We start from the raw sequence: 461,373 nt of genomic DNA, 5'->3' as shown, positions 1-461,373 counted from the left end.
GGAGTTTTTTCAGTTTCATGGCTGTGTCCTAGCTTTACAGTTTGATACCGGTGTGTAACGCGGCCACACCCGCCGTCAGGTTGTAATACTGGACCCGCTCCAGTCCTGCCGCCTGCATCATCGTCTTCAGCGTTTCCTGGTCCGGATGCATGCGGATCGATTCGGCCAGGTAACGGTAGCTTTCCGAGTCGTTGGCGATCCGCTTGCCCAGCCACGGTAACACCGAGAACGAATACACGTCGTACGGCTTCTGCAGGGGCTCGGCCACCTTCGAGAATTCCAGCACAAGCAGCTTGCCGCCCGGCTTCAGTACGCGACGCATTTCCGACAGCGCCTGGTCCTTGTGCGTCATGTTGCGCAGGCCGAACGCCACGCTGACCCGGTCGAAATAATTGTCCGGGAAAGGCAGTTTTTCGGCATCACACAGCAAGGTGGGGGTGACGAGACCCTTGTTCAAGAGACGGTCGCGGCCCACCCGCAGCATCGATTCGTTGATGTCCGTGAGCCACACTTCGCCCGTCGGCCCCGCCTGCTTCGCGAACGCCTTCGCCAGGTCGCCGGTGCCGCCGGCAATGTCCAGCACCTTCATGCCGGGGCGCACGGCCGCATTGGCGATCGTGAACGTCTTCCAGAGGCGGTGCAGGCCGCCGGACATCAGATCGTTCATCACGTCGTACTTGGCGGCGACGGAATGGAAGACCTTGGCGACTTCCTTGACTTTCTCGTCCTCGTTGACGGTCTTGTAACCGAAGTGGGTGGTGTTGGTCATTAGCGATGGTAGGGCGGGTTGATCTCCCGGCATTATACAGAGGGCCTACCGGCGCCTGTCGCAGGGATTGCTGACCGGGAGGCATCATTGCCGAATTTGCAATTTCCAACATTTTTCCGAAGTCGTGTCAACCACCCTCCACAAGGCCGCGTTAAGCGAGCAAGCCGGTCTCTTCGACACGGCATCTGTCTACTGATTACGGAGGAAGACAATGGAGCTTCAACATCAACTCCCCAAGGATATTTACTTTCCGGAGATCGATGAGGCGACCCGCCAGATGATCGACGCAACGGATGCGCAGGCGCGCCGCGCCCAGGGTGGCAAGCCGCCCGCACCGATGCCGTTCAATGCTGAAGCGATTCGCACGCTGCCGCCTGCCGCCCGTGCCGCCTTCCGCTACATCTGGGAACGCGAACAGCGCCGCTACGAAGAATACGTGCGGCGCCGCCGCACCAACGCCGTCAACTAGGCGCCCCCGACATAACCTATCGACGTATCTCCATCAGATACGTGATCAAGCAAGCGAAAGACAGGCCTGATCGATATCGCCTCGCTGCTCATCACGGATACGCAGCTGCGAAAACGGTGCAACCACCCAGGCGTGCGTTCAACCATTGAACGCCATCGGCCAGGCCTTTCACGGGATTCGACGCCAAGGCGTGCATTCGTGCTGCGATTCGTCGCCAGCGCTGCCAGGGTGGCGGGCTGGAAATTCGTTGATCATAAAGCTGACGAAATCGTCTCAAGAGGCGAGGCACTGCGTCGGCGCTGGAAATGTACGGCAAGGCCGGGGCCTGTCCGTGCATTTTCGACGCAGTATCGGGGCGATTCTCGTCGGATTTATTCAACGAATTCCTGATTCGCCACACTAGGCCCGCTGTACGCTCGAGGCGTATGCTCGATCAGCACGGGGCGCCGAGCTTACCGCGATCGGCCGGCTTCCCAGTATGCTCACCACCAGCAGTGCGGTACGCTCGCTGCATCGATGCAGCTCGATCGCGCATGATCTGGTCATCCTCCCGAAGGCGCCGCAGGACTGCCTCGGGGACGCCCTGCCAGACACCGCCTTGCATCATTTGTGACGGCGACGCCAGCACGTCATGCCCCTGCCGCACCCAGGTCCCCACCGCAAGTACTCCAAGGCATTCCGGTTCCAGGGACAAACAGGATCCCAGTCACGGCCTGCACGATGCTGATTTTCCGGATACCACCGTCAGGTGCCCGGTGGTTCCTCGCACTGTAACCGGGGCCGTGCGGGTCAGGCGATGGCGAGGCGCACTGCCGCGATGGACCTCTGTACGCCAAGTCCGACGAAAGCACGTCCTTCTTTCTGGCATCATATTGCGCAGCTGGTGGATAGCATGGCCGTATAGGAATCTGGAGAAGACCAATGACCGGTACCCATCGAAGAGCTGCGGACTCGGCCAATGATAATTCGGCACAATCGAGAGCGGACCGCCTTTGTGCAGAGTATGTCGAGGTTGGATTAGTCATGCAGGAGATGCTCGGCACGCGGGCTGCGGCTGACTATCTCTGCGAGAAGAATATTTCGATCGACATTGCGACAAGAGTACTGACGCGACCACGGCAGCGCAGATGGCGCCCGTTTGTTAACGACGGATCGTTCGAAGCCGCGCCTGCAATGGTCCAGCTCTCGAATTGAAACGCTGTCGAGCGGACACACTGGTATCGCCCCAATACGCGCGTCGATACGTCATGGCGTCAACGATTTCGCGGACTGGCAAGGGAAAGCCATGCCGTGCTCGATCATGTGCGCTATACGCACCATTTCCGTGGTACTGCGGATTTCGCAGGCGCATGGCAACCCGGTTGCGTTCGTGACGCTACGGCTGCATCCGGTGGCACAGTTCCTGTTGTCGAGATGAGCATGGATGTGAAGCACAGACATGTTCCTCCAGCGCAGCCACATGCGCAGAAGAATCATCGCTTTGTGCTCAATATAAGCATACACTGCAACTCTATCCGACGCCATTTGTCAGCGTCTGGAGGTGCCCTGCTCATCACCAGCGGCGCTTATTGTAGAGGCAGTGCCTAGAGGTTTATATGCAATCGAGCGATTTCAGCAGTGGGGCCATACCGACCAGCGATCTAGTCTCATTATTCAGCGCCTGTCGGGACGAAGTTCTTGAAAGTTGGCGGAAGCGCGTGGTTGTCGAGGTCAAAAGCGCGGCGGCGCTCGGAAACCCGGTTTTGGTCGATACTCTACCTATCTTGTATGACAATATCGCCCGAGCCCTTGCGTCCGGAGATACGCGTAGCATAGCCACTTCGGCCACGAACCTCGCCCAGGTTCATGGCCGCGAGCGCGCGATCATGACTGAGTATGGCCCGCAGGATTTGATCCGGGAACTGCAGATTTTTCGCGAAGTGCTATTTGCGGTGGCGAAAACGAGAGGTTTATACCTACGTAAGCAGGATGCGGATGTCATCGGCAACTCGATCGAATACGCTACGCGCGAGTCGATTGTGGGCTATAACGCGGCCGGTAAGGAGGAAACCGAATCCTTTATCGCCAACTTGTCTCATGACATGAGGAATCCCCTTCACGTCGCGAGTGCTTCTGCCCAGTTCATTCAAATGGCCACGCCTGACCCGCAGACCAGTGCTCTGGCGAAACGCGTTGTCGAGAAAATTCGCGAGGCAGATGCCATGCTTCAGACGCTACTTGACGCCGCAGTGTTGAAGGGGCGCATGAGATTAAAGCTGCACTTAGGGCAGTTTGAAATGTTGCAGTTGGCAAAAGAAGTAGGCGCCGACGCTTCTTTAAACGGGCAGCCTGTTCAAGTCGCCGGTGAAGAATTAATCGGCCACTGGTGCGAAGTTTCAATGAAACGTGTCCTCGAGAATCTGATTGCCAACGCGCAGAAATATGGGGATACGTCGAAAGCGATCACGGTAGCTGTGCAAAGAGTCGATAGCCGCATGCTGTTGTCCGTACATAACGAAGGGACGCCTATTTCTCCATCCGATATGCCACGCCTCTTTAACAAGTTTCAACGCATGGAAGATGTCGTTATTAAAGGCTGGGGTTTGGGTCTACCATTTGTCCAGAACGTCGTGGAAAGCCATGGGGGCAGTGTTATTGTTGAAAGTGCGGAAGGCAGGGGCACGACCTTTACTGTATCGGTTCCCATCGATGCGCGTCCGTATGTTACTCATTGACCGGGCAATCCATCGTAAAGGTCGGCATTACAAGTCATCAGGCGCTGTCCGGGCGCCACGCGCGCCCTTCCCCCGCTGTCAGCGCAGCCCCAGATGGCTGCGCAGCGTGGTGCCTTCGTAACGGGTGCGGAACAAGCCGCGTCGTTGCAATTCAGGCACCACCAGCCGCAGCACGTCGTCGAGCCCGCCCGGCAGGGTCGGCGGCATCAGGTTGAAGCCGTCCGCCCCGCCCTGCTCGAACCATAGCTGCATCTGGTCCGCGACCTGCTTCGCCGTGCCGATCACGGTAAAGTGGCCGCGGCCGCCGGCAATGCGCTCGTACAGCTGCCGGATCGTCAGGTTCTCGCCCTGCGCAATTGCCGTCAGCAGTTGCTGGCGGCTGCGCTGGCCATCCTGCGTGACCGGCAGTTCCGGCAGCGGACCGTCGAGCGGATAGCCGGACAGGTCGAAATTGCCGATCATCCTGCCCAGCAAGGCCAGGCCAGCCTGCGGTTCGATGAGGCTTTGCAGCAGACCGAACTTGTCCTGCGCCTCCCCTTCCGACTCGCCGACGATGGCGAAGATGCCGGGCGTCACACGCAGGCTATCCGGCGCGCGGCCATGCCGTTCCACCCTGCCCTTCATGTCGCGATAGAACGCCTGCGCGTCTTCCAGCTTCGCTTGCGCGGTGAATACCACGTCCGCCGTGGCCGCGGCCAGCTCGCGCCCCGTTTCCGAGCTGCCCGCCTGCACGACGACGGGTTTGCCCTGCGGGCTCGGTGGCACGTTCAGCGGGCCGGCGACGGAAAAGTGCTGGCCACGGTAATTCAGGCGGCGCACCTTCGCCGCGTCGAGCAGCCGCCCGGCGGCCTTGTCGTTGACGAAGGCCCCCTCCTCGAAGCCCTGCCAGAGTCCATTGACCACTTCATGGAATTCGCACGCCCGCGCATAGCGCTCGCCGTGCTCCACATGCCGCGCGCGGCCGAAGTTCGCCGCTTCGGCCGCGTTGTCGGAGGTGACGAGGTTCCAGCCCGCGCGGCCGTTCGAAATACTGTCGAGCGAGGCGAACTGCCGCGCCACCGTGTACGGCTCGTTGTAGGTGGTGGTGGCGGTGGCGATCAGGCCGATGCGCTCCGTCACCGCGGCCAGCGCCGACAGCAGCGTGACCGGCTCGAGCGACGGCGCGCCCGTCAGCGCCACGCTGTCGGCCAGGAACACCGCGTCCAGGCAGGCGCGTTCCGCGCTCTGTACCACCTTGCGATACACCTCGAAGGGTGGCGAGACCAGGTCGGTATCGGGATGCCGCCATGCGGCCACGTGGTGGCCGTGGCGCATCAGGAAGGCCGTCAGGCTCAGTTGCTTGTTTGCGTGCGCCATCAGAACTCCTTGCGTGCGGTGATGCCGAAATAGCGGCTGTCGTCGCGCGGCACGCCGCGGTGCACGTAGCCGGTGCCGGTAACGAGGTTCGTCGCATACGACTCGTTGGCCAGGTTCTTGCCCACCAGCGCCACGCGCCAGCCTGCGGCCGGTTGCGCCAGTTCGACGGCGGCATTGACGATGCCGTAGCCTGGCTGGATCGCGTCGGGCGACTGGAACAGGTCGAACTGCGTGCGGCTCTGGTAGGTGTAGTCCAGGCTCAGGTTGACTTCCTGGCCGCTCGCCAGCGGCACGTTGTAGGCACCACGGAGGAAACCCTTGAAGCGCGGCGCGAACGGCAACGTCTTGCCATCCAGGTTGCACGACGCGGCCGCCGCGGGCGGGCAGTTGAATGCATCGACTTGCGCATCGGTCCACGCGAAGGCGCCTGTGAAAGTCAATTGCGCAGTCGGCCGCGCCGTCACGTCCAGTTCGACACCGCGGGTGGAGACGTCGCCCGCATTGACCAGGCGCGTGACGACGGCACCGGCCACCGTGTCGTAGAAGTTCGCCTGATAGTTCGCGTAATCCGTGTGGAACAGCGCCACGTTGGCCGTCAGCCTGCGATGGAACGCCGATGCCTTCAGGCCAAGCTCGAAGGAACTCGAGGTTTCCGGCGCCAGCGCGAGCGTATCGCGCAGCAGCATATTGAAGAACACATTGTAGGCCGGGCCCTTGTAGCCTCGCGACCAGGTCGCATAGGCCGTAGCCGCCGGCGAGAAATCGTGCTGCAGGCCGAGCCGGCCGGACCAGCCATCCGTGTCCGTGCTGCCCTGGTTCCGCGTGCCCGGCTGGACGCCGGCGAAGGCCGTGCTCTGCGTGGACGTGCGCACATGGTCGTAGGACAGTTCGTCGCGCGTCCAGCGCGCGCCGGCGATGACGCGCCATGCGGGACCGAGATGGAACGTGCCTTCGCCGAACGCCGAGTAGCTGTCGCTCTCCACGCCATAGTCTGCCCGGCCGCTGTTCGTTGCCGCCGTCGTCACGATACGCCGGTAGGTCTCGCGGTCCTTGCCGTGCAGGTAGAACAGGCCGGCCACGTAGTCGACAGCGCCGGCAGAGGACAATGCAATGCGCGGCGAAGCGATGCGCAGCTCCTGCGACGCCTGCCTGAACTCCAGCGTGCCGATGTCACGCGTGGCCGGATACGCGCTCGTGATGCGCGCCAGCTCGGCGCTGTTGCCGATCGGCGAGGTGGTCGTGTGCTGGGTGTTGTCCCAAGAACGCCAGGCGGTGATGGACGTCAGCGTATAACCATTGCGGCGCCAGTTCACCTGCGCCGAGATCCCCTTGTTGATGTCGTCGATCGCGTTCGGCAGGTCGAAGTTCACCTGGCGGTTTTCGGCCCCCGCGACGACAGGCAGGATGGCCTGCGCGAACGGCGCGCTGGTTTGCCTGGAAGCGGCCAGCGTGGGCGAGCTTTCCGACTTCAGGTAGTCCGCGATCAGCGCGATGTCGGTATCGGCATTCGGCGTGATCTCCAGCCGGCCCCGCACGCCGCGCCGCTCGTAGCCGTTCACCTTGCCGCCGCCGGCGTGCACGTTCGTCACATTGCCGTCGTAGTCCGCGTACGCCGCGTTGATGGACGCGCGCAGCACGCCGGGCCGCAGCGCGCCGCCGATCCCGGCGCGTACGCGCTTTTCATGGCCCGTGTAGGCCGAAGCGTCGACATAGCCCGAGAGCTGTTCGGTCGGCGTGCGGCTCACGATATTGAGCACGCCGGACGATGCGTTCTTGCCGAACAGCGTGCCCTGAGGGCCGCGCAGCACTTCGATGCGGTCGATGTCCAGCAGGTCGATCGTGGCCTGCCCGGGGCGCGCATACACCACGCCATCCACCACCGTCGACACGGTGGGCTCGACGCCCGGCGACGTCGATATGGTACCGATACCGCGAACGAACAGGGTCGAGTCCTTGTTGCCGCCCTGCTGGCGGAACGCCGCGCTCGGAATCTCCTGCACCACCGTGTCGATGCTGGTGCGGTTGGCCAACTCCAGCTGCTCGCCGCTCACCACCGAGACCGCGAGCGGCACCGATTGCAGCGACGCCGAGCGGCGCGTGGCCGTGACGGTGACGGAGGCGACGACCGCTTCGCCTGGAGCGCCCGCCGCCGCTGCCGCCGCTGCTCCCGTTGCCTGCGCTTCCGGAGCGTCCACCGTCACCGGCTCCGCCCCGTGCGCGAAGTGAGCGCCGAGCAGCACGCCGAGCGCCACGCCCGCGTGGATATTCCGATGCTTGTTGTTCTTGTGCTGCCTTTTCATGAAATCCCCAATATGCGAAAAACCGTTCTGCACCTGCATAAAACCAGCTTGGTGCCCGATGCGCTGACTGTTAAACTTTTTTCCATGGTACCGATACCGTCGCAGTGTCTGCGAACGCAAAAATGAAGTCAAAGAATCAAATCACGCATCGATATGTCGTTTGAGAATATGTGCACACCATCGAAGAAACGCCGCGGTTCCGGGCGCGCCACCATTCACGACGTGGCGAAACTGGCTGGCGTCGGTTCCATCACGGTCTCGCGCTACCTGAAGAAGAACGGCTTCGTTTCGGAAGAACTGGGGGCGCGGATCGACGCGGCGATCGCGCAGTTGAACTACGTGCCGAACCTCGCCGCCGGCGGGCTCTCGTCGGCGCACAACAAGGTGGTGGGCATGGTCGTGCCGAATATCTCGGGGCCGATCTTCGCCAGCACGATCCAGAGCTTCAACGACACGCTGAACCGCCACGGCTACCAGGTGCTGCTGGCATCGAGCTACTTCTCGGCCGAGCAGGAAGAAAACGCCGTGCGGGCCTTCCTGGGCTGGTCGCCCGCCGCACTGGCCGTGGTCGGCCGTTTCCACACGCGTGGCACCGAGGCGATGCTGGCGGCGGCCGGCATTCCTGTCGTCGAGACCTGGGATTACGCACCGCGCCGCAAGCCCATCCAGGTGGGCTACTCGAACCGCGAAGTCGGGGCGCAGGCGGCGCGCCACCTGCTCGCGAAAGGCTACCGGCGCATCGCCTTCGTGCAGAACAGCCTGGCCGGCGACCTGTCGGCACTGGATCGCCGGGACGGCTACGCGGCCGTGCTGGAAGAGCACGGGCTGGATCCGTGGACGTATGCCCCGACCGAAGCGGCGCCGTTCGACGCGGGCCGGGAGGCGCTGGAGAAACTGACCCGCGGCAAGCGCAAGGCCGATGCAATCATCTTCGCCAACGACAACCTGGCGGCCGGCGCCCTGCTCGCCTCGCAGCGCGCCGGACTGGAGGTGCCGCGGCGTTGCGCGCTGATGGGCTTTGGCGACTATGCGTTCTCGCCGCTGCTGCTGCCCAGCCTCACCACGATCCGCCCGCCGGGGCGGGAGATCGGCGAGATCGCCGCGCAACGCATCCTGCAGGCGCTGGGCGCATTGCCGGCCGATCCCAGGCCGGCCCGATTGAACCTGCTCGACTGCGAACTGATCGAGCGGGAAAGCACTTGAAAACAGGAGAGATGATGAAGAAGTTTTTCACGGCCGTGCTGGCCATGGCGCTGCTGACGGCACTGCCGGGCCGTGCCGAGACGATACGGATCGGCTTCCAGAAGGGCGGCGGCCTGCTGACGGCGCTCAAGCGCCAGGGCGCCGTCGAAAAGGCGTTCGCGCCATCCGGCACCACCGTGAGATGGATCGAGTTCCCTGCCGGACCGCAGATGCTCGAAGCGCTCAATGCCGGCAGCATCGATTTCGGCACCACGGGCGCGCCGCCGCCCATCTTCGCGCAGGCGGCCGGCATCGACGTCGTATACGTGGGGGCCGAACCGCCGCCGGTCGCCAGCGAGGCGATCATCGTCAAGCCCGACTCGCCGATCCGCACGGTGGCGCAGCTGAAGGGCAAGCGCATCGCCTTTGCCAAGGGTTCCGGCTCGCACCTGCTGCTGGTGGCGGCGCTGAACAAGGCCGGGCTGACGCTGCGCGACGTGAAGCCGATCTTCCTCGGCCCTTCCGAAGCGCGCGCCGCGTTCGATGGCGGCAGCGTCGATGCATGGGTGGTGTGGGACCCTTACCTGGCCGCCGCCCAGAAGTCATACAACGCCCGCGTGGTCGCCGACTACACCGGGCTGTTGCAGGCCAACGGCTTCTATCTCGCTTCGCGCGCATTCGTGCAGCGCTCGCCGCGCGCCGTGGCCACGTTGCTGGAACAGATCGCACAGGCCGGCAAATGGGCCAATGCGCATCGGGAGGAAATGGTGGCGATGATGGCGCCGCAGGTGGGCGTGCCGCCGGACGTGATCACCACCTGGCTGGGGCGCCAGACGGCGGGCGTGATGCCGATGGACGCGGCGATCGTGGCCAACCAGCAGAAGGTGGCGGACCTGTTCTACCGCGAGAAGCTGATTCCGCGCCCGGTGACGATCGCCACGCAGGCGTGGACCTGGCGGCGCCAGTGAGAGGCGCCGCCGGGGAGGCTTAGAACTCTTCCCACTCGTCCGCTGCGGCCGCCTTGGCAGGGGCAGGCTTTTGCGTGCGCGGTGGCGTTGCCTTGGCTGCCGGCGCCTTGGGTGCCGGCGCTGTCGTCACGCGCGGCAGTGCCGGTTTTACAGTAACGGGCTTGGCCGGTGCGGATGCCGCTGCCTGCGCGGGCGCGGCAAAGGCATCGTTCGACAGCTTGAATGCGCTCACGGCGTTCAGCAGGTTCTGCGTCTCGTGCTGCATTGCCTGCGTGGCGGCCGCCGCCTCTTCCACCAGCGCGGCATTGCGCTGCGTGACTTCGTCCATCTGCGTGATCGACTGGTTCACCTGGGCGATCCCGTTGCTTTGCTCGCGGCTCGCTTCGGCGATGTCCACCACGATGCCGGTCACGCGCCCGACGCTCGTCACCATCTCGTTCATCGCCTGCGCGGCCTGAGTGGCCAGCATGCTGCCGGAGCCGACCTTGTCGACGGAGTCGTCGATCAGTGCCTTGATCTCCTTGGCAGCCGACGCGCTGCGCTGCGCCAGCGTCCGCACCTCGGAGGCCACCACGGCGAAGCCGCGGCCCTGCTCGCCGGCACGCGCCGCTTCCACGGCGGCGTTCAGCGCCAGGATGTTGGTCTGGAACGCGATGCTGTCGATCACGCCGATGATGTCGACGACCTTGCGCGACGATGCGTCGATCGCCGCCATCGTCTCGGACATCTGGCCCATCACGGCGCCGCCGGCGACTGCCTTGGTGGACGCCTGCTCCACCAGCTCGCGCGCCTGCATGGTGTTGTCGGCGGTGCTTTGCACGGTGCTGGTCAGCTCTTCCATCGTGGCCGCCGTTTCCTCCAGTGCGCTGGCCTGGCTTTCGGTGCGCGACGACAGGTCCTGGTTGCCGAGAGCCACCTCGTTCGCGGCCGAGCCGATCGCCTGGGCGCCGGTGCGCACATTGCCCACCATCTCGATGAGGCTTTGCTGCATCTTCGCGATGCCGCGCATCAGGCGCCCGATTTCATTGTCGCCCTGTACGTCGACGCGGGCGGTCAGGTCGCCATGCGCGACGCCATCGAGCAAGTCGACAGCACGCTCGAGCGGAGCAATGACCAGGTTGCGCAGGAAGACGTGCATGCCGATCACCATGGCCAGCGCGACGCCCAGGCCGAGCGCCACGAGCCACAGCACCATGCGGTATTCGCCGTCGCGCTCGGCAATCAGCTTCTCGCCGCGCTCGGTGTTCTGCTTCTGGAACTTCTGCAGCAAGGTGGTGAACTTCGCACCGGCCGGCGCCAGCTGCTTGCTGCTGATCGCCGCGAACGTAGCGGAATCGCCCTTGCGCAGCGCGGCGGCGGCTTCGTCGATGGCAGCGGTCATCGGCTCGACAGACTCGATCAGTTCCTTGCGCAACGCCAGGTCGGTGCCCGACGACGGCGCGCTGGCCGCGAACTCGTCGCGGCCCTTGCGGATCTGGTCCTGGTACTTGACGACATTTTCCATCGCATTGCCGGTGGACGGGCCCTGGGCGCCTTCCTTCGACTCGGAATAGGCGCGATTGAGGCTCGTGCGGGCGCGGGTCGTGTCCTTGTACACCTCGTTGATCGCCTGGGTTTCCGTGGCGATGTCCTGCACCAGCGACAGGGCGTGGTTGGAACGGTTGATCATGAAGACGCCGAGCGCCGCGCCGATCGCGATCATCGCGGTGAACAGGCACAGCGCCGCCATCAGGCTGAAACGGACGGTAAGTTTGGGCATGGACTCTTCCTGGAAAGACGGACTTCGAACGATCATTATTCTCGTCCGCCCCACTGCTCCATACAATGCCGCACTGCTACGTTTCGGCAAAAAAGTAGCCCGGCAGCAACAGAATCTTGCCTGAATGTTCTCGTTCCAGCGGCCTTGGATGCCCCTTTACCCCTACCGCTGAGCTGGTCGCAAAACAACAGGGGACTGTCCCCGGAGGGACAAAACAACAGGGGACAGTCCCCGGGGGACTGTCCCCCGCAGCGTATCCGCAACGAAAAACGGCTGCGCCGGGGTCCGGGCAGCCGTTCTACATGACTGTATTTCCTGGAAACGGGTTAGACCCCGGTTCATGGAAACTTAGTGCCGGTGGCCGCAGCCGCCGTGGTGGGTGTGGGTGCTGGTGCCGTGCAGCACGGCGCCCGGTTCGCGGCCGGTGTCGCCGAAGAAGCCGGCGGCGTGCAGGCGGCCGATGTAGTCGTGCCAGCGGGCGTTCATGTTCGCGCCCAGGTCGTACAGGTATTCCCATGTGTACAGGCCGGACTGGTGGCCGTCCGTGAAGATCGGCTTGAGCGCGTACTGGCCGACGGGCTCCAGGTCGGTGATGCCCACGTCGCGCTTGCCGACCTGCAGCGTTTCCTGGCCCGGGCCGTGGCCCTGCACTTCGGCCGAAGGCGAGTACACGCGCAGCAGCTCGTACGGGATGTTGAACGATGCGCCGTCATCGAAGGTGATTTCGAGATAGCGCGACTTGTTATGCAGGGTCAGGGAAGTGCAGGTAGGCATGGGGTTCAGCTCGATTCGTCAGCTAGGTTCATTCAACGCGGTTCGTTCAACCCGGTTCGTTCAGGCGTTCGCGGATCGTGGCGTGCAGCTCGGGCAGCAGCGCGGTGCGCACGGCGACGGCGCCGGCGTCGGGGTCGCGTTGCCGCGCGCCCCACGTGGGATTCGGGAAGTGCGCATCGTCGGCATAGCGCGGGATCACGTGCCAGTGCACGTGCGGGGTCATGTTGCCGAAGCTGGCCACGTTGACCTTGTGCGGCGCGAGCACGTCGCGCTGGGCCGCTTCCACGGCCCACACGGCGCGCATGACGCGATCGCGCTCGCCTGGTGCCAGGTCCGTCATTTCCTTCACGTGCGCGTTCCATACGACGCGCGTGAAGCCGGGGTAGCCCGGCTCGTCGACGGCGACGATGCTCAAGGCATCGTCGCGCCAGATGATGGTGCCGGCAGCGGCGCCTTCGGGGGGCGCCGCCAGCAGCTTGCAGAGATCGCAGCCCATGTTCATCCGCGCGTCACACCAGCACGCGTTCGATGCCGCCGTCGTTGGCGCGCTTCACGTAGTCCGGCATCCAGTTCTCGCCCAGCAGGTTCTTGGCGATTTCCACGACGATGTAGTCGGCCGTGGTACCCGAATCCTCGTTGTAGCGCGACAGGCCCTGCAGGCACGACGGGCAGCTCGTGAGAATCTTCACGTTGCCGTCGAAGCCGTCGGCGCGCAGCTTGTCCGAACCCTTGACCATCTCCTCTTCCTTGCGGAAGCGCACCTGCGTGGAGATGTCCGGCCGCGTCACGGCCAGCGTGCCCGACTCGCCGCAGCAGCGGTCGTTCTTCTCGATCTTCACCTGGTCATGCGTCTGCACCAGCGCGTTCACGGTCTTCAACGGGTCCTGCTGCTTCATCGGCGTGTGGCAGGGATCGTGGTACATGTAGCGGGTACCCGTCACGCCTTCCAGCTTCACGCCCTTCTCCAGCAGGTATTCATGGATGTCCATGATGCGGCAGCCGGGGAAGATCTTCTCGAATTCGTACGTCGACAGCTGGTCGTAGCACGTGCCGCACGACACGAGGACGGTCTTGATGTCCAGGTAGTTCAGCGTGTTCGCCATGCGGTGGAAGAGCACGCGGTTATCCGTCATCATCTTCTCGGCCTTGTCGTAGTCGCCGGCGCCGCGCTGCGGATAGCCGCAGCACAGGTAGCCCGGCGGCAGCACGGTCTGCACGCCCACTTCCCACAGCATCGCCTGGGTGGCCAGGCCCACCTGCGAGAACAGCCGCTCCGAACCGCAGCCCGGGAAGTAGAACACCGCCTCGGTGTTGGCGTTGGTCTTCTTCGGGTCGCGGATGATCGGGATCATCTTGTCGTCCTCGATGTCCAGCAGCGCGCGCGCCGTCTTCTTCGGCAGGTTGCCCGGCATCTTCTTGTTGACGAAGTGGATCACCTGCTCGCGCACGGTCGGCTTGCCGGTCGTGGGCGGCGGCGCCTTCGTCTGTGCGCGCGCCACGGTCTTGAACACCTCGTTGCCGAGGCGCTGCGCCTTGCCGCCCACGCCCACCAGCGCCGTACGCGCCGCCGCGATGGTGCCGGGGTCGGTCGCGTTCAGGAAGAACATCGTGGCCGCCTTGGCCGGACGGAACGAGCGCTTGTCCATCTTGCGCAGCAGGTTACGCATGTTCATCGACACGTCGCCGAAGTCGATGTTCACCGGGCACGGCGTCACGCACTTGTGGCACACGGTGCAGTGGTCGGCCACGTCCTCGAATTCTTCCCAGTGGCGGATCGAGATGCCGCGGCGGGTCTGTTCCTCGTACAGGAACGCCTCGATCAGCGACGACGTCGCCAGGATCTTGTCGCGCGGCGAGTACAGCATGTTCGCGCGCGGGATGTGCGTATTGCACACCGGCTTGCACTTGCCGCAGCGCAGGCAATCCTTGATGCTGTTGGCGATGTCGCCGATATCGCTTTGCTGCATGATCAGCGATTCGTGGCCCATCAGGCCGAAGGATGGCGTGTAGGCATTGCGCAGGTCCGCATTCATACCCGGCAGGTTCAGCAGCTTGCCCTTGTTGAAGCGGCCTTCCGGGTCCACGCGCAGCTTGTAGTCGCGGAAGTCGCCGATCTCGTCCTCGGTGAGGAATTCCAGCTTCGTGATGCCGATGCCGTGCTCGCCCGAGATCACGCCGTTCAGCGAACGCGCGAGCTTCATGATGCGGGCCACGGCCTGGTGCGCGTCCTGCAGCATCTCGTAGTGGTCCGAGTTCACCGGCAGGTTGGTGTGCACGTTGCCGTCGCCGGCGTGCATGTGCAGCGCCACGAACACGCGGCCGCGCAGGATCTTCTTGTGGATCTCCTGCGCTTGCTCGAGGATCGCGCGGTAGGCGCCACCATTGAAGATCTGGCGCAGCACGGCGCGGATCTCGTTTTTCCAGCTGATGCGCACCGTGCGGTCCTGCACCACGTCGAACAGCGTGGCGTGCGGCTGGCGGCCCAGGCGCTCGGCGAAAGCGGGATCGAGTTCGCCCAGGCCCAGGCCCATCAGGTCCACGCGCACGTCGGCCAGCGGCTTGTCCAGGTTCGCCAGGATGAAGCTCCAGCGGTCCTGCACCCCGTCCAGCAAGGCGATGGCCTGCTGCGGGCGATCGCCCAGCATTTCAGCGTCGCCCACGTGGTCGTCGCTGGCGTCGTCGCTCTTGCCGACTGGGAGATTGCCGGCCTCGAAGTATTCACGCAGCGCCTGCGCCAGTTGCAGCTTGTTCTTGATCGACAGCTCGACGTTGATGCGCTCGATGCCGTCCGTGTACTCGCCCATCCGGTTCAGCGGAATGACGACGTCCTCGTTGATCTTGAACGCATTGGTGTGCTTGGCGATCGCCGCCGTGCGGGCACGGTCGAGCCAGAACTTCTTGCGCGCTTCGGGGCTGACGGCCACGAAGCCTTCGCCCACGCGGGTATTCGCCAGGCGCACGACTTCCGACGCGGCCAGCGCCACGGCATTCTCGTTGTCGCCCACGATGTCGCCGAACAGCGCCATCTTCGGCAGCACGCCGCGCTTGGACTTGGTGGCATAGCCCACGGCGCGCAGGTAGCGCTCGTCCAGGTGTTCCAGGCCGGCGAGGCGCAACGTGGCGAACTGCTCGCCCTTGGCCGGCAGGCCGTCCAGGTAATCCTTGATTTCCACGATCGAAGGGATCGCATCGCGCGCCTGGCCGAAGAACTCCAGGCAGACGGTGCGCGTAAACTTCGGCATCTTGTGCAGGATCCAGCGGGCGGACGTGATCAGGCCATCGCAGCCCTCCTTCTGCACGCCCGGCAGGCCGGCCAGGAATTTGTCGGTCACGTCCTTGCCCAGGCCTTCCTTGCGAAACTTGCGGCCTTCGATCTCCAGGATCTCGGTCTTGAACGGTGCGCCCTTCACTTCGCCTTTCGCGTTCGGGTGCGTCCATTCCAGCTTGAAGCGGGCCAGCGGCGTATCGTGGATCTTCGACAGGTTGTGGTCGAGGCGCGTGACTTCCAGCCAGTCGCCGTTCGGGTCGACCATGCGCCACGATGCCAGGTTGTCCAGCGCCGTGCCCCACAGCACGGCCTTCTTGCCGCCCGCGTTCATGGCGATATTGCCGCCGATGCACGAGGCGTGCGCCGACGTGGGGTCGACCGCGAACACGAAGCCGGCCTTTTCGGCGGCGCCGGACACCTGGTTCGTGATCACGCCCGCTTCCGTGAAGATGGTTGCGTAATCGCGCTCCAGGCCCGGCAGGACCTTCATCTCCACCGGGTCGATGCGCAGCAGTTTTTCCGTGTTGATCACGGCCGACAGGGGCGTCAGCGGAATCGCGCCGCCCGTGTAGCCGGTGCCGCCGCCGCGCGGGATGATCGTCAGCCCGAGCTCGATGCAGCCCTTCACCAGGCCGGCCATTTCATCCTCGGCGTCCGGCGTCAGCACCACGAACGGGTATTCGACGCGCCAGTCGGTGGCGTCGGTCACGTGCGTGATGCGCTTCATGCCGTCGAAGCGGATATTGTGCTTGGCCGTATAGCGGCCCAGCACCTTGACCGCGCGCTTGCGCAGGTCGTACATCTGGCGGAATTCCTCGCCGAAGTCTGCCACGGCCTTGTTGGCGGCGGCCAGCAGCTTCTCGACATTGGCGGCGCGGCGCGCGGCGGACTCACCCGATTCGCCCGCGTCCACCGTCATGCGGCGCTTGTCCACCTCGGAGAGGCGGTGATGCAGCGCGTCGATCAACGCCTGGCGGCGCTTCGGGTTGTCCAGCAGGTCGTCCTGCAGGTAGGGGTTGCGGCGCACCACCCAGATATCGCCCAGCACTTCGTACAGCATGCGGGCGGAGCGGCCGGTCTGGCGCGCGCCGCGCAGCTCGTCCAGCAGCTGCCACGATTCCTCGCCCAACAGGCGGATGACGATCTCGCGGTCGGAGAACGAAGTGTAGTTGTACGGGATTTCGCGCAGGCGGGTCGGCGCGTGGCCGTCCGGCGATTCGGCGAGCAGGGCCTGGATTTGTGCTGGGGCGTTCATTCTATGGGGGGAAGACAAGGACGCTTGATGGGATCACTAAGGGGTCCATTTTAGCTTATTGCGGCGCACCACGCCCCAACAGCCCTATTTCTTGCCGGGTTAACCGAGCGTCAAGTGACAAGATATTATTTGGTTGACAGCAGGAAATGACGAAATCGATGCGGTCCGAGCATGTCTAAACGTCAAAAAAATGCGCTGATTCCGGTGGGGGAAAATAAAGTGTAGTGTTTCAACCACCCAGCGCCTGCGCCAGGGAGCGCCAAAAACCGTCCGGAATGTACAGCAGCGCGGCCGTCATCGTCAGGTAACGGGCGAACTTGCCGATTGCCATATAGCCGACAGCGGGCCAGAACGGCAGCTTCAGCCAGCCACCCAGGGTGCACAGCGGATCGCCGATGGCGGGCACCCAGGACAGCAGCATCGTCTTCGCGCCGTAGTGCGACAGCCAGCCGAACCAGCGGCTTGCGCGCTCCTTCGCGAACGCTTCCTTTGCGTAATAGCCCATCCAGTAATCGACGATGCCGCCCAGCGTATTGCCGCACGTGGCCACCAGGATGGCGGGCCAGAACATGTCGGGATTGGCCTTGCAAACGGCAAAGACGGCCGGTTCGGAACCGAGCGGAACGAGGGTCGCGGAAACGAAGGCGATGATGAAGACGGACGTCAACCCCACTTCCGGCGCCGCCAGGAACGCCAGCAGCCAGGCAATGGCATTTTCGATCATGCGGTTTCGATCATGCGGAGTCGATGATGGGGAAGCGAATCGTTCGGGGTCAATTTGCGTAATGACATGAAGTTTTGCCGAAGCGCTCAGGCTTGCCATTATAATGTTTCGACCCCTGTCAATACCGCACGAATGAACAGGCGCGTCCACCCATGCGATCCTGTTTCTATTCGCGCAGCTTTCGGCAACCCTTCCGGTCACCCGTCGCCAAGGCCACGCATCCGCCATCCGCCAGGATTCACTCCGTTCGAAGACCATGACTACCGACTACCTGAAGAAGATCCTTACCGCGCGCGTCTACGACGTTGCCCATGAAACGCCGCTGGAGCTGGCGCCGACCCTGTCGCAGCGCTACCAGAACCGAATTTACTTCAAGCGCGAGGATATTCAGGACGTTTTCAGCTTCAAGATCCGCGGCGCCTACAACAAGATGGCCCACCTGTCGGATGCGCAGTTGAAGCGCGGCGTGATCTGCGCCTCGGCCGGCAACCATGCGCAGGGCGTGGCCCTGTCCGCCGCACGCATGGGTTGCCGCGCCGTCATCGTGATGCCGACCACTACCCCGCTCGTGAAGATCCAGGCGGCGAAGGCGCGCGGCGGCGACAACGTGGAAGTGGTGCTGCACGGCGAGTCGTACACCGATGCATACCACCATGCCCTCACGCTGGAACAGGAACAGAAGCTCACGTTCGTGCACCCGTTCGACGATCCGGACGTGATCGCCGGCCAGGGCACGATCGGCCTGGAGATCCTGCGCCAGCATTCCGGCCCCATCCATGCCGTGTTCGTGGCGATCGGCGGCGGCGGCCTGATCTCCGGCGTGGCCGCCTACATCAAGCAGATCCGCCCCGACATCAAGATCATCGGCGTCGAAACGTTCGATGCCGACGCGATGGCCCGCAGCCTGAAGGCCGGCGAGCGCGTCACCTTGCCGGACGTGGGCCTGTTCGCCGACGGCACCGCTGTGCGCCTGGTTGGCGAGGAAACCTTCCGCCTCGCGCAGCAGTACGTGGATGATGTGATCATCGTGGACACCGACGCGATCTGCGCGGCCATCAAGGACGTGTTCACCGATACGCGCTCGATCCTCGAGCCTTCCGGCGCCCTGGCCGTGGCCGGTGCCAAGGCCTACGTCGAGCGCGCCGCGCTCACCAAGAACCCGATCCAGAACGCGACGCTGATCACGATCACGTCCGGCGCGAACATGAACTTCGACCGGCTGCGCTTCGTGGCCGAGCGCGCCGAGCTGGGCGAATTCCGCGAAGCCGTGTTCGCCGTGACGATGGCCGAACAGCGCGGCAGCTTCAAGCGCTTCTGCTCGCTGATCGGCCCGCGCAACGTGACCGAGTTCAACTACCGCATCAGCGACCAGGAACAGGCCCATGTGTTCGTCGGCGTGCAGATCGCCGACCGCGGCGAATCGAGCGCGCTGGCGCGCCGTTTCGAGGAACACGATTTCAAGACGCTGGACCTGACGCATGACGAACTGGCCAAGTCGCACCTGCGCCACCTGGTCGGCGGCAAGAGCGCACTGGCGCGCGACGAACTGCTGTACCGCTTCGAGTTCCCCGAGCGCCCGGGCGCGCTGATGCGCTTCCTGGACAGCATGGCGCCGAACTGGAACATCTCGCTGTGCCACTACCGCTCGCAAGGCGGCGACGTGGGCCGCATCCTGATCGGGCTGCAAGTCCCGCCGGAAGAGATGGAAGAGTTCGGCAAGTTCCTCGCCACGCTGGGCTACCGGTACTGGGACGAGACGCACAATCCGGTCTACAAGCTGTTCCTGTAATCGCCGAGCATCCCCCAGGGACCAGGTTTCTGTAAATGTTTCAAAAAAACCGGGTGCCTGTCACCGGGTTTCGGGAATATTTCAAAAAAGCCGGTGCCTGTCACCGGTTGTCGTTTTCCGCTACCATGGCAGGCTGTCCCGTTTTGAAGGCCTGCCATGTCGAACTCTCCCGAACAATCTCCACTCGGCAAGAACTCCGCTTACCGCACCGACTACGCGCCGGAGCTGCTGTTTCCGATTCCCCGCGTCGGCAAGCGCGACGAGCTCGGCCTTTCGGGCACGCTGCCCTTCTTCGGCGTCGATATCTGGAATGCCTACGAACTGTCGTGGCTGAACATGCGCGGCAAGCCGCAGGTGGCCGTGGCGCGCTTCACGGTGCCGGCCGACTCGCCGAACATCATCGAGTCCAAGTCCTTCAAGCTGTACCTGAATTCGTTTAACCAGACGCGGCTGGGTGGACCGGAAGCGCTGCGCGACCTGCTGCAACAGGACCTGTCGGCCGCCACCGGCGCGAACGTGCACGTGGTGCTGACGATGCAGGAAGATTTCGGCAAGCTGGAGATGGGCGAGCTGGAAGGCCTGCTGCTGGACCGCCTCGATATCGAAGTCGACAATTACTCGCCGCAGCCCACGATCCTGAAGGCCAATTTCGAGGAAGCGCCCGTCGAGGAAACGCTCGTGTCGCACCTCCTGAAATCGAACTGCCTCGTCACGGGCCAGCCGGACTGGGGCAGCGTGCAGATCAGCTATGCCGGACCGCAGATCGACCAGGAAAGCCTGCTGAAATACCTGATCGGCTTTCGCGAGCACAACGAGTTCCACGAGCAGTGCGTGGAGCGGATCTTCGTGGACATCATGCGCGAATGCAAACCTTCGCACCTGACGGTCTATGCCCGGTATACCCGCCGTGGCGGCCTCGACATCAATCCCTGGCGCAGCAACTTCACGAAGGCTGGAAGGCCGTCGAATTTACGCAACGCACGACAATAATTGAGCCATCACAAAGTATCCATTGTGAAAGTATGCTCAGCTTCAGCTTCCCCGCAGCGCGTTCGGCCGAAACGCGCAATAATTGGCTAAACAGGGTTTGCACGAGCGAATAAGCGGCGCTCCCATTTGTTTGAACGTGGAAATAGCGCCTGGAGCATCGCTTGCCATGTCGGCTACATTCCAGCGCGTGCAAGGTGGGTCGACCGGCGGCGCGGCGCCGTTCCCGGTCCGAGCAATTTCGGGTTACACGGCACGGAAAGAGGCCTATAATTCTGCTCGCCAGCCATCTTTGTGCGCCGCACCAATTACGTCGCGTTATGAACAACCTGAGTAAAATCCTTTCGCCCGAGAACGTTCAACTGGACCTGGAAGTCTCCAGCAAGAAGCGCGCTTTCGAGCAAGCAGGCCTGATCTTCGAGAACAATTGCGGTATCGCCCGCTCGACCGTTTCGGACAATCTGTTTGCCCGTGAACGGCTGGGTTCGACGGGGTTGGGCCATGGTGTCGCCGTGCCGCACGGCCGGGTCAAGGGGGCGAAAAGCCTGAAATCGCCGCTGGCAGCGTTCGTGCGGCTGGCCGAACCGATTCCGTTCGAATCGCCGGACGGCAAGCCGGTGAACCTGCTGTTCTTCCTGCTGATCCCCGATCACGTGACGCAGCAGCACCTGGAAATCCTTTCCGAGATCGCGGAAATGTTCTCGGACGATGCATTCCGCCAGGCGCTGTCCACCGATCCCGATCCCCGTTCCGTGCATCGCCGCATCGTCAACTGGCAGCCCAGCCTGCAGGCCGCCGGCTGAACGGGCTCCGCGTTTCCATCCAATAAGAACAGCCCATGCTGCAAAGCCCCCTGACGATCCAGCGCCTGTACGACGACAATCGGGAATCTCTGCAACTGGGCTGGTTCGCGGGCTTTCCCGGCGGCGAGCGCACGATCTCCGGTGACGCCGCTTCGGCCGCCGACCAGGTGGGCCACCTGAACACGATCCACCCGGGCCGCATCCAGGTGTTCGGCCACCAGGAAATCAATTATTACCACCGGCTGAAGGCGCTCACCCGGGCCCATGTGATCGGCGAGCTGATCGCCGGTGGCCCGCCGGCGCTGATCGTGGCGCAGGGACTGGAAACGCCGCCGGACATCCTTGCGATCTGCGATGAAAAGAACATCCCCCTGTTCTCCACGCCGCTGCCCGCCGCGCAGGTGATCGACTTCCTGCGCGTGTACCTGTCGAAGAAGCTGGCGCAGCGCATCATCATGCACGGCGTGTTCATGGACGTGCTCGGGGTCGGCGTGCTGATCACCGGCGATTCCGGGCTCGGCAAGAGCGAGCTGGGGCTGGAACTGATTTCGCGCAGCCACGGCCTGGTGGCGGACGACGCGGTCGAATTTTCCCGCATCGCGCCGAACATGATCGAGGGCCGTTGCCCGCCCCTGCTGCAGAACCTGCTCGAAGTGCGCGGCCTGGGCCTGCTGGACATCAAGGCAATCTTCGGCGAAACGGCCGTGCGCCGCAAGATGCGCCTGAAGTTGATCGTCCACCTCGTGCGCCGCTCGGCGCTCGAGGAAGAAGTGGAGCGCCTGCCCTTCCAGTTCCCGACGGAAGACGTGCTGGGCCTGCCGATCCGCAAGGTCGTGATCCCCGTCGCGGCCGGCCGCAACATCGCCGTGCTGCTGGAGGCGGCCGTGCGCAATACCATCCTGCAGCTGCGCGGTATCGATACCTTGCAGGAGTTCATGGAGCGGCAACGGCAGGCAATGAGCGGGGACTGAAGTCCCCTTCATCGCAACGTTGCCAAGGAGTGCCCGCTTACAAGCGGGCACCGTTCCCCAGCGCCGAGCAGGCTCGGCGAATTCCTGCTCCACCAACGGCAGGCAATGAGCGGGGACTGAAGTCCCCTTCATCGCAACGTCGGGCTTGGTGTCGTACACCATTTCCGCAGGAAATGGTGTACGACACCGGTTCTCCCTTGATGCATCGTCGGACAACCGGTGTCGTACACCTTTTTCCGGATAATGCCCGGAAAAACGTGTCCGACACCACGGCCTGACACCACGGCCTGGTCCGAGCCTGGCGCCTGACCTGCTGCCAAGACGATCTGCCTTGCGAGGCTCGTGTGCAGCGTCGCAAGGCAGATGCCTCGCTGGCGCCACGCCGGGGTGACACCCGCTAACATCGGGCCTTCGGCTTCCGGTTCCCCCCATGGCGACTTACCAGTGGTTCCTGCTGATCGGCCTCCTGATGCTGGCACGCGGACTGTGGGGAACGCCGATCGCCCACCTCCCCTTCACCTCCGCGATGATCTACCTGGCCGTCGGCCTGGTGCTGGGGCCGCTCGGCTTGCATATTTTTTCCTACGACCCCATCGCGGAAGCACCGCTGCTCGAGGTGCTGACCGAGGTGGCCGTGCTGATTTCGCTGTTCTCGGCGGGCATCAAGATGCCTGTGCCGGTCACGCGGCGGCGCTGGATGCCACCGATCCGCCTGGCGTGGCTGGCGATGGCGATCTCGGTCCTCCTCATCACCCTGTTCTGCTACTACGTGCTGGGCTTGCCGCTCGGGGTTGGCGTCCTGCTGGGGGCGACTCTGGCCCCCACCGACCCGGTGCTCGCCAGCGACGTCCAGCTGCGCCACGCCGGCGACAAGGACCCGCTGCGCTTCGCACTGAGCTGCGAGGCGGGCATGAATGACGGCAGCGCTTTCCCGTTCGTGATGCTCGGCCTGGGCTTGCTCGGCCTGCACGACCTGGGGCCATACGGCCTGCACTGGCTGGGCCTGGAGGTGCTGTGGGGAACGGTCGGCGGCATCGCGATCGGCGGTGCCTGCGGCGCAGGTCTTGCGCGGCTCAGCCACAGGCTGCGCCTCTACCGGCCCGGCCACGAAGTCCTTGACGACTTGATGGGACTGGGCCTCATCGCCGTCTCGTATGGTTTGGCGGTCGCGGCCGGCGCCTGGGGCTTCCTTGCCGTGTTCGCGGCCGGCGTCGCGCTGCGCCAGGCGGAGCTGACCCTGGCGGCACGCATCGGCAAGACGGTGCAGACCGGGAACGGCATCGCACCGGCGCAGGACACCATTTCGGCGAACTCGCTGCTGTTCAAGGAACACCTGGAGCGCCTGTCCGAGCTGACGCTCGTGCTGCTGCTCGGGGGCGCTGCCGTGGACTGGTACGCCGACTGGCGCGGCTGGGCCACCGCGCTGTTCCTGTTCCTCGTGGCCCGGCCGCTCAGCGTGCTGCTCGTGCTCCGTCCCGGCAATACGGAGGGCCGGGCGATCATTGCCTGGTTCGGCGTGCGCGGCATCGGCTCGCTGTACTACCTGATGTATGCGATCAACCATGGCTTGCCGGAACCGCTGGCGCGCAGCCTGACGAGCATCACCATCGCCGTCATCATGCTGTCGATCGTGGTGCATGGCACCAGCGTGACACCTTTGCTCGACCGTTTCTGGCGGCGTTGAAGCGCCCATCGTGCCAGCCGCGTTTTCAGGTATCATGCGCGCATGCGTATCGTTCTCATTACCGGCATTTCCGGCTCGGGCAAATCGGTGGCCCTGAACGTTCTCGAAGACACCGGCTACTACTGCGTGGATAACCTGCCGCCAGCCCTGCTGGCCAACCTCGTCGCCACACTGGCCGAGGAAGGCACGGCCGCGCTGGCCGTGGCGGTGGATGCGCGCAGTGCCGCGTCGCTGGCGAGCCTGCCGGGAGACGTGCGCAAGCTGCGCGAACTGGGGCATGACGTGAAGATCATGTTCCTCACCGCGAATACCCATTCGCTCGTTGCCCGTTTCTCGGAAACGCGCCGCAGCCACCCCCTGTCGCATGAACTCCGCCCCGGCCAGAATCCGGCCGCGCGGCGCACGCTGATCGAGTGCATCGGCGAGGAACGGGAACGCCTCTCCGCGATCGAGCAGCTGGGGCATGTGATCGACACGTCGGAAATCTCGGCTAACAAGCTGCGCGCGTGGATCAAGGAACTCGTCGAAAGCGAGAACGCCCCGCTGACGCTGTTCTTCGAATCGTTCGCGTTCAAGGTGGGCGTGCCGCAGGATGCCGACTTCGTCTTCGACGTGCGCGCGATCCCGAATCCCTACTACGACCTGGCCCTGCGTCCCTTGAACGGCCGGGACGCCCCCGTGATCGCCTTCCTCGACGCCCAGCCGAGTGCCGAGGAAATGTTCGCCGACATCCGCGCATTCATCGAGAAATGGCTGCCCGCATTCAAGAGCGACAATCGCAGTTACCTGACGGTAGCCATCGGGTGCACGGGCGGGCAGCATCGCTCCGTCTACATGGCGGAGCGGCTGGCGCGGCATTTCAATCCGACGGAGCGGGTGGTGCTAAGGCATAGGGAACAAAGTTAGTTGGCGTAGGAAAACCGGTGTCAGGCACCTTTTTCTGGAAGAAAAAGGTGCCTGACACCAAGTGGTCCCCTCGCCGCAGCGTTCACCCTCAAGCCGCTACCTCATGTACGGCGCCACATTCCCCGCAATTCGCTTGAACTCCGCCTCCGTCAACGGCAGCTGCCGGAAGGCGGCCCAGCTCTCGCGCGGCCGCAGGTTCTTGCCGGCCGCCGCGTCAGAGCCGAACAGCACCCGGTCCGCACCGATCTGGCGGATGCGCCGGGCCAGCTTTTCCCGCTGCGGCGGCGTGATCTCAGGATTGGCCATGGTGGCCACGTCGAACCACAACCGTTTCGTACGCGCATCATGCGCGGCCACGGCTTCGGCCAGTACCCCCACCGCCTCGTCGGACGGTGGATCGTCATAGCCGGGGCCGGTGCCGGCGAGGTGGGCCACCTGTACCGTCACGTCCGGCGCGGCGGGTAGCAGCTCATCCAGGAAGATGCGTGCCTGCGCGGCGCCGTACGGGCGCCGCTTCGACACCGACGCGCGCATGTGCACGACGATCGCCATCTTCTTCGCATTGGCCGCGGCGAACACCTGCCGCAGGCGCGCCACATGCTCGGGCACGTCCAGCTGCACGTCTGAATTGCCGAAGTGTAGTTTGATGCCATGCTTCAGGTCGGGCAGCGCCGCGCACCGTTCCAGTTCTTCCAGCGCGTAATTCTTCAGCGGATTGAAGCTGCAGAACGCGCGCAGCCGGTCCGGGTACAGCGCCGCCTGCGCGCCGTTGAAGTCGTTCTCGGCGCGCACCTTGGTGTACTCGTCGTCGATCTTGCGCGCCGGGCTGCCCCACACATAGGCCACGGACAGCAGCGCGGCGCGCCGGATGCCGGCGGTGTCGAGCAGCGCGATCACGTCCTTCCCCGCGATCGCGGGCGGTCCGCCCGCGCCCGTGTCGAGCAGCCGCGCCATTGCCGGGCTGAACAGGTGCTGGTGGTGGTCTACCAGCAGCACCGGCTCGGCGGCCTCGTCGGCGCGAGCCGGCAGCGCCAGCGCAGCGGCGGTCCATGTCAGGAATGCGCGGCGGTCCAAGACGGCCTCACAGGTGCCGCAACGGATGGGCCCACGAAGGCCAGGCCGGCTCAAAGAAGCGCGCCACCATCTCGTCCGTCACCGCTTCCAGCGTGGGTGGATTCCAGCGCGGCGCATGGTCCTTATCGATGACGAGCGCGCGCGCGCCTTCGATCACCTCGCCGTGCTCGAAGGTGCGTCGCACCAGGTTGCGTTCCATGCGCAGGCAGTCGGCAATGCCCATCGTGGCGCCGCGCCGGATCATCTCGAGCGTGACGCGCATCATCAGCGGCGAGCGGCGTTCCATCGCGGCCAGTGTCTTCTGCGCGAACGGGTGATCGTCGCGGCGCAGCGAGGCGACGATGTCCAGCACGGAATGCTGCGAGAAATGGTCGTCGATCAGTGCGCGGTGCGCCTGCAATTCCGACGGGCCCGCTTCCTCGCGCAGCGGGCGGGCGAACATGGCGACCGCCTCGCGCAGGCCGGCGCCGGCCGTGGAACCGACCAGGTCGGCCAGCAGTGGCAGCTCGGGCGCGGGCACGTAATGGTCCGCCAGCTTGCAATACAGCGCATCGGCCGCGCCGATCGTGACGGCGGTCAACGCCAGGTAAATGCCGAGCTTGCCGGGCGCGCGCGACAGGAAGTAGCTGCCGCCCACGTCGGGGAACAGGCCGATGTTTACCTCGGGCATCGCCAGGCGCGTGCGGTCCGTCACCACGCGCACGCCGCATTGCGGGCCGCCCTGCGCAATGCCCATGCCGCCGCCCATCACCACGCCATCCATCACGGCGACATACGGTTTGGGGAAGCAGTGCACGACATAGTTCAGCGCATATTCCTCGGTGAAGAAATCCTCGATCTGGGCACTGCCGCCCTGCGGCGTGGCGCTGCCGGCGGCATGGAAGAAGCGGATATCGCCGCCCGCGCACAAGGCCTTCTCGGTAGTGCTGCGGATGACGACGGCGGCAATGTCATCGTCGTCGCGCCAGGACAGCAGCGTGCCCGTGATCGTCCGGATCATGTCGAGCGACAGCGAGTTCAATGCCTTGGGACGGTCGAGTGTGATGAAGCCGGTGCCGTTGCGCACCTTCGTATGGACGTGGTCGGTCATGGTGTCTCGCATCGTTGTCGTTATTGGCCTCATTCTAGCCATGGATGCGAAGGGTGTGGCATAAATCCTTCAGTGCTGACATAACAAAGGGCGCATCGCGCGCCCTTTTGTTGCAGCAGACCTGCGCCCGTCGTTATGCGGGCGACGCGGGGATCTCGCTCTCGCTCAGGTGCTTGATGGTTTCGTGATTGTGGTTCTGCACTTTATCCTTGTGCTTCATGACCTGGCGGTCCAGCTTGTCGATCAGCGTGTCGATGGCCGCATACAAGTCTTGCGCGACGCTTTCGACGAATACCGTTTTGCCCGACATGCGCAGATTGATTTCCGCCTTCTGCCTTTTTTCTTTCTCGGTGAGATTATCTACACTCAGGATCACACTTACATCGATCAGCTGATCGAAATGGCGTCTAACGCGTTCCAGCTTGTTCTGCACATACTCGCGAATGGCAGGGGTAACGTCGATATGGTGTCCACTGATAGTCAGATTCATACACACACTCCTAAAGAAATATTTACAGGTTCGTGCGGTCTCCACCAATCAAGACGGCGGCGCAGAGGAACCCATGCACTGCATGAAAAGCAAAGAGTGACTACAAAGACTTGCGGAGGCTGACTGGAGGGATTTTCAATGCTTCGCGATACTTGGCGACGGTGCGCCGTGCAATCACCATGCCTTGTTCACCCAGCATGTCCGCAATCTTACTGTCGGATAAAGGGTTCTTCGGGTCTTCGGCTCCTGTGAATTGCACAATCAGCGCCCTGATCGCAGTCGAGGAAGCTTCCCCACCAGCTTCGGTTGCGACATGGCTGCCAAAAAAGTACTTCAACTCAAACATGCCGTGAGGGGTCAGCATGTATTTTTGAGTTGTTACCCGAGAGATAGTGCTCTCGTGCAGGCCCAGTGTATCAGCAATCTCGCGCAACACAAGGGGCCTCATTGCCACAGCGCCATGCGAGAAAAAGTTCTTCTGCCGCTCGACGATGGCCTGGGCCACGCGGAGGATGGTGTCGAAGCGCTGGCGCATGTTCTTGATGAGCCACTTGGCTTCCTGCAACTGGGCGCTCATCTGCGATTCGCCCTTGCCCTGCTTGAGCAGGCTGGCATACAGCGCATTGACACGCAGGCGCGGCATCACGTCGTTGTTCAGTGTGACGACCCAGCCGTTGCGTCCTTTCTTCACCACCACGTCCGGTACCACATAGTCTGACACGTCGGGTGCGAAGGCGGCGCCCGGATGCGGATTGCATTGGCGAATCACGGCCTGCGCCTCTCGCAAGTCTTCGTCATCGCAATCGAGCGCCTTCTTGAGCTTGTTGAAGTCGCGCTGGGCGAACCATTGCAGGTGTTTTTCGACGATGCACAGCGCCATGCGGCGGGTCACCAGCGGCACGTTCGGCATGCGCCGGATCTGCAGCGCCAGGCATTCGGAGGCGTTGCGGGCGCCGATGCCGGGCGGGTCGAAGCTCTGCAGCAGTTTCAGGGCCGTGCGCAACTCGTCGATCTCGATTTCCAGCTCTTCCGGCAAGCGTTCATGGATCTCTTCCAGGCTCTCTTCGAGATAGCCGTTGTCGTCCAGCGCGTCGATGATCAGTTCCACCAGGGCGCGATCGCGGGATTCGAGGACCGTGACGCGCATCTGCTCCATCAGGTGCTCGCGCAGGCTGCGGTGGCTCGCTTCCAGCTGCGGGCGGGCATCGTCGTCGTCCGGGCCCTTGCCGCTGCCGGCGCTGCCCCAGTCGAGGTCGCCGGTGGCCAGCCCTTCGCCATCGCCGCCGTCATACGCCTCCGGTTCCGGCGCGGCCGGCGCGTCGTGCGCCGGGCCGCCCTCCGGCGGCGCCTCGGTGCCGCCCTGCGAGGTATTGATCGCGCCATCGGCCAGCAGGCGCACCGAGCGGTCGAGCGGATCGTCGAGCCGCTCGAGCAGGGGGTTATCGGTCAGCAGCTGTTCCAGTTCCTGGTGCAGCTCCAGCGTGGACAATTGCAGCAGCCGGATCGACTGCTGCAGTTGCGGCGTCAGCGCGAGATGCTGGGAAGTGCGCAGTTGCAAAGACTGTTTCATGGCTGATCAATAACGTTCAAGGGCTGCGTTCAAGGGCTGGAAATGGTGGATCACATGCGGAAATGTTCACCCAGATAAACGCGGCGCACGGATTCGTCGGCAATGATGTCGTCCGGCCGGCCGGAAGCCAGTACGCTGCCCTGATTGATGATATACGCCCGGTCGCAGATGCCCAGCGTTTCGCGCACGTTGTGATCCGTGATCAATACGCCGATGCCACGCTCCTTCAGGAAGCGCACGATGCGCTGGATTTCGATCACCGCGATCGGGTCCACGCCGGCGAACGGCTCGTCGAGCAGCACGAAACGCGGGTTGGTGGCCAGCGCGCGGGCGATTTCCACGCGGCGCCGCTCGCCGCCGGACAGCGACAGCGCCGTGTTCTCGCGCAGCTTCTCGATCTGCAGGTCGGCCAGCAGCGCGTTCAGCCGCGCATCGATGTCGGCCTTCGGCAAGGCCTTGCCATTGACCTTCTGGATCTCCAGCACGGCACGGATATTGTCCTCCACCGTCAGCTTGCGGAACACGGAGGCTTCCTGCGGCAGGTAGGACAGGCCGAGCGTGGCGCGCTTGTGGATCGGCAGCGTCGAGATGTCGGTACCGTCGAGGTCGATGGTGCCGGCGTCCGAGGCGACGAGGCCCACGATCATGTAGAACGACGTGGTCTTGCCCGCGCCGTTCGGACCCAGCAGGCCCACCACTTCGCCGCACGCCAGCTGCAAAGACACGTCGTGCACCACCTGCCGCTTGCCATAGCTCTTTTGCAAGCCACGCACGATCAGCGTGCTGCAATTCTGTTGCGCTCCGTCCATCAGTCCCCCGCTGCCGGCGCGGCCGGCGGTTGGGTGGTGCCGGCCGGCGGCGGCGCCGTGCGTTTCGGCTGGATCACCATCGTGCCGCGGCCCGCGCCCGGCTTGTCGTTACCCGTGCTGGTATTGCGCACGCTGAAGAATTCGCGGCGGCTGTCGTAGGAGATGAATTCGCCCTCGACCTCGTCGCTCGGCTTGCTGCCTTCGAGGCGGCGGATTTTCGCCTTCGAATACATCTTCACCAGCTCGCCCTTTTCATCGTATTCGATGCGGTCGGCCTCGCCTTCCATCCACTGGTCGCCCTCGCCGTCGCGCTTCTGGCGGAAGGTCACCTTCTTGCCGCCGCCGGTCAGGGTGGCCAGCTGGTAGCCGTCCGGCGTGTAGGTCACCACCGCCTTGTCGGCCTTCATGCGCAGCGTGCCGCGGGTGAGCGTCACGTCGCCGGTGAAGGTGTACACCTGCTTGACGTCGTCCGCGTCCAGGCGGCCGTAGTTGATTTCCGTGGGCTTGTACGAGTCGGCCTTCTCGGCCGCCGCGAACCCCGCCGCTCCCAGCAGCAGTAACGCCGACAGTATGAGTTTCTTCATCTTCGATTCCTATTTGTCTATTGCCGCGCCCGGGGTGGATACACGATCGTGCCGCGCCCCAGCTGCAACTGGCGGGTGGCATTGTTGGCCTGCATGCCCACGCCGGTGGCGGTGGCGCCGCCGCTCTGCATCCGCACCGGCTGGTCCGTTTCCATGCGGTCCTCGTCGGGATAAATCGTCAGCTTTTCCGTCGTCAGCGTCATGTCCCGTGCGTTCGGCGCGGCGGCGCGGTGGATGTTCACGTTCTTCGTCAACGTCACGCGCGCATTGTCCTGGTCAACGCGGGCACGCTCGGCGCGGATGTCCATCGGCGGCTTGTCGCCCGACAGGCTGCGCACCACCGGCTTCTCGACCTCCGACGAATCGTCGGACGGCCGGTGCGTCAGCTTGTCGCCTGAAATGATGTAGCTGGGCTGGCCGGTCTTCGTCATGCGCACGAACGAGAAGCGCTCCACGATGTAATCCGGCTCGTCGACCTTGATGCCCGCCTCCATTTCTCCGCCGGCCCGATCCATCATCTGGACGAGCCAGAACGAGCCCAGCGCGCCGAACAGCGCGAGCATCATGCCGATCGACAGCCGGTAGCGGTGGGCGGTTCGCTGGTTGCGCATGGCTTCTCCTTGAAACGTCAGCCCAGGAACTGGGCCATCACGCGCTCGTAACTGCCTTGCGCACGCATCACGAATTCGCACACTTCGCGCACGGCGCCATGGCCGCCACGGTTTTCCGTCACGTGATGCACGCGCGTGAGCACTTCCGGGCGCGCGTTCGGCACCGCCACGGCGAAACCGACGCGCGACAGGATGGGTAGATCGACCACGTCGTCGCCGATGAACCCCACCTGCTCCTCGGAAAGGTTCAGCTGGGCCAGCAGCGCCTTGAACGGCGTGAGCTTGTCATGCCCGCCCTGGTGCACGAATTCGATCGCCAGGTCCTTGGCGCGCGCCGTCACCTGCGGCGAACGGCGCGCGCTGATGATGCCGGTGAGGATGCCCGCTTCCTGCAACAGCTTGATGCCCAGGCCGTCCTGCACGTTGAACGTCTTGAACGCCTCGCCTTCGGCGCCGTAGTGCAGGCCGCCGTCGGTCAGCACGCCGTCGACGTCGAAAATGAACAGCCTGACCTTCGCGGCCCGTTCGACGACGGCCGCGTCATATTGAATACTCATGTCAGATCACCTTTGCGCGCGTCAGGTCATGGATGTGCAGCGCGCCGACCAGCTTGCCGTCTTCATCCACCACCAGCATCTGGTTGATGCGGTACTCTTCCATCACGGCCACCGCATCGACGGCCAGCTTGTCCGGCCCGATGGTGCGGGGATTGGCATGCATCACGTCGCCGATCACGACTTTCGAAAAGTCCTGCACCTTGTCGATCATGCGGCGCAGGTCGCCGTCGGTGAACACGCCCACCGGCCGGTATTGTGCATCGACCACGGCCGTCATGCCCATGCCTTTTTGCGTGATCTGCATCAGCGCGTCCGGCAGCCGCGTGTCGGCCGTGACGGCCGGGATCGCGTCGCCCTGGCGCATGATGTCGCGCACATGCGTCAGCAGGCGGCGGCCCAGCGCGCCGCCGGGGTGCGAGCGGGCGAAATCCTCTTCCTTGAAACCGCGCAGGTCCAGGAGCGCGACGGCGATCGCGTCGCCCAGCGCCAGCGTAACCGTGGTCGATGCGGTGGGCGCCAGGTTCATCGGGCACGCCTCCTTGGCCACCGACACGTCCAGGTGCACGTCCGCCAGCTTCGCCAGGCTCGATTCGGGCTTGCCCGTCATGGAGATCACCACGCCACCCATGCGCTTGACCACGGGCAGGATCGCCATCAGCTCGGTGCTCTCGCCGGAATACGAGATCGCGATGAAAGCGTCCTCCGGGGTCACCATGCCCAGGTCGCCGTGCGCCGCTTCGGCCGGGTGCACGAACAGCGCCGGGGTGCCGGTCGATGCCAGCGTGGCGGCGATCTTGCGGCCAATATGGCCGGACTTGCCGATGCCGGACACGACAACGCGGCCCTTGCAGTTCAGCAGCAGCGACACGGCCTTGCCAACGCTTTCGTCCGTGGCCAGGCGGTCATGCAGGGCGGTCAGCGCGTCCGCCTCGATTTGCAGGGTCTCGCGCGCCAGCTTCAGCGCGCGGCTTGCGGTTGTTGCATCAAAAGCTTTCAGCATTGTTTTTTCATGGGTTACACTCATGCCGAAAGTATAGCCGAATTGGGAAAGCAAAAAACTTGCCAGATGTTACAAACTCCGCAACCGCGCAGCATCCACTCGATTCCATCGGCTTCCCAGGGACACTCCCGTGTTCTCCCCCCTTGAACTGACCCTGCTCCTGCTGGGCAGCGCGGTGCTGGGCGTCGTCGCCTTCCGCATGCTGCACCTGCCGCCCATGCTCGGCTACCTGGCCGTGGGCATCCTGATCGGCCCGCACGCGCTGGGGCTCGCCGAAGAAAGCCATGCCACCCACGCACTGGCCGAATTCGGCGTGGTGTTCCTGATGTTTTCGATCGGCCTCGAATTCTCGCTGCCGAAATTGAGGTCGATGCGCAGCGACGTGTTCGGCCTGGGCATGGCCCAGGTGGTGCTCACGATCGTCGCCACGATGGCTTTCGGCTGGCTGGTCGCCAGCGCGCTGCCGCCGTGGATCAACATCTCCTGGCAGGCGGCGTTCGCGCTGGGCGGCGCGCTGGCGATGTCCTCGACGGCGATCGTGGTCAAGATGCTCACGGAGCGGCTGGAGCTGGAATCGGAACACGGCCGCAAGATCATCGGCATCCTGCTGTTCCAGGATATCGCCGTGGTACCCCTGCTGATCCTGATCCCCGCGCTGGCGAAGAACCCGGACAACCTGCTGGTCACGCTGGGCTGGGCCGCAGTCAAGGCCGTGCTGGTGCTGGTGCTGCTGCTGGTGTTCGGCCAGAAGCTGATGCGCGCCTGGTTCACCGTGGTGGTCAAGCGCCGCTCGCAGGAACTGTTCATGCTGAACCTGCTGCTGGTGACGCTGGCGGCGGCCTGGCTCACCGAGCGCGCCGGCCTGTCGCTGGCGCTGGGTGCCTTCGTGGCCGGGATGCTGATCTCAGAAACGGAATACAAGCACCAGGTCGAGGAAGACATCAAGCCGTTCCGCGACGTGCTGCTCGGCCTGTTCTTCATCACCATCGGCATGCTGCTGAACGTGCGCGTGGTGCTGGAAAACTGGTGGCTGGTGCTGGCGCTGCTGGTCTTCCCGGTGCTGATGAAGTTCGCGCTGATCGCCGGCCTGGCCAAGCTGTTCGGCGCCTCGGACGGCGTATCGATGCGCACCGGCCTGGCGCTGGCACAGGCGGGTGAGTTCGGCTTCGTGCTGCTCAACGTCGTGGGCGGCATGGAGCTGGTCGACCCGTTCGTGATCCAGGTGGTACTGGCGTCGATGGTGCTGTCGATGCTGGCCGCCCCGTTCCTGATCGAGCATTCGGACAAGCTGGTGCTGAAATTCGCCAGCAACGAATGGATGATGCAGTCGCTGAACCTCACGCAGCTGGCGGCCCGCACCATGGCCACGCAACAGCACGTGATCGTGGCCGGCTTCGGCCGCAGCGGCCAGAGCCTGGCCACCCTGCTGGCGGAAGAAGGCATCGCCTACCATGCGCTGGACCTCGACCCGACCCGCGTGCAGGAAGCCCGCTCGGCCGGCGCCAACGTGAGCTACGGCGACGCGGCGCGCCGCGAAAGCCTGGTGGCGGCCGGCATCTACCGCGCCAGCGCGCTGGTGATCACATATGCCAGCACCCCGTCGGCGCTGAAGGTGCTGCACCTGGTGCACGAGCTGGCGCCCACGCTGCCGGTGATCGTGCGCAGCCACGACGACTCCGACCTGGACCGCCTGAAGGCGGCCGGCGCCGCCGAGGTGGTACCGGAACTGATGGAGGGCAGCCTGATGCTCGCCTCGCACGCGCTGGTGATGCTGGGCGTGCCGCTGCGCAAGGTCGTGCACCGCGTGCAGGCCGCCCGGGAAGAGCGCTACGCCTCGCTGCGCGGCTACTTCCACGGCATCAGCGACGTGGGCGACGATACCGAAACGACGCGCCTGCACACGGTGCGGCTGACCGATGCGGCCCAGTGCGTGGGCCGCGCCGTGGGCGAGATCGACGTGGACGGCGCGGAGCTCATGGCGATCCGGCGCGGTCGCGAGAGACTCGATGCCTCGGCCGACATGGTGCTGGAAGCGGGCGACGTGGTCGTCCTGCGCGGCAATGCGCAGGCCGTCGCGCGCGCCGAACAGATGCTGCTGGGCTGACGGTGGAGACGCTGCGCCTGTCGCTCCTGTTCGCGGTCACCGCGCTGGCCGAGATCGTGGGCTGCTACCTGCCCTGGCTGGTGCTCAAGGATGGCCGTTCTCCCTGGCTGCTGGTGCCGGCCGCCGCCTCGCTGGCGCTCTTTGCCTGGCTGTTGACGCTGCATCCTACCGCCGCTGGACGGACCTACGCTGCCTATGGCGGCATGTACATCGCCGTGGCTTTGCTGTGGCTGCGCTTCGTAGATGGCATCGCGCTGACGCGCTGGGACGTGGCCGGCGCCGCGCTGGCGCTCGGTGGCATGGCGGTCATTGCCCTGCAGCCGCGGGGCTGACACGATAGTGCGATACGTGCAGTGCCTTCGTTTGCCGCAGCAGCATCAGCCCGTAGACCGCTGGGCGGCGACGCGTTTGCCCTCGGCCATTTAACGATCCAGGAGCACCACGCACATGCCTGGGCTGTCGCTGGGCGCCGTGCGAGACGCGGACGCGCCGGCGCCAGAGCGGCCAGGAGAAGTCAGGCTCCCGCGTAGCGCACCACCCGGTCGCGCCCACCCGCCTTGGCCTGGTACAGCGCCTCGTCGGCCTGGGCGATCAGTTCGCGCGCCGCCGTTTCCGCGCTGCCGTCGGCGGCCGTGCCGGACAGGCTGGCCACGCCGATCGAGCCCGTGATCGACACCTTCAGGCTGCCCGGCAGGTCGATCATGGCGCTCGAGATGCCGGCGCGGATACGCTCGGCCACGAAGGCGGCGCTGTCCAGGTCCGCGTCGATCAGCAGCACCACGAATTCCTCGCCGCCGAAGCGGGCCAGCGCGTCGGACAGGCGCAGCTCGGCCTTGATGCGGGCGGCCACTTCGCGCAGCACCTCATCGCCGCCCTGGTGGCCCAGCGTGTCGTTGATGCGCTTGAAGTGGTCGATGTCGATGTACATGAACGACAGGTCGTAGCGCTGGCGACGCGCGCGCGCGATTTCCTCGAGCAGGCGCCGGTCCAGGTAGCGGCGGTTGTATACGCCGGTGAGGGAATCGGTCAGCCCGATGTACTTGAGCATCTCGTTGCTGATCACGTTTTCCAGGCAGATCGCAATGATCGAAGCCATGTGCTCGACGAAATCGGTGCCCAGGCTGGGCGTGAAGCGCGCAGGATCGGCGCTGCCCAGGTTCAGCGTGCCGATCACGCGCTTGTTGCGCAGCAGCGGCACGACGGCCACGCTCTGCAACGCAGTCGCGCCCGGAAAGTGCCGGCTGTCGCGCGCGGCATCGAAGCTGCCGAGGCGCGGCCGCGGCGCCGGCTCCAGCCCGAGCTGGCCGCTGCCCGCCACGAACAGCAGGTCGGGGAAGGCGGCGAAATCGACGCCCAGCCTTTCCATCACCGTGCGGATATCCGCTCCCTCGTCGACGAGGGACAGGGTGACGCTTTCCAGTTCCGAGATCGCCGGCAGCGTGCGGAAGATGCTGCCGATTAGTTCGGGGAAGCTGGTGGCGCCCACGATCTCCAGGTCGAATGCCTGGTGGCGCATCATGATGGCGTGGTTGCGCTCGGCCTGTTCCAGCATCCAGGCCATGCGCTCGCGCAGCGCGCGGTTTTCGGCCGCCAGGTCGTCGGGCAAATCGGTCATCGGCTGCCTGTTCAGAAAGCCAGTTCGGCTTCCACTTCCTGGCCCAGGCGGACTGTCTCGCCATCGCCTTCGAGCAGGATATTGTTCATGCCGAAGCAGATGCCGCCCTCCACTTCCGGCTTGGCACGGTAGGCTTGCAGGATGTCGAGCGGGTCGGGGCCGAACTCGCCGGTGGCCTGGTCGATCGAGGGCATGGGGCAGCGCGGGCACGGTTTTACGGGCTTGAGCACCGCGCCGCCGGCACGGAACGCGGCCACGTAATCTTCCTCGTAGGCGCCGATGCCTTCGAAGACGAGGTTGGGTCGAAAACGGTTCATCGGCAGCGGCGAGCGGCCGGCCTTCTCCAGCCGCCCGTTCAGGTCGCGCAGGGATTCGGCGCCGATGACGAGCACCGGGTAGCCGTCGGAAAACAGCGTGGGTGCTTCCACGCCGCCCGTCCATTTCATGTTCGACAGGCGCAGCGCGTTCGGGTGGAAGCGCACCAGCCGGCACGGCACGCCCAGGTAGTTGCTGAACCAGGCGGCGGTCAGCTCGTCGCAGTCATAGGCTTGCAGCGTGTGGTCCCACACCTGCACCGTGAGGGTGGGCGCGGTGTCGGGATCGGGCAGGCCAAGCGGGATCTCGAGGCGCAACATGCCCGGTGCGCGCAACTCCAGCGTATCGAGCTTGATGCGCGGCGCGATCAGCGCCATTTTCGGGTGCTCGCGCTGGGTCAGGCAATGGCCGCCCGCATCCACGACCATCCATTCACGGTCATAGATGCGCTCGGACATCAGGCCGGCACGCGTGAGCGTGGCCGAGCGCAGCGCAATGCCGCCGCAGGACTTGATCGGGTACAGGGTGATTTCGGACAGGATCGCCATCGACAGCCGCCATGAGTTTCGCTTGAGGCGCAGTATGGCAGCAAAGCGGGCGCAGGTAAATCGCGCCCGCCGGGGTGTTCGCCCCTCAGCCCTCGGCCTTGCCTTTCGGCTTGCGCGGCAACCGGCTGCGCGCGGGCGCCTTGTGCGCGCCCGGCTTCTTGCCGCGCTTCGGCCCGCCGGCGTCGCCGCCTGGCGCCGGCTCGGCCGGCTCCAGCGGAGCGGCGCCTTCGGCCGCTTCCGGCACCGGGGCGTCGGTGATGGTGTCGATGACGGCTTCGGCCACCGGCGTATCCGCCAGCAGCGTATCCATCACGGCGGCCGGGGTGTCGTCGGCCGCGGCCTTGGCCTTGCTGGTCCGCGGCTTTTTCGCAGCCGGCTTGCGCGGGGCACGGGCACGCTTGGCCGGCGCCGGCTCGCCCTCCGCCGGCGCTTCGGCGTCTGCATCGGCGCCTTCGGTCACTTCGGCCGCTGCCTCGGCAACCGTGCCGGCCTGGGCACCGGCGGCGGCGCGGGCCCGCCGCGTTTCATTCGCTTCGCGCGCCATTTCCTCGAGCGCCTTTTCGGCGGACGCCAATTCGGTCGCGTAATCGGCGGCAGCCGACTCGAGCGCCACTGCTACCTCGTCCGCATCCAGCTCGGCACCGGCCTCGATTTCCTCGGCAACGTCCTCCGCCACCTGTTCGCCGCCGTCCTGCTCCAGGGCAGGCGCCACCGGTTCCGGTGCACCGCCGCGGCGGTTACGGCCGCCACGGTTGCCGCGGCCGCGCCGGCCTTCGCGCTTGTCCTGCGCTTCGCCGGCATCCGGCGTGGCCACCACGGCTTCCGTTGCCGCTTCGGCATCGGGCACGTCCGCCACCGGCGCGGGCAGCGGTGGTGCCGTCAGGCTGCTGCGGTAGACATAGGCGCCGGATTTTTCGTCGCGGCCGAATTCGAGCAGGCCGCGCGCCTTCATTTCCTCCAGCAGGTTGCCGAAGGTGCGGAAGCCGTAATAGGCTTCGTTGAAGTCCGGCTTGCGGCGCTTGATCGCTTCCTTCAGCACGGAAGCCCAGATCTTGCCGCTGTCGCCGCGCTCGGCGATCAGTGCATCGAAGGTTTCGTAGGCGATGTCCACCGCCTCGGCGCGGCGGCGGTCGGTTTCCTCGCGCTTCTTGCGCTCCTCTTCCGGCGAGCGCTTCGGCTGCTGCTGGTCGCGCGCATCGCGGCGCTGGCGGCGGCTCTCGCGCACCAGGTCGTCGTAGAAGATGAATTCGTCGCAGTTCGCCACCAGCAGGTCGGAGGTGGAATCCTTCACGCCCACGCCGATCACCTTCTTGTTGTTCTCGCGCAGCTTGGAAACGAGCGGCGAGAAGTCGGAGTCGCCCGAGATGATGACGAAGGTGTTCACGTGGGCCTTCGTATAGCACAGGTCGAGCGCGTCGACGACCATGCGGATGTCGGCCGAGTTCTTGCCGGACATGCGCACGTGCGGAATCTCGATCAGTTCGAAGTTCGCCTCGTGCATGGGGCTCTTGAAGCCCTTGTAGCGGTCCCAGTCGCAGTAAGCCTTCTTGACCACGATGCTACCCTTGAGCAGCAGGCGTTCCAGTACGGGCTTGATATCGAATTTCTCGTAGTTCGCGTCGCGCACGCCCAGTGCCACGTTCTCGAAGTCGCAGAACAGCGCCATGCTGACGTTATCGTTGGATGAAGCCATGAGTCTCTTGGGTAGCAGTGAAGCCGCCGATTATACAGGCAGCCCCGCCGCGGCCCGCGCGCCGCTCGCGCGCGTGGTTGCGCTCCCTGCTTGACCTCCCTGCTTGCGCTCCCGGCCTGCCGCTGAGGTATGCTCGCGATTTTGACCGTTCTGCCCGAAGGAGCATGTCGATGAGGTCCATGGCTACCCGTTTGGCCCCGGCCGCGCTGGTTTGCGCGATGCTGGCCCCGCCCGCCGTCCGGGCGCAATTGCCCGATGCCGCCGAGTTCACGCGGCAGGTGAACGCTTTCGTCGATGGCTGGCATGACGATGCCGCCAACACCCGGCCGGCCTACTTCGACAAGATCGCCCCGAATGGCGTGTATATCGGCACCGACAAGACGGAAGTGTGGACGCGCGACCAGTTCAAGGCGTGGGCCAAGCCCTATTTCGATGCGAAGAAGGCGTGGAACTTCACGGCCCGGAAACGCAATGTGTATTTCTCGTCGGACCGCCGCTACGTCTGGTTCGACGAGCAGCTGGACACGCAGATGGGCACCTGCCAGGCCAGCGGCGTGCTGCGCAACACGGGCAAGGGGTTCCTGGTCGAGCATTACCAGTTGTCGCTGGCCGTGCCGAACGCCCTCATGAACGGCTTTACCAAGGCCATCGCCGAATTCGAAAACAAGAGCCAGGGCAAGGCCGACTGATGGCACGCATTCTCTTCATCCACCAGAACTTCCCCGGCCAGTTCCGCCACCTGGCGCCCGCGCTGGCGGCCGACGGCCACGAGGTGGTGGCGCTCGGCATGGCCGAACAGGCCGAGCGCCTGCCCGGCGTGCGCTACTTCGTCCACCAGGCGCGCATGCCGGCGGACGTGCGGCAGCAGGCCCCACAGCTGAAGGACCTGTACACCAAGGTGCTGCGCGGAGAATCGGCGGCCGCCACCCTGCATCGCCTGAAGACGGAGGGTTTCACGCCGGATATCGTATTCGCCCACCCGGGCTGGGGCGAGGCGTTGTTCGTGAAGGACGTGTTCCCGCGCGCCCGCCTGCTGGTGTACGCCGAATACTATTACGGCGCCGAAGGGGGCGACTCGCACTTCGACCCGGAGTTTTCGGGCGCGGCCGACCTGGCGAGCCTGCAAAGGCTCAGGCTGCGCAACACGCACCTGCTGCATGCGCTGGCCGAGGCGGACGCGGGCCTGGCGCCGACACGCTTCCAGGCAGGCCGCCACCCAGCCTGGTTCCGCGACCGCATCAGCGTGATCCACGACGGCATCGACACCGACCGCTTCAAGCCCGACGCGAATGCGCGCGTGACGCTGACGGGCGCGGGCCTGACCCTGAAGCCGGGCGACGAAGTCGTTACGTTCGTCTCGCGCCAGCTGGAACCCTATCGGGGCTACCACATCTTCATGCGCGCGCTGCCCACGCTGCAGCGGCTGCGGCCGAACGCGCGGGTGATCCTCGTCGGCGGCGACGGCGTCAGCTACGGCGCCGCGCCGCCGGAAGGCAAGACATGGAAGGGCATCTTCCGCGACGAGGTGGCGGCGCGGCTGGACATGGGCCGCGTGCACTTCGTCGGCCGCCTGCCACACGGCCTGCTGACGCAGCTGATGCAGGTGTCGGCGGTCTACACCTATCTCACGTATCCATTCGTGCTGTCCTGGTCGCTGATGGAAGCGATGAGTACCGGCTGCCTGATCGTCGGTTCGCGCACCGCCCCGCTGGAAGAGATGATCGAGCACGGCCGCAACGGCGTGCTGGCCGACTTCTTCGACCACGAGGCGCTGGCCGCCACGATCGCCGACACGCTGGCGCACCGCGACAGCCTGGCGCACCTGCGCGCGGCGGCGCGGCAGACGATCGTCGACGGGTACGACCTGCGCCGGCATTGTTTGCCGGCGCAGAAGCGCTTCGTGCTGGGATAAGCCGGCGTTACGCCGCATCCGCCGGCTTGCCCGTCTTTCGCCGCGCCAGCATGCGTGCTCCCGACCGCACGCCGCGGCACGCCATGCCGGCAACGGCCGCGGTCACTGCCAGCATGGCCGCCATGTGCACCAGCACGGCGGCAAGTGCCATCGCCAGTGCTCGCCAGGATGAAGCCGCTGCATCGCCCGCGCCGGTAAAACACAGGGGCATCAGCGCGGGGAACGCCACCAAGCCGGCGCCATGCGCGGTGGCGACAACGAACGACCACAGCGCCAGGCCGGCCTGCCCTGCCCTGGCTCGCGCCAGCGCGGGCAGGGAGCCCGAACAGTGCCCGAGCATGCCCGCCACGAGCATGCCGGCGGCAAGGGCCAGCATCGCTTGCCGGTCGAGCGGCACGGCGAACGCGACGGCGGCGCCCACCAGCACGACCGACACCGCGTGGCCGGCGGCAAGGGGCGCCAGGGCACGCAGGATCGCGGTCCGCTGTCCCGCGCGCAGCGCCCACGCCGCCGCGAACAGCCAGCCGCCGGCAGGGTTCAGCCCATGCAGGGCGCCGCCGCCCGCAATGGCCAGCCATGGCCACAGGCCATCCATGTCGATCCCCGCGATGGGCCGCGCCGCTCAGGCCTGGCCATGGCAGCAGGCGGCGGCCGCCGGCGTGCCGGGCGCCGGTTCGTAGCGGTCGTGGTGCCGCACCCACTCCATCGGGTATTGGGCGCCGTCTTCGTCGCGGCCCCTGGGCACCAGGTCCAGCAGGCGGTAGGTGCCCATCATGGCTTCCACGCCTCGCCCATAGGTCGAATAGGTGTGGAATACTTCGCCGGTGGCGGACTGGTGGAACACGCTGATGCCTGGTGCCTCCTCCTGCGGGAAGGGCTGCGTGGCATAGTTGTACGGAACCGCGCCGCGCGCCATCGCTTCCGGCGTGAAGCTCACGCCGAAGTCCTGGTTGAAGTCGCTCCCGTGCGACGATACCCAGGTGAAGCGCCACCCCATGCGCTGGCGGAAACGCTCGATTTCGGCCAGGGGTGCACGCGAAACGACCAACACCGTCACATCGCGATGGGCCAGGTGCACATTCATGCCGTCGATATGGTCCGCCATGAAGGAACAGCTCTTGCACCCTTGCTCCCAGCCGGGACCGAACATGAAATGCTGCACCAGCAGCTGGCTGCGCCCATCGAACAGGCCGGCGAGGGTGCGCGGCCCGGTCGGGGTGTCGAAAACATATTCCTTGCCGACGCGTTCCCACGGCAGCGCGCGGCGTTCGCGGGCAAGCTGGTCCTGCAAACGGGTCAGTTCCTTTTCGCGCGCCAGCAGGGCCTTGCGAGCGGCGAGCCACTCGCTGGCGGAGACGACGGCATGGTCTTCCAGGGCGTCGCCGCGCAGTTGAGAAATTGCGATATCCATGAGTTCCTCCGTGAGCCGACCTTGTGGAATCAGGCAGGCGTCCCGGCATCGGCGGCATCCTTCCTGGCTGCCTTCGGCCGCCGCACGGCGCGCACCTTGCCACTCTCTCCGCCGCCGCAGTAGAACAGCTCGCCGCCGTCGGATTCTAGGCCGCTCACGCCGGCGCCGGCCGGCATGTCGAGCCGTTCCAGGACGGCTCCGCTGCCCGGATCGATGCGGCGGATGTCGCTGGCGTCGCCCTCCCAGGTGCCATGCCATAGTTCACCGTCGACCCAGGTAACACCCGTAACGAAACGGCTGCTCTCGATGGTGCGCCGGATCGCGCCGGTGTCGGGATCGATCTGGTGGATCTTGCGGTCGCGGTACTGGCCGACCCACAAGCTTCCTTCCGCCCATGCCATCCCCGAGTCGCCGCCATGGCCCGGCGCCGGGATCGAGGCCACGACCTCGCCGCTCGCCGGGTCGATCTTGTCGATCCGGGACTCGACAATCTGGTAGAGATAGGTGCCGTCGAATGCCGTGCCGGCATCGCCCGGCCGCTCGATCACGCGTGTGACCACGCCGCTCTGCGGATCGAAGGCGAGCAGCCGCGCGCCTGTGGCGGCCCACACCTGCCGGCCGTCGTGCGTCACGCCACTGATCGCGGGATTGCCGTCGAATGGACCGTATTCGCGCACGATCTCGGCGCTGCGCTTGCCGGCATCGACTGCGTTACTGCTCATCATGTCGTTCATTGTCCTGCCCCCATGCGGATTTTCCAGCGTTGAGCGCCTCGAGGGGCGCCGTGCATCCACTCTAGCGAACCGGCAGCGCGGCGGGGAGTAACAAGATCGTCGTGAATCCGGTCAGTGGCGGCGCCAGCCAGCGGCGCGTTCGCCCATTGCCGACCGCGCGTACTTCGCCGGCGGCTTCGAGGCCGGCCAGCGCACGCTGGACAGTCCGCTGGCTCGCCCCTAGTGCCAGCGCCAGCGCCGAAGTGGACCAGGCCGCGCCGTCGGATAGCAAGGCCACGAGCGATGCCTGTCCGCCATCGATGGGTGGCTCGAGCAACGCGAGGTCGCGCCCGTCGCGCGGCCGGATCGCGAACCCGTGCGAGGTGGCGGCGATGTCCGCCAGCGGTGCGGCCAGCGCGCGCAGGCGGCCGATCTCGACCCGCAGGCGGGCCCGGTGCGTTTCGTCCGGCCGCCGGATGCGGAAGGCGCGCGCGATCAGGTCTTCGCGGCCGGCGGCACCGGGCCAGGCTTCGGCAAGCGAGCGCGCCAGCGCGAACAGGATCGGCCGCCCCGCCAGCGGCAGCCACGTGTCGCCGGCACCGAGACCGCGCCGGCAGGCATCGACCACCAGCGTGTCGGCTGCCAGCAGCGCGGCCACTTCGCCCAGCCTCAGCACCCGCGTGCCGTCCGCTGCAATGCACCGCGCCGCTGGGCGCACGAGCGCCGTGCGCGCTTCCTCCACCTCGGCCTGAAGGGCCGGTATGCCGGCATGGGCAGCGACCGCGTGGGCACGTTCCAGCGCCGTGTGCGCCGCATCGATGCGCAGCGCGCGCAGCGCCAGCTCGCCTGTGCTCAGCGCGGCGATGGCGGCGAGCGCCGGCGGCAGGGGATGGCCAGCGAGCCGCGCCAGCGCACCTTCCGCCTCGGCGAGCCGGCCCAGCAAAAGCAAGCGGCGGGCCGCGATCAGCCACGCCTGCGCGGCATTGGCATGATCGGCGTGCGCTTCGAGCGTGGCGGCGGCCTGGGCCAGCGGTCGCGCAGAACCGCCGAGGTCGCGCATGGCCAGCGCCACTTCCGCCTCCGCCACCAGGCAGCGGGCACGCGGCAGCGCTTCGTGCCCGCCGAACCCGCGGGCGGCGGCACGCAGCAGTTCGCGCGCCCGCGCATACTCGCCCAGCTGGGCCATGGCAATGCCGCGCAGGGCCAGGGCGGGCGGGTCGCCCCGCAGCGCTATCCGGTTCAATGCGCCCAGCGGGTCGCCGGCGGCCAGCGCGCGCGCCGAAGCGGAGATCAGGGAATCCATGACGAGAGGCTACACCAGCCGGCGGCGCAGATTGGAAAACGCCGGCAAGCGGCCCGGTTTCCCGGGCCCCCTCTCACCCTGCGCACCGGTGAGGCTACGCGACAGATAGCCCCAGGTCCCCGGCCACCACCGACGCCACGCCTGTCAGCGTCGCGACTTGCGTCAGTTCACTCGCGCTGACGAGCGCGTCGTCGCCGCCGCTGGTGAACAGGTACACGGCCGTGGTGCTGCCGCTGTGCAGCGCGAACAGCGCCGTCTCGCCCGCCACGTACGCCTCGGTGGCGCTGCCGATCGTCTTCGCCGCATCGGCGAGCCTCAGGCTCTTCGCGTCCTGCGTGAAGATCACCAGCTCGGCGTCGGCCGAGTAGCCGCCGGCGCTGCTGACGGTGCGGGCGCCGTCGATTACCGCGTCCCCATTGCCGATCGTGCGCGCGACCACGAGCTTGTCGATGCCGCTGATGAAGTCGGTGACCGTGTCGTTGCCGGCACCGACCACGAGCGTGTCCCTGCCCGCGCCGCCGGTCAGCTTGTCGTTGCCCGTGCCGCCGGCGATGAGGTTGTCCTGCTCGTTGCCGATGCCCGTGAAGGTCGCCTTGCCGAGGTAGCGCAGTTGCTCCACGTGCGCCGCCAGCGTGTATTTCGTCGCCGTCGTCTCGACAATGTCGTAGCCGCCGCCCGCCGCTTCCACGATGCGGTCGCCGCTTGCGTCCACGCTGTACACGTCGTTGCCGGCGCCGCCATCCATCGTGTCGCTGCCCTTGCCGCCGATGAGGATGTCGTTGCCGTCGCCGCCCGCCAGCATGTTCGCAGCGTTATTGCCGGTCAGCTTGTTGTCCGACGCATTGCCGATCACGTTCACCGCCGCGGTCGAGGTGATCGCCGCATGCTCCACGTGCACGCCGAGGGTGTAGGTCGCCTTCGACTTGATGGCGATATGGACGGTATCGATACCCTGCCCCGCCAGTTCGATGGCGATATCGCCAACGTTGTCGACGATATACGTATCGTCGCCCTTGTAGCCGCTCATCGCGTCGGCGCCAGCCAGGCCGTCGATCGTGTCGTTGCCGTCGGTGCCGGCCAGCGTGTCGTTGGCCAGCGACGCCACGTTGAAGAAGATCTGCCCCATCGTCTTCACGCCATCGCTGAACTGCACCTGCTCGATGTTCTTCAGCGTGATCTTCTGCGCGCCCTTGACCAGCACGACATCGGTAGCATTGGGCCGCTGGGCCGTGTAGTCGGCGAAGGCGCCGGCCAGCACGAAGGTGTCGGTGCCGCCCCCGCCATCGGCGGTATTGTTGGCGCTGCCGCCGGCGATGACGTTGTCGAGCGCGTTGCCGGTGGCGCTGAAGGCCCCCGTACCCAGGTAGCGCACGTTCTCCACGCCGTCCGCCAGCGTGATCCTCCCGAGCGTGGTGAAGACCGAGTCCGTGCCCTCGCCCACGCCCTCGGTAACCGTGTCGCCCGTGGCGTCGATGTAATAGACGTCGTCGCCGCTGCCGCCCGCCAGCACATCGCTGCCCTTGCCGCCGTCGAGGGTGTCGTTGCCCGCGCCACCCGTCAGCACGTTGGCGCCGGCGTTGCCGGTCAAGACATTGTTCAACGCATTGCCGTCGATGGAGACCCCGAGCTTGCCCGCGATGGCGATGCCGTTCTCGACGAAATCGGGCAGTTGCCAGGCCTTGCCCGCGTAGGCCACTTCCGCCGTATCGATGCCGCCGCCGGCCCGCTCGACGACCGCGGTCCCGGCATTGCGGATCACATACGTGTCGTCGCCGAGACCGCCCGCCAGCGTATCGGCGCCGTCGAAGCCGTCGAGCCGGTCGTTGCCGCTGGTTCCCTGGATGCTGTCGTTGCCGTCGGGCGGCAGGCCAGAGAGCAATTCGGCCAGGGAATAGTATTGGCCGGCCATGGCAAAGTACTCGACATTGCGCACCGTCAGCGTCTGGCCTTCGCTGTCGGCGCCCGCGCCGATCCTCGTGAACACCAGGCCGTCGGGGCCCGCCCGGCGGATCGTGTAGCTGTCGCGGGAAGCCATCGCATACACGGTGTCGATCCCCGTGCCGCCGTCGAACACGTCGTTGCCGGCCATGGCGGTGATCCCGTCGTTCCCCGCGCCGCCGAGCATCGTGTCGTCCCCCGCGCCGGCCGCCAGGTGATCGTCGCCACCCCCTCCTTCCAGCCGGTCGTCACCCGCGCCGCTGGTGAGCACATTGTCCTGCGCGTTGCCGATGCCGGTGAACGACCCCGTGCCCACATAGGTCAGCGCTTCCACGTGCGCCGAGAGCTTGTACCGGTTCCCGGCCGCGAACACCCTGTCGATGCCGCCACCCGCCGTTTCCTCGATCACGTCACCGGGGCCATCGACGCGATATTCGTCGTCCCCCAGGCCGCCGCGCAGCGTATCGTTGCCCGCCCCGCCATCGATCGTGTCGCTGCCGTTGCTGCCGTCCAGCACGTCATCATGCGCCGTGCCGGTCAGGCGCAACAGGCTGTTCAGTTTTGCCATGTCCATCTCCTTTCAGATCACCCGGATCGGGTGTCGAAAGGTTAGTGACTGGCGCGGAACCGGTCATGGCGGGGAGCAAGGTTTTGGGCTGAACTATTTGCGATCACCACGAAAAACCTCCGATAGTGACATGATACCTATCGAAAGTGTCCGTCGACACGGGGAAGCCCAGTGAGTTGCAGTGCTCTTATGTGGTTCAACGTTGTAAATCGTCGAGTTTAATGGCTTCCACGGCTTCGCCCATCTCCGCATCCGACAAGAAAGGCGCTTGCGCATACACCAGACCTTGCTCGCCACTTAAGCGTGCGGCGAGGTGTCCACGGCCCAGTAATTGTTCAGCGCCAGGGCGGTCTAGAACGATTTTCGACGTCGCTTCGCTGGCGACTTTCAAAATCAACCGATTTCCTAAGTTGTCGCGCAACTGCATCGGCATCACGTCCTTGTCAGGGCGCTGGGCGCCAAAGAACAAGTGGATGCCGGCTGCGCGCGCCTTCACACCGAGACGCTGGACCGCAGCACTCACCGCGGCCTTATAGGCATCATCCAACATCCAGTCCGCAAACTCATCGTGTACCAAGAACATCATCGGCAAACGTTCGCTTGCCTCGACGCTCGCGTTGTAGGTAGTCAGGTCGCGCACCCGGGCGGCAGCAAACTTCCGATACCGTCCTTCCATCTCGTCCACCAAGCTCGCCAATACCTGGGCTGCGCGCTCTTTTTCGGTCACGACCGGCTCTTGCAAGTGCGGTAGGGAGTCTAGGACTGCGTAATCGACGCCCATCTTTGGATCGATCAAAACGATCTTCGCAAGCACCGATGAATTGGTAGCAGCGATATCGAGCAGCAAGGCCTGGATGAGCACCGATTTGCCGCTACCGGTGGCGCCCGCCACTAGGGAATGCGGTTCGTGTTGAGTCATTCCACCGAAGTCGCCCGTCAGATTCAAATACAGCACCGAACCATTCAATTCTTGAAATCCTAGAATCAGCGAGCCATTGATGCCAGCGACGTTGCGATTGATTCGGCGCGTATGCCAAACATTCCACAATGACACCGCTTGACGGCGTTCCCCGGCAAGTGTGACGACGATCTCGCCCGGTTTCGGTTGAATCGTGACCAAACGGATCCCATGCGTCGTCAGCAACTGCGTACGGCGCGCTTCGATGTCATCCACGCGCAGCTTATCGGAGCCGGCAAAGCGCACCAAACAACCATTTGGGGTCAGTCGGGTTCCCAAGACTTGCGCTTGCAAGCCATAACCGTTGAGCGCGGACTTGAGCTGGCGGGTGGCCTCCTGGGCCCACGCGTTACGTTCTTCGTCATCGGTCGTCGCTGCGGCTTTCGCTGCCACCAAGGCGCTCAGAGCGGGACCATATTTGGAGACGCTGGCACCCATGCTTGACGCTGGCGGCGTGCTGGCATTGGGCAGTGTGGCCAAGGTGGACTCCGAGGTGGTCGTTGGCGCGGGGTGCGGCATTGCCGCGGCTTGTGGCACAACTACCGCGCTGTGTTCTGCCGTTACCGGCATGGATACGCTGGGCGTCGCCTCAGTCGCCACGACCACATCATTGGGCGTTTTTGGCGCCGGGATCAGCTGTCCCACCATCTCGGTCCAGGTCGTGCGCCGGGCGGGTGACCGTATGTCGACTACACTCCACGGTGCATCTGTGGCAAGCGATTGCCGCACCGCGATGGAGTCCCCTTGCGCGACATATGCATCCAACAGCTGTCGCAGTTTTTTCCTGTCGTAGACCTCTTGTGAGGCGGGCGATGTACCTTTGACGGCCACGACATGCCGCCCAGCACTGATGCCTGCGCCATCGTCTTCCTGCGAATGCACGAACACTTGCGAATAACCGCGCATTGAAATCGCGACGTTGCCGTCACGGATTGCTGAGCGCGCACGTTCAAGCAAGCCGGTCAATCCAGGTGGGACCACCGCGTCGAGCAGCAAATCGGCTATACGCGAGAGCCACAAATCGCGGTCGAGTCGGCCGGGATCACCAAACAGGGCCTCATCCAAGGTCGACAAGGTTGCGCCTAATTGTGCAACCGAAGAGCGTTTTGCGTCGGCTGCGCCTTGCGCAGACACATACTTTGCCTCAACCACGCAGATATGGCATTGGATGCCGTCTTCATCTTCATGAACACATAAGCCCAACAGGTCCGCGAGCCGGCTTTCTTGTTGCGCCAGCCAAGACGCATAATCGTCAAGCAGGAAAAATACTTGAAGCTGTGCCTGCGTCCCGCGGCTGATGACCGCAAATTCTTGGGTCATCAGCCAGCGACTCAACACCAGTCCGATCAATTCACCAGCGGACACGCCGCGCTTAGCGGCACGCATGACGATATCGCCCGACACCAACAACGCGTCGTCGACCAAGCGCCTGGCCACCGTGTCGAGTTGCTCGTCGTTTGGCGCGAAGCCGATTTCGACCAGACGACGTTTGACGAGGACCGACAACAAACGCAGTTCACTTGTCGAACTCACGATGACGTTCCGACCATTCGTTTGGTGGCGACGATAACGTACGACGGTCACACCGTTGGCGCGCAGTTGGCGCTTATCGAGCAACTCGTCATAGGTCGCAACCCACTCCGCCAAGCCGTGCGCTTCGTCGAGCATCGAGCTAAGCTTCTCGTCTTGCAGCGAAATACGCCGTGCTGGGACAAATGACTTGCCCTCAACGTGGTCAATTTGGCGCTCGGCCGCGTGAATCGCGTCAACCCATGCGCGGCCCGACCGCGTTTGTCTCGGACACGTTAGGAAGGTAGCGGCTTTCAATTCGTCTTCACCGGAGACGGCGCGATACGACCAGCGTGACGGCGCGTGCTCGAGGTCGTCAGTATGGTCGGTGTAGCCAACGGGGAGCCATTCAACGGTCGCGGTACGCGCAACGACATCGTGCAAGAAGGCCACGTCGAACGGTTTGAAGCCGTGCGGGCTCTTGGCGGCATTGGCGCCTGGCGGCGACACCGAGACCCGCAGCTTCGACATGAAATTGTCTGAGATCTCGCTTGTGACCGGCATGTCGCCTTCGGCGTCGCCTTTCGCTACCAACTCCGAATAGATACCGCGTAGCTTGGCTGGCGTGCGATGACGGACGGCGATATTGCAGTGCATCGCGCGGTCCGTTTGCATGGCTTCGAGCTCACGAATGGCGGCAACCGGCAAGGCCGCCGCATCCGCGTCGTACAACAGCACACTCAGGTTGTTGGCTTCGTGCGGTTGCAGGCTGACGAAACGTTCGAGCAAATCACGCACCTGTTTGGCGGCCGGACCGGGCAGCACATCGGTCATGCCAGCCGTTTCATCACGCGCGGGCGGCTCAAACAAACTGTAGCCATTGACTGTGGCCGTTTCCGCCACCAAGGTCAAGCCCTTGTCTTGCGTCGCCAAGGCGATCTCAGGGTAGAACGGATGCTCGAGCTCCTCCGTGAAATCACGGAAGAAGATCTTCGAATCGCCAAAGCTCACATTTTGGCCAATGAGCAGGTGTGCGATCAATCCGGCCGTGCGTCGTGTTTTGATGGACAGGGCTTTTAAGCGCTCCGGGTGCCAAGGCGGGATAATCAATGCCTGCGGACTACCGGATAGCCTCACGGTACCAATCGACAGCACGGGTGCTAGGATGTGCAACCGACACACGTCTCCCCGCGCGTGGACCAACAGCGTACGTAGCAATTCGCCATACGCGTCCGCTTGCGTCAGCATGGACTCGGCATGCAGGCCGTCGTTGAAAAAATCGTTCAGTGCACGCTCGTAATCGTGTTCGAACGTGTTCCACGCCTGGCGAATGGTGTTGCGCTGATCGGCGCGATAGCGGCCATTCTTCGCTTCTTCCTCGATCCGCCTCTTGATCTCCTTTCGCATGTCCACCATACGGCTCGACGGCGGCACCAAGGATCCAGCGTCGCGACCAAAGACGGCCTCAAGGGTACTCACGTCCAACAACGAGACACTTTGCGCGGCGCCTTTGCTGCTAACGAGCTTACGCGACACATCAGTACACGCAATGCCACCCTTGGACAGCAAACGTTGTACATCTTCCCTGAGCGCCAAGCCAATGGCACGCGCGTTGCAGGACCACAGCAATTGGGTCTTTTGCAACGCGAACTCGTCCTGGCCGCGCCGTTCAACCAACGAGACGTCGAATTTCAGTTGTGTCGCTGCCCGGCTTTCGGAGACGTTGACCTTGTACTTGTTGTTGCGATTCGCGTGTGCAAAATATTCTGGGAAGGAGAACAAAGGGTCGTGTGGATTGTGCCCCTTACCATCGACTTGCCACTCGACGCGTTCACCAAGACTCTCGCGCAGACCACGGTACATCATCGAGAAGAACGCACCTACGTCGTGGTTAAAGTTGGTACGCCAATCCTTGCTCGTGCGGCGCACCCGAATACGCAAGAAGCGATCGCCCTGCACGCTGTCCACACTTTGCGTCAAGCGATGTGTGGCCGTTACCAACCCGTCGAGTAAGTCAATGCACTCGACGGGCTTACCGAAGATAATCTTTTCCCAGCGCTTACGCAGGTCACTGTTCTCTTCAATAAACTGCCGATGGCGGTCAAAGAATTCCTCGTCCTCTGGCTTTTGCCAATCCGAACGGCGTTCCCTGGCCCTAAGTTCTTCAAGGTACTGTGTCCACCGCTCATCGAGGACGTCAGGATGGTCGTCGTCGAAGAACTCGCGGGTGGCAGCCGCAAGGCCCAACTGGCGCTCTTTCGGGCGGTCAAAGATCAGGTTGACGCCATCGGCTTCCCATTCCAGTTCAGCCAACGCGGCAGCAGCGTGCTTGTCCCCGGCATCGGCTTGGATAAACGCCCGCACGATAGGACGGGCGTGCTCCGCGATCAATGATTCGTTCGCGTCATACCGCTCTTTCAATTCAGCCGCGTCGATCGGCTGTCCGTTTTTACGCGACTTCCCAAGGAGCTCCCTCCGATCAAGGGCGGTCTTGTCGAATTGCTTGCGCCATGGGCTCATGGCGGTACCAAAGGTGCGTTCGTTGGCAAATAACGAGCGATCACGGGGTAAACCAAGAATAGGCAATGCATAGCCAAGCGCCAGGCGAATCGGGAAGCCTTCGACGTGGATCGCACTAGCGACGGCTGCACAATATTCCCCGGCTTGGCGCAACGGCAGATCGAGCTCAGCGGCGGCAAACAAACCCGCCAACGCAGCGCGGAAAATCCGCATGTCGTCGGCGGTCGGCGTAACACCGACGATGCGCGTGGCGGCCTCGGCCCAAGCCTCGCTGTGACTCTTGAATTCGCGCGCGCCCAACGCGGCCACATACGCAACGGTATCCGCAATGCCGGGCTCATCACCGTTGGCCGTCAACAGGACCGGCTTGTCGGTATTGAAATTGCGCCCATCCCCCGCATTGCCGGAGATCGTCGCCCCATCCGGCATTTCCTCGCCGTGCACTAAAAAGACTGGCACTTTGACGTCAATCTGTCCCGCCAATATTGGGTCGCTCGTCACCTCGCGCACGACCGACGCGATCTGTGCGGAAGACAGCCGATCAAGCCGGAAACGCGCAGTGGTGTCTTGCGCGGTCTGCTCCATATCGGCAATACGTTTTTTTAGGACTGTGGCACCCACCCGTCCTACGATACGGTTTGCCTGCATCAGCCAGCCTCATTAGTAAAAGGATTCTCGACAAAGGCACATGCATCGGACAAGCGACGCAGAAGCCCGAGACTCAACAAGCGCGACTGCAGCTTGGCCGCGTTATCACTCAAAGCCTCTTGGTCAACCAGATTGTCTTTGACAAAGCGCACCCCTTCGACCTCGCCACAAATCAAGCCGTAGCGCTTTTTCGCCATTTGTAGGAACTCCGTGAATTCCATCGGTCCCTTGACGAGGGTAACGACGAGTGTCTTGAGGAATCGATCGTCGGGCGCATACCGGGTCCGGCGACTCAAGCGCCGCGAGCTCAAGCCGATCGCACGCGACCAGGCCGAATGCACTTTGCCTAGGTGTTTCGAATGACGCGACGTGGCATCTTCGATCAGTTCATCGACCAAGCCCTGTGGTGTTTTATTGGCATAACTGCTGTCCTGCGGCGGCCATTGGAACATCCCGGACAGCACCTCCGCGCATGCTTCCGAGGGGTTCGCCGACGCGAGCGCCTGGTGCCATTCGGGCAGCCCAGATACGCCCTGGATCGAGGTGCGCACGGCGCGTGTCGACAGCGTTTGATAGTGCTGCCAGGCGTCGCCCGACAGCGTGCGTACCTTACTGCGGTCCTGGGACACGATTTCGCACAACAGCTCAAGCGGATCGGTGTCGCCAACCACCGCCTTACCCTGCTCGATGAAATACAGCAGCAAATTTAAACCCGCCGAACGCACGAGATGTTCGATCGCATCTTCGATCGGCATTTGGCACGATAGGATTGTGATCCAGTCTTCGCACATGCGGTCAAAGCGCGCCAGTCGACCTGCTGGTAGATAGCCGGTCTTTTTCGGCGAATTCGCCAATTGTGGCGCGCCTTGAACGGCTTGCGCCAAGCGGTTCAGCTGCGTCGAATGGTCGAACAATCGCGCGTTCAACAGCTGCCCCAATTCGCTTGCACGCTGGGCGCGTGCCAACATCAAATACAGCAGCTCGCCAGTACGGCCGAAAAAATTGCGGTCGTTCGTGCCATTGCCGTTGCTATCGACTTTCAGATCTTCGTATAAGGTTGCTTTCCCGTACGGGAAGACAAACTTGGAACTCCAGCGCTTGTTACTGTTGGCTTCAAAGGCGGACGAGCGTAATACGTCGACGGCACGCGCAAAATCGTCGAAGCAATCGAAGACGTCACGTAGATGGTCGAGGTCATGCTCCCCGAGGCCGACCGCGCCGTCCAAAAATAGTCTGGTCCACTCCGACCATTTATCGTCGTCGGCCACACGGCGACGGGCAACGGTATCGATGTGCGGGTTATTGAACAAGATATGGCGCAAGCGGAGTTGGCGCTGCGGGGTGTACTCCGCATAGCCATCGGCGCCGACCTGAAACGGCTGGGCGACGTTCGACGCGTACACCGTTAAAAACTCGAGGAAGGTCAGATGCGGTAGTTGGGCATCGTGTAATCTGTGCCCCCAGATATGCTCATCAACCGCAAAACTGATGTTGTCGTGAATACGTGGCCTGATCATGTCGGCACCCTTACCGTGATACGCTCAAGTGAGCCGTTGCCGTTGCGATCATTGATCTCGATGAACGATAGATCGAGCTCACCGTCGTCACTACTGCCATACTCAGCAGCCAGCCCACGACGTTCGGCTTCGGATTGCCGCAGCAAGCGCGCCTTGAACGCTTGCACATCCTCTAAGCACTCATTCGAGAAACTACCCGGCAGGGCGCCTTCGGCAACGTGACACAGGAACTCGAACCGGATCGGAGTGAGATCGAAAGCCACCTTGGCTTGATCAGCCCCGAGCGCGACCTCGACACTCGGTACGCCAGTCGTCTCATTCCGCCGGAACGCAAGCCCGGTCCCGCCGGCCCCCCTGCGTACTGCAATTTCGGTCTGGCATAACACACTGGTGCGTGACCGCGTCGAGGCACCGGCCTCGGCCACGAACACTTTGTCGACGTTCTCCAACAGCAATCCGGTAAAGACGCGATTCAAGCCCTTGATTACCATGGCCTTGGCGCGCTCGGACACCGTATTTTTAAGGCCGTCGAACGAGGTCAACAGGGACAAGTAAGCGCCAGCGTGACGGAACGCCGTCAGCTCCCAGAACGAGTACGGCGTCGTCGCGACATCGGGCAAAGTGAAAAACAAGCGCCGCCGTTGATCCGCCAAGCGTTTCAGGAATTCGTTGGCGTTGCCGTCGCCGTGGTCTCGCTCATCCCCTTCGAGATAGGCGCGCTGCGCTGTGATAAACGTGTCCGAAGCCCCAAATAAAGGATCGTTGGCGACGAGGTCGTTGAAGTCGGTTTTCAGACGCGTGTCATCCGACCCATACACGAGTAAACCGTCCACGCCGTTTCCGGTCTCAGCGCCGACGCCAAACACGGCGAGCGTGCGACTGACGGGCTGCGCCGCGGCGCGTTTCGGCTTGAGGTTCGCGAAGAAGGTGTTACGGTAAAGACTCGCCTGATCCACAGTGCCTTCGGACTGGATCTTCGGCACGTCGGCGCAAGTCATCAGGCCTTCTTTCGCATCAGGATGGCCAAGCACCACATTCGTTACCAAGGTCAGCATGTCGCGAACCGGCAGATGGGTGCCATTCAAACGCGACAGCTCCACCAAGTCACCTAGCCGCCTTGCAAACGAACGATCATCGTGCTGGCCGAGAATGCGCGTACGGTTTTCGTAAATCGGACACACTTGGCTTGCTGGGTTGAATGCGCAATTATTGCAGCGCGACCATTCGGGATGCTTCGCGACTGCATTGAGAACGTCATCGAGTGACCCACGGTTCGACGCTTTACTCAGGTCTACGACCTTCAGCCTAGGGTGGCACGCGTCAGGATCAAGAAATGCGCACTGCACGGATTCGCGCAATGGGCTAATCGGTCCGCCATGTTCGCGCGCACGCAAGTGCTCCAAAATCTTGCCATGGTTCGTCGCGATCACATACGAGACGCGGTCGTCGCCATCGACCGATGCTTGCAGACCATCACAGATATGCTGACTGTCAATGCTGCCGAGTGTCACGGCGCTCAAGTCTTTAACGAAAACGATCATGCGCTCCGCAACTTGCAGCGTCTTGATATTGCCGGACGAGTTCCATTCGGCTTCTGCACCGCCTAGCCGGTCCCACAGATTGCGGCAATGGTAGGTTTTACCGTCACCGGCCGTACCGGCAACGAGCAACGAGCCTTGGCCCGTCTGAAGCGCTGCGAACATTTCGTCGAGACGTGGCGTGGGTAGGGTGATTGGCTGCACACTTGCACGCTTCAGCGCTTTATTGACGTGTTCGTCGAAGAGATTGCCATTGGTCGGAAGTGGTCCGTAGTTTCTTAAAAATCGGACCCAGGTGGAAGCTGGAGGGCTGATCGGTTCAGTCTTCTCGGACATGGTCGAGCTTTCGAAGAGATTCGCTGTAATATTAGCGAAGTGATTTCGCCATCTTAACCTTTCTTGGAATCAGGAAAAAGCCGTTATTGTCAAAAATAAACTGCGGCGTGTGGAGTGTTGCTGTGCTGTCACGCTTTGAAGTGGGTAAACTAAGGGCACTCTGCCATAAGTACAGCGTGGAAACTCATGTCTCCCAAGCGGGCCCGCTGCATCGATGACACAACAATTACCGATCTGTCTCCAATGGCAGCTTCAGAACTGCTCGGACGCGCGTTGGTTTTGCCGTAGTACCAAAGCATTTCTGGATCTAGACGACGATGTCCAGGTCAGCCTTGAACGGCTCATCGGCACGCGTCTTGGCGGGACGCGCACGCGTTAGCGGTCGTCGATCCGAGCTTGATCCGACGTCGTGGCCCACGCCTCATGCGCGAGCAGAGAGGCACGATTGACTGGCTCTCGAATACAGGTGTCTATAAGCACGTCGAGCTCCACAGTTATGCTCGGTACCGCGAGCTATTGCGCCGTGTCCCCAGCTTCGTCGCCAGTCTGTACCAAGATGGTTGTGATGGACGGACGGGCGCCGGTTGAGGGATTAAGTGAAAGCAAGCAACCGGCCTCTGTGTCTTAATCGTGCGATTTTCGCAGCACCCGGGGCACCCGCCGGCCAGAGAGGTTCGGTAGCATGGCTACGAGCTGTCGCGCAGGGGTTTGCGAATAGCTGACGTGAATAGGCCGGTCTTTGCCATAGAAATACACGCGGTCTACAAGCGTGTTTTCAAACACCCAGTTCGCAACTTCTTCCATATCTTCGTCCTCGACCAGAAAGTCGCAGGCGGCACCGAGCCGTTCGCAAACCGGTTTGCCATTTCTCTTCCGTTCGTGCCCCGCGTGCTGATCGAGTTCGACCGCGATCCGCCCGCTAATTTCCTTCGCCAGTTCCTGAGAACAGAAGCCATAGGTAAGCTTGACCATGCCGAAGTAGTCGATCACCGGATCCAGCACGCGTGTTGCCAGCTCGTACAGAGCGGTGTACGTGTCCGCTTCGCGCGGGCGGTTCGCCAGGTCCAGCCGTGCTTGGGTCTCGCCGCACTCGATCAGGTCGCGATAGGTCAGATGCGTGCCGCACCGATCGTCGATAGCGGGAGCGCGCGTACAACGCCGCAGCGCGAAACCATCGACCTCCCAGCGAGCGCGAGTGAGCGTCAAATGAAACTCGGCCTCCGAAGGACCATACCCGGACAAGTCATGCAGACCGAGCTGGTCAAGGGCGTCCTCGAACGCCAGTTGCTCCGCAAAATGTGGGAACTCTTCATTGATGAAGCGCGACTTGTGATACAGCAGCGTGGGCGGATAGTCAACGCTGTAGTTAAACACGTCGAGATCCTGGTCGCGCAGGTTCACCTTCACTCGCTGCTGTAGACGCGGTAATGGCTGGGCCGCGAAATCCTCGAATTTCAGCAGCGTGACCTTGCCAGATCGGATATGAATTTTGACTAGGTCGAATTCCGAAACATCCCCACACAACAGGGTTGCGCAGGCGACGTAGACACGCAGCAGGGTTGGCAAGCGCTCCAGCAAACTGATGTGCAATTGCAGCGAGTGCCCTTGCGTTAGCCACCCGTAACCCTTAGCCGCCGCCTCTTGGGACGCGGCTTCGATTCGCGCGCGATTGCCAACGTCGAATAGCATCGCCCGGGCATGCGCTTGCCAAATCGTGTAGTCGCCAAAGAAGTAGCGCACGTCGGCGCGCAAACCAGGCTCGAGCTCACGGTAGGCAGCGCGCTGTTCGAATTGCTGCTGCGCGCCAAATACCAAAAGATCGGAGATACGGGCGACGCGTGAGGCGTCAAGTTCGCTTGTCGGAAACCGGTCGAGAGTGATGCGTTTGGTCTTTGCCCAAGAGCTGATCGATTGTTCGAGCCGAGCGCGCAACGCCTCGTCGACCTCATGCTTGTCGGCAGGCCTGCCGAGCTCAAGAAAGCGCTGCCACAGTCGTCCGAAGTCTTCCTGATGGGCCTCGAACAGCAGCGTGGTCCGGTCAACCGTCGGACGCGGCCCTTTTGGCTCGCGCGGGATCCGCGCTGGCCTGGAGGGCTGGACTTGGCGCGCATAAGTCCATCCCTGGGCAGTCGCTTGGCGCTGTCGTCCGTAGCGCGCCGTCAGGAATCTCTGCTCGAGCTCCTTGTCCCGGAACACGAAAAACACCCCGGGTACGACCGCGATAGCATTTTCATCCAGCGTGTGCTCGATGAAGTCGCGTAGCTGTGCTTGCGAGTAGTATTTCTGAAAGGTGTCACGCGAGGACAGATAGCCATCCCGATAAGGTCGGCCGTCGACCGGACACTGGCTCGTTAGCATCGCAGCGACGGAGAGAACTCCTTGCGTCAGGGCGTAGGCGCCGCGCAAGGCCGCTACGCGCTCCTCGATATCTTCGATCACGTTGATAACGAAGCCGAGATTAACTGTGCGGGCCGGGGACTTCGGCGCATCACTCGCATAGTAGGGATCCCAACCAGCCGCAGCCACGCCGTTCGCTGCGAGGTTGCGAACGTCGTCGCCCTTGCCACAGCCGTAGTCGAAAAAGTTTGTATCGAAATCGATCAGCCCATGGCGCAGTAAAGCCTGCACAGGCGCAGAGTAATTCGAGCGCGACAGCGCAGTCAGGTGACGGCGCACACCACCGGCTTCGATTGACACGGATGGCGTATCGGGAGGAGCAATGGCGTTAGCGAGCGGCCGCAGCTGCCCGTCGATCAGTACGTAACCGCGCTCTTGAATCAACGCATGCCATTGCTCTCGAAAGCCAATGCGATTGGTTTCGGCAAAGAGCCCCAGTGCTTCCGCTGTCTGCGTCATCGTTCGGTATTCCTCGATTCGCATGTGTGAGGCTGGCAGCAACAATTCCTTGCGGTGCAAGATAGGCGGGTTGCGCGATTCTTCATAGTTACGATATACCACCGAACCGCGCTCGAGCGAGACGCGCCAGCTCCTGCCCAGCGCAGGGAAAGGGTCGTCGAAGAAGTCACGATAGTCCAGCAGAGACAGTTCGTCGCCGCGCGGGTTGAGTTTAACGACGTTAAAGTCTTGGTCTGGGCAAACACGCGCCAACTCGACCGCTTGCGCGGTGGCTTGGCGCCACGCTTCCGGCAGTCGCGGTAAGGCGGTCGTGTGGAGGTACAAGAAGCCGCCGACGAACTTGCCGACGTCAAAACCGCTAAACTGCTCTTTGCTCATGTCGATGGCTCAGGTTCAGGCCGCCTTACCGGCCGGTTGTCGATGCGCATGTCGAAGCGACGGATAGCGATCGCAGGTCACGTCAGCGGCTGAGTATATGACAACGCTCCCCCGATGAGTAGACCGAGGAGTAAAAGCGTGGGTTTGAGGGGGCAGATGGGGGACAGCCGCGGGCACGACGAATCATGCAAGAAGGCCTCCTTTTTGTCGGGCTAAAGCGGCCCATTCCCTATGTTCACTTATGGCAGATGTTGCACGATCCGCCACCTTCGTCTTCCCCGTACAGGTCGTCGATATCGATTGGCTCGTCCCACTGGCGCAAGGGATTGACGGGGCGACGCGCCGTTTCGCGTTCAAGGCGAAACTCGTAGTCCTTCTTGATCTGGATGACGCGTTCGGGCTTTTCGAGCTCGGTCAGCGGCTCGCCCTGTGTCCACGTAAACGGCGAGCCACTGTCCAAGGCGGTCTTTTCATAGCTTTTCGCCTCCTCGTACGCCTCCGGGTGCCGCTCACGCAGGCGCACCCACTCGATCTTCTGTTGGAAGAAGCAGAACGTGCAACCGGAGCGGCTACGCCAGTCGTAATACTTGGGCATGCCCACGCCTGACGACTCGAGGATCTCGATGACCCCCACTTTGTCGATCCCGGCCTCGCGGAACGGCAGCACGATTTTCAGGTTAGCCTGCGACGAGGAGTATCCTTGACGGTATTCCTCGTCGCCGCGGATTGCGACGTACGAGAACACCTTATCACCTGCAGCGAGCATGGGCCGCACATACTGCTCGAACGGCGCGAGTTTAAGTTGGCGCGTGCACCAGCGAGTCTGGGCGGAAGGCAGGAAGTTGCCATACTCGCGCAGCCAGAAATCGAAGTCACGACGTGGATTCAGCCTGAGAATGGGTTTGCCGAGAAAACCCTCCAAGCGTCCCAGAAACTCGTACACCTCCGGCAACTCCTTGCCGGTATCAGTAAAAAAGTATTCGAAGTCGACTTCCGGCATGGTTTGGCGCACATACACAGCCAGCGCCGCGCTGTCACGGCCACCTGACAAACCCAACACGTGTCTTTCAGCCATTCTTCATTTCCTTTTCGTAGAGGGTCGAACTGGCCTTTGCCAGGGCGGCGAACAGCAGGTCGCCTTTCAAACCTAGGCTCTCGAGGCGGCTCAGCACGTCGCGCGCGGCGGCGTCGACCGCTTGCTTGTCCCGACTCGCAAGCTCAAAGGTTTTGGTGATGACCTCGGACGCGCCGCCAGCGCCGACCACGACGGCAATGGCTTCACGGCCGAGTCCTCTGCCGTGCACGTTGACCAGGGCCTCGGCCCTGCGGAATGCGAGCGACAGATCCGCCACCGCCAGCAGCGCCCCGTCGATGTCGAGGTCGGTCCAGTCACGCGGCGGCTTGTTGGCTGCCAGACTAAGGATACCTTCGATTGCTCCGAGCGAGCCGTCGCGCTTGACCAAGCGCGCGGCGAAGCCTTGCAGACGCAGGTCGGCGCCGAATTTCGAAATCGGCTCGGCCCGCGCACGCAGTTCCGCGTCCCCACCCTCGCCTGCGTCGAGTGACTCGGCCATTTTTTGGTCGACCTTGCGCAGCATGAGCGGGTACGCATCGATCAGCTCTTTGAGCAAAGGTTGCAGCTGTGCGCCTACTTCCCGCATCGGCACTGCCAACGTCGCCGGCAAATCGACCATCAACAGCCGGTTCGGGTCGTTTGCACGCAGCAGGATGTCGCGCACCGCACGCGCCTGTTTAGAGACGCGCTGCGTGCGTTTGGCCCACGACGGCAGCGAGAACGCCAACTTCACCAGGCTACGCGACACCTCGAGCGGGGAACCACCCGTCGGCGCGAACTCGCATTCACGCACGGCCTGTGCGATCGCTTCCAGTGCGGCGGCGTGGTCACTGTCCTTGTCGACCCAACGCAGCTTGAAACGCCGCGGGTCTTGCAGGAGCTCGTCAGCATCGACGTCGGTTAGCTTCGGCTCAAACATGCCGTCGCGGTACACGGCGACGTGTTCGGCGTGGGACAAGGCGAAGGCAAGCAGAAACACGGGCATCAATCCAGACTTCACGCCGAACGGCGGCTGAGCCCAGAGGTTGTACAGCTCGGCAGCGCCGAGGCCCTTGCCGGCAGCGTCGAGGACTGCTTGTTCGGTCGCCTTCCATAAGCTGTGCAAGCCCGGCTTGAGGTCCGCCACGGGTGCCTGAAAGCCCCACGCGTTGTCGCCGATGGCGCCATGCAGTCCGGTCTCGGCGAGCACGGTCTCGTACAGTCCACGTTCGGCTGGGAAGCCCTCCATGCCGAGGCACTGCCGCTCGCCGTTGTTGACCATCCGATGCATCAGGTCACGCCGTGCCTTGACGCTGTTGGTCGAGAGCACGTCGCGGTTGATTATCTCGCTCCAGACGCTCGGGCTCGCGTGGAAGCGCGCATCTGCCATATCCGAGGCGATGGTCGACAGGCGTTGTGCCTTGCCGACGCCATCCTCGAACACCCAGCGCGCCTTGGCCACCGCTTCACGCAGCGATTCTTCGAGCGCGCCCTTCACCGCTAACAGGCGCGCTGCGACCTCGCGCCGCGCAACCGAATCGCCCTCAAGTTCGGGGCTCGTGTCCTGCACGATGCGTAACGAGACCAATTCAGCACCGAGGTCAGCGATCAGCGGATAGTTCGGGGGGACACCGAATACCAGCGCGCGCGTGGGATCCGGTCGCAACGTCGCCAATTTGTTAAGCACGTCGCGGTCAACAGCTTGGCGGTCGGGCAACACCAGCGCAAAGCGTCCGAATTCGCCACCCTCGGCCTTGTAGGCCTCGGTTAAGCGTTCGGCCTCTTGCAGGGTGTGCAGCGACACGCCCATCCAGCGGAAGGTCCCGGTCTCATGATAGTGACGCTTGGCGACGATCGGGGTGAGGCTGGCCATGCTCGTGAGGGTCGTGGTGTCCACACCGACGAAGGTTGCGCGTGCCTGGCCCAAGGCCTGGTCGATGTCGAAGTCGCTGCCCTCGAACACGGTCCACGACGGGACGTGTTTCCGGTACACGGCAACGCGCCAATGACTTAGTTTTTCAAGCGCCGTCGTGAGCTTTTGCTCGGATACAGTCGCTAGTGCCGTGCGCAGCACCTCGTCGGAGGCCATCAGGCCGGAGGTGCCACGGAAGATGTCGATCAAGGCGAGCACTTTCGCTAGCGCCAGTTCGACCTCGTCGGCACCTTTGGACTCGGCGCGCTCCACGGCTTCTACGGCCTGCGCCCAGCGGTGCCCATCCGGCGAAGCCAGAATCGCCTGCTCGAGGTTGGCGCGTAGATAGTCCCAATAGCGGTCCGGACCGTAGACACTGCTACCATCCCAGCTTTGCAGGAAATCCTGGAAGCCATGCGGCTCGAGCGAGGATAGGAAGCCGAACACGCTGCGTTCGTTTTGTCCGAACTGGCGACGCGACGCCGGTCCAAGTAGCGATGCTGTTACCGGATGCAACGGCCAGCATTTATCCAACAACCCTGCCATGCTTTCGCCAACGCTCGGACGACGGCTGGCGATCGCGGCCGCGATGACTCGCGCGGCCGGCGCGCTCTGTGGGTGCTTGACCCGGCATTCGATTGCGTTGCCGATCAGTTGAACGACTTCGTCGCCGGTAGCGACAAATGAGATATCCCCGTAGCGGCCCTGAATCTTTGCCCACTCTTCTCTTGCCTCGATGCCAAGGCGCGACGCGTACTGGCGGAACGACTGATGCAAAAGACCAATGACGACCAATCGACCTTTGGACCGCCCTGCCTGCTCTGCGAGATCCTGGAAAAAGTGGACATCCTCACCACCGGCAGCGGCTGCCTCAAGGAATTTTCCCATCTCGTCGACGAGCAACAGTACGCCGTCGAAACGCCCGCCTTCAGCCAAGGCGATGAGATCGTTAACGACTTGACTTGGTACATGCGGCGCGGCCGACTCAAAGTTGGCATCCAAGACCTTGGCGGTCTCGGCGGCAACACTGGCCCGTTTGCCCACAACGGGCAGCACCAACCAGCCTTTCGACGAGACGCGGAACGCGTCTTGGAAACCAGGCACGCGGTCGCCAAGGATGGTACGCGCGCGTAAGCGTACGGCGGCATTCGCCGATAGGGCGGACGCTAACACCACCGCAAGCGAAGATTTGCCACCGCCGTAGGGCCCGGTCCAAGTAAAGGCGCGATCCGACGTTTCGTTGATTTGCCGGCTCATGATCGTAAGTGCTTCACGCGCGGTGTCGGTCAGCACATAGCCGTCGAGCGCTTCCGGACGGCCGACGTCAGCGTCGATGCGGACAGAACGGCGATAATGGCGCGCAATTTGCACGGCTTGGGTCAAAGGCATCTCGGCCGCCTTATTCATACCACTTCTCCATCATGACGCGCTTAAAATTGCTGACGTCGAAGTCGCCGCGATAGACTTGCCGCAGTCCCGAGGTATCGGACCATTTCAGCCGACCGTCCGTTAAACTCGATAGCGAGAATAAGCGCTCTGCGGCCGACTCTTCGTCGAGCTTAAACACCCGCCCCGGCGATCCAACGCCGTAGGCAATCGACTCAAACGTCAACGAGGTCTCTCCAGCGTGATGGGTGTCCCAAAAATCGACCAAGGCCCAGGCGAAAAAGGCATCGCACAAGGACGACTTCGGCCCGCGGCGGAACGAGTACACGCCCTTACGTTCCTCTTGTATAAGGCCGAGCTCAGCCAACATAGGCTCGGCTGCTTCCTCCACTGAGCTCGATGCGGAGCGCGGCGCGTAGCCGCGCAGGCAGGTTTCCAAATCGCGCGCCAAGGTCGCTTGCGACAGTTTTTTGCCTGCCGAAATCGATTGCGCGAACTTTGCTAGTGTTGGCATCACTTCGTCGCGCGTAAACGTTTGCGCGTTCAGGATGTTGAACAGCCAGAACCACGTCGTCGAGCGTCGCCCTCGGCCCGCCAGACACCAATGGGCGTACCATGCGGTTGTCGGGTGCTCCGAATACGGATCATGCCCAGAATCGCCGAAAATTTCCTTCGCGATCTCGCTGATCACGAAGTGCCGTTTCGACGCGTCTTCACGCATCACTTCGCAGGCAAGCGCCCAATGCTTGATTGAAGACACCATATTGCGCCCAACACCAAATGTCGCGATCGCGTTGTCATCAGAAAAGGTTTCTTTTGAAACTACCCAATGCTTGTCGGCGCTGTTGACAGCCTTCTTTAGCCACATTTGTCGCAGAGGAAAGGTCTCATGTCCTGAGAAATGTGCGTCGATGTGCAGTTCTTGATTAGCCATAGTCTGTTTCCGAGGTCCTGGAGACGTCGTCCAGCCGAAGATCCGGCGGACTGGTAAACGACGCCAGTTCGCATAATAGCAATTGTACCTCTTCCATGACCCGCTGTGTTTATCTGTAGGAAATTTTAATAACGCTCTACAATCTCGCATTGGCTTAGCTACTCAACATACCTTGCGCGAAGATTGTCGGGCGATTGGGGGTCCGTGTTGTATTTTACCGACAATTTGTTGACCTACTCAGAGCGATCGCCGCACATAAGGGAGTTTGTTTCGTAGCATAACTGTGGAACATAGCTAAAAGGTCTATTGAAGAGTTGTAGTTTGGGCTTAACCGCTGAGTGATCGTGAAGTGATTTATTGTGCGAAATGCGCACTGTCGGCAGGTCATTGCTACCTATTTTCTTCAAAAAATCTATTAAGACCGCCGCAGTAGCAATATGGGACCAAGTCGCTTCGGCAATAGAATCGAATTCACGTTTCTCAATGCGAAAGGATGCCTTCAAAATGTTCGGCTAGTTTTTCGTACTCGTAACACTCATCCCTCGGCGATAGCCTTGACGGCATGGCAGATCTGCTCTCATGCGATGCGTTTTGTTCTGTCGGTGTTAGATGGGTTCAACGCCTTCCCTGACCAGCATACACATAAGGTCACACTTCTTTAAAGTTTTCGCTATGAATCTCGGAACTCGTACATGAGGCTTTGTCGTTGAACTAAACCTATAATGTCATGCTTGGATACCATTCGGCTTGATACAGGCACAACCCCTACAGCAATTAATGCGACAAATACCTTTTTTGAGTTTTGCACCGCGACAGTGAACATCAGTAAGCACGAGAGTCAACTTGCAACAGGCTCATCAATATTTCCAACCAACTTGGCCTGCTACGTTGCCCCACACCGCCGCTCCCACTTGCGCAATAAATGCGCAAGTTGTGCATACAACAAGCAGTAACAAGAAAGCCCCGATGTACGGGGCTTTCTCAGATTTCATACATTTTTTGCTAGCTCTTGAGACTGCCTGAGCTAGCTCGCTCGAATCAGACATTGAACAGGAAGTTCAACACATCCCCATCCTTCACCACATATTCCTTGCCTTCAGCGCGCATCTTGCCCGCTTCCTTGGCACCGGCCTCGCCCTTGTAGGCGATGTAGTCATCGAACGAAATGGTCTGCGCACGAATGAAGCCGCGCTCGAAGTCGGTGTGAATGACGCCGGCGGCCTGCGGCGCGGTGTCGCCGACGTGGATCGTCCAGGCGCGCACTTCCTTCACGCCCGCCGTGAAGTAGGTTTGCAGGCCCAGCAGCTTGAAGCCGGCGCGGATCAGGCGGTCCAGGCCCGGCTCGTCCATGCCCATGTCGGCCAGGAAGGCGGCCTTGTCTTCTTCTTCCAGGTCGGCGATTTCCGCTTCGATGGCGGCGCAGATCGCCACGATCGGCGCGTTCTGGGAAGCGGCGTATTCCGTCAGCTGGTCCAGCAGCGGGTTATTCGTGAAGCCCGTGTCGGACACATTGGCCACGTACATGGCCGGCTTGGCGGTGATCAGGCACAGCGGCTTGATCAGTTCCATCTCTTCCGCCGACAGGCCCAGCGCGCGCACCGGCTTGGCGTCGTTCAGCGCCGGCATCACTTTTTCCAGCAGCGCGACCAGCTTGGCCGCTTCCTTGTCGCCGGAGCGCGCCTTCTTGTTTTCGCGGTGGATCGCTTTCTCGACCGTGCCCATGTCGGCCAGCGCCAGTTCGGTCTGGATCACGGCGATGTCGTCCAGCGGGCTGACCTTGCCGGCCACGTGGATCACGTTCTCGTCCTCGAAGCAGCGCACCACGTTGACGATCGCGTCCGTTTCACGGATGTGGGCCAGGAACTGGTTGCCCAGGCCTTCGCCCTGCGACGCGCCCGCCACCAGGCCGGCGATGTCGACGAATTCCACGATCGCGTTGACGATGCGCTCGGGCTTCACGATCTCGGCCAGCTGTTTCAGGCGCGGGTCCGGCACCTCGACCACGCCCACGTTCGGCTCGATCGTGCAGAACGGGTAATTCTCGGCCGGGATGCCCGCCTTGGTCAGCGCATTGAAAAGGGTGGACTTGCCGACGTTGGGCAGGCCGACGATGCCGCATTTGAGACTCATGGAATTCCTTGTGAAATATGTAATGCCGTCGCGGTGTGCGGTGCGGAAAATAGTCGCATTATAGCGCCCGCCTGCGGGCCGCGGCGCGGCGCCGGGGCTGCCGGGGAAGCCGTCAGGCGGCCGTTACAGCGCGGTCGCGGCCGCCCCGCTTCGCCTCGTACAGGGCCGCGTCGGCGCGCCCGATGAGCTCGGCCGCGCCCTCGCCGGGCCGCGCGGCCGCCATGCCGATCGATACCGTCACCGTCAGCGCGGCACCCTCGACGGGAATGCGGGTGCCGCGCATGCGCTCGAGCACCCGCTCAGCCACGCCCAGCGCGGCGGCGGTGTCGGTGCGCGGCAGCGCCACGATGAATTCCTCCCCGCCATAGCGGGCGGCCACGTCGCCATCGCGTGTTTCTTCGCGCAGCATGGCACCCAGCCGGCGCAGCACCTCGTCGCCGACAGGGTGGCCATGCTCGTCGTTGACGCGCTTGAAGTGGTCGGCATCGACCAGCAGCAGCGCCAGCGGTTCGCGGTGGCGCTGCGCCGTGCCCAGCAGGCGTGCCAGGCTGTCCATGAAGTGGCGACGGTTGAACAGGCCCGTAAGACTGTCGGTGATGGTTTGCACGCGCAATTCCTCGGACAGGGCTTGCAGGGCGTCGTGCTGCCGTGCCAGCGCCGCATGCGCTTCTTCCAGCGCCGCGCGCGAGCGCTCGCGCTCGGCCTGCCGCAGGCGCGACTGCCACAGGTAGAGCAGCGACAGCGCCACCAGCGCGACGGCGCCGGCCGCCAGCATGGCCATGTGCGCCGCCGCGCTCTCGACCTCTTCCAGCGGCAGCAACAGGTTCACGTGCCAGTCCGTCTCGGGCACCGGGCGCCACACCATGAAGTACCGGCCGTGGCCGGCGATGTCGACGATCGTCGCGCCGCTTTGAAATGTACGTTCGGTATGCATGCGCAGCGGCGGGCGCAGCACGCCATCGTACTGGCGCGTGCGGGCCACGCTGGCGCCGTCGCTGGCCGAGAGCGCCGTGAGGGGCCGGTATTGCCAATCCTTGCGCGAGCTGAGAAAGGCTACCCCGCCGGCATCGGTCACGAGCACTTCGCCGCCGTAGTCGCGCACGTCCGGCATCGTCAGGTCGGCCTTCACCACGGCCACGCCCAGCACGCCGCCGTCATCGCGCTCGACCAGTTGCGACATGAAATAGCCCGGCCGCTTCGAGGTCGTTCCCATCGCGTAAAAATGCGCGCCACCGTCGGCCAGGGCGCGCGTGTAATAGGGCCGGTACGCATAGTTGACACCCACGAAGCTGATCTTGTCGCGCCAGTTCGATGCGGCGACCCCGGTGCCCTGCGGGTCGAGAATATACAGGTCGGTGGCGCCGGTACTCGCGCGCATACCGGCCAGGTGCATATTCGCCAGGCGTACGAGCTCGGGCGTGTGCGGCTGTTCCAGCGCGCTGCGCAGCAAGCGGTCATTGGCCAGCAGATGCGGCAGGTAGGTGTAGCGCCGCGGCGGCGCGAACAGCTGTATCGCGAAGCGTTCCAGGCGCGGCACGGCCGACAGTTCCAGCCGGGCCACCTGCTGCTGCCAGGTCATCGAATAGGCCAGCAACGCAGCCAGCCCCGCCGCGAGGGCCAGCACCGGAACGAGCACCAGGGGCGCCAATCCGATGCGGGCAAGGCGCTGGCGCCAGGGAGGCGCGGTCGGGCGGTTGGGGGCGGTCATCAGGACTTACTTGCCGGCGAGAAATTGAAGGCCGAGTATAAGTCAATGCCGCGCGCTTCGCATGGAAAGCCGGCCATTCTGCCCGGAATTTAACTTCCTGGCATCGATCAGTTGCAGGTTTGCGTCACCACTGCTCCGCCAGGGCCCGCCTGGCGGAGCTGCCCGCACGCCCGCGCGGCCGGTAGCTGCCGGTACCGAGGCGCACCTGGGGCGCCGGCTGCACGCCGCCGTCGGCCTGCAATTGCCAGGTCGTGGGCAATTGCAAATCATCCGTCACGCGCGCCCAGGCACAGACGAGATCGGGCGCCAGCTCGGCCTGGCCGAAGACGAACGGGCGCCCGGCCAGTGCCGCCGGCACCGTCAGCGGCACGATCGCCTCGTCGTCGAGCAGCGCGGCGAACGCATCGAGCGGCAGCGCCAGCCCGCTGCCCTCGGCCTTGAGCACCGCTTCCTTCAGGGTCCAGAACCGCATGAACAGGCGCTCGTAGCCGCTCCTCGGGCTGGCCAGCAGTTGCACCTGCTCGGCGCGGTGGAACAGCCGCTGCGCCACCAGCGGGTCGGCGCGGCCGCACTGCACGCGCTCGATGTCGACGCCCGCCGGCGCGCCCGCGCCCACCAGCAGCACGGCGCCGCCGCGGCAGTGCGACAGGTTGAAGGTCAGGTCCGGCCGGCCGCGCAGCGCCGGCTTGCCCCAGCGATTCGTGGCGAACGCCAGGCGAGCGGGGTCCACGCCGCCCAGTTCGGCCAGCACGCGGCGCAACAGGAACCGGCTGGCGAGGAAGTCGGCGCGGTCGCCGTCGAACACGAAGCGGCGGGCGCGCTCCCGTTCGCCGGCCGCCAGCCAGCCATCCACCAGCGGGAGCGCGGCCGCCACGTCGGCGCTGCGCACCCACACGAGCAGCGGCTCATTCCCAGGCAATTGCAAGTTCTTCATTGATGACCTCCGCCAGCGTGTTCAGCACGGCGTCGCGGCTGTCGTGGATGAAGAAATGGGCGCCGTCGAACTGGTGCAGCGTGAAGCCGGCCTCGGTCTGCTTCGCCCAGCCGGCCATCTGGCTCGCCGGCACCGCATCGTCGGCACGGCCCGCCAGTGCCGTGATCGGTACCGGCAGGGCGGGCGCGGCGTGGTAGCGGTATGTCTCGTGCAGGCGGAAGTCGGCGCGCAGCATCGGCAACAGCACTTCCATCGTTTCGCGGTGGCGCAGCACCGCGTCCGGCGTGCCGCCGTATTCGCGCAGCGCCTCGATGAATTCATGATCCGGCAACGCATGCAGGTCGCGCTTCGGATTCGGCAAGTCCGGCGCGCGGAAGGCGGAGACGAACAGGCGCTGCGGCGGAGTGACACCGCGGGCCAGCAGCGTGCGCGTCAGCTCGAAGGCGACCAGCGCGCCCATGCTGTGGCCGAACAGGAAATACGGCCTGTCGGCCAGCGCGGCCACGGCCGGCACCAGGCCGTCGACCATCGCGTCCATCGTCGTCACCGGCGCCTCGAGCATGCGACGTTCGCGCCCAGGCAGCAGCGCCGCGTGCAGCTCGATGTCGTCCAGCCCGCCCAGCCAGGGGCGGTACAGCGTGGAGCCGCCGCCGGAACTGGGCAGGCAGAGCAGGCGGGCACCCGCGCCGGGATTGGGACGGGAAAAGTGGGTAAACCAGGGATTCACGATGCTCTCCTCAAGCTGCGCGGCGCAGCGGTTCAAAGACACCGACGCGCTCGGTCGGCATGAAGGTCGGCGTGTCCAGGCGCAGCACCGAGGTATTGACGATGAAGTCGTGCTCGAAACGGGTGATGCCGCGCGCGTTGGTCGTGCTGGGCAGCAGCCGCGCGATCAGCGGCTTGCGCCACTTCTGCGCGATCGTCGAAATTGCCCGCACCAACGTGGCCAGCCGGGCCGGGTCGCTGTCGGCCGACACGGGAATCATGTCCAGCCCGCAGCCGCACACGGTCGACAGCAGTAACAGGTCCTTCACGCCCACGTCGCCGCTGGCGGTGGCCTCCGCCAGCCGCGTGTCTTCCAGTACCGACAGCATGGTGCCGTTGAACCCCACCATGGGCAGGTTCGGCAGCGCGTGCTGCAGCATGTCGTTGACGGCGTACAGCGCGAACATGAAATCGAGCTGGCCGATGCGGCTGCCGTTCAGGCTTTCCACCACCGCCACGGCGCTCGTCTCGTCGCCGGGGAACGGCGCCAGCGACAGGTCGTAGCCCAGGAAGCGCACGCCCTGCTCGCGCGCCAGCCGCACCAGCACGGGCAAGGTGAGCGCCACGCGGTGCGTGAGTTCCTCCCGGCAGGCGTCGAGCCGGTCGGCGAAGTTGTCGTGCCGCCGGCACGCTTCCATGAAGGGGCCGGCCAGTTCCAGCGCCACCGAGAAGCCCGGCGCGCCATCGTGCCAGGCGGCGGGGAAATACGGCGTGGCCGGCTTGATCCACGCCATGGCGGCGAAGCGGAAATTGTCCTGCTGGCGGGCCACCGTGGTCCCCAGCCGCGCCATCGTTTCGGCGGCGGCGCTCACGGCCTCGTTGTGCAGGCCCTGTTCGCCGGCCACGCGCATATTGGTGAACACGTGGCGCGTTTCACCCACGATCGCGTCGATCAGGTCCACGCGCCGGGCCACGCTGGCCTGCGTATCGCAGGCCGGGCCCGGCAGGCAGCACCAGATCTGCTCGCCCAGCGCCCGCTCCAGCCGCACGGCCACGCGGCCGGCGGTGGCGGGATCGCAGTCGGGCAGCCATTGCTCGACCGGCGGCGCCACGTAGCGGAAGCAGCGCGCCGCCAGCCCTGCCTCGTCGAGCAGGCGCCAGGCATGGGCGAAGAAGGTGCGCGTGGTTTGCGCGGTGTCCTCGGGGGCGGCGCCGTCGAGCGGGCAGCCGAAGGTGATGGTGCGAAGGGTGGGCATGATCACTGCTCCTTGGCGGTGCGCAGGCTGCGCGGCCGCATGTCGGTCCATAACTCCTCGATGCGTTCGAGGCAGGTTTCGCGGTCGGCGAGGTCGCCGATGGTCGTCCAGCCGGCCGGTACCGGGCGGTAGGCGGGCCAGACCGAGTATTGATCTTCTTCGTTACGGACTACATTGTAGGCAGTTGCATTCATGATTCTCTCCAGGATATGTAATGGTTTGTGGGGATTGTTCATCCGAACAGGCTGCGTTTTCTCGGCTTCGCGCTCCGGCCTTCGGCGGCGAAGATCGCGCCGACATAGCGTTGCCACGCCTCGCCGTCGATGCGCGGCTCGCGCAGGCCCTGCCCCGCCAGCTTGCGCGCCGTCTTCGCCTGCTTCACCTTCAGGCGCTTTTCTTCCGGTGCCGCCGCGTCGGTGTCCCACCAGAACAGGTAGGGAGCGAACGGCAGCGGCTCGGTTGCACTTCTTTCCTTCACGGTATCGACCCAGTCACGGATGGGCAGCCGCTTCAGGCCCGCGTCGCCGCAATCGACGAAGTCCGGCAGCAGCCGGCTCCAGTCGCGCTTGTCGTCGCCGACCAGGTGGTGCACCCCGGTATTCGTGTAGTCGGCGGCCAGCGCCGTGACGGCGCGTGCCACGTGGTCCACCGGCACGATCTGTTCGAGGAACGGCCGGTCGGGCCAGGCGCCTACCTTCAGGCAGGTGCGCACGAACAGCGCCACGAAGTCGTCCATGCGGCCGGCGCCGCTGCGGCTGTCGACGGCCACCCGGCCCAGCCGCACGATCTGCGCGGGAATGCCGGCGCGGGCGGCGCGGCGCACCATCAGCTCGGCCACCCACTTGCTGGCGTTGTAGCCTGAGCGCGCGCTCTGGCCGATCGCCTCGATGGCGGCATCCTCGTCATAGGTGCCGCCGGCTTCGCCCTGCAATACGCCGGCCGTGGAAACGTGCACGAAGCCCTTGCGCTTGGCCGTGGCGGCCAGTTCCAGCAGGCGGCGCGTGGGTTCCACGTTGTCGTGGCGCAGCGCCTGGTAAGGCAGCACGTGGTTCAGGCGCGAGGCGTTGTGCACCACCAGGTCCACGTCGCGGGCCAGCGCGGCATAGCGTTCATCGTCCAGCCCCAGTCGCGGCTCGGCCAGGTCGCCCGTCAGCACGCGGATGCGGGCGGCGAAACCGTCGCGCCACAGGCCGTATTGCTCGAGGTTGGCGCGCAGCCGCCGCAGGCCGGCGGCGGCGTGGGACGCCCGCACGTGGCAATGCAGCGTCACGCGCGGCCACTGGGTCAGCATCTCGGCCGCCAGGTAGGCGCCCACGAAGCCGGTGCCCCCCGTCAGCAGCACGTGTTCCAGGCTGGAGGCGAGCGGCGGCAGCGGATCCGGCAACGCCAGTGCCGATTCGGCCTCGCCGTCGAGCCGGCTTTCCGCCGCATCCAGTTCCCGTGCGGCGCCGGCGTGCTCGATGCGGAATGCCATCGCGCGCACCGTGGGCTCGCTGAAGAATTCGGGCAGCGTGACGGCGCGGCCGAGGGCATTGCGCACGCGCGCCAGCAATTGCGTGGCCGTCAGCGAGTTGCCGCCCAGCGCGAAGAAATCGGCCGTCACGCTGACGCGCTCCAGTTGCAGCACCTGGGCCCACACGGCGGCGATCGATTGCTCGAGCGCCGTCTCCGGCGCCACGTACTCGCCGGCCCCCAGCGCGTCGGCATCGGGCAGCGGCAGCGCGCGGCGGTCGACCTTGCCGTTGGCGTTCACGGGCCAGCGGTCCAGGATCACATAGGCGCCCGGCACCATGAATGCCGGCAGCCGCTGCGCCAGGAATTCGCGCAGCACGGCCGGGGTCACGCTGCCGTCGATGACGGTCACATAGGCCACCAGCCGTTTCTCGGCGCCCTCGCCCAGCGGCAGCACCAGCGCGCCCGTCACGCCGTCGTGGACGGCCAGTTGCGCCTCGATCTCGGCCGGCTCGATGCGGTAGCCGCGGATCTTCACCTGCTCGTCCATGCGGCCCAGGAATTCCAGCGTGCCGTCGGCCCTCCACCGCACCTTGTCGCCGCTGCGATACATGCGCGAGCCGTCGGCGGCAAAGGGATCGGTGAGGAAGCGCTCGGCGGTCTGTTGCGGGGCGTTCAGGTAGCCGCGCGCCACGCCGGCACCGCCGATGTACAGCTCGCCCGGCACGCCCGTGGGCACCGGCTCCATCGCGTCGTCGAGCACATAGGTGTCCGTATGCGGGATCGGGCGGCCGATCGGCACCGTGCCTTGCGCCGTGTCGGCCAGCGTCACCCGCCCCGTGGTGGCATAGGTGGTGCATTCGGTCGGGCCGTAGGCATGGATCAGCGAGCCTTCCGCCATCGCCGCGATGGCCCGCGCCGCGTGCGAGGCCGACATGACTTCCCCGCCGGTGATCAGCTGGCGCACGCCGCGCAGTCCCTCGGGATGCTGGTCGACGAGCTGATTGAACAGCGCCGCAGTCACGAACGCCGTGTCGACGCGCTGTTCGGCGAGCAGGGCCGCCAGCCGGTCAAGGCCCACCACGCCGGCGGGCGCCTGCACCAGTCGCGCACCGTTCAGCAAGGCACCCCAGATCTCGAACGTGGAGGCGTCGAAGCCCACCGGCGCATACTGGAGGAAAATGCGCTGGGCCGACAGGTCGGCATAGTCCACCTCGCGCACCAGGCGCACGATGCCGCGGTGCTCGACCATCACGCCCTTCGGCTTGCCCGTGGTGCCGGAGGTGTACAGCACGTAGGCCAGCGATCGCGGGTCGTGCGGCACGTCCGGACTGGTGTCGCGCTGGCCGGCAACCTGCGGCGCATCGACGCGCACCAAGCTGCCGCCGAATTCCGGCAACAGGCCGGCGCCATCGCCATCGGTCAGCACGGCGGCGGCATGGGCATTGGCCAGCATGTAGGCGGTGCGCTCGCGCGGATATTCGGTGTCCAGCGGCAGGTAGGCGCAGCCGGCCTTCAGCACGGCCAGCAGCGCCACGATCAGCTGCGGGCTGCGCGGCAGGGCCACGCCGACGATGGCGCCCGGCGCCACGCCCTGCGCCATCAGGTGGTGGGCCAGGCGGTTGGCGCGGCGGTTCAATTCGTCGTAGGAGAGCTGCACGTCGCCCTGCACCAGCGCGATCTTCGCGGGCGCCAGCAGCGCCTGTTGCGCGAACAGGGCATGCACGGTCGTCGCCGGCAGTGCCGGCCGGCTGCCGCGCGCCAGCGCCAGCATGCGCTCGCGCCCCATGCCATCGATCAGCGCATGCTCGCGCAGCGGCGCTTCGGGTGACTGCGCCACCTGGCGTGCCAGCAGCGCGAACGAGTCGGCCAGGCGGGCGACGGTCTCGGGCAGGAACAGGTCGCGCGCATATTCCCAGTGCGCGCGCAAGCCTCCGTCAGCGCTCTCGTACAGCGCCAGTTGCAGGTCGAAGCGGGAGATCCACTCGCCGCTGTCGATCAGCGACGTATCCTCGTAGGCGCGCTGCAGCGCGAAGCCGACCTGGAAGAACGGCAGCGTATTGGCGCTGCGCGGCGGGTTCAACTCGTCCACCAGCAGCTCGAACGGCAGCTCGGCATGGTCGTAGGCGCCGCGCGCGGTGCGCTGCACGTCGCCCAGCAGCGCGCCGAACGTCTGGCCGCCGTCGACCCGGGCGCGCAGCACCAGGGTGTTGACGAAGAAGCCGATCACGCCCTCCGTCTCTTCCAGGTTGCGGTTGGCGATCGGGCTGCCCACGTTGAAGTCCGCCTGCCCGCTCCAGCGGTACAGCAGCAGGTCGTACACGGCCAGCCAGGCCATGAATGCGGTGGCGCCGGATTGCGAGGCAACATTGCGCAGCGCGGCGCACACGTCGGCCGGCAGGTGCGACACGTGCAGGCCGCCGCGGGACGAGCGCGTGGTAGGGCGCGGCAGATCGTACGGCAGCGTGATCTGCGGCTGGCTGCCGTCCAGTTCCTCGCGCCAGTAGTCGACCAGTTTCGCAAGCTTGGCACCGGCCAGGTCGGTGCGCTGCCACAGCGCATAGTCGGCATACTGGATCGGCAGCGGCGCCGCCCGCGGCGTGGCGCCGGCGGAAAACGCGCCATACGCGGCGAGGAGCTCGCGCATCATCACGTCCATCGACCAGCCATCGGTCGCGATATGGTGCAGCGAGACGAGCAGGATGCCCCGTCCGTCCGTCTGCACTAGGCGGTAGCGTGCCACCGGGCCGGCTTGCAGGTCGAACGGCTGAGCTGCCTCGGCGGTGGCGATGGCCGACAGGCGTTCGGCGGCACCGGCCATATTGTCCATTTCGCGCAGGTCGTCATAGCCCAGCGTGACCGGGCCGGCGGGCTGCACTTCCTGCCACGGCGTGCCGTCGATCTCGGGGTAGCGCGTGCGCAGCGATTCGTGGCGCGCATGCAGCCAGTCCAGCGCCTGCTGCAGGGCGGCGCGGTCGACGACACCGGCCAGCGGCAGCGCATTCGGCACGTGGTAGGCCATGCTGGCCGGATCGTACTGGTGCAGGAACCACAGCCGCGATTGCGAGAACGACAGCGGCACTTGCGCCGGCCGCTGCGCCGGCAGGATAGTGGGCTGGCGTGGCATATCCTGCCCATCGCCGGCGGCGCCAGCGGCACGCAGGGCCGCTGCCTGGCCGGCGATGGTCGGCTGCTCGAACAGTACGGACAGCGGGATGCGCACGCCGAACGTCTTCTGCAGCCGCGCATACGCCTGCGTGATCGACAGCGAATGGCCGCCCAGGTCGAAGAAGTTGTCGGTGACGCCCACGGCTTCCACGCCCAGCACGGCGGCCCAGATGCCGGCCAGCTTCGCCTCGATCCCATCGCGCGGCGCGATGCGCTCAAGCGCCGCGCCGCACAGGTCGGGCACCGGCAGCGCGGAACGATCGAGCTTGCCGTTCGCGTTCAGCGGCAGCGCGTCCAGCCCCATGAAGCGGGCGGGCACCATGTACTCGGGCAGGCGCGCGGCCAGCCACGCCCGGCACGCCTCCTGCAAGGCGGCGGACCAGGCGGCTCCCTCGGCCGGCACCACATAGGCGACCAGCCGCTGGCCATCCGGGGTGACGGTGGCCACGGCGTCCAGCACGGCCGGGTGGCCGCGCAGCTCGTGGCCGATCGCGTCGAGCTCGATGCGGTAGCCGCGCAGCTTGACCTGGAAGTCCACGCGGCCGTGCACGACCAGCGTGCCGTCGGCGCGGAAGTAGCCCAGGTCGCCCGTCAGGTACAGCCGCTCCCCCGGCCCGGCCGGATCGGGCAGGAATTTGGCCGCGCTCATGCGCGCATTGTTCAGGTAGCCGGCGCCGACGGAACCGCCGGCGATCGCCACCTCGCCCGTCACGCCCGGCGGCAGGCGGTTGCCGAAGCGGTCCAGCACGTGCACGGCCAGGCCGGGCAGTACCTTGCCCACCGTGACCGGCCGGTCCAGGTCGACGAATTCATCGCGGCCGAAGCGGTGCGTGGTGCACAGGTCGGTGCATTCGGTGGGGCCATAGGTGTTGACCAGCTCCGTGGTGCAGCCCTCGGCCAGCAGCCAGGGCGCCAGGCGTCGCTTGTCAACCGGCTCGCCGCCCACGAACAGCAGCCGCAGCGGTGCCAGTGCCGCGTGGCCGCCCTCGCCCTCCACCATCGCGTACGCCATGCTGGGCGTGCAGTTGATCCAGCCGATGCCGTGATGCTGCACGAGCTCGCGGGCATGCAGCGGATCGAAGTGGCGCGTGGGCGCCAGGTGCAGGATGCCACCCGTCGTCAGCGCGCCCCACACGCATTTCTGCGCCAGGTCGAAGGTGATCTTGTTGACCAATAAACAGCGCTCGCCGGCGCCGAAGGCGAATTCACGGTTCCACCACTGGATGAAGCGGGTGAAGCTGTCGTGGTACACGCCGGCCGCCTTCGGCTTGCCGGTCGAGCCGGATGTGTGGATCACGTACAGGATGCGGCCCCGAGCCGCTTGCGGCCAGCGCGCCAGCGGCACGTCGTGCTCGTCGCGGCCGCTCAGCAGCACCGTCACGCCGGCGATGTCGAACAGCGCCGCGTGGGCATCGTCCGTCACCACGTGGCCAATGCGCAGGTCGGTCACCATCTGGGCCAGGCGCGCGGCCGGCAATTTCGTGTCCAGCGGCGCATAGGCGCACCCCAGGCGCGTGATGGCAACGAGGGCGGCGATCATCGGCACGCCCGGCTCGAACGCGAACGCCACCGTGTCGCCGGTGCGTACGCCGGCCGCCAGCAGGCGCGCGCCGAGGCGGCGTGCCTGCAGGTCCAGCTCCGCGTAGGTGGCGTGCTCGTCGCCCGCCACCAGCGCCGTCGCCTCGGGCCGTTCGGCGACCTGGCGGGCAAACAGCTCGCCCAGCTCGGCATCGGCGTCCCCCACGGCGGGCCGGTGATTCCAGCCATCCGGCAAGGCCAGGTCGACGCCTGGCGCGATCGAGAGCGTGCCGAGCGGCGCGGCGGTGTCGGCCACCATGCGCTCCAGCAGCTCGCGGTAGTGGGCCAGCAGCCCGGCCACCGCGGCGCCCTCGAACTGGCGCGCGTCGTACAGGGCCTTGATGCGCATGCGGCCCACCGGATCGATCACGAGCGCCAGCGGGAAGTTGGTGTGCTGCCAGACGCTGACATCGGCCAGGCTGACGCCTTCCGCATACGGGAACGATTCGATGGCCAACATCGCATCGAACAGCGGGCGGCCGCGCGGCACCTCGCTCCAGCCGGCGATGTCGGTCAGCGAGGCATGCTCGTGTTCGCGTTGCGCCACCAGCATGGCGCCCAGCCGCGTGGCGAAAGCGCGCACGCTTTCCGCAGGATCGATGCGCACCCGGACCGGCACGGTGTTGATGAACAAGCCCACCATCGCGTCCGATCCCGCCAGCTCGGGCGGGCGGCCGGCGACGGTGGCGCCGAACACCACGTCGTCCTCCCCGCTGTAGATGGCCAGCAGGTGCGCCCATGCCGCCTGCAGCAGCGTGCCTGGCGTGACGCGCAGCGAACGGGCCGTGTCGCGCAGCCGTGCGCCCAGCGCGTCGCCCAATTCCGCCGTGGCGGTGGCGCCGGCATCGGCACTGTCGTCCGGCAGCGGGCGCTTGACGAGGCCCAGCGGCGTGGGCGCATGGAAGCCTGCGAGCTGCCCGCGCCAATAGCGTTCCGCGGCCGGCTTGTCGCGGCCCTGCAGCCAGGCCAGGTAATCGCGATAGGCCGGCGCCGGGCGCGGCTGCCAGGAACTGCCCTCTTCGAGCGCCGCGTAGGCCGACAGCAGTGCGCCCAGCACCACGAAGGCCGACCAGCCGTCCAGCAGCACATGGTGATAGGTCCAGAACACCACGCTGTGGCCGGCGCGGTGCAGCAGCGCCTGCCGCAGCAGCGGCGGGCGGCGCAGGTCGAAGCCGCGCGCCGCCTCCTCGCGGCGCAGCGCGTCCATGCGGGCGGCGAATGCGGCATCGTCGTCGCCGGTGGCGTCGATCTCGCGCACGTCGAGAGCCGCCTGCTTCATCAGCACCAGCAGCGGGTGATCCAGTCCTTCCCAGGCCACGGCGGCGCGCAGCACCGGGTAGGCGGCCAGCGCCATGTTCCATGCCTGCTGCCAGCGCGCGCCGTCGATCCGGCCCTGCGTGGGGCAGGCGAACTGCTCCACGTAAACGCCGCTGCCCGGCGCTTCCAGCGTATGGAACAGCATGCCCTGCTGGAGCGGCGTGAGCCGGTGTATCTCGAATATATCCTGCTTGTTCATGTGTCTCTCTCGAATCTCTAGTCTTGATCTCATGTCCTGGTCAGTCGGCCAGTGCGTGCAGCACGGCATCCAGGTTGTCGGTGGCCGGCTCGGGCGTCGATGGTGCGGGTGCCGGAGCCGTCGCGGGGGCGGCATCGTTCGCGGCACCGGCCACGGCCGCCAGCTCGGCCACGGTCTGGTGTTCGAACAGCTGGTTCGGCTTGAGCAGCACGCCGTGCTTGCGGGCGTGCGATACCACCTGGATGCCGATCACGGAATCGATGCCCAGGTCGAAGAAGTTGTCGTGGATGCCCACCGGGGTAATGCCCAGCGCGCCCTCGATGATCGCGACCAGCACTTCCTCGGTCGGGTTGGTGGGCGGCGCCGCGACCACATCCTCGCGCACCACTTTCTTTTTCTCCGCCGGCGCGGCGGCCGGCGCGATGCGGTCGGCGCGCAGCTTGCGCAGCAGCGCATCGACCGGGTGCGGATTGAGTATCCAGTGGCCGCCATGCCTGAGCGCCAGTGCGCGGGCGAACAGCGCGCGTCCTTCCTGCGGCGAGATCGAGCCGTCGTCCACCGCCGGCGCGGCAGCCGGTTTGGCGGCGAACGATCCGGCCGGCACGCGGCGCAGCCGGAAGTCCTTCACTTCGGCCAGCACGTTGCCGTCCGGCGCGGCCAGCGCGATGTCGAAGCGGATTACGTCGCGGTCGTCGGAGATGCCGCCGAACGTCACGTGGCTGTACAGCTGCGTGCCGAGGCGGCCGTGCACCTCCAGCGCACCGTACGTGAACGGCAGGTATTCGTCTTCCAGCCCCAGGTCCAGCCGCGCCAGCAGGTGGCCGGTGATCGGGCCCGTGGCCATGTCCAGCAAAGCCGGGTGCAGGCCCAGCGCGGCATCGTCGTCCACGCCTTCCGGCAACGCGAGCTCGCCCAGCAGTTGCCGCCCGCCCAGGCGGATGCGGCGCACCACCTGCCAGTGGCGGCCCAGGTCGAGGAAGCCCTGCTCGCCCACCATCGCGGCGGCGCCGCCGGGGAACTCCAGCACATCGGCACGGCATTGCTCGGCGATCGATGCCAGGTCGATGTGGCGCGCCGCGGCAGCACCGGCAGCGACCGTCGCCGTCAACACCGGCGACTCGCCTTCCTTCACTTCGACGGCATAGCCATCCGCCACGGGTTGGAGCAGCACGTCCACCGTCACCATCCGGTCGGCCGGCACGAACAGCGGCCGGTAGAAGAACACGTCCGACAGCGTGCAGGCGCCATCGCTGCCCGTGGCCTCCTGGAAGGCGGCGCGCACCGTCTCGATCAGCGCCGTGCCCGGCATCACGGGCGTGCCCTGGATGCGGTGGTCCTGCAATGCCCAATGATCCTGGGCGCGCAGGTGAGTGGTGAAGCGCAGCGCACCCGCCTCGTCGGCACGGCTGAACAGGTATGGGTGGGCCAGCGTGCGCCCGGCAGGCAATACCGGGGCGGACGCGGTATGGCCCATCGCGACCGCCATGCCCACCTCGCGCCAGCCGCCATACGCCAGCGACAGCGTGCGGCGGCCGCGCGCGCTGCGGCTGCGTGCGAACGCATCGAGGAAGGCGTTGGCGGCCGCGTAGTCGGCCTGGCCGATGCCGCCGATCGTGCCGAACAGCGACGACACCGCCACGAAGAAGTCGAGCGGCTGACCGGCCAGCGCCGCTTCCAGCGCCAGCGCACCCTTCACCTTCGGCGCCAGCACGGCGTCGGCCTGGGCGCGGGTCTTCAGCGCCATCACGCCGGCACCGGCGATACCGGCCGCGTGCACCACGCCGCGCACCGGCGGCATGTCGGCCTGCACGCGCTCGACCATGGCCTGCACGGCAGCCGGGTCGGTGATGTCGCAACGCTCGGTGACGACCTGCACGCCGCGCCCGGCCATCCTTTGCAGGCGACGGATCCGGTCGCGGCCTGCCGTATCGTCCGGATTGGCCGCCAGCCACGCATGCCATTCGGCCTGCGGCGGCAGCACGTTGCGGCCCACCAGCACCAGGTGGCGCGCGCCCCGTTCGACCAGCACGTCGGCAAATTCCAGGCCCAGGCCGCCCAGGCCGCCGGTCACGATGTACGTGCCATCGGCCGCCAGCGCGGCGGGCACGGCCGGTTCCGGCACGGCCATCGTCTCCACGTGGGCCAGCCAGCGCGCGCCCGCCCGCTCGGCCACGAACTGGTCGGCGGGGCCGGCCGGGGCGTGCGGTTCCGCGTCGAGGCGGGCCAGTTCATCGAGCACCAGCGTGGCGGCGTCGCGGCAGGCGGCCGGCACGTCCAGCACGCGGCTGGCGATGCCGCGGTGCTCGTAGCCGATCGCCAGGTGCGCCCCCAGCATGGTGGTCTTCACCGCATCGACCGTTTCCCCCGGCTGCACGTCGAACACTTCGCTGGCCACCGACAGCAGCGGCAGCCGCGCCGCGGTATCGTCGCCGAACGCCTGGGTGAGCGCCAGCAGCGCGTGGAAGCCCAGTTCCAGCGTGGCCCCGCTGTTGGTCACGGTATCGCCGCCGCTGGCCGGCAGCAGCCAGGCATGCACGATCGCGTCCGGCTTGCCGGCATGGCGCGCCAGCGCCTCCCAGTCGGCCGCCTGGTCGGGGCGCACCCAGTAGGCATCCTCGTCCACCACGCCGAATGCCGGGCCGGGCTCCGCGCAGGCGACGGCGGCACCGGCCTTGCGCAATGCGGCCGCCAGCGCGTTACCCTGTTCATCGTCGTGCGCCAGCAGCAGGACCTTGCGACCGGCCAGCGCGGGCACCGCTTCCAGCCACGGCTGCCGGCGCCACGAGGCGGCATGGAACCATTCGCCCAGGTCTTCGCTGCGGCGCAGGGTGGCTTCAACCAGCGCGCTCGGTGCCGGCGGCGGCTCGACCCAGTGGCGCTCGCGGGCGAACGGATAGGTAGGCAGCGAGATGCGGCGGCCCAGGTTGTCGGCATCCACGTCGGCATAATCCAGCGCATGGCCGGCGGCCCACAGGTTGCCCAGCGCGGCCAGCAGGAAGCGGTCGCCCGCCATGGCGTCCTGGGGATGGCGCATCAGCGGTACCGCCACGGCGACGGGCTTGCCCGCCGCCGTGCCGACGGTGTGGCGCACGAAGGTGCTCAGCACGCCGGACGGCCCGGCTTCGACGAAGAAGCCGCAACCGTCGGCGACCAGCGTTTCCACGCCGGCCTGGAACAGCACGGGCGACAGCAGGTGGCGCACCCAGTAGTCGGGATCGGTGGCCTCGGCCGCCGTCAGCCACGTGCCGGTCACGTTCGACACCACGGGCAGCGCGGGCGAGCGCGGCGCGGCGGCAGCCACGGCGGCGCGGAACTCGGCGGCCAACGGGCGCATCATCGCCGAGTGGAAGGCATGCGACGTCTGCAGCTTGCGGCAGCCGATGCCGGCCGCGTCCAGGTCGGCTTCCAGCGTGGCGATCGCCTCCAGCGGACCGGAGACGACGCTGGCGCGCGGGCTGTTGACGGCGGCCAGTTCGATCTCGCCGCCCAGGAAACGGCGCGCCTCGGCGGCGCCGCCGCCGATCGACAGCATACCGCCCGGCGGCATCGCCTGCATCAGGCGGCCGCGCAGCGCGACGAGGCGCAAGGCATCGTCCTGCGTGAAGACGCCGGCCACCGTGGCGGCCACGTACTCACCCAGGCTGTGGCCCAGCAGCGCGGCCGGCTCGATCTTCCAGGCCAGCAGTTGCATGGCCAGCGCGTATTCGACGGTAAACAGCGCCGGCTGGGCGTGGCGCGTTTCGCGCAACAGTGCATGGTCCGCCTCGACCGGGGCATCGGTCAGCAGCAAGCGCGCGAGATCGGTGTCCACGTGCCGCGCCAGCGTGGCGCAGCAGGCGTCGAAGGTGTCGCGGAACACGGGGAACTGCGCGTGCAGCTCGCGCGCCATGCCCGCGAACTGCGAACCCTGCCCCGTGAACAGCAGCGCCAGCTTCTTCGTAGCTGGCAGCGCGGCGGTCTTGTTGGGCTCCTTGGCCACCTTGTCCAGTGCCGCGATCAGCTCCGGCGTATTGCCGGCCACGACGGCGGTGCGCAGATCGAAGGCGCGGCGGCCTTCCTGCAAGGTGAATGCCACGTCGTCCAGGTCGGTTGCCGGGTGCCGCTCGAGGAAGCGGGCCAGCTGGCCGGCCATGCGGCCCAGCGCGCCGGGGCTCTTGGCCGACAGCGGGAAGATGCGCGGCTTCTCGCCCGACCGCGTGGGCTTGGTGACGGGCGGCTCTTCCAGGATCAGGTGGGCATTGGTGCCGCCGATGCCGAACGAGCTCACGGCGGCTACGCGCTTGGCCAGCGGCGCGGTCTGCCAATCGTTCAGCCGGTCGTTGACGAAGAACGGGCTGCCGGGAAAATCGATGCGCGGGTTCGGCGTGTCGAAGTGCAGGCTGGGCGGAAGCACACCCGTACGGGCGGCCAGCGCGGCCTTGATCACGCCCGCCACGCCGGCGGCCGGCGCCAGGTGGCCCACATTGGTTTTCACGGAACCGATCGCGCAGTACCCGGTGCGGCCGGTGTGGGCGCGGAAAGCGCGCGTCAACGCCGTGATCTCGATCGGGTCGCCCAGCGACGTGCCGGTGCCGTGCGCCTCGATGTAGCCGATCTCCTCGGGATTGGTGCGCGCGGCCTTCAGGGCGCGCGTGATCGCGTCGACCTGGCCATCGATGCCTGGTGCCGTGTAGCCGGCCTTGTGCGAACCGTCGTTCGTCACTGCCGAGCCGCGGATCACGGCGTAGATATTGTCGTCGTCGGCCTGTGCGTCTTCCAGGCGCTTCAACACGATCACGCCGACGCCGCCTTCCGAGAACACGGTGCCCTTGGCGCCTGCGTCGAAGGCGCGGATGCGGCCATCGTCGGAATTGAGGCTGCCCTCCGTGTAGTTGTAGCCAAGACCGGCGGGCACGGTGGCCATCGAGCCGCCAGCCAGCGACAGGTCGCATTCGCCGGCGCGCAACGCCTGGCAAGCCATGTGGATCGCCACCAGCGATGTCGAGCAGGCCGTCTGCACGGTCACCGACGGGCCGGTGAGGTTCAGCTTATAGGCGACCCGGTTGCTGAGGTAGTCGGGCTCGTTGCCGATGCCGGCGATCAGGTCGCGGTCCGACGCGCACATGATCTCGCGGTTGGCGTACACATTGTTCAGGAAGTAGCGCGACAGGCCCGTACCGGCATATACCGCGGCCACGCCGTGGTAGCCGTCCGGCGGGTAGCCCGCATCTTCCATCGCCGCCCACGATGCTTCCAGGAACAGCCGCTGCTGCGGGTCGATCAGTTCCGCCTCGCTGGGCGAATAGCCGAAGAAACCGGCATCGAACTTGTCCACGTCCGGCAGGTGGTAGCCGGCGCCGACCCAGCCGCCGGCGGCGACCTGGCGCTCCACGAACGGCGCCGTCAGGTAGTCGTGCGCATCGATGCCGGCGCGGATTTCCTCCGGCGTGAAGTGGCGCAGCGCGCTGCGGCTTTCGCACAGCATGTTCCAGAAGCTTTCCACGTCGGGCGCGCCCGGGAACCGGCCGCTGATGCCGATGATCGCGATCTTGCCCGAGTACTCTTTCTCTTTCATGTCATTCCCCAAAATATGTCGTGATTCATTGAGCCCGGCGGCGGCGGCCGCGCGGCGTGGTGTCACTGGTGCTGGCGTTGCCGGTGCCTGCCGCGCTGCCTTCCATGTGCCGCACCAGGTCGGCGATGGTCGGGTGGCCGAAGAACATGTCGACCAGGCTCACTTCCCGCGGCAGGCGCGGTTGCAGCCGCGTGTGGATGCGGATCATGTCCACCGAGGTGCCGCCCAGGTCGAAGAAGTTGTCCTCGGGCCCTACCTGCGGCACGCCGAGCACCTCGGCCCACAAGGCGCAGATCTCGGCCGCCAGCGGGCTGGCGGCGCCGGCGCGGGAGGCGCCCTGGACGCGTCGCGTTTCGGGCTCGGGAAGCGCCTTGCGGTCCACCTTGCCGTTGGCGGACAGCGGCAGCTTGTCCAGCCGCACGAACTGGCGCGGCACCATGTATTCGGGCAGGCGGCGGGCCAGGTGGGCGCGCAGGCCTTCCTCGAAAGCTGCCCGGGATACCGGCGCGTCCGTCTCGGCTGTTTCACGGCCCGGCAAGCCGCCGGCCAGCATGTGCAGGTACATCGCGTCGGCACCCAGCGCGAACGGGTCGCCCGCGCGCTCGGCGTCGAAGCCGCCCAGCTGCACGAGCCCCAGGCCGGCCGCCGCGGCGGCGTCTTCCAGCAGGTGGCTCATGGCGCCGGCCTCCAGCAGGCACAGTGGCTGGGCGGATGCGCCGTACTGCGGCTCAATCGCCTGGCGCGAGCCGACCAGGAACAGGCGGAACGCGGCGGCAGCCGCGATCGGCTGGTTGCGGCGCGGGTACAGGCCCATGTCCAGCTCCACGTGCGCGGCCACCTGCTGCAGCGCGTTGCGCACCGGGTGGTAGTAGTAGATGCCCGGCTCGATGCCCTCGACACGCGTGATGTGCAGATACAGCTGCACCGGGTACAGGCCGCCGGCCGAGGCGTAGCGGTAGCGCGGCATGCCGTCCTCGCCGCCCTGGCGCAGCGGCTCCAGCAGCCGTGCCAGGGCCGCCGGCGGCACCACGTCGGCCGCGAACACGCGGGTCGAGCGGCGCGCAATGCCTTGCGGCGCGGCACCGCCCAGCACCGTCTCGACACCGTGCAGGCGGCGCAGGCCCGGTTGCGACAGCACGCTTTTCAGCTTGCCCGCGCCGGCGTCATCGTCGCGTACGTAATAGCCGAGCAGCTGGCCGGCCTTGCCGGTGCCGGCGCTTACGTTGGCGACGGCCGTCTGCACCCCCGGATACGCATTCATCGCGCTTTCGATCTCGCCCAGCTCCACGCGGTAGCCGTTCACCTTCACCTGGAAATCGATGCGGCCCAGGATTTCCAGCGTGCCGTCCGGCAGCCAGCGCCCCAGGTCGCCCGTGCGGTACAGCCGATCGCCGCTGTGCGGGCAGCGCACGAACGCCTGCGCCGTGCGCGCCGGGTCGTTCCAGTAGCCGACCGCCACGCCGATGCCGCCGATGCACAGTTCGCCGGGCACGCCGACCGGGCAATGGTCGAGGTTCGCGTCGCGCACGTGGAAGGTCTGGTTCAGCATCGGCCGGCCGTAGGGGATGCTGCGCCATGCCGGGTCCACCTGCTCGACCGGATGGATGATCGACCAGATCGACGCTTCGGTCGCGCCGCCCAGGCTGTAGATGGCCGCGTTCGGGCACCACCTGCGGATCTGGGCCGGCAGTGCCAGCGAGATCCAGTCGCCGCTCATCATCGCCACGCGCAGCCGCAGGTCGGGCCGCTCGGCCACGTCGCGCAGGTAGCCCACGTACAGGTCCAGCAGCGCCGGCACGGTGTTCCACAGCGTGACGTGGTGGCGCGCCATGATCTCGGCCCAGTGCGCCGGCTCGCGCGCATGTTCCGGGGCCGGCAGCACCAGCGCGCCGCCGGCACCCAGCACGCCGAAGATGTCCCACACCGACAGGTCGAAGTTCAGCGCCGACAGGCCCAGCACGCGGTCGTCCTCGTTCACCTGCATGCGTGCGTTCACGTCGACGCAGGTGTTCAGCGCGCCGCGGTGGTCGATGGCCACGCCCTTCGGCGTGCCGGTCGAGCCGGACGTGTAGATCACGTAGGCCAGGTCGGTGGGTGCGCGCAGCGGCGGCAGCGGACGCGGCGCGCCGGGCTTCAGGCTGTCGAGCTCGATGACGACGCCGGCGGCGGAGCGCTGGCCCAGCGTGGCCGTGTCGGTGACGACGGCGGCGGCCCCCGAGAGGCGCAGCACCTCGTCGATGCGCTCCTGCGGCAGGCTGGGCTCGATCGGCAGGTAGGCGGCGCCCGCCTCCAGAATGCCCAGCACGGCCACCACCTGGGCGGCCGATTTCGGCAGCATCACGGCCACCAGCGCGCCGGTCGGCACTTCGCGGGCGCACAGCGCGTGGGCCAGCGCGTTCGCCTCGCGATACAGCGCGCCGAAGGTGAGCGTGCGGCTGCCATCGGCCACGGCCAGGCTGTCGGGGCGGGCCCGGCACTGCGCCAGCAGCGGCTCGTGCAGCAGGCCGGCCGGCACCGGTGCCGCCGTCGCATTGGCGCGCGCCATCAGCGTTTCCTGCCCGGCCGGCAGCAGGTCCTGGCGCGGATGCTGCCATGCCGTGCCGTCGCGGGCAAGGCGTTGCAGCAGGCCCGTGAAGGCATCGAACATGGCGTCGACGAAGCCGTGCTGGAACAGCTCGTCCACGCTATCCCAATCGATCGCCAGGTCGCCGCCGTATTCGCCGGCCTGGCAGTCGAGCCACACCTGCGGCGTCTGCGTCACCGAGTAAGCGGTATGGCCCACCCAGTCGAGCGGAGCCTCGGCGGTGCCGTCGTTGGCGTTGTTCAGCGCGCCGGTGAACACCACCGGCATCATCACCGAGCCGGCGCCGCGCTTCTTCTCGGTCAGCTCGCGCAGCACGCGCACGCCGCTGACGGCGCGGTGGTCCAGGTCCTGCCACAGCTGCTTCTGCACGCCCAGCGCGATGTCGGCGAAGGCGCGCGGCGCCGACAGGTCGAAGGCCAGCAGCGTGACGGTGGTGAAGTCGCCCACCAGCCGGTCCACGTCCGGATGGAACGGCAGCCGGTTGAACAGCGTGAGATTGAGCGTGAAGCGGGGCGACTGCGACCAGCGCCGCACCACGCAGGCATAGATCGACAGCAGCAGCGCGGCCGGCGTGATGCGCAGCGCTCCGGCGCGCTTTTTCAATGCATCCCAGTCCGCCCGCGGCAGGCGCAGGCTGCGGTGCGTGAACTTCGGCGCGGCGATCGACTCCGGGCTGCGCGCCAGCGGGAATTCCGGCGGCGGCGGCAGGTCGTCCATGCGCTTGCGCCAGTACTGCAGCGATTCCTGGAAGGTGGGCGTCGCCTCCATCTGGCGCAGCCCGGCCTCGTAGTCGGCGAACGAGAAGGCCAGCGGCGGCAGTTCGTGGTCCGGATGGTCGTGGTAATGCTGCCAGTCGGCGCTGATCAGGTCGAAGCTGTGGGCGTCGAGGATCAGCACGTCGAGCGACAGGTGCAGGCGCAGCACGCGGTCCGGCAGCCGCGTGGCGCGGATTTCGAACAGTGGCCACACATCGGCCGGCAGCACCTGGTGCGACAGTTCGTTGCGCAGCGCGGCCAGGCGCTCGGCGCGCTGCGGCGCCGGCACGGCCGACAGGTCTTCCACCTTGAAGCGGTAGTACGGCACATCGGCCAGGATGCGCTGGTTGCCGTCCTGCTGCACCACCGCGCGCAGCATGTCGTGCCGGGCGATCACGCGGTTGAAGGCACGCTCCAGCCGTTCCAGGTCGGCGCCGTGCGCTTCCACTTCCAGGTAGCCGTGCGCGGACACGTTGCCCATCGCGAAACTGCCCTGGCGCCCGACCCAGTAGGCTTGCTGGATCTCGGTCAGCGGGAATGGCTTGCGGCGGCGCGCGCCATCCGGCTCCAGGCGGGGCACGCCCTGCCCGCGCGCCACCGCCTCGCGCCGCTCGCGCATGCGCGCCAGCAGCGTATCCGTTTGCGCACGGGACAGCCCGGCGATCTTTTCGATGATATCCATGTGCTTCTCCTTACCGCGCCGGATCGTCGGCCACTTCGGTCACTTCGGCCACTTCGGCCACCAGTTCATGCAGGTCGTCCATGCCGTCGGCCAGCGCGGCCAGGGTGGCCAACAACGCCTGCGCCAGTTCGGCGACCGTGGGGCGGGTCATCAGGTCGGACAGGCGCAGCGCCGCGTGCCAGTGCTCGTTGATGTCGAAGAGCAGCCGCGTGGCCAGCAGCGAGTGGCCGCCCAGGGCAAAGAAATCGCCGTCGATGCCCACCGCCTCCGTGGCCAGGCCCAGGTGGGCGGCGAAGCGCTGCACCAGGTCTTCCTCGACGGCGTTGCGGGGTGCCTGCCGGGATTCCGTGGCAACCTGCCCAGGCGCGGCGGCGGCCAGCGCGGCGAGCGCGCGGCGGTCGGTCTTGCCGTTCGGCGTGAGCGGCAGCCGCGCCAGCCGGTGCAGCGACGAGGGCACCATCCAGCGCGGCAGCCTGGCGGCCAGCGCGGCGCGGATGGCGTCGTCCTGGTCCTCGCCGGCGCTGTAGAACGCGGCGAGGCGCAGCGGGTCGCCATAGGCCACCACGGCGCCGGCCTCCACGCCCGGCACGGCGCGCAGCGCCGAGTCGATCGCGCCCAGTTCCACGCGGTGGCCGCGGATCTTCAACTGGTCGTCGCGGCGGCCCAGGTACTCCACGGTGCCGTCGGGCAGCAGGCGCCCCAGGTCGCCGGTGCGGTACATGCGGCTGCCGGCAATGCCGGACAGCGGGTCGGGAATGAAGCGCTCCGCGGTCATGCCGGGGCGGCCGAGGTAGCCGCGCGCCAGGCCGTTACCGGCCAGGCAGATTTCGCCCTGCGCGCCTGCCGGCACGGGCTGCAACGCGCTGTCCAGCAGGTAGAGCCGGGTGCCCGGCAGCGGGTGGCCGATGGTGACGGCACCGCCCTCGCCCGGCGCCAGGCGCAGCCAGGTGGAATACGTGGTGTCCTCGGTCGGGCCGTACAGGTTGCACACGGTGAGCTGCGGCCACAGCGCGCGCAGCTGGTCGACCAGCACTTGCGGCAAGGCTTCGCCGGCCAGGTTCATCACACGCACCGCCGGCGGCAGGCAGTGCTGGCGCGCCAGCTCGGCGGCGGCGCTCGGCACGGTGTTCACCAGCGTCACGTCGTCGAAGTCGCCGCCCTGCGTCAGCGCAAGCACGTTATCGACCAGGATCACCTTGCCGCCATGCGCCAGCGGCAGGAACAGCTCGAACACGGAGAGGTCGAAGCACACCGACGTGGAGGCCAGCATGCCGGCCCGCTCCTCCAGGGGGAACTCGGCGGCGGCCCAGTCGAGGAAGGTGCACACCGTGCGGTGCTCGATCGCCACGCCCTTCGGTTCGCCGGTGGAGCCCGACGTGAAGATCACGTAGGCCAGCTGGTGCGGCGCCACGTCGACGCGGGGCGCATGCGCGGGCACTGCCAGCGCGGCATCGCTCAGCCGCAGTTGCGGACAGGTTCCCAGCGCCACGTCGCCGATGCCGTCGGCCGTGATCACGAGCACCGCGCCGGACAGGCGCAGCACCGTCTCGATGTACGCGGCCGGATAGGCCGGATCGACCGGCACGTAGGCCGCGCCGGCCTTCAGCACGGCCAGCAGCGCAGCCGGCAGGTCCATCGTGCGGGGCAGGCAGACGGCCACGCGGTCTTCGGGCCGCACGCCGCGGGCGAGCAGCGCATGGGCCAGCGCGTTGGCGCGTGCGTCCAGCTCGCCGTACGTCATCGACGCGCCACCGCAGCGCAGTGCCACCACGTCGGGCACGCGCGCGGCCTGTGCCTCGAACAGGCGGTGCAGGCTGCCTTCGTTCATCGCCACGGCCGGCTGTTGCGCAATCGCGGTCCGTTCTTCCGGCAGCAGCGCGTCGAACGCGGCCAGCGGCTGATCGGGGGCGGCGGTGACGCGCTCCAGCAGGTCTGCATAGCGGCGCAACATCCGCTGCGCCGTCGCCTCGTCGAACAGGGCCGACGAATAGGTGAGCACCAGTTCGATGCCTTCCGTGCCCAGCAGTGCGTCGAGCGTCAGCTCGTACTTCGTGTGCGTGGCCGGCGGCACCAGGGTGCGGGTGGCCACGCCGGCGCCCTGCCAGGCGTCGTGCGGCTCGCAGTTGAACAGCACCTGCACGAGCGCCGGGCGCGTGGGGTCGCGTTCCAGGCCGGCCGTGCGCACCATGTCGGCAAACGGGAAGGCGCGGTGCGCCAGCGCGTCGGCCACTTCCCCGCGCACCGTGCGCAGCCAGCCGGTGAACGGCTGCCCTGGTACGACCCTGGTGAACAGCGGCAGCACGTTCACGCCGAAGCCCACGTACGATTCGGCCGCCGCTGCCGGGTGCACGGAAACCGGCACCCCGATGACGAAGCGGTCGGCGCCGCTCAGGCGGGCCAGCAGCAGGCGCCACGCCGCGTTCAGCGTCATGAAGGGCGTGGCCTGCGCAGCGGCGCCCAGGCGCCGCACGGCGTCGAGCATGGCCGCCGGCAATTGCAGCGTCACGCGGCCCGCCTCGAAGTGCTGCACGGCGGGCAGCGGGCGGTCGGTCGGCAGCTCGGGGGCCGGCGGCAATTGCGCCAGCCGGTCGCGCCAGTACGCGGCGGCGGCCGGATCGATCTCGTCCAGCTTGCGGCAAGCCGCCTCCGTCGACAGCACGGGCTTGAGCCGGGCCATGGTCCCCGCGCGCCGCGCGCCGTACAGTTCCCACAGCTCGCCGGCCAGGCGGCCGAACGACATGCCGTCGATGACCAGGTGGTGGGCCAGCAGGTACAGCCATGCCTCGCCACACGGCAGGTGCAGCAGCCAGGCGCCGGCCAGCGGGCCCCGTTGCGGGTCGAGCGGCGTGCGCTGGCGCACGGCGATCCAGTCGCGTGCCCTCGCCTTGGCGCCCTCGCCCAGCATCGAGAAATCGACCTGTTGCAAGTCGGCGGCCGCATCGGCCGGCACCACGAAGCGGCCGCCTTGCGGCGCCACCCGGGCGCGCAGCAGCGGATGGCGCGCCACGGCGGCGGTCCAGGCCAGCCCCAGCGCCTGCGTGTCGAGATCGCCCGTCACGGCGAACAGCGCGCCTTCGTTGTAGGCCGGCGCGATGGCGTCGCCCAGTTCCAGGTGCACGAGGATCTGGCGCTGCGCTTCGGACATGGGCAGCGTGAGCTCGTGCGCCGGTTGCGCACGCCCTGCTTCGTCGTGCGCCGGTTGCGCACGCCCTGCTTCGTTTTGCACCGACTGCGCGCGCAGCACGGCCTGGCCGGCCGCCAGCACCAGCGTGCGCGGCTGCGCGAAGCCGGCGGCAGCCAGGCGCTCGTGCCAGCGCTCCGGCGCCATCAGCGCATGGGCGGGGCGCATATCGGTATCCTGCCGCTGCCACCAGCCCTCGGTGATGCCGAACACCAGGTCGAGCCAGGCGTGCGGCTGGGTGCATTCCTGCAGCAGCAGCGTGCCGCCTTCGCCGAGCAGGGCGTTCAGGTTGGCCAGCGTGGCCTGCACGTCCGGCGTGGCATGGACGACATTGGCGGCCACGACCACGTCGAACGGACCTTCGATCCCCTGCTCGGCCGCGGTGCGCGTGACGTCAAAGCGCTGGTACGTCACGCGGCGGTCGGCCAGCTCTTGCTCGGCACGCGCCAGGAAGGCGGGCGACACATCGGTGTACCGGTAATCGGTGCCTGCGCCGAGCCTGGCCAGCAGCAGGCGTGCCACGGTTCCGGTGCCGGCGCCCACCTCCAGGATACGCAGCGGCCGGCCAGCGGTCCGTTCGCACTCCAGTACGGCCTGTACCAGCTGCTCGCTGGCGGCGCCGGCGCCCGGCGCTTCGGCGTACAGGCGCGTCAGCCAGTCGAACGCTTCGCCTCGGAACAGCACGTCCACCGGCTCGCGGCGGCCGCCCAGCACCTCGGGCAGCGCCTCGCCGCAGCGGTCCACCAGTGCGGCGATGGCGGCCGGCATGCGCTCCCGCAGCACGGCGCGGCGCTGGGGCAGCGTGGCGGCCAGCCGGCGCAGCGCATCGCCGCGCGCGGTGCCAAGGTGCTCCAGCATGCGGTTGAGCAGCCGTCCGTGGGCCGGCACCACGGGTTCCGTCGCGTTGTCGCGCCAGCCCAGCTTCACGAGCGCCTCGGCAAAGGCGGCGCGGGCGAAATCGTCGAGCGCCAGCGTGGCTTCGTCGGCCGAGGCTTCGCCCTGGCGCGGCGCGATGCCGTTGCCCCCTTCGGTCGGGAAGAAGCCGCCGGCGCGCATGGCGTTGGCGCTGTCGATGGCGGCGGCGACGATGCGCTCGATGTCGGCATCGTCGTGCGCGGTGGTGAGGAAGCAGGTATGGCCTTCCCAGATGTACACGCCGCGCAAGGTCATGTGATAGAAGAACAGGTTCGCCTCGATCGGCTGGAACTCCACGCTGAAATTGTTGAGGAACACGAAGCGCAGCAGCGAACCGGCATGGTCGACGCGGATCGGGAATTGCGCGGCGGCGTAGTGCGCGTTCAGCCTTGCCGCCAGCTGCGCGGTACGGCCATTCAGCGTGCGGTACAGCGCCTCGCCTTCCGCCTCGATGCGCTCCAGCACGGCGATGCACGAGGCCATCGTCAGCGGGTGCGCCGAGAACGTGCCGGCAAAGAAGGTGTGCGGCTGGCGCGGCGCCGAGTCGTCGCCATAGCGCCAGGCGCCGCCGTCGATCGCATCCATGAAGCGCGCACGGCCGGCGATGATGCCGATCGGCATGCCGCCGCCCGCCACCTTGCCGTACGTGGCGATGTCGGCCCGCACGCCGTACCAGGCCTGGGCGCCGCCGGCGTGCAGGCGGAAGCCGGTGATGATTTCATCGAACATCAGCGCGCAGCCGGCTTCGTCGGCGATGCCGCGCAGCGCCTGCAGGAATTGCTTCGGCTGCAGGCCCGGACGGCGGCTCTGTACCGGCTCGGCGATGATCGCCGCCACTTCCGGCGCCAGTTCGCGGATCTTTTGCAGCGAAGCCTCGGTGCCCCACTCCAGCATGATGACTTCGCGGGCACTCGACGCCGGCACGCCCGGCGCGCCCGGCTGGCCTTCCACGCCGCCGCGGCCGGCGCTGGCCAGCGTGGCATCGGAATGGCCGTGGTAGGAGCCGGTGAAGCGCACGATGCGGCTGCGGCCCGTGACGGCGCGCGCCAGGCGGATCGCCGTCATGACGGCCTCCGTGCCGGAATTGGCGAAGGCCACGCGCTCGGCGCCCGTCAGGCGCGCCACCAGTTCGGCGGCCCGGCCGGACAGGGGCGATTTCGGCCCGACCTGGATGCCATCGGCCAGTTGCCCGCGCAGCGCTTCGACGACCATCGGCGGATTGTGGCCGAACAGGCAGGAGCCGAACGCCATGGTGAGGTCGACGTAGTCGTTGCCGTCGATGTCGGTGACGTGGCTGCCGGCACCGCGGTCGACCACCAGCGGATAGATCATTTCCTTGGTGGCGCGCTTGAAGCCCAGCGAGCTGCGGTAATCGGCGAACACGCCGCGGTACTGCTCGGCATAGGCGCGCGAACCGGCCGTTTTCGCCATATAGGCGCGCGCCAGTTCATCGATGTGCGCCTGCTTGCGGCTGTCGAGGGCCGGCGCGGCGGTGGCGGCGGGGGCGGGGGCGGGGGCGCTGGCGAAAACCGCCGCCGGCATCACGGCCGGCACCACCGCCGCCTGGGGCGCCACGGCGGGAGCATTGCCCTTTGCCTGGCCCAGCTGCATGGCCATCACGTCGCGCAGGGTGGCCAGCTGCTGCTCGAACAGGCGGGCCAGCTGATCGATGTGGCCCGAGGGTGCGGGCGCGGCGGCGGCCATGGGTGTGCCGGCAGCGGCCGGCGCGGCCGGTTCGGGCACTGCCACCGGTTCCGCGACCGCATGCGGCGCCAGGTGCCCCGCCAGCCGGTCGATGGTATCGAGCCCTTCGAACAGCGCGGGGAGTTCGATGCGCACGCCGAAGCGCGCTTCGATGCGGCCGCCGAACTCGGTCAGCACCAGCGAATCGGCGCCGGATTCCAGGAAGCTGCGGCGGGTGTCCACCGCGTCCGGCGGGCAGCGCAGCAGTTCGGCCAGCGTGGCGTGCAACCACTGCGCCGCATCGGCGCCGCTGCTGTTGTTGGCGGAGGTGGCCGGGGCGAGTACCACCGGCGAGTGGGGAGCATTCATGACAGGTGCCTCGGAACGGGAAATCCAATGGGATGCGAGATCGAACGGGTAGGCCGGCAAGGCGATGGCCGGGTCGGCCTCGTCACCGAGCAGCGCCGCCCAGTCGGGTCGGGCGCCGATGCAGTACAGCCGGCCCAGCGCCCCCAGCAGGCTGCGCAGTGCTTCGCCGCGCAGTCCTTCCCCAGTTACGCAGGACACCACGTCGGTGCCGGGCGAGGCGCCGCGGCGCAGCAGGCCGGCCAGTACCGCCTGCGGGGCGATTTCCAGCAGCACGTCGTTGCCCTCTTCCTGGGCCGCGGCCACGCAGTCGGCGAAGCGCACCGTGCGGCGCAGGTGCTCGACCCAGTAGGCGCCGTCGACCTGCGGCAGGCGCTTGCCGTGCACGTTGCCGTATAGCGCGATAACGGGGGTGCGGTAGCCGATGCCGCCTGCCACGCGGCCGAACTCCTTCAGTACCGGGTCCATCAGCGCGGAGTGGAACGCCGTTTCCACCTGCAGCGGCTGCGCCGAAAAGCCGGCGGCCAGCGCGGCGGCGCGCGCGGCGTCGAGCGCGGCCGAGGGGCCGGTCAGCGTCACCACGCCCGGCGCGTTGAGCGCCGCCACTTCCACTTCGGCCGGCAATTGCGGCAACCAGCCGTCGAGCAGGTCGACGCGGCCGGTCACGGCGAGCATCGATCCGCCGGTGCAGCGCCCCATCAGCCGGGCGCGCGTGGCGATCAGCAGTGCCGCCTCGTCCAGGTCGATCACGCCCGCCACGCAAGCGGCCACGTACTCGCCCAGGCTGTGGCCGAGGGCGGCGGCGGGCTGGATGCCGGCGGCCATCAGCGTCCACGCCAGCGCGTATTCGCAGGCGAACAGCGCCGGCTGGGCATGGGCCGTTTGCGACAGCGCCGCGCCATCGAGCGGTGCGCTGCCATACAGGTGATCGCCGACCGGCAAGCCATGCCGCGCGAACGCGGCGGCCGCGGCATCGAAGGCCTCGCGGTAGGCCGGCAGGTGGCGGTACAGGTCCGCCCCCATGGCGGCCTGCTGCGCGCCCTGCCCGCCGAACACGAAGGCGATGCGCGGCGCCGGGCGGCCCGTCACGTCGCCCTGCGCCAGGTGCGCGGTGCCGTCGAGCTGGGCGGCGACGTCGGCCGCATCGCTACCGATGGCCACCGCGCGCCGCGACATTGCCGAGCCCGCGGCCGCGGCTGCGCGGGCGAGCTGGTGCAGCGCCGCCGGCTCCTGCCGCAACTGTCGCGCATAAGCCCGGCACAGGGCGCCCAGCGCGGTGTTCGACTCCGCGCCCACCGGCAGCACGGCCACCGGCAGCGGCGCCGCGGCCGGCGCCACGTAGTGCTCGGCGGCGAGGATCACGTGGGCATTGCTGCCGCCGAAGCCCATCGACGTGACGCCGACATGGCGCAGCGGCGCGGCCGGCGGGGCGCCATCGGCCAGGCGCAGCCGGCCTTCGGCGCGCTCGAGCTTCGCATTCGGCTGCGCCAGGCCGGCCACGGGCGGCACCTGCTGGTGCCGCAGGCACAGCACGGCCTTGGCGAAGCCCGCCAGGCCCGCGGCTGCCTCCAGGTGGCCGATATTGGCCTTGACGGTGCCGACCAGGCACGGCCCGGCATCGTGGCGTTCGGCGCCGACCACGGCGTTCAACGCGCTCCACTCGATCGGATCGCCCAGCGCGGTGCCGGTGCCGTGCGCTTCCACGTACTGCACGGCGGCGCCGGAGATGCCGGCCGCCTCCAGCGCGGCGCGCACCAGCTGCTGCTGGGCGTTGCCGTTCGGCGCCGTGAGCCCGAAGCTGCGGCCATCCTGGTTGATCGCGCTGCCGGCGATGCGCGCCAGCACCGGGTTGCCGCCCGCCTCGGCCATGTCGCGCCGGCGCAGCACGACGGTGACGACGCCTTCGCCGCGCACATAGCCGTCGGCCGCCGCGTCGAAGCTGTGGCAGGCGCCGGTCGGCGACAGCATGCCGGCGCGGCGCAGCGTGGCCGACAGCCGCTCGTCGAGCAGCAGGTTGACGCCGGCCACGATGGCGGTATCGCATTCGCCATCCTTCAGGCTGCGCCACGCCATGTGCAGCGCCACCAGCGACGAGGAGCACGCCGTGTCGATGGCCAGGCTGGGGCCGCGCAGGTCGAGGAAGTACGACAGCCGGTTGGCGACGATGCTGTTGGCGCCGCCCGTGGCGGCATGGCCGCCATCCGTGTCCTCCAGCACGCGGTGGCCGTATTCCTGGCCGCTGATGCCGACGAACACGCCGGTGCGGCTGCCGGCCAGCTGTTCGCGCGGAATGCGCGCCGCTTCCAGCGCATGCCAGGCGCTCATCAGCAGCAGGCGCTGGCGCGGGTCCATGCGCTCGGCTTCGTGCGCGGCCAGATGGAAGAACGGGGCGTCGAAGCCGGCGATGTCATCGAGCCAGCCGGCGTGGCCCTCGGCGCCGAGCGCACGGCGCGCCGCCGACGGCAGGCCGACCGCGCGGCGCCCGTCGCGCAGCAGTTGCCAGAACGATGCCAGGTCCGGCGCGCCGGGGAAGCGGCCGTGCATGCCGACGACCACGATATCGTCCCGCGCGGCGCCCCCATCGGTCGCCCCAGTTGCGGGCTGCTCCGCCGCGGCGGGCGCCGCCAGGCTGGCCAGGTGCCGCGCCACGGCGGCCGGGGTCGGGTGATCGAACAGCAGCGTCGTCGGCAGGGTCAAGCCCAGCTCCCGTTCCAGTTCGCCGGACAGCCGCACGGCGTCGTTCGAATCGAGGCCCCAGTCGGCAAACGCCCGCTCGGGGCGGATCGCCTCGACCGGCACCCCGGCCAGCTCGGCGACACGTCCACGTACCCAGGCTTCGATGCGGGCGGCGTCGGCCGGCAGCGCTTCCTCCGTGATGGCGGCCTGTCGGGCCGCCAGCAGTGCCGGGCTGCGCCAGCCCGCCTTTTCTTCCAGGGTGCAGTCCAGGAACATCGCGCTGGTGGCGCGGCGCTGCACCTTGCCGCTGGTCGTCTTGGGAATCGTGCCCTGGCGGATCAGCGCGATACCGGCCACCTTCAGCTCGTGGCTGTCGGCGATGCCGCGGCGGATGGCCGCCAGCACGTCCTCGGTATCCCGCTCGGGGTTGAAACGGCGGTCGGTTTCCGCCACCACGCACAACTGCTCCTCGCCGCCCACCGGCACCGCGAACGCGGCCGCGCCGGCCGGCCGCAGCAGCGGATGCGCGCCGTCGACCGTGTGCTCGATATCCTGCGGATAGTGGTTGCGGCCGCGGATGATGATCACGTCCTTCATGCGGCCGGCGATGACCACCTGGCCCTCGTGCAGGAAGCCCAGGTCGCCGGTGCGCATCCAGCGATGCCCATCATCGGACGACTGCGCCGCCAGCCGGCCGCCGAACGTTTCCTCGCTACGTTCCGGGTTCTGCCAGTAGCCGGCGCCCACGGCCGCATTGCGCACCCAGATCTCGCCCACGCGATCCGGCGCGCAGCGGGTGCGGGTGGCCGGATCGACGATCGCCAGTGCCGTGTCGGCGATCAGGTAGCCGCTGCAGGCGAGCCACGTGGCGCCCGGTCCGCCGGGGCGCACCTCGACCTTGTGCATCTCCAGCGCCCGCGCATCCACGTAGAGGCCGTTGGGGCTCGTGGTGCCCTTCAGGTGGCTGCCGGTGACGATGCAGCTCGCTTCCGCCAGGCCCCAGCTGGGGTTGAACACGCTGGCGCGAAAGCCCACCGGCGCGAACTTCTCGGTGAAGGCGCGCATCGTTTCCATGCGCACCGGTTCCGCGCCGTTCAACGCGCCCTGCCAGCACGACAGATCCAGTTCCGCCAGCTCGCCAGCCGTCACGCTCTTCATGGCCAGGTCGAACGCGAAATTCGGCCCCATCGTGTGGGTGATGCGGTAGCGGCTGATCGCGCGCACCCACCGCGAAGGCTGCTGCACGAACGAGGCATTCGGCATGATGTAGCCGCGGATGCCCAGCCGCACGGGCGTGAGCAGGCCGTAGATCAGGCCCAGGTCGTGAAACGGCGGCAGCCAGTTCAGCAAGCTCGAATGCGGGCCGTGCGCGCAGCCGAGGGCGAAGTACTCGGTATTGGCCAGCAGGTTGGCATGCGTGAGCATGACGCCCTTCGGCAGGGCCGTGGAGCCGGATGTGTACTGCAGGAAGGCCACGCCCTGCGGGTCGATCACGGGGCGCTGCCAGTCGGCGGCACGGGCCATGTCCACTTCCTCGCTGGCGATCCAGGCCATCTCGCGCAGGGCCGGCATCGCGTCGAACCATTCGGCGGCCTTGTCGGCCAGGAGGCGCGTGGTGAGCACGGCGCGCGGCGCGGCCGAGGCGGCGATGGCCAGCAGCTTTTCCAGCGTCTGCTGCAGGCGGGCCGGCCGCGGCGGCGGCAGCGGCACGGCGATGCGGCCCGCATACAGGCAGCCGAAGTACGCGCTGGTGAATTCCATGCCCGGCAGGTACAGCAACATCACGCGGTCGCCGGGCTCGGTGGTGGCGGCCAGCGCCTGGGCAATGGCGCGCGCTTCCCTGTCCAGCTCGGCGAAAGTGGCGGTGGCGGCGGCTTCCTCGCCGTCCCGCAGGTAAGTCAGTACCGGGAAGTCGGGCAACCGGGCGGCCTGGCTTTGCAGCAGGTCCACCAGGTCGCGCGGCGCGCGGTCGTCAAGCATGTTCATCTTCGTCTACCCCTGTCGTTTTGGAGCACCTGGCAAAACCCTCGTTGCTGCGTTGCAGCGTCTCGCAGTACAGCCGTACTGTCGTCGACGCCGCGCCTTGCCCCGAGGGCCTTGCCAGGCGCTCCTGTTGTCAAAAACTTGCCGTCATGCCGAAGAACAGCACGCTGTCCAGGTAGCGGCGGGTGTCGCCGGCGCGGGAGCCGAACGGCACGGTGAGGTTGGCGGCCAGCTTGATGCGGTCGCTCAGGTCGTGCGAGATCACCGCGGTGGTACTGCCGTCGTGGGAATTCAATCCGTAGCTCACCTGCACGACGAGGCTGGTGCCCGGGGCAATGCTGCGGTTGACGTACTGCGCATACACGGTGTCGCGCCCGTAGGTGCGGGCGTACGGCTGCACGACCGCGCCCAGCTGCCCGGCCGCGACGCCGGCCGCGAGGGGATCGCTGCCGCGGAACCGGTCCGCCTGGGCGACGGCGAAGGCATTGAGCCCTTCCCGCTCCGCCGCCGTGTAGCCTTCCGTGTTGCGGCGGTATTCCAGGTTCACCGAGCTGCCGCCGGCGAAGGTGTAGGACCCGCCCACCAGCACGTCGTAGTGGCGCTTGCGGTCGTCGCCGCGGGTGGCCAGCTGCCAGTCCCCGGCGATTTCCGGCGCGAGGGCCACGAGGCGGCGCGAACCCCGGAAGGTGGCGGCATCGAAGTACAGCAGCACGGCATCGTTGACGGTCCACTGGCCGTACGCGCCGTACTGCTTCCGGCCGGCGCGCCAGGAGGCCACGGCGCCGACGGCGAACGCGTCGGCCACGTGGTCGGCGCGCAGCGCCGTCTCCTGCCTGAACGGCCGCAGCACTTCGCGGTCGCGCCCTTCGTCGACATTGCGCACCAGCGCCACGGTATTGCGGTCGTCGATGCGCCAGCGGGCACCCACGAAATCGCGCGACGGCAGTTCCGTGAACGGGTTCACCTGGTTGGTCTCGATGAAGAACGGGTTCGACGGCGAGGCGAATTGCGACGGCCCCCACAACATCAGTTCGCGGCTGTAGAACACATCGACGTTCCCCAGGCGCCCTTCCACCAGCCAGTTCTGCAGGTAGGCTTTCGTGTCGCGCGTGTCGCCGGCGGCCGCATTGGTGCCGGTCGCCTTGCTGAACGTCACGCGCGGGCCGATGGCCAGCACACCGTACTCGCCTTCCATGCGCCAGCGCATCCTGGCCTGGGCACCGTGCTCCATGCGCGGCAGGCCTGCCAGCAGGTTGCCAGGGTTGAAGCTGCTGTCTCCCCGCACGTCGTACAGGGAGCTGAACAGCACCAGGTCGGCACCATATTCAGGATCGCGGGCGTACACGTCCCCCGTACTGGCCGCCAGGGTGGCCAGCACTATCAGAGCAAACCGCATGTGAACCTCGTTGGTGGTGGGTTAAGCCTGAATGCGTGCAGTCGTCAATTGCGCGTCAGGTTTGCCAGGCTGAGCGTGGACGATGAAACGTCGTTCACTTTCACGTCCCAGTATTTGAGGACGGTACGCCGGGAAGGTTCGAGCGCGTCGGCGATTTCCATCTTGCTGACGAAGCGCACGGTCTGGCCGTTGTGGCGCACGTGGTTGTCGTACTCGATGCGCGCCGTCTTCAGCACGTTGCCGGACACGGCGAAGTATTCGGCCTTGATGCCGAGCGCGCTTTCCTTGTCGACGAAGTAGCGGATGCGGTCGTAGGCCACGGAGCTCGACTTCGCCTTCAGGTCCAGCACCCACACCGGCCGGCCGTCGACGGTGCCCTCGCCCACCAGCGCCGCATCGTAGTCGCGGCTGTAGTTGGTGGTGGCGATGTCGCCGTTCGACGCTTCGCCCAGCATGCGCTGGCGCGGCGAGATGGCGACGGGCTTGCGCACGTCCGGCGAGGCGAACCACATGTTCCGGCCCTGCATCAGCATGCGGTTGCCGCGCACGCGGGGCGGTTCCGTGAAGCTGATCAGGCTGTCGGTGGCGGCGGCCTGGATCTGCAGCTTCAGTTCCGAGCCGGCCTGGCCGTCGCGGATCTCGGTGACGCTGCTGGACAGTTGCACGCCCTTCAGGCCGCCGCCGCGCGCCATGTCGCTCTGTTCGAGCAGCTTGTTGGGATCGGGCACGCCTTCGGTACCGGCATGCGCTTCCAGGGTAACGGCGGCTGCCAGCAACAGCCGCACCAGGTGCTTGACTTTAGACATGGGACAGTGCTCCTACGATGTTGCGGCGCGAAGCGCGCCGTGCCGGCAGGTACGAGGCCACCGCGGCCAGCACCACCAGCGTAAACAGGGATCCAACCAGGTTGCCGGCCACCAGCTTGACGACCAGCGGTACTTCGGCGGCAGCGTCCGGCGGCATGTAGGTGATGCCGGCGCCGTTGATCAGGGCGCCCAGGGCCAGCGTGACGGCCATGCCGGCGGCGCAGCCGATCGCCACGATCAGCATGCCTTCCAGCACGAACAAGCCATCCAGCGTGCGCACCTGCATGCCCAGCGCGCGCAGTGTGCCGATCTCGCGGGTGCGCTCGGTGATCGTCATGCCCATCGTGTTGAACACGCTGGCCAGCACGACGATGGCGACGACGATGCTGATGAACAGGTACATCATGTCGAACAGGTTCTTCACCTGGTTGTAGTAGACCGACAGCGTGCGCCAGTCGCGCACCTCGACCTGGATGCCCTCGCCGGCCAGCGCGGCCGTCACGGCGTCGGTGGTGGCGGCCAGGTCGGTGCCCTGCTCCAGCAGCAGCACGATGCGCTCGGCGCCGTCGTAGGCCATCAGGCGGCGCGCCGTGTCGAGCGAGGTCAGCACGAACTTGTCGTCGGTGCCCAGGCTGCCCGTTGCCGATGCTTCGAGCACCTGGATGCCCACGGCGTTGACCATGCCGTCCAGCGTGGCGCCCAGCAGCGTGGCGTCACCGCCCGGTTTCAAGCCCAGCGATTCGGCCAGCCGCTTGCCGAACACGGCGCCCTGCGGCTTCTGCGGATCGAGCTTGCCCGGCTGGTCGGCGTATTTTTCACCGCGCAGCACGAGCATGTCCTCGGCGCGCATGCCTTCGCCGATATAGATGCGCGAGGTATCACCGTTGCTGACCAGGCCCGACATCGCGATGCGCGGGCTGACCAGCTTCACGCCCGGGATTGCCTTCAGCTTGGCCGTGGCCTTGGCCAGTTCGCTTTCCGTGAAGGCGTAGCGGCGCGGGTCCTGTGCGCCCTTGTCGAACAGGCCCGGTTTGGCGATGGTGAGGTGGCCGAGGCGTTCGCCGACGATGACTTCGTCCTCCAGCGAGCTGTACACGGAGACGAAATAGCCCTCGAACAACGACAGCGCGACAAAGCCGATGACGACCGAAGCCAGGGTGGCCACGCTGCGCCGGCGGTTGCGGGCCGCGTTGCGGGCGGCGAGCTTGAAGCGGGTGATCATGTCCATCATGCGGCCCTTTCGTTGGCGTTGCGGGTGTCCGTGGCGATGCGGCCATCGGACAATTCCAGGCGCCGGCTGGCATAGCCGAGCAGCCGCGCGTCGTGCGTAGAGAACACGAAGGTGACGCCCTTCTCGCGGTTCAGCTTGCGCATCAGGCCGATCACGGATTCGGACGTGACGGAGTCGAGGTTGGCGGTGGGCTCGTCGGCCAGCACCAGCTTCGGTTCGTTGACGAGGGCCCGGGCGATCGCCACGCGCTGGCGCTGGCCGCCGCTCATCTCGTCGGGCCGCTTGTGGGCCTGCTGTTCCAGGCCCACGTCGGCCAGCATGCGCAGTGCGCGCGCCTTGCCTTCCGCGGCCGGGATGCCGGCGATCTGCAACGGCAGCATCACGTTCTCCAGTGCGCTCAGCACCGGCACCAGGTTGAAGCCCTGGAACACGAAGCCGATCGTGGCGTTGCGAAATTGCGCGGCCTCGCCATCGTCGAGAATCGCGCAGTCGGTGCCGTCGATATGCACGGCGCCGATGTCGGCACGGTCCAGCAGGCCGATGATGTTGAGCAGCGTGGACTTGCCGCTGCCCGAGGCGCCCCAGACGCAGGCAAATTCGCCGGGTTGCACGTGCAGGCTGAGTTTGTGCAGTGCAACAACCCGGCCCTGGTCCTTGCCGTACGCCTTTTCGACGTGGGTGAGTTCAACGATGTTCAAAGGAAGCTCCTTGAAGTTCAGGCAAAACGGTCCCCGCGGCGATGCGGCATCGCCGGACTGGTGGCATCGCGCCGTGGCGGGATGCGGTTTCGGGGTTTGCTGCCGGCGCTGGCCGGCGGTACTGACTTATCGCCCTGGACGTGAATCGGTCTGCTCGCGCGGGCAGGCCGGGGCCGGGGCTGGAGGGAGGCAGGCGCCGTGCGGCTGGCACGGCATGGGGCGCGATGGATGGAAATTCATGGACGCCTCCCGTTCGAGTGAAGGCATGTTAGCCATGCTGCGCCGCGCAATCCATCGCTGGTGTGTACCCATTTTGTGGCAAATGTGTACAGGTAATAACCTTATGTTTTTTTTGCCAAGCTGGGCTCGCTCAGGCGCTGTGCAATTCCATCATGGCCTGCGGCATCCTGCCGGCCACCGCGAGCGGGATCACGGCCAGGCTCTTGCGGATGGCTTCGTCGATCAGCAGTTGTTCCTCGCGGCGCGGCCGATGCAGCACGAAGTCGGCCACGTTCTGCGTGAGGTTCAGCGTGCGCGGATGGCCGATGCCGATGCGCAGGCGCCAGTAGTCCTGCGTACCGAGCGCGGCGGTAATGTCCTTCAGCCCGTTGTGTCCGCCGGACGAGCCCCCCTTCTTCAGCTTGGCCACGCCGGGCAGCAGGTCGAGCTCGTCGTGCACGACGAGGATTTCATCGGGATTGATCTTGAAGAAGCGCGCCAGGCCGCCGACCGACTGGCCGGAGCGGTTCATATACGTCTGCGGCTCCAGCAGCCACACCTCGTTGCCGCCGATGGACGTCTTCTGCGCCAGCGCATTGAAGCGGCTCTCGCGCTGCAGCGGGCCGGTGGCGAGATGGTCCACCAGCCAGAAGCCGGCATTGTGGCGGGTTTGCTCGTAGTCGGGGCCGGGATTGCCGAGGCCGACGATCAGGCGGATGGTCATGGCGCGGATGGGAAAGGAAAAGGCGGATTATCGCGGAGAAGCCGGCGAAACGAAAGGAGTGACGACGCGAAACGTTTCCCAGAAAATGGGGACGTACCCCGTTTTTCAGGAAATATTGCTCAAAAAATGGGGACGTACCCCATTTTCCGGGAAATATTGCTCAAAAAATGGGGTACGTCCCCATTTTTCGGGAAATATTGGCGAAAAAAAACCCGCCGAGGCGGGTTTTTCATCGCGAAGCGAAGATTACTTCTTCTCTTCGGCAGCGGCTTCGGCGGACACCTGGCCGGCCGGTACCGAGGCGGTAGCGACCGTGATGTCGGCACCGTGGGTGACGATGGTCACGCCTTCCGGCAGCTTCAGGTCCGAAGCGTGCAGGGTGGTACCCACGTCCATGTTCGTCAGGTCGACGGCGATGAACTCCGGCAGGTTGGCCGGCAGGCAGGACACTTCGATTTCATTGGCCACGTGGCTGATCGTTGCGCCGTGCAATTTCACTGCCGGGGAGACTTCGGCGTTTTCGAAGTGCAGGGCCACTTTCACGTGCACCGGCTGGTTTGCATCGACGCGCTGGAAGTCAGCGTGCAGCACCAGTTGCTTGTATGCGTGCATCTGGAAGTCGCGCAGCAGCACTTTCTGTACTTTGCCGTCGATTTCCAGGTCCAGCACGGAACCGTGGAAAGCTTCTTTCTTCAGCGCGTGGTACAGCGCGTTGTGGTCCAGGGCGATCGTCACCGGGGCTTCGGTGCCGCCGTAGATGATGCCAGGGGTCTGGCCGGAATTACGCAGGCGGCGGCTCGCACCCGTGCCCTGCAGTTCGCGTTTGAATGCAACAACTTTCATTTGATACTCCAAAAAGAGCCGGGATTGTTCACCCCGTTGTTATGAAGCTTCCCGCGACCAGGAAGCTCCGAGAAACCGGCTTCGCAATTGCGCGGCGCCGGATAAAACTTTGGCGGCGCGGCCGAGAAATCAGCCGCGCCGCCTGGAATGCTGTCGTTCGCCGAAAATCAGTCGACGAACAGGGAGATCACGGAATCGCCCTTGATGATGCGCTTGAACGTCTCGGCCAGCAGCGGGGCGCAGGTCAGTTGACGGATCTTGCCGCATGCCTTGGCCGCTTCGGACAGGGGAATCGTGTCCGTCACCACCAGTTCGTCCAGCGACGAATTCGTGATGCGGTCGATCGCCGGGCCGGACAGCACCGGGTGCGTGCAATACGCGATGACTTTCTTGGCGCCGCGTTCCTTCAGCACTTCGGCGGCTTTCACCAGCGTGCCGGCGGTGTCGACCATGTCATCCATGATCACGCAGTTGCGGCCTTCCACGTCGCCGATGATGTTCATCACTTCGGAAACGTTGGCTTTGGGACGGCGCTTGTCGATGATCGCCAGGTCGCAGTTCAGGCGCTTGGCCAGCGCGCGGGCGCGCACCACGCCGCCCACGTCCGGGGACACCACCAGCAGGTCCTGGTGATCCTTCTTCTGCAGGTCGCCCAGCAGGATCGGAGAAGCGTAGATGTTGTCGACCGGGATATCGAAGAAGCCCTGGATCTGGTCGGCGTGCAGGTCCATGATCAGGACGCGCTCGACGCCGGCTTCTTCCAGCATGTTGGCAACGACTTTGGCCGAGATGGCGACGCGCGCGGAACGCGGGCGGCGGTCTTGGCGGGCATAGCCGAAGTAAGGGATGGCGGCAGTGATGCGGCCGGCGGATGCGCGTTTCAGGGCATCGACCATCAGGATCAGTTCCATCAGGTTGTCGTTGGTCGGCGCGCAGGTCGATTGCAGCACGAAGACGTCTTTACCGCGGACGTTCTCGTTGATTTCGACCATTACTTCGCCGTCCGAGAATTTCGAAACGACCGCTTTGCCGAGGGGGATGCCGAGATTTTTCGCGACCCCTTCTGCCAACGCAGGATTAGCGTTGCCGGTAAAAACCATCAGGTTTTCGTAAGCCATGGGAGTCCCAGGAAGGTAAGCTTTGACTTGAAATACCACCGGAAAATCCGGTGTCGGAATAAAAACGCCCCGGCTGAGCAGGGGCGTTTTCTTTTTCTTCGGTCTGGAGCTTCCCGCATCGACAGACCCGAGGAATTGGTGGCAGGGGAACAAGGATTCGAACCTTGGTATGCCGGAATCAAAATCCGGTGCCTTAACCAGCTTGGCGATTCCCCTACACTTGACTGACTGCGTTCCGTCAGATGGCGAGCATTATACTAGCAAAACGACGTAACGCCAAATCTTTTTACGCTTCGCAACTTTCAGCGTGGATTACGCCGCCAGCGGGTGCTTGCGCAGCGCCTTTGCTTTCCACCCCTTCCAGGTGGCTGGTACTTGCCGGTTCAACTCGGCCAGTACCGCATCGGCTTGTTCTTCGCTGTGAAACGCGCAGAACACGCATGCACCGGAGCCAGTCATCCTGGCATCGCCGTAAGCCCCCAGCCATTCGACCGCCTGTGCTACCGGCGGGAACAAGCGGGTGGCCACTTGTTGCAAATCGTTTTTCCCGAACTGCCGCAATTCACTGCTCTGAACCGCGTAGTGCCTGGAAAAGTCCGAGATTATGACTGCGGCTGTGTTCCTTGTCAAATGTTCCGATGTAAAAATGTGCGCAGTCGGCACCCGCACGCCCGGTTCGATGACGACGTACCAGCAATCGGGCGCGTCCACGGCTTGCAGCGCCTCGCCCACGCCTTCGGCGAAGGCGGTCTCGCCGAAGATGAAGAACGGGATGTCCGCGCCCAGCGGCAGGCCCAGGTCCATCAGCTCCTGCTTCGACAGCCCGGCATGCCACAGGCGGTTCAAGGCGATGAGCGTGGTGGCCGCATCGGACGAGCCGCCGCCCAGCCCGCCGCCCATGGGCAGCACCTTGTGCAGGGCGATGTCCACGCCCGGCGGCAGCGTGCCCTGGCGGCGCGCCACTTCCTGCTGGAGCAGGCGGGCGGCGCGGATGACGAGGTCCTGCTCTTCCGGCACGCCGGGCACGTCCGTCACGCGGACGATGCGCTCGTCGGCGCGCAGCGTGAAGTCCAGCGTATCGCAGCGGTCGACCAGCACGAAGGCCGTCTGCAGCAGGTGGTAGCCATCGGGGCGCCGCCCCGTCACGTGCAGGAACAGGTTCAGCTTCGCGGGCGCCGGGCAGTTCATCAGGCTGTTCATTGCGCGGCCGCCTCGTCGATCGCGATGCGCAGGTCGATGTTCTCGATATCGCCGCCGGGACCGCGGCTGGCGTTGATGCGGCGCGGCTTCGGCGGCGTGACGCCGTCCTGCCACGCCACGAATTCCAGCGCCCAGCCATCGCGCGTGGTCACTTTCGGCTGCGCCGGGCTGGCGGCGAAACGCTTGCCATCAGCCCCCACGGCATAACCCTGCAGCCAGTCGCGCAGGCCGGACACGGGCAGCGGCCAGCCCAGCACCTGCGCGGACAGCGTGTCGACATCGGCCGCGCTGCGCGGCGGGTTCGTGCCCTCCTTCAGCGTGGCTTCGCCCGGCGTGACGGCGATCGTGGCGATCGTCTGGCCCAGCGGCGAGATCAGCGCCACGTCGGTACGCCCGGCGAGCTGGCGCCAGGTGAACTTGCCGGAGATTGATTCCTGCTTGCCGGAGCGCAGGTAGTTGACGGACAGGCGGCCGGCGAATTCCGCCGTGTCGGCATAGGGCGCGACGGTGGCGGTGGAGCCCGGCGTCGGGGAAGTGGTGGCGCAGCCGGCCAGCAGCGCGGCACACGCGGTGGCCACGAGCGTGGCGATCAGGTTTTTTACGGTCATGCGAGCCTTGGATGATACGAGCCTTATGGATTGATAGACGAGCCTTGCAGGTTTATACGAGCCTTGCAGGTTTATACGAGCCTTGCAGGTTTATACGAGCCTTGCAGGTCGATACGAGCTTTAGGCCGATACGAACCTTACAGACTGGCGTTCAGGCGTGCCAGCGTATCGCGCAGCACGTCGCTTTTCGGGTCCTTGGCGCGCGCTTCGCGCCACAGCGTCAAGGCCTCGTCGCGCTTGCCGCGCTGCCACAGCACCTCGCCCAGGTGCACGGCGATCTCGGCATCGTTACGTAGCCCATAGGCCTTGCGAAGCGTCGCTTCCGCTTCGTCGAGGCGCCCCAGGCGGAACTGTACCCAACCCATCGAATCCATGATGTACGGATCATTCGGCGCCATCTTCAGCGCCTTGTCGATCAACGCATAGGCTTCGTCGAGGCGCACGCCGCGCTCGGCCAGCGAGTAGCCGAGCGCATTGTAGGCGTGGTGATTGTCCGGCACCGCCGCCATCACCTTGCGCAGCGCCGCCTCCATTTCCTCCGGCTTGTTCTGCTTTTCCGCGGCCAGCGCGAAGTCGTACAGCAGGTCGGGGCTGTCCGGGAAGCGTTGCACGGCATCGGCCAGCAGCGTGTAGGCTTCGGCACCGCGGCCGGCGTCGCGCAGCAGCTGGCCTTCGGTCTGTACCACCTCGGCCTGTTCGGCGGGGTCGACGGCGGCGATCTCGTGCAGCATCGTACGCGCCCGTTCCAGGTCGCCCTTCTTCGCCACCAGGTGGGCGCGCTTCAGGCGCGAGGTCATGTACAACCGCGGCTCGTCGGCGCTCACCTTGTCCAGCCAGGCCAGCGCGCCGTCGAAATCGCCCCGCTCCTCGGCGATCTGGGCCAGCAGCATCAAGCCTTTCGACGGGTCGCGCTCGGGGTCGTCGGACTCGCCCAGAACGGCCACGAAGCGGCGCAGGTAGGTTTCCGCGCCGTTCTGGTCGCCGGCCTGGATCGACATGATGCCCAGCGCGTACAGGGTGCCGGGATTGTCCGGCTCATCCTTGAGCATCTGTTCGAACTGGGCGCGCGCCACGTCGTAGCGCTTCTGCTCGACCGACAGGCGCGCATACGCGGAACGCACTTCGCGCGCGCCGGGGTTCTTCTTCAGGAAGCCGGCGAACAGCTGGCTGGCCGCGTCGCCATCGCCCAGCACCTGTGCCAGGGTGAGCACGGCCAGCTCGGAATCGGGTTTCAGTTCCAGCGCACGGCGCGCCTCGGCCAGCGCGCGGTCGCGGTTGTCGGCCGCGTAGGCCGCCTGCGCCAGCACCAAGTGGCTTTCCATCATGGTGTTATAGGGTTTGAGCACCCGCTCCATCAGCGCGAACGCCGCGGCCTTGTCCTTCGCCCGCAGCAGGTACTGCTGCATCTGGAACATCACCAGGCCGCGCGCCTCGGCCGGCGCGCCGTTCAGGCGCTGGGCAAACACCTGCTCGGACTCGGTCAGGTCGTCGCCCAGCACGGAAAAGCCCAGGAAGTACTGCACCGCCTCGTCGGAATCGGGCGCCAGCTCGCGCCACAGGCGGATCGCCGCCAGCGCCTCGTTGCCCTGCTTGGCCGCCAGGGCCATCTCGGCCGACCGGCGCGCCAGGCGCGGGTCGCGCGTCTGCTGCGCCAGCACCATCATCGACACGTAGGCGCTTTGCCACTGGCCGCGCTTGAAATCCAGCTCGGCCTTCGTGATCTTGTAGAACAGGTCGCTCGTCAGTTCGACGGCGGGCAGCTTTTCCTCGTGCTGCAAGGTGGCCGCGATGGCGTCGGCACCGGGCTCGCCGGCCGCTTCCGCATCGGTGGAGGGCGCTGCGAACGGCGCAGCCGTATCACCCTCCCCCTGTTTTGGTGGCGCAACAGCGCACGCGGACAGCAGGGCCGAGAGGGTTACAATGGCGAGTGCGTATTTCAAGGCGTGCATCCAGGTTGGGTCAAACCCTGATTCTACGCCCAAGCCATGGCCTGCGCAGGTCGCCGTCCGAAGCGCAGGTGTAACGGAGCATCACTCAATCAGCATCACCCCATTCGCACCCTATGCCAGAATTACCGGAAGTCGAAGTCACCCGGCGCGGTGTCGCGCCCCATCTCGAAGGCCGCGCCGTGCGCGATGTCGTGCTGCGCCGCGCCGGCCTGCGCTGGCCCTTCCCTGCCGCCCTGCCGCAGATCCTGGCCGACCGCACGGTGGCGGCCACGGGCCGGCGCGGCAAGTACCTGCTGGTGGAATTCGACCATGGCACGCTGATCATCCACCTGGGCATGAGCGGGCACCTGCGCGTGCTGCCGCCCGGGGTGCCGGCACAGAAGCACGATCACATCGATATCGTGGTGGAAGGCCCGCAAGGGCAGCAGGTCTTGCGCATGACCGACCCGCGCCGCTTCGGCGCCGTGCTGTGGCACCCGAAGGAGGAAGGCGAGCTCGATTCGCACATGCTGCTGCGCGGCCTGGGCGTGGAACCGCTCGGCCCGGAATTCACGGGCGAACTGCTGTACCGGAAGACGCGCGGGCGCAGCGTGGCCGTGAAGGCGGCGCTATTGGCGGGCGATATCGTGGTCGGCGTGGGCAATATCTATTGTTCCGAAAGCCTGTTCCGCGCCGGGATCAATCCCAAGACGCCGGCCGGCCGCATCGGCCGCGCGCGCTACGACAAGCTGGCGCAGGCGATCCGCGACGTGCTGGCCGAGGCCATCGTGCAGGGCGGCAGCACGCTGCGCGACTTCATTGCCGTGAACGGGCAGTCGGGCTACTTCCAGCAATCGTATTTCGTGTACGACCGCGCCGGCCTGCCGTGCCGCGTGTGCGGGGCGCCCATCCGGCAGATCAAGCAGGGGCAGCGTTCCACCTTCTACTGTGTGAATTGTCAAAAGTGAAGCCATGAAGCGCGACCTCGAACAGTACAGTGCCTGGCGCCAGGGCGTGGCCGCGGCGCTGCGCGCCTACCGCGACGGCGCCCAGGCGGCCGAATTGCTGGACGGCGCCACGGCCCAGCGCATCGAACGCACGCTGGCGCGGCTGGCCAGCGACAAGCTGTCGGTTGCCTTCGTGGCCGAGTTCTCGCGCGGCAAATCCGAGCTGATCAACGCGATCTTCTTTGCCGACTACGGCCAGCGCATCCTGCCGTCGGCGGCGGGCCGTACGACCATGTGCCCCACCGAGCTGCTGTACGACCCGGCCCTGCCGCCGTCGATCCGGCTGCTGCCGATCGAAACGCGGGCCGCCAACCTGTCCACCAGCGACTACCGCGATGACCCGCGCGCCTGGACCGTGCTGCCTCTGAACGTGGACGTGGCAGCGGACATGCACGAGGCCTTCCGCCAGGTAAGCCAGACGCGCGCCGTGCCGGTGGAGGAGGCGCGCCGCTACGGGCTGTACGATCCGGCCGATCCGAACCTGGCCGCCACGGTGACCGACGAGGGCATGGTGGAAATCTCGCGCTGGCGCCATGCGATCATCAATTTCCCCCACCCGCTGCTGAAGCAGGGCCTCGTGATCCTGGATACGCCCGGCCTGAACGCGATCGGCACCGAGCCGGAGCTGACGCTGAACCTGATCCCGAGCGCGCAGGCGGTGCTGTTCATCCTGGCCGCGGACACCGGCGTCACGAAAAGCGATATCGAAGTCTGGCGCGAGCACATCGGCGCGGGCGCCGGGCGCATGGTGGTGCTGAACAAGATCGACGGCATGTGGGACCCGCTGCGCGCCGAAACCGAAGTGGACGACGAGATCGCCCGCCAGTGCGCGCATGCGGCGCAGCTGCTGGCCGTGGATGCGCGGCAGGTGTTTCCGGTGTCCGCCCACAAGGCGCTGGTGGCCAAGATCACCGGCGATGCGGCGCTGGCCGAACGCAGCCGCATCGCGCGCCTGGAACAGGCGCTGTTCGACGAGCTGATTCCCGCCAAGATGGATATCGTGCGGCGCCGCCTGGCCGAGGACCTCGGCGCCCTGAACGGCGCGCAGGGCGCCATGCTGGCGGCCAGGCAGCGCGGCATCGCCGAGCAGTTGCACGAGCTGAACAGCCTGCGCGGCAAGAACCAGAACGTGATCGCCCACATGGCCCGCCGCGTGGAAGCCGAGAAGAAGGAATTCGACGCCAGCCTGTTCCGCATGCAGGCGGCGCGTACCGCGTTCACCCGGCTGTCGACGGAGCTGTACGGCACGCTGGGCATGGACGTGCTGCGCGATCACGTGGTGACGGTGCGCGAATCGATGGCGCGCAGCCACTGGTCCGCCGGGCTGCGCGAAGCCGTGCGCGTGTTCTTCGACAGCGTGCAGGCGGAACTGGAGGAGTCGGACCGCAAGGCCGCCGAGATCCGCGCCATGATGGATGCCGTGTACCGCCAGTTCGCCGCCGAACACGGCGTGGCACTGGCCGCGCCGCCGCTTTTCACGCTGGCCAAGTACCGCGCCCAGATATCGGATATCGAAGCCATCTACCAGAAGCAGTTCGGCGCCACCGCGCTGCTGACCACCACCCGGACCGTGCTGATGGAGCGCTTCTTCGATACCATTGCCTCGCAGATCAAGCGCTGCTTCAAGGCGGCCAACGCGGAATGCGAGGGCTGGCTGAAGGTGATCATGGCGCCGCTGGAGGCGCAGATCCGCCAGCACCGCGAACAGCTGAAGGGGCGGCAGGCATCGATCCAGCGCATCCACGACGCGGCCGACACGCTGGAACACAAGATCGCCGCCTTCGAGCGCATGCAGGCGGAGCTCGAACGGCGCAAGGAAACCCTGGCCGCGCTGGCCGGCGCCATCGCCGCCGCGATCGATACGGACCCGGCCGCAACCGCATGACAGAAAGCGCATTGTGCAGTACGAAGACCCTACTTTTTCCGCCGCGCTGATCGCGTGGCAGCAGCAGCACGGCCGCCACACGCTGCCGTGGCAAAACACCCGCGATGCCTACCGCATCTGGCTTTCCGAAATCATGTTGCAGCAGACCCAGGTGGCGGCAGTGCTCGGCTATTACGCGCGCTTCCTGGAGCGTTTTCCCACGGTGCACGACCTGGCCGGGGCCCCCGTCGAGGACGTGATGGCGCAATGGAGCGGCCTCGGTTATTACACGCGGGCGCGCAATCTGCACAAGTGCGCACAGCACGTGGTCGCCGAATATGGCGGCGTGTTCCCCAGCGACCCGGCACTGCTGGCCGAGCTGCCCGGCATCGGGCGCTCGACGGCCGCGGCGATCGCCGCCTTTTCCGGCGGCGCGCGAGCCGCGATCATGGACGGCAACGTCAAGCGCGTGTTCGCCCGCGTGTTCGGCATCGACACGTATCCGGGCGAGCGCAGGACCGAGGAAGCGATGTGGCGCCGCGCCGAGGCCCTGCTGCCCGCCCAGGGCATCGAGTCGTACACGCAGGGCCTGATGGACATGGGGGCCACGCTGTGCACGCGCAGCAGCCCGGATTGCGCGCGCTGCCCCATGCAGGCGCGCTGCGTGGCTTACGCGACCGGCCGCACGAAGGAACTGCCGGTGCGCAAGCCGAAGAAGGCCACGCCGGAAAAGCACGCCACCATGCTGCTGGTGGCGCACGGCGGGCAAGTGCTGCTGGAGCAGCGCCCCGGCGCGGGCATCTGGGGCGGGTTGCTGTCGCTGCCGGAGGTGAACGGGCATGTGGCGATGGACGATGAAGACCATCCGCAGGTGGATGGCGATATGGTGGCGGCTGCCCTGCTGCCGTTCGGCGTGCCCGAATCGCAGGAACGCCTGAACAGGGTCACACACGTGTTCACGCATTACCGCCTGCAGATCGTTCCGGTACTCGTGACCCTGGCGCAGCGCGCGCCGCTGGCGGCGGACGGCCGCTACGTGTGGCTGGACAGGGAGAAGATCGCGGACGCGGCGCTGCCGGCGCCGGTGAAGAAACTGCTGGTGGAATTGCTGGGAGGAGACATGCCGGGAACAAGCGCGCAGGCAAGGCTGTTCTGACGGGGAGGATGTGCCGATGGTGCACCGCGACGGCGGCACCGGCGGAGTTGCGCGATATCACACGAGCTTGCGGAGCAAGGATGTTCCGACGTCGAAGATGCTGATGGTTTAAGGCGACGGCGCCACCGGCGGGGCTGCGCGACATTACATGAGCTTGCCGAGCATGGATGTCCCAACGGCGACGATGCGCTGATGGCGCGCGGCGGCGGCGCCACCGGCGGGGCCACGCGATATCACATGAGCTTGCCGATCGAGAACACCAGTGCGACGAGGGCGACCGACGTGCCGAAATACCAGCGGATCAAACGGTTCTCGATGAGCGACATGGTATTTTCGATGCGCGACAGGCGATCCTGCACGCGCGATTCCAGCTTGACGAGATCTTCCTTCGTGGCGTAGTTCGACCCGATTACCGCCACCTCGCGCTCGACCGCAGCGAAGCGGCGTTCGGTGCCGTTGGCGCTGCCGCAGTAAGAAGCGCTGGAACTTTCTTCCATGACAGTTTCCTCGTTCATGATCGTCTCCGTGTGCGTCTCTCAGCGTTGTCCATCCGGGCCGAAAGGTCAAGCGAATCGGCGCATGAGCCCGATCTCTGTCAGAGTTCCTCCAAGGAATACAGTTTCCGGTGCACATGGATCGCATACCGGTCCGTCATGCCGGCAATGTAGTCGGCAATGCGCCGCGCCTGCTTCGTCGCATCGCCCGAAGGCTCGCGGTAATCCGGCGGCAGCAGTTGCGGGTCGGCCGTGAACGCGTCGTACAGTTCGCGCACCATGCGGCTGGCCTTCAAGCGCATGCGGTTTACCTTGTAGTGGCGGTACAGGTTCTCGCGCAGGAAGCGCTTCAGTTCGGTGGCATCCTTGCGCATCGGGTCCGAAAAGCGGATCAGGGGAGGCGCGGCGCGCACGTCGTCGATGCTTTGCGGGTGCGCGTCGGCGATGCGTTCGAGCGAGGTGACGATCAGGTCGTCGGCCAGCGCCGTGATCAGGCGGCGCAAGGTTTCATAGATGGCGCGCCGGCCCGTCAGGCCCGGGTACTTGTCCTGCACCTCGCGCCACAGCCGGCCGAAGAAATCGACCTGCTCCAGTTGCGGGATCGTGATCAGGCCGGAGCGCAGGCCGTCGTCGATGTCGTGGCTGTTGTAGGCGATCTCGTCGGCGAGGTTCGTCAGCTGGGCTTCCAGCGAAGGCTGCGTCTTGTCGAGGAAGCGCTGCGCCACCTCGCCCAGCTGGCGGGCATTGGTGACGGAACAGTGCTTGAGGATGCCTTCGCGCGTCTCGAACATCAGGTTCAGGCCGTCGAAGGCGCCGTACTGCTCCTCCAGGTGGTCGACCACGCGCAGGCTTTGCAGGTTGTGCTCGAAGCCGCCGTGGTCCTTCATGCATTCGTTCAGCACGTCCTGCCCCACGTGGCCGAAGGGCGTGTGGCCCAGGTCGTGCGCCAGCGCGATCGCTTCCACCAGGTCTTCGTTCAGGCGCAGGTTGCGCGCCAGCGAGCGGCCCACCTGGGCCACTTCCAGGCTGTGCGTCAGGCGCGTGCGGAACAGGTCGCCCTCGTGGTTCAGGAACACCTGGGTCTTGTATTCGAGCCGGCGGAACGCGGTCGAGTGGATGATGCGGTCGCGGTCGCGCTGGAACTGGCTGCGCGACGCATGCGCCGTCTCGGCATAGCGGCGCCCGCGCCCCTTGTCCGAGTGTGCGGCATAGGGAGCAAGCGCTTCTTCCATGCTTACTCCACGCAAGCGGCCAGGGTGGCCAGCAGCGCCTCGTGCGGCGCCGTCGTCACGATGGCCGTGCCCAGCGGCTTGATCAGGATGAACTTGATGGCGCCGCCCTCGTTCTTCTTGTCGACTTCCATCAGTTCGAGCCAGCGCTCGGTGCCCAGGTCGGGCGCCTTGACCGGCAGGCCGGCGGCGGCGACCACGTTGCGGATGCGCTCCACGGTGGCGGTGTCGATGTAGCCGAGGCGCTGCGACAGGTCCGCCGCCATCACCATGCCGCAGCCGACCGCTTCGCCGTGCAGCCAGGCGCCGTAGCCCATGCCGGCCTCGATCGCGTGGCCGAACGTGTGGCCGAAGTTCAGGATGGCGCGCAGGCCGCCTTCGCGCTCGTCCTGGCGCACCACGTCGGCCTTGATCTCGCAGGAGCGGGCGATCGCGTAGGCCAGCGCGGCGCGGTCGCGCGCGACCAGCTTGCCGATGTTCGCTTCGGTCCAGTCGAAGAACGCTTCATCGATGATCGGGCCGTACTTGATCACCTCGGCCAGGCCGGCGGCCAGCTCGCGCTGCGGCAGCGTCTCCAGCGTGGAGGTATCGGCCAGCACCACCTTCGGCTGGTAGAAGGCGCCGATCATGTTCTTGCCCAGCGGATGGTTGATGCCGGTCTTGCCGCCCACCGAGGAGTCGACTTGCGACAGCAAGGTGGTGGGCACCTGGATGAAATCGACGCCGCGCATGTAGGATGCGGCGGCAAACCCCGTCAGGTCGCCGATCACGCCGCCGCCCAGCGCGATCAGCGTGGTCTTGCGGTCGCACTTGTTGGCCAGCAGCGCATCGAAGATCTGCATCAGGCTGGCCCAGTTCTTGTGTTCCTCGCCGTCTTCCAGCACCACGGAAATGACTTCCTTGCCGGCGGCCGCCAGCGGCGCCGACAGGCGCTCCAGGTACAGCGGCGCGACGGTGCTGTTGGTGACGATGGCCACCTTGCGACCGCCGACGTGGCGCGCCAGCATGCCGGCATCGTCGAGCACGGCCGGGCCGATCGAGATCGGGTAGCTGCGCTCGCCGAGGTCCACGTTCAGGAGGATATTGGTCTGTTCGTTCATGGTCGGTTGTGCCTGCGTCGTACAGTTCGGGGCGTCCTGGCAAGCCAGGGCGTCCAGCTGGTTGATGATGATCTGGACCATCGATTGTACGTTAGGTCGGCCGGTGTCGACGACGAGGCGCGCCATCTCCAGGTACAGCGGCTCGCGCTGGGCCAGCAATTCCTCGAGCTTCTTGCGCGGGTCGGCCGTCTGCAGCAGCGGCCGGTTCTTGTCGTGGCCGGTGCGGGCGAGAATGCTGCTGATGCCGGCGCGCAGGTAGATGACGGTGCCGCGTTCCTGGAGCAGCGCGCGCGATTCGGGATTGAGGATGGCGCCGCCGCCGGTGGCCAGCACGATGCCTTCCTGGCCGCACAGATCGCGGATCACCTCGGCCTCGCGGCGCCGGAAGCTGGCTTCGCCCTCGATCTCGAAGATCCATGGAATCGTGGCGCCCGTGCGCTCCTCGATCTCGTGGTCGGAATCGACGAAGCGCATGCCCAGCTTGCGGGCGAGCAGGCGGCCGATCGTCGTCTTGCCCGCCCCCATCAGTCCTACCAAAAATACATTTTGCATCGCGGATCAGATAAGTACATTTCGTACCATTGTAATCCGAGTGGCAAGACTCGCCGCCGCGCGGCTGGGAAACACCGGTGACAGGCACCGGTTTTCCCACCGGTGCTCAACGGCATCAGCGTGCGGAGACCCGGTCGGCGACGATCTTCGGGGTGATGAAGACCAGCAGTTCGGTCTTTTCGTTGGTGCGGCTGGTGCTCTTGAACAGGTGGCCGAGCACCGGCACGTCGCCCAGCAGCGGCACTTTCGAGACCGTGTTGCGTTCGGTTTGCTGGTAGATGCCGCCCAGCACCACGGTGCCGCCGTTTTCCACCATTACCTGCGTCTTCACGTGCTTGGTATCGATCGCGAAGCCGGCGCGGGTTTCGGCGCCCACGCTGTCCTTGTTGACGTCCACGTCGATGACCACGTTGCCGTCCGGCGTGATTTGCGGGGTCACTTCCAGGCGCAGGTTCGCCTTGCGGAACACGATGGACGTGGCGCCGCTGCTGGTCGCCACCTGGTATGGCAATTCTAGGCCCTGTTCGATGGTGGCCACCGACTTGTCGGCCGTGACCACGCGCGGGCTGGAAATGATCTTGCCCGTGCCGTCCGCCTCCAGCGCCGACAGTTCCAGGTTCAGGAAGCGGTTGGCGGCCGAGTTGAACAGGCTCACGGCCAGGCTGCCCGCCGCCACGCCGTTGATCGGCGCGGCCGGCAGGTTGATGAACTGGGTGTTGCCGAAGTCGTCCCCCGTGGAAGTCGATCCCACCTGCCCCGTCAGCCGGCCGGCACCGGTCATGTTGCCGGAAACGAGGGCATGGTTGCCGCCGGCCGTGCCCTTGAAGTCGGCGAAGCCCAGCTTGGCGCCCAGGTTGCGCGTGAAGCCGTCGTTCGCCTCGACGATGCGCGCCTCGATCAGCACCTGCTTGGTGGCGATATCGGTCTTGGCGATCAGCTTGCGCACTTCCTCCAGGCGCGACGGGATATCCGTCACGAACAGCTGGTTGGTGCGCGGCTCGATGACCGCGCTGCCGCGGCGCGACAGGATACGGTTCTTCGCGTCGGCCGCGCCATCCAGGCCGAACACCATCTTGAACGATTCGGCCTTCTGGTAATTGAGCTGGAAGATCTCGGACTTGAGCGGTTCCAGGTCGGCGATCTGGGCGCGCTGCTCCAGCTCCAGCTTCTCCTTGGTCAGCAATTCCTCCTTCGGCGCGATCCAGATCACGTTGCCGTTCTTGCGCATGTCCAGGCCCTTCGCTTGCAGGATCACGTCCAGTGCCTGGTCCCACGGCACTTCCTTCAGGTGCAGCGTGAGGCTGCCCGTCACGCTGTCGGACGAGACGACGTTCAGGCCGGAGATGTCGGCCACCGCCTGCAGCGCGGCGCGCACCTCGATGTTCTGGAAGTTGAACGACACCTTCTCGCCCCGGTAGCCCTGGGTGCCCTGCACCAGCTTGTTCGGATCTTCCTTGATCGGCCTGACTTCCACCACCAGCTGGGTGGCGCTCTGGTACACGTTGTGTTCCCAAAGGCCGGCCGCTTCCACCTGCAGCCGCACGTTCTCCCCCTGGGGCGCCGTGGTCACGCGGGTGACCGGCGTGCCGAAATCGGTCACGTCCAGCCGGCGCCGCAGCGTTTCCGGCAGGGCCGCCTTCAGGAAGTCGACGGTCACGCCCGTCAAGCCCTGCTTCACGTCGACCGCCACGCCGTTGTCCGGCAGGTCGACGACGATGCGGCCTTCGCCACCCGTGCCGCGACGGAAATCGACGGCGCGCAGCATCGGCCTGGCCGGTGCCTTGGCGACCGGCGCCGCGGCCGCCGCCTTCGCGGCCGCAGTCATCGGCATGCCGCGCGCATCGAGCGCCGTGGCGGCGCCGCCTGAACCCCCGATCGTCAGGATCACGTTCTTGCCATCGACGGCCGTGGCATAGTTGAGTGCGCGCTTCAGGTTGAAAACGAGCCGCGAGCGCTCGCCCGCCTGCACCGCGTTCACGCTGCGCAGGTCGCCCACTTCGAGCTCCTGCGCCGTCTTGCCGGTGGCATTGCCGGTATTGGCGAAATCGAGCGCGATACGCGGCGGGTTCGTGGTAGCGAAGCCCACGGGCACGGCGCTGGGTGCCTGCTCCAGCGCGATCTTCACGATCACGTTGGCGCCCTGCCGGCTGGCCGTCACGGATTCGATCGCATTGCCGGCCTGGGCCAGCGCGCTGGCGCAGGCGGTGGTCAGTGCCAGCGCCAGCGCGGCGCCCAGTCGGCGCACGGTATCCATCGCGATCATCGGGTGTTCTCCTTGCTTTCCTGCAATTCCAGCGTGGCGATGCGCTCGACCCATTCGCCGCTCGCATCCTGTACCGTTTCCTTCACGTTGACGGAAGCCTCCGTCACCGAGGTGACCAGGCCGTAGTTCTGGCCCAGGTGCTGCCCGGCCTGCACCTGGTACACGGCGCGGTCGATCTGCAGCAGAGCGAACACGGTGCGCCCCTTCTTCAGCATCCCCACCATGCGCATCGTATCGAGGGGGAAGCCCTCGAGGAATTCCTTGCGCCGGCTCGTGTCCGGCGCCTTGCCGCCGCCGGGGCGTGCGATGTCGCGCCCCGTCAGCAGCTTGTTCGGATTGAACGGGTCGGCCGCGCCGGCCGACGCATAGGCGAACGGCACGAACGTCTTCGGCTCGGGCAGAGGCTTGACGGAGACGCGCGTGGTGGCGTCCACTTCCTTCATCCACTGGCGCACTTCCTGTTCGTCGCGGTCGCCGCAGGCGGTCAATGCCATGGCGAGGAACGCGGCCAGCAGCGGCGCGGAAACGATCGGCGTCTTCATTTCTTCGCGCCCCTCTTCTTCTCGGCCGCCGCCTTCTTCTGCGCGGCCACCTCGTCCTGGTCGAGGTAACGGAAAGTCTTGGCCACCGCGTTCAGCGTCAGCGCGCCATCCTTGTTCGTCACCAGTTCCATATTGTTCAGTGTCACGATGCGCGGCAGGTTCGCCATGTCGCCGGCGAAGGCGCCCAGGTCGTGGTAGTTGCCGGTTACCTTGATGTCGATCGGCAGCTCGGCGTAGTAATCCTTGACCAGCACCTGGCCCGGCTTGAACAGCTCGAACTGCAGGCCGCGGCCCACCCCGGCCTGGTTGATGTCCGACAGTAGCGCCGCCATCTCCGCCTTGCTGGGCAGCTGCTTTTCCAGCAGCACCACGTAGCGGTCCACCTGGGCCTTCTGCGCCGTCAGCGCGTCGAGGTTGATCGCCTGCGCCGTCTTCAGGCGGTACTGGTCGCGCAACTGCTGCTCCTGCGCGGCCAGCGCCTCCTGCTCCTCGAACTGGCCGCTCCAGTAGCCGAAGTAACCCAGCACCAGCATGGCCAGTGCCACGCCGATGCCGCACAGGATGCGCGGCGCCAGCGGCCATTGGCCGGGGTGCAGGCCGTTCAGGCCGTGGAATTGCGCGCCGAGCGAGCCGGCCAGCTTCCGGATGTCGATGTCGGTCGCCATGTCACCCTGCCTTCGCGCCGGTCAGGCCGGCGGCGCTACGTTGATCCTTCTGGTCCTTTTCTTCTTCCCTGCCCTGGTCGCGCGGCCGCTTGATGCCGACCACCAGCGAGAATTCCACGACCTTGCGCAGGTTCTGCGCCTGGCCGATCGTGCCCGCCTTCACCTCGATCAGGTCGGGGCGCTCCAGCCACGGCGAGGCACCGGACAGGTTGCGCAGCAGTTCGGACACGCGTTCCTGCGATTGCGCATAGCCGTCGACGGCCACGCGCTGGCCATCCTGCCGGAAGCCCTTCAGGTAGACGCCCTCGGGCGTCTGCCGCACCAGTTCGTCGAGCAGGTAGACCGGCTGGTTGCGGTCGCCCTGCAGGTCTTCCACGGCCTGCCGGCGCGCCTTCAGCGCCTCGATTTCCTGCTTCAGCGTGGCGATGCGGGCGATCTTCACATCCAGTGCGGCGTTCGCCGCCTGCAGCACGGCGTTGCGCTGCTCCTGGACGGCGATGGCGCGCGCGTTGTACGCGCCCACCAGCAACACGATGGCCGCGCCGGTCAGGGCCGCCAGCACCATCAGCGCGGCGAACGCCTTCTTGCGCTGCCGGCGCTTTTCCTCGCGGTGTGGCAGCAGGTTGATGCGCACCATCAGTCGAACCTCCTCAGCGCGAGACCGCAGGCGACCAGGAAGGCCGGGCCGTCGGCACGCAACTGCTGTTCGCGCACGCCGGGCGCCACGGCCATGCCCTGGAACGGCGCGATCACGGCCGTCGCGATGCGGGTGCGGCCGCCGATCAGCTCCGGCAAGCCGGGCAGCATGGCGCAGCCGCCCGCCAGGTAGATCCGGTCGATCTTCGTGTACGGCGTGGACGTGAAGAAGAACTGCATGGCCCGCGTGACCTCGAGCGCCGCCGAGTCCAGGAATGGCTGCAGCACGTCGGCCCCATAGCCGGCCGGCATGTCGCCGGCGGACGCGGTGGCGGCGTGCGGGTTCCACGCTTTCTTTCTCGCCTCGGCTTCCTCGAATGCCAGCCCGTAGGCGCGCACGATGTCCTGCGTGAGCGAATTGCCGCCGAAGGGTTGCTCGCGCTCCCACACGGTCACGCCATCGGCCAGCACGGACACGTGCGTGGCCGAGGCGCCAACCTGGAACAGCGCGATCACCTGGCCGGCGCCGCCGGGCAGCGAGTCGGTCAGCCGGGCCACGGCCGCGCGCGCCGCATACGATTCGATATCCATCACCGCCGCCTTGAGGCCGGACGCCTCGGCCACGGCCACGCGGTCCTCGATCTTTTCCCGGCGCGCGGCCGCCAGCATTACCTCGATATCGTCCTCCGAGCCGGCCAGGGGACCGATCACGTCGAAATCCAGGCTCACGTCGTCCAGCGCGAATGGAATGTACTGGCTGGCCTCGGATTCGACTTGCACCTCGAGCTGCTCCTCGGAGAGGCCGGCGGGCAGCACGATCTTTTTCGTGATCACGGCCGCCGGCGGCAGGCCCAGCGCGGCATGCCGCGCCCGGGTGCCGCTCTTTTTCAGCACGCGGCGTACCGCGTCCACCACCTGGTCGAAGTTTTCGATGTTGCCGTCGACGACGGCGCCGCGCGGCAGCGGCTCGGCCGCGTAGCGCTCGACGCGCAGGCCGTCCTTGCCGCCGTGGGCCAGTTCGACCACGCGCACACCGGAGCTGCTGATATCGAGCCCGACGAGCGGCGGCGTGGCGCTGCCGATCAGGGTCTTCCAGTCTGGCATCATCGAAGCGTTTCCCCGCCCCGGGCCACGGTGGGGAACCGCTCCGGGATCGTTATCAAAAATAGAAAAAACCGTTTTAAAACCGTCACTTAGGTGAATAATTCCAGACGGCAATGTCGATGCTAGCAATAGCGCGGGCTAACTGTAAAGCCATTTCCGCAAAGCATGATCACTTTCATGTGAATAGGAAACCACACTCGGCTCGCGCGAGGTGGCCGGTCCGATAAGACACTTGCCGGCATGTCCATGCGGCATCGGGGAAGCGTGCCGACGCTACCGGCTCGCTTATAATGCAAGCACGAAATTTCAAAGGTTTACCCCGCATGACTCCTCCGAACAACGCTTCCGGCAAGGCGAAATCGAAGTCTCCCAAGAATCTGCTGCTGATGGCACTCGGCTCCCTGGTCGGGCTGGTGCTGGTCGCGGTACTGCTCGTCGTATTCGGGCTGGCGCTGGCTTATCCAAGCCTGCCGTCGCTCGATACGCTTACCGATTACCGGCCCAAGATGCCGCTGCGGATCTATTCGGCCGACAATGTGCTGATCGGCGAATTCGGCGAGGAACGCCGCAACCTGGTGCGCTTCAAGGACATTCCGGACGTGATGAAGAAAGCCGTGCTCGCGATCGAGGACGACCGCTTCTACGAGCACGGCGGCGTGGACTACTGGGGCATCCTGCGCGCGGCCGTGCACAACGCCACGGGCGGTGCGCGCCAGGGCGCTTCGACGATCACCCAGCAGGTGGCGCGCAACTTCTTCCTCTCTTCCGAGCAGACCTTGAAGCGCAAGGCTTACGAGGCGCTGCTGGCCTGGAAGATCGAGCAGAACCTCACGAAGGACCAGATCCTCGAGGTCTACATGAACCAGATCTACCTGGGCCAGCGTGCCTACGGCTTCGCCTCGGCCGCCCAGATCTATTTCGGCAAGGACCTGCGCAATATTTCGATCGCCGAGGCGGCGATGCTGGCGGGCCTGCCGAAGGCGCCGTCGGCCTATAACCCCGTCGTGAACCCGAAGCGCGCGCGCACGCGCCAGCAATACATCCTGCAGCGGATGGCGCAGCTGGGCTACATCACGCCGGCGCAATTCGAAGAGGCGAAAAACGAGCAGCTGAAGGTGAAGACCGACAGCAGCGAGTTCGGCGTGCATGCCGAATACGTGGCCGAGATGGCGCGCCAGCTGGTCTACGAGCAGTTCAAGGAAGACACTTACACGCGCGGCCTGAACGTGTTCACCACGATCACCAAGGCCGACCAGGATGCCGCCTATCTCGCGCTGCGCCGCGGCGTGATGGACTACGAGCGCCGCCACCCCTACCGCGGTCCGGAAGCCTACGTGGACCTGCCGAAGAACCGCGCCGAGGCGGACGAAGTGATCGAGACCGAGCTGGCCGAGCACCCGGACAGCGACGATATCGTGGCCGCCATGGTGTTGTCGGCATCGCCGACGAAGGTGGTGGCGGTGACCGCCTCCGGCGAGGAGATCACGATCACCGGCGCAGGGCTGGCGATGGGCAAGGCCTGGCTGTCGGAAAAGGCCGCGCCGAACAAGCGCATCCGCCGCGGCGCCGTGATCCGCGTGATGCAGGAAGAGAAGGATTGGCAGATCACCCAGATGCCGGAAATCGAATCGGCCTTCATCGCCGCCAGCACGGAAGACGGTGCGATCAAGGCAATGGTGGGCGGCTTCGACTATAACCGCAACAAGTTCAACCACGTGACGCAGGCCTGGCGCCAGCCGGGTTCCTCGTTCAAGCCGTTCATCTACTCGGCCTCGCTGGAGCGCGGCCTGAGCCCCGCGACGATCATCAACGACGCGCCGATCTCGTTCGACGCCGGCCAGACGGGCGGCCAGGCGTGGGAGCCGAAGAACTACGACGGCCGCTACGAAGGCCCGATGACGATGCGCCGCGGCCTGACGAAGTCGAAGAACATGGTGTCGATTCGCATCCTGCACAAGATCGGCGCGAAATATGGCCAGGAATTCACCACGCGCTTCGGCTTCGAGGCGGACAAGAACCCGCCCTACCTGACGCTGGCGCTGGGCGCCGGCGCCGTGACGCCGCTGCAGATGGCCGGCGCCTACGCCGTGTTCGCGAATGGCGGCTACAAGGTCACGCCTTACCTGATATCGAAGGTCACCGACGCGAACGGCCGCATCCTGTCGCAGGCGGCGCCGGACCGCGCCGGCGTGGAGGGCAACCGCGTGATCGACGAGCGCAACGCCTTCCTGATGGATTCCATGCTGCGCGACGTGGCCCGCTACGGCACCGCGGCCAAGGCCCAGCAGATGCTGAAGCGCCCGGACCTGGCTGGCAAGACGGGTACCACGAACGACTCGATCGATGCCTGGTTCGCCGGCTACCAGTCGAAGCTGGTGGGCATCGCCTGGATCGGCTACGACCAGCCGAAGAACCTGGGCAACCGGGAAACCGGCGGCGGCCTGGCGCTGCCGATCTGGATCGGCTACATGCAGAAGGCGCTGAAGACGATCCCTGTCGAGGAGCGGCCGGTACCGGAGGGCATCGTGATGGCAAATGGCGATTATTACTATGCGGAGAACCCGCCCGGCGTGGGCGTGGAAAGCCTGGAAGGCCAGGCGCGCGGCACGCCGGAAGAAGAAAAGGCGCGCGACGCCGTCAAGAACGAGCTGTTCTAAACAGTACCGCAGCACCGGGGACGCCGTCCCGGCCGGGAGAAACATCTCCCGGGCCGGGCCGGCGTCCCTGATTTTATGAGCACTCCCATGTCTGGATTAAAAAACGCGCAGCTGCGCACCGATGTCCTGTCCGGCATCACCGTTTCCCTCGCGCTCGTGCCGGAGGCGATCGCGTTCGCGCTGCTGGCCCACGTCAGCCCGCTGACGGGCCTGTATGCCGCGTTCATCGTCTGCCTCGTCACCTCGGCCCTGGGCGGCCGGCCCGGCATGATCTGCGGCGCGGCAGGCGCGCTGGCGGTGGTGATGACGAGCCTCGTCGTCACGCACGGGCCCGAATACCTGTTTGCCGCAGTAGTGCTGATGGGCGTGTTCCAGCTGCTGTTCGCCGCCCTTCGGCTGGGCAAGTTCATCCGCATGGTGCCGCACCCGGTGATGCTCGGCTTCGTCAACGGCCTGGCGATCGTCGTCTTCATCGCCCAGTTCGGCCACTTCAAGATGAACGGGCAATGGCTGCACGGCGAGGCGCTGTGGACGATGCTGGCGCTCGTCGTCCTGACGATGGCGGTCATCTACCTGCTGCCGCGGCTGACGAAGGCGGTGCCGGCGTCGCTGGCGGCGATCCTGATCGTCTCGGGTCTGGTGGCGGCCCTCGGCATCGACACGAAGACGGTCGGCGACATGGGTTCGATCGCCGGCGGCCTGCCCGCGTTCCACGTACCGGAGGTGCCGCTGACGCTGGAAACGCTGCGCATCGTGCTGCCGTATTCGCTGATCCTGGCCGCCATCGGCCTGATCGAAACGCTGCTGACCTTGAACCTGATCGACGCCATCACCGACACGCGCGGCAGGCCGAACCGCGAAAGCCTGGCGCAGGGACTGGCCAATGTCATCAGCGGCCTGTTCGCTTCGATGGGAGGCTGCGCGCTGGTGGGCCAGAGCATGATCAACATCAACAACGGCGCAAGGCACCGCATTTCCGGCATCACGGCGGCCGTGTTCCTGCTGGGCTTCATCGTGCTGCTGTCGCGCTGGATCGAAATGATTCCGCTGGCCGCGCTGGTGGGGCTGATGTTCGTCGTGTGCGAAAAGACCTTCGCCTGGGGGAGCCTGCAAGCTTTGAGGAAAATCCCGCGGCAGGATGCCGTGATCGTGGTGGGCGTCACCGCGATCACCGTGCTGACGGACCTCGCCGTCGCCGTGCTGGCAGGCGTGGTGTTTGCCGCCCTCGTCTTCGCTTGGCAGCACGCCAAGGAAATCCGCGCCGAGGTGTCGATGGACGCGCGCGGCGGGAAGGTCTATACGCTGAAGGGCTCGCTGTTCTTCGCCTCCGTGGCGAATTTCACCGCGCTGTTCGACCCGAAGAACGATCCGGAACACGTGGTGATCGAATTCCGCGATGCCCGGGTCGTGGACCACTCGGCCGTGGAAGCCATCGACGCCCTCGCCGCGCGCTACCAGCAGGTGGGCAAGACGCTGCACCTGCGGCATTTATCGCCGGATTGCCTGGAAATCCTCACCAATGCCAAGGGCATGGTCGAGGTGGACGCCTTCGAGGACCCGCACTACCGCATCGCCGATGATCGGCTGGCGTGACCGATGAAAGACCGGAGCCTGTCACCGGTTTTTGTGCATCAGGGGTTCTCGCTGACAATTACCGGCGAGCCGCCCGACTGTTCGGTGGCGATCTGCGACAGGGCGTCGAACAGCTCGGTGCCGTCGCGGGTGTCGACCCAGCGGTCGCCGACGCGGCGGTAGTGGAAGCCGCCGGAGCGCGCGGCGACCCATAGTTCCTGCATCGCGGCCTGGCTGTTGACGATGACCTTGGAACCGTTGTGCAGGAATTCGATCTCCAGCACGTTGCCGCTGCGGCTGCATTCGACGTCGAGCCGGTTGTCGTCGTTCAGGCGGTCCAGCGCGGCTTCGATCGCGTTCAGCGTGCTGTCGGCCAGGTCCAGGAATTCGGTTTCGGTCATGCTACACTCCAAGGTTTCGGTAATAACGAGATTCTAATCGTGAAGTCCACTCCAGCGCGTGTCCTTGTTTCCATGCTGATTGCCGTGCTGCTGTCCGCGTGCGGCCAGACCGGTGCCCTGTACATGCCCGAGCGCCCGGTCAAGAAGGACACGACCGCCGGCAAGCCCGGCGTGGCGCCGCCTTCCGCCCCGGTTCCTTCGACTCCTCCCGCATCACAACAGTAAACCAATGTCCCATTTCGACTATCAGAACGGCGTGCTGCATGCCGAGGGCGTCGCGCTGCCCGCCATCGCCGAACAGTTCGGCACCCCGACCTACGTCTACTCCAAGGCCCAGCTGCTGGAAAACTTCGATGCGTATGCGAACGCGTGCGCCGGGCGCGACGCGCTCGTGTGCTATGCGATGAAGGCCAACTCGAACCTGGCGATCCTCGACCTGCTGGCCCGCCGCGGGGCCGGCTTCGACATCGTGTCCGGCGGGGAACTGCTGCGCGTGATCGCCGCTGGCGGCGATCCGCGCAAGGTGATCTTCTCGGGCGTGGGCAAGAGCGTGGAAGAGATGCGCCTGGCGCTCGGGCACGACATCCTGTGCTTCAACGTCGAATCGATCCCCGAACTGCACCGCCTGAACGAGGTGGCGGGGGCGATGGGCAAGAAGGCGCGCGTTTCGCTGCGCGTGAATCCGAACGTCGATCCGAAGACCCACCCGTACATCGCCACCGGCCTGAAGGCCAGCAAGTTCGGCGTGGCCTTCGACGACGCGCTGGCCACCTACCGCACCGCCGCCCAGCTGCCGAACCTGGAACCGGTGGGCATCGATTGCCATATCGGCTCGCAGCTGCTGGACGATACCCCGCTGCTGGAAGCGCTGGACCGCCTGATCGAATTGATCGACATGCTGGCGGCCGAGGGCATCCACCTGCACCACCTCGATATCGGCGGCGGCCTGGGCATCGACTATGGCGTGGCCGGTGAAGACCAGCCCGCCCCGGCCGGCGACTACGTGAACCGCGTGTTCCAGCGCGTGCAGGCATGGCGCGCCGAGAAGCACGGCGGCAAGACGATCAAGGTGATCTTCGAGCCGGGCCGTTCGATCGTCGGCAACACGGGCGTGCTGCTGACCAAGGTGGAGTTCATCAAGCACGGCGAGGAAAAGAACTTCTGTATCGTCGACGCGGCGATGAACGACATGGCCCGCCCCGCCCTGTACCAGGCGTGGATGGACATGCAGCCGGTGGTGAAACGCGAAGCACAGGAAAACGCCGCCGGCGCCGTGTTCGACGTGGTCGGCCCGATCTGCGAATCCGGCGACTGGCTGGCGCGCGAGCGCGAGCTGCCGGTCGAAGCCGGCGACCTGCTGGTGATGAAGACGGCCGGCGCCTACGGCATGACGATGGCTTCCAACTACAACACCCGCGGCCGCGCCGCCGAGGTGATCGTCGATGGCGGCCAGGTGCACCTGGTACGCCGGCGCGAGAAGGCGGAGGAGTTGTTTGCGCTGGAGAGCGTGATCCGCTGATTTGGTCGGGGAAAACCGGTGTCGTACACCTTCCCCGGATGAGGCCCCGGGAAAGGTGTACGACACCAAGACCTCAGGCGCTGGCGCGAGCCGGCGCTTTGCTTTTCTGCCGCGCCCACCACACCCGCATCAGCAGCAGCACGGCCACGATGGCCGTGAACAGCATCGGCTGCGCCAGGTCGTTCTTGCCGGCCTTCATCCACCAGTAGTGCAGCACGCCCAGCGGCACGATCGCGTAGATCAGCCGGTGCAGCCACAGCCAGTTCTTGCCGCCCAGCCGCTTCACCATCGCGTTGGTGCTCGTCGCCGCCAGCGGAACCAGCAGCACGAAGGCGATGAAGCCGACCAGGATGAACGGGCGCTTCGCCACGTCCTTCAGCATGGCGGCCACGTCGAAGAAATGGTCGAACCACAGGAAGGTGGTGAAGTGCAGCAGCCCGTAGAAGAAGGCGTACAAGCCCAGCATGCGCCGCAGCTTCAGCAGCCAGTTCCACGACGACAGCCGGCGCAGCGGCGTGACGGCCAGGGTGATGCACAGAAAGTACAAGGTCCAGTCGCCCGTCGAGTGCGTGATGTATTGCAGCGGCTCGACCAGCGCGTCGGTGAACACGAGGTACACGAGACGGGCGAGCGGCACCAGCGCCAGCACGTGCACCAGCGCCTTGATCGCCGTGACCTGCCGGGCGGAAGGGTGGCTCAGTACCATTTTTTCAAGTCCATGCCGGTGTACAGCGACGCCACGTCGCTGTACCCGTTGAACATCAGCGTCTTGCGCTTGCGGGACAGGAAGGAATCCTCGCCGATGCGCCGCTCGGAAGCCTGCGACCAGCGCGGGTGGTCCACGTCGGGATTCACGTTCGAATAGAAGCCGTACTCGGAGGGCGCGGACCTGTTCCATGCGGTGCGCGGCATGTCGCGCGTGAAGCGGATCTTCACGATCGACTTGGCCGACTTGAAGCCGTACTTCCACGGCACCACGATGCGCACCGGCGCGCCGTTCTGGTTCGGCAGCACGTCGCCATACATGCCCAGCGTGAGCAGCGTGAGCGGGTGGTTCGCCTCGTCGAGGCGCAAGCCCTCCACATAGGGCCAGTCCAGCACCCGGCTGCGCACGCCGGGCATCTGCTGCCGGTCGGCCAGCGTGGTGAACTCCACGAACTTGGCGTTGCCCGTCGGCTCCACGCGCTTGATGATTTCCGAGAACGAATAACCGACCCATGGGATCACCATCGACCATCCTTCCACGCAGCGCAGCCGGTACACGCGCTCTTCCAGCGGCGCCAGCTTCAGCAGGGAGTCGATGTCGAGCGTCATCGGCTTTTTCACCTCGCCCTCGATCGCCACCGTCCACGGCCGGGTGCGCAGGGTATGGGCATTCTCGGCCGGGTCGCTCTTGTCGGTGCCGAATTCGTAGAAATTGTTGTAGCTGATCGCGTCCTTGCGGGGTGTCTGCTTGTCCAGCGCCGACCAGGCGGGATTGAGCTTCGCGGCCAGCTTCTGGCCCGCGCCCTGCGCGAAGGCCTCGCGCGACAGCATCTCCATCAGCGCGCCGCTGGCGATCGTGCCGGCGGCCACCTGCCGGATGAAGCTGCGCCGCGCTTCGAACACGTGGCGCGGCGTGATTTCGAAGGAAAACGGCAGATCGATGCCGTTGGGGGAACGCTTGATCAACATGACGGCTCCGGGTGGGTAACGTGATACGAACCTTACACCAATCCCGGAACCCATTCGTTTAGGACAGAATTAAGTCCGTCCTCAAAGATTGCCGTAGGAGTGCAGCCCCGACAGGAACATGTTCACGCCCAGGAAGGCGAACGTGGTGACCAGCAGGCCGACCAGTGCCCACCAGGCGGCCACGCGGCCGCGCAGGCCGGACATCAGGCGCATGTGCAGCCAGGCCGCATAGTTCAGCCACACGATCAGCGCCCAGGTCTCCTTCGGGTCCCACGACCAGTAGCCGCCCCACGCCTCGGCCGCCCACAGTGCGCCCAGGATCGTGGCGATCGTGAAGAAGGCGAAGCCGGCCGAGATCGACTTGTACATGACATCGTCCAGCAATTCCAGCGACGGCAGGCGGTCGACCAGGTAGCCGTGCGACTTCAGCAGGTAGGCCGTGGCGACCATGGCCGCCAGCGCGAACGTGCCATAGCCGATGAAGTTGGCCGGCACGTGGATCTTCATCCACCAGCTTTGCAGGGCCGGCACCAGCGGCTGGATCTCGTGCGCCTCGCGCGACACCGTGTACCACAGCAGGAAGCCGACGGCGGCCGAGATGATGAGCATCACGAACGGGCCCAGCTGGCGCGTCGCGTAGCGCGCCTCGTAGTACAGGTGGAACATCGCCGTGATCAGGCAGAACAGGATGAACACTTCGTACAGGTTCGAGATGGGGATATGACCCACGTCCGGCCCGATCAGGTAGGACTCGTACCAGCGCACCATCATCGCGACCCAGCCCAGCAGCACGCCGCCCCAGCACAGCCGCGCGCCGATCGCGCCGCCGGCCGCCGATTTCGACACCAGGCCGATCCAGTAGAACAGCGTGGACAGCGCGAAGAACACGCTCATCCACAGGATCGCCGACTGGCTCGACAGCATGTAGCGCAGCCAGAAGCGCTTGTCGGCCGATTCCAGGCTGCCGCCGTACATGCTCAAGGCGCCCAGCGACAGCACGGCGACCGCCAGCATCAACGGGCGCAGCGGCTTCCAGTGCCAGCCCAGCGCCGCGAAGGTGGGCACGGACAGCAGCAGGATCGCTTTCTCGTACACGTCCATGTAGGCGCCGTAGCGGTTCAGCGCGAACAGCGCGCCTGCCAGCAGCGCCAGCCCGTACAGCCAGTCGAAGGCCGACAGCCGGCGGAAGTAGCCCGGCGCGGCCGTGTAGGGTTGTTTGTAGGGTTGCTGTTGGCTGATATCCATGATTGTCTCTCCTGCTTGTTTCCCGCAGCTTACGCCGTTTGCGGCAGTTTTTCCTTCAGTTCGTCGAATTCCCGGTCGAAGTCGAGCGTGCGGCGCTGCGTGCTCATCGCCATCAGTGCATGCGTGGCGCCCTCCTCCGCCTTCACCCACACCCACAGCCGCCGCTCACGGATGTAGAACATGGCGAACACGCCCAGCACCAGCAGCAGGCAGCCGAGGTAGACGACCGACTTGCCCGGCGAACGGGTAATCTGAAATACCGAAGCCTTCACCTGCTCGAACTCGTCCAGTTGCAGGTACACAGGCGCGCCGTAGAAGAAGCTGTCGGACAGGGCATTCATGGCCAGTTGCAGCCAGCGGGCATGCGGTTCGTCCGGCACGATGGCGGCCATGCCGTCGCGCTCGCGCGCCACGTTCCACAGCTCCCACAGCGAGCCGTTGAGGATCTTCATGAAGATGTCGGCCGCCTTTTCCTGCTCGGCCTGCGGCACCTTTTCCAGGAAGCGGCTGACCGACATGTAGCCGCCCGCTTCCTTGTCGCCGGCGAAGATCTCCAGGCTCTTCAAGGCGGACAGGGCGAGCTGCGACTGCACGGTGTCGTTGCGGCCGCTGGCGGGCGACATGCGCGCGGCATAGGCGTTCGCGGCGCGCTCGCGCAGCGCCGGGTCGTGCAGGGCGGCGCGCAGGCGCATCCAGTCGCGCACGCTGTGCTCGTCGTCGGCCGGAATGCGCAGGTAGCTGAACTGGTCGGCCGGGCTGGCCCGCACGCCGGAGAGGAACATCGGCACGCCCTCCAGCGTGACCGGCTGCATGTAGTTCTGGAATTCGCGCGCCTGGCCCGTCTTGTCGCGGATCTTGTACTGCACGCTGGGGCCCACGTTCTTCAAGTCCTTGTTGTTGGCGTTCTTGGCGGCCGAACCCAGGTGCTTGTCCAGGCCCTGCGCGAAGGCGCTGGACAGTTTCTCGCCCTGCTTCACGGCCCGCACATCCTGGTTTGCCGTGTTTTCGACGTTGAACGGACGGAAGTCGGTCCATTCGATCGTGTTGGCATCGTCCAGCTTCGTGGCCGTGCCGACGGTACCGTCGAACGCCAGCTTGCCGTGTTGCGTGCCCTGCATGGGGAAGCCCGTGAGTTTGAGCTTGCTGCCGCCATCCTCGAAGCTGGCCTGGTAGACGGCCAGGCCCTTCCAGATGAAGGGCTTGTTCACTTCGATCGTGGCATCCTTCGTTTCGCCGGTGGCGTTGTCGCGCACCTGCACGTCGCTGGCGAACAGCTTGGGCATGCCGGTGCTGTAGAAATCGATATGGAATTTCTTCAGCTGGATCGTGAACGGCAGGTCCTGGATCAGCACCCCGTCGGGCCGCGACAGCACGGCGGTGCTGCTGGCCTGCCCTTCCGGGATCACGGTATTGCCGCGGAACGTGGGGTTCGACGTGCCGAGGCGGTGCCGCTCGGGAATGGCGGCGATCAGGCCGTCGCCGGTGAACGGCGTCTTGCCCAGTGCCCATTGCTGCACGCGGATCGGAATATCCGAATCGAGCAGGCCGCCCACGCAGATGATGACGATGGCGCTGTGCGCGAAAATGTAGCCGAACTTGTTGGCCGCGCCCCGCTTGGCCGCCACCAGCAGGCCATTCTCCTTTTGCACCACCTTGGCCTGGTAGCCGGCATGCACGAGGCGCTGCGCCAGCTGCCCGGCCAGCGCATCGGCCCCCAGCGGCGACTGCCACTCGGCCTTGTGGTGGAAGTTGCGCAGCGATTGCTCGCGCACGTTCTCGCGCCAGCTGCGCATGTCCTTCACCATCTTCGGCGCATTGCGCACGATGCACAGCGAGGTGGACACCACGAGGATGCCCATCATGACCAGGAACCACCAGGTGGAATAGACCGCATACAGGCCGAGCTTGTCGAACACATCGAACCAGAACGGTCCGAACTGGTTCACGTAGTTCGTCATCGGCTGGTTTTGCTGCATGACCGTGCCGATGATGGCGGAGATGGCGATCATCACCAGCAGGGCGATCGCGAATCGCATCGAGGACAGCAGTTCGAACGCTTCGTTCACCGCGGTGCGGCGGGTATTGAGACGGATGCCCGTCGTGGTCGTGCTCATGTGGTCGTGCTCATGCGGTGGTGCTCATGCTGTGGTGCTCACGCTGTGTGCTCATCAAAAAACGGCTTTTTGTATACAATTTCGACAGGCATGGTAACAAAAAAAATGGCGGCCCCGTCGAGGTGGCCGCCTTTTTTTTCGCTATCCATCCATGGAAACTGCGCGTCAAACCGCGCGTGCCCGCGGGCACGTGCTCATTTCAATCCCGCCACGTAATCGGCCACGGCCTTGATTTCGTCGTCGGACATGCGCTGCGCGATCGTCGTCATCTCGGCGCTGTTCTTGCGGCCATGCCCCTTGAAGGCGGCCAGTTGAGCGATCGTGTAATCCTGGTGCTGGCCGCCGATGCGCGGGTATTTCGACGGATTGCCGGCACCGGCCGGCCCATGGCAGCTGGCGCAGGCGGGCACGCTTTTCTCGGCCAGGCCCCCGCGGTAGATCTTCTTGCCCAATTCGATCGACTCGCGGTTCTTCGCGGCCCCGGGCGTTTGCGATTGCGCGGCGAGGTAGGCGGAGATGTTCCTCTTTTCCTCGGCCGTCAGCATTTTCGCGTAGGTGGTCATGATCGGCTGCGCGCGTTCCGGCCTCGTGAAATCCACCAGCTGCTTGTACAGGTAAGCTTCGGGCTGGCCGGCCAGCTTGGGATTGGCGACGATCGTGGAATTGCCCGCGGCGCCGTGGCAGGACAGGCAGGAAGGCAGGCCGCGCGAGGGGTCGCCGTCGGCATAGAGCGTGGCGCCCTTGGCCGGGTCCACCTTGGGGGCGGCCTGCGGCGTGGCGGCGCTGGCCGCGCCCGCGAGGGCCATCATCGCTAGGAACATCGTGCGTACCACTGGTGAAGACTTACGATTCATTCAGCCACCTTTCAGCTAACTTAGGGAAGCGAGTCGATAAAATGCCGCAATGTCCGAGGCTCCGGCCCGTGCGAATACGGGTCGTAACTCCTTATTGTACAATAGCTTTCCGGCATAACTGCCTGTTCTCGTAGCAATTCTTCATGTCCAAGCTCTGGCAAGCCCGTTTCTTCACGACCGTCAATCATCTGCGCGACCTGCCCCGTACCACGGTGCCGGAAATCGCCTTCGCCGGCCGTTCCAACGCGGGCAAATCGACCGCCATCAACATCCTGTGCAACCAGAAGGGGCTGGCGTTCGCCTCGAAGACGCCGGGCCGCACCCAGCATATCAATTTCTTCAGCGTGGGCGGGGCACACGTGGCGATGCATCGCCACGACCCCACCAACATGGATGAAGTGCGTTGCCTGATCGCCGACCTTCCCGGCTACGGCTATGCGGAAGTCTCCGGCGACGCCAAGCTGCACTGGCAGCGCCTCCTGGGCGACTACGTGCAGCGCCGCGAGCAGCTGGCCGCGCTGGTGCTGATGATGGATGCGCGCCGCCCGTTCACCGACCTGGACATCCAGATGCTCGAGTGGTTCGCCCCCACCGGCAAGCCGATCCACTGCATTTTGACCAAGGCCGACAAGCTGACCCGCAGCGAAGCCGTGAACACCCTGCGCCAGGCGCAGGCAAAGCTGGACAGCTATGTCGACGAAGAAGGCGAAGGTTTCCCGTTCACCGTGCAGCTGTTCTCCGCGTTGAAGCGCGTCGGCATCGACGAGGCGACCGCGAAGATCGAGGAGCTGGTCGGCCTGGACAGGGATCCCGAGCCAGACGGGGCGCCCGACACGGCGCCTGAAACCGATTAAGGAAACTTGATGCACAGCCCTCACTTCTCCGCCCAGTTCCCCGCGATGCGCATGCGCCGCATGCGCCGCGACCCGTTCTCCCGCGCGCTGATGCGCGAGAACGTGGTCACCGCGGCGGACCTGATCTACCCGGTCTTCATCCTCGATGGCACGAACGTGCGCGAGCCGGTGCTGTCCATGCCCGGCGTGGAGCGCGTGTCCGTCGACCTGCTGCTGAAGGTGGCCGAGGAATGCGTTACCCTGGGCATTCCCGTGCTGGCGCTGTTCCCCGTCATCGACGCCGCGCTGAAGACGCCCGACGGCGTGGAAGCCACGAATCCGGAAGGCCTGGTGCCGCGCGCCGTGCGCGAACTGAAGAAGAACTTCCCCGAACTGGGCATCCTCACCGACGTGGCGCTGGACCCGTACACGAGCCACGGCCAGGATGGCCTGATCGACGAGCAGGGCTATGTGATCAACGACATCACCACCGAGATGCTGGTGCGCCAGGCGCTGACGCAGGCCGACGCCGGCGTGGACGTGGTGGCCCCGTCGGACATGATGGACGGCCGCATCGGCGCGATCCGCCAGGCGCTGGAAGGCAGGAGCCACATCCACACGCGCATCATGGCTTACTCGGCCAAGTACGCGTCGGCATTCTACGGCCCGTTCCGCGACGCCGTCGGTTCGGCCAAGAACCTGGGCAAGGGCGACAAGAACCAATACCAGATGGACCCCGCCAACAGCGACGAGGCGCTGCGCGAAGTGGCCGGCGACCTGCAGGAAGGCGCCGACATGGTGATGGTGAAGCCCGGCATGCCCTACCTGGACATCGTGCGCCGCGTGAAGGACGAGTTCAAGGTGCCCACCTTCGCCTACCAGGTCAGCGGCGAATACGCGATGATCAAGGCGGCCGCGCAGAACGGCTGGCTCGATCACGACAAGGTGATGATGGAATCGATGCTGGCCTTCAAGCGGGCCGGCGCCGACGGCGTACTCACCTACTTCGCGCTCGATATCGCGCGCAAGCTGAAGGGGTCGTGAAACACGAAGCGGGCACTGCCCGCTTTTTTCATCCCCCCGCCTTCCCGTAGATCCGCCCATCCCCGCCAGACGTGTACAGCGCCCCCGCCGGCCGTTCGGGCGCCTCGTCGCGCTGCTGGCGCGGCACCTGCAACGGCGCCACGCGGTCGCCCAGCGCGGGCAACGCCTTCTGCACCGCCACGTCGAGCGTGGCGATCACGCCCACCTTCACGTCGCGCCGCGGCGTGGTGGCCGCATCCAGGATGGCATCTGCCACCTGGTGCGGGTCGAGCTTGGGTGAAGGCAACGTCGGTTCCCTATCCATGTAGTTGCGCGCGTGCTGCGGCAGCGGCGTATCGACCGAGGTGGGCTCGACCAGCGTGATCGACACCGGCGCGCCGTCGACCTGCTCGACTTCCACCCGCAGCGTATCCGTGAACCCCTTCACGGCATGCTTCGAAGCCGTGTACATGCCCTGCATGGGAATCGGCACTTCGGAGGCTTCGCTGCCCACGTTGATCAGCGCCCCGCCCTGCCGGCGCAGGTGCGGCAGCGCCGCCAGCGAACCGTTGACCATGCCCCAGAAATTGGTCTCGAACAGCCGGCGGCTGTCGGCCTCGCTCACTTCCTCGATGCGGCCATAGATCGTGCAGCCGGCATTGTTGACCCACGTGTCGATGCGGCCGAAGCGGGCGATCGCCGCGGCGGCCACCTGGTCGACCTGCCCCCGGTCGGCCACGTCGGCCGGCACGCACAGCACTTCGCGGCCGTCGGCGGCGATGGTCGATGCCACCGCTTCCAGCACGTCGTTGCCACGCGCCACGAGGACGATGCTGGCGCCGCGCGCGGCGGCATTCTTGGCGGTTGCCAGGCCGATGCCGCTGCTGGCGCCGGTGATGACGATGACTTGCCGGTCGAGCGGCTTCAGGACGATGGCCACGGGAGTTCCTTTCATGCGAACGATGCAGCCGCCAACTTAGCAGGAAAGGCGGCGACGCAACGCGCGCCTCGCGGCAACCCTGCTCATCCGGCCGCGCGGCACTCGCCGGCCGAGGCGCTGCCGGAAGCGCTGCCGGCAAGGCGCGGCGCGGGCGGAAAGCCGTGGCTGCGTGCCCGCCAGGCGACGAGCCATGCCGGCGCGAGCAGCGCCAGCAGCGCCCAGGGCAATGCGGCCGGGCCGGCTGCTTCGAGCAACAGACCGCCACCTGCCCCGGCAACGGCGATCGCCAGGTTCCAGATCGTCACGATCATCGACTGCGCCACATCGGCGGCGTCGCCGGCCGCCTGGGCGGACGCGGTCTGGAACAGCGTCGGTACGCCGCCGTAGGCGAGCCCCCAGGCCGCGACCGCGGCCCACACCACGGCGGGGACAGTGCCGAAGCAGGCAAGCACGAGGACGGATGCGCCGAACAGCACGGTGCTGCCCAGCACCAGCGCGCGTAGCCAGCGGTCGATCAGCATGCCCGTGAGCCAGATGCTGGCCAGCGAGGCAACACCGAACAGCAGCAGCACCGCATCGAGCCGCGCCGCCAGGCCGGCCGGCGCGATGAAGGGCGCGATGTACGTGTACAGCACGTTATGGGCGAGCACGTAGGCCAGTGTGACGAACAGCACGGCGCGCACGCCGGGCAGCAGCAATACTTCCTTCAAGGTCATGCCGCGCCCGCGCGGCTGGCCCGGGAAGTCGGGCACGGCGGCGGCAATCCACGCGATCGCGGCCAGCGCCAGCACGCTGACGATGCCGAAGGTGGCGCGCCAGCCGAGTTCAGTGCCGGCGAACGCGCCGGCGGGCAAGCCCGCCGACAGCGCCACCGGGATACCGGCCATGGCGACGGCGATCGCCCTGCCCTGCAGGCGCGGCGCGACCATCCTGGCCGCATAGCCGGCGGCCAGTGCCCACAGCAGCCCTGCCGCAACGCCGGCGATGAAACGCGCGGCCAGCGTCAACATATAACTCGTGGACAGCGCCGTGACGGTATTGGCGAGTGCGAAGCCGGTCATGGCGGCAAGCAGCAGGGGCCGGCGCCGCCAGGCCTGCGTAGCGGCCGTGAGCGGCACTGCGGTCAGCAGGGTGCCCAGCGCGTAGGCGGTGATCAGTTGCCCGATCATGGCGTCCGAGGCGGCCAGGCCGGCGCGCATCTGCGGCATCAGGCCGGCGGGCAGCGATTCGGTCACCACCGTGATGAAAGCCGCCATGGTCAGAGCCAGCAGGCGCCCCAGCGGCAGGCGGTCGGAGTGCAATGGGGATGTCATGGATTCTCCTTGTCGTCTGGTCGAGGAACCAGCATAGGCGAGTCCGGTTCGTGAGAGAATCGGGCCGCAGTTCCGGAGATATCGGACAAAGATGTCCGTAATGGGGAATCCATGGACAATATCGGCGCATTGAATGCCTTCGTGCAGGCCGCCGAGGCGCGCAGCTTCACCAAGGCGGGGCAGACCCTCGGGGTGTCATCGTCGGCCGTGGGCAAGGCGGTGGCGCGCCTGGAAGAAAGGCTGGCCGTGCGGCTGTTCCACCGTTCCACGCGCTCGATGACGCTGACGCCGGAAGGCGCCCTGTTCCTGGAACGCTGCCGCCGCATCTTCTGCGAGATCGAGGCGGCGGAGCTGGAACTGGCGCAGCTGCAGGGTGCGCCGCGCGGCAAGCTGCGTATCAGCATGCCGCACGCGGGCACGCTGATGCTGCCAGCGCTGACGGCATTCATGCGGCGCTGGCCGGACATCGAGCTCGATCTCGATTTCAGCGACCGCTTCGTCGACGTCATCGACGAAGGGTTCGATGGCGTGATCCGGGCCGGCAACGTGAGCGACTCGCGCCTGATGAGCCGCAAGCTGGGCGACTTCCACCTGAAGCTCGTCGCCGCGCCCGCCTACCTCGCGGCGCGCGGCACGCCCATCCGCCCCGCCGACCTGGCGAACCACGCCTGCCTGCTGCACCGTTACGCCACCAGCGGCAAGCTGGAACCGTGGCCGCTGCGCCGCCCCGTCGAGTTACCGACGACCGTGATCGCCAACAGCGTCGAACCGCTGATCGGCATGGCCGAACAGCGGTTCGGCATCGCCTGCCTGCCCGATTTCGCGATCCGTACCCAGCTGGCGGCGGGCACGCTGGTGACGGTGCTGGACAGGCACGTGCGCCATACCGGCATGTTCCGGCTGCTGTGGCCATCGTCGCGCCACCTGTCGCCCAAGCTGCGCGTGTTCATCGACTTCATGGCCGAACGCCTGTTCCAGCCGTGATCGCCAGGTCCGGCTCGCGCGCCAGCAGATCCGTGACCCATGCGGCGAACACGCGCAACTTCGGCGCGGCCATGCGCCCGCGCGGATACAGCAGCGATACCGGCATGGGCGCCGGCGGCGTGTCGGCCAGCAGCTCCACCAGTTCGCCCCGTTCGAGGTACCCGCGCACCTGGTAGCGGGCCGCCTGCGTGATGCCGAGGCCCTGCAGGGCGCAGGCCACGTTGGCGTCGGCATTGTTGATGGCGATGCGCCCCGGCACCTGCATCTTCACCACCTCGCCACCCGCCATGAAATCCCAGTCGAAGGGCCGGCCGGTGCGGCCCGAGAAATGCACGATGCCCTGGTGGCGGCGCAAGTCCTCGATCGTGGCGGGCGTGCCGTGGCGGTCGAGGTAGGCCGGCGCCGCGCAGGTAGCGAACCGCATGCTGCCCACCTGCCGCCCCACCAGCGCCGAGTCCTGCAATGCGCCCACCCGCAGCGCGCAATCGATCCCCTCCTGCGTCAGATCGACGAGGCGGTCGGAGAAGCTCAGCGTGAGCGCCAGCTCGGGCCACGCGTCGGTGAAGCTGGACAGTTGGGGCAATACCACGTGGCGGCCGACCGCATCGGGCAAGTCGGCCCGCAGGGTGCCGCGCGGCTTGCCGGCACCGCCCCGGAAGGGCTGCTCGGCCGCCTGGACCGCGGCGAGGATCTGCAGGCACTGGGCGTGGTACTCGGCACCGTCGGGCGTGAGCGCCAGCCGCCGCGTGGTGCGTTGCAGCAGCGTGGTGCCCAGGTACGCTTCGAGGTTCTTGATCGTGGTCGTCAGCGCCGCGCGCGGCAGGGCCAGCGTTTCGGCGGCCTTCGTGAAACTGTTCGCTTCGACGATGCGCACGAAGACCTGCATGGCGCGCAGTTTATCCATGGCCCTTCCATTGTTCACATGATGTGAAAAGTATAGGGCGATTATTGGTGGATTATCTTCTCCCTTTCGCTCCGTACACTTTCTCCATCCATCCTTGCCGGGAAGCGGCGCCACCAATGGCGGAGTACATACCGCCGGGCGGGCCGCACACTGGACCCGGTCCACGTAACTGGAGAACACCATGACATCGCATCAAGAACACATCGCCCCCTCGATGGTGGCATTGCTGGCGGCGGCCGCTGGGCTCATCGTCGCCAACCTGTACTACGCGCAAACGCTGGTGGGGCCGATCGCGACCGCCACCGGGTTGTCGGCCGACGCGGCCGGGCTCGTCGTCACGCTCACGCAGATCGGCTATACGCTGGGCCTGCTGTTCATCGTGCCGCTGGGCGACCTGCTGGAAAACCGGCGGCTGGTCGTGACGGCGCTGGCCGCCACGGCGGTCGCGCTGGTGGCCGCGGCCTTCGCGACCAGCGCGTGGGTCTTCCTGGCCGCCGCGCTGGCGATCGGCCTCGGCTCCGTGGCGGCACAGATCCTGGTGCCGTTCGCCGCCCACCTGTCCCATGAATCGAAGCGGGGGCATACGGTGGGCAAGGTCGTCAGCGGCCTGCTGCTGGGCATCATGCTGGCGCGGCCGGCAGCCAGCCTGGTGGCCGACCGCACGAGCTGGCACGTGGTGTTCGCCGGCGCGGCCGTGCTCATCGCCCTGCTCGCCCTCGTGCTGCGCGCGAAGCTGCCGCAGCGGGTGCCGCACTCGCGCACGACCTACCCGAAACTGATCGGCTCACTGTGGACCCTGTTCAAGACCACACCCGTGCTGCGCCGCCGCGCCGCGTATCATGCCGGCCTGTTCGGTTCGTTCAGCCTGTTCTGGACCGTGGTGCCGCTGGCGCTGGCCAGTCCCATGTTCGGCTTGTCGCAAACAGGCATCGCTGTCTTCGCATTGGTCGGCATGGCGGGCGCCGTGGCCTCGCCGGTCGCCGGCAAGCTGGCGGACGCGGGGCACAGCCTGGCCGCCACCGCGGCCGCGCTGGGCCTGGGCATCGCCGGCTTTGCCCTGCCACTGATTGCGCCGGGCTCGCGCGACGTGGCGCTGGCCATCCTGGGAATCGCATCGATCGTGCTGGACATGGGCGTGGCGGCCAACCTGGTGCTGGGCCAGCGTGCCATCTTCACCCTGGGCGCGGAAGTGCGCAGCCGCCTGAACGGGCTGTATTTCGCCGTCTTCTTCGCGGGCGGCGCTGCGGGTTCCGCGCTGGGCGGCTGGGTGTATGCCCGCCATGGCTGGCATGCCGCGCTGCTGGCCGGCATGGCGATGCCGGCCGCGGCCCTGCTGTACTGGGTCGGCGAGGCCTCGGAGCGGCAAGCCGCGGCGGTTTGACGGCACGTGCGGCAATCAAAGGCCGCGCCGCGCCCGGGGCCTTGCGCACGGGTGTTGCGGCCTTGTCACGGCGACAATTCATTACAGGTCAAGCGGCACGCGGCTGATATGCTGATCGGGGCCGTAGTTCTTTTTGCCGTATCCGAGGATCGAGGAGAAGACATGAAAGCTCTGCTGCGCACGCTTGCCTGCACCGTTTGCCTGCTGCTGTCGAACGCGGCATTGGGCGAGATCAGATTGCATTTCACCGGCGACCTGAGACCCATCGAAGGCCCGGAAAATTACACCTTCGACGTGCCACTGGCCGACTTCCCGTCGACGGACACGCCGCTCTACCTGAGCGAGCCGGAATGCACTGTCTGCTGGGCAGCGCTGCTGGTCCCGGATGCGCGGGCCTCCGGTTATTCGCCGTTCAACAACGCGATGATCCGCATCGAAAGGTGGGAGAACGGAGGCGCACTGATGCTCGGCTACTATTTCCCACCCGGCGCGCTCGGCAGCTTCGGCACCTACGAATCCGTGTCCGGGCCCTCCCTGCTGCCCGCCTTCCTGACTGTCAGCCCGATTCCGGAGCCGGCTGCGGCGCACATGCTGGGCGCGGGCGCGATTGCCCTGGCCGCCCTGCGTTGGCGTGGCAGGAGCGCGAAGCGGAAGACCCGTTGAGAAAGCGCTGTTGCCTGCAAGGCGGAGCCCGGCACTCGGGTGCCGGACGATTCCCCTTGCCGGCCACGTATGCTGGACCGGGCTCTACCCCGACCGCCATGCCCTCATCGCCGTCGGCGGATGACGGCCGTTGTGGTCCGCGTTGTCCTCCGTTGTGCAAGCACGACAGGAGCGGCTCCTGCACAGCTCACCCTACCGGAACCAGCGGGGGATTGCTATGCTGATCCGGTAGCGCATATGTTCCACGCTTATAAAGGAGGTGACATGAAAGCTCTGTTCCGCACCCTCGCGTGCGCGATATCCCTGTTGCTGGTCAATTCCGCGTATGCGACGATCCTGCACGTGCACTTCTACACGCCGTATCCGAACCCGTTCGACCCTGGCGCCGAGTCATTCACCATCGAGGCCACGTTCGATGTCAGGCCCGAGCGGATGCACACCATCCAGCTGGATCCGGCCTGCACGTGGGCCTGCGACGAGGTCTGGTTCAGCCCGGATGCCCGGTTCACCTCGGACGCGCTGGAGCCCTATACGATGGTCAAGACCCTCTTCTGGGATCCGGTCAGCGGAATCGGCATCGGGAGCCCGGCTTATTTCGAGTATGGAGCCCTGTGGACGATCGGCACGCATTACGATATTTTAGAGCCGGGATCGAGCCGGTTGCATTCCGTGCTGACGGTCAGCGCGGTCCCGGAACCGGCGGCCTGGCTCCTGCTTCTTGCCGGCGGCGCGGTCGTCGCCGTGGCGCATCGGCGAACCCGCGCGCGAGGCAATCCGCACCACGCCTGACCACGCTGGCCGTGCCGCGGCAGGCTACCGTGCGTTACCTGCCTGCCGGGCGAATATAGCGGGGGAACATTTCCTTGAGGAGGAAGGCGCGCAGTTCCGGCTCGTCTTCCTTGCGCGCACTCATCTTCACCACGCGGCCGAGCCGGTGGGATTCCCACTCGAAGTCGCCCGGCTTTTCCTTGCGGATCAGCTCGATCATCTTCGTCACGATCGCATTCTCGATATCGATCTCGTTGCCCAGCTCCACCTTCACCTGCGTGAGCCAGCGGCGCTTGAAGTTCGTGTTCCAGCCTCGGAACTTCAGGTCGGCGCTGTTGAAGGTCTGGTTCTGCACGTCGAAGATGCCGCCGGAATCCTCGCGCTCGCCGGCCGCGTTGCGGCCCTGGGCGCCCATGATGTTGGCCATGGCGCGCGCCTTGGCCTTCGCATCCTCGCTCGCGGCGCTGTCCGATGGCTGGCTTTCGACGGCGCCGCGCCGGCGGCGTGCCGCTTCGATCATCTGCGACATGTCGGTCACGTCAGGCGGCGGCGGCGTCAGGTCGGCCTTCACCGGTGGCGGTGGCGGCGTTTCCGCCCGGCGCGGGTCCGTGATCGCATCGTTGTTGGTGCGCTTGATGGGTGGCGCCGCTGGCGGTTTCGGGCGCGTCTGCGCGACTTTCGGTTCCCGTTGCGGCGTGGGCTTTTGCGGCGCCGGCTGCGGTTTCGGCGGGGTTGGCTTGGGTGCTACCGGCGCGACCCACACCATTTCGCCCGCTTTGGACGGGGGCGTGAGCTTGACGTAGGTTTGCGGGTTCCACAAGATCAACGCGATGACGAGCACGTGCAAGCCGATCGCGATAGCGAGGCCGATGCGGTTGGGCTTGTTGTCGTCGCCATACCGGAGCGGAAGTCCGCCGGCCGGAAGGACCTGGCCGCAGGTAGGGCAGATGTCGTCGTCGGGACCGTGGGTGTGGCTGGGCTGGAGCAAGATAAACCGTTTTCTGTGCACGAACCGGCGGCGCCGGACCAAGTCGGGCAAGCTTACGCGAGCTTGCAATTAACGGATGTTACCGTATGTATCCGTTCCATGGGCGACAGTTGGGGGCAGGAAAGCGCGATTTCAGCCAGCCCTAATGGATGCGCTGCATTGAACAAGTTGCTGCAAAGTTGCCTCAAAAATGGGGTCTGTCCCCATTTTTGAGGCAATGTTTCTTTATGACACCGCTTTCAGTTCGACTTTCGGCGGTTCCGGCGGCAACTCGGCCAGTTCGGCGTCGCTCATCGGGCCATTGCCGCTGTACTTGTCGAGGAACAGGTAGATCACCGGGGTGACGTACAGCGTGATCACCTGCGAGAAGATCAGCCCGCCGCACACCGCGAGGCCCAGCGGCTGGCGCAGTTCGGCGCCGGCGCCCAGGCCCAGGGCGATCGGCAGCGCGCCCATGAAGGCTGCCAGGGTCGTCATCATGATCGGACGGAAGCGCAGCAGGCACGCTTCGCGGATCGCCTCGGCCGGCGTCCTGCCCTCCTCGCGCTGCGCCTGCAACGCGAAGTCGATCATCATGATCGCGTTCTTCTTCACGATGCCGATCAGCATGAGGATGCCGATGATGGCGATCATCGTCAGGTCCATGTCGAACAGCCACAGGGTGAGCAGCGCGCCCACGGCGGCCGACGGCAGGCCGGCCAGGATCGTCAGCGGGTGGATGAAGCTTTCGTACAGCACGCCCAGCAACACATAGATGACGGCCAGCGCGGCCACGATCAGGATCACCTGGCTGCCCTGCGAGCTCTGGAACACCGCCGCGTCGCCGCCATAGTTCGTGATGATCGAGGGCGGCAGGCCGAATTCCTGGCCCATCGCGTCGATCTTCGCCGTGGCGCGGCCCAGCGGCACGCCCGGCGCCAGGTTGAACGCCACCGTCACCGCCTGCAGCTGGCCCTGGTGGTTGACGGCCGTGGGGCCGACCGTGCGCCGCACGGTGGCGAAGCTCGACAGCCTGATCAGCTGCCCCGCCGAATTGCGCACCGAGACCTTGGTCAGCGCATCCTCGTAGCGGCGGTCCTCGTCGGCCGCTTCCAGGATCACGTAGTAGCTGGCGGCGGACGAGTAGATCGTCGACACCTGCCGTTCGCCGAACGCCAGGTACAGCGCGGTGCGGATATCGCCGATCGCCACGCCCAGCGTATTGGCCTTGTCGCGGTCGATGTCCAGCGTGGCCTGCAATCCCTTGTTCTGCGAATCGCTCGTCACGTCGCGGAAGTCCGGATCGGCGCGCATGCGCTCCAGGTAGCGCTCGGCCCAGTCGTTCAGCGCGTCCGGGCTAACCGATTGCAGCGTGTACTGGTAGCGGCTCTTGCTCTGGCGGCCGCCCAGCTGCAGGTTCTGCACGGGCGACATGTAGACCGCAATGCCGGCCACGTCGCGCATCTTCTTGCGCAAGCCCTCCAGCACGTGCGGCATCGCCTGGCGCTCGCCACGCGGCACCAGCACCACGAACATGCGGCCGGTGTTGCCGCCGCCGGTGAACGACACCACGCTCTTCACCGCCGGATCGGCCTTGATGATGGCGGCCACGCGATCCTGCAGCGCCAGCATGGCCGTCGGCGAGATATCCTCGGAAGCTTCGGTGTTGACGCGGAACTGGCCGATATCCTCTTCCGGGAAGAAGCCCTTCGGCATCGAGGCATACATGACCACCGTGAGCGCGAAGGTGCCGATCGCCACGCCCAGCACGATGTACTTGTGCTTCATGGCCACGTCCAGCGTGCGGCCATAGCCCTTCAGCACGGCGTTGAAGCCGCGCTCGAAATGCCGGCCGACGAAGGTGTCGTCGCCCGACGTTTCATGCGAGTCGGCCGGCAGGAAGCGCGCCGCCATCATCGGCACCAGGGTCAGCGAGATCACGGCGGAAACCAGCACGGCCAGCGCCACGATCACGGCGAATTCGCGGAACATCAGGCCCATCACGCCGGGCATGAAGAAGATCGGGATGAACACGGCCACCAGCGAGATCGAGATCGACACGATCGTGAAGCCCATTTCGCGCGAGCCGATCAGGGCGGCCTGCAGCGGCTTCTTGCCGTGCTCGATATGCCGCACGATGTTTTCCAGCACCACGATCGCGTCGTCGACCACCAGGCCCACGGCCAGCGTAATGCCCAGCAGCGAGATGTTGTCCAGGCTATAGCCCAGCGCGTACAGCAGGGATAGCGCTCCCAACAGCGAAATCGGCATCGTGACGGCCGGGATCAGCGTGGCCACGGCGCGGCGCAGGAACAGGAAGATCACCAGCACCACCAACACGATCGTCAGCGCGAGGGTGAGGTTGACGTCGTGGATCGCTTCGCGGATCGACACCGAGCGGTCGTTGACGAGGCTGATGTTGATCGATTCCGGCAATTGCGCGCGGAAGCGCGGCAGCAGCGCCTTCACGCCGTCGACCACCTGCACGGTGTTCGCGTCCGGCTGGCGCTGCACCAGCAGCACGATCGAGCGTTCGCCGTTGTAGCTGCCGAACGACTTGGTGGACTGGAAGCTGTCCTCGACCGTGGCCACGTCCTTCAGGCGCACGGGCTCGCCGTTGCGGGTGGCGATGATCAGGTCGCGGTAGTCGGCCGCCTTCATCAGCTGGGCATTGCCCTGGATCGTCAACGTCTGGTCGGGGCCGTCCAGCACGCCCAGCGGCGTGTTGGCATTGGAACTGCGGATGGCCGCCTGCACGTCGGCCAGCGTGAGGTCACGCGCGTTCAGCAGGTCCGACTTGGCGCGCACCCGCACGGCAAAGCGCTTCTGGCCGTTGACAGTCACTTGCGCCACGCCGGGCAAGGTGGACAGGCTGGGCGCGATCAGGTTTTCCGCGTAATCGTTCAGCTCGGAGAGCGACAGCGACGGCGAATTCATCGCCATGAACAGCACGGGGGCATCGGCCGGGTTGATCTTGCGGTACGACGGCAGGTCCGTCATTTCCTGCGGCAGTTGCCGCTGCGCGCGCAGCAGCGCTGCCTGCACGTCGACGGCGGCTTCGTTGACGTCGATGCTCGAATCGAATTCCAGCGTGAGCGAGGTATTGCCCTGCGTGCTCGTCGACGTGATCATCGTCAGGCCGGCGATCGTGGAGAACTGCTTTTCCAGCGGCAGCGCCACGGACGAGGCCATCGTGTCCGGGCTGGCGCCAGCCAGGTCGGCCGACACATTGATGACGGGGGTGTTATAGCTGGGCAGCGCGGCGACCGGGATGTGCAGGTAGGCCAGCACGCCGGCCAGGATCAGCGACAGCGACAGCAGCACCACCATCACGGGGCGCCGGATCGAGAGCTCGGAGAGGTTCATTCCATACCCTTCGGGCTACCCTGCTCGGCCAACCGGGCGTCGGGGTGCCGTCCCTCGGCCACCCGCACCTTGCCGCCGGGGCGCAGGTTCTGCTTGCCTTCGACAATCACGCGTTCATTGCCGGCGAGGCCGCGCACGGCGGCATCCGGCCCGAATGCGTGCACGCGCTCCACATTCGCCACCCTGGCCGTACTGTCCGGCCCGACCGTGTAGACGAAGGTGCCGCGCGAGTTGGTGATGATGGCGTTCTGCGGCACCACCAGTGCATCGCGCAGCGTCTCCACCGTGACTTCCGTGTTCACGTACTGGCCCGGCCATAGCCGCGTGTCCCGGTTGGAAAACTGGGCCTTCACCCGGATCACCCCGGCCTGCGGATCGACGGTGTTGTCGATGAAGGACAGCTGGCCTTCGATCGGTGTCGTCGAGCCCCGGTGGAATACCTGCACGGGCACCTTGCCGGCGCGCTGGGCGTCGAGCAGCGCGGCCAGATTCGTTTCCGGCACGGTGAACGCGACATTGATCGGGTCGAGCTGGGTGATCGTCGTGAGCGACGTGGACAGTTGCACGAGGCTGCCCGGATAGACATTGATGCCGCCCACGCGGCCCGCCATCGGCGCGCGGATCGTCGTGTAGCTCTGGCCGACCTCGATCGCGCGGGCTGCGGCGATGTTGGCCTCCAGCTCGGCGCGCGCGGCGTCGACCTGGCTCTTCAGGGTGTCGACGGCGCCCTGCGCGATGAATTTCTGGCTCAACAGTTCCACGCTGCGCTTGTACTGGCGCTCCAGGTCCGCCAGCGTGGCGCGGTCGCGCGCCACCTCGGCCTGGGCCTTTTGCAGGTTCGCCGATTCGCTGCGGCTGTCCAGCGAGAACATCAGCTGGCCTTCCTTGACGAAATCGCCTTCCTTCACGTGCACCTTGACGATGGTGCTGGTGGTCTGCGGGTGCAGGTCCACCGTGCTGATCGGACTCACGGTGCCGTTCGCCTGGAGGCGGATGGGCACGTCCTGCCGCTTCGGCGCGACGACATTGACGGTGGTCGGGCCCCTGCCCTCGCCAGGTCCCTTGCCCTGGCCGGCGGCCGCATGCTGCTCCGGCTCCGGCGCGCGCGAGAAATGCCAGGCCCCGGCACCTGCGGCGATGGCTGCAGCAACCAGTACTCCCAAAGTGGATTTTTTCATTTTTTTAAGTGGTTGATGTTGGCTACGAATATTTCCTGGAGGAATCGGCCGGGCATTGTCTCACCAAACTGCTACGGGCTTGTTACCTTGCGGTTACTTTCCAACATAGAACTCGGGTAGCGTCAACACGGCTTCCAGCCCGCCGGCGTCGCCGTTGGCGAGGCTCAGCGTGGCGCCGTGTTGCTCGGCGATGTTGCGGGCGATCGTCAAGCCCAGGCCCGTGCCGCCGGATTCGCGCGAGCGCGATGTCTCCACCCGGTAGAACGGCTCGAACACGCGCGCCAGCTGGTCTTGCGGAATGCCGGGGCCTTCGTCGCGGATGCGGATGCGCGCCGCCCCGGCCAGCCGTTCCACCGTCACGTGGGCCTTGTGGCCATACTTCACGGCGTTGTCGATCAGGTTGACGAGGCAGCGCCGCACGTCCAGCGGGCGGCCCAGCAGGGCCATGCCGGACTTGCCTTTCAGTTCGACCGGCTGGCCCGCGTCGAGCGCGTCGGCACACACGCTGTCGAGCAGCGAATCGAGGTCCAGCTTCTGCATCGTGCCGGTGGTGTCCATGCTGCGCGCCAGGTCCAGCCCCTCGCGGATCATCTGCTGCATGGCGGACAGGTCGCCGATCAGCTTTTGCTGCAGGTCGGCGTCGCTCACCTTTTCGAGTCGCAGGCGCAGCCGGGTGAGCGGCGTCTGCAAGTCGTGCGTGATGGCGGCCAGCATCTCGGTGCGCTGCGCGATGTGCTGGCGGATGCGCCCCTGCATGGCGTTGAACGCGGCGCTGGCCTGCCGGATTTCGGACGCGCCGGCCAGTTCGAGCGGCGGCTTGTTGATGTCGTTACCGAGATCCTTGGCGGCCTGGGCCAGCTGCTTCAGCGGGCGCACCGTCATGCGCGTGACCAGGTAGGCCAGCACGGCAATGCACAGCAGGAAAGGCACGAAGACGGCGTATTCGTTGTGGCCGGTAGGGATCGAGCCACGCGGCGGCAGGACCGACAGCTTCAGCACTTGCCCATCGGTCATCACGACCTTGACCGATTCGCACGTGCCGCGCCATTGCCCCGGGCCGAACAGCGTCATCGTGCTCGTGCGCCGTTCGCACTGCGGCGGCCGTTCGGCCATCGCGATCACTTGGAAGTCGCGCGGCAGCCGCTGCGCCAGCGCCGCCGAGAATTCGGTGGGCGGATGCATCGTGAGATCGCTGTCACCGGCGATCTCGAGACGCATGCTGCTCTTGCTGGACACGGCCAGGTACTGCGCGCGCGATTCCGGGCGCACCACGTCAGTCGTTTCGATAATCTGCTCGGCGCGCTCGAGCGCATGGAAATTGCGATAACGTTCCAGCGTGCGCTGGCGTTCGTTGACGGCCAGCCATTGCGTGAGCGCGGCCGATGCGACGATACCGACCATGAGCGCGAGGAAAACGCGCCCGGTCATCGAGTTGATGAAGTTTTTCAGCGTAGCCACGCGCTCACTTGCTTCTTATGCACGGGGTTCGACCGACACGCTGCCGGCCAGCACGTAGCCGCCGTTGCGCACCGTCTTGATAATTTGCGGCACTCGCGCATCTTCGCCCAGCTTCTGCCGCAGCCGGCTGATCTGGATGTCGATCGAACGGTCGAACGGGTCGGCGTCGCGGCCCTGCGTCAGGTTCAGCAACTGGTCGCGGTTCAGCACCCGGTTCGGATGCTCGAGGAAGACTTTCAGCAGCCGGAACTCGGCGCCGGACAGCATGATCACCACGCCGTCGGGATTGAGCAGGTGGCGGGCGGTCAGGTCCAGTGTCCAGTTCGAGAAGCGGATCTGCGACGCCTTGTCGATGCCGCCGGACGGCATGGAATTGCTGCGCCGGAGCACGCTGCGGATGCGGGCCAGCAGCTCGCGCGGTTCGAAGGGCTTGGGCAGGTAATCGTCCGCGCCCATCTCGAGACCGAGGATACGGTCCAGCGGTTCGCTGCGCGCGGTCAGCATGATGACGGGCAGGTTCGAATGCGCCCGCAGCTTGCGGCACAGCGTGAGGCCGTCTTCGCCCGGCATGTTCAGGTCGAGCACGATCAGGTCGGGCTTCGTCTCGTCCAGCTGTTTCCACATGGCGACGCCATCGGCCGCGCCGTAGGTGCGGTAACCGTTGGACTCCAGGTAATCGGCCAGCAAGGTGCGGATATCGCGGTCGTCGTCGACGATCAGAATGCTAGGTATCGGTTCCATCCTCCAATTATCGCCAGATCGGCAGAGGAAGACCAACGGCGGTTTGTATCGTCTTGTATATGCGCGGCACATTTCGCGGGGACACAAACGGATACAAATTGCCGCGTTCGGGAAACGCTCTGGAAACACGGCATTGCGAAACTGTTTTCCGTGCAGTGCTGCAAGCACAACCGAACTTACTCAAGTAAAGGAATCACCATGAATATCCTGCGTAAAAGCATTATCGTTGGCGTCACGCTGCTTGGCATCGGCTCCGCCGCGATGGCGGCACCGGCCGTGGAAACGCCGCGGAACCATGCGTATGCCGAAACGAAATTCGATCCCGCGAAACGTGCGGAGCGGATCGCGCAGCGGCAGCAAAAACTGCATGATGCGCTGGCATTGACACCGAATCAGGAAGCGTCCTGGAAAACCTATATTGCCGCGATCACGCCGCAGCAACCGGTCGGGCGGGTGGATCGCGCGGCATTCAGGGATTTGCCGGCGCCACAGCGTGCGGAAAAAAGGCTGGAGTCCGCCAAAGCGCGCGTCGCGCAGCAGGAAAGCCGCCTGGCGGCATTGAAGACCTTTTATGCGGTCTTGACGCCGGAACAGCAGAAGGTATTCGACCAGCATGGGGCAACTGGCAAGCGAGGCGGCGACGGCAGGCATCATTCACACCGTCGCGGCTGATTGCCTAAGGAGACCGCGGCAGGCCGCTGCGGCTCGTCAGCGGCAATCCATGCCAGTTTTCAGCGTGAACAGGCCGGATTTTGGCACGCGGCGCTTGCACGTGCGGCGAAGGTTCGTTCAGCGGTCGCACGCATGTACTGCGTCGAGGAGCCCCGTCGTCCGGTTTGCGGTGCGCGCCGCTCACTCGTCTGCAAAAACGTTCTGAAGGCCGCGTCAGCCCCCGGTTCCCGAGGTATTTACAGCCGGGAGCATCCCGAAGCGTTATTACGCTGCTCTGGTTTATTCAAAACCGGCCGGGCAAGCCGGTGTCGCTGCTGCAAGAGCTAGACTTTCAAGCGTTACTGTGAAGGGACGTCACGTTTTAGCCGATTGCCCTGCCATTACGGCGAACCATATGGGTCGGCGCTTTTGAAGCGAGGCGAGATGCTTGGGCGGCGGTGACCCATATCCGCGATGCGACTGCATAACGGCCTGGCAGACCGTCGTGCTTTGTTTGCCATTGCAGCCGGCACCGATAATGACGAGCTTTTCTCTTTTATCGCACGCAACGGTCGTGGAATTCCAGCGTGTGCTGATGTTCCGTTAATCAGCCGGCATTGCCGACCATTTTGCTTCGCTTCCAATCGCAACAGTGCGTGTGCACATTCCACCCAAGCACATGATTGCGCCGGCCGGGCCGAGGCCACATACTCGGCTGTCGCGGAGGACTGGACAATACCGGGCACAATGAATGTGGGAGATGGCCTGCGTCTGCCACTTATTGCGGACGTAGCATATTGAGGCAGCCGGCAATACCCGACAGCGCTCACCCGGCCATTAATTCAAGCCCGGCAATGAAGGTGCAATCGGGCGTCTTGGAACACGACGCTGCCAGGCGCCAGGTACAGCACTACCAGGACGCCAATGTCCCGCTTGCCATAGATACGTGGAAGATGCCCCTGAGCGCGCGGTCGGGCCGGAACGGCCATCAACGCATGGTTGGCCGGCTCATCGACGGCACGGCAAAGCCGCCCATCGGCGCCGTCGTCGCCCCGCCCGTGGCGGACAATCGCACCGTGGCGTCCTGTGGCGAATAGCACAGGCCCTTGTCGGCACAGCCTTGCCCGATAGCCGTCAGCGTGAACGCGCCCTTGGCGGTCACGGGAACGCGAATCGTCACCTTGTGGCGGAAGATCTCCACGTTCTTGTTGAACGTTTCGTCGAACTTTATCTTGCCGGGCGGGATACCAGCCGCGCCGAGCTCGGCGCCAGCGGCGCGGAACTTGAACTGCTCGCGATACATGTAATAGCCCTCGGCGATTCGCCAGGTCGCTTCGACCGTGTTCGCATCGGCCATGCGCGACGAGAACTGGAACGCGACGTTGGGCGGAAGGAAGTCTTCCTCGGCGCGGGCAGGTGGCACCAGCGCGAGAACGAGGACAGACAGGCAGGACAGGCGCAACAGGACGGACATACGGCAACTCGGCTGGGTGAACCATGGCATGGTACACCGGAAGAAATCCCCGCGACAGCGGGCCAGGAAGACTTTCGTCGTCGGACGCAAGCCGTTGGGATAGAGCTCCGGCACATTTGCGGGTCACCCGGACAACGGAAGCAGGCGCCGACATCGGACTTGCGCCGGTCGATGGTGTGCTGGACGAATCGGCGCAACGCCGGGCCATCGGCAAGCGGCAGCAATAGACACGCGCCGGTTCAGAAACCCAGGGGCATCCCGGTGCCGGCATCACCCGGCGGGTCTACCGGGCCGACCATCACCCGACGATGATCGCGCTCAGGATGGACACGGCGAGCACCAGGCACAGGAAACCGGCAAATTTACCGAGCGCTTTCCAGCGCGCGCCTGGCGGATTGCTGCGAAAAATATACATTGGAATGACCAGGAAGGGCAGTAGAACGACGCCGACGGTCCAGGGCGCGCAACGCCGGAAGCCCTTCTCGATGCTGTTCCAGTGATACCAGCAGACGATCGCGACCAAGCTGAGCACGGTGCTGACCAGGCCAGCCCAGTGCGACTGCGGCAGGGCGCGCGCTATCACCAGGCCTTCGTAGCCGCTTGCGATGGCGTTCAGGAGCAGCAGAAAAATCAGGGCGTATTTACTCTTCATGATGTCAGGCTGGGGGTAAGCGTCGACCGGCATCGCGCCACGCGATGCACGCGGCCGGCGAGGTCCGAATCAAGGATGGGACTGGAATTCGATGGGATTGTTTTCGTGCACCCGATGGCGGTCGAACAAGTGGATGCATTTTCGTGCCCGGCACTGCCCTGCTCCGGCTGCACACGTTGGCTCGGCGCGGCGTCGTCGAAGGTGGTGCCGATAGCGGAGCAAGGAAAACCGATACGGTCGCCCAGGGGCCGGTCGTCTTGGTATTGTTCACATTATCGCTATACGACAATTCATGCAGATCGGCGCCGCGAAGTTTTGCAGCAAGATACCAATCGCGACAGCGCCAAAGAAAAAAGCCGGGCAAGCCCGGCTTCCTCAATGACTGGCGAAGATCACTCTTCAGCGGTCGGTGCTGCTTCGACGTCGCTCGGTTCCGGACGGTCGACCAGTTCCACGTAGGCCATCGGAGCGTTGTCGCCAACGCGGAAGCCCATCTTCAGGATGCGCAGGTAGCCGCCGTTGCGGGTGGCGTAGCGCGGGCCCAGTTCAGCGAACAGCTTCTGGACGATTTCGCGGTCGCGCAGGCGAGCGAATGCCAGGCGCTTGTTGGCCAGCGTGTCGGTCTTGCCCAGGGTCAGGATCGGCTCGACGACGCGGCGCAGTTCCTTTGCCTTCGGCACGGTGGTCTTGATCGCTTCGTGACGCAGCAGCGAGACGGTCATGTTGCGCAGCATTGCCAGACGGTGGGACGAGGTACGGTTCAGTTTACGAAGGCCGTGACGGTGACGCATGGTACTTCCTTTCAAAGATGTTTAAATCCGAACTCTTCGATCGCAAAATGCGCGGGTCGGTTAGTAGATTAAAAACGTTGAGGCAAATGCCGCAACGGTACAACAACCAGCTTCAAGGGGCCTCGAGAAACCGTAGCGAGCAGGGCTCAGTTCTGGTCGAGAAACGCAGCCGTACTTTCGTACGGCGAGTATCGCAGACCGGAACTGTGCCCGCGCAATAGGTTTATCGAGGCCTCACCACAAATTACTTCTCCAGACCTGCGGGCGGCCAGTTTTCCAGCTTCATGCCCAGGGTCAGGCCGCGGGAAGCGAGCACTTCCTTGATCTCGTTCAGCGACTTGCGGCCCAGGTTCGGCGTCTTCAGCAGTTCGTTTTCCGAACGCTGGATCAGGTCGCCGATGTAGTAGATGTTCTCGGCCTTCAGGCAGTTCGCGGAACGGACGGTCAGTTCCAGGTCGTCCACCGGGCGCAGCAGGATCGGATCGACCAGCGGTGCACGCGACGGTGCTTCGGCGGTCGCTTCCGTGCCTTCCAGCGCGGCGAACACGTTCAGCTGGTCGACCAGCACGCGTGCCGATTGACGGATCGCTTCTTCCGGCGTGATCACGCCGTTCGTTTCGATGTTGATGATCAGCTTGTCCAGGTCGGTCCGCTGTTCCACACGGGCCGATTCCACGGCGTAGGACACGCGGCGGACCGGGGAGAACGATGCGTCCAGGATGATGCGGCCGATCGTCTTGTTCGTGTCTTCGGACAGGCGACGCACGTTACCCGGCACGTAGCCACGGCCCTTCTCGACCTTGATCTGCATGTCCAGCTTGCCACCGGCGGTCAGGTGAGCGATCACGTGATCCGGGTTGATCAGTTCCACGTCGTGCGGCAGGTCGATATCCGATGCCAGCACGGCGCCTTCGCCTTCCTTCTTCAGGGTCAGCGTGACGGAATCGCGGTTGTGGACCTTGAAGACCACGCCCTTCAGATTCAGCAGCAGGTCGACCACGTCTTCCTGCACGCCGTCCAGCGACGAGTATTCGTGCACGACACCAGCGATCGTGACTTCGGTCGGCGCGTAGCCGATCATCGACGACAGCAGCACACGGCGCAGGGCGTTGCCCAGCGTGTGGCCGTAGCCGCGCTCGAACGGCTCCATCACGACTTTCGCGTGACCGGCGCCCAGCGCTTCGACGTCGATGATACGTGGCTTCAACAAACTGTTTTGCATTGAAATGTCCTTTTCATTACCCTCGGCTCGTTACACCGATAAGGCTGATGGCATTAGTGAAAACGCCCGCTGCGGTCGCAGCGGGCGGAGGTGATGCTTTTCCTGCTACGAACTAAGATTAACGCGAGTACAGTTCGACGATCAGCGATTCGTTGACGTCGGCAGCGATCTCGCTACGCTCCGGCAGCGACTTGAAGGTGCCTTCCATCTTCTTGGCGTCGACCGAGACCCATGCCGGCATGCCGACTTGTTCGGCCAGCGACAGCGCTTCCAGGATACGGGTCTGCTTCTTGGCCTTTTCGCGCACGGCGATCACGTCGCCCACTTTCACGTTGTACGAAGCGATGTTCACGACATTGCCGTTCACGGTGAAGGCCTTGTGCGACACCAGCTGGCGTGCTTCAGCGCGGGTGGAGCCGAAGCCCATGCGGTAAGCAACGTTGTCCAGGCGGGTTTCCAGCAGGGTCAGCAGCGTTTCGCCGGTGTTGCCCTTGCGGCGGTCGGCTTCCGCGAAGTAGCGGCGGAACTGACGTTCCAGCACGCCGTAGATACGCTTGACCTTCTGCTTTTCGCGCAGCTGGTTGCCGTAGTCGGAGGTGCGGGCACCCGACTTGACGCCGTGCTGGCCAGGCTTCACGTCCAGCTTGCACTTCGAATCCAGCGAGCGGCGGGCGCTCTTCAGGAACAGGTCGGTGCCTTCACGGCGGGAGAGTTTTGCTTTCGGTCCGATATAACGTGCCACGGTGATTTTCCTTGATAAATTAAATGACGCCCCAGCGCTGCATCGGATGCAGCCAGGCGCTAGTCTGACCCTCTAATCCGCCAGACGGTGGCTCAACAAGCCCGTTCGCCAGAAACGAACAGGCAAAAATAGCCGGACAGTGTAACCGTTTCCGATTAACTGTTCCAGCGATTTTTACTTCAGTGTGACGGTGGCCGGTTCACGAAGAACCGGCCATGGTCTTACCGAACGTTGCCGCTTCTAGAGTTAGATACGACGACGCTTCGGCGGGCGGCAGCCGTTGTGCGGAACCGGCGTCACGTCCTGGATCTCGGTGATCTTGATGCCCAGGTTGTTCAGCGCGCGCACAGCCGATTCACGGCCAGGGCCCGGGCCCTTGATGCGCACTTCCAGGTTCTTCACGCCGCATTCCTGCGCCACTTTGCCAGCCGCTTCGGCAGCAACCTGCGCTGCGAACGGGGTCGACTTACGGGAGCCCTTGAAGCCGGCGCCACCGGAAGTTGCCCACGACAGGGCGTTGCCCTGGCGGTCGGTGATCGTGATGATCGTGTTGTTGAAGGAAGCGTGAACGTGAGCGATGCCTTCAGCGACGTTCTTTTTGACTTTCTTGCGAACGCGCGCTGCTGCTGCGCTACTTTGTTGCTTGGCCATAATGGTTTCCTAGATTATTTCTTCAGCGATTGAGCGGCTTTGCGCGGACCTTTGCGGGTACGTGCATTGGTGCGGGTGCGCTGGCCGCGGACCGGCAGGCCCTTGCGGTGGCGCATGCCACGGTAGCAACCCAGGTCCATCAGACGCTTGATGTTCATGGACAGCTCGCGGCGCAGGTCGCCTTCAACAACGAACTTGCCGATCTCATCACGCAGCTTTTCCAGCTCGCTGTCGTCCAGGTCCTTGATCTTCTTGTTGGTAGCAACACCCGTCTGTGCGCAGATGAACTGCGCGCGCGGACGGCCGATACCGTAAATTGCCGTCAGGCCGATCACGGTGTGCTGGTGATTTGGGATGTTAACCCCTGCAATACGTGCCATTCGTTATTCCTCGATTAACCTTGACGCTGTTTGTGACGCGGTTCGACGCAGATAACACGAACGACGCCCTTGCGCTTGATGATCTTGCAGTTGCGGCAGATCCGCTTGACTGAAGCGTTAACTTTCATTTTGCACTCTCTTCTTGAATTCGATACTTAAAATTACTTGGTCCGGAACACAATACGGGCCCGGGAGAGGTCGTACGGCGTCAACTCCACCGTCACCTTGTCACCGGGGAGAATGCGGATATAGTTCATCCGCATTTTACCCGAAATGTGGCCGAGCACCACGTGGCCGTTTTCCAGCTTTACTCGAAACGTTGCATTCGGGAGATTCTCCAGAATCTCGCCCTGCATCTGTATGACGTCGTCTTTTGCCATGGTGACCTTATCGTCTAGACCTTGCCAATTAGCGGGTCGGAACGCCGCCCTTGAAGTTCGCCTTACGCAGCAGCGAATCGTATTGCTGCGACATCACGTAGTTCTGGACCTGGGCCATGAAGTCCATGGTCACGACCACGATGATCAGCAGGGACGTGCCGCCGAAGACGAAGGACACTTTCCACTGGGCTTGCATAAACTCCGGCAACAGGCACACCAGGGTGATGTAGACGGCGCCAGCCAGGGTCAATCGGGTCAGGATCTTGTCGATGTAGCGGGCAGTCTGCTCACCGGGACGAATCCCTGGCACAAAGGCCCCGCTCTTCTTCAAGTTGTCCGCGGTCTCCTTGCTGTTGAACACCAGTGCGGTGTAGAAGAAGCAGAAGAACACGATCGCCACGGCATACAGCAACGCATGGATCGGCTCACCTGGGCTCAGCGATGCAGCCAGGTCTTTCAGGAAGCGCACAACAGGGTTGCTGTTGTCCGCGCCACGTGCGAACCAGTCCACGATGGTGGCCGGGAACAAGATGATCGACGAAGCGAAGATCGGCGGAATCACGCCTGCCATGTTCAGCTTCAGCGGCAGGTGACTGGTCTGCCCACCGTAGATCTTGTTACCGACCTGACGTTTGGCATAGTTCACCAGGATCTTGCGCTGGCCACGTTCCACGAACACCACGACATAGGTCACTGCTGCAACCAGGATCACGATGATGATGGCGGAGATCGCGCTGATCGCGCCGGTCGACACCTGGGTGAACAGACTACCCATGGCGCTCGGCAAACCTGCGGCGATACCGGCAAAGATGATGATGGAGATGCCGTTACCGAGACCGCGCTCGGTAATCTGCTCCCCCAGCCACATCAGGAACATGGTGCCGGTCAGCAGCGTGACCACGGTGGTGAAGCGGAAGGCCATGCCGGGATCGATCACCAGGCCGGGCTGGGCTTCCAGCGCGACGGAGATGCCGAATGCCTGGAACAATGCCAGACCGACGGTGGCGTAACGGGTGTACTGGGTGATCTTGCGACGGCCAGCTTCCCCTTCCTTCTTCAGCGCTTCCATCTGCGGGGACACGATCGACAGCAACTGCATGATGATCGAGGCCGAGATGTAGGGCATGATGCCCAGCGCAAACACCGTGAAGCGCGACAGGGCGCCGCCGGAGAACATGTTGAACATGCCCAGCAGGCCGCCCTCTTGCGACTTGAACAGTGCGGCCAGCTGTACCGGGTCGATCCCCGGCACCGGGACGTGTGCCCCGATGCGGTAGACTACCAGAGCGCCCAGCAAAAACCACAGACGGTTCCAAGGGAAACCGGCTGCGGCACTTTTAGCAAGCTGCGGATTAGTCGCCAATTTTCGCTCCGTTCAAGCTTAAGCGTCTCAGGCTACCGAGCCGCCAGCCGCTTCGATGGCCGCTTTCGCGCCGGCGGTCACTTTCAGGCCCTTGATGGACACTGCCTTGGTGATTTCGCCGGAAGCGATCACACGCACGTCGCGTGCCAGCACGTTCAGCACGCCGGCCTGCTTCAGCACCAGCAGGTCCACTTCGGACACGGCCAGAGCGTTCAGGTCGGACAGGCGAACTTCAGCCTTGAAGGTTGCGTTCAGCGATTTGAAGCCACGCTTCGGCAGACGGCGCTGCAGGGGCATCTGGCCGCCTTCGAAGCCGACCTTGTGGAAGCCGCCCGAACGCGATTTCTGACCCTTGTGACCACGGCCGGCAGTCTTGCCCAGGCCGGAGCCGATACCGCGGCCAACGCGACGCTTGGCGTGTTTCGCGCCTTCGGCTGGTTGAATGGTATTCAATTCCATTGTTTTCTCCAGATCGTGTGCTTAGGACACGACTTTGACGAGGTAGGCGACCTTATTGATCATGCCGCGTACCGATGGCGTGTCCTGCAGCTCGGAAACCGAGTTGACACGGCGCAGACCCAGGCCACGCACGGTGGCGCGGTGGTCTTGGCGGGTGCCGATCAGGCCCTTCACCAGTTTGACTTTGATAGTGCTCATGGTCATTCCTTAAGCCAGGATGTCTTCTACCGACTTGCCGCGTTTCGCAGCGATCTCGGCAGGAGTGCTCATTTTCGACAGGCCGTCCAGGGTGGCGCGCACCAGGTTGTACGGGTTGTTCGAACCGGTGGATTTCGCCACCACGTCCGTCACGCCCATCACCTCGAAGATAGCGCGCATTGCGCCACCGGCGATCACGCCGGTACCAGGCTTGGCCGGGGACATCATGACGCGCGAGGCGCCGTGCTGGCCGGTCACCGAGTGCTGCAGCGTACCGTTCTTCAGGGGAACCTTGATCAGGTTGCGGCGGGCTTCTTCCATTGCCTTCTGCACACCGACCGGGACTTCCTTCGACTTACCCTTGCCCATGCCGATGCGGCCATCGCCGTCACCGACCACGGTCAGCGCCGCGAAGCCCATGATGCGACCACCCTTGACCACTTTGGTCACGCGGTTGATCGCGATCATTTTTTCGCGCATGCCGTCATCCGGCTTGTCGCTTTGCATTTTTGCTTGCATTTTTGCCATGATCGTACCCTTAGAACTTCAGACCGGCTTCACGCGCGGCATCAGCCAGCGCCTTCACACGGCCGTGGTAACGGAAACCGGAGCGGTCGAACGCTACTTCGGTGATACCTGCCTTGATTGCCTTTTCGGCGACGCGCTTACCAACCAGGGCAGCGGCAGCGGCGTTGCCGCCCTTGCCCGACTTGCCGGCCAGTTCGGCGCGAACTTCTGCTTCCACGGTCGACGCCGAAACCAGAACTTTAGCGTCCGGGCTGATCAGGTTCGCGTAAATGTGCAGGTTGGTGCGGTGGACCGACAGGCGGTTCACTTTCAATTGCGCGATCTTGATGCGGGTTTGACGTCCGCGGCGCAGACGAGATTGCTTTTTATCCATCGTCAGCCCCTAATTACTTCTTCTTGGTTTCTTTGATCTTCACCACTTCGTCCACATAGCGGACGCCCTTGCCCTTGTAAGGCTCAGGGGAGCGGTAAGCACGGATTTCGGCGGCCACCTGGCCCACCTGCTGGCGGTCCACACCCTTGATCACGACTTCAGTCGGGGTCGGGGTTGCGACGGTGACACCAGCCGGCATCGTGTGCACGACAGGGTGGGAGAAGCCCAGCGACAGGTTGACCTTGTCGCCTTGTGCCTGGGCCTTGTAGCCCACGCCCACCAGCGACAGCTTCTTCTCGAAGCCCTTCGTCACGCCGGTCACCATGTTGTTGACCAGTGCGCGCAGCGTGCCCGACATCGCGTTGGACTCGCGGCTGTCGTTGATCACGTCGAACGTCAGCGTGCCGTTGTTGTTTTCCACTTTGACCAGGCCGTTCAGGCTCTGGGTCAGGGTGCCCAGCGGGCCCTTGACGGTGATCGCTTGTGCGGAGATGGCGACTTCGGCGCCAGCCGGCACTGCGATCGGCATTTTAGCTACTCGAGACATGTGTTACTCCTTAAGCCACGAAGCAGATGACTTCGCCACCGACGCCGGTAGCGCGCGCTTTGCGGTCGGTCATGACGCCTTGCGGAGTCGACACGATGGCCACGCCCAGGCCGTTCATCACGGTCGGGATTTCATCCTTGCCCTTGTACACGCGCAGGCCCGGACGGGACACGCGCTCGAGGCGCTCGATGACAGGACGGCCGGTGTAGTACTTCAAACCGATTTGCAGTTCCGCTTTGCCTTCGTTGGAGGACACTGCGAAATCTTCGATGTAGCCCTCGTCCTTCAGGACGGCGGCGATCGCCACTTTGACTTTCGACGACGGCATTGCAACGGTGGTCTTCTTCACACCCTGTGCATTGCGGATACGGGTCAGCATATCGGCGATAGGATCGCTCATACTCATTGCTTATTCTCCTATTACCAGCTGGCTTTGGTCATACCCGGGATTTCACCACGCATGGCGAATTCACGGAGCTTGGTGCGGGCCAGACCGAATTTACGGAAGGTGCCACGTGGACGGCCGGTGATGGCGCAGCGGTTACGCTGGCGGGTCGGTGCGGAGTTACGCGGCAGCGCCTGCAGTTTCAGACGGGCTTCGTAACGCTCTTCTTCCGACTTCGACTGGTCGTCGATGATGGCTTTCAGCGAGGCGCGCTTGGCGGCGAACTTCTCCACCAGGTCGGCGCGCTTCTGTTCACGGTTAATCAGTGCGAGTTTTGCCATGATCGTTTAGTTCCTGAACGGGAATTTGAATGCGGCGAGCAGAGCTTTCGCTTCGTCGTCGGTCTTGGCGGTCGTGGTGATCGAGATGTTCATGCCACGCAGCGCGTCGATCTTGTCGTACTCGATTTCCGGGAAGATGATCTGCTCTTTGACGCCGATGTTGTAGTTACCACGGCCATCGAACGAGCGACCGGACACCCCACGGAAGTCACGCACGCGCGGCAGAGCCACGGTGATGAAGCGGTCCAGGAATTCGTACATACGGGCGCCGCGCAGGGTCACCATCGTACCGATCGGGTAGCCTTCGCGGATCTTGAAACCTGCGATTGCCTTGCGTGCCTTCGTGATCACTGGCTTCTGGCCGGCGATCTTCGTCAGGTCGCCCACGGCGTGCTCGATCACTTTCTTGTCGGCCACGGCTTCGGAGAGACCCATGTTCAGGGTGATCTTCGTCAGGCGCGGCACTTCCATTACCGACTTGTAGCCGAATTTCTCGGTCAGCTCGGTAACGACCTTGTCTTTGTACAGTTGTTGCAGACGGGCCATTTTCAATTACCCTTTCACTACTTCGCCGGAGGACTTGAAGACGCGGACTTTTTTACCGTCCACTTCCTTGAAGCCCACGCGATCGGCCTTGCCGGTCGCAGCGTTGAACAGAGCAACGTTGGACACGTGAATCGGCATGGTCTTGTCGACGATGCCACCAGTTACGCCCGTCATCGGGTTCGGCTTGACGGCCTTCTTGGCCACGTTCACGCCTTCCACCACGACGTGCTCAGCGTCTACACGCTGGGTCACTACGCCGCGCTTGCCCTTGTCCTTACCGGTCAGGACGACGACTTCGTCGTTTTTGCGAATCTTATCCATTGCGACTCCTTACAGGACTTCCGGTGCCAGGGACACGATCTTCATGAACTTCTCGGTGCGCAGTTCGCGCGTCACCGGGCCAAAGATACGGGTACCGATCGGTTCCAGCTTGGAGTTCAGCAGAACGGCGGCGTTGCCGTCGAACTTGACCAGGGAACCGTCCTGGCGACGCACACCCTTAGCGGTGCGCACAACCACGGCGTTATAAATTTCACCTTTTTTGACACGGCCGCGCGGCTGTGCCTGTTTAACCGTGACCTTGATCACGTCGCCGATGCCAGCGTAACGGCGCTTGGAACCGCCCAACACCTTGATGCACATGACTTCTTTCGCACCGGTGTTGTCGGCTACCTCGAGCCGGCTTTCAGTTTGAATCATAGTATTCTCTTTCCCAACTTAAGCCGAAGAATCCACACAATGCGGACCTCTCGGTCAGTCTTGGTCCCGCCAGTCATGCTGCTGCATCACTGTTTGGGTGCTTGACCTTCATACAGTACTGACCGCGAAACCGCGTCTGCGGAGAGACACTTAGCGGCGATACATGAACGAAGCCCGCAAGTATTACATACAACCTGCGGGCCTGCAAGAACTAATTGGAAAACGCGCCGGGACGCAACGGTCCCGGCGCGGTCTTCTTCTTAGACGATTTGTGCAGCTTGCACTACACGGGTCACCGTCCACGCCTTCGTCTTCGAGATCGGACGACCTTCCGCGATCTCGACCGTATCGCCGGTCTTGACCTGGTTGGTTTCGTCATGTGCGTGGTATTTCGCCGAACGCACGATGATCTTGCCGTACAGAGGGTGCTTGACGTGACGCTCGATCAGCACGGTAACGGTCTTGTCCATCTTGTCGGACACCACTTTACCGATCAGCGTGCGCTTGAGCGACTGTTTCACTGGTTCGTTCATTTGGCTTCCTTCGTGTTCATTACCGTTTTCACGCGTGCGATGTCGCGGCGGACCTTCTTCAGCTGCGACGTATTGGTCAGCTGTTGCGTGGCGCTTTGCATACGCAGGCCGAACTGTGCCTTCAGCAGGTCGTTCAGCTCTTTCTGCAGAGCTGCCTGGTCTTTGCCGCGGAGTTCAGATGCTTTCATATTTCACTCCAATTATTGGCCGACTTGGCGCACCACGAAGGTGGTAGCCAGCGGCAGTTTGGCAGCAGCCAGGCGGAACGCTTCGCGTGCCAGTTCTTCGGCCACGCCGTCCATTTCGTACAGCACTTTACCCGGCTGGATTTCAGCCACGTAGTACTCCGGGTTACCCTTACCGTTACCCATACGGACTTCAGCCGGCTTGTTCGAAATCGGCTTGTCCGGGAAGACACGGATCCAGATACGGCCGCCACGCTTGATGTGACGGGTCATGGCACGACGAGCAGCCTCGATCTGGCGCGCGGTGATACGACCACGTGCCACGGCCTTCAGACCGAATTCGCCGAACGACACGGCGGTGCCGCGCGTATGCGAAATACCGGTGTTACGGCCTTTCTGCTCTTTACGATATTTCCTGCGAGATGGTTGCAGCATGCTTGTTCTCCTGCTTATTCAGCTGCAGCCGGCTTCGCAGCGCGGCGAGCGGCTGGGGCGCCTGGTTTGGCACCCGGACCTGGACGCGGGCCGCGGCCCGGCTTGCCGTCGTCACGACGCGGACCACGTGGCTTCTTCTCGTCGGCCGGGGTGTCGATGACTGGTGCTTCGCCGGTGGCGGAGCGGTCACCCTTGTACACCCACACCTTGACGCCGATGATGCCGTAGGTGGTCGATGCTTCGGACGTGCCGTAGTCGATGTCCGCCTTCAGGGTATGCAGAGGCACGCGGCCTTCGCGATACCATTCGGTACGGGCGATCTCGATGCCGTTCAGACGGCCGGACGACATGATCTTGATGCCGACGGCGCCCAGGCGCATTGCATTTTGCATTGCGCGCTTCATGGCGCGGCGGAACATGATCCGCTTTTCCAGCTGCTGGGCGATCGAATCGGCGATCAGCTGCGAATCGATTTCCGGCTTGCGGATTTCCTCGATATTGACGTGCACCGGCACGCCCATGATCTTGGTCAGGTCCGACTTCAGCACTTCGATGTCTTCGCCCTTCTTGCCGATTACAACGCCCGGACGGGAGCTGTACACGGTGAAGCGGGCGTTCTTCGCCGGGCGCTCGATGACGATGCGGCCGACGGAGGCGTTCTTCAGCTTCTTCTTCAGGTACGTACGTGCCTTCAGGTCTTCGTTCAGCATTTGAGCGAAGTTGCCGTTGGTTGCGTACCAACGGGAAGCCCAGTTACGGGTTACGGCCAGACGGAAGCCGGTTGGATGAATTTTCTGTCCCATCTTGGCTCCTTAGTTTCCGACCGTCAGGTAGACGTGGCAGGACTGCTTCGAGATACGGTCGCCACGGCCCTTTGCGCGCGCGGTGAAGCGCTTCAGGATCGGGCCCTTTTCGACGTAGATCGTTTTCACGTACAGCTCGTCGATATCGGCACCATCGTTGTGCTCGGCGTTCGCAATGGCGGACTCCAGCACCTTCTTGATGATGGTGGCGCCTTTTTTCGGGCTGAACTGCAGGATGTTCAGCGCGGCGTCAACCTTCTTGCCGCGGATCAGGTCAGCCACCAGGCGACCCTTTTGATCCGACAGGCGCACGCCTTTGAGGATTGCTTTGGTTTCCATTATTTCTTCGCCTTTTTGTCAGCAGCGTGGCCCTTGAACGTACGGGTCAGCGCGAACTCGCCGAGCTTGTGACCGACCATGTTCTCGGACACGTACACGGGCACGTGCACCTTGCCGTTGTGCACGGCAATCGTCAGGCCGATGAAGTCGGGCATGATCGTCGAACGGCGGGACCAGGTTTTGATTGGCTTCTTGTCTTTGGTCGCTTGCGCGGCTTCGACTTTCTTCACCAGGTGGGCGTCGCAGAACGGCCCTTTTTTCAATGAACGGGTCATGATTTATCCTTATTTCTTGCCGCGGCGCGAGACGATCATCGAAGAAGTGCGCTTGTTCGAACGCGTCTTCTTGCCCTTGGTCTGCTGGCCCCATGGCGACACTGGGTGACGACCAGCGGCGGTACGGCCTTCACCACCACCGTGCGGGTGGTCGATCGGGTTCATGACCACACCACGGACGGTCGGACGCACACCGCGCCAACGCATCGCACCGGCTTTACCGATCTTGCGCAGGCTGTGCTCGGCATTGCCGACTTCGCCCACGGTGGCGCGGCACTCGATGTGCACGCGACGCACTTCGCCGGAGCGCAGGCGCACCTGGGCGTAGGTGCCTTCGCGGGCCATCAGCACGACTGCGGCACCGGCGGTACGTGCCATCTGGGCACCTTTACCTGGCAGCATTTCGACGCAGTGGATCACGGTACCAACCGGGATGTTGCGGATCGGCAGGGTGTTGCCGGCCTTGATCGGCGCTTCGGAACCGTTCATCAGCGTATCGCCGACGGACAGGCCTTTCGAAGCGATCACGTACTTGCGCTCGCCGTCGGCGTAGCACAGCAGGGCGATGTGCGCCGTGCGGTTCGGATCGTATTCGATGCGTTCCACTTTCGCAGGGATACCGTCCTTGTTGCGCTTGAAGTCAACGATACGGTAGTGCTGCTTGTGACCACCACCGATATGACGGGTGGTGATGTGGCCGTTGTTGTTACGGCCGGCGGTCTTCGACTTTTTCTCAACCAGGGCGGCGAGCGGACGGCCTTTGTACAGGTCGGCGTTCACCACCTTCACCATGCCGCGACGGCCTGGGGAGGTTGGCTTCATCTTAACGAGTGCCATTATTTAGCCTCCTCGGAGAAATTGATTTCCTGGCCAGGTTTCAGGCACACGAAAGCACGCTTGGTATTGTTGCGGCGACCGATGAAACGGCCCGAACGCTTGACTTTACCTTCGCGGTTCACGGTCTGCACCGATTCCACTTCGACCTTGAACAGCAGTTCAACGGCGGCCTTGATTTCCGGCTTGGTCGCATCCGGTGCAACGCGGAATACGATCTGTTCGTTCTTTTCCGCGACCAGGGTGGCCTTTTCGGAAATGACCGGCGCCAGCAGCACCTTCATCAGGCGCTCTTCGCTAAATTTGACGGCGCTCATGCCAGCAACTCCTCAATCTTGGCCAGTGCCGCTTTGGTAACCAGGACCTTCTTGTAGAAGACCAGCGACATTGGATCTGCGTGACGCGGTTCCACGACCAGCACGTTCGGCAGGTTGCGGGAAGCCAGCAGCAGGTTTTCTTCGATGTTGTCGGTGATGATCAGGACCGAATCCAGACCCATGCCGGTCAGCTTTTGCGACAGCAGCTTGGTCTTCGGGGCTTCGATCGCCAGATCTTCGATCACGACCAGGCGCTCTTCGCGAGCCAGCTGGGACAGGATCGAGCACAGACCTGCGCGGTACATCTTCTTGTTCACTTTGTGGGTGAAGTTCTCGTCAGGCGAGTTCGGGAAGATGCGACCACCGCCACGCCACAGCGGCGAGGACGACATACCAGCACGGGCGCGGCCGGTGCCTTTCTGGCGCCAAGGCTTCTTGGTCGTGTGGTGAACCTGCTCACGGTCCTTCTGCGCGCGGTTGCCGCTACGGGCGTTCGCTGCATAGGCAACCACGATCTGGTGGATCAGGGCTTCGTTGTAATCACGGCCGAAGACGGTGTCTGCAGCAGCAACGTTGGACGCGGCTTGACCTTCAGCGTTCAAGAGCTTGAGTTCCATGAATTAAGCTCCCTTCTTAGCTTTGACTTTAACGGCTGGCGATACGACCACCTGACCGTTTTTCGCGCCGGGTACAGCACCTTTCACCAGCAGCAGCTGACGCTCTGCGTCGATGCGGGCGATTTCCAGGTTCTGGGTCGTGACGGTGACGTCACCCAGGTGACCGGTCATGCGCTTGCCAGGGAACACGCGGCCCGGATCCTGCGCCATACCGATAGAGCCTGGTACGTTGTGCGAACGGGAGTTACCGTGGGTGGCACGGCCGGATGCGAAGTTGTAACGCTTGATGGTACCGGCGTAGCCTTTACCGATCGAGGTGCCCTGCACGTCGATCTTCTGACCGACTTCGAACAGCGAAACGGCGATGGTGTCGCCAGCTTTCAGTTCGGCAGCTTTGGCTGCATCGATACGGAATTCCTTCAGCAGGGTACCGGCTTCGACACCAGCTTTGGCGTAGTGACCCGCGGCGGCTTTGGTCACGCGGGAAGCGCGACGCTGACCGTACACGACCTGAACAGCGGAGTAACCATCCGTTTCAGGAGTTTTGATTTGCGCAATGCGGTTGTTCGACACGTCCAGCACGGTCACAGGGATCGAATCCCCGTCGTCCGTGAAGATGCGCATCATGCCAACCTTGCGACCGAGGAGGCCAAGGCTCATTTTTTCTCCATTCCCGCCTACGATTGGGCAGGGCTAAGTTGAACTACATGCGGTGAATCGCTTCACCACGAAAATGGTATGGACGAAAAAGGACAATTCCATACCGAAGCCGGCTAGTGTACTTTGCTTTGCCTCTTGACGCAACAAGTAAGTACGAGGTATGTCGCTTGTTGTTGCGCCAACAGTAAACAGCGCTGCCACCCCCTCGCGCAGCAAAATGCACATGCCTCGGCTTATAAATTTGCTACACTTGATGGCATTGCAAAATTGCAACTTTTAGCTTGCTAGCGATGCGCGCCCGCCGGCCGATGCCGGCCTTCCATCCTCACGAGGGAACCGCACATGCATACTGTTTCATCGCTATTCCGTCATGTCATCCTGGCCGCGACACTGTGCGCCGCGCCGGCGTTCGCCGACGACACGTTCACGGCACGACTGACCAATTTCGGCTACACGCTGACCGACCTGAATCCGAACGACGCCTATACGCCGACCCCGCTGGACATTACCCGTGGCAACTCGACCGGCTCGCTGTGGCTGGTGAACTTCGATCCAATGACGGAAATCGACCGCGACCTGGCAGCACTGCCAGGCACCGCCATGAGCGACAGCGGCCAGCTCGGCTCTTATGGGGGAGCATGGTCGACCGGCACCGATCTCAGCCAGAGCGTCTCGCTGGCATCGAGCGGCTATGGCATTGGCTGGTCGGAAGCGGACTGGACGATACAGATCACGATGCAACCCAATACAGCCATCACCCTCACCGGCCACCTGACCATGGATTGGACGCAGACCGGCAGCGAGCTGCCCGGTACTTCGAGCGGCCTGAGCAGCGTTTTTAGTGTCGGCGCGCCCGACTGGGGCACTAGCGAACACGTCTATACCTTCGAAAGCCCCGACAGCATCGATACCGACCTGTCCATCACGTATTCCCACCGCGGCAGCGCGCCGCTTGTTGTCTATATCTCATCATCGCTGACCGCCCACAGCTCCGTTTTCGCGCCTGTACCGGAGCCCTCCACGTACGCGATGCTCGTTGCCGGCCTGGCGATCGCCGGCTGGACCGCACGCCGTCGCCAGTCGCGCCGCTAACGCAGCCCCTAGCCCTTCAACTGTGGAGATCCAATGAAACTTCATCAAGCCACGGCCCTGGCGGCCATTCTTTGCTCCCTCACCGGCGCAGCACATGCCGGCAATTTCGCCTTCGGCACTTCGAACCTTGGCTTCCATGTCGTCGACCTCACGCCGGACGATGGCGCCGCCGCCGGCTTCGCGGTGACCGATACCTGGTCAGACCTGAACGCCGGGCTGACCCGGCCGGAAGGTTATCGTAGTTACGAAACGGAAGTACTTGGCCTGCGCGACTTCACCGCCGGGGCAACGATCCGCGGCGCGCACGCGGGAGTTGGCGTGTCCAGCGTGCTGGGCGATACGACCCTCACGTATTCGGAGCCGGTATCGGCGTACACGTTCGCCTGGGTGCGCGGTCTGCAGGAGATCACGCTGACAGTCAAGGCGAACTCGCAACTCGTGATCGACGGTAATACGTTCACGCAGTTGTCGGGCTGGAATCCCGCCTATGAATTCGAGGGCCGGGTCTCGCTCACGCTGCGGCCGGGCCCTTCCGGCACGTGGACGGATCCGGTGAGTGAGCTGGTGCGGCCGGTCGACTATGCGTCCGGTACGGACGCGGTGCAGTCGTTCCAGCTCACGTATGCGAACTCGACGGCCCAGGATGCCACCATCCGCCTGCAGATCCGCGATTACCTGTATTACTCGGCGGACCGTGCCGCATTGGCGCCGGTACCGGAGCCGGCCACGTATGCGCTGCTCGGGGCCGGCCTGCTCGTCGTCGGCGCCGCGGCCCGGCGCCGCCGCGCCGGCCAGCCGGCATAGTCGCGGCGATCCGGTGGCGGCGTGCCGGCCGGATCGCTGGATCCCCCGCCGGCGGAAGAGCAGCCGCCGCCAGCGACGCGATGCGATGAAAGGGACGAGATGCGGCTTTCATGGCCGGGCGACCAGAAGGCGTACTTTGTGCTGGCGGTAACGTGAAAGCCGCGAACTCTACCCTCATCGCCACGCGGCGGTAAGCAGCCGGCACGGTCACTCGTGCCGGGCCTGGCCGCGGCCGATGCGATAATCGGCCCATGGAACACTACATGCTGCTCAAACTGCTGCACGTGCTCAGCTCGACGGTGCTGTTCGGCACCGGCATGGGCATCGCCTTTTTCAAATGGATCACCGACCGCAGCGGCGACGTGCGGGCAATCCGCGTTGTCACGGAGCGCACGGTACTGGCTGACTACGTCTTCACTACGCCCGCCGTGATCGTGCAACCCGTCACGGGCTTCGCCATGATCTGGCTGGCCGGCTATCCGCTGTTTTCTACCTGGGTCGTGTGGTCCGTCGCGCTGTACCTGCTGGCCGGCGTGTGCTGGCTGCCGGTGGTGTGGCTGCAGATCAGGATGCGGGACATCGCCCGCGTGGCGGATGCCGGCGGCACCGCCCTGCCCCCGTTGTACTGGCGCTATCAGCGGCTGTGGTTCCTGCTGGGCATTCCCGCGTTCAGCGCCCTTGTTGTCATTTTCTGGCTGATGCTGAACAAGCCGGCATGAACGGTTGCCTGGCCGGGTGCGTCGGATCGATCGCATGGCGCGGATGAACGCGCTGCATCGGAAGGTCTGCGAGGAAATGCGCCGCCGGCGGCACGGCTTGCCGGCGGCGGCGCGGGGAAATGGGAGCCGCCGTGGGCGGCCCCATTGTTCAGCCGATCAGAACGCGTACTTCGCGCTCAGGGTGAAGTAACGGCCGTAATTGTTGTGCAGGCCCTGGTTATAGCCCGGCTCCGGCAGGAAGCTGGACGTGATGCCCTGGTCCGGATCGTACGGCGCGCGCTTGTCGAACAGGTTCTGGATGTTCAGGCTCAGCGTCATGTTCTTGAAGCCGGTGTAGGTATAACCCAACCCTACGGTGACCCAGCGCCCGATCTTACAGTCCGGATAATATTCCTCGTACAGCGGCACGGTGGCGTCGCGGTTCGGCTCGGCATCGCCCGGCTGGGCCTTGCCATAGTGGCAGAACGGCTGGTCGTAGACGGTTGTGCCGTTGACGTAACGCTTCAGCGAAACGCTGCCCACGTAGTTCACGGAGGCATTCACGGCATGGTCGCCGCGCGTCCACGTGCTCGCCAGGTTGAACTTCAGCCGCGGCAATTCCATGCCGCTCGACAGGTTCCAGTCGTAGATGCCGGCATTGCCGCCGACCAGGTTGTGCTCCACGTCGCCGGGATGCTGGGCCAGCGAGTAATGCGTCATGTACGTACCGTTCAGCTTCGTGCTGAGGGCACCCCACGCGCCCAGGCGGGTACGATGGCGCACTTCGAAGTCGATGCCGCGCACTTCGGTCGAACCCTGGTTTTCCCAGGGCAGCCTGACCATCAGCAGCGGCCCCGTATTGGCGACTGGATTGCCGTTCGCATCGGTAACGAAGTTGGCCGGATTGGTATCGCGCACCACGTTCTGGGGATAGCGGTCTTCGTTCTTGATCGCTTCAAAAGCCGAACCCTGCACTACCTCGCCTTCCTTGCGGATGCGGAAGTATTCGACCAGGAAGTCCAGGCTGCTGGTCGGCGAATAGATCAGGCCCAGCGAGTAGCTGCGCGATTTTTCCGGCACCAGGTCGGGATTGGCGCCGCCCGTGCCGGCCGCGGTTTTGGCGCAATCGACTTCGGTCGCGCCCGGTTTCGGGGTCAGCTCGTCGGCCTCGCAGCGGCGGCGGTCGAAGATGTCGCGCAGGAACACCTGGGAACCGCCCGGGGTCACCTGCACCAGCGCCGGTGCACGGAAGCCCTTCGCGTACGTGCCGCGGAAGGCCAGGCCTTCCATCGCTGTCCACTTCGCACCCACCTTCGGCACGTAGTTCGTCTTGATGCCCGGGTACTTGTCGGCGCGGCCGGCGAAGTCCATTTCCAGGTTCTTCAGCAACGGCGTGCGCAGCTCGACGAAGGCGGACTTCACGTCACGTTCGCCGTCGATGATCGAGTTGACCAGGCCGAAGATCTCGCCCGACGCCAGGACCGGCGTCGGGTCGAGCTGGATCTTTTCGCGGCGCACTTCCACGCCCAGCGCCAGGCCCATGGCGCCACCCGGCAGCTGGCCGAATTGCGTGCTGGCCTTGGCATCCCATTGCAGGATCGAGGCGCGCCCCAGGTTCGTCACGTCCCGCGCGATGGTCGGGTCGGCCGCCAGCTGGGCCAGCGACGTTCCCGTGTTCAGCTTGCGCAGCGTGGGCAGGTACAGCCGGTCGTAATACGTCTCTTCCTTTTCCGAGCGATTCCACAGCAGGCCGGTATCCCAGGTCCAGCCGCGGAACTCCCCTTCCGCTCCAACCAGCAGGCGGGTGCTTTCGTTGATGACTTCCGTGCCACCCCGCAGGTTGGCGAAGCGGTAGCCGACCGACGCGCGGGCATTCGGGAAGGGATTGTCCGGATGCCCGATCTCGAGGATGGCCTGGAACGGCTCGGCGCCCCCGGTCGCCGTGAAATTGTTGGTGGGCGACTGGCCGAGCGTGATCGGCGTGCCCGTGTATTGACGTTCGGAGCGCGCGTACGCCACTTCGGCGAAAGCGCGTGCGTTATTGCCGAGCTTGAGCACGCCCCGGCTCATCAACACCGCATCCTTGCCTTCGCTTTGCGCCTCGATGAAACGGGTGGCGTCGTAGTTGCAGAAGGTGCGGCCCACCCAGACGCTGGTGGTCGGGAAGCCCATTTGCGTGGTCCCCACCAGCTGTTCGGAAGGATCGCAGCCGAGCGTGGTGCGCAGGCGGTCGCCGGCGTTGGCGCGGTTGACGCCGAAGTTGCGCGACCCCGGCAGGCTTTCGCGATAGAACGTGGGGTACTGCGAAATCTGGCTGCCGTACGGGGTGGCGAAGCGTCCGTTCAACTGCTGGTATTGCGAGAAAGCGATATCGGTGGCGTCACGCAGGGCGGTGCGGTCGCGCTTGGAAACGTCGGCCGTGAAGAAAACGTTGTAGCCGTCCGTATCCAGGTCGCCCTTGCCCCAGGCGGCGCTGACACCGCGGCGGGCGAATTCACCGTCGTCGTTGGCACTGGCGCGCGCACCGAATTCAAAGCCCTGGTAGTTACTCTTCGTGATGAAGTTGATCACGCCGCCGATCGCGTCGGAGCCGTACACGGCGGATGCGCCGTCCTTGAGGATTTCAACACGGTCCAGGGCGCTGACGGGAATGCTGTTCAGGTCGTACAGCGTGGAATTGCCGTCGTTGGGATCCGCGTAGGCCGAAGGCGACATGCGGCGGCCATTCAACAGGATCAAGGTGGAGGTCGACGACAGGCCGCGCAGCGAGGCGGTCGCGACGCCGCGCGAGAAACCGCCGTCCGTGGTGTCGTAATTGCTGTCCGAACCGATGGCTGGCACGAAGCGCATCAGATCCTGGACGGTTTGGGCGCCAGTATCCTTGATGTCCTGAGCGGTAACGACCTGGACTGGAGAGGTGCCTTCCTTATCGGCGCGCTTCAAGTTCGAGCCCGTGATGTACACGGTCTGCGGGGCCGGCGCCGGTGCTGGTTGTGCCAGTACCGCCGGGACGGCAAACGTGGCGGCGACTGCCAGCACGCTCTTCTTTAACGTTAACTGCATGTATTGCTCCCGATTCTTGTAAGAAGTGTCCTCGTTACGTTTAGTAACGATTCTTTGCAATTTCTCACATGGACGGCTGAGTTATCAAAAAATTTTGCGTTTTTTGCACTCCGGGTAGCATATGTGTTGTATCCACGCCAAGTGGCGGCGACATATTTAGCGCTATCGGAACAACTAGGAATTTTATTTGGCGTATATGGCGATTTGTCGGTGCCTGTCTTGCGGCCCGCTGGGCGAAGACCCACTACGCCGGCCGGTGGAGACGAAAAAAAACCGGAGCATATGCTCCGGTTCTTCTTTGCGGGATGGCCGGGCCATCCGGCATGAATCGATTACTGCAGCTTGATCTCGACGTCCACGCCAGCCGGCAGGTCCAGCTTCATCAGGGCGTCAACGGTCTTGTCGGTCGGATCCACGATGTCCATCAGGCGCTGGTGGGTGCGGATTTCGAACTGGTCGCGCGAGGTCTTGTTCACGTGCGGGGAACGCAGCACGTCGTAACGCTGGATGCGGGTCGGCAGGGGAACCGGACCTTTGACCACGGCGCCGGTGCGCTTGGCGGTGTCAACGATTTCCAGTGCGGACTGGTCGATTAGTTTGTAGTCGAAAGCCTTCAGGCGGATGCGGATCTTTTGATTTGGGGTGGACATGCTGATTCCTTGAAAAGAACGAACCGGGCAGCGGCGCAGCGCCACGCTCCGGCAATGTAGAAATATGCAACGCTTAACAACAGTACTACTTCGATGCAACTGCACATAAAAGCAGCGGGACGGGCATGATATCACGCCCTGTCCCGCTGCATCAATGCAAAAGCTTAGCCCAGGATCTTGGCCACAACACCCGCGCCGACGGTACGGCCGCCTTCACGGATGGCGAAACGCAGGCCTTCTTCCATGGCGATCGGGGAGATCAGCTTGACGGTGATCGACACGTTGTCGCCCGGCATGACCATCTCTTTGTCCGCCGGCAGCTCGATCGAGCCGGTCACGTCGGTCGTACGGAAGTAGAACTGAGGACGGTAGTTGTTGAAGAACGGGGTGTGACGGCCGCCTTCATCCTTCGACAGAACATAGATCTCGCCGGTGAAGTGGTTGTGCGGCTTGATCGAGCCCGGCTTGGCCAGAACCTGGCCACGCTGCACGTCTTCACGCTTGGTGCCGCGCAGCAGCAGGCCGACGTTGTCGCCAGCTTGACCCTGGTCCAGCAGCTTGCGGAACATTTCCACGCCGGTGCAGGTCGTCTTCACGGTGTCGATGATGCCGACGATTTCAATTTCTTCGCCGACCTTGATCACGCCACGTTCCACACGGCCGGTCACCACGGTGCCGCGACCCGAGATCGAGAACACGTCTTCCACAGGCATCAGGAAGGCACCGTCCACGGCGCGCTCAGGCGTCGGGATGTACGAATCCAGTGCGTCGGCCAGGCGGATGATGCAGTCTTCGCCCAGCTCGCCCGGCTGGCCTTCCAGGGCCATACGTGCCGAACCCTTGATGATCGGCAGGTCGTCGCCCGGGAACTCGTACTTCGACAGCAGTTCGCGCACTTCCATTTCGACCAGTTCCAGCAGTTCCGCGTCGTCGACCAGGTCGCACTTGTTCAGGAACACGATGATGTAAGGCACGCCAACCTGACGGGCCAGCAGGATGTGTTCGCGGGTCTGCGGCATCGGGCCGTCAGCAGCGGAGCACACCAGGATCGCGCCGTCCATCTGGGCGGCACCGGTGATCATGTTCTTGATGTAGTCGGCGTGGCCCGGGCAGTCGACGTGCGCGTAGTGGCGCGCAGCCGTTTCGTACTCGACGTGGGCGGTGTTGATCGTGATGCCGCGTGCTTTTTCTTCCGGAGCAGCGTCGATCTGATCGTAGGCCTTGGCTTCGCCGCCGAACTTCTTCGACAGCACCGTTGCGATTGCAGCGGTCAGGGTGGTCTTGCCGTGGTCGACGTGACCGATGGTGCCAACGTTGACGTGCGGTTTAGTCCGCTCAAACTTACCTTTTGCCATTTTATTTCTTCCTTAGAACTTTGATTTAAGGTTGTCCGGCCGGGGTTGTGCCCCGGCCGATAAACGCTATTGTCGATTACTTCGCTTTCGCGGTCACGATTGCGTCGATAACGTGCTTCGGCGCTTCGGAGTAGTGCTTGAATTCCATCGTGTAGGTTGCACGGCCTTGCGTTGCGGAACGCAGCGAGGTCGAGTAACCGAACATTTCCGACAGCGGTACCTCGGCCTTGATGATCTTGCCGCCGCCGCCCGGGATTTCGTCCATGCCCTGCACCATGCCGCGACGGGACGACAGGTCGCCCATCACGTTACCGGCGTAGTCTTCCGGCGTTTCCACTTCCACGGACATCATCGGCTCGAGGATGACCGGCGAAGCGCGCTTGCAGCCGTCCTTGAACGCCATCGAGCCCGCCATGCGGAACGCGTTTTCGTTCGAGTCCACGTCGTGGTAGGAACCGAAGGTCACGGTCACTTTCACGTCGACGACCGGGTAGCCGGCCAGGACACCGGTGTTCAGCGTTTCGCGCACGCCTTTTTCCACCGCCGGGATGTATTCGCGAGGAATCACACCGCCCTTGATGGCGTCGACGAACTCGAAGCCCTTGCCCGGTTCCTGCGGTTCGATCGTCAGCACGGCGTGGCCGTACTGGCCGCGACCACCGGACTGCTTGACGAACTTGCCTTCCACGTCGGTGACGGTCTTGCGGATCGTTTCACGGTAGGCCACCTGCGGCTTGCCGACGGTCGCTTCCACGCCGAATTCGCGCTTCATGCGGTCGACGATAATTTCCAGGTGCAGCTCGCCCATGCCGCCGATGATGGTCTGGCCGGATTCTTCGTCGGTCTTCACGCGGAACGACGGGTCTTCCTGTGCCAGGCGGTTCAGGGCCAGGCCCATTTTTTCCTGGTCGGCCTTGGTCTTCGGCTCGACAGCCTGCTGGATCACCGGCTCCGGGAACACCATTTTTTCCAGGATGATCGGTGCCGACGGGTCGCACAGCGTTTCACCGGTGGTGGCTTCCTTCAGGCCCACGGCAGCGGCGATGTCGCCCGCGCGAACTTCCTTGATCTCTTCACGCTGGTTGGCGTGCATCTGCAGGATACGGCCGACGCGTTCCTTCTTGCCCTTGATCGGGTTGAACACGGTATCGCCCGAATTGATGACGCCCGAGTAGACGCGGAAGAAGATCAGCTGGCCCACGAACGGGTCGGTCATGATCTTGAATGCCAGCGCGGCGAACTTTTCGCTGTCGTCGGCCTTGCGGCTGGTCGGCTGGTCGTCTTCGTCGGTACCTGCGACCGGCGGAATGTCGACCGGCGACGGCAGGTATTCGATGACCGCGTCCAGCATGGCCTGCACACCCTTGTTCTTGAAGGCGGTGCCGCACATCATCGGCACGATTTCGCCGTTGATGGTGCGATCACGCAGTGCCTTCTTGATCTCGGCTTCGGTCAGGTCGCCTTCTTCCAGGTACTTGTTCATCAGCTCTTCGCTGGACTCGGCGGCGGCTTCCACCAGCTTCTCGCGCCACTCCTGGCACGTGTCCAGCAGTTCGGCCGGGATTTCGCGGTATTCGAACTTCATGCCCTGGGAAGCTTCGTCCCAGAAGATGGCTTGCATCTTGACCAGGTCGACCACGCCCTTGAAGTTGTCTTCGGCGCCGATCGGCACCTGGATCGGCACCGGGTTGGCCTTCAGGCGGGCACGCATCTGCTCGTACACCTTGAAGAAGTTCGCGCCGGTACGGTCCATCTTGTTGACGAACGCGAGGCGGGGCACCTTGTACTTGTTAGCCTGGCGCCACACGGTTTCCGACTGCGGCTGCACGCCACCCACGGCGCAGTAGACCATGCACGCACCGTCCAGCACGCGCATCGAACGTTCCACTTCGATCGTGAAGTCGACGTGGCCCGGGGTATCGATGATGTTGAAGCGGTGGGCCGGGAAGTTGTTCGCCATGCCTTTCCAGAAGCACGTCGTCGCAGCCGAGGTAATGGTGATACCGCGTTCCTGCTCCTGCTCCATCCAGTCCATGGTGGCGGCACCGTCGTGCACTTCACCGATCTTGTGGTTCACACCCGTATAGAACAGGATACGCTCGGTCGTGGTGGTCTTGCCGGCGTCGATGTGAGCGGAGATACCGATGTTGCGGTAACGCTCAATGGGGGTAGTGCGTGCCATAATTTTTCCTAAATCTTTGAATGGACAAAACCGAGCAGCATTTTGACAACCAAAATGTGCCCGGCCTGAACAAGGGATACTGCATGGCCGCACCCCCAATAGGGCTTGGCCATCTGCTTAGAAGCGGAAGTGCGAGAACGCCTTGTTCGCTTCCGCCATGCGGTGCACTTCGTCACGGCGCTTCATTGCGCCGCCGCGGCCTTCCGCGGCTTCCATCAGCTCGCCACCGAGGCGTTGCGGCATCGACTTTTCGCTGCGCTTGTTCGCAGCTTCGCGCAGCCAACGCATGGACAGGGCCAGGCGGCGCACTGGGCGCACTTCAACTGGCACCTGGTAGTTCGCACCGCCGACACGGCGGGACTTCACTTCAACCATCGGCTTGGCGTTGTTGATTGCTGCGGTGAACACTTCCAGCGGGTCCTTGCCGGACTTTTGCTGGATATGGTCGAATGCACCGTAGATGATGTTTTCTGCAACCGACTTCTTGCCGGACAGCATCAGAACGTTGACGAATTTAGCGACTTCGGTGTTGCCGAACTTTGGATCCGGCAGAATCTCGCGCTTGGGTACTTCACGACGACGTGGCATGTCTATTTCCTTCCTGTCTTCAGTTGAGTGCCTCTTGATCGGCACTCGCGTCAGGCCCTCATGGCCTCACACTTACTCGGCCTCGCGGCCGCCTCAACTCATTATGTATTTGCGACTCGGTTTGCCTGAAGATTACTTCTTGGCAGCCTTGGCGCGCTTCGCACCGTACTTCGAGCGAGCCTGCTTACGATCCTTGACGCCCTGGGTATCCAGCGAGCCGCGAACCATGTGGTAACGCACACCCGGCAAGTCCTTCACACGGCCGCCGCGCAGCAGCACGACCGAGTGTTCCTGCAGGTTGTGGCCTTCACCGCCGATGTACGAAATCACTTCGAAACCGTTGGTCAGGCGTACCTTGGCGACTTTACGCAGTGCCGAGTTAGGCTTCTTCGGAGTGGTGGTGTACACACGGGTGCACACGCCACGCTTTTGCGGGCAGTTTTCAAGTGCCGGCGATTTGCTCTTCACGACCGCTGCGGTACGTGGTTTGCGAATCAATTGATTGATGGTTGGCATCGTTCTAAATCCAACAAAATTTACTGCTGTTGACAACCCGGGCAAGCAATTGCGCCCCCGGGGGCTAAAACGGGTCTCCAGAGTCCGGAAACGCAGGGACGCAAACAGCCACCCTCTGGAAAGGCGGCCCGGAAAAAAGCGTATACGAGGTGCAGACTAAATCGAGAACTCGCGAGTATAGACCGGACGCAAGGACCAGTCAACCGATTTGCGGATCAATTTCGCAAGGCAACAGCCCTGCCCGGCTGGAGGAAAAGCGCCGATAATAGCGGCCGTTTCGGGCCGGCACCGTTGCAATTTCGCCCCTGCCGCGCCCGTGCGTTTGCCCGCGCCACCACCAGCCGCCGAATGTCCCCATTGCCTTCCCTGCCCCGTCCGGCGCACCTGTTCATCCTGCTCAGCTACCTGACGCTGTCGCTCGTGCCGTGGATACGCGTCCTGCTCGGCAACCCGGTCGACGATGGCTGGCGCATCCTCGGCATCGAGATCGCCGCGTGGACCGCCGTCTGGGCCATGTTCAAACGGCCGGCGTATTTCCACTGGCTCCTGATCCCCGCGTTCATGGCGCTGCCCACCGAGATCTACCTGCTGGTCTTCTATGGCCAGGGCATTTCCACGCACCACCTGGGCATCCTGGCCGAGACCAGCCCGGTCGAGGCGCTCGAGTTCCTGGGTAATAAGGTATGGACCATGGTGGCCGTGATGGCGCTTGTGGCGGCCTGGTGGGTGATGACGTTCCGCGCCGCCCGCCTGACCCGCGGGCTGGACTGGGAAGGACCGTCGCGCTGGGTCGCGCTGGCCCTGCTGGGCGGCTTCTCCCTGCTGGCCGCCTACGCCTGGGAAGCCGGCGCCGGCCGGCAAGCGCCCGCTTCGGCTTCCGCGAGCGCCGGGGATGGCCAGCGTGGCGCGCGCGCCACCGGGCTGTCCCTCGCGCCCCTGCCGGCATGGGCCCGCCCGCCCTTGCACTTCGATGCCTTCATCAAATCCTGGCCGTTCGGCCTGGCCGCGCGCGGCATCGATTTCTATCACGAGCGGCGCTACCTCGCCGAACTGAATGAAACGAGCCGCCACTTCAAGTTCGGCGCCGACCAGCCGGCGCCGGACGATGTGCCGGAAACGATCGTATTGGTGATCGGCGAATCGTCGCGCCAGGACCGCTGGCGCCTGTTCGGCTACGGGCGCGACACGAACCCGCTGCTGGCGCAGGAAAAGAACCTGGTGGCGCTGCCGGACGTGATCACGTCCGTGTCGGCCACCCGCCTTTCGGTACCCGTCATCATTTCCCGCAAGCCGGCGCGGCAGAGCCTGAAGGATGGCTTTAACGAGAAATCGTTCATCACCGCCTATAAGGAAGCGGGATTTCGCACATGGTGGCTGTCGAACCAGATCTCGTTCGGCAAGTTCGACACGCCCGTGTCCGTATTCGCCCGCGAGGCGGACGTGGTGCAGTTCACCAACCTGGGCGGCTTCTCGGCGAAATCGAACCTCGATGAAGTGTTGTTCGAACCGCTGCGGCTGGCGATGGCCGATCCCGCGCCGAAGAAGCTGATCGTGCTGCACACGCTGGGCAGCCACTGGAACTACAGCCAGCGCTACCCGCGAGCGTTCGACCGCTGGCAGCCGTCGCTGTTCGGCGTCGACAAGCCGGCCTATACCGACATCGCCATCAAGGAACAACTGAACAACAGCTACGACAACGCGATCCTGTACACCGACTGGTTCCTGGCCGGGGTGCTCGGCCGCCTCAAGGCGGCACCGCACCCGAGCGCCCTGCTCTACGTGGCCGACCACGGCCAGACGCTGTACGACGGCACCTGCCGCCTCGCCTTCCACGGCCACAACACGCAATACGAATTCCGCGTCCCCGCGTTCATGTGGTACTCCGACCAGTACCAGGACCGCTACCCGGCGAAAGTGCGCGAACTGCGGCGGCACCGCAAGGCGAAGCTCGCCACCGAGAACATGTTCCACACGCTGCTGGACATGGCCGACGTGCGCTACCCCGGCGACCGCCTCGAATGGAGCTTCCTGTCCCCCACCTTCCAGCGCCACACCCGCTGGGTCGACAGCTACGGCTGGACCGACTACGACAACGCCACCCTGCGCGGCGACTGCCGCGAAGTGATCGCGAAGAAGCCGAAGAAGCGCTGAGCCAACAGCCGAGCTCGTGTCCCCATGGTGTCTGGCACCATGGGGACACGAGCCCAGCCTTACGTCCTCATGCTGCCCCCTTGGCAATCAAGGGCTTGCGAGCGTTTCGGGACGCTGCAATGCATGAGTTCGGCAGGTCAGTAGCTTGCCGGATAGTGGTCGCCGGCGACCAGCGTGCCGGCGGCGCGGGCGGCGGCCAGTTCAGCCTGGACGTCGGTGCGGGCGACCGGTTTCGCTTGCGGCAACGGCCCCGGGTAGGCTTCTCCGTCGAACTGCGTGCCCGCGGCGCGGGCGGCGGCGAGTTCTGCCCGTACATCGGCGCGGCTGCGCGTGGACGGCGTGAAGATGTCGGCCTGGTAGCCTTCGCCGCCGCTGGTCAGTGTGCCGGCGGCGCGGGCGGCCAGGACTTCGGCGCGTACCTGCTCGCGGGTCAGGCCTTCGGCAGCCGCGCCGCCGGAAGCGATGGCGGAAACGGCGAGCAGCAGGGCGGCAATCGTGTTCGTGGTGTTCATGGTGGACTCCTCATGGTTGGTTGCGATGGGTTCATTAGACGCCCCGCATGTATGGGGGATATGTCCACATCCGCCCCCGGGCGTAACGCCGCGTATCGCGTCCGCGCCCGGATACACGGCGATACACACGGACGCTCGCGGACAGCGCCGGACAGCGGACAAACCTGTCCACTTCGTGCCAAATCAAGCACTTAACAACTGGCACGCTTCATGCTGTAAGCCATGCAACATCGACTTGCCGACACCACCATGATCCGCGACACCTCCCACCAGGACACCATCATCGCCGCCCCGCCGGGCCGGCCGTGGAAGCGCCGGGCGCTGCTGGCCGCCGGCGGCGTGGCGCTCGTGGCGGCCTTCGGGGCGGCATTCACCGGCTGGTCGGCCAGCGAGCATTCGGTCAACGCCGCGCGCCTGCGCATCGCCGAGGTCACGCGCGGCACGCTGATCCGCGACGCCGCCGTGAACGGCCGCATCGTGGCCGCAGTCAGCCCCACGCTGTATTCGACCGCGCCCTCTTCCACCGTCACGCTGAAGGTGCGCGCCGGCGATACCGTAAAGCGGGGCGACGTGCTGGCCGTGCTGGAATCGCCCGACCTGACCGACGAGCTGAAAAAGGAGCAGTCGACGTACCAGGAACTGGCGGCCGAGGTGGCCCGCCAGCAGATCCTGGCACGCAAGCAGAAGCTGCTGGCGCAGCGCGATGCGGACACGGCGGAGATCGACCGCCTGTCCGCCCAGCGCACGCTGGAGCGCTACGACAGCGTGGCGAACGAAGGCGTGGTCGCCAAGATCGATTACCAGAAAGCGAAGGATGCGCTGCGCGCCGCCGAGATCCGCGCGCGGCATGCCACGCAGGCCTCGACGCTGGAGAAGGACGATGTCGACCTGGCGCTGCGCACGAAGAGCGCCCAGCTGGAACGCCAGAAGCTGGTGCTCGCGAATGCCCAGCGCCGCGTGGATGAACTGACGGTGCGCGCGCCGGTCGACGGCTTCATCGGCACCCTGAATGTGGCGAACCGCAGCGTGGTGCAGGCGAATACGCCGCTGATGACGCTCGTCGACCTGTCCGCCCTCGAAGTGGAGCTCGAAGTGCCGGAGACCTATGTGAACGACCTGGGCCTGGGCATGCGCGCCGAGATCACCGTCAATGGCGCCACCTCCATCGGCAAGCTGTCCGCGCTGTCGCCGGAAGTGGTGAAGAACCAGGTGCTGGCGCGTGTGCGCTTCGAGGGCCGGCAGCCGGACGGCCTGCGCCAGAGCCAGCGCGTGCAGGCGCGCCTCCTGATCGACGAAAAGCCGAACGCACTGCTGCTGCCGCGCGGCTCCTTCGTGGAATCGGAGGGCGGCCGCCATGCCTACCTGGTGCAGGACGGCGTCGCGGTGCGCACGCCGATCCGCATGGGCGCCACCAGCATCAACGCCGTCGAGATCCTCGCCGGCCTGAAACAGGGCGACAAGGTCGTTGTCGCCGGTACCGAAACGTTCGAGAACGCCCGGCGCGTCTCGATCAACCATTAATCTTCCCGATACCGACAAGGGGCCACCATGCTGCGCATGCAAAACCTGAGCAAAGTCTACCGCACCCACATGATCGAAACGCACGCGCTGCGCGGCTTCGAGATCCACGTGAAACAGGGCGAATTCGTCACCGTCACGGGCCCTTCGGGCTCGGGCAAGACGAGCTTCCTGAACATCGCCGGCCTGCTCGAAGAATTCACCTCCGGCGAATACATCCTCGACGGCATCAACGTGAAAGGCATGGACGACAACGCCCGCTCGAAGCTGCGCAATGAAAAGCTCGGCTTCATCTTCCAGGGCTTCAACCTGATCCCCGACCTGTCGCTGTTCGACAATGTGGACGTGCCGCTGCGCTACCGCGGCTTCAACGCGGCCGAGCGCCGCGAACGCATCGAGGATGCCCTGGCCAAGGTGGGTCTGGCCGCGCGCATGAAGCACTATCCGGCCGAACTCTCCGGCGGCCAGCAGCAGCGCGTGGCGATCGCCCGCGCGCTTGCCGGCTCGCCCAAGCTGCTGCTGGCCGACGAACCGACCGGCAACCTCGACACGCAGATGGCGCGCGGCGTGATGGAACTGCTGGAAGAGATCAACGCGCAGGGCACGACGATCCTGATGGTCACCCACGACCCGGAACTGGCGACGCGCTCGCAGCGCAACGTGCACATCATCGACGGCCAGGTTTCGGACCTGGTGCGCAAGTCGCCCACGCTGGTGGCCTGAGGAGCAACCATGTTCGGCTATTACTTCAGACTTGGGCTGCGCAACCTGCGCCGCAATCCGGCGCTCACCGCCCTGATGGTGCTCACCCTGGCCATCGGGGTCGCCGCCAGCGTCGCGACGCTGACGATCCTGCACGTCATGTCCGGCAATCCGATGCCGCACAAGAGCGACAGGCTGATCTCGGTCGTCTTCAACAACGGCCCGCTGGAAGGCTATTCGCCGGGCGACAGACCCAACGACGACCAGGTCAGCTATACCGATGCGATGAACCTCCAGGCCAGCGGCCAGGGGGCGCGGCGCACGGCGATGATGGGGCTGGGCGGCACGATCCAGCCGGACCGCAAGGATATAGCGCCGTTCGTCGTGACTGGCGGCGGGCCCTATCGCGATTTCTTCGCGATGTTCGAGATCCCCTTCCTGCATGGGCAGGCGTGGAGCGAGGCCGACGACAAGGCGGGTGCCGACGTGATCGTGCTGACGCGCGCGCTGTCGGAAAAACTGTATGGGAACTACAATCCGGTGGGCCGGCGGCTGCGCTACAACGGTTTCGACTTCCTCATCACTGGCGTCATCGACTCGTGGGATCCGATCCCGCGTTTCCACCGGATCGTGGGCATGGGCGCCTTCGACGAGGAAGATGAGTTCTTCCTGCCCATGGCGTCGGCCGTGCGGCACGAGTGGTACAACAACGGCAGCACGAATTGCACCAGCAGCGCCGGTACCGGCTACCAGGCCTTCATCCGTTCCGAATGCACGTGGATCCAGTTCTGGTTCGAGCTGCATTCCCAGGCCGACAGGGCCGCCTTGCAGGACTGGATCGACGGTTATGCTGCCGAGCAGCGCAAGCTGGGCCGCATGCCGCGCAATGCGCCGAACCACCTGTACAACCTCACCGAATGGCTGGAACACCTGAAGGTGGTGGGCAACGACAACAAGCTGTCGGCCTGGCTCGCCTTCGGCTTCCTGCTGCTGTGCCTCGTGAACACCGTCGGCCTGCTGCTGGCCAAGTTTTCCGTGCGGGCGCCGGAAGTGGGCGTGCGCCGCGCACTGGGCGCCTCGCGCAGGGAGATCTTCCATCAATTCCTGGTCGAGACGGCCGTCGTCGGCCTGGCCGGCGGCGTGCTGGGCCTGCTGCTGGCACTGGGCGCACTCGGCCTGATCTCGCTGCAATCGAAACAGCTGGCGCTGGTGGCGCAAATGGACTGGGCGATGCTGTGCGTGACGTTCGCGATGGCGGTGGCCGCCGCGATCCTGGCCGGGCTGCTGCCGACCTGGCGCGCCTGCCAGGTCACGCCCGCCCTGCAACTGAAATCCCAATAGAGAAATAGGAGAGCGCCATGGAGTTCCGTCCCATCCTGTCATCGCTGATGCGCAACAAGACCGGCCCCATCCTCGTGGCGGTGCAGGTCGCGCTGAGCCTCGCGATCCTCGCCAACGCCCTGCACATCGTCAATGTGCGCCAGGCCGTGATGGAGCGGCCTTCCGGCGTGGAGCGCGAGGCCGACATCTTCCACCTGCAGGTCAGCGAACTCCATTCGGCGAGCACCTTCAACGACATGGTGGCGCAACAGGTCCGCCAGGCCGCGCTGCTGCGCGCCGTGCCGGGCGTGCAGTCGGTGGCGCAGACCAACCAGGTACCGTTGTCCAACTCGGGCAACAACACGGGCATGGCCGCCAGCCGCGACCAGGTGAAGGTGTCGACGGGAACGGCGTACTATGTGTCGCCCGATTCGCTGGTCAAGACCTGGGGCCTGAAACTGGTGGAAGGCCGCGACTTCCTGCCGACCGAGGTGGTGAACCTGGACATGGCGAAGGATGCCTACGAAACCAGCGTGATCGTCATCACGCAGGCGCTGGCGAAGAAAGTGTGGCCCGACGCCGCCAGCTACGTCGGCAAGCAGATCTACTTCGGCACCGGCGGCGACGCCGCGGCGGCCCGCGTGGTCGGCGTGGTGGAACGGCTGCAATCGACCAGCGCCGAAGTGGGCGAACGGGGCGAGATGTCGATCATCCAGCCGATCCGCCGCATCACCTCGCCCCGCGCGATGTACACGGTGCGTGCCGAACCGGGCCAGCGCGACCGCGTGATGAAGGAAGCGGAGGCGGCCTTGCGCAAGGATGCCAACAACCGGATCGTGGTGCGCGCGAAAACGTTCGATGACGATCGCACCGACCGCTATCGGGCCGACCGCGGCTTGGCCTGGATGCTGGTCGCAGTCAGCGTGCTGCTGATGCTGGTCACGGCCAGCGGCATCGTCGGCATGGCCAGCCTGTGGGTCACGCAGCGGCGCAAGCAGATCGGCGTGCGCCGCGCGCTCGGGGCGCGCCGCGTCGACATCCTGCGCTACTTCGTCACGGAGAACGTGATGATCACCAGCGCCGGCATCGCCGCCGGCCTGCTCGGCGCGCTGGGCCTGAATCATTTCCTGGTCGCCAGCCTGGAACTGGCGCGGCTGCCCGGCAGCTACCTGCTGGCCGGAGCCGCCATCTTCCTGGGCCTGGGCATCGCCGCCGTGTACGGGCCCGCATGGCGCGCGGCCAGCATTTCGCCGGCCACGGCCACTCGCGGTGTCGTCTAGGAAGCGCGGAATGTTATGCTGGCGCCATCATGCCGACCGTACTGATCATTGACGACAATGCCGCCATCACGATGGCGCTGGAAGTGCTGTTCTCGCTGCACGATATCGCCACCCTCTGCGCCGCCTCGCCCGACGAGGGGCTGGCGCTGCTGGAGCGGCGTGCCGCGGTGATCGACCTGGTGATACAGGACATGAACTTCACCGCCGACACCACCTCCGGCGAAGAGGGCGTGGCGCTGTTCCGGGCGATCCGCAAGCGCCACCCGGACCTGCCGGTGATCCTGCTCACGGCATGGACGCATCTCGACGCGGCGGTGGACCTGGTGAAGGCCGGCGCCGCCGACTACCTGGCCAAGCCGTGGGATGACAACCGCCTCGTGGCCACGGTCAAGAACCTGCTGGAACTGGGCCAGGCCAACCGTGCGTTGCGCCAGCGCATGCAGGGCGAGTTGCGGCAGCGGCGCGAACTGGAACAGTACGACCTGCGCGGCCTGGTGTGGCAGGACCCAGCCACCGAGCGCGTCATCCACCTCGCCTGCCAGGTCGCGCGGGCCGACGTACCGGTGCTGATCAGCGGCCCGAACGGCACGGGCAAGGAACGCATCGCCGAGATCATCCAGGCCAATTCGCAGGTGGCCGGCGGTCCCTTCGTGGTGCTCAATTGCGGCGCGTTGCCGGGCGAACTGATCGAGGCCGAACTGTTCGGCGCCGATGCGGGTGCCTATACCGGCGCCTCCAGGGCCCGCGAGGGCAAGTTCGAGGCGGCCGACGGCGGCACGCTGTTCCTCGACGAAATCGGCAACCTGCCGCTGGCGGGCCAGATGAAGCTGTTGCGCGTGCTGGAAACGGGCCGCTTCGAGCGCCTGGGCTCGAACCGCGAGCGCACGGTGGCGGTGCGCATCGTCAGCGCCACGAACGCCGACCTGCCGGCCATGATCCGCGCGGGCACTTTCCGCGAAGACCTGTACTACCGCCTCAACGTGATCGAATTGAAGCTGCCCGCGCTGGCCAGCCGCCCCGGCGACATCCTGCCGCTGGCGAGGCACTTCCGCGGCGCCGGCAAGGCATTGCTGCCGGACGCGGAAGCGGCCCTGCTGGGGCACCCGTGGCCGGGCAATGTGCGCGAACTGAAGAACGTGATGGCACGCGCCCGCCTGCTCTCCGCCGGGCCCGCCATCGGCGCCGCCGACCTGGGCCTGCCCGCCCCTGCCGCCGCTGGCGCGCCGGATGCGGAACCCGACCGCGATGCGATCAGCGGCGCGCTGGCCCGGGCCAATGGCGTGGTGGCACAGGCGGCCGCCGAACTGGGCCTGTCGCGCCAGGCCCTGTACCGCCGCATGGAACGGCTCGGCATCGCGCGCCCCTGAGGGCGCCGCGGCGCAAGGCCCCATCGGAAGGCATGCGACTTTCCCTTCTCACGCGCTGGTCGGCACTGGTGGGCACGCTGCTCACCGTCGGCATCGTCATCGCGCTGGCGCTCGACCATTACCTCCCCGGCCGGCCACTGCTGGTGCTGGGCGTCTGCCTGCTGTGCGTGGTACCGCTGTCGGTGATCACGATCCGCGCGCAACTGCGACCGATCGTGTCGCTGTACCGGGCGCTGGCCGGCACCGTCACCAGCTACCGCGATGGCGACTTTTCCTTCAGCCTGCACTGGCCGCATGACGACGAGCTGAGCGAACTCGTGGCCGCCCACAACGCGCTGGGCGAAGTGTTGCGCGAACAGCGGCTCAACCTCGTGCAGCGCGAGCTGCTGCTCGATACGATGGTGCAGAACACGCCGGTGGCGATGCTGCTGGTCGCCGATGCGGGGCCGATCGTGTATGCGAACGTCGCGGCGCGCCACATGCTGGGCGCCGGGCGCAAGCTGGAAGGGCACCGCCTCGACGCCCTGCTGGAATCGGCGAAGGCGCCGCTGCGCGACGCCGTCGCGCGCGGCGGCGACGGCCTGTTCACGATCGGCGAAGGCGACGAGGAAGAGGTGTTCCACCTGGCGCGGCGCCGCTTCCACCTGAACGGGCGCCGCCACGAACTGTTGCTGTTGCGCCAGCTGACGCTCGAGCTGCGGCGGCAGGAAGTGCAGACGTGGAAGAAAGTGATCCGCGTGATCAGCCATGAGCTGAACAATTCGCTGGCCCCGCTGGCATCCCTGGCCCATTCCGGCACCGAACTGGTGCGCCGTGGCCAGACCGAACGGCTGCCCCAGATCCTTGCGACCATCGAGGAACGCACGCGCCACCTGGAGGGATTCATCCTCGGCTATGCGCGCTTCGCGAAACTGCCGGCGCCGCGGTTGACCCCGCATGCCTGGCCCGCCTTCGTTGCCGGGCTGGCCGGGCAGGCCACGTTCCGGCTCGAGGGCACGTTGCCGCCCGAAACTGCCGCATTCGATGCCGCCCAGCTGCAACAGGCGCTGCTGAACCTGCTGAAGAATGCGCATGAATCGGGCTCCCCTGCCGATGCTGTCGCCCTGGAAATCCGGCGCGCGCAGGATACGGTACGGATCGAGGTACGCGACCGCGGTCCGGGCATGAGCGATGCCGTGCTCACGAACGCGCTCGTGCCCTTCTATTCCACCAAGCGCAGCGGTACGGGACTGGGGTTGGCGCTCGCGCGCGAGATTGCCGAGGCGCATGGTGGCCGTATCACGCTGGCCAACCGCGACGGTGGCGGCCTGGCCGTCACGCTGCTATTGCCGGCGGAACGTAGGGCGGACACAACATGACCGCTGTCGGTTTTCTTAACGAATTGAGCCTACTCATAAGGCAACAATAAACCTGTGGCGAGGGAACCCGGCAGTTCTAATGTGGAACCACGCGGCCCGCATTGGGCGGCACTTTTTCCGGGGATTCCATCATGAAATATTCCAACGTCTTGAGTAGCGCGCTGAGCAGCACGGCGGTGGCTGTCGCGCTGGCGTTCGGCAGCGCGGCGTACGCCGACGATACCGTGACGAACGTAAACCTGGGCGGCAACGCCGACGGCACGCTGTCCGCGCATTTCGGTGTCACGCATACCGAAACCGGCGATTTCATCGACATCTTCAACTTCTCGCCGACGAGCGGTTCGTGGTCCGTGGACGCGAGCCTGGTGACGATCGGATTCCAACCGGCAACAAACATCAATTTCTACGCTGCCGAAATCAATGGCTATGCGATGACGTTGACCGGAAACGGCGTGTTCGAATACGGGTGGATGCTGGGCGAACCGATCATGGGCCCGCTGGTTCTGACCGTGTACGGCGACACGGAAGGGATGATGGGCGCGGCCTCGGCCAGCTACGCGGGCACCATCAACATCAGTCCGATACCGGAACCGGCAACCTACGGCATGCTGTTGGGTGGCCTGGGCGTTCTCGCCATGCTCAGCCGCAAAAAGTTGCAAACTTCACTCAAAAGTTCCTAAAAGCATTTAAAAACCGTTGATGAGTGGCAAAAAAGACGCTTCGGCGTCTTTTTTTTTGTAGCTAATTGTAACGCTCTCAATAAAATATTGACAACACCTTAAAGCTGGCTTAACTTGTCGACTCCTATAGTTAATAACCCTTCGACGAGGTAAGCATGAAATTGAAATCTCTCGCACTGGCAGCTGCCCTGCTGCCCGCCTTCGGTTCCGCTCTGGCTGCCGACTACACCATCGACCTGATCGGCGGTCCGAACGTGTACTCGGCTTCCCTGGGTGCTTCGCACCTGGCCGGTTCCTTCACCGACACCTTCACCTTCACCGGTTTCAGCGGCGAAGGCACCGTGTTCGGCAGCCTGATCAACACGGCAACCAGCGTGTCCGACCTGTCGTTCACCAGCATCACGCTGAACGGCGTGAACGTTGACTCGGGCGATATCGGCCCGCTGTCGATCGCTGCAATCCTGGGCCAAGAAGTCTCCGGCCCGCTGACGCTGGTCGTGTCCGGCACCGTCACCGGCAACGCTGCTTCCTACGGCGGCGACTTCAACGTGACGAGCCCGATCCCGGAACCTGCCACCTACGGCATGCTGGCCGGCGGCCTGGGCGTGCTGGCCTTCGCCGCACGTCGTCGCAAGCAGCAGTAATTTCATTTCAGCAGTACCGCATCATGAAAAGGCGCTTCGGCGCCTTTTTTTTCGCGCCCGTTGGTACACTCGCGCGATGCAAAAGAACCGTTTCGACCTGCCCGGCCACCCTCCCGCCACCATCACCGAATTCGAAGGCGTACGCTCGCTCCACCTTGGCACCTCGTGGGTGCAGGGCGCCATGCGCCTGGCGAAGCCGGATGCGATCGAGCTCGAATACGTGCAGATGATGATGATGTGGCTGCTGTTCCTGGACCGCCCACGCCACATCGCCCAGCTCGGGCTGGGCAGCGCCGCGCTGACCAAGTTCTGCCATGCCCGTTTTCCGGATGCCCGGGTCTCGGCCGCGGAACTGAACCCGAATGTGATCGCGATCTGCGAAGCCCTGTTCGGACTGCCGCCGAATGACGGGCGGCTAAACGTGCGGCAGATGGACGCGCTCGATTTCGTCAACGACCCGGCCAATCACGGCAGCATCGACGTCTTGCAGGTCGACCTGTACGACGAGGAAGCGCGCGGCCCCGTGCTCGACACGCCGGAGTTCTACCAGGCATGCAGCGCTTGCCTCACCGAGCGCGGCATCATGACCGCCAATGTCTTCGGCGAGTTCGACAACTACGGCAAGAACCTGCAGCACATGGAACTGGCCTTCGACGCCGTGGCATGGCTGCCCGAGGTGCACGACGCGAACATCGTCGCGATCGCCTTCAAGTCCGCGCCGGTGCTCGACTTTTCCGTGCTGTACGACCGCGCCGCGGCAATCAGGAAGACCTACAACCTGCCGGCGAAGAAGTGGGTGGACGGCTTGAAGGAGTGGATGCTGGACCACGCCTGATGCGGCGCGCCAGCGGCCGCCGCGTATCCTTCTCCTCCCCCTTCGGCGCGGGGCGCCCTGCCCCGTGTCCCCAGGCAGCCTGCTGCCGCACAACCGTGGAACTGTCGTAAAAATGCCGCGCCGGCAGTGCGAAAAGTGCGCTTCTCGCAACGAAGGGCCAACAGCGTACGGCAGTTTCCCGTATTAATCACGCAATATTTTCACTCCGTTCATCTGGCGCAACAGCGCGTTACAACTTTATTACCGGCCAGTTAGACTCAGCGCGGGACACCCCCACCGCGTGCTTCACCCCATCCAACCAAGAGACGATAAAAGACACATGAAGCAGATCATCTTCCGCCGCACCGCCCTGGCCGGCGCCGCGCTGCTGCTGGCAACGCAGGCCTGTGCACAGACCGAAGCATCCGCCGCCCAAGCCGCCCCCGCGGCACAGGCCGAACAACAAACCGTCGTCGTGCTGGGGTCGCGCTCGGCCGCGCGTACCGCCCTCGACACCGCCGCCCCGGTCGGCCTGATCAACGTGAAGGACATGCAGACAGCCGGCCCGCTCGAGCTGGGCAAGCTGCTTCAGACGCTGGACCCGTCGTTCAACTTCTCGTCCACGTTCATCAGCGACGGTACCGACATCATCCGGCCCGCGACCCTGCGTTCGCTGGGCCCCGACCAGTTGCTGGTGCTGGTGAACGGCAAGCGCCGGCACCAGCAGGCGCTCGTCAACGTGCAGCAAACCGTCGGCCGCGGCTCGGCCGGCACCGACATCAATGCGATCCCCCTGTCGGCCATCCATCACATCGAGGTGCTGCGCGACGGCGCGGCCGCCCAATACGGTTCCGACGCGATCGCCGGCGTGATCAACATCGTGCTGAAGTCGAACGTGAACGAGACCCAGGTCTCCGGCCAGGTGGGCACCACCTCCGAAGGCGACGGCGACATGATCTCCGGCAGCGTGAACCGCGGCTGGGCGCTGGGCAGCGACGGCGGCTATATCAACGTTTCCGTCGAAGGCCGCCGCCGCAACGAGACCAACCGCGCCGGCCTCGATACCGCCCGCACCGATCCGCCGCGCGTCACGCAGCGGATCGGCGACAGCGATGCGAAGGATGCCTACCTGTGGGCCAACGCGGCACTGCCCGCGGGCCGTGGCGGCGAGTTCTACGCCTTCGGCGGCGCTTCGAAGCGCAAGGGCGATTCTTCCGGCTTCTTCCGCTCGGCCGGCGACGACCGCACCGTCACGGCGGTGTACCCGAACGGCTACCTGCCGAACATCCGCACCACGGTCAAGGATGCATCGTTGGCCGTCGGTTACCGCCTCGACCTGCCGAACGAATGGAAGGCCGACGTTTCGGTCAATCATGGCCGCAGTGAGCTGGCGTTCCATGAAAAGAACACGATCAACGTCAGCTACTGGTACGAGCCGCGGCCGGGCGGCGGCATCTATGCCGAGTCCCCTCTGGAAGCCGATACCGGCAAGCTGAAGTTCAACCAGACCACCTTCAACGCCGACGTGAAGGGCCCGCTCGCCAAGGGCGTGTTCTTCGCCACCGGCTTCGAATGGCGCCGCGACGGCTACGAGATCGAGGCCGGCGACCCCGTGTCGTACCAGTACGGCCGCACGAACAACCCGGCGATCCAGATTCTTACGCCGGCAGGCACCATTGCCGCGTCGGGCACCCAGGGCTTCCCCGGCTATACGCCGTCGACCGCCGTCGACGAGGGGCGCCACAATATCGCCCTGTACGGCGACGTGGAATGGCGCGCGCTCGACACGCTGCTGCTGACGGGCGCGGTGCGTTACGAAAAATACTCGGACTTCGGCAACACCACCACCGGCAAGGTCACCGCGCGCTGGGATCCGTCGAAACAGGTGGGCGTGCGCGGCAGCTATTCGTCCGGCTTCCGCGCGCCCGGCGTGCAACAGGCGTTCTACAGCTCCGTGTCGACCAACCTGAACGCGGAAGGCGTGCTGACCGAGACGCTGACGGCCCGGCAGGACAGCCCCGTGACCCGCGCGCTGGGCATCGCGCCGCTGAAGGAGGAAACGTCGCGCAATGCCAGCATGGGCCTGGTGCTGCGTCCGTTGCCGAACTTCTCGCTCACGGCCGACGTGTACCAGATCAAGATCAAGGACCGCATCGTGTTTTCCAGCACGATCGCACCGGAAGCGGGCGGCGGGCCGATCGCCAACGTGCTGGTGCCGCTGAAGGTGGGCCAGGCGCAGTTCTTCACCAACGCCGTCGACACCAAGACGAAGGGCCTGGACATCGTGGCCGAGCACACCTCGCGGTGGCCGGGTTCCACGCTGGTGCTGTCCGGCCAGCTGGGCTTCAACAAGACCGAAGTGACGGGCCGCCATTCCACTTCCTCGATCCTGACGGGCGAGCAGCTGTTCGACGCTTCGCAGGTCACGCTGATCGAGCACGGCCAGCCGCGCAAGCACCATGTGCTGTCGGCCGACTACACGGTAGGCAAGTGGAACGGCAACGTGCGGGCCAACTACTACGGCGAGGTAAAGGGCCAGGGCTTCACGCCGGGCTTCATCCAGACCTGGGAAGGCAAGTGGCTAGCGGACATGACGCTGCGCTACAACTTCACGAAGAAGCTCAGCCTGCAACTGGGCGTGAACAACGTGTTCGACACCTACCCGACGGAATGGGACAAGACCGGCGCCGCGCCGTTCCCGCAACTGGGCTTCACGCACTGCTGGGAAACCTGCCCGTTCGGCATCAATGGGCGCAGCATGTACGTGCGGGGTGACTGGGCGTTCTAACGTCCTCCCGGCCGCGCGGGTCGCCTGACCTGCCGCGGCCGGCTTTTGCCGGCTCCATAGCCGGCTCCGTAGGCGGCCAGGTGCACCACGGCCGCCAGCCGCTTCACCAGGCCCTCCATCGCGTCCGCCGGCACCTGGGCATACCCCAGCATCAGGCCATTCCAGGCTCCCCCTTCCCCCACCGCGTGCGTCGACAGCGCATTCACCACGATCCCCTCTTCCCGCGCGCGGGCGCGGATCGCTTCGTCCGGCAGCCAGTCCGGGAGCCGCAGTGACAGGTGCATGCCGGCCGAGGCGCCGTGCACGGTGGCGATGCGGCCCAGGTGCGTTTCCAGCGCGCTCACCAGCGCATCGCGGCGCTCGCGGTACAGCCGCCGCATGCGGCGCAGGTGCAGCAGGAACTGGCCGCTGGCGAGAAACTCCGCCAGCGCGAGCTGCTCGGCCGCCCGCCCCGCCGATGCCGACTGGGCGCGCAGCAGCGCCAGTTGCGGCGCCAGGCCGGGCGGCGCCACCAGGTAGCCGATGCGCAGGCCGGGGAACATCGTCTTGCTGAACGTCCCGCAATAGAGCACCGGCGCGTCGGGCACCAGGCCCTGCATGGCGGCCAGCGGCGGGCCGTCGTGGCGGAACTCGCTGTCGTAGTCGTCCTCGATGATCAGGGCGCCGGCGCGCCGGGCGCCGTCGATGAGCGCCAGCCGCCGCGCCAGCGACAGCACCGTGCCGACCGGGTACTGGTGCGATGGCGTCGTGTAGATCAGCCTCGGCTTGCGTGCCTTCCAGTCCTGCGCCGCCGGCGCCATGCCCTCTTCGTCCACGGCGATGCCTTCGACCGCCAGGCCGGCATGGCGGAACGCGGCCAGCGCGCCGCCGTAGCCGGGGTTTTCGTGCCACACGATGTCGCCTTCGTCCGCGCAGGCGCGGGCGCACAGGTCCAGCGTGGCCTGGCTGCCGTCGGTGATGAATACCTGCTCCGCGGCGCAGACGACGCCGCGCGAGGCACGCAGGTAATCGGCGATCGCGCCGCGCAGCGTCCACTCCCCGGCCGGGTCGCCGTAGTTCAGTTGCCTTGGATCGAGCTTGCGCCAGGCCCGGTCCAGCAGGCGGCGCCACAGGCCCAGCGGAAACGCGTGCAGGTCCGGCACGCCCGGCACGAAGGCCTGGCCTTCGCTGGCGCCGTTCGACAGCGGCCGCAGGTCCAGCGCGCGGCGCGACAGGCCCGCCTGGACCGGTGCCGGCCGGCCGCGGCGCTCGGGTGCGGCACCTCCTCCCGGCGCGGCATCGGGCATCACGCGGGCGACGACGGTGCCGCGCCGATCGGGCATCACGAAACCCTCGCTGGCCAGCTGTTCATAGGCATACAGCACCGTATTGCGGGCCATGCCCAGCTCGGCCGCCAGGGCTCGCGTGGCCACGAGGCGGGTGCCTGCCGCCAGGGTTCCCGCCCGGATCGCGTGGCGCAGGCATTCGTGCAGCAGGCGCTGGCGTGGCCAGCTGTGGTGGCCATGGTCGCGGGAGAAGGTCGACAACAGCAGGGCGTAGTCCATTGTGGTTCCAATCAATAGGCTGGCAGTGGACCTGTTCCAGGAGCCAGCAGCGCCATTATAGTGCGCCCTCAACCCACCGAATGGAGACCATGAACACTTCTTCTTCCTCCCGCACGCAAGGCCGCACGCAAGTGAAACGTTCCGCCAACCGCGCCAGTCACGATGCCGCTGTGCTGCATGCCATCATCGATGCCGCCTGGGTCTGCCACGTGGCCTTCCACGACGGGCACGACGTGCACTGCATTCCCACCGCCTGCTGGCGCATCGGCAACGACCTGTACATCCATGGCTCGAACGGCAGCCGCATGATCAAGTGCCTGCTCGGCGGCGATTGCTGCGTGACGATCACGCACGTCGATGGCCTCGTGCTGGCACGCTCCGCCTTCAACCACTCGATGAACTACCGCAGCGCCGTGATCTACGGCCGCTTCGCGGCGGTCGATGCGCAGGGCAAGCGCACGGCGCTGGAAGCGTTCATGGAACACCTGGTGCCGGGTCGGCAGCGCGAGATCAGGCCCGGCAACGACAAGGAGTACGCGGCCACCACCGTGTTGCGCATTCCCCTGGATGAAGCGGCCTGCAAGGTGCGCGGCGGGCCACCGGAAGACGAAGAGGCCGACCTCGCCATCGCGGCCTGGGCCGGCGTGCTGCCGCTGCGGGAAACGCGCGGCGCCCCCGTGGTCGATACCGGCTGCGATGTCGCGGCGCCGGAGTACGTGCGGCGCTGGCAGGAATAGGCCAACGCGGGGGGCGGCGGGCGCGGCGAGCTTGACCGGCTTGTCTTTATTGCACATCATCGCCGGGACGCGGCCATTCTCGCGCCGCGCATATGCTCATAAGGAGATCGCATGAAACGAATCCTCGCCGCCGCCATGCTGGCAGCCACCTGCAGCGCGCCCGCGCTGGCGGACGACGCGCTGAAGGCCGCCATCGGCGGCAGCCAGCGCAGCCCCGAGAACGTGAAACGGGACGTGTACCGCCATCCGTACGAGACGCTGACCTTCTTCGGCATCCGCCCCGACATGACGGTGGTGGAACTGTCGCCGGGCGCCGGCTGGTATACGGAGATCCTGGCGCCCTACCTGCGCGAGCGCGGCCAGCTGATCGCGGCGGGCGCGACGCCGGAATCGAAGGCCGCGAACGTCGCCCGGGCCGGCGAGCGCTTCAAGCAGAAGCTCGACGGCAATCCCGCCGCGTTCGGGAAGGTACGACTGGGCGCGTTCGAGCCCGCCAATGGGGTGTTCAACTACGCGCCGAAGAACAGCGCCGACATGGTGCTCACCTTCCGCAACGTGCACAACTGGACCGAGGAAGGCGATGGCCGGCTGAAAGCCGTCCTGAAGAGCGTGTACGACGCCCTCAAGCCGGGCGGCGTATTCGGCGTTGTCGATCATCGCCTGCCTGCCGCGAAAACGCAGGATGCAACCACGTCGAGCGGCTATGTGCACGAAGCCTATGTGATCAGGATGGCCGAGGCGGCTGGCTTCAAGCTGGCGGCGAAGTCGGAAGTGAATGCGAATCCCAGGGACACGGCCGACCACAAGGGTGGGGTGTGGGCGCTGCCGCCGACCTACGCGAACAAGGAGGTGGACCGTGAAAGATATGCGGCGATCGGCGAAAGCGATCGCATGACGCTGAAGTTCGTGAAGCCCTGACCAGCACCGGCACCGGGGACGGTGCCGTTACCACGGTGCCGTCCCCGCAGTTCCATTGCTGCGGTGCCGTTATCGCAGTGTCGTTTACCGATGAACCGCTTACCGATGTACCGGTGGTCCGCTTCCGACTCCACAGCCGCCGGTCTTGCCCGCCGGCGGCCGCCGTATCCTATTTGCGCTGGAGCCGGCTCATGAAGCTGCAAAAGGCAATGAAGCCCAGCACCATGGAACCGCAAACGGCAGCTACCGACAACATCAGTTCACTCATGCGAAGAATACTTTCACTTTTATGACAAGGGCGTGATTATGCCGCATTTGCACATGAAACAAACTCACTGAAACTCACTATTGCAATGAATTTTTTCCTGGAGCATCACACGGCGGCACACTGTTACGTGCCGCCAGCTTGCTAGCTTACCCCCGCGCATGGCGCCGCGACAATGCCAAGTGTTGTATATTTTTATAGTATTTAAAATAATTTTATCAGCTCATTCATGGTTGCGGTGCAGCATGCGCCATGAAAACAGCCAGGCGATCGAGGTGAACTCCTGAACAACTCCTGAAACCGGGGCGGTACGACGCTCGGCCCTGCCCCGGCCCCGTGGCGTCACTCCACCTTCCTGGCTTTTACCGGCGTCAGCGCCAGGTCGTGGAAGTCGTAGCTGAAGTCGGTTTCGTCGGAAATGGCCGACATCTTCGCCCGCTCGATCGAGCCGTCCGGGTTCAGGGCGAAGGTGACGTAGGCGTCGGCATTGAAGTTGCGCTCCTTCCAGCGCACGATGAACGTGTCGTGCTGGAAGTGCACCATCTCGCCGACGAGGTCCGGCGTGCGCGTGAAGGCCATGACCTGCCTGTTGCCTTCGTGCCGGATCACCACCTTGCCGTACCACGGGTCGCTGTACTCGCCGTCGTAAGCGGTGCGCGGCAGCGAGGGCTTCGAGCCGGCGGCGCGGCTTGCCGCGGCCTTGCCGACCTTTTCGCGGTCCTGGCGCAGCCGCTCCTGTTCCTCGGCGGCGATGAGGCCGATCCAGTCGGTCGGCGCGGCGCCCAGGTAATGGTCGAGGATGCGCCATTGCAGCGACGTCATCGAGCCCGAATTCTCGGCGTTGGTGAAGATCGCGATACCCAGCTTCTCTTCCGGCACCATCAGCACGCGCGAATAAAAGCCCTGCAGCGCGCCGCCGTGCAACACCAGCTTCTTGCCGCGGTAGTCGCGCACGTTGAAGCCCAGCGCATAGGCATTGAAGTTGGCGCGCGTGGCGGCCAGGGCCGGCTTGGGTTCCGCGATCTTCATCGGCGTGACGGGCGTCCAGAGCTCGCGCGATTGCCTGGCGGAGAACAGTCGCTTGCCGCCCTCGGGCAGTTCGCCGCCGGCCAGCAGCACGTTCATCCACTTGGCGATATCCTCGGCGCTCGTATTGATCCCCACCGCGCCCACCGCGTTCTCGACCGGCAGCGGCTTGACGACGGCTTGCCGGTCGTTGATGCGGCTGTGTGGCGCCGAGTGGTCGGGCGCGCGCAGCATGGCCGCCACGCTGGTCGTGGTATTCGTCATCTCCAGCGGGTCCAGGATCTGGCCCTGCACCGCCTCGCCCCAGCTCTTGCCCGTCTTTTGCGCGATGATGCGGCCGGCCACGATGTACAGCAGGTTGTCGTAGGCGTAGCTGGCGCGGAAGCTGGTGGCCGGCTTCACGTAGCGCAGGTTATGGATGATCTCGTCGGTCGAGAACGTCGTTGTCGGCCACCACAGCAGGTCCCCCGCTCCCAGGCCCAGGCCACTGCGGTGCGTGAGCAGGTCGCGCACCGTCATTTCCTGCGTCACGTACGGGTCGTACATGCGAAAGTCCGGCAGATGCCTGATCACCGGGTCGTCCCAATCGAGCTTGCCCTCGTCGACCAGCCTGGCCAGCGCCACGGCCGTGAAGGCTTTCGAGTTCGACGCGATCTCGAACAGCGTCTTCGCCGTGACCGGCGCCGGATCGCCCAGCTTGCGCACGCCGAAGCCCTGCGCGGCGATCACCTTGCCGTCCTTGACGATGGCGATCGCCATGCCCGGCACGTCGAAGGTCTTCAGGGCGCGGTTGACGTCGCGCGCCAGGTCGAAGGCCGGCGCGGTGGCGGTGGTGGCGGCATCGAACGCCAGCGCCGGCGCGGCCGGCAGGGCGAGCGACGCGCAGGCGCACAGCACCAGCGCGGCGGTGGTTTTCTTCAGGAACATCCTTACTCCATTATTTTTTCAGCAGCTTGTCGACGGACTTCTGCGTTTCCGGGTGATAGCGCGGGCGCGCCTTGGCGAACACGCTCTTCGCCCAGGCGGCATCCTTGGGATTCTTCAGCAGCGCCGTGTACAGCGGCACCACGAACTTCTGCCGGCCCACGCTCATCAGGAAGGCCTGCAGCTGTTCGCGCACGTCGTAGCCGGCATGCACCGAGGCGAGATAGAAGCGGTAGGCGATCTCGTTGTTCTTGCTGGTCTTCAGCGCAAAGGTCTGGTCCAGCTCGCGCAACTGCTCGGCGCTGGCCTTGTTGTCGATGTCGTTCAGGAAGTGCATCCACTCGGGCGCGCTCCAGCCGCGCGCCGTCAGGTCGGCCGTCGCCTGCTCGCCCTTCAGCCAGGCGGCGCGCTGGGCGTCGACTGCCTGGAAGCGCTGCGATACCACGCGCTGCGCGCTGGCCGGGATGCCGGGCCCGTACAGCCATTCATCCAGTTCGGCCGGGCTCATCACGTTGGGATGCTTGTCCAGCAGGTTGCTGCGCAGGTAGGCAAGGAACTGGTCGGTGGTGGCCGACTGGAAGGCATGCGTGTCGAACCAGCCGCGCAGGAACGGGTCGAACACTTCGCGGCCGGCGCGCTGCTCGAGCGTGCGCAGGAACCACGCGCCCTTCGGATACGCGAGGCCTTCGTCGGTGTAGGTCTCCGGATTCACGTCCGGATCGCGCGTGAGCAAGGCCTGCTTGGCGGTCGGGATCTCCTTCAGCGATGCCAGCGCCTCTTCCTGCTCGACCTGCAGGTTCATGTCCGCGAACTCGCGGCCATAGAGGATCTCGATGATACGCGTGGTCACATAGGTGGTGAAGCCTTCGTTGAGCCACCAGTGCTTCCACGAGGCATTGGTGACGAGATTGCCGGACCACGAATGCGCCAGCTCGTGCGCGATCAGGTCGTTCAGGCTGCGGTCGCCGGCGATCATCGTCGGCGTCAGGAAGGTCATGCGCGGGTTTTCCATGCCGCCGATCGGGAACGACGGCGGCAATACGATCATGTCATACCGCCCCCACCGGTATGGCCCGTACAGCGATTCGGCGGCGGCGATCATCTTCTCGGTATCGGCCAGTTCGAACGCGGCGGCCTCGATGCGGCCAGGTTCGGCATACACGGCCGAACGCGGGCCCACATTGCGCACGTCGATCTCCCCGATCGCGATCGCCAGCAGGTAGGAAGGCACGGGCTGCGGCATGCGGAACTTCCAGCCGCCCGCCCCCGTCGATTGCGGATCGTTCTCGGCGCTCATCACCACGCGCATGCCGCTCGGCGCCTGGATGCGCGCGCCGTACGTGAAGCGCACGGCTGGCGTGTCCTGCACCGGCGCCCAGGAGCGCGCTTCGATCGCCTGCGACTGGCTGAACATGAACGGGCGCTTGCCGGACAGCGTCTGCGCCGGCGTCAGCCACTGCAACGCGCCGGCGGTGGGCGCCGTGTGGTAATACACGCGCACCTTCTTCGGCTGGTTGCGCAGCGCGATGCGCAGCGCCTGGCCCTTCTTCGGATCGGGGCGGTCCAGCAGGTAGGAGGCCGGCACCCAGCGCCCGTCGTCGTTCTGCACCTGCACGCGGGCGATCGACAGCTGGCGCGTGTCGAGCACCAGGGTGCGCACGTTCTTGTCCAGCCAGTTCAGCGTCAGCTCGGCGTAACCGGTCAGCGTCTTGCGGGAAAAATCGGCCTTCAGGTCGAGGTACAGGTCGGTCGTGCGCACCTCGTTGTAGCGGGCATAGCTGAGCGGGTCCTGGGCGTGGGCCGCGGTTGCGAGCAGTGCCAGCGCGGCGGATATCGCCAGGCGCAAAGAAGGTTTTCGCATGTGCTTCCTTTATTTGACATGTACTGAGAGTCGGGCTTGCGCCGGGATCGCCGGCGCGGGCGCGGTGCAGAATAGCATACGGAACACCGATTTCATGCTCCGCCGGCCCCGACTCTGCTATCATGGCGCCCGTTCTTTGGGGAGTAGCCTCCTTGCCCGCGCACCGGCAGCGCCGCCGCGGGAAGAACCTGCGTCAACATGATCGGCCCGCAGGCCGTGGCGCAGGTGGCCGGCGCCGGTTCCATACCGGCGCGGGTCTGGCGAGACCAATGATCCACGGGCGGCCGCACAAACTAACAGGGGCCGGGACCGCTCATGGATCCTTGGTTAACATCCGGCCCCCAGCCACCTACATGGAAGCCTTCCTCGTCTCCACGGGCATCGTCGCCCTTGCCGAAATCGGCGACAAGACCCAATTGCTCGCCTTCGTGCTCGCCACCCAGTTCCGCCGCCCGCTGCCGATCGTGGCCGGCATCTTCGTCGCCACCGTCGTCAACCACTTCTGCGCGGCGGCGGTCGGCACCTGGCTGACCGAGCTGCTGGGCCCCGGCGCGCTGCGCTGGATCCTCGGCCTGGGCTTCATCGCCATGGCCGCCTGGATCATGGTGCCCGACGAAATCGACGAGGACGACACGCCCGCCAGTCGCTACGGCGTGTTCACCGCCACGGTCGTGGCGTTCTTCCTGGCCGAGATGGGCGACAAGACCCAGATCGCCACCGTGGCGCTGGCCGCCCGCTTCGATGCGCTGATTCCGGTCGTGGTCGGCACCACGCTGGGCATGATGCTGGCGAACGTTCCCGCCGTCTACCTGGGCAAACGCGCCGCCACGGCCGTCAACCTGAAGCTGGTGCACGGCATCGCCGCCGTGATCTTCGTCGTGCTGGGCGTGGCCACGCTGATGGGGGCAGGCACGGCCGTGGGCCTGTAAAACCGCCAAAACCGGTGGCAAAACCGGTGACAGGCACCTCGATTTTTGAAACAGTCGTTGCAAAATTGCCGGTGCCTGTCACCGGGTTTCGAGCAACATTTTCAGGGGACATGCAGGTCGACGGTGTGCTCGCGCCCGTCGTCGGCCAGCGCGATCTCGTTGCCCTGCTGCGCGACGCCGTCGACCGCCAGCGCCGCCGGGCCGCGCGTGACGCGGATCGCGTAGGTGGCCGAGCCATAGCGGTACGACAGGTCGAAGCCGTCCCACTCGTCCGGCAGGCGCGGCGCCAGCGCGAGGCGGTCGCCCTTGCGCTCCAGTCCCAGCAGCGATTCCAGGATCAGCCGGTACATCCAGCCGGACGATCCCGTGTACCAGCTCCAGCCGCCGCGCCCGACGTGCGGGTGCACCGCGTAGATGTCGGCCGTCACCACGTAAGGTTCCACCTTGTAGACGGCGGCATTTTCCGCGCTGGACGCATGCTGCACCGGATTGATCAGCCGCATCAGCTCCCACGCCTTCGCCGTGTCGCCCATCCTGGCGAATGCCATCACGGTCCAGACGGCGGCGTGCGTGTACTGGCCGCCGTTCTCGCGCACGCCCGGCACATAACCCTGGATGTAGCCGGGGTTCGGGTCGGCCTTGTCGAACGGCGGGTCGAGCAGCTGGATGAAGCCGCCGTCGCGCCGCACCAGCCGGGCATCGACCTGCGCCATCGCGCCCTTTGCGCGGTCGGGATCCGCGGCGCCGGACAGCACGCCCCAGCTCTGCGAGATCGAGTCGATCTGGCATTCGTCGTTCTCGTGGGAGCCGAGCGGCGTGCCATCGTCGAAATAGGCACGGCGGTACCACTGGCCATCCCAGGCATTGCATTCGACGTTCTCGGCCAGCTTTGCCGCCTCGCTGCGGCACTCCTCGGCAAAGCCCATGTCGCCGCGCCGCTCCGCGACCACGGCGAACTGCCGCAGCACGTCGATCAGGAACCACGCCAGCCACACGCTTTCGCCCTTGCCTTCGGCGCCTACCTTGTCCATGCCGTCGTTCCAGTCGCAGGAGCCGATCAGCGGCAAGCCGTGGGCGCCGAAACGCAGGCCATGGCGGATCGCCCGCACGCAGTGCTGGTACAGGTTTTCGGCCAGCGGGGAGCGGCCCGGCATGTCGTAGTAGGAATCCTCGTCCGGCTTCACCGGCCGCCCTTCCAGGTACTGGGCCTCTTCGTCGAGCACCGACAGGTCGCCCGTCACCTGCACGTAGCGGGCGGTGGCCAGCGGCAGCCACAGGTAGTCGTCCGAGCAGTGCGTGCGCACGCCACGGTCGGACGGCGGATGCCACCAGTGCTGCACATCGCCTTCGGCGAACTGGTGCGCCGCGCACAGCACCAGGTGCTCGCGAAGAAGGTGCGGCTCCGTGTGCACCATCGCCATCGCATCCTGCAACTGGTCGCGGTAGCCGAACGCGCCACCGGACTGGTAATAGCCGCTGCGCGCCCACAGGCGGCAGGCGATGGTCTGGTACATGAGCCAGCCGTTGGCGAGCACGTCCAGCGCCGCGTCCGGCGTCTGGATGCGCACCGCGCCGAGCGTCGTTTCCCAGTGCGCCCGCACCGCCTCCAGCGCGGCATGGGCGGCGGCGGCGCCGCCATGCTTCTGCACCATCACCGTGGCGTCGGCATTGCGCCGCCCGCCCATGCCCAGCACGAACACGAATTCGCGTTCTTCGCCCGGCATCAGTTCGAACGGCACCTGCAGGGCGCCGCAGGTATCCAGGCCCGTGCCAACCTTGCCGGACAAGCGCTGGCGCCGCATCGCGGCCGGGCTGCCCAGCGTTCCGTTGCGCCCCAGGAATTCGGTGCGGTCCGCCGTTGCCGTGCGGTTGGGCGCGTCGACGTTGAAGAAGGCCACCCGGCCCGAGAACTCGGTGTTGTAAGGATTGCGCGCGAACAGCGCGCCGCTCACGGCATCGAGCTCCGTCACGATGTGCAGGCCCGATTTCGAACGCATCTCGCCCAGCACCCATTCCACATAGCCGGTCGCCGACAGGCGCCGCGCCACCGGTGAATCGTTGCGCACCTTCAGCAGCGTGTAGCGCACCGGCGCGTCGCTGGCCACGAAGGTGGTCAGCGTGGAGGTGATGCCGGCCTCGGTGTGGTCGAACCGGGAGTAGCCGAAGCCGTGGCGGGTCACGTAGTCGCCGGTGCCCCGTGCCGGCAGGGGCGTGGGCGACCAGAAGTGGCCGCTGGACTCGTCGCGCAGGTAGAACGCTTCGCCGCTGGCGTCGGTGACGGGATCGTTGTGCCATGGCGTGAGGCGGAATTCGTGCGCGTTCTCGTGCCACGTGTAGGCCTGGCCGCTCTCCGAGATCACGCTGCCGAATTGCGGGTTGGCCAGCACGTTCGACCAGGGCGCCGGCGTTACCCGGCCATGGCCGGTGACGATCACGTACTCCCGGCCATCCCTCGTGAAGCCGCCGAAGCCGTTCCACAGGATCAGGTCATGCGGGATATGCGTGGCAGGCCCCGCGTCGTCGTACTCGCCGCGGCTGTCCGCCAGCAGGGGCGGCATGCGCAAGGCCGATTGCCCGGAGCGCTTGGCCTGCTCGGCCAGCGGGCCGCGCGCGTCGTTGATGATCACGCGCGCCACGGTCTGCAACAGGACGCGGTCTTCGCTGGAGATCTGTTCGAGCGGCCGCACGAAGATGCCGCCCGGCCGGTCGATCGCCTGCGCATCGATGCCGGAGGCGATCATGCCGATGATCTGGTCATACAGGGCCTGGCGGTAGCCGGACGTGTCCTCGAACCAGATCACCAGGTCGACGGTCAATCCCTTCAGGCGCCAGTAGGAGTGCGCCTGCACCATCTGCCGCGCCACCTCGATATTGGCCGAATCCTTCACCTGGAGCAGCACGATCGGCAGGTCGCCGGAGATCGCGTAGGGCCACAGGCCCGACTGGCCGCGGTGGTTCTTGATCAGCACGGAAGGGTCGGCGCGCAGCGCCGCGTTCGGGTAGATCACGTGGTTGGCCAGGCGGCTGTACAGCTGCCCGTCGGCCTCGCTGGCATTCAGCTGGCGCAGCACGACCTGGCTGTGCGTCCAGGCCAGCTCGAACACGCGGTCGGCCATGTGCCGGTCCTGGTACTTGTCGATCAGGTGTTGCGCCGCGTCGCGCGTTTCGGTCATGCCGGTGGCGATGTCCACGGTCGCCATCTGGTCCGGTTGCAAGGTGATGCGGTAGCGGATCGCCACCGCCGGGTCCAGCACCGAACCGTGGCCGCCGCCCAGCGGCCCCGGCTCGACCAGCGCGCGCGGCGCCCGCGCCGTGTTGCCCCGGCCGATGAAGTGCGCACGGTCCGTTTCATACGACACCTCGAGCACCTCGGCGTCGTGCACCGTCATCACGTGCAGCATGAACGGCGGCTGTTCGCCCTTGCCGCGCGGGCGCCGGGTACACACGATCGCCTTCTCGTCAGCCAGGATTTCGCTCTGCACGAACAGCTTGGAGAACGCCGGGTGCGCCGCGTCGGCCGCGGCGGGCGCCATCACGACTTCGGCAAAGCTGGTCAGTTCGAGCGTGCGCGGGCGGTTCGAGTTGTTCGTCACGCGCAGCCGGCGCATCTCGATATCGTCTTCCGGCGACACTACGATCTCCGTGTACAGGTGGATGCCCCGGTCGGTGCGGCGAAACTCGGCGCGGCCTTCGGAGAAGATCACTTCATGGTGCTCCGGCTCGGCCAGCGTGGGCTGGTAAGTGTTCGACCAGAAATGGCCATCCTCGTCGCGCACGTAGCAGAACTGGCCCCAGTTGTCGCGCGTGGTGTCCTCGCGCCAGCGCGTCACGGCCAGGTCGCGCCAGCGGCTGTAGCTGCCGCCCGCCGCCGTCACCATCACGTGGTAGCGGCCGTTCGACAGCAGTTGCACCTCGGGCAGCGGCGTGTTCGGCTACGTGAGCACGCGCACGGGCGCGGCCTGGTCGTGCGACGTGGAGCGCACCGCGGCGGCCTGCTCGGAACTGGTGGAGAAGAATGCGCCGATGCGCGGGCTGCGCTCCTGCAGCATCAGCAGGGCCGATTGCAGCATGGGGTCCGATTCGAAGCGCCGCTGCATGGGCCGGTCGTGCAGCAGGTAGTCGAGCGCCAGGAAACCCATGCCCTGGTGGTGCACCATGAACGATTTCACGATGGCGAACTGCTGGCCGCGCGGCAGCCGCGCCGGCGTGTAGTCGATCGCCTCGTAGAAGCCATAGCGGCCCATGAAGCCCAGCCCGGCCATCTTCTGCAGGTTCTGGCATGCGCTTTCCGGCTCGACCATCAGCGCCATCATCGAGGCATAGGGCGCGATCACCAGGTCGTCCGCCAGGCCGCGCTTCATGCCCGTGCCGGGCACCCCGAAGGCGCGGTACTGGTAATTCATCGCCGCGTCGACGGTGGTGTAGCCCGATTCGGATACCCCCCAGGGCACGTTACGCTGGCGGCCGTACTCGATCTGCGCCGTCACTACCGAGTGGTAGGTCTGGTCCAGCAGGGTGTCCGGATAGGTCGGCATCACCAGCAGCGGCATCAGGTACTCGAACATCGAACCGCTCCAGGACATCAGCACGGGCCGGCCGTGCACGATGGCCAGTTGCCGGCCCAGCGCGAACCAGTGCTCCTGCGGCAGCTGGCCCTGGGCCACGGCCACGTAGCTGGCCAGCCGCACCTCGGAAGCCAGCAGGTCGTAATAGCTGGCGTCAAGCCGGCGTTCGGTGACGTTGTAGCCGATGGCCAGCAGCCTGGTGGTGCGGTTGAACAGGAAGCCGTAGTCGACCTGGGCAAAAGCGCATGCCTGCCGCGCCAGCTCGTGCAGGTGCCCGATGCGTTCGCGCGCGACGGCGGCGCCCTGCTCCACCAGCACGCCGATCTGCTGGCGGCGTTCGCGCTCGCCCGGCGCCAGCTCGGACAGCGGCGCGCCGGCCGGCGGATACGACGCCAGCTCGCGCAGCGTGGGAATCTTCAGCAGCACCGTGTCGATGAACGACCCTGTGCCGTCCGCCACCCATGGCGCCAGCAGGTTCAATTCGTCCAGGGCGGCGCGGCATTGCGTCGCCAGCGCGCCGGCCCACATGGTGGCCGCGGCATCGTGCGCCAGCGCAGGTTCGGCTGCGAAGCGCTCCGCGGCCGCCGTGGCACGCTCCAGCCAGGCATGCAGCTCCGGCAGGTTGACCGGATGATTGGCCACATTCGGCGGCTGTCGCGGTGCCACCGCCTCGCCCAGCCTGTCCAGCGCGGCGGGGTCGAGCCCTTCGACACCGGCGGCGGCTTCGCGCAGCACGCGCAGCGTGGTTTCCAGGCCGGTCAGGAGCTGCGGCCCCAGGATCAGGTCGTCCGCCGCGTTCAGCAGCGCCGCCTGCAGCACCAGCAGGTGGCCGGCCAGGTTGCCGCTGTCCACGGTCGACACATACATCGGTTGCAGAGGCTTTTTCGACTGAGTGTCGTACCAGTTGTAGAAGTGACCCTGGTGGCGTTCCAGCTCCGCCATCGAATCGAGCGTATTGCGGCTGCGCTGCAGCAGTTGCGCCAGCGTTACATAGCCGAAGTCGTAGGCGCTCACATTGGCCAGCAGCGCCATGCCGATATTGGTGGGCGACGTGCGGTGCGCGATGACCATGCCGGGGTGTTCCTGCACGTTATCCGGCGGCAGCCAGTTATCGTCCGGCCCCACGAAGGTTTCGAACCATGCCCACGTCTTGCGCGCCAGCGCGTGCAGGAATTCGCGCTGCTCGCCGGAGAGTTGCGCCTCGAGGCGTTCGACCGGGCGGCTGATCCACCACGCCACCACCGGTGCCACCAGCCAGGCGACGAGGAAGATGGCCGCGGCCTCGAACGCCTTCACGCGCCACAGCGCCAGCGCGGCGCCGACCGCCAGGGCCAGGGCCGGCGAGATCCACATCGCACGCCAGCTGGCCGCCAGGCCGCCGTTCGCCTGGGACAGCGCCGATGGCCGCCACTGCAACAGGTGCTTTTTCGATACCAGCATGCGCCATGCCGTGCGCACGATGGCGTCGACGCTGACATACGCCTCGTATGGCAGGAAGACGAGCGACAGCACGCCGTGCGCCACATGCATGGCGCTGCGGCGCAGCGAATTGGGCAGGTGCTGGCGCCACAGTGTGTCCGGCGCCTTGTGCGCCAGGTCGTACAGGGCCGCGGCGATGGCCGGCACGAAGATGATGGCCAACACCATGCTGGTGTAGAACCACGGATGAGGCAGCACGGCGAAGGCGAACAGCAGCGACAGCGTGAGCGCCGGCGCCACCAGGCTGCGGCGCAGGTTGTCGAACAGCTTCCAACGCGACAGGGCCGACAGCGGATTTTTCTCATGCCCGCCGACGGCGGTGCGCACCCGGGGCGACAACCAGCCGGCCAGTTGCCAGTCGCCGCGGATCCAGCGGTGCCGGCGGTTCACGTCGTCGCGGTAGCGCTGCGGATACTGTTCATACAGCTGGGCGTCGGACAGCAGGCCGGCGCGCAGGTAGCAGCCTTCCAGCAGGTCGTGCGACAGGATGCGGTTTTCCGGAAAGCGCTCGCCCAGCACTTTCTCGAACACGTCGAGGTCGTAGATGCCCTTGCCGATGTACGAGCCTTCGGCGAACACGTCCTGGTACACGTCGGACACCGTGCGCGTGTAGGGATCGATGCCCGGCTCGCCGCCGCACAGGCGCTCGTACAGCGAAGCGTTCGGGCTGGGCAGGCTGACGGCCACGCGCGGCTGCAGGATGCCGTAGCCGGCCACGACGCGGTTGATGCGCGCATCGATCCTCGGCTGGTTCAGCGGGTGCTTCATGGTGGCGACGAACTGGCGTGCCGAGTCGCGCGCCAGCTGCGTGTCCGCGTCCAGCGTGATCACGTACTTCACCGTCAGCAACTGGCCGCTTTCGCCGACGACCAGCGAAAAGCGGTCGCGCGCGCCGCCGCGCAGGAAGCGGTTCAGGTCCGCCAGCTTGCCCCGCTTGCGTTCATGGCCGATCCACGCGCGCTCGGCCAGGTTCCATACGCGCGGCCGATGCAGCAGCAGGAACGGGCAGCGGTTCTCCTCGCAGCCGTACTTGCGGTTCAATTCCTCGATATTGCCGCGGGCCCGCTCGAGCAGGACGGCGTCCAGCGGCAGCGTTTCCGATTGCGCATCCGTGAAATCCGACAGCAGGCAGAACTGCAGATTCGGGTCGCGGTTGGCAAGGAAGCGCACTTCGAGCTGCTCGCACAATTCATCCACATTCTCCAGGCTGTAGAGCAGCGCCGGCACCACGACGATGGCGCGCGCGTCGGACGGGATGCCTTCCTTGAAATCCATGCGCGGCAGCGGGCTCGGGCGCGTGACCAGCGTGGCCACCCAGTTCACCAGCGCCAGCGCCAGCTGGCTGCTGCCCATCAGGCCCAGCACGGCCAGCACCACGACCTCCCAGCCGGCCACGCCGTCGCGCACGGCGCGTTCGACCATCAGCGCGGTGGCGATCACCGACAGCGCCGCGATCGCGCCCAGGTAGGACGTGAGGGGCGCGGCGCGCACCGTGGCCCGGAACGATTCGCGCGGCGTGCGGCGCCGCGCTACCTTTTTCTCCAGCAGCAACACACCCTTGTCGACCAGGTAGAAGCCCACGTGGGCGTGGCGTGGATCGTCGCTGGCGCCGTGCGTGCGCGCCAGTTCCACGGCTGCCTGCGCCACTTGCGTCTCGGTGAGCTTGCTGCCGCGCGCGATCTTTTCCACCACGTGGCGGTACTGGTCGCGCGTGGCGAAATCCATCGCGCCATAGACGCCGGACGGGTCTTCGCGCAACGCCCGCTCCACGGCGCTCATCGTTTCGACGAATTCCTGCCAGTCCATCGTGCCCAGGAAGCGCAGGCTGCCGATGGTGTTCGCGATCGACACCTGGTCGGCCGCCTGCTGGCCGATCTCGGCCTGGATCTGCTGTTCGATCGTCTGGCCCGACTCGGCCAGCCGATAGGTCACCCAGGTAAGCGCCAGGGTCAGTGCCGGGCTTTGCCCCTGCAGGCGCCGCGCCAGCTCGGCCACGAAACCGCTCGTGATCGGCGGGTTCGAGCGGGCCATGTCCGCCACCAGCAGGATCAGCCCGGAAGGGTTCTTGTCGGCGATGTCCACCATCTGGTCGGCCCAGCTGTTGGCCAGGTCGCGCTGGTAGCGGTTTTCGGCCACGCGCGCCGCCACGCGGCGCAGGTTTTCCAGCAGCGCCAGGCGCAGCATGATGGGAATGGCCCACAGCTCGCCCAGCTTCAGCGGCGCCGCTTCCTGGTAAGCCTCCACGAAACGGCACAGGCTTTCCGGGTCCACCCGGCCATCGCCATGCGCGATCACTTCCAATGCCAGCTTGTACACGCGCGGGGTACCCGGCGCAGCGCCTGCGGTAGTTGTAACACTGAGCCGCGGCAACTCCTTGCTGTAATCCTTCGGCAGGTGGCGCCGCGCGATGCGGATCTGTTCTTCGATCAGGTAGTAGTTATCGAGCAGCCACTCGGACGCGGGAGTGATCTGGCGCCCCTCCTTCACGGCGGCCGTCAACTCCTCGGCGGTCAGGCGCAGCACGCGGGCATTGTCGGCCAGCCGCGCCAGCAGGCGGTCGGGCCCGCCGCGCCGGCTCAGCACATGCGTCTGGGCCAGCGTGCGGCCGTGGTGGGCCATCTGTTGAGCGCTGTAGAGCTCCGCGCGAAATGGCAGGTCTTCTTCCGTATCGGGTGCGGCGGAACCGGGCGCGGCTTCCTGGAATCCGGCCTTCAGGCCGGGCCACAATTTGAGGTGTTCTTTCAAGGGAGCCTCGCTTCGGGGCGGCGGGCAAGGAGTCCCGCTGCGGCTGGGAGTATGTTCCGGGAAATATTATTCAGGCGCACGCCTGCCTACTGTTCGATAGCGAACGTTTCAATGGTGCGGTGCAAAAAAAAACTTGCCGTTACCTCAGCCGTGCGCGGCAAGAGCGAGGAAAGGCGGCCGGGCGGCCGCCTGGGGATGCAGGATTGTTACCGGAGGTCGCTGAGGGCGATACCGCCGTGCATGTGATACGCCTGGGCATAGCCGACGCTGCGCAGGCAGCTGGCGGCCCGCGCGCTGCGGTTGCCGCTGCGGCAGAAAAACACGAGCGGCACGGGCTCGGCCTGCGCCAGCCAGCGCGGCAGTTCGCCGGCCAGGCGGCTCAGCGGGATGTTGACAGCCTGCGCTCTGGTGGAGGGAAGCGCCGCCGCATGTTCATGGAGCTCGCGTACGTCGACCAGCAGGGCGCCGGGGCTGTTGCGCAGCAAGGCAGCCACCGCGGTGGAGTCCAGGTGCATGTCGGCCGCCGCCGCACAGGGGCGCAGCGTGGTGCACAGTGCGGCCTGCGCTTCCGTTGCCGGGCACAGCAGGATATCCGGCGGAACGAGGCCGGCCAGCCCGGCCGGATCGGCGCTGCCGGTCAAAGCGTGGCGCGGCGTGTCGCCCTCCAAAGCGAGCAGATAGCATACGCCGCCGGTGTCGAGCGCCACGCGGCGCAGGGATCGGCTGCCGAGATGGAGCGTGTCGCCAGAGACGGGCCATGCGCCCCCATCGTGCGTGGACAGGCGCGCGGCCAAGCGGAAACCGTGGGCGCCGAGCAGCGTGCCGATGCGATCGGCGAGGGCCGGCTGCGGATCGATCACGGCGCAGGTTCCGCTGGCGGCGTCGAGCACCAGCCAGGTGTGGCGGCCGTCGGCCGTGAGCTGAAGTAAACCGTCCGGCCGGGCCGCTGCGCCGTCGCCGAGCAGCCCCGACAGGCGCAACGCATCGCCGCAGCGGGCGATGCGCGCGCATGCCTTCGCCACCGTCGCCTCGTCGATCAGCGGGCCGAACGACAGGCGCACGGCACTGCTGCTGCGCCACTCGGGCAAGCCCATGGCGTCCAGCACGTAGGATGGCTGCGCCTTCGCGGCGGAGCAGGCGCTGCCGGCCGAGACGCGCAGGGCGGCGGCGTCGAACAGGTCCAGCAACTCCTTGCTGGACAGGCCGGGCACGGAAAAATTCAGCGTGGTCGGCAGGGTCTTGTCGAACGGGGCGTTGAAGGCGATGCCCGGCAAGGCCTGGCGCAAGGCCTGGGCCAGTCGGTCGCGGAAGCCATGCAACTCGGCGTGGCTGCGGAAGGTGCCACCCTCCTCGAGGGCGGCGAGCACGGCGTCCAACGCGGCGATTCCCGCCATGTTCTCGGTCCCGGAGCGCTCGCCCGCTTCCTGGCCGCCGCCCTTCATCAGCGGCGTGAACGGCGCGCCGGCCCGCACGTACAGCATGCCGATGCCCTTCGGCGCATACAGCTTGTGGCCGGAAAACGGTGCGTAGTCGATGCGCGTATCGGCCAGGTCCAGCGGCAGCTTGCCGAGCGCCTGCACGCAATCGACCATCCACAGCGCCGGGCTGCCTTCGAGCGCGGCGGCGATGCCGGCCAGGTCGGAGATGACGCCGGTCTCGTTGTTGGCGGCCATGGTGCAGACGAATGCCGCTTCCGGCGCGAGCCGGCGCAGCGCTTGCAAGTCATGCCGCCCGTCCGCGCCGACCGGCAGTGCCACCAGCTCCAGTCCCGTGCCCAGCAGCGCATTCCAGTGCGCCAGGCTTTCCGGCACGGCCTTATGCTCGGTGGCCCCATAGACGAGGAGGCTACCGGCCGCCTTGCCCGCGGCCCGCCGCGCCCGCACCGCGCACAGGGCGGACAGCACGGCGGTCTGGATGCCTTCCGTGGCGCCGCTGTTGAACATGATGCGACCCGAGCCGGTGCCCAGCAGTCGGGCGGCGCGGGCGCGCGCGGCATCCAGCATGGCCCTGGCTTGCAGGCCCGTGCCATGTGTACTGCTGGGATTGCCGTAGCGCGCTTCCATCGCGTACACGGCGGCCCGCAGCGCGGCGGGCAGGACGGCGGACGTGGCGTTGCCGTCGAGGTAGATTTCGTTGTCCATCGAAATAGATTAACGGGCAATGCCGGAGCAACCATGCCAAACTTACCCTTCCTTGCGGGCATAATTAGAACAACTGTCCTCAGTTTATGAAGAATGCAGAATGAATGATCTAGACAGATTCGATTACGCCATCCTGGGTGCGTTGCAGGTGGATGGCACGCTCTCGGTCGCCGACCTGGCCGAGAAGGTAGGATTGACCAGCACGCCCTGCTGGAAGCGCCTGAAACGCTTGCAGGACAATGGCTACCTGGACCGCCGCGTGGCACTGGTGAACCGCCGCAAGGCCGGCTTGCCGGTGACGGTCTTCGTCAGCCTGCGTACCAGCCAGCACGACGAGAAATGGCTGGCGAAGTTCGCGGCGGCGGTGGTCGCCCTGCCCGAAGTCATGGAATTCCACCGGATGAGCGGCGATGTCGACTACCTGTTGAAGGTGGTAACGACCGACATCGACGGCTACGACCGCTTCTACAAGAAGCTGATCCGGGTGGCGAACCTGACCGGTGTCTCCTCCGCCTTCTCGATGGAACAGATCAAGTACACGACCGCGCTGCCCCTGGATCTGGTCGCGCATGGGGCCGGCATGGGATAATCGAAAGATGCGTGTAAGATCTTTGTTTAGTGTTTTACTGCCCGCCCCCAGCACGGCGAGCTACACCGAACGCCTGCGTGCCAGCGCCGGCGCCTTGCTGGGGCTCTTCATCACGGGCACCGTGGCCCACCTGATGCTGGGCGACGATGCGATCTGGCTGGTGGCGCCGATGGGCGCTTCGTCCGTGCTGCTGTTCTGCGTGCCCGCCAGCCCGCTGGCGCAACCATGGTCCGTGATCGGCGGCAATGTGATTTCCGCCCTCGTCAGCGCCGCGTGCGTGAAATGGCTCGGCCACCTGATGCCGATGCCCGCCCTGGCCGCGGTCGGCACCGCGGCCGCCATCGCCGTGATGTTCTTCACGCGCTGCCTGCACCCGCCCGGCGGCGCCGCCGCGCTGACGGCCGTGATCGGTGGCCCCGCCGTGCATGCGGCCGGCTTCTCGTTCGCGCTGGGCCCCGTCCTGATCGATTCGGTGCTGCTGGTGACGGCGGCAATCGTCTACAACAACCTCACGGGGCGGCGCTATCCGCACGCGCAGACGCTGTCGCACCCGAATCCCCACGCCACGAAGGACGAGGTGCCGACCGTGCGGCTGGGCTTCAAGCCGGAAGACCTGGACGCCGTGCTGCGCCGCTACGGCCAGGTGCTCGACATCAGCCGCGACGACCTGGAAGCACTGTTCCTGGAAACGGAAATGCGCGCCTACCAGCGCCGCTTTGGCGTGATCAGCTGCGGCGATATCATGTCGCGCGACGTGGTGACGGCGGAGTTCGCCACCCCGCTGACCGAGGCATGGCAAGCAATGCGCGGCCGCCACATCGCCGCGCTGCCGGTACTCAACCCGGCGCGGCGCGTGATCGGCATCGTGACGCAGAGCGACTTCCTGAAGCACAGTGGGCTGGACGACTACCGCGGCATGCGCGAAAAACTGAAGGACTTCCTGACACCGTCCGGCCTGTCCCACACGGAAAAGGCGGAAGTGGTGGGTCAGATCATGACGCCGCGGCCCCACGTGGCCCGCACCGATACTCCGATCGTCGACCTGGTGCCGCTGATGGCCGACGCCGGCCTGCACCACATTCCCGTGGTCGACGGCGAAGAACGCTTCGCCGGCATCGTCACGCAATCGGACGTAGTGGCCGCCCTGTACGAACACCGCCTCGCCGAAGCTTCGCAACCGGCCTGAAGGCAACCCGAACACCGGTGACAGGCACCGGGCTTTCTGAAACATTTCCCGAAAACCGGTGACAGGCACCGTTTTTTTTGGAACATTTCTCGAAAACCGGTGGCACCGGTTTTTTTTTGCAATATTGATCGTTACGCGGGCCGGGTGAACCTGGCGTTCTGGCGGCGGCGTGCCAGCGCGAGCACGAGGCTGCCGGCCGCCAGCATGCCCCATGTGCCAGGTTCCGGCACGGCGCTGACGGCGGCGGCACCGATGGCGGCGCCGTACCAGTTCTCATACACGGGGGTGGTGAAGTACAGGTCCGTGAACGTGCCGTTCAGGCGGATCAGTCCATTGCCTTCCTTGCCGGAGACGACGTTGCCCGCCACAGCCAGTTCGCCGTTGCCCCACGCGTTCGATCCCTTGCTGAGCAATTCGATGCTGGCCACGTCGTGGAAGGTGAATGTGGCGGCTTCGCCCCCCGCGCCTACGCTGAGCAGTGCGATGTAAGGATTTACCACGGCAGACGAGAAGTGGATGTGATGCTGGAGCATCGAGGAGCCGCCGACCAGCTGCAGGAAACCGTTGCCGCCCGGACCATTGCTCACCTCGTCACTGACATAGGTTCCCGGAAAGCCGGAAAAGTAATCCGCATGCGAGATATTGGCGCCACCCGTGTAGGTGACCTCGATCGTGGCGCCATTCTGGACCAGGCTGCCCGCCTTGCCATTCCAGTCGATCCAGCTGACCGGGTCGGCCATTGCCGCCAATGGGGTGAAGAGGACGGCGGCCAGCAGGCCAGGGCCGGACAATTGTTTCTTGCTTGCTCCTGATAGATACGTTATAGAACGGTTCATTGCCAAGGAAGATAGGCGTGCCGTTAGTCTAATGACATTACTATCTGAGCAATACTGATAAGACAAAGCAATACAATTTAGCTGAACGCCTAGACAATTACGCCGTCCAGCCAGCGCCCCCGCACTGGCATGAACGGCGTAACCGGCCCGCTTGAATCCCGGCCGATGGAGCACGCCCGCTTAAGCCGGCCTGCCCTGCTTGCGGCGCCGCCCCACCAGGCCCAGCACGGCTCCGCCCATGGCGAGCATGGCCCAGGTGCCCGGCTCGGGCACCGCCGAGACCGGAATGCCGAACGAGGCGCCGTACCAGTATTCGTTGTCCGGCGTGGTGAAGTACAGGTCGGTGAAGGTGCCGTTCAGGCGCACCACGCCGTGCCCTTCGAAGCCGGTAATGGTGCCGCCGGCAATGCTGAGCTCCCCGTCGCCGTAGTAGCCGTCGCCTTCGCTGACCAGCGTGATGCTGCTGACGTTGGCGAAGTTGAACGACGCGGCAGTGGCTTCGCTCCCCAGGCTGACAATGGCCAGGTACGGATTGACCACGGCCTTGGAGAAATGCACATGGTGCACGACCTCGGTACCGCCCGCGAAGCTGAACATGCCGTCGGTGCCGGGGCCGTTGGTGACTTCGGCGCTGAGGTATGCATCGTCCTCTCCGGTGAAGTAATCGGCATGCGTGAGGCCCAGCGACGTGGCAGTGAAAGTGGCGTCGATGTTGGTGCCGTTCTGGACCGCGGTGCCGGTCAAGCCGGTCCAGTTGAACCAGTCGACGGTGTCTGCGGCGCTGGCGGACAAAGGCGCGGCCACGGCTGCGGCCAGCAGGCCGGAACCAATGAGTTTCTTCATTTTATTTTCCTTAGTTCGAGTACGACGTTGTAGAGTGAATGACAACACGCAATGGAAGAAACCAGCCCGGGTTCTGGCAGAAAGTTATTTTAAATTCATCAGTTCGCTGAAAAAACTGGCAAGACAAATGAATACAGTTTTGCTACCCAGCGCCGACAAATCCGTATCGCCGCCGCCACGGATCGCTTATCCTTGCGCCCGTTCGTTTCCATCATTTACACCTGGACATCACGCATGACATACCGCTTCACCCTGGGCGCGCTCACCGCCGCCCTGCTGCTGGCCTTCGGCCCGGCAGCGCACGCCGCGCCCACGGCAGCCCACAAGGCCGCCGGCAAGGTCGCGGCCGACGTTTCGGCCGCCGAGAGCAAGAAATTCCTTGCGCTGGCGGACGAGTATTACGACGCCATCGCCCGCTACGAGCCGGTCTACGCCACCGACAATGGCGACAACCGCTTCGACGACCAGATCGGCATGGCCATTGCGCCGGCCGAGCGCGCCAGGCAGTTCGACCGCTACCGCGACTACACGCGCCGCCTGGCCGCCATCGACCGCCGCAAGCTGACGCACCGGGACCGCATCAACTACGACGTGCTGGCATTCGAGTTGAAGACGCTGCTGTCCTACGAGCCCTATCCGGGCCACCTGCTGCCGATCAGCCAGATGGACAGCCTGCCGGTCACGCTGGCGAACTATGCGAGCGGCGAAGCGTCACAGCCGCTCACCACGGTGAAGCAGTACCGCGCCTACCTGAACCGGCTGACGCAATTGCCTGCCTGGATCGACCAGGCGATCGCCAACATGCAAGAAGGCATGCGCACCGGTGTCACGCAGCCGAAGGCGATCATGGTGTCGGCACTGCCGCAGTTCAAGAAACTGGTCAGTGCGGCGCCGGAACAGAGCATCTACTACACCCCCGTCAACCGCATGCCGGCCGGCTTCGCACCGGCGGACAAGGCACGGCTGACGGCCGACTACCGCGCCGCGGTCACGCAGCTGCAGCCGGCGCTGGCGCGGCTCGCCGCGTTCATCGAGAACGACTACATCCCGGCTTGCCGCGAGTCGACCGGTTTCTCGGCAGTGCCCAATGGCCGCGCATGGTACGCCGTGCGGGTGGCCGACTCGACCACGACCGACCTGACGCCGGAAGCGATCCACGAGATCGGCTTGAAGGAAGTCGCCCGTATCCAGGCCGAGTTCGCCAAGCTGGGCCCGCAACTGGGCTACGACGGCCCACCGGCCGGCTTGCCGGTCTGGGTCTCGCAGCAGCCGCGCTTCTTCCCATTCAAGACCGAGGATGAAGTACAGGCCGTGTACCGCAAGCTCGACGGCGTCCTCGATGAAAAGTTGCCGGCCATGTTCACGCTGCTGCCGAAGGCGAAGCTGGACTTGCGGCTGGAACCGGAACTGTCGCGCGACACGGCATCGGACCATTACACGGCGCCGGCGGCGGACGGCTCCCGGCCGGGGGTCTTCTGGTCGGTCGTGACCGATCCGAAGAAGTACGGCAGCACGGGCATGACGACGCTGTTCCTGCATGAAGGCAAGCCGGGGCACCACTTCCACATCGCGCTGATGCAGGAGCTGGGCTTGCCGAACTTCCGCAAGTTCGGCGGCAACACGGCCTTCACCGAAGGCTGGGCGCTGTATGCGGAAACGCTGGGTCGCGAGATGCGCCTGTTCGACGATCCGGCGCAGTACTTCGGCCACCTGAACGACGAATTGCTGCGGGCCACGCGGCTGGTGGTCGACACGGGCATGCATGCGAAGGGCTGGACGCGCGAACGGACGATCCAGTACATGAAGGATACGCTGGGCTACGACGCAGTGGCACGCAGCGAGACCGAACGCTACATGGCGTGGCCGGGCCAGGCGCTCGCCTACAAGATCGGCGCGTTGAAGATCATGGAGCTGCGGCAGCGGGCGCAGGAAGCGCTGGGCGGGAAGTTCAGCCTGCCGGCCTTCCACGAACAGGTGCTGGGTGACGGCACTTTGCCGCTGAGTTTGCTGGAAGCGAAGATCGATGCCTGGATCGCGCAACAGCGTGCGCAATAAGGGGGTATTACATACTGCCTGATGCAGGGGCTGGACGAAACGTGGCAACGAGAACGCGGCATTGTTTGGGCGCGCGTATCATGCCCGGGCGGTGGTTGAGCTGTCCGATCGGCTGCACCGGGACGGCGGCCAGTCCCTCATCACTTCTTCAGCGCATAACGGCCGATACGCTTGAGCACGAGTTCCGGCAGCGCCTTGATCTGCTTCGTATGGCTGGCGAACACGAGTTGCTGGCGGCCTGTCGCCACCAGCTCGCCGTTCGCGTAGAAGCGGAATTCCAGCCAGAACGAACAGCGCTTGATGTCGTAGGTGTTGACCTCGCAGGTGATGTCCTGGAAAGGGAACGTCTCCTGCAGGTAATCCTGCTCGGCGTGCTTGGTGATGAACACCCCTTCCTGCTGCAACATGTCGCGTGAAATGCACTCGTAAAACCATTTTTCGCGGCAAATCCCCTGCCATTCAAAATAGCGCGCAAAATACGTGTTGCCATAGGCGTTCGAATCCTTGAGGTAGATCGACAGCTGGTGCTGGAAGGTCAGTTCAGCGTCGATGTTGGCGTCGTTTGCTACGTTGGCATGCATATACATGGGTTGCTCCTGAGAAGTGGTTGCCGCGCCTTTTGGATACTGGGCGTGATTTTCGGAAAGATTCCGAACACCTCTACTTTTTGCCGTAAAGCATGACGCACTTTTGACTAAACGCAACCTTCGTACGATTACGGGGAACTTGACACGCACTTCGCGATTTTCTGTTGCTAAGATCGCTTGCCTGTTCAATGTAATCTCCCATGGGAGCGCGCATGTATTCGATCTTGCCGGGATTGGTGTCGTTGGTATTCCTCAGCTACGGCGCGTACGTGCTGAATTCGCGCGGCACGAACCGCGCCAGCCTGACCTTCTTCCTCATCTGCATCACCACGTTCTTCTGGCAAGCCACGTGGGCACTGCTGTTCCAGGTCGAGAATGAAGAGACGGCGCTGATCCTCGCCCGGCTCGGCTACCTGCCGATCCTGTTCCTGCCCACCACGCTGTACCACTTCATCGCCGAGCTTACGGGGCGCCGCACGGAACGCATGTTCGTGCACGCCAGTTACGGTCTGGCCGCCGTGCTGGCCTTGCTGATCCCTTCCACCGACTGGCTGCTCGCCGGCCTGCACTCGTATTTCTACGGCTTCTATCCGCAAGCCGGCTGGCTGCACCCGCTTTATCTTGCCCAGACCGCGATCGTGATCCTGCGCGGCCTGTACCTGCTGTACCTCCGGCAGCAAGTGGCGCTGTCGACAGAAAAGGCGCGGCTGCGCTACTGCTTCGTGAGCATCCTGATCTACGCGGTGGCATCGGTCGATTACCTGTGCAACTACGGCGTGGAGTTCTATCCTCCGGGCGTACTGTTCATCGCCGCCAGCCTGGGCCTGATCGCCCAGGCCATGGTGCGGCACAACCTGCTGGCCGATCCGCTCGCCACCGCGGCCAGCATCGCCCACGAGGTGCGCACGCCGCTGGCCACGATCCGCAGCCAGTCGCGCGTGCTGGCCCGCAACCTGCCCGAGCTGATCGCCGGCTACCGGCGCTCGCAGGCGCCTGGCCTGAACGAAGAGCAGCTGGAATACCTGAGCGAGATCGCCCGCCATATCGAGGCCGAAGTGTCGCGCTCGAACTTCATCGTCGACATGCTGCTGGCATCTGCCCGCGTGGGCTCGCTGGAGCGGGACAATTTCGCCATGCATTCAGCCAAGCAGGTGGTGGATGAAGCGCTGGCCTGCTACCCGTTCACCGACCGTGAGCGCGAAAAAGTGAGCGTGCGGGTGAGCGAGGACTTCCGCTTCTACGGTTCCGACACCCTGCTCGTCTATGTGCTGTACAACCTGTTGAAGAATGCGTTGCAGGCAGTGAAGTCGAAAGGCAACGGTTCGGTGGTGGTGGAATGCTTCCGGGGCCGGGACCAGAACCTGCTGGTGGTCACCGATACCGGCCATGGCATCGCGGCGGACGTGCTGCCGCACGTGTTCGAGCCGTTCTACACCACCCGCAAGAGCGGCGGCGGCACCGGCATGGGCCTGGCGTTCTGCCACAAGGTGGTGACGGCGTTCGGCGGCACGATCCAGTGCGAATCCGTGGTGGGCGATTTCACGCGCTTCACTCTCGGCTTCCCGCTCGAACGCGCCTTGCCCGCCCAGGCGACGGGCCGCACCCTGGCGGACGACTTGCCGCTCCCCGGCCAGGCCAATTAATGCCGGAAAATCAGGCCTCGGCCTGCGCTTGCTGCACGATACTGTCCAGGTCAGTTTCATCGCCCAGCACGAACAGCTTGCGTTCCTCGAGCATGTTCAGGATGAACGCCTGCTGCTCCCGCACGCGCCGCTTGAAGTCCGGCAGCGAATAGAGGTTCGGATTGATCTTCCGGCGCAGGATGCGCTCCGCCACGGGCAAGCGGGTCAGCAATTCGCCGTACGTGGTGTTCTCCCCAATCAGCAACAGCTCCACCGCATCGCTCGTCGGTTCCTGCTCCTTCGCGGTGCGGCCATAAATGAAGGCCACCGCCAGCTCCTTGCGCAGCGGCCCCAGCGTGGAGTGCAATACGCTCTGCAGGCCGAACGTCTTCCTGACGATGCTCGTCAATTCCTCGTAGACGGGACTGTCCTTGTTCGGCCGAAACTGGCGCACATTGCCGATCCGTTCCGACAGGATCAGACCGGCTTCGTGCAGCCGCCGCAACTCCCGCTGCGCCGAAGCGCTGCCAAGCCCGGTCAGCCGCATGATCTCGTTCAGGTGAAACCCTTCGTTCACGCGCACGAACATCAAGCCCAGCACTTTCTGCTGGGCGGGAGTAAACAGGGCCGATGGGATCATGAGCCAGATATTAGCATGATGAGCATAACGATAATATTGAGGTTCAGGCACGCTACAATGGCCGGATCGACCTCGCCCGGGAGTGCCATGAAACGTACGATTGCCCTCGCGTTCACGCTGGCTTGCGCCAGCGCCGGAATCATGGCCGCGCCGGCCGCACCGAAGAGCGCACCCGAGACGCTGCGCACCGCGCCGTACCAGCGGCAGGCCTACGCCATCCCCCACAAGACATTCGTGCTGCAAAACGGCCTGACCCTGATCGTGCACGAAGACCACAGCGTGCCGGTGGTAGGCGTGAACATCTGGTACCACGTGGGTTCGCGCAACGAAAGGCGCGGCAAGACCGGCTTCGCGCACCTGTTCGAGCACTTCTTCTTCAACGGCTCCGAGAACTATCCGCACGGTTTCCGCGAAGCGATGGACGACCTGGGAGCGAACAACCGCAACGGCACCACGAACACCGACCGCACCAATTTCTTCGAGGACGTGCCCGTCTCCGCGCTGGAGCGCACGCTGTACCTGGAAGCGGACCGCATGGGCTTCCTCGGCAATTACATTTCAAAGGAAATGCTGGAGCGGGAACGGGGCGTGGTGCAGAACGAAAAGCGCCAGGGCGAGAACCAGCCGTATGGCCGCGTGCACCTGGAAAAGTCGGCCAGGATGTACCCGTATTCGCACCCGTATTCCTGGCCCGTGATCGGCAGCATGGAAGACCTGGCGGCCGCCTCGCTGGACGATATCCGCGAGTGGTACCACACGTATTACGGCCCCAACAATGCGGTGATCTCGCTCGCCGGCGACATCACGCCGGAGCGGGCCCTGGCTCTGGTGAAGAAATATTTCGAGTCGATTCCGCCCGGCCCGCCGCTGCCGCGCCTGGATGCCTGGATCCCCCGGCTGGACGCCAATGTGCGCGACGAGATGGAAGACCGCGTGCCGCAGGCGCGCATCTACCGTAGCTGGCACGTGCCCGGCTGGCGCGACCTCGACGTGGTAAAGCTCGGCATGTTTTCCGATGTGCTGGCCAATTCGAAGAACGCGCGGCTGAACCGCCGGCTGATCGATGAAAAGCAGCTGGCGACCGGCGTCTCTGCCGGCGTGGATGTCAATGAACTGTCGAGTACCTTCGATATCGCCGTGACGGTGAAAGCCGGCATCGACCCCGCGCTGGTGGAAAAGGAACTCGATGCCGTGCTCGCCGAATTGCTGGACAAGGGTCCGACAGCACAGGAAGTGACGCGTGTGAAGGCAAGCTCGCTCGCCGGGTTCGCGCGCAATATCGAACGGCTGGGCGGCTTCGGCGGCCGGTCGGACGTGCTGGCCGAGAGCATGACATACGGCGGCGCGCCGGGCGCCTACCTGAAGCAGCTCGACACCATGGCGGCTGCCCAGCCGGCCGCGCTCAAGGCAACGGCCGCGCAATGGCTGCGCGCCCCGCACTACACGATGACGGTCAAGCCGTTCGCGAAACTTTCCGCGGCGGCTGCCACGGTCGACCGCAAGGTGCTGCCCGCGCTGGGCGAGGCACCCGACGTGAAGTTCCCGGCCATGCAGAAAGCCACGCTCTCCAATGGCCTGAAGGTCGTGCTGCTGGAGCGGCACTCCGCGCCCATCGTGAACGTGGCGCTCGCGATCGATGCGGGTACGGCGGCCGACACACCGGAAAAAGCGGGCCTCGCCTCGCTGACCCTGGAATTGCTGGACAAAGGCACGAAGCGACGGGATGCGTACCAGATGTCGGACGCGCTCGAATCGCTGGGCGCGCGCCTGTCCACGGGTACGGGGTCGGACATGTCGCTGGTGCGCCTGCAGGCGACGTCGGCGAACCTTGCGCCGTCGCTGGCGCTGCTGGCTGAAGCGGCACTGTCGCCGGCCTTTCCCACCGACCAGTTCGCGCTGGCGAAACAGCGCCGCCTGGCCGGCATCGCGCAGGAAAAGGCGCAGCCGAACGCACTGGCGCTGCGCACGCTGCCGGCCCTCCTGTACGGCGCGGGCAGCAGCTACGCCCTGCCCGCCTCCGGCTTCGAGAGCTCGGTGGCGAGCCTGGCGCGCGAGGATCTCGTGCGCTGGCACGGCGAGTGGTTCAAGCCGGGCAGCGCGACGATCGTCGTCACTGGCCATACCACGCTGGAGAAGGTGGTGCCGCTGCTGGAAACGTCGTTCGGCAAGTGGCAGGCCGGCCGCGCCCCGGCGAAGGCGCCCGTGGCGGCAACCGCTTCCGCCCCGGCGAAACGCATCTACCTGATCGACAAGCCCGACGCGCTGCAATCGACGATCCTGGCCGGCCACCTGTCGCTGCCGCCGGGCCAGCCGGAAGACCTGGCGATGGAACCGGTGATGCAGAACTTCGGCGGCATGGCCACGTCGCGCCTGAACCGCAACCTGCGGCTGGACAAGCACTGGAGCTACGGCAGCGTGGGCCGCCTGACCAGCGTGCGCGGCCCGCGCCACTTCTTCGTGCTGGCACCGGTGCAGACGGACAAGACGAAGGAAGCGATGGCAGAAGTAGCCAGGGAAGTGCGCGGCATCGCCGGCGCCCGCCCGATCGAAGGCGAGGAATTCACGAGCATCATGCGCAATATGACCACGCGCCTGGCCGGGCGGTTCGAGACGATCAATGCCCTCGAGGCCGCCGCGCTGGAGACGGTCAACCTGGGGCTGCCGGAGGATTACTGGGCGAGCTACGCGGCGAACATGCGCGCGCTGAAAGCGCCGCAACTGGCGGGTGCCGCGGGCAAGTTCATCCGGCCGGAAGAACTGGTGTGGGTCGTGGTGGGCGACCTGCGGAAGATCGAACCGGGCATCCGGTCGCTGGGCTGGGGCGAGGTGACCGTGCTCGACACCGATGGCAAGCACGTGCGATAGGTTCCGTTGCGGAATTGCAATGACTGTAAGCAATGTTTGAGGCAGGTCAAACTGCCGTCATCGCGGCTGAGTAGGATGGCATTTCCGGCTGGCATCAAGACCGCCGTTTGCAAGTCACCCAGCGTCCAACGAGAGGGGTTTCATGAACCGAACATATCTTCAGGCGATTGCCATCCTGATGGGCACTGCGGCGGTCACCTTCATTGCCACCGAATTGCGTTGGGAGCCGGCCAATGCCGGCAACTACCTCGTGATCGTGGAGCCGGGTTCTTCCACACCGAGGGATGAGCTGGGTGGCGCAACCGCCAGGCAGCAGGCACCGGCCTTCCGCAATCAACGGGCACCGCAACTGCCCTGATAAAAAAAAACGGCACCTTTCGGTGCGGTTTTGCTGTGCAGCCCGCAGGCTGCTCATTACGCTTAGATATCGCCAGCGTCGTGCTGGTGCTGCACGCTCTTGGAGGGTCCGATACCTTACGGTTATCGCTTAGACGTCGCGCACTCGCACTTGCCTACCTTTACGATTAGCCTTGTAAGCCTTTATTCTTGAGGCGGCTTAGCACTTTACTCTAGCAAAACGATTAGATCGAGGGGCAATTGCGTCCGAAGTGCTTTCTGAACAATGGACTTCCATAGTAAATATACCCGTGTTGTGTTTGATGCAGGGATATCGCCGCCTTCAACTTCCTTATCAAGCTCGGCTGCTCTTCTACATGCATCGACTACGCTCTTAAACGAAAAGCGCTCACAATCCAATGCAGTTTTGTCATATTCTCCTAGAACCGCCTTGAGAGCTTCGGAGACCGCCTTCGCATTCTTCAAATTTACGACTTCTTTAGGCTCTACAAAATGCAAAAGCAGCCAGACTTCAAAACATGATCGGCTCAGTGCTAATTGAATCCCTTTCTGACGTGCCTCCTGGAGCACACGTGTAAAAGTGCGCAAATGTTCGCGCTTAACGTAGTGATCGGTATCGAGAACTAACCATCGTTCGTCGTCGGGTTCACAATCCACTCTCAGTAATCGTTCGAGTACGTGCTCGGCACCGCACTTACCGTCCTCTGTAGGTATAACATGCACTTGGATCCTAGGGATCTCAAAAGAATCGAAATACTGTTTAGGCGCGTACCGATCATCGCATGCGATAACAAACAGCCGATCGTCACGATAGCCCCTCTGCTCCCGTCTAATTGGACGTTTTCGCCTAGACAATAACGTCATGCACATTCCTCTGTTTCAACTAGCCGATCTAAGTTTGCAAGGTAGGGAATCCCACCAAAGCGACCTTGAAGATAGTGCTTTCTTATCTCCAAGTCCTTCCGAACTTTGAAATCAGCTAAAGAATGCAGGTGTGTAGCACCCGACCCATCCTTCTCAGCAAACCAGATCTCATCACGCCGCAAGAGCTCTAAGTCGAGGAGATTAGACTCATGCGTTGTTACTATAATCTGACGGTGTGCCCCTTCGCACGATTTTAAGAAAAATTCTAAAAATTTCCAGACCAATATTGGATGCATACTGCGATCAATCTCATCGATAAAGTAGACTGCATCGCTTGTTCTTACATGGCGCAATGCTGGAAGCAGATTTAGTAGTCTACGTGTGCCATCCGACTCTTGCGCAAGATGTAAAGAAATTCTTTGATCATGCGAATGTTTGTGGATCGCATTAACAGTAATCTTATAAAAATGGCTTTCGGAGGATCGCTCCAATACTACTTCGTTCCCCTCCCCCAACCTAATAAGAGCCATCCCGCGCTCATCCTCATTTAAATCATCGATAAGTTTAGTCACTTTTTCTTTAGGTAGCAATCGACTGAGTTCATCCCACGAGATTTCCTTTTTTTCCACCTCTAAGCTATCAATTCCGGTAGATGAGGCGCGCAAGTATTCCCCAGCAAATTCCAGGAAGTCGACATCTTCAGAAAAATGATGTCCGAGAGCTTGGTACGACTCTGTAGGCGCAATTAACCTTAGAGAGTTTTTAAACCATCCTAAAACTGCAGCCAAATCGGAACCAAATGAGGCCTCTTCTAAAGTTGCATTTACAGTTGCTAGAAATGTCTGATTTGGAAGCCCCCCAACTGTCGCTAGGGCATGCAGCCGCTTATCCTTTAATCCCGGCGACTCAATAGTCACCGTCCCATCATCTGCGGTGATGCGTTCATATATTACTCTTTCTCTTCCGTTTGAAACCTTTACCAGCCACTCTTCTGCAACCTTTGCATCATCGATTGTTATACCAAAGCGATAGACTTTATCTCTTGCGATGAACTGAAGATCAAAGGAAGATCTGGGATTAGGTGAGTCTGAAAAAAGAAATGGCTCTCGGCCAGTGCCGCTGCCTTTTTTTCTAGTACTTAAAACGGAATTTTTTAAAAACCGCAATGCTTTAAATAAATTAGATTTACCGGCACCGTTCGCTCCATATAGCACAGATGCACTTAGCACTGATTCCTTCGAATTAGGAATTGCTACCGCATGGTTCGGGTGAGCTCCTGAAATGCGTGGGCTAGCTACTAATGAGAAAGTTTGCTCTTCGGAAAAAGAACGGAAATTTTCTACTGAGAACGATATGATCATTTTTTCCTCGCGTTTTTTTCACACTATACGCGGCGCTGAAGGCTCCATGCCAGCGAAATCCATCGAGAAGTGTGATTTTTTCACAGAAGCCCGAGTGTAGCATTGATGCGAGGCAAGCATTTGACGCAAAAAAAACGGTACCTCACGGTGCTGTTTTCATGTGTAGCCCGAAGGCTGCTACTTGCAGGATCAGATCTCGCCAGCGTCGTGCTGATGCTGCACCGGCCAATGCTGCGCGCTCGGCTTGCAGCAGGGCGTTGCGTTCTTCCGCTTCCCACACTTCCTTCTCGCGGCGGGCGCGGTGGAACGCGAGACCCGTACCGCCAGGGATCAGGCGGCCGACGATCACGTTTCCTTCAGGCCACGCAGGCCGTCGCGCTTAGCCCTATCGCGGCTTCGGTCAGCACGCGGGTGGTTTCCTGGAACGACGCGGCCGAGATGAACGAGTCGGTCGACAGCGATGCCTTGGTAATACCGAGCAGCACGCGCGTTTTATTCCAGTACGTTGCCGGCAGCTTGTTCGCCGCTTCCATCTTGTCGTTCTCTCCAGCAATTCCGAACGCTCGACCTGCTCGCCCACGATGTAGTCGGTGTCGCCTGCATTGGTGATCTGGACACGACGCAGCATCTGGCGAACGATCACCTCGATGTGCTTGTCGTTGATCTTCACGCCCTGCAGACGGTACACGTCTGCACTTCGTCGACGATGTAGCGGGCCAGCGCTTCGATACCCAAGAGGCGCAGGATGTCCTGCGGATCGGCCGGGCCGTCCACGATCATCTCGCCCTTGTTCACCACCTGGCCGTCGTGCACCAGCACCTGCTTGTCCTTCGTGATCAGGAACTCGTGCTTGTGGCTGACCATGTCGGTGATTTGCAGGTGCTGGTTGCCCTTCGTCTCCTTGCCGGATGCCACCGTACCGGTGACTTCCGCCAGCATGCCGGCATCCATCGGCGAACGTGCTTCGAACAGCTCGGCAACGCCGGGCAAGCCACGGTAATTTTCCGACGCGAACAGATAAAAAAACGGCACCTTCCGGTGCCGTTTTGCTGTGCAGCCCGAAGGCTGCTCGCTACGCTTAGATCTCGCCAGCGTCGTGCTGATGCTGCACGATCTCCGGAGCATCGGAAACTTCTTCCGCACCGGACAGTGCCGCGCGCTCGGCTTGCAGCAGGGCGTTGCGTTCTTCCGCTTCCCACACTTCCTTCTCGCGGCGGGCGCGGTGGAACGCCAGACCGGTACCGCCAGGGATCAGGCGGCCGACGATCACGTTTTCCTTCAGGCCGCGCAGGCCGTCGCGCTTGCCCATGATCGCGGCTTCGGTCAGCACACGGGTGGTTTCCTGGAACGATGCGGCAGAGATGAACGAGTCGGTCGACAGCGATGCCTTGGTAATACCCAGCAACACGTTTTCGTACGTTGCCGGCAGCTTGTTCGCCGCTTCCATCTTGTCGTTCTCTTCCAGCAATTCCGAACGCTCGACCTGCTCGCCCACGATGTAGTCGGTGTCGCCTGCATTGGTGATCTGGACACGACGCAGCATCTGGCGAACGATCACCTCGATGTGCTTGTCGTTGATCTTCACGCCCTGCAGACGGTACACGTCCTGCACTTCGTCGACGATGTAGCGGGCCAGCGCTTCGATACCCAAGAGGCGCAGGATGTCCTGCGGATCGGCCGGGCCGTCCACGATCATCTCGCCCTTGTTCACCACCTGGCCGTCGTGCACCAGCACCTGCTTGTCCTTCGTGATCAGGAACTCGTGCTTGTTGCCGTCCATGTCGGTGATTTCCAGGCGCTGCTTGCCCTTCGTCTCTTTACCGAACGCCACCGTACCGGTGACTTCCGCCAGCATGCCGGCATCCTTCGGCGAACGGGCTTCGAACAGTTCGGCAACGCGCGGCAGACCACCGGTAATGTCACGGGTCTTCTGCGATTCCGTCGGGATACGTGCCAGCACTTCACCCACGGACACTTGCTGGCCGTCCTTCACCATGATCAGTGCGCCGACCTGGAAGCCGATCGCCACGGCGTGTTCGGTGCCGGCGATCTTCACTTCCTGGCCGTCTTCGTTCAGCAGTTTCACCTGCGGACGCATGGTCTTGGTCAGCGAACCACGGCGTTTCGCGTCGATCACGACCAGCGTGGACAGACCGGTCACCTCGTCCACCTGACGGGCCACGGTCACGCCTTCCTCGACGTTCTCGAAGCGCACCGTACCGGCGTACTCGGTAATGATCGGACGGGTCAGCGGATCCCAGGTCGCCAGCGGCGCGCCGGCCTTGATCGTCATGCCATCCTTGACGATCAGCGTGGCGCCGTACGGCACCTTGTGGCGCTCGCGCTCACGGCCGTGGTCGTCCGTGATCAGCACTTCGCCGGAACGCGAAATGACGATCTGGGCGCCCTTGCCGTTGGTCACGTAACGCATCGTGGCCGTGAAGCGCACGGTGCCGTTCGACTTGGCTTCGACGGACGATGCCACCGCCGCACGCGATGCCGCACCACCGATGTGGAACGTACGCATCGTCAGCTGGGTACCCGGCTCGCCGATCGACTGTGCAGCGACAACGCCGACCGCTTCGCCGGTGTTGACCAGCATGCCGCGGCCCAGGTCGCGGCCGTAGCACTTGGCGCACAGGCCGTAACGCGTGTCGCAGGTCAGCGGCGTGCGGACCTTGACTTCGTCGATGCCCATGCGTTCGATGTCTTCGACCATGTCTTCGTCCAGCAGCGTGCCGGCTTCGTACGCGGTTTCCTGGGTTTCAGGATTGACCACGTCGTTCAGCGCCACGCGGCCCAGGATACGGTCGCGCAGTGCCTCGATGACTTCACCGCCCTCGACCATCGCCTTCATCAGCGTTCCGTTCGAGGTGCCGCAATCGTCTTCGGTCACGACCAGGTCCTGCGTCACGTCGACCAGGCGGCGGGTCAGGTAACCCGAGTTTGCCGTCTTCAGTGCCGTATCCGCCAGACCTTTACGAGCGCCGTGGGTCGAGATGAAGTACTGCAACACGTTCAAGCCTTCGCGGAAGTTCGCGGTAATCGGCGTTTCGATAATGGAACCGTCCGGCTTGGCCATCAGGCCGCGCATACCGGCCAGCTGGCGGATCTGGGCTGCGGAACCACGTGCACCCGAGTCAGCCATCATGTAAATCGCGTTGAACGATTCCTGCGTGGTCTTCGTGCCGTCGCGCTTGACGACGTCTTCGACCTTCAGCTGGTCCATCATCGCCTTGCCGACTTCGTCCGAGGTCTTGCCCCAGATGTCGACGACTTTGTTGTAGCGCTCGCCAGCGGTCACCAGACCGGAAGCGTACTGCTGTTCGATCTGCTTCACTTCCGACTCGGCGGTCGCGATCAGCGTCTTCTTCTCCAGCGGCACCAGCATGTCGTCCACGCAGATCGAGATACCGGCGCGGGTTGCCAGGCGGAAGCCCGACTGCATCAGCTGGTCGGCGAACACCACGGTGGCACGCAGGCCGCACTTGCGGAACGACGTGTTGATCAGCTTGCTGATCTCTTTCTTCTTCAGCGGGCGGTTCAGCACGCTGAACGGCAAGCCTTTCGGCAGGATCTCGGACAGGATGGCGCGGCCGACCGTCGTTTCATAACGCGTGACGGTACGGACGAACTCGCCCGTCGCCGGATCGCGCGGATTCTCGACGATACGCACGGTGATGCGCGTGGCCAGTTCCACTTCCTTGTTGTCGTAGGCACGGATCACTTCGGACACGTCCGGGAACAGCATGCCTTCGCCCTTGGCGTTGATCGCCTCGCGCGTCGCGTAGTACAGGCCCAGCACGATATCCTGGGACGGCACGATCGACGGTTCGCCGTTCGACGGGAACAGGATGTTGTTCGAAGCCAGCATCAGCGTGCGGGCTTCCATCTGCGCCTCGATCGACAGCGGCACGTGGACTGCCATCTGGTCACCGTCGAAGTCGGCGTTGAACGCCGCGCAAACCAGCGGGTGCAGCTGGATGGCCTTGCCTTCGATCAGCACCGGCTCGAACGCCTGGATACCCAGGCGGTGCAGCGTCGGCGCACGGTTCAGCATGATCGGGTGTTCGCGGATCACGTCTTCCAGGATGTCCCAGACGACCGGCTCTTGCTGTTCAACCAGCTTCTTGGCGGCCTTGATGGTCGTTGCGAGACCCATCAGTTCCAGCTTGTTGAAGATGAACGGCTTGAACAGTTCCAGGGCCATCAGCTTCGGCAGGCCGCACTGGTGCAGTTTCAGCTGCGGACCCACCACGATGACCGAACGGCCCGAGTAGTCGACGCGCTTGCCCAGCAGGTTTTGACGGAAACGGCCGCCCTTACCCTTGATCATTTCAGCCAGCGACTTCAGCGGACGCTTGTTGGCGCCGGTCATCGCCTTGCCGCGACGGCCGTTGTCCAGCAGCGAGTCCACTGCTTCCTGCAGCATGCGCTTTTCGTTACGCGTAATGATTTCCGGAGCGCGCAGTTCCATCAGGCGCTTCAGGCGGTTATTACGGTTGATGACGCGGCGGTACAGGTCGTTCAGGTCGGACGTGGCGAAACGGCCGCCATCCAGCGGGACGAGCGGGCGCAGTTCCGGCGGCAGCACCGGCAGCACTTCCATGATCATCCAGTCCGGCTTGATGCCGGAACGCTGGAACGCTTCCAGCACTTTCAGGCGCTTGGCGTATTTCTTGATCTTCGCTTCGGACTTCGATTCCTTCAGTTCCACGCGCAGCGTTTCGGCATCGCGGTGGATGTCGATCGAGCGCAGCAGTTCACGGATACCCTCGGCACCCATGAAGGCGGTGAAGTCGTCGCCGTACTCTTCGTACTTGGCGGCGTAGTCGTCTTCCGACATGATCTGGCACTTCTTCAGCGGCGTCATGCCCGGATCGGTCACGACATATGCCTCGAAGTACAGCACGCGTTCGATATCGCGCAGCGTCATGTCCAGGACCATGCCCAGGCGCGACGGCAGCGACTTCAGGAACCAGATGTGGGCGACCGGCGAAGCCAGTTCGATGTGGCCCATGCGCTCGCGGCGCACCTTGGCCAGCGTGACTTCCACGCCGCACTTCTCGCAGATCACGCCGCGGTGCTTCAGGCGCTTGTACTTGCCGCACAGGCACTCGTAGTCCTTGATCGGGCCAAAGATCTTGGCGCAGAACAGGCCATCCCGCTCGGGTTTGAAGGTACGGTAGTTGATGGTTTCCGGCTTCTTGACTTCGCCGTAGGACCACGAACGGATTTTTTCAGGCGAGGCGAGACCGATCTTGATCGCGTCGAAGGTCTCGTTCGTCTGTACTTGCTTGAATAAATCGAGCAGGGCTTTCATGTATCACTCCAGGTAGTGATGAATTCTGTTTCTAACCGGGTCGGAACCCGCCGGGGACAGACCCCATGCGGGGTCTGTCCCCTCTGCCAGTGACTTAAGTGCGTTCCAGGTCGATATCGATACCCAGGGAACGGATTTCCTTCACCAGCACGTTGAACGATTCCGGCATGCCGGCATCGATCACGTGATCGCCCTTGACGAGGTTCTCGTACACCTTGGTACGGCCATTCACGTCGTCGGACTTCACGGTCAGCATTTCCTGCAGCACGTACGATGCGCCGTACGCTTCCAGTGCCCACACCTCCATCTCACCGAAGCGCTGGCCACCGAACTGGGCTTTACCACCCAGCGGCTGCTGCGTCACCAGCGAGTACGGGCCGGTGGAGCGGGCGTGCATCTTGTCGTCGACCAGGTGGTGCAGCTTCAGCATGTGCATCACGCCCACGGTGACCTTGCGCTCGAACGCTTCGCCGGTGCGGCCGTCGTACATGGTGACCTGGTTCTTCGATTCGGTCATGCCCAGGTTCTTGGCGATCTCGTCCGGGTACGCCAGGTCCAGCATGCGGCGGATTTCGGATTCGTGCGCACCGTCGAACACCGGCGTCGCGAACGGCACACCCTTCTTCAGGTTGTGCGCCAGCTTCATGATCTCTTCGTCGGACAGGCTTGCGATGTCTTCCTTCGCGCCGGACTCGTTGTACACGGTCGTCAGGTACTTGCGCATTTCTTCGACCTTGATCTGCTGCTGCAGCATTTCGCCGATGCGGATGCCCAGGCCCTTCGCCGCCCAGCCCAGGTGGGTCTCGAGGATCTGACCCACGTTCATACGCGACGGAACACCCAGCGGGTTCAGCACCACGTCCGCCGGCGTACCGTCGGCCATGTACGGCATGTCTTCCACCGGCACGATGCGCGAAACCACACCCTTGTTACCGTGGCGGCCTGCCATCTTGTCGCCCGACTGCAGGCGGCGCTTCACGGCCAGGTACACCTTGACCATCTTCTGCACGCCAGGCTGCAGCTCGTCGCCTTGCGTCAGCTTCTTGCGCTTCTCTTCGAAGGCCAGGTCGAACTGGTGGCGCTTCTCGTTGATCGATTCCTTGATCGCTTCGAGGGCAGTTGCCGCGTCGTCGTCCGCCGGGCGGATGTCGAACCAGTGGTACTTGTCCAGATCGTCCAGGTATTCCTTCGTGATCGTCGCGCCCTTGGACAGCTTCTTCGGACCGCCGTTGACGACTTTACCGATCAGCATTTTTTCCAGACGCTGGAAGGCGTCGCCCTCCACGATACGCATCTGGTCGTTCAGGTCCAGGCGGTAGCGCTTGAGCTCGTCGTCGATGATCTGCTGGGCGCGCTTGTCGCGCGGGATGCCTTCGCGGGTGAACACCTGCACGTCGATCACGGTACCGACCATGCCGGACGGCACGCGCAGCGACGTATCCTTCACGTCGGATGCCTTCTCGCCGAAGATCGCGCGCAGCAGCTTTTCTTCCGGCGTCAGTTGCGTTTCGCCCTTCGGCGTCACTTTACCCACCAGCGTGTCGCCGGCCTGCACTTCCGCGCCGATGTACACGATGCCCGATTCGTCCAGGCGGGCCAGCTGGTTCTCCGCCAGGTTCGAGATGTCGCGCGTGATTTCTTCGGCACCCAGCTTGGTGTCGCGAGCCACCACGGACAGTTCTTCGATGTGGATCGAGGTGTAACGGTCGTCTTTCACGACGTTTTCCGAGATCAGGATCGAGTCCTCGAAGTTCAGGCCGTTCCACGGCATGAACGCCACGGTCATGTTCTGGCCCAGTGCCAGTTCGCCCAGGTCGGTCGATGCGCCGTCGGCGATCACGTCGCCCTTGGCCACGCGGTCGCCCACTTGCACGATCGGACGCTGGTTGATGTTGGTGTTCTGGTTCGAACGGGTGTACTTGATCAGATTGTAGATATCCACACCGACTTCGCCAGCCTGTGCTTCTTCATCGTTCACGCGGATCACGACACGGCCCGCGTCGATGTAGTCCACCACGCCGCCGCGCAGTGCCTGCACGGTGGTGCCGGAGTCGACCGCCACGGTGCGCTCGATGCCGGTACCGACCAGCGCCTTTTCCGGGCGCAGGCAAGGCACGGCCTGGCGCTGCATGTTGGCGCCCATCAGTGCACGGTTCGCGTCATCGTGTTCCAGGAACGGAATCAGCGAGGCTGCCACGGAAACGATCTGGCCCGGCGCCACGTCCATGTACTGGATGCGCTCCGGGGAAACCAGGATCGTCTCGCCGGCTTCACGGGCCGACACCAGCTCGTCGACCAGCTTGCCTTCGTCGTTGATCTTGGCGTTTGCCTGGGCGATGATGTAGCGGCCCTCTTCGATCGCGGACAGGTAGTCGATCTTGTCGGTGACCATGCTGTTCTCGACCTTGCGGTACGGCGTTTCCAGGAAGCCGTATTCGTTCAGGCGGGCATACAGTGCCAGCGAGTTGATCAGGCCGATGTTCGGGCCTTCCGGCGTTTCGATCGGGCACACGCGGCCGTAGTGGGTCGGGTGCACGTCGCGCACCTCGAAGCCGGCGCGTTCGCGCGTCAGGCCGCCCGGGCCCAGTGCGGAAACACGGCGCTTGTGGGTGATCTCGGACAGCGGATTGGTCTGGTCCATGAACTGCGACAGCTGCGACGAACCGAAGAATTCGCGGATCGCGGCCGAGATCGGCTTGCTGTTGATCAGGTCATGCGGCATCAGGTTGTCGGCTTCGGCCTGGCCCAGGCGCTCCTTGACGGCGCGCTCCACGCGCACGAGGCCGGCGCGGAACTGGTTTTCGGCCAGTTCGCCCACGCAACGCACGCGGCGGTTGCCCAGGTGGTCGATATCGTCGACTTCGCCGCGGCCATTGCGCAGCTCGACCAGGATCTTGATCACGGCCAGGATGTCGTCGTTCGACAGCGTCATGGTGCCGGTCAGTTCGTCACGGCCGATGCGGCGGTTGAACTTCATGCGGCCCACGGCGGACAGGTCGTAGCGGTCGGCGCTGTAGAACAGGCCGTTGAACAGCGCTTCCACCGATTCTTCGGTCGGCGGTTCGCCAGGACGCATCATGCGGTAGATCGCCACGCGGGCGGCGTTCTGGTCGGCCGTGTCGTCGATGCGCAGCGTCTGCGAGATGTAGGCACCCTGGTCCAGGTCGTTGGTGTACAACGTCTGGATAGCGGTGATGTTCGCTTCGCGCAGGCGGTTCAGCACCTCTTCGGTCAGCTCGTCGTTGGCCGAGGCCACCACTTCGCCCGTTTCCGGATCGACGATGTTCTTGGCCAGCACGCGGCCCAGCAGGTAGTCTTCCGGCACGGAAATGTGGGCGATGCCGGCTGCTTCGATTTCACGCACGTGCTTGGCGTTGATGCGCTTGTCCTTCGTGACGATCGTCTTGCCATCCTTCGGATTGACGATGTCGAAGCGCGCGACTTCACCGCGCAGGCGTTCGGCCACGAACTCGAGTTCGCCGCCTTCCGAGCGCAGGTTGAAGTTGTCGAACACGAAGAAGTTCGCCAGGATCTGTTCCGGCGTCATGCCGATGGCCTTCAGCAGGATCGATACCGGCATCTTGCGGCGACGGTCGACGCGGAAGTACAGGATGTCCTTCGGGTCGAACTCGAAGTCCAGCCAGGAGCCGCGGTAAGGAATGATACGGGCCGAGAACAGCAGCTTGCCGGACGAGTGCGTCTTGCCGCGGTCGTGTTCGAAGAACACGCCCGGGGAACGGTGCAGCTGCGACACGATGACACGCTCGGTACCGTTGATCACGAACGAACCGGTGGTCGTCATCAGGGGCAGTTCGCCCATGTAGACTTCCTGTTCCTTCATTTCCTTCACGACCGGCTTGGTCGGCGATTCCTTGTCCAGGATCACCAGGCGCACCTTGGCGCGCAGCGGGGAAGCGAAGGTCAGGCCACGGAGTTGGCACTCTTTCACGTCGAAGGCGGGGTCGCCCAGCACGTAGGACAGGAATTCCAGGCGTGCGAAGCCATTGTGCGAAACGATCGGGAAGATGGAAGTAAAGGCCGATTGCAGGCCTTCGTTCTTGCGCTGGGCAACGGGAGTATGCTCTTGCAAGAAGTTTTCGTACGACTCGAGCTGGGTCGCCAGCAGGAACGGAACGTTGTGGACGTTGGCGCGCTTCGCGAATGATTTGCGGATGCGCTTCTTCTCAGTAAATGAGTAGTGCATGGACACTCCGTGAGTGACAGGAAAGGGTAGAAAATTCAGGTTTCGGCTTGTATGCTTGCAATCAGGATCACTGATGCGCATTCAGGCGAAACCTCAAGGCACTACCGCCCTCGTGTCGGGGACATCGATATCGGGACAGCAAAGACCAGTTACATCTATTGCGCGGGTACTGCTGAAACAGGGGTACTGCGGAAATACAACAGAGACGACAAAGGAGCCAAAGCCGGCCCTCCCCCTTCAAGAGGGAGGGCCTAGGCTTTGGCTCAGGCGCTAAATGCTACCGGCGCCAATAATAGTAATTACTTCAGGTCGGCCTTGGCGCCAGCATCTTCCAGCTTCTTCTTGCCGGCTTCAGCGTCAGCTTTCGACAGGGCTTCCTTCACGGTCTTCGGTGCGCCGTCGACCAGATCCTTGGCTTCCTTCAGGCCCAGGCCGGTGATTTCACGCACGGCCTTGATGACGCCGACCTTGTTCGCGCCCACTTCGGACAGGACCAGGTTGAATTCGGTCTGCTCTTCCACTGCAGCAGCAGCGGCGCCGCCGCCAGCTGCCGGAGCTGCCATTGCAGCTGCGGACACGCCGAACTTCTCTTCGAAAGCCTTGACCAGTTCGTTCAGGTCCATCACGGACATCTCGGAAACTGCGTTCAGGATATCGTCTTTGCTAATTGCCATTTGAAACTCCTAATTGATTTGTATGCTACAGAATTGATTACTTGACGAGCGCGCCGCAAACTTAGGCAGCAGCGGTTTCTTCGGCTGCCGGAGCAGCGTCGGAGCCTTCGCTCTTCTTGGCTGCCAGGGCAGCCAGACCACGTGCAAAGCCGGAAACCGGAGCCAGCATGACGCCCAACAGCTGCGAGATGAGGACTTCACGGCTCGGGATGCTCGCCAATGCAGTCACGCCAGCTACGTCGAGCTGCTTGCCTGCATAGTTACCTGCCTTGACGACCAGCTTATCGTTGGTCTTGGCGAAGTCAGCGATGACTTTCGCGGCAGCCACGGCGTCGTCCGAGATCGAGTAGATCAGCGGACCGGTCATGGCGTCGGACAGGTTGGCGAACTGCGTGCCTTCGACAGAGCGACGAGCCAGCGTGTTCTTCAGAACACGCAGGTACACGCCCTGGGCACGCGCGGCTGCACGGAGTTTCGTCAAGTGAGCAACCTGGATGCCACGGTACTCAGCCACGACGATCGTTTGCGCAGTTGCTACTTTTGCGGAAACTTCGGCGACAACGGCCTTTTTGTCATTCAGATTGAGACCCACGGTCAATCTCCTTAGAAGATGCAGAAAAATTTCCGCATCGGTTTCGAACAACGGCGTCCGAGGTTAGGAGTCCAATGGACTGCAAAACTTGTTCGGGTACACCATCTGCGCTGGGTACGGGTTGCCCCGACTATTAACCTCCGCCCAACTGCTGCTTCGGCCCAACGGTCTTTGACTGCCTGGTGCGCACTTCCGTACACACCAGCCCAAAGATGCGCCCGGCTGATGTTCCGCCGGGACTTGAATTCTTGCTTAGGCCGCCAGGTTGGCGTGATCGACACGCACGCCTGCGCCCATCGTCGACGACAGCGAGACCTTGCGCAGGTACACGCCTTTCGACGAGGCCGGCTTGGCCTTGTTCAGGGCTTCGATCAGAGCGACCAGGTTGGTCTTCAGATCGGCGTCGCTGAACGACTTGCGGCCGATGGTGGCGTGGATGATGCCAGCCTTGTCGGTACGGTACTGAACCTGACCGGCCTTGGCGTTCTTCACGGCGTTTGCCACGTCCGGGGTCACGGTGCCGACCTTCGGGTTCGGCATCAGGCCGCGCGGGCCCAGGATCTGGCCCAGGGTACCGACGATACGCATGGTGTCCGGCGAGGCGATCACGATGTCGAACGGCATGTCGCCGGCCTTCACGCGTTCTGCCAGGTCTTCCATGCCGACCACGTCCGCACCAGCTGCCTTGGCAGCTTCAGCCTTTTCGCCGGAGGCGAACACGGCCACGCGAACGGTCTTGCCGGTGCCTGCTGGCAGCACGACGGAGCCGCGAACGACCTGGTCCGACTTCTTCGGATCCACGCCCAGCTGGACGGACACGTCGATCGATTCGTTGAACTTGGCGGTGGCCAGTTCCTTGATCAGCGATACGGCGTTGTCGAACGGGTACACTTTCGTGCGGTCTACTTTAGCCTTGATGGCTTGTGCGCGCTTGGACAGTTTTGCCATGATTAGAAGCCCTCAACGGTGATGCCCATGGAACGTGCCGAGCCAGCGATGGTGCGCACAGCGGCTTCCATGTCGGCGGCGGTCAGGTCCGGGGTCTTCAGTTTTGCAATTTCTTCCGCTTGAGCGCGGGTCAGCGTGCCGACCTTGTCGGTATGCGGCTTGGCCGAACCTTTTTGCACGCCCGAGTGCTTCTTGATCAGGAACGTTGCCGGCGGGGTCTTCATCACGAAGGTGAAGGACTTGTCCGCGAAGGCGGTGATCACCACCGGAATCGGCATGCCCGGCTCGAGGCCTTGGGTCTGGGCGTTGAACGCCTTGCAGAATTCCATGATGTTCAGGCCGCGCTGACCCAGGGCCGGGCCGATCGGAGGAGACGGGTTTGCCTTACCAGCTGGCACTTGCAGCTTGATAAAGCCAATGATTTTCTTTGCCATGATGGCTATCCTATCGTTGGATTTGAGTGGTAGCGCCCCGCCGATACTAGCTGGCAGGGCTCCTCGTACGGATACGCTCCGTTAGGCGGGAGGCAGATCAGACCTTCTCGACCTGCCCGAATTCGAGTTCGACGGGGGTGGCGCGACCAAAGATGGTCACGGAGACGCGCACTTTGGACTTCTCGTAGTTGACTTCCTCGACGTTGCCGTTGAAGTCAGTGAACGGGCCATCCTTGATGCGGACTTGCTCGCCCACTTCGTACAGTACTTTCGGCCGCGGCTTCTCGACGCCTTCCTGCATCTGCGTCATGATCTTTTCGATCTCGCGGGCCGGAATCGGCGTCGGCTTGTTCGACTTGCCGCCGATGAAACCGGTGACCTTGGCGGTGTTCTTCACCAGGTGCCAGGTCTCGTCCGTCATTTCCATTTCCACCAGCACATAGCCCGGGAAGAAACGGCGCTCGGTCACGGACTTCTGGCCATTCTTCACTTCCACGACTTCTTCGGTCGGCACCAGGATCTGGCCAAACTGGTCTTGCATGCCGGCGCGCTCGACGCGCTCCATCAGGGCACGCTGCACGCTTTTTTCCATGCCGGAATAAGCATGCACAACGTACCAGCGCTTGTTGCTGACCGGTACGCTGAGCGGAGCGCCAGCATCTTGTGCCGGAGCGTCGCCCGGCACCTGATCGTCTTGCACGTTATCGCTCATTTAGTTTTTCCAACCCAGAATCAAGTCGTACAACAGGAACTCCAACAGCTTATCCGTTCCCCACAGGAAGATCGCCATCACCACCACGAAGGCAAACACGATCAACGTGATTTGCGTGGCTTCTTTACGCGTAGGCCAAACGACTTTCTTGGTTTCGCGAACAGCTTCTTTCGAGAAATTAATGAAGTCACGGCCGGAGGCGGAGGTGTAGGCAATGCCGACGGAAATAAGCAAACCAACCACAAGCGCGGCTGCCCGCACCAGGGTTGGTTGACCTGCCAGGTAGAAGAACCCGACTACGCCTGCAATCGCTGCAACCACCGCCAGCACGACTTTCAGCTTGTCGCCGCTCGTGCCAACGGTTTGCACGGATTGATTAGACATTCGTTTTTACTTTCGGTGCCCTGCACCAGAATTCGGTGGCAGGGGCGGAGGGCATCGAACCCCCAACCTTCGGTTTTGGAGACCGACGCTCTGCCAATTGAGCTACGCCCCTACGTAAAACTTCACAGTGAGTCCGCTATTCTAGCACCCAACTTTGTTGGGCGCTAGCACTACTTTTGGCAGCGGACTTTTACTACTAACTACTTTGCTTAGCCCAGGATCTTGGCCACAACACCCGCGCCGACGGTACGGCCGCCTTCACGGATTGCGAAACGCAGGCCTTCTTCCATGGCGATCGGGGAGATCAGCTTGACGGTGATCGACACGTTGTCGCCCGGCATGACCATCTCTTTGTCCGCCGGCAGCTCGATCGAGCCGGTCACGTCGGTCGTACGGAAGTAGAACTGCGGACGGTAGTTGTTGAAGAACGGGGTGTGACGGCCACCTTCGTCCTTCGACAGAACATAGATCTCGCCGGTGAAGTGGTTGTGCGGCTTGATCGAGCCCGGCTTGGCCAGAACCTGGCCACGCTGCACGTCTTCACGCTTGGTGCCGCGCAGCAGCAGGCCGACGTTGTCGCCAGCTTGACCCTGGTCCAGCAGCTTGCGGAACATTTCCACGCCGGTGCAGGTCGTTTTCACGGTGTCGATGATGCCGACGATTTCGATTTCTTCGCCGACCTTGATCACGCCACGTTCCACACGACCGGTCACCACGGTGCCGCGACCCGAGATCGAGAACACGTCTTCCACAGGCATCAGGAAGGCACCATCCACGGCGCGCTCAGGCGTCGGGATGTACGAATCCAGTGCGTCGGCCAGGCGGATGATGCAGTCTTCGCCCAGTTCGCCCGGCTGGCCTTCCAGGGCCATACGTGCCGAACCCTTGATGATCGGCAGGTCGTCGCCCGGGAACTCGTACTTCGACAGCAGCTCGCGCACTTCCATTTCGACCAGTTCCAGCAGTTCCGCGTCGTCGACCAGGTCGCACTTGTTCAGGAACACGATGATGTAAGGCACGCCAACCTGACGGGCCAGCAGGATGTGTTCGCGGGTCTGCGGCATCGGGCCGTCAGCAGCGGAGCACACCAGGATCGCGCCGTCCATCTGGGCGGCACCGGTGATCATGTTCTTGATGTAGTCGGCGTGGCCCGGGCAGTCGACGTGCGCGTAGTGACGGGCAGCGGTTTCGTACTCGACGTGCGCGGTGTTGATCGTGATGCCGCGTGCTTTTTCTTCCGGAGCAGCGTCGATCTGGTCGTACGCCTTGGCTTCGCCGCCGAACTTCTTCGACAGCACGGTTGCGATTGCAGCGGTCAGGGTGGTCTTGCCATGGTCGACGTGACCGATGGTGCCAACGTTCACGTGCGGTTTAGTCCGCTCAAACTTACCTTTTGCCATTTTAGACTCCTAACAATTTTTAAGATATTGCTGGGCACGCGCCCGACTGTCAGATTTGGTACTTGCAGCAACCCCGGCGGAGCCGGGGCGAATTCTGGTGCCCTTGACGTGGATTGAACACGTGGCCTCTCCCTTACCAAGGGAGTGCTCTACCACTGAGCTACAAGGGCTTTTTTATTGCAGCAATGAAAACTGGAGCGGGTGAAGGGAATCGAACCCTCGTCTTAAGCTTGGAAGGCTTCAGCTCTACCATTGAGCTACACCCGCGAGGTTCCGTTTCACTACATTGTCACTCAGTTTCCTTGCAAAAACTTGGTGGAGGGGACTGGATTCGAACCAGTGTACTCATAAGAGGGCAGATTTACAGTCTGCTGCCTTTAACCACTCGGCCACCCCTCCGCGAGGAACCGCAGAGTATGAAGCATAAAATCAAAACTGTCAACGCTTCGACACAAACATTTCGTATCGAGCAGCTAACTGCCTGCTTCGGGGCGAGATTGTAGCGGGTACCTCGCAAGAAATGCAAGTGTTGTTTTTACGTTGCATGCTTTGCTATAGAATCTGCAAGTCAACCCTTCCCGCCCTACCCCTGGAGCGCCCCTCTTGAATTTTCTTCAGCGCCGCCTGCCGGCCAACCTGCTGCTGGCGCTCGCCTATGTCGCGATCGGCATCGCGGGCCGCGAACTGACCCTCGTGCCGGGCTTTTCCACTCCACTGTTCCTGCCGGCCGGCCTGGCGCTGGCAGCCCTGGTGAGCGGCGGCCCGCGCCTGCTGCCGGGCGTTGCGCTCGGCGTATTGCTGCTCAACCTGTATTCCCTGCCGCGCGTGGCCGCGATGCCGTCCGGCACGCTGGCGGCCGCCGCGCTGGCCGCCGCCGCGGCGGCCGCCTTGCAGGCTTACGTGGGGATGCACGCCTTCAAACGCTGGGTGCACCCGGCCATCGGCAGCGGGCGCGACGTGCTGCGCTTCCTGGCGCTGCCGCCGGCCCTCGCGCTCATCAGCAGTACGCTGTCGCTGTGCACGCTCGCACTGCTGGGCATGCTGCTCGGGCCTCACCAGTTCTCCAGCTGGCTCACGTGGTGGATGGGCGACGCGCTGGGGATATTGCTGGGCGCGCCGCTGGCCTGGACCCTGTTCGGCCATCCACAAGCGCTGTGGCGGCAAAGGCGCTGGACCGTGGCCGTGCCGGTGCTGGTGCTGGTCGCCCTGTTCACCGTGATCTTCCTGCAGGTGCGCCGCTGGGAAGCGCACCAGCAGATGCAGCAGGTGCACCTGAAGGCGCAGCAGGCGTCGGACCTGCTGCAGGCCAAGCTGTCCGAACATGAGCGCTATGTCTTTGCGATCGTCAGCGGCATGACCGGCTACGGCAACCGCATCCGGCCCGACATCTTCCGCAATCTCGCCCACGGCTACCAGTCCCGTCATCCGGAAATCCTGACGATGAGCTGGCTCAAGCCGGTCGCGGGCGCCGATCGGGACGCGTTCGAGGCCTGGGCCAGGGAGGCCGTCGATCCGACCTTCGCGATCCGCGCGCCGGACGCGACGGGCACGCTGCGGCCCGCACCGCAGCGGGACCGGTACGTGGTGACGAGCTATGCCGAGCCGCGCGCCAATCGCCTGTATCTCGGCCTGGACATGCTGTCCGAACCGGCCCGGGCGGCGGCGGTCGAGCGGGCACTGGCTTCCGGCGAACCCACCGCGAGCGCCCCGTTGACACTGCAGCAACCCGAGCCGCACCGCGCCGTGGCGCTGCTGCAAGCGGTGCCGTCCGGCAGCACGGCGCCCGCCGATGCGATCCTGCTGATCGTGCTCGAACCGAGCACCTACCTGGACAGCGTGATGCGCGAAGTGGGCTTCCCGCACCTGCTAGCCAGCCTGCGCGACGAAGCCACGGGCGAGCCGCTGTCGCCGGCCCCGGCCGGTGCCGCGGACCAGCCCGCTTCCGAGCGCACCCTGCACTTCGGCGGCCGCCTCTACCGGCTGACCCTTACTCCGACGGCCGAGTACATCGCCGGCCAGCACGGCTGGCAGAGCCTCGCCGTGCTGGCCGCCGGACTGGTCCTGACGAGCCTGCTCGGCGGCCTGCTGCTGCTCACCAGCGGCGAGCAGGCGTCCGTGCGGGCGCAGGTCGAGGCCAGCACCGCGCAACTGCAGGAGCGCGAGGCGCGCCTGAAGGCAATCCTGGAAAAGGCGGCGGATGCGATCCTGACGATCGCCGCCGATGGCACGCTGACCGGCGCCAACGTGGCTGCCGGCCGGTTGTTCGGCTACGCCCCCGAGCAGATGGCCGGGTTGCCGCTGGCGCGCCTGCTGCCGGTCGGCAACGATACACCGGACGCACTGCTGCGGCGCATCGCCGCCGATCACGTGCACAATCCGCACGACCACGAAGCCACCGGCTGGCGCAGCGATGGCGCCGCCTTCCCGCTCGCCGTCTCGGTCAGCGAAGTGGAATTGCCCGGGGAACACCTGTTCGTGGCCATCCTGCACGACCTGACCGAGCAGCGCCGCGCCCAGGAGCGCATCCACCGGCTGGCCCACCACGATCCGCTGACGGGCCTGGAGAACCGGCTGTCGCTGAACCTCAGCCTGGAACAGGCGCTTGCCCGGGCGCGCCGCCAGCGCCACACGGTGGCGCTGATGTTCCTCGACCTGGATCACTTCAAGAAGATCAACGATACCCACGGCCACCAGACGGGCGACCAGCTGCTGCTGGCCGTGGCCGAACGGCTGCGCGAACTGCTGGTCGACGTGGACACGATTGCCCGCCTGGGCGGCGACGAATTCATCGTCGTGACGGGCCACGTCACGCCGGACGACGCCAGCCACATGGCGGCGCGCATCGTCGACGCGCTGGCCCACCCGTATTCGCTGGAGGAGCAGGCCGTGCACAGCGGCACCAGCGTGGGGATCGCCATGTATCCGGTCGATGGCGAGGATGCCAACACGCTGCTGCGCCACGCCGACACGGCCATGTATGCGGCCAAGAGCCGCGGCCGGGGCAATTTCCAGTTCTTCTCGCCCGACATGAATGCCGCGACCCACGAGCGGCTGCTGCTCGAGAGCCGCCTGTGGCAGGCACTGGAACAGGAGGAATTCGAGCTGTACCTGCAACCGCAGGTCAACCTGTGCAATGGCGCCGTGATCGGCGCCGAGGCGCTGCTGCGCTGGCACCATCCCGAACTCGGCACGGTGGGGCCGGACCGCTTCATCCCGATCGCCGAGGAATCGGGCCTGATCCTGCCGCTGGGCGAGTGGGTGCTGCGCAAGGCGGTCAGCCTGCTCACTCACTGGCGAGGCATCGGCCTTGGCCACCTGCGGCTGGCCGTCAACCTGTCGGCGCGGCAGTGCCAGGGCGACGGCTTGCTCGCGCTGCTCGACGGGATGCTGGCGCAAGCCGGAGTCGATCCCGCGCTGCTGGAACTGGAAATCACGGAATCGGCGGCCATGCAGGACCCGGAACGCAGCCGCACGCTGCTGCAGGGCTTGCGCTCGCGCGGCATCGGCGTGGCGATCGACGATTTCGGCACCGGCTACTCGTCGCTGTCCTACCTGAAGCTGTTCGAGCTGGACCGCATCAAGATCGACCGTGGCTTCGTCAAGGATATCGAGACCGATCCGAACGATGCGGCCATCGTGACCGCCACCATCGGCCTGGCCCACGCGCTGGGGCTGGAAGTCATCGCGGAAGGCGTGGAGACGGCGGCGCAGGCTGCGTTCCTGCGCGCGCACCGCTGCGACGCGGCGCAGGGCTATCTGTTCGCGCGGCCGATGCCGGCGGCGGACTTCACGCGCGAGGCCGGCGCCACGCTGGACGGCCCGGTATCGGCCCGCGCATAGCGGGCGGAGGGCGGGGCCGGCTCAGGCGCGCTGCCGCACGGTGACGGTGCGCCGGCCGGGGCGCACGTTGTACTTCCTCAGCAGTTCTTCCTGCAGGCCGCCCAGCGCGGCCAGCCGCGCGTTGGCCGGGTCGAGGCGCCGCAGGTGCGCCACCAGTTCCATGCCCTTCGTGCCCAGCTTTTCATCCCAGCCCGCACGTTCCAGGTATTTCAGCACGGCGACGGCGGCATTGAACACCACCTGCGGATTGTCCGGCAGCTTCTGCACGGCGTCCAGCATCGTGTCCACGGCGCCGCGCAGATCGCCCGCCTTGGCCTGCGCCGCCCCCTGCGCCACCATTTCGGCCACCGCGTGGCGGCTTTCCCGGGCGAGCCTGTTCGCCATGTCGCCCTTGCCGGACTGCTCCAGCAGGCGCATCGCCTTCGCCATCGGCGTGCCGCCGCCGGCGCTGGCCATCACATTGCGCATCACTTCGGCCGCCTGCTGCTCGCGGCCGGCCGCCAGGCAGGCGCGGGCCAGTTCCAGCTTCATGCCCGCCGACAGGTGCGGCGCCTGCCGCGCGCCGGCCAGCGCCCTGTCGAGGGCCGCGCCGAGGCGCGCCGTGTCGCCGGTGGCTTCGAGCAGCATGGCCGTGGCGATCGCGGCGCACACGGGCGTGTTTTCGCTGTTCGCCAGCGAGCGTTCCATGTCGCGGATTACCAGCTCGGCCTGGGCCACGTCGCCCTTCTTCAGCAGCGACTGTGCCAGCCGGGCGTGGTCTTCCGGGTCGCGGAATTCGGAGTGGCGGGCCCGCTGCAACACCTGCTTGAGCGCCCGCTCGGCCGAATCGGCATCGCCCGCCTCCAGCGCCACTTCGCCCAGCCGTCGCAGCCGGCCCACCGTGTGCGGTGCCAGGGTGGCGGCGTCGGACAGCACCGCCTGCGCTTCGGCCAGTTGGCCCGCTTCCTCGTGCACGCGGGCCAGCCAGTCGTAGGCGGCGAGATAGCGCTCGTTATGGCCCAGCAGCTCGGCGAGCATGTCGCGCGCCTCGTCGATGCGCCCGCGCAGCGCCAGCGTCTTGGCCTGGCCGAGCCGCGCCCATGGCGCGTTGCGCTCCTGCCACACAGCGCCGTAGACATGCTCGGCCTGCTCCGGCTCGCCCAGCAGCAGATGGGTTTCCGCCCGCACCCGCATGAAGTCGGCCTTGTAGCGGGGCTGCGCGGTTTCCTGTTCGGCGCACGCGGCGATGGCCGCGCGGTGCTCGCCCGCTTCCAACAACTGTTGCACGGGCAGCAGCGCCGCGCGCCGGTCCAGCGCCCGTTCGATGCGGGCCAGCAAGGTATCGGCCTTGAAGGGTTTCAGGATGTAATCGTCGGGCATCAGCTCGGCCACGCTCGTGACCTTGCTGCTCTGCCCTTCCGCCGTGACCATGAAGAACAGCGTGGCCGCCGGAATCAGTTCCTGCTGGCGCAGGTCTTCCAGCAATTGCTGACCATCCTGGCCGCCTTCCAGGTCGTATTCGCACAGGATCAGGTCGACCTGCCGCGTGGCCAGCACGCGCAGCGCCTGCTGCGCGTTGGTGGCCACGTCCACGCGGGCCAGGCCCAGCGTGGTGAGCATGTTCTGCAGGTTCGCCCGCATGCCCGAGTGAGGCTCGATGAGCAATGCGGCAAGGCCGTTCAATTCCGCCATGATGGTGTTCGAGGATCAGGGTTTTGGACAACGGGGCGCGCCGGGCGGCAACACCGTGCCTGCACAGCCATTTTCACACCGCCTATGGTATGCGCCAGCCCGGCACGGTGTCGCGCGCGACGTACTGTCGCCCGCCAAGGCCCGCCCGCCGGTCGCGCTCAGCCGCGCCCCTTGCGCGCGCAGCTGTTCTTGCCCGCCAGGTCGATGTTCTGGTAACGGATCTCGTACCGGCCGCTGGCCAGCTGGTCGACGACGAACTTGTCCTGCGCCTGCACGAACACATAGCGCACGTTGGCGCGGCGTTCCAGGTCGTAGACCTTGATGAAGACGGGGAAGGCATTGTCGCTGTTATCCAGGTTCACCTGCATGTCCTGGCCCTTGGCCATGACAGGGAAGCCTTCCACGTAGCCCGACTGGGTGGGCCAGGGTTCGCCGTTGGGCGCCACCAGCGCCGGCGTTTCATTCTCGCAGTCGCTGGAGTAACCCGGCAGGATCACCTGCGACAGGGCCACCACCTTGACCGGGGGCGGCAGCGTGTCGCCGTCCGGCGAATACGGGCGCGGCGCCGTTTCCCAGCCATCGCCGGCGGCCGTCGCCTGCGACGCACGGGGGTAGGTGGTGGTGGCGGTCATCTCGCCCGACGGCTTGCCGCCCCACGCCGCCGCCAGCACGGTGGAGACCTGGCGGGGTTCGGCCACGGTCAGCATGCCGCCGACCCAGCCCAGGCCGAGGCAGCCGATGGCCGTGAGCCACCAGCCCCAGTTGCCCTTCAGCCGGCGCCGGCGCACGCTTGGTATGCCGTCCGGCCAGGCGCTCACCGGCCCGTCGCCGACGCGCTGCGGATCGTCCTGGCGCGTGCTCTCCACCAGTTCGATCTCGTATTCTTCCTGGGCGATCCACTCGTCGTGCTCCTTGCGCCGCTGCGGATCGGACAAGGTGCCGTAGGCCGTGTTGACGATGGCCATGATGCGGGCGGCGCGCTCGTCGCCCGGGTTCTTGTCCGGATGATACTTCTGGCTCAGCGCCTTGTAGGCGGCACGTACGACTTCCTGCGGCGCGCCGCGGGCCACTTTCAGGTTGTCATAGTGAGTATGAATCTTGCCCATCGTTCTAGTATTGTCAGCCGCGCGTCACGACGGGTTTCGCGCCAGGTCAACCATCATAGCCGAACTTATAACAATTTTCGCACAGAAACACGGCACATCTGCCGCGCCGCAACAGCCACGTGCTACAAGCGCCAGGCCCGGTCGCTGGCCATCACGGCCGGCGGCAACGCCACGTTCTTGCCCACCACCAGCACCTTGAACAGCTCGCCCATCTCGGCCGGCGACAGCAGCTTGTGCACGGCGTTCGATTGCGGCAGGTAGGCTTTCGTATCTGCCGGATCGGTGCGCAGCAGCAGGTCGCCGATGCCCGCGGCGAGCAGGAAAGATGCCTGGTTCATATAGGCCAGCACTTCAGCGCCCGCATCCTGGGCGGCCAGGGCCATGGCGGTGAAATCCACGTGCGCGGTGATGTCCTGCAAGCCGGGCAGGTAGAACGGATCGGGATGCGCATGGTGGCGGTAGTGGCACATCAGCGTGCCCGCCGACCGGTCCGGGTGATAGAACTCGGGCGCCGGGAAACCATAGTCGAGCAGGATCGCGGCGCCGCGGCCGCGGGCCAGCAATGCGCCCAGCGTGCCCATGAAGCCGCACGCGGTGCCGTGCAGCTCCGTCACATAGCCTTCCGGCAGGGTGTCCTGGTCGGGGATCTGCCGTGCAATCTGCGCTTGCAGTCCGGGCGACAGGTCGGCGGCCACGTAGTCGAAGCGCCCTTCCGTCACCGTCACGCATTGTTCCCGCCAGCCGGCCGCCGTCTTCGTGACCAGGTGCACGGGCATGGCATCGAGCACTTCGTTGCCCAGCACCACGCCGTCGAACGTTTCCGGGAAACCGTCCAGCCACAGCACCTGCGGGAAGTCGCGCAGCGCCTCCTGCTGCCGGGCGCGCAACTCGCCGGACAGCTCCACGATCGCATAGCGCTCCACCGCGACACCCATGGCGGCCAGCTCGGTCAGCACGTCGCGCGCCAGCTTGCCCGTGCCGGCGCCGAATTCGAGGATGTTCGGAGCGCTTTGGGCGATAATGTCGGCTGCAACACGCGCCACCGCGGCGCCGAACAGCGGCGACATCTCGGGCGCGGTTGTAAAATCGCCATCCTTGCCCAGCTTGGCCGCACCGCCCGTGTAATAGCCGAGGCGCGGTGCGTACAGCGCCGTTTCCATGAAGGTTGCGAAGGACAGCGCGCCGCCATGCCGTGCCACGTCGGCGGCGATCTGCTGCTGCAGGGATTGCGACGCGGCCAGCGCGTCCGGGGAAGGTGCGGGAAGAGACATCCCCGCATTGTAGCGAATCGGGCCAGCCGCCCCAAATGATGCCCAAATGACGATCCGAGAATGACGACAACCGACCAAATGACAACGAAACATCGCGGCGCGCCGGTGGCGCTCGTGACCGGTGCCGGCCGGCGGATCGGCCGCGCCATCGCGCTGGCGCTGGCCGGAGCCGGCTGGGACGTGGCCGTGCATTACCGTGCCTCGCGCGCGGAAGCCGAGGAAGTGGCCCGTGAAATCGCGGCGCTGGGCCGCCGCGCCGCCCTGGTGCATGGCGACCTGGCCGACGAAGCTGCCGTCAAGCGCCTGCTGCCCGCCGCGGTCGACGCGCTCGGCCCGGTGACATGCGTGGTCAATAATGCATCGCTGTTCGACTACGACAGCGCCACCGATTTCGCCACCGCGAAGTTCGATGTGCACATGCGTGCCAACGTCGCCGCGCCGCTCCTGCTGGCGCAGGCCTTGCACGCGCAGATCGCCGACGGTGTCCAGGGCGTGATCGTCAACCTGCTGGACCAGAAGCTGTACAATCTCAACCCCGATTACCTGTCGTACACGCTGTCGAAGGCGGCGCTGCACACGGCGACCACGGTGCTGGCGCAGGCGCTGGCGCCGAAGGTGCGCGTGGTCGGCGTGGCGCCCGGCATCACGATGGTTTCCGGCGACCAGACCGAGGAAGGCTTTGCCAAGGCCCATGCGCAAACGCCGCTGGGCCGTTCCAGCACGCCCGAGGACATCGCCGCGGCCGTGCTGTATGCGGCCACCGCGCGCGCGGTGACGGGCACCACGCTGCTGGTCGACGGCGGCCAGCACCTGCTGCCGCTGCCGCGCGACGTGATGTTCCTCGCCAAATAAAACCCCTTAACTTCATTTTTCCAACATGCTGTCCGCCCTCACCCACCCCCGCCTGCAAGACTGCCGCCGGCTGTTCCTGCGCAATTACGAAGTGCTGATCAATATCGGCGTGCACGAATTCGAGAAGAAGGGCGAACAGCGCGTCCTGTTCAATGTCGACCTGTATATCCCGCTGGCCGTCTCCACGCCGAAGGCGGACGAGCTGCATGAAGTGGTCGACTACGACTTCATGCGCGACACGATTGCTGCCCGCATGGCCCAGGGCCACGTGCACCTGCAGGAGACGCTGTGCGACGACCTGGCCACCGCGCTGCTGGCCCACCCGCGCGTGCGCGCCGTGCGCCTGTCGACGATGAAGCCGGACGTGTACCCCGACTGCGAAGGCGTGGGTGTCGAAGTCTTCCACATCAAGGATGAAGCATGAACGCCGTCGTAGACAAAACCGCGGACAAGGCGGCCGACAAGGTCGCCTACGAGAACAACAAGCTGCATAAACGCCTGTGCCGCCTGGTGGGCCAGGCCATCGGCGACTTCAACATGATCGAGGAAGGCGACAAGGTGATGGTGTGCCTGTCCGGCGGCAAGGACAGCTATGCCCTGCTCGACATCCTGCTGACCCTGCGCGAGCGCGCGCCCATCCACTTCGACATCGTGGCCGTGAACCTCGACCAGAAGCAGCCGAACTTCCCGGCCGATGTGCTGCCCCGCTACCTGACGGAGCTGGGCGTGCCGTTCCACATCGAGAACCAGGACACGTATTCGATCGTCACGCGGCTGATCCCCGAAGGGAAGACCACGTGCTCGCTGTGCTCGCGGCTGCGCCGCGGCATCCTGTACCGCGTGGCCGACGAGCTGGGCTGCAACAAGATCGCGCTGGGGCACCACCGCGACGACATCCTCGAGACCTTCTTCCTGAACATGTTCTTCGGCGGGAAGCTCAAGGGCATGCCGGCCAAGCTGGTGTCCGACGACGGCAAGCACATGGTGATCCGCCCGCTGGCCTATGTGAAGGAAGAGGACACGGAACGCTATGCGCAAGTGAAAGGCTTCCCCATCATTCCATGCGACCTGTGCGGCTCGCAGGAAAACCTGCAGCGCAAGCAGATCAAGGCGATGCTGCGCGACTGGGAAAAGAAGCACCCGGGGCGCGTGGAAAGCGTATTCTCGTCGCTGTCCACCGTGGTGCCGTCGCACCTGATGGACCGCAACCTGTTCGGCTTCGCGGACCTGAAGACCGATGGCGTCGCCAATCCGCTGGGCGATATCGCGTTCGACGAGGAGCCGTGTTCGACGCCGGCCACCGTGCCGGGGATTATTCCGTTGCAGCCGAAATAAGCTCGGCCAGCCGCCCGCTCGCGGCTTGGGGTCGGAAACCTTCAGGTCGGTCCGTCGCAGCGGTGCGACACCGGTTTTCCTTACCGAAGCCGGCAACATCAGGAAAAAACCGGTGTCGCACACTTTTTCGCTGCGCGAAAAAGTGTGCGACACCAAGCCAACCGGTAGCGGACACTGATGCCGGAAAGTTGGGGACTAACGCGGCATTAGCGTCAGCCGCGAGCGGTACGATCAGAATTTCCGGTCCGTCCGATACACCGGATACAGATTGAACCGCTCATCCCACGAGGGGTGTCGTTTCGCGAAGAACTCCAGCCGCTTGTGCGTGCTCTTCGCGAACTCGGCGTCGTTGTCCAGCCGTTCCTTGAAGTCGGCCGCCACGGCCGGGTCCTTCAGCTGTTCGCGCGCCACTTCCTCGGCGACATATTCCTCCATGTACTCCTTGCGCTCGAAGGCGGTATTGAACATGCCCCAGGCCAGCAGCGAGTCCGCGCCCTGCGGTTCCAGCATCGTCATCACCAGGCGCGCCTTCGGCTGGGCGATCGGCACGAACAGCGACCCGGCGCCCACCTCGCGCGCCTCGGCATTCCATGATCCTTCCACCGCCAGCATCTGGTGGCCTTCGAACGATTGCGGCGTCAGCTTCGTCTTCGTGGCGCGGAACGCTTCGACATCGACCTTGCCGGGTGCCGTGGACAGCACCTTGAACGCCACGCCGTGCTGCTTCAGCTTGGCGCCCACGGCGGCGGCCTGCGCGGCAGGCACCAGGTAGCCGGCCGCCGGCGCCTTGATGACGAAGTCGGGCACGATCTCGTCGCGCAGCGGCACCTTCCACAATTGCGGCTTCGTTTCATCGTACTGCGTCCAGATCCCGCCCGACACGTCGGACGGCACGCGCTTGTACTCATAGCCGCGGAAATCGATCGTCTGCGTCTTGTCGGTGGTCTTGTAGCTGAGCGGGAAATCGAAGCCAGGCGCCTGCCCCGCCATCGCTACTGTACGGGCATCGGCCGCCAGCGCCGCCTTGCGCCATTCGCCACCATGCTGCGCTACCTGATTCAGCAGCGACACGATCGTGTTGTAGGTGATCTTCACGCGCGTGGGGTAGTCCTTCCACGAATGCGTCTCGACCAGCATGCCGAAGCGATTGCGCAGGTGAAAATAGCCGGTCGAGTAGCGCGCGCCGGACATTTCATCGACGAAGCCCGACTGCGGCTCATCGGTCTTGGCGAACGAGATATAGAAGTGTTTCGGGTCCGAGCCCTGCTGGCGCAGGTCCGCGATCACATTGTCGCGCAGCGCGGTGCCGGCCACCCTCAACGCTTCGTCGCCGGCGTGCACGGGTTCGACCTGGATCGACACATCGGGTTCGAACTTGGCGCCGTCGGTCACGTGCAGGTCGACGTAGGCCAGCGGGTCCCACGCGTTCACGAGCGCCAGCATCGCCTGCATCTCGGGCGCGTCGGCCTTCACATAGTCGCGGTTCAGGTTGTAGTTCTGCGCGGTGACGCGCCAGCCCATCTCCACGGGGCCGCGCTGGTTCGGGCGGTTGTTCTTGCCAAAGCGCTCGTGGCCATCCACATTGAATACGGGGACGAACAGCAGCACCTGCTTGTCCAGCGTACCCTGGGCGATCTTGCCGTCGAGGGCGTGGCGCAGCGCGAGGAAGCCGGCATCCTTGCCGTCGATCTCGCCGGCGTGGATGCCGCCCTGCACCAGCAGCACGGGGATGTTCTTCTTCTTCGCCGCGTCGGCCGTCAGCGCACCGGACTTCGACACGGCCAGCGCCAGCATCGGCCGCCCTTCCGGCGTGCGCCCGAACTCGAAGCAGCGCACCGCCTTCGGATATGCCTTCTGGAAGTCCGCGCACAGCCGGATCACTTCGTCGTAGCGGCCGGTGGCCTGGAAGCCGGAGCGTTCCGAGACGGTGGCGAGATCGGGGACGGCATGGACGGCGGGAACAACGGCGAGCAAGGCAAGCGACAGGGCGGTGCGAATCATCTACAAGGCTCCGGTGAGGGTCGGGTCGACCGATAAAAAAGGCGGAACGCGGCACGGATCGCGTGCCGGTTCCGCCGCGGCCGAAGCATTATAGACTTACATGTTGTTCATCTGTAATGCCCCGGCTGGTCCTTGTGGGAACCGCATCATACGTACGAGCGTGTCTTTTTCGAACGAAGCCTTTCGTGATTGCTTATGCGTTGCCCGACAATTCCCGGGCGGTTGTCAACGATCCTTGCATAACGATAGCAGCGCAACGGCCGCGGGGGCAAGGCCCGCAGCCGCCGGCTGTCACGCTGCGTGAGACGCGGAGGCCGCCTCGCGCGAACCTGAGCGATAGGTGGCCAGCAGCGACGCCTCCTTCTGCTTCGCCGCCTTCAGGTGCCGCTCCTTCACATGCCCATAACCGCGGATATCTTCCGGAATCCGGGCGATCGCCACGGCCGTGGCCAGGTTTTCCTGCGTGAGCTTCGGCAGCAGGCCCATCACTGTATCGCGGTACTGCCCGATCAATGCGCGCTCCATCCTGCGCTCGGCCGTGTAGCCGAACACGTCGAGCGGCGTACCGCGCAAGCCCTTCAATTTCGCCAGTACGCCGAACGCATGGCGCATCCACGGGCCGAACTGCTGCTTGATCAGGTGGCCGTCCTTGTCCTTCTTCGCCAGCAGCGGCGGCGCCAGGTGGAACTTCACCGCGTACTCGCCTTCGAACATGCCTTCGATCTTCTGGCGGAACGCGGGATCGGTATGCAGCCGAGCCACTTCGTACTCGTCCTTGTACGCCATCAGCTTGTACAGGTAGCGGGCCACGGCTTCGGCGAGCTTCTTCGAACCCAGCTTCTGCTCCGCGGCGCGCACTTGTTCCACGAAGTCGCGGTATTCGTTGGCATAGGCAGTGTTCTGGTAAGCGGTCAGCAGTTCGACGCGGCGGGTGATCAATTCGTCCAGCGATTGCGTACGCTTGAACTCGATGACCTGGGCAGGCGCCGCCATCTTCGTCACCGCGGCCAGGTCGTGCGCCGCATAGCGGCCCCAGTTGAACGCAGCCTTGTTGAATGCCACCGATACGCCGTTCAACTCGATCGCCTTCATCAGCGCGCCTTCCGACAGCGGCACATGGCCCTTCTGGAAGCAGTAGCCCAGCATGAACATATTGGTGGCGATCGCGTCGCCCATCAGCGCCGTGGCGATGCGGCCGGCGTCGATGAAGTCCACGCGGTCGTCGCCGCACGCGCGCAGGATTTCCGCCTGCGAGCTGGTGCCGGGGAATTGCCAGTCCGGGTTCTTCACGAACGCGGCGGTGGTGGCGCCCGTGGAATTGATTGCGGCCCAGGTGCGGCCTTCGCCCATGCGGCTCAACGCGTCGCGGCTGGCGGTCACGATCTGGTCGCAGCCGATCACCAGGTCGGCGCTGCCGGTGCCCACGCGCGTGGAGTGCAGGTCGGCCTGGCGGTCGGCCAGCCGCACGTGCGACATCACCGGCCCGCCCTTTTGTGCCAGGCCGCTCATGTCCAGCACCACGGCGCCCTTGTTTTCCACGTGCGCCGCCACCGCCAGGATCTGGCCGACGGTGACCACACCCGTGCCGCCGATGCCGGTGACGAGGATGCCGAACGGCTGCGCGGTCGACGGCAGCACTGGCGACGGCAGTGCCGGAATCTCGCCGCCGGCTGCTGCCTTCTTCGGCTTCTTCAATGCGCCGCCTTCGACGGTGACGAAGCTTGGGCAGAAGCCGGACACGCACGAGTAATCCTTGTTGCAGCTGGACTGGTTAATCTGGCGCTTGCGGCCCAGTTCCGTTTCCAGCGGTTCCACCGACAGGCAGTTCGATTGCACCGAGCAATCGCCGCAACCCTCGCACACGGCCTCGTTGATGACCACGCGCTTGGCGGGGTCCGGGTATTCGTTGCGCTTGCGGCGGCGCCGCTTCTCGGAAGCGCAGGTCTGGTCGTAGATCATGGCCGACACGCCGGGTTTGTCGCGCAATTCCTTCTGCACGTCCATCAGCTCGGAGCGGTGGCGCACCGTCACGCCGGGCGCCCAGGCGTAATCGTCGGGATATTTGTCCGGGTCGTCGGTGACGACGATGATCGGGTTCACGCCCTCGGCGGCGATCTGCCGCGAGATCATGCCGGGGTCGAGCGGGCCATCGACGTTCTGGCCGCCCGTCATGGCCACTGCGTCGTTGTACAGGATCTTGTAGGTGATGTTCACCTTCGCGGCCACCGCGGCGCGGATCGCCAGGATGCCGGAGTGGAAGTACGTGCCGTCGCCCAGGTTCGTGAATACGTGCTTCTCGTTCGTGAACGGCGCCTGGCCCACCCACGTCACGCCTTCCGCGCCCATGTGCGTGAACGTGGACGTTTCACGGTCCATCCACAGCACCATGTAGTGGCAGCCGATGCCGGCCATGGCGCGCGAGCCTTCCGGTACCTTGGTCGACGTATTGTGCGGGCAGCCGGAGCAGAAGTACGGCGTGCGGTCCGTTTCCGGATTGGCCTTGGCCGGCACGTTCTTCAGCACCAGTTCCTTCGCTTCCAGGAAGGCGATGCGTTCCTGCACGCGCCTGGCCACCGGATGGCCGGCGCAGTAGTGCGTGATGCGGCTGGCGATGGCGCGGGCGATCTGCGCCGGGTTCAGTTCATAGGTGGCGGGCAGCAGCCAGTCGCCGTGGCCGCTGCGGTGCTGGTTCGACCATTCGCCCGTATCGTCGAACTTGCCGACCACGCGGGGACGCTGGCCGTCCGGCAGGTTGTACAGCTCTTCCTTCAGCGCGTATTCGAGGATCTGGCGCTTTTCCTCGATGACGATGATCTCGTCCAGCCCACGCGCGAACGCCTGCACGCCATCCGCTTCCAGCGGCCAGGTCATGCCGATCTTGTACAGGCGGATACCGATGTCGCTTGCGGCCTGCTCGTCGATGCCCAGGTCGGCCAGCGCCTGGCGCGTGTCGAGGTAGGACTTGCCGGCCGTGATGATGCCGATCTTCGGCTTCGGGCTGTCCCAGATGATCTTGTTGAGTTTATTCGCGCGGCAGTACGCCAGCGCGGCGTACCATTTGTAGCTGTTCATCCGCACTTCCTGGTCCAGCACCGCGTCCGGCCAGCGGATGTTCAGGCCGCCCGGCGGCAGCTCGAAGTCGTCCGGCATGGCGATCTGCACGCGGTCCGGATCGAAGTCGATGACGGCGCCCGATTCGATGATGTCGGTCACGCACTTCATCGCCACCCACAGCCCCGTGTAGCGGCTCATCGCCCAGCCGTGCAAGCCGTAGTCGATGTACTCCTGCACGGAGGACGGGTACAGCACGGGAATGCCGCAGGCCGCCAGGATATGGTCGGACTGGTGGGCGGTGGACGACGATTTCGCGGCGTGGTCGTCGCCGGCCAGCACCAGCACGCCACCGTGGGCCGACGTGCCGGCATTGTTGGCGTGCTTGAACACGTCGCCGCAGCGGTCCACGCCGGGACCCTTGCCATACCACATGGAGAACACGCCATCGTATTTCGCATCGGGGAACAGGTTGGCTTGCTGGGTGCCCCAGACCGCGGTGGCGGCGAGGTCTTCGTTCATGCCCGGATGGAACTTGACGTGGTGGGCTTCCAGGTGTTTTTTCGCCTTCATCGCCGTCTGGTCGATCGACGTAACGGGCGAACCCCGGTAGCCGGTGATGTAGCCTGCCGTGTTCAGGCCTTCCTTCAGGTCGCGTTCACGCTGCAGCATCGGCAGGCGGATCAGCGCCTGGGTGCCGGTCAGGAAGGCGCGGCCGCGTTCGAGCGTCCACTTGTCGTCGAGGGTGATGCCGGGGTTGCCTAGCTCCGTACCCTTGTGAGGTGCGTTCATCGCTTGTCTCCATTGTCTTTTGTAAAGCCCAAGGCCGGCGCCCCATCTTGTGCGGAGCTGCCGGCCCGGTGGTGTCCCAACTGGCGCTGCGTCTTACGCGGGCGCTTTTGCCGGGTCCTCGAGTACTCCCCGGCGGATCTGATCGAGCTCGATCGACTCGAACAGCGCGCGGAAATTGCCTTCGCCAAAGCCCTGGTCGCCCTTGCGCTGGATGATCTCGAAGAAGATCGGCCCGATCACGTTCTGCGTGAAGATCTGCAGCAGCAGCTCGCGCTGAGGTTCGGCCGAATGCGCACTGTTCGCCTGGCCGTCGATCAGGATGCGCAGGCGGCGCAGCTCATCGAGGTTCTCGCCGTGGTTCGGCAAGCGCCGGTTGACCAGCTCGTAATACGTTTCGATCGTATCCTGGAATGCGATACCGTTGTCGCGCATTCCCTGGATCGAGCGGTAGATGTCGTCGGTGCCCAGCGCGATGTGCTGGATACCCTCGCCGTGGTATTCGTTCAGGTATTCGGCGATCTGCGACTTGTCGTCCGACGATTCATTGATGGGAATGCGGATCTTGCCGCACGGCGAAGTCATCGCCTTCGATTTCAGGCCCGTCAGGCGGCCTTCGATGTCGAAGTAGCGGATCTCGCGGAAGTTGAACAGCCGCTCGTAGAAGCCGGCCCACTCGGCCATCCGGCCACGGTAGACGTTGTGCGTGAGGTGGTCGATATAGGTGAGGCCGTTGCCGACCGGGTTCGGGTCCACGCCGGGAATGGCCACGAAGTCGGCGTCGTAGATGCTGATGTCGCCGATGCTGCCGGGCGCCTGGCCTTTCGCGGCATTCTTGCCGCGCCAGCGGTCCACCAGGTACAGCAGCGAATCCCCCACGCCCTTGATGGCGGGAATGTTCAATTCCATCGGGCCCGTCTTGTTGTCGAAGCCCCAGGCGCCCATCTCCAGCGCCTTGTTGTAGACGTAGGCGGCATCGTCGACGCGGATCGCGATCGCGCATACGGAAGGGCCGTGCTGGCGCGCGAAGCGCTGCGCGAACGAATGTTGTTCGGCATTGATGATGAAGTTGATCTCGCCCTGGCGGTACAGCGTGACATCCTTGGTGCGGTGCCGGGCGATGGCGGTGAACCCCATGTTCTCGAACAATTGGCCGAGCGCTTTCGGATCGGGGGCGGCAAACTCGACGAATTCGAATCCGTCGGTTCCCATCGGGTTTTCCCAGGGCGTGAATTGCATGTGCGTCTCCTCTTTCGGTATTCATACTTTTGTCGAACAGCGAAAAGTATAGGCTTCGACCCGGAGAATTAAATTGCAAAGATTTCCCGCGCAACCCTTATTTGAGCAATAATATTGCGTCATCAGGCAAGCAAAGAGGAGATTATGACCAAGATCGCGCTGGACAAGACAGACCGTAAAATTCTTTCCATCCTTCAGGAAGATGGCCGCCTGTCGAACCAGGATGTGGCCGAGCAGGTCAGCCTGTCGCCCTCGCCCTGCCTGCGTCGCATCAAGCGGCTGGAAGAGGAAGGCGTGATCCGCCAGTACGTGGCGCTGCTCGACCCGGACAAGATCGGCCTGGGCCTCCTCGCCTATGTGAACGTGCGGCTGGAAAAGCACAGCGACGCCGCCGCCGTGGCGCACAGCACGGCCCGGGCGCTGGGCGCGCTGCCGGGCACCGTCTCGCCGCGCGAGGATTTCGCCGTGGCGGTAGAGCAGTGGCCGGAGGTGGTGGCCTGCTATGCGATGACGGGCGAGATGGATTACCTGCTGCGCGTGCACGTGGAAGACATGGACCACTTCTCGCGCTTCATGATGGCCACCTTGCTGCGGCACCCGGCCGTGCTGGACGTGAAGTCCAGTTTCGCCCTGCAGCGTATCAAGGATACGACGGCGTTGCCGCTGGTGTGACAGCGGGCGGCATTGCCTGCTGAGTTCGTGTCAAGGTGCCTCGTATGATGATCCCGTCGGATCTTTGGCAAAATTACCGCTGAAGGAAACGGCCAGGCAGAGTGATGTCGATGGTGTCTAAGGCCAAGAGCCTGTGGGTCAGATTGGCGCCTCTGCCTGTTTTTCATTGTTAAGTCCGGACGGTATCTTAGGCTTCGAGCCTGCATACGAGGGTGGTCACCAAATGAATTTCGTAGGCACGCCAGTAGTAGGAATTGATGTCAGCAAAAGCAAACTGGATATAGCGTTGCTGAAGAATGGGAAGCTCAAGAGCAAAGTGCTTCCGAACAACAGGGACGGTTACGCAGAGCTGATAAAGTGGTTGAAGAATCAGGATGTTACGCTCGATGCGGTCCATATTTGCATGGAATCGACAGGCGTGTACAGCGAGCCTGTTGCCCTGGCATTGAGCGACATGGGCATGAAGGTCAGCGTCGTCAATCCTGCCAGCATCAAAGGATTTGGCCAGAGTCTAATCATCCGAAACAAAAACGACAAAGCTGATGCAGCTCTCATTGCGCGATACTGCGCAGCGATGAGCCCAGCGCTTTGGCAGGCCCCTTCGCACGAGCAGCGGCAATTGAGGGCTTGGAACGAGCATCTGGCATCGTTGAAAGACATTCGACAGCAACAGGCCAATCGTATCGAAGCACTTGAGTTTGCAAACCAGACCGAGGTGGCAGCTCACGCCAAGACGCACTTGGATTGGCTGGACAAACAAATCAAGCAGCTGGAGAACGATATCGATGATCACATCGATCGGCATCCGGATCTCCGGCACGATGCTGAGCTGATTGAGTCGATCCCAGGCCTTGGCCGCGGGACCGCGGCCAAGGTACTTGGTCGTGTGGGGAACCTGCGGCGCTTCGGCAGCGCCAAGGAACTGGCGGCCTACATTGGGGTGACGCCACGCCAGAGGCAATCAGGCAGCTCGGTGAGGGGTAGGACTACCATTACCAGAATGGGCTGTCGCGACCTGCGGGCAGCCCTATACATGCCAGCACTTACAGCGATCAGAAAGAACCCGCTGTTAAGGGAATTTGCAAACCGGCTGCAGTCAACAGGCATGGCTAAGATGGCTGTCATCGCTGCCGTCATGCGCAAGCTCGTGCACCAGATGTACGGCGTCGTCCGCTCAGGAAAGCCATTTGACCCGAATCACATGGGCAAAAGGCTTGCGGGTGAACACGGTATCTGACCCCTTGACACGAACTGAGCCATTACGACTGAGCCATTACGGCCGAGCCATTACTTCTTCCGCCCCGGCAGCATGTCCCACAGCTTGGTAGCGCGCCGGACATTGGCTTTCAGCGCGTAGTCGAGGGTGGCCAGCTGCTCTTCCATTGCCTCGCGCAGCACGCTCGACGGATCGGCCGGGCCCAGCTTCAGGTAGGCATCCGCCTCGCCATAGTCGCGGTGGATTTCCATGCCCGCCTTCTTGGCGATGTGGATCATGATCTGGTTCGACGACAGGCAATGCATGTACAGCGTGTCGACGTCGTGGTTGCGGCAGACGATGGCGGCGCGCTCGAACAGCTTGGAGCCGATGCCCAGGCCGCGCGCCGACTTCAGCACCGAGACACCGAATTCGGCCACGCGGTCCTTGTCGGTGGCCGCGTCTTTTTCCGGCTCGGCAAACCCCAGGTGCCCGACCGCGACCAGCCGGAACATGCGGTTGTAGACGCCGAACACGATATCGCGCTTGAAGTCGATGCTGTCGACATACTTGGCCACCTGCTCGTCCGTGATGGGCGAGCCGAAGCGCAGCAGGCGGTCGCGCCCTTCGATCTGCAGGAAGTGCCGCAGGATGCGCCGGCGGTCCCGCTCGCGCAATTCCTTGACGGGAATCGTGGGCCGCGGCTCCGGGCGGCCCAGCCATTGATGCAAGGGATTGCGGAACAGGTTCAGGCGCGCCATCAGCCTTCTCCGTCCGACGGGTCTTCATCCGATTCGTCCTGCCGCGCCAGCGCCTCGCGCACCGCGCGCACGCGGGCGGCGCGCACCATCTCGGGAATGCGCTCGGGCCGCTCGGCGCAGGCCTGGGCGATTTCGCCCGCGTTGACGGCGCGGGCGGCGCCCAGCGCCGTCTCCAGGTGCTCGCGTTGCGGGAAAGGCGCGTCGCGGAACGAAACGGTGCGGCCTTCGCGGCCGCGCGCATCGGATTCGGCCACCTGCAGCAGTTGCAGGAAGCGGGCCGGCTTCCTGAACGCGTCGCCGCGCTCGAACAGCTTCACGATCGTGTTGCAACGCAGTTCCAGCGCCCGCGTTACGTTGCCGTGTTCGCGGGCGGCCAGCACCGCCAGGTCGCGGCACTCGGTAGGCACTTTCAGCCGCGCGCAGACCTCCTTGACGAGCGCGGCCCCCAGTCCCTCATGGCCATGATGGGCCGGCCACTTTTCCGCCGGTGTGATGCCCTTGCCCAGGTCGTGCAGCAGCGCCGCGAAGCGCACCGGCAGGTCGTAGCCCTGCCCTGCCGCGTAATCGACCACCTGCTCCAGGTGAATGCCGGTATCGATCTCCGGGTGCCATTGCTCCGGCTGGGGCACGCCCCACAGCCGGTCCAGCTCCGGCACGATGCGCGCCAGCGCACCGCAATCGCGCAGCACCTGCAGCATGCGCGACGGCTGCTTCTCCATCAGCCCGCGCGAGAGCTCCTGCCATACGCGCTCGGGCACCAGGGCATCGACCTCGCCCTCGTCGACCATGCGGCGCATCAGCGCATTGGTCTCGGGCGCCACGGTGAAATCGGTGTAGCGGGCGGCGAAGCGGGCCACGCGCAGGATGCGCACCGGGTCTTCCGCGAACGCATCGGAAACGTGCCGGAACACGCGGCGCTCGATGTCGCCGCGGCCATCGAACGGATCGGTCAGCGTGCCATCCTCGGCGCGCGCGATGGCGTTGATGGTCAGGTCGCGGCGCACCAGGTCCTGTTCCAGCGTCACATCGGGCGCCGTGTGGAACACGAAGCCCTTGTAGCCGGGCGCGGTCTTGCGCTCGGTGCGGGCGAGCGCATATTCCTCGTGCGTGACCGGGTGCAGGAACACGGGAAAATCCTTGCCGACGGCGCGAAAGCCCTGCCGCACCATTTGTTCCGGGGTGGCGCCGACGACGACATGGTCATGGTCCTTGACGGGCAGCCCGAGCAGTTCATCGCGGACGGCACCGCCAACGACATAGGTCTTCATTCCGAACCGCCGCTCCCCGCTGCCTCGGCTTGCGCCGCCTCGATCCAGCGTGCCACGGCCGGGTGGCGCGTCACCCGTTCGCAATAGGCCGACAGCGCCGGCGGCAGCGCCACGCCATAGGTGTTGAAGCGGGTCACGACCGGCGCGTAGAAGGCATCGGCCAGCGAGAAGTCGCCGAACAGGAACTCGTTATGCCCGAAGCGGGACAGGCACTCTTCCCAGATCTCGCTGACGCGGCCGATATCGGCCTGGGTTTCCGGCGTGCGGCCCTGGCCGCGCAGGCTGGCGGCGATATTCATCGGCATCGTGCTGCGCAGGCTCATGAAGCTCGAGTGCATCTCGGCGCAGATCGAACGCGCCATCGCGCGCGCCGCCACGTCCTGCGGCCACAGGTGCTTGTCGGGGAATTGCTCGGCCAGGTATTCGCAGATCGCCAGGCTGTCCCAGATCGTGATGTCGCCGGCCAGCAGCACGGGCACGCGGCCGCTGTGCGTGTAGCGGGCAATCTTGCTGGAGGTATCCGGCTGGTCCAGCTCCACGCGCACCTCGGTGAAGGGAATACCGAACGCGGTCATCGCTACCCATGGCCGCATCGACCAGGAAGAGAGGTTCTTGGTGCCGATGACGAGGGTGAGACCGGGCTCGCGCGCGGCGGCCAGGGTCTGGCTCAGGGTAGGGTCGAGTTCGATCGTTTGCATGAGGGTGGATGGTTGGCGAGCGCTCAGCGGCTCGAGAGACTGTCTTGATGCGCGGTTTGCTGCGTGGCTTGCGGCTCCTGCTCGCGCGGTTCCTGGTCGCGCGGGCCGCCCTGCTCTTTGCCCCGCATTTCGTTGACACCATAGCCGCGCGGGGTGACGACGCCCAGCCGCGCCTTCATCGACTGCGGCCGGCCTTCGAACAGCGCGGCATAGTAGGTGGCATTGGTCATCACGTTCTTCACGTAGCCGCGCGTTTCCGAATAGGGAATCGATTCGATGAACACGGTGGCGTCCATCGGCTTCGTCAGCGCGGAGCGCCAGGAGCGCAGGCGGCCCGGCCCCGCGTTATAGGCGGCGGTCGCCAGCACCTGCGAACCGTCCATGCTGCCCAGCACCATGTTCATGTAGTTCGTGCCCAGCAGGATGTTGGTGCGTACATCCGTCAGCATGTCCTGCACGAAGTTCGTGAGCCCGATCTTGTTCGCGACCCAGCGGCCGGTCGACGGCATCACCTGCATCAGGCCCGACGCCCCCGCGCTGGACTGGGCGTTCATCACGAAGCGCGACTCCTGGCGGATCAGGCCATACACCCAGGCGCGGTCGAGGCCCAGCGTATTCGTGGTGGGGCGCATGATGTCGTCGTGCGGCGCCGGGTAGCGGTGCGTGTAGTCGGCCAGGGCGCGGGTACGCTCGGAGGTGTACACCATGCGGTCGAGGATATGCTTCTGCCGCGCGTATTCGGCGGCGGCGAGCAGCTCGCGGTCGGACAGACGGCGCACCTCCCAGTTCCATTCGCGCAAACCTTCGAAGCGCAGCCGCATGTCGAAGAACTTCAGCGCGCGGGCGATGCCGGGATTGGCGGCGATCGCGGCGATTTCGGCGGGCGTCACCGGTGCGCCGGGCGGCGGGATGGTAACGGTGCGGCCCAGTTCCTCGGCAGCCAGCAGGCCGTAGTAATCCTCGCGGTCGGCAATGCTCTGGTACAGGAACTGCGCCTCGGGCGTCATGTGCCCGCCGGCCAGCGCCACCGAGGCGCGCGCCTGCCAGTACACCCAGGTGGGGTCCTGCCGCAATTGCGGCGGCATCGCCGCGATATAGTCGCGCACCAGTTGCCAGTTACCGTCGCGCAGGGCATACCGCGTGCGCCACTGGTGCTGGTCGATCGACAGCGGCGCGCCATGGGCGCGCCGCCAGTAGTCGGACGTATCCGGGTCCACCACGTACGATGCCGGCAAGGCGATGTTGGCCCAGCCGATCGCCTGCTCCTGGGCATTAAGCCTCGGCAGCGCCTTGCGCAGCGCGAGCACGGAAAGTTTCACGCTGGTGCGGGCGGCGCGGCCCAGCGCGACCAGGAAGACTTCGCGGTCGGCCTTCGAATCGCCCACGCCCTTCGCCAGCACCACGGCCGGCAGGTCGATCGCCTGGGCCATCTTCTTGTCCGACCCGTTCAGCAGGATGATGGTGCGCCGCGCCGGCCCGGTGGCATTCGTTTCGCCAGCCAGGCGCACCTGCGCCCACAGGTCTTCCTGCGTGAACTGGCCGGTCTGGGCCAGCGACGCGATCAGGGCACTGCACCCGTCGCCGTAGTACGGCGGATAGATCAGGAGGGTGCGCGCCTCGGCCGCCACGTTCTCGCCTTTCGACAGCCGCGACAGCAATGCGTAGCACTTGACCTGGGTATCGTCCTTCAGCACGAACAGCGGGTACTGCTGGTCGAACATTGCCCATTCGCGCTTGCGGCCCAGCTCCAGCAGCCAGTCGTTGCGCAGGCGGTCGGCGATCGCGGTACCGTCGTAACGCTGCAGGAACGCCAGGATCTCCTCGGAGGTGGCGTCACGGAAATGGGATTTGAGCCGATAATAGTCGACGTAGGATGGAATGGCGTAGTCCGCCAGCCGCGCCGCGTAGAACTCCGCCTTCGTTGCATCGTTGCGGCGCACGGAGTCGCGCAGCAGCAGGAACGCGTCATCGTCCTTGCGGCTCTCGCCGAGGTCCTGCGGGATCGCAAGCGGCGTCGTGGCGCAAGTGAAGGCAAACAGCGCGCCGGCTATCCATTTCGACGGGGAAATCAAGATACGACTCTCAATAGTGACATGACCAGCGACCAGAGAATAACACGCCTTGCTCAAGGGCTACCAGCCGCGCACGTACAGACAGACCCGGCGGATAAAGCTACGTTGCGCAGGCAATTGCTGGCCGCACGCCGCAACCTGTCGGCCGAGACACGCACCCAGTGGGATGCTGACATCTGCCGGCACATCGTGAAATGGTGGCACACGGCCAGGGTGGATACGCTGGGCGTGTACTGGCCGCTGCGCGACGAACCGGACCTGCATGCCGCCTATGCCGAGCTGGCACGGCTCGGCGTGCGCCTGCTGCTGCCGGTCGTGCTCAAGCGCGACGCGCCGCTCGATTTCGCCGCCTGGCGGATCGGCGAACCGCTGGTGAAGGATGCCATGGGGATTGCCGTGCCGGCCGAGCTGCGCATCGAACCCTATCCGCCGGCACTGCTGGTGCCCTGCCTGGGTTTCAATACGGCCGGCTACCGGCTGGGATACGGCGGCGGTTTCTACGACCGCACGCTGGAAAAGGAACCGCGGCCGGCCACGGTGGGCATCGCTTACTCCTGCCTCGCTGCCGAGTTCGGTAGTGACGGGCATGACATTGCGCTGGACCGGATCATCACCGAGCTGGGATAACGTTGCTCTGAAAATGGGGACAGACCCCATTTTCAGAGCAATATTTCCGGAGAATGGATCTGCCGGATCGCCGGACCGCCCCATTTTTCCGGCGACTGTCTGATTCCCGGCTATTTCACCAGCCGCTGCCACAGCGCCGTCGTGGCCGCCGCCTGGTTCATGCTGTAGAAGTGCAGTCCCGGCACGCCGCCGGCCAGCAGGCGCTCGCACAGGGCTGTTACCACGTCCAGGCCGAAGGCCTTGATGGAGGCCGTGTCGTCGCCGAAGCTGGCCAGCTTGAGCCGTACCCAGCGCGGGATTTCGGCGCCGCACATGTCGGAGAAGCGCATCAGCTGCGTGTAGTTCGTGATCGGCATGATGCCGGCCACCACCGGCACGTCGACACCGGCCTTCCGCGCCGCGTCCACGAACTGGAAATACGCGTCGGCATTGTAGAAGTACTGGGTGATCGCCGAGTTGGCGCCCGCCCTCACCTTGCGCACGAACGCATCCAGGTCGGCCTGCGGCGACTTCGCCTGCGGGTGCACTTCCGGGTAGGCGGCCACTTCGATGTGGAACCAGTCGCCCGTCTCGGCGCGGATGAATTCCACCAGCTCATTGGCATAGCGGAATTCGCCGGCCGCGCCGTAGCCGCTGGGCAGGTCGCCGCGCAGGGCCACCAGCCGGCGGATGCCGTGCGACTTGTATTCCTGCAGGATCGCGCGGATCGATTCGCGCGTGCCGCCCACGCAGGACAGGTGCGGCGCGGCTTCCTCGCCGGCCGCCATGATGTCGAGCACGGTTTCCAGCGTGCCGCGCTGCGTGGTGCCGCCCGCGCCGAACGTGACGGAGAAATACTTGGGGTGCAGCTCGGAGAGCCTGGCGCGCGTGGCGCGCAGCTTTTCCGCTCCTTCCGCCGTCTTGGGCGGGAAGAATTCGATACTAAAATTATGATCAGCCATCGGCGTCTTTCAACAACAGGGAAGAGAGGGCCCAGGAAATCACGCTGTACAGCAGTGCGCCGCCGACCGCCGCCCAGAAGCTCGTCACGTTGAAGCCTTCCACGAATTGCGCCACCAGCCAGAATGTAAAGCCGTTGACGACAAAGATGAACAGGCCCAGCGACAGCACGGTCACGGGTAAGGTCAGGAGCAGCAGCAGCGGCCGGATCAGCGTGTTGACCAGCCCGAGAATGAGCGCCGCGATCAGGGCTGCGCCGACGCTCGTGACGTCGACGGAATGCATCAGGTAAGGCACTGCGAACAGTGCCGCGGCATTGATGAACCAGGTCAGGACCAGACGCATGCTTGGTTAGCCTTCTGTTAAGCCTTTTGTTAAGCCTTCTTGTGAAACAGGATGCGGTGCAAAAAAGGCCGGCTTAACGCCGGCCTTCGCACTGATTAGTAGCGGTAGTGTTCCGGCTTGTACGGACCTTCGACCTTCACGTTGATGTAGGCGGCCTGCTCGGCGGTCAGCTCGGTCAGCTGCGCGTTCAGCTTCTTCAGCTGCAGGCGCGCGACTTTCTCGTCCAGGTGCTTCGGCAGCGTGTACACGCCGACCGGGTACTTGTCCTTGTGCTGGAACAGTTCGATCTGGGCGATCGTCTGGTTCGCGAACGAGGAGCTCATCACGTACGACGGGTGGCCCGTGGCGCAACCCAGGTTCACCAGGCGGCCTTCGGCCAGCAGGATGATGCGGTGGCCGTCCGGGAAGATCACGTGGTCCACCTGCGGCTTGATGTTCTCCCACTGGTACTTCTTCAGCGCGGCGACATCGATCTCGTTGTCGAAGTGGCCGATATTGCAGACGATCGCCTGGTCCTTCATCTTGAGCATGTGCTCTTCGGTCAGGATGTGGTAGTTGCCCGTGCAGGTGACGAAGATGTCGCCGTGCTCGCACGCGTAATCCATCGTCACGACGCGGAAGCCTTCCATGGCGGCCTGCAGCGCGCAGATCGGGTCGATCTCGGTCACCCACACTTGCGCCGACAGCGCGCGCATTGCCTGGGCCGAACCCTTGCCTACGTCGCCATAGCCGGCGATGACGGCGATCTTACCGGCGATCATGACATCCGTGGCGCGCTTGATGCCGTCGACCAGCGATTCGCGGCAGCCGTACAGGTTGTCGAACTTCGACTTGGTCACGGAATCGTTCACGTTGATCGCGGGGAAGGCCAGCTTGCCTTCCTTGTGCATCTGGTACAGACGGTGCACGCCGGTGGTGGTTTCCTCGGTCACGCCCATGATGTGCGGCAGGCGCTTCGAGTACCACTGCGGATCGCTGGCCAGGTGGGCCTTGATCGAGTTGAACAGGCAGATTTCCTCTTCCGACGTCGGATTGTCCAGCACGGAAGCATCCTGCTCGGCGCGCGCACCGAGGTGCAGCAGCAGCGTGGCATCGCCGCCGTCGTCGAGGATCATGTTCGAGTACACGCCCTCGCCCGGCCATTCGAAGATGCGGTGGGTGTATTCCCAGTACTGGTCCAGCGTTTCACCCTTGATGGCGAACACCGGCGTGCCGTTGGCGGCGATCGCGGCGGCGGCGTGGTCCTGCGTGGAGTAGATATTGCACGAAGCCCAGCGCACCTCGGCGCCCAGCGCTTCCAGCGTCTGGATCAGCACGGCGGTCTGGATCGTCATGTGCAGCGAGCCGGTGATGCGGGCGCCCTTGAGCGGCTGGGCTGCGGCGTATTCCTCGCGGATCGCCATCAGGCCCGGCATTTCGGTCTCGGCGATGCGGATTTCCTTGCGGCCCCAGTCGGCCAGGCCGATGTCGGCGATGATGTAGTCTTGGGAGTCTTTGAGAACGGCGTTCATCACGCCTCCTTTCATGTTGAAAAAAGTTGACGTGAGCGCGGTTGCTGAAGTGTCCGAGCCTGGCGGATTCGATTGATCCGTCGCAACGCTCCTCGGAGAACAGGCATTCTATAACAAAAAACCGGACGATTGATCCGGTTTTGTTTCACAAAAAATGGGGACGTACCCCATTTTTTGAGCAATATTGCCAGGAAAATGGGGTACGTCCCCATTTTTTTGGCAACTTCTCAGGCCGGTTACGCCAGCCCGGCGGCGGCGCGCAGGGCGGCCGCTTTGTCCGTGCGCTCCCACGAGAATTCCGGCTCTTCGCGGCCGAAGTGGCCGTAGGCGGCCGTCTTGCGGTAGATCGGGCGCAGCAGGTCCAGCATCTGTACGATGCCTTTCGGGCGCAGGTCGAAGTGCTCCTGCACCAGCGCGGCGATCTTCTCGTCCGGAATCACGCCCGTGCCTTCCGTGTACACCGTGATGTTGATCGGGCGGGCGACGCCGATCGCGTACGACACCTGCACCTGGCACTGGCGTGCCAGGCCGGCGGCAACGATGTTCTTGGCCACGTAGCGGGCGGCGTAGGCGGCCGAGCGGTCGACCTTCGACGGGTCCTTGCCGGAAAACGCGCCGCCACCGTGCGGCGCCGCGCCGCCGTAGGTGTCGACGATGATCTTGCGGCCCGTCAGGCCGCAGTCGCCCTGCGGGCCGCCGATGACGAAGCGGCCGGTCGGGTTGACCAGGTATTTCGTGTCTTGCAGCCATTCCTTCGGCAGCACCGGGCGGATGATCTCCTCGATCACCGCTTCCTCGATCTGCTTGTGCTGCATTTCCGGCGCGTGCTGGGTCGACAGCACCACCGTGTCCACCGCCACCGGGCGGCCGTTCACGTAGCGCAGCGTGACCTGGGATTTTGCGTCCGGGCGCAGCCATGGCAGGCGGCCATCCTTGCGCAGCTGGGACTGGCGCTCGACCAGGCGGTGCGAGTAGTAGATCGCGGCCGGCATCAGCTCCGGCGTCTCGTCGCAGGCGTAGCCGAACATCAGGCCCTGGTCGCCGGCGCCCTGGTCCAGGTCCAGGCCGGCGCCTTCGTCCACGCCCTGGGCGATGTCGGGCGACTGCTTGTCGTAGGCCACCAGAACGGCGCAGCCACGATAGTCGATGCCGTAGTCGGTATTGTCGTAGCCGATGCGCTTGATGGTTTCGCGTGCCACTTGAATATAATCAACGTTGGCGTGCGTGGTGATTTCACCCGCCAGCACCACGAGACCGGTGTTGCACAGCGTTTCGGCGGCAACGCGGGCCTTCGGATCCTGTTCCAGGATGGCGTCGAGGATGGCGTCGGAAATCTGGTCGGCGACCTTGTCGGGGTGGCCTTCGGAAACGGATTCGGACGTGAAGAGATAATCGATGGAAGACATCGCAAGCTCCTGTATAAGTTGATAAAACTGTCGCAACAACCCATACGGCTTGCGACGCTTTAGCGAAATTTGTAGACCGCCTCGCAAGTTGTCTGTTAACTCGGCGGTATGTGCTGACGTGGTATTTTACGCTTCTTCAAAAATTTTTGGGCAGAGCAACGCGAACTGTTGTCCCAACCCCTCAATAACCTGTACATGTTGTTACGAACTTTCCGTTTTTTCTCCATCTTTCCATTGCCGGTCCTGCATGGCCTTGGCGCACTCCTGGGCTGGATCGTTTACGCGTTGTCGCCGTCGTATCGCCGCCGCATGCGCGAGAACATCGGCCGCGCCGGCTACGCGGACCATCTGCGGCAGGCGATCGGCGAAGCCGGCAAGGCCATCGCCGAACTGCCCTTCGTCTGGCTCGCTTCCGAAAAACGGATCGCCCGCCGCGTCTTCCTGAACAATTATGAGCTGGTCGAGGCACACCTGCGCGCCGGCCGCGGCATCGTGTTCCTCACGCCGCACCTGGGCTGCTTCGAGATCACCGCGCAGCGCGTCTCGCACGATACGCCGCTGATGGTGATGTACCGCCCGCCCAAGCAGGCAGCCATGAAGCCGCTGGTCGAGGTGGCGCGTGCGCGCGGCCAGATGGAGCTGGCGCCGGCCAACCTGTCCGGCGTGCGCATGCTGGCCAAGTTCCTCAAGTCCGGCAAGCCGGTCGGCATCCTGCCCGACCAGGTGCCCCAGGAAGGCGAAGGCGTGTGGGCCGATTTCTTCGGCCGCCCCGCCTACACGATGACCTTGCCGGCCAAGATGGCCAAGCTGGGCGGCGACGCGCCCGTGCTGCTCACCTATGCGGAGCGCCTGCCGCGCGGGCGCGGTTTCCTGATCCACTTCGTGCCCTTCCCCGGCTCGCTCGAAGGCGACAATGCCCAGCAGGCACGCGCGATCAACGCCGCCATGGAACAGCTGATCGCCGGCTGCCCGGCCCAGTATTACTGGAGCTACAACCGCTACAAGGTGCCGCCCGGCGTGGCCGCGCCCACGGCGGCCGCGGGCACGGAGGCGGCATGAAGGTGCTTCTCGGTTTCATGTGGCTGCTGCACTGGCTGCCGCTGCCGGTGCTGGGCCGCTTCGGCGATGCCGTGGGCAGCCTGCTGTTCGTGATCATGGGCCCGCGCCGCGAGATCGCGCTGACCAACCTGCGCCTGGCGATGCCGGAACTGACGGAAGCCCAGCGCCGCGACCTTGCCCGCCGCCATTTCCAGGCCTATTCGCGCAGCGTGTTCGAACGGGCGATCCTGTGGTGGGCATCGGAAGCGCGCCTGAAGCGCCTGATCACGGTCGAGACCAGTCCGGGCATGCCGCCCGGCCAGATTCCCGTGGCGGCGATGACGGAAAAGCCGACCATCCTGCTGTGCCCGCATTTCGTCTGCCTGGACGTCGGCGGCGCCGCGATCGCCATGGAGGCTTCCGCCTCGTCGATGTACGTCACGCAAAAGAACGCCACGTTCGACGCCGTGCTGCGCGCCGGCCGCGCCCGGTTCAAGCCCGTCAAGCTCTTCACGCGGCAGGATGGCATCAAGCCGATCCTGCGCGCCCTGCGCGACCGGCTCCCTTACTTCATGTTGCCCGACATGGATTTCGGCGAGAAGGATGCCGAGTTCGTGCCCTTCTTCGGCGTGCCCGCCGCCACGCTGACCGCCACCGCCCGCATCGCCGCCACGACGGGCGCCCAGGTCATGCCGGTGATCGCGACTTTCCTGCCAAATTATCAAGGTTGGCGCGTCAAGTTCTATCCGGTGTGGGACAATTACCCTGGTACCGACATGGTTGCCGCCACGCGCCGCATGAACGAATTCATCGAGGAGCGCGTGCGCGAGGCGCCGGCGGAATATTTCTGGACCCACAAGCGCTACAAGACCCGCCCGAACGGCGAGCCGTCCTTCTACTCGAACAAGCGATGAAACTCAAATTCACCAAGATGCATGGCGCCGGCAACGACTTCGTCGTGATCGACGCCATCAACCAGCAGATCGACTTCACCCCGGCGCAGTGGAAGGCACTGGCCGACCGCCGCTTCGGCGTGGGCGCCGACCAGCTGCTGGTCGTCGAAAAGTCGACCAACCCGAGCTGCGATTTCCGCTACCGCATCTTCAACAGCGACGGCGGCGAAGTGGAACAGTGCGGCAACGGAGCACGCGCCTTCGCCAAGTTCGTGGCCGAGAAGGGCTTGACGGACCGGCACAGCATTGCCGTGGAAACGATGTCCGGCATCATCGCGCCCCGCCTGGAAGAAGACGGCAGCGTGACGGTGGACATGGGAGCCCCCGTGTTCGATCCCGCCCTGGTACCGTTCGATACGGAAGGCCTGGAAGGCCGGCGCGAAGGCGACGACACGCTGTGGCCGCTGGTGCTGGAACTGGCCGGCGAAAAGGAAACCGTGCTGGTATCCGTAGTGTCGATGGGTAATCCGCACGCCGTGCAGGTGGTGGCGGACGTCGACACGGCGCCCGTCGAACTGACCGGCCCGCTGATCGAACACCATGCCCACTTCCCGCGGCGCGTCAACGCCGGCTTCATGCAGATCGTCAACCGCCGGCATATCCGCCTGCGCGTGTTCGAACGGGGCGCGGGCGAGACGCTCGCCTGCGGCACGGGCGCCTGCGCGGCCGCCGTGGCCGGCATCCGCCGCGGCCTGCTCGACTCGCCCGTGCGCGTGGATGCGCGCGGCGGCGAGCTGTCGATCGCCTGGGCCGGCGAGGGTCAACCGGTCTACCTGACCGGCCCTGCCGTCACCGTCTTCGAAGGCGAGATCACGGTCCAGGACTGAGCTGGAGCGCGGTCCTAGGCCGCCAGCCGCGCGCGGCCGCCTGAGGCCGATCCTTCGAGCGCCCTTTCGACCGCGCTTTCGACCGACTCCAGCCACGTCTTGAACCGGTACAGCCGCTGCCGGTAATTGCCTTCCAGGTTCGCGTCGACGTACTCGAAATGCCGCGCGATGCGGTCCAGCGCCTGCCGATGGCGGGCCGTCTCCACCATCACCAGCCGTCGGCGGCCCCGGCCATAACTGGCACGGACATCGACGGCCAGGCAATGCCCTTCGTCCGCCGCCCGCACGTCCAGCAACAGCGCCTCGGCGCGCGTCAAGCCGAACAGCGCCGCCAGTTCGATCCGTGCCGCCAGCAGCGGCTGGTTGCTGGCCAACTCCCGCGTCAGCAAGGGCAACAGGGAAACCGCCCAGTTATTGCGATCGGGCGCGGGCGCGATGCGCGCCAGCATGGCGGCGGCCTGCTCGCAGCCCTGGGCTGCCGCCTTTTGCAGCCAATACACGGCCTTCACGTCGTTCCGGTCGCAACTGCGGCGCATGCGCCATGCCTGCGCGCCGCACTCGAGCTGGGCGCCGGCATGCCCCAGCGCCGCCGCACGTTCCAGGCAAGCCTGCGCCTCGCTGACGCTGCGCTGGGAAAATTCCGCCTTCACATAGATGCGCGACAGCGCGAACCAGGCTTCGGCCATGCCTTGTTCGCCGGCCAGCGTCAGCCACCGCACGGCGCGCTTGAAGCTGGCGGGGCAGCCGTGGGGCAGCCGCATGCCATCCGCGTCGATGCGCGCGAGTTGCAAGCCCAGCGCCAGCTGGGCGTGGCGGTCGCCGGCCGCGGCCGCCAGCTCGCGCATCCGCTGCGCTTCGTCGCCGCCCTCCTCGCCGGCCAGCAGCTCGGCACAGCGCGCGAGCAGGCGCGCCTGCGCCGCGGAACCGGCCCAGGCCGCGGGATCGGCCGATGCCTGGGCGAGCAGTGCGCGCGCCTGCGGCAGGGCGGCGTCCAGGGAAATGGGGGGCTCGGCCAGCGGCCGCGGGGCCTGGTGGCTGGTCTGGATCGGCAGCGCAGGCTCGGGCACGGCGGGCCGCAACCGGGCCAGCAGCGTGCCGGCTTCGGCGCAGCCGGCACGGGCCGCCGCGTCGAGCGCGCGGCGGGCGCGCCGGCACAGGCCGGGCTGCCTGATCGCCGGTTCCTGCAACAGCAGGCGGGCCAGTGTCAGCGCGGCCGGTACGACGCCGGCATCGCTGGCGCGGGCATACCAGTCCAGCAGCGTGGCACGATGGTGGGTAGCGTAATGCCAGGGGATGTCGCGGCCGATCAGCAGCCATGCTTCTTCGATGCCGGCCGCCGCCGCCCGCGACAGCCAGTGCAGGGCGGTGGGTGGGCTGCATGGCAGGCCCGCGCCGCCGGAAATGTACAGTTTGCCTAATTTCAATTGACAGCCAGGGTCTCCCGCCCTTGCACCCCTGATCACTGCCAGCTCTTCACGATTGGCCATGTCGGTCTCCAGGAAGCTGCGCTGGCGCGCGGCGCCCGTCGTGCGGGGCCGTGCCACTGCGCGCTCTTTTCGTTATGTGTAACGGTGCACCGCGTGCAACTCGACAGTTTAGGCACCGCACTGTTGCTTTGTCTCGACAAGCTTCAGCCCGCTTGATCCGGCGCAAACGGGCTGACGCTTGTGTCCGGCTACGCTATGTGTGGACACCTTACCAATGAAAGGATTGCCTGACGCGGCTTAACAAATAACACCGTAAAACTACCGTTTTATAAATACAACAAGATACCGGCGTTTTTCCGCTTTCAACCAAGACACGTGCCGCCAATCGACCAATCGCAGGAGCTCGACGGCAAGGCGCTTTAAGGTGCACCTGTCCAGTTTCATGCGCATTCGCCGCTGGCGTCTTGAACCATCCATTCAGAACAGAGGGAACGAAAAATGAAGAAATCCTTGGTTGCCCTGGCCCTGACCGCCGCTTTCGGCGGCGCCGCCGCCCAGTCCTCCGTGACCATCTACGGCACCATCGACGCGGGCATTCAGCGCACCACGCACGCGCCCAACGATGCGACGCAAGTCACCCGGCGCGACAACAACAAGCTGGGCTTTCGCGGTGTCGAAGATCTCGGCAATGGCCTGAAAGCCTTGTTCCAGCTGGAAATTCGCTACGATCCCGATACGGGCCAGCTGGAAAACAATGTCCGCCCGCTGTTCCAGGGCCAGAGCCGGGTGGGCTTGCAGGGGGCGTTCGGCACCGTGCGGATCGGCCGCGGCCTGACCGCCTACCAGGAAACGTCCACCGCTTTCGAACCGTGGTCCGGCCTGCCGAACGTGGCCGGCTACCAGACCGATATCCACGTGGCCGGCTACACGAGCGACCCACTGAGCGTGGCCGGCAACTCGCTGAACCGCTTCTCGAATGCCGTGTTCTATAACACGCCGGTATGGAACGGGTTCCAGGTCAACGTGACGGTGGCCACCAAGGAAGCCAACAATGGCCCGGCCATCATCGGCAAGGGCACGGCCACCGCGCCGCAGTACACCGCCAATTCGATGGCGTCGGCCAATCCCTGGTCGGTCAGCGCCACCTACACGAATGGTCCGTTCGCCGCCATGCTGGCGGCCGAGCGCAACGGCATCGAAACGGAGCTCTGGGCGGTCGCCGCATCGTTCAAGCCGATCCCCGACCTGAAGCTGATGGCTTCCTACCAGCGCCAGGACCAGAGCCATACGCAATTCATCAACACCGATACGAATGGCTGGGTGCTGGGCCTGAACTACACGATGGGGCCGAACAAGTTTATCGCCGGCTATGGTCAGAAGGACCCGGACGGCGTGGTCAAGACCAAGCAGGCATCGGTCGGCTACGAGTACAGCCTGTCGCCGCGCACCTACCTGTACCTCGACCTGGCGGTGAAGAAGATGCCTTTCACCGTCACCGCCGCGAATACGGACACCCGCAAGCACTACGCGCTGGGCGTGCACCACAACTTCTGAAGCTTACCTCGTTGGAAGCTCGCCCCGGCCGTGTGCCGGGGCGTTTTTTATGTGGCGTGTCGGGTAGAATGTTGCTTGCTTTTTTTAAAGTTACAACAATGACCGCTACCCTGGACTCCACGGCTGTCGCGCAATACCTGACAGACCATCCCCATTTCTTTGAAGAACATGCGAGCCTGCTGGGCGATGTCCGCCTCGCCAGCCCGCTGACGGGCCGCGCCGTGTCGCTGCAGGAGCGGCAAATGGAAGTGATGCGCGAGCGCTACAAGGCGCTGGAACTGCGGCTGGCGGAATTGAACCGCAACGCCGTCGAAAACCAGGCCATCGCCAACCGCTTCCACGGCTGGAACCAGTCGCTGCTGCGCGAGCGCGACGTCGCCGCGATGCCGAGCGCCGTCACCGAAGGGTTGAAGAAGGAATTCAACGTGCCGGCCGCCACGCTGCGCCTGTTCGGCGTGGCGCCGCACTACGCGGAGGAATGGTTTGCTACCGGCGTTTCCGAGGACGCCCGCCTGTTCGCCAACGGCTTGCTAGCGCCGTATTGCGGCAGCAATAACGATTTCGAGGCCGTCCGCTGGCTCGACGATGCGGGAGCCATGCAGTCGGTGGTCATCGTGCCGCTGCGCCAGCCCGGTTCGAAGGGTGCGGCGTTCGGCCTCCTGATCATGGGCTCCCCGGATCCGGAACGCTTCACGTCGCTGATGGCCACCGATTTCCTCGTGCACATCGGCGAAACGGCCAGCGTGGCGCTGGCGCCGCTGCTGGCCGCGCCGTTGCCCTGATCATGGTGGCGCCGGCCGGCAAGGCGGAACTGCGCGACGGCTGGCTGAACCACCTGGCCACGCAGCGCAAGCTCTCCCCCGCCACCGTCAGCGCTTACGGCCGCGACCTGGCGGAGCTGGCGGCACTCTCCGGCGAACAGGACTGGGCGGCGATCACCCACGCGGACATTCGCCGCTATACCGCGAAACTGCACGCCTCGGGCCAGCAGCCACGATCGATTGCCCGCAAGCTGTCCGGCTGGCGCGGCTTCTATGACTGGCTGGCCGGGCGCACGGAGCTCTCCGCCAATCCCGTCGACGGCGTGCGCGCCCCGAAGCGGGCAAAACTGCTGCCGAAGGCGCTGTCAGTCGACAACGCGGTGCAACTGGTGGCGACGCCGGCGCGCAAGGCAGCTGCCGCGCCCACCCCGATGGAACGGTGCAACTGTGCCATGTTCGAACTGCTGTATTCCAGCGGGCTTCGGGTTTCCGAGCTGTGTGGCCTGGACCTGCATTTCCGCAAGGCCGACGATGCCGCGGCGGCCTCGGCGGGCTGGCTCGAGCGCGACAATGCCGAGGTCGTCGTGACCGGCAAGGGCAACAAGATGCGCCGGGTGCCCGTCGGCAAGGCCGCGCTGGCGGCCATCGACGCCTGGCTGCAGGTGCGCCCGGCACCGAGCGACGGGAGCGCCGCGCTGTTTCTCAGCGAACGGGGCAGCCGCATGTCGCCGCGCGTCGTGCAGATGCGCCTGAAGCGGCATGCGATCGCCACCGGCGCGCCGGTACACGTGCACCCGCACATGCTGCGGCACTCGTTCGCCTCCCACCTGCTGCAATCATCCGGCGACCTGCGCGCCGTGCAGGAAATGCTGGGCCATGCCAGCATCACCTCGACCCAGGTCTACACGGCACTGGATTTCCAGCACTTGGCCGAGGTGTATGACAGGGCCCATCCGCGCGCGAAAGGCGGTAAAGGATAGGGAAGCGCCCTGATACACATCAATGGTGCGATTGGACAGCATAATTGGAATTCCGGCATAATCGACCGATTCTGATTTTGGCTATTGACTTTGGCAAGGCGCACATGTCCCTGATTCCGACCACCATCCTGACCGGCTTCCTGGGCGCCGGCAAAACCACGCTGCTGAACCGCATCCTGCGCGAACAGCACGGCATGCGCATTGCCGTGATCGAGAACGAGTTCGGCCAGGAAAACATCGACAATGAAATCCTGGTGCAGGAAAGCCGCGAGCAGATCGTGGAAATGAATAACGGCTGCATTTGCTGCACCGTGCGGGGCGACCTGATCATCGGCCTGTCGGACCTGGCGAAAAAACGCGCGGCCGGCGAGATCGCCTTTGACCGCGTCGTGATCGAAACCACCGGTCTCGCCAATCCCGGCCCCGTCGCGCAAACCTTCTTCATCGACGAGGAAGTGGGCAGCCACTACCTGCTCGATGCGATCGTGACCGTGGTGGACGCGCGCCATGCCATGCAGCAGCTCGATGCCAACGAGGAGGCACAGCGCCAGGTGGGCTTCGCGGACAAGATCCTGCTGTCGAAGACCGACCTGGTCGACCCCGCCGCCATCGAAGCGCTGACGGCGCGCCTGAAACGGATCAACCCGCGCGCGCCGATCGGCCACTCGGACTTCGGCAATGCGCCGATCACCGAGGTGCTCGACCTGAAGGGCTTCAACCTGAACGAGAAGCTGGAAATCGATCCTGACTTCCTGGCCGCCGAGGACCACGACCACGAGCACCACCATGATCATGACCACGAGCATGGTGAACATTGCGATCACCCGAGCCACCATCACGGACACCATCACGCCCACCATACGGACGAGATCGCCGCATTCGCGTTCAAGAGCGATCGTCCCTTCGACCCGGCCAAGCTGGACGAATTCCTGGGCGGGCTTGTCAATGTCTACGGTCCTCGCATGTTGCGCTACAAAGGCGTATTGTGGATGCAGGGCGCCGAACGGAAGGTCGTGTTCCAGGGCGTGCACCAGTTGATGGGAAGCGACCTGGGAGCCAAATGGGGCGAGAACGACGTGCGCGGCAGCAAGATGGTGTTTATCGGCAAAAATCTGCCAAAAGACATCTTTATTCGCGGTTTGGAACAATGTTTGGTATAAACTAACCCCGTTTTTGTGGGGCCGCGCCCGGTCCAGGCCTTGCGGCCTCCCGGCTGGAATTTGAAAACTCTGTCGTATCGAAGGTAAGCGAAGTCATGACCAAAACAAATAAGACCCCCGCGGAAGCGCCTATCCTCACCGAAGAAGAAATCCTCGCGATGAGCGACAAGGACTACATGAATCCGGCGCAACAGGCGTTCTTCAAGGCGAAGCTGCAAGCCCTGGAAAAGGAATTGCTGAAAAACGCCGGCGAGACCACCGAACACCTGCGCGAAACGGTGCTGGTGCCCGACCCGGCGGATCGCGCCACCATCGAGGAAGAGCACGCGCTGGAATTGCGCACGCGCGACCGCGAGCGCAAGCTGCTCAAGAAAGTGCAGCAATCGCTGGTGGCGATCGAGAACGGCGAATACGGCTGGTGCGAAGAAACCGGCGAGCCGATCGGCATTCCCCGCCTGATCGCGCGCCCGACGGCCACGCTGTCGCTGGAAGCCCAGCAGCGCCGCGAATTGAAGCAGAAACTGTACGGCGACTAAGCCGCCTCCACTCCCGAAAAAGCATGCCGCGGCATGCTTTTTTGCTTTCTGCGGGACCAGGCTTCGGCTGGCTCATCGGGTAGACTGGGAGGATGGGTCTCTTTTCCCTATTCCGCAAAGACAAACCCGCCGTCGAGGATGACGAGGCCTACGCCCGGCTGGCCGCGGAGAGCGAGCTCCAGCACGATACATCGCTGCGTGGCCGGTCGCTGGAACGCCAGGGCGAGCAGCGCGACAGCGCGCGTGCCATCGTGCTGAAGATCGATGCGATCGAAGCCGCGATGGCGGCCGATATGTTCGACGAGCCCGCGTTCCGCCGGCCGCCCCGCAAGCCTGTCGCCGCCGCACCGGAGGAAGGCCCCCCAACCGAAGTGCTGGAAGAGGAGCCGGCCGCCGAAAGCGCGCCCGCCGTCGAGGAAGCGGCGATCCTGTATGCCAACGGCCAGGCCGATGAAGCATGCCGCCTGCTGGCCGATGCCGTCGCCGCCCGCCCCACGCCCGATCGTACCGCCTGGTGGATGCTGCTCGACCTCTGCCAGCTGCTGGGCCGGCAAGAGGCGTTCGACAGCCTCGCCATCGATTACGCCAGCACCTTCGACACCGCGCCGCCGCCCTGGAACCCGGCCTTGGCGAACGATGCCGGCGAGGACAGCGGCGTGATCCCGACCGTCACGCTCACCGGAGTATTGGACGCTGCTACCGCGCACAGCGCCGGCACAGCCGCCGGGGCCGCCGATACCGCGCTGCTGCGGCTCGATTTTTCCCGCCTCGGCAGTGTCGAGCCGGAAGGGTGCGCCCTGCTGCATGACACGCTGCGGCATGTGCAGCACGGCCGCAGCCTGGTCCTCGTGGGCACGGAGGAATTGCTGGCCCACCTGCGCGCAAGCATCGATGTCGGCCGCCGCGACGAGGGCGAAGGGCCATGGCTGCTGCTCGAGCTGTTGCGCCTCGGGAACCGCGAGAAGGAATTCAACGAAGCCGCCACGGATTACGGGTTGACGTTCGCGGTGCCGCCCCCGCCGTTCACCGCCCCGGGCAAGATCGCCATCGCGCCGCGCGAAGCGGCGGCACCGGCGGCCGAGCGCTACCTGCTGCCGCGCGCGATCGAAGGCGATGCCGGGGAAGCCTGGGCCGGCATCGCCGCCTACGCGGCGCACTCCCCTGCTCCCGTGTTCGACTGCTCGCACCTGGCACGGATCGATTACGCGGCGGCCGGGCGACTGCTGACGCTGTTGCAGCAATGTCACGCCCAGCGCATCGAATTGCGCGAGCTGAATCATCCGGTGGCGGCCCTGCTGCACCTGCTGGGCGCGGGCGCCGCGGCGCGGCTCGTGCCGCGGCGGTATTGACGCATCGCCCACGGCCTGCTGAAATTTATCCGCCTTGCAATTTTTTAAACCAGCCCCACTTTCGCGGCTGGCGTCATTACTTGAGGCAATTATGGAACAATTTCACGGCACCACCATCCTCTCCGTCCGGCGCGGCAACCAGGTCGCGCTGGGGGGCGACGGTCAGGTCACGCTGGGCAATATCGTCATGAAGGGCTCGGCCCGCAAGGTGCGCAAACTGTATCAGGGCAAGGTCCTGTGCGGCTTCGCCGGCGGCACGGCCGATGCCTTCACGCTGCTGGACCGCTTCGAAGCCAAGCTGGAAAAACACCAGGGCAACCTGCTGCGCGCTTCCGTCGAGATGGCGAAGGACTGGCGCACCGACCGCGTGCTGCGCCGGCTGGAAGCGATGCTGCTCGTCGCCGACGCCCAATCGACCCTGATCATCACCGGCAATGGCGACGTGCTGGAACCGGAAGACGGCATCGGCGCGATCGGCTCCGGCGGCGTGTACGCGCAGTCGGCAGCCAAGGCGCTGTTCGAGAACACCGAACTGGCGCCCGCCGAGATCGTGAAGAAATCGCTGACGATCGCGGGCGAACTGTGCATTTATACGAACCTGTCCCACATCATCGAAACGCTGGACTAACGGACCACATATGAACATGACACCACAGGAAATCGTCGGGGAACTGGACAAGCACGTTGTCGGCCAGGCCAAGGCGAAGAAGGCTGTCGCGATCGCCCTGCGCAACCGCTGGCGCCGCCAGCAGGTCGCCGAACCGCTGCGCCACGAGATCACCCCGAAGAACATCCTGATGATCGGTCCGACCGGCGTGGGCAAGACCGAGATCGCGCGCCGCCTGGCCAAGCTGGCCGACGCCCCCTTCATCAAGGTGGAAGCCACCAAGTTTACCGAGGTGGGCTATGTGGGCCGCGACGTGGACACGATCATCCGCGACCTGATCGACATCGGCGTGAAGCAGACCCGCCAGGCCGAGATGGCCAAGGTGCGCGCACGTGCCGAGGATGCGGCCGAAGACCGCGTGCTCGACATCCTGCTGCCGCCGCCGCGCGATTTCGGCTTCCGCGATGCAAGCGCCGAGGCGCCGGCCGAGAAGGACACCACGCGCCAGACCTTCCGCAAGCGCCTGCGCCAGGGTGACCTGGACGACAAGGAAATCGAGATCGAACTGGCCGAACAGGCGCCGCAGATGGAAATCATGGCGCCGCCCGGCATGGAAGAGATGACCGAGCAGATCAAGTCGATGTTCGCCGGCGTGGGCGGCGGCCGGAAAAAACCCCGCAAGATCAGGATCCGCGAGGCGATGAAGCTGCTCGTCGACGAGGAAGCCGCCAAGCTCGTCAACGAAGACGAGATGAAGCAGAAGGCAATCCAGAACGTGGAACAGAACGGCATCGTGTTCCTGGACGAGATCGACAAGATCGCATCGCGCTCCGAAATGGGCGGGGCCGACGTGTCGCGCGCCGGCGTGCAGCGCGACCTGCTGCCGCTCGTCGAGGGCACCACGGTGAACACGAAGTACGGCATGATCAAGACCGACCACATCCTGTTCATCGCCTCCGGCGCCTTCCACCTGGCCAAGCCCTCGGACCTGATCCCGGAACTGCAGGGGCGCTTCCCGATCCGCGTGGAACTGGAATCGCTGTCGATCGCCGACTTCGAACGCATCCTGACGAGCACCGACGCTTGCCTGACGACGCAATACCAGGCCTTGCTGGCCACCGAAGGCGTGCAGCTGGAATTCGCGCCGGCGGGGGTGACGCGCCTGGCCGAGATCTCCTACCAGGTCAACGAGCGTACCGAGAACATCGGCGCGCGCCGCCTCTACACGGTGATGGAAAAGCTGCTGGAAGAGATTTCGTTCTCGGCCACGGCGGCGGGCGACAACGCGAGCGACAAGCACATCGTCATCGATGCAGACTATGTGAACCAGCGCCTGGAAGCGCTGTCCGTCAACGAAGACCTGTCGCGCTACGTGCTGTAACCACCGACTATGGCAAACAAGGCCCTGGCAACCCGGCAGAAGATGCGCATCCGTGTCGAGCCGTCGCAATCGTTCAGCAAGCCGCGCAATCCTTTCGCCGCGCTGGCGAAGGCGCGCGCGGCCGGCCCGCACGAGCGCAGCAAGTCCGCCGAGCGCCAGGCCGCCAAGCGCGCCATCGCGAAAGCGAAGCTGAAGCCGGAACCAGAGGAATAGTTGCCTTGAAAATGGGGTACGTCCCCATTTTTCAGGAAACATTGCCGGGAAAATGGGGACGTACCCCATTTTCCCGGCAATTTTTTTATCGCGATGTGGTCGGCTGCTGAGCCGGCGCGACCTGCACCGGCGCCGGCTGCCCCGGCGGCCCGACCGGCGTGCCGGCCGGCGGCGCGACCATCGGCGTGGGCGACGGTGCGGGCGGTGGCGGCGCGGCCCGGTTCACGGGCGGCAACGGCGCCGCCGTCGTCGACGACATGCCCGCATCGGGCAACAGGTCCAGCCGCTTCTGCACGCCGCCGTCCAGCAGGATCGCGTGGCGCGGCTGCACGTCGTGCACCGTCACGCCCGGCGCCAGTTCCTTGCCGACCGGATAGGCCTTCGGCGTCTCGCCGTTGGCCGCGATGATGGCGACGCTGCCGCGGCCGTCGCGGGCCGCCACGACGCCGCGCAGCTCGTACACGCTGGGCGTCGCGACGGTCGCCTGGCCGCCGAACAATCCCAGCGCGGCTTCGATCGGCGGCGGCGGGGGTTCCTGCATCGCCACCGCGGCGATCGGCCGCTGCGGCGGCTTGAACAATTGCAGCGCCCAGTAGGCGGTGGAGGCGGTCAGCGCCACCACGGCGGCCAGGGTTGCCAGATAGGGTAATCGGTTCATGTGCATTTTTAGGGAATGAGGGCTCAACGCACCAGCTGGTTGATCTCGATGATCGGCATCAGCACCGCCAACACGATCAGCAGCACCACGACACCCATGGCGAGAATCAGCGCCGGCTCCAGCAACCCGGCGATCGTCAGCGTGCGGCGCTCCAGGTCGGCCTCTTGCGCCGCCGCGGCGCGCTCCAGCATGGCCGGCAGTTCGCCGGTGATCTCGCCGGCGCGGATCATGTGGATCAGCATCGGCGGAAAGTGCTTCTGGGCCGACAGCGCCCGCGCCAGGCTCACGCCCTCGCGAACGGCGTCGCTGGCTTCTTCCACGAGCTGGCGCATGGCCACGTTCGACAACGTATCCCGGCTCGTTTCCAGCGCGCGCAGGATCGGCACGCCGGAACCGGTGGTGATCGCCAGCGTGCTGGCAAAGCGCGACGTGTTCAGGCTGCGCTCGAACTTGCCGTACAGTGGGGCGGTGAGCAGCCACGTATGCCAGCGCGTTTTCAGCGCGATGTTCTGCAAGGCGCGGCGCCAGCCGAACCATGCCCCAACCAGCAGCACCAGCACGACCAGCCCGTAATTGCGCACGAAGTCCGACACGGCCAGCATGATCACCGTGAGCAGCGGCAGCTTCTGCTTGGTGTTCGAAAACACCGAGACGATCTGCGGCACCACATAGGTGAGCAGGAAGATCACGATCGCGAACGCGACCACGGTCACGATGGCAGGATACGTGAACGCCAGGCGCACCTTCTGCACCAGCGCGTTGCGCCGCTCGATGTAGTCCGCCAGCCGTGCCAGCACGCGCGACAGCTGGCCGATCTGTTCGCCCGACGCCACCAGGGCGCGGTAGATCTCGGCGAAATCGCGCGGGTGCCGGCCCAGCACGTCGGACAGCGCGGCGCCGCCGATCACTTCCGAGCGGATCGAGGCGACCAGGTCACGCACATATGGCCGCTCGGCCTGTTCCAGCAGGGCCGTGAAGGCCTGCTCGAGCGGCAGGCCCGCTTCCAGCAGGCTGGCCAGCTGGCGCGTGAACAGTGCCAGCTCGGTGGTCGACAGTTTTTCGCCCAGCCCGCGCCGCAGCGCCGAACCGCCCGCATCCACTTGCGCCGCGATGGTATCGACCTTGATGGGCACGAGACCCTGCGCTCGCAGGTCGGCGCGCGCCGCGCGCGGGCTGTCGGCGTTGACGACACCCTTCCTGGTGGCGCCGCCCGCGTCGACGGCTTCGTATCGGAATGCCGGCACTCAGTTGCTCCCCATGCTAGTCCTTCGCCACGCGCAGCAGCTCGGCCAGCGTGGTGGTGCCATCCGCCAGCCAGCGCTCGCCATCGTCGCGCATCGTCGTCATGCCGTCGGCCAGCGCCGTGTCCTTGATCTCGGCCTCGGAGGCGCGGTCATGGATCTGCGCGCGGATGCGCTCCGTGGTCTGCAGCAGCTCGTAGATGCCCACGCGGCCATGGTAGCCCGTCTGGCCGCAGGCATCGCAGCCGACGGCATGCCACTGCTGCCCGTCGAAGGATTTGCACTCCGCACACAGCTTGCGCACCAGCCGCTGCGCCAGGACGCCCAGCAGCGACGACGACAGCAGGAACGGCTCGATGCCCATGTCCAGCAAACGCGTCACGGCCGATGCCGAATCGTTGGTGTGCAAGGTCGCCAGCACCAGGTGGCCCGTCAGCGACGCCTGCACGGCGATCTGCGCCGTTTCCAGGTCGCGGATCTCGCCGATCATGATCACGTCCGGGTCCTGGCGCAGGATCGCGCGCAGGGCTTTCGCGAACGTCATGTCGATGCGCGCATTGACTTGCGTCTGGCCCACGCCGGCCAGGTCGTATTCGATCGGGTCCTCGACGGTGAGGATGTTCGTGGTCGTCGAGTTCAGCAGCGACAGCGCCGCATACAGCGTGGTGGTCTTGCCGGAACCGGTGGGCCCGGTGACCAGCACGATGCCGTGCGGCTGCGCGATCAGCTCGTTGAACTGCGCCAGCATCGGCTCGCTCATGCCCAGGTGCTGCAAGTCCAGGCGGCCCGCTTCCTTGTCCAGCAATCGCAGCACGGCGCGTTCGCCGTGGCCGGTCGGCAGCGTGGAAACGCGCACGTCCACCGGCTTGCCGCCCACGCGCAGCGTGATGCGGCCATCCTGCGGCAGGCGCTTTTCGGCGATGTCCAGCTGGGCCATGATCTTGATGCGCGAAATCAGCGAGCCATGGATGGCCTTGCGCGGCTTGACGATGTCGCGCAGCGCACCGTCGATGCGAAAACGCACGACGGATATCTGCTCGAACGGTTCCACATGGATGTCCGACGCGCCCTCGCGCAATGCCTGCGTGAGCAGCGCATTGATCATGCGGATCACCGGCGCGTCGTCCGACGATTCCAGCAGGTCCTCGATCGCCGGCACGTCCTGCAAGAGCCGCGTGAGATCGAGGTCGCTGTCGAATTCATCGGCCACCTGGGCTACGTCGCCGCCGGCGCCCGCATAGGCGGCGGCGATCGCCTCCTCGAGCTCGGCCCGCGGCACGGGTTTCAACTGGATGCGGCCGAAACGGCGCGACACCTCGGCCAGCGCCGCGGGCGCGGTGGCGTTCGACACCAGCACCTCGACGGTGCCGTCGCGTTCGCCGCCTTTGGCCAACACGAGGAAATCGCGCGCAAAGGCGTAGGGAAGAAGGTTATCCATGATCGCTTACCGTCATTGCTGCTGCGGCACCGGCTGTGCCGCGCCCGGTACCTGCACCGGCTGTGCCGCGCCCGGTGCCTGCGCCGGCGTCGGGGCCGGTGCCGGCGGCACCGGTGCCGCCACGTTCGGCGAACCGACCGGTACGCCATTGTTCAGCGCCGGCAGCTGCGGCCCGCCCAGCTGGCGCAGCAGGATCGTGTCGCTCGGCTTGAACTCGGCGCCGGAAGCGCGCATGTAGTCGTAGCGGTCCGCGGCCAGGCTCATGCTCTGCTCCTTGTTGCGGATGACGACCGGGCGCAGGAACACCATCAGGTTGGTTTTCTTGCGGGCCCGCGTGTTGTACTTGAACAGGTTGCCCAGCACGGGAATGTCGCCCAGGCCGCGCACCTTTTCCACGCCGTCGGACGCGGTATCCTCGATCAGGCCGCCCAGCACGATGACCTGGCCATCGTCGGCGATCACATTGTTCTCGATGACGCGGGTGTTCAGGATGATGCCCGACGTGGACGAACTCGAGGACTGGTCCACCGACGACGACTCGTTGTAGATCGCCAGCTTGATCGTGCCGCCCTCGGAGATCTGCGGCTTCACCTTCAGGATCAGGCCGACGTCCTTGCGGTCGATGGTCTGGAACGGGTTGGTGGCGGTACCCGAGGTGGTGGTGTACTGGCCGGTCAGGATCGGCACGTTCTGGCCCACGCGGATCGTGGCCACCTCGTTGTCCAGCGTGATCATGTTCGGCGTCGACAGGATGTTGCCGCTGCCGGTCGATTCCAGCGTATGGGCCACGGCGCCCAGGCCGAACTTGCCATCGGCCAGCTGCTTGAAGATACCGATGGTCAGGCCGTTGCTGGGCACCGCGTCGCCGTTGTACACGTTGACGAGGTTGTTGCCGCCGCTGGAGAATGACTGCAGGCCGCCGATGCGGTATTCGCTGTTGCTGTTGCCGGAGGCGCCCACCCACTGCACGCCGAATTCCGACGCCTTGTCGACCGATACCTCGACGATCAGCGCTTCGATGTAGACCTGGGCGCGCCGCACGTCGAGCTGGTCGATCACGGCGCGCAGGTTGCGGTAGACCGTTTCCGGCGCCGTGATGATCAACGTATTGGTCGAGGCATCGGCCTGGATGAAGCCCGCCGAACCGGCCGTCGTGCCCTGCTGCGTGCCGCTGCGGTTGGCCGTCAGCAGCGGGTTGGTCGGCCCGGAATTGTTCTGCGAAGTGCCGGACTGGCCGATCGAATTGTTGGCCCCCGTCTGCATCGTCGCCTGGTTGTTCAGCGCGTTGCCGGACGTGCCGGCGGCCGGCGTCTCGCCCGACATCACGGCGCGCAGCGTTTCCGCCAGCTGCGTGGCATCGGCGTTCTTCAGGTACACCACGTGCACGTTGCCCGACTGCGAAGTCGGCATGTCCAGCTTGGCGATCAGCTGGCGCGCCAGGTTGGCGCGCGCCACCGATGGCGCGCGCAGCACCAGCGAATTGGTGCGCGGGTCGGCCAGCACGGAGACGCGCCCGCCGGCATCGCTGCCGCCACCCGTGCCGGACTCCATCAGCTTGTTGATCATCGACGCGATGTCGCTGGCGATCGCATTGCGCACCGGGATCACGTCCATGTCGGCCGCCGCCGGCGTGTCCATTGCCGAGATGATCTTCGACAGGCGCTTCAGGTTGTCGGCATAGTCGGTGATCACCAGCGTGTTGTTGCCGGGATTCGCGTTGATCGTGTTGTTGGTGGAGATCAGCGGGCGCAGCACGGCGACGAGGTTGGTGGCCGACTCGTGATTGAGCTGGAACACCTGGGTGGCGATCTGGTCTCCCTTCGGCGCGGCCTGGCCCTTCACCACGGTGGGCGTGGCCTGCAGCTTCGCTTCCGCTTCCGGCACCACCTTCGCGTAGCCGTCGCCGCTGACGATCGCATAGCCCTGCAGGCGCAGCGCGGAAGTGAGCAGCGCGAACGCCTGCGACTTGCTGATCGATTTTTCCGACACCAGCGTGATCGTGCCCTTCACGCGCGGGTCGATCAGGAAGGTGATGTTGGTGTAATGCCCGACCGCCTTGATGACGGACTCGATATCGGCACCGACGAAGTTCAGCGCGGCTTCATCCTGCGGCGCGGCCCAGGCGGGTCCGACAGACGTCGACAGGGTGCAGCACAGCAGCGCGGCGGCGGACAGGCGCCGCAGCGCGGGAAGTTGAAATTGGCTTGCAGTTTTCATTATCTGAACTCGAGTGCGATGATGTTTTTGCCGCCCACATTGCGGCGCTGGCCCAGCAGGTTGAGCAGGTTGCCCAGGGTGTCTTCATAGCCGGGGGCCGCAGCGGCCTGGCCGGAGAATTGCAGGCGCCCGTTGCGCAGCTGGCCGGTGCCGGACAGCAGCAGGGGGCCCTTCGTGGAGCTGAGCGCGACGGCGGCCTGCTGGCCCTTCCAGTCCAGCGCCAGCTGGTAGCTGCCCAGAGGCTTGATCGGTGCCAGGCGCGACGACACGTCGTGCATCTGCAGGGTGGTCACGCCGTCCACCAGGATATTCTTGTTTTCCAGCGCGAGCGCCAGCGACGTCCACGCCAGTTGCAGCCGGCCCGACAGCGCCAGCGTGTTCAGGGGCGCGCCCAGGCCCGACAGGCCATCGGCCGGCAGCTTCAGGGCCGCCGGGCTCAGTTGCCAGGCCGTCCAGCTGCCGGTGAAGGTGACCGGCTGCGTCAGCGCTTCCGGATTGTCCAGTTCCATGCGCACGCTGCCCAGCAGGGACAGCGGCGACAGCTTCCAGGCGAACCGCCCCGGCAACAGCGGCGTGACGGGGCTGTTGCCGCTGGCCGCGCCGCCCACGAAGGCGGAGCCGCGCCACAGCGTGCCTTGCGCATCGCCCAGCGTGAGCCGGCCGCCGGTCTGTTTCTCCACCAGCGCGGCGACCCAGGTGGCGGGGAAGAACACGAGCAGCGTGAGGATGACCGTCACGGCGATGGCCAGCAGCCACAGGATGGCGCGCTTCATCGGTTGCCCGCCTCCTGGCGCAACGTCAGGGCCGCGTCGACGAGGCCCGCGCCCTCGCCCTTGCCCTCGGCGGCACCGATCTTCGCCTCCTGCACCGCCAGCCGTTCTTCGCGCCGCGCGGCATCGAGCCAGGTGACGAGGCCGGCGAACTGCACGCCCTTGAATTCGACCTTCACGTAGTCACCCGTCACGGTCAGGTTCTGCGCCGTCAGGCCGCGCGCGGCCAGCGCGGCGTTCAAGGCTTCGCGCGACAGCGGCTGCACCTGCACGGGCGGCCGCGCGCCCAGTTGCGCGGCCTGCGTAGCCAGGGCCTGCATTTGCGCGGCTTCCTGGCGCAGCTGGGGCAATTCCTTGCGCAGCCGTTCGCGGCTCGTCAATGCCGGGTCGATCAGCACCGCATACACCAGCGCCAGGCCGACGACGATGCCGCCCACCGTGAGGAAGCGGCGTTCCTGTTCGGTGCGCGCGCCCCAGAACGCCGCGGCCGAGGCGCGCGCGCCAGCCAGTCCACTCATTGCCTTGCTCACGATTTGCCACTCCCACGCAATTGCCATACTCCGGACCCGGTTTCCGTCACCGCCACGCCACGCGGCGCCAGTTGCGCCTGTATCTGCTGCAGCGCCGTGCCGTCGACGCTGCCCGGCTTCAGGCGCACGACGAGTGCGCGCTCGCGGTACTCGAGGCCGGCCACGATGTCGCGCCGTGGCAGCGCTCCCAGCGCTTCGCCGAACGCGGCGGCCAGCGCCGTGAATTCATCCGGTGCCGTGGCGCCGCTGCCCGCCTTGGCGCGCGCGATATTGGCGCGCATCTGGGCCGCCGGATCGAGCACCACCTTCTCGTTCGGATACGCCCCGCGGAAGATTTGCACCATCGACTGGCGCAGCACATCGGCCTCGCGCTTCATGCGCAGCCATTCCACGTTCAGGGCCACGATATTGACCAGTACCGCCAGCAGCGCGAGGCGCAGCGGCCAGCGCCAGCGCTTCCACGCCTGGGCGCGCGCGCCGCTCGCGGCGGCCAGCCCGGCCGCCAGGTCGAGTTGCACCGCCTTGGCAGCGGCGACCCGGTGCGCCCAATGCTCTTCTTCCAGCGTGACGCCCGCCACGGTGGGCAGCAGCGCGTCATACTGCGCGCGCTGCGCGGCCGGCACGTACAGTGTGACGGGCGCTTCACCGGCCAGCGCGCGCACGGCTTGCAGCGCCGCTTCCGGTTGCGCCGGCAGCGCCAGGCCCATGCCCTCGTACTGGCCTGTGCGCAGGGCCAGCTCCAGGCCGCCCTCGTCGTTGACGAGCGCGGCGGACACGCCACCGGGTGCGAGCGGCAGGCACAGTTGCGCCGGCATGGCGGTCACCGCGCGGGCGCCCTGCTGCACCAGCGCCTTCACCAGCACGTCGAGCCAGGCGCGCTGCACCACGGCCACCGTGCGTTCCGTGCTGCCGGCCTGCGGCGGACCGAGCGCGAACACGCAATCGGCCGGATCGCCCAGCAGATGCTCCTCGACCAGGTTGGGAACGGCTGCCTTCAGCCGGGCACCGGAAAGCGGCGGCACCGCCACGCGCAGCAGGGTCACGTCGGCCGCTGCCAGCAGCAGCACCACCTTGCGGCTCGCGGAGACGAGGTCGCCCAGCTTGCCCAGGGCGCCGGCGCCCTGCTGCATGATGTTGCCGCCATCGCCCACCTGCGCATACGTGCACGTGGAGCCGGCATCGGCCGCCGCCGCGCGGGCCGGATAGCTTATGTAGAGTGTCGTCAAAACGGTTTGCTTTCCTTAGATTTCCCGGATCCACACGAGGCTGGTCCGATATCCGTCCTGCTGGGACTCGCGCTTGATCAGCGCCCATGATTCGAGCGCGGCCCGATCCAGTCGCACCTGGCTCAGCACCAGGAAGTAGTCGCTGCGCGCGGCTGCCAGCCCCAGTACGGCATGGCTGCCCGCGATGTCGGCGGCATTCATGATCGGCGCTCCCTTCCGCCTGGTGACCGCCGACTGCGCTTCGGACAGCGGCATGCCCTCGAAGAGCGCCGCGATCACCTCGGCCGGCGCGGTATTCAGATTCACGCCCTGGCCGCGCGGCAGCACGACCACGTATTCGCGCAAGCGTTCGACGGCGGCCTGCGGGAAGCCCGCCACCAGCAAGTCTTCCAGGCGCTGCACCGGCATCGGCGCACTGCTTCCCTGCTGCGCCTTGGCCTGCGCCGCCTTCGCCACCTGCTGCGCCGCCGCCTGCGCCAGGTTGCCGTCCAGCTGCAACAAGGTCAGCAACTGCTGGAACGCCCTGGTTTCCTTCTGGTCGATCGCGCCGGCCCGGTCGGCCAGATTCGACAGATTGTAACGCGACTGCGCATCGACAATCTGGCCCTGCAATGTCGCGTCGTAGTCCTCGCCTTCGACCCGTTCGCGCTCCACGTATTGATCGAGGCGCGTTTCCGCCAGCGGCGTGGCCCATACCCCATCGGCACGCGTGACGCTCGGGTTGTCCAGGCCATCCTGCCGCAGGATCAGCCGCGCCCAGTCCAGCGCGCCGCGCAGGATCCAGCGCGTCTGCAGGTGCAAGCGCTGGTTTTCCACCGAGCGCACCTGCACCTGCTGCTGCCAGAACAGGCTCGCCACGATCGTCACCGCCAGCGTCGTGAGGAGCAGCGCGGTAACGACGGCGACGCCGCGCTGGCGCTTCAGGCCACGCTTCATGCATCCCCCAGCAGCAGTACCTTCACCATCGGGTTCGGTTCGTTCGTCAATTGCAGCGACATTTCCAGCCCGGTCGGGTCAGCGTTGGTCGTGCTGCCCGTGCTGCCGGTGCTGCTGCCGTTCGATGGCGCGACCCAGGCACCGTTTACCCACAGGCGCACGTTCATGCTCGACACGCCGGCCTGCAGGGCGACGCTTGGCCCGGGGTCGGAGTCGGCCGTGGCAACCTGCCACAGCACGTCGAGCTGCGCCAGGTCGCGCGTGGCTGCCGATTCGCGCCGCGTCAGCACGCCGTCGCGCAGGCGGTAGCTGACCACTACCAGCTGCGTGGGACCATGATCGGGCGACTGCGTGCGCACGAACACGAGCCGCTGGTTGTCCGCCTGCAGGTTCTTGCGCTGCGCGAGATCATCCCGGCTGGCCAGCTGCTCCAGGTCGTTCTGCATTTGCGCGAACGAAAGCTGGATGCCGCGCGTGTGTTCCATTTGCTGCGTCAGCGAAGTGCGCGAGCGCAGGATGCTGTCCAGCCCGCGCCAGCCCAGCACGGCCACGATGGCCAGCACGGTGATGGCCACAAGCAGTTCGATGAGCGTGAATCCGCGCTGCTTCATATCTGCTTGAGCACCAGCTGTACCAGCTTGATGATGCGGCGCTCGGGATGGGCCGTGTCGTAGACCGACACCTCCACGCGCCGCAGCAGCGGGTTGGGCGACAGGATCACTTCCTCCTCGCACTGCAGTTGCAGGTCGCCCTGCGGGCAGGCGAACGAGGTCTTGCCGACCGAGGGGAAGGTCTTGGCGAGGCGGATCTGCACCAGGCGGTTTTCGGCCGACCAGGTGGCCATCATGTTCGTGCGCAGGCCTTCGCTGTTGCGCGTGAGGCTGCCGATCGCCTGCAGCGCCGCGACCAGCGCGGTGCCCACGATGAACAGCGCCACCAGCACTTCGAGCAGCGTGAAGCCTTGTGCCTTGCGGTTCATGTCACTCGACCGTGAAGTGGCCGATGCCGTCGGCCCGGACCGCGCTGCGGATATCGCCATGGGCCAGCGTCAACACGAACGGCCGGTCGACCGGTTCGCGGCCGAACACGATGCGCAGCGGCGCGCCGGGCAGGTTGGTGGGGGGATCGAGCAGCAGGGTCATCGGGGTACGCTTGAATTCGCGTTCGCGCAGCATGTCGTCTTGCGGCAGTGTCTTCCATTCGCGGCCATCGCGCACCAGGAAACGGTAGCCCTGGCCGTTGGCCTCGAAGGCGATCGGCCGGTTGCGCACGATCGCCTCGTCACGCGCCAGCTGCAGCAGCAGGGCCACGCGCTGCGCTTCCTGCTGCATGGCCTGCCGCTGCGATGGCGCGGCGTTCATCGTCACCAGGCCCAGCGTCAGGCCGATGATGACCAGCACGACAAGCAGCTCGATGAGGGTGAAGCCGCGCTGGCGCATGCCGCGATGGACGTCTTAGTTTTCCCAGGAGCCGATGTCGGCATCCTCGCCCGTGCCGCCCACCTGGCCGTCGGCGCCCAGCGAGAACACGTCCACTTCGCCCTTCACGCCCGGCGACAGGTACTGGTACTGGAAGCCCCAGGGATCCTTCGGCATCTTTTCCAGGTAGCCGCCTTCCTTCCAGCCGTTGGCAGCCGGCCCGGTGGTGGGCTTGGTCAGCAGCGCCTGCAGGCCCTGCTCGGTGGTCGGGTAACGGGTGTTGTCGAGCTTATACAGTTTCAACGATTGCATGATCGTCGCGATATCGACCTTGGCCGCGGCCACCTTCGATTCGCCGGTGCGCGCGAGCAGCTTGGGCACCACGAGCGCGGCCAGCACGCCCATGATGACAACGACCACCATGATTTCGATGAGGGTGAAACCACGCGCACGGCGCGGGGATGGGAGACCTTTTTTCATGAAGCTTCAGCGGGACGGTAAAAAAGCGAAAGTGCTGAAGTATACGCCTGAATTGCTACACGACGGTGAAAAAGGAAGTAAAGAGAAGTTTCCGGATGGCCCGGAAAAACCGGTGACAGGCACCGGCCTTTTGGAAATATTTCTCGAACAACGGTGACAGGCACCGGTCATTTTGCAACACATGTTCCAAAAATACCGGTGCCTGTCACCGGGTCGGGTGCGCTTGCGCCGCCGCCGCGGGCCAGGCGGGGCTCAATGGCCGCAGACGGGGCAGCCGGCGGCGCGGCCGACGCCGATGCTGGTCCACTCCATGCGCAAGCCGTCGAGCATCAGCAGCCGGCCTGCCAGCGAGGTGCCGGTGCCCATCACGAGCTTCAGGGCCTCGGCCGCCTGCATGGCGCCAACGACGCCGACGAGGGGGGCGAACACGCCCATGGTGGAGCACGCCACGTCCTCGAACGCCTGGTCCTGCGGGAACAGGCAGGAATAGCACGGCGCCGCCTCGTTGCGCGGGTCGAACACGCTGACCTGCCCGTCGAAGCGGATCACGGCGCCGGAAACGAGCGGCACGCGCGCCGCCACGCAGGCGCGGTTGACGGCATGGCGGGTCTTGAAGTTGTCGGTGCAGTCGAGGACCACGTCGCTGCCGGCCACCAGTTCGGCCAGGCGGGCATCGTCGACGCGCTCGATCAGCGCTTCCACCTGCACGTCCGGGTTGATCGCGGCGATCGATTCCTTGGCCGACAGGGCCTTGGGCTGGCCGACGCGCGCCGTGGTGTGGGCGATCTGGCGCTGCAGGTTGGTGAGGTCGACATCGTCGTCGTCAACGATGGTCAGGCGGCCGACCCCGGCCGAGGCCAGGTACAGCGCGGCCGGGGAGCCCAGGCCGCCGGCGCCGATCACCAGGACCCGCGCCGCGAGGAGCTTCTGTTGCCCCTCGATGCCAATCTCGTCGAGCAGGATGTGGCGGGAGTAGCGCAGCAGCTGTTCGTCGTTCATTTCACTTCCGTGGGCGGCGCCTTCTTGTCTTGCGGCTTCACGCCGCTATCGCTCTTCGTTTCCGGCTTGACCAGGATTTCCGCGGCGCCCTTCTCGGCCGGCGTGTCGGCCTTGGCCAGCTTCACGGGCAAGCCCTTGAAGTGGTTCAGCGCCTGCGCCAGCTGGAAATCGTCCTTGCTGCCGTACTCGATCGGCTTCTGCTTCTTCGCCAGCGCCAGGATGCGCTGCTCTTCCTCCAGCTCGTCGTGCCGCACCGGCCGGCTTTCCTTGTCGTCGCCGGACAGGTGCTTTTCCAGGTCGGCCTCGCGCAGGCGCAGGCTGTTCAAGCCGTCGCCTTCGGCCGTTTCGTCCACGTGCACGTCCGGCTCGATGCCCTTGGCCTGGATTGCCCGGCCCTTCGGCGTGTAGTAGCGCGCGGTGGTCAGCTTCACGGCCGTGTCGGCGGTGAGCTGGCGCAGCGTCTGCACCGAGCCCTTGCCGAACGTGGTGCTGCCCATCACGATGGCGCGCTTGTAGTCCTGCAGGGCGCCGGCCACGATCTCCGAAGCGGAAGCCGAACCGGCATTGACGAGCACCACGAGCGGCACCGTCTTCACGGCCGCCGGCAGCCTGGCCAGCGGGTCGCCCGGGTGACGGCCCGCATAGTATTCCGGCCGCGCATAGAACGTCTGCTTCGAGTCGGCCAGTTGGCCGTTGGTGGAGACGACCACCGAATCCTTCGGCAGGAATGCCGCCGACACGCCGATCGCGCCCGGCACCACGCCGCCCGGGTCGTTGCGCAGGTCGAGCACGATGCCCTTCACGTCCGGCGTCTTCTCGTAGATGGCGGTCAGCTTCTTGACCATCTCCTCGACGGTCGGCTCCTGGAACTGCGAGATGCGCAGCCACACATAGCCCGGTTCCACCACTTTCGCCTTCACGCTCTGCACGCGGATTTCCTCGCGCACGATGGGCACGATCAGCGGCTTGTCCTCGCCCTTGCGGGAAATCGTCAGCACGACCTTGGTGCGCGGCTCGCCACGCATTTTCTTGATCGATTCTTCCAGCGACAGGCCTTTCAGCGGCACGTTGTCGATCCGGGTGATCAGGTCGCCCGAGCGGATGCCGGCCTTGAATGCGGGCGTATCCTCGATCGGCGAGACCACCTTTACATAGCCATCCTCGGTGGAGACCTCGATGCCGATACCGACGAACTTGCCCTGCACGGATTCGCGCATTTCGCGGAAGGCCTTCTCGTCCAGGTACACCGAATGCGGGTCGAGCGAGGACACCATGCCGGCAATGGCTTCCTGCAGCAGCTTCTTGTCGTCCACGTTCTCGACATAGTCGCTCTTGATCAGGCCGAACACGTCCGACAGCTGGCGCAATTCCTCCAGCGGCAGCGGTGCATCGATCCGCTGCGCCAGCGCCGAAAAGTTCATCGAGGCGGCCATGCCGGCCACCATGCCCAGGCCGATCAGGCCGATACTCTTGAGTTTGTTACCCATTGATGTTCCACTGAGGTACTACAGAGGAGCGCATGGCAGCGCCTGGTGTCGGACACCTTTTCCGGACGATCCTTCCGGAAAAGGTGCCCGACACCGGTTTTCCTGGACTCAGAACTTCACCCACCCGGCCGGATCGAACGCCCGGCCCTGATGACGCAGCTCGAAGTATAAACCCGATTCCTCGTTGCCACCGCTGTTGCCGGCCGCCGCGATCACGTCGCCGGCCTTCACCACGTCCCCCACGCGCTTGAGCAGCGACTGGTTGTTGCCATAGATGCTCATGTACTGGCCGCCATGGTCGACGATGATCAGGTTACCGAAGCCGCGCAGCCAGTCGGCGAACACCACGCGGCCCTGAGCCACGCTGCGGATCTCGGTGCCTTCGCTGGCCAGGATGAACATGCCTTTCCAGCCCGGGCCATCGCCGCGCTTGGTGCCGAAGCGTGCCGCGACCCGTCCGGAGACCGGGGCACGCATCTGCCCTTTCAGGCTGGCGAAGGCGCCGGCCGGCGCCGCCGGCGCCAGCGCCACGTCGGACGGCCGGGCCGCGCCTTCGTCGCGCGGTTCCGGTTTCGCCGGCTCACGCTGCGCGATCCGAGTGTCTTGCTTCGACTCTTGCTTCGATTCCTGCTTCGGCTCCAGCTTCGGTTCGGGCCTGGTCTCGGGCTTTTGCGCGATCTTCGGCTCGGCCTTCTGCGCCTTGTCGTGCGCCTTGTCGTGCGCCTTGCTCTCGCGCGCCAGCCGCTCGCGTTCGGCCTTGGCCTTCGCCGCGGCCAGTGCCCGCGCTTCCGCCTCGGCCTTCGCTTTCGCCGCGCGCTCGGCCGCCAGGCGTTCCTGCCTTGCCTTTTCGGCGGCGGCGGCGCGGGCCTGCTCCTCGATCAGCTTGTTCAGCCGGTTCACCAGCGCCCCCATGCGCTGCTCGTCGCGCTCGATGCGGCCCGCTTCCTTGCGCTGCGTATCGAGTTTTTGCGACAGGTTCGCCACCAGCGCGGCGTGTTTGGCCTTCTGCTGTTCCAGCACCGCTTTCTGCTGGCGCTCTTCCTCGGCGATCTCCACCAGCTCGTCGCGGGCATTCTGTGCTTCAGCCTGGTTCGTTTCCACGGCCGCAAGGTTGGTGCGCAGCGCTTCGATCAGCTGCGCCTGTTTCTGCGATACATAGGACATCAATTGCAGGTCGCGATTGATGCGGTTCGGGTTGTCGCCGGAGAGCAGCAGCTTGATGCGGTCCTCGTTGCCGGCCACGTACTGCTCGCGCAGCAGTTTCGCCAACTGCGCCTTCTGGGCGGCGATGGTAGCGGCCAGCCGCTCGCGTTCGGCGGACAGCGCGGCGATCTTTTCATTCGTTGTCGCGGTCTCGGCAGCCAGCTCGCGCAACTGGCGGTTGGCGTTCGAGATCGCTTCTTCGGACTCGGCCAGCGTGTCGGCCGCATCCTCGCGCGCACTCTCGGTCTGGCCGATGTCGCGCTTCAGGGCATTGAGTTTCTGTTGCAGCGCGATGCGTTCCGCCTCGGCGGCGGCCTTCTGCTTGCTGCGGTTGGTTTGTTTGGCGGCGGCGAGGGCATCGCCCCCGCCGAAAGCCAGCGCCGCGGCAATGCCGAGCATGGAAAGCCAGGCGCCGGCGCGCCGCGAACGGTTCACTGACATCGAGCGTTACTTGGCCTTGCCCTGGTTGGCCACGGCTGCCTGCGCGGCGGCGATCGCATCCGCGTCGCCCAGGTAATAGTGACGGATCGGCTTCAGGTCTTCGTCCAGCTCATACACGAGCGGCTGGCCGTTCGGAATGTTCAGGCCGACGATTTCCTCGTCGCTGATATTGTCCAGCATCTTGATCAGCGCGCGCAGGCTGTTGCCGTGGGCAGAGATCAGGATCTGCTTGCCGGCCTTGATCTGCGGCGCGATTTCCTCGTTCCATGCCGGCAGCACGCGGGCCACGGTGTCCTTCAGGCATTCGGTCAGCGGAATCTGTTCCTTCGGCAGGCCGGCGTAGCGCGGGTCATTGAACGACGCGCGGTCATCGCCTTCTTCCAACGCGGGCGGCGGCGTGTCGTAGCTGCGGCGCCAGACCAGCACTTGCGCGTCGCCGAACTTGGCGGCCGTCTCGGCCTTGTCCAGGCCCTGCAGGGCGCCGTAGTGACGCTCGTTCAGGCGCCAGTCGTTCTTGACGGGCAGGTACATCAGGTCCATTTCATCGAGCGTCAGCCACAGCGTGCGGATCGCGCGCTTGAGCACCGAGGTGTAGCACAGGTCGAACGTGTAGCCTTCCTTTTTCAGCACTTCGCCGGCGGCCTTGGCTTCCTTCACGCCTTTCTCGGTCAGGTCGACGTCGGTCCAGCCGGTGAAGCGATTCTCGAGATTCCACGTGGACTCACCATGACGCATGAAAACAATTTTGTACATAGGGCAATCTTTTTTAGAGGTAGGATGGAAAATCTTCAGCCGGAGCCGTTGTTCGTCTTCTATTTTATAATGCGCGGATTGACTTCAACCAATGGAAGCTAAGTGAAATTCATCATCGACCATATTTTTCTCGTCGGCATCGCGGTGCTGTCGGGCGGTGCATTGCTGTGGCCGGCGCTTGCGCAGCGGGGTAAAAAGGCATCCCCGCAGCAGGTCACGCTGTTGATAAACCGAGCCAAAGCCACCATTGTGGACGTACGCGACGCTGCCGCTTTCGGTGAAGGCCACCTGCCGGATGCGAAGAATATCCCGCTGGCCGAGTTGGCCAAGCGCAGCGGCGAGCTGGAAAAATTCAAGAACCGGACGGCCATCGTCGTCTGCCAAAAAGGGACGCGCGCCTACGGCGCCGCGAAGATTCTGGAAAAGGCGGGGTTTGCCGATGTGGTCGTCCTGGACGGCGGCATCGAAGCGTGGAAAGCCCAGGGGCTGCCGATCACCAAATAAAGGAAGGATACTGCCATGACCGCTCAAGTAACGATGTACACCACCGCCGTGTGCCCATATTGCATTCGTGCCGAACGGCTGTTGGAAAGCAAGGGCATCAAGAACATCGACAAGATCCGCGTCGACCTCGACCCGGCCCAGCGCCAGGTGATGATGCAGAAGACCGGCCGCCGCACCGTGCCGCAGATCTACGTGGGCGATACCCACGTGGGCGGCTTCGATGACCTGTACGCGCTGGACCAGGCCGGCCGCCTCGATCCGCTGCTGAACGGCTGAGATTTTCGTCGCCGATTTCCGGCGGTTAATATAATTACAACGCGGGGCAAAAAAAGGCTGGCAGGCATATTTGTTTTGCTACAATTGCCCACGCGTTTGATCCAGGCCCGCACGACAGGCCGGGGCGGACGACGATAATCATCTGTCCAATTCATTGAAAGCGTTCCATGTCTGACGAAAACCTGCAACCCGTATTCCAAATCCAACGCGTCTACCTGAAAGACATGTCGCTGGAACAGCCGAATTCCCCGGCGATCTTCCTGGAACAGCAAGCCCCGTCGATCGAAGTGGCCCTGGACGTGGGCGCCGTGCCCCTGCAGGAAGGCATCTTCGAATCCACGGTGACGATCACCGTGACCGCCAAGGTGGGCGACAAGGTGGCGTTCCTGGTGGAAGGCAAGCAGGCAGGCATTTTCGAAGCGCGCAATATCCCGGCCGAACAGCTGGACCCGCTGCTGGGCATCGGTTGCCCGAACATCGTGTACCCGTACCTGCGTGCCAACATCGCCGACCTGATCACCCGCGCGGGCTTCCCGCCGGTGCACCTGGCCGAGATCAACTTCGAAGTGTTCTACCAGCAGCGCCTGCAGGCACTGGCCGAACAGCAGGCCAAGACCGCCGAAGGCACCAACACCGTTCAGTAATTCCGCAGAACCGCCAGTGGCCGGGTCCTTCCCTGCCGCCGGCTTCTCCCCATATCAAAGGCCCGTCGTGGCCTTTGATCATTTTGGACGAAAGTTTTTTGCAATGAGTATTACCCGCTTGATAATGGGCGCCGCGTTGTCCCTGGCGTGCGCCGCCGGCTGGGCTGCCGATTTCAAGACGGTTGGCGCGGCGCCTGCCGTGCTGTACGACGCTCCCTCCACGAAGGGCGTCAAGCTGTTCGTCGTGCCGCGCGGCGCGCCGCTGGAAGTCGTGCTGACCTATGGCGACTGGGTCAAGGTGCGCGACGTTTCCGGCGACCTGGCCTGGACACCGGCGCGCGGGCTGTCCAGCCGCCGCAATGTCATCGTGCGCGTGCATAACGCGAAGGTTCGCGCGGCCGAGGACGAGGCATCCACCGTGGTCTTCACGGCCGACAAGGGCGTGCTGCTGGAGCTGGGCGAACCCGGCACCAACGGCTGGATCAAGGTGCGGCACCGCGACGGCCTGGCCGGCTATGTGCGCAGCGGCGACATTTGGGGTTTTTGATACCGCACTGGCGGTGATGTGATTTTTGGATATCGCAGCAGCGATATCGGGGTTTCCAATATGCAAGAGAATCAACCGATACGGCGCCGTATCACCGTCCTGGGCGCCGGCGCCTGGGGCACCGCCGTCGCCATCGCGGTGGCCGCGCGCCATGACGTCATGCTGTGGGGGCGTAATGCGGCTGCCATGGCGGACATTGCCGCCGCGCGCGACAACACCCATTACCTGCCGGGGTTTCCCTTCCCCCCCGGTTTGCGCGTTACCGCCGATTTCGACGCGGCCGTGGCCCACACGCAGCGCGATGCCGACGGGCACGACGGCCTGCTGATCGCGGCCACGCCGGTGGCCGGCCTGCGGCCGTTGCTGCACAGCCTGAAAGGCCGGCCGATTCCGAACCTCGTCTGGCTGTGCAAGGGTTTCGAGTACGAGACGGGCTTGCTGCCGCACCAGATCTTCAGCGAAGTGCTGGGCGAGGGCATCGCCGGCGGCGCGCTGTCCGGTCCGTCGTTCGCGCAGGAAGTGGCGCGCGGCCTGCCATGTGCCCTGACGATTGCTTCGACCTCGAGCGCCCTGCGCGATTGCGTGGTGGCAGCGGTACATGGCGGCACGATGCGCGTGTACTCGAGCGACGACCTGATCGGCGTGGAAGTCGGCGGGGCCGTGAAGAACGTGATGGCGATCGCCACCGGCTGTGCCGACGGCATGGGCCTGGGCATGAATGCCCGCGCGGCGCTGATCACCCGTGGCCTGGCGGAGATTACCCGCCTGGGCACGGCGCTGGGCGGCAATATCGAGACCTTCATGGGCCTGACGGGCATGGGCGACCTGATCCTTACCTGCACGGGCGACCTGTCGCGCAACCGGCGCGTGGGCCTGGGCCTGGCACAGGGCAAGGCGCTGGACACGATCGTGGCCGAACTGGGCCATGTGGCCGAAGGCGTGCCCTGCGCCAAGGCCGTGCGCGAACTGGCCGCGCGCATGGGCGTGGACATGCCCCTTACCAATGGCGTGGCATCGATGCTGTTCGACAGTGTGAAACCGGAGACGCTCGTGGCCCGCATGCTGGCGCGCGATCCCCGCGATGAGACACTCACGCCCGCTTCCAAATGACGTTTGATCCAATCGCGATCGTCCCCTGATACGCATGGATAGACTTGACGGGTCTGCTTGCCCGTCCGTCATCCATGCCCACTCTCTTCTCCACCAGGCGTGCCAACTTCTCGGCGCGCAGCCTCGTTGCCTTCCTGTGCGTGGGTGGCGCATCCACGGCCGCGCACTACCCGCATTACCTCGCAATGTTGGCGTTGATGCGCGCCGGCCTGGTGCCCGGTACCGCATCGGGCATCGGCTTCGCCCTCGCCGCACTGCTGAACTACCTGCTGAACGAGCAGCTCACTTTCCATGGCAATGAAGCGCGCCGCGTGACCGCGCCCCGCTTCGCGCTCGTGGCCGCAACCCGCCTGCTGCTGAACCACCTGTTGCTGACCGCGCTGATGCGCGCCGGCATGCCTGCCGTACCAGCCCAACTGCTCACCACCCTGGGAGTAATCGTATGGAATTACATGATCCATGGCGCCTGGACTTTCAGAAGGGACTAGCGCTGTGCCCGGAACTGCGGCCGGCGCCGGTCGTGAGCCTCGTGCTGCCGTGCTTTAACGAGCAGGAAGTCCTTCCCGAAACCACGCGCCGGCTGGTGGCGCTGCTGGCCCGGCTCGAGGCGGAAGGCGGCGCGGCCCCCGGCAGCGCCATCTACTATGTGGACGACGGCAGCACGAATTGCACCTGGCGGCTGATCGCCGACTACGCGGCGGCCTTCCCGTGCGTGTGCGGCATCAAGCTGAGCCGCAACCGAGGGCACCAGAACGCGCTGCTGTGCGGCCTGTTGACGGCGCCCGGCGGCGTGCTGGTGAGCCTCGATGCCGACCTTCAGGACGACCTCGAGGCCATCCCGCGCATGATCGAGGCCTATCGCGCCGGCAGCGAGATCGTCTGCGCGGTGCGGCGCCGCCGCGATGCGGACAGTTTCTTCAAACGCACCTCCGCCGAAGCCTATTACCGGCTGCTGTCCTTCCTCGGCGTGCAGGTGCTGTTCAATCACGCCGATTTCCGCCTGATGAGCCGGCGCGCGATCGAAAGCCTGCGCGGCTACGAGGAAACCCACCTGTTCCTGCGCGGCTTGATTCCGCAGCTGGGCTACCGGACCTCGGTCGTGGAATTCGAGCGTGCGCCCCGCTTCGCGGGCGAATCGAAATACCCGCTGCGCAAGATGCTGTCGCTGGCATGGCAGGGCGTCACCTCGTTTACCGCCTACCCGCTGCGCCTGATCACCGGCGCGGGCGCCCTCGTGTCGCTGGGCAGCCTGCTGCTGGCTGCGTGGGCGCTGGGTATCCGCGTGTTCACGGACCAGGCGGTGCCGGGCTGGGCTTCCGCCGTCATTCCCATGTACCTGCTGGGCGGTGTGCAGTTGCTGAGCCTGGGAATCATCGGCGAATACCTGGCCAAGGTGTACGAATCGACGAAGAAGCGGCCCCGCTTCCATGTCGAGTCGGTATGCGGCAATGGCTTCGACAAGGAGAAACCATGAGCCGGCTTTCGTTGGCGCTGGTGTCGAAAGTGCCCGCCGGCTTGTCGGCCTGTTCCGCCATCGTGTACTTCGCCTGCAGCGAAGGCATCCGCAACCACCTGCTGATGCTGTGGCAGGCGGCGCACGCGGTCGCGGAGCACCTGCGGTGAGCGCCTTCTTCTACCTGCTGCTGTGCGCGTGGACTGCCGTGCTCGTCAGGCGCTGGTTCGCCGCCGGGCGCGGCCTGGTCGTGGTAGCCATGTTCTTCGCCGCATTCCTCCTGCCGTTTCACGTGCTGGGCACGCTCGAACTGGCCACCGGCATCCCCGTCGCCACGACGGCCAATGCGGCGCTGCTCCTGCTTGCCGTGGCACTGACGGTGCGGCTGGTTCCCGTGGCACCCGTGTCCTTCTCGCGCTCGCGCGGCAGCCGGGGCTTCCTGCCGCTGCTGGCACTGGCCGCATTTCTCGTTGCCGGGGCCATGCTGGTCTTTGGCCGCCCGCAGGGCTACGAGGTCATGGCTTACCACCTGCCCCTGTCCGTCCACCTGCTGCAAACGCATTCGCTGACCGCATGGGACGCCAACTTCCCCCACACCTTCCCAGCCAACGCCAGCGTGCTGTGGGCGGTATTGCTCGAGGCGCTGCCGGAGCGGCTGGTGGCCGCCGCCAACCTTCTCCTGCTGGTGCCGCTCATGGTGGCCGTGTACACGCTGTGCCGGCTGGCCGAAGCGGACCGCAAGGCCTCGCTGTACGCCTGCTGCGGCCTGCTGGGCGTGCCGATGATCGCGTTCTCTTCCGTGGAGCTGGGCGCCGATATCGGCGGCATTGCCTTCGCCGCACTGGCGATGTGCTTCGTGCTGTCGCCGCTGCGTCCAGGCGTGGCGATGGCGCTGGCCGGGCTCTGCGCCGGGCTGGCATTCGGCTTCAAGAGCCTGCACCTGCTTAGTGCAATGGCCGTCGGGCTGGTGGCGTGCGCGCGCGGCCGCAATCTGGCCGGCGCATCGCGCAATGCTGCCCTGTTCGGTGGGGTGGCATTGCTGGCCGGGGGCTTCTGGATCTTGCGCAATGCGATCATGCTCGGCAATCCCTTGCACCCGGTCGGCGTACCGCTCATCGGACCATGGTTCGGCTGGCTTCCATCCGCCGATTTCGATCCGGCCTTGCGCCTCGCCACGGAACTGGAATGGGTGGACGAAGCCTGGCAGTGGCTCGTCTACCCCTGGACGGAACCGCAGCGCCATGGCCAGAACTTCAAGCACAGCGCCGGCCTCGGCGCCTTCGTTGCCGCTGCCATTCCGGGCACGGCCGTGGCACTCGGTGCCGGGATCGCACGCGATGGCGTCAAGGTCCACGCCGTACGGGTGGCGCTGCTGTTCGCAACGGGATTCATCGTGGGCGCGTGGTGGCTGCTGGGCGACCGGCAACCGCGCTACGTGCTGGCCGCGCTGCCGCTGGCGGTGCCGCTGCTGGCCTGGGCCGTCACGCAGGCCGCCGGGCCGTGGCGGCGCGCCTTCGATATCGGCCTGGCGATCTGTATCGTGGCGATGCTGGGCGTGTTCCTGTCGCGGCAGGCGTTGGGCTTCGGCGACCGCATCGTGCTGTCGAAGCAGACGGTACGCGCGGCGTTCTACGAATATCCGGCGGCGGTGGACGCCCTGCCGCCCCGCTCGACGATCGTCAATCTTGCCGACCGCAGCTGGCATTACCCGTTGTCTGGTGCGGCACTGTCCAATCGTGTGGTGAGCATGCCCGAGGCCCGGCGCATGTTCCGCTTGCCGCCGAACCTGACCGCGCCGCAGGCGGTCCACCTGCTGGCGGCGCCGCTGCGCGCGGCGGCAGTCACGCACATCTTCACGGCGGGCGCCGTGTTATCGCACGACGCCTGCGTGCAGCTCGATGAGGTGGCGAGGCTGGACCGGAACCCCGTCAACGGCGTGCCGCTCGGCAGCTCCCGCGTGCTGTACGCGGTGCGCTACCTGTGCCGGTGAATCAGCTTTTGAGGACGATCGTCAGCAGCGCCACCGAGTCCGCCGTCGCCTTCAGCGCATGCGGCGTAGCGCCGGCCAGGTAAAGCATTTCCCCGCCATGCAGGGTGGCCGTGCGGCCATGCGCATCGACGGCAATCTCGCCGGACAGGCATTGCAGCGTGACTTCGCCCTTCACCCAATGCTCGGGCATCGTTTTCCCGGCAGGCAGCACCAGCCGGATCAATTCGATGTCGTCGGTCTTGGCCAGCGCGATGGAAGAGAATTGCGACACATCTTCACCGCTGCGCTGCAAGGCGATGACCTGTCCCGATGAGGCGTGTTGTAAGGCCATGAGCACTCCCGTAATTGAACATTGGGCTCATCTTATCAAAGCGGCACGGGATGCCGCGCTGCATTGAAAACGGGCTCAGGTTCCCGGCCGCGCCAATGCCCGCGCATCTTCCTTCAAGGCGCCGCAAGCGATCAGCGCATCGATATCCTTCGCCCGCCCGCGCAGCGACTGCGTCGCTGCCTGTGCCAGCACGCCGCGCCAGTATTCCTCCTCGGCGCCATCGTTGCGCTGCTCGGCGCCCAGTGCGGCATCCCGCGCCAGGGTCTGCTTCATGGAGGACAGCATGAACGGCCAGCGCGGCTGGCCCGGCGTGTATTTCGTGCGTTCCGTCAGCAACTGCTCCATGCGCCCGGCCGCCGCCTGCATTTGCTCCGGCGCCGGCTTGCCGCTGGCATGCAGCTGGAGGATTTCCTTGGCCACCGCCATTTCGGGAATGATGAAATCCCTAAGCAGGTAGTAGTAGCGCACCTCTGCCGCCACGGCCTGGTTGCCGGCGCGCCGCACCGCGGCTTCGTCAGGCTGCGACTTCGCCCCCGCCCCGCAACGATCCTTCATCGCTTGCACGACGTCGTTATCGAATGCATGGGCAGCCGCCGTAACCGCCGCCGCCTCGCGCACGTCCTCGTGGAAGATCACGAGCAGGCGCGACAATTCCGCCTGCGTTTGCTGATCGAAGCCGGAACGCTGCTTGTCGACCTTCTTCGACAGCGCGGCCAGCTGGGCCGCGGCGGGATCGCGACAGGTATCGATCAACTCGCGGCTGAACGTGAAGACATCTTTCCCCAGCAGCGCCAGGCATTGCCGGTACGTGCCGTTCAGTTCGTCCAGGTTGGCGGCGATGCCGCCCACGTTGGCTGCGGGATTTTCCGGCTTGGCCCGCGACGCATCGATGGCGTTCTTGCCCAGGAACAGCGAACCGGCGCCGCCGGCCACGACCAGCAGGGCGGCCGCCAGCAGCGTGAGCTTCTTGCCCAGGGAGGAACCGCCCTCCCGGCCGTAGAACCGGTCGCGCACCTTCGGATGCGCGCTGATCTGCGAACTGATCGTTTGCCAGCCCCAGACGGCTACCGAAGATTTTCCTGTCGCCTGGCGGTTGGCGCTCAGCGTGGCTGCGTAGGCCTGGAGTCCGGCATCGTCCGGGCCGGCCGACAGCAAGATGAATTCAGCCAGCGGATGAGGAAAGCTTGCCACTTCCGACAGTGCTGTGTCGATATCGGCTTTCGCCAGCGGCTGTGCGTAATGGTCGGTGCGGCCTTCGAGGCGCGCGGCGATGATGCGACCATCCGGCAATGTCGCCCACGCATCGACGCCATCCTTCCGCTGGCCCGCACTGCCCCAACGGCGCATGCGGGTACCATGGACATCGGATAACAGGGCGGTCGACACCCGTTCGAAATCCTGCCAGTTCGATGGCCGAGCATAGCCGCTTGCCACGGATTGATTCATTCAACGCTCCGGTGCGCCGGCTTCGGATGTTCCGCGCCACTGCGCGAAAAAGCGATACCGGCTGCTTGATCTGAAAGAGTGCGATGATAGCAGGCATGAAAATGTCTCGTCCCGGACGCGGGCTGGCGCCACCCACCCCGATGAACGAAGCGCTGCCCAGGCTGTCCGTGCCAAGACGCGACAATGCGCCCCTTTGGCAAGCGCTGCCTGAGTGGCGACAGCGGCGAATCGCCGGCATCTGCCGCGCCGGCACTGGATCAGCACTGAATCAGCCCGGTGCGGGTCGGAACGCAAGGCCAGCGCCGTAATCAACCAGTGGCCGGCGGCGAGTCGCTGGCTTCGTATGAAGACCAGGTATTGCGCCCCGCTTCCTTGGATTTGTACAGCGCGATATCGGCGCACTTGTAAAGCCGCTCCGCGCTGTCCTGCTCCTTCGCATAGCCTGCCACGCCAACGCTTGCGCTGATCTGCATCGTGTGCGCGCCGTGGATGATCGGCGTGGCGATGGCCGCCACGATCCGCTCGCAGATATCGCGCACGACCGCGGGTTCGAAGCCCGGCGCCAGCAGGATCGCGAATTCGTCTCCTCCCAGGCGCGCGACGAGGTCGCCTTCCCGCACGACCGACCGGAGACGCTCCGCGGCAGTGACGAGAAGCGCGTCGCCGGCATCGTGCCCCAGCGTATCGTTGATCGACTTGAAATGATCGAGGTCCACCAGCAGCAGGGCGAATGGCTGGCCGCCACGCGCCGCCTGCGCGGTCATCCGGCGCAGCGTATCGTTGAACAGGCGTCGGTTCGGCAGACCCGTGAGCGTGTCGCCATAGGCCATTTCCTCGAGCCGGGCCTGGGTAGCGCGCAACTCGGCTGTACGGTCGGCAACGATCGCTTCCAGTTCGCGTTTTTTCCGGCGCAACAGCGAAGTACGGGCTTGCATCAGCAGCACGAGCAGGAGCAGCACGCACAGGCCGGCCACGACATGTACCCACGTCTTCTGATACCAGGCGGGCAGCGCGACGACAGGTACGTGCAGGATGGCGTCGCCTCCACCGTCTGCCGTGCCACGCAGTTCGAGCGTGTAAATCCCCGGCGGCAGGTTCGTGTAGCTCGCGCGTGGCGGCACGGCAGCGGTTTCGATCCAGCCGCGGTCGAAACCTTCGAGCCGGTAGGCATAGCGGCGGTAGCCGGGAGGCGCGAAATCGAGCGCGGAGAACTCCAGCGCGATGCCGCGCTCGCGCTCGTCCGGCGCGATCTGCAGCGGCATGATGACCCGCCCCTTCGACGGCACCGTGGTCATGGTCCGTCCTCCCAGCGATACCTGCGTGATGGCCATGGAAGTCATGTAACCGGGCCGTTTCAGCCGGTCCGGCCGCAGGACGGTCACGCCCGAGACGCCGCCGAACACGATATCGCCGGCCGGCGTCCGCGCCCCCGCGCCAATCCAGTAGGCCGGCACCTGCAGGCCATCCTCGATGCCGAGTTTTCGTATGGCGAACGTAGCCGTATCGATCCCCGCCAGGCCGTTGTCGGTACTGATCCAGATCCGGCCGCTCGCATCATGCACGAGGGCGTTCACGCCGTTGTCGGGAAGCCCTTCGGCGGTGCCGAAGCGGCGGAACCTGCGCCGCCCCTGCGCGTCGGTGCCTTCCAGCACGGCGATACCCGACGAAAAAGTGGAAATCCAGATGCGTCCCCTCGCATCCTGGATGATCGACGACACATAATTGCCTGGCGTGCCCGTCTGCTCGGCAGGATCGAGCGGCACCCGCTCCACTGCGCCGGTCCTGGTGTCGAGCCTGGCCAGGCCCGCCATGGTACCGATCCAGACGCTGCCGTCCGCCAACGCGCGGATTGCCGTGACACGGGAGTCGCCCAGCGCGCGTTCTTCATGGCGAATCACTTGCGCCGCGCCGTCCGGCGCCACGCTCAGGCCCCAGATACCATCCGGCCCGCCCAGCCACAGCACACCGTCTTGCCAGGCTAGGCTCCAGGTCGGACTGTCGCCCGGCCGCCCGGCGATATCGATGCGCCGGATGTCGCGGCCGTCTGCCGTACTGCGAAACACGCCGTGCTGGGTGGCGATGAATACCGTCTCGTCGGGTCCGTTGACCATCGCCAGGATTCGGCTCTTCGGCAGCCCCTTCTTCGACAGCCCCTTCTTCGACAGTTCCTTCTTCGACAGTTCCTTATCACGCGCGCCTGTCGCCGGCGCCAATTCCCCCGTCACGCCAAGGTTCGGGTCGACGATCTCGATCTTTCCCGAAATGACGCCGAACCATACGGTGCCATCCGGCCGCGCCAGCACGCTCGGCACGTCGAGCTTCATGGGATCCCCCATCGAGCGGATGGTAATGACGCCTTTCGCCCGCGGGTCGTGCTGGCTGAGGCCATCCATCGTGGCGGCAAATACCTGTCCGCTGTGATCGCGCAACAGTGCACTGACATCGTCGTCGATCAGGCTGTCAGAGATTTCCGCATGGTGCTTGATGCGATGCGTGCGCCCGCGTTCGACGTCGACCTCGACGATTCCGCCCCCTTCGGTTCCCAGCCATATCACGCCGGCAGTCTTCTCCACGATGGAAAAAATCCGCTCGTTCTGCAATGTCGACGGTGCCGGCGACTCGCGCAGCGCGACCGGGCCCTGGCGTGCATCGGTCAGCACGAACGCGCCATTGGCCCGCGTGCCGATCCAGAGCCTGCCAGCGCTATCAAGGTAAAGCCTGCTGACCGTGGGCTGGCTGGCGCCTTCGACCGGCAGGTGCACCGGCACGAGCGGCTGGTCATCCGCGCTGCGCCGCCACAAACCTTTTTTCGTGCCGATCCACAGTGCCCCGCTGCGTTCGCGCAGCAGCGACTCGATACCGCTATTGGCGAACGCCGTGCTGTCGAGCTGCGGAGCACCGCTGTGCGCGCCATGCACGGCACCTGCCGCATCGATGCGTTCCAGCCCGGCGCCCGTGCCGACCCACATGCCGCCTTTTCCATCCTCCGCCAGCGAGGTCACCTGGACATGGCTCAGGCCGCCCTTTCCCACGCCCACGGTGATGAAATTGTCATGCGCGGCATCGTAGCGCGCAACCCCGCCGCTATTGGTGCCGATCCACAGGCGTCCCCTGCTGTCGACGTACAAGCTGAGAATATAGCTGTCCGGCAGGGAGCCGGCCTTACCGGGGGCTGCTTGATAGCGCCGGAACTGGAAACCGTCCCAGCGCATGAGCCCGGTCTGCGTACCGAGCCAGATGAATCCCTGGCCGTCCTGTGCGAGGGCGATGCCCAAGCCCAGCGATGGGGCCTTGTGGTGAATAAACGACGTATGGGCAAGTGCGGACCACGGCGCGGGCGCTGCCGCGTGAACGATGCCGGGAAGCGGGAGCAGTGCCAGCAGGGCCAGACAGCTGAGAAATCGGCGCAGGTATAGCATTACGGTATATTTTATTTCCACTAGGAATAACTATATACCGTATTCGGGCCGGAATCCGCGTACTGCATGCGAATGCAACAGTCCGGGACCGCAATGTTCTCCTGTCGGCTCCATCGGCATACTCCACTTCCGGTATGAAACCTGAGCATAGCGCAACTCGGTGCGATGCCGAAGTATGCAGTCGTTTGGGCGGTGACCCGGCGCCTCGCTGGTTTTGCGAGCCCAACCGGCCGTATCACATTACTGTCGAAAGTCCTCGACGCGGTCGGCCAGCTTGTATGACCGTACGTGCCCGGCAGGTGCCTGGCGGGTCGAGAAGGGGCAAGAACGATGCTTGCCGTGCGCCCCTGTAACTGCTGAGCGCACTGGGCGTGCTCCCTCCGCGTTCCAGAAAGACAAATGCCTCAGGTCGGTTAAACCTGAGGCACTGTGTCAACGCCGAAATTCTGGTGCCGGCTGCAGGAATCGAACCCGCGGCCTGATGATTACAAATCAACTGCTCTACCAACTGAGCTAAGCCGGCGTGATCTCAAGAGCAACGATTATACGCTATTTGATCCTGGTAAGGGTCGGCCGGCCGCCCTTCTTCGGGCCGTCGCCGCCATCGTCGGGGCCGTTGTCTTCGGACTTTGCTGGCGCGGGCGCAGCGGAAGGCGACGGTACTGACGACAACGCCGGCGCGGGTGGTTCCGCGGCGGGTGCGGGAGCCGGCGCCTGGCCCAGCACCGGCTCGAACGCCATGCCCTGGCCGTTTTCGTTGGCGTAGATCGCCATCACATTATTGACGGGGATGAAAATCTCGCGCGACACGCCGCCGAAGCGGGCATGGAAGCGGATGCTGTCGTTGTCCATCTTGAGGCCCGACGTGGCGCCGTAGCTGATGTTCAATACGATTTCACCCTTTTTTACGTATTCCATCGGCACCGTGGTTGCGGAATCGACCTTGACGGCCAGGTAGGGCGTGTAGCCGCTGTCCGTGCACCACTCGTAGATGGCGCGCAGCATGTAGGGCTTGGTAGAAATTTCTGCCATGATTTCTTCTTCAAAACCGGCGCCGCGCGGGCGGCGCCGGTACTGCGTGAGCTCGCGTGACACTGAGCGCGAAACTGCCGCGCGGCGGCAATTACCGGCGCATCACCTTCTCGGACGGCGTCAGCGCTTCGATGTAGGCGGGGCGCGAGAAGATGCGTTCAGCGTACTTCATCAGCGGCGCGGCCGTCTTCGACAGTTCGATACCGTAGTGGTCCAGGCGCCACAGCAGCGGGGCCACGGCCACGTCGAGCATCGAGAATTCGTCGCCCAGCATGTACTTGTTCTTCAGGAACAGCGGTGCCAGCGTGGTCAGGCGGTCGCGGATTTCGGCGCGGGCCTTGTCGTGGCTCTTGTCGTTCGTCTTGTTGCGCTCGCTTTCCAGCGTGTGCACGTGCACGAACAGTTCCTTCTCGAAGTTGAACAGCATCAGGCGGGCACGGGCACGCATCAGCGGGTCCGCCGGCATCAGTTGCGGGTGCGGGAAGCGCTCGTCGATGTATTCGTTGATGATGTTCGATTCGTACAGGATCAATTCGCGTTCGACCAGGATCGGCACCTGGCCATACGGATTCATCGTCGAGATGTCTTCTGGCTTGTTGAACAGGTCGACGTCGCGCACTTCGAAGTCCATGCCCTTTTCGAACAGGACCAGGCGGCAGCGCTGCGAGAATGGGCAGGTGGTGCCCGAGTAGAGAACCATCATGTTGGTAGTTCCTTAAGAAAACAAAGGGGGCGAAACCGCGAGCGGTTCACCCCGAATGCCGCAATCGTGCGGAGCAAAATCGTGACCTTACCAAAATCGGCAAGCAGAAATCAAATTTTTATTTGACTTCTTTCCAATACGCGGCGTTCAGGCGCCAGGCCAGGAAGGCAAAGGCCGACAGGAACAGCAGCACGGCCACGCCGAGCCGCTTGCGCGTCTGCTGGGCCGGTTCGGCCATCCATTCCATGTACCCGACCAGGTCGGCCACCGCCGTGTCGAACTCCAGCTGGCTCATGGTGCCGGGCGTCACCTGCTGGAAGCCGGCGAACTTGTGGATCGTCTTGCTCGGATCGTGCGGGTCCTTCTCGTCCACCCACTTGGCCGCTTGCACGCCTTGCAACTGCCACAGCACGTGCGGCATCGCCACGTTCGGGATGACCAGGTTGTTGAAGCCGGTCGGCCGCGTATCGTCCTTGTAGAAGGTGCGCAGGTACGTATACAGGTAGTCGCCGCCGGAACCGGCCGGGCCCGCCTTGGCGCGTGAAATCACGGACAGGTCGGGCGGCACCACGCCGAACCAGGCCTTGGCGTCCTTGGCGGGCATTGCCGTGGTCATCAATTCGCCCACTTTTTCGCCGGTGAACAGCAGGTTGTTGCGGATCTGATCCTCCGACAAGCCGATATCGCGCAGGCGGTTGTACCGCATCGACGAGGCGTTATGGCAGTTCAGGCAGTAATTGACGAACAGCTTGGCGCCGTTCTGCAATGCCGCCATGTTGGTGGACCGGTCCGGCGCCCGGTCCAGCGGGTGGCCGCCTTCGGCCCCGAGGGCCAGCGCCGGCAACAACGTCAGCAGGGCGAGAAACTTCTTGGTGAATTTCATCATTCGTGTCCTTTGCCAGTGTCAGTGTCCGTGGTAGGTGACGCGATCGGGGACCTTCTTGAAGGTGCCCATCGTGCTCCACCACGGCATCAGCAGGAAGAACGCGAAGTAATACAGCGTGGCCACCTGCGACACGATGGTGCCGCCCGGCGACGGCGGTTGCGTGCCCAGGTAGCCCAGCGCCAGGAAGGCGATGGCCAGCAGCGCATAAAGGACCTTGTGCCAGGTCGGGCGGTAGCGGATCGACTTCACCGGCGAGTGGTCCAGCCATGGCAGGAACGCCAGGATCACCACCGAGCTGCCGAAGAAGACGACGCCCCAGAACTTCGCATCGAGCACCTGCGGCAGCATGCCGATGATGGCGACGAGCGCGACGACGGCGATGACGACCTTGGTGCGGTAGGCGAGCCGGGACTTTAGCCACAGGAAGCACACGTAGGCGGCCACGGCGGCCATCAGCACCCACATGAAGTCGGCTGTGGTGGCGCGCAGCACCGAGTAGAACGGCGTGAAGTACCAGGTCGGCGCGATGTGCAACGGCGTCTTGAGCGGGTCGCCCGGCAGGAAGTTGTTGTACTCCAGGAAGTACCCCCCCATTTCCGGCGCAAAGAACACCACGGCCGAGAAGATCAGCAGGAACACGGACACGCCGAACAGGTCATGCACCGTGTAGTAGGGGTGCGACGGGATCGAGTCGACCGGGTGGCCGTCCGGACCCAGGTTTTCCTTCACCTCGATGCCGTCCGGGTTGGACGAACCCACTTCGTGCAGCGCGATCAGGTGCGCGGCGACCAGGCCCAGCAATACCAGCGGAATGGCGATCACGTGGAAGGCAAAGAAGCGGTTCAGCGTGGCGTCGGACACCACGTAGTCGCCGCGGATCCACAGCGACAGGTCCGGCCCGATCAACGGGATGGCGCCGAACAGGTTGACGATCACCTGGGCGCCCCAGTACGACATCTGGCCCCACGGCAGCAGGTAGCCGAAGAAGGCCTCGGCCATCAGGCACAGGAAGATGGCGAAGCCGAACAGCCAGATCAGCTCGCGCGGCTTGCGGTAGGAACCGTACAGCAGCGCGCGCGTCATGTGCAGGTAGACGACGATGAAGAATGCCGAGGCGCCCGTCGAGTGCATGTAGCGCACCAGCCAGCCCCAGGGCACTTCGCGCATGATGTATTCGACCGAGTTGAACGCCAGGTTCGCGTCCGGCTTGTAGTGCATCGTCAGGAAGATGCCGGTGACGATCTGCAGCACCAGCACGAACATCGCCAGCGAGCCGAAGATGTACCAGTAGTTGAAGTTCTTCGGGGCATAGTAGCGGCCCCACTGGTCGTTCCACAGCTTGGTCAGCGGGAAGCGGTCGTCGATCCAGCCCAGCGCCTTTTGCGCCGCCGGCGCGTCGGCCGGCAGTTTCGTCTCCTTGAATGCGCCCATCTTATGCCTCGCCTTTCTCGTCTTTGCCGATCAGGATGCGGGTATCGCTCAGGTACATGTGGCGCGGCACCACGAGGTTGTCCGGCGCCGGCTTGTTCTTGAACACGCGGCCGGCCAGGTCGAACGTGGAGCCGTGGCAGGGGCAGATGAAGCCGCCGGCCCAGTCGTCGGGCAGCGACGGTTGCGGGCCGGGGGTGAACTTGGTGGAGGGGGAACAGCCGAGGTGGGTGCAGATGCCGATGGCGACGAGGTATTCCGGCTTGCGGGAGCGGGCCTCGTTGATGCAGTACTCGGGAGTGAATTCGTCGGGATTGCGCTTCGAACCGGGATCGGCGACCTGCGCGTCGGTCTGCTTCAGCGAGGCGATCATCTGCGGCGTGCGGCGCAGGATCCATACCGGCTTGCCGCGCCATTCGACGGTGACCATTTCGCCGGGGGCCAGGGAGGAAATGTCTACTTCGACCGGCGCGCCCGCGGCCTTTGCGCGCTCGGATGGTTGGAACGTGCTGACGAGAACGCCTGCGGTGCTGAGCCCTACCACGCCCCCGGCGGCGCAGGTGGCTGCTAACAGACCTCGCCGGCTGGGATCGACCTGCTTCTCAATGCTCATACAAACCCCAATCTTATAAAAATTCGAATATTTGTAAAGCGACAACAGACCTCTAGCAACACAAAATTATAAGTGAACATAAACACTCATCAAAGCGAAAGGTTGCAATAGTAAAAATGGTTGCGAATGGTGCGGTGCATGATGAAGTGCTGCCGAACGCTTGGGTTACCTATTGAAAAAACAGTATCATCCGGCAATACCCTTATTACGCAGGAGGAAGCCATGGGCATGATGCAGGAATTCAAGCAGTTTGCAATGCGCGGCAACGTGATCGACCTGGCGGTCGGCGTCATCATCGGCGCGGCCTTTTCCAAGATCGTGGATTCGCTGGTGCAGGACATCATCATGCCGCCCATCGGCAAGCTGATCGGCGGGCTCGATTTCGCCAATTACTACCTTCCGCTCAACAACCAGGACCCGAACCTGCCGCTGGCGGAAGCCAAGAAGCTGGGCGCGGTACTCGCCTACGGGAATTTCCTCACCATCCTGTTAAACTTCCTCATCCTGGCGTTCGTGATTTTCCAGATGGTGCGGCTGGTGCAAAAGGCCCGTCACCGGCTCGAGGAGCCAGCCAAGCCCGCCGAGCCGGCGCCCGCCGCCGAAGAGGTCGTGCTACTGCGCGAGATCCGCGACGCCCTGAAAAAATAACCGAGCGGCGACGAGCCGCCATCCTCACAGGTAAGCCATGCAACGACTCTGGTTATTGTTTGCGCAAGCGGTGACCATCGTTCTGGCACTGTATTTCGTGTATTCCGCCGTGCGGCCCGACTGGGCGCCCGTGCGCCCCGGTACCGTGCAACAGCTCGGCACCCCATCGCAGCCGGCCTCGGCCCTCGTGGCGGCGCCGGCACCCACGCCCAATTCGTTCCGCACGGCTGCCGGCCGGGCTATGCCGGCCGTGGTCAACATCCTCACCTCGAAGGCGATGCCGGACAAGCATCCGCTGTTGCGCGACCCTTATTTCAAGCGTTTCTTCGGCGACCGCGACGGTGAAGAAGAAGAGGACGACCAGAACAGCCTGGGCTCGGGCGTGATCGTCAGCCCGGACGGCTACATCCTGACCAACTACCACGTGGTGGAAGCGGCCGACGAGATCGAGGTCGTGCTCGCGGACGGACGCAAGTCTTCCGCGAAGCTGGTGGGCACGGACCCGGAAACGGACCTGGCCGTCATCAAGATCGAGCTCAAGCAGCTGCCGGCGATCATCCTGGGCAATGTGGACAGTGCCAAGGTGGGCGACGTGGTGCTCGCGATCGGCAACCCGTTCGGCGTGGGCCAGACCGTCACAATGGGTATCATCTCCGCGCTGGGCCGCAACAACCTGCACATCAACCATTTCGAGAACTTTATCCAGACCGATGCCGCGATCAATTTCGGCAACTCGGGCGGTGCGCTGATCGATACCAACGGCAACCTGCTGGGCATCAATTCGGCCATCTATTCGCAGACCGGCGGCTCGGTGGGCATCGGCTTTGCCATCCCCGTGAGCACCGCCAAGACGGTCATGGAATCGATCATCAAGAGCGGCCATGTAGTGCGCGGCTGGATCGGCGTGGAGTCGCAGGAGATCACGCCCGAGCTGGCGGAAAGCTTCGGCCTGCAGCGCGAGAGCGGTGCGATCATCGCGGGCGTCGTGCGCAACGGCCCGGCCGACAAGGCCGGCATGAAACCGGGCGACATCCTGCTCTCCGTGGACGGCAAGCCCGTGCGCGACACCAACGAGATGCTGAACCTCATCGCCCAACTGCAGCCGGGCGGCAAGGCCACGATGCGCGTGCTGCGCAAGAACCGCGAGGCCGACCTGGCAATCACCGTGGGCAAGCGCCCAGTCCCCAAGAAGTAGAAGGAACCGAATGCATTTGCGTGACCTGAACGGCTACCTGCAAGAGTTGGCCGAGAACAATAATCGTCCCTGGTTCGTGATGAACAAGCCGCGCTACGACATCCTGCGCGAGGAATTCCTCGCCCTCGTCACCGAGGTGATCGCGGCAACCGGCAAGTTCGACCCCGAGGTCAAGTTCTGCAATCCGAAGAAGGCGATCTTCCGCATCAACCGCGATGTGCGGTTCGCCCACGACAAGCGGCCCTACAAGGACAATTTCTCCGCCGCGATCGCACCGAACGACCTGCGGCGCCCCAGCCAGTCCGGCGGGCCCACCTACTACTTCCAGCTGAACGGCCATGGCCAGCTGCAGTTTGGCGCGGGCGAGTACATGCCACCGCCGCACCGGCTGCGCGCGCTGCGCCGGCACATGGTTGAAGATGCTGCGGGCTTTCGCAAGGCGTTGAACAGCCGCGGCCTGAAGGCCACCTACGGCACGATCCAGAACGAAGGCAAGCTGCAGCGCCCGCCGAAGGGCTTCGACCCCGACCACGAGCACATCGAGTTCATCAAGCTGAAGAGCTTTTTCGTGTGGACCGATGTCGACCTGGACCTGAACGATCCCGACGCGCTCGTGCCAATGATCGCCGGCGGCTTCAAGGATGCGCTGCCGCTGGTGCAGTGGATGCGCGCCGCGAAGGTCGAGGAAGAGGAAGCGTAAGCCCACGCCACAGCCGCTCTCCGCCAAAATGTTGCAAAAAAAACCGGTGACAGGCTCCGATTACCGGCCCAGCGAGTCCTTCCCGGCAAATATTGGAAAAAACCGGTGCCTGTCACCGGCGCTCAGGAAATGTTTCAAAAGACCCGGTGCCCGTCACCGGAGTTTGGGAAATGTTTCTGAAAAAGCGGTGGCTGTCACCGGTTTTGGCGCAGCCAAGCTTCCAGGAATTCGACGCACACGCGCACCTTGGCCGACGTGGACAGCCGCGATGGGTAGATCGCCCACACGTCGGCGGGCTGTTCGTAAGCGGGCAGCACGCGCACCAGTTCGCCCTGCGCGATCGCCGGTCCCACGTCCCAGACCGAGCGCAGGATGATGCCGTGGCCATCGAGCGCCCAGCCGTGCACCACTTCGCCATTGCTGGCCGATAGCGGCCCGCTCACCTTCACCGATTCGGGCCCGTGCGGGCCGTGCAGCACCCAGCGCCCGAAATCCTCGTTGCGCTCGCGGATCACGATGCAGCGGTGGGTGGCCAGGTCGGCCAGCGTTGCCGGCGTGCCGCATTCCGCCAGGTAGGCGGGCGCCGCGCACAGGACCCGCGCATTGTCGGCGATGCGGCGCGAGATCAGGTGCGGCTCGTGGGCGCGGCCGACGCGGATATCGAGGTGGAAATCCTCGCCGATCAGGTCGACGGAGCGGTCCAGCAACTCGAGCTGGATCTCGAGCGCGGGATAGCGTCTGGCCAGCGCGGACAGGGCAGGCGCCACACGGTTGCGCCCGAAGCCGGAACTGGTACAGATGCGCAACAGCCCGCCGGGCGCCATCTTCTCGGTGGATACCGCCTCGCCCATCTGTTCCACGTCTTCGAGGATGCGCAGCGCCCAGCCGTGCACCACCTGCCCCTGCTCGGTCAGCGCCACGGTCCGGGTGGTGCGGTGCAGCAGGCGTACGCCCAGCGCGTCTTCCAGGAGCCCGATCCGCTTGCTGACGAAGGCGTTCGATACGCCCAGCGTACGGGCAGTGCCGGCAAAACTCTTCAGCCGCACGACGGTGCAGAACAATTGCAGATCGTCCAGCTGGGGCATATTCTTCACGATTCGTGAACAGTCGAGTTACGAAAGACTGGATTATATCCGTGCTGTAAAAACGCTATGCTGGACGCATTCAACGAGAGGAGATCCCATGAAAACTCAACGCATCGCCGTGATCGCCGGCGACGGCATCGGCAAGGAAGTGATGCCGGAAGGCTTGCGCGTGCTGCATGCGGCGGCGCGGCGCTTCGACCTGCCGCTGGAATTCACCACGTTCGAATGGGCCAACTGCGACTATTACCGGCGGCACGGCAAGATGATGCCCGACGACTGGTTTGCCCAGCTGAAGGACTTCGATGCCATCTATTTCGGCGCGGTCGGCTGGCCCGACACGGTGCCCGACCACGTCTCGCTGTGGGGTTCGCTGATCCAGTTCCGCCGCCAGTTCGACCAGTACGTGAACCTGCGCCCGGTGCGGCTGATGCCCGGCGTGCCCTGCCCGCTGGCAAACAAGCAGCCGGGCGACATCGATTTCTACGTGGTGCGCGAGAATACCGAGGGCGAGTACTCGGCCGCCGGCGGCCGCCTGTTCGAGGGGACCGAGCGCGAGACGGTACTGCAGGAATCGGTGTTCACCCGCAAGGGCGTGGACCGCATCCTCAAGTATGCGTTCGAGCTGGCGCAATCGCGGCCGAAGAAGCACCTGACTTCGGCCACGAAATCGAACGGCATCTCGATCAGCATGCCGTACTGGGACGAGCGCGTGAAGGCGATGGCGCCCGCGTATGCCGACGTGAAGTGGGACCAGTACCACATCGACATCCTGTGCGCGCGCTTCGTGCTGAGCCCGGAGCGCTTCGACGTGGTGGTGGCCTCGAACCTGTTCGGCGACATCCTCTCCGACCTCGGCCCTGCCTGCACGGGAACGATCGGCATCGCGCCATCGGCCAATCTCAATCCCGAGCGCACGCTGCCTTCGCTGTTCGAACCGGTGCACGGCTCCGCGCCGGACATCTACGGCAAGAACATCGCCAACCCGGTGGCGATGATCTGGAGCGGCGCGATGATGCTCGATTTCCTCGGCAATGGCGACGCGCGCTTCAGTGAGGCGCACGACGCCATCATGGCCGCAATCGAACAGGTGCTGCGCGACGGACCGCATACGCCCGACATGAAAGGCTCGGCCGACACCACGCAGATGGGCGAGGCCATCGCATCCCTCATCTGAACCGATCCTTCCTCATCCGGCGGGCGCGATCGCCCGCCGTGACAGCAGTTCATCTCGCGAAATCGGCCGTTCGTCGCATGCCCATGGTGGACAGGCCCGGGGCTCCCTATAGTCCAATCAACGGCACGCAGTTCTTGAACACTGGGTGCCAAGGCCAGACCCATCGGACACTCACAGGAGAGCATCATGAACATCGCCAAGCACATGGAAACCATCTTCCTCGCCTCCGTCGTCATCGTCGGCGCGACCGGCATCGCGAGCGCCGCCGTGGAGCGCATCGGCCACGATACCGCCGAGCCCAAGGTGTACGCCGTCGCCACCGACGGCGCGCCGATGGCCGTGGTGAAGGTCACCGCGAAACGGCTGACCGCTGCTGAAAAAGCCGCGCTGTGAGCGCTGGACCAGCCTGACGAGCGGAGATCCTGATGAACAAGTTTGTCAACGCAACGATGATGGCCGTGGCGCTGTACGTGCACGCAGCCGGCACGGTCCAGGCGGCCGACATCATCAGCGAGTCCCGCGCCGTCGACGCGCGCGTCGTGAAGGTGGTGCTCGATGGCGTGATCGACCTGAAGCTCAAGCAGGGCCCGCAGCCGGCACTGGTGATCTCGGGCGAGCGCCGCTACCTGCCGAAGGTGGTGGTGATCCAGCGCGGCGACACGCTGCGCATCGGCACCGACCTGCGCGGCATCCACCTTAGCCGGCCTGCGCTGCACGCGGAACTGACCTTGCCGAACCTGTCGGAAATCGTGTCGGCCGGCGTGGGCTCGGCCGACGTGCGCGGCTTCTCGGGCGAGCGCCTGCGCCTGGCGCTCGACGGTGCCGGCGCCATGCACCTGCGGGCACAATACCGCTCCCTGGACGCCCACCTGAACGGCGCCGGCACCATGACCGTCGATACCGGGCTGGCCGACAGCGTGGCACTGAACCTGCGTGGCGCGGGACAGATGGTCGTGAGCGGCGAAAGCCGCAGCCTGCGCGCGCGCCTGGGCGGCGTCGGCAGCCTCGATGCGCAGCAATTGAAATCGGACAGCGTCGAGGTCGACATGACAGGCCTCGGCGGCGCGGCCGTGTTCGCGAAGAGTTCCGCCAACCTGCGCCTGACCGGCCTGGGCTCGGCGACCGTGTACGGCAAGCCGGCCAGCCGCAGCGCCAGCGCGCGCGGCCTGGGCCACGTGAACTGGCACTGATTTTCCAGGACCGGCAAATCACCCCGCGTCAGGGCGCGCCACCGCGCCCTGCGCGGATTTTTTCTCCGCCTGGGCGGAAGCGGCGCGCTGGTCCCAGCCCAGCACGATGCGCAACTGCGCCGCCCGTGCGCCATCCTCCGGCATGCGGGCCGCCACGACGCGGGGGGCCGGCACGCCGAGCCGTTCCGCCAGCGAGCGCGCCACGATGCCCGCGTCGGCAGCGTCGCCGTGTTCGATGCGCGTTACCAGGACATTGAACGGCTTCGCATTCGTCAGGCGCACGGATTTCCACTGCGGCCCCTGCAGGCGACGTGCCCAGGCGGCCGCCATGCCGCGCATGCCATTGCCGTTGCTGATCTCGAGGCGCATGCCAGCCTGCCCCTCCGCTGGTGCGATGGATGTATCCGGAACGGCGGTCGGCACGGCCGCCTGGTCGGATGACGCAACCGGCGCGGCAACCCGGCGCACTTCGAATACGCCGCCGGATCGATGCACTTCGGTGCGCGGCATGCCGGCGGGCCACGGCGTGACGGCCTGCACCTGCGGCTGCGGCGCGACGGCGGGCGCGCTCCTGCCAACCACCGCGTAATCGCGGCCGATGTCATGGGTACGCAAAGTGCGCGCCTGCTTCATCATTTTCAGCGCCCGTTCGGTCTGGCCCAGCGTTTCCAGCACGGCGGCCAGGTGCTCCCATGTGACCGGCTGCCGGGGATCGAGCACGCAGGCCTGCTCCAGCAGCGCCAGCGCCTCTTCCTGTTCCCCGCGCAGGTACAGGGCATAGCCGAGATTGCCGAGCAGGAAAGCCCGCTCCGCGGCGGGCAGCGCCTTGCCCTCCTCCACGAGCGCGCGCCACAGCGCCGTCGCCTTGCCATAGTCGCCCTGCTCGGCCAGCAACACCGCCATGCCGTTGCGGGCGTCCGCATGCCGGGGGTCGACCCGCAAAGCCTGTTCCCATGCCTGGCGTGCCTGGGCGAATCGCCGCGCCGCGTGCTCCGCCCGGCCGAGCGCATAGTAGGCATCCGCGCTCGCGAACGGTACCGGTGTCTTCGTGGCCTGGCCGCCGCAGGCGAGCAGCAGCATGCCCGCGCACGCCGCACTCGCCAGTTTGCCTGTGTTCTTCATGCCGCCCCCTTTGAGTTCATGTCATTCCTGGCCGCTCATTGCCGGCAGCACCACCGTCACCAACTGGATTCCCGCAGGCCCCACGAGCACCACCATCAGGGTGGGGAACATGCAGAAGATCAGGGGGAACAGCAGCTTCAGGCCGATCTTCGCCGCCGCCTCTTCAGCCATCAGCGAGCGCTTGAGGCGCAGGTTGTCCGCATGGATACGCAGCGAGTCGGCCATGCTGGTGCCAAAGCGCTCGGCCTGGATCAGCATCGCCACCAGCGTGTCCACCTCTTCGACCCCGGTGCGCAGGGCGAAATTGCGCAATGCCTTCTCTTTCGAGAAGCCGGCGCGCATCTCCATCAAGACCAGCTGCAGCTCGTGTGCCAGTACGGTGCTCTTGACGTCGATCTCGGCGGCCACCTTCGTCAACGCCCGATCCAGCGACAACCCCGCTTCCACGCACACGGTCAGCAGATCGAGCGCATCCGGCACGTTCTCGAAGATCTCGCGCTGGCGCCGATCCACGATACGCGTAAGCACCACATTGGGCAGGTAATACCCGACAGCCGCGCAAAGAAACAGCACCCCCAGCCAATTTTTGGAAAGCATGCCGCCCGAGGTACCGATCACCACGATCGCCGCGATCGCGGGTGCGCCCAGCGACAGGACGGTCTTGGCGGCGAAATACAGCGTGGGCACCGAGGCGTCGCGCCAGCCGGCATTCATGAATTTTGTTCGCAGTGGCGAACGCTCCCACCCTTCTTCCGGCAGCGACAGCTTGGTCAGCGGCTTGGCGGCGCGCGCCACGCGTTCCACCCACTGCCCCTGTGTTTGCTCGGATTTCTGCCCGTCGTCGGGCCGGTTCATGCGCAGCCGGTCGCGCAGCGGGACCGGTGAGAAAATCGCCACCGCGGCCAGCGCGACCGCCGCGACCACGACGAAAACGATCAGCAGGAAAGCAATCTGTGCGGCGTTCATACCCGTATCCTCACGACCTTGCGCATCCACATGATGCCCAGCACCATCGCGACAGCGCTGCCCCCCAGCAGCTTGGTGCCGGCCTCGGTCGTCCATAACACAGCGGCGTATTCCGGATTACCGATGGAGAGGATGACCAGCATGATCAGCGGCAGCAGGCCAAGGACCCACGCCGACATGCGTCCTTCCGCCGACAGGACGCGGACCTGCCCCAGCAATTTGAGCCGGGCGCGCGTGAGCCTGCCGATATTGCCCAGCAGTTCGGCCAGGTTGCCGCCCGACTCGCGCTGGATCAGCACGGCCAGCACGAAATAGCGCAGGTCGGTGAGCGGAATGCGGCTTGCCAGGTTGTGCAACGCTTCATTCATCGGCACGCCAAAATTGACTTCCTCATAGGTGGCCTTGAACTCCGCGCCGATCGGATCGGGGATTTCATCGCCAACCAATTTCAGCACGTTGGCGAAGGAATGGCCGGCGCGCAGACCGCGGGCAAGGAAGTCGGCCACCTCGGGCAACTGGTGCTCGATCTTCTTCAATCGCGTGGCACGCAGGTTCAGCAGCAGTCCGCAGGGCGCCGCGATGGCGCCGGCCAGCAGAGCCAATGCCGCCGGCAAGGGAACCGGGACGACGGCAAGCAGCAGCAAGGCCAGCAGCAAGACGGCCGCCGAGCGACCCAGGAATTGCGCAACCTGCCAGCGCACACCGGCCTGTAGCAGCAACCGGTCGACGTCGGCCAGCTGCGGCACCTTGTGCAACCAGGCATCGAGTCCCGGCGAGCTGGCATACTTGCGCTGCTTGAGGATGCTGATGCGCTCGGCACGTTCGGCGTTCCCGGTCATCAGGTTGAGCCGGCGCGCGATCCGGCGCGCACCACCGCCACGGCTGGTGCTCCACCACATCCAGGCCCCCTCCACCATGAAGATCACGGCGGCGAACAGCAGCACCGCGAACGCGGTGAAGAGCATGTCCATGGCGCTCTCCTACTCGAACACGCGGTCCGGGTCGAACACGCTGTCGGCCACCGGTACCCCGAACATCTTCAGCCGCTCGGCGAAGCGGGGCCGCACGCCCGTCGCATAGAAATGGCCCTTGACCTTGCCGGCGGCGTCCACGCCCGTCTGCTCGAAGCGGAAGATTTCCTGCATCGAAATGACGTCGCCCTCCATGCCCGTGACCTCCTGCAGGCTGACGAGCTTGCGCGTGCCGTCCGTCATGCGCGTCACCTGCACCACGACGGTGATGGCGGAGGCGATCTGCTGCCGCGTCGCACGGGGCGTCAGGTTCACCCCGGACATGCCCACCATGTTTTCCAGCCGCGACAACGCGTCGCGCGGCGTGTTCGAGTGGATCGTGGCCAGTGAACCTTCGTGGCCCGTGTTCATCGCGCCGAGCATGTCCAGCGCTTCGGGACCGCGGACCTCGCCCAAAATGATGCGGTCTGGCCGCATGCGCAGCGCATTGCGGACCAGCGCGCGCTGGTTCACCTCGCCCTTGCCCTCGATGTTCGGCGGGCGCGTTTCCAGGCGCACCACGTGTGGCTGCCGCATCGCCAGCTCGGCGGCGTCCTCGATCGTCACGATCCGTTCGGATGGCGGAATATAGCCGGACAACACGTTCAGCAGTGTGGTCTTGCCGCTGCCGGTGCCGCCCGAGATCAGGATATTTACCTTGGCGTGGCCCAGCCCCTGCAGCACTTCCATCATCGGCGGCGTCAGGCTCTTGTTTTCGATCAGGTTCTGGATCGTCAGCGGATTGGCCGAGAAGCGGCGGATCGACAGGATAGGCCCATCCACGGCCAGCGGCGGGATGATCGCGTTCACCCGCGAACCGTCCGGCAGGCGCGCATCGACCATCGGGCTCGATTCGTCCACGCGCCGGCCCACGCGCGAGACGATCTTCTCGATGATCTTCATCAGGTGCGCATTGTCGGTGAACGTCACGTCGGTCAGTTCCAGCCGGCCGCCCCGCTCCACGTAGACCTGCTTGTGCGTATTGACCAGGATGTCGGAGACGCCGTTGTCGGACAGCAGCCGCTCCAGCGGGCCGAAGCCCAGCATCTCGTGCTGGATGTCCAGCACGAGATGATGGCGCTCGGCCTGGTTGAGCACGATCCGTTCATCCTCGATGATGCGCTGCACCAGCAGCGCCAGCTCGTGCTTGAACTGCTCGGCAGTCAGGCGTTTCAGGCGTTCCAGGTCGATGCGATCCAGGATCAGCTGGTGCATGGTGGCCTTCAATTCCTGGTAGGCCAGCTGCGACTGTGCGGGCACCGTGCTGCCGGTGCCGCGGGCTTCCTCGGCCAGGGCCAGGCGTTCGCGCAAACTCATGGTATGACTCCTTTGCTCATTGTTCGGAACCGCTGCGACCGAACAGGCGGTCGAACAGGCCCTTGCTTTCGACGACGCGCCGCTCCGTGACCAGCTCGACCAGCTCGCCCAGGCTGCGCGCGACGGGACTGGTGCGCGAGAGCTGCAGTACGGGAATGCCCTGGTTGACGGAATCGGTGGCCGACAGATAATCGTTCGGCACGGTGTGCACCACGATCGCGCCCAATGCTTGCTCCAGGTCGGAAAGCCGCAGCTTGCCGCCTTTCTCGTAGCGATTGACGATCAGCCGCGTGCGGTCGGCCGGATAGCCCAGCGAACGGAAGATGTCGAGCAGGCGCCGGCCATCGCGGATATCCGGCAGCGCCAGCTGCAGCACTGGGTAGATCGTGTCCGCGCTGTCCAGCGCGCGCAGCGACAGTGCATCGATCTGCCGCCCCACGTCCAGCACGATGAAGTCATAGTGCTGACGCGCCACGCGCAAGATGGTGTCGATGTGCTCGGGCTTCATGTCCACCGTGCGGCTCGGGTCGTCGCCACCTGCCAGCACGCCGAAGTTGCTTGTCACCTGCACCAGGCTCGACTCCAGGAATGCGGCATCCACCCGGCCGATCTGCGCACAGACATCCGACAGCGTCATCGCCGGCTTCTGGTCCGAGACATACAGCGTGGCATCGCCGAACTGGCCGTGCATGTCGATCAGCAGCACCTTCTTCTCGGCCAGCGCGGCGAGGGCGAAGCCGAAGTTAGTGGAAAGGAACGTGGCGCCGCTGCCGCCCTTGCAGGCGATGAAGGCCAGCACCTTGCCGTCGCGCATGCGGGTCACGCCGGTTTCGATCTCGATGCGGTCCATCGCCTCGTGGAAGGCACGGTGTACGAGCGGCAGCTGCAGCACTTCGCGGATACCGGCACGCATGGCGCGGATCAGCAAGTCCTGGTGCGCATTGCGGGCCAGCAGCATGACGGTGGCCTCCGGATACAGGCGCGTGAGGCGCTCCACCAGCGGCCACTCGGAGGGTTCGACGCCGCTGGCATCGAGGATCACGAGGTCCGGCGGCTCGGGCAGCAACCGGTCGGTGGCGTCGCGCAGGTCCTGGCGCGACGCGACCACCTGCACCGCCGGCAGCCGCGCGGAACCCTGCGCGGCAAGCTCGGCGTGCAGCAGGCTGTCGTTGCTGATCATCAGGGCTTTCATGGCTATCATCCTTAGGGTCAATTACAGGGGAAGGTGCACGGCCGGAAGCCAAGCGATTCAGCCTTGACGACCGTGGTTGAGATGGGAATCGGAATAACGGACAGGCCGGGAATCAGCCCCGTAATGGGGTCGAACATCAAGGGATCGCACGTTCCCGCCTCAGTGCGGCAGATGCGCGCTCGAACGGCCCGGACGCATGTACCGCCATATGGATCGTGCGCGCATTCCCTGGCATTGGCTTGCAGAGAGGCAGGTTTCGCCGTCAGGTCCGCTACTGTCCCGTCACCCTTCATCGACAGGTAATCGATGCGCAATTGCGCTGTCGTGAGATTGGGCGCCAGGGGCAACGCGGCATAGCCGAACAGTGCGCGCGTCTTCACCGCGGCCAAGGCATCCGCGTTGGTGAAATCCGTCATCGCGGCATCGCGGGCGGCTTGCCGGGTCACTTCCTGTACTGTGTTAATCACGTACATCAGGCGTGCCAATTCCAGCGTGCCAAATATCATCACGAGAAATACCGTCATGCAGATCGCCAGTTCGACGGTGACGAGACCGCGCTGGCTGCGCCACGGCTGGCGTGGGGAATGGTCAGGGCACATAGATCTGGAAATAGGTGACGTCGAGGTCACTTTCGGGGAACATCTGCCCGGTGAGCTCCGGGCTGAAAATCGTGTCCCTGAAGCGCATATAGGCGCTGATCGATATGTGCGTCACGGAGGTCCTGCCGCATCCGCCAGCGCCGGTAGTGACGCAATCGACCTCGATCTCGCCTGGCTGAATATCCAGGCCTGCCGACCGGGTCGCCGCACGGATATGGTTGGCCGCCAGGCCAGTAATGTCACCATCCACGTTTTCGGTGGTGAGCGTCTCGAACGACAGCGAGCCGACGATCCTCCCGGCGCTGGAGACCGCCTTTTGCATCGCGACCACATGCCAGGTCAGCCGCCCCATCAGGACGACGACCGCCAGGAGGACGACGCCGAGCAACAGCACGATCGACATCTCGACCGCCACCACGCCACGTTCGGCCTGCCACGAGTGTTTCATCGGAATACCTCCACATCGGTCCTGAGGGCAGCCTCGGCGACTTCGACCCCGGCGAATTCGCCGGGCACTTCAGTGGCCGAGGCCGGTGCCGACAGGAAGAAGCGGCCGTAGGCGAGCACGGTCGCTTCCGTTGTCGGCATCGCCGCGCCGCAATTCAACAGGGGTATGCGCATGAGGCGGCGTTCCCTGCGCCCCGGAGCGAACTTGTCTACCGTCGGGGCAATGTAATAATCGCTCCCGGCGCGCCGATACGGAGCTGGGCTGCTCCAGGTTGTCGTGACACCCGGACCATACAGCGTGGGCCAGTCCGTTCCGGCGAATACCGTCCCGTTCTGCTTCCGGGCCGGCGCGAACGCCCAAAGAATGCCGTAATCGCCTGGATTGACCACCTGTCCCGGCGCTGGCGGCTGGTCTGCAATGGTCGACATCGGCAGGTTTTCGCCCTGCACGGTCGCGGCGCTTGCCGCCGTCGGCGCCGCGGCCTGCCATGCATTGCTTCCCCCATAGGTCTTGATATTCGTATCCGGCGGGCCTCCCGGACGCGTGCACTGGCCCCCCGTGTAGACGCCGAGCCGCGAATTGATATGCGCCGCCATGTCGAACGATGCCAGCTGGCGTACCCGCAGCCTGTTGCCCGTACTCGTGCGAGCGATCTTGCCCGCGCACATGAATGGCCCGACAAAGGCAGTGGCGCCCGCATCCATTCCGGCCGAGCCGCTGGTACCTGCCCCAGCGGCCGCAAGTGGATCCACGAGGAAATATGCGCCGTCCGTGGCCCCTGTTCGGGGATTGATCTTCAACAGGTTGTAGGTGACCCCTTCCCGGAAGCCATAGGTCACCAGTTCCTTCAAACCGCCCGCCTCGCGTGTCGCCGTGGCTATCGTGCTCAGCGCACAGATCGCCAGTGGCGTGATGCGCAGCGCGGTCGGTCCCGCCACCGCCACCGGGGCGACGTCGACACTGGTCGTGACGCCGAGGAGGCGCATGAAGACCGGCTCGACCATTCGCATCTGAGCGGGCAGTGCGCTCAGGTCGACCCGTGCATAGAGCGCGGTGCGGGCGTCGACCTCGGCTGCGCTCTGCCATGCGCCCACGGGTGTATCCGGGCTGGCACTGAACTGCAGTGCGGCGGCATTCCAGACGAGGGTTTCGTCGATTCGGAACGCGGTCCCTTCAGCCGTCTTTTTCGCCACATGGCCCGCGGTCGTCAACCCGCCCGTGGTGCCGTTCAGTGCTCTTGCCGCATTGAGCGCAATCGTATCGGCTGCCGCCTGCAACTGCGCCTTGCGGTAGTAAACGAGGCCGAGGTCCAGCGCAAAGCCCGCGAAGCCGAGGATCAGGACCAGCATGAACACATACATGATCAGGAACGCGCCCTGCTGGCGCACCGGCTTGCCGATCGGCTTGCGCGTTGGCGTACGCATTGGGTTGCTGATCGGCCTGCTCATTTGTTGCCGCTGATGCCGATGGTGAACGCGCTGGCCGGCGCCGGCGGTTCGGTGAACGAACTCTGGTAGCGCTGCTGGGCCGCCACGGCACTCTGGCCATCCATTCCGGCGACGGGCCGCTTGTCACGCGCCGCTTCCGGGTTCAGGATCTGCTGCGCAAACGCGGCGCGGGTCGCCTGGCCAAAACGCGCGTCGTAATACGGCGTGGTGCGCCCGACGCCGCCGCAACCCGCGACGGCGCAAGCCAACAGGACAGTGATGAGGCTGTGTTTCATGTGCGCTCCTTACTTGAGCTGGAAGCCGGAAACAGACGTTGAACCCGGCGCGGGAGTTTGCTCCCTTGCGGGCGCCGGCGCGGCGGCCGGTGCCGCCTCCATCTTCCCGTTGAGGAACAGGCGGCCATCGCTGGCCGGTTCGATCGCATCGGTCGGCAGCGTGTAGCCCGCCGGCAGCGGCTTGACCAGGTGCGCGGTGACGACGAACAGCAGTTCGGTTCGGTCTTGCTGGAAATCCGTGCTGCGGAACAGCGAGCCCAGCACTGGCACCTGGCCCAGTGCGGGCAGGGCCTTGATGTTGCTGACTTGCGTATTGCGGATCAGGCCGCCGATGGCAAAGCTTTGGCCGTCGAACAGCTGCACGGTCGTGGTGGCACGGCGGGTCGTGATGACGGGCATGATGGCGCCGCCCGTGATGCCGTTGGCGGTCAGGCCGATGCCGTCGCGCGACAATTCCGACACTTCCGGCGCCACGTGGAGGTTGATGCGCCCCCCCGCCAGCACGGTAGGCGTGAAGCGCAGTCCGACGCCGAATTCCTTCTCTTCGAGCGTGATGCGGTTGTTCTCCTGCGCCACCGGAATGAAGATCTTGCCGCCGGCGAGGAAGCTCCCCTCCTGACCGCTGATGGCCATCACCGTGGGCTCGGCCAGGACCCGCACGAGATTGTCGTTGCGCTCGGCATCGAGCCGCAGCTGGTTTTGCGGCGATTTGCCCACCGCGACACCACCTTTCAGCGTGTTGGTGAGGAAGTTCGACAGCAGCGCCGCTGCCCATTCACTGCTGCGTATCCGTACGGCAGTGCCGGCTTCGAGCTTGTCGAGCAGCGTTTTCGATACCTCGGCAACCTTTACCTCGAGCATGACCTGCTGCGGAGCGCTCACGCTCATCAGGTTCACGATGCGCACGCCGCCGCCGGGCTGACCGCCTTCGGTGCCCTTGTCGCCCATCGCCTTCGCGGGACGGCGCACATACGCCTGTGCCAGCTCCAGCACACGGGCCAGCGTTGCGCCATCCGCAACCGTGCCGCTCAATACCAGTGTATCGGCGGCCGCCTTGACACGGATCTCCTTCTCGTCCGGCAGCACGGCTGCCAGCGTGGCCTGCAGGCCCGCGGTATCCATTGCCACCGATACTTCGATCACGCTGCACGCGCCGCTCTTGCCCTGCACGAGCATATTGGTACTGCCGATATCGACCCCGACGAGATACAGCGTTTCCGGCGCCACCAGCATTGCCTGCAGCACGGCCGGGTTCCCCACGCTGCGGTGCACGACGGTTTCAGGCAGCCGCATCAGGGTCGATTTACCGAGCTGCAGGTCGATATGGCCGGGCGCTGCAGCCGTGCCGCGGCAACGGGGCCCTTCGGCCCGGCCGGCCGGTGCACGCTTTTGCGCGCCGGCTTCCGCCGCCGGTGCGGGCGCGGCGGCGGCTGGTGCGGGCGCGGCCGCCGGCTCGGCGGCAACGGCGGCACGGGCTGCCAGTGACATGGCGAGAATGATTGCTGGACATTGCTTCATCTTGGTTCCCTCACAGGCATTCCTTGTGGCTCTTCAGGCCGTCGATGGCGCCGATGCAGTGACGGGCCGGACCGGCTGCGACGCGCGCCTTCCGTGCTGCCTGACGGGGCACCGGGGCGGCCGGCTGGGATGGGACGGGTTCGGCAATGCCGAGCAGGCTGCTCTTCGTGGCCCCCGCCGTCGTGGCGGGGAGCGGATCGATCTGGTTGCGCAGTACCAGCGAGAGATTGCCCACGCTGCGCGCCAGGTCCAGTTTTTCGGCCTGGTCCGGCGCCACCTCGAGGGTGACGGCGTTGACGACACGCGGCTTGGTATCGTCGCGCCCGACTTCCTGCGCCACGGCCAGCACAAGAATGCGTTCGAGCACGATCTTCGAGATCGCGCGTTGCCTTCCCGCGGCTGTCTCCCCTTCGGCTTCGGTGCTGACGAGGATGTCGACGAAATTGCCGGGCAGCGCGAAACCCGCCACGCCAACGACGTCGTTGACGCGTACCGTGATGGCCCGCTTGCCTTCGCTGATCAGGGCCGACAGGCCGCCCAGGGTGCCGCTGGGTGCCAGCTTGGCTTCGGCCAGCGGTTCGCCCTGCAGTACGCTGACCTTCAGCACACGGCCGACGAGTTTCATCGGGTCGCTCACGGCACCCACCGGGAGACTGTCGGCCGGCCAATCCCACAGCTTCAGCATGTCGGGTGAAAGGCGTTGCCCCAGGTTGATGTCGGCCGTGGCCACGACGATGCGGCTGGATTGGTTCGGGGCCTGGCCCAGCAGCCAGCGGGATGCCAGGGCAACTGCCGCCAGGCCGAGTACGATGGCCAATGCCATCATCGTGTAAGCGCGCCTGTTTTTCATACTATCCTCGCGTACAGATCAGTGTCCGCGGTGTTCGAATGCGGGGACGCGGTAGCGAACATGCTGGACCACGCCTGGTCCAGCGCGGCCACGGAGACGCGCGCCGGCTGGCCGGTGAATGCCGCGAAATCGCCGATGCGCGACAGGAGGTCGCGTGGGAAGCTGGCGAGCAAAGGCTGGCCGCTCTCCCTGTGCAATTCATTGACCAGGTAGGCCAGCGCGGCCTCGTCCGGCTCCATGCCGAAAGCGCGGCACTGCTCGCGGAACAGCGCGCGATAGGCCGCCTCGCCGATCGGCCCGACGTAGACCTTGTAGCCGAGCCGCCGCAACGACGAGAGGTCGAGCATCGCCAGTGGTTCCAGGTTGGTCACGAAAATCATCGACGCATCGAAGGGCACGGCGAACTTGTGACCGCCCTGCAAGGTCAGGTGTTCTGCGCCGGTATCGAGCGGGCGGAGGAGGCGGTGCAGCAACTCGGCCGCCGGCGCGCGCTGGCGGCCCAGGTCATCGACGACCAGCAAGCCGCCGGCCGCCTTGAGCTGCGGCGGCGCATGGTGGCAGCCGGAAAATCGGTCGTGGCGCAGGTCCAGCATCTCCATCGTCAACTCGGCGCCCACGTTCAGCACTGGGCGTCGGCACAGGGCCCACCGGGAATCGGTGCTGCGCCGCTCGCCGATCGGGCGGGCCTGCTGCTGCGGTATCGGTGGCTGGTGGATCGCTTCATCGAAGACCTGCACGATCTCCTGCCCCACGGCGACCGCGTACGGCACACCAACCGTGCCCTGCAGCAGCCGCCCGAGGCGCCGCGCCAGCGTCGTCTTGCCACTGCCCGAGGGACCGTGCAGCAGCAGCGTACGATGCGCATGCAGCGCGGCACCCGCCAGTTCGCACACGTTGGCGGGCAGGCAGTCGTTCGCGAACTCGGCTGCTATATCCTCGGCGGCCAGGGGTGGCAACGTGACCGACTGACGCTGGACCATGGAACGGTAGGTTTCCAGGGGAACCGGCGCCGGGCCCATGTAGGGGGAACGGTCCAGCCAGGCCGCAGCGCGCTGGCGGCCGGCGGAGGTGAGCTGGTATTGCACGTCGATATCGGCTTCGCCCCGCCGGGCCACCTCGGCCAATTGCTCGGACACCATGAAGTCGAGTACTTCGCGCAGCACGTTGATCGACATGCGCAGCCGCGTCGTCAGCACCGGCAGGTGGATCTTGCCCGCACTGAACAGGTTCTTGGCTGCCAGCTCGACGAGCAGCGACAATTCGAGCCCTGTTTCGTGCACTGTTTTCGGCTGCGGCGGCAATACCGGCTGGCCTTCGACCCGCTCGCCTTGCGCCATTGTGGAATGAAGTTCCATGTTGCTCGCTCTCCCCTGTTGAGGAGATCGATTCTAGCGAGACGTTTCCTTACGGATATTGACTTGCGGCAAATGATTAACGGTGTGCATTTACCACCACGGCCAGCGTGCCCAGGGCAATCGCCACGCCATACGGTATGCCGCCGGCGCTGTCGCTGCGCGCCAACGGCACCGCATGCACCGGTATCCCGAGTGCCCGCCAGTACATGGGCCGCAGGATCACATTCAGGTTGCGCCACAAGATGCGCCAGCGCCCGTTCAGTAGGAGCATCAGCAGTGCCAGGGCACCGCCGATCAGGCAAGTCAGCAGTGCCACCTGCAGGGCCAGTTCCGGTCCCAGGAACACCCCGCTCATGGCCATCAGCTTTACATCGCCGGCAGCCATGCCACCCAGCATATAAAGCGGCCAGAACAGGAAGAATCCGGCGGCCAGGCCGGCCAGGCCCGTGTCGAGCCACGCTCCCGGGGCTCCCATATAGAGGTGCAGCGCCATCGCGATCAGCAGTCCGCACAGTACCAGCACGTTGGGGATGCGCCGCAGCGCAATGTCTGTTACCGCTGCCTGCAGCACGAGCCACAGCAGCAGCATTTCAAGTGCGGGAGACATCGTTTGATCCCTTCACTGGAAAAGAAAAAGCCCGCCGGCATGCCGGCGGGCGTACGCCTGGATATCAGGACGCTGGCACTGCGTTCTTGATCTTGTTGCCGATATTCGTGAACGCCGTACTCAAATGGCCGCCAAGGGTGGTGAACGCGGCAATGACGATACCTGCGATGACAGCCGCGATCAGGCCATACTCGATCGCGGTGACACCTTCCTCATCCCGGGCGAAGTCGCGCGCTGCTGCGATTAACGATTTCATGTTTCCCTCCTGTGATACTGTTTGTGGTTGGGCATCTTTCTGGCATCGAAGACAGCATGCCATTGAAGCTACTGTAACTTTTGTGCCTCGCGGAAACTTTGAGAGTGCACAAACTTCCCGCTTGGAACTATTCTGCTTCTGTGTCGTTCTGCATTCGCGCAACCGAAGCTGTTGCATTCCAGATATAGCTGAGCATCATCGCGGTGCAGGGATGTGCGCCCGCAAGCTCACACCGGGTAGAATCGTTGCGTTTTTCAAGAATTTCGACCTGGATAATTGCTCAGCTGGCAAAAAAGATTTATGCTGATCAACTACCCTTGGGAAGGTCTGGTGCTCCGCGTCACTGTGTGCCTAAGAGCGCCTAACAAAACCCGCAGGGCAAGGCGCGGCGTCGAAGACAGTACACCTGTACGGCGAGACGCTGCAACGCAGCCATGGGGGTTTTGTTAGGCGCTCTAAAGGCTTGATGTGCCTACTTTCGGAAACAGTGCCGCAACCCTAGACAACGAGCATGGATTCCCTACTGAAACACATGGTGGACATGACCGGCCACCGCGACCATACGATGCTGGACATCTCGGTGATCTCGGCAGTGCAGGAGCTGGCCAACGCCGGCTGCGCGCGCGTGCTGACGCTCGCCAGCGTGCGTGGTCACACGTACGTGCGCTCGCGCGCGGTCGTGGTGGCAGGCCAGCCGGCACGCATGGAAGAAGGGCCGGACCCGGCCAGCCCGGGCGAGCCGATCGAAAAGTTCCCCGTGCTGGCTGGCTGCATCGCGCGCCATGAGGCATCCGCCGAGCACCTGGATGCGGAGGGCAAGCGCACCCTGTGGCTGCCGATCTGGCTGGGCGACAAGGCCGACACCTGCCTGGAAATCATCGACCCTACCCCATACACGCCGGACACGGTGCATGTGATCCGCGGCATCGTCAGCGTCTACAAGAACTTCCAGAACCTGCTCGACTACAGCGAACGCGATTCGCTGACCGGCCTCCTGAACCGCAAGACGTTCGACGACCAGCTCGCCAAGATGCTGCAGACCTCGAGCGCGGAACAGGATAGTCTGACCCTGCCGCCGGGCGAGCCGGAACGCCGCCAGCACACGGACCAGGAACAGCAATGGCTGGCCGTGGTGGACGTCGACCACTTCAAGCACGTCAACGACCGCTTCGGCCACCTGTACGGCGACGAGGTGCTGATCCTGATCGCCAACCTCCTCACATCGTCATTCCGGGCGCAGGACCGGGTGTTCCGTTTCGGCGGCGAGGAATTCGTGGTGCTGCTGCGCTCGACCACGCTGGAGAACGCGAAGATGATCATCGACCGCTTCCGCATGAACGTCGAGCAGCACGATTTTCCCCAGGTGGGCAAGGTAACCGTCAGCATCGGCTTCGTGGCGATCAGCGCCTACGAGCCCTCCGTGGTGGTGCTGGGCCGCGCCGACCAGGCGCTGTATTTCGCCAAGAGCCATGGCCGCAACATGGCATGTCATTACGACGAACTGGTGAGCGGCGGCCTGCTGCACGCCGTCGAATCGAACGACGAAGCGGAATTCTTCTGAACGGCTCAGGCGGGGACCATGAACCGGTCCGGGTCGACGTTCCAGCGCGCGGGATTTTCGTGGCTGACGATCCTGTCCGCACCGCCCGCGCCGAGATTGCGCGACAGGTCGACCAGTTCGGGGCGGATGTACACATTGCGCTTCGTATGGAAGAACGTGTTCACCTTCGGCGCCAGCAGGTTGCTCTCATGGGGCTCGACGACGACGCCCAGCCGGCCTGACTCCAGCAGCACCAGCGTGCCGACCGGATAGATCCCCACGCAGCGCATGAATGCCTGCACCAGCAGGGGATCGAAGTGGAATTTGCTCCATTCGTGCAGCTTGCGCAGCGCGCTCGCCGCCGGCATGCCCTTGTGGTAGCAGCGATCGGCGGTGATCGCGTCATACACGTCGACGATGGCCGCCATCTTCGCCAGCTCGCTGATATCGTCGCCCGCCAGCTTATCCGGATAACCGCTGCCATCGATCCGCTCGTGGTGATGACGGGTGATGTCGAGCGCGACCTGGCTGATCCCGGGCGCCTGCTGCAGGATGCGCCAGCCATCCTCGGGGTGGCGCCGGATGATCGCGAACTCCGCTTCGGTCAGCGGGCCCGGCTTGTTCAGGATGGCATCCGGCACCAGGGCCTTGCCCGTGTCATGCAGCAGCGCGCCCATGCCCGCTTCCCGCACGATCGCATCGTCCATGCCGCGCGAGTGGCAGAACGCCACCAGCAGCGTGCACACGCTGACCGAATGCAGGAAGGTGTAGTCGTCCTTGCTCTTGATGCGCAGGAGCCCCATCAAGGCGCCCGGGTTGCGCAGGATCGATTCGGTGACGTTCTGCACGACAGGCTGCACCGGCCCGATCTCGATCGCCTTGCCCAGGCGCGCATCCGCCATCACGTTCTTCACGAGGTCAGCGGCCTGCCGCCGCACCCGCGCGGCCCGCTCGAGCTCCTCGCCGATCGCGACCCGGGCGGGACGCACCGCGTGCGCGGCGATCTGCTGCACCTCGGCTTCAGTCGCCGCGGCAGCCTGCTGCACCGTGGGCGCCTCCACATCGATGCCCCGCTCGGTATCGATGACAACGATCCGGATGCCCGCGTCGTGCACCCTGCGCACTTCAGCCTCGGTGGACAGCAGGAAGCGGTTGCGCATGAACGGGTGACTCATCCAGTCGCACGACAGCTCATGGATGTACATGCCCGGCTTTAGCTGCGATGATTCAACTTTCTTCAGCATGGAACGATAGACGGTTGGTTACTCCTCCAGTATATCAACAAGTTTCTCATAAGTATTATTTAAATCCACAAGGAAAACATGGAACTGCGGCAGCTGCGATATTTTGTTGCGATAGTGGAACACGGTTCGCTGTCGCGCGCGGCGGGGGTGCTGCACGTCGCGCAGCCGGCATTGACCCAGCAGCTGCGCCAGCTCGAACAGGAATTGGGGGCCCAGCTGCTGCATCGCAGTGCTCAAGGGGTCCATAGTACCGATGCGGGCAAGGTGTTCTACGAGCACGCCCAGGCGATCCTGAAGCAGGTCGCGGACGCCCGTTCCGCCGTCACGCAGTCGGCCCGGCCTTCCGGCACCGTGACGCTGGGACTGCCGCACAGCATCTCCGCCGCGCTGGCGCTGCCGCTGCTGGCGGCGGCACGCAACCGGTACCCCGACATCACGCTGCAGTTGACGGAAGAATTGACCGGCCACCTGGCCGAGCAGCTCAAGTCGGGCCGGGTCAACCTCGCGGTGCTGTTCGACGACGGCCAACTGACGCCGTTCGCGACCATGCCCTTGGCCGAGGAAGCATTGCGCTTCATCTGCCGTGCCGACGCTCCATGGTTTCCGAAGCGCGCCTCGGTGACCCTGGCCGAGGCGCTGCAAGCCACGCTGATCCTGCCCGGCCTCCAGCATGGCGTGCGGCCGCGCATCGAGGCGGTGGCGCACGCCGCCGGGCTGGCGACCGCGGGCGTCATCGAGATCAATTCCATCGCCATCCTGAAATCAGCCCTGATGGCGGACATGGGCGCCACGATCCTGCCGGTGGCACCCGTGCTGCCGGAAATCGAGCGCGGTCAGATGCGCTGGCTGGACATCCGCGACCCGGCCATTTCCCGTACCGTGGTGCTGTGCGCTTCGCGCAACTTGCCCCCCACGACCGCCGCAAGGGCGATCAGCGAGCTGGCCGTCGACGTGGTGCGCCAACTGTGTGCAAGCGGCGCCTGGCCCGGCGCCACGCTGCTGGCGTAGCCGCGCCCCGGCCATCATTTTTTCTTATATCCCCATCCCCAAACGCTATTTCCGTATACGTCAACCGGGGCGTACACTGACCCGGTGACCGACACGCCGCACGGCGGCGGTTGGCGAACCCGGGCAAAGCGGCACCAGACCGCACGGGTTCTCGTGGCCTGGGCCGGAATGTCTCTACCCGAGATGCGATGGCGCAGGCGCAACCGAAACAAGATTTTGGAGACAAGCCATGCCCGACACCTCGGCAATGGGTTCATCCGCGCCCCTTCCCGGCGCGGAAGGTCCGCAGCCAGTCCGCCTGAACGACGTCAGCCTGGACGACAAGTACACCGCCACTTCCGGCAAGATCTTCCTCTCCGGTATCCAGGCGCTCGTGCGCCTGCCGCTGATGCAGAAGAAACGCGACGAGGCGGCCGGCCTGAATACCGCGGGGTTCATTTCCGGCTATCGCGGCTCACCGCTGGGTGGACTCGACGAAACGTTGTGGAAGACGCAGAAGCACCTTGATGCGAACCACATCCAGTTCGTGCCCGGCGTGAACGAGGACCTGGCCGCGACCGCCGTGTGGGGTTCGCAGCAGGTGGACCTGATCGGCCCGGCCAAATACGATGGCGTGTTCGCGATGTGGTACGGCAAGGGACCGGGCGTGGACCGCTGCGGCGACGTGTTCAAGCACATGAACCATGCGGGCACGTCGCAATACGGCGGCGTGCTGCTGGTGGCCGGCGACGACCACGGCGCGTATTCCTCGACGTTGCCGCACCAGTCCGACCATATCTTCTCGGCCTGCATGATTCCGGTGCTGTATCCGTGCAATGTGCAGGAATACCTCGATCTCGGCGTGCACGGCTGGGCGATGTCGCGCTTCTCCGGCTGCGCGGTGGCGTTCAAGGCGCTGGCCGATACCGTGGAGTCGTCGTCTTCCGTCGATGCCGACCCGTTCCGCGTGCAGGTGAAGCTGCCGCACGACTTCCACATGCCCGAGGGCGGGCTGAACGCGCGGCTGTCGAACGTGCCGCTGGGCCGGCAGGCGCGCAACCAGGAAGCGCTGATGCAGGACTACAAGATCTATGCGGCCCTGGCCTATGCGCGCGAGAACAAGCTCAATCACACGACGATCGACAATCCGGACGCGAAGCTGGGCATCATCGCTTCCGGAAAATCCTATCTCGATGTGCTGGAGGCGCTGGAAGAGCTGGGCATCGACGAGGACATGGCGGCCAGGGTCGGCCTGCGCCTGTTCAAGGTGTCGATGCCGTGGCCGCTGGAACCGGATTCGGTGCGTGAATTCGCCCAGGGCCTCGACGAGATCCTGGTGGTGGAGGAAAAGCGCCAGTTTGTCGAATACCAGCTGAAGGAGCAGCTGTACAACTGGCGCGACGATGTGCGCCCGCGCGTGATCGGCAAGTTCGACGACAAGGGCGAGTGGGTGGCGCCGCGCGGCGAATGGCTGCTGCCCCCGAAGGCCGATTTTTCCGTGTCGCAGGTGGCGCGCGTGATCGCCTCGCGCATCAAGCGCTATGTGACCGATCCACATGTGGCCAACCAGATGGAGGCACGCCTGGTGTTCCTCGATGCCAAGGACGCCGTGCTGCAGAAGGCCATCAGCACGCCGTTCCGGCCGGCGTTCTACTGCTCCGGCTGCCCGCACAACACATCGACCAAGGTGCCGGAAGGCAGCTTCGCGCTGGCCGGCATCGGCTGCCACGTGATGGCCACGTCGATCTACCCGGAAATGAACAAGCTCACGACCCACATGGGCGGCGAAGGCGCGCCATGGATCGGGCAAGCCGCGTTCTCGAAAGTGCCGCACGTTTTTCAGAACCTGGGCGACGGCACGTATTTCCACTCCGGCTACCTGGCGATCCGCGCCGCGGTGGCCGCCAAGGTCAACATCACCTACAAGATCCTGTACAACGATGCCGTGGCGATGACGGGTGGCCAGCCGGTCGACGGCACCGTGTCCGTGCCGATGATCGCGCAGCAGATGGCGGCCGAGGGCGTGAAGCGCATCGCATTGGTCACCGAGGACCTGTCCCGCTACGAGGACCGCTCCAGCCTGCCCGCCTTCGTGACACTGCATGACCGCAAGGAGATCGATGCGGTGCAGCGCGAACTGCGCGAGATTCCCGGCTGCACGGTGCTGATCTATGACCAGACCTGCGCGGCCGAGAAACGGCGCCGCAGGAAAAAGAAAGAGTTCGTGGACCCGGACAAGCGCATGGTGATCAACGAAGCCGTGTGCGAAGGCTGCGGCGACTGCGGTATCCAGTCCAACTGCGTCTCGATCCTGCCGAAGGAGACCGAATTCGGGCGCAAGCGCACGATCGACCAGTCCAGCTGCAACAAGGATTACTCGTGCGTGAAAGGCTTCTGCCCCAGTTTCGTGACCGTCGAAGGCGGCACGCTGAAGAAGTCGAAGGCGGACAAGACCCATACCGAGGAATGGGACGAGTTGCCGCGGCCGGTGCTGCCGGGCTGCGACAAGCCGTACAACATCCTGATCAACGGCATCGGCGGCACGGGCGTGATCACGGTCGGCGCGCTGATGGGCATGGCCGCCCACCTCGAGGGCAAGGGAGCGTCGGTGCTGGACATGACGGGCATGTCGCAGAAGAACGGTTCGGTCACCTCGCACGTGAAGATCGTGCAATCGCCGGCGCACCTGCGCGCCCAACGCATCGCCACCGGCGAAGCCGACCTGGTGCTGGGCTGCGACATGCTGACCACCGGCGCGGCGGATGCGGTATCGAAGATGCGGCCGGGCCGCACGCTGGCCGTCGTCAACCTGCACGAGCAGCCGCCCGGCACGTTCGCCCAGAACCCCGACTGGGAATATCCGGTGGCGGAGGTGCGCGCGCTGATCGAGGAGTCGGTGGGTGGCGCCGATGCCGCCGACTTCGTCGACGCCACGAAGCTGGCGACCGCGCTGATGGGCGACTCCATCGCCACCAACCTGTTCATGCTGGGCTACGCGTGGCAGCGCGGCCGGATCCCGCTCACCGAGGCGGCGCTGCTGCGTGCGATCGAGATGAACGGCGTGGCGGTGGAATCGAACAAGAAGAGCTTCCTGTGGGGACGCCGCGCCGCGGTGGATGTGAAGCGCGTCGCGCGCGTCGCTACGCCCGCGCAGGCAATCGTGGTGCAGATGCCGCAAAGCCTGGAATCCGTCATCCGCAAGCGCGTGGAGTTCCTGACCGGCTACCAGGATGCCGCGTATGCCGGCTTGTACGAGCAATTCGTCGAACAGGTGCGCGACCGCGAGACGGCGCTAGGGCTGCCGAAGAGCGGAACAATGCGGCTGTCGATGGCGGTGGCGAAATCGCTGGCCAAGCTGATGGCCTACAAGGACGAATACGAGGTGGCGCGGCTGTACACGGACGGCCGCTTCGTCGAGCAGTTGCAAAAGCAGTTCGAAGGCGATTTCACGCTCAAATTCAACCTGGCGCCGCCGATCTTCGCGAAGAAGGATGCGCAAGGCCATCTCGTGAAGGCGGAATACGGCTCGTGGACCTGGAAGGCGTTCCAGGTGCTGGCGAAGCTGAAAGGCTTGCGCGGTGGCCCGCTCGACATCTTCGGCCGCACCGCGGAACGGAAGATGGAGCGGGCGCTGATCGGCGAGTACCGGCAAGTGATCGCCGACGTGCTGTCGCGCCTGACCGCCGAGAACTACGACACGGCCGTGGCGCTGGCCGCCCTGCCGGACAAGATCCGCGGCTTCGGGCACGTGAAGGAAAAGGCCGTCGAGGCCTACCACGCCGAGCAAGCCCGGCTGCTAGCCGCCTTCGGCGGCTCGCACCAGCACGCCGCCTGAAAACCGGTGACAGGCTCCGATTTCAAGGAAATATTTCCAAGATTCGGGGTCTGACCCCGGTTTGAGGCAACAGATAACGATATTTACGTTAACGTAAACGTCATATAATCGGATCACCGCGATCCGCCAGAATTTTCAGGGACCTCCATGAACGATCTGACTTCCGCCAAGACTCTTGCCGCAGACGACCAGCCCGCGCGGCCGGCCAACAAGGTGCGCTTCGTGACCGCCGCCTCGCTGTTCGACGGCCACGATGCGTCGATCAACATCATGCGCCGCATCCTGCAATCGCACGGCGTGGAAGTCGTGCACCTGGGGCACAACCGCTCGGTGGACGAGGTGGTGACGGCGGCGCTGGCCGAGGATGTGCAGGGCATCGCCATCTCCAGCTACCAGGGCGGCCACGTCGAGTATTTCAAGTACATGATCGACCTGCTGCGCCAGCGCGGCGGTGCGCACATCAAGGTGTTCGGCGGCGGCGGCGGCGTGATCGTGCCGGCCGAGATCGCCGAGCTGCATGCCTACGGCGTGACGCGCATCTTCAGCCCGGAAGATGGCCAGCGCATGGGCCTGGCGGGCATGATCCAGTGGATGGTGCAGCAGTGCGACGTCGACCTGTCGCAGTATTCGCCCACGTCGCTCGATCCACTGCGCGCGGGTGAAATCGCCGAGCGTCACCGGCCGTTGGCCCAGCTGATTACGGCCCTGGAAAACGACAGGGCCGACCCGGCGCTGCGCCGGCAGCTGCTCGCGGCCGCCGATGAACTGGCCGTGCCGACGCTCGGCATCACAGGCACCGGCGGCGCGGGCAAGTCCTCGCTCACCGATGAACTGATCCGCCGCATCCGCCTCGACCAGGGCGATGCGTTGAACATCGCCGTGATTTCGATCGATCCATCGCGCCGCAAGTCCGGCGGCGCCCTGCTGGGCGACCGCATCCGCATGAACGCCATCAATCCATGGCATGGCCGTCAGCGCGTGTTCATGCGCTCGCTGGCAACGCGCGAGGCGGGCTCGGAAATCTCGCAGGCACTGCCCGACGTGATCGCCGCCTGCAAGGTGGCGGGCTTCGACCTCGTGATCGTCGAGACCTCGGGCATCGGACAGGGCGATGCCGCGATCGTGCCACACGTGGACGTGTCGATGTATGTGATGACGCCCGAATTCGGCGCCGCCTCGCAGCTCGAGAAGATCGACATGCTCGACTTTGCGGACTTCATCGCGATCAACAAGTTCGACCGCAAGGGCGCGCAGGATGCGCTGCGCGACGTAGCGAAGCAATACCAGCGCAATCGCGAGCTGTGGAGCAGCCGGCCGGAGGAGATGCCCGTGTTCGGCACCCAGGCCTCGCGCTTCAACGACGATGGCGTTACGGCGCTGTACCACGGCTTGCTGCCGGCCCTGGCACGGCATGGCCTGCGCGCACAAGCAGGCCAGTTGCCGCGTGTCGATGTACGCTACTCGTCCGGCAAGAACGTGATCGTCCCCCCCGCGCGTGCGCGCTACCTGGCCGAGATTGCCGACACCGTGCGCGGTTACCACCGGACCGTGCGCCGCCAAGCCGTGCTCGCCCGTGAATGCCAGCAATTGACCGAGGCGAAGCGCATGCTGGCGGCGGCGGGCAAGAATGTAGACTTCGACGACGTCATCGCCGAACGCGACGGAGCACTCGACGGCGGCGCCAAGAAACTGCTGGCGATGTGGCCGGACATGCAGGCCGCCTATGCGGGCGACGAGTACGTGGTGAAGATCCGCGACAAGGAAATCCGCACGGGCCTCGTGCAGCACACGCTGTCCGGCACGAAGATCCGCAAGGTTGCGCTGCCGAAGTACGAGGACCACGGCGAGCTGCTGCGCTGGCTGATGCTGGAAAACGTGCCCGGCTCGTTCCCGTACACGGCCGGAGTGTTCGCCTTCAAGCGCGAGGGCGAGGACCCCACGCGCATGTTTGCCGGGGAAGGCGATGCCTTCCGCACCAACCGCCGCTTCAAGCTCGTGTCGGAAGGCCTGGATGCCAAGCGCCTGTCGACGGCCTTCGACTCCGTCACGCTGTACGGCGCCGATCCGGCGCCGCGGCCGGACATCTACGGCAAGGTGGGCAACTCGGGTGTCTCGATCGCCACGCTGGACGACATGAAGGTGCTGTACGACGGTTTCGACCTGTGCAATCCATCGACTTCGGTCTCGATGACGATCAACGGCCCGGCGCCGACGATCCTCGCGATGTTCATGAACACGGCGATCGACCAGCAGCTGGATAAATTCGTGGCGCAGAACGGCCGCCAGCCCACCGACGACGAAGCGGCGAAGATCCGCGCCTGGGTGCTGCAGAACGTGCGGGGCACGGTGCAGGCGGACATCCTGAAGGAAGACCAGGGCCAGAACACCTGCATCTTCAGCACCGAGTTTTCCCTGAAGGTGATGGGCGATATCCAGGAGTATTTCGTGCATCACCAGGTGCGCAACTTCTACTCCGTGTCGATCTCGGGCTACCACATCGCCGAAGCCGGCGCCAATCCGATCTCGCAGCTGGCATTCACGCTGTCGAACGGCTTCACGTTCGTCGAGGCCTACCTCGCGCGCGGCATGCACATCGACGACTTCGCGCCAAACCTGTCGTTCTTCTTCTCCAACGGCATGGACCCGGAATACACGGTGCTGGGCCGCGTGGCGCGGCGCATCTGGGCCGTGACGATGCGCGACAAGTATGGCGCCAACGAGCGCAGCCAGAAGCTGAAGTACCACATCCAGACCTCCGGCCGCTCGCTGCACGCCCAGGAGATCGACTTCAACGATATCCGCACCACGCTGCAGGCGCTGATCGCGATCTACGACAACTGCAATTCCCTGCACACGAATGCCTACGACGAAGCGATCACGACGCCCACCGACGAGTCGGTACGACGGGCCCTGGCGATCCAGCTGATCATCAACCGCGAATGGGGCCTGGCGAAGAACGAGAACCCGAACCAGGGCTCGTTCATCGTCGAGGAGCTGACCGACCTGGTGGAAGAAGCCGTGTTGCAGGAGTTCGAACGCATCGCCGAGCGGGGCGGCGTGCTGGGCGCGATGGAAACGGGTTACCAGCGCGGCAAGATCCAGGAAGAGTCGCTGCTCTACGAGCACAGGAAGCACGATGGCTCGCTGCCGATCATCGGCGTCAATACGTTCCGCAACCCGAAGGGCGTCGAGGTGCCGCAGACCATCGAGCTGGCCCGCTCGACCGACGACGAGAAGCAGTCGCAATTGCGCCGCCTGGCGGACTTCCACGCCCGCCACGCGCATGCTGCCCCCGCCGCGCTGTCGGCGCTGCAGCAGGCCGCGATCGACAACGAGAACGTGTTCGCCAGGCTGATGGACGCCGTGCGGGTCTGCTCGCTCGGGCAGATCACGAACGCCCTGTTCGAAGTCGGCGGGCAGTACCGCCGCAATATGTAACACACGCAGGCATGGCACGGGGATGCCCCTTGCCATGCTTGCAATGACCTGCATCAAAGCACCCGCCTTGCCAGCTATTGTTCCTCCCGCTGCGCCTGCTATGCATCAAAGTGAAAGGCTTCCCCTGCGCTAACTTGTTATCTCGTTGCCCTGGCCTCGACGAGGACCGACATGAGATATGCAAGACTGACGCCGGGACACGGCTTCAAGCCCGCCAACAGTTTTCTTTACTACCTGCAGCGCATCATCGTTTCCCCTCACTTGCGTGGCTTGTGCGTTCGCATGTTCCGGAACTGGGTGCGTGCGCGGCACGGCAAAGCGACGAGCGACGCGGCACCTGCGCACGTGCATTTGCTGGACCGGCTGCATGCCGAAGGCTACGCCGCGCTGGGCAACGTGCTCAGCGCGAACCAGTGCGACGACATTCACGCCTGGTTCGCCGACAAGATCCTCACGGACCGGCAGGACGAAACCTCGATGTTCACGCTGGCGCACGTGCCGTCCGCGGCGCGGCTCGCCGAATACAGCCTGCACGACATCGTGCGCTGCCCGCACATCCTGGCGCTCGCGAACGACAGCCGCCTGCTGGAACTGGCCGAACGCTACATCGGCTGCAAGCCGACGATCTCGCAACTGGGCGTGCGCTGGTCGTTCCCCACGCCGGGCCTGCGTTCTGACTTGCAGACCTTCCACCGCGACTCGGAAGACTGGCGCTATTTCAAGGTGATCGTTTACCTGACGGACGTGGGTCCCGAAGACGGCCCGCACGTCTACGTGCGCGGCACGCACAAGACCCGCGCGCCGATGCGCCTGAAGATCCAGTCCGACGGCGAGATCAGCCGCGAATACGGCGACGACCGCCTGATCACCGCCGTCGGCGAGCGGGGCTTCGGCTTCGCCGTCGATACCGCCGGCGTCCACAAGGGTTCCCCTCCCGTCACCAAGCCCCGCCTGATGCTGCAGATTCAGTATTCGCTGTTTCGCAGTTACGCCTATGTGTACGAACCCGAACCGTACACCGGCAACTTCCCCTTCGACCGCTACATCAACCGCCTGATCCTGGCCTGACCGAAAGACACCCTCACTCATGACGACGATCGAAATCAACCTTCCGCGTGACCTGGCCGAAGAAGCGGCCGAGATGGGCCTGCTGAAATCGCAGGTGGTGGCCGACCTGCTGCGCGACGAGATCCGCCGCCGCACGTTTTCCGACCTGATGCAGCACGGCGGCTATGCCGCCAACAGCCATGCCGCGCCCGACGAACCGGAACGGGCCGCGCCGCCGCGACGGCGAAAGGGTTGAGGACGCGCGCCGGACTCAGTCCGGCGCGGGTCCCACCGTCGCGCCGGGCAGTAATACCGGTTGCCACTCCACCTGCAACTGCGCCGCCGGCACGCCGTTCTGCAGTGCCAGCAGCATTTCCCCCATCTTCTTTCCCGCTCCCGCCGCATCGGGCTGGTCGATCGTCGCCACGTCGAGGCCGGCCAGCGCATCGGCCATGCGTCCCCACACCACCAGGGACATGTCGCGGCCGATCGCCACCCCGGCATCGAGCAGCGCCCGCACGGCACCCACGCCCGACAGGTGGCTGTCGACGATGACGGCGGTGGGGCGCGGCCCCGCCGCCAGCAAGCGTTGCATGGCCTCGTAACCGCCGCGGCGGTCGACGGCCGCCTCGATCACGTGGCGGGGGTCGGGGCGCAATCCCGCGGCCGCCATGCCGGCCACGAAACTGTCGCGGCGCTGGCGCGCGAAGTTGAGGGTGACGGGAGAGCCCAGCAGCGCGATGCGCCGGTGCCCTCGTGCCAGCAGGGCGTCCAGGGCCAGGCGAATGCCCGCCGCATTGTCGTGGTCGAACCACGCATGCGCCGCCGCGTTGGCGGTACGGCCATGAGCCACGAAGGGAAAGCCTGCATCGAGCAGATAGGTGATACGCGGATCGTCGACCTGGGTGCGGCTGACGATCAGGCCATCCACGCGGTGCCCGGCCACCATCTGCTCGTAGGAGCGCAATTCGTTCGCCGTCGATACGGGCACGATGATGAAGTTCATGCCGGCCGCTTCCAGCGCCGCGGACACGCCGCCCACCACTTCCAGGAACATCGGGTCGCCCAGGTCCGCCGGCAACAGCGGGTAGATGATGCCGAACACATTGCTGCGGCCCACGGCCAGGTGGCGCGCGACCGGATTGGCGCGATAGCCGCTTGCCGCGGCGGCCGCCAGCACGCGCTCGCGGGTCGCTTGGGATACTTCGGGATACCCGTTCAGGGCCCGGCTGACGGTGGTCTTGGACATGCCGAGCGCGTCGGCCAGGGCTTTCAGGTTCATGCGCGGGTTGTTACGATCTGGACGGTCAGTGCTGGCCGCCGATTATAGCGGACACCCCCTCGCCCTTCGTCCCCTCGACGGCGCGTCGGAAGAAGAACAGCATCACCAGCACCACGCCGATCGGCACCAGGGTCAGGTAGAACGCGAAATGGCCGCTGAAGGCGCCGAACACATAGCCCGTGATCAGCGAGCCGGTCGTGCCGCCCAGTGCGGAAAAGATCACGAGAAGACCTGTCATCGCCGAATGCTGGTGCGGCGGCAGGGAACTGAGCATCACCGAATTGATGCCCGGGTAGATCGGCGCCATGAACAGGCCGATCAGCGGAAACAGGAAGGCTGCCGGCGGGGCGGTGAGCCAGCTTACTTCCGGGTCGTGCGCCACGCCGTGCGTGAGCGGCAACGCGAGCAGCACCACCGCCGCCATGCCGACCAGGCACGCATTCATGACCGGATACCAGTGCACCCGCCGCAATACGACACCCGCCGACAACCTGCCCAGCGCCAGGCTGGCGGCGAAGATGCTCGTCACCTGCACGCTCATCGCCGCCGGCAGCTTCAGGATCTCGTTGTTGAACGTGGGCAGCCAGGTTCCCACGCTCTGCTCGATCAGCACGTACAGGAAGGCGGTCACCACGAAGATGCAGACGAGCGGCTTGAGGAACAGCCTGAGCATGGCGGCAAAGTCCTGCGCCGGCGTGCGCTCGGCCGGCAGCTCGGCCAGGCGTTCGTCGAACGCGGTGCCAGCCAGCAGCGCGAACGTGACGGCGCACAGCGCCGCCAGCAGCCAGTAGACGCCCAGCCAGCTCTTCGACGCGGGATTGCTTGAATCGATGAAGAAGCTGAACAGCCAGTAGGCGCACAGCACGCCGACCATGAAGAACCCTTCCAGCGTGTTCATCATGCCCGCGTGGTGCTTGCGACCGGTGGCGATCAGGCCCAGCGTGGAGTACACCGACACCTTGGTCAGCGCGAACGCCACGCCCACCGACAGGAACAGCAGCTTGGCGGTGGCGAAGCCGGGCACGAGAGGCATCGCCAGGCAGGCGCAGGTGACGATCGCCAGCCCGATGAGCATGGCCCGCTTGTAGCCCAGCCGCGGCAGGAACGAGGCGACCAGGAAGGATACGATGGCGATCGGCAGGTCCTTGAACCCTTCGAGCACGCTGGCGGCGGACTTGCCGACGCCATAGTTGTTGATGACCTGCAGGATCACGGTCCCCACGCTGTTCAGCAGGATCGCGAACACGAAGTAGATCAGGAACAGGATGAACAGGATACGGCGGCGTTGCATGGTGTCTCCTCCATTTTTTATTGCCGGTCCGGGGTGCGGATGATCAGGGGATGCGGAAGGCCGTCAGGTCCGGTATCACCTCGTCGGCCTCCGCGAGCACGCGGGGATCGCCCACGCCGATGGCATGCATGCCGGCCGCCTTGATCGATGCCACGCCGGCCACCGCGTCTTCCACACCGAAGCAGTCGGCTGGCGGCACACCCAGTTCGTGCGCCGCCTTCAGGAAAATCTCCGGATCGGGCTTGCCCTTCGCGATCGTGGCCGCGTCGACCACGTAATCGAAGCGGTCCGTGATGCCGAGCCGGTCCAGCACGGTGAAGGCGTTGCGGCTGACCGAAGCCAGGCCGATCTTCAAGCCGGCGCCACGCGCCGCCTCGAGCGCCGCCGTGGCGCCGGGCAGCAGGTCGGCCGGCGTCATCGTGGCGATCAGCGTCTTGTAATGCTCGTTCTTCCCGGTGGCCAGCGCCAGCTTTTCGGCGTCCGTGTAGCGGCGCGGCGCGGAGGCCAGGATCAGCTCCAGCGAACCCATGCGGTCGATGCCCTTCAGGTGCTCGTTGAACGCCTCGTCGAAATGCACGCCCTGCGATTCGGCGAGGCGCTTCCAGGCCAGGTAGTGGTAGCGGGCGGTGTCGGTGATCACGCCATCCAGGTCGAAGATCACGGCGCGGTAGCGGCTCATGCGGCCTCCTCGTGTTCGGGTTGCGCGGCGGTGAGCGCGATGGCCTTGCCGCGGTGGGAAAGACTCAGGGCGTTACCCTGCAACAGGCGATACCGGGTGCCGGCCGCGTTGACGCTCACCTGCAGCAGGCAGCCGCGCAGGTGCACGCGGAAGCGGTAGCCGCGCCACTGCGCCGGCAGCGTGGGAGCGAAGCGCAGTGCGCCGCCATCGGTGCGCATGCCGCCGAAACCTTGCGCGACTCCCAGCCACGTGCCGGCCATCGCGGCGGTGTGCACGCCGTGGCACGTGTTGCCGTGCGTGTCGTCCAGGTCCATGCGCGCCGTTTCCATGAAATAGTCGTAGGCCTTGCCGGCATGCCCCACCTCGGCGGCGATGATGGAAAAGATGCAGGACGACAGCGAGGAGTCGTGCGTGGTCACTGCCTCGTAGTAGTCGAAGTCGCGGCGCTTGTCGTCCAGGCCGAAGCGGGAAGACAGCAGCAGCAGGGCCAGCACCACGTCGGCCTGCTTGCACACCTGGTGCCGATAGATGACCATCGGATGGTAATGCAGCAGCAGCGGATAGTTCTCGGCCGGCGTGTTCGCGAAATCCCAGCGCCGCTTCGACAGGAAGCTGTCGTCCTGCGCGTGGATGCCCAGTTCCTCGTCGTACGGCAGGTGCATGTGCCGGGCGGCGTGCCTCCACGCTTCCGGCTCGGCCGGATCGAGCGCCATCGCCGCCGCGATGCGGGCGTGATCCTCGGGGAACTCCCGCGCCAGGCGGTCCGCGATGGCGGCGGCGAACTCCAGGTGCGCCTGCGCCATCGCATTCGTGTAGTAGTTGTTGTTGACGAGGGCCGTGTATTCGTCCGGCCCCGTCACCTCGTTGATCACGAAGCGGCCATGGCGGTCGAAGCTGCCGATCCCCGTCCAGATGCGCGCCGTTTCCATCACGATCTCGGCGCCCTGCGCCCGCAGCCAGTCGTCGTCGCCGGTCGCATCGAGGTACTGGCGGATCGAGTAGGCGATGTCGGCGTTGATGTGGTACTGCGCCGTGCCGGCCGGGAAGTACGCCGAGCACTCTTCGCCCGCGATCGTGCGCCAGGGGTACAGTGCGCCTTTCGGATGCGACATCTGCCGCGCCCGGCGGCGCGCCGCTTCCAGCCCGGCCCAGCGGTACTCCAGCAGCGCGCGGGCGATGTCCGGCTTGTTGTACAGGAAGAAGGGGAAGATGTAGATCTCGGTGTCCCAGAAATAGTGGCCTTCGTAGCCTTCGCCCGTCACGCCCTTCGCCGAGATATTGGTCTTGCCGTCGCGGCCCACCGATTGCAGCAGGTGGTATTCGTTGAAGCGGATGCCTTGCTGGAGCAGGTCGTCGCCGTCGATCTCCACATCGGCCTGGCGCCAGAAGTCGGCCAGGTACGTGGCCTGCCGCGCGGCCAGCGCCTCGAAGCCGCCCTGGCGCGCTTGCTCCAGCACCGCACGGCTGCGCGGCAGCAGCTCGCCCTCCGGATAGTCGCGCGACGTGTGGTACGACACATACTTGGTCACGCGCACCGCCTTGCCCTGCTCGGCCGCCACGTCATACGTTCCTTCCAGGCGCAGTTCCTCGCGGCTGCACTGTGCCGTGCCCGGCGCCTCGGTCAGCGTGGCACTGACCAGCGTGAAGCCGCTGTTGCGGGTGCGCTGCACCAGGGCGCTGAAGTCGCCGTCCTGTTCGGCCGCCAGCAATTCCAGCGAAGCCCCCGACACGCTCGAGCCCACGCGCGGGTCGTCGCCCGCCTCCAGGTTGCGCACGGCGCCATCGAGCGCGGTGACGATGCGGATCGTGCCGCTGAAGTTCAGCGGCGTGACATCGACCTGCAGCGCCAGCAGGTGCTTGTTTTCGAAGCAGACGATGCGCCGGCTGTGCACGGCGATCGACTTGCCGGAAGGCGCCGTCCAGCGCAAGGAGCGCTCCAGCACGCCCCGCCGCAGGTCGAGCGAGCGCTCGTATTGGTCCAGCGTGCCCCACAGCGGGTCGAACCGTTCGTCGCCAAGCCAGATCGCCAAGCCCTTCGCGTTCGGCACGTTCAACATGAACTGGTTGGTCCGGGCCAGCCCGTAGGCCGTCTCGGGATAGTGGATCGGCTCCGATTCGTAGAAGCCGTTCAGGTAAGTGCCGTCCCGGGAGGTGCCGGCAGCCCCGCTCCAGCCCTCTTCCGCCGTGCCGCGCACGCCGATGTAGCCGTTACCGAGGGCGAACAGGGTCTCGTTCAGGAAATGGGTAGCCTCGTCGAGTGCCGTTTCACGCAGGCACCAGGGGTCGGGGGGAAAGCGGTGGTTCGGGGGTTGGCTCACAGGTCTCCTCGCTCATTCAAACCGGTTTGGAAAAATGCCGCCGTCTTGCCTTGCCGCGGCGGCTCTTACTTAGAACGCCTAACAAAACCCCCATGGCCGCGTTGCAGCGTCTCGCCGTACAGGCGTACTGTCTTCGACGCCGCGCCTTGCCCTGGGTGTTTTGTTAGGCGTTCTTAGTGCTGCATCAGGTTTGCCGTACCATCAGGGTCGTGGGCAGCATTTCGGACGTGGCGGGCTGGCCGTTCATCAGGTCCAGCATTTTTTTCGCCAGCAGCACGCCGCCGTCGCGCAGGTACTGGTGCACGGACGTCAGCGGCGGGATGAAACTGGCGGCGGCCGGCGTATCGTCGTAGCCGATCACTGAAACACTCTCGGGCACGCGCAGGTTCTTCTCGGCCAGCGCGCGGATCGCCCCCATGGCGAGCAGGTCGCTGGCGGCGAACACGCCGTCGAACGCCGGCCCTTTCTTCTTCAGGAGCGACGCGATACATGCAAAGCCGGCTTCGAACGTGAAGGCCTTGGGCCGCAGGATGTGCACGGTACCCTGCCCGTTCAGCGCGTCGATGAAGCCGGCACAGCGTTCCTGGACTTCGGCATGGTCGACGTCGCCCAGGAAAACCAGCCGGGTGCGGCCCTGGTCCAGGAAGCGCTGCGCCGCGCTGGCGCCGCCCTTGCGATTGTCGCTGCCAACCACTACCGTTTCCGAACCCTGTTCGGGCGCGCCCCATACCACCAGCGGCCGGCCGGTGCGCTTCAAGGCCGTCACGGCCTCGCCATGCGAACCCTGGCCCAGCAGGATCAGGCCGTCGGCCCCCTGCACCGGTGCCGTGTCGAGCAATTGCTTCGAGGTCAGCACGACGCTGTAGCCGGCCGTCGTCAATTCTTGCGTGATCCCGCCCAGCAGCTCCAGCGGATAGGGATCGGACATCGGCCGCCCCTTGGCGGGTGTCATTTCCACAACAACCGCCACGGAGTACGAGCGCCCCATGCGCAGGTTCCGCGCGCTCACATTGAAGCGGTACCCCTGCTCCTCGGCGATACGACGTACTTTCTCGCGCGTCGCTTCCGTCACGAGCGGGCTGTTGCGCAGCGCGCGCGACACCGTGATGGGCGATACGCCGGCCAGCGCGGCCAGGTCTTCCATCGTCAATCCGGTATCGGTTTTCACGCTTGCCATTGCTCGTCCTGGGTCAAAATTACGGCGCATTATGACAGATCGGCCACGGTTGTCACGCAAAATGACATCGATAGCATTTTTATTGACATCGATGTCATTTTTGCGTTTCAATGTTTGCACGATGGCCAGAAGGCCTTGCGAACAAGCGGCAGCGCCGGTGCTCGGCTCGAGTGCCGGCGCATTGTCCGGAGACGACAATTTTCACAAGAAAGCGAACCGCCATGCACAACAGATTCCTGCTGTCCTCGATATCCCTTGCCGTTCTCGCCCTGGCCAGCCAGGCGCGTGCCCAGGAAGCGGCCCCTCCTCCTCCGACCCAGGATGTTTCCGCCGCATCCGGCACACAGGCCACGGCAGGCGCATCCGGCACGGGCGCGCAGGGTGGCGATGCCGTGCAGACCGAAATCCAGCAAGTGGTGGTGACGGGCGTCGCCACGGGCGGGGTGCGCAAGCTCGACTCGGCATTCTCGATCACCACGGCGACCGAGGAACAGCTGAAGCAGGCTGCCCCCAGCAGTACCGCCGATATCCTGAAGCTGGTGCCGGGCGTGTATGCCGAACCCACCGGCGGCCAATCAGGCGCCAATATCGAGGTGCGCGGCTTCCCGTCCGGCTCCGACTCGCCCTTCGTGTCCGTGCAAATGATGGGTAACCCGATCTACCCTGTTCCCACGCTGTCGTTCTTCGAAGGTTCATCGGCCTTCCGGCTCGACGACACGATCGAGCGCGTCGAGGTGCTGCGTGGCGGTCCCAGCACGATTTTCTCGAATGGGCAGCCGGGGGCGACCATGAACTTCATCCTGAAGAAGGGCACCGACACTCCGGAAGGGTCGATCCGCTTCTCGACGGGAACCGGTGAGCTGCGCCGCATCGACGTGTTCTATGGCGGCAAGATCGCCGAGAACTGGTATGGCACCGTGGGCGGGTTCTATCGCAACACGCATGGGGTGCGCGACGCCGGCTTCCCGTCCGACAAGGGTGGGCAGATCACGGCCACCCTGACGCGCAAGCTCGATGGGGGCGAAGTGACGTTCTATGCTCGCCGTACCGACGACAAGAATGCGTTCTATACCGGCGTGCCGCTGATCTCTTCCAATGAAGGCCGCACCATCACGGAATTCCCCGGCTTCGATCCGTTGACGGGCACGCTGATGAGCGGCGAGATGCGCCGGTTCACGGTCGAGGCGGGGCCCGGCCGGACGCTGGACTACGACCTCGGCGATGGCCGCGGCTTGCAATCCACCGTGTTCGGCATCGACTTCGCGCAAACTGTCGCCGGCTGGACCGTGTCGAACAAGTTCAATTACTTCGACGGCGACTTGAACACGATCGCGATGTTCACTGGGAATAACCCGCTGACGATGGGCGCGTACCGGGCCAACGCCTTGTCCACCTACGGCAACGCCGTGGCGGGGAGCACCGCCACCACGGCCACCGCGACCTACCTCGATGGCACGCCCGTCGCGGATACGCAGCAGGTGATACAGGCAGGCCTGTGGGCCGTCGAGAAAAAGCTGCAGTCGGCCACCGACGAAATCCGCTTCAGCCGCGAATGGATGAAGGACAATACGGTGACGATCGGCGGCTACTTCGCCAATTACTCGTCGGACGATGTCTGGTACCTGGGTAACAGCCACCTGATGACGGCCGTGCCGAACGCCCGGCTGATCGACGTGCGGCTCGATAACGGCGTGATCGTGTCGAACCAGGGCAAGGAAGGCCCCGTGAACTACGCGCCGGTCGCCTCCTACGACGGCAGCAACACGGCCATCTTCATTGCCAACGAATGGAAGATCAACGATCGCATCAAGGTCGACGGCGGCATCCGCCGCGAGCGCCAGAAACTCGATGCGACGATCTCGAACCTGAGGACCGGCGATACGGACAACAATCCGCTGACCGTCTACAACAACGGCACCTCGATGCCGACCGGCGCGAACACGGCGCTCACGCGCACCGACTCCGCCAATTCCTTTACCATCGGCGGCAACTTCAAGCTCGCGCGCGACGCCAGCGTGTTCGCCCGCGCCAACCGCGGCCACACGTTCATCGCTTTCGACGACCTGCGTAATGCCGGTACCCAGGCGCGGGTGGACGACCACAGCCTGTTGCCCACGCCCACGATCGAGCAGTTCGAAGTCGGATTCAAGACGGCGACTCCGCTGTACAGCGCCTACATCAACTACTTCCGAACCGATTTCGAGGGCATTGCGTTCCAGCAGATCCTCGCGGACGGCACGGTGCTCAATTCCGTCAGCGGCTCGAAAGGGCAAGGGGTGGAGTTCGAACTGGGCCTGCGCCCGATCCGCGACCTCACGCTCACGCTCACGGGCAACTGGCAAGACTCCGAATACAAGGACAATCCGGCCACGGCCGGCAAGCGCGTGCAGCGCCAGCCGAAGCTGCAAGGGCGCTTCACGCCTTCGTACCGGATTCCGCTGGGTGACAACGAGCTGCGGCTGTATGGCACTTACACGTACATCGGCGAGCGGTGGGCCGACCAGGCGAACGTGCAATACCTGCCGTCCTATAAAACCTTCGATGCCGGCGCCGTGTTCCGGCTGGGCGAGAAGATCGAGTTCCGCGTCAGCGGCAACAACCTGTCGAACGAACTGGGTCTCACCGAGGGCAACTCCCGCCTGACGACCGGCGGCAGCGGCCCGATCAACGCCCGGCCCCTGTTCGGCCGCACTTGGGAGGCGTCGCTCACGTACCGCTTCTGAGCCGATTGAGATGTGTCCCTGGGGTGGCGGAATCCAAGGCTGCCACCCGATCTCACTTTCGCGGCCCCTCGGGGCCGTTTTTTTGTAGCGTACCCACTACACCCCACCCCAGGGACAGTCCCCGAGTTTTTACAACACCAACCTGTTGTAAAAAATCGGGGACTGTCCCCGATTGGTCGCTGGCGTGTTTCTACAACGGTTGGCGCACTTACCGCGCAGTGGCCGCCTGCCACCAGCGCTTGTCGGCGTGCGGTGCGGCGAGATCGATCGCTTGCCCGATCATCGGAGTAGCCAGGCGCTGGCCTTGCGCGTCCGCCAGCGCGGCGATGCGGTCCAGCGGCTCGTGCCATTGGTGGAAGGCGAGATCGAACGTTCCGTTATGGATCGGCAGCAGCACGTTGCCGCGCAGGTCGACGTGGGCCTGCATCGTTTGTTCCGGCTGCATGTGCACGTCCGGCCATTGCTCGTCGTAGGCGCCCGTCTCGATCATCGTCAGGTCGAAGGGCCCGAAGCGGTCGCCGATCGCCTTGAACCCGCGGAAGTAACCGGAGTCTCCGCTGAAGAACACGCGCCGCGTCGCGCCGGCGATGACCCAGGAGCACCACAGCGTGCTGTTGCCGTCCGACAGGCCGCGGCCGGAGAAATGCTGGGCCGGCGTGCACGTGAGCTCGACATTGCCCAGCTTGATGGAGCGCCACCAGTCCAGTTGCCGCACCCTCCCTGCCGGAACGCCCCATTTGACGAGCAGGTCGCCGACGCCCAGCGGCGTGATGAAGTGCGCCGTTTTCGCTGCCAGCGCGAGCACCGCGGCCCGGTCGAGGTGGTCGTAGTGGTCATGCGACAGGATGACGCCTTCGAGAGGCGGCAAATCCTCGAGCCGCAGCGGGGGCGCATGGAAGCGCGCGGGGCCGAGCCAGCTGAACGGCGAGGCGCGCCGCGTGAACACGGGATCCGTCAGCCACAGCCGTCCTTCCAGCTTCAGCAACACCGTCGAGTGACCGAGCCGCCATACCGTGTGATCGGGGGCTGTCTCGATCGCCGTTCGCGTCATCGCCTGTACCGGGATCGGCCGGACGGGCACCGTGCCGGCGGGCTTGTTGAATGCCGCGCGCCACATAATGCCCAGCATCTTGCCGAAGCCGCTGCGGTGCATGCGAGCCGGGTTGCGGAAGCGGCCATTGTGGATTTGCGGCGAGACGTGCGCGGTGGTCGTTTGCATGGGAGCTCCTGGGAAGGAAGTACACTACACAGTGTAGTTGCAGTGTAGCGCCGCCGAACTCGAAAGTAAACTACCCGGTGTAAAATACGGCCATGACGACATCCCGCCTGACCGACCGCAAGCGCGCCGCCATCGTACAGGCGGCGATTGCCGAATTCCGTGCCAATGGCTTCGAGGCCACCTCGATGGACCGCGTAGCGGCCACGGCCGGTGTATCGAAACGCACCGTCTACAACCACTTCCCGAGCAAGGACGACCTGTTTGCCCAGATCCTGCAAGAGTTGTGGGCGTGCAGCACGGCGGCCGAGGCCGCGTCATACCGGCCAGACCAGCCCCTGCGCGCGCAACTGGTCGCCCTGTTGCGGCAAAAGATGCTCCTGTTGCGCGACCCTTATTTTCTCGATCTGGCACGGGTGGCGATCGCCGAGGCGATCCACACGCCTGAACGGGCGCGCAGCATGGTGGCCAAGCTGTCGGAAAAAGAGGAAGGAGCGGCGTCACTGCTGCGCGCCGCGCAGGAGAATGGCAAGCTGAAACGGGGAGATCCGGCCTTCATGGCCGCCCTGCTGCAGGGTCAGTTGAAGACTTTCGCCTTCTGGCCGCAGGTGGCCATGGGCCAGAGCGGGCTCGACGAGAGGCAGGAAGCGGCCGTCGTGGAGACGGCCGTCGACATGTTCCTCGCTTACTGGAGTACGTGAAGCCGGATCAGGCGTACGGCGTGTAGTCGATGCCGTTGCCGATCGTGCCGATCAGCGCGCTGCGGTTTTCCCCGCTTTCGCTGAACGCCTCCAGCACGCCGGCGCGAGAGTTACCGTCGTTCAATACGTTCACCCAGAAGTCATAACCGCCTTGCTCGGGTGCACGATCGAGGATGTTCTGGTACAGGCGGGTAACGAATGTCGCGTTATCCGTATTGGCACCGAAGTTCGCGATGAATTCCTCGCTGACCAGGAAGGCGGCGGCGACATCGCGCAGGCTGTAGCCCTGGTCGAGTACATTGATCCAGAAGCCGAGGCCACCGGAATCCGGAGCACGGTTCAGCGCCGCTTCGTACAGCCGGTAGGCAGCGCCGCCCGCCCCGTCGATGTCCAGCGCCACATTCTTGTCGCCGAACACGATCCGCTCGGTATTGCGCAGCAGGTCGCTGCCATCGGGGCCAACGACCGTGAAGCCCTGGTCGGTGCGGGTGACCTGGTAATCGGCGCGATTTTCCGCGTACACCGCCTGGTCCAGCCCGGCGCCCCCGTCGAGGATATCGTTGCCTTCCAGGCCCACGAGGATATCCATGCCGCTGCTGCCATTGAGCTGCTCGCCTTCCGCGCTGCCGGCCAGGAGCCGGCCTTGCGCGTCGACGCCAAAGGTGCCGCCCAGCCCGTCACCGCCGTACAGCCACCCCAGTGCGGCCAGGTCGAAGCCGCGGAAGTCCGAATAGGCCTCCCCGGACGAATCGTAGGACATCAGCGTGTTGTAGGTGGTGTCGAGGTAGTCCGGCAGCTGGCTCGTACCCTCGAACGGGTGCTTCAAGCCCAGCATGTGGCCAAGCTCGTGCAGCAGCGTTTCGTAACCTTGGCTTCCCTCGTTGAGCGTGGCGTTGTAGGAAGCGTATTCGTCGTTGTCGAGGTAGATGGTGCCGTCGATATCGTAGCTGTGCACCGTGCCGGCATCGTCTTCCGTATAGCTGGTGCGCCAGTTGAACGAACCTACGACGCGGTCTTGGTTGATGGCGGCATTGGCGAAATGCACGTCGGCCTCCGCCGCGCTCGTTTCCGCGAACTGGATGCCGGTCACCTCGGACAGGTAGGACAGCGCGTTCCGCGTGGCGGCCTGCTGCACGAAGCTGAATTCCGTGGCGGTACCGGGGGTGATATTGCCCGATTGCGGCAGCGTGTAGCCGCCCAGCGAGAAGCTGTAGCGGATCGTATTGAACGGGATGTCGGTCGCGGACGACCAGTTCAATCCCGACTGGTTGAGCAGTGCATCGATATGGATGGCACCGGACAGCGGAATGTTGCGGATATCGTTCAGCGTCGCCACGAAAGCTCCTGTTTTGCAAATATTACAAGTATTGCTGAGCAGCGCCTCGCGGTCAACTTCCATTCACGCTAGTTTGTCGCAAATCGCACCGCATAGACGGGCGGCAGGTGGGCGGTCACGGTGCGCCATTGCGCGCCGGCGTCCTCCGACAACCACAGGCCGCCCGTCGTCGACCCCATCAGCAAGGTGTTACCGTCGCCGGCAACCGCCAGGCCATGCCGGTAAACGAGATCGTAGCAGTCCTTTTGCGGCAAGCCTTTGCGCTGGGTTTCAAACGTGCCGCCGCCATCGCGCGTGCGATTGACCGCCAGCGCGGCGCCGACAGGCACACGCTGCTGGTCCGCGACGGCCGGCACGAACCAGGCAGTGCCGCCGTCGGCCGGGTGCGCCGCCACGGCGAAGCCGAATGACGATGCCGGCGCCTCCACCTCTTCCCATGCGCCGCCGTTGTCGCGTGACACCCAGATGCCGTTATGGTGCTGGCACCACAGCACATCCGGCGCGCCGGCGCAGCGCACGATGCGATGGGGGTCCTGGACCGCGCCTTTTTCCGCCAGCTCCGGCGGCATGTAGCGCGCGGCCATGCCTTTCGTGCGCAGTGCCCAGGTGGCGCCGCCGTCGTTCGTGATCCATGCGCCGCCGCAGGACACGCCAATCAGCACGCTGTTGCTGTCGCGCGGGTCGACGCAGATGCTGTGGATGCCCGGCGTATCGTAGCCGCCGCCGAACCATTCCTTGCGCTCGGGTTCGTGCCACAGCGATTCGACCAGCTGCCACGATTCGCCCCGGTCGTTCGAGCGGAACAACCCGCCCGGCAGCGTACCGGCCCACAACACACCCGGCTGGTCCGGCCCGCCGGCTTCCAGCGACCAGATCTGCTGCAATGCCCAATCCGTCTTGTCGTCACTGCCCTCGGGCTTGGGCGGATAAACGGGAACCGCCACTTCCGTCCATTGCCCGCTGCCGGCGTCGCGCCGGTGCAGCTTGGCGCCGAAGTGGCCGAGGTTGAGCGCCGCGTACGTGGCCCCGTCGCGCGCGTCGTGCAGCACGATCGAGACGGGGTCTCCGGCAAAATGCGGCGCGGACAAGTGCCATGCACCTTCCCTCTTCGCCAGTTCGAACAGCCCCTTGCGGGTTGCAATGAATGCTTGTGCGCTCATGTCAGCCTCCGGAAAGTGCCTGCAGGATGTGGACGGTGGAATCGGGCCGGATGGGAACGTCCAGCTTTGCCCGGTCGTGGCAGCGCCGGCCATCGACGAAGGCGACGACATTGGTCCGCAGCCGGCCCTGGTCGTCGAGCACGTAGGCGGCCAGGCGCGGATTGGCGGCGCAGACTTCGTCCAGCGCGGCGCGCAGCGTCGCAGCCTGCGTCGCCAGTTGCGGGACGGGCAGGAAGCGCGCCAGTTGTTGTGTGAAGATGATGTGCGCCAAGGGGTTCGTCTCCGGGTCCGACGATTCTAGCGCGGTTGCCCGATGCGTTGGCCTACAATGAACCTATGACGGACGGAAAGCAACACGGGAGCTGCCAATGTCGATTACCCAGCAGGAACTGGAAACGCTGATGCAGGAAGTGGAGCAGGAAGACCCGATCGATTTCGCCGACCTGCCCTTCGACGAGAAGGACTTGCGCGGCATCGTCGCGAGCCACCTGTGCGAGATGGCCGGCGCGATGGAATCGTTCAGCGAGGCGGACCGGCAGATGACGCTGCTGGCGGTCTCCGCCAAGCTCGTTCTGGAAAACCTCGTCCTGCACGTGCAGCTGCTGCGCCGCCACGGCCAGCCGCTGAACGAGCAGGCCGAGGCGCTGCTGGCCAGGCTGCGCAAGCCGGGCGCCGCCTGACCTCGGCAATACGCTTGCAAGGCTCACGCAAAACCCGCCTGCCGGGCGGCGCGCGAGCACTGGTGCACTAAGAGCGCCTAACAAAACCCGCAGGGCAAGACGCGGCGTCGAAGACAGTACACCTGTACGGCGAGACGCTGCAACGCAGCCATGGGGGGTTTGTTAGGCGCTCTAAGGCTCGCGCCCCGGCAGCTTGCGCGCCGCCGGCGCGATCAGCGTGATATCCCCTTCCGGCACCGCCACGCACGGCAACACGTCGTGCGCCTGCCGCTCGTCGAACGACAGGCCGGGCCACTCGACCAGGTAGCGTACCGGGCCGCCGTCGCTGCCGCACAGGCAGGTGCGGCAGGTGCCGTTGCGGCAGGAACTCGGCAGGCGGATCCCGGCGCGCTCGGCGGCCTTCATCAGGGTTTCGCCTTCCTGTGCGTCGAACTCGAACTCCTTCGGCAGGATGCGCACGCGGTAAACGGTCATCAGGCCGCCTGGCGCTTGCGCCGCACCATGCCCCAGACTTCGGCGACGGCGGCACGGTTGAGCAGGCAGCTTGCGGCCAGGTAGGCGATGCCGCCCGCGGCGATCTGGATCGCCAGCGCGATGCGGCGATCCGCCATGGGCTCCAGCATGCCATGGATCCCCGTCACGACCGCGCACATCGCCGCTCCGGACAGCATCGCGGGCAGCATGCGCAATGCCACCTCGCCCATCGTCACGCCGATCGCCCCCAGCATCCGGTGCATGTTGATCAGCAGGACGACCGGATACACCAGCGCCCATGCCATCGCCACGCCGAAGATGCCCCAGTGCGTGCCCACGTAGAACGCCAGCGGCATCAGCGTGCAGGTGACGATACCATTCTGCAGGGCGACGCCGGGGCGGCCGACGGCGTCGGTCACGGCGGGCAGGAACTGGACCACCGTGCGGAAAGGCATGATCAACGCCAGCACGCGCAACGGCAGGATCGCCTCTTCCCAATGCTTGCCGAGGAACACCAGCACGATGTCGCTGGCCGTTGCCGCCATGCCCCACAGGACGGGAAAAGCCACCAGCGACACCAGCTCGAACGCCTTGAGCAGCTGGCGGGCGATCGCCGCGGGGTCGTTCTGGTAGCGCGCCAGCGCCGGGAACGCGACCTGGTTCAGGATGCCCGAGACACGCTGCACCGGCAGGCTGGCCAGGTGCAATGCCACCGAATACACGCCCAGGATCTCGCCGCCGAGCGTGCGGCCGATGATCACCGTGTCCGCCTGCGTGAAGACGAACCACAGGAAGCGCGAGGCGGAGATCTTGCCGCCGAACGTGAGCAGCGAGCGCATGCCATGCCACGAGAACAGCGGCAGGTGCGGGAACGGCGCCACGATGTAGACGGCCACCGTGCGGTACACCGCGGCAACCAGGATACCCAGCGCCAGCGCCCACACACCCATGCCCCACCATGCCAGCGCCAGCGTGACGAAGGCGGTCAGCACGGACTGCGACAGGTCCAGCAGCGAGCGGGCGCGGAAGTTCAACCCCCGTTGCAGCAGCACTTCGGAGACCAGGCCGAAGGGCGCCAGCACGAACTGCAGAGACATCAGGCGGATCAGTTCGGCCAGGTGCGGTTCGTCGAAGAAGTGCTCGGCCAGGGGTGCGCAGGTGAACAGCAGCAGGGCCACCGCGAAATTGACCACCATGAACATGCCGTAGGCCTGCCGCAGCTTTTGCGTCGTCACTTCCTTGGCCTGCACCAGCGCGGGCGCCAACCCCATCTCGACGAACATCGCACACCAGGCCAGGAACACCGACGCCATCGCCATCAGGCCGTAATCGGCCGGCACCAGCATCCGCATCACGATGATGGTGATGACCCAGCTGATGATCTGGCTGGCGAACTTCGCGCCGGCCACCCATTTGAGTCCGTGCAGGACGTCCTTCTTCAATGACATGCGGCGAATTTCCTCGTTGCTTCCGTGTACTTACCTGTTACTGCATCGTTACGCCAGCTGCGCGCTCGTCGTCAGGTTGCGCGCCATGCGCAGGACGAAGCGCAGGCGGCTGCGGTCCCACGGCGTGAAACGGGGCAGCTGGAATGGGTCCGGCCGCCGCCGGCTCGCCCCCCACGACGTCGAAACGGCTCCTTCGAAGCGCAGGTCGCGGGCCATCGCGACATGGCGCGCTTCGTAGTCCTCGCCCGGCTTGCCGTTCGGGTAGGCGAACAGGTGCACGGGGGCGCCGATCATGTCTTCCAGCGCCAGCTTGCCTTGCGCGATTTCCTCGCGCGCCTCGGCATCCGGCAGGCGCGCCAGGATCGGATGATTGACGGTATGGGCACCGATGCCCATGCCCGCGGCATGCAGCTTCCTCACCTGCGCGGTCGTCATCATCAGGTCGTCCGGCAGGGCGACGCCGGCCAGCGCCACCAGCCGGTCGACCTGGCGCTGGCGTTCGGCCATCGGCAGGTATTTCAGCTGGCCGATCAGGGCCGGTATGGCCTGCCGGCGCTCGGCCAGCGTTTGCAAGGCATGCCTGCCCAGGCCGAGCGGCGTGGCGTCCAGTACGCCGCCGGGTGCGCGCCGCACCAGTTCATACACGCTGTCGTTCCACATCCTGCCCCCGTTCAGGAAACCCGTGGCCACGAAGAACGTTGCGTGCAGGCCGTGCCGCCGCAGGATCGGCAGCGCCACCTCGGCATTGTCGGCATAGCCATCGTCGAACGTGATGGCGGCCGCGCGCGGGGGCAATGTGCCTTCCTTGGAGCGGCGTACCGCTTCCAGCAGGGGCAACACATTGAAATGCGACTTCAGCATGCCGACCTGGGCGGAGAATTCGGCGGCGTCGACCTCGCTGGGAAACAGCGGATCCTTTTCGGGCAGCACGCGGTGATAGATGAGGATCGACAGTCCGTGCCGCCCGCCTGGCGACAACAGCGACAGCAGGCTTTTCTCCAGCAGGGGTGCGGCATCGGCCGCGTGGTCAGGCTGTTTCATGGCGAAGCTCTTCTTCGGGGGTCTTTTCGTCGGGCGGATCGGGTTCGGGCGCCAGCGGATTGACGGCAGGTTTCGGCACCAGCACCTTGCGTTCGCGTTCCACGATCAACTGGGTCGCGACCATCGCCACCATCAGGTAATAGGGCACGTCGAAATACAACAGGCTGAGGAAGGCGCCGCCGACCGCGAACCCCAGCAGGCTGACCTGGAGCATCCGCGCCAGGTTGCCGGCCCAGGCCAGTTCCGCGTAGGGCGCCGAGGCCCGGATGATGCGGGTACCCGTCAACCAGGTGAGGATACCAAGCGCCAGGTAGATCGCCAGGCCGCCCCAGCCGTGCTCGCCCAGCGCCTGGAAATAGATGCTGTGGGCGGCATGCACGTCCTCGGGGATCGGCGCATACAGCTGGAACACGTAGGAGTCATAGATCTCGAAGCCGCCGCCCAGCAAACGGTCGTTGGCCAGGTTATACGCCATCCACCAGGCGTTGATGCGGCCCATCGCGGACATGTCATCCTCGTATTCGTCGATCGTGTCGATGCGGGCGTGCCACTGCTCGGGCATGAAGACCAGGGCCACCGGCACGCACAGGATCAGGAGGGCGCCGAGCATCGCCTTGTTGCGGCTCTTCAGCCACAGGAAGGCGAGCATGGCCACCATGGCGATCGCGGCGCCGCGCGAGTACGAGGCAATCGAAGCGAGCGCGCACAGCACCATCGACGCGATCATGGCCCGCTTGGCCCATTTGTTCGCGAGCAGCGTATACAGGTACAACATCAGCGGGATCGTCATCACGAGCGCCAGCGCGATTTCGTTGTTGCCGTCGATGAAGGTGCCGATCGGCCCCCACACGCGGTACTGGCCGCCGCTGCGCAGCGTGAAGATGCCGCCCTTGACGCCGTAGAAGCCGATGGAGATCACCACGGTCCAGACCAGCCACTCGACGTGCTTGCGCTTGCGCACCAGCATCATGACGACGATGGTCATGCCCATGATCTTCAGTACCTTGATCAATTGCGGCATGATGTAGTCGATGTGGATCGCGAACGACGCCGTCAGGCACATGTAGGCGATGAACACGAGGAACGTAACGGTGACCGGCGTGAGCGGGTAGCGGTATTTGCGGTACGCGTTCGTGGCCATCGCGGCCACCGTCGTCACCGCGATGATGGCGGCGAACGGCGCTTCGCGCGCGAAGCCCCACCCTTGCGTATGCGGGTTCATCACGCTGATCCAGATCCACATCACCATGCCGAGCGAAGGACGCTTGAAGATATACGGCAGCGAGCCGAACACCAGCAACGTGATGACGACGTCCCTCATGCGGCGACGCTCCCGGTGGCGACCTTGCTGACCACGTAACGGAACTTGCCGGATTTTTCCGGGGCGATCTCGGTCACCTGCTCGACCTCGATCGCCACGGCGGCACCGAGGCGTGCCTTGAACCCCTGTTCGACCCGCTGCCGCAGGCTTGCCAGCGCCTCGGCGTCGAGCGGAACAGCCGGCACGATTTGCACCCGCGTCAGGTCGAGGCTCTCCTGGGTAATCTTGAATGCCTGTACCTGCGGCAGGTCGCGCAGGATGTAGACCAGTGCCAGGCCATGCATCACCGTGCCGTCCTGCGCCACCAGGAAGTCCGTGCTGCGGCCCTGGATCTCCTGCAGCAGCGGCAAGCCGCGCCCGCAGCTGCACTGCTGCGTGCCCAGCACGCCGATGTCGCCGGTGCGGTAGCGGATGAACGGGAAGTCGCCGGTGGCCAGGTGGGTAACGACGATCTCGCCGGCCTGACCCCGTGGCACCGGCTTGCCATCCGCGTCGAGGATTTCGACGACGATGTCCTCGGCGGTGATGTGCATGCCGCCCGCCGGACACTGGTGCGCGATGAAGCCGGCGTCCCGGCCGCCATAGCCGTTGGCGACCGGGCAGCCGAACGTGTCGGAGATCTGGGCGCGCTGTTCGTCGTACAGACGTTCGGAAGTGACGAAGGCCACGCGGATACCCAGGTCATCCATCCGCTGGCCCCGGTCGCGCGCGTGGCGGGCGATATGCGAGAGCGCGGATGGATAACCGAACAGCATGCGCGGCCTGTGGGCGCGGATGCGCGCCACGAAGCCGTCGAGCTTGGCCGCCGACATTTCGAAGGCCGGCAACAAGTGCGTGCGCAGCAGCCGGTCCCGGAACGCGCGCACGCGGTCCTGCGCGCCCAGCTCGATCGGTGAGCCCCACACGACGATCTCCGGGTCGCCGATATCGACATTCCACCACCGCGTGGCGCGCCACTTCGCTGCAACGTCGTGGCTGACGCGCTCCTTGCCGATATAGAAAATCAGCGGCTCGCCACTGGAGCCGCCGGTGTTGAAACGGGCCAGGCCCACGGCATCTTCCGCCTTCAGCCGGTCGACATTGGCGCGGATGATCGCCTTGTCCATCAATGGCAGCCGGGCCAGGTCGTCCAGGCCCTGCACATCGCGCAGCGGATCGAAACCCAGTTGCGCGAACAGGTCGCGGAAATACGGTACCGAAGCGCCGGCACGCACCAGCAGCCGGCGCAGCCGCTGCAGTTGCAGATCGCGCAGGCGCTCTTCCGGCCAGTACTGCGATTCTTCCAACTGTTTGCGCACAGCCACGCTGCGGTGCTGCTTGACGCGTTCGTGCAGCGGGAAGATCAGGTTCGTGACGAGCGCGGTATAGGGCGCCGGTCGATAGCGGGCATTCGGCTGGATACTCATGGCTGGATACTCATGACTGAAGACTCATGACTGACTGAGCGCGCTGGTGCCGGCCCGCGCCGCCAGCACATGTTGATAGACCGCGAGCAGGCGCGGACGCACGCTCGCCCAAGTGTATTGCTGCACCTGCCGCAGGCCCGCTTCCCGCAGCGATGCCGCCAGCGCGGGATCGTCCGCCAGGCGCAGCACGGCCGCTGCCATTGCTTCCGGTGCCTGAGGTGGCACGAGCAGGGCCGTGCGGCCATCTTCCACCAGGTAAGGCACGCCGCCGACGTTCGTGCTGACGACGGGCACGCCGCAGGCCAGCGCCTCGAGCACGGAATTGGGCGTGTTGTCGACCAGGCTGGGATTGAGCATCACGGTCGCCTTACGATACAGCCCCGCCATCGCCGCATTGTCGACGCGGCCGGTGAACGTGACCGCGTTCGCGATCCCCAGGCTTGCCGCCAGCCGCTCCAGCTCGGACCGCAGCGGCCCGGAACCGGCAATGACCAGCGTGGCGCCGGGATGCCGTTCACGCACGAGCACCAGCGCGCGCAAGGCGGCGGCATTGTCGTAGATCGGCTCCAGGTTGCGCGCGACCAGCAGGCGTGGCCCCTCGCCCGGCAGCGGGTCCCGCACCGACGAGAACCGCTCGAGATTGACGATGTTGGGGACCACCTGCGTGGTAAAGCCGTATTTGCCGAAGACGGATTCGAGGAAACCGGAGGGCACGATGACGGCATCGGCGCGCTGCATGCTGGGCGCCACCCAGCGGCGCGCTCGGGCGAAGAAGCCTTCGGCCTCCCCGCCCCGGTAATTCACGACGACCGGCGTGCCGCGCAGCCTGGCGATCCAGATGGCCGGTGCCGCGAACAGATGCCAGGACCAGCCGGAGTTCGCCATGACGTGGAAAACCTGCACGCGGCCCGCGGTGCGCCATAGCCCGGCAAGATAAGGCAGCAGCCGGACAATCGCGCGCACGCCCTTGATGCGGCCCGCCCATGCCGGCTGGTACGGCGCATTGACCTGCACGGTCTCGACCTCGATGCCCTCCCCGCGCAACAGGCCGGCCAGTTGCAGGGTCTGGTTCGCCATGCCGCCGGACGGCGGCGGCAAGGGCCCGACGAGACCGATCGACAGTGTGGTCATGCGCGCTCTCCCGCGACGAGATTGCCGTACACACGGCGGTAGCGCGCCACGCTGGCCGCCCAGTTGCGCTCGTTCTCCACGAAGCGCCGCCCCTGTTCCTTCAGCCGCGGCCACTGCTCGGGCGCCGCCAGCAGCGCCAGCACACGCCGTGCCAACGCCGCCGCGTCGCCCGCCGGGAACAGGACGCCCGTGCGGCCGTCCTCGATCAGCTCGCGGTGCCCGCCGACATCCGAGGCGGCCAGCAAACGGCCCTGCGCCATCGCTTCGAGGGGCTTGAGCGGAGTGACGAGATCGGTCAGCCGCATCTTCAGGCGCGGGTAGCACAGCACATCGACGAGGTTGTAGTAGCGCTGCACCTCCTTGTGCGGCACGCGCCCAGTGAAGATCACCTGCGCCTCGATGCCGAGCGTCCGGGCTTGCTCGCGCAGCGCCGCCTCCTGCGGACCACCGCCGACCAGCAGCACGCGCAGCGCGCTCTGCCGCGCCAGCATTGCCGGCACGGCATCGAGCAGCACGTTCAAGCCCTCGTAGGCGTAGAAGGACCCGATGAAGCCGAGGACCGTCTTGCCCTCCAGGCCCAGTTCCCGTGCCAGCGCCACGTCGCGTTCGCCGCCAACGGAAAAGTCGGCGATATCGACGGCATTCGGAATGACCTCGATCTTTTGCGCCGGGATGCCGCGGCCGACGATCTCGGTGCGCAATCCCTCGCAAATCGTGGTGGCCGCATCGACGCGCTTCAGGGCCCACGTTTCCATGGCACGCGTGAGGCGGTAACGCACGCCCCACTCCTTGCTGGTGCCGTGATCCACCGCCGCATCTTCCCAGAAGGCGCGGATTTCGTATACGACCGGGATACCCAGCTTGCGCCCCACGCGCAGCGCGGCCACCGCGTTGAGCGCGGGCGAGTGGGCATGCAGGATGTCGGGTTGTACTTCCTGCGCGACCTGGAGCAGGCGTGCCGCCAGGCGGTCGATGACGGCCAGCTGGTTCAGCACCGGCATCCTGGCCAGCATGCCTTGCGCCGGCTCCGTGCGGAAGAAGCCCAGTCCGTCGACGGTTTCGTGCGTGTCGCCGCTGGCGCCGCTGTTGCCGCTGTTACTGTTTGCCGCCGCGTGTTTCGGGCTGGTGATGTGATGGGTATCCCAGCCCAGCGCGCGCTGCTGCTGCAGGATCGAGCGGGTGCGGAACGTGTAGCCGCTGTGCAGCGGAATCGAATGATCCAGCACATGCAGGATCCTGAGGGGCCGTGCGGCGATGCCGGACATGTCGGAGGTACCCATCTTACGCCTGCATTTCTTTTTTCAGGAAGGCTTCGAACATCAGCAGCGTCCAGATCGGCGCGCTGTAGTCGCGGCGGCCGGACTGGTGGTGCTCCACCATCTCGGCCAGGAAAGCCTGGTTGAACATGCCGGTGGCCGCCAGGTTCGGCCCCAGCAGCGAGGTGCGCACGCGCTCGCGCAAAGGGCCACGGAACCACGCGGCCAGCGGTACCGCGAAGCCCTGCTTGCGACGGTACAGGATGTCGTGCGGCAGGTATTTCTCCATGCTCTTCTTGAAGATGTACTTGCCTTCGCTGCCCTTCAGCTTCAAGTCGGGCGACAGGCCGGAAATCCATTCCACGAGCTGGTGGTCCAGCAGCGGCACGCGCACTTCCAGCGCATGGGCCATGCTCGCGCGGTCGACCTTGGTCAGGATGTCGCCCGGCAGGTAGGTCTTCATGTCCAGGTACTGGATCATCGACAGCGGATCGTCGGTCGGCGCGTTCTGCGCATGGCCGCGCATCACGTCGATCGCCCGATAGCCCTGCAGGCCGGCGCGGAACGCATCCGAGAAGAGCTGGGCGCGCATGGCGTCGGTCATGATCGACACGCCATGGAAGTAGCCTTCCACCAGGTCGCGCGACAGCGATTCGAACGTGCTCTTGGCACGGAACACGCGCGGCGCCCAGTCGGCCTTCGGATAGTAGCGGCCCAGCGTGCCGAACAGCGGGCGCCGCAGCGCGGACGGAATCCGGCCGCGCACGCGTTCTTCCGCCATCGTGTAGCGGTAACGGCGGTAGCCCGCCAGGTTTTCATCGCCGCCGTCGCCGGACAGGGCCACCGTCACCCGCTGGCGCGCCAGCTGGCAGACGCGGTAGGTAGGGATGGCGGAACTGTCGGCATACGGCTCGTCGTACAGGTCGGACAAGGTGTCGAGCAGCCCGAAGTCGTCGGTGTCGACCGTCTGCACGTGGTGGTCGGTGCGGTACTGCCGGGCCACCTGGGCGGCATACGCGGATTCGTCGTAGGCCTTGTCGCGGAACGCGATCGAGCACGTGTTGACGGCGCCGTCGTTCAGGCCCGCCATCATCGCCACCACGGCGCTGGAATCGACGCCGCCGGACAGGAACGCGCCCAGCGGCACCTCGGCCACCAGCTGGCTCTTCACGGAATCGCGCAGCCGCTCGACAAGTTCGCCTTGCGCATCGCTTTCCGTCATCGCGTGGTGCAGCTTGAACGGCACGTCCCACCAGCGGCGCGGCACGGCCAGCGGCGCGCCGACCTTTTGCAGCAGCCGGTAGCCCGGCGCCAGCTTGAAGGAACCCTTGTAGATCGTCTTCGGTTCGGGCACGTAGCCGTAAGCGAAATAGTCCTCGACGGCACGGGGATCGATCTCGCGCGGCAGGCCCGGCAGCGAGCGCAGCGCCTTCAATTCGGAACTGAAGGCGAACAGTCCGTCCGGCAGCATCGTGTAGAACATGGGCTTGACGCCCATGTGGTCGCGCGCCAGGAACATCACCTGCTGGTTCCGGTCCCACAGGCCGAACGCGAACATGCCGCGGAAACGTTCGACGCAGGCTTCGCCCCACTCTTCCCACGCATGCACGATCACCTCGGTGTCGCTCTTCGTGCGGAACTCGTGGCCCAATGTCTTCAGCTCGGCCGTCAGTTCGCGGTAGTTGTAGATCTCGCCGTTGAAGCACACCATCACGCTGCCATCCTCGTTGCCGAGCGGCTGCTGGCCGAGTGCCAGGTCGATGACGGACAGCCGGCGATGGCCGAACCCCACGCCGGGTTCGCGATAGATGTCGCCCTCGTCGGGGCCGCGGTGGAACTGGGTGTCGTTCATGCGTCGCAGCAGCGCTTCGTCGATGTCGCGCCGGCCCCGCGTATCCAGCATTCCCACTATTCCGCACATGATGTCACCGCCCCTCTCGTCTTGATCTTTCGTTCGCACAGGCTGTCGTACATGCCCTGGTAGGCCGCGACCATCGCCGGCATGCTGTACTTGCGCAGTACGCGTTCGCGGCCGGCGGCACCGTGGCGCGCCGCCAGTTCGGGCGACGCGGCATAGCGAGCCAGCGCGGCCGCCATCGCCACCGGCTCGGATGGCGGCACCAGCGTTCCCGTAACGCCGTCGTCGACCACTTCGGGGATGCCGCCGACGCGCGTGCCGACCACCGGCAAGCCGCTTGCCATCGCCTCCAGCGCGGAACCGGGCGTGCCTTCCGCGATCGACGACATGGCAAATACGTGCAGGCTGCGCAGGATCTGGGCGATGTCGGTCCGTGCCCCCGGCAGCCACACTGCGTCCAGCAGGCCGAGCGCGGCCACCTTTTCCCTCATCGCTTCCAGCAGTGGGCCGTCGCCGACGATCGCGAGCCGGAGCGGCATTTGCGGCAGCTGCCGGCGCAGCAGCGCGAAGGCATCGATCAATGTCGCGTGATCCTTCACCGCCTGCACCCGGCCGACGGTGCCGACGATCACATCGCCGGCAGCGAACGGACACCCCTCGGGTAGCGCCGGTTCGCCCGCCGCCCCCGGGTGGAAACGGTCGGCATCGATGCCGTTGGCCAGCATGCGGCTCTTGTGCGCGGGGACGCCGACCACATCGCGGTTCCACGTTTCCATGGCCGCCGAATTCGCATAGCAGCAGTCATAGAACGGCACCATCAGCCGGCGCAGCGCGTTGTGCTTGCGATTGGTGCCGTGCGGGTCGTCGGCGTCGCGGCCATGCGCGCCGTTGACGCGGACCGGAACCCCGGCCAGCAAGGCGGCCGGGCCGTACTCGACGGCGGACAGGTTATAGGAATGCAGCACGGCGGGCCGCAACTGCCGCAGCAGGCGCCACAATGCCGCGTGCGTGCCCAGGGAGAGACCCGGCTGCTTGTGCAGCGCATGGATCGTCACGCCGGCGCGGGTGATCTTGGTGGCGAATTCGGGGTTGTAGCCCGTCAGGCACACGATCGCATGCCGGTAGGCACTGGCGGGCATGCGGTTGATCCGTTCCACCATCAGCGTTTCCAGCCCGCCAAAATCGAGCCGGTAGATCAGGTGGACGATGAGCGGAGCGTCGTTCATGGTGGTCACGGTCGCGCGTTGGCCGCCAGCACGGCGTCGATCGAGGCGAGATGGGTTTCCAGGAACGCGCGCAGCATGGGCCGTGCGGTCGCGGGGTCCTCATCGTATGGCGAGAATAGCATCAGGGCTGCGCCATCGTCACTGCCAGTCAGAAATTTTTGTTTTGTTTGCAACAATTTCCCCACATAGTTGCTGGCCGTCCGCCTGCCGCCGACGTCATACCATTGCCACACCACGAACCTGGCGCCCGGCCCCGCCAGCGTGGTTTCGCGCAGGACGAGCGGCCGGCCCGCGACGTTTTCCGAGCGAATGGCAACGCCCGTCTCGTGCCAGCCGCTGCGCAGTGCCGTCAGCCGGTTCATGGAACTGATCAGTTTGCCGCCGTTGCCGTCGCGGTAGTACTTCAGGATGAAGCCGAGCTTGTGCCCATCGACTTCGTAGAACCGGCGCAGCGTCGCGCTGGCGGGAGCGAAGTCCGGCTCCCATTCCGTGAACGGTGCCACGGCCGGTGTGCTTGCGGCGAACGTCGCCAGCTCGACCGGCGGCGGCGTGGCATTGCCGCGTTCGATGTACCAGCCATAAGCGGGCCAGACGCCGATGCAGCCGGCCACGCCCAGCACGGCCAATGCCACTTGCGCTGGCGAAGCGGAGCGCGGCCGCAAGTGGCTCTGGGCGTGCGCCACCGCCTGCGGCGCCGGGCCATCCTCGCGCCAGAAGCTGCCGATCCAGAACAGCAGCAGCATCACGAGACCGAAGAACACCCAGCCGTAGATCAGGTGGTCGACGCCGACGGCGAGCGTCATGTTGCTGCTGTGGCCGATCATCACGATCATGTAGGCGCGCAAGCCGTTCGCGAATATCGGCAGTGCCAGTGCGACGATGACGAACAGCACGCGGCGCCAGGTCGTCCGGTACGTGAGATAGGCGTACAGGCAGCCCAATGTGACCGAGGAGATGAGGTAGCGCAGGCCGCTGCACGCCTCGACGACGGACCAGTCGCCGCTGGGGATGCTGAAGCTGTTCCCTTCGCGCAGCACGGGAATGCCGGTCAGGCGCAGCGCGTCGACCGTGAAGTTGGCCGTGATGCCGATCAGCGGCTCGATCAGCCCTTCGCCTACCGGCACGCCGAACAGCAGGAACGCAAGGGGGAATACCAGTGCGCGGGCGATCGCTGTGCCGTACGCGGCCAGCACCGCCAACGGAATCATGATCGCGAATGCATACTGCCGCACCACCAGTACGTCGCCCAGCGTGGCCAGCATCCAGGCCGCGCCGCAGAACAGCAGCGCCGCCAGCGCCGGCCAGCAGGGGCGCACCGGCAGCAGGGCCAGTTCGGCGCGGCGGCGCCACACCAGCCACAGCGCGATCGGCACGATCACGAAGCCGTGCGCGAACGTCTCGGAGCGTTCCCAGATCGCCACGATCGATGCGGCGGTATCGAAATAAGCCAGCAGCGGGACCAGCACCGCGCCGGCGGCGACCCACCATTGCACCTTCGGTGGCGCACCGTTCGCGGAGCGCGCCGCGGCCGGGCGCGCTTCTTCGGAGATCGTGACGGTATTCATGCCCGGTTCCATGACGGTGAAGGAATGCCCGCCGGGATGGCCGGCGCGCCGCCTGGCTGGCGCGGCGCTTCCAGCAGCGCATCGAGCGCTGCCAGCCGGGCATCCCAGCCGTACGAAGCCTCGACACGGAGCCGGGCGGCGCGGCCGATGGCGGCACGGGACGGCTCATCGGCCAGCGCGGCAAGGATCGTCGCCGCCATGTCGGTGTCGCGCTCGGCCAGCAGCACCTCGCTGCCCGCGGCGGCGTCGATGCCTTCCAGCGCCTGCGGGCTGACGACCACGGTTTTGGCCATCGCCATCGCTTCCAGGACCTTGTTCTGGATGCCCCGCGCCACGCGCAGCGGGGCGACCGACAGCGCGGCATGCGCGACATACGGCCTCACGTCCGGCACGGTGCCGGTCACCGTCACGCCGGGCAGTTGCGCCAGTTGCTGTACTTCGGGCGCCGGGCGCGCGCCGACGATCACGAACGATGCCTGCGGCACCCGGGCGCGGACCGCCGGGAACACGTCGCGCGCGAACCACTGGACCGCGTCCACGTTCGGCCAGTAGTCCATCGCGCCGCAGAATACGAGTGCCGGTTTGCCGGGGGCGAAAGGATTCGCGTAGTCGCCGTCCGGCGAGAAAAAGGCAGTGTCGACACCGTTGCCGAACCAGCCGATGCGTTCGGCGCTTTCCGGCGCCAGGGCGCGGAACAGTTCCGCTTCCGGTGCCGAGACGAACAATGCGGCGTCGCTGTCGGCGGCCACCTTGCGCTCATAGCGCAACAGGCGGCTTGCCTCGTAACCGTACAGCAGGCTCGCCGGCCACGGCTTCTTCTCCGCATACGCGCGCCATTTCTCGGAATCCACATCGCACAGGTCGACGATGCGCCGCGCTCCCGGCCAGCCTTGCGCGTACTGCGCCATCGGCGAGGAAAACACGACCACGCGCTCGATGGCCGCGCCGCCCATCGTGCGGCGCACCCAGCCGCGCATGGAACGGTCGCTGTAGTAATCGAGGGAGAGCGCTCGGTTCGCCAGCACGGCGCGCAGGCTGCGCAGCCGGGCGCGGCGGGGATTGAGCGGGGCGAAATGGCTCGATGCGCACAGCTGGCGCACGTGCGGCACGTATTGCCAGTCATCGGCATCGTCGACGAATGTTGCCAGGTGCACGCGGTAGCGTGCCGCCAGGTGCCGCAGCAAATGCCATGAACGGATCTTGTCCCCCTTGTTCGGCGGATAGGGGATGCGATGCACCAGCAGCAGCAGGTCTTCCACGATGTCACCCCAGGTCTTTGACGATGTGCGGACCCAGCGCGTTCGCCAGCGAAAGCGGTAGTTTCTGCCACAACTTGATGAACAGTTGGTACTTCGGGTTCAGCGGGTTCACATCCGGCAGGTCGGTCGATGCGACGAGCCGGTATTCGTACGGCAAGGGCTGGGCGGTGAAGCCCCAGTTCTTCTTGAAGTCGAAGGCGCCGGTACCGCGCTTGCTGCGGCCGAAATCGAAGAGCCGGCAGCCCTTCGCCGCGGAAGCCTGCATGAGGTTCCAGTACATGAAGTCGTTGCCGGCCACGTCGCGCGCGATCGGCATGCCGCCGCCGTAGTACGGCAGCACCTCGTCGCGGAAGAAGAAGCTCAGCACGCCGGCAACGAGCCGCTTCTCCGCTCCCTCGCCCTGGACGATGACGCGCACTTCGCAATCGTCGCCGAATTCCTCCTTCAGCAGACGGAAGTATTTCTTGGAGAATACCGGTGTGCCCAGGCGGTGCACGCTGTTCGCGTAGGCAACGAAGAACCGGTCGACGTGCTGGTCGACCTCGCCCGCCAGGCCCAGCTTGATCCCCTTGCGGACCATGGCGCGCTGCTTGCGCGGGATCGCGTTCATATTGGCTTCGTCGTCGCCGCTGATCTCCTTGCGGAACGTGACGTACAGGTCCTTGCCCAGCCATGCCGGATCGCCCGGATGGGCCGGCGCATAGTTGCGGTATTCGAGGTGCCCCACGTTCAGCGAGGCGGCCAGTTGCAGGGCCTCGGCATCGAGGGCGGCACGGGCCGCATCGCAGAGCGCCGCCACGCCGCCGTACACGCAGAACGGCAAGGCGACCAGCGAGTGGCCGAACAGCCGGCTCCTGATCTGCGCCAGCGGCAGCACGCCTTCGATCGCACCATCGCGTTCGGCCAGGAAGAACCAGGTGCGGTGGCCGAACGCCTCTTCGATCACGCGTCGCCAGCCCGAGCGGTGGAAGAACGTGGCGTCGGGACACGCCGCGACAAAGGCATCCCAGCGGGCGCGGTCGGCGCTCCCGGTATCGAGCAGGCGGACCGACAGGGGCCCCGGTTGCGCAACGGGTTCGGCCACGGCTTCAGGGGCGGTGTCCGGCTGGGCCTGCGCCCGCCGCATGGCCTGTTCGATGATGGCACTCATGCGCGCTCCAGGAAGATGCGGTCCATGCGATCCCACTTGAAGTCGCGGGTCAATGCGCGAATCCGGCTTTCCATCCGGGCCAGGTTCACATAGTGGCGGAAGCGGGTCTTGGCGCCCACGCCGCCGATGCGCGGCTGGCCCGGATCGATTTCCCACGGATGGAAATAGAAGATCGCCGGCTGTCCATCCTCGCGATTGACACGCCGCATCAGGCGGCGCGACAACGCATAGGGCAGCAGCCGGAAGTACCCGCCGCCGCCGGCCGGCAGGTTGCGCTCCATCATGCGCACCGTGGTGATCGGCACCTCGAGCAGGCCGTCGGTGCCATTCGGGTAGAACGCGAAGCGGGGAGCGTCCGGCATGCCGTAGTGGTCGTGCGCGATCGGGTAGATCGACGAGCTGTAGCGGTAGCCGGCATCGTGCAGGACATCGAGCGCCCACAGGTTGGCCGGGCCGATCGAGAAGCTGGGCGCGCGGTAACCCAGCACGGCGTTGCCGCCGATGTCTTCCAGGATCGCCTTGCTGCGGGAGACGTCCTCCAAAAACTGCTCGCGCGTCTGGTCCGATGCGCGCAGGTGCCCGTAGCCATGGCTGGCCAGTTCGTGGCCGCCGGCGACGATGCGCCTGACCATCGCCGGATAGCGTTCGGCGACCCAGCCCAATGTAAAGAACGTGCCGTGCGCTCCGCCTTCTTCGAGGATCGCAAGAATGCGCTCGATGTTCGCCTCGACGCGGCATTCGCGCGTGGGCCAGCTGTCGCGCGCGATGTGGTCCGCGAAGGCGGACACCTGGAAGTAATCCTCCACGTCGATCGTCATCGCATTGCGCAGCGCGGCCGCACCGGCGGCAGGGGAATGCAGTTGGCGTACAGGCGCGTTCATGCCGGCTCCTAGCGGTCCTGCAACCAGCGCACGACGATGTCGGCGATGCGCTCGGCGGCGCGGCCATCCCAGAAATGCGGCACGCGGCCGGCCTTGCCGCCGCCGGCCAGTATGCTGTCGAATGCGGCAAGGATCGCGTCCGGCGCATTGCCGGCGATGGTATTGGTGCCTTCGTCGACGGTGATCGGCCGCTCCGTGTTGTGGCGCAAGGTGATGCATGGGGTGCCGAGCGCGGTCGTCTCTTCCTGGATGCCGCCGGAGTCGGTCAGCACGACTTTCGCATCCTTCATCAGGCCCAGCATTTCCAGGTAACCCATCGGCGGCAGCAGCAGGAGCGTCGGCCGGTCGAGCAGGTGCGCCAGGCCGAAGCGCTCGATCGTGGCGCGCGTGCGCGGGTGGACAGGGAAGATGACCGGCACGCGTTCGCTGATGGCGCCGGCAGTTTCGAGCAGCCCTTTCAGGATGGCGGCGTCATCGACATTCGACGGCCGGTGCAGCGTCAGCACCGCGTAGCCGTTGTCGGCAAAGCCGGTACGGCCGGCATCGGCCGCGATGCGGGCGGCGGGCACCGCGCGGGGCAGGTTCAGCCGCAGCGTATCGATCATTACGTTGCCGACGAAGTGGATACGCTCGTCGGCGATGCCTTCCTTCAGCAGGTTGGCGCGGCCGCTTTCCTCGGTGGTGAACAGCAGGTCGGACAGTTGATCGGTCAATACGCGGTTGATTTCCTCCGGCATGGCGCGATCGTGGCTGCGCAGGCCCGCTTCCACGTGGATCACCGGCACGCCCTTCTTCGCGGCCACCAGCGCGCAGGCGATCGTGGAATTGACGTCGCCCACCACCAGGACCGCCGACGGTGCCACGTCGTCCAGCGCCGGTTCGAAGCGGCGCATCACTTCGGCCGTCTGCTGCGCGTGGCTGCCGCTGCCCACTTCCAGGTTGATATCGGGATCGGGAATGCCCAATGCCTGGAAATACTGGTGGTTCATGGCCACGTCGTAGTGCTGGCCCGTATGCACGAGCTTTGCCTCCACCGCCGGCAGCGCGCCGAAAGCGGCCATGATCGGTGCCATCTTCATGAAGTTCGGGCGGGCGCCGACGACGCACAGGATACGGTGGGTTTTGTCGTTATCACTCATGATCATTCATCCATGGCCTGGTTGACGCCGGCCGGCGTGCTCACGATGCGTTTCAGGATCGACAGGACGGAGCCCATCGACCGTTCCAGCCGCAACATGCGCTCGTCCATCACCGCCGGGTACTGGTTCGCGAACACGGCGCTTTCCGGGTCGGCAGCAGCGGCTTGCGGTGCTCCCGCCGCATTGGCGGGAGCCTCGAATTCCTGCTCGATATCGCGGACCACGATGTCGACCTCCGCGTCCGTGAACGCATGCATCTCTTCCAGGAAACCCATCAGCAGCAGGCGATCGCACAGGTGGTTGGTCTTGCGCGGTATGCCTCCCGTGAATTCGTAGATGGCGGCATGGGCCGCCGGGGTGAACGACGGATCGCCTTTCCAGCCCACGGTGAGCAACCGGTGTTCGATGTAAGCCTGGGTTTCCAGCTCGTCCATCGGACCCAGGTGGTAGGTGGCGATGACGCGCTGGCGCAGCTGCTGCATGGCAGGGTTATGCAAGGTAGCGCGAAACTCGGGTTGGCCCAGCAGGAACGTCTGCAGCAGTGGCTTGTCATCGGACTGAAAATTCGACAGCATGCGCAATTCTTCCACCACGCGGGGGGTGAGGTTCTGCGCTTCGTCAACCACCAGCAGTGCCCGCTTGCCTTGCTGGTCGCAGCTGCGCAGGAACGCTTCCAGGCGCGCCAGCAACGTCGTCTTGCTTGCACTGTCCTCGAACGGCAGGCCGAACGCGGCCACCACGCCGCGCACGATGTCATCGGCGCTCACATGCGTATTGACGATGTGCGCGGCAACGATGCGGTCCGATTCGATCTGCCGGAACAGGTTGCGCACCAGCGTCGTCTTGCCGGCCCCGACTTCACCGGTAATGACGATGAAACCCTCGCCCTGCGCCAGGCCATACTCGAGGTAGGCCATCGCCCGCTTGTGCCCCTTGCTGCCGAAGAAGAAATGGGGGTCCGGGCGCAGGCGGAAGGGCTTGTCGCTGAGCCCGTAATAACTTTCGTACATGATGAAAACGTCTCGCTCGGTCAGAAATTCATCGAAAGGGAAGTCGACACGGCATTCTCGGCATAGGAGCCGTTCTGCAGTCCCAGGCTGCCGGAATTGCGCCGTACTTCCAGGGTGCCGGCCAGGCGCTGCTGGAAGCTGCGCGTCACGTACAGGCGGAATTGCCGGCTGTTGTCGCTCAGGTTGCCGCTGAGCGATTTGCTCCGGCTGGCATTGGCGGAAAGGGCCGCGCTGGTGCGCGCGCTCAGGCGGTAACTGACATTGACCGACATACCGGTCTGGTCTGTATCGTCGTTCAGGTTCTGCTGCCCCGGCCCCAGCAATGCGCTGTCGTACCGCACCAGCGACAACGCTTCGCGGCGCGTCTTGTACAGGTTGGCGACCGCCGTCGTGCGCGAGGAACGCCATGCCATCGACGCATTGAGCTGCCTCTGCAGCGAGTAGCGGTTGCTGAAGTAGTTGATGGCGTTGGGGATCGAACGCGGCAGGTTCAGTGCACGGATGTACGCCTGCACGAACAACGCGCGCTGCACGGGATCGGGAATGGTCGCCTGGTACATCTGGTTCAGCATGCTCGCCGTGTCCACGGCCGACGGCAGCAGGAAGTTGCTCCGGCTCGTGCTGACATCGTCGCTGTAATTGATGCTCCACACCGTGTTGCGGCTGCGATGCGTGGCGGCGAGGAAGTAGCTGTTGCCGTAGTAGCGCCGGCCGGCGGACATGCGCAAGCTCGTGCGGGCGCTGGGCTCGTACGAGAAACCCAGCGACCAGGAGGCGCCCTTGGTTTCCTCCCCCATCCCTTCATAGTCGAACTTGTCGTAGCCGCCGGTGCCGGTCAGGCTGAACTGGCGATTGAGCGCATAGCGCAGCGATGCCAGCGCGGAACTGTTGATCGATTTGGGGGCCAGGCCGTCCTCGACGTTTTCGCGGTTCAGCTGCAATCCCCAGCCGAGCGTCCTGAACGTGGGGCCGCTGTTGATGGCCAGGTCGATCGTATCGGCCTGGCTGCGGGCCAGGCCGGCAAAGTCGCTGTCCACCAGGTCGTGCGAATAGCGCAACTGGGTCGTCGCGAAGTTGCCGAACTGGTGCTGGATATAGGGCGAGATGCGGTAGCTTCGTACTTCGCTGCGGTTGCTCCCGGAATAGGGACTGTCGCTGACCGGGCCGAACGCGGAAACCGCCGCCTGGCTGATCGAGGCCGACGCATCGAAGTAGAGAAAATCGCGCAGCGGGTTGCCCCTGGCGCTGGCGTTGAGCGAACTGTTCAGGCGCTGGTTGTTGGCCCGCTCGTCCGAATAGGCGAACGCGTTCAGCTGGTAGGACGCCGACACCTGCAGCCGCGGGCTTTCGTTCGTGACGGCGATGCCCGGCGACACGGAGGTGATGAACTGGCTGCGCTTGTCATTGTCACTGCGAAGATCCGGGTTGTCCGACCATGTCTCGCGCACTTCCACGCTGGGCTTGACCTGCCAGGCCGCGCGCACCGCCGAGGGCAACAGGGCGAGCAGCAGCACCGAGCCAAGCGCGGCACAGCGGGTACGACGTTCAGCCATAGTGATAGTCGTACTTGCTGGACGTGTTCAGCTCGCGCGACTTGTTGTAGACGAGATTGACGTTGCTGCAGCCTTCGAGCTGGTGCAGCGCTTCCTTGACCGCGTGCTGGGTGGTCTTTTCCGACTCCACGACAACGACGATCTGTCCCATGTGGCTGGCCAGCACGTGCGCTTCGCTCGTCAGCAGCAACGGCGGCGAATCGAAGATCACGATCCGGTCCGGATAGCGCTCGGCGATCTCCCGCACCAGGGAGGTCATCGCCTGGCTGGCCAGGAGCTCGGTGGCGCGCGGGTTCGACGTGCCGGCGGGCAGGATCGACAGCGTGTTGACGTTGGTGCGCAACATCACGTCGGACATATCGAGGTGCTCGTCGAGCAGGATGTCCATCAGGCCGCGCTGCGCCGGCAGGCCAAGCGTGCGCAAGACCGAAGGGCGGGCCACGTCGGCATCGACGAGCAGCACGGTGTGGTCGAGCTCCATCGCGATGCTCATCGCCAGGTTGATCGACGTGAAGGTCTTGCCCTCGCCCGGCAGCGAACTGGTAATCATGATCAGGTTGCCGGGGTTCGCGTTCGGCTTGCGCGGCGCGAAGGCGCGCTTGATCAGCGGCCGCTTGATGATCCGGAAATCCTCGACGAGATTGGTGCGCCCGCCGGCCGCGGTCACGAGGCCGCTCTCGTTCATGCGCGCGAGGTCGAGCTCGATCACGCGCCCCGGGCGGCGGGCCGGTTCCGGCCGTGCCGGCGCCGGCGTGGACAGGTCGCCGGCGGGACCATCGCCTGGTGCCTGTTCCGCCTGGCGCAATCCCGGTGCCCCGGCCTGGGGCCGCTCGGCCACCGCGGTATCCTGGCTGCCGCCGGCCGGCTCATGCGCGCTCGGCTCCACCGCCTGCGTACGGACCTGGGCCAGCGGGGCTGGCGGCGCGACGGACTTGCCGATGCGGTTGGCGGCTTTCTCGATAATGCTCACTTGATAACCTGTGCTTTCCCCGGCCTAGGCTTGCCGGAAAACGGTGAAGGCCAATACCCCGCCATAGGCGGTGAACAGGGAGGCAACCGCCGCGGCGAACGCGTACAGGCGGCGGCGGCGGCGCACCTTCTGCTGGTCGGTCCAGTTCATGCCGATGCTGCCCAGGATGGGCAGGCCCGTGGTCTCGCGCAGGCTGACCTGGCTGAGGAAGGTCGGCCGGATCTGGCTCAGCAGCAGAGCCGTGCCGAGGCCGGCGACCAGTGCGCCGAGGAGCACGAGCGTGTACAGGCGGGGCCGGTTCGGCCCTGCCGGCGTGCTCGGCACGGAAGGTGGATCGACGACGCGGAACGTCAGCATGTCGGTCACCGTGGACAAATCGCCCGACAGTTTCGCGGCCTCGCGGCGCGACACCAGCTTCTCGTAGTTGTCCTTGTTGACCGCGTAGTCGCGGTTCAGCTGGGCCAGCTGCGCTTCCACTTCCGGTGCCTGGGTGCTCATCTCGCGCATCTGCGCCAGGCGCGACGAGTATTCGCCCACCCGCGCCTTCAGCGAGGCGATGCGGGCTTCCTCCACCGACAGCTGGACATTCATCTGTTGCAGCATCGGGCTGTAGCCGGCGCCGGGATCCACGGCGCGAACCTTCTTCGCTTCCTCCTTCTTGCGCTGCTCGAGCTGGGCGATCAGGCGCTTGGCGGCCACGATGTCGGGGTGTTCGTCCGTGTACTGCATCCGCAGCGTGTCGAGATTCTTTTCCAGGGTCGAGATGCGCCCGTCCAGTTCCGGATTGACGATTTCGCGCTCGGCCGTGTCGGTGAGCGGTGCCATGTCATCGCCGGCCATCTGGCGCTTGATCGCATCGCGTGCCTGCTCCGCTTCCAGCAACTCCAGGCGGGCCTGGCTGATCTTTTCGTTCAGGTCGACATAGGAAGAGGCATAGTCGCCGCCCTGGCGCGGCAGCAGGCCCATGTGGCGGATCTTGAACTCCTTCAGCAGGTTCTCGCCGGTAGCGAGCTTTTCCTCGTACATCTTGATCTGGTCGTCGATGAACTGGATCGCCTTTTCCGATTCCTGCTGCTTGCCGCCGAAACTGCCCTCGACAAAGATGGTCAGCAGCGATTGCACCACTTCCTTGCCCAGCTTGGGATTGGGGTTGTTGTAGGAGATCGTATAGATGTCGTCGCGTTCGGTGCCGATCACCTTGATCTGCGTCATCAGCTCGTTGACGAGCTTTTCGTGTTCCTTCGGCGTCTTCGCGGTAATGTCGAGGTCAACCATCCGCAACACGCGCTCGACGTTCGGCCGGCTGATCAGCGTGCGGCGCATGAACATGACTTGCTGCTCCGTATTCGGCAGCGTCGTCATGCTCGCGAGCAAGGGCTTCAAGATACTTTGGGTATCAACGTAGACGCGCGCGGAAGCCTGGTAATCGTTGGGTAATTTGGAAACGACGGTCCAGCCGACAACGGCAACGAGCCACGTGATTGCCACCGCATACCAGCGGTACTTGCCAATTGCTTTGAGGAAGCTCAAAAGCAGGGCCATCATTTCTGCCATCTTGTAAACTCGCTTTCAGCCAAGCCATCCAGGACACTGCGCTCGAAAACTTCCCTACCTTTGACCTTCCTGAATATTGCTTAAATTACATCAATTACCCTATCATACCCCAGAAATGATTGCCTGTTGATATTAATTTTTCTTTCCAACATGACATTGGCGCAAGCGTTGCATTCTCCTCACAAAACGCAAAACTTAACTCTTCTCTAGCAACAAACACAGTGACTTCGAGTCACTGCAATTCTGCTATGCTGATTCGATGAGCCATCCCATCCGTATCGTTCGCTTCCTGTTGTTGGCCTGGACGGTCGCCCTGTGCATCGTTCCCGGCACGGGTCGCGCCGCCCTGAAAGATACGATTCCCGTCGTTAAATCCTCGGTGGTCGGGGTGGGCACGATGCTGCGCACGCGCAGCCCCGCGATCGTTTTCGTGGCTACCGGATTCGCCGTGGGCGATGGCCTGTCGATCATCACCAACGCCCATGCGTTACCCGAGCTGAACACGGAACGAATGGAAACGCTGGGCATCGTGACCAGCACGGAAGGCAAGCTCGATTTCCGTCCTGCCACCGTGACCGCGCTCGACCGTGAACACGACCTTGCCCACTTGCGCCTGGCCGGCGCGCCGTTGCCTGCGATGCGCCTGGACAGCAGCGGTTCCCTTGCCGAAGGCCAGTCCTTCGCATTTACCGGATTCCCGCTCGGCATGAGCCTTGGATTAACGCCTGTCACACACCGGGCCATGTTGTCGGCCATCACTCCGATCCTGCTGCCGTCGCCCAATTCGCGCCGGCTCGACGCGCGCGCGATCAGCCAGCTCAGAAGACCGTTCGAGATCATGCAGCTGGACGGCACCGCCTACCCCGGCAATAGCGGCAGTCCCGTGTATGACCCGGAAAGCGGCGTCGTATTCGGCGTCATCAACATGACGCTCCTGAAAGTCCACAAAGAAAACGGCCTCAGCCAACCCAGCGGAATCGCCTACGCAATTCCGGTGAAATACGTACAGGAACTGTTGCAACAAGGTGCCAACAAGAAGTAAAAAATTACGCGGTTCGACGTTGGGCTCGTATAAAATATGCAACACAAAATTTAGAAAATGAAAGTTACGGTCGCGTAATACACGTCGTGCACACAACCGCGCCTGCGCTCCATGCGGGCCGTCCGTAACAACCAAACTGGAGAGTCCCGTGAAATACCAAACGCTGTTCAAATGGCTGGCGGCAGGCGCGGTCATGGTGGGTGCCCTGGGCGGGTGCGCCAGTTCGGGGAACTTGATGGCCGATGCGGGACCCGCGCCGGCACCGGATTACCTGATCGGTCCGGGCGATAACGTCAATATCATTGTGTGGCGCAACCCCGAGGTGTCGCAGAGCGTGCCGGTACGGCCGGATGGCAAGATCACCACGCCGCTCGTCGAGGATCTCGAAGCGAGCGGCAAGACGCCGACCGCGTTGGCACGCGACATCGAAAAGGCCCTCGCCAAATACATCCAGCAACCGGTCGTCACCGTCATCGTCACCGGCTTTACGGGAACGTATGGCGAGCAAATCCGCGTGATCGGGCAGGCTGCGCGGCCGCAGGCCCTGCCCTACCGGCGCGACATGTCGCTGATGGATGTCCTGATCGCCGTGGGTGGCGTGACCGAATTCGCGGCGGGAAACAAGGCCACCATCGTGCGGAATGTCGATGGCAAGCAGCAGCAATACCGCGTGCGCCTGAACGACCTGATCAAGGAGGGCGATATCTCCGCGAACGTCGCGATGCGTCCGGGGGATATCCTGATCATTCCTGAAAGCTTCTTCTGAGCTGGCTGAGCTGTCGAGAATCTTTACAGCTTTGGACCAGATCAAATCCGATGACTGGTTCCTTTGCTTTAAGTCATTGATTTGCATGGTGCAAGCATATGTGAACGGTATTGGGAACGGTAATTGCTTACCTTTTTCGCAATACTTAACGCATTCGATCCAGAAGGAATACCGACGTGTCCACTGAACAACAGCAAGACGCGCCAGACAATGGCAAGCCGGATTTGTCGCCCGAGGGCGCGGCGCGGCGACGCTTTACCCGCGCCGGGGTCGCCGCTTCGGGCGTACTGCTCACGCTGCATAGCCAACCGGGCATGGCGGTCGAGGTGTGCACCACGCCGTCAGGCTATCTATCGGGCGGCCTGCAAAGCTTTCGCGGTCCGCCGCCCACCTGTGCGGGCCGCTCGCCGGGTTACTGGAAAACGCATAGCTGGCCCCGTGGTACCAACAAGGCCCAGTTATACGCCAAGGTCTTCAGTTGCAATGGGATAAATGGCAAGACCTACGGTACCATCAGCCAGGCCGCCATCCTCGAACCGCAGCAATGGGACAGGAATGGCATCGGCCGCCATCTCATCGCATGCTACCTGAATGTGCAAGCCGGGCTGTCGACCTTCCAGACGGTGCCCATGCTCCAGCGCATCTGGCTGGAATACCAGGCCAAGGGCTACTACACGCCGACCGCTGGCGTGCGCTGGGACGGCGCGAAGATCGTCGAGTACCTGCGCGGCACCATGTACTGATGGCTTCGTCGTGGCGCCTCGTTCCCGGCCAGGCCCTGCTGCACCGCGGCTGGGACGGCGCCTATGTGCTCTACAACGATCTGTCGGGCGATACCCACCTGTTGGCGGAAGAGGCGATGAGCCTGCTGATGGCGCTGCGGGATGGCGACGTGACCCCGGAAGAGCTGGCGGCACCCGAATTGGCCGACATGCTCGCCACACTGCGCCAGCTCGACCTGGTCGAGCCTTGCTGAGCATGCCATGACGCATGTCGGCAGCCTGACCCGCGCCCAGCTCGGCGAATGCCTTGCCGGGCCAGGAATCCACCTGCGCACGGGGCGCTTCACGACCTTGCTGCGTTCGCCCATTGCCAGCGTTGCCGACGGCATCCATCGGCTCTACGGCGACTACCCGTTGTCCAGCGGCTTTGCGGATTTCCATCTGGACCTGGTGCGCCCCGCCACGTTGCGCCGCTGGCTGCGGCCCCAGGTGACGCTGCTCTACGACAGGCGTTCCATGTTCAAGCCCTTGCCCCTGGATCAGGCTTTTCCCATGTTCGAATGGGGGCTGAACTGGTGCGTGTCGAGCCGGGCCAACCGCTACCTGATCATCCACGCGGCCGTCGTCGAAAAGAATGGGCGGGCCGTGATCCTGCCGGCGCCCCCCGGCTCGGGCAAGAGCACGCTCTGTGCCGCGCTCGTCGGCCGCGGCGGCTGGCGCCTGCTCTCGGACGAGCTGGCTTTGCTGCGCCTGGAAGAAGGCGTCCTGCACCCGCTGCCGCGGCCGATCAGCCTGAAGAATGCGTCGATCGCCGTCATCCGCGATTACGTGCCCGGCAGCGTGATGAGCCGTGCCGTCACCGACACGGCCAAGGGCACGGTGGCGCACATGCGTGCGCCGGCCGACAGCGTGGCGCGGGCCGGCGAGAGCGCATTGCCGGCATGGGTCGTCTTTCCGCGCTTCGAGGCAGGCAGCGCAGCGACGGCCGAGCCCGTGGCGCGTGCCGACACATTCATGCAACTGGCGCAGAACTGCTTCAACTACAGCCTGCTGGGCGCGGAAGGATTCACGGCCCTGGCAGGGCTCGTCGAACGCAGCCGGGGATACCGGTTCCGCTACAGCAAGCTGGACGATGCGCTCGCCTTTTTCGACAGCCTGCCGTGAAGCACGCACGTCTCCAGCCATTGCTGGTCGCCGCGTTGCGCGCCTTGACGCACCACCCGGCGCGCCTGCCGGATCTCGATGATGCCGGCTGGGATCTGTTGTTGCGGCAGGCTGGCGCCACGAACTTGCTCGCCACGCTGTCCTGCCTCCTCGACGAGTGCGGTTTGCGGGAACAGGTACCGGCGCCCGCGCGGGAGCAACTGGACTGGGCCGCTGTCCTGGCACGTCGCCATCGCCAGGGCGTGTCGTGGGAGGTACGCCTGATCAGGCAGGCGCTGGCGGACCTGGGCGTACCGCTGATCCTGCTGAAAGGGGCCGCCTATACCTTGGCGGGGCTTCCGCCCGCGCATGGCCGGCTGTTTTCCGATATCGACGTGCTGGTACCGGAAGAACGGCTGGGCGAGGCGGAGGCGGCCCTGATGCTTGCCGGCTGGGCAGGCACCCACCATGATGCGTACGACCAGCGCTACTATCGGGAATGGATGCACGAGCTGCCGCCGATGCGCCACCTGCGCCGCGCCTCGATGATCGACGTCCACCACGCCATCCTGCCCCGGACGGCGCCGATGCGGCCGAACCCCGCGCTATTGCGCGCCGCCGCCGTTCCCCTGCCCGGCATGCCGGGGCTGTACGTGCTGGCACCGGTGGACATGGTATTGCACAGTGCCGTGCACCTGTTCAGCGAAAGCGAATTCAACAGCGGCCTGCGCGACCTGCTGGATATCCACCGCTTGCTCACGCACTTCGGTGCCGACCGCCGTTTCTGGGTCGAGCTGCCCGACCGTGCGCGCGAACTGGAACTCGAGCGCCCCCTGTTCTATGCGCTGCGCTATTGCTCGATGATGCTGGGCACGGAGGTGCCCGCAGCAGTGCAAGCGGATGTCGCCGGTCCATCGCCGGCATGCGTGGGCCTGATGGATGCACTGTTTAGCCGCGTGCTGGTGCCGGACCATGCCAGCTGCCGCGACCGCCTTGATGCCCTGGCCAGGTTCCTGCTCTACCTGCGCGGCAACTGGCTGCGCATGCCGCCGCTCCTGCTGGCACGGCATCTCTTCCATAAGGCGTTCTTGTCCCCGCGCAAATCGACACCGGAAGCTGCGTGACTCAGCAGTCGCAGTCGCTAAACTGAAACGGTCCCCTGGAGGTAGCGATGGCCATCAAACTCTTGTGCGGTATCCGTCGGTCGCGCCACGGCGCGCCGGCCGCCTTCGATCGGCAAGCACTGCCCTGCTCCACTGCCGCGCCGCGCCGCCGTTTCCATGTACGCCTGTTGCAGCTCCTCGCGCTGCTTTTCGCCCCCGGGATGGGCCATGCTTCGAGCGACCGCATTGCCGCGCTGATGGCGGACGCGGCCATGTACGAACACGGCGAAGGTGTCCCGCGCGATGCCGTGCAGGCAGCCGACCTGTATTGCCGGGCAGCGAAATTGGGAGCCGCCCAGGCGCAATATGCATTGGGATGGATGGTGTTGAACGGCCGCGGCGTGCCGCGCGACGAGGCGGCGGCATGGCGGCTGTTCTCCTCTGCGGCCGACCAGGGCCACGAGCAGGCAGCGCGCCTTGCGCAGGCAATGCCGGCAAGGCCGGACACGCCGCTCCCCGCGTGCATGGTCGATGAACCACCGCCCCCGTTGCGGGTCGACCTGGATCCGGACCCGTGGAAGCAGGCCAGCTACCCGGCCGCCAGCGCGCCGGTGCGCAGGATCGTCGAGCGGCTGGCACCGGTCTACGAGGTCGACCCCGAGCTGGCAATGGCCGTCATTGCCGTCGAATCGGGGTTCCGGGCCAACGCCGTCTCACCCAAGAATGCGCAGGGCCTGATGCAACTCATTCCCGCCACCGCGCAGCGGTTTCAGGTCGCCGATCCGCTCGATCCGGAATCGAACGTGCGTGGTGGCCTGGCTTACCTGCGCCAATTGCTGTCGATGTTCGATGGCGATGTACGGCTCGTCGCGGCGGCCTACAACGCGGGCGAAGGTGCCGTACTGCGCCATCGCGGCGTCCCGCCTTACCGCGAAACCCGTGACTACGTCACGCGCATCGCACGCTTGTACAAGCTGCCGACACACCGCTACCGCCAGGCTTCGTCCAGCGCCACGCGCCCGGTGCGATAAACAGCCTGGCGGACAAGCCGCCGCTGCTGTTGTCGCAAGCTGCCGCAATGTCCTTGCTCGTGCCAAATCGCGTGCCTGCGGAGCGCCGCATTGATTCTGTTGGATGGGATGAGCGCCGAACAAAGTGGCGGACAAGGCGTGAATCGTCGCCATACCGAAGCATGGCGACGATTTGTAATGCAGTTGGGCGTTTTCCTGCGGGGCTGGGAGCGCCGCCACGAACGAGCCGGCGTTTCCCTTGCCCCGCCGCAGTGCGGCAAGCCGAATCGCTGTCCGGCTGCGGGAATCAGCCGATTTCCCGTAGCCGGTTGGCGATACCGCGTTCCTCCCGAGGCGAGAAGAAATAAGGATACAAGGACCGTTCTCCCGCAGCGCGCATGCTGGTGCCACCGAGCTTCAGGATCTGCTCGTTGACATAGTCCATGTTAACGTTCAGCAGGTAAGCCGGCGCATTGACACGGGGATTGATCCGCATCTCGCCAACCTGGGTGAACCCCAACATGTTCATGTAATATCTTCGGTGCCGAGGATTCACCTCGATGAAGATATCGGTGCACTCGTGCAGGTAGTATCCGTAAATAAAGATCACGTGAAACAGCGAAGCAAGAGCGCTCTTGGATTTAACGTGCGGCGCAAATGCCAGCTTCGTGATCTCGCACACCTTCGAGCCACGTGCACGGAACTCGTCGATGTAGTCGGAAAATACTTCGTCCGCCAGGATTCCCACCGACGAGTCGATGCCCAGCGTGACAGTGCCAATCACTTCCCCCTTGTCGGAGGCAGCGAGGGTGATGCGGTTAGGATTGCTATCGATACGATGCGTGCCGGTATAGCCTCGCCACGCATACATTTTATCGATGAGCATGCTCACGGAGGCACGCCCAGCCTCCGTATCCGCGACGCGGATCGAAAAATCAGCTTGATTGATAGTCACATGCGTTATGTTTGCAGAGTTATCTTCTTCGACCGCGACTACCAGCGGCTCACCGGAGACGTAATCGTCCGGTGGGTACTGGTCTTCGCTGCCGTCCTTGGTAAACTCTGAGGCCATAGCACACACTCCCCTGTTGAGCGGCTCGCCGTCTGCTGATAACGGAGCAGGTTATCGCTTCGGTCGTGCGCCAACTACTATCTGATTTGTTTATTGTTTATTCTTGTTTTTGTTTATTACCAAATTATGTATTATTAAGATGTAGCGGCATTCTGCATGAATGACGCTCACTCGCGAGTCCGTGGCGTGAGCTCTTCAGTTGGCTTGATCAGCTGACTTCATCAGCTCACTTTATCAACTAAGTTCGACAGCCAAGCAATCAGCTCACTGAACGAAGCGAGTTCGGCCTTACAGCTTGCAGGCCGCATCCTGTCTTATGATTTGCGACACACAGATGGTAATGCATCTGCACGGCTTTGTGGAACCCGAGCCGGTTTTTTTCTTGCCCGTAATGCGGCCAGACTACAGCAGAGCTCGGCTCGGCGAGACGTCGGTTCCTCCGCGTGGGCCTGATCAGTTTGCCTGCCGCGCGGACCGCGCCTCAGCTTGCCGACCACGTTCGCGTCGTCGAAAAACCGCTCAAGCCGCCTGATCGAGCCGACGCAATACGCGCACATGGGGCAGCCATAGCAGGGCGCGCAGCGCGCGCACTCGCAGGCCGGCGCTGCGGCCCAGCATGGGCCGGCCATAGCGGCGCGCCAGGAAGTCCTCGACCCCCAGCAATGCCGCGTTCGCCTGCTCGGGAAAGCCCCGGTAGTGCAAGCGATTGACCTCGTACAAGGCGCGATCGAGCAGCTTCAGGCCGAGCCGCTGCCGGTGTGCCGCGGGCGTGCTGCCATGCCAGAAGATCAGGTAATTGCGCGCCATGAGGTAGAAGTAATAGGGGGGCCGGTCCGTCTCCCGGCGCGGCATCGCATGCAATACCCGCGCGTCGTAGGCGACCGCGCTGTGCCAGCCGTGCGCTGCCAGCCGGGCACACAGTTCGTCGTCCTCGTAGTAGGCGAACATGCGCTCGTCGAGCATGCCCGCTTCCCGCAGCGCCCGGGTACGCAGCAACATCGCCGTCCCGGGCACCCACTGCTGCGCACGGCGTTGCCCGGCCGTCGTCCTGGCATCGTCGACATCGCGGGCACGATGCGTATCGAGCCGCGACCAGTCGTGGAAATTGCCGCAGAAGTAGATTTTGTCCGGCTGCCCGAGAATGGCCAGCAGCGGGGACGCGGCGCCGCAACGCTCGTCCTTCGCCATCAGTGCCAGCAAGTGCGCCAGGACGTCGTGGCTGCCCATCACGGCATCGCTGTTGACCAGCCAGAGGAAATCGTAGCCTTCGTCCAGTGCGCGGGCAACGGCCAGGTTATGGCCTCCGGCAAAGCCGTGATTGACGCTCTCGCGGCGGAGCGTGACCGGCAGATCGCGTAAGCCGCGCCCAAGCGCTTCCGCATCGGCCGACGTCGAGCCATTGTCGATGACGAGAATGTCGGCACTGGCACCATGGGGCAATTGCTGGCGCAGCAGCTCGCCCACGCACTCGATCGTTTGCGGTGCGCTGTTCCAGTTGAGTATGCTGACGAGGACCCGGCTCACGCGTTGCCCTCCCGACGCAGCACCAGCCGGATCGCAAGCGGAACGAAATACAGCACGCTGCGTAAGTCGATGCGCGACTGTTTCCATAAAACGTCCAGGAACGGCTTGCGATGCGCCATGCGATGCAGCACGTCCGCCACGAAGCTGCGCCGCAGTGCCAGCACTGCCTCGCGGTTCTCCTTCACCTGCCGCTCCGTCAGCGGATACAGGCGGGCGATCGCCTTCTTGTATTTCATTTCATAGTGAAGCCGGATCAGGGACTTTTCCGTGCCCCAGCCGGAGCCGGCGAACACATTGACCCCTTCGCCGCACACGACGGCCTGGGCCGACGAGAACGCGATCCGGTCGGTCATGCGCGACAAGTCGAGCCAGAACAGGTAATCCTCGCCGGCGTAGACGAATTCCGGCCGGAAGCGCAGCGTGCGGAACGAGCCGAAGCGGTAAGCGACAGTCGGCGTGCCGATCACATTGCCGCCCAGGATCTGGGACTGCATATCGGCCTGGTACACGTGCAGGTGGCGCTCGCCCGGCAATAGTGCGTGCCGTGCCGGATCGATGCGTCCGGCGCGCTGGAATGCGCTGACGGCCTGGTTGAGCTGGAAGAAGTCGGTGAAGTAGAAGTCGTAGCCGGCGGCAAGTGCGCGCAGCGCATCGGCGAGGTGAAACGGCTGCCACGTGTCGTCCGAATCCAGGAAGGCCACGAATTCGGTATCGGCGGTGACGTGATCGAGCCCCGTGTTGCGGGCCGCCGCCGGGCCGCCGTTCTTTTGCCGCACCACGCGCACTTGGGCGCGGCCGCCATCGGGCAACTGCGCGGACAGCTGCGCCACTTCCTCGCTGGCCGGCACCGGCGACTCGTCATCGACCACGATCACGTCCAGTTGCGCATCGGCGGTCTGGGCTGCCACCGAGCGCAGCGCACGGGCGAGGATGCCGGGCTGCCGCTGGAAATACGGTATGACGACTGCGATCTTCACGCCGCTGCCCCCTTGCTTGCGGCGCGATCGCCTGCCACGGATAGGTGTAGCCTGTGCATCCTCACTCCTTTGTAAAAGTCAGCCGGAACGCCGCAGCACGTGCCACAGGTCGCGCAGGAACGGCATCGGGTCCGACCAGGTGAACAGGTAATAGCGCGTGGACGGGCGCAGGAAGTCGCCCAGGTAGCCCGCCAGCTCGCCGGCCCGGGAGAACGCCAGATTGCGGTCGGCCACGGCGCCGGGCCGGAACAGCAACCGGGCGAGCCGCTTCGTCTCCGGAATCATGAAGCGGCAGCGCAAGCCGGCCCGGTACTCCGGCTGGGGTTGGGCGGCGCCGACGCCCAGCAGGCTGTAGGCCAGCCACGGAAAATCGGCCCCGGCCTGGCAGGCAAGGGGCAGGCTGCCCCAGAAGCGGCCGTTGATCTCCATCAGCGCCGCCTCGTCGCGCTCGGGATCGTAACGGTACTCGACCATCGCGATGCCTTCCCAGTCGAGTTCCCGCAGCAGGGCCATCGATCGCTCGCGCAATGCCGCATGCTGCGTGAGCGGCACCGACTCGCACAGCGTGGAGACACCGCCCTCCGGCGGCCATTCATGCAGCCGCCGGTGCTGGAACATCGCGTGGGCCTGGCCCCCGTGCATGAGGAAGAACTGGCCCAGCCCATAGCCCGCGCAATATTCCTGGATCATCGGATAGCGGCCGACGGGTTCGAACTGGCGCAGGTACTCCAGCAGTTCGTCCGCGCCGTGGCAGTAACGCGTCTTGTCCAGCGTGAGCCCGGCGCGGCGCAGCACGATGCCGGCTTCGTTCGGCTCCGCCCACTTCAATACCACGGGGTAGCGCAGCGCCGGTGCCGCGGCCGCCGCTTCGGGCAGCGTGGCCGGTTGCACGGTGCGCGGCACCGGCACGCCGGCCCGCCCGGCGGCGGCATAGGTCTTCTGCTTGTCGAGCACCGTCTCCATCCGGCGTGCATCCGAGAACATCAGCCGGTAGCCGGCCAGCCGGTCGCGGTGCCGGTTCAACAACGCGATATCGCCTTCGGAAATCGCGAACAGGCACGCGGGGCCGATGCGCCCCACAAGGCTTTCCAGCTGGTCGAGCGTGCCGGCGGCATCCTCCGCACGCAACAGCCCCTGGCGCAGGTAGCGCGACGACAAGCCCGGCGCCGCCCTGCCACGTGCGATGCCATACACGGACACGCCGCGCCGCCCGAGGCTGCGCACGATCGCCAGGCCGATCGGCGTGTCGATGCCGAGCACCACGGCGGGAATCAGCCGTTGCGCCGGCGCTTCACCGGCGACCGGCGCCGCCTCGTGCGCTGCGAGGGGCGCGTTCATCGTGCACCCCGCGCGCCGATCCAGCGCGATCCATGCAGCGCTTGCAGGCGTGCCAGCAGCCAGGCGCGCAACAGGTGCCGGCGCCCCTCGGTGACGGAACCGGCGAGCCAGACGGCGAGGAGGATCGCCCCGAACACCGCGAAGAAATACAGCGGGCCGCGCGGGTCGCCGTCGATCACGGCGCCAAAGAACAGCAGCAGCGGTTGATGCATCAGGTACAGCGAGAACGTATAGCCGGCCAGCCAGCGGATCGGCCGCTCCAGCGGCAGCAGCACGCGGCCCAGCATCGGCGCGATGGCGCGGGCGCCGACGAAATTGGCGGCCACGATCAGGCCCAGCAGGTAATCGGTCAGCGCGAAGCGGGAGAATGTCAGTTGATGATGCAATGCCTCGCCGACCAGGCCGCGCATCCACGCGCTGCCCCGTTCCGTCAGCTCGTAATGCTGGAACAGCCCGAACGCCACGAGCGAGCCGATGAACAGCGCCAGGCCGGCAGCGAACGAGGTGCGCTGCAGGAACTGCCACCGGTGCAATACCACGCCCATTGCCCAGACGGGTGCCAGCAGCAGGATCTTGGGGCCCACGACCAGCGCGCAGCCGGCCAGCAGCAAGACGCGCGTGCGGCCGCGGGTGAAGACCCAGACGGCGAACATGATGTAGTACCACATCTCGTAGCACAGCGACCAGTACGGGGTGTTCGAGAACGACATGATGGAAATGGTCCAGATCTCGTTCAACCACGCGAGGCTCGTGACGATGCGCACCGGTGCCAGGCCATGCGTGGTCCAGCCCTGGTAGATGTCCGGACGCAGCGCCTCGCCCGCCATGTCGAGCAGCGGCGTGGCCAGCACCACGGGGATCGCCAGCGAGTAGAAGCGCGACAGGCGGCTGGCCCAGTATTCCGCGGGCGTGTTCTCGCGCCTGGCGTGGATATAGGAGATCACGTAGCCGGACAGCACGAAGAACACCATCACCGCCGCGTGCCCGTGGCCGGACAGGGGCAGGATGGCGGTGCTGAGCCAGCGCATGTTCATGTGGTAGACCACGACCATCAGCGCGGCCAGGAAACGCACGGCATCCAGGTACAGCGAGAATTCGCGGCTCATCGCTACCCCCTCTTTTGCGCCGGCATGGCGCGCGCGTTCGGAACGTCTCGCGCCAGCCGGCCGACGGCCTGGCGGATGCGGGTGAAGCAGGTGTCGAAATAGGCATCGGACAGCGTGAACGGATCATGCAGGTGCGGCAATGGCGGCGAACACCAGTTGCCGAGCAATGCCACCTGCACGTCGGTGCGGCCGCCCAGCCGGCGCCTCAATTCATGCACCTGCCGCACTTCCATCGCCAGCAGCAGGTCGCCCGGCTGCACGGCGAAGTCTTCCCAGTCGCGTGCGCGGTGCGCGTCCATCGGCAATTGCTGCCGCGCGGCCGCCGCCAGCGCGGGGTCGGGCGAGCCGACGCCGGTCGTGGTCGACAGGCCGAGCGACGCCGCGTTCAGGCCCGCGGCGCGCGCCACCTGTTCGGCATAGGCGCTGCGGCAGATATTGCCGAGGCAGACGAAGACCACGCGGCGAACCGCGTGCGGGTCGTGCAGGTCGAACGGCCGCAGCCGTCCGGTGATCCGCTCGGCCTGGGCGAGCAGCAGCCGCACCAGGCCGCGCCAGGTGCCGAAGCGCGCATTCAACCGCGCGGTCAGACGCGCAGTCAGGCGATTGTGCAGGGTTGCGATCATGCCGGAACTCCTTGCCGGGACAATGCCCAGCTGCCGTAGCGGTCGTAGACTGCCTGCTCGGCGAGCCGGCGGATGCTGCGCCAGCCGCTGCCATGCAACAGCACGTTGCGTTCATCCGGTGCCGCTTGCAGGGCGCTGCCGGCCTCGCCCATGCCGGTCGGGAAAAAGCGCTCGCGGTTGTCGTCCAGGTAGCGGCACAGCCGCGCCAGGCGATTCTGGTGCAGCGCATTGCTGCGTGCCGTGCGCATGCTGTCGTCGCGCCGCTGCACGTATTCGAACGGGTGGGTCAGCAGCACGACCAGCGGAACCTGCTGTTCGTGCGCGCGCTCCAGCAGCAGGCGCGTTTCATCGAAACTGGTGCCGGCGATCGTCAACGTCTTCAAGTGGCGGCGCCCGCCGAGCTGCCAGTCCTGGAACGTCAGCACCGGCATCTCCAGCACGCCGTGGCGCCGATGCACGCCGCTGTACAGGCGGTAGCGCGGGTCCTTGCTGTCGAATACGGCCAGGCCGACGCAGGAGCTGTAGGCAATACCGCAGCGGGCCATGGCGGCGAACAGCGCATCATCATGCTGCATGTTCCCGGGCCGGAACACCGTCGGCGCGGGGATTCCCCACTCCGCGAATGCCTGCTGGCCCTGGCGCAGCAGCCGCACGGAATCTTCCACGGCGCGGCCGAAGAACTCGTCCTGGAACGGTTCGCGCCGTACCCGTTCCCACCAGTCGCCGTGCTGGAACACCGACCAGCAGGGATGCGTGTGCAACTGCACTTCGTGGCCGTGGGCGGCGATGCGCCGGGCGATCGCGCCCATCGGGTCCTGCTCGCGGAAAAAGTAGCGGTGCGCCGCCTCGACGAAGAAGGTGGCGGGAATGCGGTGGCGCTCGAACTGGTCGAGCAGAAAGCCCAGGCCCTGCGAGCGGCCGCCGACCTCGCACCACACCATCGGTTCGGCGACGGGCTGCTTGTCCGGACTCTTGAATGCTCCGCCGATGGAGAACTCCGTGTCGATCGAGATGCAGACCCGGGTACGCATGTCAGGCTCCGGCGCGCTGGCGGTACCACTGTTCCAGCATCATCAGCACCCACACCATGGTGCCGTGGTAGCCGGCATGTTCGAGCAGGTGCTTGCCGGTGAGCTGCCCGATGAAATCGCCGCGCACGATGCCGCGCGCCTTCAGGTCCGTCAGGCTGTCGGACGCCAGCTGCTGTAACGCCTTGTGCTGCTGCAGCCACACGCCGAACGGCAGGCCGAAGCCGTGCTTTTGCTTGGTGATGATCTCGGGCGGCAGGAAGCCCTTCAGGGCCTCCTTGAAGAACCAGCGCAACTGCGTGCCGTTCAGCTTCTGCTGCGGCGTCAGGCCCGCGGAGAACGCCACCATCGCGTCGTTCAGGAACGGGAATGCCACCTCGACGCCGGCCAGCTCGCAAGCCTTCATCACCTTCGGCAGGTCGTTGTCGGCGAGCGTGATCTTCAGGTCCAGCGCCAGCATGCGGTTGATCAGGCTCTTCGCCTCGCTCGCGTCATAGGTTTGCGCCAGCCCGGCAAGCGGCTGGCCGGTATCGACGCTCGCGAGGAAGTCATCGGTAAACACCTGGCGCGCGCCGTAGCGGCCCAGCAGGTTGTAGGTTTCCAGCCGCGCGGGCATCGCCACCGACGCCTGCTCGATGTAGCTGCGCGCCTTGCGCAGCAAGGTCACGCGATCGCCGCCGGGGAAGTTGAAGATGGCCGGCTCCAGCAGCGCCTTGCGGAACAGGGAAGGCACCTGCTCGTAGCGGGCGAACACATGCTGCTTCGCGTAGCGCTCGTTGCCGCCGAACAGTTCGTCGCCGCCGTCGCCGCCCAGCATGCGCGTCACGCCATCCTTCCTTGCCAGCCGCGCGCAGTAGAAGGCGGGAACCGCCGAGGCGTTGCCGAACGGCTGGTCGCACACGGCCGCCACGTCGGGAATGGCGGCCACCACGTCGTCGGGCGTGACGTAGTACTCGTGGTGATGGGTGCCGAAATGGCGCGATGCGATGCGCGCGTATTCCATCTCGTCGTAGCCCTGGGCCGCGAAGCCGATCGAATAGGTTTCGGCGGGCACGCCGCCGACATCGCACAGCATGCCGGCGATCGTCGAACTGTCGGTGCCGCCGGACAGGAAGGCGCCGACCTTCGCCCCGGCCGCCGCCTCGCGCACGCCGTGCTTCAGCTGGGCGAGGAAGTCGGCCTTCAGCTCCTCGAAGGAACGCTTGCCGTCTTCCTGGAACGCCATGCGCCAGTACGGCCGGGTCTCCACCCGTCCCTGGCGATAGTGCAGATAATGGCCGGGAAGCAGCCGCTGCTGGTCCTTGTACACGGTGCCGGGCGCCGGCACCATGTGGAAGTAGACGTAGTTGTAGATGCCCTGTGGGTCGATCGCGGCGCCGGCCAGCGGATGGCGAATCAGCGCGTCCGCCGACGAGGCGAACAGCAGTACTTCCCCGGCCAGTTGCCAGGTCAGGGGATGCACGCCCATGCGGTCGATCGCCAGGATCGCTTCGCCGGCACGCTCGTCGAGGACGCACAGCGCGAAGGAGCCGCCCAGCAGGGCGCACAGCCTGTCAGGGCCGAGGTGGCGCTGCGCGGCCAGCACGGCCGCCGGACCGCGGATGGCGGCCTGCTCGGCCAGCGCCGGATCGCGCAGGACCGGATGGCCCCACAACGCGATCAGCAAGCCCTCCTGGCGATGCACATCGCCCGCCCCGGCCACGGCGGCCGCGCACCGGCTGCCTTCCGCCTCGTGCACGGGGCTGCCGTCGAAACGCGCCAGCGGCGCGGCCATCCTGCCGATCACTCCACGGTCTTGCGCGCCGTGGCCGATCCACCCACAAATACCGCTCATCGTGCACCTCGCCTCTATCAAATCGTGCGCCGCACGCCGTGCGGCGCGGGGAGCAGCTCAGACCAGCACCTCCGGCGCCGCCGGATGGCTGAGGAAGCCCGCCGGGCTGGCCGATACGCCGTATGCGCCCGACTGCAGCACCGCCACCAGGTCGCCTGGCCGGGCGCGCGCCAGGTCCATCCCGTCGGCCAGCACATCCAGCGGGGTGCACAGCGGCCCGACGACGGAGGCCTTCTCGCGTTCCCCGCCATGTACACGGTTGCCGATGACCACCGGATAATTCTTGCGGATCACCTGGCCGAAATTGCCCGAAGCGGACAGGTGATGATGCAAGCCGCCGTCGGTCACCAGGTACACGCTGCCGCGCGATTCCTTGCGGTCGACCACGCGGCAGACATAGACGCCGGCCTCGCCGACCAGGTAACGCCCCAGTTCGATGACGACCTGCGCCCCCTGCAGCTGCGGGCGCACGCCATCCATCACCGCATGCAGGTTGGCGCCGACGGCTGCCAGGTCGAGCCGCTCTTCGCCGGGGAAATACGGGATGCCGAAGCCGCCTCCGATATTCAGGATGCGCGGCGCGCGCGGCGCCTCCTGTGCCAGCCGCAGCGCCAGCGCGAACGTTTTTTCATGCGCCTCGTGCAGCGCCGCCGCCTTCAGGTTCTGCGAGCCGGAGAAGATGTGGAAGCCGTGGAAGTCCAGGCCCAGTTCGCCGATGCGGCGCAGCAGTGCCGGCACGCGCTCGGCATCGACGCCGAACTGCTTCGGCCCGCCGCCCATCTTCATGCCCGACGACTTCAGCTCGAAGTCGGGATTGACGCGCACATTGACGCGCGGCGTGATGCCCAGGCCGTCGCCGATGCGCGCGGCGCGTTCGGTTTCGCCCTCGGACTCCAGGTTCAGCACGATGCCGGCCGCGATCGCGCACGACAGGTCGATGTCGCTCTTGCCCGGCCCCGCGAAGCTGATGTGCGCCGGGTCCATCGGCGTGTCGAGCGCCACGCGCAGCTCGCCGCCCGATGCGACGTCGATGCCATCGACCAGGGCAGCCATGTGCTGCACCACGGCCGGCATCGGATTGGCCTTCATCGCGTAGTGCAGGTGCACGTCGGCCGGCAGGTGATGGCGCAGTTCGGCCACCCTTGCCGTCAGCGCGGCGCGGTCGTACGCATAGAACGGCGTCTGGCCGACGCGTTGCGCGAGCCGGGTGAGCGGCACGCCGCCGACCTGCAGGCAATCGTCGACTACGGGGAACTGCAGCAGCGGTGCGTGCTGCGGGCGTGGCGCGCTCATCGCGGCTCCATGAAGACGTTCTCGTACTGCGTCGACAGCAGCTTGCGGTCGATCTTGCCGTTCGGGTTGCGCGGCAACGGGGCCTGGGCGACGACGACCTTCTGCGGCAGCATGTAGGCCGGCAGGTGCGGCTTGCACGCGGCAAACAGGTCGTTGGGACTCAGGGCCGCTCCCTCGCGCGGGAACGCGATGACGACGATCGCCTGGCCCAGGGCCGGATGCTTGACGCCGATCGCGGCCGCCTCGGCCACGTGCTCGCGCGCATACACCACTTCCTCGACCTCGGTGGGACTGACGCGGTAGCCCGACGTCTTGATCATCTCGTCGTTGCGGCTGATGAAGTACAGGAAGCCTTCCTCGTCGCGGCGCACCGTGTCGCCGGACCAGACGGCCAGTTCGGCCAGGGGCAAGCCATAATGGCGCGGCGCCACGGGCTTGAAGCGCTCGGCGGTCTTGGCCGGGTCGTTCCAGTAGCCCAGCGACACCAGGGCGCCGCGGTGCACCAGTTCGCCCGGCTCATGCGGCGCGCACTCCGTGCCGTCCGGGCGCAGCACCATCACCTCGGCATTCGGGATAGCCTTGCCCATCGAATCGGGGCGGCGGTCCAGTTCATCCGGCGGCAGGTAAGTGGAGCGGAACGCTTCGGTCAGGCCATACATCAGGAACGGCCGCGCGTTCGGCAGCGCCCGCCGCAATGCGTCCAGCGTCGGGCGCTGCATGGCGCCGCCGGAATTGGTCAGGTAGCGCAGCGTGCAGTCTTCCGGCCACGGCAGCGGAGCAAGCTGGATCCACAACGGCGGCACCGCTGCCAGCCCGGTGATGCGTTCGGCGACCACGGCGTTGAGCACGTCGCGCGGCAACAGGTGGTTGATCAGCACGGCGGTGGCGCCGGCATGGAATGCCGTCGTCAGTTGCGACAGGCCGTAATCGAACGACAGCGGCAGTACGGCCAGGAGCCGGTCCTGCGGCGTATTTTCCAGGTAGCTGGCCACGCTCTGCGCGCCGGCCACCATGTTCCGGTGCGACAGCACCACGCCCTTCGGCTTCCCGGTACTGCCGGAAGTGTAGAGAATCGCGGCCATGTCGCCGTCGATGGCACGGTGGGGCGTGCGCTTCTCGTCCACGGCGCGGTGGAGCGCGCCATCCCATGACAACACTTCGATGTTCGGAATCGCCGGCAATGCGTCGCCACCGCCCACCGCCACGACCAGCCGCAGGTCGCGGCACGCGGGCAGCACGTCGGCCAGCAGTTTCAGGCGATCGATCGTGGTGACCAGCACGCGCACATTGCAATCGGCCAGGATGTAGGCAACCTGTTCGGGCTTGAGCAAGGGATTGACCGGCACGAAGACGCCGCCGGCGGCAGCGGCGCCGAACATCGCCCCCACGTTCTCGACGTTTTTCTCCATGTAGACGGCGACCCGTTCCCCGCGCTCCAGGCCGGACGCCAGCAGCGCGGCGGCGCTGCGGCGCACCAGGTCAGCGAGAGCGCCGTAGTTCAGGCGGCGGCTGCCGTGGACGAGGGCTTCGGCGCCGGGCGTACGGGCGGCCGAACGGAAGATGAAGTCGTGGATCAGGTCGCTCATATCATATCCTGCGAAAGGCTGCGCCGAAATGTAACCAAATTGTAACCGTGCGGAAACCTAGGCGGGGATATTAACATTTTACAATCAATTGCTTCCTGTTTTTCGGCAAGCTTTGTCTGAAAATTTCCTCTTGCATTGTTCCAAAAACAACAATTTACGTGAATTTTTGGCAATCTTTTGATGTATGATGGGAAACGCTGTTAGTTTTGTCCGGGAACTGGGCTGCAATCGAGACGACCATGGGAAAGATCAGCATTTCAGATGTGGAGCCGGCTGCCATCGCAGCGGCGGCAATCCAGTCGCCGCCCGCTCCTGCCGACTACCCGCGGTCCCGCCTCCCGGTCTCGCCCGCCCTGTCGCTGGCGTCCTTCCTCCGGATGCGCGGCCCCCAGGCGTCCTCGATCCTCGACGCGAGGGAAGTGCGCTTCGTGACCAGCGGCCGCGTCGCGATCGCGCTGGCATTGAAGCAGATGGGCGTGGGCCCCGGCGATACGGTCCTGGTGCCCTCCTACCACTGCGCGTCGATGATCGAGCCGGTCATCTGGGCCGGCGCCACGCCGCTGTTCTACCGCATCCGCCCCGATACCACCGTCGATCTCGGCGATATCGCCGTGAAGGCCGCCACGTGTAACGTGAAGGCGCTGATGGCAACCAACTATTACGGCTTCCACCAGCCCCTACCAGCACTACGCGCCTTCTGCGACGAGCGCGGCATCTTCCTGCTGGAGGACTGCGCCCACTCCTTCCTGGGCCATCACGGCGGCCGGCCGCTCGGTTCCTGGGGCGACTATGCCATCGCCAGCAGCATGAAATTCTTCCCGGTCTACGAGGGCGGCTGCCTGGCCTCGGCGCGTCACCGGCTCGACGGCGTGGCGCTGCAATCGGCCGGCACCGGCTTCGAAGCGAAGGTGCTGCTGAACTCCATTGAAAACGGCTTCGCCTATGGCCGCCTGCCCTTGCTGCGCGCGCTGATGGCGCTGCCCATGGCGGTCAAGAACAGCCTGTGGGGCGTGATCAAGTCGCGCCGCCACGGCGCGGCGCCGGCGCTGGCGCCCGGATCGTCCGATGGCGGCTTTGGATTCGATCCGGCCTGGCTCACCAAGCGCTCCTCGCTGTATTCGCGGGTCATGCTGCGGCTCGTGTCGCGCCGGCGCATGGGCGAGCTGCGGCGCCGCAATTACCGCCGGCTGTACGATGCGCTGTCCGGCCTGCCCGGCTGCCGGCCCCTGTTCGCCAGCCTGCCGGACGGCGTCTATCCCTGGGTCTTCCCCCTGCTGTGCGACGAGCCGCTGGCGCTGTTCCGCCAGCTGAAAGAGGCGCGGGTTCCCGTGATCCGCTTTGGCGAATACCTGTGGCCGGGCGTCGATGCGACCGTCTGCGAGAACAGTGTCGACCTGTCGCGCCGCGTGCTGCAGTTTCCTTGCCACCAGGAGCTGCGCGACGATGAAATCGCATGGATGATCGGGCAGGTGCGCGGCGCGATCCTGGGAGCGACCCGATGAAATGGCACCTGTACCCGGCCGGCGCATTCGGCCAGCACGCCGATGCCTGGCGCCGGCTCAATGCGCTCACCACCCGCTCGCCACTGCTGGAGCCGGAATTCGTGCAGCCGCTGCTGGCCGAATTCGGCGACCCGCGCGGCCGGCTGGCGGTGTGCGAAGCCGATGGCGACATTGTCGCGATGGGCATCCTCGTGCCGCGCGGCCGGGGGGTGTGGGAAGCGCTGCAGCCGTCGCAGGCACCGATCGGGCTGTGGCTGCACCGCGCCGGCATTCCGCTCGACCGGCTGCTGCCGCCGTTGACGCGCAAGCTGCCGGGCCTGGCGCTGATGGTGGGGCTGAAGCAGCGCGACCCGCAGCTCGAGCCCCGTCCCGCCGACAGCGCCGTCACCGGCACCCTCGACTACATCCGCACCGCCCACGTGCCGATCGCCGGCAGCTTCGAGGACTACTGGAATGCGCGCGGCAAGAACCTGCGCAGCAACCTGAAGAAGCAACGCGCGCGGCTGCAAAAGGATGGGATCGCCCCGCGCATGCAGATCGACCGGCTGCCCGAACAGATGGCGGCCGCGGTGGCGGATTATGGCCGCCTGGAGAGCGCAGGCTGGAAGGCGCAGCTGGGCACGGCGGTGCATCCGGACAATGACCAGGGCCGCTTCTATACGGCGATGCTGGAAGGGTTCGCGCGGCGCGGCCAGGCGGCCGTGTACCGCTACTGGTTCGACGACCGGCTGGTGGCGATGGACCTGTGCATCGAGGGCGACGGCGCCCTGATCGTGTTGAAGACGACCTACGATGAATCGGTGCCGGCGAGCCTGTCGCCGACATTGTTGATGAGGGAGGAATGCTGCCAGCGGCTGTTTGAGGAAAAGCAGTACGCGCGGCTGGAGTTCTACGGCAAAGTGATGGAATGGCATACGCGCTGGACCGACGAAATCCGGACCATGTACCATGTCAACCATTACCGCTGGCCGGTACTTCGCCAGCTGCATGCCGCCGCCGGCGAACGGGCCGCCATGGTGCAGAGATTGCGCGGCAGGTTCGCCGCCCCTGCGCCCGTCGCCACGCGGCAGCAAACCTCAACCACGGAGTAATCATGTATCTCGACGAAGTAAAGCAGATTGTCACCGATGTCCTCGCCCTCGGCCCGGCCGGGCGGTCGCTGGACGAGCACTCGGCCCTGCTGGGCAGCATCCCGGAACTCGATTCGATGGCGGTGGTCCAGCTGATCGGCGCGCTGGAAGAGCAGTTCGGCTTTACCGTGGACGACGATGAAATCAGCGCCGAAACCTTCGCCACGCTGGGCAGCCTGACGGCCTTCGTGAAGCACAAGCTGACCGCCTGAGCGCCCGCGCATGAACACCCCCGCCGCCGCGCCGCCCGCGCAACCGTTTTTCCCGGACGCCGGCGCGGCGGCGCCTTTTTTCCTCGGCAGCGGCGCGGCTGCGCGTTTCTGCCTGTACCACGCGCCCGTCGGTACCTGCCGCGGCGCCTGGCTTTACATCCACCCGTTTGCCGAAGAGATGAACAAGTCACGCCGCATGGCCGCGCTCCAGGCGCGCGCCATGGCGCGGGATGGCTACGCGGTGCTGCAACTGGACCTGCACGGTTGCGGCGACAGCGCCGGCGACTTCGGCGATGCGCGCTGGGAGACCTGGCAGGACGATGTCGCCCGCGGCCTTGCCTGGCTCGAACGCCGCAGCGGCCACGCCGCGGGGCTGTGGGGCTTGCGCCTCGGTTGCCTGCTGGCGCTGGACGTGGCCCAGGCCCGTGCATTGCCGGGCCTGCTGCTGTGGCAGCCCGTCACCCACGGCAGCCAGTTCCTCACGCAATTCCTGCGCCTCAAGGTGGCCAGCCAGATGCTCACGGAGGGCGAGACCGGCGGCGGCACCGCCGCGCTGAAGGAAGCCCTCACGGCTGGCCAGGCATTGGAAATTGCCGGCTACACGCTCGATTCCGCGCTTGCGCTGGCGATCGACGCGCGGGCGGCGGAGAAATTCATCGCGCCGGCATGCCCGGTGCGGTGGTTCGAGGTCGCCCCGGAAAGCGGCCGTCCGCTGTCGCCGGCCGCGGCGCGCGTCGTCGCGGCACTGGGCAAGCATGGCGCAACGGTAGCCACCCATGTCGTCGCGGGCCCCCAGTTCTGGGCGACCCAGGAAATCGAAGAGTGCCCCGCGCTGCTCGATGCCACGTTGCGGTCGCTGAGCGAAGCCTGCCATGCAGCCTGACGAACAAGCGTTGACGTTCCCCTGCGCCGGCGAGTGGCTGACGGCAATCCTCAGCCCCGCCGCTCCCGCCGCAACGCCCGCGCGGCGCGGCGTGCTGATCGTCGTCGGCGGCCCGCAATACCGCGCCGGCAGCCATCGCCAGTTCGCCCTGCTCGCCCGGGCGCTGGCCGCCCGGGGCATTCCAGCCATGCGCTTCGATTACCGCGGCATGGGCGACAGCACCGGGCCCGCGCGCAATTTCGAGGACGTCGACACCGACCTGCGTGCGGCGGTCGACCGCTTCATGTCCGCGGTGCCCGGCATGGCCGAGGTGGTCATCTGGGGCTTGTGCGACGCGGCCAGCGCCGCGCTGTTCTACGCACGCCACGACCGCCGCGTGGCCGGCCTCGTGCTGCTCAATCCGTGGGCGCGCACGCCTGCCGGCCTGGCGCGCGCCACGCTGAAGCACTATTACGTGCAGCGCCTCCTGCAACCGGCGTTGTGGAAAAAGATCGCCAGCGGCCAGTTCGAATTCGGCAAGGCCTTGCGCTCGTTGACCGGCCTCCTGGGCGCTTCGCGCGGCGACAAGCCCAGCGAGCCCAACCACCCCGCCAAGCTCCCGGAGACGCCGGCAAATACGGTGGCGGCCAAGCCGGCCATGCCCGCCGGGCCTGACCTGCACGCGCGCATGCTGGCCGGCTGGCAGGGTTTCGAAGGCCCGATTCTATTGATTACCAGTGGCGCCGACCTGACGGCGCAGGAGTTCCTCGACATGGTGAAGGCATCGCGCCAGTGGCGCAAGCTGCTCGCTGCGCCGCGCGTGCAGCGCCGCACGCTGCAGGCAGCGGATCATACGTTCTCGCGCCGCGAATGGCGCGACCAGGTCGCGGCCTGGACTGCGCAATGGGTCGGCGAGACCAGCCCGCATGGAACGGGAGCACGGGCATGAACCGGGTGTTGATGGTGGCTTATCACTATCCGCCGATGCGCGGCAGCAGCGGCATCCAGCGCACGCTGAAATTCTCGCAATACCTGCCGCAGCATGGCTGGCAACCGCTGGTGCTCTCCGCCAGCCCGCGCGCCTATGCCAACAGCGGCAACGACCAGCTGGCCGAAATTCCAAAGGAAGCGATCGTGCACCGCGCCTTCGCGCTCGACACTTCGCGCCATCTCTCCGTGCGTGGCCGCTACGTCGGCTGGATGGCGCTGCCCGACCGCTGGGTGAGCTGGTGCCTCGGTGCGATTCCGGCCGGGCTGCGCATGATCCGCAAATACAAGCCCCAGGCGATCTGGACCACCTACCCGATCGCCAGCGCGAAGCTGATCGGCCTGGCGCTGCACAAGCTGACCGGCCTGCCGTGGATCGCCGACCTGCGCGACCCGATGACGGACGTCGACTACCCGGCCGACCCGGTGATGCGCCGCTTCTACCGCTGGATCGAGGAAAAAACCGTGCGCAACTGCGCGCTGGCCGTTTGCACGACGCCGGGAGCGATCGTCACGTACACGAAGCGTTTCCCGGACATCCCCGCCAGCCGCTTCGTGGTGATCGAAAACGGCTACGACGAAGAGAACTTCGCCAATGCGGCCGCCATGCAGAAGCCGGTAACGGCGGTTGCCGGCCGCCCGTTCACCCTGATCCACAGCGGCATCATCTATCCGTCCGAGCGCGATCCGGTGCCGTTCTTCGAGGCGCTGTCGGAATTGAAGGCCGAGGGCTTTGTTACGAGCGCGCGCCTGCGCGTTGTATTGCGCGCCACCGCGCATGACGACTTCCTCGTTCCGCTGATCGCCAGATATGACATCGGCGACATCGTCAGCCTGGCGCCGCACATCGCCTACCGCGACGCGCTGGCCGAAATGCTGGGGGCGGACGGCTTGCTGGTACTGCAGGCGACAAATTGCAATCACCAGATCCCGGCCAAGCTGTACGAATACCTGCGCGCGCGCCGACCGGTGCTTGCGCTGACCGACGCCATCGGCGATACCGCGGCGGCGCTGCGCCATGCCGGCATCGACACGATCGGCCCGCTGGACGACAAGGAAGGCATCCGGGCGGCGCTGTTGCGCTTCCTCGAGCTGGCGGAAGCGGGCCGCGCGCCGCTCGCTTCCGACGAGGCGGTCGCCGCCAATTCCCGACGCGCCCGCACGGCCGAACTGGCCCGCCTGCTGCACGAGGTGACGGTGGCCGTGCCCAACGCCCAGGCGAAAGGAACGAGCAAAGCATGCTGAACATGACATCACCCCTCAAAATCGCTGCGCCGGTCGCCCTGCTGTTGCTCGCGGCGGCGGCCGGCGCGAAGCCGTACTGCGGCGAAATAACGAACGCCTTCGGTCCGTACGATTATCGCGATCCTCCCGACAATTCGCTGTACATGGTGGAACACGCCCACTACACGGAAGAAGTGGCGGCCGGCGTGAAAGGCAATACCGGCTCGATCGGCGGCGATCTCGATTACACGCTGCGGGTATTCCCCAACCATGTCAAGGCGCTGACGACGATGGCGGCGGTGGCGGCACGCAGCAAGGTCAACAAGCTGGCAGGCGCCAATTACCCCGTCGAGTGCTACTTCGAACGCGCCGTGCGCTTCAAGCCGGACGACGCTCTGGCCTGGGGGGCCTACGGCAAGTACCTGTATGGGATCGGGCAGGCGGAGCGTGCCATGCCCATGCTGCAGAAGGCCTACGACATGGCGCCGGACAACGCGTCGGTGAACTACAACCTCGGCATCGCCTATTTCCGCGCCAAGCAATACGATCTCGCCGTGAAGCACGCCAAGGCCGCGTACCAGCACGACTTCCCGCTCGACGGCCTGCGCAATATGCTGGTGGGCGCGCGCAAGTGGGATGGCAAGGTGGACCCGCTGCCGGCCAAGGAAGGGGCGGGCGACAATAAGGAAGACGCCGCACCGAAGGAACAGCCGGAGACCGCGGCACGCTGACCCGGCCGCCGCCGGTGCCCCGCGGCCCGACGGTGCGCCGTTGCCCCGCCGTTATTTCCCCCTTACTCCGCCGTTACTCCGCCGTTATCCCTTTACCGCTGGCCCGCCGCCGCGCGCCGGGCCGGCCCGGCAGGCCGGGCACTGCGGTTGCGCACACACCACGGTATGACCCAGCCGATGCAGGCCAGCACCACCTGGGTGATGTCGCCATAGCGTCCCGGCACCGACTGCTGCAACCATTCGAGCACGAACAATCCCAGCGCAAGGATTGCCACCCCCGCGATCGCGCCGGCATCCTGCCGGTGGAACGGCAGCACCTGGCGCAGCAGGCACGCCATCGCCATCGGCGGCCACAGGAACTCGAGGATGTTTTCCAGCCCGGACAGGTCGTTCATCTGGCCCTCGAAAGGAATCCAGTTGAAGGCGCTGCCGTAGGTCGCCGCCTCGCCGGGCATCATTTCGTAGACCGCCAGCCCGGCGGCGAGCAGGGCCACGCCGGATATCGCCAGCGTGCCGGACCGCAGCCCGCGCGTGCCGGCGAGCGCTGGCACCGCCAGTGCCACCGCCGCGACCAGCTCGAGCGACAGCACGCGCCCGACCACCAGAACCTTCCAGCCGCAGACCCAAGCCGCCAGCAGCAGGTAGGGCCGCAGTAATGGACGATCGGGCCGCAGCAGCGTGCGCAGCAGGATTCCCAGTCCGACCTGGTAGCACCACAGCGTGGCGAGCCTGCTCCAGTTGAACCAATAGGGCTCCGTCACCGAGCGATACAGGTAACCAAGCTTGCCGCGCAATTGGGCGATATCGAGCGAGGGCACGAGCGGGCTGGTTTGGGAGAGTACCCACAGGCCGATGACGACCAGGCCGGTGCTGGCCAGCGCGCCCGGGCGAACCCAGTCGTCGCGCAGGCGCAGCAATCTGGCGCCCGGCATGGTACGGCGGCTGAGCAGCGCCGCCAGCAGGCCACCGACGACGCTGCCGCCGAAGTTCAGCGCCACGTCCACCAGCGACGGCACGCGCGACGGCAAGTATTGCTGGACAATCTCGATCCCCAGGCTGAGCGTCGTGCCGGCCACGGCGGCCAGCAGCAGCGCCGCGGCGAACGGCAGGCGCCGGCTGCACCACGCGACGACCAGCAGGCCGAACGGCATGTAGACGAGCAGGTTCTGGATCACATCCCCCTTGTCCAGGTACGTCGGCAGGGTGTGCAGGAACGTGAACGGTGGCGCCAGCGGATCGCCCCAGGCAAACGGATACCAGCTGCCGTAGACCAGCAACGCGGCGTACAGCAGCAGCAGGAACCCCATGGCGGCCCGTCAGGCCGAAGCCACCGTGGGCCGGATCGCGTGGCGGTCCATCAGGTCGTACAGGGTGGGCCGGCTGACGCCGAGCAGTTCGGCAGCCTTCAGGATATTGCCGTCGACCCGGGCCAGCGCCTTGACGATCGCGCCGTATTCGGCTTCGTCGCGTACCTGGCGCAGGTTCAGGGGCTCGTCCTCGACGGGGCCCAGGCCAAGGCCCAGGTCTTCGGCCGTGATGGCCGGACCGTCGGCCATGATCACCGCCCGCTTGATGCAGTTTTCCATTTCACGCACATTGCCGGGCCAGTCGTGGCGGGCGATCTGCGCCAGTGCGTCGGGGGTGAAATGCAGCGCGGGGCGGCCTTCCTGGGCGCAGAAGCGGTTCTTGAAATGCTGGGCCAGCAGGACCGCGTCGCCGTTACGGTCGCGTAGCGGCGGGATCGTCAGCACGATTTCCGACAGGCGGTAATACAGGTCTTCGCGGAACTTGCCGCTGGCGGCCAGCGCCTTCAGGTTCTGGTGCGTGGCGCAGATGATCCGCACATCGACCGGGATCTCCTCGTGGCCGCCCACGCGCTCGATGACGCGTTCCTGCAGGAAGCGCAGCAGCTTGGCCTGCAGCGCCATCGGCAGGTCGCCCACTTCGTCGAGGAAGAAGGTGCCGCCGTTGGCCAGTTCGACCTTGCCCTTGGTCTGCTTGACCGCGCCCGTGAATGCGCCCTTCTCGTAGCCGAACAGCTCCGATTCGAGCAGTGTTTCGGGAATCGCCGCGCAATTGATCGCCATGAAGCGTTCCTTTGCCCGCGGCGACAGCTGATGCAATGCGCGGGCCAGCACTTCCTTGCCGGTGCCGCTCTCGCCCAGCACCATCACGGTGGCGGAACTGGGCGCCACTTTCTCGATATTGCGGCACACCTTCAGCATGCCGGGATCGCGGCTGATGACGCCGGACAGGGGCGAGTCGGCCTGGCCCTGCTGAAGCCGGCGGTGCTCCTGCTGCAAGCCATGCAGCACGAACGCCCGCTGGATCACCAGGCCCAGCAGATCGGGTTCGCACGGTTTCTGGTGAAAGTCATAGGCGCCCATCGCGATTGCCTTCACGGCATGGCCGCGATCCTGGTTGCCGGTCAGGACGATCACCTTGGTGTCCGGTGCCAGCGCCAGGATCTGTTCCAGGGTCGCGAGGCCCTCGGTGGCCCCATCCGGATCGGGCGGCAGGCCCAGGTCCATCGTCACCACGGCCGGCTCGTGGCGGCGCAACTGCGCCAATGCCGCTTCGCGGTCGCCTGCCACCACCACGTCGTAGGCGTCCAGGCTCCAGCGCAGCTGCTTCTGCAGGCCCGGATCGTCCTCGATGATCAACAGCTTCGGTTTGGTTTGCGTCACAACAGTCCTCTTGCCGGAAGCCCGGCTTCATTGCTGCTCAATTGGGTCAGCTTCAGGCGGCGGCACCGATCGCGTCGGCGCGATACAGCGGCAGGCGCACCGTGAAGGTGGTGCCTTGCCCCGGCGCGCTGCGCACGTCGAGCTGGCCGCCCAGCTCGTGAATATATTCCCGGCTTTCGAAGGCGCCGATGCCCATGCCGGCGGACTTCGTGGAATCGAACGGCTTGAACAGCCGCTCGCGCACGAATTCGTCGCTCATGCCTTGCCCCGTGTCGCCGACCTCGATCGTGATCGTGTCCCCGCTGCCGTCGACGCGTACCCATACCCGCCCGTCGCGCGGCGTGGCCTCGATCGCATTCTGTACCAGGTGCCCCAGCACCCGTTCCAGCCGCTCGGCATCGGCCAGCACCATGAGTCCGGTCCGGGCCACGTCCAGCACAGGCTTGGGCTCGAACGCCGCCTTCAGCGCCACGGCGCCCGCCAGCAGCTGGTCGACGGCAAGCGGCCGCGCCCGTTCCGGCGTGGCGGTGCGGCTGAGCTTTTGCAGCATCAGTTTCATCTTTTGCACGGAATAGCTTACCGTATCCTGCATGTCGCGCTGGAATTCCGGATTGTCGCGATGTTTTTCCGCATTGGCCGTCAACAGCGACAGCTGGGCCACCAGGTTCTTCAAGTCGTGCACCACGAATGTGGACAGGCGGTTGAACGAGTCGAACTGGCGCGCCAGCATCAACGCATTGTCGGCCTCCTGCTGAGCCACGTAACTGGCCGCCTGCGTGCCGGCCACTTTCAGCAGGTCCAGCACTTCCCAGTTCAGGGCGACCGGGCTGCGCGGCTGTTGCAGCACTACGAAGCCGAGCAGCCGGCCATGCAGCATCAGCGGCACCGCCAGCCATGCGCGGGGGAAGGTCCGCAGCCACTCGGGCAGCACCGGTTCGCCCGCGATCCGTTCGCCCAGGTCCACCACCCACTGCTTTTGTTCCATGAAGCGGCAGAACGGCGAATCGGCCGGCTCGGCCACCGCGTTCGGTGTCGTCTGCCAGTACGCCACCGGCTCGCACCTGCCATCGCGCCGGATCCAGAGCGCGCCGCCGGGACTCTCCACGAGCGCGGCCAGGGCCTGGATCGTGCGCTCGCCCAGGCCGGGCCCCGGATGCGACAGCGTGCGGGTGAAGCTCAGCCACTCCTCGCGATAGTCGTAGTTGTAGCGGTAAAAATGCTTGCTGATGAAGACCTTCAGCCAGGCCCGGAAGCTCCCGGAAAACAGGATGCCCAGCAAGAGCAGCGACGCGCCGAACAGGAACACCAGCTGCATCAGCGAGCCCCAGCTGCCGCCGACGAAACGCAGGTAATACGCGGCCGAACTCATCGCCAGCAAGTAGATCGCCGAGCCGATCAGTGCGGCGGAGTGGAACAGCATGCGGCGCGAGACGGCCAGGTGCCCGTGCCACGAAGCGCTGCGCAGCAGCGACAGCGCCAGCAGCGGCACGGTCAGGGCGTTGACGATGCCGCGCGCCGTCCATAGCTCCCGGCTCAGTTCACGGAACAGCAGCATGTCGCTGTACATGTAGAAGTCGTACGCGAAGATCCCACCCACCCCGAGGCAGGCGAACTTCATGGCCCAGCGGCTCTGCGTGCCGGCATTGCGGTACAGCTGCTCGACCAGCAGCATGCCGAGCACCGCCATGCCGACGTGGCCGATCGCCATCACGCGGAAGAGCAGGCCCGCGGGCAGCGCCGCGCCCGCGAGAATTACTGCCGCCAACAACAAGTACAGGGCCAGCGCGGCGTTCAGGACCCCGCTGCGCCGCCGCGCCCCGCCTGCCGGACGCAACTGGCCCAGCATCGCGAACAGCACCGCCGTCCAGCCCGCGTTGCGCAACAGTTCGGCCAGCTCGGCGGCGATCGGCGGTACCGCACCGTACGCCAGCCCGACCATCACCGCGCTCCACGGCACCATCGCGCCGCATGCCATGGCGATCAGACGCGTGTGCGGCCGGCCGCGCCAGCGCGTCAGCAACGGCCCGCACAGAATGGCAAACGCCAGCGCGGCGCTGGCGTAACTGAAGGATGCGGTACTGACCGGCATCGGAAACTCTCGCGTACGTTCCAGGGCCGCTCAGCGGCCTCCGCGGAACATCACGACCTTGAACGTGTCGATCAGCACCAGCACGTCGAGGAGCAGGCTGTTGTTCTTCACGTAGTACAGGTCGTACTGCAGCTTCTGCACCGCGTCATCGACCGAGTCGCCATAGCCATAGCGAACCTGGGCCCAGCCGGTGATGCCCGGCTTGATACTGTGCCGCACGTTGTAATACGGTACGCGCTCGGTCAACTGTTCGACGAAGTACGGCCGCTCGGGGCGAGGGCCGACGAAGCTCATCTCGCCTTTCAGCACGTTCAGGATCTGCGGCAGTTCGTCGATCCGCAGCTTGCGGATGATGTTGCCCACGCGCGTGATGCGCGGGTCGTTCTTCGCGGCCCACTGCGGCTTGCCGCCCTGTTCCGCGTTGGTGAACATGCTGCGGAATTTCAGCACGCGGAACACGTGGCCGTCCATGCCCACCCGCTCCTGCGAATAGAAGATCGGTGCCCGGTCCTCGATGTAGATCGCAAGCGCCGTGACCAGCATCACCGGCAGCGACACCAGCAGCAGCAACAGGCTGGCGGCAACGTCGAAGCTGCGCTTCATGAACGCGCGCACCCAGCTCTGGTCGAACCCGCCGCCGAATACCAGCCAGCTCGGCTGCACGGAATCGACGCGGATCTGGCATGTCTCGCGCTCGAAGAACGTGGTGGAATCGGTGACGCTGATGCCGTAGAGCTTGCAGTCGAGCAGTTCCTTGATCGGGAACGTTCCGCCACGCCGGTTCTGCACCGACACCACGATCTCGCTGACGCGATACTGCTGGGCCAGTTGCACGAGGGGCTTGCCCGGCTCCAGCGCCAGCAGCCGGTCGCGCGGCACGGACACATCCTCGCCGGGTACCGGCACATAGCCGGCAATGTGGTACTTGTGATAGTTACCGCTGCGGGTGACCAGTTCACCGCATTCCTTGGCCAGGTTGCCGCAGCCGACGAAGATGATGCGCGACTCGAGGATCGACAGTTCGGCCGTCTTCAGGAACACCATGCGCGCCAGCACGATGCCGGTGCCCGAAATGCAGAACACCAGCACCAGGATGCCGCGGCCGAAATACAGGTCCGGCGCCACGTAGAACACCAGCGTAAGGATGCAGAAGCCCATCGCGAACGATGGCATCAGCTGCATGAAGATCGGATTGCGCAAGCCTTCGCTGACCTTGACCTGGTACATGCCCAGTGCGCTCATCGAGAACACGATCGCGGCGGCGAAGACGCAGGCGGACATGAAGAAATGATCGAGCTTCGGCAGCACGAACTCTTCGCCGTCGAAGATGCGCAGGCCGGCACCCACATAGAAAGAACCGATGAGGATCAGGACTTCCAGGAACAACAGGCTGAACACTACCTTGGATATGTAGTGGTTGGAGATTCTCAACATTTTTACCCCCCAGGGCGTACACCTAGTTTTTATTCCCGTGCCGTCGACCGCGGCTCGTGGAACCACTTTCAGCTGGCGCTTGCCAGGTGCTGCACGTACCAATCCATCGCTTCCCTGAGACCAGCGGCGATGTCGTGCGTCGGCGCATAGCCCAGTGATTCGCGCGCCCGGGTGATATCGGCCTGCGAATGGCGCACGTCGCCGGCCCTGAAGTCCTTGTATTGCGGTTGCGCGCCCTGCAGGTGCGGGAAACGTTCCTGCAGCAATTCGCGCATCATGTGATACAGCTGGTTGAGGCTGGTGCGCTCGTTGAGCGCAACGTTGTAGACCGTGTTGGCCGCGCCCGGCGCCGTCGCCAGCGCCGCCAGCAGATTGGCCTGCACCACGTTGTCGATGAAGCAGAAGTCGCGGCTCGTTTCGCCATCGCCGTTGATGAACACGGGGCGGTTGGCGATCATCGCGGCGACCCACTGCGGGATCACGGCGGCATAGGCGCCCTGCGGGTCCTGGCGCGGGCCGAACACGTTGAAGTAGCGCAGGCCGATCGCCTCGATGCCGTAGCACCGCGCGAACACGTCGGCATACAGTTCGTTCACGTATTTCGTCACCGCATACGGTGACAGCGGCTTGCCGATGCGGTCCTCGACCTTCGGCAGGCCGGGGTGGTCGCCATAGGTGGAACTCGAGGCGGCGTAGACGAAGCGCCTGACCTTCGCATCGCGCGCCGCCACCAGCATGTTGACGAAGCCCGTCACATTGACGTCATGCGTGCGTTGCGGATCCTCGAGCGAGCGGGTGACGGAGCCCAGGGCGGCTTCATGCAGCACGAAGTCGCTGCCTTCGCAGGCACGGGCGCACGTGCCGGCATCGCGGATATCGCCTTCGACGAAGTGGAAAGCCGCCCATGCCCCCTCGCCGACGGCCGCGCGCACCTGGTCGAGATTATGCTGGTGGCCGGTGGCGAAATTGTCCAGGCCCGTCACGCGCTGGCCGAGCTTGAGCAAGGCTTCGACGAGGTTGGAACCGATGAAGCCGGCGGCACCGGTCACCAGCCAGCGGTACTGCCGGCCGCGCAGGTGTTTCGCCAGGTCGTCGAACTTGCTCACGTCGCCCATGCCTTCGCTGCCCCGACGCTTACAGGCGCCAGACGGCGTAACCCGCCTCGCGCAGGCCGGACAACGGGAACTGCGACTTCACGTCGATGAAGCAGCCACCATCGTTCAGCTTGGCTGCGAGGTCGGTCAGCGACAGCGCCAGCAGTTCCTTGTGCGATACCGCCGCCACGACGGCATCGGCGCGGGGCAGCGTTTCCCAGCTGTCCAGCTTGATGCCGTATTCGTGCATGGCTTCGCCGGCGTCGGCCACCGGGTCGTAGACGTGCACGTCCAGCCCATACGATTGCAGTTCGGCCACCACGTCGGCCACCTTCGAGTTGCGCAGGTCCGGGCAGTTTTCCTTGAAGGTCAGCCCCAGCACGTTCACCTTGGCGCCCTTCACGTGGCAGCCGGTGGCGATCATTTCCTTCACCGTTTTTTCGGCAACGAACTTCGCCATGCCGTCGTTGATGCGGCGGCCCGCCAGGATCACCTGCGGGTGATAGCCGATCATCTCGGCCTTGTGCGTCAGGTAATAGGGATCGACGCCGATGCAGTGGCCGCCCACCAGGCCCGGCCGGAACGGCAGGAAGTTCCACTTGGTGCCGGCGGCCTGCAGCACTTCGAGCGTGTCGATGCCAATCTTGTCGAAGATGATGGCCAGTTCATTCATCAGCGCGATGTTCAGGTCGCGCTGGGTATTCTCGATCACTTTCGCCGCCTCGGCCACCTTCACGCTCGAGGCGCGGTATACGCCGGCGGTGATGATCGACTCGTACAGTTGCGCGACCGCTTCGAGCGTGGCCGCGTCGTCGCCGGAGACGACCTTCAGGATGGTGGTCAGTGTGTGCTGCTTGTCGCCCGGGTTAATGCGTTCCGGCGAGAAGCCGACATGGAAATCCTCTTTCCACTTGAGGCCGGATTGCTTCTCCAGGATCGGAATGCAGACTTCCTCGGTGGCGCCGGGATACACGGTCGATTCGTAGACCACGATGGCACCGCGCTTCATGTGCTTGCCGACGCTGGTGGATGCGCCGACCAGGGGGCCGAAATCGGGATTGTGCGCAATGTCGACCGGGGTCGGCACGGCGACCACGATGTAGTCGGCCTGCGCCAGCGCCGCCGGGTCGGTGGTCACCGTCAGGTGGCGCGCCGCTTTCAGGTCATCCGTCGAGACTTCGCCGGTGGGATCGACGAATCGCTTGTAATTCTCGACCTTGGCCTCCGATAGGTCAAAACCGATAGTTGCACGCTTCTTGCCGAACTCCACTGCCAGGGGCAAACCCACATAGCCCAGTCCCACTACTGCAACGATTTGATCGTTTTCCATATCGGGTTCCGTTCGAGAATTACAATTTGTGTTTATGCCAACTATATATCAAAAAGTTAATTACGGCACTAGCAATACCAGAAATTCCGTTGGCGAACGAATTAACCCAGCAGTCGACCGCAACGATCAGCCATCCGTCCGCCGCCCGCGCAAGCGCGGAAGCCGTCCGGCCGTCATTGTCTACCAGAAATTGCAGAAAAGATACGACCTCATTTTACAACGCAACCTCGACCATGCAGCAGCGATAACGCAACCTTTAGGCACTTTGGCCGGCAATTCGATGAAACAAAGCAATGCCAGAAAGCATAACCTTATTGACAACACAAAATGTAAGGAAATTGTCGAACTCGCAGGAAAAAAGTCGAAACGTTGTGCTCGCGCATCGGCGGTTCATGCACAAAGGAAACTTATCAGCGTGACTGCCTGTCAAGCACGATGTCACCGTAACCGCAAGACAACATGTGGCTACGAGTTGCAAAAATTAAATTTAGTTTTGTTAACAGGTTTCGATTTCGCCGGTATATGATCTTTGGTGGCGGCGCATCGACGCAGCGCTCGACAGTGCTTTTGACAGGGATGACCTATGCATTACAGCATGAGAAACAAGCGGATGGCCGCGGCCCTCGCGTTGGTCTTCGCGGCCATCACCGGGTGCTCCAAGGACGAGTCGCCCGAACAGTTGATCGCCCAGGCAAAACAGTATGAGAGCAAGGGCGACAGCAAGGCGGCGATCATCCAGCTGAAGAACGCCCTGCAGGCGGCGCCCGACGATGCCGCCGCCCGCTTCGCCCTGGGGCGCCTGTACCTGAAGACCGGCGACGCCGTCTCCGCGGAGAAGGAATTGCAGCGAGCCATCAAGCTCGGCAGCAACCGGACGGAAGCGTTGCCGCTGCTGGCCAAAGCACTGCTGTTGCAGAACAAGCCGCAAGCCGTATTGGATGAGATCGCTTCCTTGCCGCCTACCGCATCGCTGCTGAGCCTGCGCGGGGACGCCTTGCTCGCGCTGCAGAAGGTGGACGACTCGCGCCAGGCGTTCGAAAGCGCGCTGAAACTGGAGCCGAACAACAGCGAGGCGCTGAGGGGGCTCGCGCGCCACGCCATGTTGAAGAACGACGCTGCCGAGGTGGTGCGTTTGGCGGACCAGGCGGTAGCGCACCATCCGGCCGATGTCGACACGCTGTTGTTCCGTGCCGATCTCGACAAGGCGATGGGGCAACTCGACGCGGCCCGGGCGGTGTACGACAAGGCCTTGAAGGTCGCGCCGGACACCGCGGCAGCCTATCTGCAAAAAGCCTACATCGACATCGGCCAGCGCAAGTACGACGATGCCCGCGCCGACCTCGCGGCATTGAAGAAGCTGGCGCCACAGAACATCCTTGCCTACCATGCGCAGGCACAGCTCGCGTTTGCGGAAGGAAAGTACAAGCAGGCACTGGACAGCGTCCAGGTCGTACTGAAGGTCGCGCCCGAGCACCTTCCCAGCCAATTGCTGGCCGGCGCAACCCACTTCGCCCTGGGCTCGCTCCCGCAGGCCGAACAGCACCTGAAAAAGTATGTCGAGTCGGATCCGCGCAATGTGCAGGCGCGCAAGATGCTAGCCTCGGTCTACCTCGGCTCCAGCCAGCCGCGCGAAGCGCTCGCGCAACTGGCGCCATTCCTCGACACCTCGACCGATCCCGCCCTGATCAACATCGGTGGCCGCGCCTACCTGAACCTGAAGCAATACGACAAGGCCACCGCGACCTATCGTCGTGCCATCGAGCTGCAGCCCACGCACGCCCAGTCCCATATCGGCCTGGGCCTGGCCAGGATGAGCATGGGGGATGCCGACGGCGCAGTGGCCGCCATGCGCAAGGGTGTGGAACTGAGCCCGCCGACGGCGATCGATGCCGGCATCGTGCTGGCCACCACGCACCTGCGCCTGAAGCAGAATGACGCGGCCGTGGCGGTGCTCGACCAGATGCTCAAGCGTGCGCCGGACAACGCCGTGCTGCTCAATCTCGCCGGCGGTGCACAGTTGGGCAAGGGCGACCGCGCGGCGGCCCGCGCGGCATTCCAGAAATCGCTGCAGGCGCAGCCCTCGTTCTTCACCGCCGCGGATAACCTGGCGCGGATGGAGCTGGCGGACAAGAAACTGGAACCGGCGCGCCAGCACTACCAGGCCTTCCTCGACAAGAATCCCGGCAGTGCGCAGGCAATGCTCGCCCTGGCCGACATCGCGATCATCGACAAGAAGCCGGCGGACGCGATCAAGTGGCTCGAACAGGCCCATGCGGCAAGCCCGAAAGTGGCGGGACCGGGCCTTCGGCTGACACAGCAATACCTGGCCGCCGGCGAAAAGCGCAAGGCCCTGGCACTAATCTCCGCGATGCAGGTTGAAAGCCCGGACGATCCGCAGTTGCTCGACATGCTCGGCCGCGTCCAGGCGGCAAACGACAACAAGGCGGCGGCGCTGGAAGCCTACGGGCGCCTCGCGGCCCTGCAACCGCGCACGACGGGCATGACCGCCCGCCTGGCGGCTGCCTACGAGGAACTGGGCGAGCGCGGCCTGGCGGCCGAGATCCTGCGCAAGGCGAGCGCCGAGCGCCCGGACGATGTCTCGCTGGTCCTGGCCCGCGCCGCCGTGGAAACCCGCCGCGGCAATTACGACCAGGCGGTCATGTTCGCCCGTGATGCGCAGGGACGCATGCCCAACCGCATCCCCGCACTGATCGTGGAGGCGGAAATCCGCGAAGCCCAGCGCAAGCCCGAGCTCGCCATCCCGGTCTATCAGCGCGCCCTGGACCTGGACAAGAAGTCTTCCCCCCTGCGGCTCAAGCTGGCCAATGCATACGTGCACGCGGGTGATCCCGAAGAAGCGTTGAAGCTGGTCCAGCGCTGGCGCGCGGAAAGTCCGAAGGACAGGGCGATCGCCGTGTACCTCGGCGAACGGTACTTCGCACACAAGAAGTACCAGGCCGCGATCGACACCTTCACGGGCTTGCTGAAGGAAGTGCCGGACAATGGCATAATCCTCAACAATCTGGCGCTGGCCTACGCGGCCGTGAACGACCCGCGCGCCGTGGAAACGGCGGAGCGGGCCCTGAAGGCACTGCCGCAAAGCGGCGCCGTGATGGATACGCTCGGCTGGATGCTGGTCGAGCAAGGCAACCTCGGCCGGGGCTTGCCCCTGTTGAAACAGGCCATCGCCGCCGAGCCCAACGCGGCCGACATCCGCTATCACCTGGCGGCCGCGCTTGCAAAGAACAACGACAAGGCATCGGCCCGCAAGGAACTGGAAACCCTGCTGTCCCGCAAGGACGATGTGGCGCAGGCCGAGCAGGCGCGCGCCCTGCTGAAACAGCTGTGATCCGCGGCCGGCTGCCGGCGGTCGCGCTCAGGGACTGTAGCGGCCGGGCGCAATGACGCCGTTCGGGTCGAGCGCCCGCTTGATGGCGCCCACCACCTGCCAGTACGGATCGGCCGGGTCGACCACGTCCTTCATCATGTCGGCGCGGGCACGATAAACCTCGAGCCGGTTGGCGCGCAGATGCGCATGCAGCGCATCGGCCTTCGCCCGCGCGGCGGCGGCCTCGGCGGGATTGCTCCGGTCGAACAATAGATTGATGACGGCCACCAGGGACGTGGCCGTTTCGATATTGATCGTCATGTACAGCTCGAATGGCCGTGCCACGTCTTCGAGTTCGCGCACGATTCTCGCGACGAGCCCGCCATCCATCGGCAACGCGGGGTTGATGAAGATCAGTCCGCAGTTCGTCCGGTCCAGCTGCGTGGCCGGCAGGTCGCTGTGGCCAAACCGCCACAACAGGTTGTCGATCGCGGCATCGGTGGGCTGGCCGAGGGCCAGCACGTGCAGGGGCCGGATCGCGGCAATGGCCGCGGCGTTGGCCCGCGCACCGCGCAGGAAGCGCAGCGCATGCATGACCCGGTAGCCGCCCGCCAGCTTTTCTTCCGTCAGTACCCGCACGGTCGCGATCGCGCCGACGCGGGCGCGCACCTCGGCCAGATTCGCGCGCACCTGCGCCTCCGAGCCGGTGATGGCACCCAGGCTCGTCCATTCGCCTTTCGCGATCAGCGCCAGGGCTTGCCTTGCTTCCTCCGCGGCCGCCTCGGGCGTGCGCCCGCATTGTTCTTCGAGATAGGTGGAAATGCCGTACATCAGCGATGCATAGCTGCGCTGGCGATTGGCGATGTGCGTGACCGACTCCATCACCCCTTCCCGCTTCAGCTCGGCGAGCCGGTCGATGAACTGGCCCAGCTGCGCGCCATCGCGCAATCCCAGCGAGACGGCCACGGCCTTGGGCCGCTTGGGCACCAGGCGGAAGCAGGCGCTCGTCACGATGCCGCAGTTTCCCTGGAAAAACAGACCATCGAGGATGGGGCCCAGGCCATAAGGATGGCTGTGCGCCAGTGGCGACGCTTCGCCGAGCCGGCGAAAACCGGTCTGTATCAGTTCGCCGCTGCCGGTGACGACCTCCAAGCCGAACAAGTCTTCCTTGCGCGGGCCGAAATAGCCGACGCCACGGTCCAGCGCATTGCCGATGATGCTGGTTTCCCTGGCCGAGCCCGTAACGTTGAAGGACAGGTCCGGGTGGTGACGCTGCAGCCACGCATGCAGGGCCTGCTGGGTCACGCCCGGCTCGATCACGGCGACCGGATGGCTGCGCGAAATCTCGGCGGCATTGCGGATCGACGTCATCCTGCCCAGGTCGAGCTGGATATCGGTCGCCCGGGCGGGCGACGCCCCGCCGTAGCCGAAGTTGAGCCCCGTCGAGACCGGGTTGATCGTCCAGCCGGCGCGGTTGGCGAGCCGCACGATGCGTTGCACCTGCGCGGTGGTGCGCGGTCGCAACACCCGTCCGCCCGCTTGGGCCAGCCCGGTCACATTTGTTGTATCGGCGGTCTGTCTTGGCATGGCACGTACAAAGGAAAAAGCCCGGGCATGCCCGGGCTTGTCGAGGGAAAGCCCCGGTAATTATTGCAGACGTTTGCGGCGGACGGTCACACCCATGGCCAGCAGGCCCAGGCCGACCAGCAGCAGCGATTCCGGTTCCGGCACGGCGTTCAGCTGGATGGCCGAGTTGGATGCCTGCGAGATGACCAGGCTGTAGGTATTGCCACCGATAACGGTGAACGCGTCGGAGGTGATCGTACCTTCGAAGTCGTGGACGGCGTTCTGGGAGGCGTTTTCGGCCAGCAGACCGCGGTTCAGTTCGTCCGGCGTCCATTGCAGCAAGGTCGTGCCGGTGGTCGTGTTGCGCAGGGTCAGGCTGAAGGTGATGCCGGCCGAGGCCAGGGTATCGTAGCCCGCCGGCAGCAGCGGGTCGACGAACACGCGCACGAAGGCGTCGTAGTCCAGTGCAAAGGCCAGGCTGGCCGTCGCGCCGGCGGTGAAGTTGGTCACGACCGACACGCCGTTCAAAATCGTCGCGTTCGCGCCGCCGATGGCATCGGCAAAGTCCGCCGACGTATCGCCGCGGGTCAAGCCGCTCGCGCCGCCCACCAGTGCATTGCCCTGGATGTTCATGTCGCCCAGCGCGTAGTTGCCCTGGTTCGTCAGGAAGTTGGTCCCGGCATTGTTCTCGGCGCCGCCCGGATAGATGGTATTGATGTTCCCGCACGACGGGCCGGCGCAACGATAGGCAACGTCCACCGCAGCAGGGGTACCATCGGTACGGATGTCCGTGATACTGCCCGCACCGGCACCGGTGCCGACGACACCGTTGTAGTTCGAATCGGCGGTACCGGTCCGCGAGTCACTCGTGATCTGGATCGAGGGCGCGATCGGGCTTGGGTTGCCGGTCACCGGATCAACCACCAGCAACTGGGAAATGGACAGGTCGGCCATGCCCGCCACGCCTGCGAAGGCTGGGGTGACGCCGGCGACGGTCAGGGCGACTGCGGCGAGCAGCGTTTTAATCTTCATGATATCTCCTGGAAATAAGCGGTTGGTCTTGCCTGGACGATAATAAGCATGGACCGTGCCAGTTTCTGATAGTGAAGAAAATCAACCACTTACAGCCAAGGCTTGTCTTGGCGCAAATTGACTGTAAAGTTTTCCGACAGAGCGACCAAGGCCTGAATTGAGAGGAAGTGATCTGGACTAAGCAAGCCGCAAAAAGCAGCATACCCACGCTCGGGGTCCGGCGCGTGCGGAAGAAAGTGCGGAAATCCGGCGACAGATCCAAGGACGTCGCCTTGTGATGTATAGCTGGTCACCGCCGATGGACATACTGACGGCCAATAGGGGAACGGTCGATGAGCAGTCGATGAGCAGTCGATGAGCAGTCGATGAGCAGTCGATGAGCAGTCGATGAGCAGTTGAAGAACTGCGGGGGGACAAGCAATGCAGGTGGTGCGGCTGGCTGGGATCGAACCAGCGACCCTTGGCTTCGGAGGCCAATACTCTATCCACTGAGCTACAGCCGCACGGAGAACCGAAGGATACCGGCTTTCGCGCCCGGCGTCTATCCGAAAGCACAAGTATTTTGCTCTCGGGGATCGAGCCGCTTTCCCGGAATGGCCGAATGCGCCGCATGTTCCCGCACGGCCGGGTTTGTTTCCCGACCCATCATTTAAGGACTATAATCGGCCAGTTTCTCGGCGAGAAGTCTGCCATACCCAAGTACCCTGATGTTGACAACATTAACGCTGGCCCACCAGCCTCTTGTACTAAGGAAATCATGAGCGACGCACACCACGAGCATCAATCCTTCATCCGGACCCCGAAGCAACTCGCTGCAGCGGTCATCGCATTCTTCGTCGTCACCATTTTCGGCATCATCCTGCTGGTCCAGTTCGTCACTCAGCAAAAACTCGCCGGCGCCGGTTCCGACGCCATGTCGCCGGAAGCCATCGCCGCCCGCCTGAAGCCGGTCGCCGACGAAGGCTTTACCTTCAAGGATGCCAACGCGCCGAAGGTGCTGCAGACCGCCGAGGCCGTGTACACGTCCACTTGCCAGGCCTGCCATGGCGCCGGGATCGCCGGTGCGCCGAAGACGGGCGATGCCGGCCAGTGGGCCGCGCGCATCGCGCAGGGCTACGACACGGTCGTGAAGCACGCCATCGAAGGCTTGCGGGCCATGCCGGCCAAGGGCGGCAATCCCGAGCTCGACGATGTGGAAGTCGCACGCGCCGTCGTGTACATGGCCAACCAGTCCGGCGCCAAGTTCAAGGAACCGGAAGCACCGGCGGCAGCCGCGGCACCGGCAGGCGCCGCACCCGCAGCCGATGCGCCGGCCGCCGCAGAAGCGGCGCAACCGCCGAAGGGTTGATCGGCGACGCGCACGCAGCACCAAACGAAAAGGCCGCCCAACCGGGCGGCCTTTTCGTTCATGCGACCACCTTACCAGATGATCACGCGCTCCTTCGGCGGCAGGTACATCTTGTCGCCCTGCTTCACCTTGAAGGCCTCGTAGAAGCCCGGCTGGTTGCGCATGGTGCCGTTGGCGCGGAACTGGCCCGGGGCGTGCGGGTCGGTCTTGATCTGCACGATCTGCGCCGGTTCGCGCATCTTCATGCGCCACACCTGCGCCCAGCCCATGTAGAAGCGCTGGTCGCCCGTCAGGCCGTCGATCACCGGTGCCTTCTTGCCCTTCAGCGACAGCTTGTAGGCCTTGTAGGCCACGGCCAGGCCGGAGTTGTCGCCGATGTTCTCGCCGAGCGTCAGCTCGCCGTTCACGTTATAGCCGGGCAGCGGGCTGTAGGCGCCGTATTGCGCCACCAGCTGGCTCGTCTTGGCCTTGAAGTTCTTGTGGTCGGCCGGGCTCCACCAGTCGCGCAGGTTGCCGTCGCCATCGTACTGGGCGCCCTGGTCGTCGAAGCCGTGGCTGATCTCGTGGCCGATCACGCCGCCGATCGCGCCGTAGTTCACGGCATCGTCGGCTTTCGGATCGAAGAACGGCGGCTGCAGTATCGAGGCCGGGAACACGATCTCGTTCATTTCCGGGTTGTAGTAGGCGTTCACCGTCTGCGGCGTCATCAGCCACTCGTCGCGGTCGATCGGCTTGCCCAGCTTGTTCAACTCCTTGTTGTAGTTGAACTCGTTCCCGCGCATCACGTTACCCAGCAGGTCGTCGCGCTTCACCGTCAGCGCGGAGTAATCGCGCCACTTGTTCGGGTAGCCGATCTTGGTCGTGAACTTGGCCAGCTTGGCCTGCGCTTCCTTCTTGGTCGCCGGCGTCATCCAGTCCAGCGTATTGATGCTCTGCTTGAACGCCGTCAGGAGGTTCTTCACCAGCACTTCCATGCGTGCCTTGTATTCGGCCGGGAAATGCTGCTGCACGTAGACCTTGCCGATCGCCTCGCCCAACGCGGCTTCGGTGGAACTCACGGCGCGCTTCCAGCGCGGCCGGTTCTCGGTCGCGCCGGACAGCGTGGTGCCGTAGAAGGCGAAGTTCTCGTCGACGAAGGCCTTCGACAGGTAGGGCGCCGCGTCATGCACGAGCTGCCACTGCGCATACGCTTTGACCGTCTCCAGCGGGGTGTTCGCCAGCACCTTGTCCAGCGCCTGCAGGTAGGTCGGCTGGCTGACGATCACATACGAAACCTTGCCCTGCACGCCGGTCGCTGCCAGGTAGGCCTGCCAGTCGAAGCCCGGCATCAGTTCGCCGACCTTGGCGATGTCGTACTTGTTGTACGCCTTCACCGGGTCGCGCAATTCCACCTTGCTCCACTGGATATTGGCGATCTCGGTCTCGAAGGCCACGATGGCCTTGGCATTGGCGGCGGCATTCGCATCGCCGGCCAGGGTCAGCATCTTCGCCACGTGGACTTCGTACTTGGCCAGCGCATCGGCCAGCTTGGCATCGTCCTTCTTCAGGTAATAATCGCGGTCGGGCAAACCCAGGCCATCCTGGAAGAAGTCGACCACGTACTTGGTCGAATCCTTGTTGTCCTGGTGGATCGTCAGGTTGATCGGCGCCGTTACGCCGAAGCGGTTGAAGTGCGCGAACAGTTGCGGCAGCGCCTTCTTGTCTGCAATGGCGGCAATCTTGCTCAACTCGCCCTTGATCGGCGTGGCGCCCAGTTGCTCGACGCGGGCTTCATCCATGAAGCTGGCGTAAAAGTCGCCGATGCGCTGCTGGTCGGCATCCTTGGCGCCGGCCGCGGCATCCTCGATGATCTTGCGCAGCTGCGGCTGGGTATCCTCGTGCAGCTTGTGGAACGAGCCCCAGCTCGCTTTGTCGGCCGGGATCTCGGTGGTGGCCAGCCACTTGCCGTTGGTATGGACGAAGAAATCGTCCTGGGCGCGCACGGATGGGTCGATGTATTCGATGGCGATGCCCGATGCCGCCTTGCCGGCCGGGGCCTGGTCGGCCGCGTTTGCGAAGCCGCACACGCCGGCCAGGAGGCTCAGCGTCAATGCACTTAACAGGTGTCGTTTCAAGGTATTTCCCTCTTGTAGAAGACGATGTATTGTCCGGACGGATGCCGGTCGATCGACAATACCATACCGGTTTGCCATGAATGCAAAAAGACCACGGGCATGTGGTCTTTTTGCGGAGTACAGCGTGGACTTACCGGATGCTCATTACCAGATGCTCGTTACCAGATGATCACACGCTCTTCCGGCTTCAGATACAGCTTGTCGCCTTCCTTCACGCCGAACGCCTCGTAGAAGCCAGGCTGGTTGACCACGGTGCCGTTGGCCCGGAAGCGGCCCGGCGAATGCGGGTCGGTCTTCACCTGCACGATCTGCTGCGCCTCGCGCATCTTCGAACGCCAGACCTGGCCGAAGCCCATGTAGAAGCGCTGCTCGCCGGTCAGGCCGTCGATCACCGGCGCGCTCTGGCCGTTCAGCGACAGCTTGTAGGCCTTGTAGGCGATCGCCAGGCCCGAGTTGTCGGCGATATTCTCGCCCAGGGTCAGCTTGCCGTTCACGTTGTAGCCGGGCAGCGGGCTGTAGCCATCGTACTGCGCCACCAGCCGGTCGGTCTTGGCCTTGAAGTTGGCGCGGTCCTGGTCGGTCCACCAGTTGCGCAGGTTGCCGTCGCCGTCGGACTGGCTGCCCGAATCGTCGAAGCCGTGGCTGATCTCGTGGCCGATCACGGCGCCGATTGCGCCGTAGTTCACCGCGTCGTCGGCCTTCGCATCGAAGAACGGCGGTTGCAGGATCGCGGCCGGGAACACGATCTCGTTCGTCGTGGAGCGGTAGTAGGCGTTCACCGTCTGCGGCGTCATGCCCCATTCGGTGCGGTCGATCGGCTGGCCCAGCTTGGCGATATTGCGGTCGTAGTCGAATTCGGCGGCGCGGCGCAGGTTGCCCACCAGGTCGCCCTTCACGGTCTTGAATTTCGCGTAGTCGCGCCACTTGTCCGGGTAACCGATCTTCGGGGTGAACTTGGCCAGCTTGGCTTGCGCTTCTTTCTTGGTCTCCGGGCCCATCCAGTCCAGCGTGTCGATGCTCTGCCGGTATGCCACCAGCAGGTTTGCGACGAGCTTTTCCATCCTTTCCTTGCGCTCCGGCGGGAAGTACTGCGCCACGTACAGCTTGCCCAGCCCTTCGCCGATCGCGCCCTCGACCACGCCCACGCCCCGCTTCCAGCGCGGCGGCTGTTCCGTCACGCCCGTCAGCACCGTGCCGTAGAAGGCGAAGTGCGCGTCCGCGAACGGCTTCGACAGGTATGGCGACGCGTCGCGCAGCAGTTGCCAGGTGAAGTACGACTTCCAGGTGGCCAGGTCGGTATCGTTCAGCGTCTTGGCAAAGCCTTGCAGGTAGCTGGGCTGCATGACGATGACGTAATTGGGAAACTGAGCGGGAGACTGAGCCGTCCTGGTGCCGATGCCGCCGGCGGCGAGCGTGCCCTGCCAGTCGTAGCCGGGTGCGAGCGCGGCCAGCTGGTCGATCGGCACCTTGTTGTGGCGCTTCACGGGATCGCGGTTTTCCACCTTGGTCCACTGCGCCTGCGCCAGCGCCGTTTCCAGCGCCACGATGTGCTTTGCCTGGGCCGCGGCATCCTTGTGTCCAGCCAAGGCCAGCACCTTCGCGATGTGCAGCTCGTACTTGGCGAGCGCGTCGGCCAGCTTGGCGTCGTCCTTCTTCAGGTAGTAGTCGCGGTCCGGCAGGCCCAGGCCGCTTTGCGCCACGTAGACGGCGTAGCGCGACGATTCCCGGGCATCCTGCGAGACGCGCACGGCGTACGGCGTCACCACGCCGAGGCGGTTCAGGTGCGCGACCAGCGCGGGAATGGCGGCCTTGTCCTTCACGGCGGCGATGCGCGCCAGCTCAGCCTGCAGCGGCTTGATCCCCAGCGCATCGAGCTTTTTCTCGTCCATGTAGCTGGCATACAGGTCGGCGATCTTCCGCTCGTCGCCCTGCAAGCCCTTCTGCTTCGCCAGGTCTTCGATGATGCCGCGCAGCTGAGGCAGCGTGTCGTCGCGCAGCTTCATGAACGAGCCCCAGCTCGCCTTGTCGGCCGGGATCTCGGCCGTCTTCAGCCAGCCGCCATTGAGGTGTTCGAAGAAATCGTCTTGCACGCGCACGCCATGGTCGATGTACTGTGTGTCGATGCCGGAGGATGGCACGGCGGTGGCGGCGATGGCCGCGCCGCCGCACAGGGCGAGGATGAGGGTGGAAAGGAGGTGTCGTTTCACGTGGCCGCTTTCGGAAAAGGGAGCGATCCTTCGTGGGGGCCGGTCCCGGGTTGACTCTTGGATTCGGGCCACGCGCGGTGTCGCGTGACCTCATCCGTTAGCGTACACGAGGTTGCCGGCCGGCGCACTCTCGTAGCCGCCGAAGGTCAGCGGCCGATGCTGATCCCGCCGCCTGCACCACCACCCATGCCGCCGGGGCCGCCGCGGTGTCCCCCACCGCCGCCCTCGCCGCGCGGGGGCCCGCCATTGCCGCCGCCCGGCCCTTCCGGCTTGCGCTGCAACTGCTCGGCGAGGAACACGGCCACCGCGCGGCGCTGCGTCTCGTCGAGCGCGTCGTTCACCGTCAGCCACCATTCGCGCAACTGCTTTTCCTCGGCTTGCTGGAGGGCGTTCTCCGCATCGAGCGCGCCCGCCAGGTCGCGCAATTCGACGTCCTTGCCTTGCAGAACCTGCAAGGTGCCGGCCTGCATCCTCTCGGTGCGCGACTGCCGCTCGCGCAACAGCGTGCGCGTCTTGCCTTCGGTCTGCTGCCACAAGGTCTGCTGGTTCGCATTAAGCTTCAGCGACTCCTTCAGCGCGGGCGCCATCATCAGCAGGTCCTGCGCACGCATCTCCATCATCGGCAGCGCGCTTGCCGTGCCCGTCACCAGCAGCGCGGCGGCCAGCGCGGCCGCGCCCTTCTTCCACATATTCATGAATGCTCCGTGCAAAAAAAAGCCTGCGCTTGGAGGCGCAGGCCAAAACCACTTCAGGGTAGAGAGAAATACGGGCCCAGTGTAGGTCGCGATTTCATGGCTTTCCGGCATTCTTACAATTGGTAACTCACATTAACGCGGCCGTACAAGTCCTCGGCGGGCACGACGTTGGCGGCGCGATAACGGTTCCGGCAAGCCGGGCTGAAAATCCCGCAAACGATGCGCGCCCCGCCGTACCCGCCGCCACATTCCGCGGAAATCGGGTTTATACTGGACCGGCAGCCGTCGAGTGACCGCTGCGTGTCAGGAAGGGCGATCACATGGGTAAGAAACTGAAGAGCGCCGGCCTCGTCGGCGTTGGCGTGGTGGCCGGCATTGCCGTCTCGCTGCAATTTTCGGCGATGGCGCAGCGCGCCGCGGAGCCTGCCCTGCCGCTGGAAGAGTTGCGCCAGCTGGCCGACGTGTATGGCCTGATCAAGTCCGATTATGTCGAACAGGTCGAGGACAAGAAGCTGCTCACCGAAGCCATCTCGGGCATGGTCGCCTCGCTCGATCCGCACTCGGCCTACCTCGACAAGAAAGCCTATGCCGAGTTACGCGAAGGCTCGCAAGGCCGCTTCGTGGGCCTGGGCATCGAGATCGCCCAGAGCGATGAAGGCTATATCCGTATCGTGGCCCCCATCGAAGACTCGCCCGCCTACCGCGCCGGCATCAAGGCCGGCGACCTCATCACGCGCCTCGATTCGATGCCGCTGAAGGGTCTGTCGCTGGACGAATCGGTGAAGAAGATGCGCGGCGAACCGCACAGCAAGGTCACGCTGACGGTGCTGCGCGAGGACGAGCCGCAGCCGCTCACGTTCAGCCTCGTGCGCGAGGAAATCTTGCAGAAGAGCGTGAAGGGCAAGATCGTCGAGCCCGGCTATGCATGGCTGCGCGTGGCCCAGTTCCAGGAACCCACGGTCGATGACCTGGCCGCCAAGATCACCGAGCTGTACCGGCAAGAACCGAACCTGAAGGGCATGGTGCTCGACCTGCGCAACGATCCCGGTGGCGTGCTGCAGGGGGCGATCGGCGTGGCCGCGGCCTTCCTCCCGAAGGATACGCCGGTGGTGTCCACCAACGGCCAGCTGCCGGACTCGAAACAGATTTACTATGCCCGCGCCGAGTACTACTCGCTGCGCAGCGACAGCGACCCGCTGGCGCGCCTGCCCGAAGCGGTCCGGCGCGTGCCGCTGGCCGTGCTGGTCAATACCGGGTCTGCCTCCGCCTCGGAGATCGTGGCCGGCGCGCTGCAGGATTACAAGCGCGCCACGATCATCGGCACGCAAACCTTCGGCAAGGGTTCGGTGCAGACGATCCGCCAGCTGACGGCCGACACTGCGCTCAAGCTGACCACGGCGCGCTACTACACGCCGCACGGCCGCGCGATCCAGGCCAAGGGCATCGTGCCCGACCTGCTGGTGAACGAATACCCCGATGGCGACGGGCTGAACGCGCTGCGCATGCGCGAAGCCGACCTGACGCGCCACCTGGCCAACGATCGCGAGGAAGAAGCCGCGAAGGAGCGCCGCGACGAGCTGGAGGAACAGGCGCGCATCCTGGCGCTGGAGAAAAAGCGCAAGCCGCTCGAGTACGGCGGCACGGGGGACTTCCAGCTGGCCCAGGCGCTGAACCACCTGAAAGGCTTGCCGGTGCAGACGGCCAAGCCGGAATCGGCAATCGTGCAGGCGGCCGCGAAGTGACCGCGGCCATGTGCCGGCACCGCAACGACGTCCACGGGCGTCGTTTTTTTGCGTCAATTTTCGATGCGGTTTTCCATGTTATTTCTCAGGTAGAATCTGCGCCTCAGCGGCGCTTGCGCCCTTAACGAATTCGAAAGTTTGCTTATGAAACAAGCCGTTATCAGCGGTACCGGGCTGTTCACGCCGCCGCACGCGATCTCGAACGAAGAACTGGTGCAAGCCTTTAACGCCTACGTGGAGCTGTTCAACGCCGAGCATGCGGCCGCCATCGAGGCCGGCACCGTCACGGCGCTCGAGCCCTCGTCCACCGCCTTCATCGAAAAGGCCTCGGGCATCAAGTCGCGCTATGTAATGGACAAGGAAGGCATCCTCGATCCGACGCGGATGGCGCCGCGCATTCCCGAGCGCGCCAACGAGGAACTGTCGCTGCAGGCGGAAATCTGCGTCGCCGCCGCCAGGGAAGCGCTGGCACGCGCGCAGCGCCAGCCGTCGGACATCGACATGGTGATCGTGGCCTGCTCGAACATGCAGCGCGCCTACCCGGCCATGGCGATCGAGGTGCAGCAGGCGCTGGGCATCGACGGCTTCGGCTTCGACATGAACGTGGCCTGCTCGTCCGCCACCTTCGGCATCCAGACCGGCGCGACGGCCGTGCAGACGGGCCAGGCGCGCGCCGTGCTCGTGCTCAATCCGGAAATCACCAGCGGGCACCTGGACTACCGCGACCGCGACAGCCATTTCATCTTTGGCGATGCCTGCACGGCGATGGTGATCGAGCCGCGCGATACCGCCGTGTCGGAACATCAGTTCGAGATCGTGGACATGAAGCTCAAGACGTCGTTCTCGAACAATATCCGCAACAACTTCGGCTTCATGAACCGCTTCGACGAAGCCGGCGTGGGCCAGCCCGACAAGCTGTTCAAGCAGCAGGGCCGCAAGGTGTTCAAGGACGTGTGCCCGATGGCCGCCGAGATGATCAAGAACTCGATCGCCAGCGCCGGCCTGCAGGTCGAACAGATCGGCCGCTACTGGCTGCACCAGGCCAACCTGAACATGAACCAGCTGATCGCCCGCCTGATCCTCGGCCGCGATGCCACGGCGGAAGAAGCGCCGGTGGTGCTGGACACGTATGCCAATACATCGTCCGCCGGTTCGATCATCGCCTTCCACAAGTACCAGGACGACCTGCCGGCGGGCGCGTATGGCGTGATCTGCTCGTTCGGTGCCGGCTACTCGATCGGCAGCGTGGTCGTGCGCAAGGTGTAAAAGACAAATAGCGGGAAAAACGGCGCGGGCCCGGGGCGGCTCGCGTTTATACTTTCGGCAAGGGGCGGCATGTGCCGCCTCGCACTCCACCGAAAGGAACCCCGCTTGCATGCCCCATGACGTCAGCCTGATCACCACCATCGCCGCCGCCCTCGGCTTCGGCCTCGTTCTCGGCTTCATCGCCGCCCGCCTCAAGCTCCCCGCCCTCGTCGGCTATCTCGCCGCCGGCATCCTCCTCGGTCCCGCCACGCCCGGCTTCGTTGCCGATGCCGCCCTGGCTGGCCAGCTTGCCGAGATCGGCGTGATGCTGATGATGTTCGGCGTGGGGCTGCATTTCTCGCTGGATGACCTGTGGGAAGTGCGCAAGGTGGCGCTGCCCGGCGCCGTGCTGCAGATCGCCGCCGCCACCGCGATGGGCATGGGCCTGGCCCACTGGTGGGGCTGGCCGGTCGGCGGCGGGCTCGTGTTCGGCCTGGCGCTATCCGTCGCCAGCACCGTGGTGCTGCTGCGCGCGCTGGAGGAGCGGGGCATCCTCGACACCTTCAACGGCCGCATCGCCGTCGGCTGGCTCGTCGTCGAAGACCTCGTCACCGTGATCGTGCTGGTGCTGCTGCCGGCGCTGGCGCCCTCGCTGGGCGGCGAGGCCGCCGGCGTCGATCCCGGCGCGAACCTCTGGACGACGCTGGCCCTCACGCTGGGCAAGGTGGCCGTGTTCGTCGCCTTCATGCTGGTGGTGGGGCGCAAGCTGTTTCCATGGATCCTGTGGCAGGTAGCGCGCACCGGCTCGCGTGAGCTGTTTACGCTGTGCGTGATCGCCGCCGCCGTCGGCATCGCGTACGGCGCCACCAAGCTGTTCGGCATCTCCTTCGCGCTGGGCGCCTTCTTTGCCGGCATGGTGCTGCGCGAATCGGCGCTGGCGCACCGCGCGGCGCAGGAATCGCTGCCGCTGCGCGACGCGTTCGCGGTGCTGTTCTTCGTCTCCGTCGGCATGCTGTTCGAACCGGGCATCATCCTGGAGCAGCCGCTGCAACTGCTGGCCGTGGTGGCCATCATCATCTTCGGCAAGTCGCTGGCGGCCTTCCTGCTGGTGGTGCTGCTGCGCTACCCGGCCAAGACGGCGCTGATGGTCTCGGCCAGCCTGGCACAGATCGGCGAATTCTCGTTCATCCTGGCCGCGCTGGGCATTTCGCTGAAGCTCATGCCGCAAGCGGGCCAGAGCCTGCTGCTGGCAGGCGCCATCATCTCGATCGCCCTGAACCCGCTCGTGTTCGCGGCCACCGGCCCGCTGGAGCGCTGGCTCGGCCGCAACGCGCGGCTGGCGGCGAAATTCGACCGGCCGGCCGACCCGCTCGCGGAATTGCCTACCACCACGGCGCGCACCAAGCTGTCCGGCCAGGTAGTGCTAGTGGGCTATGGCCGCGTCGGCCGCCACATTGCCCGCACGCTCAACGAGCATGGCATCCACTACATCGTGGCGGAACAGAACCGCGAGCTCGTCGACGAACTGCGGCGCGACGGCATCCCCGCCGTGGCGGGCAACGCGGGCGAGCCGGCCGTGCTGATCCAGGCCCACATCGCCCATGCGCGCATGCTCGTCATCGCCACGGCGGATACGTTCCACGTCCGCGCGATGATCGAAACGGCGCGCACCCTCAATCCCGATATCCGCACCGTCGTGCGCACCCACAGCGAAGAGGAGGCCGACCTGCTGCGCCAGGAACAGGCCGGCAAGATCTTCATCGGCGAACAGGTGCTGGCCGACAATATGAGCCACTACGTGCTCGACACATTCAAGGAGCCCGCGAACGCCGGGCACTGACCCGCCATGGCCGAGCCCGTGTCATGGGGTCAGATACCGTGTTCACCCGCAAGCCTTTTGCCCATGTGATTCGGGTCAAATGGCTTTCCTGAGCGGACGACGCCGTACATCTGGTGCACGAGCTTGCGCATGACGGCAGCGATGACAGCCATCTTAGCCATGCCTGTTGACTGCAGCCGGTTTGCAAATTCCCTTAACAGCGGGTTCTTTCTGATCGCTGTAAGTGCTGGCATGTATAGGGCTGCCCGCAGGTCGCGACAGCCCATTCTGGTAATGGTAGTCCTACCCCTCACCGAGCTGCCTGATTGCCTCTGGCGTGGCGTCACCCCAATGTAGGCCGCCAGTTCCTTGGCGCTGCCGAAGCGCCGCAGGTTCCCCACACGACCAAGTACCTTGGCCGCGGTCCCGCGGCCAAGGCCTGGGATCGACTCAATCAGCTCAGCATCGTGCCGGAGATCCGGATGCCGATCGATGTGATCATCGATATCGTTCTCCAGCTGCTTGATTTGTTTGTCCAGCCAATCCAAGTGCGTCTTGGCGTGAGCTGCCACCTCGGTCTGGTTTGCAAACTCAAGTGCTTCGATACGATTGGCCTGTTGCTGTCGAATGTCTTTCAACGATGCCAGATGCTCGTTCCAAGCCCTCAATTGCCGCTGCTCGTGCGAAGGGGCCTGCCAAAGCGCTGGGCTCATCGCTGCGCAGTATCGCGCAATGAGAGCTGCATCAGCTTTGTCGTTTTTGTTTCGGATGATTAGACTCTGGCCAAATCCTTTGATGCTGGCAGGATTGACGACGCTGACCTTCATGCCCATGTCGCTCAATGCCAGGGCAACAGGCTCGCTGTACACGCCTGTCGATTCCATGCAAATATGGACCGCATCGAGCGTAACATCCTGATTCTTCAACCACTTTATCAGCTCTGCGTAACCGTCCCTGTTGTTCGGAAGCACTTTGCTCTTGAGCTTCCCATTCTTCAGCAACGCTATATCCAGTTTGCTTTTGCTGACATCAATTCCTACTACTGGCGTGCCTACGAAATTCATTTGTTGACCACCCTCGTATGCAGGCTCGAAGCCTAAGATACCGTCCGGACTTAACAATGAAAAACAGGCAGAGGCGCCAATCTGACCCACAGGCTCTTGGCCTTAGACACCATCGACATCACTCTGCCTGGCCGTTTCCTTCAGCGGTAATTTTGCCAAAGATCCGACGGGATCATCATACGAGGCACCTTGAGACGGGCTCGGCCGTTAGCATGCATCAGCCCGTGTCACGGGGTCAGGCACCTTGGCACGTGCTGGACAGTGCCGCCCGCTCCGTGCGCCAGCTAACGGTACGCCGGCGAGCGCGCTTGTGTTCCCCCGCCGGTTACCGTAGGCTGAGATCATGAGGCAACTATTGCTGTTATTGTTGTTAGGGTGTGCCGTGCCCGCGCTGGTGCTCGCGGAGGGCGCGCGTACCGACACGCCCAAGCTCCAGGTAACGGTCAAGCGCGTCACGCAGGATGCCCTGCACATGTACGAGATCGATGCGACCGGGACCGTGCAGGCGCCATTGCCGGTCGTGTGGCGCATCCTGACCGGCTACGACCGCATGGAGGAATTCGTGCCGGACCTGGTGTCGTGCCGCGTGCTCTCGCGCAACGGCAACGAGGTGATCATCGAGCAGTTCGGCAACGCCCGCTTCCTGTTCATGTCGCGCTCGATCCACCTGATCGTGCGCGCCACCGAACAGCCGATGTCGTCGATCGACATCGACCTCATCTCGGGCGACATGAAGCACTATGAATCGCGCTGGGAACTGGTGCCGGTGCCGGAAACGGGCGGCACGAAGATCGTCTATTCCGGGCGCATGATGCCCGGCTTCTATGTGCCCGGCATCCTCGGCACCAACATCATCCGCGGCGATATCGAACGGATGATGGGCGCAGTGCTGGCGCGCCTGGACAAGGGCATCGCGCCGCGCGCGCTGCCCTCGGCCGGCACGGACATCGCCCGCACCGGCGCGGCCGCCCTGCCGGCGCCGCGCTGACCCACGCCGGGTCAGGCCGGGTACTGGTCGCGCGTGCGCACTTCGGCGAAGTTTTCCAGGCTGCCGATGCGGATCACCACCGGGTTCAGGCTCGATTGCGCGTGCATCGGCCGCCAGGCGAATTTCCATTCCCGTTCCGCCGCATCCTGCGCCGCCATCGTGAAGGCCGAGCCCAGGCGCGCCCGGCTGCCGTATTCCACGGCGCCGTCGATCCCCGCCCAGTTGGGCAAGGTACGCTGCACGGCGCGGTGCACGCGTTCACCGAATTCCTCGGTGTTGTGGATGACGAGGCAGGCGTCGGCCCCGAAATGATCGAACAGGTCGCGGTCCCACGCCTGCGAGAACGAGAGCGTGAGGAAGCCGGCACTGGGCCGCAGCACGAACTGGCCCTGGCGCAGCGCCTGGTCGAGTTCATCTTGAGGGCCGTAGCGGTGCAGGGTCGGGGGGCGTTGGTAATCGTGCATGGCGTTTATTTGGTGACTTGCTCGGGGGTTTTGGGTGCGCGGCGCACATGCCGCATGGCACGCATGGCCGCCGATGCAATGAAGATCTCGCGCAGCAGGGCGCCGAAGCTGGCGATCAGGCTGGCCACCGCCGCGCCGAACAGGCCGGCGATGTACTTGTCGAGCGTGACGTCGGTGGTATCGCCCACGAACAGCAGGGCGATCACGATACCCACGAACAGGCCGCACAAGGTGGACAGCGTGATCGCCATGTTGATGTAATGCGAGCGGCGGTACAGCACGTCCAGCTCGGTGATGTAATTGTCGTTGTAGGCAATGTCGAGGCGGTCTTCGAGCACGCGCGAGCGGTCGATGATGCGTGCCAGGCGGTTGATCAGCACCATCAGGGCGGTGCAGACACCGTTCAGCAGGAATACCGGTGCGATTGCCAATTGAATGATGTGGCCGATATCGCCCAGCTGGATGTTCATTGCCATATTATTATGCTTGCTCCGCGGGACGACGCGCCCGCTCCAGGCGCAAGTGTAGCAGGGCCGCCGCACGGCGGCGACGCCGATGAAGCTGATGGGACTTGCTTATGGAAGGGCTGACCGGTTCATGACGGCAATCCTGGCCCCGGCGCTGCCTCAAAACCTGCCGAAACGCCGGAATGCCTCGGTGGCCGCCACCAGCTCGCGGCTGATGCCCGCTTCCATCGCCCCATGGCCTGCGTCGGGCACCATCTTCACCACCGATCCCGGCCATGCCTGGTGCAGGTGCCAGGCCGTCAGCGGCGGGCAGATCACGTCGTAGCGCCCCTGCACGATCACGGCCGGCAGGTGGGCGATGCGCCCCACGTTCTTCAGCAGCTGCCCGTCCTCGAAAAAGCCCAGGTTCGCCATGTAGTGCGCTTCCAGCCGGCCCAGGCCCAGGTCGAGCGTGTCGCACGATGGTTCTTCCGGCTGCGGCATCAGGAACACGCGCCGCCCCTCGAAACGGCTCCAGGCGCGCACGGCGGGCCAGTACACGTCCGGATCGGCATGCGTGATGCGCCGGTAGTAAGCCTGCAGCAAGTCGCCGCGCTCCGCTTCGGGAATGGCCGCGGCGAATTCGGCGTGGATCTCGGGGTGGAACCACCTGGCGCCGTCGATGAACCAGTCGATCTCCGCTGCCGTGCACAGGAAGATGCCGCGCAGCACGAAGCCCAGGCAGCGTTCGGGGTGGGTTTCGCCGTAGGCCAGCGCCAGCGTGGAGCCCCAGGAGCCGCCGAACACCAGCCATTGGTCGATGCCCATCAGCTCGCGCAACCGTTCCATGTCCTGCACCAGCAGCTGCGTCGTGTTCTCGCGCGTTTCGCCCAGCGGCGTCGACTTGCCGGCGCCGCGCTGGTCGAACAGGATCACGCGGTAGTGGCGCGAGTCGAAGAAGCGCCGGTGCTGCGGCGACAGCCCGGCCCCCGGCCCGCCATGCAGGAAGATCACGGGGATGCCCTGTGGATTGCCCACCTCTTCCCAGTAGATCGTGTGCAGCGCGTCGACCTGCAGCATGCCGGTGCGCAGCGGGCTGACGGGCGGGAACAGGTAGGGGGATGGATCGGGCATGGGCGTTCTTTCTAAAAAAGCGTGTTGATGGCACGCTGCACATTGTAATCGTCGTCGACGAGCAGCAGCACCGGCCACTTGTCGAAGGTGGTGCACGGGTGCGAAATGCCGCAGCCGACCAGGTCGCCCACGCGCACGTCCACGCCCTCCGGCAGCCGCAGGTAGGCGTGCTGGTCGTTCATCTTGTCGATGCCGGCGCCTTCCGGCAACGGCACCGGCCCTGCCGCGCCCGGCCGGTGCGTGACCAGCGCGCGCGGCAGCTCCATGTCGTACGAGGCGTCGCGCTTGCCCATGGACAGGATCGCCAGGCCCGGCTCCGGCCGTGACAGCACGATGCTCCATACCTCGAGCGCCGGGCGCAGGCCCTCGCGCACGCCTTCGCGCGCATCCAGTTCGGCCGTCATGTCCAGGTAATGGCCGTGGTCGCTGGTCAGGTAGCAGCCGCTGCGCAGCACGGGCAATACCGGGCGCGTCAGTCCGTGCACGGCGCCGAAGGCGCGCGCCACCCGGTCGAAGTACGATGAGCCGCCGGCCGAGAGCAGGATCCGCGGCCCGCGGAACAAGCCTTCCGCATCGAGCCGGCGCGCCAGGTCCGTTACCTGGGCAAGGAAGGCATCGACCCGTTCGATGTCGGCGGCCCGGTCTTCGCTGACCAGCAAGCCCTCGTAACCCTCGATGCCCGCCAGTTCCAGCCCGGCCGACGCGGCGATCGTGCGCGCCAGTGCTACGGCCTCGTCCAGGGTCCGGCAACCGGTGCGTTTGCCGGCGATGCCCAGCTCCACCAGCACGGGCAACGGCCGGCCAAGCGCGGCGGCGGCTTCCGAGAGGCGCCGCACGCCCTCGGCGGAGTCGGCCAGCACGAACAGTTCGAAGCCGGGATCGTCCTCCAGCAGTGCGAGCAGTGAGCGGATGTCGGCCGGGGCCACCAGCTCGTTGGCCAGCACCACGCGGCGCACGCCATGGCGTGCCGCGGCCAGCACCTGCGCGGCCGTGGCGAGCGTGATGCCCCAGGCGCCATTGGCCAGCTGGGCGCCGAACAGCTGCGGGCTCATCGTCGTCTTGCCATGCGGCGCCAGCGCCACGTCGTAGCGCGCGCAGAAGCGGCGCATCCAGTCCAGGTTGTGCAGGAGACTCGACGTCTTCAGCACCGCCACGGGAAAGCTCGTGTCGGCGGCAAGCACGTTCCAGTGCTGCACACCCACCATGTGCTGGCGCAGCGGCTCGGTGATCGGCAATCCCTTGGTACCGGGTTGCAGGGCTTGTTCTTCAAGCGCGTCCAGGTGCAGGCCACCGTCGGGCAGGATCATCGTCATCGTCTCCAGACATCGACCCCGAACATCGGGCCGGGAACAAAAGAAAAAGGGACAGGCCCCTTCCGGGCCGCAACCCGGAAGAATACCTGTCCCTGCTTTGCCGTGCAGCTCGGCGACAGCTTATGACATGTGCTGGCCGCCGTTGATGGCGATATTGGCGCCGGTCACGAAGGCGGCTTCATCCGAAGAGAGGTAGGCGACCAGGCCGGCCACTTCGTCCGGCTTGCCCAGGCGGCCCATCGGGATTTGCGGCAGGATCTTCGATTCCAGCACGTCCTGCGGGATCTCGGTGACCATCTTGGTGCCGATATAGCCCGGCGAGATGGTGTTCACGGTCACGCCCTTGCGCGCCACTTCCAGCGCCAGCGCCTTCGTGAAGCCGTGCACGCCGGCCTTGGCGGCCGAATAGTTGGTCTGGCCGAACGCGCCCTTCTGGCCGTTGACGGACGAGATATTGATGATGCGGCCCCAGCCGCGCTCGACCATGCCATCGGCGACCGGTTTCGTCATGTTGAACACGGAATCCAGGTTCGTGCGCAGCACGGCATCCCAGTTCACCTTGTCCATCTTCTTGAAGGTCATGTCGCGGGTGATGCCCGCATTGTTGACCAGCACGTCCACCGGGCCGATGTCGCGGGTGATCGCGGCCACGCATGCCTGGGCCGACTCGTAGTCGGCCACGTCGCAAGGATAGGCGGCGAAGTTGTAACCCTGTTCCTTCATTTCGTCCAGCCAGCCCTGGTACTTCGTATTGTTCGGGGAATACGTGGTTACCACCTTGTAGCCCAGTGCAACCAGCTTGATGCAGATCGCTTCGCCCAGACCACCCATGCCGCCCGTTACCAATGCAACTCGTGCCATATGACATCCCCTCTAGTTAGCGTACTCCACACATAAAACAAGGGCCACTGCGTATGTGGCCCCCTCACTACCCTTATTCGCGTTCGACCGCCAGCGCCACGCCCATGCCGCCGCCGATGCACAGCGAGGCCAGGCCTTTCTTGGCATCGCGGCGCACCATCTCGTGCAGGAGCGTGACCAGGATGCGGCAGCCGGAAGCGCCGATCGGGTGGCCGATCGCGATGGCGCCGCCGTTCACGTTGATCTTGCTGGTATCCCAGCCCATTTCCTGGTTCACGGCGCAGGCTTGCGCGGCGAAGGCTTCGTTAATTTCCAGCAGGTCCAGGTCTTGCGGCGTCCAGCCGGCCTTCTTCAGCGCCAGCTTGCTGGCCGGTACCGGGCCCATGCCCATATAGGCCGGATCCAGGCCGGACGAGGCATAGGCCTTGATGCGCGCCAGCGGCTTCAGGCCCAGTTCCTTCGCCTTCGAGGCCGACATCATGACCACGGCGGCCGCGCCGTCGTTGATGCCCGATGCGTTACCGGCCGTGACGCTGCCTTCCTTGTTGAACGCGGGGCGCAGGCTCTGCAGCCCTTCGATGGTGGAGCCGGCCTTGATGTATTCGTCGCTGTCGAACACGATCGTGCCCTTCTTCTGCGGGATCTCGAGCGGCAGGATCTCGTCCTTGAACTTGCCTTCCTTCTGCGCCGCTTCGGCCTTCAGCTGCGATTGCAGCGCGAATTCGTCCTGTTGGGTACGGGAGATTTCATACTTCTTCGCCACGTTCTCGGCGGTGATGCCCATGTGGTACTGGTTGTAGACGTCCCACAGGCCGTCGACGATCATCGTGTCCGTCAGCTTGGCGTCGCCCATGCGGAAACCGTCGCGCGAGCCGTTCAGCACGTGTGGCGCGGCGCTCATGTTTTCCTGGCCGCCGGCGATGATGATGTCGGCGTCGCCGCACTTGATCGCCTGTGCGGCCAGGTGCGTGGCCTTCAGGCCGCTGCCGCACACCTTGTTGATCGTGTAGCCGGGAATCGCGTTCGGCAGGCCGGACTTGATCACCGCCTGGCGGGCCGGGTTCTGGCCCACGCCGGCGGTGAGCACCTGCCCCAGGATCACTTCGCTGATCAGGTTGGGGTCGATGCCGGTCTGCGCCAGCAGGCCCTTGATCACGTGCGCGCCCAAGTCGGCTGCGGGGATCTTTGCCAGGCTGCCGCCGAATTTGCCGACCGCGGTACGCGCCGCGGCAACGATGACTACATCATCCATTTACTTTCTCCAGTTCACTAGCAGGTTAAAGCCAGCAGGGTTGTCGAAGCGCTACTACTTTTCATTCTATCGGGTTGCGGGGCAAGCTACCAGCGAAGTCGCGGCTGAGCTCGCCTAAGCGATCGTGCGCCGCGCTGGCCACGCCGGCCATCTGCCGGCCATAGCGTTGAGCTCGCTCCAGCGCCTGCTGCGATTGCGAGGCCGTCAGGCACACCAGGTCGCGCACGTCGCGCACGAACAGCAACTGGTTCGAGGCGGTGTTGGCGGCCGCGATCTGGTCGCGAGTGGCATGCACGTTCACGTCGATCAGGCTGGCGCTGCTTTCGAATGCCGCCCGCATCAGGGCGTTGCACCCCGCCCACTGCGATTCGGCCAGGTTGCGCGTGGCGTTGACGAATTCCGCCGGCAGCGCGGCGGGATACAGATTGGGCGGCATGAACATGGGTGTCCTTTCGAAAATCGGCTGAACGGATACGGCTGGCAGGCACGGCCGGACTGCGTGACGGGCACCGCGGGGCCACTGCGGGGCCACTGCGGGGCCACTGCGGTGCACGGCGTGCGGCTGAACTGCATCTGGCTGGGCTCTTTACGACTGAGCAATCGCAAAGGCTTTCATGCTAATTCTCAGCTGTGAACTATTGTTTGATATATATCAAACTCTGTCACGACAGCAATTTGATTCCATCGAGCGACGCCGCGCATTGTTCGCGGATCACCTTCACGAAGTCGGCCACGTAGGCTTTTTGCCGCAATGCTTCCGGCACCGACACGTACAGGTCGCTCCACAGCCCGCTGTCCCCGACCGGCCGCGCGATCACGTAGTCGTAGTCGACGTAGTTCTTGATCGCCCAGTTCGGCAGCGCGGCGATGCCGCGGCGGCTCGCCACGAGCTGCAGGATGGCGACCGTCAGCTCGGCCGTGCGGCGCCCGAACTGCACGCCGGCCGGCCGCAGCACTTCGCGGATCAGGTCGATGCGCTCTTCCGGCACCGGGTAGGTGATCAGCGTCTCGCCTTCGAAGTCGGCGGCGGCCAGCCGGCGCTGGCCGGCCAGCCGGTGCTTTTGCGCCATCACGGTCAGGATCTCGAAGCGGAACAGGGGGAAGGTCGCGTACTGGGCACCGTAGTCGGACCCGATCACGAGATCGGCATTGCCGGAGCGTAGCAACTCGACCGGTTCGCTGTGGAAGCCCGACACCAGGTCGATCTCCACTTCCGGCCAGCGCTTGCGGAACGCATCCATCACGGGCATCAGCCAGTCGAAGCACGTGTGGCACTCGAGCGCCACGCGCAATTGCCCCTGGTCGCCCTGCATCAGCCGCGCCACGTCGCGCTCGGCCTGTTCGATCTCCGGCAGCAGCACGTCGGCCAGGCGCAGCAGGCGCGCGCCGGTGGCGGTGAAGCCGATGGGGACCGACTTGCGCTCGAACAGGGGGCCGCCGTAGCGGTCTTCCAGCAGCTTGATCTGGTGGGACAGCGCCGATTGCGTGAGGTTCAGCAACTGGGCCGCGCGTACGAGACTGCCGGCGGAGCGCAACGCGGCAAGGGTGCGCAGATGACGGATTTCCAGCATGGTTAATGAATGATTTTCATGTTGAACCGCAAAAAGTTTCGTTTGGCTTATGTAAAGCATTGTCGCACACTCTACTTCACCAATATTTAATTCCCGTGACATGAAAAAGATCCATACGCACATTCCCGGCTTCCCGCGCATCGGCGCCCAACGCGAACTGAAAACGGCGCTGGAGCGCCATTGGCGCGGCGAATCCACGGCGGAAGAACTGGCGGAGGTGGGCCGCACGCTGCGCTCGCGCCATTGGGCCGCCCAGCGCGACGCCGGCCTGGACTTCGTCACCGTGGGCGACTTCGCGTTCTACGACCATGTGGCCAACCATATCCAGCTGTTCGGCTGCGAACCGGCCCGCTTCCACTTCCGCGACGAGCCGGCGCTGGCACGGTACTTCACGCTGGCCCGCGGCCGCTCCGGCGGCGAGCGGTGCGGCTGCGGCCAGGAAGGTGCCGCGCTGGAGATGACGAAATGGTTCGACACCAACTACCACTACCTCGTGCCCGAGCTGGACGCGGACACGCGGTTCGCGCTGGCGTCGACCCGCCTGTTCGACGAGGTGGCCGAAGCCCAGGCACTGGGCCATGCCGTGAAGGCCACGCTGATCGGCCCGCTCACCTTCCTGTGGCTGGCCAAGGCCACCGACGGCTCGTGCCGCCTCGACTTGCTGGACCGGCTGCTGCCCGTCTATGGCGAGGTGCTGGCGCGCCTGAAGGAACAGGGCGTGGCCTGGGTACAGATCGAGGAACCGATCCTGGGTCTCGACCTGCCGCAGGCCTGGCGCAGCGCGTTCGAAACGGCGTACTGGCAGCTGAACCAGGCCGGCGCGCAATTGCTGCTGGCCACCTACTTCTCGCCGCTGGAAGAAAACCTGTCGCTGGCCTGCCGCCTGCCCGTGGCGGGCCTGCACGTCGACGGCGTGCGCGCCGCCCACGAACTGGTCAGCGTGGCCGACTGGCTGCCGGTGCACAAGGTGCTGTCGGCCGGCGTCGTCGACGGCCGCAATATCTGGCGCACCGACCTGGACGCGGTGCTGGCCACGCTGGCACCGGTGCTCGACAAGCGCGGCGGCCGGCTGTGGCTGTCCACGTCGTGCTCGCTACTGCACGTGCCGTACAGCCTGGCGGCCGAAACCGCGCTCGACGCCGAGGTGGAGTCGTGGCTCGCCTTTGCCCATGAAAAGCTGGCCGAACTGGCGCTGCTGAAGACGGCCATCGAAGCGCCCGGGTCGGCCGCCCCGGCGCTGGCCGCTACCCGCGCGGCGCTGGCGAGCCGCCGCGCCAGCCCGCGCGTGCGCGACGCCGCCGTGCGGGCCCGCCTCGCCGCCCTCCCCGCCGACGCGGCGCAGCGCAAGTCGCCTTTTGCGGAACGGCGCTTGCTGCAGGGGGCGATGCTCAACCTGCCCCCCTTCCCCACCACCACGATCGGCTCGTTCCCGCAAACGCCGGACATCCGTGCGGCGCGCGCCGCGTTCCGGCGCGGTGCCCTCGACAGCGCGGCCTACGAGGCGGCGATGCGCGCCGAGATCGCGCAGGCGATCCGCCGCCAGGAAGCACTGGGGCTGGACGTGCTGGTGCACGGCGAAGCCGAGCGCAACGACATGGTCGAATACTTCGGCGAGCACCTGGCCGGCTTCGCGTTCACCCGGCACGGCTGGGTGCAGTCCTACGGTTCGCGCTGCGTGAAGCCGCCCGTGATCTGGGGCGATGTCTCGCGCCCGGCGCCGATCACGGTCGACTGGGCCCGCTACGCCCAGGGGCTGACGGAAAAGCCCGTGAAAGGCATGCTGACCGGGCCCGTCACGATCCTGCAATGGTCGTTCGTGCGCGACGACCAGCCGCGCCTCGACACCGCCGACCAGATCGCGCTGGCGATGCGCGACGAGGTGGACGACCTGCAGCGCGCCGGCATCGCCATCGTGCAGATCGACGAGCCGGCCTTGCGCGAGGGCTTGCCGCTGCGCCAATCGCGCCAGGCGGGCTACCTGGACCGGGCGGTGCGCGCATTCCGCCTGACGGCCGCGGTGGCGCGCGACGCCACGCAGGTCCACACCCATATGTGCTACGCCGAGTTCAACGACATCCTGCCGCAGATCGCCGCCCTCGACGCGGACGTGATCACGATCGAGACGAGCCGCTCGGCCATGGCGCTGCTCGACGGCTTCGGCGACTTCCGCTACCCGAACGATATCGGCCCAGGGGTGTACGACATCCACTCGCCGCGCGTGCCGGGCCGCGAGGACATGCTCGCGCTGCTGCGCCGTGCACGGGCCGTGATCCCGGCGGAGCAACTGTGGGTCAACCCCGATTGCGGGCTGAAGACGCGCGGCTGGGACGAAACCGAAAGCGCGCTGCGCAACATGGTCGCGGCGGCGCACCAGATGCGGCGCGAGGCGAACAGCCGCAAACCCCTGGAAGCCGCATGAACGCAGGGCTGGAGGGCTGATCCGTTACGTGAAAATGCCTTACAAATAATTGTTCTTTGACAGTAAAATGCTCGGGCCCGGGCCAGCCCGAACTTTTTACTGTCGTCATGTCCAAAAGCCCGTTCCAGAAGCCCATCGAAATCAAGATTTCCACTGTTGTCGCCGTTTCCGCCATCCTGCACACCTCCGACCGCATCGCCCTCGATGCCGCCCTGCAGGGCATGACGGGCGGCGTGTCCGACTTTTTTGAAGGCGACCTTGCCGTCATCGACGTCGGCAACCTGGCTCCGGGTTGCGAACGCATCGACTGGGCCGCCACCATCGCGCTGCTGAAGAAATACCGCCTCAATCCCGTCGCCGTGCGCAACCCCCGGCCCGACATGGTGGAAGAAATCCAGGCCCTGGGCCTGTCCATCGATACCGGCAAGCGCGACGAAGGCGACTCCGCACCCGCCACCGCCCAGGTGCCCGCACCGGCGCCCGCGCCGGCTGCTGCTCCTGCCGCGCCCGCCAATACGGGCACCATCATCATCGATACGCCGGTCCGCGCCGGCCAGCGCATCTATGCGCGCGGCGGCGACCTGATCGTGATGGCCGTCGTCAACAATGGCGCCGAGATCATCGCGGACGGCAGCATCCACGTCTACAACACCCTGAACGGCCGCGCGCTGGCCGGCGCTTCCGGCGACGCGAGCGCGCGTATCTTCGCTCTGTCGATGTCGCCAGAACTGGTGTCGATCGCAGGGGTTTACCGCACGTTTGAAGACGGTTTCCCCGCCGCGCAGGCCAAGCAGCCCGCACAAATCAGGCTCAGCGGCGACAAACTGGATATACAATCTGTCAATTAAGGCAATTCAACAGGCCGCGCGTCCGCGCCCCCGCGCCTGAGCTTTCACATAAAAGGATTATTCGTGGCAAGAATTATTGTTGTAACGTCCGGCAAGGGCGGTGTCGGCAAGACGACTTCCAGCGCCAGCTTTTCCACCGGCCTCGCCATGCGCGGCCACAAGACCGCGGTGATCGACTTCGACGTGGGCCTGCGCAACCTGGACCTGATCATGGGTTGCGAACGCCGCGTCGTGTATGACCTGATCAATGTGATCAACAAGGAAGCGTCGCTGCCGCAGGCGCTGATCAAGGACAAGCACTGCGACAACCTGTTCATCCTGCCGGCCTCGCAGACGCGCGACAAGGATGCGCTGTCCGAAGACGGCGTGGAGCGCGTGCTGGCCGAGCTGATCGAGATGGGGTTCGAGTACATCGTCTGCGATTCGCCGGCCGGCATCGAGCACGGTGCGCTGATGGCGCTGACGTTCGCCGACGAAGCGATCGTAGTCACCAACCCCGAAGTGTCGTCGGTGCGCGATTCGGACCGCATCCTCGGTATCCTGCAGGCCAAGTCGCGCCGTGCGCAATCCGGCGGCGAGCCGGTCAAGGAACACCTGCTGATCACCCGCTACTCGCCGAAACGCGTGGAAGCGGGCGAAATGCTCTCCTACACGGATGTGCAGGAAATCCTGCGCATTCCGCTGCTGGGCATCGTTCCGGAATCGGAACAGGTGCTGCATGCATCGAACCAGGGCAATCCTGCGATCCACTTCAAGGGCACGGACGTGGCCGAAGCCTATGAAGACGTCATCGCCCGCTTCCTGGGCGAAACACGGCCACTGCGCTTCACAGACTATGAAAAGCCGGGCTTGTTCAAGCGCATTTTTGGAGGAAAGTAAATGGCACTGCTATCCTTCCTGTTCCCCAGCAAGCCCAAGACGGCCAACGCAGCCAAGGAACGGTTGCAGATCATCATCGCGCGCGAACGCAATGGCCGCAGCGGCCCGGATTTCCTGCCCGCGCTGCACAAGGAACTGATCGAGGTGATCTCGAAGTACACGAAAGTGAATGCCGACGACATCAAGATCTCGCTGGACCGCCAGGGCAACCTGGAAGTTCTCGACGTGAACGTGGTGCTGCCGGACGCTTGAAGGCAACCCCGATACAAGGTCAGGCGCCGGAAAGGCGTACCGGCCTGCGGGCCGGTACCGCTGCGCCGGCAAGGAGCATTGCTCCTGAAACCCCGGCTGTGCCGGGTGTTCGCGGAGCATGCTCCGCGCCTGCAAATAGTGCCAGCCTGCAGGCTGGCACTTCTCCCTGACCCTGGCTTGCGCCGTTGGGTTATCACGACAGGCGGCTAGTTCTTACTCTTCGCCGCTAGCAATTCCTCTACCACCTTCGCGCACGCATCGACGTGCTGGTAGCCGATCTGCCGGAAGGCAAAGAACCCGATCGCCGCCGACGCCACCTGCCCTGCCAGAGGCACGATTTTCGACGCCTGCTTGACCACCAGTTTCTTGCCGCTCTTCGCCACCAGTTTCATGACCAGGTCGCGCGTGACGAGCTTGCCCACCAGCATGCCGCCGACCGTTACGGCGGCTTCGTAGGCAATCATCCGGTACTGGGGCTGCAGGCGCTCGATCTGTTCGGGGGTTAGCCCAAAAGCCGCATTGACTTCCTGGATCAGCTCGGTAAACAGCTTCAGGTCCGACACGATATCGACGCCAGGGATCGGTACCGCCGAGACCCCCGCGGCGACCACGGCACGGCGCCGCACGAGGCGGCGGCAGCGCTCGCGCACCTCGGCAATATCCCCGGAAGAAGAAGGCAACAGTTCCCAGCCGCTATCCACGAATCTGTCTCCTAAAAAGTTGCCAAACAAAAAAGTTCATTGAAAAGGGCGGTGAGGCAGTGTACCGTGTACTGGCCGTTCCCCACGATCCGGATGGCATATCCGGCCAGAATTTCTTGGTCAGATTGGTAACTACTCTAGTAATTCCTGTAATATTCGTAGTGACCAAGCCTTACCTCCGCGCTTTAACCACAGATAAGATGAGAATCGTAGTCCTTGATAACGACCGCAGCCAGGGCGACCTGATCTCCCAGGTGCTGACGTCCGCCGGTCACGTCTGCCATGCCTTCCAGACCGGCAAGGAACTGCTCGGCCAGCTGCGCAAGGACACGTACGACATGCTGATCTTCGACTGGCAGGTGACCGATATGGGGGGCGCGGAGCTGATGCGCAAGGCGCGCGAAAGGCTCAACGACAATGCGCCGGTCATGTTCCTGACGACCAGTTCGGGCGAGGACGATATCGTCTCCGGCCTGGATGCCGGGGCCGACGACTACATGATCAAGCCGCTGCGCCGCAGCGAGATGGTGGCCAGGGTACAGGCACTGCTGCGCCGGGCCTTCCCCGCGCAGAACGGTGCGGAACAGCTGACGTTCGGGCAATACGTGTTTGAAACCCGCCCGGGCCGCCTGTTGATGGATGGGCATGTGCTGGACGTGACGCACAAGGAGTTTTACCTGGCTCTGCTGTTTTTCCGCAACATCGGCCGGCCCCTGTCGCGCGCCTATATCCATGAAGCCGTCTGGATACGCGAAACCGATGTTCCGTCGCGCACGATGGATACCCACGTGTCGCGCGTACGCAATAAACTCCAGCTGAAACCGGAAAACGGTTTCCGCCTGGTACCTGTGTACAGCTATGGCTATCGCCTGGAGAAACTCGGCAATTAGAAGGCCCTTGTTTATTGCTGGCGGATAATATCAATCAATGCTTCCGCGACAGCGGCTTCCTTGCCAATAAGGCAGCTGGGACGATTTGTCCCGCTTTGCCTCCACTTCGCCGGCTCGGCAGGGCACAGCCGATTGCCGTACATCAGGCTATAATGATTGCCTACGTCGTTGATTTTTCTGGAAATGCAACTCCTAGCCGTCGGCCTCAACCACACCACAGCTCCGGTCGCCCTGCGCGAACGGCTGGCGTTCGCGCCTGACCAGCTGGGCGCGGCCGTGCGCGCGGCACGGAACTGGTTCCAGCGCACGGGCGGCCGCGGCAGTGATGAGGCGGCGATCCTGTCGACCTGCAACCGCACCGAGCTGTATGCGGCCAGCTGCGCCGCCAATCCGCTCGACGCCGGCGCGCATTTCCTCGCCGATTTCCACCAGCTGAACTATTCCGAGCTGCGCCCGCACCTGTACATGCTGCCGCAGCACGAGGCGGTGCGCCACACCTTCCGCGTCGCCTCCGGCCTCGATTCGATGGTGCTGGGCGAAACGCAGATCCTCGGCCAGATCAAGGATGCCATCCGGACCGCCGACGAGGCGGGCGGCCTGGGAACGTACCTGCACCAGCTGTTCCAGCGCAGCTTCTCGGTGGCCAAGGAAGTGCGCAGCACCACCGAGATCGGCGCGCACAGCGTGTCGATGGCCGCCGCCGCCGTGCGGCTGTCGCAACGCATTTTCGACAAGCTGCCCGAACAGAACGTGCTGTTCATCGGCGCCGGCGAAATGATCGAGCTGTGCGCCACGCACTTCGCGGCGCAGAATCCGAAATCGATCACGGTGGCCAACCGCACGCTCGAGCGCGGCGAACTGCTGGCGCACCGCTTCAACGGCAAGGCGATGCGCCTGGCCGACCTGCAGACGCAGCTGCACCAGTACGACATCCTGATCTCGTCGACCGCCTCGTCGCTGCCCCTGATCGGGCTGGGCATGGTCGAGCGCGCGATCAAGGCGCGGCGCCACAAGCCCATGTTCATGGTCGACCTGGCCGTGCCGCGCGATATCGAACCGGAAGTGGCCCGCCTCAACGACGTGTTCCTGTACACCGTGGACGACCTGGGCAAGGTCGTGCAGGCCGGCATCGAGAACCGCCAGGCCGCCGTGGCGCAGGCCGAGGCGATCATCGAAACGCGCGTGCAATCGTTCATGCACTGGGTGGACGACCGCGCCGTGGTGCCGGTCATCCAGGGCTTGCAGGAAAGCGGCGAGGCGATCCGCCTGGCCGAACTCGAACGCGCCCGCAAGCTGCTGGCCAAGGGCGAGGACGTGGACGTCGTGCTCGAAGCGCTGTCGAAGGGCCTCACCGCCAAGTTCATGCACGGGCCGCAGCAGGCGCTGCACCGCGCCCAGGGCGACGAGCGCGCCCAGCTCGCCGAACTGCTGCCCCAGCTGTTCCGCGGCCGCCGTTAGCGGCCCTCCCGCCCCATCACGCTGCCGCGCCCTGTCGGGCGCGATGACCATCCATACAAGAACGAGACCATGAAACCATCAATGCTGGCCAAGCTGGACCAACTCGCGAACCGCCTCGTGGAGCTGGACGAATTGCTGATGTCCGAAGGCGCCACCGCCAATATGGACAGCTACCGCAAGATGACCCGCGAACATGCGGAACTGGGCCCGCTGGTGGCGCTGTACAGGAATTACCAGCAGGCGCAGGCGGACATCGCCGAGGCGCAGCAGATGCTGGCCGACCCGGACATGAAGGATTTCGCCCAGGAAGAGATCGAATCCGGCAAGGCCCGGCTGGCGGAGCTGGAGCTCGAACTGCAGAAGATGCTGCTGCCGAAGGATGCCAACGACGAGCGCAACATCTTCCTCGAAATCCGCGCCGGCACCGGCGGCGACGAATCGGCCCTGTTCGCCGGCGACCTGCTGCGCATGTACACGCGCTTTGCCGAGCGCAGCCGCTGGCAGGTGGAAATCGTGTCCGCGTCGGAGAGCGACCTGGGCGGCTACCGCGAGGTCATCGCCCGCATCGTCGGCAACGGCGCCTATTCGAAGCTGAAGTTCGAGTCGGGCGGCCATCGCGTGCAGCGCGTTCCGGCTACGGAAACGCAGGGCCGCATCCATACCTCGGCCTGCACGGTGGCCGTGATGCCGGAGGCGGACGAAGTGGAAGACGTGCACATCAACCCCGCCGACCTGCGCATCGACACCTACCGCGCCTCCGGCGCCGGCGGCCAGCACATCAACAAGACCGACTCCGCGGTGCGCATCACGCACCTGCCGACCGGCATCGTCGTCGAATGCCAGGACGACCGCTCGCAGCACAAGAACAAGGCTTCGGCCATGAAGGTGCTGGCCGCGCGCATCAAGGACGTGCAGCTGCGCGAACAGCAATCGAAGGAAGCGGCCACCCGCAAGAGCCTGATCGGCAGCGGCGACCGCAGCGAGCGCATCCGCACCTACAACTTCCCGCAGGGGCGCATGACCGACCACCGCATCAACCTCACGCTGTACAAGCTGGACATGATCATGGACGGCGACCTGACCGAGCTGACCAATGCGCTGTCCGCGGAGCACCAGGCGGAACAGCTGGCGGCGCTGGGCGACTAAGCCCTCTACGGCTGAGCCCGTGTCTCGATGGTGGCATAGCAGGGGTTTCGCAGAGCACTGCTCTGCGCCTGCGTAGCGGCGATGCCTTGCAAGGCATCGCTCCTTCCAGGCACCGAGGGACACGGGCCCAGCAGTTGCTGCCGATCGCCGCGGCAGGTCGCGGCTGCCGGTTTATGCGAGAATTGGCGCCTTCACATTCGAGCAACGTTATCGACAATGAATTCGCCGAGCCCGCGCACCGTTCTCCTCTCCGCCGCCGCCGCCTGCCTGCTGCTGGTCGCCGTGGCGCTGTACCTGCAGCACGTGAAGGACATGCTGCCCTGCCCCCTGTGCGTGATCCAGCGCTACCTGTTCCTGGCCGTGGCGATCGGCTGCCTGATCGGTGCTTTCGGGCGCAAGCCGAAGGTGGGCGCGGCCGTGGGCCTTGCGGCGGCGCTGGGTGGCCTCGGCGTGGCAGGCAAGCATTTATATGTGCTCGCCAATCCCGGCTTCTCGTGCGGCATCGACCCGATGACCACCGCGCTCAACAAGTTCCCTACCGCCACCTACCTGCCGTGGCTGTTCGAGGCCGACGGCCTGTGCGAAAAGGCCGAGATCTTCATGGGCCTGACGGTGCCGCAATGGTCCGCCGTCTGGTTCGCGATCCTCACGGCCACGATGATCTGGCTGCTCGTTCGCCGCCGCGCATGACCATGCTGGTCGCTCCCGGCATCACGCTGATGGCGCTGCAACGCGCGCCGCTGCTCGATCCCGTCGACCAGCGCATCCTGCTGTGCCACGCGCTGGGCATCAGCCGCACTGGCCTCATCACGCAATCGGACCGCGCGCTGACCGAGGATGAAGCGGCCCGCGTGTCCGCCCTGCTGCAGCGCCGGCTGGGCGGCGAACCGGTCGCCTACATCGTGGGCCGGCGCGAGTTCTACGGCCTCGATTTCTCGGTCGGCCCCGGCGTGCTGATTCCCCGGCCGGAAACGGAATTGCTGGTGGAACTGGCGCTAGAGCGCCTGCCGCCGCGCGGCCGCGTGCTGGACATGGGCACCGGCAGCGGCGCGATTGCCGTTGCCATCGCCCATGCACGGCCCGATGCACAGGTTACGGCGCTCGATGTCAGTCCCGATGCCCTGGCAATCGCCCGGCGCAATGCGGAACTGAACGGCGCCAAGGTCCGCTTCCTGCACAGCGACTGGTTCACCGCCATTGCGGGCGAAGGATTCGACCTGATCGTCTCCAACCCGCCGTACATCGCGGCCGGGGACCGCCACCTGGCCGAGGGCGACCTGCGCTTCGAGCCGGCCGGCGCGCTGACCGATCATGCGGACGGCCTGTCCGCGCTGCGCACGATCGTTGCCGGCGCCCCCGCGCACCTGGCGCCGGGCGGCTGGCTGTTGATGGAACATGGCTACGACCAGTCGGCTGCCGTGCAGGCGCTGCTGTCATCCCGAAGTTACACCGAGGTGCAAAGCTGGCACGACCTGGCCGGCATCGCCCGCGTCACCGGCGGCCGCCTGTCCTGAGTTAGCCAGCGCCCCGAACGGGCGGTAGCGCTTTGCTAGAATCCGCCGATCGGGGCGCTTTGGAGCGTCGGCATACGCGACTTTGCAATTTCGGTTACTCTCGCACCAATTTTGGTCTGATGCACAGAAAGGAAAGCCAATTGTCCAATCTACTGACGCGCCGCCTGGCCCTGCTGGCCGACGACCGGCACCGCGACGTGCTGCGGGGCGGCTTGCGAGGCATCGAACGGGAAACCCTGCGGGTGCAGCCGGACGGCCACCTCGCGCGCACGCCCCACCCGGCCGGCTGGGGCTCGGCGCTGACGCATCCGGAGATCACCACCGATTACGCGGAAACCCTCGCCGAGTTCATTACGCCGGCCGAGCATGATATCGCCACCACGCTGGACAAGCTGGACGGCATCCACCGCTTCGCCTACAGCAAGCTGGGCGACGAGCTGCTGTGGAGCGAATCGATGCCCTGCCAGTTGCCGGCCGAAGAGGATATCCAGATCGCCTGGTACGGCAAGTCGAACCTGGGCATGCTCAAGCACGTGTATCGCCGCGGCCTGGCGGTACGCTACGGCAAGGCCATGCAATGCATCGCCGGCATCCACTACAACTACTCGCTGGATGAACAACTCTGGCGCATCCTGGCCGACAACGAGCCGGCCGGGACGGCCCTGTCGCCGACGGCTTACCAGTCCGAAGCCTACCTGTCGCTGATCCGCAATTTCCGCCGCAACAGCTGGCTGCTGATGTACCTGTTCGGCACGTCGCCGGCACTGAACAGCAGCTTCCTGCGCGGCCGCCCGCACAAGCTGGAAACCCTGTCGGCCGACACGCTCTACCTGCCCCATGCCACCAGCCTGCGCATGAGCGACCTGGGCTACCAGAACGATGCGCAATCGGGCCTGCGCCCGCATGAGAACAGCCTGGACAGCTACGTGGCCACCTTGACCCGCGCGGTCAACCAGCCGTACGAGCCGTACCAGAAGATCGGCACGCGCGATGCGAACGGCGAATGGATCCAGCTCTCGACGAACGTGATCCAGATCGAGAACGAGTACTACTCCACGATACGGCCCAAGCGCGTGATCCGCACGGGCGAGCGGCCGATCCAGGCGCTGTGCAACCGCGGCGTGCAATACATCGAGGTGCGCTGCCTGGACGTCGATCCGTTCGAACCGGTCGGCGTCGCCCTCACGACCGGCCGCTTCCTCGACGCCTTCCTGCTGTACTGCGCGCTCGAGGAGAGCCCGCCCATCTCGGAAGAGGAAGGCGAGATCCTTGCCCGCAACTTCGCCCGCACCGTGAAGGAAGGCCGCCGCCCGGGCCTGACGCTGACCCGCGACGGCCAGGAAATCGCCCTGCGTGCGTGGGGCGAGGAACTGCTGGAAAAGATCCGCCCTGCCGCCGAACTGCTCGATGCCCTGCGCGGCGACACCCAGCATGCCGATGCGCTGGCGCAGCAGGCCCCGAAGCTGGCCGATCCGGACCGCACGCCGTCGGCCGCCGTGCTGCGCGAACTGGCGCAACATGGCAATTCGTTCGCCGCCTTCGGCCTGGCGCAAAGCCGGAAGCACGCCGCCTTCTTCCGGGCTCATCCGCCCAGCGCGGAACAGGAAGCGTATTTCAGCGACCTGGCGGAAAAATCCATGACCGAGCAGGCCGAACTGGAGCGCACGCAGACGGGCAGCTTCGACGACTACGTGAAAGCCTACCGCGCCAGCAACCTTTGCCCCAACCACCCCTGACGCGGGCCTGGGCGTGCTGACCTTCTACAACGAACAGCACGGCCAGCTGCGCCCACGGCACGAACTCGTGCAGGGGCATGCCACGCCCACGCGTGATACGCCGGAGCGCGTCGACGGCATCCTCGCCGAGCTGGGGCGCCGCGGGCTGGGGCGGATCGTCACGCCGCACGGCGTGCCGCTGATGTCGCTCGAGCGCGTGCATGCGCCCCGTTACCTGCACTTCCTGCGCAATGCCTGGAACGAATGGGCGGCCCAGTCGCCCGCCCATGCCGGTCGCGATGCCTTCGCATCCCAATGGCCGGTGCGCACGCTGCGCGCCGACATCGAGCCGGACGATCTTGGCGCCCGCCTCGGCCTGTACTCGATCGATACCACCACGCCGCTGACCTCGGGCACGTGGGTGGCCGCGAAAACGGGCGCCGACTGTGCCGTCAACGCGGCGCATGCGCTGCGCGTGGGCGAGCGCGGCAGCTTCGCGCTGACGCGGCCGCCCGGTCACCATGCCGGCACCGACTTCTTCGGCGGCGGCTGCTACCTGAACAATGCGGCGCTCGCCGCCCAGCACCTGCTCGACGACGGCCTGCAACGCGTGGCCGTGCTGGACGTCGACTATTACCACGGCAGCGGCACGCAGGGGATCTTCTACGAGCGGCCCGATGTGCTGTGCCTGTCGATCCACGCCGAACCGCGCAGCGCCTATCCCTTCTTCAGCGGGCATGCCGATGAAACGGGCGCCGGCGCGGGACACGGCTACAACGTCAACCTGCCGTTGCCGGCCGGGACCGCCGCCCAGGCATGGTTCGCGGCGCTGGAAACGGCTTGCGTGCGGCTGTCGATGTACCGGCCGGAGGCGCTGGTGGTTGCCTTGGGCGCCAATACGTTCCAGGGCGAGGCGCATGGGGGCTTCGGCCTGGCGGGCGGCGATTACCTGCGATTGGGCGAGCGGCTGGCGTGGCTGAACCTGCCGACCTGCTTCGTATTCGAGGGCGGCAGTCCGCTGCGCGAGCTTGGAACGAATATCGTCAACGTGCTGGAAGGGTTCGAGACCGCACTATAGCCGTGCTGGTATCGACAAAAAATATCGCTTGCAATTGGATCGCGCGCTATGTATAGTGGGCACATGGACGACGCGAACAGCGTCCCAGGCAGTAAGCAGCAAGTCGATGCGCAAACCAAAACTAGTGCGCTATTGAATCGAACGTTACCTAACTGAAAGGAAAGCATCATGTCGATCGAAAAAGTCCTGTACCGTGCCAATGCCAAATCCACCGGTGGCCGCGAAGGCCGTTCCGTCTCCAGCGATGGCGTGCTGGATGTGAAGCTGACCACGCCGAAGGAACTGGGCGGCAACGGTGCCGAAGGCACCAACCCGGAACAGCTGTTCGCTGCCGGTTACTCGGCCTGCTTCATCGGCGCGCTGAAATTCGTGGGCGGCCGCGACAAGATCGCCGTGCCGGCGGACACCTCGATCGACGCCAGCGTGGGCATCGGCCCGATCCCGACCGGCTTCGGCATCGAAGTGGAACTGAAGATCTCGCTGCCGGGCCTGGACCGTGAAACGGCCGAGAAGCTGGTGCAGGCTGCCCACATCGTCTGCCCGTACTCCAACGCCACCCGCGGCAATATCGACGTCACGCTGACGATCGTTTAAATAGTTGGGCGGCTCCGGCCGCTGCCATACAATGCTCGTTTTATATAGGGTTATATACCGGGCGTCGACATGATCGAATGGCAGTGGCTGGAGTTTGAAAGCATCCCCCGCAGGGACCTGTACGAAGTGCTGCGCCAGCGGCAGGAAGTATTCGTGCTGGAGCAGACCTGCCTGTATCCCGACCTGGACGGCTACGACGAAGCCGCCCACCACCTGATGGCCTGGCAGACGATCGACGGCGAACGCCGCCTGGTCGCCTACCTGCGCTGCCTCGCACCCGGTGCGAAGTACACCGAAATGTCCCTGGGCCGCATCCTCACGCCCGCCATCGCGCGCGGCACCGGCATCGGCCGCCAGCTCGTCGCCGAAGGCATCCGCCGCGCCGAACAGCAGCACCCCGGCCACCGCATCCGCATCGGCGCCCAGCACCGCCTCGAGAAGTTCTACCAAAGCTTCGGCTTCACCACCATCAGCGCGCCGTACGACGAAGACGGCATCCCCCACATCGACATGCTGCACTGACAGCGCGCATATCGTGTGGCATCCCAACAACGGGACAACAACGGGGACTGTCCCCGATTTTTTACAACAACAACAATGGGGACTGTCCCCGTTGTCAGAAACTGACGATGAAGCGGGCGCCGGTGGTGACGGAGCGGGCGTAGCGGACGGTGCCGCCGTTGCCGTGCACGAGTTGGCGCACCATGGCGAGGCCGATGCCGCGGCCCTGTTTTTTCGTGGAGAAGAAGGGCGTGAAGATGTGCGGCGCGAGGTCGGTGGGCACGCCGGGGCCGTTGTCGGCGACTTCGATGCGCAGCCGGCCGCCGCGGCCCAGCCGGGCGGTGACGCTGGCGCGCGGCGCGGCGACTTGCGCGGTCGCCTCGCAGGCGTTCTTCAGCAGGTTGATCAGCGCCTGTTCCAGCTGGCCGGGATCGACCATCACTTCCAGCGAGGCCGGTTCGACGGAGAACTCGGCGCTGCCGCCGCGGGTCTGCCAGTCCGGGCCAACAAGGGCCGCCAGCCGGGCGAACAGCCGCCCCAGGTGGACGCGCTCGGGCTGGGCCTGCGGCAGGGTCGACAGGCTGCGGTAGCTCGACACGAAGTCGACCAGACTGGCCGCCCGCCGCGCGATGGCATCGAGCGCGGTGGCCAGGTCTTCCGATGCATCTGCCGGCAAGTCGGCCGACAATTCGCCCAGCAGGTCGTGCGCGGTGCGGGACAGCGACGCCACCGGCGTCAGCGAATTCATGATCTCGTGCGTGAGCACGTGCACCAGCTGGCGCCAGGCATTGAGCGCTTCGGCTTCGAGCTGGCTTTCCACCGGCATCAGCGCCACCAGCCGCTGGCCCTCGCCCTGCACGGACAGCGTGGAGACGGCCACCATGGCCCGTTCCAGCCCGCGCTCGGTATCGAAGCTGACGAGGCGGCGCTCGTCCGGCGGTTGCGCGGCAAGAAGCGTGTACAGCGCCTCCGGGTCGCTGGCGCGGCCGGGGGCGACGAGCCGCCGCGCGTTCGCATTCACCGGCGTGGTGGTGCCCGCGCCGGACAGGCCATCGATGCGAAACAGGGCGATCGGCGCATGTTCGAGCCGCGCTTCCAGCGCCAGCACGGACGCCGAGGCAGGCCACGGCCCCGGCGAGGCCGGCATTTCGGGCCGCACCGGTGGCAACTGCAGCCTGCCCAGGCAACGCCACAGCATGGCCGCCGCCGCCATGGCACCAAGCCCGCACAGCACCTGCAGGCGCGGCGAATCCGTCACCGACGCGGCGCACGCCGCCAGCGCGGCAAGCGCGCCGCTGGCCACCACCACGCCGAGCCGCAGGCCCCGCTCAGATGCCATGCTTGTCCAGCTTGCGGTACAGCGCGGCGCGCGAAACGCCCAGCATGCGCGCCGCATGGCTGATGTTCCCCTGCGCCTGCGCCAGCGCGGCGGCGATGGCATCGCGCTCGAGCGACGACAGCGTGGCTTCTTCGCGCAACTGCACCGGCAAAGCCGGCGCGGCCGCCGGCGCGCCGATGCTGGCCAGCCCGAAGTCCTCGATGCCGTAATCGGCACGGGCGCCCAGGATCACGGCCCGTTCGCAGGCGTGCCGCAACGCCCGCACATTGCCGGGCCACGGATGCGCGCACAGCGCCTCGAGCGCCGCCGGCGCCACCGCGCGCGCCGGCCGTCCATACTGCTTCTCGTACAGCGCCAGGTAATGCCGCAGCAGCAGCGGCACGTCGCCCGGCCGCTCGCGCAGCGGCGGCACGCGGATCACGATGGTGTTCAACCGGAACAGCAGGTCGGCGCGGAACACGGCGGCATCGAACAGCCGCGCTTCATCCAGGTTCGTGGCGCTGACGATGCGCACGTCCACGCTCTCCGGCCGGTCGGCGCCGATCGGCGTCACCTCGCGCCGCTCCAGCGCCGTCAGCAGCTTGGCCTGCGCGGCCAGCGGCATGTTGCCGATCTCGTCGAGGAACAGCGTGCCGCTGCGCGCGGCCTGGAAGCGGCCGGCCCGGTCGGCCTTCGCATCGGTGAACGAGCCCTTGCGATGCCCGAACAACTCGCTCTCGAACGTGGATTCCGGCAGTGCGCCCATGTCCACCGACAGGAAAGTGCCGCCGGCGCGCCGCGACTGCGCGTGCAGCGCGCGCGCCACCAGTTCCTTGCCCACGCCGTTCTCGCCCAGCACCATCACATTGGCCTCGGTGGGCGCCACGCCGGCGATCATTGCGCGCACCGCCTGCATCGGTGCCGAGTCGCCCATCAGCGCCGAAGCGCCGTGCTCCGCCACCGGCCGGCGCCGCGCCAGGGCCGCATCGACAGCCGCCACGAGCCGGGCGTTATCCCAGGGCTTGGTAATGAAATCGGCGGCGCCGCGCTTCAATGCCTCCACCGCCAGCGGCACGTCGGCATACGCGGTCAACGCGATCACGGCCGGCGGATGCGGCTGGCGGCGCAACACGTCCAGCGCGGCCAGGCCTTCCGCGCCGTCGGTGCGGCCGGGCGTGAAGTTAAAGTCCAGCAGCACCACGTCGGGCACGCCGCGCGCCAGCACGCCTTCGAGCTGCCCCGGATCGTGCAGCACCGCGACCTCGCCGTGGCGGCGGCGCAGCAGCATGCGCGCCGCGCAGGCCACGTCGGCATCGTCGTCGAGGATCAGGATCCGGGCGGCTGAATGGAGCACTGAGTCAAGCATGGAATGGTCAACCCGCAGTTGCGATCGGGGCATTCTAGCAGTGCCATCCGCGCAGCGAATAGCGCTTTCGCGCCGGTGTCCGGAACCGGACACCCCGCCTTGTCCGCTTCTGGACAAACACCCCCCGAAAGCCCCCGAAAACGCCTTGGCACATGGTTTGCAACAGGAAGGCCATGCACATCATGCCTCCCTCTTCCCACCATCGGCCGGCGAGCGGCGCGGCCATGGACACGATCGTTCCGCGCCGCCGCGGCCGCGCCATCGCGCTGGCCGGCGCCGCCCTGCTGGCGCTCTGCGCCGCCGGCTTCGCGATCTGGCACTGGATGCCGCGCGGCCTGCAGGTGGCGGCCGCCGACTTGCGCGTGGCCACCGTGGAACGGGGCATCTTCCGCGACGATATCGCCGTGCGCGCCAACGCCGAACCGCTGACCGCGGTGATGCTCGATTCGGTGGAATCGGGCCGCATCGAAGAGGTGTATGCGCGCGACGGCGACCTGGTTGAAAAGGGGCAGCTGCTGTTCCGTATCTCGAACCCGCAGCGCAACCTGGAACTGCTGGCGCGCCAGTCGGAATACGCACAGCAGATCTCGAACCTGTCCACGCTGCGGGTGGCCGAGCAGAGCAACCGCACCGAGCGCCAGCGCCGGCTGGACGACCTGTCGTTCGCGCTGGAGCAGGCCGAGAAGACCCATGCGCGCACGGCGCGGCTGGCCGCGCAGGGTTTCGTCTCGGCCGTGGCACTGGAAGAGGCGCGGGACAAGCGCGACAAGGCCCGGCGCGCGGTGGCGCTGGAACAGGAAAGCAACGCCGCCGAGGACAAGGTGCGCGGCAACGCGCTGGGCCGCCTGGAGGAAACCATCCTGGGCCTGGCCACCGGGCTGCGGCTCGTCGAGCAGACCGTCGATGCGCTGGCCGTGCGCGCCCCGGTCGCGGGCCGGCTCACGGACTTTCGGCTGCAGGTGGGCGAGTCGATCGTCACAGGCAAGCGCGTGGGCCGCATCGACGATCCGCAACGCTTCAAGCTCGCCGCCCTGGTGGACGAGTACTACCTGAACCGCGTGTCCGTCGGGCGCCTCGGCGTGGTCACGCAGGACGGCCGCCGCTACCCCGTCAAGGTCGGCACCGTCTACCCGCAGATCAAGGAAGGCCGCTTTACCGCCGAGCTGCTGTTCACCGCCGGCCAGCCGGCGCTCAGTCCCGGCCAGAGCCTGGACGCGCAGATCACGCTGGGCGAACCGGCGCCGGCCCTGCTGCTGCCGAACGGCGCGTTCGTGGCCGACTCGGGCGGTGCGTGGGTGTACGTGTTCACCGATGCCACGCACGCACAACGCCGGGCCATCCGCACGGGCCGGCGCAACAACGCGCAGATCGAGGTGCTGTCCGGCCTCGCGCCCGGCGAGCGCGTCATCGTCTCGGGCTATGCCGCTTTCGGCAACTCGACCCGGCTGCAGGTTTCGCCATAAACTTTCCATACTCTCCAAAAGGAACCACCATGCTCAAACTGTCAGGCGTCAGCAAGATCCACGTGGCCGGGGAAGTGCAGACCACCGCCCTCGACCGCATCGACCTCGAGATCGACGCCGGCGAATACGTGGCCATCACCGGCCCTTCCGGCTGCGGCAAGTC

The 461,373-nt window shown here is 65.2% G+C and carries 380 protein-coding genes, 7 tRNA genes, 1 pseudogene and 2 riboswitches (2 of these 390 cut by a window edge); of the genes and pseudogenes, 132 read left to right on the top strand and 256 right to left on the bottom strand.

Annotated features, from left to right (window positions below; all coding sequences use genetic code 11):
* A protein-coding gene (locus tag V6Z91_RS10595; protein ID WP_338770172.1) for a TIM44-like domain-containing protein crosses the window boundary here: on the bottom strand, positions 1 to 19 show its 5' portion. It extends 977 nt beyond the left edge of the window; 19 of the gene's 996 nt are visible here — the first part of the coding sequence; the start codon lies at positions 17 to 19; its stop codon lies beyond the left edge, outside the window.
* A 15-nt stretch (positions 20 to 34) separates the two neighbouring features.
* Positions 35 to 769, bottom strand: a complete 735-nt coding sequence (gene ubiE, locus V6Z91_RS10590; protein ID WP_338770170.1) for a bifunctional demethylmenaquinone methyltransferase/2-methoxy-6-polyprenyl-1,4-benzoquinol methylase UbiE — start codon at positions 767 to 769, stop codon at positions 35 to 37.
* Positions 770 to 980: 211 nt separating this feature from the next.
* Here ubiE and V6Z91_RS10585 point away from each other — a divergent pair, with 211 nt between their 5' ends.
* The 3 genes from V6Z91_RS10585 (at position 981) to V6Z91_RS10575 (ending at position 3,952) form a co-directional block, all read left to right on the top strand.
* Positions 981 to 1,238 carry a hypothetical protein gene (locus V6Z91_RS10585; protein WP_338770168.1) on the top strand — a complete coding sequence of 86 codons (258 nt, stop codon included), beginning with the start codon at positions 981 to 983 and terminating at the stop codon, positions 1,236 to 1,238.
* Between the two features lie 921 nt (positions 1,239 to 2,159).
* Entirely contained in the window at positions 2,160 to 2,432 is a 273-nt protein-coding gene (locus V6Z91_RS10580; RefSeq protein WP_338770167.1) for a hypothetical protein, read from the top strand.
* A 401-nt stretch (positions 2,433 to 2,833) separates the two neighbouring features.
* Positions 2,834 to 3,952, top strand: coding sequence for a HAMP domain-containing sensor histidine kinase (locus V6Z91_RS10575; RefSeq protein WP_338770165.1), 1,119 nt, complete (start codon positions 2,834 to 2,836; stop codon positions 3,950 to 3,952).
* A gap of 78 nt (positions 3,953 to 4,030) precedes the next feature.
* On the opposite strand, the gene V6Z91_RS10570 is transcribed toward V6Z91_RS10575, so the two are convergent.
* Together V6Z91_RS10570 and V6Z91_RS10565 are read right to left on the bottom strand one after the other, a co-directional pair.
* The gene (locus tag V6Z91_RS10570) at positions 4,031 to 5,308 is read right to left on the bottom strand and encodes an LLM class flavin-dependent oxidoreductase (RefSeq protein ID WP_338770163.1); all 1,278 of its coding nucleotides are present in this window, start codon (positions 5,306 to 5,308) and stop codon (positions 4,031 to 4,033) included.
* Positions 5,308 to 7,608: a TonB-dependent receptor gene (locus tag V6Z91_RS10565; RefSeq protein WP_338770160.1), complete on the bottom strand. Its 2,301-nt coding sequence runs from the start codon at positions 7,606 to 7,608 to the stop codon at positions 5,308 to 5,310. The genes V6Z91_RS10570 and V6Z91_RS10565 overlap by 1 nt, the downstream gene beginning before the upstream one ends.
* Before the next feature lie 168 nt (positions 7,609 to 7,776).
* On the opposite strand from V6Z91_RS10565, the gene V6Z91_RS10560 reads away from it, so the two are divergent.
* The gene (locus V6Z91_RS10560; RefSeq protein WP_338770158.1) at positions 7,777 to 8,811 is read left to right on the top strand and encodes a LacI family DNA-binding transcriptional regulator; all 1,035 of its coding nucleotides are present in this window, start codon (positions 7,777 to 7,779) and stop codon (positions 8,809 to 8,811) included.
* A gap of 11 nt (positions 8,812 to 8,822) precedes the next feature.
* The gene (locus V6Z91_RS10555; protein ID WP_338770156.1) at positions 8,823 to 9,758 is read left to right on the top strand and encodes a sulfonate ABC transporter substrate-binding protein; all 936 of its coding nucleotides are present in this window, start codon (positions 8,823 to 8,825) and stop codon (positions 9,756 to 9,758) included.
* 19 nt (positions 9,759 to 9,777) lie between these two features.
* Here V6Z91_RS10555 and V6Z91_RS10550 read toward each other — a convergent pair whose 3' ends face one another.
* The 5 genes from V6Z91_RS10550 to V6Z91_RS10530 form a co-directional block, all read right to left on the bottom strand.
* Positions 9,778 to 11,517: a methyl-accepting chemotaxis protein gene (locus tag V6Z91_RS10550; protein WP_338770153.1), complete on the bottom strand. Its 1,740-nt coding sequence runs from the start codon at positions 11,515 to 11,517 to the stop codon at positions 9,778 to 9,780.
* 348 nt (positions 11,518 to 11,865) lie between these two features.
* Positions 11,866 to 12,291 (bottom strand): DUF971 domain-containing protein, encoded by a 426-nt coding sequence (locus tag V6Z91_RS10545; RefSeq protein ID WP_338770151.1) that lies wholly within the window; start codon positions 12,289 to 12,291, stop codon positions 11,866 to 11,868.
* A gap of 46 nt (positions 12,292 to 12,337) precedes the next feature.
* A complete protein-coding gene (locus V6Z91_RS10540; RefSeq protein WP_338770149.1) occupies positions 12,338 to 12,787 on the bottom strand; it encodes an HIT family protein in 450 nt (149 codons plus the stop codon).
* Positions 12,788 to 12,800: 13 nt separating this feature from the next.
* Positions 12,801 to 16,814 carry an FAD/FMN-binding oxidoreductase gene (locus V6Z91_RS10535; protein WP_338770146.1) on the bottom strand — a complete coding sequence of 1,338 codons (4,014 nt, stop codon included), beginning with the start codon at positions 16,812 to 16,814 and terminating at the stop codon, positions 12,801 to 12,803.
* Between the two features lie 229 nt (positions 16,815 to 17,043).
* The gene (locus V6Z91_RS10530; protein WP_338770143.1) at positions 17,044 to 17,538 is read right to left on the bottom strand and encodes a YqaA family protein; all 495 of its coding nucleotides are present in this window, start codon (positions 17,536 to 17,538) and stop codon (positions 17,044 to 17,046) included.
* A 256-nt stretch (positions 17,539 to 17,794) separates the two neighbouring features.
* Here V6Z91_RS10530 and ilvA point away from each other — a divergent pair, with 256 nt between their 5' ends.
* The 6 genes from ilvA to rapZ all read left to right on the top strand — a co-directional run bounded on the left by ilvA (position 17,795) and on the right by rapZ (position 24,678).
* Complete coding sequence (gene ilvA / locus V6Z91_RS10525) at positions 17,795 to 19,327, top strand: threonine ammonia-lyase, biosynthetic (protein WP_338770141.1); 1,533 nt, start codon at positions 17,795 to 17,797, stop codon at positions 19,325 to 19,327.
* A 156-nt stretch (positions 19,328 to 19,483) separates the two neighbouring features.
* Positions 19,484 to 20,317: an NADPH-dependent 7-cyano-7-deazaguanine reductase QueF gene (queF, locus tag V6Z91_RS10520; RefSeq protein ID WP_338770137.1), complete on the top strand. Its 834-nt coding sequence runs from the start codon at positions 19,484 to 19,486 to the stop codon at positions 20,315 to 20,317.
* Positions 20,318 to 20,634: 317 nt separating this feature from the next.
* A complete protein-coding gene (locus V6Z91_RS10515) occupies positions 20,635 to 21,117 on the top strand; it encodes a PTS sugar transporter subunit IIA (RefSeq protein WP_130186458.1) in 483 nt (160 codons plus the stop codon).
* Positions 21,118 to 21,152: 35 nt separating this feature from the next.
* Entirely contained in the window at positions 21,153 to 22,088 is a 936-nt protein-coding gene (gene hprK / locus V6Z91_RS10510; RefSeq protein WP_338770132.1) for an HPr(Ser) kinase/phosphatase, read from the top strand.
* A gap of 430 nt (positions 22,089 to 22,518) precedes the next feature.
* Entirely contained in the window at positions 22,519 to 23,772 is a 1,254-nt protein-coding gene (locus tag V6Z91_RS10505) for a cation:proton antiporter (RefSeq protein WP_338770129.1), read from the top strand.
* A gap of 42 nt (positions 23,773 to 23,814) precedes the next feature.
* The gene (rapZ, locus tag V6Z91_RS10500; RefSeq protein WP_338770127.1) at positions 23,815 to 24,678 is read left to right on the top strand and encodes an RNase adapter RapZ; all 864 of its coding nucleotides are present in this window, start codon (positions 23,815 to 23,817) and stop codon (positions 24,676 to 24,678) included.
* 96 nt (positions 24,679 to 24,774) lie between these two features.
* Here rapZ and V6Z91_RS10495 read toward each other — a convergent pair whose 3' ends face one another.
* The 9 genes from V6Z91_RS10495 to V6Z91_RS10455 all read right to left on the bottom strand — a co-directional run bounded on the left by V6Z91_RS10495 (position 24,775) and on the right by V6Z91_RS10455 (position 32,487).
* Positions 24,775 to 25,752 (bottom strand): amidohydrolase family protein, encoded by a 978-nt coding sequence (locus tag V6Z91_RS10495; protein WP_338770125.1) that lies wholly within the window; start codon positions 25,750 to 25,752, stop codon positions 24,775 to 24,777.
* Positions 25,753 to 25,759: 7 nt separating this feature from the next.
* On the bottom strand, positions 25,760 to 26,842 hold the full coding sequence (locus V6Z91_RS10490; protein ID WP_338770123.1) for an enoyl-CoA hydratase/isomerase family protein: 1,083 nt from the start codon (positions 26,840 to 26,842) through the stop codon (positions 25,760 to 25,762).
* Between the two features lie 133 nt (positions 26,843 to 26,975).
* Positions 26,976 to 27,332 (bottom strand): ribosome-associated translation inhibitor RaiA, encoded by a 357-nt coding sequence (raiA, locus tag V6Z91_RS10485; protein WP_338770121.1) that lies wholly within the window; start codon positions 27,330 to 27,332, stop codon positions 26,976 to 26,978.
* Between the two features lie 100 nt (positions 27,333 to 27,432).
* On the bottom strand, positions 27,433 to 28,902 hold the full coding sequence (locus V6Z91_RS10480; protein WP_338770118.1) for an RNA polymerase factor sigma-54: 1,470 nt from the start codon (positions 28,900 to 28,902) through the stop codon (positions 27,433 to 27,435).
* A 50-nt stretch (positions 28,903 to 28,952) separates the two neighbouring features.
* A complete protein-coding gene (gene lptB, locus V6Z91_RS10475) occupies positions 28,953 to 29,711 on the bottom strand; it encodes an LPS export ABC transporter ATP-binding protein (RefSeq protein ID WP_338770114.1) in 759 nt (252 codons plus the stop codon).
* On the bottom strand, positions 29,711 to 30,295 hold the full coding sequence (gene lptA / locus V6Z91_RS10470; RefSeq protein ID WP_338770111.1) for a lipopolysaccharide transport periplasmic protein LptA: 585 nt from the start codon (positions 30,293 to 30,295) through the stop codon (positions 29,711 to 29,713). Before lptA ends, lptB begins: the two co-directional genes overlap by 1 nt.
* 17 nt (positions 30,296 to 30,312) lie before the next feature.
* Positions 30,313 to 30,906, bottom strand: coding sequence for an LPS export ABC transporter periplasmic protein LptC (gene lptC, locus V6Z91_RS10465; protein ID WP_338770108.1), 594 nt, complete (start codon positions 30,904 to 30,906; stop codon positions 30,313 to 30,315).
* 17 nt (positions 30,907 to 30,923) lie between these two features.
* Positions 30,924 to 31,463, bottom strand: a complete 540-nt coding sequence (locus V6Z91_RS10460; protein WP_338770105.1) for an HAD family hydrolase — start codon at positions 31,461 to 31,463, stop codon at positions 30,924 to 30,926.
* Between the two features lies 1 nt (position 31,464).
* Positions 31,465 to 32,487: a KpsF/GutQ family sugar-phosphate isomerase gene (locus tag V6Z91_RS10455; RefSeq protein WP_338770102.1), complete on the bottom strand. Its 1,023-nt coding sequence runs from the start codon at positions 32,485 to 32,487 to the stop codon at positions 31,465 to 31,467.
* Between the two features lie 106 nt (positions 32,488 to 32,593).
* On the opposite strand from V6Z91_RS10455, the gene V6Z91_RS10450 reads away from it, so the two are divergent.
* Positions 32,594 to 34,567, top strand: coding sequence for a monovalent cation:proton antiporter-2 (CPA2) family protein (locus tag V6Z91_RS10450; protein WP_338770099.1), 1,974 nt, complete (start codon positions 32,594 to 32,596; stop codon positions 34,565 to 34,567).
* A 2-nt stretch (positions 34,568 to 34,569) separates the two neighbouring features.
* Complete coding sequence (locus tag V6Z91_RS10445) at positions 34,570 to 34,899, top strand: YnfA family protein (RefSeq protein ID WP_338770097.1); 330 nt, start codon at positions 34,570 to 34,572, stop codon at positions 34,897 to 34,899.
* Between the two features lie 182 nt (positions 34,900 to 35,081).
* On the opposite strand, the gene V6Z91_RS10440 is transcribed toward V6Z91_RS10445, so the two are convergent.
* The 3 genes from V6Z91_RS10440 to V6Z91_RS10430 form a co-directional block, all read right to left on the bottom strand.
* The gene (locus V6Z91_RS10440; protein ID WP_338770095.1) at positions 35,082 to 36,182 is read right to left on the bottom strand and encodes a DUF484 family protein; all 1,101 of its coding nucleotides are present in this window, start codon (positions 36,180 to 36,182) and stop codon (positions 35,082 to 35,084) included.
* 11 nt (positions 36,183 to 36,193) lie between these two features.
* On the bottom strand, positions 36,194 to 37,045 hold the full coding sequence (locus V6Z91_RS10435) for an MOSC N-terminal beta barrel domain-containing protein (RefSeq protein ID WP_338770093.1): 852 nt from the start codon (positions 37,043 to 37,045) through the stop codon (positions 36,194 to 36,196).
* 85 nt (positions 37,046 to 37,130) lie between these two features.
* On the bottom strand, positions 37,131 to 38,738 hold the full coding sequence (locus V6Z91_RS10430; protein WP_338770091.1) for an NYN domain-containing protein: 1,608 nt from the start codon (positions 38,736 to 38,738) through the stop codon (positions 37,131 to 37,133).
* Positions 38,739 to 38,917: 179 nt separating this feature from the next.
* Here V6Z91_RS10430 and V6Z91_RS10425 point away from each other — a divergent pair, with 179 nt between their 5' ends.
* Together V6Z91_RS10425 and V6Z91_RS10420 are read left to right on the top strand one after the other, a co-directional pair.
* The gene (locus tag V6Z91_RS10425) at positions 38,918 to 39,427 is read left to right on the top strand and encodes a nuclear transport factor 2 family protein (RefSeq protein WP_338770089.1); all 510 of its coding nucleotides are present in this window, start codon (positions 38,918 to 38,920) and stop codon (positions 39,425 to 39,427) included.
* Positions 39,427 to 40,650 carry a glycosyltransferase gene (locus V6Z91_RS10420; protein WP_338770087.1) on the top strand — a complete coding sequence of 408 codons (1,224 nt, stop codon included), beginning with the start codon at positions 39,427 to 39,429 and terminating at the stop codon, positions 40,648 to 40,650. Before V6Z91_RS10425 ends, V6Z91_RS10420 begins: the two co-directional genes overlap by 1 nt.
* A gap of 7 nt (positions 40,651 to 40,657) precedes the next feature.
* Here the strand turns inward: V6Z91_RS10420 and V6Z91_RS10415 are convergent, their stop codons facing one another.
* From V6Z91_RS10415 to V6Z91_RS10255, 33 genes are all read right to left on the bottom strand, one after another.
* Positions 40,658 to 41,245: a hypothetical protein gene (locus V6Z91_RS10415; protein ID WP_338770084.1), complete on the bottom strand. Its 588-nt coding sequence runs from the start codon at positions 41,243 to 41,245 to the stop codon at positions 40,658 to 40,660.
* Between the two features lie 27 nt (positions 41,246 to 41,272).
* Positions 41,273 to 42,061: a thioredoxin family protein gene (locus V6Z91_RS10410; RefSeq protein WP_338770081.1), complete on the bottom strand. Its 789-nt coding sequence runs from the start codon at positions 42,059 to 42,061 to the stop codon at positions 41,273 to 41,275.
* A gap of 29 nt (positions 42,062 to 42,090) precedes the next feature.
* Entirely contained in the window at positions 42,091 to 42,795 is a 705-nt protein-coding gene (locus V6Z91_RS10405; RefSeq protein ID WP_338770079.1) for a hypothetical protein, read from the bottom strand.
* A 61-nt stretch (positions 42,796 to 42,856) separates the two neighbouring features.
* The gene (locus V6Z91_RS10400) at positions 42,857 to 44,077 is read right to left on the bottom strand and encodes a helix-turn-helix domain-containing protein (RefSeq protein WP_338770076.1); all 1,221 of its coding nucleotides are present in this window, start codon (positions 44,075 to 44,077) and stop codon (positions 42,857 to 42,859) included.
* Between the two features lie 94 nt (positions 44,078 to 44,171).
* Complete coding sequence (locus tag V6Z91_RS10395) at positions 44,172 to 46,583, bottom strand: calcium-binding protein (RefSeq protein ID WP_338770074.1); 2,412 nt, start codon at positions 46,581 to 46,583, stop codon at positions 44,172 to 44,174.
* Positions 46,584 to 46,779: 196 nt separating this feature from the next.
* The gene (locus tag V6Z91_RS10390) at positions 46,780 to 52,218 is read right to left on the bottom strand and encodes an FtsK/SpoIIIE domain-containing protein (RefSeq protein WP_338770071.1); all 5,439 of its coding nucleotides are present in this window, start codon (positions 52,216 to 52,218) and stop codon (positions 46,780 to 46,782) included.
* The gene (locus V6Z91_RS10385) at positions 52,218 to 53,735 is read right to left on the bottom strand and encodes a hypothetical protein (RefSeq protein ID WP_338770068.1); all 1,518 of its coding nucleotides are present in this window, start codon (positions 53,733 to 53,735) and stop codon (positions 52,218 to 52,220) included. Before V6Z91_RS10385 ends, V6Z91_RS10390 begins: the two co-directional genes overlap by 1 nt.
* Positions 53,732 to 55,609 carry a hypothetical protein gene (locus tag V6Z91_RS10380; protein ID WP_338770065.1) on the bottom strand — a complete coding sequence of 626 codons (1,878 nt, stop codon included), beginning with the start codon at positions 55,607 to 55,609 and terminating at the stop codon, positions 53,732 to 53,734. The genes V6Z91_RS10385 and V6Z91_RS10380 overlap by 4 nt, the downstream gene beginning before the upstream one ends.
* Positions 55,610 to 56,233: 624 nt before the next feature.
* Positions 56,234 to 58,843: a DNA phosphorothioation-associated putative methyltransferase gene (locus V6Z91_RS10375; protein ID WP_338770063.1), complete on the bottom strand. Its 2,610-nt coding sequence runs from the start codon at positions 58,841 to 58,843 to the stop codon at positions 56,234 to 56,236.
* 235 nt (positions 58,844 to 59,078) lie between these two features.
* Entirely contained in the window at positions 59,079 to 59,918 is an 840-nt protein-coding gene (locus tag V6Z91_RS10370; protein WP_338770061.1) for a phosphoadenosine phosphosulfate reductase family protein, read from the bottom strand.
* Complete coding sequence (locus V6Z91_RS10365) at positions 59,911 to 63,216, bottom strand: ATP-binding protein (protein WP_338770059.1); 3,306 nt, start codon at positions 63,214 to 63,216, stop codon at positions 59,911 to 59,913. The genes V6Z91_RS10370 and V6Z91_RS10365 overlap by 8 nt, the downstream gene beginning before the upstream one ends.
* Positions 63,209 to 64,129, bottom strand: coding sequence for a DUF4007 family protein (locus V6Z91_RS10360; protein ID WP_338770057.1), 921 nt, complete (start codon positions 64,127 to 64,129; stop codon positions 63,209 to 63,211). Before V6Z91_RS10360 ends, V6Z91_RS10365 begins: the two co-directional genes overlap by 8 nt.
* A 1,038-nt stretch (positions 64,130 to 65,167) precedes the next feature.
* Positions 65,168 to 66,259, bottom strand: a complete 1,092-nt coding sequence (ychF, locus tag V6Z91_RS10355; protein ID WP_338770055.1) for a redox-regulated ATPase YchF — start codon at positions 66,257 to 66,259, stop codon at positions 65,168 to 65,170.
* Between the two features lie 112 nt (positions 66,260 to 66,371).
* Positions 66,372 to 67,967, bottom strand: coding sequence for a diguanylate cyclase (locus tag V6Z91_RS10350; RefSeq protein WP_338770052.1), 1,596 nt, complete (start codon positions 67,965 to 67,967; stop codon positions 66,372 to 66,374).
* 124 nt (positions 67,968 to 68,091) lie between these two features.
* Positions 68,092 to 68,901, bottom strand: coding sequence for a 4'-phosphopantetheinyl transferase superfamily protein (locus V6Z91_RS10345; protein WP_338770049.1), 810 nt, complete (start codon positions 68,899 to 68,901; stop codon positions 68,092 to 68,094).
* Entirely contained in the window at positions 68,873 to 69,628 is a 756-nt protein-coding gene (locus tag V6Z91_RS10340; RefSeq protein ID WP_338770047.1) for an alpha/beta fold hydrolase, read from the bottom strand. The genes V6Z91_RS10345 and V6Z91_RS10340 overlap by 29 nt, the downstream gene beginning before the upstream one ends.
* A 10-nt stretch (positions 69,629 to 69,638) precedes the next feature.
* Entirely contained in the window at positions 69,639 to 70,862 is a 1,224-nt protein-coding gene (locus V6Z91_RS10335; protein ID WP_338770044.1) for a DUF711 family protein, read from the bottom strand.
* Between the two features lie 2 nt (positions 70,863 to 70,864).
* Positions 70,865 to 71,056 carry an MbtH family NRPS accessory protein gene (locus tag V6Z91_RS10330; protein ID WP_338770042.1) on the bottom strand — a complete coding sequence of 64 codons (192 nt, stop codon included), beginning with the start codon at positions 71,054 to 71,056 and terminating at the stop codon, positions 70,865 to 70,867.
* A gap of 38 nt (positions 71,057 to 71,094) precedes the next feature.
* Positions 71,095 to 78,576, bottom strand: a complete 7,482-nt coding sequence (locus V6Z91_RS10325) for an amino acid adenylation domain-containing protein (protein WP_338770039.1) — start codon at positions 78,574 to 78,576, stop codon at positions 71,095 to 71,097.
* A 40-nt stretch (positions 78,577 to 78,616) separates the two neighbouring features.
* Positions 78,617 to 84,130 (bottom strand): SDR family NAD(P)-dependent oxidoreductase, encoded by a 5,514-nt coding sequence (locus tag V6Z91_RS10320; protein WP_338770036.1) that lies wholly within the window; start codon positions 84,128 to 84,130, stop codon positions 78,617 to 78,619.
* Between the two features lie 25 nt (positions 84,131 to 84,155).
* The gene (locus tag V6Z91_RS10315) at positions 84,156 to 88,151 is read right to left on the bottom strand and encodes an amino acid adenylation domain-containing protein (RefSeq protein WP_338770034.1); all 3,996 of its coding nucleotides are present in this window, start codon (positions 88,149 to 88,151) and stop codon (positions 84,156 to 84,158) included.
* Between the two features lie 10 nt (positions 88,152 to 88,161).
* Entirely contained in the window at positions 88,162 to 98,952 is a 10,791-nt protein-coding gene (locus tag V6Z91_RS10310; protein ID WP_338770031.1) for an amino acid adenylation domain-containing protein, read from the bottom strand.
* Between the two features lie 136 nt (positions 98,953 to 99,088).
* Entirely contained in the window at positions 99,089 to 100,351 is a 1,263-nt protein-coding gene (locus V6Z91_RS10305; RefSeq protein ID WP_338770028.1) for a hypothetical protein, read from the bottom strand.
* Positions 100,352 to 100,395: 44 nt separating this feature from the next.
* A complete protein-coding gene (locus tag V6Z91_RS10300) occupies positions 100,396 to 101,157 on the bottom strand; it encodes an outer membrane lipoprotein-sorting protein (RefSeq protein ID WP_338770026.1) in 762 nt (253 codons plus the stop codon).
* A complete protein-coding gene (locus tag V6Z91_RS10295; protein WP_338770023.1) occupies positions 101,150 to 102,388 on the bottom strand; it encodes an FtsX-like permease family protein in 1,239 nt (412 codons plus the stop codon). The genes V6Z91_RS10300 and V6Z91_RS10295 overlap by 8 nt, the downstream gene beginning before the upstream one ends.
* Positions 102,385 to 103,086 (bottom strand): ABC transporter ATP-binding protein, encoded by a 702-nt coding sequence (locus tag V6Z91_RS10290; RefSeq protein WP_338770021.1) that lies wholly within the window; start codon positions 103,084 to 103,086, stop codon positions 102,385 to 102,387. Before V6Z91_RS10290 ends, V6Z91_RS10295 begins: the two co-directional genes overlap by 4 nt.
* 370 nt (positions 103,087 to 103,456) lie before the next feature.
* Complete coding sequence (gene pth / locus V6Z91_RS10285; RefSeq protein ID WP_338770018.1) at positions 103,457 to 104,029, bottom strand: aminoacyl-tRNA hydrolase; 573 nt, start codon at positions 104,027 to 104,029, stop codon at positions 103,457 to 103,459.
* A 246-nt stretch (positions 104,030 to 104,275) separates the two neighbouring features.
* The gene (locus V6Z91_RS10280) at positions 104,276 to 104,872 is read right to left on the bottom strand and encodes a 50S ribosomal protein L25/general stress protein Ctc (RefSeq protein ID WP_338770014.1); all 597 of its coding nucleotides are present in this window, start codon (positions 104,870 to 104,872) and stop codon (positions 104,276 to 104,278) included.
* Between the two features lie 167 nt (positions 104,873 to 105,039).
* Positions 105,040 to 105,990, bottom strand: a complete 951-nt coding sequence (locus tag V6Z91_RS10275) for a ribose-phosphate pyrophosphokinase (RefSeq protein WP_338770011.1) — start codon at positions 105,988 to 105,990, stop codon at positions 105,040 to 105,042.
* Positions 105,991 to 106,129: 139 nt separating this feature from the next.
* A tRNA-Gln gene (locus V6Z91_RS10270) sits at positions 106,130 to 106,206 on the bottom strand.
* 96 nt (positions 106,207 to 106,302) lie between these two features.
* Positions 106,303 to 107,190, bottom strand: coding sequence for a 4-(cytidine 5'-diphospho)-2-C-methyl-D-erythritol kinase (gene ispE / locus V6Z91_RS10265; RefSeq protein ID WP_338770009.1), 888 nt, complete (start codon positions 107,188 to 107,190; stop codon positions 106,303 to 106,305).
* A complete protein-coding gene (locus V6Z91_RS10260; RefSeq protein WP_338770006.1) occupies positions 107,187 to 107,798 on the bottom strand; it encodes an outer membrane lipoprotein LolB in 612 nt (203 codons plus the stop codon). The genes ispE and V6Z91_RS10260 overlap by 4 nt, the downstream gene beginning before the upstream one ends.
* Positions 107,799 to 107,935: 137 nt before the next feature.
* Complete coding sequence (locus tag V6Z91_RS10255) at positions 107,936 to 109,747, bottom strand: tetratricopeptide repeat protein (RefSeq protein WP_338770004.1); 1,812 nt, start codon at positions 109,745 to 109,747, stop codon at positions 107,936 to 107,938.
* Positions 109,748 to 109,860: 113 nt separating this feature from the next.
* Between V6Z91_RS10255 and mutM the strand changes: the two genes are divergently transcribed.
* Genes mutM through mutY form a run of 3 tightly spaced genes read left to right on the top strand, consistent with a single transcriptional unit; the run spans position 109,861 to position 113,753 of the window.
* On the top strand, positions 109,861 to 110,694 hold the full coding sequence (gene mutM, locus V6Z91_RS10250) for a bifunctional DNA-formamidopyrimidine glycosylase/DNA-(apurinic or apyrimidinic site) lyase (RefSeq protein WP_338770001.1): 834 nt from the start codon (positions 109,861 to 109,863) through the stop codon (positions 110,692 to 110,694).
* Positions 110,695 to 110,698: 4 nt separating this feature from the next.
* Positions 110,699 to 112,618 (top strand): dynamin family protein, encoded by a 1,920-nt coding sequence (locus V6Z91_RS10245; RefSeq protein WP_338769999.1) that lies wholly within the window; start codon positions 110,699 to 110,701, stop codon positions 112,616 to 112,618.
* A gap of 13 nt (positions 112,619 to 112,631) precedes the next feature.
* Positions 112,632 to 113,753: an A/G-specific adenine glycosylase gene (mutY, locus tag V6Z91_RS10240; RefSeq protein WP_338769996.1), complete on the top strand. Its 1,122-nt coding sequence runs from the start codon at positions 112,632 to 112,634 to the stop codon at positions 113,751 to 113,753.
* Positions 113,754 to 113,986: 233 nt separating this feature from the next.
* On the opposite strand, the gene V6Z91_RS10235 is transcribed toward mutY, so the two are convergent.
* The 8 genes from V6Z91_RS10235 to V6Z91_RS10200 all read right to left on the bottom strand — a co-directional run bounded on the left by V6Z91_RS10235 (position 113,987) and on the right by V6Z91_RS10200 (position 122,338).
* Positions 113,987 to 114,268 (bottom strand): hypothetical protein, encoded by a 282-nt coding sequence (locus tag V6Z91_RS10235; protein WP_338769993.1) that lies wholly within the window; start codon positions 114,266 to 114,268, stop codon positions 113,987 to 113,989.
* Positions 114,269 to 114,348: 80 nt separating this feature from the next.
* Positions 114,349 to 115,479: a deoxyguanosinetriphosphate triphosphohydrolase gene (locus V6Z91_RS10230; protein ID WP_338769990.1), complete on the bottom strand. Its 1,131-nt coding sequence runs from the start codon at positions 115,477 to 115,479 to the stop codon at positions 114,349 to 114,351.
* Between the two features lie 2 nt (positions 115,480 to 115,481).
* Positions 115,482 to 117,101, bottom strand: coding sequence for a bifunctional shikimate kinase/3-dehydroquinate synthase AroKB (aroKB, locus tag V6Z91_RS10225; protein ID WP_338771792.1), 1,620 nt, complete (start codon positions 117,099 to 117,101; stop codon positions 115,482 to 115,484).
* A gap of 142 nt (positions 117,102 to 117,243) precedes the next feature.
* The gene (pilQ, locus tag V6Z91_RS10220) at positions 117,244 to 119,382 is read right to left on the bottom strand and encodes a type IV pilus secretin PilQ (protein WP_338771790.1); all 2,139 of its coding nucleotides are present in this window, start codon (positions 119,380 to 119,382) and stop codon (positions 117,244 to 117,246) included.
* 5 nt (positions 119,383 to 119,387) lie between these two features.
* Entirely contained in the window at positions 119,388 to 119,933 is a 546-nt protein-coding gene (locus V6Z91_RS10215) for a pilus assembly protein PilP (protein WP_338769987.1), read from the bottom strand.
* Positions 119,930 to 120,598: a type 4a pilus biogenesis protein PilO gene (pilO, locus tag V6Z91_RS10210; protein WP_338769985.1), complete on the bottom strand. Its 669-nt coding sequence runs from the start codon at positions 120,596 to 120,598 to the stop codon at positions 119,930 to 119,932. Before pilO ends, V6Z91_RS10215 begins: the two co-directional genes overlap by 4 nt.
* 1 nt (position 120,599) lies before the next feature.
* Positions 120,600 to 121,235, bottom strand: coding sequence for a PilN domain-containing protein (locus V6Z91_RS10205; RefSeq protein WP_338769983.1), 636 nt, complete (start codon positions 121,233 to 121,235; stop codon positions 120,600 to 120,602).
* Entirely contained in the window at positions 121,235 to 122,338 is a 1,104-nt protein-coding gene (locus tag V6Z91_RS10200) for a pilus assembly protein PilM (protein ID WP_338771788.1), read from the bottom strand. The genes V6Z91_RS10205 and V6Z91_RS10200 overlap by 1 nt, the downstream gene beginning before the upstream one ends.
* A gap of 323 nt (positions 122,339 to 122,661) precedes the next feature.
* Between V6Z91_RS10200 and V6Z91_RS10195 the strand changes: the two genes are divergently transcribed.
* Together V6Z91_RS10195 and V6Z91_RS10190 are read left to right on the top strand one after the other, a co-directional pair.
* Positions 122,662 to 124,995, top strand: a complete 2,334-nt coding sequence (locus V6Z91_RS10195; RefSeq protein WP_338769980.1) for a penicillin-binding protein 1A — start codon at positions 122,662 to 122,664, stop codon at positions 124,993 to 124,995.
* An 87-nt stretch (positions 124,996 to 125,082) separates the two neighbouring features.
* Positions 125,083 to 126,588 carry a SulP family inorganic anion transporter gene (locus V6Z91_RS10190; protein WP_338769978.1) on the top strand — a complete coding sequence of 502 codons (1,506 nt, stop codon included), beginning with the start codon at positions 125,083 to 125,085 and terminating at the stop codon, positions 126,586 to 126,588.
* A gap of 38 nt (positions 126,589 to 126,626) precedes the next feature.
* Here V6Z91_RS10190 and cyaY read toward each other — a convergent pair whose 3' ends face one another.
* The gene (gene cyaY, locus V6Z91_RS10185; RefSeq protein WP_338769975.1) at positions 126,627 to 126,968 is read right to left on the bottom strand and encodes an iron donor protein CyaY; all 342 of its coding nucleotides are present in this window, start codon (positions 126,966 to 126,968) and stop codon (positions 126,627 to 126,629) included.
* 39 nt (positions 126,969 to 127,007) lie between these two features.
* On the opposite strand from cyaY, the gene V6Z91_RS10180 reads away from it, so the two are divergent.
* Together V6Z91_RS10180 and lysA are read left to right on the top strand one after the other, a co-directional pair.
* The gene (locus V6Z91_RS10180) at positions 127,008 to 127,193 is read left to right on the top strand and encodes a lipoprotein (RefSeq protein WP_338769973.1); all 186 of its coding nucleotides are present in this window, start codon (positions 127,008 to 127,010) and stop codon (positions 127,191 to 127,193) included.
* A gap of 4 nt (positions 127,194 to 127,197) precedes the next feature.
* Positions 127,198 to 128,487 carry a diaminopimelate decarboxylase gene (gene lysA / locus V6Z91_RS10175; protein WP_338769970.1) on the top strand — a complete coding sequence of 430 codons (1,290 nt, stop codon included), beginning with the start codon at positions 127,198 to 127,200 and terminating at the stop codon, positions 128,485 to 128,487.
* A 73-nt stretch (positions 128,488 to 128,560) separates the two neighbouring features.
* Here the strand turns inward: lysA and V6Z91_RS10170 are convergent, their stop codons facing one another.
* From V6Z91_RS10170 to V6Z91_RS10150, 5 genes are all read right to left on the bottom strand, one after another.
* On the bottom strand, positions 128,561 to 129,193 hold the full coding sequence (locus V6Z91_RS10170) for a protein-methionine-sulfoxide reductase heme-binding subunit MsrQ (RefSeq protein WP_338769967.1): 633 nt from the start codon (positions 129,191 to 129,193) through the stop codon (positions 128,561 to 128,563).
* On the bottom strand, positions 129,184 to 130,161 hold the full coding sequence (gene msrP, locus V6Z91_RS10165; RefSeq protein WP_338769964.1) for a protein-methionine-sulfoxide reductase catalytic subunit MsrP: 978 nt from the start codon (positions 130,159 to 130,161) through the stop codon (positions 129,184 to 129,186). Before msrP ends, V6Z91_RS10170 begins: the two co-directional genes overlap by 10 nt.
* A gap of 81 nt (positions 130,162 to 130,242) precedes the next feature.
* On the bottom strand, positions 130,243 to 131,406 hold the full coding sequence (gene ccsB / locus V6Z91_RS10160; protein WP_338769962.1) for a c-type cytochrome biogenesis protein CcsB: 1,164 nt from the start codon (positions 131,404 to 131,406) through the stop codon (positions 130,243 to 130,245).
* Positions 131,407 to 131,435: 29 nt separating this feature from the next.
* Positions 131,436 to 133,520 carry a cytochrome c biogenesis protein ResB gene (locus V6Z91_RS10155; RefSeq protein WP_338769960.1) on the bottom strand — a complete coding sequence of 695 codons (2,085 nt, stop codon included), beginning with the start codon at positions 133,518 to 133,520 and terminating at the stop codon, positions 131,436 to 131,438.
* Positions 133,521 to 133,714: 194 nt separating this feature from the next.
* On the bottom strand, positions 133,715 to 134,374 hold the full coding sequence (locus tag V6Z91_RS10150; RefSeq protein WP_338769958.1) for a c-type cytochrome: 660 nt from the start codon (positions 134,372 to 134,374) through the stop codon (positions 133,715 to 133,717).
* A gap of 143 nt (positions 134,375 to 134,517) precedes the next feature.
* Here V6Z91_RS10150 and yihA point away from each other — a divergent pair, with 143 nt between their 5' ends.
* Both yihA and hemB read left to right on the top strand, forming a co-directional pair.
* Positions 134,518 to 135,228 (top strand): ribosome biogenesis GTP-binding protein YihA/YsxC, encoded by a 711-nt coding sequence (gene yihA, locus V6Z91_RS10145; RefSeq protein WP_338769955.1) that lies wholly within the window; start codon positions 134,518 to 134,520, stop codon positions 135,226 to 135,228.
* A gap of 9 nt (positions 135,229 to 135,237) precedes the next feature.
* A complete protein-coding gene (gene hemB, locus V6Z91_RS10140; RefSeq protein WP_338769952.1) occupies positions 135,238 to 136,251 on the top strand; it encodes a porphobilinogen synthase in 1,014 nt (337 codons plus the stop codon).
* Positions 136,252 to 136,279: 28 nt separating this feature from the next.
* Here the strand turns inward: hemB and V6Z91_RS10135 are convergent, their stop codons facing one another.
* Together V6Z91_RS10135 and V6Z91_RS10130 are read right to left on the bottom strand one after the other, a co-directional pair.
* Complete coding sequence (locus tag V6Z91_RS10135) at positions 136,280 to 137,185, bottom strand: SDR family oxidoreductase (RefSeq protein ID WP_338769949.1); 906 nt, start codon at positions 137,183 to 137,185, stop codon at positions 136,280 to 136,282.
* A 68-nt stretch (positions 137,186 to 137,253) separates the two neighbouring features.
* The gene (locus V6Z91_RS10130; RefSeq protein ID WP_338769946.1) at positions 137,254 to 138,483 is read right to left on the bottom strand and encodes an MFS transporter; all 1,230 of its coding nucleotides are present in this window, start codon (positions 138,481 to 138,483) and stop codon (positions 137,254 to 137,256) included.
* A 111-nt stretch (positions 138,484 to 138,594) separates the two neighbouring features.
* On the opposite strand from V6Z91_RS10130, the gene V6Z91_RS10125 reads away from it, so the two are divergent.
* The gene (locus V6Z91_RS10125; RefSeq protein ID WP_338769943.1) at positions 138,595 to 139,467 is read left to right on the top strand and encodes a LysR family transcriptional regulator; all 873 of its coding nucleotides are present in this window, start codon (positions 138,595 to 138,597) and stop codon (positions 139,465 to 139,467) included.
* On the opposite strand, the gene V6Z91_RS10120 is transcribed toward V6Z91_RS10125, so the two are convergent.
* The gene (locus tag V6Z91_RS10120; RefSeq protein WP_338769939.1) at positions 139,439 to 140,371 is read right to left on the bottom strand and encodes a LysR family transcriptional regulator; all 933 of its coding nucleotides are present in this window, start codon (positions 140,369 to 140,371) and stop codon (positions 139,439 to 139,441) included. The genes V6Z91_RS10125 and V6Z91_RS10120 overlap by 29 nt on opposite strands.
* 181 nt (positions 140,372 to 140,552) lie before the next feature.
* On the opposite strand from V6Z91_RS10120, the gene V6Z91_RS10115 reads away from it, so the two are divergent.
* The 3 genes from V6Z91_RS10115 (at position 140,553) to V6Z91_RS10105 (ending at position 143,204) form a co-directional block, all read left to right on the top strand.
* A complete protein-coding gene (locus V6Z91_RS10115; RefSeq protein WP_338769936.1) occupies positions 140,553 to 141,752 on the top strand; it encodes an MFS transporter in 1,200 nt (399 codons plus the stop codon).
* A gap of 162 nt (positions 141,753 to 141,914) precedes the next feature.
* Positions 141,915 to 142,415 (top strand): hypothetical protein, encoded by a 501-nt coding sequence (locus tag V6Z91_RS10110; protein WP_338769933.1) that lies wholly within the window; start codon positions 141,915 to 141,917, stop codon positions 142,413 to 142,415.
* A 264-nt stretch (positions 142,416 to 142,679) separates the two neighbouring features.
* A complete protein-coding gene (locus V6Z91_RS10105) occupies positions 142,680 to 143,204 on the top strand; it encodes a PEP-CTERM sorting domain-containing protein (protein WP_338769931.1) in 525 nt (174 codons plus the stop codon).
* Between the two features lie 34 nt (positions 143,205 to 143,238).
* Here the strand turns inward: V6Z91_RS10105 and V6Z91_RS10100 are convergent, their stop codons facing one another.
* The 5 genes from V6Z91_RS10100 to V6Z91_RS10080 all read right to left on the bottom strand — a co-directional run bounded on the left by V6Z91_RS10100 (position 143,239) and on the right by V6Z91_RS10080 (position 150,893).
* Positions 143,239 to 144,171 (bottom strand): hypothetical protein, encoded by a 933-nt coding sequence (locus tag V6Z91_RS10100; protein WP_338769929.1) that lies wholly within the window; start codon positions 144,169 to 144,171, stop codon positions 143,239 to 143,241.
* A gap of 225 nt (positions 144,172 to 144,396) precedes the next feature.
* Positions 144,397 to 147,516, bottom strand: a complete 3,120-nt coding sequence (locus tag V6Z91_RS10095) for an efflux RND transporter permease subunit (protein WP_338769927.1) — start codon at positions 147,514 to 147,516, stop codon at positions 144,397 to 144,399.
* A complete protein-coding gene (locus V6Z91_RS10090) occupies positions 147,513 to 148,694 on the bottom strand; it encodes an efflux RND transporter periplasmic adaptor subunit (protein ID WP_338769925.1) in 1,182 nt (393 codons plus the stop codon). The genes V6Z91_RS10095 and V6Z91_RS10090 overlap by 4 nt, the downstream gene beginning before the upstream one ends.
* A gap of 93 nt (positions 148,695 to 148,787) precedes the next feature.
* Positions 148,788 to 150,143, bottom strand: coding sequence for an ATP-binding protein (locus tag V6Z91_RS10085; protein ID WP_338771787.1), 1,356 nt, complete (start codon positions 150,141 to 150,143; stop codon positions 148,788 to 148,790).
* A 24-nt stretch (positions 150,144 to 150,167) separates the two neighbouring features.
* Positions 150,168 to 150,893 carry a response regulator gene (locus tag V6Z91_RS10080; RefSeq protein WP_338769923.1) on the bottom strand — a complete coding sequence of 242 codons (726 nt, stop codon included), beginning with the start codon at positions 150,891 to 150,893 and terminating at the stop codon, positions 150,168 to 150,170.
* Between the two features lie 198 nt (positions 150,894 to 151,091).
* On the opposite strand from V6Z91_RS10080, the gene V6Z91_RS10075 reads away from it, so the two are divergent.
* Positions 151,092 to 151,565 (top strand): Spy/CpxP family protein refolding chaperone, encoded by a 474-nt coding sequence (locus V6Z91_RS10075; protein ID WP_338769921.1) that lies wholly within the window; start codon positions 151,092 to 151,094, stop codon positions 151,563 to 151,565.
* A 967-nt stretch (positions 151,566 to 152,532) separates the two neighbouring features.
* Here V6Z91_RS10075 and V6Z91_RS10070 read toward each other — a convergent pair.
* From V6Z91_RS10070 to rplC, 30 genes are all read right to left on the bottom strand, one after another.
* Positions 152,533 to 153,018, bottom strand: a complete 486-nt coding sequence (locus V6Z91_RS10070; protein ID WP_338769919.1) for a protein-disulfide reductase DsbD domain-containing protein — start codon at positions 153,016 to 153,018, stop codon at positions 152,533 to 152,535.
* A gap of 298 nt (positions 153,019 to 153,316) precedes the next feature.
* The gene (locus V6Z91_RS10065; protein ID WP_338769917.1) at positions 153,317 to 153,670 is read right to left on the bottom strand and encodes a hypothetical protein; all 354 of its coding nucleotides are present in this window, start codon (positions 153,668 to 153,670) and stop codon (positions 153,317 to 153,319) included.
* A 392-nt stretch (positions 153,671 to 154,062) separates the two neighbouring features.
* Positions 154,063 to 154,461, bottom strand: a complete 399-nt coding sequence (rplQ, locus tag V6Z91_RS10060) for a 50S ribosomal protein L17 (RefSeq protein ID WP_338769915.1) — start codon at positions 154,459 to 154,461, stop codon at positions 154,063 to 154,065.
* A 244-nt stretch (positions 154,462 to 154,705) separates the two neighbouring features.
* The gene (rpoA, locus tag V6Z91_RS10055; protein ID WP_130186536.1) at positions 154,706 to 155,683 is read right to left on the bottom strand and encodes a DNA-directed RNA polymerase subunit alpha; all 978 of its coding nucleotides are present in this window, start codon (positions 155,681 to 155,683) and stop codon (positions 154,706 to 154,708) included.
* Positions 155,684 to 155,801: 118 nt separating this feature from the next.
* Positions 155,802 to 156,425, bottom strand: coding sequence for a 30S ribosomal protein S4 (gene rpsD / locus V6Z91_RS10050; protein ID WP_338769911.1), 624 nt, complete (start codon positions 156,423 to 156,425; stop codon positions 155,802 to 155,804).
* A gap of 246 nt (positions 156,426 to 156,671) precedes the next feature.
* Positions 156,672 to 157,076, bottom strand: coding sequence for a 30S ribosomal protein S11 (gene rpsK, locus V6Z91_RS10045; RefSeq protein ID WP_028101645.1), 405 nt, complete (start codon positions 157,074 to 157,076; stop codon positions 156,672 to 156,674).
* A gap of 14 nt (positions 157,077 to 157,090) precedes the next feature.
* Positions 157,091 to 157,456, bottom strand: coding sequence for a 30S ribosomal protein S13 (gene rpsM, locus V6Z91_RS10040; protein WP_130186538.1), 366 nt, complete (start codon positions 157,454 to 157,456; stop codon positions 157,091 to 157,093).
* A gap of 14 nt (positions 157,457 to 157,470) precedes the next feature.
* A complete protein-coding gene (gene rpmJ, locus V6Z91_RS10035; RefSeq protein ID WP_005663407.1) occupies positions 157,471 to 157,584 on the bottom strand; it encodes a 50S ribosomal protein L36 in 114 nt (37 codons plus the stop codon).
* Positions 157,585 to 157,617: 33 nt separating this feature from the next.
* On the bottom strand, positions 157,618 to 157,836 hold the full coding sequence (gene infA / locus V6Z91_RS10030) for a translation initiation factor IF-1 (RefSeq protein WP_005663428.1): 219 nt from the start codon (positions 157,834 to 157,836) through the stop codon (positions 157,618 to 157,620).
* Between the two features lie 28 nt (positions 157,837 to 157,864).
* Positions 157,865 to 159,199: a preprotein translocase subunit SecY gene (gene secY / locus V6Z91_RS10025; protein WP_338769899.1), complete on the bottom strand. Its 1,335-nt coding sequence runs from the start codon at positions 159,197 to 159,199 to the stop codon at positions 157,865 to 157,867.
* 27 nt (positions 159,200 to 159,226) lie between these two features.
* Complete coding sequence (rplO, locus tag V6Z91_RS10020) at positions 159,227 to 159,658, bottom strand: 50S ribosomal protein L15 (RefSeq protein WP_137315744.1); 432 nt, start codon at positions 159,656 to 159,658, stop codon at positions 159,227 to 159,229.
* Between the two features lie 21 nt (positions 159,659 to 159,679).
* Complete coding sequence (rpmD, locus tag V6Z91_RS10015) at positions 159,680 to 159,862, bottom strand: 50S ribosomal protein L30 (RefSeq protein ID WP_130186541.1); 183 nt, start codon at positions 159,860 to 159,862, stop codon at positions 159,680 to 159,682.
* A 3-nt stretch (positions 159,863 to 159,865) separates the two neighbouring features.
* On the bottom strand, positions 159,866 to 160,384 hold the full coding sequence (gene rpsE, locus V6Z91_RS10010; protein WP_338769890.1) for a 30S ribosomal protein S5: 519 nt from the start codon (positions 160,382 to 160,384) through the stop codon (positions 159,866 to 159,868).
* Between the two features lie 10 nt (positions 160,385 to 160,394).
* Positions 160,395 to 160,757: a 50S ribosomal protein L18 gene (rplR, locus tag V6Z91_RS10005; protein ID WP_130186542.1), complete on the bottom strand. Its 363-nt coding sequence runs from the start codon at positions 160,755 to 160,757 to the stop codon at positions 160,395 to 160,397.
* Between the two features lie 13 nt (positions 160,758 to 160,770).
* Positions 160,771 to 161,304 (bottom strand): 50S ribosomal protein L6, encoded by a 534-nt coding sequence (rplF, locus tag V6Z91_RS10000; protein WP_338769887.1) that lies wholly within the window; start codon positions 161,302 to 161,304, stop codon positions 160,771 to 160,773.
* A gap of 10 nt (positions 161,305 to 161,314) precedes the next feature.
* Positions 161,315 to 161,710, bottom strand: a complete 396-nt coding sequence (gene rpsH / locus V6Z91_RS09995) for a 30S ribosomal protein S8 (protein ID WP_338769885.1) — start codon at positions 161,708 to 161,710, stop codon at positions 161,315 to 161,317.
* Between the two features lie 14 nt (positions 161,711 to 161,724).
* Entirely contained in the window at positions 161,725 to 162,030 is a 306-nt protein-coding gene (gene rpsN, locus V6Z91_RS09990; RefSeq protein ID WP_338769883.1) for a 30S ribosomal protein S14, read from the bottom strand.
* A gap of 6 nt (positions 162,031 to 162,036) precedes the next feature.
* A complete protein-coding gene (gene rplE, locus V6Z91_RS09985) occupies positions 162,037 to 162,576 on the bottom strand; it encodes a 50S ribosomal protein L5 (protein WP_107144088.1) in 540 nt (179 codons plus the stop codon).
* Between the two features lie 6 nt (positions 162,577 to 162,582).
* A complete protein-coding gene (gene rplX, locus V6Z91_RS09980) occupies positions 162,583 to 162,897 on the bottom strand; it encodes a 50S ribosomal protein L24 (protein WP_131148095.1) in 315 nt (104 codons plus the stop codon).
* A gap of 9 nt (positions 162,898 to 162,906) precedes the next feature.
* Positions 162,907 to 163,275 (bottom strand): 50S ribosomal protein L14, encoded by a 369-nt coding sequence (rplN, locus tag V6Z91_RS09975; RefSeq protein ID WP_130186548.1) that lies wholly within the window; start codon positions 163,273 to 163,275, stop codon positions 162,907 to 162,909.
* A 260-nt stretch (positions 163,276 to 163,535) separates the two neighbouring features.
* Complete coding sequence (gene rpsQ / locus V6Z91_RS09970) at positions 163,536 to 163,808, bottom strand: 30S ribosomal protein S17 (protein ID WP_338769868.1); 273 nt, start codon at positions 163,806 to 163,808, stop codon at positions 163,536 to 163,538.
* A complete protein-coding gene (rpmC, locus tag V6Z91_RS09965; RefSeq protein WP_338769864.1) occupies positions 163,805 to 163,996 on the bottom strand; it encodes a 50S ribosomal protein L29 in 192 nt (63 codons plus the stop codon). The genes rpsQ and rpmC overlap by 4 nt, the downstream gene beginning before the upstream one ends.
* 12 nt (positions 163,997 to 164,008) lie before the next feature.
* The gene (rplP, locus tag V6Z91_RS09960; protein ID WP_145878086.1) at positions 164,009 to 164,428 is read right to left on the bottom strand and encodes a 50S ribosomal protein L16; all 420 of its coding nucleotides are present in this window, start codon (positions 164,426 to 164,428) and stop codon (positions 164,009 to 164,011) included.
* A 14-nt stretch (positions 164,429 to 164,442) separates the two neighbouring features.
* Complete coding sequence (rpsC, locus tag V6Z91_RS09955; protein WP_338769856.1) at positions 164,443 to 165,231, bottom strand: 30S ribosomal protein S3; 789 nt, start codon at positions 165,229 to 165,231, stop codon at positions 164,443 to 164,445.
* 9 nt (positions 165,232 to 165,240) lie between these two features.
* Positions 165,241 to 165,573, bottom strand: coding sequence for a 50S ribosomal protein L22 (rplV, locus tag V6Z91_RS09950; protein ID WP_174800461.1), 333 nt, complete (start codon positions 165,571 to 165,573; stop codon positions 165,241 to 165,243).
* Positions 165,570 to 165,845, bottom strand: a complete 276-nt coding sequence (gene rpsS / locus V6Z91_RS09945; protein ID WP_093556914.1) for a 30S ribosomal protein S19 — start codon at positions 165,843 to 165,845, stop codon at positions 165,570 to 165,572. The genes rplV and rpsS overlap by 4 nt, the downstream gene beginning before the upstream one ends.
* A 9-nt stretch (positions 165,846 to 165,854) precedes the next feature.
* The gene (gene rplB, locus V6Z91_RS09940; protein ID WP_131148098.1) at positions 165,855 to 166,682 is read right to left on the bottom strand and encodes a 50S ribosomal protein L2; all 828 of its coding nucleotides are present in this window, start codon (positions 166,680 to 166,682) and stop codon (positions 165,855 to 165,857) included.
* The gene (gene rplW / locus V6Z91_RS09935; protein ID WP_338769846.1) at positions 166,682 to 166,996 is read right to left on the bottom strand and encodes a 50S ribosomal protein L23; all 315 of its coding nucleotides are present in this window, start codon (positions 166,994 to 166,996) and stop codon (positions 166,682 to 166,684) included. Before rplW ends, rplB begins: the two co-directional genes overlap by 1 nt.
* A complete protein-coding gene (gene rplD / locus V6Z91_RS09930; RefSeq protein ID WP_338769843.1) occupies positions 166,993 to 167,613 on the bottom strand; it encodes a 50S ribosomal protein L4 in 621 nt (206 codons plus the stop codon). The genes rplW and rplD overlap by 4 nt, the downstream gene beginning before the upstream one ends.
* A 3-nt stretch (positions 167,614 to 167,616) precedes the next feature.
* Positions 167,617 to 168,273 carry a 50S ribosomal protein L3 gene (rplC, locus tag V6Z91_RS09925; RefSeq protein ID WP_338769840.1) on the bottom strand — a complete coding sequence of 219 codons (657 nt, stop codon included), beginning with the start codon at positions 168,271 to 168,273 and terminating at the stop codon, positions 167,617 to 167,619.
* A 342-nt stretch (positions 168,274 to 168,615) separates the two neighbouring features.
* Here rplC and V6Z91_RS09920 point away from each other — a divergent pair, with 342 nt between their 5' ends.
* The 3 genes from V6Z91_RS09920 (at position 168,616) to V6Z91_RS09910 (ending at position 170,888) form a co-directional block, all read left to right on the top strand.
* Positions 168,616 to 169,365 carry a PEP-CTERM sorting domain-containing protein gene (locus tag V6Z91_RS09920; protein WP_338769837.1) on the top strand — a complete coding sequence of 250 codons (750 nt, stop codon included), beginning with the start codon at positions 168,616 to 168,618 and terminating at the stop codon, positions 169,363 to 169,365.
* 33 nt (positions 169,366 to 169,398) lie between these two features.
* Positions 169,399 to 170,169, top strand: a complete 771-nt coding sequence (locus V6Z91_RS09915; protein WP_338769834.1) for a PEP-CTERM sorting domain-containing protein — start codon at positions 169,399 to 169,401, stop codon at positions 170,167 to 170,169.
* 263 nt (positions 170,170 to 170,432) lie between these two features.
* Entirely contained in the window at positions 170,433 to 170,888 is a 456-nt protein-coding gene (locus tag V6Z91_RS09910) for a DUF2269 domain-containing protein (RefSeq protein ID WP_338769831.1), read from the top strand.
* Between the two features lie 156 nt (positions 170,889 to 171,044).
* On the opposite strand, the gene V6Z91_RS09905 is transcribed toward V6Z91_RS09910, so the two are convergent.
* The 6 genes from V6Z91_RS09905 to rpsL all read right to left on the bottom strand — a co-directional run bounded on the left by V6Z91_RS09905 (position 171,045) and on the right by rpsL (position 179,221).
* Positions 171,045 to 173,930: a TonB-dependent receptor gene (locus V6Z91_RS09905; protein ID WP_338769828.1), complete on the bottom strand. Its 2,886-nt coding sequence runs from the start codon at positions 173,928 to 173,930 to the stop codon at positions 171,045 to 171,047.
* Between the two features lie 332 nt (positions 173,931 to 174,262).
* A complete protein-coding gene (gene rpsJ, locus V6Z91_RS09900; RefSeq protein WP_050409777.1) occupies positions 174,263 to 174,580 on the bottom strand; it encodes a 30S ribosomal protein S10 in 318 nt (105 codons plus the stop codon).
* A gap of 164 nt (positions 174,581 to 174,744) precedes the next feature.
* Positions 174,745 to 175,935: an elongation factor Tu gene (gene tuf / locus V6Z91_RS09895; protein WP_338769710.1), complete on the bottom strand. Its 1,191-nt coding sequence runs from the start codon at positions 175,933 to 175,935 to the stop codon at positions 174,745 to 174,747.
* A gap of 76 nt (positions 175,936 to 176,011) precedes the next feature.
* Entirely contained in the window at positions 176,012 to 178,117 is a 2,106-nt protein-coding gene (fusA, locus tag V6Z91_RS09890) for an elongation factor G (RefSeq protein WP_338769822.1), read from the bottom strand.
* 117 nt (positions 178,118 to 178,234) lie between these two features.
* Positions 178,235 to 178,705, bottom strand: a complete 471-nt coding sequence (rpsG, locus tag V6Z91_RS09885; RefSeq protein ID WP_338769820.1) for a 30S ribosomal protein S7 — start codon at positions 178,703 to 178,705, stop codon at positions 178,235 to 178,237.
* A 132-nt stretch (positions 178,706 to 178,837) separates the two neighbouring features.
* Positions 178,838 to 179,221 (bottom strand): 30S ribosomal protein S12, encoded by a 384-nt coding sequence (gene rpsL / locus V6Z91_RS09880; RefSeq protein WP_231767594.1) that lies wholly within the window; start codon positions 179,219 to 179,221, stop codon positions 178,838 to 178,840.
* Between the two features lie 348 nt (positions 179,222 to 179,569).
* Between rpsL and V6Z91_RS09875 the strand changes: the two genes are divergently transcribed.
* Positions 179,570 to 181,372, top strand: coding sequence for a phosphoethanolamine transferase (locus tag V6Z91_RS09875; protein ID WP_338769814.1), 1,803 nt, complete (start codon positions 179,570 to 179,572; stop codon positions 181,370 to 181,372).
* A gap of 137 nt (positions 181,373 to 181,509) precedes the next feature.
* Here the strand turns inward: V6Z91_RS09875 and V6Z91_RS09870 are convergent, their stop codons facing one another.
* Positions 181,510 to 181,884 (bottom strand): DUF4148 domain-containing protein, encoded by a 375-nt coding sequence (locus V6Z91_RS09870; protein WP_338769811.1) that lies wholly within the window; start codon positions 181,882 to 181,884, stop codon positions 181,510 to 181,512.
* A 222-nt stretch (positions 181,885 to 182,106) separates the two neighbouring features.
* On the opposite strand from V6Z91_RS09870, the gene V6Z91_RS09865 reads away from it, so the two are divergent.
* The 10 genes from V6Z91_RS09865 (at position 182,107) to V6Z91_RS09820 (ending at position 194,355) form a co-directional block, all read left to right on the top strand.
* On the top strand, positions 182,107 to 183,405 hold the full coding sequence (locus V6Z91_RS09865; RefSeq protein WP_338769809.1) for an efflux RND transporter periplasmic adaptor subunit: 1,299 nt from the start codon (positions 182,107 to 182,109) through the stop codon (positions 183,403 to 183,405).
* Between the two features lie 27 nt (positions 183,406 to 183,432).
* Positions 183,433 to 184,125, top strand: coding sequence for an ABC transporter ATP-binding protein (locus V6Z91_RS09860; RefSeq protein WP_338769806.1), 693 nt, complete (start codon positions 183,433 to 183,435; stop codon positions 184,123 to 184,125).
* A 9-nt stretch (positions 184,126 to 184,134) separates the two neighbouring features.
* On the top strand, positions 184,135 to 185,445 hold the full coding sequence (locus V6Z91_RS09855; RefSeq protein ID WP_338769803.1) for an ABC transporter permease: 1,311 nt from the start codon (positions 184,135 to 184,137) through the stop codon (positions 185,443 to 185,445).
* Positions 185,446 to 185,462: 17 nt separating this feature from the next.
* Positions 185,463 to 186,704, top strand: coding sequence for an FtsX-like permease family protein (locus tag V6Z91_RS09850; RefSeq protein WP_338769800.1), 1,242 nt, complete (start codon positions 185,463 to 185,465; stop codon positions 186,702 to 186,704).
* A 29-nt stretch (positions 186,705 to 186,733) separates the two neighbouring features.
* A complete protein-coding gene (locus V6Z91_RS09845) occupies positions 186,734 to 188,071 on the top strand; it encodes a sigma-54 dependent transcriptional regulator (protein ID WP_338769797.1) in 1,338 nt (445 codons plus the stop codon).
* Between the two features lie 32 nt (positions 188,072 to 188,103).
* The gene (locus V6Z91_RS09840; RefSeq protein WP_338769795.1) at positions 188,104 to 189,429 is read left to right on the top strand and encodes an ATP-binding protein; all 1,326 of its coding nucleotides are present in this window, start codon (positions 188,104 to 188,106) and stop codon (positions 189,427 to 189,429) included.
* Between the two features lie 131 nt (positions 189,430 to 189,560).
* Positions 189,561 to 190,109, top strand: coding sequence for an FxDxF family PEP-CTERM protein (locus V6Z91_RS09835; RefSeq protein WP_338769792.1), 549 nt, complete (start codon positions 189,561 to 189,563; stop codon positions 190,107 to 190,109).
* 155 nt (positions 190,110 to 190,264) lie between these two features.
* On the top strand, positions 190,265 to 190,753 hold the full coding sequence (locus V6Z91_RS09830) for an FxDxF family PEP-CTERM protein (RefSeq protein ID WP_338769789.1): 489 nt from the start codon (positions 190,265 to 190,267) through the stop codon (positions 190,751 to 190,753).
* Positions 190,754 to 190,829: 76 nt separating this feature from the next.
* Positions 190,830 to 191,588 carry a spermidine synthase gene (locus V6Z91_RS09825; protein ID WP_338769786.1) on the top strand — a complete coding sequence of 253 codons (759 nt, stop codon included), beginning with the start codon at positions 190,830 to 190,832 and terminating at the stop codon, positions 191,586 to 191,588.
* A 319-nt stretch (positions 191,589 to 191,907) separates the two neighbouring features.
* The gene (locus tag V6Z91_RS09820) at positions 191,908 to 194,355 is read left to right on the top strand and encodes a TonB-dependent receptor (RefSeq protein ID WP_338769783.1); all 2,448 of its coding nucleotides are present in this window, start codon (positions 191,908 to 191,910) and stop codon (positions 194,353 to 194,355) included.
* Here the strand turns inward: V6Z91_RS09820 and V6Z91_RS09815 are convergent.
* Positions 194,352 to 195,899, bottom strand: coding sequence for a PLP-dependent aminotransferase family protein (locus V6Z91_RS09815; RefSeq protein ID WP_338769780.1), 1,548 nt, complete (start codon positions 195,897 to 195,899; stop codon positions 194,352 to 194,354). The genes V6Z91_RS09820 and V6Z91_RS09815 overlap by 4 nt on opposite strands.
* 89 nt (positions 195,900 to 195,988) lie before the next feature.
* Between V6Z91_RS09815 and V6Z91_RS09810 the strand changes: the two genes are divergently transcribed.
* Both V6Z91_RS09810 and V6Z91_RS09805 read left to right on the top strand, forming a co-directional pair.
* The gene (locus V6Z91_RS09810) at positions 195,989 to 196,636 is read left to right on the top strand and encodes a pyridoxamine 5'-phosphate oxidase family protein (protein WP_338769778.1); all 648 of its coding nucleotides are present in this window, start codon (positions 195,989 to 195,991) and stop codon (positions 196,634 to 196,636) included.
* A gap of 111 nt (positions 196,637 to 196,747) precedes the next feature.
* Positions 196,748 to 197,554, top strand: a complete 807-nt coding sequence (locus tag V6Z91_RS09805) for a methyltransferase (RefSeq protein WP_338769776.1) — start codon at positions 196,748 to 196,750, stop codon at positions 197,552 to 197,554.
* Positions 197,555 to 198,161: 607 nt separating this feature from the next.
* Here V6Z91_RS09805 and V6Z91_RS09800 read toward each other — a convergent pair.
* Positions 198,162 to 199,772 carry a serine hydrolase gene (locus tag V6Z91_RS09800; protein ID WP_338769773.1) on the bottom strand — a complete coding sequence of 537 codons (1,611 nt, stop codon included), beginning with the start codon at positions 199,770 to 199,772 and terminating at the stop codon, positions 198,162 to 198,164.
* Positions 199,773 to 199,782: 10 nt separating this feature from the next.
* Positions 199,783 to 201,630 carry a M1 family metallopeptidase gene (locus V6Z91_RS09795; RefSeq protein WP_338769770.1) on the bottom strand — a complete coding sequence of 616 codons (1,848 nt, stop codon included), beginning with the start codon at positions 201,628 to 201,630 and terminating at the stop codon, positions 199,783 to 199,785.
* Between the two features lie 126 nt (positions 201,631 to 201,756).
* A riboswitch (yybP-ykoY riboswitch) is annotated at positions 201,757 to 201,871 on the top strand.
* Between the two features lie 112 nt (positions 201,872 to 201,983).
* On the opposite strand from V6Z91_RS09795, the gene V6Z91_RS09790 reads away from it, so the two are divergent.
* The gene (locus V6Z91_RS09790) at positions 201,984 to 202,559 is read left to right on the top strand and encodes a TMEM165/GDT1 family protein (protein WP_338769767.1); all 576 of its coding nucleotides are present in this window, start codon (positions 201,984 to 201,986) and stop codon (positions 202,557 to 202,559) included.
* A gap of 101 nt (positions 202,560 to 202,660) precedes the next feature.
* Here V6Z91_RS09790 and V6Z91_RS09785 read toward each other — a convergent pair whose 3' ends face one another.
* From V6Z91_RS09785 to V6Z91_RS09775, 3 genes are all read right to left on the bottom strand, one after another.
* The gene (locus tag V6Z91_RS09785) at positions 202,661 to 206,470 is read right to left on the bottom strand and encodes a glycosyl hydrolase family 65 protein (RefSeq protein WP_338769765.1); all 3,810 of its coding nucleotides are present in this window, start codon (positions 206,468 to 206,470) and stop codon (positions 202,661 to 202,663) included.
* Positions 206,471 to 206,491: 21 nt separating this feature from the next.
* A complete protein-coding gene (locus V6Z91_RS09780) occupies positions 206,492 to 211,348 on the bottom strand; it encodes a glucoamylase family protein (RefSeq protein ID WP_338769762.1) in 4,857 nt (1,618 codons plus the stop codon).
* Positions 211,349 to 211,554: 206 nt separating this feature from the next.
* On the bottom strand, positions 211,555 to 213,489 hold the full coding sequence (locus V6Z91_RS09775) for an aminotransferase class V-fold PLP-dependent enzyme (protein ID WP_338769760.1): 1,935 nt from the start codon (positions 213,487 to 213,489) through the stop codon (positions 211,555 to 211,557).
* 100 nt (positions 213,490 to 213,589) lie between these two features.
* On the opposite strand from V6Z91_RS09775, the gene V6Z91_RS09770 reads away from it, so the two are divergent.
* Complete coding sequence (locus tag V6Z91_RS09770) at positions 213,590 to 214,078, top strand: Lrp/AsnC family transcriptional regulator (protein ID WP_338769757.1); 489 nt, start codon at positions 213,590 to 213,592, stop codon at positions 214,076 to 214,078.
* Between the two features lie 22 nt (positions 214,079 to 214,100).
* On the top strand, positions 214,101 to 215,264 hold the full coding sequence (locus V6Z91_RS09765) for an HPP family protein (protein WP_338769755.1): 1,164 nt from the start codon (positions 214,101 to 214,103) through the stop codon (positions 215,262 to 215,264).
* Between the two features lie 131 nt (positions 215,265 to 215,395).
* On the opposite strand, the gene V6Z91_RS09760 is transcribed toward V6Z91_RS09765, so the two are convergent.
* On the bottom strand, positions 215,396 to 216,055 hold the full coding sequence (locus V6Z91_RS09760; RefSeq protein ID WP_338769752.1) for a PEP-CTERM sorting domain-containing protein: 660 nt from the start codon (positions 216,053 to 216,055) through the stop codon (positions 215,396 to 215,398).
* Between the two features lie 225 nt (positions 216,056 to 216,280).
* Entirely contained in the window at positions 216,281 to 216,943 is a 663-nt protein-coding gene (locus tag V6Z91_RS09755) for a PEP-CTERM sorting domain-containing protein (RefSeq protein WP_338769750.1), read from the bottom strand.
* A gap of 234 nt (positions 216,944 to 217,177) precedes the next feature.
* Between V6Z91_RS09755 and V6Z91_RS09750 the strand changes: the two genes are divergently transcribed.
* Positions 217,178 to 218,998: a DUF885 domain-containing protein gene (locus tag V6Z91_RS09750; RefSeq protein ID WP_338769748.1), complete on the top strand. Its 1,821-nt coding sequence runs from the start codon at positions 217,178 to 217,180 to the stop codon at positions 218,996 to 218,998.
* A 140-nt stretch (positions 218,999 to 219,138) separates the two neighbouring features.
* Here V6Z91_RS09750 and V6Z91_RS09745 read toward each other — a convergent pair whose 3' ends face one another.
* On the bottom strand, positions 219,139 to 219,585 hold the full coding sequence (locus tag V6Z91_RS09745; RefSeq protein ID WP_338769745.1) for an acyl-CoA thioesterase: 447 nt from the start codon (positions 219,583 to 219,585) through the stop codon (positions 219,139 to 219,141).
* A gap of 212 nt (positions 219,586 to 219,797) precedes the next feature.
* On the opposite strand from V6Z91_RS09745, the gene V6Z91_RS09740 reads away from it, so the two are divergent.
* Entirely contained in the window at positions 219,798 to 221,228 is a 1,431-nt protein-coding gene (locus V6Z91_RS09740; RefSeq protein ID WP_338769743.1) for an ATP-binding protein, read from the top strand.
* A gap of 10 nt (positions 221,229 to 221,238) precedes the next feature.
* On the opposite strand, the gene V6Z91_RS09735 is transcribed toward V6Z91_RS09740, so the two are convergent.
* A complete protein-coding gene (locus V6Z91_RS09735; protein WP_338769741.1) occupies positions 221,239 to 221,847 on the bottom strand; it encodes an ArsR family transcriptional regulator in 609 nt (202 codons plus the stop codon).
* 87 nt (positions 221,848 to 221,934) lie between these two features.
* Between V6Z91_RS09735 and V6Z91_RS09730 the strand changes: the two genes are divergently transcribed.
* Positions 221,935 to 224,712: a pitrilysin family protein gene (locus V6Z91_RS09730; RefSeq protein ID WP_338769738.1), complete on the top strand. Its 2,778-nt coding sequence runs from the start codon at positions 221,935 to 221,937 to the stop codon at positions 224,710 to 224,712.
* Between the two features lie 142 nt (positions 224,713 to 224,854).
* A complete protein-coding gene (locus V6Z91_RS09725; protein WP_338769736.1) occupies positions 224,855 to 225,070 on the top strand; it encodes a hypothetical protein in 216 nt (71 codons plus the stop codon).
* 206 nt (positions 225,071 to 225,276) lie between these two features.
* Here V6Z91_RS09725 and V6Z91_RS09720 read toward each other — a convergent pair whose 3' ends face one another.
* The 16 genes and pseudogenes from V6Z91_RS09720 to V6Z91_RS09645 form a co-directional block, all read right to left on the bottom strand.
* Complete coding sequence (locus V6Z91_RS09720) at positions 225,277 to 225,933, bottom strand: RloB family protein (protein ID WP_338769734.1); 657 nt, start codon at positions 225,931 to 225,933, stop codon at positions 225,277 to 225,279.
* Entirely contained in the window at positions 225,930 to 227,294 is a 1,365-nt protein-coding gene (locus tag V6Z91_RS09715; RefSeq protein WP_338769732.1) for an AAA family ATPase, read from the bottom strand. The genes V6Z91_RS09720 and V6Z91_RS09715 overlap by 4 nt, the downstream gene beginning before the upstream one ends.
* A 142-nt stretch (positions 227,295 to 227,436) precedes the next feature.
* A pseudogene (locus V6Z91_RS09710) lies at positions 227,437 to 228,287 on the bottom strand (DNA-directed RNA polymerase subunit beta'); the annotation flags it as partial.
* Between the two features lie 85 nt (positions 228,288 to 228,372).
* Positions 228,373 to 232,617 carry a DNA-directed RNA polymerase subunit beta' gene (gene rpoC / locus V6Z91_RS09705; RefSeq protein WP_338769729.1) on the bottom strand — a complete coding sequence of 1,415 codons (4,245 nt, stop codon included), beginning with the start codon at positions 232,615 to 232,617 and terminating at the stop codon, positions 228,373 to 228,375.
* A gap of 94 nt (positions 232,618 to 232,711) precedes the next feature.
* Positions 232,712 to 236,821 carry a DNA-directed RNA polymerase subunit beta gene (rpoB, locus tag V6Z91_RS09700; protein WP_338769726.1) on the bottom strand — a complete coding sequence of 1,370 codons (4,110 nt, stop codon included), beginning with the start codon at positions 236,819 to 236,821 and terminating at the stop codon, positions 232,712 to 232,714.
* Between the two features lie 299 nt (positions 236,822 to 237,120).
* Positions 237,121 to 237,495: a 50S ribosomal protein L7/L12 gene (gene rplL / locus V6Z91_RS09695; protein WP_338769724.1), complete on the bottom strand. Its 375-nt coding sequence runs from the start codon at positions 237,493 to 237,495 to the stop codon at positions 237,121 to 237,123.
* A 61-nt stretch (positions 237,496 to 237,556) separates the two neighbouring features.
* Positions 237,557 to 238,087: a 50S ribosomal protein L10 gene (rplJ, locus tag V6Z91_RS09690; RefSeq protein WP_338771783.1), complete on the bottom strand. Its 531-nt coding sequence runs from the start codon at positions 238,085 to 238,087 to the stop codon at positions 237,557 to 237,559.
* 252 nt (positions 238,088 to 238,339) lie between these two features.
* The gene (rplA, locus tag V6Z91_RS09685) at positions 238,340 to 239,035 is read right to left on the bottom strand and encodes a 50S ribosomal protein L1 (protein ID WP_338769722.1); all 696 of its coding nucleotides are present in this window, start codon (positions 239,033 to 239,035) and stop codon (positions 238,340 to 238,342) included.
* Positions 239,036 to 239,037: 2 nt separating this feature from the next.
* On the bottom strand, positions 239,038 to 239,469 hold the full coding sequence (gene rplK / locus V6Z91_RS09680; RefSeq protein WP_338769719.1) for a 50S ribosomal protein L11: 432 nt from the start codon (positions 239,467 to 239,469) through the stop codon (positions 239,038 to 239,040).
* A gap of 97 nt (positions 239,470 to 239,566) precedes the next feature.
* On the bottom strand, positions 239,567 to 240,181 hold the full coding sequence (nusG, locus tag V6Z91_RS09675) for a transcription termination/antitermination protein NusG (RefSeq protein WP_338769716.1): 615 nt from the start codon (positions 240,179 to 240,181) through the stop codon (positions 239,567 to 239,569).
* Positions 240,182 to 240,565 (bottom strand): preprotein translocase subunit SecE, encoded by a 384-nt coding sequence (gene secE, locus V6Z91_RS09670; protein WP_338769713.1) that lies wholly within the window; start codon positions 240,563 to 240,565, stop codon positions 240,182 to 240,184. It abuts the gene before it with no gap.
* 36 nt (positions 240,566 to 240,601) lie between these two features.
* Positions 240,602 to 240,677: transfer RNA gene (locus V6Z91_RS09665), tRNA-Trp, on the bottom strand.
* A 97-nt stretch (positions 240,678 to 240,774) separates the two neighbouring features.
* Positions 240,775 to 241,965, bottom strand: a complete 1,191-nt coding sequence (tuf, locus tag V6Z91_RS09660; RefSeq protein WP_338769710.1) for an elongation factor Tu — start codon at positions 241,963 to 241,965, stop codon at positions 240,775 to 240,777.
* Positions 241,966 to 242,060: 95 nt separating this feature from the next.
* Positions 242,061 to 242,135: transfer RNA gene (locus V6Z91_RS09655), tRNA-Thr, on the bottom strand.
* A 23-nt stretch (positions 242,136 to 242,158) separates the two neighbouring features.
* Positions 242,159 to 242,232: transfer RNA gene (locus V6Z91_RS09650), tRNA-Gly, on the bottom strand.
* Between the two features lie 46 nt (positions 242,233 to 242,278).
* Positions 242,279 to 242,364, bottom strand: a tRNA-Tyr gene (locus V6Z91_RS09645).
* Between the two features lie 204 nt (positions 242,365 to 242,568).
* On the opposite strand from V6Z91_RS09645, the gene V6Z91_RS09640 reads away from it, so the two are divergent.
* Positions 242,569 to 245,805 carry an EAL domain-containing protein gene (locus tag V6Z91_RS09640; protein WP_338769707.1) on the top strand — a complete coding sequence of 1,079 codons (3,237 nt, stop codon included), beginning with the start codon at positions 242,569 to 242,571 and terminating at the stop codon, positions 245,803 to 245,805.
* A 21-nt stretch (positions 245,806 to 245,826) separates the two neighbouring features.
* Here V6Z91_RS09640 and V6Z91_RS09635 read toward each other — a convergent pair whose 3' ends face one another.
* From V6Z91_RS09635 to V6Z91_RS09625, 3 genes are all read right to left on the bottom strand, one after another.
* Positions 245,827 to 247,476, bottom strand: a complete 1,650-nt coding sequence (locus tag V6Z91_RS09635) for a response regulator (protein WP_338769705.1) — start codon at positions 247,474 to 247,476, stop codon at positions 245,827 to 245,829.
* 158 nt (positions 247,477 to 247,634) lie between these two features.
* Positions 247,635 to 248,582, bottom strand: a complete 948-nt coding sequence (locus tag V6Z91_RS09630; protein ID WP_338769702.1) for a J domain-containing protein — start codon at positions 248,580 to 248,582, stop codon at positions 247,635 to 247,637.
* Between the two features lie 122 nt (positions 248,583 to 248,704).
* Complete coding sequence (locus V6Z91_RS09625) at positions 248,705 to 249,853, bottom strand: SAM-dependent methyltransferase (RefSeq protein WP_338769699.1); 1,149 nt, start codon at positions 249,851 to 249,853, stop codon at positions 248,705 to 248,707.
* Between the two features lie 78 nt (positions 249,854 to 249,931).
* Here V6Z91_RS09625 and V6Z91_RS09620 point away from each other — a divergent pair, with 78 nt between their 5' ends.
* From V6Z91_RS09620 to ttcA, 3 genes are read left to right on the top strand one after another with little or no spacing between them, the layout of a single operon-like run.
* Positions 249,932 to 250,705 (top strand): SDR family oxidoreductase, encoded by a 774-nt coding sequence (locus V6Z91_RS09620; RefSeq protein WP_338769697.1) that lies wholly within the window; start codon positions 249,932 to 249,934, stop codon positions 250,703 to 250,705.
* A 25-nt stretch (positions 250,706 to 250,730) separates the two neighbouring features.
* Complete coding sequence (locus V6Z91_RS09615) at positions 250,731 to 251,129, top strand: dihydroneopterin aldolase (RefSeq protein ID WP_338769694.1); 399 nt, start codon at positions 250,731 to 250,733, stop codon at positions 251,127 to 251,129.
* Positions 251,126 to 252,040 carry a tRNA 2-thiocytidine(32) synthetase TtcA gene (gene ttcA / locus V6Z91_RS09610; RefSeq protein ID WP_338769692.1) on the top strand — a complete coding sequence of 305 codons (915 nt, stop codon included), beginning with the start codon at positions 251,126 to 251,128 and terminating at the stop codon, positions 252,038 to 252,040. The genes V6Z91_RS09615 and ttcA overlap by 4 nt, the downstream gene beginning before the upstream one ends.
* Positions 252,041 to 252,271: 231 nt before the next feature.
* Here ttcA and V6Z91_RS09605 read toward each other — a convergent pair whose 3' ends face one another.
* The 3 genes from V6Z91_RS09605 to hppD all read right to left on the bottom strand — a co-directional run bounded on the left by V6Z91_RS09605 (position 252,272) and on the right by hppD (position 259,120).
* Positions 252,272 to 254,041 (bottom strand): M14 family metallopeptidase, encoded by a 1,770-nt coding sequence (locus V6Z91_RS09605; RefSeq protein ID WP_338769688.1) that lies wholly within the window; start codon positions 254,039 to 254,041, stop codon positions 252,272 to 252,274.
* A gap of 291 nt (positions 254,042 to 254,332) precedes the next feature.
* Positions 254,333 to 257,884 carry an indolepyruvate ferredoxin oxidoreductase family protein gene (locus V6Z91_RS09600; protein ID WP_338769686.1) on the bottom strand — a complete coding sequence of 1,184 codons (3,552 nt, stop codon included), beginning with the start codon at positions 257,882 to 257,884 and terminating at the stop codon, positions 254,333 to 254,335.
* A 93-nt stretch (positions 257,885 to 257,977) separates the two neighbouring features.
* Positions 257,978 to 259,120 carry a 4-hydroxyphenylpyruvate dioxygenase gene (gene hppD / locus V6Z91_RS09595; RefSeq protein WP_338769683.1) on the bottom strand — a complete coding sequence of 381 codons (1,143 nt, stop codon included), beginning with the start codon at positions 259,118 to 259,120 and terminating at the stop codon, positions 257,978 to 257,980.
* Positions 259,121 to 259,264: 144 nt separating this feature from the next.
* On the opposite strand from hppD, the gene V6Z91_RS09590 reads away from it, so the two are divergent.
* Together V6Z91_RS09590 and V6Z91_RS09585 are read left to right on the top strand one after the other, a co-directional pair.
* Positions 259,265 to 259,792: an Lrp/AsnC family transcriptional regulator gene (locus V6Z91_RS09590; protein ID WP_338769682.1), complete on the top strand. Its 528-nt coding sequence runs from the start codon at positions 259,265 to 259,267 to the stop codon at positions 259,790 to 259,792.
* 223 nt (positions 259,793 to 260,015) lie between these two features.
* Complete coding sequence (locus V6Z91_RS09585) at positions 260,016 to 261,029, top strand: IS110 family transposase (protein ID WP_338761801.1); 1,014 nt, start codon at positions 260,016 to 260,018, stop codon at positions 261,027 to 261,029.
* A gap of 50 nt (positions 261,030 to 261,079) precedes the next feature.
* On the opposite strand, the gene V6Z91_RS09580 is transcribed toward V6Z91_RS09585, so the two are convergent.
* Genes V6Z91_RS09580 through V6Z91_RS09565 form a run of 4 tightly spaced genes read right to left on the bottom strand, consistent with a single transcriptional unit; the run spans position 261,080 to position 265,786 of the window.
* Positions 261,080 to 261,748, bottom strand: coding sequence for a GNAT family N-acetyltransferase (locus V6Z91_RS09580; RefSeq protein ID WP_338769680.1), 669 nt, complete (start codon positions 261,746 to 261,748; stop codon positions 261,080 to 261,082).
* Positions 261,748 to 263,016, bottom strand: coding sequence for a multifunctional CCA addition/repair protein (locus V6Z91_RS09575; RefSeq protein WP_338769678.1), 1,269 nt, complete (start codon positions 263,014 to 263,016; stop codon positions 261,748 to 261,750). The genes V6Z91_RS09580 and V6Z91_RS09575 overlap by 1 nt, the downstream gene beginning before the upstream one ends.
* The gene (locus V6Z91_RS09570) at positions 263,013 to 263,714 is read right to left on the bottom strand and encodes a glutathione S-transferase family protein (protein ID WP_338769676.1); all 702 of its coding nucleotides are present in this window, start codon (positions 263,712 to 263,714) and stop codon (positions 263,013 to 263,015) included. Before V6Z91_RS09570 ends, V6Z91_RS09575 begins: the two co-directional genes overlap by 4 nt.
* Positions 263,715 to 263,737: 23 nt before the next feature.
* Positions 263,738 to 265,786, bottom strand: coding sequence for a transglycosylase SLT domain-containing protein (locus V6Z91_RS09565; RefSeq protein ID WP_338769673.1), 2,049 nt, complete (start codon positions 265,784 to 265,786; stop codon positions 263,738 to 263,740).
* A gap of 105 nt (positions 265,787 to 265,891) precedes the next feature.
* Here V6Z91_RS09565 and V6Z91_RS09560 point away from each other — a divergent pair, with 105 nt between their 5' ends.
* Positions 265,892 to 266,413 (top strand): 5-formyltetrahydrofolate cyclo-ligase, encoded by a 522-nt coding sequence (locus tag V6Z91_RS09560; RefSeq protein WP_338769670.1) that lies wholly within the window; start codon positions 265,892 to 265,894, stop codon positions 266,411 to 266,413.
* 110 nt (positions 266,414 to 266,523) lie between these two features.
* Here V6Z91_RS09560 and metF read toward each other — a convergent pair whose 3' ends face one another.
* The 4 genes from metF to metK all read right to left on the bottom strand — a co-directional run bounded on the left by metF (position 266,524) and on the right by metK (position 270,614).
* Positions 266,524 to 267,354 carry a methylenetetrahydrofolate reductase [NAD(P)H] gene (metF, locus tag V6Z91_RS09555; RefSeq protein ID WP_338769668.1) on the bottom strand — a complete coding sequence of 277 codons (831 nt, stop codon included), beginning with the start codon at positions 267,352 to 267,354 and terminating at the stop codon, positions 266,524 to 266,526.
* On the bottom strand, positions 267,347 to 267,697 hold the full coding sequence (locus tag V6Z91_RS09550; protein WP_338769665.1) for a phage holin family protein: 351 nt from the start codon (positions 267,695 to 267,697) through the stop codon (positions 267,347 to 267,349). Before V6Z91_RS09550 ends, metF begins: the two co-directional genes overlap by 8 nt.
* Before the next feature lie 95 nt (positions 267,698 to 267,792).
* Positions 267,793 to 269,208 carry an adenosylhomocysteinase gene (ahcY, locus tag V6Z91_RS09545; RefSeq protein WP_338769662.1) on the bottom strand — a complete coding sequence of 472 codons (1,416 nt, stop codon included), beginning with the start codon at positions 269,206 to 269,208 and terminating at the stop codon, positions 267,793 to 267,795.
* Positions 269,209 to 269,234: 26 nt separating this feature from the next.
* Positions 269,235 to 269,308: riboswitch (S-adenosyl-L-homocysteine riboswitch) on the bottom strand.
* A gap of 136 nt (positions 269,309 to 269,444) precedes the next feature.
* The gene (gene metK, locus V6Z91_RS09540; protein ID WP_338769659.1) at positions 269,445 to 270,614 is read right to left on the bottom strand and encodes a methionine adenosyltransferase; all 1,170 of its coding nucleotides are present in this window, start codon (positions 270,612 to 270,614) and stop codon (positions 269,445 to 269,447) included.
* A gap of 195 nt (positions 270,615 to 270,809) precedes the next feature.
* Here metK and V6Z91_RS09535 point away from each other — a divergent pair, with 195 nt between their 5' ends.
* Genes V6Z91_RS09535 through dapF form a run of 3 tightly spaced genes read left to right on the top strand, consistent with a single transcriptional unit; the run spans position 270,810 to position 273,432 of the window.
* A complete protein-coding gene (locus V6Z91_RS09535) occupies positions 270,810 to 271,673 on the top strand; it encodes a lysophospholipid acyltransferase family protein (protein ID WP_338769657.1) in 864 nt (287 codons plus the stop codon).
* Entirely contained in the window at positions 271,670 to 272,566 is an 897-nt protein-coding gene (locus tag V6Z91_RS09530) for a lipid A biosynthesis acyltransferase (protein WP_338769655.1), read from the top strand. The genes V6Z91_RS09535 and V6Z91_RS09530 overlap by 4 nt, the downstream gene beginning before the upstream one ends.
* Entirely contained in the window at positions 272,563 to 273,432 is an 870-nt protein-coding gene (gene dapF, locus V6Z91_RS09525; protein WP_338769653.1) for a diaminopimelate epimerase, read from the top strand. The genes V6Z91_RS09530 and dapF overlap by 4 nt, the downstream gene beginning before the upstream one ends.
* A 14-nt stretch (positions 273,433 to 273,446) precedes the next feature.
* On the opposite strand, the gene V6Z91_RS09520 is transcribed toward dapF, so the two are convergent.
* Entirely contained in the window at positions 273,447 to 274,856 is a 1,410-nt protein-coding gene (locus V6Z91_RS09520) for a hypothetical protein (protein WP_338769651.1), read from the bottom strand.
* A gap of 501 nt (positions 274,857 to 275,357) precedes the next feature.
* On the opposite strand from V6Z91_RS09520, the gene V6Z91_RS09515 reads away from it, so the two are divergent.
* The 9 genes from V6Z91_RS09515 (at position 275,358) to V6Z91_RS09475 (ending at position 283,400) form a co-directional block, all read left to right on the top strand.
* On the top strand, positions 275,358 to 276,413 hold the full coding sequence (locus V6Z91_RS09515) for a porin (protein WP_338769649.1): 1,056 nt from the start codon (positions 275,358 to 275,360) through the stop codon (positions 276,411 to 276,413).
* A gap of 98 nt (positions 276,414 to 276,511) precedes the next feature.
* Positions 276,512 to 277,195, top strand: coding sequence for a DUF484 family protein (locus tag V6Z91_RS09510; RefSeq protein WP_338769646.1), 684 nt, complete (start codon positions 276,512 to 276,514; stop codon positions 277,193 to 277,195).
* 2 nt (positions 277,196 to 277,197) lie between these two features.
* On the top strand, positions 277,198 to 278,154 hold the full coding sequence (locus V6Z91_RS09505; protein WP_338769644.1) for a tyrosine recombinase XerC: 957 nt from the start codon (positions 277,198 to 277,200) through the stop codon (positions 278,152 to 278,154).
* 104 nt (positions 278,155 to 278,258) lie between these two features.
* The gene (locus V6Z91_RS09500) at positions 278,259 to 279,314 is read left to right on the top strand and encodes a GTP-binding protein (protein ID WP_338769643.1); all 1,056 of its coding nucleotides are present in this window, start codon (positions 278,259 to 278,261) and stop codon (positions 279,312 to 279,314) included.
* A 95-nt stretch (positions 279,315 to 279,409) separates the two neighbouring features.
* Positions 279,410 to 279,850 carry an RNA polymerase-binding protein DksA gene (dksA, locus tag V6Z91_RS09495; protein WP_338769639.1) on the top strand — a complete coding sequence of 147 codons (441 nt, stop codon included), beginning with the start codon at positions 279,410 to 279,412 and terminating at the stop codon, positions 279,848 to 279,850.
* Positions 279,851 to 279,942: 92 nt separating this feature from the next.
* Positions 279,943 to 281,199: a hypothetical protein gene (locus V6Z91_RS09490; RefSeq protein WP_338769636.1), complete on the top strand. Its 1,257-nt coding sequence runs from the start codon at positions 279,943 to 279,945 to the stop codon at positions 281,197 to 281,199.
* Between the two features lie 91 nt (positions 281,200 to 281,290).
* The gene (gene hslV, locus V6Z91_RS09485) at positions 281,291 to 281,827 is read left to right on the top strand and encodes an ATP-dependent protease subunit HslV (RefSeq protein ID WP_338769633.1); all 537 of its coding nucleotides are present in this window, start codon (positions 281,291 to 281,293) and stop codon (positions 281,825 to 281,827) included.
* A 10-nt stretch (positions 281,828 to 281,837) separates the two neighbouring features.
* Positions 281,838 to 283,187: an ATP-dependent protease ATPase subunit HslU gene (gene hslU, locus V6Z91_RS09480; RefSeq protein ID WP_338769630.1), complete on the top strand. Its 1,350-nt coding sequence runs from the start codon at positions 281,838 to 281,840 to the stop codon at positions 283,185 to 283,187.
* Positions 283,188 to 283,196: 9 nt separating this feature from the next.
* The gene (locus V6Z91_RS09475) at positions 283,197 to 283,400 is read left to right on the top strand and encodes a hypothetical protein (RefSeq protein ID WP_338769628.1); all 204 of its coding nucleotides are present in this window, start codon (positions 283,197 to 283,199) and stop codon (positions 283,398 to 283,400) included.
* An 85-nt stretch (positions 283,401 to 283,485) separates the two neighbouring features.
* Here the strand turns inward: V6Z91_RS09475 and V6Z91_RS09470 are convergent, their stop codons facing one another.
* From V6Z91_RS09470 to gspG, 12 genes are read right to left on the bottom strand one after another with little or no spacing between them, the layout of a single operon-like run.
* Positions 283,486 to 284,058 carry a type II secretion system protein N gene (locus V6Z91_RS09470; RefSeq protein WP_338769625.1) on the bottom strand — a complete coding sequence of 191 codons (573 nt, stop codon included), beginning with the start codon at positions 284,056 to 284,058 and terminating at the stop codon, positions 283,486 to 283,488.
* A gap of 23 nt (positions 284,059 to 284,081) precedes the next feature.
* The gene (gene gspF / locus V6Z91_RS09465) at positions 284,082 to 285,302 is read right to left on the bottom strand and encodes a type II secretion system inner membrane protein GspF (RefSeq protein ID WP_338769622.1); all 1,221 of its coding nucleotides are present in this window, start codon (positions 285,300 to 285,302) and stop codon (positions 284,082 to 284,084) included.
* 16 nt (positions 285,303 to 285,318) lie between these two features.
* Entirely contained in the window at positions 285,319 to 286,737 is a 1,419-nt protein-coding gene (gspE, locus tag V6Z91_RS09460) for a type II secretion system ATPase GspE (RefSeq protein ID WP_338769619.1), read from the bottom strand.
* Between the two features lie 12 nt (positions 286,738 to 286,749).
* Entirely contained in the window at positions 286,750 to 288,954 is a 2,205-nt protein-coding gene (gspD, locus tag V6Z91_RS09455) for a type II secretion system secretin GspD (protein ID WP_338769617.1), read from the bottom strand.
* Positions 288,954 to 289,727 (bottom strand): type II secretion system protein N, encoded by a 774-nt coding sequence (gspN, locus tag V6Z91_RS09450; RefSeq protein WP_338769615.1) that lies wholly within the window; start codon positions 289,725 to 289,727, stop codon positions 288,954 to 288,956. The genes gspD and gspN overlap by 1 nt, the downstream gene beginning before the upstream one ends.
* Positions 289,724 to 290,242 carry a type II secretion system protein GspM gene (gspM, locus tag V6Z91_RS09445; protein ID WP_338769613.1) on the bottom strand — a complete coding sequence of 173 codons (519 nt, stop codon included), beginning with the start codon at positions 290,240 to 290,242 and terminating at the stop codon, positions 289,724 to 289,726. Before gspM ends, gspN begins: the two co-directional genes overlap by 4 nt.
* An 8-nt stretch (positions 290,243 to 290,250) precedes the next feature.
* Positions 290,251 to 291,480 (bottom strand): type II secretion system protein GspL, encoded by a 1,230-nt coding sequence (gspL, locus tag V6Z91_RS09440; protein ID WP_338769611.1) that lies wholly within the window; start codon positions 291,478 to 291,480, stop codon positions 290,251 to 290,253.
* 15 nt (positions 291,481 to 291,495) lie between these two features.
* Entirely contained in the window at positions 291,496 to 292,416 is a 921-nt protein-coding gene (gspK, locus tag V6Z91_RS09435; RefSeq protein ID WP_338769609.1) for a type II secretion system minor pseudopilin GspK, read from the bottom strand.
* Positions 292,413 to 293,027: a prepilin-type N-terminal cleavage/methylation domain-containing protein gene (locus tag V6Z91_RS09430; protein ID WP_338769607.1), complete on the bottom strand. Its 615-nt coding sequence runs from the start codon at positions 293,025 to 293,027 to the stop codon at positions 292,413 to 292,415. Before V6Z91_RS09430 ends, gspK begins: the two co-directional genes overlap by 4 nt.
* The gene (gspI, locus tag V6Z91_RS09425; RefSeq protein WP_338769605.1) at positions 293,024 to 293,395 is read right to left on the bottom strand and encodes a type II secretion system minor pseudopilin GspI; all 372 of its coding nucleotides are present in this window, start codon (positions 293,393 to 293,395) and stop codon (positions 293,024 to 293,026) included. Before gspI ends, V6Z91_RS09430 begins: the two co-directional genes overlap by 4 nt.
* A 1-nt stretch (position 293,396) precedes the next feature.
* Positions 293,397 to 293,855: a type II secretion system minor pseudopilin GspH gene (gene gspH / locus V6Z91_RS09420; protein WP_338769604.1), complete on the bottom strand. Its 459-nt coding sequence runs from the start codon at positions 293,853 to 293,855 to the stop codon at positions 293,397 to 293,399.
* A gap of 15 nt (positions 293,856 to 293,870) precedes the next feature.
* A complete protein-coding gene (gene gspG / locus V6Z91_RS09415) occupies positions 293,871 to 294,314 on the bottom strand; it encodes a type II secretion system major pseudopilin GspG (RefSeq protein WP_338769603.1) in 444 nt (147 codons plus the stop codon).
* Here gspG and V6Z91_RS09410 point away from each other — a divergent pair.
* Positions 294,313 to 294,471: a hypothetical protein gene (locus V6Z91_RS09410; RefSeq protein ID WP_338769602.1), complete on the top strand. Its 159-nt coding sequence runs from the start codon at positions 294,313 to 294,315 to the stop codon at positions 294,469 to 294,471. The two genes, gspG and V6Z91_RS09410, sit on opposite strands and share 2 nt — an antisense overlap.
* A 95-nt stretch (positions 294,472 to 294,566) precedes the next feature.
* Here V6Z91_RS09410 and V6Z91_RS09405 read toward each other — a convergent pair whose 3' ends face one another.
* The 4 genes from V6Z91_RS09405 to gpmA form a co-directional block, all read right to left on the bottom strand.
* Positions 294,567 to 295,313 carry a HesA/MoeB/ThiF family protein gene (locus V6Z91_RS09405; RefSeq protein WP_338769601.1) on the bottom strand — a complete coding sequence of 249 codons (747 nt, stop codon included), beginning with the start codon at positions 295,311 to 295,313 and terminating at the stop codon, positions 294,567 to 294,569.
* The gene (locus V6Z91_RS09400) at positions 295,310 to 296,800 is read right to left on the bottom strand and encodes a S41 family peptidase (RefSeq protein WP_338769599.1); all 1,491 of its coding nucleotides are present in this window, start codon (positions 296,798 to 296,800) and stop codon (positions 295,310 to 295,312) included. The genes V6Z91_RS09405 and V6Z91_RS09400 overlap by 4 nt, the downstream gene beginning before the upstream one ends.
* A gap of 108 nt (positions 296,801 to 296,908) precedes the next feature.
* Positions 296,909 to 298,402, bottom strand: coding sequence for a peptidoglycan DD-metalloendopeptidase family protein (locus V6Z91_RS09395; protein WP_338771781.1), 1,494 nt, complete (start codon positions 298,400 to 298,402; stop codon positions 296,909 to 296,911).
* 48 nt (positions 298,403 to 298,450) lie between these two features.
* Complete coding sequence (gene gpmA, locus V6Z91_RS09390) at positions 298,451 to 299,197, bottom strand: 2,3-diphosphoglycerate-dependent phosphoglycerate mutase (protein WP_338769596.1); 747 nt, start codon at positions 299,195 to 299,197, stop codon at positions 298,451 to 298,453.
* A gap of 102 nt (positions 299,198 to 299,299) precedes the next feature.
* Here gpmA and V6Z91_RS09385 point away from each other — a divergent pair, with 102 nt between their 5' ends.
* The 9 genes from V6Z91_RS09385 to V6Z91_RS09345 all read left to right on the top strand — a co-directional run bounded on the left by V6Z91_RS09385 (position 299,300) and on the right by V6Z91_RS09345 (position 305,721).
* The gene (locus tag V6Z91_RS09385; protein ID WP_338769594.1) at positions 299,300 to 299,701 is read left to right on the top strand and encodes a rhodanese-like domain-containing protein; all 402 of its coding nucleotides are present in this window, start codon (positions 299,300 to 299,302) and stop codon (positions 299,699 to 299,701) included.
* 15 nt (positions 299,702 to 299,716) lie between these two features.
* Positions 299,717 to 299,977 (top strand): glutaredoxin 3, encoded by a 261-nt coding sequence (gene grxC / locus V6Z91_RS09380; RefSeq protein WP_338769591.1) that lies wholly within the window; start codon positions 299,717 to 299,719, stop codon positions 299,975 to 299,977.
* A 167-nt stretch (positions 299,978 to 300,144) separates the two neighbouring features.
* Positions 300,145 to 300,621: a protein-export chaperone SecB gene (gene secB, locus V6Z91_RS09375; RefSeq protein WP_338769588.1), complete on the top strand. Its 477-nt coding sequence runs from the start codon at positions 300,145 to 300,147 to the stop codon at positions 300,619 to 300,621.
* A gap of 103 nt (positions 300,622 to 300,724) precedes the next feature.
* Complete coding sequence (locus tag V6Z91_RS09370; protein ID WP_338769585.1) at positions 300,725 to 301,168, top strand: SH3 domain-containing protein; 444 nt, start codon at positions 300,725 to 300,727, stop codon at positions 301,166 to 301,168.
* A 60-nt stretch (positions 301,169 to 301,228) separates the two neighbouring features.
* Complete coding sequence (locus V6Z91_RS09365; protein WP_338769583.1) at positions 301,229 to 302,278, top strand: NAD(P)H-dependent glycerol-3-phosphate dehydrogenase; 1,050 nt, start codon at positions 301,229 to 301,231, stop codon at positions 302,276 to 302,278.
* 74 nt (positions 302,279 to 302,352) lie between these two features.
* Positions 302,353 to 302,766 carry a GtrA family protein gene (locus V6Z91_RS09360; protein ID WP_338769580.1) on the top strand — a complete coding sequence of 138 codons (414 nt, stop codon included), beginning with the start codon at positions 302,353 to 302,355 and terminating at the stop codon, positions 302,764 to 302,766.
* Positions 302,721 to 303,752 (top strand): glycosyltransferase family 2 protein, encoded by a 1,032-nt coding sequence (locus V6Z91_RS09355; RefSeq protein ID WP_338769577.1) that lies wholly within the window; start codon positions 302,721 to 302,723, stop codon positions 303,750 to 303,752. Before V6Z91_RS09360 ends, V6Z91_RS09355 begins: the two co-directional genes overlap by 46 nt.
* Positions 303,749 to 303,901, top strand: a complete 153-nt coding sequence (locus V6Z91_RS09350; RefSeq protein ID WP_338769575.1) for a hypothetical protein — start codon at positions 303,749 to 303,751, stop codon at positions 303,899 to 303,901. Before V6Z91_RS09355 ends, V6Z91_RS09350 begins: the two co-directional genes overlap by 4 nt.
* Entirely contained in the window at positions 303,898 to 305,721 is a 1,824-nt protein-coding gene (locus tag V6Z91_RS09345; protein ID WP_338769572.1) for a hypothetical protein, read from the top strand. The genes V6Z91_RS09350 and V6Z91_RS09345 overlap by 4 nt, the downstream gene beginning before the upstream one ends.
* A gap of 1 nt (position 305,722) precedes the next feature.
* On the opposite strand, the gene V6Z91_RS09340 is transcribed toward V6Z91_RS09345, so the two are convergent.
* The 9 genes from V6Z91_RS09340 to petA all read right to left on the bottom strand — a co-directional run bounded on the left by V6Z91_RS09340 (position 305,723) and on the right by petA (position 315,579).
* Entirely contained in the window at positions 305,723 to 306,052 is a 330-nt protein-coding gene (locus V6Z91_RS09340) for a cupin domain-containing protein (RefSeq protein ID WP_338769569.1), read from the bottom strand.
* A 75-nt stretch (positions 306,053 to 306,127) separates the two neighbouring features.
* Positions 306,128 to 307,498 (bottom strand): hypothetical protein, encoded by a 1,371-nt coding sequence (locus tag V6Z91_RS09335; RefSeq protein ID WP_338769566.1) that lies wholly within the window; start codon positions 307,496 to 307,498, stop codon positions 306,128 to 306,130.
* A gap of 308 nt (positions 307,499 to 307,806) precedes the next feature.
* Positions 307,807 to 310,917 carry a diguanylate cyclase gene (locus V6Z91_RS09330; RefSeq protein WP_338769563.1) on the bottom strand — a complete coding sequence of 1,037 codons (3,111 nt, stop codon included), beginning with the start codon at positions 310,915 to 310,917 and terminating at the stop codon, positions 307,807 to 307,809.
* A 447-nt stretch (positions 310,918 to 311,364) separates the two neighbouring features.
* A tRNA-Thr gene (locus tag V6Z91_RS09325) sits at positions 311,365 to 311,440 on the bottom strand.
* Positions 311,441 to 311,466: 26 nt separating this feature from the next.
* On the bottom strand, positions 311,467 to 311,949 hold the full coding sequence (locus V6Z91_RS09320) for a ClpXP protease specificity-enhancing factor (RefSeq protein WP_338769560.1): 483 nt from the start codon (positions 311,947 to 311,949) through the stop codon (positions 311,467 to 311,469).
* Positions 311,950 to 312,040: 91 nt separating this feature from the next.
* A complete protein-coding gene (locus tag V6Z91_RS09315; protein WP_090436157.1) occupies positions 312,041 to 312,652 on the bottom strand; it encodes a glutathione S-transferase N-terminal domain-containing protein in 612 nt (203 codons plus the stop codon).
* A gap of 118 nt (positions 312,653 to 312,770) precedes the next feature.
* Positions 312,771 to 313,535, bottom strand: a complete 765-nt coding sequence (locus V6Z91_RS09310; RefSeq protein ID WP_338771780.1) for a cytochrome c1 — start codon at positions 313,533 to 313,535, stop codon at positions 312,771 to 312,773.
* 21 nt (positions 313,536 to 313,556) lie between these two features.
* Positions 313,557 to 314,969: a cytochrome bc complex cytochrome b subunit gene (locus V6Z91_RS09305; protein WP_338769538.1), complete on the bottom strand. Its 1,413-nt coding sequence runs from the start codon at positions 314,967 to 314,969 to the stop codon at positions 313,557 to 313,559.
* Position 314,970: 1 nt separating this feature from the next.
* A complete protein-coding gene (gene petA, locus V6Z91_RS09300; protein WP_338769536.1) occupies positions 314,971 to 315,579 on the bottom strand; it encodes a ubiquinol-cytochrome c reductase iron-sulfur subunit in 609 nt (202 codons plus the stop codon).
* A gap of 222 nt (positions 315,580 to 315,801) precedes the next feature.
* Here petA and mscL point away from each other — a divergent pair, with 222 nt between their 5' ends.
* From mscL to V6Z91_RS09285, 3 genes are read left to right on the top strand one after another with little or no spacing between them, the layout of a single operon-like run.
* The gene (gene mscL / locus V6Z91_RS09295) at positions 315,802 to 316,227 is read left to right on the top strand and encodes a large conductance mechanosensitive channel protein MscL (protein WP_338771779.1); all 426 of its coding nucleotides are present in this window, start codon (positions 315,802 to 315,804) and stop codon (positions 316,225 to 316,227) included.
* 37 nt (positions 316,228 to 316,264) lie between these two features.
* The gene (locus V6Z91_RS09290; protein WP_338769533.1) at positions 316,265 to 317,422 is read left to right on the top strand and encodes a Do family serine endopeptidase; all 1,158 of its coding nucleotides are present in this window, start codon (positions 316,265 to 316,267) and stop codon (positions 317,420 to 317,422) included.
* 10 nt (positions 317,423 to 317,432) lie between these two features.
* Positions 317,433 to 318,122 (top strand): DUF2461 domain-containing protein, encoded by a 690-nt coding sequence (locus V6Z91_RS09285; RefSeq protein ID WP_338769530.1) that lies wholly within the window; start codon positions 317,433 to 317,435, stop codon positions 318,120 to 318,122.
* Between the two features lie 194 nt (positions 318,123 to 318,316).
* Here V6Z91_RS09285 and V6Z91_RS09280 read toward each other — a convergent pair whose 3' ends face one another.
* Positions 318,317 to 319,216, bottom strand: coding sequence for a LysR family transcriptional regulator (locus V6Z91_RS09280; protein WP_338769527.1), 900 nt, complete (start codon positions 319,214 to 319,216; stop codon positions 318,317 to 318,319).
* An 88-nt stretch (positions 319,217 to 319,304) separates the two neighbouring features.
* Here V6Z91_RS09280 and V6Z91_RS09275 point away from each other — a divergent pair, with 88 nt between their 5' ends.
* The 3 genes from V6Z91_RS09275 to V6Z91_RS09265 all read left to right on the top strand — a co-directional run bounded on the left by V6Z91_RS09275 (position 319,305) and on the right by V6Z91_RS09265 (position 321,571).
* A complete protein-coding gene (locus V6Z91_RS09275) occupies positions 319,305 to 320,381 on the top strand; it encodes a tartrate dehydrogenase (RefSeq protein WP_338769525.1) in 1,077 nt (358 codons plus the stop codon).
* Positions 320,382 to 320,567: 186 nt separating this feature from the next.
* Entirely contained in the window at positions 320,568 to 320,774 is a 207-nt protein-coding gene (locus V6Z91_RS09270; protein ID WP_338769523.1) for a hypothetical protein, read from the top strand.
* 32 nt (positions 320,775 to 320,806) lie between these two features.
* Positions 320,807 to 321,571: a DUF2807 domain-containing protein gene (locus V6Z91_RS09265; protein ID WP_338769521.1), complete on the top strand. Its 765-nt coding sequence runs from the start codon at positions 320,807 to 320,809 to the stop codon at positions 321,569 to 321,571.
* Positions 321,572 to 321,589: 18 nt separating this feature from the next.
* Here V6Z91_RS09265 and V6Z91_RS09260 read toward each other — a convergent pair whose 3' ends face one another.
* From V6Z91_RS09260 to V6Z91_RS09195, 14 genes are all read right to left on the bottom strand, one after another.
* Complete coding sequence (locus tag V6Z91_RS09260; protein WP_338769519.1) at positions 321,590 to 322,693, bottom strand: tetratricopeptide repeat protein; 1,104 nt, start codon at positions 322,691 to 322,693, stop codon at positions 321,590 to 321,592.
* Between the two features lie 21 nt (positions 322,694 to 322,714).
* On the bottom strand, positions 322,715 to 323,659 hold the full coding sequence (locus V6Z91_RS09255; RefSeq protein ID WP_338769517.1) for a type II secretion system F family protein: 945 nt from the start codon (positions 323,657 to 323,659) through the stop codon (positions 322,715 to 322,717).
* Positions 323,656 to 324,630, bottom strand: coding sequence for a type II secretion system F family protein (locus V6Z91_RS09250; RefSeq protein WP_338769515.1), 975 nt, complete (start codon positions 324,628 to 324,630; stop codon positions 323,656 to 323,658). Before V6Z91_RS09250 ends, V6Z91_RS09255 begins: the two co-directional genes overlap by 4 nt.
* Positions 324,631 to 324,639: 9 nt before the next feature.
* On the bottom strand, positions 324,640 to 325,986 hold the full coding sequence (locus tag V6Z91_RS09245; protein WP_338769513.1) for a CpaF family protein: 1,347 nt from the start codon (positions 325,984 to 325,986) through the stop codon (positions 324,640 to 324,642).
* A 16-nt stretch (positions 325,987 to 326,002) separates the two neighbouring features.
* Positions 326,003 to 327,178 (bottom strand): AAA family ATPase, encoded by a 1,176-nt coding sequence (locus V6Z91_RS09240; RefSeq protein WP_338769511.1) that lies wholly within the window; start codon positions 327,176 to 327,178, stop codon positions 326,003 to 326,005.
* Positions 327,179 to 327,195: 17 nt separating this feature from the next.
* Complete coding sequence (locus V6Z91_RS09235; RefSeq protein WP_338769510.1) at positions 327,196 to 327,702, bottom strand: TadE family protein; 507 nt, start codon at positions 327,700 to 327,702, stop codon at positions 327,196 to 327,198.
* 64 nt (positions 327,703 to 327,766) lie between these two features.
* Positions 327,767 to 328,225, bottom strand: a complete 459-nt coding sequence (locus tag V6Z91_RS09230) for a hypothetical protein (protein WP_338769508.1) — start codon at positions 328,223 to 328,225, stop codon at positions 327,767 to 327,769.
* Positions 328,222 to 329,673 carry a Tad domain-containing protein gene (locus tag V6Z91_RS09225; RefSeq protein ID WP_338769505.1) on the bottom strand — a complete coding sequence of 484 codons (1,452 nt, stop codon included), beginning with the start codon at positions 329,671 to 329,673 and terminating at the stop codon, positions 328,222 to 328,224. The genes V6Z91_RS09230 and V6Z91_RS09225 overlap by 4 nt, the downstream gene beginning before the upstream one ends.
* Positions 329,670 to 329,948: a hypothetical protein gene (locus V6Z91_RS09220; protein WP_338769502.1), complete on the bottom strand. Its 279-nt coding sequence runs from the start codon at positions 329,946 to 329,948 to the stop codon at positions 329,670 to 329,672. The genes V6Z91_RS09225 and V6Z91_RS09220 overlap by 4 nt, the downstream gene beginning before the upstream one ends.
* Positions 329,949 to 329,957: 9 nt before the next feature.
* Positions 329,958 to 331,436, bottom strand: a complete 1,479-nt coding sequence (locus tag V6Z91_RS09215) for a type II and III secretion system protein family protein (protein ID WP_338769499.1) — start codon at positions 331,434 to 331,436, stop codon at positions 329,958 to 329,960.
* 40 nt (positions 331,437 to 331,476) lie between these two features.
* Positions 331,477 to 332,316, bottom strand: coding sequence for a Flp pilus assembly protein CpaB (gene cpaB / locus V6Z91_RS09210; protein WP_338769497.1), 840 nt, complete (start codon positions 332,314 to 332,316; stop codon positions 331,477 to 331,479).
* The gene (locus V6Z91_RS09205; protein ID WP_338769495.1) at positions 332,313 to 333,671 is read right to left on the bottom strand and encodes an ATP-binding protein; all 1,359 of its coding nucleotides are present in this window, start codon (positions 333,669 to 333,671) and stop codon (positions 332,313 to 332,315) included. Before V6Z91_RS09205 ends, cpaB begins: the two co-directional genes overlap by 4 nt.
* Positions 333,672 to 333,747: 76 nt before the next feature.
* The gene (locus V6Z91_RS09200; protein ID WP_338769491.1) at positions 333,748 to 334,278 is read right to left on the bottom strand and encodes a prepilin peptidase; all 531 of its coding nucleotides are present in this window, start codon (positions 334,276 to 334,278) and stop codon (positions 333,748 to 333,750) included.
* 64 nt (positions 334,279 to 334,342) lie between these two features.
* On the bottom strand, positions 334,343 to 334,534 hold the full coding sequence (locus V6Z91_RS09195) for a Flp family type IVb pilin (RefSeq protein ID WP_338769488.1): 192 nt from the start codon (positions 334,532 to 334,534) through the stop codon (positions 334,343 to 334,345).
* A gap of 511 nt (positions 334,535 to 335,045) precedes the next feature.
* On the opposite strand from V6Z91_RS09195, the gene V6Z91_RS09190 reads away from it, so the two are divergent.
* Positions 335,046 to 336,095 (top strand): GGDEF domain-containing protein, encoded by a 1,050-nt coding sequence (locus V6Z91_RS09190; protein WP_338769485.1) that lies wholly within the window; start codon positions 335,046 to 335,048, stop codon positions 336,093 to 336,095.
* A gap of 5 nt (positions 336,096 to 336,100) precedes the next feature.
* On the opposite strand, the gene V6Z91_RS09185 is transcribed toward V6Z91_RS09190, so the two are convergent.
* Positions 336,101 to 337,279 (bottom strand): HD-GYP domain-containing protein, encoded by a 1,179-nt coding sequence (locus V6Z91_RS09185; protein ID WP_338769482.1) that lies wholly within the window; start codon positions 337,277 to 337,279, stop codon positions 336,101 to 336,103.
* A 117-nt stretch (positions 337,280 to 337,396) separates the two neighbouring features.
* On the opposite strand from V6Z91_RS09185, the gene V6Z91_RS09180 reads away from it, so the two are divergent.
* The 5 genes from V6Z91_RS09180 to V6Z91_RS09160 all read left to right on the top strand — a co-directional run bounded on the left by V6Z91_RS09180 (position 337,397) and on the right by V6Z91_RS09160 (position 346,881).
* A complete protein-coding gene (locus V6Z91_RS09180; protein WP_338769479.1) occupies positions 337,397 to 338,326 on the top strand; it encodes a LysR substrate-binding domain-containing protein in 930 nt (309 codons plus the stop codon).
* Positions 338,327 to 338,555: 229 nt separating this feature from the next.
* Entirely contained in the window at positions 338,556 to 342,140 is a 3,585-nt protein-coding gene (locus V6Z91_RS09175) for an indolepyruvate ferredoxin oxidoreductase family protein (RefSeq protein WP_338769476.1), read from the top strand.
* Between the two features lie 147 nt (positions 342,141 to 342,287).
* Positions 342,288 to 345,578 (top strand): fused isobutyryl-CoA mutase/GTPase IcmF, encoded by a 3,291-nt coding sequence (gene icmF / locus V6Z91_RS09170; protein ID WP_338769473.1) that lies wholly within the window; start codon positions 342,288 to 342,290, stop codon positions 345,576 to 345,578.
* A 171-nt stretch (positions 345,579 to 345,749) separates the two neighbouring features.
* Entirely contained in the window at positions 345,750 to 346,646 is an 897-nt protein-coding gene (locus V6Z91_RS09165; RefSeq protein ID WP_338769470.1) for a phytanoyl-CoA dioxygenase family protein, read from the top strand.
* A gap of 19 nt (positions 346,647 to 346,665) precedes the next feature.
* Positions 346,666 to 346,881 carry a hypothetical protein gene (locus V6Z91_RS09160; RefSeq protein WP_338769468.1) on the top strand — a complete coding sequence of 72 codons (216 nt, stop codon included), beginning with the start codon at positions 346,666 to 346,668 and terminating at the stop codon, positions 346,879 to 346,881.
* A 15-nt stretch (positions 346,882 to 346,896) separates the two neighbouring features.
* On the opposite strand, the gene V6Z91_RS09155 is transcribed toward V6Z91_RS09160, so the two are convergent.
* The 5 genes from V6Z91_RS09155 to V6Z91_RS09135 all read right to left on the bottom strand — a co-directional run bounded on the left by V6Z91_RS09155 (position 346,897) and on the right by V6Z91_RS09135 (position 353,372).
* A complete protein-coding gene (locus tag V6Z91_RS09155) occupies positions 346,897 to 347,907 on the bottom strand; it encodes a substrate-binding domain-containing protein (protein ID WP_338769465.1) in 1,011 nt (336 codons plus the stop codon).
* Positions 347,908 to 347,932: 25 nt separating this feature from the next.
* Positions 347,933 to 349,198 carry an MFS transporter gene (locus V6Z91_RS09150; RefSeq protein WP_338769462.1) on the bottom strand — a complete coding sequence of 422 codons (1,266 nt, stop codon included), beginning with the start codon at positions 349,196 to 349,198 and terminating at the stop codon, positions 347,933 to 347,935.
* Between the two features lie 43 nt (positions 349,199 to 349,241).
* On the bottom strand, positions 349,242 to 349,877 hold the full coding sequence (gene pgmB / locus V6Z91_RS09145; RefSeq protein ID WP_338769459.1) for a beta-phosphoglucomutase: 636 nt from the start codon (positions 349,875 to 349,877) through the stop codon (positions 349,242 to 349,244).
* Entirely contained in the window at positions 349,874 to 352,195 is a 2,322-nt protein-coding gene (locus V6Z91_RS09140) for a glycosyl hydrolase family 65 protein (protein WP_338769456.1), read from the bottom strand. The genes pgmB and V6Z91_RS09140 overlap by 4 nt, the downstream gene beginning before the upstream one ends.
* Before the next feature lie 184 nt (positions 352,196 to 352,379).
* Complete coding sequence (locus tag V6Z91_RS09135; protein WP_338769454.1) at positions 352,380 to 353,372, bottom strand: LacI family DNA-binding transcriptional regulator; 993 nt, start codon at positions 353,370 to 353,372, stop codon at positions 352,380 to 352,382.
* Positions 353,373 to 353,593: 221 nt separating this feature from the next.
* On the opposite strand from V6Z91_RS09135, the gene V6Z91_RS09130 reads away from it, so the two are divergent.
* Positions 353,594 to 356,095: a TonB-dependent receptor gene (locus V6Z91_RS09130; RefSeq protein WP_338769451.1), complete on the top strand. Its 2,502-nt coding sequence runs from the start codon at positions 353,594 to 353,596 to the stop codon at positions 356,093 to 356,095.
* Between the two features lie 208 nt (positions 356,096 to 356,303).
* Here V6Z91_RS09130 and V6Z91_RS09125 read toward each other — a convergent pair whose 3' ends face one another.
* Positions 356,304 to 357,314 carry an MBL fold metallo-hydrolase gene (locus tag V6Z91_RS09125; protein WP_338769449.1) on the bottom strand — a complete coding sequence of 337 codons (1,011 nt, stop codon included), beginning with the start codon at positions 357,312 to 357,314 and terminating at the stop codon, positions 356,304 to 356,306.
* A 92-nt stretch (positions 357,315 to 357,406) separates the two neighbouring features.
* Here V6Z91_RS09125 and V6Z91_RS09120 point away from each other — a divergent pair, with 92 nt between their 5' ends.
* Positions 357,407 to 358,012, top strand: coding sequence for a TetR/AcrR family transcriptional regulator (locus V6Z91_RS09120; protein ID WP_338769447.1), 606 nt, complete (start codon positions 357,407 to 357,409; stop codon positions 358,010 to 358,012).
* 7 nt (positions 358,013 to 358,019) lie between these two features.
* On the opposite strand, the gene V6Z91_RS09115 is transcribed toward V6Z91_RS09120, so the two are convergent.
* From V6Z91_RS09115 to V6Z91_RS09105, 3 genes are all read right to left on the bottom strand, one after another.
* Complete coding sequence (locus tag V6Z91_RS09115; RefSeq protein ID WP_338769444.1) at positions 358,020 to 359,348, bottom strand: DUF4214 domain-containing protein; 1,329 nt, start codon at positions 359,346 to 359,348, stop codon at positions 358,020 to 358,022.
* A gap of 68 nt (positions 359,349 to 359,416) precedes the next feature.
* Entirely contained in the window at positions 359,417 to 360,508 is a 1,092-nt protein-coding gene (locus V6Z91_RS09110) for an exo-alpha-sialidase (RefSeq protein WP_338769441.1), read from the bottom strand.
* Between the two features lies 1 nt (position 360,509).
* A complete protein-coding gene (locus V6Z91_RS09105; RefSeq protein WP_338769439.1) occupies positions 360,510 to 360,779 on the bottom strand; it encodes a MoaD/ThiS family protein in 270 nt (89 codons plus the stop codon).
* 97 nt (positions 360,780 to 360,876) lie between these two features.
* Between V6Z91_RS09105 and V6Z91_RS09100 the strand changes: the two genes are divergently transcribed.
* Positions 360,877 to 361,188 carry a hypothetical protein gene (locus tag V6Z91_RS09100; RefSeq protein ID WP_338769437.1) on the top strand — a complete coding sequence of 104 codons (312 nt, stop codon included), beginning with the start codon at positions 360,877 to 360,879 and terminating at the stop codon, positions 361,186 to 361,188.
* Between the two features lie 171 nt (positions 361,189 to 361,359).
* Here the strand turns inward: V6Z91_RS09100 and V6Z91_RS09095 are convergent, their stop codons facing one another.
* Genes V6Z91_RS09095 through V6Z91_RS09010 form a run of 18 tightly spaced genes read right to left on the bottom strand, consistent with a single transcriptional unit; the run spans position 361,360 to position 383,421 of the window.
* Entirely contained in the window at positions 361,360 to 361,662 is a 303-nt protein-coding gene (locus V6Z91_RS09095; protein ID WP_338769434.1) for a 2Fe-2S iron-sulfur cluster binding domain-containing protein, read from the bottom strand.
* Entirely contained in the window at positions 361,662 to 363,110 is a 1,449-nt protein-coding gene (locus V6Z91_RS09090) for a lipopolysaccharide biosynthesis protein (protein WP_338769431.1), read from the bottom strand. The genes V6Z91_RS09095 and V6Z91_RS09090 overlap by 1 nt, the downstream gene beginning before the upstream one ends.
* Positions 363,111 to 363,158: 48 nt before the next feature.
* The gene (locus tag V6Z91_RS09085; RefSeq protein WP_338769428.1) at positions 363,159 to 364,151 is read right to left on the bottom strand and encodes a polysaccharide deacetylase family protein; all 993 of its coding nucleotides are present in this window, start codon (positions 364,149 to 364,151) and stop codon (positions 363,159 to 363,161) included.
* The gene (locus V6Z91_RS09080) at positions 364,138 to 365,472 is read right to left on the bottom strand and encodes a putative O-glycosylation ligase, exosortase A system-associated (RefSeq protein WP_338769425.1); all 1,335 of its coding nucleotides are present in this window, start codon (positions 365,470 to 365,472) and stop codon (positions 364,138 to 364,140) included. Before V6Z91_RS09080 ends, V6Z91_RS09085 begins: the two co-directional genes overlap by 14 nt.
* Positions 365,469 to 366,878, bottom strand: a complete 1,410-nt coding sequence (locus V6Z91_RS09075; RefSeq protein ID WP_338769423.1) for an AMP-binding protein — start codon at positions 366,876 to 366,878, stop codon at positions 365,469 to 365,471. The genes V6Z91_RS09080 and V6Z91_RS09075 overlap by 4 nt, the downstream gene beginning before the upstream one ends.
* Positions 366,879 to 366,902: 24 nt before the next feature.
* The gene (locus tag V6Z91_RS09070) at positions 366,903 to 368,009 is read right to left on the bottom strand and encodes a glycosyltransferase family 4 protein (RefSeq protein WP_338769421.1); all 1,107 of its coding nucleotides are present in this window, start codon (positions 368,007 to 368,009) and stop codon (positions 366,903 to 366,905) included.
* A complete protein-coding gene (locus tag V6Z91_RS09065) occupies positions 368,006 to 369,289 on the bottom strand; it encodes a TIGR04063 family PEP-CTERM/XrtA system glycosyltransferase (RefSeq protein ID WP_338769419.1) in 1,284 nt (427 codons plus the stop codon). Before V6Z91_RS09065 ends, V6Z91_RS09070 begins: the two co-directional genes overlap by 4 nt.
* Position 369,290: 1 nt before the next feature.
* Positions 369,291 to 371,186 (bottom strand): XrtA/PEP-CTERM system amidotransferase, encoded by a 1,896-nt coding sequence (locus tag V6Z91_RS09060; RefSeq protein WP_338769416.1) that lies wholly within the window; start codon positions 371,184 to 371,186, stop codon positions 369,291 to 369,293.
* Entirely contained in the window at positions 371,174 to 372,349 is a 1,176-nt protein-coding gene (locus tag V6Z91_RS09055; RefSeq protein WP_338769413.1) for a TIGR03088 family PEP-CTERM/XrtA system glycosyltransferase, read from the bottom strand. Before V6Z91_RS09055 ends, V6Z91_RS09060 begins: the two co-directional genes overlap by 13 nt.
* A 5-nt stretch (positions 372,350 to 372,354) precedes the next feature.
* On the bottom strand, positions 372,355 to 373,914 hold the full coding sequence (gene xrtA, locus V6Z91_RS09050; RefSeq protein WP_338769410.1) for an exosortase A: 1,560 nt from the start codon (positions 373,912 to 373,914) through the stop codon (positions 372,355 to 372,357).
* Entirely contained in the window at positions 373,911 to 375,173 is a 1,263-nt protein-coding gene (locus tag V6Z91_RS09045) for a TIGR03087 family PEP-CTERM/XrtA system glycosyltransferase (protein WP_338769407.1), read from the bottom strand. The genes xrtA and V6Z91_RS09045 overlap by 4 nt, the downstream gene beginning before the upstream one ends.
* A 4-nt stretch (positions 375,174 to 375,177) precedes the next feature.
* Positions 375,178 to 376,323 (bottom strand): FemAB family XrtA/PEP-CTERM system-associated protein, encoded by a 1,146-nt coding sequence (locus V6Z91_RS09040; protein ID WP_338769404.1) that lies wholly within the window; start codon positions 376,321 to 376,323, stop codon positions 375,178 to 375,180.
* Positions 376,320 to 377,204, bottom strand: a complete 885-nt coding sequence (locus V6Z91_RS09035; protein WP_338769401.1) for an XrtA system polysaccharide deacetylase — start codon at positions 377,202 to 377,204, stop codon at positions 376,320 to 376,322. The genes V6Z91_RS09040 and V6Z91_RS09035 overlap by 4 nt, the downstream gene beginning before the upstream one ends.
* Positions 377,205 to 377,212: 8 nt before the next feature.
* Positions 377,213 to 378,343 (bottom strand): UDP-N-acetylglucosamine 2-epimerase (non-hydrolyzing), encoded by a 1,131-nt coding sequence (gene wecB, locus V6Z91_RS09030; protein WP_338769398.1) that lies wholly within the window; start codon positions 378,341 to 378,343, stop codon positions 377,213 to 377,215.
* 2 nt (positions 378,344 to 378,345) lie between these two features.
* Positions 378,346 to 379,353, bottom strand: coding sequence for an XrtA/PEP-CTERM system-associated ATPase (locus V6Z91_RS09025; protein WP_338769395.1), 1,008 nt, complete (start codon positions 379,351 to 379,353; stop codon positions 378,346 to 378,348).
* A 20-nt stretch (positions 379,354 to 379,373) separates the two neighbouring features.
* Complete coding sequence (locus tag V6Z91_RS09020) at positions 379,374 to 380,906, bottom strand: TIGR03016 family PEP-CTERM system-associated outer membrane protein (protein WP_338769392.1); 1,533 nt, start codon at positions 380,904 to 380,906, stop codon at positions 379,374 to 379,376.
* Positions 380,899 to 381,876 carry an XrtA-associated tyrosine autokinase gene (locus V6Z91_RS09015; RefSeq protein WP_338769390.1) on the bottom strand — a complete coding sequence of 326 codons (978 nt, stop codon included), beginning with the start codon at positions 381,874 to 381,876 and terminating at the stop codon, positions 380,899 to 380,901. Before V6Z91_RS09015 ends, V6Z91_RS09020 begins: the two co-directional genes overlap by 8 nt.
* A 24-nt stretch (positions 381,877 to 381,900) precedes the next feature.
* Positions 381,901 to 383,421 (bottom strand): XrtA system polysaccharide chain length determinant, encoded by a 1,521-nt coding sequence (locus V6Z91_RS09010; protein WP_338769387.1) that lies wholly within the window; start codon positions 383,419 to 383,421, stop codon positions 381,901 to 381,903.
* A gap of 268 nt (positions 383,422 to 383,689) precedes the next feature.
* Between V6Z91_RS09010 and V6Z91_RS09005 the strand changes: the two genes are divergently transcribed.
* From V6Z91_RS09005 to V6Z91_RS08975, 7 genes are all read left to right on the top strand, one after another.
* The gene (locus V6Z91_RS09005; RefSeq protein WP_338769385.1) at positions 383,690 to 384,472 is read left to right on the top strand and encodes a serine protease; all 783 of its coding nucleotides are present in this window, start codon (positions 383,690 to 383,692) and stop codon (positions 384,470 to 384,472) included.
* Positions 384,473 to 384,665: 193 nt separating this feature from the next.
* Positions 384,666 to 385,238 carry an XrtA/PEP-CTERM system exopolysaccharide export protein gene (locus V6Z91_RS09000; protein WP_338771778.1) on the top strand — a complete coding sequence of 191 codons (573 nt, stop codon included), beginning with the start codon at positions 384,666 to 384,668 and terminating at the stop codon, positions 385,236 to 385,238.
* Between the two features lie 176 nt (positions 385,239 to 385,414).
* Entirely contained in the window at positions 385,415 to 385,981 is a 567-nt protein-coding gene (locus V6Z91_RS08995) for a hypothetical protein (protein WP_338769383.1), read from the top strand.
* Entirely contained in the window at positions 385,981 to 386,214 is a 234-nt protein-coding gene (locus V6Z91_RS08990; protein WP_338769381.1) for an HPr-rel-A system PqqD family peptide chaperone, read from the top strand. Before V6Z91_RS08995 ends, V6Z91_RS08990 begins: the two co-directional genes overlap by 1 nt.
* A gap of 7 nt (positions 386,215 to 386,221) precedes the next feature.
* Positions 386,222 to 387,124 (top strand): HprK-related kinase A, encoded by a 903-nt coding sequence (locus V6Z91_RS08985; RefSeq protein ID WP_338769379.1) that lies wholly within the window; start codon positions 386,222 to 386,224, stop codon positions 387,122 to 387,124.
* Positions 387,121 to 388,227, top strand: a complete 1,107-nt coding sequence (locus tag V6Z91_RS08980; protein ID WP_338769377.1) for a nucleotidyltransferase family protein — start codon at positions 387,121 to 387,123, stop codon at positions 388,225 to 388,227. The genes V6Z91_RS08985 and V6Z91_RS08980 overlap by 4 nt, the downstream gene beginning before the upstream one ends.
* Positions 388,228 to 388,274: 47 nt before the next feature.
* The gene (locus V6Z91_RS08975) at positions 388,275 to 389,237 is read left to right on the top strand and encodes a transglycosylase SLT domain-containing protein (RefSeq protein ID WP_338769375.1); all 963 of its coding nucleotides are present in this window, start codon (positions 388,275 to 388,277) and stop codon (positions 389,235 to 389,237) included.
* Between the two features lie 286 nt (positions 389,238 to 389,523).
* Here the strand turns inward: V6Z91_RS08975 and V6Z91_RS08970 are convergent, their stop codons facing one another.
* The 10 genes from V6Z91_RS08970 to V6Z91_RS08925 form a co-directional block, all read right to left on the bottom strand.
* Positions 389,524 to 390,288: an N-acetyltransferase gene (locus V6Z91_RS08970; protein ID WP_338769374.1), complete on the bottom strand. Its 765-nt coding sequence runs from the start codon at positions 390,286 to 390,288 to the stop codon at positions 389,524 to 389,526.
* A 519-nt stretch (positions 390,289 to 390,807) separates the two neighbouring features.
* Positions 390,808 to 391,812, bottom strand: a complete 1,005-nt coding sequence (locus V6Z91_RS08965; RefSeq protein WP_338769371.1) for a glycosyltransferase family 2 protein — start codon at positions 391,810 to 391,812, stop codon at positions 390,808 to 390,810.
* Positions 391,809 to 392,789, bottom strand: coding sequence for a glycosyltransferase family 2 protein (locus V6Z91_RS08960; protein WP_338769368.1), 981 nt, complete (start codon positions 392,787 to 392,789; stop codon positions 391,809 to 391,811). Before V6Z91_RS08960 ends, V6Z91_RS08965 begins: the two co-directional genes overlap by 4 nt.
* A 78-nt stretch (positions 392,790 to 392,867) precedes the next feature.
* Complete coding sequence (locus tag V6Z91_RS08955; RefSeq protein ID WP_338769366.1) at positions 392,868 to 394,127, bottom strand: ATP-grasp domain-containing protein; 1,260 nt, start codon at positions 394,125 to 394,127, stop codon at positions 392,868 to 392,870.
* Positions 394,124 to 395,233 (bottom strand): acyltransferase, encoded by a 1,110-nt coding sequence (locus tag V6Z91_RS08950; protein WP_338769364.1) that lies wholly within the window; start codon positions 395,231 to 395,233, stop codon positions 394,124 to 394,126. Before V6Z91_RS08950 ends, V6Z91_RS08955 begins: the two co-directional genes overlap by 4 nt.
* 2 nt (positions 395,234 to 395,235) lie before the next feature.
* Positions 395,236 to 395,856: a hypothetical protein gene (locus V6Z91_RS08945; protein ID WP_338769361.1), complete on the bottom strand. Its 621-nt coding sequence runs from the start codon at positions 395,854 to 395,856 to the stop codon at positions 395,236 to 395,238.
* Positions 395,853 to 396,887 (bottom strand): polysaccharide deacetylase family protein, encoded by a 1,035-nt coding sequence (locus tag V6Z91_RS08940; protein WP_338769358.1) that lies wholly within the window; start codon positions 396,885 to 396,887, stop codon positions 395,853 to 395,855. The genes V6Z91_RS08945 and V6Z91_RS08940 overlap by 4 nt, the downstream gene beginning before the upstream one ends.
* 1 nt (position 396,888) lies before the next feature.
* Positions 396,889 to 398,718, bottom strand: coding sequence for an asparagine synthase-related protein (locus tag V6Z91_RS08935; protein ID WP_338769355.1), 1,830 nt, complete (start codon positions 398,716 to 398,718; stop codon positions 396,889 to 396,891).
* Between the two features lie 57 nt (positions 398,719 to 398,775).
* Positions 398,776 to 400,011 carry a pyridoxal-dependent decarboxylase, exosortase A system-associated gene (locus V6Z91_RS08930; protein ID WP_338769353.1) on the bottom strand — a complete coding sequence of 412 codons (1,236 nt, stop codon included), beginning with the start codon at positions 400,009 to 400,011 and terminating at the stop codon, positions 398,776 to 398,778.
* Entirely contained in the window at positions 400,008 to 401,597 is a 1,590-nt protein-coding gene (locus V6Z91_RS08925) for an acyl-CoA ligase (AMP-forming), exosortase A system-associated (protein WP_338769351.1), read from the bottom strand. The genes V6Z91_RS08930 and V6Z91_RS08925 overlap by 4 nt, the downstream gene beginning before the upstream one ends.
* Positions 401,598 to 401,836: 239 nt before the next feature.
* Here V6Z91_RS08925 and V6Z91_RS08920 point away from each other — a divergent pair, with 239 nt between their 5' ends.
* Genes V6Z91_RS08920 through V6Z91_RS08890 form a run of 7 tightly spaced genes read left to right on the top strand, consistent with a single transcriptional unit; the run spans position 401,837 to position 408,245 of the window.
* Entirely contained in the window at positions 401,837 to 403,099 is a 1,263-nt protein-coding gene (locus tag V6Z91_RS08920; RefSeq protein ID WP_338769349.1) for a DegT/DnrJ/EryC1/StrS family aminotransferase, read from the top strand.
* A complete protein-coding gene (locus tag V6Z91_RS08915; protein WP_338769347.1) occupies positions 403,096 to 404,190 on the top strand; it encodes a GNAT family N-acetyltransferase in 1,095 nt (364 codons plus the stop codon). Before V6Z91_RS08920 ends, V6Z91_RS08915 begins: the two co-directional genes overlap by 4 nt.
* A 2-nt stretch (positions 404,191 to 404,192) precedes the next feature.
* Positions 404,193 to 404,441 carry an acyl carrier protein gene (locus V6Z91_RS08910; RefSeq protein WP_338769345.1) on the top strand — a complete coding sequence of 83 codons (249 nt, stop codon included), beginning with the start codon at positions 404,193 to 404,195 and terminating at the stop codon, positions 404,439 to 404,441.
* Between the two features lie 10 nt (positions 404,442 to 404,451).
* Entirely contained in the window at positions 404,452 to 405,324 is an 873-nt protein-coding gene (locus V6Z91_RS08905) for a hydrolase 2, exosortase A system-associated (protein WP_338769343.1), read from the top strand.
* The gene (locus tag V6Z91_RS08900; RefSeq protein WP_338769341.1) at positions 405,314 to 406,252 is read left to right on the top strand and encodes a hydrolase 1, exosortase A system-associated; all 939 of its coding nucleotides are present in this window, start codon (positions 405,314 to 405,316) and stop codon (positions 406,250 to 406,252) included. Before V6Z91_RS08905 ends, V6Z91_RS08900 begins: the two co-directional genes overlap by 11 nt.
* The gene (locus tag V6Z91_RS08895) at positions 406,249 to 407,535 is read left to right on the top strand and encodes a glycosyltransferase (RefSeq protein ID WP_338769338.1); all 1,287 of its coding nucleotides are present in this window, start codon (positions 406,249 to 406,251) and stop codon (positions 407,533 to 407,535) included. The genes V6Z91_RS08900 and V6Z91_RS08895 overlap by 4 nt, the downstream gene beginning before the upstream one ends.
* Positions 407,536 to 407,537: 2 nt before the next feature.
* Entirely contained in the window at positions 407,538 to 408,245 is a 708-nt protein-coding gene (locus tag V6Z91_RS08890) for a tetratricopeptide repeat protein (protein ID WP_338769336.1), read from the top strand.
* Positions 408,246 to 408,337: 92 nt separating this feature from the next.
* Here the strand turns inward: V6Z91_RS08890 and V6Z91_RS08885 are convergent, their stop codons facing one another.
* From V6Z91_RS08885 to V6Z91_RS08860, 6 genes are all read right to left on the bottom strand, one after another.
* A complete protein-coding gene (locus V6Z91_RS08885) occupies positions 408,338 to 409,552 on the bottom strand; it encodes a VanZ family protein (RefSeq protein WP_338769334.1) in 1,215 nt (404 codons plus the stop codon).
* Positions 409,553 to 409,561: 9 nt separating this feature from the next.
* Entirely contained in the window at positions 409,562 to 410,932 is a 1,371-nt protein-coding gene (gene prsR / locus V6Z91_RS08880; RefSeq protein ID WP_338769331.1) for a PEP-CTERM-box response regulator transcription factor, read from the bottom strand.
* 52 nt (positions 410,933 to 410,984) lie between these two features.
* Positions 410,985 to 413,021: an XrtA/PEP-CTERM system histidine kinase PrsK gene (gene prsK / locus V6Z91_RS08875; protein ID WP_338769329.1), complete on the bottom strand. Its 2,037-nt coding sequence runs from the start codon at positions 413,019 to 413,021 to the stop codon at positions 410,985 to 410,987.
* A 30-nt stretch (positions 413,022 to 413,051) separates the two neighbouring features.
* Positions 413,052 to 414,455, bottom strand: coding sequence for a TIGR03013 family XrtA/PEP-CTERM system glycosyltransferase (locus V6Z91_RS08870; protein ID WP_338769327.1), 1,404 nt, complete (start codon positions 414,453 to 414,455; stop codon positions 413,052 to 413,054).
* 68 nt (positions 414,456 to 414,523) lie between these two features.
* Entirely contained in the window at positions 414,524 to 415,570 is a 1,047-nt protein-coding gene (locus tag V6Z91_RS08865; protein ID WP_338769325.1) for an SDR family oxidoreductase, read from the bottom strand.
* 19 nt (positions 415,571 to 415,589) lie between these two features.
* Positions 415,590 to 416,879: a nucleotide sugar dehydrogenase gene (locus V6Z91_RS08860; RefSeq protein ID WP_338769323.1), complete on the bottom strand. Its 1,290-nt coding sequence runs from the start codon at positions 416,877 to 416,879 to the stop codon at positions 415,590 to 415,592.
* A gap of 28 nt (positions 416,880 to 416,907) precedes the next feature.
* Here V6Z91_RS08860 and V6Z91_RS08855 point away from each other — a divergent pair, with 28 nt between their 5' ends.
* Together V6Z91_RS08855 and prsT are read left to right on the top strand one after the other, a co-directional pair.
* Entirely contained in the window at positions 416,908 to 417,405 is a 498-nt protein-coding gene (locus V6Z91_RS08855) for a hypothetical protein (RefSeq protein WP_338769321.1), read from the top strand.
* Between the two features lie 69 nt (positions 417,406 to 417,474).
* The gene (prsT, locus tag V6Z91_RS08850; protein ID WP_338769319.1) at positions 417,475 to 420,228 is read left to right on the top strand and encodes an XrtA/PEP-CTERM system TPR-repeat protein PrsT; all 2,754 of its coding nucleotides are present in this window, start codon (positions 417,475 to 417,477) and stop codon (positions 420,226 to 420,228) included.
* A gap of 27 nt (positions 420,229 to 420,255) precedes the next feature.
* On the opposite strand, the gene V6Z91_RS08845 is transcribed toward prsT, so the two are convergent.
* From V6Z91_RS08845 to V6Z91_RS08835, 3 genes are all read right to left on the bottom strand, one after another.
* Positions 420,256 to 421,731: an FAD-binding oxidoreductase gene (locus V6Z91_RS08845; protein WP_338769317.1), complete on the bottom strand. Its 1,476-nt coding sequence runs from the start codon at positions 421,729 to 421,731 to the stop codon at positions 420,256 to 420,258.
* 123 nt (positions 421,732 to 421,854) lie between these two features.
* Positions 421,855 to 422,805 carry an EDSAP-1 family PEP-CTERM protein gene (locus tag V6Z91_RS08840; protein ID WP_338769313.1) on the bottom strand — a complete coding sequence of 317 codons (951 nt, stop codon included), beginning with the start codon at positions 422,803 to 422,805 and terminating at the stop codon, positions 421,855 to 421,857.
* A gap of 427 nt (positions 422,806 to 423,232) precedes the next feature.
* Positions 423,233 to 423,308 (bottom strand) — tRNA-Arg (locus V6Z91_RS08835).
* 254 nt (positions 423,309 to 423,562) lie between these two features.
* Between V6Z91_RS08835 and V6Z91_RS08830 the strand changes: the two genes are divergently transcribed.
* The gene (locus tag V6Z91_RS08830) at positions 423,563 to 424,153 is read left to right on the top strand and encodes a c-type cytochrome (protein ID WP_338769310.1); all 591 of its coding nucleotides are present in this window, start codon (positions 423,563 to 423,565) and stop codon (positions 424,151 to 424,153) included.
* A gap of 71 nt (positions 424,154 to 424,224) precedes the next feature.
* On the opposite strand, the gene V6Z91_RS08825 is transcribed toward V6Z91_RS08830, so the two are convergent.
* The 3 genes from V6Z91_RS08825 to V6Z91_RS08815 form a co-directional block, all read right to left on the bottom strand.
* Positions 424,225 to 426,267, bottom strand: a complete 2,043-nt coding sequence (locus tag V6Z91_RS08825; protein WP_338769308.1) for a M13-type metalloendopeptidase — start codon at positions 426,265 to 426,267, stop codon at positions 424,225 to 424,227.
* Between the two features lie 158 nt (positions 426,268 to 426,425).
* Positions 426,426 to 428,447, bottom strand: coding sequence for a M13-type metalloendopeptidase (locus tag V6Z91_RS08820; RefSeq protein WP_338771777.1), 2,022 nt, complete (start codon positions 428,445 to 428,447; stop codon positions 426,426 to 426,428).
* Between the two features lie 173 nt (positions 428,448 to 428,620).
* A complete protein-coding gene (locus V6Z91_RS08815; protein ID WP_338769305.1) occupies positions 428,621 to 429,169 on the bottom strand; it encodes a hypothetical protein in 549 nt (182 codons plus the stop codon).
* A 320-nt stretch (positions 429,170 to 429,489) separates the two neighbouring features.
* On the opposite strand from V6Z91_RS08815, the gene V6Z91_RS08810 reads away from it, so the two are divergent.
* From V6Z91_RS08810 to ybaL, 3 genes are all read left to right on the top strand, one after another.
* The gene (locus V6Z91_RS08810; protein WP_338769304.1) at positions 429,490 to 430,911 is read left to right on the top strand and encodes a S41 family peptidase; all 1,422 of its coding nucleotides are present in this window, start codon (positions 429,490 to 429,492) and stop codon (positions 430,909 to 430,911) included.
* Positions 430,912 to 431,055: 144 nt separating this feature from the next.
* A complete protein-coding gene (locus V6Z91_RS08805) occupies positions 431,056 to 432,177 on the top strand; it encodes a beta-ketoacyl-ACP synthase III (RefSeq protein WP_338769302.1) in 1,122 nt (373 codons plus the stop codon).
* Positions 432,178 to 432,286: 109 nt separating this feature from the next.
* Positions 432,287 to 433,996: a YbaL family putative K(+) efflux transporter gene (ybaL, locus tag V6Z91_RS08800; protein ID WP_338769300.1), complete on the top strand. Its 1,710-nt coding sequence runs from the start codon at positions 432,287 to 432,289 to the stop codon at positions 433,994 to 433,996.
* Between the two features lie 29 nt (positions 433,997 to 434,025).
* Here ybaL and V6Z91_RS08795 read toward each other — a convergent pair whose 3' ends face one another.
* On the bottom strand, positions 434,026 to 435,039 hold the full coding sequence (locus V6Z91_RS08795) for an IS110 family transposase (RefSeq protein ID WP_338761801.1): 1,014 nt from the start codon (positions 435,037 to 435,039) through the stop codon (positions 434,026 to 434,028).
* Between the two features lie 343 nt (positions 435,040 to 435,382).
* Here V6Z91_RS08795 and V6Z91_RS08790 point away from each other — a divergent pair, with 343 nt between their 5' ends.
* Positions 435,383 to 436,027, top strand: coding sequence for an SRPBCC family protein (locus V6Z91_RS08790; protein WP_338769298.1), 645 nt, complete (start codon positions 435,383 to 435,385; stop codon positions 436,025 to 436,027).
* Positions 436,028 to 436,038: 11 nt separating this feature from the next.
* On the opposite strand, the gene V6Z91_RS08785 is transcribed toward V6Z91_RS08790, so the two are convergent.
* From V6Z91_RS08785 to V6Z91_RS08750, 8 genes are all read right to left on the bottom strand, one after another.
* Positions 436,039 to 436,491, bottom strand: coding sequence for a hypothetical protein (locus V6Z91_RS08785; protein ID WP_338769295.1), 453 nt, complete (start codon positions 436,489 to 436,491; stop codon positions 436,039 to 436,041).
* Positions 436,492 to 436,496: 5 nt separating this feature from the next.
* Positions 436,497 to 436,961 carry a DUF2721 domain-containing protein gene (locus V6Z91_RS08780; RefSeq protein WP_338771775.1) on the bottom strand — a complete coding sequence of 155 codons (465 nt, stop codon included), beginning with the start codon at positions 436,959 to 436,961 and terminating at the stop codon, positions 436,497 to 436,499.
* A 156-nt stretch (positions 436,962 to 437,117) separates the two neighbouring features.
* Positions 437,118 to 438,071 carry a prolyl aminopeptidase gene (gene pip / locus V6Z91_RS08775; RefSeq protein WP_338769293.1) on the bottom strand — a complete coding sequence of 318 codons (954 nt, stop codon included), beginning with the start codon at positions 438,069 to 438,071 and terminating at the stop codon, positions 437,118 to 437,120.
* Positions 438,072 to 438,082: 11 nt separating this feature from the next.
* Positions 438,083 to 439,384 carry an amino acid deaminase gene (locus V6Z91_RS08770; protein WP_338769290.1) on the bottom strand — a complete coding sequence of 434 codons (1,302 nt, stop codon included), beginning with the start codon at positions 439,382 to 439,384 and terminating at the stop codon, positions 438,083 to 438,085.
* 120 nt (positions 439,385 to 439,504) lie between these two features.
* Positions 439,505 to 440,245: an acetoacetyl-CoA reductase gene (gene phbB, locus V6Z91_RS08765; protein WP_338769287.1), complete on the bottom strand. Its 741-nt coding sequence runs from the start codon at positions 440,243 to 440,245 to the stop codon at positions 439,505 to 439,507.
* 73 nt (positions 440,246 to 440,318) lie between these two features.
* Positions 440,319 to 441,497 carry an acetyl-CoA C-acetyltransferase gene (locus V6Z91_RS08760; protein ID WP_338769284.1) on the bottom strand — a complete coding sequence of 393 codons (1,179 nt, stop codon included), beginning with the start codon at positions 441,495 to 441,497 and terminating at the stop codon, positions 440,319 to 440,321.
* A 61-nt stretch (positions 441,498 to 441,558) separates the two neighbouring features.
* On the bottom strand, positions 441,559 to 441,933 hold the full coding sequence (locus V6Z91_RS08755; RefSeq protein WP_338769282.1) for a phasin family protein: 375 nt from the start codon (positions 441,931 to 441,933) through the stop codon (positions 441,559 to 441,561).
* A 226-nt stretch (positions 441,934 to 442,159) separates the two neighbouring features.
* Positions 442,160 to 443,068, bottom strand: a complete 909-nt coding sequence (locus tag V6Z91_RS08750) for a LysR substrate-binding domain-containing protein (RefSeq protein WP_338769280.1) — start codon at positions 443,066 to 443,068, stop codon at positions 442,160 to 442,162.
* A 100-nt stretch (positions 443,069 to 443,168) separates the two neighbouring features.
* Here V6Z91_RS08750 and metE point away from each other — a divergent pair, with 100 nt between their 5' ends.
* From metE to minE, 4 genes are all read left to right on the top strand, one after another.
* Entirely contained in the window at positions 443,169 to 445,487 is a 2,319-nt protein-coding gene (gene metE, locus V6Z91_RS08745; RefSeq protein WP_338769277.1) for a 5-methyltetrahydropteroyltriglutamate--homocysteine S-methyltransferase, read from the top strand.
* A gap of 107 nt (positions 445,488 to 445,594) precedes the next feature.
* Positions 445,595 to 446,335 carry a septum site-determining protein MinC gene (gene minC, locus V6Z91_RS08740; RefSeq protein ID WP_338769274.1) on the top strand — a complete coding sequence of 247 codons (741 nt, stop codon included), beginning with the start codon at positions 445,595 to 445,597 and terminating at the stop codon, positions 446,333 to 446,335.
* Between the two features lie 63 nt (positions 446,336 to 446,398).
* Positions 446,399 to 447,214: a septum site-determining protein MinD gene (gene minD, locus V6Z91_RS08735; protein ID WP_338769272.1), complete on the top strand. Its 816-nt coding sequence runs from the start codon at positions 446,399 to 446,401 to the stop codon at positions 447,212 to 447,214.
* Positions 447,215 to 447,466: a cell division topological specificity factor MinE gene (gene minE, locus V6Z91_RS08730; RefSeq protein WP_131148321.1), complete on the top strand. Its 252-nt coding sequence runs from the start codon at positions 447,215 to 447,217 to the stop codon at positions 447,464 to 447,466.
* A gap of 206 nt (positions 447,467 to 447,672) precedes the next feature.
* Here minE and V6Z91_RS08725 read toward each other — a convergent pair whose 3' ends face one another.
* A complete protein-coding gene (locus V6Z91_RS08725) occupies positions 447,673 to 448,167 on the bottom strand; it encodes a hypothetical protein (protein ID WP_338769269.1) in 495 nt (164 codons plus the stop codon).
* 200 nt (positions 448,168 to 448,367) lie between these two features.
* On the opposite strand from V6Z91_RS08725, the gene V6Z91_RS08720 reads away from it, so the two are divergent.
* From V6Z91_RS08720 to V6Z91_RS08680, 9 genes are all read left to right on the top strand, one after another.
* Positions 448,368 to 449,057 carry a response regulator transcription factor gene (locus V6Z91_RS08720; RefSeq protein ID WP_338769266.1) on the top strand — a complete coding sequence of 230 codons (690 nt, stop codon included), beginning with the start codon at positions 448,368 to 448,370 and terminating at the stop codon, positions 449,055 to 449,057.
* Positions 449,058 to 449,240: 183 nt separating this feature from the next.
* Positions 449,241 to 450,515, top strand: a complete 1,275-nt coding sequence (hemA, locus tag V6Z91_RS08715; RefSeq protein ID WP_338769265.1) for a glutamyl-tRNA reductase — start codon at positions 449,241 to 449,243, stop codon at positions 450,513 to 450,515.
* Positions 450,516 to 450,584: 69 nt separating this feature from the next.
* Positions 450,585 to 451,661 (top strand): peptide chain release factor 1, encoded by a 1,077-nt coding sequence (gene prfA, locus V6Z91_RS08710; protein WP_338769262.1) that lies wholly within the window; start codon positions 450,585 to 450,587, stop codon positions 451,659 to 451,661.
* 216 nt (positions 451,662 to 451,877) lie between these two features.
* Complete coding sequence (locus V6Z91_RS08705) at positions 451,878 to 452,351, top strand: disulfide bond formation protein B (protein WP_338769260.1); 474 nt, start codon at positions 451,878 to 451,880, stop codon at positions 452,349 to 452,351.
* Positions 452,348 to 453,175 carry a peptide chain release factor N(5)-glutamine methyltransferase gene (prmC, locus tag V6Z91_RS08700; protein WP_338769257.1) on the top strand — a complete coding sequence of 276 codons (828 nt, stop codon included), beginning with the start codon at positions 452,348 to 452,350 and terminating at the stop codon, positions 453,173 to 453,175. Before V6Z91_RS08705 ends, prmC begins: the two co-directional genes overlap by 4 nt.
* 140 nt (positions 453,176 to 453,315) lie before the next feature.
* On the top strand, positions 453,316 to 454,911 hold the full coding sequence (gene gshA / locus V6Z91_RS08695) for a glutamate--cysteine ligase (protein WP_338769254.1): 1,596 nt from the start codon (positions 453,316 to 453,318) through the stop codon (positions 454,909 to 454,911).
* Positions 454,912 to 454,924: 13 nt separating this feature from the next.
* Entirely contained in the window at positions 454,925 to 455,968 is a 1,044-nt protein-coding gene (locus V6Z91_RS08690; protein ID WP_338769251.1) for a histone deacetylase family protein, read from the top strand.
* A 168-nt stretch (positions 455,969 to 456,136) separates the two neighbouring features.
* Entirely contained in the window at positions 456,137 to 456,562 is a 426-nt protein-coding gene (locus tag V6Z91_RS08685; protein WP_338769248.1) for an organic hydroperoxide resistance protein, read from the top strand.
* Between the two features lie 69 nt (positions 456,563 to 456,631).
* Positions 456,632 to 457,084: a GNAT family N-acetyltransferase gene (locus V6Z91_RS08680; protein WP_338769245.1), complete on the top strand. Its 453-nt coding sequence runs from the start codon at positions 456,632 to 456,634 to the stop codon at positions 457,082 to 457,084.
* A 94-nt stretch (positions 457,085 to 457,178) separates the two neighbouring features.
* On the opposite strand, the gene V6Z91_RS08675 is transcribed toward V6Z91_RS08680, so the two are convergent.
* Together V6Z91_RS08675 and V6Z91_RS08670 are read right to left on the bottom strand one after the other, a co-directional pair.
* Positions 457,179 to 458,402, bottom strand: coding sequence for a HAMP domain-containing sensor histidine kinase (locus tag V6Z91_RS08675; RefSeq protein WP_338769243.1), 1,224 nt, complete (start codon positions 458,400 to 458,402; stop codon positions 457,179 to 457,181).
* Positions 458,392 to 459,747, bottom strand: a complete 1,356-nt coding sequence (locus V6Z91_RS08670) for a sigma-54 dependent transcriptional regulator (RefSeq protein ID WP_338769241.1) — start codon at positions 459,745 to 459,747, stop codon at positions 458,392 to 458,394. The genes V6Z91_RS08675 and V6Z91_RS08670 overlap by 11 nt, the downstream gene beginning before the upstream one ends.
* A gap of 173 nt (positions 459,748 to 459,920) precedes the next feature.
* On the opposite strand from V6Z91_RS08670, the gene V6Z91_RS08665 reads away from it, so the two are divergent.
* Positions 459,921 to 461,210 (top strand): efflux RND transporter periplasmic adaptor subunit, encoded by a 1,290-nt coding sequence (locus V6Z91_RS08665; RefSeq protein ID WP_338769239.1) that lies wholly within the window; start codon positions 459,921 to 459,923, stop codon positions 461,208 to 461,210.
* Positions 461,211 to 461,239: 29 nt separating this feature from the next.
* Positions 461,240 to 461,373, top strand: the 5' end (the start) of a protein-coding gene (locus V6Z91_RS08660) for an ABC transporter ATP-binding protein (RefSeq protein WP_338769236.1). Its footprint extends 547 nt past the window's final position; 134 of the gene's 681 nt are visible here — the first part of the coding sequence; the start codon lies at positions 461,240 to 461,242; its stop codon lies off the right edge, out of view.

The sequence above is a fragment of the Massilia sp. METH4 genome (assembly GCF_037094685.1).
GTDB lineage: Bacteria > Pseudomonadota > Gammaproteobacteria > Burkholderiales > Burkholderiaceae_D > Rugamonas.
The sequence above is the reverse complement of the archived record's forward strand: the minus strand, read 5'-3'. Positions and strand labels throughout refer to the sequence as shown.

What these genes read in the sequence shown, in the direction of transcription:
- ubiE (WP_338770170.1), bottom strand. Translation starts at nt 769, where the DNA reads ATGACCAACACCACCCACTTCGGTTACAAGACCGTCAACGAGGACGAG.
- V6Z91_RS10585 (WP_338770168.1), top strand. Translation starts at nt 981, where the DNA reads ATGGAGCTTCAACATCAACTCCCCAAGGATATTTACTTTCCGGAGATC.
- V6Z91_RS10580 (WP_338770167.1), top strand. Translation starts at nt 2,160, where the DNA reads ATGACCGGTACCCATCGAAGAGCTGCGGACTCGGCCAATGATAATTCG.
- V6Z91_RS10575 (WP_338770165.1), top strand. Translation starts at nt 2,834, where the DNA reads ATGCAATCGAGCGATTTCAGCAGTGGGGCCATACCGACCAGCGATCTA.
- V6Z91_RS10570 (WP_338770163.1), bottom strand. Translation starts at nt 5,308, where the DNA reads ATGGCGCACGCAAACAAGCAACTGAGCCTGACGGCCTTCCTGATGCGC.
- V6Z91_RS10565 (WP_338770160.1), bottom strand. Translation starts at nt 7,608, where the DNA reads ATGAAAAGGCAGCACAAGAACAACAAGCATCGGAATATCCACGCGGGC.
- V6Z91_RS10560 (WP_338770158.1), top strand. Translation starts at nt 7,777, where the DNA reads ATGTGCACACCATCGAAGAAACGCCGCGGTTCCGGGCGCGCCACCATT.
- V6Z91_RS10555 (WP_338770156.1), top strand. Translation starts at nt 8,823, where the DNA reads ATGATGAAGAAGTTTTTCACGGCCGTGCTGGCCATGGCGCTGCTGACG.
- V6Z91_RS10550 (WP_338770153.1), bottom strand. Translation starts at nt 11,517, where the DNA reads ATGCCCAAACTTACCGTCCGTTTCAGCCTGATGGCGGCGCTGTGCCTG.
- V6Z91_RS10545 (WP_338770151.1), bottom strand. Translation starts at nt 12,291, where the DNA reads ATGCCTACCTGCACTTCCCTGACCCTGCATAACAAGTCGCGCTATCTC.
- V6Z91_RS10540 (WP_338770149.1), bottom strand. Translation starts at nt 12,787, where the DNA reads ATGGGCTGCGATCTCTGCAAGCTGCTGGCGGCGCCCCCCGAAGGCGCC.
- V6Z91_RS10535 (WP_338770146.1), bottom strand. Translation starts at nt 16,814, where the DNA reads ATGAACGCCCCAGCACAAATCCAGGCCCTGCTCGCCGAATCGCCGGAC.
- V6Z91_RS10530 (WP_338770143.1), bottom strand. Translation starts at nt 17,538, where the DNA reads ATGATCGAAAATGCCATTGCCTGGCTGCTGGCGTTCCTGGCGGCGCCG.
- ilvA (WP_338770141.1), top strand. Translation starts at nt 17,795, where the DNA reads ATGACTACCGACTACCTGAAGAAGATCCTTACCGCGCGCGTCTACGAC.
- queF (WP_338770137.1), top strand. Translation starts at nt 19,484, where the DNA reads ATGTCGAACTCTCCCGAACAATCTCCACTCGGCAAGAACTCCGCTTAC.
- V6Z91_RS10515 (WP_130186458.1), top strand. Translation starts at nt 20,635, where the DNA reads ATGAACAACCTGAGTAAAATCCTTTCGCCCGAGAACGTTCAACTGGAC.
- hprK (WP_338770132.1), top strand. Translation starts at nt 21,153, where the DNA reads ATGCTGCAAAGCCCCCTGACGATCCAGCGCCTGTACGACGACAATCGG.
- V6Z91_RS10505 (WP_338770129.1), top strand. Translation starts at nt 22,519, where the DNA reads ATGGCGACTTACCAGTGGTTCCTGCTGATCGGCCTCCTGATGCTGGCA.
- rapZ (WP_338770127.1), top strand. Translation starts at nt 23,815, where the DNA reads ATGCGTATCGTTCTCATTACCGGCATTTCCGGCTCGGGCAAATCGGTG.
- V6Z91_RS10490 (WP_338770123.1), bottom strand. Translation starts at nt 26,842, where the DNA reads ATGACCGACCACGTCCATACGAAGGTGCGCAACGGCACCGGCTTCATC.
- raiA (WP_338770121.1), bottom strand. Translation starts at nt 27,332, where the DNA reads ATGAATCTGACTATCAGTGGACACCATATCGACGTTACCCCTGCCATT.
- V6Z91_RS10480 (WP_338770118.1), bottom strand. Translation starts at nt 28,902, where the DNA reads ATGAAACAGTCTTTGCAACTGCGCACTTCCCAGCATCTCGCGCTGACG.
- lptB (WP_338770114.1), bottom strand. Translation starts at nt 29,711, where the DNA reads ATGGACGGAGCGCAACAGAATTGCAGCACGCTGATCGTGCGTGGCTTG.
- lptA (WP_338770111.1), bottom strand. Translation starts at nt 30,295, where the DNA reads ATGAAGAAACTCATACTGTCGGCGTTACTGCTGCTGGGAGCGGCGGGG.
- lptC (WP_338770108.1), bottom strand. Translation starts at nt 30,906, where the DNA reads ATGCGCAACCAGCGAACCGCCCACCGCTACCGGCTGTCGATCGGCATG.
- V6Z91_RS10460 (WP_338770105.1), bottom strand. Translation starts at nt 31,463, where the DNA reads ATGAGTATTCAATATGACGCGGCCGTCGTCGAACGGGCCGCGAAGGTC.
- V6Z91_RS10455 (WP_338770102.1), bottom strand. Translation starts at nt 32,487, where the DNA reads ATGAGTGTAACCCATGAAAAAACAATGCTGAAAGCTTTTGATGCAACA.
- V6Z91_RS10440 (WP_338770095.1), bottom strand. Translation starts at nt 36,182, where the DNA reads ATGACCGATTTGCCCGACGACCTGGCGGCCGAAAACCGCGCGCTGCGC.
- V6Z91_RS10435 (WP_338770093.1), bottom strand. Translation starts at nt 37,045, where the DNA reads ATGGCGATCCTGTCCGAAATCACCCTGTACCCGATCAAGTCCTGCGGC.
- V6Z91_RS10430 (WP_338770091.1), bottom strand. Translation starts at nt 38,738, where the DNA reads ATGGCTTCATCCAACGATAACGTCAGCATGGCGCTGTTCTGCGACTTC.
- V6Z91_RS10425 (WP_338770089.1), top strand. Translation starts at nt 38,918, where the DNA reads ATGGCTACCCGTTTGGCCCCGGCCGCGCTGGTTTGCGCGATGCTGGCC.
- V6Z91_RS10420 (WP_338770087.1), top strand. Translation starts at nt 39,427, where the DNA reads ATGGCACGCATTCTCTTCATCCACCAGAACTTCCCCGGCCAGTTCCGC.
- V6Z91_RS10415 (WP_338770084.1), bottom strand. Translation starts at nt 41,245, where the DNA reads ATGGATGGCCTGTGGCCATGGCTGGCCATTGCGGGCGGCGGCGCCCTG.
- V6Z91_RS10410 (WP_338770081.1), bottom strand. Translation starts at nt 42,061, where the DNA reads ATGGATATCGCAATTTCTCAACTGCGCGGCGACGCCCTGGAAGACCAT.
- V6Z91_RS10405 (WP_338770079.1), bottom strand. Translation starts at nt 42,795, where the DNA reads ATGAACGACATGATGAGCAGTAACGCAGTCGATGCCGGCAAGCGCAGC.
- V6Z91_RS10400 (WP_338770076.1), bottom strand. Translation starts at nt 44,077, where the DNA reads ATGGATTCCCTGATCTCCGCTTCGGCGCGCGCGCTGGCCGCCGGCGAC.
- V6Z91_RS10395 (WP_338770074.1), bottom strand. Translation starts at nt 46,583, where the DNA reads ATGGCAAAACTGAACAGCCTGTTGCGCCTGACCGGCACGGCGCATGAT.
- V6Z91_RS10390 (WP_338770071.1), bottom strand. Translation starts at nt 52,218, where the DNA reads ATGCAGGCAAACCGTATCGTAGGACGGGTGGGTGCCACAGTCCTAAAA.
- V6Z91_RS10385 (WP_338770068.1), bottom strand. Translation starts at nt 53,735, where the DNA reads ATGATCAGGCCACGTATTCACGACAACATCAGTTTTGCGGTTGATGAG.
- V6Z91_RS10380 (WP_338770065.1), bottom strand. Translation starts at nt 55,609, where the DNA reads ATGTCCGAGAAGACTGAACCGATCAGCCCTCCAGCTTCCACCTGGGTC.
- V6Z91_RS10375 (WP_338770063.1), bottom strand. Translation starts at nt 58,843, where the DNA reads ATGAGCAAAGAGCAGTTTAGCGGTTTTGACGTCGGCAAGTTCGTCGGC.
- V6Z91_RS10370 (WP_338770061.1), bottom strand. Translation starts at nt 59,918, where the DNA reads ATGGCTGAAAGACACGTGTTGGGTTTGTCAGGTGGCCGTGACAGCGCG.
- V6Z91_RS10365 (WP_338770059.1), bottom strand. Translation starts at nt 63,216, where the DNA reads ATGAATAAGGCGGCCGAGATGCCTTTGACCCAAGCCGTGCAAATTGCG.
- V6Z91_RS10360 (WP_338770057.1), bottom strand. Translation starts at nt 64,129, where the DNA reads ATGGCTAATCAAGAACTGCACATCGACGCACATTTCTCAGGACATGAG.
- ychF (WP_338770055.1), bottom strand. Translation starts at nt 66,259, where the DNA reads ATGAGTCTCAAATGCGGCATCGTCGGCCTGCCCAACGTCGGCAAGTCC.
- V6Z91_RS10350 (WP_338770052.1), bottom strand. Translation starts at nt 67,967, where the DNA reads ATGACCGCCCCCAACCGCCCGACCGCGCCTCCCTGGCGCCAGCGCCTT.
- V6Z91_RS10345 (WP_338770049.1), bottom strand. Translation starts at nt 68,901, where the DNA reads ATGAAGAACTTGCAATTGCCTGGGAATGAGCCGCTGCTCGTGTGGGTG.
- V6Z91_RS10335 (WP_338770044.1), bottom strand. Translation starts at nt 70,862, where the DNA reads ATGCCCACCCTTCGCACCATCACCTTCGGCTGCCCGCTCGACGGCGCC.
- V6Z91_RS10330 (WP_338770042.1), bottom strand. Translation starts at nt 71,056, where the DNA reads ATGAATGCAACTGCCTACAATGTAGTCCGTAACGAAGAAGATCAATAC.
- V6Z91_RS10325 (WP_338770039.1), bottom strand. Translation starts at nt 78,576, where the DNA reads ATGAACAAGCAGGATATATTCGAGATACACCGGCTCACGCCGCTCCAG.
- V6Z91_RS10320 (WP_338770036.1), bottom strand. Translation starts at nt 84,130, where the DNA reads ATGAAAGAGAAAGAGTACTCGGGCAAGATCGCGATCATCGGCATCAGC.
- V6Z91_RS10315 (WP_338770034.1), bottom strand. Translation starts at nt 88,151, where the DNA reads ATGGATATCATCGAAAAGATCGCCGGGCTGTCCCGTGCGCAAACGGAT.
- V6Z91_RS10310 (WP_338770031.1), bottom strand. Translation starts at nt 98,952, where the DNA reads ATGCTTGACGACCGCGCGCCGCGCGACCTGGTGGACCTGCTGCAAAGC.
- V6Z91_RS10305 (WP_338770028.1), bottom strand. Translation starts at nt 100,351, where the DNA reads ATGCGGTTTGCTCTGATAGTGCTGGCCACCCTGGCGGCCAGTACGGGG.
- V6Z91_RS10300 (WP_338770026.1), bottom strand. Translation starts at nt 101,157, where the DNA reads ATGTCTAAAGTCAAGCACCTGGTGCGGCTGTTGCTGGCAGCCGCCGTT.
- V6Z91_RS10295 (WP_338770023.1), bottom strand. Translation starts at nt 102,388, where the DNA reads ATGATGGACATGATCACCCGCTTCAAGCTCGCCGCCCGCAACGCGGCC.
- pth (WP_338770018.1), bottom strand. Translation starts at nt 104,029, where the DNA reads ATGACCATCCGCCTGATCGTCGGCCTCGGCAATCCCGGCCCCGACTAC.
- V6Z91_RS10280 (WP_338770014.1), bottom strand. Translation starts at nt 104,872, where the DNA reads ATGAAAGTTGTTGCATTCAAACGCGAACTGCAGGGCACGGGTGCGAGC.
- V6Z91_RS10275 (WP_338770011.1), bottom strand. Translation starts at nt 105,990, where the DNA reads ATGGCTTACGAAAACCTGATGGTTTTTACCGGCAACGCTAATCCTGCG.
- ispE (WP_338770009.1), bottom strand. Translation starts at nt 107,190, where the DNA reads ATGAACAGCCTGATGAACTGCCCGGCGCCCGCGAAGCTGAACCTGTTC.
- V6Z91_RS10260 (WP_338770006.1), bottom strand. Translation starts at nt 107,798, where the DNA reads ATGACCGTAAAAAACCTGATCGCCACGCTCGTGGCCACCGCGTGTGCC.
- V6Z91_RS10255 (WP_338770004.1), bottom strand. Translation starts at nt 109,747, where the DNA reads ATGCACGCCTTGAAATACGCACTCGCCATTGTAACCCTCTCGGCCCTG.
- mutM (WP_338770001.1), top strand. Translation starts at nt 109,861, where the DNA reads ATGCCAGAATTACCGGAAGTCGAAGTCACCCGGCGCGGTGTCGCGCCC.
- V6Z91_RS10245 (WP_338769999.1), top strand. Translation starts at nt 110,699, where the DNA reads ATGAAGCGCGACCTCGAACAGTACAGTGCCTGGCGCCAGGGCGTGGCC.
- V6Z91_RS10235 (WP_338769993.1), bottom strand. Translation starts at nt 114,268, where the DNA reads ATGAACGAGGAAACTGTCATGGAAGAAAGTTCCAGCGCTTCTTACTGC.
- V6Z91_RS10230 (WP_338769990.1), bottom strand. Translation starts at nt 115,479, where the DNA reads ATGGAAGAAGCGCTTGCTCCCTATGCCGCACACTCGGACAAGGGGCGC.
- aroKB (WP_338771792.1), bottom strand. Translation starts at nt 117,101, where the DNA reads ATGGGGGCGGGCAAGACGACGATCGGCCGCCTGCTCGCCCGCAAGCTG.
- pilQ (WP_338771790.1), bottom strand. Translation starts at nt 119,382, where the DNA reads ATGGATACCGTGCGCCGACTGGGCGCCGCGCTGGCGCTGGCACTGACC.
- V6Z91_RS10215 (WP_338769987.1), bottom strand. Translation starts at nt 119,933, where the DNA reads ATGAAGACGCCGATCGTTTCCGCGCCGCTGCTGGCCGCGTTCCTCGCC.
- pilO (WP_338769985.1), bottom strand. Translation starts at nt 120,598, where the DNA reads ATGGCGACCGACATCGACATCCGGAAGCTGGCCGGCTCGCTCGGCGCG.
- V6Z91_RS10205 (WP_338769983.1), bottom strand. Translation starts at nt 121,235, where the DNA reads ATGGTGCGCATCAACCTGCTGCCACACCGCGAGGAAAAGCGCCGGCAG.
- V6Z91_RS10200 (WP_338771788.1), bottom strand. Translation starts at nt 122,338, where the DNA reads ATGCCAGACTGGAAGACCCTGATCGGCAGCGCCACGCCGCCGCTCGTC.
- V6Z91_RS10195 (WP_338769980.1), top strand. Translation starts at nt 122,662, where the DNA reads ATGACTCCTCCGAACAACGCTTCCGGCAAGGCGAAATCGAAGTCTCCC.
- V6Z91_RS10190 (WP_338769978.1), top strand. Translation starts at nt 125,083, where the DNA reads ATGTCTGGATTAAAAAACGCGCAGCTGCGCACCGATGTCCTGTCCGGC.
- cyaY (WP_338769975.1), bottom strand. Translation starts at nt 126,968, where the DNA reads ATGACCGAAACCGAATTCCTGGACCTGGCCGACAGCACGCTGAACGCG.
- lysA (WP_338769970.1), top strand. Translation starts at nt 127,198, where the DNA reads ATGTCCCATTTCGACTATCAGAACGGCGTGCTGCATGCCGAGGGCGTC.
- V6Z91_RS10170 (WP_338769967.1), bottom strand. Translation starts at nt 129,193, where the DNA reads ATGGTACTGAGCCACCCTTCCGCCCGGCAGGTCACGGCGATCAAGGCG.
- msrP (WP_338769964.1), bottom strand. Translation starts at nt 130,161, where the DNA reads ATGTTGATCAAGCGTTCCCCCAACGGCATCGATCTGCCGTTTTCCTTC.
- ccsB (WP_338769962.1), bottom strand. Translation starts at nt 131,406, where the DNA reads ATGGATATCAGCCAACAGCAACCCTACAAACAACCCTACACGGCCGCG.
- V6Z91_RS10155 (WP_338769960.1), bottom strand. Translation starts at nt 133,520, where the DNA reads ATGAGCACGACCACGACGGGCATCCGTCTCAATACCCGCCGCACCGCG.
- V6Z91_RS10150 (WP_338769958.1), bottom strand. Translation starts at nt 134,374, where the DNA reads ATGAATCGTAAGTCTTCACCAGTGGTACGCACGATGTTCCTAGCGATG.
- yihA (WP_338769955.1), top strand. Translation starts at nt 134,518, where the DNA reads ATGTCCAAGCTCTGGCAAGCCCGTTTCTTCACGACCGTCAATCATCTG.
- hemB (WP_338769952.1), top strand. Translation starts at nt 135,238, where the DNA reads ATGCACAGCCCTCACTTCTCCGCCCAGTTCCCCGCGATGCGCATGCGC.
- V6Z91_RS10135 (WP_338769949.1), bottom strand. Translation starts at nt 137,185, where the DNA reads ATGAAAGGAACTCCCGTGGCCATCGTCCTGAAGCCGCTCGACCGGCAA.
- V6Z91_RS10130 (WP_338769946.1), bottom strand. Translation starts at nt 138,483, where the DNA reads ATGACATCCCCATTGCACTCCGACCGCCTGCCGCTGGGGCGCCTGCTG.
- V6Z91_RS10125 (WP_338769943.1), top strand. Translation starts at nt 138,595, where the DNA reads ATGGACAATATCGGCGCATTGAATGCCTTCGTGCAGGCCGCCGAGGCG.
- V6Z91_RS10120 (WP_338769939.1), bottom strand. Translation starts at nt 140,371, where the DNA reads ATGGATAAACTGCGCGCCATGCAGGTCTTCGTGCGCATCGTCGAAGCG.
- V6Z91_RS10115 (WP_338769936.1), top strand. Translation starts at nt 140,553, where the DNA reads ATGACATCGCATCAAGAACACATCGCCCCCTCGATGGTGGCATTGCTG.
- V6Z91_RS10110 (WP_338769933.1), top strand. Translation starts at nt 141,915, where the DNA reads ATGAAAGCTCTGCTGCGCACGCTTGCCTGCACCGTTTGCCTGCTGCTG.
- V6Z91_RS10105 (WP_338769931.1), top strand. Translation starts at nt 142,680, where the DNA reads ATGAAAGCTCTGTTCCGCACCCTCGCGTGCGCGATATCCCTGTTGCTG.
- V6Z91_RS10095 (WP_338769927.1), bottom strand. Translation starts at nt 147,516, where the DNA reads ATGAACCTCTCCGAGCTCTCGATCCGGCGCCCCGTGATGGTGGTGCTG.
- V6Z91_RS10090 (WP_338769925.1), bottom strand. Translation starts at nt 148,694, where the DNA reads ATGAAAAAATCCACTTTGGGAGTACTGGTTGCTGCAGCCATCGCCGCA.
- V6Z91_RS10080 (WP_338769923.1), bottom strand. Translation starts at nt 150,893, where the DNA reads ATGGAACCGATACCTAGCATTCTGATCGTCGACGACGACCGCGATATC.
- V6Z91_RS10075 (WP_338769921.1), top strand. Translation starts at nt 151,092, where the DNA reads ATGAATATCCTGCGTAAAAGCATTATCGTTGGCGTCACGCTGCTTGGC.
- V6Z91_RS10070 (WP_338769919.1), bottom strand. Translation starts at nt 153,018, where the DNA reads ATGTCCGTCCTGTTGCGCCTGTCCTGCCTGTCTGTCCTCGTTCTCGCG.
- V6Z91_RS10065 (WP_338769917.1), bottom strand. Translation starts at nt 153,670, where the DNA reads ATGAAGAGTAAATACGCCCTGATTTTTCTGCTGCTCCTGAACGCCATC.
- rplQ (WP_338769915.1), bottom strand. Translation starts at nt 154,461, where the DNA reads ATGCGTCACCGTCACGGCCTTCGTAAACTGAACCGTACCTCGTCCCAC.
- rpoA (WP_130186536.1), bottom strand. Translation starts at nt 155,683, where the DNA reads ATGCAAAACAGTTTGTTGAAGCCACGTATCATCGACGTCGAAGCGCTG.
- rpsK (WP_028101645.1), bottom strand. Translation starts at nt 157,076, where the DNA reads ATGGCCAAGCAACAAAGTAGCGCAGCAGCAGCGCGCGTTCGCAAGAAA.
- rpsM (WP_130186538.1), bottom strand. Translation starts at nt 157,456, where the DNA reads ATGGCACGTATTGCAGGGGTTAACATCCCAAATCACCAGCACACCGTG.
- rpmJ (WP_005663407.1), bottom strand. Translation starts at nt 157,584, where the DNA reads ATGAAAGTTAACGCTTCAGTCAAGCGGATCTGCCGCAACTGCAAGATC.
- infA (WP_005663428.1), bottom strand. Translation starts at nt 157,836, where the DNA reads ATGGCAAAAGACGACGTCATACAGATGCAGGGCGAGATTCTGGAGAAT.
- rplO (WP_137315744.1), bottom strand. Translation starts at nt 159,658, where the DNA reads ATGGAATTGAATACCATTCAACCAGCCGAAGGCGCGAAACACGCCAAG.
- rpmD (WP_130186541.1), bottom strand. Translation starts at nt 159,862, where the DNA reads ATGACCATGAGCACTATCAAAGTCAAACTGGTGAAGGGCCTGATCGGC.
- rpsE (WP_338769890.1), bottom strand. Translation starts at nt 160,384, where the DNA reads ATGGCAAAAATGCAAGCAAAAATGCAAAGCGACAAGCCGGATGACGGC.
- rplR (WP_130186542.1), bottom strand. Translation starts at nt 160,757, where the DNA reads ATGGATAAAAAGCAATCTCGTCTGCGCCGCGGACGTCAAACCCGCATC.
- rplF (WP_338769887.1), bottom strand. Translation starts at nt 161,304, where the DNA reads ATGTCTCGAGTAGCTAAAATGCCGATCGCAGTGCCGGCTGGCGCCGAA.
- rpsH (WP_338769885.1), bottom strand. Translation starts at nt 161,710, where the DNA reads ATGAGTATGAGCGATCCTATCGCCGATATGCTGACCCGTATCCGCAAT.
- rpsN (WP_338769883.1), bottom strand. Translation starts at nt 162,030, where the DNA reads ATGGCAAAACTCGCACTGATTAACCGTGAACAGAAGCGCGCCGACCTG.
- rplE (WP_107144088.1), bottom strand. Translation starts at nt 162,576, where the DNA reads ATGGCCCGTCTGCAACAACTGTACAAAGACAAGGTCGTTACCGAGCTG.
- rplX (WP_131148095.1), bottom strand. Translation starts at nt 162,897, where the DNA reads ATGGATAAGATTCGCAAAAACGACGAAGTCGTCGTCCTGACCGGTAAG.
- rplN (WP_130186548.1), bottom strand. Translation starts at nt 163,275, where the DNA reads ATGATTCAAACTGAAAGCCGGCTCGAGGTAGCCGACAACACCGGTGCG.
- rpsQ (WP_338769868.1), bottom strand. Translation starts at nt 163,808, where the DNA reads ATGAACGAACCAGTGAAACAGTCGCTCAAGCGCACGCTGATCGGTAAA.
- rpmC (WP_338769864.1), bottom strand. Translation starts at nt 163,996, where the DNA reads ATGAAAGCATCTGAACTCCGCGGCAAAGACCAGGCAGCTCTGCAGAAA.
- rplP (WP_145878086.1), bottom strand. Translation starts at nt 164,428, where the DNA reads ATGCTGCAACCATCTCGCAGGAAATATCGTAAAGAGCAGAAAGGCCGT.
- rpsC (WP_338769856.1), bottom strand. Translation starts at nt 165,231, where the DNA reads ATGGGACAGAAAATTCATCCAACCGGCTTCCGTCTGGCCGTAACCCGT.
- rpsS (WP_093556914.1), bottom strand. Translation starts at nt 165,845, where the DNA reads ATGACCCGTTCATTGAAAAAAGGGCCGTTCTGCGACGCCCACCTGGTG.
- rplB (WP_131148098.1), bottom strand. Translation starts at nt 166,682, where the DNA reads ATGGCACTCGTTAAGATGAAGCCAACCTCCCCAGGCCGTCGCGGCATG.
- rplW (WP_338769846.1), bottom strand. Translation starts at nt 166,996, where the DNA reads ATGAGCGCCGTCAAATTTAGCGAAGAGCGCCTGATGAAGGTGCTGCTG.
- rplD (WP_338769843.1), bottom strand. Translation starts at nt 167,613, where the DNA reads ATGGAACTCAAGCTCTTGAACGCTGAAGGTCAAGCCGCGTCCAACGTT.
- rplC (WP_338769840.1), bottom strand. Translation starts at nt 168,273, where the DNA reads ATGAGCCTTGGCCTCCTCGGTCGCAAGGTTGGCATGATGCGCATCTTC.
- V6Z91_RS09920 (WP_338769837.1), top strand. Translation starts at nt 168,616, where the DNA reads ATGCATACTGTTTCATCGCTATTCCGTCATGTCATCCTGGCCGCGACA.
- V6Z91_RS09915 (WP_338769834.1), top strand. Translation starts at nt 169,399, where the DNA reads ATGAAACTTCATCAAGCCACGGCCCTGGCGGCCATTCTTTGCTCCCTC.
- V6Z91_RS09910 (WP_338769831.1), top strand. Translation starts at nt 170,433, where the DNA reads ATGCTGCTCAAACTGCTGCACGTGCTCAGCTCGACGGTGCTGTTCGGC.
- V6Z91_RS09905 (WP_338769828.1), bottom strand. Translation starts at nt 173,930, where the DNA reads ATGCAGTTAACGTTAAAGAAGAGCGTGCTGGCAGTCGCCGCCACGTTT.
- rpsJ (WP_050409777.1), bottom strand. Translation starts at nt 174,580, where the DNA reads ATGTCCACCCCAAATCAAAAGATCCGCATCCGCCTGAAGGCTTTCGAC.
- tuf (WP_338769710.1), bottom strand. Translation starts at nt 175,935, where the DNA reads ATGGCAAAAGGTAAGTTTGAGCGGACTAAACCGCACGTCAACGTTGGC.
- fusA (WP_338769822.1), bottom strand. Translation starts at nt 178,117, where the DNA reads ATGGCACGCACTACCCCCATTGAGCGTTACCGCAACATCGGTATCTCC.
- rpsG (WP_338769820.1), bottom strand. Translation starts at nt 178,705, where the DNA reads ATGCCACGTCGTCGTGAAGTACCCAAGCGCGAGATTCTGCCGGATCCA.
- rpsL (WP_231767594.1), bottom strand. Translation starts at nt 179,221, where the DNA reads ATGCCAACCATCAATCAATTGATTCGCAAACCACGTACCGCAGCGGTC.
- V6Z91_RS09875 (WP_338769814.1), top strand. Translation starts at nt 179,570, where the DNA reads ATGTCCCCATTGCCTTCCCTGCCCCGTCCGGCGCACCTGTTCATCCTG.
- V6Z91_RS09870 (WP_338769811.1), bottom strand. Translation starts at nt 181,884, where the DNA reads ATGAACACCACGAACACGATTGCCGCCCTGCTGCTCGCCGTTTCCGCC.
- V6Z91_RS09865 (WP_338769809.1), top strand. Translation starts at nt 182,107, where the DNA reads ATGCAACATCGACTTGCCGACACCACCATGATCCGCGACACCTCCCAC.
- V6Z91_RS09860 (WP_338769806.1), top strand. Translation starts at nt 183,433, where the DNA reads ATGCTGCGCATGCAAAACCTGAGCAAAGTCTACCGCACCCACATGATC.
- V6Z91_RS09855 (WP_338769803.1), top strand. Translation starts at nt 184,135, where the DNA reads ATGTTCGGCTATTACTTCAGACTTGGGCTGCGCAACCTGCGCCGCAAT.
- V6Z91_RS09850 (WP_338769800.1), top strand. Translation starts at nt 185,463, where the DNA reads ATGGAGTTCCGTCCCATCCTGTCATCGCTGATGCGCAACAAGACCGGC.
- V6Z91_RS09845 (WP_338769797.1), top strand. Translation starts at nt 186,734, where the DNA reads ATGCCGACCGTACTGATCATTGACGACAATGCCGCCATCACGATGGCG.
- V6Z91_RS09840 (WP_338769795.1), top strand. Translation starts at nt 188,104, where the DNA reads ATGCGACTTTCCCTTCTCACGCGCTGGTCGGCACTGGTGGGCACGCTG.
- V6Z91_RS09835 (WP_338769792.1), top strand. Translation starts at nt 189,561, where the DNA reads ATGAAATATTCCAACGTCTTGAGTAGCGCGCTGAGCAGCACGGCGGTG.
- V6Z91_RS09830 (WP_338769789.1), top strand. Translation starts at nt 190,265, where the DNA reads ATGAAATTGAAATCTCTCGCACTGGCAGCTGCCCTGCTGCCCGCCTTC.
- V6Z91_RS09825 (WP_338769786.1), top strand. Translation starts at nt 190,830, where the DNA reads ATGCAAAAGAACCGTTTCGACCTGCCCGGCCACCCTCCCGCCACCATC.
- V6Z91_RS09820 (WP_338769783.1), top strand. Translation starts at nt 191,908, where the DNA reads ATGAAGCAGATCATCTTCCGCCGCACCGCCCTGGCCGGCGCCGCGCTG.
- V6Z91_RS09815 (WP_338769780.1), bottom strand. Translation starts at nt 195,899, where the DNA reads ATGGACTACGCCCTGCTGTTGTCGACCTTCTCCCGCGACCATGGCCAC.
- V6Z91_RS09810 (WP_338769778.1), top strand. Translation starts at nt 195,989, where the DNA reads ATGAACACTTCTTCTTCCTCCCGCACGCAAGGCCGCACGCAAGTGAAA.
- V6Z91_RS09805 (WP_338769776.1), top strand. Translation starts at nt 196,748, where the DNA reads ATGAAACGAATCCTCGCCGCCGCCATGCTGGCAGCCACCTGCAGCGCG.
- V6Z91_RS09800 (WP_338769773.1), bottom strand. Translation starts at nt 199,772, where the DNA reads ATGTTCCTGAAGAAAACCACCGCCGCGCTGGTGCTGTGCGCCTGCGCG.
- V6Z91_RS09795 (WP_338769770.1), bottom strand. Translation starts at nt 201,630, where the DNA reads ATGCGAAAACCTTCTTTGCGCCTGGCGATATCCGCCGCGCTGGCACTG.
- V6Z91_RS09790 (WP_338769767.1), top strand. Translation starts at nt 201,984, where the DNA reads ATGGAAGCCTTCCTCGTCTCCACGGGCATCGTCGCCCTTGCCGAAATC.
- V6Z91_RS09775 (WP_338769760.1), bottom strand. Translation starts at nt 213,489, where the DNA reads ATGGACAACGAAATCTACCTCGACGGCAACGCCACGTCCGCCGTCCTG.
- V6Z91_RS09770 (WP_338769757.1), top strand. Translation starts at nt 213,590, where the DNA reads ATGAATGATCTAGACAGATTCGATTACGCCATCCTGGGTGCGTTGCAG.
- V6Z91_RS09755 (WP_338769750.1), bottom strand. Translation starts at nt 216,943, where the DNA reads ATGAAGAAACTCATTGGTTCCGGCCTGCTGGCCGCAGCCGTGGCCGCG.
- V6Z91_RS09750 (WP_338769748.1), top strand. Translation starts at nt 217,178, where the DNA reads ATGACATACCGCTTCACCCTGGGCGCGCTCACCGCCGCCCTGCTGCTG.
- V6Z91_RS09745 (WP_338769745.1), bottom strand. Translation starts at nt 219,585, where the DNA reads ATGTATATGCATGCCAACGTAGCAAACGACGCCAACATCGACGCTGAA.
- V6Z91_RS09740 (WP_338769743.1), top strand. Translation starts at nt 219,798, where the DNA reads ATGTATTCGATCTTGCCGGGATTGGTGTCGTTGGTATTCCTCAGCTAC.
- V6Z91_RS09735 (WP_338769741.1), bottom strand. Translation starts at nt 221,847, where the DNA reads ATGATCCCATCGGCCCTGTTTACTCCCGCCCAGCAGAAAGTGCTGGGC.
- V6Z91_RS09730 (WP_338769738.1), top strand. Translation starts at nt 221,935, where the DNA reads ATGAAACGTACGATTGCCCTCGCGTTCACGCTGGCTTGCGCCAGCGCC.
- V6Z91_RS09725 (WP_338769736.1), top strand. Translation starts at nt 224,855, where the DNA reads ATGAACCGAACATATCTTCAGGCGATTGCCATCCTGATGGGCACTGCG.
- V6Z91_RS09720 (WP_338769734.1), bottom strand. Translation starts at nt 225,933, where the DNA reads ATGACGTTATTGTCTAGGCGAAAACGTCCAATTAGACGGGAGCAGAGG.
- V6Z91_RS09715 (WP_338769732.1), bottom strand. Translation starts at nt 227,294, where the DNA reads ATGATCATATCGTTCTCAGTAGAAAATTTCCGTTCTTTTTCCGAAGAG.
- rpoC (WP_338769729.1), bottom strand. Translation starts at nt 232,617, where the DNA reads ATGAAAGCCCTGCTCGATTTATTCAAGCAAGTACAGACGAACGAGACC.
- rpoB (WP_338769726.1), bottom strand. Translation starts at nt 236,821, where the DNA reads ATGCACTACTCATTTACTGAGAAGAAGCGCATCCGCAAATCATTCGCG.
- rplL (WP_338769724.1), bottom strand. Translation starts at nt 237,495, where the DNA reads ATGGCAATTAGCAAAGACGATATCCTGAACGCAGTTTCCGAGATGTCC.
- rplA (WP_338769722.1), bottom strand. Translation starts at nt 239,035, where the DNA reads ATGGCAAAACTGTCCAAGCGCGCACAAGCCATCAAGGCTAAAGTAGAC.
- rplK (WP_338769719.1), bottom strand. Translation starts at nt 239,469, where the DNA reads ATGGCAAAGAAAATCATTGGCTTTATCAAGCTGCAAGTGCCAGCTGGT.
- nusG (WP_338769716.1), bottom strand. Translation starts at nt 240,181, where the DNA reads ATGAGCGATAACGTGCAAGACGATCAGGTGCCGGGCGACGCTCCGGCA.
- secE (WP_338769713.1), bottom strand. Translation starts at nt 240,565, where the DNA reads ATGTCTAATCAATCCGTGCAAACCGTTGGCACGAGCGGCGACAAGCTG.
- tuf (WP_338769710.1), bottom strand. Translation starts at nt 241,965, where the DNA reads ATGGCAAAAGGTAAGTTTGAGCGGACTAAACCGCACGTGAACGTTGGC.
- V6Z91_RS09635 (WP_338769705.1), bottom strand. Translation starts at nt 247,476, where the DNA reads ATGGCGGAATTGAACGGCCTTGCCGCATTGCTCATCGAGCCTCACTCG.
- V6Z91_RS09630 (WP_338769702.1), bottom strand. Translation starts at nt 248,582, where the DNA reads ATGGGCAAGATTCATACTCACTATGACAACCTGAAAGTGGCCCGCGGC.
- V6Z91_RS09625 (WP_338769699.1), bottom strand. Translation starts at nt 249,853, where the DNA reads ATGTCTCTTCCCGCACCTTCCCCGGACGCGCTGGCCGCGTCGCAATCC.
- V6Z91_RS09620 (WP_338769697.1), top strand. Translation starts at nt 249,932, where the DNA reads ATGACAACGAAACATCGCGGCGCGCCGGTGGCGCTCGTGACCGGTGCC.
- V6Z91_RS09615 (WP_338769694.1), top strand. Translation starts at nt 250,731, where the DNA reads ATGCTGTCCGCCCTCACCCACCCCCGCCTGCAAGACTGCCGCCGGCTG.
- ttcA (WP_338769692.1), top strand. Translation starts at nt 251,126, where the DNA reads ATGAACGCCGTCGTAGACAAAACCGCGGACAAGGCGGCCGACAAGGTC.
- V6Z91_RS09605 (WP_338769688.1), bottom strand. Translation starts at nt 254,041, where the DNA reads ATGATTCGCACCGCCCTGTCGCTTGCCTTGCTCGCCGTTGTTCCCGCC.
- V6Z91_RS09600 (WP_338769686.1), bottom strand. Translation starts at nt 257,884, where the DNA reads ATGAACGCACCTCACAAGGGTACGGAGCTAGGCAACCCCGGCATCACC.
- hppD (WP_338769683.1), bottom strand. Translation starts at nt 259,120, where the DNA reads ATGCAATTCACGCCCTGGGAAAACCCGATGGGAACCGACGGATTCGAA.
- V6Z91_RS09590 (WP_338769682.1), top strand. Translation starts at nt 259,265, where the DNA reads ATGACCAAGATCGCGCTGGACAAGACAGACCGTAAAATTCTTTCCATC.
- V6Z91_RS09585 (WP_338761801.1), top strand. Translation starts at nt 260,016, where the DNA reads ATGAATTTCGTAGGCACGCCAGTAGTAGGAATTGATGTCAGCAAAAGC.
- V6Z91_RS09580 (WP_338769680.1), bottom strand. Translation starts at nt 261,748, where the DNA reads ATGGCGCGCCTGAACCTGTTCCGCAATCCCTTGCATCAATGGCTGGGC.
- V6Z91_RS09575 (WP_338769678.1), bottom strand. Translation starts at nt 263,016, where the DNA reads ATGAAGACCTATGTCGTTGGCGGTGCCGTCCGCGATGAACTGCTCGGG.
- V6Z91_RS09570 (WP_338769676.1), bottom strand. Translation starts at nt 263,714, where the DNA reads ATGCAAACGATCGAACTCGACCCTACCCTGAGCCAGACCCTGGCCGCC.
- metF (WP_338769668.1), bottom strand. Translation starts at nt 267,354, where the DNA reads ATGGCTGATCATAATTTTAGTATCGAATTCTTCCCGCCCAAGACGGCG.
- V6Z91_RS09550 (WP_338769665.1), bottom strand. Translation starts at nt 267,697, where the DNA reads ATGCGTCTGGTCCTGACCTGGTTCATCAATGCCGCGGCACTGTTCGCA.
- ahcY (WP_338769662.1), bottom strand. Translation starts at nt 269,208, where the DNA reads ATGAACGCCGTTCTCAAAGACTCCCAAGACTACATCATCGCCGACATC.
- metK (WP_338769659.1), bottom strand. Translation starts at nt 270,614, where the DNA reads ATGTCTTCCATCGATTATCTCTTCACGTCCGAATCCGTTTCCGAAGGC.
- V6Z91_RS09535 (WP_338769657.1), top strand. Translation starts at nt 270,810, where the DNA reads ATGTTGTTACGAACTTTCCGTTTTTTCTCCATCTTTCCATTGCCGGTC.
- V6Z91_RS09530 (WP_338769655.1), top strand. Translation starts at nt 271,670, where the DNA reads ATGAAGGTGCTTCTCGGTTTCATGTGGCTGCTGCACTGGCTGCCGCTG.
- dapF (WP_338769653.1), top strand. Translation starts at nt 272,563, where the DNA reads ATGAAACTCAAATTCACCAAGATGCATGGCGCCGGCAACGACTTCGTC.
- V6Z91_RS09515 (WP_338769649.1), top strand. Translation starts at nt 275,358, where the DNA reads ATGAAGAAATCCTTGGTTGCCCTGGCCCTGACCGCCGCTTTCGGCGGC.
- V6Z91_RS09510 (WP_338769646.1), top strand. Translation starts at nt 276,512, where the DNA reads ATGACCGCTACCCTGGACTCCACGGCTGTCGCGCAATACCTGACAGAC.
- V6Z91_RS09505 (WP_338769644.1), top strand. Translation starts at nt 277,198, where the DNA reads ATGGTGGCGCCGGCCGGCAAGGCGGAACTGCGCGACGGCTGGCTGAAC.
- V6Z91_RS09500 (WP_338769643.1), top strand. Translation starts at nt 278,259, where the DNA reads ATGTCCCTGATTCCGACCACCATCCTGACCGGCTTCCTGGGCGCCGGC.
- dksA (WP_338769639.1), top strand. Translation starts at nt 279,410, where the DNA reads ATGACCAAAACAAATAAGACCCCCGCGGAAGCGCCTATCCTCACCGAA.
- V6Z91_RS09490 (WP_338769636.1), top strand. Translation starts at nt 279,943, where the DNA reads ATGGGTCTCTTTTCCCTATTCCGCAAAGACAAACCCGCCGTCGAGGAT.
- hslV (WP_338769633.1), top strand. Translation starts at nt 281,291, where the DNA reads ATGGAACAATTTCACGGCACCACCATCCTCTCCGTCCGGCGCGGCAAC.
- hslU (WP_338769630.1), top strand. Translation starts at nt 281,838, where the DNA reads ATGAACATGACACCACAGGAAATCGTCGGGGAACTGGACAAGCACGTT.
- V6Z91_RS09475 (WP_338769628.1), top strand. Translation starts at nt 283,197, where the DNA reads ATGGCAAACAAGGCCCTGGCAACCCGGCAGAAGATGCGCATCCGTGTC.
- V6Z91_RS09470 (WP_338769625.1), bottom strand. Translation starts at nt 284,058, where the DNA reads ATGAACCGATTACCCTATCTGGCAACCCTGGCCGCCGTGGTGGCGCTG.
- gspE (WP_338769619.1), bottom strand. Translation starts at nt 286,737, where the DNA reads ATGGATAACCTTCTTCCCTACGCCTTTGCGCGCGATTTCCTCGTGTTG.
- gspD (WP_338769617.1), bottom strand. Translation starts at nt 288,954, where the DNA reads ATGAAAACTGCAAGCCAATTTCAACTTCCCGCGCTGCGGCGCCTGTCC.
- gspN (WP_338769615.1), bottom strand. Translation starts at nt 289,727, where the DNA reads ATGAAGCGCGCCATCCTGTGGCTGCTGGCCATCGCCGTGACGGTCATC.
- gspM (WP_338769613.1), bottom strand. Translation starts at nt 290,242, where the DNA reads ATGAGTGGACTGGCTGGCGCGCGCGCCTCGGCCGCGGCGTTCTGGGGC.
- gspK (WP_338769609.1), bottom strand. Translation starts at nt 292,416, where the DNA reads ATGAAGCGTGGCCTGAAGCGCCAGCGCGGCGTCGCCGTCGTTACCGCG.
- V6Z91_RS09430 (WP_338769607.1), bottom strand. Translation starts at nt 293,027, where the DNA reads ATGAAGCAGCGCGGATTCACGCTCATCGAACTGCTTGTGGCCATCACC.
- gspI (WP_338769605.1), bottom strand. Translation starts at nt 293,395, where the DNA reads ATGAACCGCAAGGCACAAGGCTTCACGCTGCTCGAAGTGCTGGTGGCG.
- gspH (WP_338769604.1), bottom strand. Translation starts at nt 293,855, where the DNA reads ATGCGCCAGCGCGGCTTCACCCTCATCGAGCTGCTTGTCGTGCTGGTC.
- V6Z91_RS09410 (WP_338769602.1), top strand. Translation starts at nt 294,313, where the DNA reads ATGAAGCTTCAGCGGGACGGTAAAAAAGCGAAAGTGCTGAAGTATACG.
- gspG (WP_338769603.1), bottom strand. Translation starts at nt 294,314, where the DNA reads ATGAAAAAAGGTCTCCCATCCCCGCGCCGTGCGCGTGGTTTCACCCTC.
- V6Z91_RS09405 (WP_338769601.1), bottom strand. Translation starts at nt 295,313, where the DNA reads ATGAACGACGAACAGCTGCTGCGCTACTCCCGCCACATCCTGCTCGAC.
- V6Z91_RS09400 (WP_338769599.1), bottom strand. Translation starts at nt 296,800, where the DNA reads ATGGGTAACAAACTCAAGAGTATCGGCCTGATCGGCCTGGGCATGGTG.
- V6Z91_RS09395 (WP_338771781.1), bottom strand. Translation starts at nt 298,402, where the DNA reads ATGCTCGGCATTGCCGCGGCGCTGGCTTTCGGCGGGGGCGATGCCCTC.
- gpmA (WP_338769596.1), bottom strand. Translation starts at nt 299,197, where the DNA reads ATGTACAAAATTGTTTTCATGCGTCATGGTGAGTCCACGTGGAATCTC.
- grxC (WP_338769591.1), top strand. Translation starts at nt 299,717, where the DNA reads ATGACCGCTCAAGTAACGATGTACACCACCGCCGTGTGCCCATATTGC.
- secB (WP_338769588.1), top strand. Translation starts at nt 300,145, where the DNA reads ATGTCTGACGAAAACCTGCAACCCGTATTCCAAATCCAACGCGTCTAC.
- V6Z91_RS09370 (WP_338769585.1), top strand. Translation starts at nt 300,725, where the DNA reads ATGAGTATTACCCGCTTGATAATGGGCGCCGCGTTGTCCCTGGCGTGC.
- V6Z91_RS09365 (WP_338769583.1), top strand. Translation starts at nt 301,229, where the DNA reads ATGCAAGAGAATCAACCGATACGGCGCCGTATCACCGTCCTGGGCGCC.
- V6Z91_RS09360 (WP_338769580.1), top strand. Translation starts at nt 302,353, where the DNA reads ATGCCCACTCTCTTCTCCACCAGGCGTGCCAACTTCTCGGCGCGCAGC.
- V6Z91_RS09355 (WP_338769577.1), top strand. Translation starts at nt 302,721, where the DNA reads ATGGAATTACATGATCCATGGCGCCTGGACTTTCAGAAGGGACTAGCG.
- V6Z91_RS09350 (WP_338769575.1), top strand. Translation starts at nt 303,749, where the DNA reads ATGAGCCGGCTTTCGTTGGCGCTGGTGTCGAAAGTGCCCGCCGGCTTG.
- V6Z91_RS09340 (WP_338769569.1), bottom strand. Translation starts at nt 306,052, where the DNA reads ATGGCCTTACAACACGCCTCATCGGGACAGGTCATCGCCTTGCAGCGC.
- V6Z91_RS09335 (WP_338769566.1), bottom strand. Translation starts at nt 307,498, where the DNA reads ATGAATCAATCCGTGGCAAGCGGCTATGCTCGGCCATCGAACTGGCAG.
- V6Z91_RS09330 (WP_338769563.1), bottom strand. Translation starts at nt 310,917, where the DNA reads ATGCTATACCTGCGCCGATTTCTCAGCTGTCTGGCCCTGCTGGCACTG.
- V6Z91_RS09320 (WP_338769560.1), bottom strand. Translation starts at nt 311,949, where the DNA reads ATGGCAGAAATTTCTACCAAGCCCTACATGCTGCGCGCCATCTACGAG.
- V6Z91_RS09315 (WP_090436157.1), bottom strand. Translation starts at nt 312,652, where the DNA reads ATGATGGTTCTCTACTCGGGCACCACCTGCCCATTCTCGCAGCGCTGC.
- V6Z91_RS09310 (WP_338771780.1), bottom strand. Translation starts at nt 313,535, where the DNA reads ATGAAATTCACCAAGAAGTTTCTCGCCCTGCTGACGTTGTTGCCGGCG.
- V6Z91_RS09305 (WP_338769538.1), bottom strand. Translation starts at nt 314,969, where the DNA reads ATGGGCGCATTCAAGGAGACGAAACTGCCGGCCGACGCGCCGGCGGCG.
- petA (WP_338769536.1), bottom strand. Translation starts at nt 315,579, where the DNA reads ATGAGCATTGAGAAGCAGGTCGATCCCAGCCGGCGAGGTCTGTTAGCA.
- mscL (WP_338771779.1), top strand. Translation starts at nt 315,802, where the DNA reads ATGGGCATGATGCAGGAATTCAAGCAGTTTGCAATGCGCGGCAACGTG.
- V6Z91_RS09290 (WP_338769533.1), top strand. Translation starts at nt 316,265, where the DNA reads ATGCAACGACTCTGGTTATTGTTTGCGCAAGCGGTGACCATCGTTCTG.
- V6Z91_RS09285 (WP_338769530.1), top strand. Translation starts at nt 317,433, where the DNA reads ATGCATTTGCGTGACCTGAACGGCTACCTGCAAGAGTTGGCCGAGAAC.
- V6Z91_RS09275 (WP_338769525.1), top strand. Translation starts at nt 319,305, where the DNA reads ATGAAAACTCAACGCATCGCCGTGATCGCCGGCGACGGCATCGGCAAG.
- V6Z91_RS09270 (WP_338769523.1), top strand. Translation starts at nt 320,568, where the DNA reads ATGAACATCGCCAAGCACATGGAAACCATCTTCCTCGCCTCCGTCGTC.
- V6Z91_RS09265 (WP_338769521.1), top strand. Translation starts at nt 320,807, where the DNA reads ATGAACAAGTTTGTCAACGCAACGATGATGGCCGTGGCGCTGTACGTG.
- V6Z91_RS09260 (WP_338769519.1), bottom strand. Translation starts at nt 322,693, where the DNA reads ATGAAGAACACAGGCAAACTGGCGAGTGCGGCGTGCGCGGGCATGCTG.
- V6Z91_RS09255 (WP_338769517.1), bottom strand. Translation starts at nt 323,659, where the DNA reads ATGAACGCCGCACAGATTGCTTTCCTGCTGATCGTTTTCGTCGTGGTC.
- V6Z91_RS09250 (WP_338769515.1), bottom strand. Translation starts at nt 324,630, where the DNA reads ATGGACATGCTCTTCACCGCGTTCGCGGTGCTGCTGTTCGCCGCCGTG.
- V6Z91_RS09245 (WP_338769513.1), bottom strand. Translation starts at nt 325,986, where the DNA reads ATGAGTTTGCGCGAACGCCTGGCCCTGGCCGAGGAAGCCCGCGGCACC.
- V6Z91_RS09240 (WP_338769511.1), bottom strand. Translation starts at nt 327,178, where the DNA reads ATGAAAGCCCTGATGATCAGCAACGACAGCCTGCTGCACGCCGAGCTT.
- V6Z91_RS09235 (WP_338769510.1), bottom strand. Translation starts at nt 327,702, where the DNA reads ATGACGGTATTTCTCGTGATGATATTTGGCACGCTGGAATTGGCACGC.
- V6Z91_RS09230 (WP_338769508.1), bottom strand. Translation starts at nt 328,225, where the DNA reads ATGAAACACTCGTGGCAGGCCGAACGTGGCGTGGTGGCGGTCGAGATG.
- V6Z91_RS09225 (WP_338769505.1), bottom strand. Translation starts at nt 329,673, where the DNA reads ATGAGCAGGCCGATCAGCAACCCAATGCGTACGCCAACGCGCAAGCCG.
- V6Z91_RS09220 (WP_338769502.1), bottom strand. Translation starts at nt 329,948, where the DNA reads ATGAAACACAGCCTCATCACTGTCCTGTTGGCTTGCGCCGTCGCGGGT.
- V6Z91_RS09215 (WP_338769499.1), bottom strand. Translation starts at nt 331,436, where the DNA reads ATGTCACTGGCAGCCCGTGCCGCCGTTGCCGCCGAGCCGGCGGCCGCG.
- cpaB (WP_338769497.1), bottom strand. Translation starts at nt 332,316, where the DNA reads ATGAAAAACAGGCGCGCTTACACGATGATGGCATTGGCCATCGTACTC.
- V6Z91_RS09205 (WP_338769495.1), bottom strand. Translation starts at nt 333,671, where the DNA reads ATGGAACTTCATTCCACAATGGCGCAAGGCGAGCGGGTCGAAGGCCAG.
- V6Z91_RS09200 (WP_338769491.1), bottom strand. Translation starts at nt 334,278, where the DNA reads ATGTCTCCCGCACTTGAAATGCTGCTGCTGTGGCTCGTGCTGCAGGCA.
- V6Z91_RS09195 (WP_338769488.1), bottom strand. Translation starts at nt 334,534, where the DNA reads ATGAAATCGTTAATCGCAGCAGCGCGCGACTTCGCCCGGGATGAGGAA.
- V6Z91_RS09190 (WP_338769485.1), top strand. Translation starts at nt 335,046, where the DNA reads ATGGATTCCCTACTGAAACACATGGTGGACATGACCGGCCACCGCGAC.
- V6Z91_RS09185 (WP_338769482.1), bottom strand. Translation starts at nt 337,279, where the DNA reads ATGTACATCCATGAGCTGTCGTGCGACTGGATGAGTCACCCGTTCATG.
- V6Z91_RS09180 (WP_338769479.1), top strand. Translation starts at nt 337,397, where the DNA reads ATGGAACTGCGGCAGCTGCGATATTTTGTTGCGATAGTGGAACACGGT.
- V6Z91_RS09175 (WP_338769476.1), top strand. Translation starts at nt 338,556, where the DNA reads ATGCCCGACACCTCGGCAATGGGTTCATCCGCGCCCCTTCCCGGCGCG.
- icmF (WP_338769473.1), top strand. Translation starts at nt 342,288, where the DNA reads ATGAACGATCTGACTTCCGCCAAGACTCTTGCCGCAGACGACCAGCCC.
- V6Z91_RS09165 (WP_338769470.1), top strand. Translation starts at nt 345,750, where the DNA reads ATGAGATATGCAAGACTGACGCCGGGACACGGCTTCAAGCCCGCCAAC.
- V6Z91_RS09160 (WP_338769468.1), top strand. Translation starts at nt 346,666, where the DNA reads ATGACGACGATCGAAATCAACCTTCCGCGTGACCTGGCCGAAGAAGCG.
- V6Z91_RS09155 (WP_338769465.1), bottom strand. Translation starts at nt 347,907, where the DNA reads ATGAACCTGAAAGCCCTGGCCGACGCGCTCGGCATGTCCAAGACCACC.
- V6Z91_RS09150 (WP_338769462.1), bottom strand. Translation starts at nt 349,198, where the DNA reads ATGCAACGCCGCCGTATCCTGTTCATCCTGTTCCTGATCTACTTCGTG.
- pgmB (WP_338769459.1), bottom strand. Translation starts at nt 349,877, where the DNA reads ATGAGCCGCTACCGCGCCGTGATCTTCGACCTGGATGGCGTGATCACC.
- V6Z91_RS09135 (WP_338769454.1), bottom strand. Translation starts at nt 353,372, where the DNA reads ATGGCAAGCGTGAAAACCGATACCGGATTGACGATGGAAGACCTGGCC.
- V6Z91_RS09130 (WP_338769451.1), top strand. Translation starts at nt 353,594, where the DNA reads ATGCACAACAGATTCCTGCTGTCCTCGATATCCCTTGCCGTTCTCGCC.
- V6Z91_RS09125 (WP_338769449.1), bottom strand. Translation starts at nt 357,314, where the DNA reads ATGCAAACGACCACCGCGCACGTCTCGCCGCAAATCCACAATGGCCGC.
- V6Z91_RS09120 (WP_338769447.1), top strand. Translation starts at nt 357,407, where the DNA reads ATGACGACATCCCGCCTGACCGACCGCAAGCGCGCCGCCATCGTACAG.
- V6Z91_RS09110 (WP_338769441.1), bottom strand. Translation starts at nt 360,508, where the DNA reads ATGAGCGCACAAGCATTCATTGCAACCCGCAAGGGGCTGTTCGAACTG.
- V6Z91_RS09100 (WP_338769437.1), top strand. Translation starts at nt 360,877, where the DNA reads ATGTCGATTACCCAGCAGGAACTGGAAACGCTGATGCAGGAAGTGGAG.
- V6Z91_RS09095 (WP_338769434.1), bottom strand. Translation starts at nt 361,662, where the DNA reads ATGACCGTTTACCGCGTGCGCATCCTGCCGAAGGAGTTCGAGTTCGAC.
- V6Z91_RS09090 (WP_338769431.1), bottom strand. Translation starts at nt 363,110, where the DNA reads ATGTCATTGAAGAAGGACGTCCTGCACGGACTCAAATGGGTGGCCGGC.
- V6Z91_RS09085 (WP_338769428.1), bottom strand. Translation starts at nt 364,151, where the DNA reads ATGAAACAGCCTGACCACGCGGCCGATGCCGCACCCCTGCTGGAGAAA.
- V6Z91_RS09080 (WP_338769425.1), bottom strand. Translation starts at nt 365,472, where the DNA reads ATGAGGGACGTCGTCATCACGTTGCTGGTGTTCGGCTCGCTGCCGTAT.
- V6Z91_RS09075 (WP_338769423.1), bottom strand. Translation starts at nt 366,878, where the DNA reads ATGAGTATCCAGCCGAATGCCCGCTATCGACCGGCGCCCTATACCGCG.
- V6Z91_RS09070 (WP_338769421.1), bottom strand. Translation starts at nt 368,009, where the DNA reads ATGACCACACTGTCGATCGGTCTCGTCGGGCCCTTGCCGCCGCCGTCC.
- V6Z91_RS09065 (WP_338769419.1), bottom strand. Translation starts at nt 369,289, where the DNA reads ATGGGTACCTCCGACATGTCCGGCATCGCCGCACGGCCCCTCAGGATC.
- V6Z91_RS09060 (WP_338769416.1), bottom strand. Translation starts at nt 371,186, where the DNA reads ATGTGCGGAATAGTGGGAATGCTGGATACGCGGGGCCGGCGCGACATC.
- V6Z91_RS09055 (WP_338769413.1), bottom strand. Translation starts at nt 372,349, where the DNA reads ATGAACGACGCTCCGCTCATCGTCCACCTGATCTACCGGCTCGATTTT.
- xrtA (WP_338769410.1), bottom strand. Translation starts at nt 373,914, where the DNA reads ATGAATACCGTCACGATCTCCGAAGAAGCGCGCCCGGCCGCGGCGCGC.
- V6Z91_RS09040 (WP_338769404.1), bottom strand. Translation starts at nt 376,323, where the DNA reads ATGAGTGCCATCATCGAACAGGCCATGCGGCGGGCGCAGGCCCAGCCG.
- V6Z91_RS09035 (WP_338769401.1), bottom strand. Translation starts at nt 377,204, where the DNA reads ATGAACGCGCCTGTACGCCAACTGCATTCCCCTGCCGCCGGTGCGGCC.
- wecB (WP_338769398.1), bottom strand. Translation starts at nt 378,343, where the DNA reads ATGAGTGATAACGACAAAACCCACCGTATCCTGTGCGTCGTCGGCGCC.
- V6Z91_RS09025 (WP_338769395.1), bottom strand. Translation starts at nt 379,353, where the DNA reads ATGTACGAAAGTTATTACGGGCTCAGCGACAAGCCCTTCCGCCTGCGC.
- V6Z91_RS09020 (WP_338769392.1), bottom strand. Translation starts at nt 380,906, where the DNA reads ATGGCTGAACGTCGTACCCGCTGTGCCGCGCTTGGCTCGGTGCTGCTG.
- V6Z91_RS09010 (WP_338769387.1), bottom strand. Translation starts at nt 383,421, where the DNA reads ATGATGGCCCTGCTTTTGAGCTTCCTCAAAGCAATTGGCAAGTACCGC.
- V6Z91_RS09005 (WP_338769385.1), top strand. Translation starts at nt 383,690, where the DNA reads ATGAGCCATCCCATCCGTATCGTTCGCTTCCTGTTGTTGGCCTGGACG.
- V6Z91_RS09000 (WP_338771778.1), top strand. Translation starts at nt 384,666, where the DNA reads ATGGTGGGTGCCCTGGGCGGGTGCGCCAGTTCGGGGAACTTGATGGCC.
- V6Z91_RS08990 (WP_338769381.1), top strand. Translation starts at nt 385,981, where the DNA reads ATGGCTTCGTCGTGGCGCCTCGTTCCCGGCCAGGCCCTGCTGCACCGC.
- V6Z91_RS08985 (WP_338769379.1), top strand. Translation starts at nt 386,222, where the DNA reads ATGACGCATGTCGGCAGCCTGACCCGCGCCCAGCTCGGCGAATGCCTT.
- V6Z91_RS08975 (WP_338769375.1), top strand. Translation starts at nt 388,275, where the DNA reads ATGGCCATCAAACTCTTGTGCGGTATCCGTCGGTCGCGCCACGGCGCG.
- V6Z91_RS08970 (WP_338769374.1), bottom strand. Translation starts at nt 390,288, where the DNA reads ATGGCCTCAGAGTTTACCAAGGACGGCAGCGAAGACCAGTACCCACCG.
- V6Z91_RS08955 (WP_338769366.1), bottom strand. Translation starts at nt 394,127, where the DNA reads ATGAACGCGCCCCTCGCAGCGCACGAGGCGGCGCCGGTCGCCGGTGAA.
- V6Z91_RS08950 (WP_338769364.1), bottom strand. Translation starts at nt 395,233, where the DNA reads ATGAGCCGCGAATTCTCGCTGTACCTGGATGCCGTGCGTTTCCTGGCC.
- V6Z91_RS08945 (WP_338769361.1), bottom strand. Translation starts at nt 395,856, where the DNA reads ATGATCGCAACCCTGCACAATCGCCTGACTGCGCGTCTGACCGCGCGG.
- V6Z91_RS08940 (WP_338769358.1), bottom strand. Translation starts at nt 396,887, where the DNA reads ATGCGTACCCGGGTCTGCATCTCGATCGACACGGAGTTCTCCATCGGC.
- V6Z91_RS08935 (WP_338769355.1), bottom strand. Translation starts at nt 398,718, where the DNA reads ATGAGCGGTATTTGTGGGTGGATCGGCCACGGCGCGCAAGACCGTGGA.
- V6Z91_RS08930 (WP_338769353.1), bottom strand. Translation starts at nt 400,011, where the DNA reads ATGAGCGCGCCACGCCCGCAGCACGCACCGCTGCTGCAGTTCCCCGTA.
- V6Z91_RS08925 (WP_338769351.1), bottom strand. Translation starts at nt 401,597, where the DNA reads ATGAGCGACCTGATCCACGACTTCATCTTCCGTTCGGCCGCCCGTACG.
- V6Z91_RS08920 (WP_338769349.1), top strand. Translation starts at nt 401,837, where the DNA reads ATGGGAAAGATCAGCATTTCAGATGTGGAGCCGGCTGCCATCGCAGCG.
- V6Z91_RS08915 (WP_338769347.1), top strand. Translation starts at nt 403,096, where the DNA reads ATGAAATGGCACCTGTACCCGGCCGGCGCATTCGGCCAGCACGCCGAT.
- V6Z91_RS08910 (WP_338769345.1), top strand. Translation starts at nt 404,193, where the DNA reads ATGTATCTCGACGAAGTAAAGCAGATTGTCACCGATGTCCTCGCCCTC.
- V6Z91_RS08905 (WP_338769343.1), top strand. Translation starts at nt 404,452, where the DNA reads ATGAACACCCCCGCCGCCGCGCCGCCCGCGCAACCGTTTTTCCCGGAC.
- V6Z91_RS08900 (WP_338769341.1), top strand. Translation starts at nt 405,314, where the DNA reads ATGCAGCCTGACGAACAAGCGTTGACGTTCCCCTGCGCCGGCGAGTGG.
- V6Z91_RS08895 (WP_338769338.1), top strand. Translation starts at nt 406,249, where the DNA reads ATGAACCGGGTGTTGATGGTGGCTTATCACTATCCGCCGATGCGCGGC.
- V6Z91_RS08890 (WP_338769336.1), top strand. Translation starts at nt 407,538, where the DNA reads ATGACATCACCCCTCAAAATCGCTGCGCCGGTCGCCCTGCTGTTGCTC.
- V6Z91_RS08885 (WP_338769334.1), bottom strand. Translation starts at nt 409,552, where the DNA reads ATGGGGTTCCTGCTGCTGCTGTACGCCGCGTTGCTGGTCTACGGCAGC.
- prsK (WP_338769329.1), bottom strand. Translation starts at nt 413,021, where the DNA reads ATGCCGGTCAGTACCGCATCCTTCAGTTACGCCAGCGCCGCGCTGGCG.
- V6Z91_RS08870 (WP_338769327.1), bottom strand. Translation starts at nt 414,455, where the DNA reads ATGTTGAGAATCTCCAACCACTACATATCCAAGGTAGTGTTCAGCCTG.
- V6Z91_RS08865 (WP_338769325.1), bottom strand. Translation starts at nt 415,570, where the DNA reads ATGGGCGACGTGAGCAAGTTCGACGACCTGGCGAAACACCTGCGCGGC.
- V6Z91_RS08860 (WP_338769323.1), bottom strand. Translation starts at nt 416,879, where the DNA reads ATGGAAAACGATCAAATCGTTGCAGTAGTGGGACTGGGCTATGTGGGT.
- prsT (WP_338769319.1), top strand. Translation starts at nt 417,475, where the DNA reads ATGAGAAACAAGCGGATGGCCGCGGCCCTCGCGTTGGTCTTCGCGGCC.
- V6Z91_RS08840 (WP_338769313.1), bottom strand. Translation starts at nt 422,805, where the DNA reads ATGAAGATTAAAACGCTGCTCGCCGCAGTCGCCCTGACCGTCGCCGGC.
- V6Z91_RS08830 (WP_338769310.1), top strand. Translation starts at nt 423,563, where the DNA reads ATGAGCGACGCACACCACGAGCATCAATCCTTCATCCGGACCCCGAAG.
- V6Z91_RS08815 (WP_338769305.1), bottom strand. Translation starts at nt 429,169, where the DNA reads ATGAATATGTGGAAGAAGGGCGCGGCCGCGCTGGCCGCCGCGCTGCTG.
- V6Z91_RS08810 (WP_338769304.1), top strand. Translation starts at nt 429,490, where the DNA reads ATGGGTAAGAAACTGAAGAGCGCCGGCCTCGTCGGCGTTGGCGTGGTG.
- V6Z91_RS08805 (WP_338769302.1), top strand. Translation starts at nt 431,056, where the DNA reads ATGAAACAAGCCGTTATCAGCGGTACCGGGCTGTTCACGCCGCCGCAC.
- ybaL (WP_338769300.1), top strand. Translation starts at nt 432,287, where the DNA reads ATGCCCCATGACGTCAGCCTGATCACCACCATCGCCGCCGCCCTCGGC.
- V6Z91_RS08795 (WP_338761801.1), bottom strand. Translation starts at nt 435,039, where the DNA reads ATGAATTTCGTAGGCACGCCAGTAGTAGGAATTGATGTCAGCAAAAGC.
- V6Z91_RS08790 (WP_338769298.1), top strand. Translation starts at nt 435,383, where the DNA reads ATGAGGCAACTATTGCTGTTATTGTTGTTAGGGTGTGCCGTGCCCGCG.
- V6Z91_RS08785 (WP_338769295.1), bottom strand. Translation starts at nt 436,491, where the DNA reads ATGCACGATTACCAACGCCCCCCGACCCTGCACCGCTACGGCCCTCAA.
- V6Z91_RS08780 (WP_338771775.1), bottom strand. Translation starts at nt 436,961, where the DNA reads ATGAACATCCAGCTGGGCGATATCGGCCACATCATTCAATTGGCAATC.
- pip (WP_338769293.1), bottom strand. Translation starts at nt 438,071, where the DNA reads ATGCCCGATCCATCCCCCTACCTGTTCCCGCCCGTCAGCCCGCTGCGC.
- V6Z91_RS08770 (WP_338769290.1), bottom strand. Translation starts at nt 439,384, where the DNA reads ATGACGATGATCCTGCCCGACGGTGGCCTGCACCTGGACGCGCTTGAA.
- phbB (WP_338769287.1), bottom strand. Translation starts at nt 440,245, where the DNA reads ATGGCACGAGTTGCATTGGTAACGGGCGGCATGGGTGGTCTGGGCGAA.
- V6Z91_RS08760 (WP_338769284.1), bottom strand. Translation starts at nt 441,497, where the DNA reads ATGGATGATGTAGTCATCGTTGCCGCGGCGCGTACCGCGGTCGGCAAA.
- V6Z91_RS08755 (WP_338769282.1), bottom strand. Translation starts at nt 441,933, where the DNA reads ATGCCGCCCAATCTGTATCCCGCCGCGCTGCCGGCGGAATTCGTCAAC.
- V6Z91_RS08750 (WP_338769280.1), bottom strand. Translation starts at nt 443,068, where the DNA reads ATGCTGGAAATCCGTCATCTGCGCACCCTTGCCGCGTTGCGCTCCGCC.
- metE (WP_338769277.1), top strand. Translation starts at nt 443,169, where the DNA reads ATGAAAAAGATCCATACGCACATTCCCGGCTTCCCGCGCATCGGCGCC.
- minC (WP_338769274.1), top strand. Translation starts at nt 445,595, where the DNA reads ATGTCCAAAAGCCCGTTCCAGAAGCCCATCGAAATCAAGATTTCCACT.
- minE (WP_131148321.1), top strand. Translation starts at nt 447,215, where the DNA reads ATGGCACTGCTATCCTTCCTGTTCCCCAGCAAGCCCAAGACGGCCAAC.
- V6Z91_RS08720 (WP_338769266.1), top strand. Translation starts at nt 448,368, where the DNA reads ATGAGAATCGTAGTCCTTGATAACGACCGCAGCCAGGGCGACCTGATC.
- hemA (WP_338769265.1), top strand. Translation starts at nt 449,241, where the DNA reads ATGCAACTCCTAGCCGTCGGCCTCAACCACACCACAGCTCCGGTCGCC.
- prfA (WP_338769262.1), top strand. Translation starts at nt 450,585, where the DNA reads ATGAAACCATCAATGCTGGCCAAGCTGGACCAACTCGCGAACCGCCTC.
- V6Z91_RS08705 (WP_338769260.1), top strand. Translation starts at nt 451,878, where the DNA reads ATGAATTCGCCGAGCCCGCGCACCGTTCTCCTCTCCGCCGCCGCCGCC.
- prmC (WP_338769257.1), top strand. Translation starts at nt 452,348, where the DNA reads ATGACCATGCTGGTCGCTCCCGGCATCACGCTGATGGCGCTGCAACGC.
- V6Z91_RS08685 (WP_338769248.1), top strand. Translation starts at nt 456,137, where the DNA reads ATGTCGATCGAAAAAGTCCTGTACCGTGCCAATGCCAAATCCACCGGT.
- V6Z91_RS08680 (WP_338769245.1), top strand. Translation starts at nt 456,632, where the DNA reads ATGATCGAATGGCAGTGGCTGGAGTTTGAAAGCATCCCCCGCAGGGAC.
- V6Z91_RS08675 (WP_338769243.1), bottom strand. Translation starts at nt 458,402, where the DNA reads ATGGCATCTGAGCGGGGCCTGCGGCTCGGCGTGGTGGTGGCCAGCGGC.
- V6Z91_RS08670 (WP_338769241.1), bottom strand. Translation starts at nt 459,747, where the DNA reads ATGCTTGACTCAGTGCTCCATTCAGCCGCCCGGATCCTGATCCTCGAC.
- V6Z91_RS08665 (WP_338769239.1), top strand. Translation starts at nt 459,921, where the DNA reads ATGCACATCATGCCTCCCTCTTCCCACCATCGGCCGGCGAGCGGCGCG.